This is a genomic window from Pseudoalteromonas citrea, from assembly GCF_000238375.3.
GTDB classification, from domain to species: domain Bacteria; phylum Pseudomonadota; class Gammaproteobacteria; order Enterobacterales; family Alteromonadaceae; genus Pseudoalteromonas; species Pseudoalteromonas citrea.
This window is the reverse complement of the sequence record NZ_AHBZ03000012.1, coordinates 1-461,373: the sequence shown is the minus strand read 5'-3', so window position 1 is coordinate 461,373 and position 461,373 is coordinate 1. Positions and strand designations below refer to the sequence as shown.

The 461,373-nt window shown below is 41.2% G+C and carries 372 protein-coding genes, 41 tRNA genes, 2 other RNA genes and 4 pseudogenes (1 of these 419 only partly in view); 231 read left to right on the top strand and 188 right to left on the bottom strand.

The features are described from left to right. The 7 genes in view from PCIT_RS02140 to PCIT_RS02110 are tightly spaced (at most 21 nt apart) and all read right to left on the bottom strand, a layout consistent with a single transcriptional unit that may run on beyond the window. Positions 1-1,957, bottom strand: the start of a protein-coding gene (locus PCIT_RS02140) for a capsular polysaccharide biosynthesis protein CapB (RefSeq protein ID WP_010361565.1). 2,120 nt of this gene lie to the left of the window's left edge; only the first 1,957 of its 4,077 coding nucleotides appear in the window; its start codon is at positions 1,955-1,957; the stop codon falls past the left edge of the window. Then, positions 1,947-6,239 carry a hypothetical protein gene (locus tag PCIT_RS02135; RefSeq protein ID WP_010361566.1) on the bottom strand — a complete coding sequence of 1,431 codons (4,293 nt, stop codon included), beginning with the start codon at positions 6,237-6,239 and terminating at the stop codon, positions 1,947-1,949. Before PCIT_RS02135 ends, PCIT_RS02140 begins: the two co-directional genes overlap by 11 nt. Then, entirely contained in the window at positions 6,218-6,970 is a 753-nt protein-coding gene (locus PCIT_RS02130; protein WP_010361567.1) for a hypothetical protein, read from the bottom strand. Before PCIT_RS02130 ends, PCIT_RS02135 begins: the two co-directional genes overlap by 22 nt. Beyond that, positions 6,957-9,233: a hypothetical protein gene (locus tag PCIT_RS02125; protein ID WP_010361568.1), complete on the bottom strand. Its 2,277-nt coding sequence runs from the start codon at positions 9,231-9,233 to the stop codon at positions 6,957-6,959. The genes PCIT_RS02130 and PCIT_RS02125 overlap by 14 nt, the downstream gene beginning before the upstream one ends. Continuing rightward, positions 9,220-12,324, bottom strand: a complete 3,105-nt coding sequence (locus PCIT_RS02120) for a poly-gamma-glutamate biosynthesis protein PgsC/CapC (protein WP_238347984.1) — start codon at positions 12,322-12,324, stop codon at positions 9,220-9,222. The genes PCIT_RS02125 and PCIT_RS02120 overlap by 14 nt, the downstream gene beginning before the upstream one ends. Before the next feature lie 8 nt (positions 12,325-12,332). Next, complete coding sequence (locus PCIT_RS02115; protein WP_010361571.1) at positions 12,333-14,312, bottom strand: hypothetical protein; 1,980 nt, start codon at positions 14,310-14,312, stop codon at positions 12,333-12,335. 21 nt (positions 14,313-14,333) lie between these two features. Next, on the bottom strand, positions 14,334-16,559 hold the full coding sequence (locus tag PCIT_RS02110; protein WP_010361572.1) for a CapA family protein: 2,226 nt from the start codon (positions 16,557-16,559) through the stop codon (positions 14,334-14,336). A gap of 283 nt (positions 16,560-16,842) precedes the next feature. Between PCIT_RS02110 and tyrR the strand changes: the two genes are divergently transcribed. Continuing rightward, positions 16,843-18,399, top strand: a complete 1,557-nt coding sequence (gene tyrR, locus PCIT_RS02105; RefSeq protein WP_010361573.1) for a transcriptional regulator TyrR — start codon at positions 16,843-16,845, stop codon at positions 18,397-18,399. A gap of 26 nt (positions 18,400-18,425) precedes the next feature. Here the strand turns inward: tyrR and PCIT_RS02100 are convergent, their stop codons facing one another. Continuing rightward, positions 18,426-18,914, bottom strand: a complete 489-nt coding sequence (locus tag PCIT_RS02100; protein ID WP_010361574.1) for a hypothetical protein — start codon at positions 18,912-18,914, stop codon at positions 18,426-18,428. Between the two features lie 133 nt (positions 18,915-19,047). On the opposite strand from PCIT_RS02100, the gene PCIT_RS02095 reads away from it, so the two are divergent. Next, positions 19,048-19,584: a thioesterase family protein gene (locus PCIT_RS02095; RefSeq protein WP_010361576.1), complete on the top strand. Its 537-nt coding sequence runs from the start codon at positions 19,048-19,050 to the stop codon at positions 19,582-19,584. 52 nt (positions 19,585-19,636) lie between these two features. Here the strand turns inward: PCIT_RS02095 and PCIT_RS02090 are convergent, their stop codons facing one another. Continuing rightward, entirely contained in the window at positions 19,637-20,287 is a 651-nt protein-coding gene (locus PCIT_RS02090) for an OmpW/AlkL family protein (protein WP_010361577.1), read from the bottom strand. Between the two features lie 307 nt (positions 20,288-20,594). On the opposite strand from PCIT_RS02090, the gene dapE reads away from it, so the two are divergent. The 6 genes from dapE (at position 20,595) to PCIT_RS02060 (ending at position 27,519) form a co-directional block, all read left to right on the top strand. Next, positions 20,595-21,779 (top strand): succinyl-diaminopimelate desuccinylase, encoded by a 1,185-nt coding sequence (gene dapE / locus PCIT_RS02085; protein WP_010361578.1) that lies wholly within the window; start codon positions 20,595-20,597, stop codon positions 21,777-21,779. 173 nt (positions 21,780-21,952) lie between these two features. Further along, the gene (locus PCIT_RS02080) at positions 21,953-22,399 is read left to right on the top strand and encodes an Hsp20 family protein (RefSeq protein ID WP_010361579.1); all 447 of its coding nucleotides are present in this window, start codon (positions 21,953-21,955) and stop codon (positions 22,397-22,399) included. 305 nt (positions 22,400-22,704) lie between these two features. Further along, entirely contained in the window at positions 22,705-25,254 is a 2,550-nt protein-coding gene (locus PCIT_RS02075; RefSeq protein WP_084622686.1) for an intermembrane phospholipid transport YdbH family protein, read from the top strand. A 5-nt stretch (positions 25,255-25,259) separates the two neighbouring features. Then, positions 25,260-25,439 carry a YnbE family lipoprotein gene (locus PCIT_RS02070; protein ID WP_010361581.1) on the top strand — a complete coding sequence of 60 codons (180 nt, stop codon included), beginning with the start codon at positions 25,260-25,262 and terminating at the stop codon, positions 25,437-25,439. An 11-nt stretch (positions 25,440-25,450) separates the two neighbouring features. Continuing rightward, entirely contained in the window at positions 25,451-25,771 is a 321-nt protein-coding gene (locus PCIT_RS02065) for a YdbL family probable chaperone protein (protein WP_010361583.1), read from the top strand. A 146-nt stretch (positions 25,772-25,917) separates the two neighbouring features. Continuing rightward, positions 25,918-27,519 carry a winged helix-turn-helix domain-containing protein gene (locus tag PCIT_RS02060; protein WP_010361584.1) on the top strand — a complete coding sequence of 534 codons (1,602 nt, stop codon included), beginning with the start codon at positions 25,918-25,920 and terminating at the stop codon, positions 27,517-27,519. A gap of 8 nt (positions 27,520-27,527) precedes the next feature. On the opposite strand, the gene PCIT_RS02055 is transcribed toward PCIT_RS02060, so the two are convergent. From PCIT_RS02055 to PCIT_RS02045, 3 genes are all read right to left on the bottom strand, one after another. Further along, on the bottom strand, positions 27,528-28,463 hold the full coding sequence (locus PCIT_RS02055; RefSeq protein WP_157592877.1) for a glycoside hydrolase family 16 protein: 936 nt from the start codon (positions 28,461-28,463) through the stop codon (positions 27,528-27,530). A gap of 204 nt (positions 28,464-28,667) precedes the next feature. Beyond that, positions 28,668-29,780 carry an efflux RND transporter periplasmic adaptor subunit gene (locus tag PCIT_RS02050; protein WP_010361586.1) on the bottom strand — a complete coding sequence of 371 codons (1,113 nt, stop codon included), beginning with the start codon at positions 29,778-29,780 and terminating at the stop codon, positions 28,668-28,670. 11 nt (positions 29,781-29,791) lie between these two features. Next, positions 29,792-32,914 (bottom strand): efflux RND transporter permease subunit, encoded by a 3,123-nt coding sequence (locus PCIT_RS02045; protein ID WP_021032336.1) that lies wholly within the window; start codon positions 32,912-32,914, stop codon positions 29,792-29,794. Between the two features lie 316 nt (positions 32,915-33,230). Here PCIT_RS02045 and PCIT_RS02040 point away from each other — a divergent pair, with 316 nt between their 5' ends. Further along, the gene (locus tag PCIT_RS02040) at positions 33,231-33,680 is read left to right on the top strand and encodes a hypothetical protein (protein ID WP_010361588.1); all 450 of its coding nucleotides are present in this window, start codon (positions 33,231-33,233) and stop codon (positions 33,678-33,680) included. A gap of 12 nt (positions 33,681-33,692) precedes the next feature. Here PCIT_RS02040 and PCIT_RS02035 read toward each other — a convergent pair whose 3' ends face one another. The 6 genes from PCIT_RS02035 to dinG form a co-directional block, all read right to left on the bottom strand. After that, positions 33,693-34,487 carry an NPP1 family protein gene (locus PCIT_RS02035; protein ID WP_010361589.1) on the bottom strand — a complete coding sequence of 265 codons (795 nt, stop codon included), beginning with the start codon at positions 34,485-34,487 and terminating at the stop codon, positions 33,693-33,695. A gap of 83 nt (positions 34,488-34,570) precedes the next feature. Beyond that, positions 34,571-34,738 carry a pleiotropic regulatory protein RsmS gene (rsmS, locus tag PCIT_RS02030; protein WP_010361590.1) on the bottom strand — a complete coding sequence of 56 codons (168 nt, stop codon included), beginning with the start codon at positions 34,736-34,738 and terminating at the stop codon, positions 34,571-34,573. Continuing rightward, positions 34,735-35,007 carry a late competence development ComFB family protein gene (locus PCIT_RS02025; RefSeq protein ID WP_010361592.1) on the bottom strand — a complete coding sequence of 91 codons (273 nt, stop codon included), beginning with the start codon at positions 35,005-35,007 and terminating at the stop codon, positions 34,735-34,737. The genes rsmS and PCIT_RS02025 overlap by 4 nt, the downstream gene beginning before the upstream one ends. 121 nt (positions 35,008-35,128) lie before the next feature. Then, a complete protein-coding gene (locus PCIT_RS02020) occupies positions 35,129-35,731 on the bottom strand; it encodes a primosomal replication protein (RefSeq protein ID WP_192992762.1) in 603 nt (200 codons plus the stop codon). Beyond that, positions 35,725-36,504, bottom strand: coding sequence for a TSUP family transporter (locus PCIT_RS02015; protein WP_010361594.1), 780 nt, complete (start codon positions 36,502-36,504; stop codon positions 35,725-35,727). Before PCIT_RS02015 ends, PCIT_RS02020 begins: the two co-directional genes overlap by 7 nt. 3 nt (positions 36,505-36,507) lie before the next feature. Further along, positions 36,508-38,577 carry an ATP-dependent DNA helicase DinG gene (gene dinG / locus PCIT_RS02010; protein WP_010361595.1) on the bottom strand — a complete coding sequence of 690 codons (2,070 nt, stop codon included), beginning with the start codon at positions 38,575-38,577 and terminating at the stop codon, positions 36,508-36,510. Positions 38,578-38,647: 70 nt separating this feature from the next. Between dinG and PCIT_RS02005 the strand changes: the two genes are divergently transcribed. From PCIT_RS02005 to PCIT_RS01995, 3 genes are all read left to right on the top strand, one after another. Continuing rightward, positions 38,648-40,975, top strand: coding sequence for a DNA polymerase II (locus PCIT_RS02005; RefSeq protein ID WP_010361597.1), 2,328 nt, complete (start codon positions 38,648-38,650; stop codon positions 40,973-40,975). A gap of 199 nt (positions 40,976-41,174) precedes the next feature. Next, the gene (locus PCIT_RS02000) at positions 41,175-44,039 is read left to right on the top strand and encodes a TonB-dependent receptor (protein WP_010361599.1); all 2,865 of its coding nucleotides are present in this window, start codon (positions 41,175-41,177) and stop codon (positions 44,037-44,039) included. Between the two features lie 491 nt (positions 44,040-44,530). Further along, on the top strand, positions 44,531-47,392 hold the full coding sequence (locus PCIT_RS01995) for a TonB-dependent receptor (protein WP_010361600.1): 2,862 nt from the start codon (positions 44,531-44,533) through the stop codon (positions 47,390-47,392). 130 nt (positions 47,393-47,522) lie between these two features. Here PCIT_RS01995 and PCIT_RS01990 read toward each other — a convergent pair whose 3' ends face one another. Then, positions 47,523-49,853, bottom strand: a complete 2,331-nt coding sequence (locus PCIT_RS01990; protein WP_010361601.1) for a DEAD/DEAH box helicase — start codon at positions 49,851-49,853, stop codon at positions 47,523-47,525. Between the two features lie 114 nt (positions 49,854-49,967). Between PCIT_RS01990 and PCIT_RS01985 the strand changes: the two genes are divergently transcribed. Further along, entirely contained in the window at positions 49,968-50,801 is an 834-nt protein-coding gene (locus PCIT_RS01985) for a M90 family metallopeptidase (RefSeq protein ID WP_040697993.1), read from the top strand. Positions 50,802-50,903: 102 nt separating this feature from the next. Next, on the top strand, positions 50,904-54,080 hold the full coding sequence (locus PCIT_RS01980) for an amidohydrolase family protein (protein WP_010361603.1): 3,177 nt from the start codon (positions 50,904-50,906) through the stop codon (positions 54,078-54,080). A 70-nt stretch (positions 54,081-54,150) separates the two neighbouring features. Here the strand turns inward: PCIT_RS01980 and PCIT_RS01975 are convergent, their stop codons facing one another. Genes PCIT_RS01975 through pspF form a run of 6 tightly spaced genes read right to left on the bottom strand, consistent with a single transcriptional unit; the run spans position 54,151 to position 60,520 of the window. Next, positions 54,151-54,912, bottom strand: coding sequence for an ATP-binding cassette domain-containing protein (locus tag PCIT_RS01975; protein ID WP_010361604.1), 762 nt, complete (start codon positions 54,910-54,912; stop codon positions 54,151-54,153). Continuing rightward, positions 54,897-55,904: a peptide ABC transporter ATP-binding protein gene (locus PCIT_RS01970; RefSeq protein WP_010361605.1), complete on the bottom strand. Its 1,008-nt coding sequence runs from the start codon at positions 55,902-55,904 to the stop codon at positions 54,897-54,899. The genes PCIT_RS01975 and PCIT_RS01970 overlap by 16 nt, the downstream gene beginning before the upstream one ends. Further along, the gene (locus PCIT_RS01965) at positions 55,904-56,797 is read right to left on the bottom strand and encodes an ABC transporter permease subunit (protein ID WP_010361607.1); all 894 of its coding nucleotides are present in this window, start codon (positions 56,795-56,797) and stop codon (positions 55,904-55,906) included. Before PCIT_RS01965 ends, PCIT_RS01970 begins: the two co-directional genes overlap by 1 nt. Then, positions 56,784-57,818: an ABC transporter permease gene (locus tag PCIT_RS01960; RefSeq protein ID WP_010361608.1), complete on the bottom strand. Its 1,035-nt coding sequence runs from the start codon at positions 57,816-57,818 to the stop codon at positions 56,784-56,786. The genes PCIT_RS01965 and PCIT_RS01960 overlap by 14 nt, the downstream gene beginning before the upstream one ends. Then, positions 57,818-59,425: an ABC transporter substrate-binding protein gene (locus tag PCIT_RS01955; protein WP_010361609.1), complete on the bottom strand. Its 1,608-nt coding sequence runs from the start codon at positions 59,423-59,425 to the stop codon at positions 57,818-57,820. Before PCIT_RS01955 ends, PCIT_RS01960 begins: the two co-directional genes overlap by 1 nt. Positions 59,426-59,428: 3 nt before the next feature. Further along, on the bottom strand, positions 59,429-60,520 hold the full coding sequence (gene pspF / locus PCIT_RS01950; protein WP_010361610.1) for a phage shock protein operon transcriptional activator: 1,092 nt from the start codon (positions 60,518-60,520) through the stop codon (positions 59,429-59,431). Positions 60,521-60,706: 186 nt separating this feature from the next. Here pspF and pspA point away from each other — a divergent pair, with 186 nt between their 5' ends. The 8 genes from pspA to PCIT_RS01910 all read left to right on the top strand — a co-directional run bounded on the left by pspA (position 60,707) and on the right by PCIT_RS01910 (position 67,283). After that, complete coding sequence (pspA, locus tag PCIT_RS01945) at positions 60,707-61,366, top strand: phage shock protein PspA (RefSeq protein WP_010361611.1); 660 nt, start codon at positions 60,707-60,709, stop codon at positions 61,364-61,366. Positions 61,367-61,441: 75 nt separating this feature from the next. Next, the gene (pspB, locus tag PCIT_RS01940; RefSeq protein ID WP_010361613.1) at positions 61,442-61,672 is read left to right on the top strand and encodes an envelope stress response membrane protein PspB; all 231 of its coding nucleotides are present in this window, start codon (positions 61,442-61,444) and stop codon (positions 61,670-61,672) included. Further along, positions 61,669-62,070 carry an envelope stress response membrane protein PspC gene (pspC, locus tag PCIT_RS01935; protein ID WP_010361614.1) on the top strand — a complete coding sequence of 134 codons (402 nt, stop codon included), beginning with the start codon at positions 61,669-61,671 and terminating at the stop codon, positions 62,068-62,070. The genes pspB and pspC overlap by 4 nt, the downstream gene beginning before the upstream one ends. An 83-nt stretch (positions 62,071-62,153) precedes the next feature. Then, the gene (locus PCIT_RS01930) at positions 62,154-63,560 is read left to right on the top strand and encodes a YcjX family GTP-binding protein (protein ID WP_010361615.1); all 1,407 of its coding nucleotides are present in this window, start codon (positions 62,154-62,156) and stop codon (positions 63,558-63,560) included. Next, on the top strand, positions 63,557-64,585 hold the full coding sequence (locus tag PCIT_RS01925; protein WP_010361616.1) for a TIGR01620 family protein: 1,029 nt from the start codon (positions 63,557-63,559) through the stop codon (positions 64,583-64,585). Before PCIT_RS01930 ends, PCIT_RS01925 begins: the two co-directional genes overlap by 4 nt. Positions 64,586-64,731: 146 nt before the next feature. Continuing rightward, the gene (locus PCIT_RS01920) at positions 64,732-65,910 is read left to right on the top strand and encodes a trans-sulfuration enzyme family protein (RefSeq protein WP_010361617.1); all 1,179 of its coding nucleotides are present in this window, start codon (positions 64,732-64,734) and stop codon (positions 65,908-65,910) included. Between the two features lie 221 nt (positions 65,911-66,131). Beyond that, entirely contained in the window at positions 66,132-66,929 is a 798-nt protein-coding gene (gene phhA / locus PCIT_RS01915) for a phenylalanine 4-monooxygenase (RefSeq protein ID WP_010361618.1), read from the top strand. 9 nt (positions 66,930-66,938) lie between these two features. Continuing rightward, positions 66,939-67,283, top strand: a complete 345-nt coding sequence (locus PCIT_RS01910; RefSeq protein ID WP_010361619.1) for a 4a-hydroxytetrahydrobiopterin dehydratase — start codon at positions 66,939-66,941, stop codon at positions 67,281-67,283. 113 nt (positions 67,284-67,396) lie between these two features. On the opposite strand, the gene dapD is transcribed toward PCIT_RS01910, so the two are convergent. The 3 genes from dapD to map all read right to left on the bottom strand — a co-directional run bounded on the left by dapD (position 67,397) and on the right by map (position 71,877). Then, positions 67,397-68,224: a 2,3,4,5-tetrahydropyridine-2,6-dicarboxylate N-succinyltransferase gene (gene dapD / locus PCIT_RS01905; RefSeq protein ID WP_010361620.1), complete on the bottom strand. Its 828-nt coding sequence runs from the start codon at positions 68,222-68,224 to the stop codon at positions 67,397-67,399. A 10-nt stretch (positions 68,225-68,234) separates the two neighbouring features. Continuing rightward, positions 68,235-70,853 (bottom strand): [protein-PII] uridylyltransferase, encoded by a 2,619-nt coding sequence (gene glnD, locus PCIT_RS01900; protein WP_010361621.1) that lies wholly within the window; start codon positions 70,851-70,853, stop codon positions 68,235-68,237. Positions 70,854-71,085: 232 nt separating this feature from the next. Next, complete coding sequence (gene map / locus PCIT_RS01895) at positions 71,086-71,877, bottom strand: type I methionyl aminopeptidase (RefSeq protein WP_010361622.1); 792 nt, start codon at positions 71,875-71,877, stop codon at positions 71,086-71,088. 268 nt (positions 71,878-72,145) lie between these two features. Here map and rpsB point away from each other — a divergent pair, with 268 nt between their 5' ends. From rpsB to PCIT_RS01800, 19 genes are all read left to right on the top strand, one after another. After that, positions 72,146-72,874: a 30S ribosomal protein S2 gene (gene rpsB, locus PCIT_RS01890; protein ID WP_010361623.1), complete on the top strand. Its 729-nt coding sequence runs from the start codon at positions 72,146-72,148 to the stop codon at positions 72,872-72,874. 102 nt (positions 72,875-72,976) lie between these two features. Continuing rightward, the gene (gene tsf / locus PCIT_RS01885) at positions 72,977-73,828 is read left to right on the top strand and encodes a translation elongation factor Ts (protein ID WP_010361624.1); all 852 of its coding nucleotides are present in this window, start codon (positions 72,977-72,979) and stop codon (positions 73,826-73,828) included. A gap of 150 nt (positions 73,829-73,978) precedes the next feature. Next, complete coding sequence (pyrH, locus tag PCIT_RS01880; protein WP_010361625.1) at positions 73,979-74,716, top strand: UMP kinase; 738 nt, start codon at positions 73,979-73,981, stop codon at positions 74,714-74,716. A 23-nt stretch (positions 74,717-74,739) separates the two neighbouring features. Then, positions 74,740-75,297: a ribosome recycling factor gene (gene frr / locus PCIT_RS01875; RefSeq protein ID WP_010361626.1), complete on the top strand. Its 558-nt coding sequence runs from the start codon at positions 74,740-74,742 to the stop codon at positions 75,295-75,297. A 77-nt stretch (positions 75,298-75,374) separates the two neighbouring features. Further along, positions 75,375-76,148 carry an isoprenyl transferase gene (locus tag PCIT_RS01870; protein ID WP_010361627.1) on the top strand — a complete coding sequence of 258 codons (774 nt, stop codon included), beginning with the start codon at positions 75,375-75,377 and terminating at the stop codon, positions 76,146-76,148. 11 nt (positions 76,149-76,159) lie between these two features. After that, entirely contained in the window at positions 76,160-77,026 is an 867-nt protein-coding gene (locus tag PCIT_RS01865; protein WP_010361628.1) for a phosphatidate cytidylyltransferase, read from the top strand. Then, complete coding sequence (ispC, locus tag PCIT_RS01860; protein ID WP_010361629.1) at positions 77,023-78,216, top strand: 1-deoxy-D-xylulose-5-phosphate reductoisomerase; 1,194 nt, start codon at positions 77,023-77,025, stop codon at positions 78,214-78,216. The genes PCIT_RS01865 and ispC overlap by 4 nt, the downstream gene beginning before the upstream one ends. 2 nt (positions 78,217-78,218) lie before the next feature. Further along, positions 78,219-79,571 carry a sigma E protease regulator RseP gene (rseP, locus tag PCIT_RS01855; protein WP_010361630.1) on the top strand — a complete coding sequence of 451 codons (1,353 nt, stop codon included), beginning with the start codon at positions 78,219-78,221 and terminating at the stop codon, positions 79,569-79,571. Between the two features lie 71 nt (positions 79,572-79,642). Beyond that, on the top strand, positions 79,643-82,114 hold the full coding sequence (gene bamA / locus PCIT_RS01850) for an outer membrane protein assembly factor BamA (protein WP_040696755.1): 2,472 nt from the start codon (positions 79,643-79,645) through the stop codon (positions 82,112-82,114). 11 nt (positions 82,115-82,125) lie between these two features. Next, positions 82,126-82,644 carry an OmpH/Skp family outer membrane protein gene (locus PCIT_RS01845; protein WP_010361631.1) on the top strand — a complete coding sequence of 173 codons (519 nt, stop codon included), beginning with the start codon at positions 82,126-82,128 and terminating at the stop codon, positions 82,642-82,644. Continuing rightward, on the top strand, positions 82,644-83,684 hold the full coding sequence (lpxD, locus tag PCIT_RS01840; protein ID WP_010361633.1) for a UDP-3-O-(3-hydroxymyristoyl)glucosamine N-acyltransferase: 1,041 nt from the start codon (positions 82,644-82,646) through the stop codon (positions 83,682-83,684). The genes PCIT_RS01845 and lpxD overlap by 1 nt, the downstream gene beginning before the upstream one ends. Positions 83,685-83,696: 12 nt before the next feature. Further along, positions 83,697-84,149, top strand: a complete 453-nt coding sequence (gene fabZ, locus PCIT_RS01835) for a 3-hydroxyacyl-ACP dehydratase FabZ (protein ID WP_010361634.1) — start codon at positions 83,697-83,699, stop codon at positions 84,147-84,149. A 2-nt stretch (positions 84,150-84,151) separates the two neighbouring features. After that, complete coding sequence (gene lpxA, locus PCIT_RS01830; protein WP_010361635.1) at positions 84,152-84,922, top strand: acyl-ACP--UDP-N-acetylglucosamine O-acyltransferase; 771 nt, start codon at positions 84,152-84,154, stop codon at positions 84,920-84,922. Between the two features lie 86 nt (positions 84,923-85,008). Beyond that, complete coding sequence (gene lpxB / locus PCIT_RS01825; protein WP_192992761.1) at positions 85,009-86,163, top strand: lipid-A-disaccharide synthase; 1,155 nt, start codon at positions 85,009-85,011, stop codon at positions 86,161-86,163. Then, complete coding sequence (gene rnhB / locus PCIT_RS01820; RefSeq protein ID WP_010361637.1) at positions 86,153-86,746, top strand: ribonuclease HII; 594 nt, start codon at positions 86,153-86,155, stop codon at positions 86,744-86,746. The genes lpxB and rnhB overlap by 11 nt, the downstream gene beginning before the upstream one ends. A gap of 2 nt (positions 86,747-86,748) precedes the next feature. Further along, on the top strand, positions 86,749-90,237 hold the full coding sequence (gene dnaE, locus PCIT_RS01815; protein ID WP_010361639.1) for a DNA polymerase III subunit alpha: 3,489 nt from the start codon (positions 86,749-86,751) through the stop codon (positions 90,235-90,237). 19 nt (positions 90,238-90,256) lie between these two features. After that, complete coding sequence (accA, locus tag PCIT_RS01810) at positions 90,257-91,213, top strand: acetyl-CoA carboxylase carboxyl transferase subunit alpha (RefSeq protein WP_010361640.1); 957 nt, start codon at positions 90,257-90,259, stop codon at positions 91,211-91,213. 56 nt (positions 91,214-91,269) lie between these two features. Beyond that, complete coding sequence (gene tilS, locus PCIT_RS01805) at positions 91,270-92,595, top strand: tRNA lysidine(34) synthetase TilS (RefSeq protein ID WP_010361641.1); 1,326 nt, start codon at positions 91,270-91,272, stop codon at positions 92,593-92,595. Continuing rightward, complete coding sequence (locus tag PCIT_RS01800) at positions 92,585-92,932, top strand: hypothetical protein (protein ID WP_010361642.1); 348 nt, start codon at positions 92,585-92,587, stop codon at positions 92,930-92,932. The genes tilS and PCIT_RS01800 overlap by 11 nt, the downstream gene beginning before the upstream one ends. Before the next feature lie 51 nt (positions 92,933-92,983). Here PCIT_RS01800 and PCIT_RS01795 read toward each other — a convergent pair whose 3' ends face one another. Continuing rightward, the gene (locus PCIT_RS01795; protein WP_010361643.1) at positions 92,984-93,880 is read right to left on the bottom strand and encodes a GGDEF domain-containing protein; all 897 of its coding nucleotides are present in this window, start codon (positions 93,878-93,880) and stop codon (positions 92,984-92,986) included. A gap of 143 nt (positions 93,881-94,023) precedes the next feature. On the opposite strand from PCIT_RS01795, the gene PCIT_RS01790 reads away from it, so the two are divergent. Beyond that, entirely contained in the window at positions 94,024-95,997 is a 1,974-nt protein-coding gene (locus PCIT_RS01790; protein WP_010361644.1) for a monovalent cation:proton antiporter family protein, read from the top strand. Positions 95,998-96,033: 36 nt separating this feature from the next. Here PCIT_RS01790 and PCIT_RS01785 read toward each other — a convergent pair whose 3' ends face one another. Further along, positions 96,034-97,179, bottom strand: coding sequence for a patatin-like phospholipase family protein (locus PCIT_RS01785; protein WP_010361645.1), 1,146 nt, complete (start codon positions 97,177-97,179; stop codon positions 96,034-96,036). Positions 97,180-97,331: 152 nt separating this feature from the next. On the opposite strand from PCIT_RS01785, the gene PCIT_RS01780 reads away from it, so the two are divergent. From PCIT_RS01780 to gmtX, 5 genes are all read left to right on the top strand, one after another. Then, positions 97,332-98,279 (top strand): DUF3014 domain-containing protein, encoded by a 948-nt coding sequence (locus tag PCIT_RS01780; RefSeq protein ID WP_010361646.1) that lies wholly within the window; start codon positions 97,332-97,334, stop codon positions 98,277-98,279. 122 nt (positions 98,280-98,401) lie between these two features. Then, an RNA gene (ffs, locus tag PCIT_RS01775) (signal recognition particle sRNA small type) lies at positions 98,402-98,498 on the top strand. Between the two features lie 184 nt (positions 98,499-98,682). Next, positions 98,683-100,152: a gamma-mobile-trio recombinase GmtY gene (gene gmtY / locus PCIT_RS01770; RefSeq protein WP_010361648.1), complete on the top strand. Its 1,470-nt coding sequence runs from the start codon at positions 98,683-98,685 to the stop codon at positions 100,150-100,152. Beyond that, positions 100,149-102,737, top strand: coding sequence for a gamma-mobile-trio integrase GmtZ (gene gmtZ, locus PCIT_RS01765; RefSeq protein WP_010361649.1), 2,589 nt, complete (start codon positions 100,149-100,151; stop codon positions 102,735-102,737). Before gmtY ends, gmtZ begins: the two co-directional genes overlap by 4 nt. Continuing rightward, positions 102,730-103,371, top strand: a complete 642-nt coding sequence (gene gmtX / locus PCIT_RS01760) for a gamma-mobile-trio protein GmtX (RefSeq protein ID WP_010361650.1) — start codon at positions 102,730-102,732, stop codon at positions 103,369-103,371. Before gmtZ ends, gmtX begins: the two co-directional genes overlap by 8 nt. Before the next feature lie 508 nt (positions 103,372-103,879). Here gmtX and PCIT_RS01755 read toward each other — a convergent pair. The 3 genes from PCIT_RS01755 to PCIT_RS01745 are packed head-to-tail and all read right to left on the bottom strand — an operon-like array spanning position 103,880 to position 106,335. Then, positions 103,880-104,710 (bottom strand): abortive infection family protein, encoded by an 831-nt coding sequence (locus PCIT_RS01755; protein ID WP_010361652.1) that lies wholly within the window; start codon positions 104,708-104,710, stop codon positions 103,880-103,882. Positions 104,711-104,756: 46 nt separating this feature from the next. Next, complete coding sequence (locus PCIT_RS01750) at positions 104,757-105,722, bottom strand: hypothetical protein (RefSeq protein WP_010361653.1); 966 nt, start codon at positions 105,720-105,722, stop codon at positions 104,757-104,759. A 55-nt stretch (positions 105,723-105,777) separates the two neighbouring features. Then, the gene (locus tag PCIT_RS01745; protein WP_010361654.1) at positions 105,778-106,335 is read right to left on the bottom strand and encodes a recombinase family protein; all 558 of its coding nucleotides are present in this window, start codon (positions 106,333-106,335) and stop codon (positions 105,778-105,780) included. A 159-nt stretch (positions 106,336-106,494) separates the two neighbouring features. On the opposite strand from PCIT_RS01745, the gene PCIT_RS01740 reads away from it, so the two are divergent. Further along, positions 106,495-107,208 carry a hypothetical protein gene (locus PCIT_RS01740; protein WP_010361655.1) on the top strand — a complete coding sequence of 238 codons (714 nt, stop codon included), beginning with the start codon at positions 106,495-106,497 and terminating at the stop codon, positions 107,206-107,208. A gap of 250 nt (positions 107,209-107,458) precedes the next feature. Here the strand turns inward: PCIT_RS01740 and PCIT_RS01735 are convergent, their stop codons facing one another. Further along, positions 107,459-108,439 (bottom strand): hypothetical protein, encoded by a 981-nt coding sequence (locus tag PCIT_RS01735; protein WP_010361657.1) that lies wholly within the window; start codon positions 108,437-108,439, stop codon positions 107,459-107,461. A gap of 1,826 nt (positions 108,440-110,265) precedes the next feature. Between PCIT_RS01735 and PCIT_RS01730 the strand changes: the two genes are divergently transcribed. After that, a complete protein-coding gene (locus PCIT_RS01730) occupies positions 110,266-111,402 on the top strand; it encodes an alpha/beta hydrolase (protein ID WP_010361659.1) in 1,137 nt (378 codons plus the stop codon). Between the two features lie 683 nt (positions 111,403-112,085). On the opposite strand, the gene PCIT_RS01725 is transcribed toward PCIT_RS01730, so the two are convergent. Next, positions 112,086-113,972 (bottom strand): PKD domain-containing protein, encoded by a 1,887-nt coding sequence (locus PCIT_RS01725; RefSeq protein WP_010361660.1) that lies wholly within the window; start codon positions 113,970-113,972, stop codon positions 112,086-112,088. A gap of 265 nt (positions 113,973-114,237) precedes the next feature. Continuing rightward, entirely contained in the window at positions 114,238-115,608 is a 1,371-nt protein-coding gene (locus PCIT_RS01720) for a hypothetical protein (protein ID WP_010361661.1), read from the bottom strand. Positions 115,609-115,972: 364 nt separating this feature from the next. Here PCIT_RS01720 and PCIT_RS01715 point away from each other — a divergent pair, with 364 nt between their 5' ends. After that, entirely contained in the window at positions 115,973-118,111 is a 2,139-nt protein-coding gene (locus PCIT_RS01715) for a TonB-dependent siderophore receptor (protein ID WP_010361662.1), read from the top strand. 154 nt (positions 118,112-118,265) lie between these two features. Here PCIT_RS01715 and PCIT_RS01710 read toward each other — a convergent pair whose 3' ends face one another. Together PCIT_RS01710 and PCIT_RS01705 are read right to left on the bottom strand one after the other, a co-directional pair. Next, on the bottom strand, positions 118,266-121,370 hold the full coding sequence (locus tag PCIT_RS01710) for an efflux RND transporter permease subunit (RefSeq protein WP_010361663.1): 3,105 nt from the start codon (positions 121,368-121,370) through the stop codon (positions 118,266-118,268). Continuing rightward, complete coding sequence (locus PCIT_RS01705) at positions 121,367-122,536, bottom strand: efflux RND transporter periplasmic adaptor subunit (protein WP_010361664.1); 1,170 nt, start codon at positions 122,534-122,536, stop codon at positions 121,367-121,369. The genes PCIT_RS01710 and PCIT_RS01705 overlap by 4 nt, the downstream gene beginning before the upstream one ends. Before the next feature lie 165 nt (positions 122,537-122,701). Here PCIT_RS01705 and PCIT_RS01700 point away from each other — a divergent pair, with 165 nt between their 5' ends. The 6 genes from PCIT_RS01700 (at position 122,702) to PCIT_RS01675 (ending at position 129,004) form a co-directional block, all read left to right on the top strand. Continuing rightward, complete coding sequence (locus tag PCIT_RS01700; RefSeq protein WP_010361665.1) at positions 122,702-123,523, top strand: nicotianamine synthase family protein; 822 nt, start codon at positions 122,702-122,704, stop codon at positions 123,521-123,523. A gap of 5 nt (positions 123,524-123,528) precedes the next feature. After that, positions 123,529-124,791, top strand: a complete 1,263-nt coding sequence (locus PCIT_RS01695; protein WP_010361666.1) for an MDR family MFS transporter — start codon at positions 123,529-123,531, stop codon at positions 124,789-124,791. Positions 124,792-124,806: 15 nt separating this feature from the next. After that, positions 124,807-125,259, top strand: coding sequence for a hypothetical protein (locus PCIT_RS01690; protein WP_010361667.1), 453 nt, complete (start codon positions 124,807-124,809; stop codon positions 125,257-125,259). 163 nt (positions 125,260-125,422) lie between these two features. Beyond that, positions 125,423-126,145 (top strand): ABC transporter ATP-binding protein, encoded by a 723-nt coding sequence (locus PCIT_RS01685; protein ID WP_010361669.1) that lies wholly within the window; start codon positions 125,423-125,425, stop codon positions 126,143-126,145. A 59-nt stretch (positions 126,146-126,204) separates the two neighbouring features. Further along, positions 126,205-127,647: an ABC transporter permease gene (locus PCIT_RS01680; protein ID WP_010361670.1), complete on the top strand. Its 1,443-nt coding sequence runs from the start codon at positions 126,205-126,207 to the stop codon at positions 127,645-127,647. Beyond that, entirely contained in the window at positions 127,634-129,004 is a 1,371-nt protein-coding gene (locus PCIT_RS01675; RefSeq protein WP_010361671.1) for a DUF3526 domain-containing protein, read from the top strand. Before PCIT_RS01680 ends, PCIT_RS01675 begins: the two co-directional genes overlap by 14 nt. Before the next feature lie 109 nt (positions 129,005-129,113). Here the strand turns inward: PCIT_RS01675 and PCIT_RS01670 are convergent, their stop codons facing one another. Genes PCIT_RS01670 through PCIT_RS01650 form a run of 5 tightly spaced genes read right to left on the bottom strand, consistent with a single transcriptional unit; the run spans position 129,114 to position 135,163 of the window. After that, positions 129,114-130,124 carry a twin-arginine translocation signal domain-containing protein gene (locus PCIT_RS01670; protein WP_010361672.1) on the bottom strand — a complete coding sequence of 337 codons (1,011 nt, stop codon included), beginning with the start codon at positions 130,122-130,124 and terminating at the stop codon, positions 129,114-129,116. Between the two features lie 6 nt (positions 130,125-130,130). Then, the gene (locus PCIT_RS01665) at positions 130,131-131,060 is read right to left on the bottom strand and encodes a twin-arginine translocation signal domain-containing protein (RefSeq protein ID WP_010361673.1); all 930 of its coding nucleotides are present in this window, start codon (positions 131,058-131,060) and stop codon (positions 130,131-130,133) included. 45 nt (positions 131,061-131,105) lie between these two features. Further along, a complete protein-coding gene (locus tag PCIT_RS01660; protein WP_010361674.1) occupies positions 131,106-132,800 on the bottom strand; it encodes a thiamine pyrophosphate-binding protein in 1,695 nt (564 codons plus the stop codon). A gap of 12 nt (positions 132,801-132,812) precedes the next feature. Then, on the bottom strand, positions 132,813-134,306 hold the full coding sequence (locus PCIT_RS01655; protein ID WP_010361675.1) for a flavin monoamine oxidase family protein: 1,494 nt from the start codon (positions 134,304-134,306) through the stop codon (positions 132,813-132,815). Positions 134,307-134,329: 23 nt separating this feature from the next. Beyond that, positions 134,330-135,163, bottom strand: coding sequence for an alpha/beta hydrolase (locus PCIT_RS01650; RefSeq protein ID WP_010361676.1), 834 nt, complete (start codon positions 135,161-135,163; stop codon positions 134,330-134,332). A 771-nt stretch (positions 135,164-135,934) separates the two neighbouring features. Here PCIT_RS01650 and PCIT_RS01645 point away from each other — a divergent pair. Beyond that, positions 135,935-136,972 carry a helix-turn-helix domain-containing protein gene (locus tag PCIT_RS01645; RefSeq protein WP_010361677.1) on the top strand — a complete coding sequence of 346 codons (1,038 nt, stop codon included), beginning with the start codon at positions 135,935-135,937 and terminating at the stop codon, positions 136,970-136,972. Between the two features lie 61 nt (positions 136,973-137,033). On the opposite strand, the gene PCIT_RS01640 is transcribed toward PCIT_RS01645, so the two are convergent. The 12 genes from PCIT_RS01640 to miaB form a co-directional block, all read right to left on the bottom strand. Then, positions 137,034-137,882 carry a hypothetical protein gene (locus PCIT_RS01640; RefSeq protein ID WP_010361678.1) on the bottom strand — a complete coding sequence of 283 codons (849 nt, stop codon included), beginning with the start codon at positions 137,880-137,882 and terminating at the stop codon, positions 137,034-137,036. Positions 137,883-137,915: 33 nt separating this feature from the next. Beyond that, positions 137,916-138,710, bottom strand: a complete 795-nt coding sequence (locus tag PCIT_RS01635; protein WP_010361679.1) for a surface protein A2H UspA2H — start codon at positions 138,708-138,710, stop codon at positions 137,916-137,918. A gap of 34 nt (positions 138,711-138,744) precedes the next feature. Then, positions 138,745-139,569, bottom strand: coding sequence for a hypothetical protein (locus tag PCIT_RS01630; RefSeq protein ID WP_010361680.1), 825 nt, complete (start codon positions 139,567-139,569; stop codon positions 138,745-138,747). 464 nt (positions 139,570-140,033) lie between these two features. Next, a complete protein-coding gene (locus tag PCIT_RS01625) occupies positions 140,034-142,169 on the bottom strand; it encodes a calcium-binding protein (protein WP_010361682.1) in 2,136 nt (711 codons plus the stop codon). A 656-nt stretch (positions 142,170-142,825) separates the two neighbouring features. Then, entirely contained in the window at positions 142,826-144,385 is a 1,560-nt protein-coding gene (locus PCIT_RS01620; protein WP_010361683.1) for a M56 family metallopeptidase, read from the bottom strand. Positions 144,386-144,427: 42 nt separating this feature from the next. Continuing rightward, positions 144,428-144,808: a BlaI/MecI/CopY family transcriptional regulator gene (locus PCIT_RS01615; protein ID WP_010361685.1), complete on the bottom strand. Its 381-nt coding sequence runs from the start codon at positions 144,806-144,808 to the stop codon at positions 144,428-144,430. 269 nt (positions 144,809-145,077) lie between these two features. Continuing rightward, positions 145,078-146,346 (bottom strand): DEAD/DEAH box helicase, encoded by a 1,269-nt coding sequence (locus PCIT_RS01610; protein ID WP_010361687.1) that lies wholly within the window; start codon positions 146,344-146,346, stop codon positions 145,078-145,080. 222 nt (positions 146,347-146,568) lie between these two features. Next, positions 146,569-148,146 carry an apolipoprotein N-acyltransferase gene (gene lnt, locus PCIT_RS01605; protein WP_010361688.1) on the bottom strand — a complete coding sequence of 526 codons (1,578 nt, stop codon included), beginning with the start codon at positions 148,144-148,146 and terminating at the stop codon, positions 146,569-146,571. Further along, positions 148,124-149,002 (bottom strand): CNNM family magnesium/cobalt transport protein CorC, encoded by an 879-nt coding sequence (gene corC / locus PCIT_RS01600; protein ID WP_010361690.1) that lies wholly within the window; start codon positions 149,000-149,002, stop codon positions 148,124-148,126. The genes lnt and corC overlap by 23 nt, the downstream gene beginning before the upstream one ends. A gap of 21 nt (positions 149,003-149,023) precedes the next feature. Next, complete coding sequence (ybeY, locus tag PCIT_RS01595; protein ID WP_010361692.1) at positions 149,024-149,482, bottom strand: rRNA maturation RNase YbeY; 459 nt, start codon at positions 149,480-149,482, stop codon at positions 149,024-149,026. An 8-nt stretch (positions 149,483-149,490) separates the two neighbouring features. Next, positions 149,491-150,528, bottom strand: coding sequence for a PhoH family protein (locus tag PCIT_RS01590; RefSeq protein ID WP_010361693.1), 1,038 nt, complete (start codon positions 150,526-150,528; stop codon positions 149,491-149,493). A gap of 54 nt (positions 150,529-150,582) precedes the next feature. Then, on the bottom strand, positions 150,583-152,016 hold the full coding sequence (gene miaB / locus PCIT_RS01585; RefSeq protein ID WP_010361694.1) for a tRNA (N6-isopentenyl adenosine(37)-C2)-methylthiotransferase MiaB: 1,434 nt from the start codon (positions 152,014-152,016) through the stop codon (positions 150,583-150,585). Positions 152,017-152,269: 253 nt separating this feature from the next. On the opposite strand from miaB, the gene PCIT_RS01580 reads away from it, so the two are divergent. After that, positions 152,270-153,433, top strand: a complete 1,164-nt coding sequence (locus PCIT_RS01580; protein WP_010361695.1) for an FAD-dependent oxidoreductase — start codon at positions 152,270-152,272, stop codon at positions 153,431-153,433. Between the two features lie 207 nt (positions 153,434-153,640). Here the strand turns inward: PCIT_RS01580 and PCIT_RS01575 are convergent. The 17 genes from PCIT_RS01575 to lolB all read right to left on the bottom strand — a co-directional run bounded on the left by PCIT_RS01575 (position 153,641) and on the right by lolB (position 160,560). Continuing rightward, positions 153,641-153,725: transfer RNA gene (locus PCIT_RS01575), tRNA-Leu, on the bottom strand. A 61-nt stretch (positions 153,726-153,786) separates the two neighbouring features. After that, a tRNA-Gln gene (locus PCIT_RS01570) sits at positions 153,787-153,861 on the bottom strand. A gap of 139 nt (positions 153,862-154,000) precedes the next feature. Continuing rightward, a tRNA-Leu gene (locus tag PCIT_RS01565) sits at positions 154,001-154,085 on the bottom strand. Between the two features lie 59 nt (positions 154,086-154,144). Further along, positions 154,145-154,219 (bottom strand) — tRNA-Gln (locus PCIT_RS01560). A 34-nt stretch (positions 154,220-154,253) separates the two neighbouring features. Next, positions 154,254-154,338, bottom strand: a tRNA-Leu gene (locus PCIT_RS01555). A gap of 60 nt (positions 154,339-154,398) precedes the next feature. Continuing rightward, positions 154,399-154,473: transfer RNA gene (locus PCIT_RS01550), tRNA-Gln, on the bottom strand. 35 nt (positions 154,474-154,508) lie between these two features. Continuing rightward, positions 154,509-154,593 (bottom strand) — tRNA-Leu (locus PCIT_RS01545). A 16-nt stretch (positions 154,594-154,609) separates the two neighbouring features. Continuing rightward, a tRNA-Met gene (locus PCIT_RS01540) sits at positions 154,610-154,686 on the bottom strand. Positions 154,687-154,688: 2 nt separating this feature from the next. Next, a tRNA-Gln gene (locus PCIT_RS01535) sits at positions 154,689-154,763 on the bottom strand. A 40-nt stretch (positions 154,764-154,803) separates the two neighbouring features. Beyond that, positions 154,804-154,888, bottom strand: a tRNA-Leu gene (locus PCIT_RS01530). A 45-nt stretch (positions 154,889-154,933) separates the two neighbouring features. Next, positions 154,934-155,010: transfer RNA gene (locus PCIT_RS01525), tRNA-Met, on the bottom strand. A 559-nt stretch (positions 155,011-155,569) separates the two neighbouring features. Continuing rightward, on the bottom strand, positions 155,570-156,661 hold the full coding sequence (gene ychF / locus PCIT_RS01520; protein WP_010361696.1) for a redox-regulated ATPase YchF: 1,092 nt from the start codon (positions 156,659-156,661) through the stop codon (positions 155,570-155,572). A 49-nt stretch (positions 156,662-156,710) separates the two neighbouring features. Beyond that, positions 156,711-157,295, bottom strand: coding sequence for an aminoacyl-tRNA hydrolase (gene pth / locus PCIT_RS01515; protein WP_010361698.1), 585 nt, complete (start codon positions 157,293-157,295; stop codon positions 156,711-156,713). A gap of 18 nt (positions 157,296-157,313) precedes the next feature. After that, positions 157,314-157,925, bottom strand: a complete 612-nt coding sequence (locus tag PCIT_RS01510) for a 50S ribosomal protein L25/general stress protein Ctc (protein ID WP_010361699.1) — start codon at positions 157,923-157,925, stop codon at positions 157,314-157,316. A gap of 174 nt (positions 157,926-158,099) precedes the next feature. After that, positions 158,100-159,047 carry a ribose-phosphate pyrophosphokinase gene (locus PCIT_RS01505; RefSeq protein WP_010361700.1) on the bottom strand — a complete coding sequence of 316 codons (948 nt, stop codon included), beginning with the start codon at positions 159,045-159,047 and terminating at the stop codon, positions 158,100-158,102. A gap of 81 nt (positions 159,048-159,128) precedes the next feature. After that, a complete protein-coding gene (ispE, locus tag PCIT_RS01500; protein ID WP_010361701.1) occupies positions 159,129-159,974 on the bottom strand; it encodes a 4-(cytidine 5'-diphospho)-2-C-methyl-D-erythritol kinase in 846 nt (281 codons plus the stop codon). Between the two features lies 1 nt (position 159,975). Beyond that, complete coding sequence (lolB, locus tag PCIT_RS01495; protein ID WP_084622697.1) at positions 159,976-160,560, bottom strand: lipoprotein insertase outer membrane protein LolB; 585 nt, start codon at positions 160,558-160,560, stop codon at positions 159,976-159,978. An 83-nt stretch (positions 160,561-160,643) separates the two neighbouring features. Here lolB and hemA point away from each other — a divergent pair, with 83 nt between their 5' ends. The 12 genes from hemA to rlmM all read left to right on the top strand — a co-directional run bounded on the left by hemA (position 160,644) and on the right by rlmM (position 171,982). After that, positions 160,644-161,900, top strand: coding sequence for a glutamyl-tRNA reductase (gene hemA, locus PCIT_RS01490; protein ID WP_010361703.1), 1,257 nt, complete (start codon positions 160,644-160,646; stop codon positions 161,898-161,900). Between the two features lie 7 nt (positions 161,901-161,907). Then, the gene (gene prfA / locus PCIT_RS01485; protein WP_010361704.1) at positions 161,908-162,993 is read left to right on the top strand and encodes a peptide chain release factor 1; all 1,086 of its coding nucleotides are present in this window, start codon (positions 161,908-161,910) and stop codon (positions 162,991-162,993) included. Between the two features lie 2 nt (positions 162,994-162,995). Beyond that, positions 162,996-163,841, top strand: a complete 846-nt coding sequence (gene prmC, locus PCIT_RS01480) for a peptide chain release factor N(5)-glutamine methyltransferase (RefSeq protein ID WP_010361705.1) — start codon at positions 162,996-162,998, stop codon at positions 163,839-163,841. 44 nt (positions 163,842-163,885) lie between these two features. Further along, a complete protein-coding gene (locus PCIT_RS01475) occupies positions 163,886-165,427 on the top strand; it encodes a DUF3369 domain-containing protein (RefSeq protein ID WP_010361706.1) in 1,542 nt (513 codons plus the stop codon). Positions 165,428-165,451: 24 nt separating this feature from the next. Next, a complete protein-coding gene (locus PCIT_RS01470) occupies positions 165,452-165,826 on the top strand; it encodes a SirB2 family protein (protein ID WP_010361707.1) in 375 nt (124 codons plus the stop codon). A gap of 188 nt (positions 165,827-166,014) precedes the next feature. After that, entirely contained in the window at positions 166,015-166,818 is an 804-nt protein-coding gene (locus tag PCIT_RS01465) for a tetratricopeptide repeat protein (protein ID WP_010361708.1), read from the top strand. Between the two features lie 27 nt (positions 166,819-166,845). Continuing rightward, on the top strand, positions 166,846-168,096 hold the full coding sequence (locus PCIT_RS01460; RefSeq protein ID WP_010361709.1) for a DUF819 family protein: 1,251 nt from the start codon (positions 166,846-166,848) through the stop codon (positions 168,094-168,096). Between the two features lie 12 nt (positions 168,097-168,108). Continuing rightward, complete coding sequence (gene kdsA / locus PCIT_RS01455) at positions 168,109-168,963, top strand: 3-deoxy-8-phosphooctulonate synthase (protein ID WP_010361710.1); 855 nt, start codon at positions 168,109-168,111, stop codon at positions 168,961-168,963. A 50-nt stretch (positions 168,964-169,013) separates the two neighbouring features. Then, on the top strand, positions 169,014-169,910 hold the full coding sequence (locus tag PCIT_RS01450; RefSeq protein WP_010361711.1) for a transcriptional regulator GcvA: 897 nt from the start codon (positions 169,014-169,016) through the stop codon (positions 169,908-169,910). Further along, entirely contained in the window at positions 169,907-170,533 is a 627-nt protein-coding gene (locus tag PCIT_RS01445) for an alpha/beta family hydrolase (RefSeq protein WP_010361712.1), read from the top strand. The genes PCIT_RS01450 and PCIT_RS01445 overlap by 4 nt, the downstream gene beginning before the upstream one ends. Then, complete coding sequence (locus PCIT_RS01440; protein WP_010361713.1) at positions 170,526-170,894, top strand: DUF423 domain-containing protein; 369 nt, start codon at positions 170,526-170,528, stop codon at positions 170,892-170,894. Before PCIT_RS01445 ends, PCIT_RS01440 begins: the two co-directional genes overlap by 8 nt. A gap of 11 nt (positions 170,895-170,905) precedes the next feature. After that, a complete protein-coding gene (gene rlmM / locus PCIT_RS01435) occupies positions 170,906-171,982 on the top strand; it encodes a 23S rRNA (cytidine(2498)-2'-O)-methyltransferase RlmM (RefSeq protein WP_010361714.1) in 1,077 nt (358 codons plus the stop codon). Between the two features lie 48 nt (positions 171,983-172,030). Here the strand turns inward: rlmM and PCIT_RS01430 are convergent, their stop codons facing one another. Beyond that, positions 172,031-173,335 (bottom strand): glycerophosphodiester phosphodiesterase family protein, encoded by a 1,305-nt coding sequence (locus PCIT_RS01430; RefSeq protein ID WP_010361715.1) that lies wholly within the window; start codon positions 173,333-173,335, stop codon positions 172,031-172,033. Positions 173,336-173,449: 114 nt separating this feature from the next. Continuing rightward, positions 173,450-174,178: a sulfate transporter CysZ gene (cysZ, locus tag PCIT_RS01425; protein ID WP_010361716.1), complete on the bottom strand. Its 729-nt coding sequence runs from the start codon at positions 174,176-174,178 to the stop codon at positions 173,450-173,452. Between the two features lie 341 nt (positions 174,179-174,519). On the opposite strand from cysZ, the gene PCIT_RS01420 reads away from it, so the two are divergent. Together PCIT_RS01420 and PCIT_RS01415 are read left to right on the top strand one after the other, a co-directional pair. Next, positions 174,520-174,759, top strand: a complete 240-nt coding sequence (locus PCIT_RS01420) for a hypothetical protein (RefSeq protein ID WP_040698188.1) — start codon at positions 174,520-174,522, stop codon at positions 174,757-174,759. 54 nt (positions 174,760-174,813) lie between these two features. Then, positions 174,814-175,404, top strand: coding sequence for a CBS domain-containing protein (locus tag PCIT_RS01415; RefSeq protein ID WP_010361718.1), 591 nt, complete (start codon positions 174,814-174,816; stop codon positions 175,402-175,404). 95 nt (positions 175,405-175,499) lie between these two features. On the opposite strand, the gene PCIT_RS01410 is transcribed toward PCIT_RS01415, so the two are convergent. Next, positions 175,500-175,808 (bottom strand): hypothetical protein, encoded by a 309-nt coding sequence (locus tag PCIT_RS01410; protein WP_010361719.1) that lies wholly within the window; start codon positions 175,806-175,808, stop codon positions 175,500-175,502. Between the two features lie 401 nt (positions 175,809-176,209). Between PCIT_RS01410 and PCIT_RS01405 the strand changes: the two genes are divergently transcribed. After that, complete coding sequence (locus PCIT_RS01405; protein ID WP_010361720.1) at positions 176,210-176,917, top strand: helix-turn-helix transcriptional regulator; 708 nt, start codon at positions 176,210-176,212, stop codon at positions 176,915-176,917. Here PCIT_RS01405 and PCIT_RS01400 read toward each other — a convergent pair. The 5 genes from PCIT_RS01400 to PCIT_RS01380 all read right to left on the bottom strand — a co-directional run bounded on the left by PCIT_RS01400 (position 176,914) and on the right by PCIT_RS01380 (position 180,741). Next, the gene (locus tag PCIT_RS01400; protein WP_010361721.1) at positions 176,914-177,708 is read right to left on the bottom strand and encodes a CsgG/HfaB family protein; all 795 of its coding nucleotides are present in this window, start codon (positions 177,706-177,708) and stop codon (positions 176,914-176,916) included. The two genes, PCIT_RS01405 and PCIT_RS01400, sit on opposite strands and share 4 nt — an antisense overlap. Then, positions 177,705-178,121 carry a curli assembly protein CsgF gene (locus PCIT_RS01395; RefSeq protein WP_010361722.1) on the bottom strand — a complete coding sequence of 139 codons (417 nt, stop codon included), beginning with the start codon at positions 178,119-178,121 and terminating at the stop codon, positions 177,705-177,707. Before PCIT_RS01395 ends, PCIT_RS01400 begins: the two co-directional genes overlap by 4 nt. Before the next feature lies 1 nt (position 178,122). Further along, a complete protein-coding gene (locus PCIT_RS01390) occupies positions 178,123-178,506 on the bottom strand; it encodes a CsgE family curli-type amyloid fiber assembly protein (RefSeq protein WP_010361723.1) in 384 nt (127 codons plus the stop codon). Between the two features lie 63 nt (positions 178,507-178,569). Further along, positions 178,570-180,231: a major subunit of curlin, may bind calcium gene (locus tag PCIT_RS01385; RefSeq protein WP_010361724.1), complete on the bottom strand. Its 1,662-nt coding sequence runs from the start codon at positions 180,229-180,231 to the stop codon at positions 178,570-178,572. A gap of 24 nt (positions 180,232-180,255) precedes the next feature. After that, positions 180,256-180,741, bottom strand: coding sequence for a curlin subunit CsgB (locus tag PCIT_RS01380; protein WP_157592898.1), 486 nt, complete (start codon positions 180,739-180,741; stop codon positions 180,256-180,258). Between the two features lie 523 nt (positions 180,742-181,264). Between PCIT_RS01380 and PCIT_RS01375 the strand changes: the two genes are divergently transcribed. Further along, positions 181,265-183,766, top strand: a complete 2,502-nt coding sequence (locus PCIT_RS01375) for a S8 family serine peptidase (protein ID WP_010361726.1) — start codon at positions 181,265-181,267, stop codon at positions 183,764-183,766. An 85-nt stretch (positions 183,767-183,851) separates the two neighbouring features. Here the strand turns inward: PCIT_RS01375 and PCIT_RS01370 are convergent, their stop codons facing one another. Next, positions 183,852-184,232 (bottom strand): hypothetical protein, encoded by a 381-nt coding sequence (locus PCIT_RS01370; protein ID WP_010361727.1) that lies wholly within the window; start codon positions 184,230-184,232, stop codon positions 183,852-183,854. Positions 184,233-184,574: 342 nt separating this feature from the next. Here PCIT_RS01370 and PCIT_RS01365 point away from each other — a divergent pair, with 342 nt between their 5' ends. The 6 genes from PCIT_RS01365 (at position 184,575) to msrB (ending at position 192,772) form a co-directional block, all read left to right on the top strand. Continuing rightward, entirely contained in the window at positions 184,575-185,306 is a 732-nt protein-coding gene (locus tag PCIT_RS01365) for a TrmH family RNA methyltransferase (protein ID WP_010361728.1), read from the top strand. A 51-nt stretch (positions 185,307-185,357) separates the two neighbouring features. Continuing rightward, on the top strand, positions 185,358-188,750 hold the full coding sequence (locus PCIT_RS01360) for a chromosome segregation SMC family protein (protein WP_021032352.1): 3,393 nt from the start codon (positions 185,358-185,360) through the stop codon (positions 188,748-188,750). A 19-nt stretch (positions 188,751-188,769) separates the two neighbouring features. After that, the gene (gene zipA, locus PCIT_RS01355; RefSeq protein WP_010361732.1) at positions 188,770-189,501 is read left to right on the top strand and encodes a cell division protein ZipA; all 732 of its coding nucleotides are present in this window, start codon (positions 188,770-188,772) and stop codon (positions 189,499-189,501) included. A gap of 82 nt (positions 189,502-189,583) precedes the next feature. After that, the gene (ligA, locus tag PCIT_RS01350) at positions 189,584-191,602 is read left to right on the top strand and encodes an NAD-dependent DNA ligase LigA (protein WP_010361733.1); all 2,019 of its coding nucleotides are present in this window, start codon (positions 189,584-189,586) and stop codon (positions 191,600-191,602) included. 57 nt (positions 191,603-191,659) lie between these two features. Then, complete coding sequence (locus PCIT_RS01345; RefSeq protein ID WP_010361734.1) at positions 191,660-192,151, top strand: DUF2919 domain-containing protein; 492 nt, start codon at positions 191,660-191,662, stop codon at positions 192,149-192,151. Positions 192,152-192,325: 174 nt separating this feature from the next. Next, entirely contained in the window at positions 192,326-192,772 is a 447-nt protein-coding gene (msrB, locus tag PCIT_RS01340) for a peptide-methionine (R)-S-oxide reductase MsrB (protein ID WP_010361735.1), read from the top strand. On the opposite strand, the gene PCIT_RS01335 is transcribed toward msrB, so the two are convergent. From PCIT_RS01335 to PCIT_RS01300, 8 genes are all read right to left on the bottom strand, one after another. Next, the gene (locus tag PCIT_RS01335; protein WP_010361736.1) at positions 192,769-194,403 is read right to left on the bottom strand and encodes a tetratricopeptide repeat-containing response regulator; all 1,635 of its coding nucleotides are present in this window, start codon (positions 194,401-194,403) and stop codon (positions 192,769-192,771) included. The two genes, msrB and PCIT_RS01335, sit on opposite strands and share 4 nt — an antisense overlap. Before the next feature lie 142 nt (positions 194,404-194,545). Continuing rightward, positions 194,546-194,621 (bottom strand) — tRNA-Val (locus PCIT_RS01330). A 21-nt stretch (positions 194,622-194,642) separates the two neighbouring features. Next, positions 194,643-194,718 (bottom strand) — tRNA-Val (locus PCIT_RS01325). A gap of 34 nt (positions 194,719-194,752) precedes the next feature. Next, positions 194,753-194,828, bottom strand: a tRNA-Val gene (locus tag PCIT_RS01320). Between the two features lie 16 nt (positions 194,829-194,844). Continuing rightward, positions 194,845-194,920 (bottom strand) — tRNA-Val (locus tag PCIT_RS01315). A gap of 40 nt (positions 194,921-194,960) precedes the next feature. Then, positions 194,961-195,036: transfer RNA gene (locus PCIT_RS01310), tRNA-Val, on the bottom strand. A gap of 17 nt (positions 195,037-195,053) precedes the next feature. After that, positions 195,054-195,129 (bottom strand) — tRNA-Val (locus PCIT_RS01305). Between the two features lie 19 nt (positions 195,130-195,148). After that, positions 195,149-195,224: transfer RNA gene (locus PCIT_RS01300), tRNA-Val, on the bottom strand. Between the two features lie 557 nt (positions 195,225-195,781). On the opposite strand from PCIT_RS01300, the gene PCIT_RS23205 reads away from it, so the two are divergent. The 5 genes from PCIT_RS23205 to PCIT_RS01280 all read left to right on the top strand — a co-directional run bounded on the left by PCIT_RS23205 (position 195,782) and on the right by PCIT_RS01280 (position 198,415). Then, positions 195,782-195,916, top strand: coding sequence for a hypothetical protein (locus PCIT_RS23205; RefSeq protein ID WP_273541985.1), 135 nt, complete (start codon positions 195,782-195,784; stop codon positions 195,914-195,916). Between the two features lie 223 nt (positions 195,917-196,139). Then, positions 196,140-196,215, top strand: a tRNA-Ala gene (locus PCIT_RS01295). A 39-nt stretch (positions 196,216-196,254) separates the two neighbouring features. Continuing rightward, a tRNA-Glu gene (locus PCIT_RS01290) sits at positions 196,255-196,330 on the top strand. Positions 196,331-196,529: 199 nt separating this feature from the next. Continuing rightward, positions 196,530-196,605: transfer RNA gene (locus PCIT_RS01285), tRNA-Glu, on the top strand. A 229-nt stretch (positions 196,606-196,834) separates the two neighbouring features. Continuing rightward, positions 196,835-198,415: a methyl-accepting chemotaxis protein gene (locus PCIT_RS01280; RefSeq protein ID WP_010367960.1), complete on the top strand. Its 1,581-nt coding sequence runs from the start codon at positions 196,835-196,837 to the stop codon at positions 198,413-198,415. Between the two features lie 194 nt (positions 198,416-198,609). On the opposite strand, the gene PCIT_RS01275 is transcribed toward PCIT_RS01280, so the two are convergent. Genes PCIT_RS01275 through PCIT_RS01265 form a run of 3 tightly spaced genes read right to left on the bottom strand, consistent with a single transcriptional unit; the run spans position 198,610 to position 200,789 of the window. Further along, positions 198,610-199,581 carry a glutathione S-transferase family protein gene (locus PCIT_RS01275; protein WP_010367959.1) on the bottom strand — a complete coding sequence of 324 codons (972 nt, stop codon included), beginning with the start codon at positions 199,579-199,581 and terminating at the stop codon, positions 198,610-198,612. Between the two features lie 33 nt (positions 199,582-199,614). Further along, on the bottom strand, positions 199,615-200,310 hold the full coding sequence (locus PCIT_RS01270; RefSeq protein WP_010367957.1) for a pirin family protein: 696 nt from the start codon (positions 200,308-200,310) through the stop codon (positions 199,615-199,617). 35 nt (positions 200,311-200,345) lie between these two features. Beyond that, entirely contained in the window at positions 200,346-200,789 is a 444-nt protein-coding gene (locus PCIT_RS01265; RefSeq protein WP_010367955.1) for a DoxX family protein, read from the bottom strand. Positions 200,790-200,944: 155 nt separating this feature from the next. On the opposite strand from PCIT_RS01265, the gene PCIT_RS01260 reads away from it, so the two are divergent. Next, the gene (locus PCIT_RS01260; protein ID WP_010367953.1) at positions 200,945-201,859 is read left to right on the top strand and encodes a LysR family transcriptional regulator; all 915 of its coding nucleotides are present in this window, start codon (positions 200,945-200,947) and stop codon (positions 201,857-201,859) included. A gap of 86 nt (positions 201,860-201,945) precedes the next feature. Here PCIT_RS01260 and PCIT_RS01255 read toward each other — a convergent pair whose 3' ends face one another. The 3 genes from PCIT_RS01255 to PCIT_RS01245 all read right to left on the bottom strand — a co-directional run bounded on the left by PCIT_RS01255 (position 201,946) and on the right by PCIT_RS01245 (position 206,168). Beyond that, positions 201,946-203,112 (bottom strand): ATP-binding protein, encoded by a 1,167-nt coding sequence (locus PCIT_RS01255; protein WP_010367951.1) that lies wholly within the window; start codon positions 203,110-203,112, stop codon positions 201,946-201,948. Between the two features lie 24 nt (positions 203,113-203,136). Next, positions 203,137-204,759: a tetratricopeptide repeat protein gene (locus PCIT_RS01250; RefSeq protein WP_010367949.1), complete on the bottom strand. Its 1,623-nt coding sequence runs from the start codon at positions 204,757-204,759 to the stop codon at positions 203,137-203,139. A gap of 473 nt (positions 204,760-205,232) precedes the next feature. Beyond that, on the bottom strand, positions 205,233-206,168 hold the full coding sequence (locus PCIT_RS01245; protein WP_010367947.1) for a LysR family transcriptional regulator: 936 nt from the start codon (positions 206,166-206,168) through the stop codon (positions 205,233-205,235). A gap of 95 nt (positions 206,169-206,263) precedes the next feature. Here PCIT_RS01245 and PCIT_RS01240 point away from each other — a divergent pair, with 95 nt between their 5' ends. Then, positions 206,264-206,545: a DUF1330 domain-containing protein gene (locus PCIT_RS01240; RefSeq protein WP_010367944.1), complete on the top strand. Its 282-nt coding sequence runs from the start codon at positions 206,264-206,266 to the stop codon at positions 206,543-206,545. A gap of 300 nt (positions 206,546-206,845) precedes the next feature. After that, positions 206,846-207,469, top strand: a complete 624-nt coding sequence (locus tag PCIT_RS23200; RefSeq protein ID WP_010367943.1) for a M23 family metallopeptidase — start codon at positions 206,846-206,848, stop codon at positions 207,467-207,469. 127 nt (positions 207,470-207,596) lie between these two features. On the opposite strand, the gene nth is transcribed toward PCIT_RS23200, so the two are convergent. The 12 genes and pseudogenes from nth to PCIT_RS01175 all read right to left on the bottom strand — a co-directional run bounded on the left by nth (position 207,597) and on the right by PCIT_RS01175 (position 217,697). After that, positions 207,597-208,229, bottom strand: a complete 633-nt coding sequence (gene nth, locus PCIT_RS01230) for an endonuclease III (RefSeq protein WP_010367941.1) — start codon at positions 208,227-208,229, stop codon at positions 207,597-207,599. 18 nt (positions 208,230-208,247) lie between these two features. After that, positions 208,248-208,946: an electron transport complex subunit E gene (locus PCIT_RS01225; RefSeq protein WP_010367939.1), complete on the bottom strand. Its 699-nt coding sequence runs from the start codon at positions 208,944-208,946 to the stop codon at positions 208,248-208,250. After that, entirely contained in the window at positions 208,943-209,578 is a 636-nt protein-coding gene (gene rsxG, locus PCIT_RS01220) for an electron transport complex subunit RsxG (RefSeq protein ID WP_010367937.1), read from the bottom strand. The genes PCIT_RS01225 and rsxG overlap by 4 nt, the downstream gene beginning before the upstream one ends. Further along, complete coding sequence (gene rsxD, locus PCIT_RS01215) at positions 209,575-210,633, bottom strand: electron transport complex subunit RsxD (RefSeq protein WP_010367936.1); 1,059 nt, start codon at positions 210,631-210,633, stop codon at positions 209,575-209,577. The genes rsxG and rsxD overlap by 4 nt, the downstream gene beginning before the upstream one ends. 1,094 nt (positions 210,634-211,727) lie before the next feature. After that, positions 211,728-213,920 (bottom strand): annotated as a pseudogene (rsxC, locus tag PCIT_RS01210) (electron transport complex subunit RsxC); the annotation flags it as partial. Between the two features lie 9 nt (positions 213,921-213,929). After that, positions 213,930-214,484 carry an electron transport complex subunit RsxB gene (gene rsxB / locus PCIT_RS01205; RefSeq protein WP_021032375.1) on the bottom strand — a complete coding sequence of 185 codons (555 nt, stop codon included), beginning with the start codon at positions 214,482-214,484 and terminating at the stop codon, positions 213,930-213,932. A 2-nt stretch (positions 214,485-214,486) separates the two neighbouring features. Further along, positions 214,487-215,068 carry an electron transport complex subunit RsxA gene (gene rsxA / locus PCIT_RS01200; protein ID WP_010364804.1) on the bottom strand — a complete coding sequence of 194 codons (582 nt, stop codon included), beginning with the start codon at positions 215,066-215,068 and terminating at the stop codon, positions 214,487-214,489. A 190-nt stretch (positions 215,069-215,258) separates the two neighbouring features. After that, entirely contained in the window at positions 215,259-217,202 is a 1,944-nt protein-coding gene (locus PCIT_RS01195) for an EAL domain-containing protein (RefSeq protein ID WP_010364802.1), read from the bottom strand. A 120-nt stretch (positions 217,203-217,322) separates the two neighbouring features. Beyond that, positions 217,323-217,399, bottom strand: a tRNA-Asn gene (locus PCIT_RS01190). A 25-nt stretch (positions 217,400-217,424) separates the two neighbouring features. After that, positions 217,425-217,501 (bottom strand) — tRNA-Asn (locus PCIT_RS01185). A 20-nt stretch (positions 217,502-217,521) separates the two neighbouring features. Next, positions 217,522-217,598 (bottom strand) — tRNA-Asn (locus PCIT_RS01180). 22 nt (positions 217,599-217,620) lie between these two features. Then, positions 217,621-217,697, bottom strand: a tRNA-Asn gene (locus PCIT_RS01175). A gap of 1,008 nt (positions 217,698-218,705) precedes the next feature. Between PCIT_RS01175 and PCIT_RS01170 the strand changes: the two genes are divergently transcribed. From PCIT_RS01170 to PCIT_RS01160, 3 genes are all read left to right on the top strand, one after another. Further along, positions 218,706-220,085 (top strand): MATE family efflux transporter, encoded by a 1,380-nt coding sequence (locus PCIT_RS01170; RefSeq protein ID WP_010364800.1) that lies wholly within the window; start codon positions 218,706-218,708, stop codon positions 220,083-220,085. Next, positions 220,082-222,091: an excinuclease ABC subunit UvrB gene (gene uvrB, locus PCIT_RS01165; RefSeq protein ID WP_010364798.1), complete on the top strand. Its 2,010-nt coding sequence runs from the start codon at positions 220,082-220,084 to the stop codon at positions 222,089-222,091. Before PCIT_RS01170 ends, uvrB begins: the two co-directional genes overlap by 4 nt. Before the next feature lie 130 nt (positions 222,092-222,221). Continuing rightward, complete coding sequence (locus PCIT_RS01160; protein ID WP_157592779.1) at positions 222,222-224,405, top strand: ATP-binding protein; 2,184 nt, start codon at positions 222,222-222,224, stop codon at positions 224,403-224,405. 97 nt (positions 224,406-224,502) lie between these two features. Here PCIT_RS01160 and PCIT_RS01155 read toward each other — a convergent pair whose 3' ends face one another. The 4 genes from PCIT_RS01155 to PCIT_RS01140 form a co-directional block, all read right to left on the bottom strand. Next, a complete protein-coding gene (locus PCIT_RS01155) occupies positions 224,503-225,099 on the bottom strand; it encodes an outer membrane beta-barrel protein (RefSeq protein WP_010364795.1) in 597 nt (198 codons plus the stop codon). A 186-nt stretch (positions 225,100-225,285) separates the two neighbouring features. Continuing rightward, a complete protein-coding gene (locus tag PCIT_RS01150) occupies positions 225,286-227,472 on the bottom strand; it encodes a fasciclin domain-containing protein (protein WP_010364793.1) in 2,187 nt (728 codons plus the stop codon). A 94-nt stretch (positions 227,473-227,566) separates the two neighbouring features. Then, complete coding sequence (locus PCIT_RS01145) at positions 227,567-229,192, bottom strand: methyl-accepting chemotaxis protein (protein ID WP_010364792.1); 1,626 nt, start codon at positions 229,190-229,192, stop codon at positions 227,567-227,569. 72 nt (positions 229,193-229,264) lie between these two features. Next, positions 229,265-229,633 carry a hypothetical protein gene (locus PCIT_RS01140; protein WP_010364791.1) on the bottom strand — a complete coding sequence of 123 codons (369 nt, stop codon included), beginning with the start codon at positions 229,631-229,633 and terminating at the stop codon, positions 229,265-229,267. 332 nt (positions 229,634-229,965) lie between these two features. Here PCIT_RS01140 and PCIT_RS01135 point away from each other — a divergent pair, with 332 nt between their 5' ends. The 3 genes from PCIT_RS01135 to PCIT_RS01125 all read left to right on the top strand — a co-directional run bounded on the left by PCIT_RS01135 (position 229,966) and on the right by PCIT_RS01125 (position 232,188). Next, positions 229,966-230,862, top strand: coding sequence for a DMT family transporter (locus PCIT_RS01135; RefSeq protein ID WP_010364789.1), 897 nt, complete (start codon positions 229,966-229,968; stop codon positions 230,860-230,862). Positions 230,863-231,019: 157 nt separating this feature from the next. Beyond that, positions 231,020-231,478 carry a hypothetical protein gene (locus PCIT_RS01130; protein WP_010364788.1) on the top strand — a complete coding sequence of 153 codons (459 nt, stop codon included), beginning with the start codon at positions 231,020-231,022 and terminating at the stop codon, positions 231,476-231,478. Then, the gene (locus tag PCIT_RS01125) at positions 231,475-232,188 is read left to right on the top strand and encodes an SIR2 family NAD-dependent protein deacylase (protein WP_010364787.1); all 714 of its coding nucleotides are present in this window, start codon (positions 231,475-231,477) and stop codon (positions 232,186-232,188) included. Before PCIT_RS01130 ends, PCIT_RS01125 begins: the two co-directional genes overlap by 4 nt. Before the next feature lie 9 nt (positions 232,189-232,197). Here PCIT_RS01125 and PCIT_RS01120 read toward each other — a convergent pair whose 3' ends face one another. Both PCIT_RS01120 and PCIT_RS01115 read right to left on the bottom strand, forming a co-directional pair. Further along, a complete protein-coding gene (locus PCIT_RS01120; RefSeq protein ID WP_010364786.1) occupies positions 232,198-234,210 on the bottom strand; it encodes a GAF domain-containing hybrid sensor histidine kinase/response regulator in 2,013 nt (670 codons plus the stop codon). Between the two features lie 85 nt (positions 234,211-234,295). After that, on the bottom strand, positions 234,296-234,985 hold the full coding sequence (locus PCIT_RS01115) for a hypothetical protein (protein WP_010364785.1): 690 nt from the start codon (positions 234,983-234,985) through the stop codon (positions 234,296-234,298). Between the two features lie 145 nt (positions 234,986-235,130). Between PCIT_RS01115 and PCIT_RS01110 the strand changes: the two genes are divergently transcribed. Then, the gene (locus PCIT_RS01110; protein WP_010364784.1) at positions 235,131-235,358 is read left to right on the top strand and encodes a hypothetical protein; all 228 of its coding nucleotides are present in this window, start codon (positions 235,131-235,133) and stop codon (positions 235,356-235,358) included. A 30-nt stretch (positions 235,359-235,388) separates the two neighbouring features. Here the strand turns inward: PCIT_RS01110 and PCIT_RS01105 are convergent, their stop codons facing one another. Further along, the gene (locus tag PCIT_RS01105) at positions 235,389-235,838 is read right to left on the bottom strand and encodes a hypothetical protein (protein WP_010364783.1); all 450 of its coding nucleotides are present in this window, start codon (positions 235,836-235,838) and stop codon (positions 235,389-235,391) included. 197 nt (positions 235,839-236,035) lie between these two features. On the opposite strand from PCIT_RS01105, the gene PCIT_RS01100 reads away from it, so the two are divergent. The 4 genes from PCIT_RS01100 (at position 236,036) to PCIT_RS01085 (ending at position 240,804) form a co-directional block, all read left to right on the top strand. Next, positions 236,036-237,556: a cytochrome-c peroxidase gene (locus PCIT_RS01100; RefSeq protein ID WP_010364782.1), complete on the top strand. Its 1,521-nt coding sequence runs from the start codon at positions 236,036-236,038 to the stop codon at positions 237,554-237,556. Positions 237,557-237,567: 11 nt separating this feature from the next. Further along, positions 237,568-239,109 carry an ATP-binding protein gene (locus tag PCIT_RS01095; protein WP_010364781.1) on the top strand — a complete coding sequence of 514 codons (1,542 nt, stop codon included), beginning with the start codon at positions 237,568-237,570 and terminating at the stop codon, positions 239,107-239,109. A gap of 15 nt (positions 239,110-239,124) precedes the next feature. Beyond that, entirely contained in the window at positions 239,125-239,817 is a 693-nt protein-coding gene (locus PCIT_RS01090) for a response regulator (RefSeq protein WP_010364780.1), read from the top strand. Between the two features lie 294 nt (positions 239,818-240,111). Then, positions 240,112-240,804: an outer membrane beta-barrel protein gene (locus PCIT_RS01085; RefSeq protein ID WP_010364779.1), complete on the top strand. Its 693-nt coding sequence runs from the start codon at positions 240,112-240,114 to the stop codon at positions 240,802-240,804. A gap of 144 nt (positions 240,805-240,948) precedes the next feature. Here the strand turns inward: PCIT_RS01085 and PCIT_RS01080 are convergent, their stop codons facing one another. The 7 genes from PCIT_RS01080 to PCIT_RS01050 form a co-directional block, all read right to left on the bottom strand. Further along, positions 240,949-242,439: a sensor histidine kinase gene (locus PCIT_RS01080; RefSeq protein WP_010364778.1), complete on the bottom strand. Its 1,491-nt coding sequence runs from the start codon at positions 242,437-242,439 to the stop codon at positions 240,949-240,951. Positions 242,440-242,442: 3 nt separating this feature from the next. Continuing rightward, on the bottom strand, positions 242,443-243,165 hold the full coding sequence (locus PCIT_RS01075; RefSeq protein ID WP_010364777.1) for a response regulator transcription factor: 723 nt from the start codon (positions 243,163-243,165) through the stop codon (positions 242,443-242,445). Between the two features lie 39 nt (positions 243,166-243,204). Then, positions 243,205-243,918 carry a spondin domain-containing protein gene (locus tag PCIT_RS01070; protein WP_010364776.1) on the bottom strand — a complete coding sequence of 238 codons (714 nt, stop codon included), beginning with the start codon at positions 243,916-243,918 and terminating at the stop codon, positions 243,205-243,207. Between the two features lie 10 nt (positions 243,919-243,928). Next, the gene (locus tag PCIT_RS01065; protein ID WP_010364775.1) at positions 243,929-244,633 is read right to left on the bottom strand and encodes a spondin domain-containing protein; all 705 of its coding nucleotides are present in this window, start codon (positions 244,631-244,633) and stop codon (positions 243,929-243,931) included. 179 nt (positions 244,634-244,812) lie between these two features. Further along, positions 244,813-245,856 (bottom strand): type III polyketide synthase, encoded by a 1,044-nt coding sequence (locus PCIT_RS01060; protein WP_010364774.1) that lies wholly within the window; start codon positions 245,854-245,856, stop codon positions 244,813-244,815. Positions 245,857-246,050: 194 nt separating this feature from the next. After that, positions 246,051-246,638 carry a hypothetical protein gene (locus PCIT_RS01055; RefSeq protein ID WP_010364773.1) on the bottom strand — a complete coding sequence of 196 codons (588 nt, stop codon included), beginning with the start codon at positions 246,636-246,638 and terminating at the stop codon, positions 246,051-246,053. 135 nt (positions 246,639-246,773) lie between these two features. Beyond that, entirely contained in the window at positions 246,774-247,625 is an 852-nt protein-coding gene (locus PCIT_RS01050; RefSeq protein WP_010364772.1) for a LysR family transcriptional regulator, read from the bottom strand. A gap of 112 nt (positions 247,626-247,737) precedes the next feature. Between PCIT_RS01050 and PCIT_RS01045 the strand changes: the two genes are divergently transcribed. The 4 genes from PCIT_RS01045 to PCIT_RS01030 all read left to right on the top strand — a co-directional run bounded on the left by PCIT_RS01045 (position 247,738) and on the right by PCIT_RS01030 (position 253,320). Next, positions 247,738-248,397, top strand: a complete 660-nt coding sequence (locus PCIT_RS01045; protein ID WP_010364771.1) for a glutathione S-transferase family protein — start codon at positions 247,738-247,740, stop codon at positions 248,395-248,397. A 1-nt stretch (position 248,398) separates the two neighbouring features. After that, positions 248,399-249,088: an aspartate/glutamate racemase family protein gene (locus PCIT_RS01040; protein ID WP_010364770.1), complete on the top strand. Its 690-nt coding sequence runs from the start codon at positions 248,399-248,401 to the stop codon at positions 249,086-249,088. Between the two features lie 368 nt (positions 249,089-249,456). Further along, positions 249,457-250,473: a fatty acid desaturase gene (locus PCIT_RS01035; RefSeq protein WP_010364769.1), complete on the top strand. Its 1,017-nt coding sequence runs from the start codon at positions 249,457-249,459 to the stop codon at positions 250,471-250,473. 153 nt (positions 250,474-250,626) lie between these two features. Next, on the top strand, positions 250,627-253,320 hold the full coding sequence (locus tag PCIT_RS01030) for an ATP-binding protein (RefSeq protein WP_162144405.1): 2,694 nt from the start codon (positions 250,627-250,629) through the stop codon (positions 253,318-253,320). 35 nt (positions 253,321-253,355) lie between these two features. On the opposite strand, the gene PCIT_RS01025 is transcribed toward PCIT_RS01030, so the two are convergent. From PCIT_RS01025 to PCIT_RS01015, 4 genes are all read right to left on the bottom strand, one after another. Beyond that, positions 253,356-254,261 (bottom strand): S66 family peptidase, encoded by a 906-nt coding sequence (locus PCIT_RS01025; RefSeq protein WP_238347983.1) that lies wholly within the window; start codon positions 254,259-254,261, stop codon positions 253,356-253,358. Next, on the bottom strand, positions 254,248-254,412 hold the full coding sequence (locus PCIT_RS23015; protein ID WP_238347982.1) for a hypothetical protein: 165 nt from the start codon (positions 254,410-254,412) through the stop codon (positions 254,248-254,250). The genes PCIT_RS01025 and PCIT_RS23015 overlap by 14 nt, the downstream gene beginning before the upstream one ends. A gap of 143 nt (positions 254,413-254,555) precedes the next feature. After that, positions 254,556-254,858, bottom strand: coding sequence for a DUF3301 domain-containing protein (locus tag PCIT_RS01020; RefSeq protein WP_010364767.1), 303 nt, complete (start codon positions 254,856-254,858; stop codon positions 254,556-254,558). Next, positions 254,859-255,887 carry a DUF3549 family protein gene (locus PCIT_RS01015; protein WP_010364766.1) on the bottom strand — a complete coding sequence of 343 codons (1,029 nt, stop codon included), beginning with the start codon at positions 255,885-255,887 and terminating at the stop codon, positions 254,859-254,861. A 138-nt stretch (positions 255,888-256,025) separates the two neighbouring features. Between PCIT_RS01015 and PCIT_RS01010 the strand changes: the two genes are divergently transcribed. Genes PCIT_RS01010 through PCIT_RS01000 form a run of 3 tightly spaced genes read left to right on the top strand, consistent with a single transcriptional unit; the run spans position 256,026 to position 257,527 of the window. Further along, positions 256,026-256,346: a YqcC family protein gene (locus PCIT_RS01010; RefSeq protein WP_010364765.1), complete on the top strand. Its 321-nt coding sequence runs from the start codon at positions 256,026-256,028 to the stop codon at positions 256,344-256,346. A gap of 3 nt (positions 256,347-256,349) precedes the next feature. After that, a complete protein-coding gene (gene truC / locus PCIT_RS01005; RefSeq protein WP_010364764.1) occupies positions 256,350-257,084 on the top strand; it encodes a tRNA pseudouridine(65) synthase TruC in 735 nt (244 codons plus the stop codon). After that, the gene (locus tag PCIT_RS01000) at positions 257,084-257,527 is read left to right on the top strand and encodes a flavodoxin domain-containing protein (protein ID WP_010364762.1); all 444 of its coding nucleotides are present in this window, start codon (positions 257,084-257,086) and stop codon (positions 257,525-257,527) included. Before truC ends, PCIT_RS01000 begins: the two co-directional genes overlap by 1 nt. Positions 257,528-257,597: 70 nt before the next feature. Here PCIT_RS01000 and PCIT_RS00995 read toward each other — a convergent pair whose 3' ends face one another. Together PCIT_RS00995 and gloB are read right to left on the bottom strand one after the other, a co-directional pair. Continuing rightward, the gene (locus tag PCIT_RS00995; RefSeq protein WP_010364760.1) at positions 257,598-259,169 is read right to left on the bottom strand and encodes a LysM peptidoglycan-binding domain-containing protein; all 1,572 of its coding nucleotides are present in this window, start codon (positions 259,167-259,169) and stop codon (positions 257,598-257,600) included. A gap of 84 nt (positions 259,170-259,253) precedes the next feature. Next, positions 259,254-260,021, bottom strand: a complete 768-nt coding sequence (gene gloB / locus PCIT_RS00990; protein WP_040696696.1) for a hydroxyacylglutathione hydrolase — start codon at positions 260,019-260,021, stop codon at positions 259,254-259,256. Positions 260,022-260,077: 56 nt separating this feature from the next. On the opposite strand from gloB, the gene PCIT_RS00985 reads away from it, so the two are divergent. Next, on the top strand, positions 260,078-260,839 hold the full coding sequence (locus PCIT_RS00985; protein ID WP_021032214.1) for a class I SAM-dependent methyltransferase: 762 nt from the start codon (positions 260,078-260,080) through the stop codon (positions 260,837-260,839). Here PCIT_RS00985 and rnhA read toward each other — a convergent pair. Next, positions 260,836-261,306: a ribonuclease HI gene (gene rnhA, locus PCIT_RS00980; protein ID WP_010364755.1), complete on the bottom strand. Its 471-nt coding sequence runs from the start codon at positions 261,304-261,306 to the stop codon at positions 260,836-260,838. The genes PCIT_RS00985 and rnhA overlap by 4 nt on opposite strands. Before the next feature lie 70 nt (positions 261,307-261,376). Here rnhA and dnaQ point away from each other — a divergent pair, with 70 nt between their 5' ends. From dnaQ to PCIT_RS00935, 9 genes are all read left to right on the top strand, one after another. Beyond that, positions 261,377-262,084 carry a DNA polymerase III subunit epsilon gene (gene dnaQ / locus PCIT_RS00975; protein ID WP_010364753.1) on the top strand — a complete coding sequence of 236 codons (708 nt, stop codon included), beginning with the start codon at positions 261,377-261,379 and terminating at the stop codon, positions 262,082-262,084. A gap of 14 nt (positions 262,085-262,098) precedes the next feature. After that, positions 262,099-263,460 (top strand): TIGR03503 family protein, encoded by a 1,362-nt coding sequence (locus PCIT_RS00970; RefSeq protein WP_010364752.1) that lies wholly within the window; start codon positions 262,099-262,101, stop codon positions 263,458-263,460. Between the two features lie 98 nt (positions 263,461-263,558). Then, a tRNA-Asp gene (locus PCIT_RS00965) sits at positions 263,559-263,635 on the top strand. Positions 263,636-263,662: 27 nt separating this feature from the next. Beyond that, positions 263,663-263,739, top strand: a tRNA-Asp gene (locus PCIT_RS00960). Between the two features lie 37 nt (positions 263,740-263,776). Next, a tRNA-Asp gene (locus tag PCIT_RS00955) sits at positions 263,777-263,853 on the top strand. A 27-nt stretch (positions 263,854-263,880) separates the two neighbouring features. Beyond that, positions 263,881-263,957 (top strand) — tRNA-Asp (locus PCIT_RS00950). Positions 263,958-263,987: 30 nt separating this feature from the next. After that, positions 263,988-264,064: transfer RNA gene (locus PCIT_RS00945), tRNA-Asp, on the top strand. Between the two features lie 28 nt (positions 264,065-264,092). Next, positions 264,093-264,169 (top strand) — tRNA-Asp (locus PCIT_RS00940). 43 nt (positions 264,170-264,212) lie between these two features. Then, positions 264,213-264,289, top strand: a tRNA-Asp gene (locus PCIT_RS00935). Between the two features lie 214 nt (positions 264,290-264,503). Here PCIT_RS00935 and PCIT_RS00930 read toward each other — a convergent pair. Further along, positions 264,504-266,489 (bottom strand): winged helix-turn-helix domain-containing protein, encoded by a 1,986-nt coding sequence (locus PCIT_RS00930; RefSeq protein WP_010364750.1) that lies wholly within the window; start codon positions 266,487-266,489, stop codon positions 264,504-264,506. Positions 266,490-266,648: 159 nt separating this feature from the next. Here PCIT_RS00930 and PCIT_RS00925 point away from each other — a divergent pair, with 159 nt between their 5' ends. The 6 genes from PCIT_RS00925 (at position 266,649) to PCIT_RS00900 (ending at position 273,224) form a co-directional block, all read left to right on the top strand. Beyond that, positions 266,649-268,895 (top strand): DUF5916 domain-containing protein, encoded by a 2,247-nt coding sequence (locus PCIT_RS00925; protein ID WP_010364748.1) that lies wholly within the window; start codon positions 266,649-266,651, stop codon positions 268,893-268,895. A 133-nt stretch (positions 268,896-269,028) separates the two neighbouring features. Further along, entirely contained in the window at positions 269,029-269,742 is a 714-nt protein-coding gene (locus PCIT_RS00920) for a helix-turn-helix domain-containing protein (RefSeq protein WP_010364747.1), read from the top strand. 115 nt (positions 269,743-269,857) lie between these two features. Then, positions 269,858-270,802 (top strand): SMP-30/gluconolactonase/LRE family protein, encoded by a 945-nt coding sequence (locus PCIT_RS00915; protein WP_010364745.1) that lies wholly within the window; start codon positions 269,858-269,860, stop codon positions 270,800-270,802. Positions 270,803-270,899: 97 nt separating this feature from the next. Beyond that, the gene (locus PCIT_RS00910) at positions 270,900-271,373 is read left to right on the top strand and encodes a peroxiredoxin (protein WP_010364744.1); all 474 of its coding nucleotides are present in this window, start codon (positions 270,900-270,902) and stop codon (positions 271,371-271,373) included. A gap of 168 nt (positions 271,374-271,541) precedes the next feature. Then, a complete protein-coding gene (locus PCIT_RS00905; protein ID WP_010364743.1) occupies positions 271,542-272,126 on the top strand; it encodes an ABC transporter ATP-binding protein in 585 nt (194 codons plus the stop codon). A 21-nt stretch (positions 272,127-272,147) separates the two neighbouring features. Further along, positions 272,148-273,224: a DUF6136 family protein gene (locus tag PCIT_RS00900; protein ID WP_010364742.1), complete on the top strand. Its 1,077-nt coding sequence runs from the start codon at positions 272,148-272,150 to the stop codon at positions 273,222-273,224. 103 nt (positions 273,225-273,327) lie between these two features. Here the strand turns inward: PCIT_RS00900 and fadE are convergent, their stop codons facing one another. Beyond that, positions 273,328-275,781: an acyl-CoA dehydrogenase FadE gene (fadE, locus tag PCIT_RS00895; protein WP_010364741.1), complete on the bottom strand. Its 2,454-nt coding sequence runs from the start codon at positions 275,779-275,781 to the stop codon at positions 273,328-273,330. 292 nt (positions 275,782-276,073) lie between these two features. Between fadE and PCIT_RS00890 the strand changes: the two genes are divergently transcribed. The 10 genes from PCIT_RS00890 to purF all read left to right on the top strand — a co-directional run bounded on the left by PCIT_RS00890 (position 276,074) and on the right by purF (position 291,536). Further along, entirely contained in the window at positions 276,074-276,370 is a 297-nt protein-coding gene (locus tag PCIT_RS00890; protein ID WP_010364740.1) for a DUF6419 family natural product biosynthesis protein, read from the top strand. A gap of 84 nt (positions 276,371-276,454) precedes the next feature. Next, positions 276,455-277,588 carry a 4-phosphoerythronate dehydrogenase gene (locus tag PCIT_RS00885; RefSeq protein ID WP_010364739.1) on the top strand — a complete coding sequence of 378 codons (1,134 nt, stop codon included), beginning with the start codon at positions 276,455-276,457 and terminating at the stop codon, positions 277,586-277,588. Between the two features lies 1 nt (position 277,589). Continuing rightward, positions 277,590-278,606, top strand: coding sequence for an aspartate-semialdehyde dehydrogenase (locus PCIT_RS00880; protein ID WP_010364735.1), 1,017 nt, complete (start codon positions 277,590-277,592; stop codon positions 278,604-278,606). 267 nt (positions 278,607-278,873) lie between these two features. Next, on the top strand, positions 278,874-285,236 hold the full coding sequence (locus PCIT_RS00875; protein WP_192992755.1) for a FimV/HubP family polar landmark protein: 6,363 nt from the start codon (positions 278,874-278,876) through the stop codon (positions 285,234-285,236). A gap of 212 nt (positions 285,237-285,448) precedes the next feature. Beyond that, positions 285,449-286,246, top strand: a complete 798-nt coding sequence (gene truA / locus PCIT_RS00870) for a tRNA pseudouridine(38-40) synthase TruA (RefSeq protein ID WP_010364729.1) — start codon at positions 285,449-285,451, stop codon at positions 286,244-286,246. 292 nt (positions 286,247-286,538) lie between these two features. Beyond that, entirely contained in the window at positions 286,539-287,414 is an 876-nt protein-coding gene (accD, locus tag PCIT_RS00865) for an acetyl-CoA carboxylase, carboxyltransferase subunit beta (RefSeq protein ID WP_010364726.1), read from the top strand. A gap of 24 nt (positions 287,415-287,438) precedes the next feature. Further along, a complete protein-coding gene (folC, locus tag PCIT_RS00860; RefSeq protein WP_021032349.1) occupies positions 287,439-288,692 on the top strand; it encodes a bifunctional tetrahydrofolate synthase/dihydrofolate synthase in 1,254 nt (417 codons plus the stop codon). Between the two features lie 15 nt (positions 288,693-288,707). Beyond that, the gene (locus tag PCIT_RS00855) at positions 288,708-289,436 is read left to right on the top strand and encodes an SPOR domain-containing protein (protein WP_040698129.1); all 729 of its coding nucleotides are present in this window, start codon (positions 288,708-288,710) and stop codon (positions 289,434-289,436) included. A 61-nt stretch (positions 289,437-289,497) separates the two neighbouring features. Further along, positions 289,498-289,992 carry a CvpA family protein gene (locus tag PCIT_RS00850; protein WP_010364721.1) on the top strand — a complete coding sequence of 165 codons (495 nt, stop codon included), beginning with the start codon at positions 289,498-289,500 and terminating at the stop codon, positions 289,990-289,992. A 17-nt stretch (positions 289,993-290,009) separates the two neighbouring features. Further along, complete coding sequence (purF, locus tag PCIT_RS00845; RefSeq protein ID WP_010364719.1) at positions 290,010-291,536, top strand: amidophosphoribosyltransferase; 1,527 nt, start codon at positions 290,010-290,012, stop codon at positions 291,534-291,536. Positions 291,537-291,635: 99 nt separating this feature from the next. Here purF and PCIT_RS00840 read toward each other — a convergent pair whose 3' ends face one another. After that, positions 291,636-292,235 carry a Yip1 family protein gene (locus tag PCIT_RS00840; RefSeq protein ID WP_010364717.1) on the bottom strand — a complete coding sequence of 200 codons (600 nt, stop codon included), beginning with the start codon at positions 292,233-292,235 and terminating at the stop codon, positions 291,636-291,638. Positions 292,236-292,501: 266 nt separating this feature from the next. On the opposite strand from PCIT_RS00840, the gene miaE reads away from it, so the two are divergent. From miaE to PCIT_RS00825, 3 genes are all read left to right on the top strand, one after another. Next, positions 292,502-293,260, top strand: coding sequence for a tRNA isopentenyl-2-thiomethyl-A-37 hydroxylase MiaE (gene miaE / locus PCIT_RS00835; protein WP_010364716.1), 759 nt, complete (start codon positions 292,502-292,504; stop codon positions 293,258-293,260). 541 nt (positions 293,261-293,801) lie between these two features. Next, a complete protein-coding gene (locus PCIT_RS00830; RefSeq protein ID WP_010364714.1) occupies positions 293,802-294,284 on the top strand; it encodes a DUF3015 family protein in 483 nt (160 codons plus the stop codon). A gap of 150 nt (positions 294,285-294,434) precedes the next feature. Next, positions 294,435-296,210 carry an Lnb N-terminal periplasmic domain-containing protein gene (locus PCIT_RS00825; RefSeq protein WP_010364712.1) on the top strand — a complete coding sequence of 592 codons (1,776 nt, stop codon included), beginning with the start codon at positions 294,435-294,437 and terminating at the stop codon, positions 296,208-296,210. Positions 296,211-296,252: 42 nt separating this feature from the next. Here PCIT_RS00825 and PCIT_RS00820 read toward each other — a convergent pair whose 3' ends face one another. Next, the gene (locus tag PCIT_RS00820; RefSeq protein ID WP_010364710.1) at positions 296,253-296,987 is read right to left on the bottom strand and encodes a UDP-2,3-diacylglucosamine diphosphatase; all 735 of its coding nucleotides are present in this window, start codon (positions 296,985-296,987) and stop codon (positions 296,253-296,255) included. Positions 296,988-297,046: 59 nt separating this feature from the next. Then, positions 297,047-297,538, bottom strand: a complete 492-nt coding sequence (locus PCIT_RS00815; RefSeq protein WP_010364708.1) for a peptidylprolyl isomerase — start codon at positions 297,536-297,538, stop codon at positions 297,047-297,049. A 205-nt stretch (positions 297,539-297,743) separates the two neighbouring features. Between PCIT_RS00815 and cysS the strand changes: the two genes are divergently transcribed. Both cysS and PCIT_RS00805 read left to right on the top strand, forming a co-directional pair. Then, positions 297,744-299,123 (top strand): cysteine--tRNA ligase, encoded by a 1,380-nt coding sequence (gene cysS, locus PCIT_RS00810; protein WP_010364706.1) that lies wholly within the window; start codon positions 297,744-297,746, stop codon positions 299,121-299,123. A 299-nt stretch (positions 299,124-299,422) separates the two neighbouring features. Further along, a complete protein-coding gene (locus tag PCIT_RS00805; RefSeq protein WP_010364704.1) occupies positions 299,423-299,878 on the top strand; it encodes a hypothetical protein in 456 nt (151 codons plus the stop codon). 59 nt (positions 299,879-299,937) lie between these two features. Here PCIT_RS00805 and PCIT_RS00800 read toward each other — a convergent pair whose 3' ends face one another. The 4 genes from PCIT_RS00800 to PCIT_RS00785 form a co-directional block, all read right to left on the bottom strand. Then, a complete protein-coding gene (locus PCIT_RS00800; protein WP_010364701.1) occupies positions 299,938-300,771 on the bottom strand; it encodes a mechanosensitive ion channel family protein in 834 nt (277 codons plus the stop codon). A gap of 26 nt (positions 300,772-300,797) precedes the next feature. Then, a complete protein-coding gene (locus tag PCIT_RS00795) occupies positions 300,798-301,499 on the bottom strand; it encodes an LrgB family protein (RefSeq protein WP_010364699.1) in 702 nt (233 codons plus the stop codon). Then, entirely contained in the window at positions 301,492-301,851 is a 360-nt protein-coding gene (locus tag PCIT_RS00790; RefSeq protein ID WP_157592895.1) for a CidA/LrgA family protein, read from the bottom strand. The genes PCIT_RS00795 and PCIT_RS00790 overlap by 8 nt, the downstream gene beginning before the upstream one ends. 69 nt (positions 301,852-301,920) lie before the next feature. After that, complete coding sequence (locus PCIT_RS00785; RefSeq protein ID WP_010364695.1) at positions 301,921-302,712, bottom strand: crotonase/enoyl-CoA hydratase family protein; 792 nt, start codon at positions 302,710-302,712, stop codon at positions 301,921-301,923. 162 nt (positions 302,713-302,874) lie between these two features. Between PCIT_RS00785 and PCIT_RS00780 the strand changes: the two genes are divergently transcribed. Genes PCIT_RS00780 through PCIT_RS00770 form a run of 3 tightly spaced genes read left to right on the top strand, consistent with a single transcriptional unit; the run spans position 302,875 to position 304,589 of the window. Next, on the top strand, positions 302,875-303,198 hold the full coding sequence (locus PCIT_RS00780) for an HI1450 family dsDNA-mimic protein (RefSeq protein WP_010364693.1): 324 nt from the start codon (positions 302,875-302,877) through the stop codon (positions 303,196-303,198). Positions 303,199-303,237: 39 nt separating this feature from the next. Next, positions 303,238-304,062, top strand: a complete 825-nt coding sequence (locus PCIT_RS00775) for a DUF481 domain-containing protein (RefSeq protein ID WP_010364691.1) — start codon at positions 303,238-303,240, stop codon at positions 304,060-304,062. An 11-nt stretch (positions 304,063-304,073) separates the two neighbouring features. Continuing rightward, positions 304,074-304,589: a hypothetical protein gene (locus PCIT_RS00770; protein ID WP_010364689.1), complete on the top strand. Its 516-nt coding sequence runs from the start codon at positions 304,074-304,076 to the stop codon at positions 304,587-304,589. A 72-nt stretch (positions 304,590-304,661) separates the two neighbouring features. Here the strand turns inward: PCIT_RS00770 and PCIT_RS00765 are convergent, their stop codons facing one another. Next, positions 304,662-305,147, bottom strand: a complete 486-nt coding sequence (locus PCIT_RS00765; RefSeq protein ID WP_010364687.1) for an FKBP-type peptidyl-prolyl cis-trans isomerase — start codon at positions 305,145-305,147, stop codon at positions 304,662-304,664. A 12-nt stretch (positions 305,148-305,159) separates the two neighbouring features. Then, entirely contained in the window at positions 305,160-306,074 is a 915-nt protein-coding gene (gene ygfZ / locus PCIT_RS00760; RefSeq protein WP_010364683.1) for a CAF17-like 4Fe-4S cluster assembly/insertion protein YgfZ, read from the bottom strand. A gap of 193 nt (positions 306,075-306,267) precedes the next feature. Between ygfZ and PCIT_RS00755 the strand changes: the two genes are divergently transcribed. Together PCIT_RS00755 and PCIT_RS23320 are read left to right on the top strand one after the other, a co-directional pair. Next, entirely contained in the window at positions 306,268-306,519 is a 252-nt protein-coding gene (locus PCIT_RS00755; protein WP_010364680.1) for an FAD assembly factor SdhE, read from the top strand. A 19-nt stretch (positions 306,520-306,538) separates the two neighbouring features. Next, positions 306,539-306,916 carry a protein YgfX gene (locus PCIT_RS23320; RefSeq protein ID WP_420492142.1) on the top strand — a complete coding sequence of 126 codons (378 nt, stop codon included), beginning with the start codon at positions 306,539-306,541 and terminating at the stop codon, positions 306,914-306,916. On the opposite strand, the gene nadB is transcribed toward PCIT_RS23320, so the two are convergent. Beyond that, positions 306,909-308,504, bottom strand: a complete 1,596-nt coding sequence (nadB, locus tag PCIT_RS00745; protein WP_010364676.1) for an L-aspartate oxidase — start codon at positions 308,502-308,504, stop codon at positions 306,909-306,911. The two genes, PCIT_RS23320 and nadB, sit on opposite strands and share 8 nt — an antisense overlap. 263 nt (positions 308,505-308,767) lie before the next feature. Here nadB and rpoE point away from each other — a divergent pair, with 263 nt between their 5' ends. From rpoE to PCIT_RS00690, 11 genes are all read left to right on the top strand, one after another. Further along, a complete protein-coding gene (gene rpoE / locus PCIT_RS00740) occupies positions 308,768-309,349 on the top strand; it encodes an RNA polymerase sigma factor RpoE (protein ID WP_010364674.1) in 582 nt (193 codons plus the stop codon). Between the two features lies 1 nt (position 309,350). Further along, on the top strand, positions 309,351-309,959 hold the full coding sequence (locus PCIT_RS00735) for a sigma-E factor negative regulatory protein (RefSeq protein WP_010364672.1): 609 nt from the start codon (positions 309,351-309,353) through the stop codon (positions 309,957-309,959). 4 nt (positions 309,960-309,963) lie between these two features. After that, on the top strand, positions 309,964-310,914 hold the full coding sequence (locus PCIT_RS00730; RefSeq protein WP_010364670.1) for a MucB/RseB C-terminal domain-containing protein: 951 nt from the start codon (positions 309,964-309,966) through the stop codon (positions 310,912-310,914). After that, positions 310,911-311,369, top strand: coding sequence for a SoxR reducing system RseC family protein (locus tag PCIT_RS00725; RefSeq protein WP_010364669.1), 459 nt, complete (start codon positions 310,911-310,913; stop codon positions 311,367-311,369). Before PCIT_RS00730 ends, PCIT_RS00725 begins: the two co-directional genes overlap by 4 nt. A 58-nt stretch (positions 311,370-311,427) precedes the next feature. Beyond that, on the top strand, positions 311,428-313,215 hold the full coding sequence (gene lepA, locus PCIT_RS00720) for a translation elongation factor 4 (protein WP_010364667.1): 1,788 nt from the start codon (positions 311,428-311,430) through the stop codon (positions 313,213-313,215). A 14-nt stretch (positions 313,216-313,229) separates the two neighbouring features. Continuing rightward, a complete protein-coding gene (lepB, locus tag PCIT_RS00715) occupies positions 313,230-314,165 on the top strand; it encodes a signal peptidase I (RefSeq protein WP_010364666.1) in 936 nt (311 codons plus the stop codon). Between the two features lie 2 nt (positions 314,166-314,167). Further along, on the top strand, positions 314,168-314,845 hold the full coding sequence (rnc, locus tag PCIT_RS00710; RefSeq protein ID WP_010364664.1) for a ribonuclease III: 678 nt from the start codon (positions 314,168-314,170) through the stop codon (positions 314,843-314,845). Beyond that, a complete protein-coding gene (gene era / locus PCIT_RS00705) occupies positions 314,835-315,734 on the top strand; it encodes a GTPase Era (RefSeq protein WP_010364662.1) in 900 nt (299 codons plus the stop codon). The genes rnc and era overlap by 11 nt, the downstream gene beginning before the upstream one ends. Next, entirely contained in the window at positions 315,735-316,424 is a 690-nt protein-coding gene (recO, locus tag PCIT_RS00700) for a DNA repair protein RecO (RefSeq protein ID WP_040698122.1), read from the top strand. Between the two features lie 4 nt (positions 316,425-316,428). Then, positions 316,429-317,163, top strand: coding sequence for a pyridoxine 5'-phosphate synthase (gene pdxJ, locus PCIT_RS00695; RefSeq protein ID WP_010364656.1), 735 nt, complete (start codon positions 316,429-316,431; stop codon positions 317,161-317,163). A 266-nt stretch (positions 317,164-317,429) separates the two neighbouring features. Continuing rightward, positions 317,430-318,607, top strand: a protein-coding gene (locus PCIT_RS00690) for an IS3 family transposase (protein WP_157592894.1) whose coding sequence is annotated in 2 segments (ribosomal slippage) — positions 317,430-317,697 and positions 317,697-318,607 — 1,179 coding nt in all. Because the reading frame shifts where the segments join, the coding sequence is not laid out codon by codon here. Positions 318,608-318,784: 177 nt separating this feature from the next. On the opposite strand, the gene PCIT_RS00685 is transcribed toward PCIT_RS00690, so the two are convergent. Continuing rightward, the gene (locus PCIT_RS00685) at positions 318,785-319,099 is read right to left on the bottom strand and encodes a hypothetical protein (protein ID WP_040698134.1); all 315 of its coding nucleotides are present in this window, start codon (positions 319,097-319,099) and stop codon (positions 318,785-318,787) included. A gap of 579 nt (positions 319,100-319,678) precedes the next feature. Here PCIT_RS00685 and PCIT_RS00680 point away from each other — a divergent pair. Both PCIT_RS00680 and PCIT_RS00675 read left to right on the top strand, forming a co-directional pair. Further along, positions 319,679-320,422, top strand: coding sequence for a substrate-binding periplasmic protein (locus PCIT_RS00680; RefSeq protein WP_010364648.1), 744 nt, complete (start codon positions 319,679-319,681; stop codon positions 320,420-320,422). 362 nt (positions 320,423-320,784) lie between these two features. Next, positions 320,785-321,759, top strand: a complete 975-nt coding sequence (locus tag PCIT_RS00675) for a transposase (protein ID WP_010364645.1) — start codon at positions 320,785-320,787, stop codon at positions 321,757-321,759. 387 nt (positions 321,760-322,146) lie between these two features. Here PCIT_RS00675 and PCIT_RS00670 read toward each other — a convergent pair whose 3' ends face one another. Further along, positions 322,147-322,314, bottom strand: coding sequence for a hypothetical protein (locus tag PCIT_RS00670; RefSeq protein ID WP_010364643.1), 168 nt, complete (start codon positions 322,312-322,314; stop codon positions 322,147-322,149). Positions 322,315-322,746: 432 nt separating this feature from the next. Between PCIT_RS00670 and PCIT_RS00665 the strand changes: the two genes are divergently transcribed. The 7 genes from PCIT_RS00665 (at position 322,747) to PCIT_RS00635 (ending at position 328,527) form a co-directional block, all read left to right on the top strand. After that, a complete protein-coding gene (locus PCIT_RS00665; RefSeq protein ID WP_010364641.1) occupies positions 322,747-323,031 on the top strand; it encodes a helix-turn-helix domain-containing protein in 285 nt (94 codons plus the stop codon). Positions 323,032-323,036: 5 nt separating this feature from the next. Further along, positions 323,037-323,567, top strand: a complete 531-nt coding sequence (locus PCIT_RS00660) for a hypothetical protein (protein WP_010364639.1) — start codon at positions 323,037-323,039, stop codon at positions 323,565-323,567. Beyond that, a complete protein-coding gene (locus tag PCIT_RS00655; RefSeq protein ID WP_157592893.1) occupies positions 323,551-323,676 on the top strand; it encodes a bacteriocin in 126 nt (41 codons plus the stop codon). The genes PCIT_RS00660 and PCIT_RS00655 overlap by 17 nt, the downstream gene beginning before the upstream one ends. A gap of 499 nt (positions 323,677-324,175) precedes the next feature. Beyond that, entirely contained in the window at positions 324,176-325,258 is a 1,083-nt protein-coding gene (locus PCIT_RS00650) for a nucleoid-associated protein (RefSeq protein ID WP_010364637.1), read from the top strand. Continuing rightward, positions 325,239-326,615, top strand: a complete 1,377-nt coding sequence (locus PCIT_RS00645; protein WP_010364636.1) for a hypothetical protein — start codon at positions 325,239-325,241, stop codon at positions 326,613-326,615. Before PCIT_RS00650 ends, PCIT_RS00645 begins: the two co-directional genes overlap by 20 nt. A gap of 366 nt (positions 326,616-326,981) precedes the next feature. Then, positions 326,982-327,578: a hypothetical protein gene (locus PCIT_RS00640; RefSeq protein ID WP_010364634.1), complete on the top strand. Its 597-nt coding sequence runs from the start codon at positions 326,982-326,984 to the stop codon at positions 327,576-327,578. 376 nt (positions 327,579-327,954) lie between these two features. Beyond that, positions 327,955-328,527 (top strand): hypothetical protein, encoded by a 573-nt coding sequence (locus PCIT_RS00635; protein ID WP_010364632.1) that lies wholly within the window; start codon positions 327,955-327,957, stop codon positions 328,525-328,527. Between the two features lie 54 nt (positions 328,528-328,581). Here the strand turns inward: PCIT_RS00635 and PCIT_RS00630 are convergent, their stop codons facing one another. Continuing rightward, positions 328,582-329,040 (bottom strand): hypothetical protein, encoded by a 459-nt coding sequence (locus tag PCIT_RS00630; RefSeq protein WP_010364630.1) that lies wholly within the window; start codon positions 329,038-329,040, stop codon positions 328,582-328,584. 349 nt (positions 329,041-329,389) lie between these two features. On the opposite strand from PCIT_RS00630, the gene PCIT_RS00625 reads away from it, so the two are divergent. Next, entirely contained in the window at positions 329,390-330,094 is a 705-nt protein-coding gene (locus PCIT_RS00625; protein WP_010364969.1) for a nucleotidyltransferase family protein, read from the top strand. Positions 330,095-330,486: 392 nt separating this feature from the next. On the opposite strand, the pseudogene PCIT_RS00620 reads toward PCIT_RS00625, so the two are convergent. Further along, positions 330,487-331,349, bottom strand: a pseudogene (locus tag PCIT_RS00620) (IS3 family transposase); the annotation flags it as partial. A 70-nt stretch (positions 331,350-331,419) separates the two neighbouring features. Between PCIT_RS00620 and PCIT_RS00615 the strand changes: the two are divergent. Both PCIT_RS00615 and PCIT_RS00610 read left to right on the top strand, forming a co-directional pair. Next, a protein-coding gene (locus PCIT_RS00615) for an IS3 family transposase (protein WP_238347981.1) occupies positions 331,420-332,498 on the top strand; the annotation gives its coding sequence in 2 pieces (ribosomal slippage) (positions 331,420-331,681 and positions 331,681-332,498; 1,080 coding nt in all). 33 nt (positions 332,499-332,531) lie between these two features. Next, positions 332,532-332,819: pseudogene (locus PCIT_RS00610) on the top strand (transposase); the annotation flags it as partial. 105 nt (positions 332,820-332,924) lie between these two features. Here the strand turns inward: PCIT_RS00610 and PCIT_RS00605 are convergent. Then, on the bottom strand, positions 332,925-334,385 hold the full coding sequence (locus tag PCIT_RS00605) for a catalase (RefSeq protein ID WP_010366837.1): 1,461 nt from the start codon (positions 334,383-334,385) through the stop codon (positions 332,925-332,927). Between the two features lie 288 nt (positions 334,386-334,673). Here PCIT_RS00605 and PCIT_RS00600 point away from each other — a divergent pair, with 288 nt between their 5' ends. After that, positions 334,674-335,516, top strand: a complete 843-nt coding sequence (locus tag PCIT_RS00600) for a hypothetical protein (RefSeq protein WP_010366839.1) — start codon at positions 334,674-334,676, stop codon at positions 335,514-335,516. 86 nt (positions 335,517-335,602) lie between these two features. Here PCIT_RS00600 and PCIT_RS00595 read toward each other — a convergent pair whose 3' ends face one another. The 11 genes from PCIT_RS00595 to PCIT_RS00545 all read right to left on the bottom strand — a co-directional run bounded on the left by PCIT_RS00595 (position 335,603) and on the right by PCIT_RS00545 (position 345,953). Beyond that, on the bottom strand, positions 335,603-336,049 hold the full coding sequence (locus PCIT_RS00595) for a hypothetical protein (RefSeq protein ID WP_010366841.1): 447 nt from the start codon (positions 336,047-336,049) through the stop codon (positions 335,603-335,605). A 79-nt stretch (positions 336,050-336,128) separates the two neighbouring features. Then, complete coding sequence (locus PCIT_RS00590) at positions 336,129-336,659, bottom strand: GrpB family protein (RefSeq protein WP_010366843.1); 531 nt, start codon at positions 336,657-336,659, stop codon at positions 336,129-336,131. A gap of 170 nt (positions 336,660-336,829) precedes the next feature. Then, positions 336,830-337,684: a Tim44 domain-containing protein gene (locus PCIT_RS00585; protein ID WP_010366845.1), complete on the bottom strand. Its 855-nt coding sequence runs from the start codon at positions 337,682-337,684 to the stop codon at positions 336,830-336,832. Between the two features lie 116 nt (positions 337,685-337,800). Next, positions 337,801-338,523: a DUF3379 family protein gene (locus PCIT_RS00580; RefSeq protein WP_010366848.1), complete on the bottom strand. Its 723-nt coding sequence runs from the start codon at positions 338,521-338,523 to the stop codon at positions 337,801-337,803. Further along, the gene (locus tag PCIT_RS00575) at positions 338,523-339,086 is read right to left on the bottom strand and encodes a sigma-70 family RNA polymerase sigma factor (RefSeq protein WP_273541988.1); all 564 of its coding nucleotides are present in this window, start codon (positions 339,084-339,086) and stop codon (positions 338,523-338,525) included. The genes PCIT_RS00580 and PCIT_RS00575 overlap by 1 nt, the downstream gene beginning before the upstream one ends. Before the next feature lie 16 nt (positions 339,087-339,102). Next, complete coding sequence (locus PCIT_RS00570; RefSeq protein ID WP_010366852.1) at positions 339,103-340,740, bottom strand: BatD family protein; 1,638 nt, start codon at positions 340,738-340,740, stop codon at positions 339,103-339,105. Continuing rightward, entirely contained in the window at positions 340,734-342,626 is a 1,893-nt protein-coding gene (locus tag PCIT_RS00565) for a vWA domain-containing protein (protein ID WP_010366854.1), read from the bottom strand. Before PCIT_RS00565 ends, PCIT_RS00570 begins: the two co-directional genes overlap by 7 nt. Position 342,627: 1 nt before the next feature. Continuing rightward, on the bottom strand, positions 342,628-343,614 hold the full coding sequence (locus PCIT_RS00560) for a vWA domain-containing protein (RefSeq protein WP_010366857.1): 987 nt from the start codon (positions 343,612-343,614) through the stop codon (positions 342,628-342,630). Further along, entirely contained in the window at positions 343,607-344,041 is a 435-nt protein-coding gene (locus PCIT_RS00555; protein ID WP_010366859.1) for a DUF4381 family protein, read from the bottom strand. The genes PCIT_RS00560 and PCIT_RS00555 overlap by 8 nt, the downstream gene beginning before the upstream one ends. Before the next feature lie 5 nt (positions 344,042-344,046). Then, the gene (locus PCIT_RS00550) at positions 344,047-344,994 is read right to left on the bottom strand and encodes a DUF58 domain-containing protein (RefSeq protein ID WP_010366860.1); all 948 of its coding nucleotides are present in this window, start codon (positions 344,992-344,994) and stop codon (positions 344,047-344,049) included. A gap of 2 nt (positions 344,995-344,996) precedes the next feature. After that, positions 344,997-345,953: an AAA family ATPase gene (locus PCIT_RS00545; protein ID WP_010366863.1), complete on the bottom strand. Its 957-nt coding sequence runs from the start codon at positions 345,951-345,953 to the stop codon at positions 344,997-344,999. Positions 345,954-346,246: 293 nt separating this feature from the next. On the opposite strand from PCIT_RS00545, the gene fadI reads away from it, so the two are divergent. From fadI to PCIT_RS00515, 6 genes are all read left to right on the top strand, one after another. After that, entirely contained in the window at positions 346,247-347,557 is a 1,311-nt protein-coding gene (gene fadI, locus PCIT_RS00540; protein ID WP_010366865.1) for an acetyl-CoA C-acyltransferase FadI, read from the top strand. After that, positions 347,557-349,767 carry a fatty acid oxidation complex subunit alpha FadJ gene (gene fadJ / locus PCIT_RS00535; protein WP_010366866.1) on the top strand — a complete coding sequence of 737 codons (2,211 nt, stop codon included), beginning with the start codon at positions 347,557-347,559 and terminating at the stop codon, positions 349,765-349,767. The genes fadI and fadJ overlap by 1 nt, the downstream gene beginning before the upstream one ends. A 578-nt stretch (positions 349,768-350,345) precedes the next feature. Next, positions 350,346-350,903 carry an elongation factor P hydroxylase gene (locus PCIT_RS00530; protein ID WP_010366868.1) on the top strand — a complete coding sequence of 186 codons (558 nt, stop codon included), beginning with the start codon at positions 350,346-350,348 and terminating at the stop codon, positions 350,901-350,903. Beyond that, positions 350,893-352,020 (top strand): ATP-NAD kinase family protein, encoded by a 1,128-nt coding sequence (locus PCIT_RS00525; RefSeq protein ID WP_010366870.1) that lies wholly within the window; start codon positions 350,893-350,895, stop codon positions 352,018-352,020. The genes PCIT_RS00530 and PCIT_RS00525 overlap by 11 nt, the downstream gene beginning before the upstream one ends. 8 nt (positions 352,021-352,028) lie before the next feature. Then, a complete protein-coding gene (locus PCIT_RS00520; RefSeq protein WP_010366872.1) occupies positions 352,029-352,304 on the top strand; it encodes a YfcL family protein in 276 nt (91 codons plus the stop codon). A gap of 104 nt (positions 352,305-352,408) precedes the next feature. Next, a complete protein-coding gene (locus PCIT_RS00515; RefSeq protein WP_010366874.1) occupies positions 352,409-353,494 on the top strand; it encodes an energy transducer TonB in 1,086 nt (361 codons plus the stop codon). A 58-nt stretch (positions 353,495-353,552) separates the two neighbouring features. On the opposite strand, the gene PCIT_RS00510 is transcribed toward PCIT_RS00515, so the two are convergent. From PCIT_RS00510 to PCIT_RS00500, 3 genes are all read right to left on the bottom strand, one after another. Next, the gene (locus PCIT_RS00510) at positions 353,553-354,758 is read right to left on the bottom strand and encodes an NRAMP family divalent metal transporter (RefSeq protein ID WP_040696873.1); all 1,206 of its coding nucleotides are present in this window, start codon (positions 354,756-354,758) and stop codon (positions 353,553-353,555) included. Positions 354,759-354,982: 224 nt separating this feature from the next. Then, on the bottom strand, positions 354,983-356,494 hold the full coding sequence (locus PCIT_RS00505) for a response regulator (RefSeq protein WP_010366879.1): 1,512 nt from the start codon (positions 356,492-356,494) through the stop codon (positions 354,983-354,985). Positions 356,495-356,806: 312 nt separating this feature from the next. Further along, on the bottom strand, positions 356,807-357,652 hold the full coding sequence (locus PCIT_RS00500) for an HDOD domain-containing protein (RefSeq protein ID WP_010366881.1): 846 nt from the start codon (positions 357,650-357,652) through the stop codon (positions 356,807-356,809). A 187-nt stretch (positions 357,653-357,839) separates the two neighbouring features. Here PCIT_RS00500 and PCIT_RS00495 point away from each other — a divergent pair, with 187 nt between their 5' ends. Further along, the gene (locus PCIT_RS00495) at positions 357,840-359,390 is read left to right on the top strand and encodes an AbgT family transporter (protein WP_010366883.1); all 1,551 of its coding nucleotides are present in this window, start codon (positions 357,840-357,842) and stop codon (positions 359,388-359,390) included. Between the two features lie 328 nt (positions 359,391-359,718). Here the strand turns inward: PCIT_RS00495 and PCIT_RS00490 are convergent, their stop codons facing one another. After that, complete coding sequence (locus PCIT_RS00490) at positions 359,719-361,113, bottom strand: sensor histidine kinase (RefSeq protein ID WP_010366885.1); 1,395 nt, start codon at positions 361,111-361,113, stop codon at positions 359,719-359,721. 1 nt (position 361,114) lies between these two features. Then, positions 361,115-362,281, bottom strand: coding sequence for an FIST signal transduction protein (locus PCIT_RS00485; RefSeq protein WP_010366886.1), 1,167 nt, complete (start codon positions 362,279-362,281; stop codon positions 361,115-361,117). A 305-nt stretch (positions 362,282-362,586) separates the two neighbouring features. Here PCIT_RS00485 and PCIT_RS00480 point away from each other — a divergent pair, with 305 nt between their 5' ends. After that, positions 362,587-364,923, top strand: coding sequence for a methyl-accepting chemotaxis protein (locus PCIT_RS00480; RefSeq protein ID WP_157592794.1), 2,337 nt, complete (start codon positions 362,587-362,589; stop codon positions 364,921-364,923). 82 nt (positions 364,924-365,005) lie between these two features. Here PCIT_RS00480 and PCIT_RS00475 read toward each other — a convergent pair whose 3' ends face one another. Continuing rightward, complete coding sequence (locus PCIT_RS00475) at positions 365,006-367,207, bottom strand: EAL domain-containing protein (RefSeq protein WP_010366890.1); 2,202 nt, start codon at positions 367,205-367,207, stop codon at positions 365,006-365,008. A 440-nt stretch (positions 367,208-367,647) separates the two neighbouring features. Here PCIT_RS00475 and PCIT_RS00470 point away from each other — a divergent pair, with 440 nt between their 5' ends. After that, positions 367,648-368,415, top strand: a complete 768-nt coding sequence (locus PCIT_RS00470) for a peptidylprolyl isomerase (protein ID WP_010366892.1) — start codon at positions 367,648-367,650, stop codon at positions 368,413-368,415. 43 nt (positions 368,416-368,458) lie between these two features. Here PCIT_RS00470 and PCIT_RS00465 read toward each other — a convergent pair whose 3' ends face one another. Continuing rightward, complete coding sequence (locus PCIT_RS00465; protein ID WP_021032233.1) at positions 368,459-369,718, bottom strand: aromatic amino acid transport family protein; 1,260 nt, start codon at positions 369,716-369,718, stop codon at positions 368,459-368,461. Between the two features lie 317 nt (positions 369,719-370,035). Here PCIT_RS00465 and PCIT_RS00460 point away from each other — a divergent pair, with 317 nt between their 5' ends. After that, positions 370,036-371,745, top strand: coding sequence for an alkaline phosphatase D family protein (locus PCIT_RS00460; RefSeq protein ID WP_010366895.1), 1,710 nt, complete (start codon positions 370,036-370,038; stop codon positions 371,743-371,745). 107 nt (positions 371,746-371,852) lie between these two features. Here PCIT_RS00460 and PCIT_RS00455 read toward each other — a convergent pair whose 3' ends face one another. Further along, a complete protein-coding gene (locus PCIT_RS00455; protein WP_010366897.1) occupies positions 371,853-372,368 on the bottom strand; it encodes a hypothetical protein in 516 nt (171 codons plus the stop codon). A gap of 244 nt (positions 372,369-372,612) precedes the next feature. On the opposite strand from PCIT_RS00455, the gene cyoA reads away from it, so the two are divergent. Genes cyoA through PCIT_RS00415 form a run of 8 tightly spaced genes read left to right on the top strand, consistent with a single transcriptional unit; the run spans position 372,613 to position 378,878 of the window. Next, a complete protein-coding gene (gene cyoA / locus PCIT_RS00450) occupies positions 372,613-373,461 on the top strand; it encodes a ubiquinol oxidase subunit II (RefSeq protein WP_010366899.1) in 849 nt (282 codons plus the stop codon). Continuing rightward, positions 373,451-375,484 carry a cytochrome o ubiquinol oxidase subunit I gene (gene cyoB / locus PCIT_RS00445; protein WP_010366901.1) on the top strand — a complete coding sequence of 678 codons (2,034 nt, stop codon included), beginning with the start codon at positions 373,451-373,453 and terminating at the stop codon, positions 375,482-375,484. The genes cyoA and cyoB overlap by 11 nt, the downstream gene beginning before the upstream one ends. A gap of 19 nt (positions 375,485-375,503) precedes the next feature. Further along, positions 375,504-376,121, top strand: coding sequence for a cytochrome o ubiquinol oxidase subunit III (gene cyoC / locus PCIT_RS00440; protein ID WP_040696861.1), 618 nt, complete (start codon positions 375,504-375,506; stop codon positions 376,119-376,121). After that, positions 376,121-376,465 carry a cytochrome o ubiquinol oxidase subunit IV gene (gene cyoD, locus PCIT_RS00435; protein ID WP_010366908.1) on the top strand — a complete coding sequence of 115 codons (345 nt, stop codon included), beginning with the start codon at positions 376,121-376,123 and terminating at the stop codon, positions 376,463-376,465. The genes cyoC and cyoD overlap by 1 nt, the downstream gene beginning before the upstream one ends. Before the next feature lies 1 nt (position 376,466). Beyond that, positions 376,467-377,351 (top strand): heme o synthase, encoded by an 885-nt coding sequence (gene cyoE / locus PCIT_RS00430; protein ID WP_010366910.1) that lies wholly within the window; start codon positions 376,467-376,469, stop codon positions 377,349-377,351. A gap of 5 nt (positions 377,352-377,356) precedes the next feature. After that, positions 377,357-377,959, top strand: a complete 603-nt coding sequence (locus PCIT_RS00425; RefSeq protein ID WP_010366912.1) for an SCO family protein — start codon at positions 377,357-377,359, stop codon at positions 377,957-377,959. Next, positions 377,956-378,453, top strand: coding sequence for a hypothetical protein (locus tag PCIT_RS00420; protein WP_010366914.1), 498 nt, complete (start codon positions 377,956-377,958; stop codon positions 378,451-378,453). The genes PCIT_RS00425 and PCIT_RS00420 overlap by 4 nt, the downstream gene beginning before the upstream one ends. Before the next feature lie 50 nt (positions 378,454-378,503). Further along, positions 378,504-378,878, top strand: a complete 375-nt coding sequence (locus tag PCIT_RS00415; protein ID WP_010366916.1) for a hypothetical protein — start codon at positions 378,504-378,506, stop codon at positions 378,876-378,878. A gap of 21 nt (positions 378,879-378,899) precedes the next feature. Here PCIT_RS00415 and PCIT_RS00410 read toward each other — a convergent pair whose 3' ends face one another. Together PCIT_RS00410 and PCIT_RS00405 are read right to left on the bottom strand one after the other, a co-directional pair. After that, positions 378,900-380,684, bottom strand: a complete 1,785-nt coding sequence (locus PCIT_RS00410) for a diflavin oxidoreductase (RefSeq protein ID WP_010366918.1) — start codon at positions 380,682-380,684, stop codon at positions 378,900-378,902. Between the two features lie 15 nt (positions 380,685-380,699). After that, positions 380,700-386,153 carry a glutamate synthase-related protein gene (locus PCIT_RS00405; RefSeq protein ID WP_010366920.1) on the bottom strand — a complete coding sequence of 1,818 codons (5,454 nt, stop codon included), beginning with the start codon at positions 386,151-386,153 and terminating at the stop codon, positions 380,700-380,702. Positions 386,154-386,945: 792 nt separating this feature from the next. Between PCIT_RS00405 and PCIT_RS00400 the strand changes: the two genes are divergently transcribed. From PCIT_RS00400 to PCIT_RS00390, 3 genes are all read left to right on the top strand, one after another. Further along, a complete protein-coding gene (locus PCIT_RS00400) occupies positions 386,946-388,301 on the top strand; it encodes a hypothetical protein (RefSeq protein ID WP_010366922.1) in 1,356 nt (451 codons plus the stop codon). Between the two features lie 127 nt (positions 388,302-388,428). After that, the gene (locus PCIT_RS00395; protein WP_010366924.1) at positions 388,429-388,818 is read left to right on the top strand and encodes a MerC domain-containing protein; all 390 of its coding nucleotides are present in this window, start codon (positions 388,429-388,431) and stop codon (positions 388,816-388,818) included. 123 nt (positions 388,819-388,941) lie between these two features. Continuing rightward, on the top strand, positions 388,942-389,712 hold the full coding sequence (locus PCIT_RS00390; RefSeq protein WP_010366926.1) for a class I SAM-dependent methyltransferase: 771 nt from the start codon (positions 388,942-388,944) through the stop codon (positions 389,710-389,712). A gap of 66 nt (positions 389,713-389,778) precedes the next feature. Here PCIT_RS00390 and PCIT_RS00385 read toward each other — a convergent pair whose 3' ends face one another. Further along, complete coding sequence (locus PCIT_RS00385; protein ID WP_010366928.1) at positions 389,779-390,705, bottom strand: endonuclease/exonuclease/phosphatase family protein; 927 nt, start codon at positions 390,703-390,705, stop codon at positions 389,779-389,781. A gap of 363 nt (positions 390,706-391,068) precedes the next feature. Between PCIT_RS00385 and PCIT_RS00380 the strand changes: the two genes are divergently transcribed. Continuing rightward, positions 391,069-392,358, top strand: a complete 1,290-nt coding sequence (locus PCIT_RS00380) for a PD-(D/E)XK nuclease family protein (protein ID WP_010366929.1) — start codon at positions 391,069-391,071, stop codon at positions 392,356-392,358. 372 nt (positions 392,359-392,730) lie between these two features. Here PCIT_RS00380 and PCIT_RS00375 read toward each other — a convergent pair whose 3' ends face one another. After that, positions 392,731-393,768, bottom strand: coding sequence for an IS110 family RNA-guided transposase (locus PCIT_RS00375; RefSeq protein WP_192992753.1), 1,038 nt, complete (start codon positions 393,766-393,768; stop codon positions 392,731-392,733). 113 nt (positions 393,769-393,881) lie between these two features. On the opposite strand from PCIT_RS00375, the gene PCIT_RS00370 reads away from it, so the two are divergent. Further along, positions 393,882-394,364: a DUF4879 domain-containing protein gene (locus PCIT_RS00370; protein WP_192992752.1), complete on the top strand. Its 483-nt coding sequence runs from the start codon at positions 393,882-393,884 to the stop codon at positions 394,362-394,364. A gap of 37 nt (positions 394,365-394,401) precedes the next feature. On the opposite strand, the gene PCIT_RS00365 is transcribed toward PCIT_RS00370, so the two are convergent. Continuing rightward, positions 394,402-394,854: a hypothetical protein gene (locus PCIT_RS00365; protein ID WP_010368074.1), complete on the bottom strand. Its 453-nt coding sequence runs from the start codon at positions 394,852-394,854 to the stop codon at positions 394,402-394,404. A gap of 635 nt (positions 394,855-395,489) precedes the next feature. After that, positions 395,490-397,046 carry a serine hydrolase gene (locus tag PCIT_RS00360; protein ID WP_010368075.1) on the bottom strand — a complete coding sequence of 519 codons (1,557 nt, stop codon included), beginning with the start codon at positions 397,044-397,046 and terminating at the stop codon, positions 395,490-395,492. A gap of 177 nt (positions 397,047-397,223) precedes the next feature. Here PCIT_RS00360 and PCIT_RS00355 point away from each other — a divergent pair, with 177 nt between their 5' ends. Then, positions 397,224-398,714, top strand: a complete 1,491-nt coding sequence (locus tag PCIT_RS00355) for a LytTR family DNA-binding domain-containing protein (RefSeq protein WP_162144401.1) — start codon at positions 397,224-397,226, stop codon at positions 398,712-398,714. Positions 398,715-398,947: 233 nt separating this feature from the next. Here PCIT_RS00355 and ssrA read toward each other — a convergent pair. After that, positions 398,948-399,304, bottom strand: a transfer-messenger RNA (tmRNA) gene (gene ssrA, locus PCIT_RS00350). Positions 399,305-399,586: 282 nt separating this feature from the next. Between ssrA and PCIT_RS00345 the strand changes: the two genes are divergently transcribed. The 7 genes from PCIT_RS00345 to PCIT_RS00315 all read left to right on the top strand — a co-directional run bounded on the left by PCIT_RS00345 (position 399,587) and on the right by PCIT_RS00315 (position 409,758). After that, positions 399,587-400,666 carry a ComEC/Rec2 family competence protein gene (locus PCIT_RS00345; protein WP_010368077.1) on the top strand — a complete coding sequence of 360 codons (1,080 nt, stop codon included), beginning with the start codon at positions 399,587-399,589 and terminating at the stop codon, positions 400,664-400,666. Further along, positions 400,656-402,221 carry a Hachiman antiphage defense system protein HamA gene (locus PCIT_RS00340; RefSeq protein WP_010368078.1) on the top strand — a complete coding sequence of 522 codons (1,566 nt, stop codon included), beginning with the start codon at positions 400,656-400,658 and terminating at the stop codon, positions 402,219-402,221. The genes PCIT_RS00345 and PCIT_RS00340 overlap by 11 nt, the downstream gene beginning before the upstream one ends. Then, a complete protein-coding gene (locus PCIT_RS00335; RefSeq protein ID WP_010368079.1) occupies positions 402,214-402,624 on the top strand; it encodes a hypothetical protein in 411 nt (136 codons plus the stop codon). Before PCIT_RS00340 ends, PCIT_RS00335 begins: the two co-directional genes overlap by 8 nt. Positions 402,625-402,630: 6 nt before the next feature. After that, positions 402,631-404,162, top strand: a protein-coding gene (locus PCIT_RS00330) for an IS3 family transposase (RefSeq protein WP_420492141.1) whose coding sequence is annotated in 2 segments (ribosomal slippage) — positions 402,631-403,087 and positions 403,087-404,162 — 1,533 coding nt in all. Because the reading frame shifts where the segments join, the coding sequence is not laid out codon by codon here. A 51-nt stretch (positions 404,163-404,213) separates the two neighbouring features. Further along, on the top strand, positions 404,214-406,409 hold the full coding sequence (locus tag PCIT_RS00325; RefSeq protein ID WP_010368166.1) for a DEAD/DEAH box helicase: 2,196 nt from the start codon (positions 404,214-404,216) through the stop codon (positions 406,407-406,409). A gap of 635 nt (positions 406,410-407,044) precedes the next feature. After that, positions 407,045-408,123, top strand: a protein-coding gene (locus PCIT_RS00320; RefSeq protein ID WP_192992751.1) for an IS3 family transposase whose coding sequence is annotated in 2 segments (ribosomal slippage) — positions 407,045-407,297 and positions 407,297-408,123 — 1,080 coding nt in all. Because the reading frame shifts where the segments join, the coding sequence is not laid out codon by codon here. A gap of 675 nt (positions 408,124-408,798) precedes the next feature. Then, positions 408,799-409,758 carry a hypothetical protein gene (locus tag PCIT_RS00315; RefSeq protein WP_010368150.1) on the top strand — a complete coding sequence of 320 codons (960 nt, stop codon included), beginning with the start codon at positions 408,799-408,801 and terminating at the stop codon, positions 409,756-409,758. 290 nt (positions 409,759-410,048) lie between these two features. On the opposite strand, the gene PCIT_RS00310 is transcribed toward PCIT_RS00315, so the two are convergent. After that, complete coding sequence (locus PCIT_RS00310; protein ID WP_010368152.1) at positions 410,049-411,803, bottom strand: site-specific integrase; 1,755 nt, start codon at positions 411,801-411,803, stop codon at positions 410,049-410,051. A 106-nt stretch (positions 411,804-411,909) separates the two neighbouring features. Beyond that, positions 411,910-412,818, bottom strand: a complete 909-nt coding sequence (locus PCIT_RS00305; RefSeq protein ID WP_192992750.1) for an IS5 family transposase — start codon at positions 412,816-412,818, stop codon at positions 411,910-411,912. Between the two features lie 148 nt (positions 412,819-412,966). Between PCIT_RS00305 and PCIT_RS00300 the strand changes: the two genes are divergently transcribed. From PCIT_RS00300 to gap, 7 genes are all read left to right on the top strand, one after another. Then, positions 412,967-413,212 (top strand): hypothetical protein, encoded by a 246-nt coding sequence (locus PCIT_RS00300; RefSeq protein ID WP_238347979.1) that lies wholly within the window; start codon positions 412,967-412,969, stop codon positions 413,210-413,212. 357 nt (positions 413,213-413,569) lie between these two features. After that, a complete protein-coding gene (locus tag PCIT_RS00295) occupies positions 413,570-415,201 on the top strand; it encodes a DUF342 domain-containing protein (RefSeq protein WP_010367204.1) in 1,632 nt (543 codons plus the stop codon). Between the two features lie 152 nt (positions 415,202-415,353). Continuing rightward, positions 415,354-415,512 carry a hypothetical protein gene (locus PCIT_RS00290; RefSeq protein ID WP_192992749.1) on the top strand — a complete coding sequence of 53 codons (159 nt, stop codon included), beginning with the start codon at positions 415,354-415,356 and terminating at the stop codon, positions 415,510-415,512. 144 nt (positions 415,513-415,656) lie between these two features. Next, positions 415,657-415,842: a hypothetical protein gene (locus PCIT_RS00285; protein ID WP_192992748.1), complete on the top strand. Its 186-nt coding sequence runs from the start codon at positions 415,657-415,659 to the stop codon at positions 415,840-415,842. A gap of 629 nt (positions 415,843-416,471) precedes the next feature. Beyond that, a complete protein-coding gene (gene edd, locus PCIT_RS00280) occupies positions 416,472-418,325 on the top strand; it encodes a phosphogluconate dehydratase (protein WP_010367202.1) in 1,854 nt (617 codons plus the stop codon). A 26-nt stretch (positions 418,326-418,351) separates the two neighbouring features. Further along, the gene (gene eda / locus PCIT_RS00275) at positions 418,352-418,972 is read left to right on the top strand and encodes a bifunctional 4-hydroxy-2-oxoglutarate aldolase/2-dehydro-3-deoxy-phosphogluconate aldolase (RefSeq protein WP_010367200.1); all 621 of its coding nucleotides are present in this window, start codon (positions 418,352-418,354) and stop codon (positions 418,970-418,972) included. Positions 418,973-418,990: 18 nt separating this feature from the next. Beyond that, positions 418,991-419,995 (top strand): type I glyceraldehyde-3-phosphate dehydrogenase, encoded by a 1,005-nt coding sequence (gap, locus tag PCIT_RS00270; RefSeq protein ID WP_010367197.1) that lies wholly within the window; start codon positions 418,991-418,993, stop codon positions 419,993-419,995. Between the two features lie 141 nt (positions 419,996-420,136). Here the strand turns inward: gap and rnt are convergent, their stop codons facing one another. Continuing rightward, positions 420,137-420,814: a ribonuclease T gene (rnt, locus tag PCIT_RS00265; RefSeq protein ID WP_010367196.1), complete on the bottom strand. Its 678-nt coding sequence runs from the start codon at positions 420,812-420,814 to the stop codon at positions 420,137-420,139. Between the two features lie 193 nt (positions 420,815-421,007). On the opposite strand from rnt, the gene PCIT_RS00260 reads away from it, so the two are divergent. Further along, positions 421,008-421,883, top strand: a complete 876-nt coding sequence (locus PCIT_RS00260) for a flagellar protein MotY (protein ID WP_010367193.1) — start codon at positions 421,008-421,010, stop codon at positions 421,881-421,883. Between the two features lie 73 nt (positions 421,884-421,956). Here the strand turns inward: PCIT_RS00260 and mnmC are convergent, their stop codons facing one another. Continuing rightward, the gene (mnmC, locus tag PCIT_RS00255) at positions 421,957-423,948 is read right to left on the bottom strand and encodes a bifunctional tRNA (5-methylaminomethyl-2-thiouridine)(34)-methyltransferase MnmC2/FAD-dependent 5-carboxymethylaminomethyl-2-thiouridine(34) oxidoreductase MnmC1 (RefSeq protein WP_010367191.1); all 1,992 of its coding nucleotides are present in this window, start codon (positions 423,946-423,948) and stop codon (positions 421,957-421,959) included. 178 nt (positions 423,949-424,126) lie between these two features. Between mnmC and fabB the strand changes: the two genes are divergently transcribed. Next, on the top strand, positions 424,127-425,341 hold the full coding sequence (gene fabB / locus PCIT_RS00250) for a beta-ketoacyl-ACP synthase I (RefSeq protein WP_010367189.1): 1,215 nt from the start codon (positions 424,127-424,129) through the stop codon (positions 425,339-425,341). A gap of 56 nt (positions 425,342-425,397) precedes the next feature. Here the strand turns inward: fabB and smpB are convergent, their stop codons facing one another. Beyond that, complete coding sequence (smpB, locus tag PCIT_RS00245) at positions 425,398-425,880, bottom strand: SsrA-binding protein SmpB (RefSeq protein WP_010367188.1); 483 nt, start codon at positions 425,878-425,880, stop codon at positions 425,398-425,400. Between the two features lie 140 nt (positions 425,881-426,020). Here smpB and PCIT_RS00240 point away from each other — a divergent pair, with 140 nt between their 5' ends. Both PCIT_RS00240 and PCIT_RS00235 read left to right on the top strand, forming a co-directional pair. Continuing rightward, complete coding sequence (locus PCIT_RS00240; protein WP_010367185.1) at positions 426,021-426,458, top strand: type II toxin-antitoxin system RatA family toxin; 438 nt, start codon at positions 426,021-426,023, stop codon at positions 426,456-426,458. Then, on the top strand, positions 426,455-426,769 hold the full coding sequence (locus PCIT_RS00235) for an RnfH family protein (protein WP_010367183.1): 315 nt from the start codon (positions 426,455-426,457) through the stop codon (positions 426,767-426,769). Before PCIT_RS00240 ends, PCIT_RS00235 begins: the two co-directional genes overlap by 4 nt. 76 nt (positions 426,770-426,845) lie before the next feature. Here the strand turns inward: PCIT_RS00235 and PCIT_RS00230 are convergent, their stop codons facing one another. After that, positions 426,846-427,205: an outer membrane protein assembly factor BamE gene (locus PCIT_RS00230; protein ID WP_010367181.1), complete on the bottom strand. Its 360-nt coding sequence runs from the start codon at positions 427,203-427,205 to the stop codon at positions 426,846-426,848. 129 nt (positions 427,206-427,334) lie between these two features. Between PCIT_RS00230 and PCIT_RS00225 the strand changes: the two genes are divergently transcribed. After that, a complete protein-coding gene (locus PCIT_RS00225; RefSeq protein WP_010367178.1) occupies positions 427,335-427,652 on the top strand; it encodes a GIY-YIG nuclease family protein in 318 nt (105 codons plus the stop codon). On the opposite strand, the gene PCIT_RS00220 is transcribed toward PCIT_RS00225, so the two are convergent. The 4 genes from PCIT_RS00220 to ilvC all read right to left on the bottom strand — a co-directional run bounded on the left by PCIT_RS00220 (position 427,580) and on the right by ilvC (position 433,415). Then, positions 427,580-428,428 carry a M28 family peptidase gene (locus PCIT_RS00220; RefSeq protein ID WP_010367176.1) on the bottom strand — a complete coding sequence of 283 codons (849 nt, stop codon included), beginning with the start codon at positions 428,426-428,428 and terminating at the stop codon, positions 427,580-427,582. The genes PCIT_RS00225 and PCIT_RS00220 overlap by 73 nt on opposite strands. Positions 428,429-428,462: 34 nt before the next feature. Continuing rightward, on the bottom strand, positions 428,463-429,656 hold the full coding sequence (locus PCIT_RS00215; RefSeq protein ID WP_238347978.1) for a tetratricopeptide repeat protein: 1,194 nt from the start codon (positions 429,654-429,656) through the stop codon (positions 428,463-428,465). A 177-nt stretch (positions 429,657-429,833) separates the two neighbouring features. Further along, on the bottom strand, positions 429,834-431,747 hold the full coding sequence (locus PCIT_RS00210) for a methyl-accepting chemotaxis protein (protein ID WP_010367172.1): 1,914 nt from the start codon (positions 431,745-431,747) through the stop codon (positions 429,834-429,836). Positions 431,748-431,942: 195 nt separating this feature from the next. Continuing rightward, the gene (gene ilvC, locus PCIT_RS00205; protein WP_010367170.1) at positions 431,943-433,415 is read right to left on the bottom strand and encodes a ketol-acid reductoisomerase; all 1,473 of its coding nucleotides are present in this window, start codon (positions 433,413-433,415) and stop codon (positions 431,943-431,945) included. A 121-nt stretch (positions 433,416-433,536) separates the two neighbouring features. Between ilvC and ilvY the strand changes: the two genes are divergently transcribed. The 6 genes from ilvY to PCIT_RS00175 all read left to right on the top strand — a co-directional run bounded on the left by ilvY (position 433,537) and on the right by PCIT_RS00175 (position 442,046). Beyond that, positions 433,537-434,436 carry an HTH-type transcriptional activator IlvY gene (gene ilvY / locus PCIT_RS00200; protein ID WP_010367168.1) on the top strand — a complete coding sequence of 300 codons (900 nt, stop codon included), beginning with the start codon at positions 433,537-433,539 and terminating at the stop codon, positions 434,434-434,436. A gap of 68 nt (positions 434,437-434,504) precedes the next feature. Beyond that, the gene (locus PCIT_RS00195; protein WP_010367167.1) at positions 434,505-435,188 is read left to right on the top strand and encodes a response regulator transcription factor; all 684 of its coding nucleotides are present in this window, start codon (positions 434,505-434,507) and stop codon (positions 435,186-435,188) included. Positions 435,189-435,477: 289 nt separating this feature from the next. After that, a complete protein-coding gene (locus tag PCIT_RS00190; protein ID WP_010367165.1) occupies positions 435,478-437,355 on the top strand; it encodes a DUF4856 domain-containing protein in 1,878 nt (625 codons plus the stop codon). Between the two features lie 83 nt (positions 437,356-437,438). Further along, positions 437,439-438,749 carry an imelysin family protein gene (locus tag PCIT_RS00185; RefSeq protein WP_010367162.1) on the top strand — a complete coding sequence of 437 codons (1,311 nt, stop codon included), beginning with the start codon at positions 437,439-437,441 and terminating at the stop codon, positions 438,747-438,749. Positions 438,750-438,759: 10 nt separating this feature from the next. Next, positions 438,760-440,952, top strand: a complete 2,193-nt coding sequence (locus PCIT_RS00180) for a TonB-dependent receptor family protein (RefSeq protein ID WP_010367161.1) — start codon at positions 438,760-438,762, stop codon at positions 440,950-440,952. A 74-nt stretch (positions 440,953-441,026) separates the two neighbouring features. Continuing rightward, on the top strand, positions 441,027-442,046 hold the full coding sequence (locus PCIT_RS00175; protein WP_010367159.1) for a sterol desaturase family protein: 1,020 nt from the start codon (positions 441,027-441,029) through the stop codon (positions 442,044-442,046). On the opposite strand, the pseudogene PCIT_RS23315 reads toward PCIT_RS00175, so the two are convergent. The 4 genes and pseudogenes from PCIT_RS23315 to PCIT_RS00160 form a co-directional block, all read right to left on the bottom strand. After that, a pseudogene (locus PCIT_RS23315) lies at positions 442,013-442,141 on the bottom strand (hypothetical protein); the annotation flags it as partial. The gene PCIT_RS00175 and the pseudogene PCIT_RS23315 overlap by 34 nt on opposite strands. Continuing rightward, complete coding sequence (locus tag PCIT_RS00170) at positions 442,092-442,316, bottom strand: DUF3820 family protein (protein WP_010367157.1); 225 nt, start codon at positions 442,314-442,316, stop codon at positions 442,092-442,094. The pseudogene PCIT_RS23315 and the gene PCIT_RS00170, both read right to left, overlap by 50 nt. Positions 442,317-442,412: 96 nt before the next feature. Continuing rightward, positions 442,413-444,434 (bottom strand): TonB-dependent copper receptor, encoded by a 2,022-nt coding sequence (locus tag PCIT_RS00165; protein ID WP_021032309.1) that lies wholly within the window; start codon positions 444,432-444,434, stop codon positions 442,413-442,415. A gap of 157 nt (positions 444,435-444,591) precedes the next feature. Continuing rightward, positions 444,592-445,815 (bottom strand): EAL and HDOD domain-containing protein, encoded by a 1,224-nt coding sequence (locus PCIT_RS00160; RefSeq protein ID WP_010367153.1) that lies wholly within the window; start codon positions 445,813-445,815, stop codon positions 444,592-444,594. A gap of 282 nt (positions 445,816-446,097) precedes the next feature. Here PCIT_RS00160 and putP point away from each other — a divergent pair, with 282 nt between their 5' ends. Then, the gene (putP, locus tag PCIT_RS00155) at positions 446,098-447,576 is read left to right on the top strand and encodes a sodium/proline symporter PutP (protein WP_010367151.1); all 1,479 of its coding nucleotides are present in this window, start codon (positions 446,098-446,100) and stop codon (positions 447,574-447,576) included. A gap of 263 nt (positions 447,577-447,839) precedes the next feature. Next, positions 447,840-448,694 (top strand): PA4780 family RIO1-like protein kinase, encoded by an 855-nt coding sequence (locus PCIT_RS00150; RefSeq protein ID WP_010367149.1) that lies wholly within the window; start codon positions 447,840-447,842, stop codon positions 448,692-448,694. Positions 448,695-448,721: 27 nt separating this feature from the next. On the opposite strand, the gene PCIT_RS00145 is transcribed toward PCIT_RS00150, so the two are convergent. The 3 genes from PCIT_RS00145 to PCIT_RS00135 form a co-directional block, all read right to left on the bottom strand. Further along, positions 448,722-449,615, bottom strand: a complete 894-nt coding sequence (locus PCIT_RS00145; RefSeq protein ID WP_010367147.1) for a substrate-binding periplasmic protein — start codon at positions 449,613-449,615, stop codon at positions 448,722-448,724. A gap of 136 nt (positions 449,616-449,751) precedes the next feature. Continuing rightward, the gene (gene cysK, locus PCIT_RS00140) at positions 449,752-450,720 is read right to left on the bottom strand and encodes a cysteine synthase A (protein WP_010367145.1); all 969 of its coding nucleotides are present in this window, start codon (positions 450,718-450,720) and stop codon (positions 449,752-449,754) included. A gap of 135 nt (positions 450,721-450,855) precedes the next feature. Continuing rightward, a complete protein-coding gene (locus tag PCIT_RS00135; RefSeq protein WP_040697751.1) occupies positions 450,856-453,198 on the bottom strand; it encodes a carbohydrate binding family 9 domain-containing protein in 2,343 nt (780 codons plus the stop codon). 179 nt (positions 453,199-453,377) lie between these two features. Between PCIT_RS00135 and PCIT_RS00130 the strand changes: the two genes are divergently transcribed. From PCIT_RS00130 to PCIT_RS00065, 14 genes are all read left to right on the top strand, one after another. Continuing rightward, on the top strand, positions 453,378-454,523 hold the full coding sequence (locus tag PCIT_RS00130; RefSeq protein ID WP_010367141.1) for a dicarboxylate/amino acid:cation symporter: 1,146 nt from the start codon (positions 453,378-453,380) through the stop codon (positions 454,521-454,523). Positions 454,524-454,700: 177 nt separating this feature from the next. Then, entirely contained in the window at positions 454,701-455,351 is a 651-nt protein-coding gene (gene uvrY, locus PCIT_RS00125; protein WP_010367139.1) for a UvrY/SirA/GacA family response regulator transcription factor, read from the top strand. 12 nt (positions 455,352-455,363) lie between these two features. Then, positions 455,364-457,187 (top strand): excinuclease ABC subunit UvrC, encoded by a 1,824-nt coding sequence (uvrC, locus tag PCIT_RS00120; protein WP_010367137.1) that lies wholly within the window; start codon positions 455,364-455,366, stop codon positions 457,185-457,187. 42 nt (positions 457,188-457,229) lie between these two features. Then, entirely contained in the window at positions 457,230-457,775 is a 546-nt protein-coding gene (pgsA, locus tag PCIT_RS00115; RefSeq protein WP_010367135.1) for a CDP-diacylglycerol--glycerol-3-phosphate 3-phosphatidyltransferase, read from the top strand. A gap of 139 nt (positions 457,776-457,914) precedes the next feature. Next, positions 457,915-457,990, top strand: a tRNA-Gly gene (locus PCIT_RS00110). Positions 457,991-458,005: 15 nt separating this feature from the next. After that, a tRNA-Cys gene (locus PCIT_RS00105) sits at positions 458,006-458,079 on the top strand. Between the two features lie 34 nt (positions 458,080-458,113). Further along, positions 458,114-458,200, top strand: a tRNA-Leu gene (locus PCIT_RS00100). Between the two features lie 53 nt (positions 458,201-458,253). Continuing rightward, positions 458,254-458,329 (top strand) — tRNA-Gly (locus PCIT_RS00095). A 24-nt stretch (positions 458,330-458,353) separates the two neighbouring features. After that, positions 458,354-458,440: transfer RNA gene (locus PCIT_RS00090), tRNA-Leu, on the top strand. A gap of 7 nt (positions 458,441-458,447) precedes the next feature. Beyond that, positions 458,448-458,523, top strand: a tRNA-Gly gene (locus PCIT_RS00085). A gap of 73 nt (positions 458,524-458,596) precedes the next feature. Continuing rightward, a tRNA-Gly gene (locus PCIT_RS00080) sits at positions 458,597-458,672 on the top strand. 15 nt (positions 458,673-458,687) lie between these two features. After that, positions 458,688-458,761: transfer RNA gene (locus PCIT_RS00075), tRNA-Cys, on the top strand. A gap of 37 nt (positions 458,762-458,798) precedes the next feature. Further along, positions 458,799-458,885 (top strand) — tRNA-Leu (locus tag PCIT_RS00070). A 432-nt stretch (positions 458,886-459,317) separates the two neighbouring features. After that, positions 459,318-460,703 carry a fibrinogen-like YCDxxxxGGGW domain-containing protein gene (locus tag PCIT_RS00065; RefSeq protein WP_010367133.1) on the top strand — a complete coding sequence of 462 codons (1,386 nt, stop codon included), beginning with the start codon at positions 459,318-459,320 and terminating at the stop codon, positions 460,701-460,703. Positions 460,704-461,373: the final 670 nt, after the last annotated feature.

Sequence of the window (461,373 nt, the reverse complement as noted above, 5' to 3'; positions counted from 1 at the left end):
TGCCATATGCTTTGAATAGTAAGGTAAAGCCTAGGGCATTAAGCTGTGCAATAAACCGCTGTTGCTCTAATTCGTTACCTTTTCGGAGCTTATCTAGGGTCTTAAAGTGATGGGATATGTACCAGTATGCTTTGGCTCGTTTCCATAAAGATGTAGGCTTTGTGATCTCTAAAAAGCCATCTGGTGTGTAACTTTTTGCTGGGGCGGTTAAGTTGTCCTGACTTAAAATAGACAGTAAGTAGTCAAGTAAGGGGATGTGTGGTCGTGCACTGAGTTCTGATAAGTGATATAGAGGCTCTCCTGGCACATTGGTCTCACTGATTTCTGCTACGGTACAGCTAGGCACATGCAATTCGGCATTCGGCTTTTTTGTAAGTACATGACTAAAACTTTGCCGCTTGTCTGTGCTTGGATGAAAAAACTCATGCCAAATACGCCAAACTCGTCGGCCCATTCTGTATCCAATTCGAATAGTCCAAGCATTACCACTTAGCTTGCCGTTAAAGGCGTGCTGCTGTTGTGCTCTGTAGCTCAGTGCTCTACCTAATGCTTCATGCTGTGTATCCGCAGGTAACTTGATATTGATCCCTTTGGAAATTTGCGTATCTAGTTCAGCGATGAGTGTTTGTTGGTAGAAGCTCGATAATTGCTCTCTTGTGCGTGTAATACAGCGTTTAATGGCAATGCTCTGAGTAACCGAGAGTGCCACATTGAGGTGTTCAATAAATAGCTTAAAAACTGCATTCGGATCATTACTTTCTAATTGCATATTGAGCATGATGCGAGCGCTTTGTTCTAATGCAATACGTTTAATAGCGATACTGTCTGAGCCATCGATTACTTTGCGCCATAGTTCAAATGACAGCGAGTCATCACAAAAGCGCGCTGCTGAAAGTTGTTTAATTATCGTGAATCTTACAGCGTCACAACTCTCTTCTACGAAGCGTGTTTGCAAAATGTTTTTTGCCAATTGGTCAGAAAAGTGTTTAATTTGTTCTAGCAGCGCTTGACGCACGCGTGGGTAGGGGTGTTGAGCACACTGTATGATCAGACGCTCATCTTGCACACTCAATATGCTTTGTCGACATAATACTTTAGGGATCGCACTAAGAATAAAAAGCTGGTCATTATCCTTTGCTTGATGTGGGTAACTATGAACCGACTCATCGAGTAATGCCCACATATGACTGCGAATAAAAGTCGGCCTTTGGTGAATTAAGATCTCTAAAATATCAATGGTGGCTAGATAGGGAGTATTGGTATTCTCGAGCTGCTCAATGAGCTTTGCAATGAGCTCTGAGTCTAGCTCTGGGTCCACGTTGCATTCATGAATTAAAGCAACCTGATTGACTAATGCCCGGATCATACCATGGCGAACATGCGCATTTGGGCTGGCTTCTAAAAGCCGTAAAAAGAAGGGTTGTAAATCAAGTTTTTCCCATGTTTGGGTTAATAGCGATTCATTACTTTTTAAATACCGCTTTGTAATGGCACCCAGCTTCGATATAAGAAACTTCAAGCTTTGCTCAATATCTGCCACTTGGCTTTGATAGCGACTAATAACCGCTCCCTCATCAAACCATCGCGAAAATGCGACTTTATCTGCTTTCAGTTGCTCTGGCGTGGCACCAAGTTCTTCTGCATAGTTGAGGACATGCAGCTCTTTTTCGGCATCAAAATCTGCTTTTGCTAATCGTTCGATGAAGTTTTTATATCCTGCTTCAAGGCTCTGTAAATTGGCATGAAGCTGTTCAATTTTATGACGCAAAAAGGCAATCGTTTGCAGTTGTAACCAGTCTATTTGGTGTTCAGCCTCTGGTTTGTGCTTAATTAACTCCCAGTTTGCTAATTCATCTACCAAAGTTTGATACTTGTGATGGTACAAATTTAACCAAAACTTCTCAGTATCAGCAAACAGTAAGGTTTCAAGGTGTTGTTGTAATTTTTCAGTGGCCATAAATATCTTGTTCAGCAAAGTGTGAAAGCTGGAGTGATTTAAATAGAATCTCGTCGTGTGCAAATGGTGTAAAACCGGTATTTTGTAAATTGCCTAAGTTAACTTCAAAGCCAATGGCATGTTGATTATTAAACCAGTCTTGAGTCCAACTGAGCTTTACCCAGCCCGCCGTCGTGTCACTAAAGTCATACAGTGTTTGCCAGCTCAATTGGGTTAAATACTGCCAGGTGTCATTAGGCCGATTCTCATCTGCGAACTTGTAAATACTCTGTAGTTGAGCGCTGAAGATTTGGCCTTGATAATATTGCTCAACGGTAGCGTTAAAATAGACATTATCAAAAGATTGCCAATCTTGGTTAGCAATCCCCCCCATGCCTAAGCTCACTTGGTTATCGACCCAAGGTTGATATCTATATTCATACTCAGCTTGCCAGCCATGCATATGATCTTGGCGGTAGAATCCAAAAATACTAGGGTTAATTTTTAAATCATCAAGGTACTCTTGGGTACTGACACTGGTGTAATAATAAAATGGTTGCCACCACCATTGATGCCGATGACTTTTATCATTACGCCAACTCTCACCGATACGAAAACGCGCTAAGCCCGCATAGTGGCTCTGCGATAGGGCACTGTTATCTTGCCAGCGGTTAAATAGAGCAGCTTCAGTAAACCAATGGTTCTTGTTGTCTTGCCAGTTGTGAATGGCATTAACAGCGTAAGTATCATAATTTTGGTTATTTAATGAGTAGGCGGCCTCAACTCGATACCAATGCTGCTTATTGTTATTACGCAATCGAATACCAAAATCTAAACTATGATTTGCTGGTAAGGGTTCACTGGTTTCGAATATTCCAGAGCGGCCGTAGCGCATAAACCCCTCTATGTGCGTTAAATTGCCATCCATAGTTAAGGTGTTATCTATAAACGTTTGTGCCACGGGTTTTTGTATTAGCTTTGGTTGTTGCGCCACAAGGGGGGTTACGGGGGGTGATACAGATAGTTTGTATGTTTTCGGTTTAAGTTGCCAGTTAAATACACGCGCAAGCTTTGAATGTGTACTAGGTAAAATTAATTTGCCAGCAGGGTGAAAAACGATTTGCTCAGAGCGCTGCATGTCGTTGATGGTTTCAATCTTTAATACCTGGTCTGTCTCTAACCGTAATATGGTGGGGTGCTGTTTTGTCGAGAAATAAAACAATTGTTTAGTATCAAGAGCAATTTTTTGCCATTGGCCTTGCTGAAAGACTTCAATGCTGACATTGAGTAACTGAGACACATAAGGGTTTATCCAATTTAAACTAATGTGAGAGTGTGCGCTTTGCTCCTCAGTTAGTGCATACTCCACAGCTCCATTGGGGGTTACGGGCCATACTACTTGTTGATTGGCCACTTCAATCAGTACATTTGCATATTGATTTGGCTGTAGCTCCGTTGGTGCAAACGTAAATTTGAGCTTGATTGGCAAAGCGTGAAGGTCACTAATGTCGAGATGTAAAGTATGGTTGGCGCGTAATAAAACACCATTTAGTTGTATGTTTTTGCTTGAATGACGGCTAATTTGCTCGGCTAAACTGCGTTTTAGAATAGCATCAGAATCTATTAATTGGGTCCCCGCATAGTCACTATAGCCCTTACTTGCTTGCCAATGACCAAAGTGCTCAACACGGCTCATGAGTGTGGCGAGGTTTGCTGGTACCTTTTCATTTGCCATTCTCGCAAAGAGTGAAATGAATTCATGTTCCAGTAATTGTGCTTTTTCTAAGCGCCACAATGCATTGGTGAGTAATGTTTGTAATGAAATAGAGGGGGTATTAATGAGTTCATCAAATGGTGTAGAAAACAAAAAGTCTACACTGTCGGTGTGCGATTGAGGCGTATCCATATGACTTTTATGCAATGTTCTAATACTTACAAAGCTTTTAGGTTCACTATGTAGATAGATGGTCTGTCCTTTCTTTAGACTGATGATACTTTCACTGGCAATGGAGAGCCGAGCGCCGAGTGCAGGTATTTGAGCCGTTGAGGCAATATCTGAAAACAGGGGAATTATTGATTGCGTCGCTTGTGTATCAATATGTAACCACTGCGTACCACTTGTAGCTGAATCCTGCCAAAGTGCTCTGGCTCGCAGTTGTAACTGGATATCGCTGGTGGCTTCTAATGAGATGCTTTTCCCTTGTGAAAGTGAAAATGCTTTATACTGACTGGTTTCACCTAAAATGGTGTTGGTCCCGAAATGTGTGATCCGATAATGATCTGTTTGTTGTGGAGGAGGTGTCGTTAAACTTCGGTAATTGGTGACCTGAAGCGGAGTCGGATCTAATGACAGAACATCTTGTTGGTCGTGCACTGACCATAATGCATCTAAATACTTTTGTTGTGATAAAAATAGCTTTTCAGTAATGCTATTACATTGTTTTAACTCATTTATGAAGGCTGCACAGAGGCCTTGTAGCTGATAACTATTATTGTTTTTTTGATAAAGAGTTATCAATTGTGTGGCTGCAAATTTCTTTAATCGCAGGTCAAAAGACCGCAATAAGCCTTCTAAATAGCTCTGTGCTAGGCGCTGTTGATTTAAGCGTTCTAATGCTTTAATTCGTAACTGCCAAGCATTTTTCTTTACTGCAAAATTAGGGCTCGCTACCAGCTGTTTGAGAATTGGGAGGGCTTCTTTAGGGTTGCTGTGTAAAAATTGTAATGCATTGCCAAGCTGGCGGTGTTCGTTTACATGGTTAAGTTGAGTGTCTTGAACGGCTAATGATAGGCTTTGCATTGGTGCCATATAAGGCGTTATGCCATTTAGGTAGGCATTGGCAGTACGCTGACTTAAGGTATTTAAGTGTGTGTACAAAGCTGGTAGTTTTTCTTTTAACTTCCCTTTTTGTATGTATAGTAACTCGTTATTGGGTAACGGCAATAAGTCATCAACTTGCACAGCAAGCTCAACGGTTTTATTATTTTCAGTTAAAAACCGAATGGTGTTTACATCAAACGCAAGTGGCAGCGTAATTTTAGAAAAGTGCTGATCAGCCTTTAATTGAAAATTAAAATGCTGATCAGGCGTTTCGGCTGTTAATAGCACATCCTCAGGAGTACGAGCGAAGAGGGTGATATAGTTTCTCACTCGATTTAGGTTTGCCCAATCAAAAGAGAGTGTTTTATTGAGGGTGTGAATTAATATATCTTGTTTTACTGTACTCGGGTATAAATGGTTAAGTACTTTTCGTGGCGCGTGTTTTACGTTAACTTCCCTGACAACTGAGCGTGTTTTTACTGGTGTTTTGAGTACGTCAGGCCATATAAATCTTTTCGTACTGATGGTCCCGAGTAAGTCTTGGTGACGCTTTTTTTCAATAGGGTTTGCTCTGGCAAAATTAAAATTCAAAAAGCCATCAAATTGAGCACTGATATATATGTGAGATAATGTCTCGTCGAGGTTCTTGACCCAATATGGGTTAAACACGCTTTCATCGTACTTTTGTGCCACACTGGCATCGTTAATTCCTCGATGCATTTGTTCTAATTTGATCAGTGCAGGACCATGACTTTTTACCGTTAAATAGCTGCCTTTTGGCACTGCAATGTAGTCGGTAGTGGCAGTGCTGACTTTGTTATTTATATATTCATTGGCATGTTGGTTAGCAATATTAATAATACTGACAGGTTGTTGGTTCACATAAAGACTTACACTGCCGTTATCTACTAATGACTTTAGGTTTTTTCTTACCGTGACTTTTAATTTCTTTGCCTGTGAAAAGTACGTGGTAACTTGTTTGTTATTAGGTAGCTGATAATAGGTTTCATGATCTTGTGCCAGAGCGAGTCTTGTTGTTTTTAATGGTAATTTAAGACTGCGACGAAAAGGTGATATATGAGAATGATAATACCCCAACCATATTTGGTAGGTGTGTTGTGCCTCAGTCGTATTACGAAACTTGATAAGTTGATCTGTATGCATAACTGGCAATTGGCATCGCGCTTTATGACAAGTTAATTCTTGTAGGGTCATTTTTCGCATAGCTAAGAGTGTCGAACCTTGCCATATTTCTATGCTTCTTAATAGACTAGCGGGAATGTCTAACCATTGACCTTGACCTACAAATGCAACTTGTTGAGCATAGGGATTAAGACGAAGGTATTGCGAAGGCGTTGACAGGTGCTGCACCGCGCTTGGTAGCTGTAACCAAATGGGTGCAGTTTTTAGCGGTGTCTCAGAGCCTTTTGCTTGTAGGGCCCAAAACAAAACAAGGAAGCTTAAATAGTACGGCTTAAACATGTCGTAAACTTTTTCAATAGTGATGGATTTTGACGTAAACGGGAGCGTGTTACCTTGTTTAACTCAATATGTATAAATGAATGTGGCTGAAGACCAAGCTTATGGACAATATTTTTTGTGCCACCGAGCTCGTTAATCGATGTGCCATATAAAAAGGCATTAAACCCCAGCTGACTAAAGCAAGTGGTAAGCTGCTTCCCGGTTAAATTAGAGGTTTTACCCTGACTAACAATAACCTCGGCACTTTTACCTTGCTTAGTGCGTCTTTTTTTATTGCTGAAACCATGTATTTGAAATACTTTTGCATTGATATTATGGGCTTGATAGGCAACCAATGCTGCATTGTGGATATTATAGGGTCGCTTTGAGAAGTCCATCGGATAAGTGTCTGGGCTTTTTACGTAGCGTTGGTGCGAGTTACTCACCATTACCTGGCAAAGGGTATCGTAAATAAATTGGCCAATGGGTAAAGTACCCATGTCAAAAAACTGATGAGGCACCGACACAACACAGCGTTGATTTAATCGATTAAAAAACACATGGCCACCGCCATCTTGCATGGTCGTTGCGCGCAACATCCATTGTTGACCTGACTGCTGAAGTTGCCAGGGGGTGATAGCCGCTGGAGTTTTAAACCACGAGAACATATCTTTGTACAGTGGTTGTGTATAATTACTTAATGCGCAGCTTGAGAAAAATACGCATATAAGGTAAAGACTAATTGGTTTCATATAACCACCATTTTGCTTGTTTTTGTTGTTCTGTTGTTTCTTCTAATACGCTTATCCAAATATCTTGCTCTGCTTGTATCGTCAATTTTTCTAATAGTTTTAAATCGTTATTAATCGGTACTGTAATTGAAGGATAGCTGAAAAGTGCGGTTTGAGCAGGGTGAAGTAAAAAACCGGACTCTTTATTTGCATCGATTAACGCATAACGTTTTTGTAAAATTGTATACTCATCGGTGACGAGATTTGAAAATGTGCCCTTGAGTACAGTATTGAGTGATACTGGCTCTGGCTGTGCTTTATTTAAGTAGGTTTTGATCACCACAGATTCTGGCCGTTTATTAAAGCGCAGTGTTAGAGGAGTTCCTTTTTTTAGCCGAAATAGGCGTTGTTTAGTCCACTTTCTATGACTACCAAGGTTTGTGTAGAGTTGCGTATTCAGAGCTTGTCTTGTTATTTCTGGGTCGTGAGCGAGTTGTTCAAGGGGATACTCACTATAAAAAGGGGGTGTGTCTGAAAGCATGATAATACGAGATTTTGCTAGCTGGGCAGCTGCTGGCATTGTGACGTCTTTTAGAGTTGATATTGCTGAAAATTGAAAGTCTGTTGGCGGCTCTGCTGGTTGAAAGTATTTCGATGTACTTTTGATCAATGCGGTGTTTGAGCGCGGTAGTATGGCCGTGAGGTCAGTACCATAGTAATACGTTTGTTCAATATTTATTTCTGGAGGGGACTCGAATAAGCGCACATTTAACAACTTTTGTTGCTCTGTGAAGCTAAAATCGTTTTCCGCTTGTTGGGAGAACCAAGCGCCGACCTCGGTAAAAATAGCGGGGTCTATTTGGCAAAGGGTGTCACATAATGCGACTTGATAATGAAACTGTTGTTCACGAGACTGTAATTTCACCCCAATAGCATGTTGGCTGTGAATTGACAAAAAAGTACCGCCTTTTGGTATACGTAAATAAAATCGTTCTGTATCGGTGGTTATATTTCGAAGTGTGTCTGGGGTGATAACCCGATCAAACAAGGCTTTCTCACCTTTGAGTTGTATTGAGTGTGTGGTGAGTAGTTGCTTTGCTTTGTCATAGACTGACACTGATACATGGCTATTTGGTGGGCCTCTAAATTGCAGATTAACATCACTATTTGGGGTCACTAGGTAATGTGCTGATAGGCTATTATCTACTTGATAATAATAGCTATGTAATGGTGATACGGGCGTTGAGTCGGCTAAAAACCAACTTGATTGTACGGAGGTTGAGGATGTGATCACGATAAGACCTGGTGGTACATCTGCAAATAGGTATGTATCAGCGAGTGCTAGTTTGCTAAACGGTAACGGCTTTGGTGGCTGTTGTTGTTTCAAGTCGTACCATGTGATGCTGACATCCTCAATATTTCCTAATATACGTGCTGAAATATCACCCGATTCATAGACTCTGAATGACGCTGACAGCTTGTCATTGGTGTAAAAACTATCAAGGTCGAGTTGTTGCGCAGCAAAGTCATATGTGAGTACGTGATAGGGTAATGTTTCATACAATGTATCTGCTTTAAAGTCTATATCGGGCACTCCCTGAGGGGCGAGTTTCAGCCAGTCGAATGTTACTGCATTGCGTATTTCTTGGGTGGTGATCGCATTGATGCCTATGGTGTGGTAAGCAATGGTGCGTTCACGCCACTCAACAGGAAGCTTGAGCCAAGCTCGATTCATATCTTCGGTATCTATAGGGGTTTTGGCGTGGATCCTGACAACAACTCCCTTTAAAGCGGGATCTTCAGGGATCACTCGCAATGCAATACGACTGGCATTAGTGAGTTGTTCGCTACTAATATAGAAAGACTGCCCAGACGAGACCGATAATGCGGCTTTATTTTCAATGATTTGCTTAACTTGCTGTTGCTCAGCATCTAGCGCTAGCTTAGAGGCATGATGGTATACTTTACTGGCAAGCTCGACATTGTTTTTATCAAATAAGGTATACTCTATGGCGTAGTTGATTGGTTTATCAAACGCGACTTGTTGAGCAAAAATCGCATTTGATAACACACGTAAATTATAGGTTCTCGAAGGCGAGAAATTATAAATAAGTGGCTTATCTTGCTGTAACCAGTGTACGTTAGAGCGAGTTTCTTTATCTGAGCGCTGTGCCATAGGCTCAGCTGATTGCAACCATAAATAAAAACGCACACCAAACCACACTATGGTAGCAAGTACTATTAACCACGCACTGATCCGCAGTAACCACTTAATGTAATACATGTTTACCTCCACTTATGGCGGCTTGATACATGGCTTGGTCAATGAGTTTATTTCTGGTAGGTAAATACAGTGCTATTAACGCATTACTTTTTTTGAATGCAATGGCCAGTTCATTCTCTGGTTGTAATCGTGTTGCCTGTATCGTGCAGCGACTATACACTTGACAGTAATGTGTCAGCAGCGGTAAATGCTGTGATATGGCGTACTCGCTGGTTATTTTTCGTAGCTGATGAAGGTCTTCTTTGGGTATCTTTGTCCAGTCATATGGGCCCAGTGTTGTCAGTGTTAAATTGGTTAATTGGGCGACCTCTGAAATTGCTAGCAGTCTTTGCAATAGTGCTTGTTCAGAAATGGAGAAGTGTTGTTTAAAGTCTGATGCGAGCCACAATGTAGCTAATTCGCTATTGGGTGCAAATAGTTGATAGCCCGTTTGCGGCGAGGTACCAAGTTCAAGACCTCGGGTTGCAGTTTGTCCTTCAACAACTTGGTGCGCTACACCAAGTTTGGTCAGTGCTTTACGCAAATCTCTAAGAATGTGGTTCTGTCGAGAATGAGGGTGTGTAAATTGAAATGCAATAGCACTGGGTCGAATGTGAGAAGGTGCACTATGACTGCGTATTTGTAAGTTCATTATGCCTTTATCAAAGTCATGCCTTAACGCACTCTGATGCACAATGTTGAATAAAGACTTAACGTTAGCTGGAGTCATTACGTTAGCACTGGGGTTTGCATATGGATGAGCCCCCGCGACCGAGAGTATTTTACCTTGCATATGAGAAAACAATTTAGCCGAAAATTTTAGAGTATTACTTTCAAACAAAGGGCGGGGTACTTGAATATTTAATGATTTAGCTGGGTTTAAATTTATGAAGTAAATCCCTTGCCCGCGCTCAAAAAACTGTTGCTCAGGTATTGGGGCAACCATCAGGTAACGACCCTGTGGGGAGTTCATTAAGGTCAGTTCGTAGCCTACCATTTTGGCGATATTATTGATTTGGTTTAGTCTGTTTTTTATGTTGTCGTTAAGTACCCGTGTGTTTAAGCCGTCAGCTAAAATGTAGAGTGGGCGAAGGATTTCAAACTCCCACAGTGCGGCCTCATTATTGGAAAGTAACTGAAAGTGACCACTGCCCTTAGCACTAATATGAGGAATATAGCGCTCAATAGCACTTTCTAAAGATTCGTTAGACGTAATGATTGGCGTTTGGTTTATTTGACCATTGGCTAACGCCACTTTTGACATTAATGATGTGTAATTGGCTGTGGTCAAAAATACTTCTAAGAACTGTCCTAAAAATTGCCCGCTAGGTAAACCAAATGCACTCGCTAAGCCAAATGCGCTGTTATTACAGCTAAGTAATTCTCGTAATTCTTTCTGGCTAATTGCATTAGGCAGTTGATTGTATGCCCATAACTGGCATTGATGTACAAATGGGCTGCTATTTAAAACACTTTGACTACGATTATTAATTTCTCTGACCTGCAGGATTTGCTCTGTATCAAGTGCATTAATAAATGCTTGGTAATACTTACTTTGTTGACTAGAAGAGCTGGCACTTAAAGACTGAGTTTGTTGAGTACCAAAAAGCAATGAACCACTTTCAAGATGGGAGAATAGCAGGCCAGCAGCATCACTCGCGAGGCGCTCTGATGAAGGGTGAGGTACCGTTATAAGAAGCTTTGATATTGGCTGTTTTGCCATAATAAATAAGCCTCTGAGCGAAAGCTTTCTAGCATCTTGAATGTAAATATATTTATCATCTTGGCGTAGCTGGAAGTCGAGCTTCATCAGCATTGCTCGGGCATCATTGAATATTTGCGGGTTTTGCCGGTCTCTGTTTAAAATCCGTACTGCAGATTGAAATTGTTGTAACTGCTGACTTTGTTGATATTGGCTGATTTCAATTTGGTTTTTTTGATCGGTATATAAGTAACTTTTATACTCACTGATCATATGAGTAAGGCCACTGGCATCGTTTTGAGTTTGTAGCTCCTTGATATGAGACGAACCAAACAGGGAAGGCACAAACATAATGACGAAGCCAATAGCGATGGCGATAAACCCGCCGACAACGGATGTTTGAAATGTGGCGCGAATGACTAACCCTAAGGCACTTTTTTGATATATTTTTAATGCCAATAAAGTTGAAAGCATATAGCCAAATGCAAACGTGTCTGTGACCTTTAAGCTAGGATAATATTGGATCACAACATAGTTGAGAATGAGTTTATAGATAAAGCCAATATTAAAGAAAAACAGTAATAAACGGGCACCTTCAAAATTCGCATGACGTAAACGAGTAAAGTGCAATAGCGCACTACCCATAATTAAAATAACGGCGGTTTCAGCAAATGACGTAATGAGTTTGCTCGGCTGCATTAATTGCAAAGCCAACAAAGCAGGCAGCATGATGCCATTAAACTCCCAACCATATTTTATATTGGCTCGCGATGCGATAAAGGCTGTAATGACTAAAATAATGTAGGCTTTGGGCGCTGCGATGATAGATGCTGCAACGGCTTCATACATGATAGCCAAATTGGCGATACTAAAGTTACTGTATGGCATAAGCACAAAGCGTACTATCAAGTAGGTAAGTAACAACTGGATAAGCGTTACTTTTGCACCATAGCGAAAGCCCCCGTTCCACATTACATTAGCGGTAAGGGCGATGATAACAAGGCCTAAACTATAAAGTTGTGATGCATAGTCAAAGGTAATATCCCATTGAAAGAATGCAGTTGCAATGGTGGGCCAAAATAAGGTATCCATGGTAACGCGTACTAAGATACTGATCAAAATGATGGCAAAGAAGCGGTCACGGCCAAACATTTCAGCAAAACCAAAACGTTCCATCATTGTTTTAGCGGATAGTTTCATCACCAAGTAGACAATAATGGCCTCTATCAGAATAACAATGGCTGATGTAGGACTCACGATAAAAAGCGGCACTAAATATCCGGGGACGACTAAGCCCGTAAGCGGAAAACCAAAGCGTAGATTTAAAAAGCAGACTACCCCGATACCAACCCATACGGTAGTAATTACCGATTGCCCCAGGCCACCTCCGCTTGGGAATATATTGAACATCCACTCCATTAATCAGATACCCATTCGGACTGTTTTTGTATTTCTTGTTGTTGGGTCAAGGTAGATAATTGTGACAGTAATAGGCTTGGGTCATCTAAATGCGCCACCAAGTCTGAGATATTAATAAACTCAAATAAAATACCGCCTACTTCAAACGGGTCGCCAGCACTGTTTTTTATTTCTGATGCGCCTATAGTGCGTACTGCTAGAATGTAGACTTGTTCGCCAAATAAAACAGGCTGATAAAGTTCGCCTTTATGTAATGTTAAGTAGCGCAGCTTTCCTTTAGCTACATCATGATCTAATTGACCAATTTTTGATAGCAGGTCTAGCGCTGTCATATCAAAAATGACTAAGCCTTGCTGGCGAGCAAGGGCCTCAAGTGCTTGATTTGTTTGAATCACTTGGCCAAATAAATTGAATAAAATGGTAGCGGAGCCGACTTGATTAAAAACATGTTCGAGAGTTGTAAGCTTTTGCTCCATTTCGTTGATAGAAAGCTTTATTTTTTGGCTCAACGGCTTTTCTAAGTTTAAGGTCAGAGTACGCGTTAACACGTTATTGCTGGCACTATCTTGATCGCTAAATATTCGGTAGTGGAATAACAATTCACCAATTTGATTGGCAAATCGGTTCACATTTTTTAAAAATGCGGCTTCATTAAAGTGTTCATTGGTACTGACTGTCATGGCCCAAAACCCTCGAATATCACCTGCATACATCAGGGGTACCATATACTGTGTTTCTGTTTCAGTTATATTGTCGAAGAAAGGGCGGGTAATACATACGGCACCAAATTGTTTAATAGCATCTGAGTAGGGCGCACGTTCATAATCGCGGCGCATTTCATGAATATTGGATAATTGGCAATTTATCGCACGGATTTCATACAAACGATGATCACCTTCTTGTCGGGCTAAAAAAATACTTCTATCTAAGTCGAGCTGTTGTTTTACTAATTCGATGATGGCATCCCAAGGGTTGCTTTGTTCAACAAACGATTTTGGCAAATAGCGACCTAACATACGTTGATGTATGTTGTTAATTATTCTTTGTAAGTCATCTTCTTCGACCCACTTTTTAGCAAAAAACATCCACGCCAGCGTCATTATTGTATAGGTGATCAATTGTCCTACAGGTATTAATATATACGCATAACGTAATGACAAGTACGCAATTGTTAACCAAATTATATTCAAGGTACTCGCAATGGCTAGGTCGGTGTTGATGCCAAACTTTTGATAAAGTACCAAAAGTACTAGCATAACCCCCAATTGAATAGCGAGTGACGGCCAGCCATCAAAGATAGTGACTAAGGTATTTTGCTCAAGGCTATGTGCAACATAGGCATGTAAATATACAGGGTTTTGAAAACGGCTGAGTTTCGGCGCTTTTAATGGCACCCCATAGCCATGAGAATACTGGGTAAGAAATACAATTTTGTTTTCAATTTGCGAGTGTAATATGTCGCCCGTGAGTAATCGAGAACTATTAAATTTTGGTAACGCATGGGGTTGTAATGAGAAGTTAACGAGGGCTTTGTCTGGTAACGTCTTTGAGGAGAATATGGTATGCCAAATATTATTACAGTCTTTTGCACTAAGATTATCAAAGATAATGTTATAGCCAACCCAACTGCCAACTGGCGGTAAGCATTGCTTGGTCTGTTTGTGTGGATATAAGGCGCCATCACTCTCATTACTGGCACTGTTTAAAATGGTATTTGAGAAAACAATAATCGCTTTTGGTGAGTGGTTGCGAATGCTCTCTATTAACGCGTTGTGCTCGCTGTGTAAATTAGCACTTTCAATGACGACAATATTGGTTTTTTGTTCGGATTGTACAACGTTTAAAAAGTGATAAATGGGCGCATTTAACTTTTCTAAAGTCCCACTCAACTCTAGGGTAAGCATGCAGGCAACCAAGCTAAGCATAAGCCAGAATGTTTTTTGACGCCGGATGATAAAGTATTGTTGTTTTATCGACATACTACTTCTCGCTCTTAATGCTTAAAATCTGCGAAAAGACAGTGTTAAGGTAATAGGCTCTTCCGTGTTTATACGCAGAAAGTCTAAGCCATGCATTTTGCTATTTGACCACTGCAACTGTGTTAATGTGAGGGGTTTTTGCCATGAAATAAGGGCTACTTCATCTAAATTTAGCGTCGCTTCTCCTGTGTTAGGGGGGGCATGTGTCAATGCCAAATTAACGCCTCTAGCAGGTAAGTTTTCAGGACCTAATACTTGGTTATCATCAGGTAATTCAAAATGATGTGTAAAAGGTGTCCAGTCGTAACTTGCCGCTTCAAACAAAGGGATGCGACTTGATGAAAATTCAAAGCCATCTTCTGCGGTCGTGATGGCAATTTCGGCATTAACAGTGCCCGCATTATCTCCTTTGGCATAGCCAAAGAGTGTTAACTCGTGATAAGCGTCAGCGACACTTTCTGCAGGCGTGACGGGCATGGTTCGGATTGTTTGCCTAAATGGTAACTTCAATGGCGTATTGTCAAATTGCGTTCTAGTAAGGCACATACCTTGCTGGTGGCGGTACGCACCGGTAATGCAGGGCATGGCATCATCATCGTCATGGTTCCAACGAAGTGTTTCTCCGAAGTCATCATCGTTATCCCAATCTTCAAAGTCACCAAAAACCATGATATCTCTGCCAAGTGTAAATTGTGCTGTGGTTGCTGTGCTACTTGTTATCTGTGCTAAAAATGCGTCGCTGGGAGCGTAGTTTCGTAAATCGACGACATTTAGGCCTGCTGGAAGTGAGATCGTTTTTGTTATGCTAATAGGTGCAACCTCTGAGCCTTGAAACGTGACCTGTGCATAGCCATATTTTGGTTTTACTGTGACATTATCATCGGAAAATTCAGCCAGTCTCCTTGATAAGTAATGACTTAAAAAACCGCTCACTAAACGAGGTTGATAATCTTCAATATAAATAGGGTAAGCTTTCGCGTATTGGATTTTATCTGCCGCACTCGTGTCAATATTGACAGAGACTGCGACGCCTAACAAAGTTTCTAATCGGTTTTGATCAAAGATTAAATTACCTAACCCTAAAATAGCGGGTGTTGAACCATATACTCCAAACCCTTGTGCAACATGCGGGTGATGTGCAATCGCGAGATCCGCGGCACGACGAGAGGCAAATTCGAAACGATTTGTGATATATCGAGTGGGCGAAAATGAGTATTCATCACCGCCATGCATTTGCACAATTGCAAAATCATGGTTTGCAGCAGCTTCGGTCAGGGCGTCGTTTAATTGTGCATCATTAGTTAAATCCGCAGCCCCGCCTTTATCTAATTCTGCAATGTAGTTAATCGGATTGGCATTACCTGTAATAGAGGTTGCAGAGACTAAACCTAAACTGATGCCATTTACTTGCGTACTCAACGGTTGGTATGCTTGTGCAGCATTGTTACCCGCACCACTATGCAGAAACCCGGCTTCGTTCACGTATTTTAATGTATCGGTCAATCCAGGTGCTAAATAGTCATAAACATGGTTATTACCCAGCGCGACATAGTCTACCCCAATATCCTTCAAGCTTTCTAATGTCGCTGGAAGTGAAAAAAATGAGAACTCTTTAGTCGGGTGAACGCTAGTTGGGTTAGACAATACTGGCGACTCTAAATTGACAGAACTAAAATCAGCGATGCGAAACAGCGGTTTTATATATTGTGCAATGGCGGTCGAACTGCTTGCTGCTGATGTTTCATTAATAAGCGCATCACTGGCATTGGGCACATTGTTAGTCATGGTGGTTAAATTGGGGTCCATAAACCGGCGGCCAAACATGGTGTCGCCACCAAACATTAAGGTTGCTTGTTGTGATGATTGGTTGGTGAGTTCGATTGTACGCTGTTCTGAATCTTCTATAATTCGATAAATGGCAGTCGATGGTGTGTAACCAACGGCTTCAGCAACCACCGTATAATTGCCCTGTTTGAGATCTGCGAACACGGCATTTCCATTGCTATTAGTAGTGACCCTTTTACCAGATACTTCAATATTGGTGTTTACAATGGGGTTATTAGTTGAGTCGACTACACGTATTGTGAGATTAGCTGTTGTTTGGGCTTGTTGATCTTGCTGCTGTTGTTCTTGCTGCTGCTGCTCTGTTGGCGGTGTTTCATAGGCATCTTCGACTGAGCAGGCTATAAGGCCAGTCAAGCAAAGCACCAAAACGACATTAAATAACCATACTTTTATTCTATGCATGTAACCTCGGACCTAAAAATAAAACATTATTAATACATAAATCCATCCTTTTGTATTGTAATTTAATTATTACTTTAACAACAGATGTAATAAACAATTATTATTAATGCGACGGTAAGTGAATAGGATTACGCACAAAAGTCGGGGCAAAAATTACTAATTACGTCAATAACATTTATCAGTATAGACCGAGTTGTGCAAAATAGTTTACATTTTTCTAGTCCAGTGACTATTCTTAGAGTATGATCGCGCTAAATTGATAACACCCCCCTTTGAGGAACGAATGCGTCTTGAAATTCATTGTGCAGACCGGATAGGTATCGCTCAGGAAATACTCAATATATTAGTCAATTACCATGTTGATTTGAAAGGTATTGAAGTGGATTCTGTTAATTGCAGAATGTACGTTAGTTTTCCACCGATTGAATTTGAACAGTTTCAAAAAATCATGCCTGAAATTCGCTTGATCGATGGAGTAGAAGATGTCCGAACAACGGCTTTTTTACCCTCTGAGCGTGAACACAATGAGTTGAATACATTATTGAGCGCACTGCCCGATGGCGTAATTTCAATAGATGCAAAAGGGTGGGTGAGGCATTGCAATGATGCTGCCAGTAAAGACCTTAATTTACCTGATGCGGAGATTATTGGTGAGAATATCAATAATTTGCTCAAAGGGTTTAATTTTACGCGCTGGCTGGAAGGTAAAGAAGTGCTCGGTCAAACCACGCGAGTGGAAGTCGGTGGTGAAGACTTTATTGCTGACATATTACCTATTGCTGTGCCTCAAGGGCCTGAAGGTGATGTACTTGCAGGTGCGGTGATAAATATCAAATCACAAAGCCGTTTAGGGCAGCAAGTAAGTGCGTTTAGGCGGTATGGGCAAGAGAGCTTTGCAACAATTCATAATCACAGCACAGCTATGCGCCGTGTGGTACGTGAAGCGAGAAAAATGGCGCAGCTTGAAGCGCCTATATTAATTACTGGGGAGACGGGCACCGGTAAAGAACTCCTTGCCAGAGCATGTCACTATGCTTCAAATCGTTCACTTAAACCGTTTATAGCGCTATCTTGTGCTTCATTACCTGATGATGTAGCTGAATCTGAGCTGTTTGGTTACGCAGGTTATGAGGACAACGCAGCACCAAAACGCGGCGTGTTGGAACAAGCTGACGGTGGCACTGTATTCCTTGATGAGGTTGGCGAAATGTCGCGCCAATTACAAACGAAGTTACTACGCTTTTTACAAGACGGCACCTTTAGAAAGGTGGGCGATGAAAACGAAGTTAAAGTGAATGTACGCATTGTAGCAGCCACGCAAAAAGACTTACCAGCGATGGTACAAGAGGGCAGCTTTCGGGAAGACTTATACTATCGGATCAATGTACTGACTTTAGAAATTGCGCCATTACGCGATAGAAAAGCTGATGTTGGGCCATTAGCTGAGCACTTTATCCAAAAATACGCGCAACAAAATGGCCAAGTTGCTCCATCTCTAGACGGTGATTGTTTGGAGTTTTTAGAGCAGTATCCGTGGCCTGGTAATATCCGGCAGTTAGAAAACTCAATTTATCGCGCTGTGTCACTGCTAGACGACAAGCAATTGCGTGTTGAGCATATGCAATTACCCACATTTACCCATGACTTGGGGTATTTAGAGTCTGATTTCGAAGGCTCATTAGAGCAGGCTGTGAAACGCTTTGAAGCAACATTATTACGTAAGTTATATCCAGCGTACCCAAGTTCACGTCAATTGGCTAAGCGTTTAGGATTAAGCCATACTGCGGTCGCAAATAAGCTGCGAGAATATGGCATTAACAGAAAGACAGTGAAAGTGTAATTAACTTAAATTATTCAATGAAGGTGTTATTTTGTACCCATGTTTTTTATAACACCTTCAAGTTTTATATATTTAATATCTGCGTTATCAAACACAACATCAATACTGATATTGTTGCGTTCAAAAAAATACTCAATGCCATTGAGATTCAGAACGTAGCTGCCTTTAACGCTTTTCCCAAAGTCACCTTTTTTAAGGGAGAGCTTGTTGTTACCTAGTTGCCAATCAAACTCTTGAATAAAGCCTTGATAAAACTCTTGGATCCAAACACTGCTTTCATCTTTATTTAAAGTAATAGCGATTGAATATGACTCGGGCACCTCTGACATAGCGTATTTTTTTGGGCCAATACGAAATTTTTTTTCTGCCTTTTCCCACCCAAACCCAAAGTAAAATCCATCAGACATACCTGTTGGGAAACGTAATTCGCCGGGACCTTTAAAGTCAAAATCGGCATAACTTAAAGGCGAAACGGTTAGTAACACAGCTGCCAATAAGCGCGTCAATTTTTGCATGTTTTTCCCTATGATCAGATTGTTAGATTATCTAATTAAGGTTAGTAGAGTGTCTTATAGGGATCAAGTAATACTTGTTAGTGCAACAGTCTATGCTAGAATTGCCCCTACTTTTTATTGGTAAGACCACTTTATGAACCTCTACTTTCGTTTGTTGTTACTCCTTTGGCGTATTAGAAAAAACAACCACACTCAGTCTGTGCTCAAGCCGGTAGATATAGATTTTAAGGTGATGCCGAGTGATTGTGATATTAATTTACACCTCACCAACTCGAGATACCTCGCGTTTATGGACTTAGCGCGCACATGGATGACTGAGAAAATGGGCTTGTTTAGTGAAGTCATGAAGCGTCGTTGGTTTCCGATTGTGAATGCAACTGCGATCACCTACATACGTGACATTAAGCCTTTCCAAAAATTTACTGTAACGACTCAGTTAGTTGGTTGGGATCATAAATATTTTTATATCGAACAGAAGTTTCATTCAGATAGGGGTTTGCATGCCATTGCGTTTGTTCGCGGTGTATTTCGTCATAAGAAAGGCATTATATCGATTGAAGAAATGTTAGAAGTGGCAGGCTATGAAGGTGACACCCCGACTATGCCGGCAGAGATTGTGCATTGGAAAGCGATGTTAGAAGAAAAGAAAAATAAGAATTTAGCAAAATAAAAGGCCACATAAGTGACCTTGCGATTGAGAAAAGTACTGTAAAAAATCTAGATTAGAAAACGTATTTCACACCGAACATAGCTACCACCGGGTCGATTTCAACATCGGATGTTAGAGCCTTTTGACCGTTGGCATAAACGGTGGCATCGGTGTCGATATCCATTTTAGATAGCATGGCGTGAAGGCCCCACTTATCGTTTAATTGGTAGTTAAACCCCGCTTGCACTGCTAAGCCAAAAGAGTTGTCGAGATCAACTTTTACATCGTCTGTTCCTAAGGTTGCTTTAAGTGCTGCGGTAGGCTCTTCATCGAAAAACACGGTATAATTCAAACCTATACCAACGAAAGGTCTAAATTTAGCACCAGCATCGAGGAAGTGATACTGTGCTAATAGTGTCGGTGGTAAATGCTTAACTTTCGCTATTTCAGCGCCTTGAAGCCCACCAGCACCATCTACGGTATGTGAAAATGGGGTTGCTGCGATTAATTCAAATACGATGTTGTCAGAGTATTGATAGTCAAACGTGATACCGAGTTGAGTATCTGAGTCGGCAACCAAACCAAGGCTTGTCTTTTGGTCTATGGCAGAGGCCGTGCTGGTTGGGTTTACATTTATAGCACCTACGTTCACGCTGAGCTTTGCTTGGGCAAATGGGGCTGCAACTAACAGCGTTGATAGTAATACTGCGCTAAGTTTTTTCATCTTCATCTCCTGAACGTCTGCAAGGTAATTTGCTTTATTGGGCTTATCATAGGGCTGAATTATTTTATAAAACTGTTCTAGATCAATTTTTAGAACGCAAACTTTCAGAAAATTTTGAAAGTTTGATTTAGATTAAGTTTTTGAAGGTATTACCGAGTGATGTGCACTAGGTGGATGCCACTCAAAGCAGGCTCTGGTGTTTATTCTTCATATGTATTTGTCATAGTTGTGCCGTAAAAAGGCCATGAAATTGCAATAAATCAAGGTTGTAATAGGGCCTGTATTTAGTCTTCGGCGATTAACAACTATGGCTCAGCAAAATGCGCTACAAAGTTCAAAAGAACGGTGTGTTGTAGAAACATTACAATCATTGATTCAAGCTCCTTCAATCACCCCGTCAGATGCCGGTCTATTAGACGCGATAGCCAATGAATTAGCACAGCTAGGTTTTGATATTCACTTTTTACCCGAACAATGTGGGGTGAAAAATGTTATTGCAAAGTACCGTTTTGGCCCTGGGCCAACGATGGCTTTTGCAGGTCATGTCGATGTGGTTCCTGCGGATCCGAAAGGATGGATTGTTGACCCGTTCAGTGCGGATATCATTGATGGCTGTGTTTATGGCCGTGGTGCTGCTGATATGAAAGGGGGCATTGCTGCGATGCTCAGTGCGACAAAAAGCTTGTGCCAACAAGAAAAAAAAGCCACAGGCACCTTTTATTGGCTGATCACATCTGATGAAGAAGGCGAAGCGGAGCATGGTTCTAAACGTATCGCGGCGTACTTAAGCGAGCAGAATATTCGATTAGATGGCTGCTTGGTTGGCGAGCCAACTTCAGATGTATCAGTCGGGGATACCATAAAGAATGGGCGACGTGGGGCACTATCTGCTCGCATTTCAGTGCGTGGCAAAGCAGGGCATGTTGCTTACCCTGAAAACACCACAAATGCAGCACATTTAGCGGGTGAAATAGTCGCTGCATTGGCCAATATGACTTGGTGGAAAGACGAAGCTGGGTCAAAAACACATTTGCAAGTAACGGGGATCTCTGTGCCCAACATTGTTGATAATTTGGTGCCAAGTGACTGCGAAATTACTTTTAATGTGCGTTATAGCCATGCATATAACTCATGCCAAGTACAAGATTTAGTGCAGTCGTTTTTGAGTAAGTGGGGAAAGTATATTGATATCGCTTGGGAGCGGCCTTGTGAGCCTTATTATACTGGTGAAAAAGCAACACAGTGCTTTTTATCATTAGTAAAAGGGGCGGTTGCCAATGCAACATCTCAATACCCCGCATTAAGCACGTCAGGAGGGACCTCCGATGGCCGATTCTTTTCGTGTGGTAACACTCAAGTCGTTGAGTGTGGTGTGCGAAACTATTCTATTCATCAGGTTAATGAGCACGTATCAGTAGCTGATCTAGAGAAAATCGAAGAAATATATAGTAATGTTTTACAAGACTTTTTTGTGGCTAATACAGAACTTTAAAAATGTTTTTACACTTTTTGCTTGAAAAAATGGTAAGCGACCATAGATAGAATTATGAGGGCGGCTCAAGTAGGGCTCTTATTTAACTTAATGATTTTTATGTTTTTATTTTGTTGTTTTTGGTTCTTTATGAAGAAAAACACCATTTATCGCTTAATTTAGAGGATAGCATTATGCGTACAGTAGATTTATCACCACTTTATCGTTCATTCATCGGTTTTGATCATTTAGCATCTTTGATGGATGCCGCGGCGCGTACCGATAAGCAGCCGAGTTTTCCGCCTTATAATATAGAGGCATTGGATCAAGATAAATACCAAATTACCATGGCTGTTGCTGGTTTTGCAGAGCAAGAGCTAAGCATTGAGTCAGAAAACAATACACTGAAAGTGTCGGGCGTTAAAGTTGATAAGGCCGGGCAATCAGAAAGAAGATTTATTCATCAAGGCATTGCTGAGCGTAACTTTGAGCGCAAGTTTCAGTTAGGTGATCATGTTAAAGTGATCTCAGCACAATTAGATAATGGTTTATTGGTTATTGATTTAGAAAGAGAGATCCCAGAGGCGTTAAAGCCGCAAAAAATTGCCATTGGCAAAGGGAAACTACTCGAAGACAAGTAAACTTTTCAATAACGTTTTATTAGTACATATTTCTCCCAAGCTTGTACCTTAAGTAATGTTAGCCAGTGTGATCTTTACACTGGCATTTTTTTAATATATGACACCAACTCATCGCGGGAATAGTGAATTAGCTGTGCTCATAAAGCCCATTAATAGCACTTAATTGTGTATGAGGTCTGTTAGGCCTTTTATGCAGTTTTATGCCTCTACTACAACTTATTACACAATCGCGAAATACTTCGCTATTAAATTATCGTAAGATATAGATTCAATTGAGCTAAGTATTGGGTCCAGATAATTTGGATATGAGAATAAAGCACAGGCATGTTTGGGTAGGGTTGATTTTACTCATGCTTGCATATGTGTATGGATACAAAAATGTTTTAGTGCGCACAGCCGTCAATCACTTTGTATTGCCACCAGCTTTTTCTATGAGTTGCTTATCTTGGTCGTTTAAAGCACTTAATAAAATTGAAATTACACAGCTGTGTATTGAAAGCGATGAACTTTCAGTTACCGTGAATGACGCAATAGCGTCGTTTAGCCATGTCAGCGTAGCGCAGTTAGATATTAAGCATCGATACTCCGATAACCCACAGAGTGAATTTCAAGCTCACCCGTTGAAAATTCCCTTAATGGACAATAGACCAATCGTCCATATTGAGAGAATCACTGTAACAAGCGATAGGTTACCCAAACCAGTGTTGCTGAGTTTACATGAAAAAGACTTGAATGAATTTATGGTGGCAGGTGATATTCAAGCGCAAGTCACATTAACAAATCAGACTGTTTCCAGCTCAATTGAGTTTAAAAGCCCACTGCTTCAGCGATATTCCGCTCCATACTTTAAAGGGTTGGAAGGTAAGTTACTGCTTACTTATAATGGTTTAACAACACAAGTTAACGCAGATGTAACAGCGAACAGTACGTTTGTTAAGCCTCAATGTAGAATAAATAGTAAAGTCGCTGGTAAATTTTCTGCGGATATTGATTTGCAAGTGCCTCAAGCTTTAATTGACTTGAGTAAAGTGCGCTCGGAGATAATACTTGATGGGTGCAAAAGTATCGTTCCAGACTCGTATATGGACTATGTACAAAGTACTTTTGGTAAGCCATACACGATAAAGTTGCCAAATAAACTATTGGTCACACCGTCCACAATTAATGTGCCAAAAATGATAGCAACTAACGCTGACTCAGATGAGGTAACTATTCGTGATCTTGATGTGCAATTGGCAAACATGCAAGTGCGTTTTGGTGGTCGCTGGCATCATACATCCGATTTATTTGGCCAGTTAACCAATGATGTAACGGTAAAAGTGCAAGGAGGACAGTTTACATCTGAACATCAGATTAGATTCCAAGCTGCGCAAATCGCACTAAGTAGTACGAAGTTTGCTGGCAATACACTGAATGCTCAATTGCTGGTCGCAGGTGATCTGGCTTTTGACAGCGTCAATATTTCAGGCAATGGTGAAGCACTTAGTAACATGATTAATCACACTGACGTTCAACTTGATACTGTAAATGTGGCGTTTGATGTGGCAGGTTCATACTCCGGTATATATCAGCTTAAGGCTAACCTTGCCTTAAATAGTGATGTGATCAGTGCTGACGATAAACAGCTCGAAGATTTGGCTATTGAAACAGAGCTAACGATTGATTCATTGCAGCAACTTGATGTAATTGTGCGGTCATCAATTGCGAAATTAGATGTACCGGCTGGCCAAGTAAGGGTGATCAAACAGCAGTTAGTCATGCATTCAGAATTTGATATTAATGAGGCCAAAAGCGGTGATCTTTCTATTGAAGTAAATGCTGAAACCAACATGGGGTCTTTTTGGCTTGCAGGTGTTAAAGCGGACGATATCAATATACATACCCATGGTCACTTTAACCGTACTTTGTCGTTAGAGCATATAGTTGAATATGCTGATTTATCGGTATTATTAGAGCACCAATTATTATCACAGGGTCATCCATTTACGATAACCATTGCAGATCAACCGATCATGGGCTTACAACCTATAGTCGAGAACATTTTGCCTAAGCTACAGCTCTCTGCGGGCATAATGAATGCGAAAGCCAGTGGTGATCTGCAGGCGCAAGACGCGAGCTTTAGCGCTAAGCTGAAAGGTGCTTCTGTGTTGTATGATAGTCATTATGGTGAAAACATTAACACAACACTTTCAGGTGAGATCAATTCAGGTGTGATTAACATAGCAAAATCTAAACTAACGATAGAGCAAGTTCGTTCAGGAGCTGTTTTGTCTAACCTCAGCGCTGATTATATGCTTAATGCGCAGCAAGCAATACTGAGTAATATCAAAGCGAATGTATTTAATGGTCAGGTGTATTTACCACAATTTGCATTGTTTTCAGAGCAGCAAGATTTGGATGTGTCTTTGTCTAATTTAGATTTAGGTATGTTGGCAGAAGCCGGCCGGGATGCGGGTATTGATTTGTCAGGTAAGATATCGGGAAAGCTTCCAATATCGTTAAATAATGGTGCTGTCAGTATTCAAAATGGCCAATTATACAATGTTGATATTGGTCAATTGTTAGTTCAGAATAATGCGTCTGTCGACGCATTAAAAGCACAGCAACCTAGCTTGGAAACCGTGATTGGGCTACTTGATAATTTAACGGTTAATAAGTTAATGAGTGATGTCAATTTGACCCCAGATGGGTGGCTTACTTTGGGGGTTAAAATAACCGGTGAAAATGAAGCGCAAGCGCAGCCTGTTAATTTTAATTATACCCATTCTGAAAATATATTTACCTTGTTTCGGGCATTGCGATTAAGTGATGAGATAACACAACGAGTAGAACAAGCACTAACTAAATCGGAGTAAATTAGATGAAATGGATGATAGCGTTGATGAGTGTGCTGATGTTATCGGCCTGCACGCATAAAGTACAGGTTGAAACGAAAGAGCCAATTACAATCAACTTGAATGTGAAAGTGGATCATGAAATACGTGTGAAAGTTGATAAAGAGTTAGATGACTTATTTAGCGATGACAGCGAATTATTTTAAAGGAGATCATAATGAAAACTAATAGTTTTGTATTTGCATTGATTGCGTTAGGAATGACCTTTTCCGCGTTTGCGCTGACTTTAAATAGTGCAAAATCTCAGGGCCTTATTGGTGAAACATCGAGCGGGTACTTGGCTTTGGTTAGCCAGAATGCACAGGCACACGCTTTGATTAAGTCTGTGAATGCGAAAAGGAAAAGTAAGTATCAGCAATTAGCAAAAAAAAATAACCTAAGCTTATCGCAAGTTGAAACGCTTGCTGGGAAAAAGGCGGTAGAAAAAACAGCGTCAGGACATTTCATCAAGGTAAAAGGGAAGTGGGTTAAGAAATAAGCCGATTTTATTTTATATACCAAATAGAGTGTACCGCACACTCTATTTGGCTGATGCTGTTAGTTTATAGTGAACGTGTAAAATTAGTTCCTGTTTCCTCCCTTTTTTGTAATACTCATCTTATTATAATTCTTGAATATTTTTGCATGCGACACCGTATTAATGGCTTATCCGTTGATTTAAAAACAGGAGTGGTTTTAACCAGTTCTGAGCGTATTGTCATTCGTAGTAAAACGTTGCAAGTATTAGTTAAGCTGATTTGCTTACGGGATCGTATCGTGACCAAGCAAGAGCTGCTTGAAGATATTTGGCATGATGTGATTGTACAGGAGCAGGTATTAGCACAGTCAGTTAAAGAGCTCCGGGATATATTTGGCAGTGATGTCATAAAGACGTTTCCACGCAATGGCTATCAATGGGTGGCAGAGCTCACCTTGTATAGCGATTCAACTTCTAGAGCTGTTTATAAAAAGCCACTTTTCCAGCTTGGTGTTATTACCATTATTGCCTTCTTAGGCCTCATCGTTACCCATATATTCAATCCCCAAAAATTGACTATCGCATTTTTGCCAGTAGACAATGCGATGCAAGATAAAGAACATAACTGGGTATCGGTGCAGGGGCTCGAATATTTAAACCAAAGGCTCGCACAGACCAGTGAACTGGATGTGATTGGCAGTGGACATGTGCTCTATGCTTTGGAAAGGTTAGATATTGATAAGCGGTATGCTTTTTCACAGAGTAATATCTACCCATTAATAGCGAAATTAGAAGCTGATTTATTGGTTAAAACTCGTTTAACGGGGTTCCCACTCGACTATCAACTCCATTACTTTATTCATGCGGGACATAGTGTTGAACGGGGAGTTATTAATGCTGAAACAGTTAACTTTGCTTTTGATGAACTGGTCGAAATAGTGGCAAATCGATTTGGTTCTTATCAACCAACTAACTTCCAGTTTCATGAGAATGTGTTCAGTAATGAAGCCTTTGCACGCGGTGTTGAGCTGTATTTGAAAAATAAATTTGAACAAGCAACCCCACTTTTTGCAAGTGCCTTACAAAGTAATCATGAGTTATTAGCGGCACGGCGTTACCTTGCTGCCAGTTATGCCAATATGGATCGTCAGGATGAGGCAATTGTATTACTTGAAAAAAATATAGAGCTTGCGGGTAAGCAGCAAAACCGCGAGTTGATCAGAGCGCATCTCATGATTGGCTATTTAAAAATTAACTGGCCACACACCAATGATAGAGAGCGTGAATTACATCAGGCTTCTGAGCATATAGCCCTTGCTAAACAGCTGGCTGAACAGCAACAGGATAAGTTATTTATTGCGTATTCTTACGAGGAACTGGGGAAAATAAAAAGGTTGCAAGGTCAGTATGTACAAGCCATACGGTTATTGACCTTGGCTTTGAGCTATCATCAAGAGTTTAATAGCACCTACGGGCAAACAGCCGCGTTGATTGAGTTGGCAAAAGTGGCAGCGGAGCAGTTAGAGCTTACAGAAAGTACACGTTACCTAAACCAAGCACTGACTATTGCAGAGCGCAGTAATGCGCAAGCTAACTTAGTGTGGGTGTATTTAGCCAAAGCCGATATTGCTCGTAGCCAATTGAATGAAGGCAAAGCAAAGCAGTATGCTTTGCAAGCTAAAAAGGTTGCGCAGCATAATGACAATCAACTTCTGATAAGTAGGGTTGAAGCGTGGTTCAACCACACTTCGGTGTATAGTGTAAATTAACTTAATCGTTATAAACTGCAGTAGTCGTCTTGTTTAGGTGACCAGTCGGGCACTGTATCGTGATGCGTGACGTTATTTGTACGTAAGTGCGTGACTTGCTCCATAACTTGCTGGCCTGTGAGTTGCGCATTTTGAGAAAAGTATACCCAATCAACATCTTGATAATATTGGCGCATCGCTGGGTTGCTTACTAATTGCTCTTGAATAAACCATAAATTGAAATTGATAGACATAGGCACCTCGGGAAACACTTCAGGTCCATGTTGAGCGAATAGCTCGCCATTAATATAGTAGCTGAGCGTGTCGCCTTTAGCGTGCAGTACTAATAAATTCCAGCCTTGTAAGCTATTGCGTGTAGCGTCGTATTGGTTAACTTTAGTCCATGGTTTGAGTTGGAATGTTTCCCAAGATGTCGCGAACAAAGCGTGATTGCCTTCTCCCCAGCCGCCATTCGCGAGGTATTCAAAGTCCATCTCACTATAGTTTTTATCCATTGGGGCTTTTAGAGGGCTAATGGCATAGAATGTTTCTACTATCCCGTCACCATCAGGGCCGTATTGAGGCTTGTCATTAAAATACACGCGTGCTGCATAAGTTCCTTCACGGTATTTTCGTTTATGGCACACTTGTGTTTGCCGGGTGTTTACCGCAGTACCATCTGTTTTTGATGTTAGTCGCATTACAAAGTTAGTATGATCTAACTCATCCGGATGAAACGTCACGCCTTCTTTCCACCAGCTAGCTCCTTTGATACCAGGGTGCCCGGTCTCTGTACGTGCCATCCAGCCATTTTCTTGCGCTTGATTAAAGCTCTGGTAGTTAAAGTCATCAAACATAAATTGACGTGAAGGTTGCTCTGCAGGCGATGGCTGCGCCGCTGTTGCACATAGGTGCAGTGCTCCAAGCAAGCACATACTGGTGATAGAAAATGTTTTATACATCATTAAAAGCCTTTATTTTATTTTTTCGGGCTTTTATTTTTAATGTGCTGGTTAAAAAAGAGCTAATTAAAAACGATTAAATAACAATATGGGGACGGTTAATTGTTTTTAATTATATGATTATAATAGTTTTAATTTATAATAAAAATGAGTAAGGCTGGTGGGAAGCACTTACTCATTGGGCTAGTAACTTTACTTAATAAGTACTTAGCTGCTGTTTTTCGCTCGTTGTTGCACTTCTACTTTTTGACCTGTTTGCAGTCGCTCAGCACCTAAAACAACAACAGTATCGTTAACTGATAATGAACCTGCGCTGAGTGGGGTAATTGCCACTAACTTACCCTTACCTTTACCTACTTGAACAGGGACCTTCTGAGCTGTGTTTTGGTTGTCTATCTTTACAATATGTACGCCGTCTTTACGTAAAATCAATGCATCTCGATTGACTAGCCAAGACGTATTATTTGTTTTTAAAGGTACGGAGATATTAACTAATTGCCCTACAGCCCAGAGTGAGTTGGTGTCTTTTTCAAGGGTTGCGCGTATCTCAAATGACTGAGAACGTGGATCTGTGGCAGGAATAATTGCAGTGATTTTTGCATAATTGGTAGGCTGACTTGGTGTGCTGTCAGTGGTTGTAATGGGAAGAGATTGCCCTTGCTGTATGTAGTTCAAATATTTTATGGGAATGTAGATCCGAGCCTCTAAATTTTTGATGTCGATTAACTTAATGAGCTTATCCGCACGATTGACATCTGCACCAGACTGTATAAAACGCTCACTGACAACACCTGAAAACGGTGCTGTTAAGGTGGCTCTGTTAATTTGGTCGGCTATTCTCTGCAGGGCGATTTCTGCAAGTGCGATATCTGATTGTGCTAAGTCGTGTTTATTCTGGATTTGGTCAACTTGACTTGCCGCGGCACTACTAGACTGAGCGAGTTTTTTTAAGCGACTTAATTCTTGCTTTTGAAAACGTAAGTTAATTTTTGCTCTCGTGAGCATTTCTCGTTGGGTAGCGAGTTGAAACTCTAAAGGCAGGGTGTCTATTTTCGCCAATACATCCCCTTTATGCACTAAGCTGCCCGGTTCGGCGACATACGTTAGTAGGCCGCTTACTCCAGCTGTTAATCTGACATCTTGCTTGCCATAGAGAGTCCCGTGTACCGTAAATTGGCTCGCTAAATTGGCTTCAGTGATACGTTCTACAGCGACAGGTGCCGCTGCATTTACGGCTGCGCAAAGCAAGCTGCTCGTTAATAAAGCTGCTTTAGCGAGGCGAGTTATTTGAAATAAATGAAAATATTTAGTGTGATGCATTATGCGCCTCTTTATTTATTCGCAACCAAGTCAATAACTTGGGCTTTTTGTGCAACTTGGCGTGGTACACTTGGGTGTTTTGAACGACCTAGCAGTAATAAACTAGGCATTAATATGAGAGTAAACAAAGCACTAATCGCCATACCGCCGACGATCACAGTTGCCAATCCACGATATATTTCTGAGCCAACACCCGGCACAAGCATAAGTGGTAACATACCGAATAAGCTGGTTAGCGTACTTAGATAGACTGGCCTAGCTCTTAATCGAATCGCTTGTTCTACCGCATCTTGACGCAATAATCCGTTGCGCTCACCACTGCGAGTTTGGTCAACTAAAAGAATGGCGTTATTTACGACTAATCCGAGTAAAATGATAAAGCCAATCATGGTCAGTAAATCGAGTGATTGGAAAGTAAATAGGTTAAGTAAATACAAGGCGATCACACCACCCGCGACCGCTAACGGCATTACCAAAAGTACCAACATGCTATCTTTAGCTGACCTAAAGAGCGCAGTCATTAGTAAAAATAAAATGAATAATGCGAGTATAAAATTCAGTGTCATTTCTTCAATTGCAGAGTTCATCTTAGTTGCATTTCCAGCTAATAATACGCTAACGTTTTCTGGCATGGAGGCTTTTACATGGGGCATTACTTCAGCCATGAGTATCGTTTGTGCTTCTTGCAAGCTCATCGTTTCGGGTGGGGTAATTACTACTGATACAGTGCGCTTGCCATTAACCCTGCGCAGTTGACTGGGGCCAACCGTGCGCTCAACGGTTACTAATTCACCTAACGTTTGAATTCCCGACATTGGCGTAACAAGCGGAAATGCCTGTAATTGCTCAGGAGATGACCAAGGCTCAGAACGCAAAATCACATTCATGCGCTCATTACCATTGAAGTATTCATTGATAAATAGCCCTCCCGTAAATGCTTGCACTGCACGTGCAACTTCATCACGAGTTAAGCCAGCTTGTGTTATGCGCCTGTCATTAGGATGAAGGCGCAGTTCAGGTTCAGCCATTTCTAAACTTGGTTGAGGTTGCGCGGTTGCATTAGGCAGCTCGCTCTTTACTTTTGCTAATACGACTTTCGCACCACTAATGAGTTCATCCATGTCGGGACCTGTTAAGTCGATATTGAGTGCTCGACCGTCTCCACCATTGGAGACTCGGATCATTGACCCTCTAAATAGGAATACGTGAGTATCAGGTAGGTCTTGAAAAATTTCATTTCGAGCAACCTCCATAAGCTCTTCAACGCGTTTAGGGTCATCTGAGTAAATAAATCCACCGCCGTTAGAGCCTGCAATGTAAAAATTGTAATCTTTTACTTTTGGGAGCTTTGTTCCTTCGTAATAAGGCTTCAGGCGTTCTTTAATTCTCTGTCCTATTTCTTGCTCCAGAAAACCGAGATTTGCACCTGGGGGAATATTTAATGAATAGAAAAAGCCATCAGTGGGTGCGCGAGGCATAAAATCAGTCTTGGGTAGTAAGGTAAAAGTTGCTATTAGTGATCCACCGAGTAAGCCGACTACCCAACTACATTGTTTTATTCTGGTATTTGTAATCTTTTTTATAAATGCAGTCAGCGTTGACCAATAAGCGTTGTACGGGTCAACGGCTGGCTTTTTTTCTGGCCAAAATTTATTGGCAATTGGGATAATGGTTAACGCGCATACTAATGAGCTGATCACGGCGATGGATAAGGTGAGCGCGAGGTCTGAAAATAATTGCCCTTCAATACCTGCCATGAACATAATAGGTAAGAAAATGGCAACACTGGTTGCCGTTGAAGCAAACAATGCCCCTGCTACTTGTGTTGCCCCTTTTAGTGCTGCTTTACTATGGTTTTCACCTAACGTTCGTAATCGAGAAATATTTTCTTGAACAATAATGGCTGCATCCAGCACTAGACCAACTGCAAACGCTAAACCAGCTAGTGAAATGACATTTAAACTACGGTCAAAAATATTGAGAGAAAAGAAAGCGACCATCAATGATACTGGAATGGTTGCTGCAATAATTAAGGTGGTTTTCAAGCCTCTGAAAAACAGCCACATAATGCCACATGCAAATAAAACACCGAGCCCTAAATTACCTTTGACTAATTGCAAGGCGTTACGAATATGTACCGAGGAGTCGAAGCTTAACTCAAGTGCTAGCCCTGCCTCGAGTAACGCGCCATTATTTAATTCATCTATAGTGTTATTTATTTCATCTAGGACGGCGACTGTATTTGCATCATTATTTCGAGATACAGTAATATAATAAGAGGGTTTACCATTACGCAACGACATTGCACGCCTATCGGTGACAGTATCTTCGACGGTGGCGATATCTTTTAAATAAATTGGTCGATCATTTGAATATCCTACGCGCATTTCGCTGAGCGACTCCACATCATATTTACCAGTAAAACGAACGGTATATTGGCGTCGACCTACGTCTGAAACACCGCCAGAGACGTCACTTGAACTAGAAATAGTACGCTGAATATTTGTCAGGCTAATGCCTAAGGACGCGGCTTTGAAAGGATCAAAAGTAACTCTAAGCTCTCGAGGACGTTCGCCAGACATATTTACATGAGAAACTCCAGGAATACGAGCGAGACTGGGTTCAATAATATCTTCAATTTGTTTTTGGTATTGCGCCATGTCGAGAGATTCTGAGTCATAGCGCAAAGGCACGACCATTAAACTTGCTGCAGTTGGCCCACCAGAGCCTGCGCCTCCATTACCTCCAGCTGTGACAACTGGGTCAATCGCATCGAGAGGAAGTGGAGGGGCTTGGTTAAGGCTCGTAAGCACGTCTAGCATTGCCTGCTGCATATTCGCATTAACGGCAAACGTAAGTGTAATAAAGCCTATACCTCTGCTGATGTTTGTGTTGACTTCTAGTGCTCCAGGAGTACTTTTTACTGCATTCTCGATAGGTTCGATGATCATAGACTCGACTTCTTCGGGAGCAGCCTGTCGCCAGCCTGAAAATATTGTAATTTGAGGTTGTTCTATTTCAGGGGTTAGCTGTAAAGGGAGTTTAAAAATACTGATGGTGCCAAAAAGCATGATCAGTACCAGTATTACTATTACACTCGCTGGATTTTTTAGCGAACTGCGTGTTAAGTTCATTGTGATATCCATTAATCAGTAGCCTATTAATTATCGAATAATTTTTAGTGATTGACTAGCAGGATTATTTTTTAAATTAATTAACATGTCATTTGTCGTGCTTTATTGTTAGTTAAACATTCAGTCGTTACTTTTTGTAACAAAGTTATAAAGGTAAGTGGTTTTGTTAGTAAAAAACTAACGAGTTTTGAGTTAAAACAAGTAACGATAAAATATTATTAATAATATGCGTGTATGGTTATGTTTATTATAATTATCTTGTAACATTTCGGCGTGAGAGTTATCAGCAGTGCAGTATTGTCGTTAAGGAGTGATTATGTTCATTGCATTAAAGTGGGATCATCAAATTGGTGCACATTTTGTTTCATGGCTTGTTGTTGAATGTTCATCCGTTAGCGAAAAGTTTGGATTGCCTCAAGCTTTACCACCGCGTAGAGATATAGCATATTTTGTTCATGAGAAAACAGCAGAGCAAGATGCTAAGGCATTTTCGAACTATAAAAATAATACGCCACAAGAAACAATTAAGCATTACTCACCTTATTTATCAGAACATCATGGCTATTGTCATTATGAGTGGGACCATTCTTATTTTTCAGGATTTATACGCCATGCGGTCCTGTATTGGGAAGATGGGTATCACTTACAACCGACTCCAATAAGAGATGATGTTGGCTATTTTATATGCCCTCAACACTCTGAAACTGATAGTCGGTTCTTTGCTCACTATAAATTGATGAATAAACACAATGGCGAGGGAGGGTAACCTCCCTCACAATCATTTAGTTACATCAGCCGTAGAGAATATAGGATAGGTTTGAGGTTTGAACTTGTTTAAGTTAATTAAGAAGCGGCTATCTTTTATTGGTAAAGTGGCAGAGCCATAGTCATATTGATTGAGCTTCTCTCTAAGCATTTCATTATTAACACCGTCACCTTTTATTTCATACCAACTAACAATAACAGGTGTAACAAAGCGGTTATAAAAGTTTTCGGCATATTCATGTTCTTTTGCAAAGCGAAATGCGTGCGTAAGTAAACCATCTTTGTGATAAACCACTTTTAAATGACCATTGTAAAATGGCAGTTCGTTTGCGGCTTTGGTGACTAGATCACCATGAGCACTGGCACTGCCATGAGTGATAATACCATCATGTGTCCAAATGGCTGCATACTCCCAATCATGGCGATGACCACCACCAAAATATGGAAAAACTTGGTCTTTTTTGAAATATAATGCGTAAAAGTGACCGCAAAATTGGCCATTACCGTTAGTGTGGCAAGCGTAACGATGAAAGGTATTAGAGCTTTCTAAGAACCTATCATCTCGACATTGTGAACCTAAATTACCGGATGTAGATTGTCCAGAATTTTGTAGCCCTTGACGACTAATCCCTGCACTGGGGAGGCAGCCGTCGCCATCGAAATCGAAAACAGGTTCAGTGTTGTTGATAATAAAGTTTGCGGGTAATGCTAGATCCAAGGCTACAAAATTATTAGCTAATGAAGTTTGGCTAAACGTTACGAGTGAAGTGGTGCATAAGAAGGTGGAGAGTTTATAGCGTGTTGTCATCTGTATCTCACAAAACCACTATCGTACTGATCAGGCATGAACTTTTTATGTGGTTAATGTGACGAACACACAGCGGCTAAATACTACTTTTTCGCTGTGTCACAATTTTCTAATTTCTGCTGATAATCAGACTTTACAATATCTAATGCTGCGAGTACTTGTTCTGGAGGAAGTTCATGCTGCTCAAGTAACATGATTAAGTCAACGGCTAATTTAATGTGTGATGGCGCCGCTTCTAGCGTATTGCTCATTCAAGTGTTTTCCTTTTTTTAGCGACCTGACTCATGGCAACATCAATCGCAATGTTAACGCGTTGCTCCATTTGTATACGCTCGTGCTGTGGTAAGTAAAATGCCATATCTACATCGTAACGAATATATCGAGCTGGGAGTTGATTTAAAATGGTACAGCAAAAATCAGCCATAATTTCATCGCTATATTGTGAACTTAACCCACGTTCAATGAGCAGATCTAGCATAATTTTTTCATAATAATTATGTACATCATCATGTAGTTTCATTGCGCCGCCTGACTGGGTTGGTTAGGTTAAGTTTATACCATAATAACGTGCTTATCGACTAACACAATAAAAACCGAATGGGCCTAGCCTAGGTCAGACAGGTTAAGCGGTTCTGGTTATATCAACGTGTTTGTTGCTTTTCAGCCAGTTGGATTTTTTCTTCGGCTGCTGAGATTGCTTTTCGACATCGGCCGAGCCTAGCATGGAGAGTTAGAATTTCTTGATTGAGCGATGTCGCTTGTGCTGGAGTCGCGCTATTTAACTGGACTTTCCTAAGTTCAACCATCTCCAAAAGCCTGCGTTCAAATTCATGATTTTGAGACAACTCTTGATAGAGCTCTTGAGAGCTCTGTATCATTTTTTTCACCGTATTGCGATAAGGTGTGGTTTTTTTGGGGTAGCGGACTTTATTTTCCTTTGCCCAAACAGAGGTCGATTTTAATACTTTGATAACTGCTTCGATTTGTGTGGCTATTTTCTCAAGGGCAAAGGCATATGCATGTCTTTTTTGTGGTTCAGGTAAAGCAGTGAGCGTGACTTTTATTTCATCAACATAATCTGTTAGTTGCAGGCTTTTTGTGGCAAATACCGTTCGGTCAAATAAGCTCGGTTGAGCTTGAATATAGCGGTTTTTTGCGAACCACTTAGCATTATCAAATTGTTCGGCTTGCTGCGCTAAATACTCCACTTGGTTATGTAGTTTTAACAAAGCATTATTCATGATAAATAGGCCTCGACTATTAACTTTCCAGCCAAAATAATAACAATGGTATTGAACAGAGGTTTGATAAGTTTACTGCCAAATTTGATAGCAGAATGTGCGCCTAACCAAGCACCAAACATTAAAAATACGCCCATGGTTATACCAAGTATAAAGTTAACATGGCCTAATGCAACAAAGGTAATTAAAGAGATAAAATTTGAGACAAAGTTCATTGAACGAGCTAAACCACAGTTTAGCAATAAGCTCATTTTATACAGCAAACTATTTGATGCAGTCCAAAATGTGCCTGTACCGGGGCCAGCTAAACCATCGAAAAAGCCAAGGCATAGTCCTTGCAACCATTGCTTAACCTTCAGTGCGTTATTTTTGGCGGGCAGTGTATGCGATTCAGTCGGGCTCAAGCTACCAAACAGGCTATAGCAAGCAACAACGATAATAATAATAGGCAGTAGCTTGTTCAAAAAATCGATGCTTAACCTATCAACTAAGATTGTGCCGAGTATAGAGCCTATGGCTGTCGCCAAAACTGAAGCAGCCCAAAATCGAGGATTAAATAACTGCTTTTTGTAATAGGTAATACTTGCAGTGATTGACCCAAAACTTGCAGCGAGTTTATTTGTACCAAGTGTTAAGTGAGGAGGTAAGCCTGCTGTAAGTAATGCGGGCACGGTGAGCATCCCCCCTCCGCCAGCAACGGCGTCTATAAAGCCAGCAGCAAGTGCAACAAGGCATAGTAATCCCCAAGTCATTGGGTCAAGTGCGAGTTCAAACATAGATCAATCAATTTGTCTCTTAAAGGGTGGCAGTGTATCCAGCATGGCTTTGCCATATCGTTTTGTAACTAAGCGTCTGTCAAGCACCGTTATGCGGCCAGAGTCCGATTCTTTGCGCAGCAGTCTACCACAGCTTTGGACTAATTTCTTTGCTGCATCAGGCACCGTGATTGATAAAAATGGATTCCCGCCTTTACTTTGTACAAACTCGGCCTGAGCCTCTTCAATTGGGGAGGTGGGTACTGCAAAAGGGATCTTAGTTATAATTAAATTTTCTAAATAATGCCCTGGTAAGTCTAGGCCTTCAGATAAACTTTGGGTGCCAAATAAAACGCTTCCTTTACCTGAGTCTATGTGATTTTTATGTGTTTTTAATAGGCTATCGCGAGATTGTTCACCTTGCACAAGAATCTTCCAGTTTTTTGCCCTTAGTATTTTTACAACGTGGTCCATTTGCCAATAAGAGGCAAATAGTACTAAGTTGGCTACATCTTTATTTAAATAAGTGGGCAGTATGTTTGCCAAATAATCGCTAAATGTTTTGTCAGTTGGTTCTTTGTCAGTAACAGGCAAATGTAAGGTTGCTTGATTAGGGTAATCAAATGGTGATGTCGCTTTAATGTATTTAACGCCAGGTTCGTTACGTAGCCCGCTTTCTTTTGAAAAGTGGTCAAAAGTCCCCATTGCACTTAAAGTTGCAGAGCAAAGTACAGCACCTGCACACTCTTGCCAAAGTTTATCCTTTAAATAATAGCCAACTTCAATAGGGCAATCGCAGAGTAAATGGTCGTGGTGGTGTTTGTATTCTAAGCGTTTTATCCAACGTGCATGAGGCGTACTCTCGCCTTTACTCGCATAGCTAAACCAAAGTTTGTTCAGCTGCTCTAGCCGGTTTATATACAAACCACTTTCAGTTAAAAGAGGATCTGCAAGGTAGGGTTTTACATCACCATCGCTGACGTCGAGCGTGAGCGCATCATGCATTTTTGACAGAGCACGAAGTGCATCAAGGGTTGCGTCGCTAATATCTTTCGCTTTGTCGGTTAACGACTCAGGTACCACACCATGCTCAAAGCGAAACGTATCGTCATCGTTATAATTAAAGTCTGCTTTATCTAAAATATCTCTGACGACTCTTAAATCTTTATTGGCATCATTGGCTGCATCATTGAGTTTAAAGTTTTGACCGATGGCTTTTTGTGAAACAATAACATTCGACATTTTCCCACTAAATTTTAGCAGCTTATCTAGCCAATCTATTGTGCCTTTTATGGTTGCTGCGGCAGATGAAAAATCACGTGTAATATGTGGGAGGTGGTGCGCTTCATCAATCACATAGAACGAGTCGTCAAGTTCGGGTAATATTTTTCCGCCTCCTAGCTCTAAATCGGCAAGCAAAAGCGCGTGGTTAATGACGAGTACATCCATTTGTGCCATTTTTTGTCGCGCTAGGTGAAATGGGCATAAATGGTGAGACTTCATTTGACGTTGACAGGCGTGTTTGTCACACGCAATAAGATTCCAAACCTTATCGGGAATGGTATCTGCCCAGCTATCTCTATCTCCTTGCCATTTTTTATTTTGATAAGCGTTTTGTAGATCGCTTAAACACTTTTGCTCCATATCAGATAAAGGCGATGACAAGGTTGGCAGCATAGACGTTTGAACCATATCTTCGCTTAATGCAGCATTGAGCTTTTGCACGCAGACATAGCGTTGTCGGCCTTTAACAAGGTCAAACTTAAAGTCCAAGCCTGAGTGCTCTTTAAAAAAAGGCAGCTCTTTTTCTATTAATTGCTCTTGCAGCGCAACAGTGGCAGTTGAAATGATTAACTTTTTCTTTTTAGCTAATGCAAGAGGCAAAGCACTTAGGCAATAGGCTAGAGACTTACCAGTGCCTGTGCCTGCTTCAACAACGCATATTTTTTGTGACTTGTGATATTCGCCTGCCAACGTTTTAGCGATTTCAGCGACAAGATAATTTTGACTAGCACGAGGGTGGTAGCCCTCTAAATTATCGGATATATGTTGATGAGTTTGCCGAATTGTTTTCTTCAATGCATCTGAGAGCATGTTAATCGCCTAAATTTATATATATGTATATACTTACAGTATCGAGCGTTATTTTAGATGGGGAATTGGTTTGACACAAGCTGTCTACCCTGGGTTTATATTATCACGCCAACAGAATAATCATAAAGGTCAACTTCAACTATGCTACTGGCTTAAAACAGACCAAGGCGTCTGTAAGGTGATCATAAAAGATGAGTCTACTTTATTTTTTATTCGGGCAGGAGATATTACCCAAGCGAACAATATACTACAGGAACATAAACTGCCTACCGATATTCGCCAAGTCACTTTACGGCATTTTGACACCGAGCGTATGTATGCATGTTACTTTAAAAGCTCACATCAACAATTTCTTGCTAAGCAACTTTTAAAACCAACGATACCTTTGTATGAAGAGGATATTCGACATTGCGATCGATTTCTTATGGAACGCTTTATTAGAGGTGGCGCCTGGGTTAAAGGTATTTCGACTCATAAGGACGGGTATGCTGAGGTAACAAACGCTCAGCTAAAATCGAATGAGCATTATATTCCAAAACTGTCAGTTTTATCTCTTGATATCGAGTGTAGTGGTGACGGCGTGCTGTTTTCTGTTGGCTTAGTGACTGCGAAAACGCAATGGGTGGTGATCATTGGCGAGCCTCAAAAAAGCGCTGAGTACATTGAATGGGTAGAAGATGAAGTTGCGCTTTTGGTCACTTTAATGGCGAAAGTAAAATCGCTAGACCCAGATATTATCATTGGCTGGAATATCATAGAGTTTGATTGTGTGGTGCTTGCTGAGCGAGCCAATGCACTTGGCATTGATTTAGTCTTAGGGCGCGATCAAGAGCCTATTCACATCTATAAAGGCAATTATGTTCGCGTGCTCATTTCCGGTAGAGCTGTTATCGATGGAATTGATACGTTAAAGAATGCGACCTATCACTTTGCTAGTTTTCGTTTATCAGAAGTGTCCCAACAGGTCTTAGGACGAGGAAAATTAATTGAGCAAAATGACAGGCTCGAAGAAATTGTTCGTCAATTTAATGAAGATAAGCAAAGTTTGGCTGAATATAATATACAGGACTGCCGACTTGTACTGGAAATATTTAACAAGTTAAAGTTATTGGATTTTGCAGTCGCGCGCACACGGTTGACAGGGTTAGAACTGGAGCGAATGGGTGGTTCTGTTGCGGCATTCACGAATTTATACTTACCGCTGTTACATCGCAGCGGTTATGTCGCCCCAAACTTAGGAGAACATGGATTAAGTTTTGATAGCCCAGGGGGCTATGTTATGGAGTCGACTCCGGGGTTATTCAAAAACGTAATTGTTCTCGATTTTAAGAGTTTATACCCCTCAATTATTCGCACATTCTTGATTGATCCTCTGGGTTTAATTAAAGGCTTAGCTAACCCTTATGACGCAGTAAGTGGGTTTAATGGTGGCGCCTTTTCTAGATCTGAGCACCACCTGCCTGATTTGGTTGATCGCCTTCTGCTCGCGCGTCAGCAGGCAAAGGCAGACAGTGATCCTATGCTATCTCAAGCTATAAAAATCATAATGAACAGCTTTTATGGTGTTTTGGGCTCTACAGGGTGTCGTTTTTATGACCCTAGGCTTGCCAGTTCAATAACATTACGTGGCCATGAAATTATGCAGCAAACCAAGGTTTGGATTGAAGAGCAAGGATACGATGTTATTTACGGAGATACAGACTCAACGTTTGTTTGCCTTCCCCCTGCTTGGAATGCTAGCCGCTGTAATGAGGTTGGCAAGCACCTTACTGACTTTATTAATAATGCTTGGCAAGCGTATTGCGCGGAGCATTTTAATTTACAAAGCTACTTAGAAATTGAGTTTGAAACTCATTATAGCCCATTCTTTTTACCCACACTTAGAGGGGAGCAAAAAGGGTCTAAGAAGCGCTACGTTGGTCAAGTAGAAAGAGAGGGAAAGCAAGAGTTGATTTACAAAGGTATGGAGACAGTTAGGAGTGACTGGACCAAGGTTGCACAAAATTATCAAAGAGACTTATTTACAGCTTTTTTTCAAAATCGAGATGTGTTGCAAATAACGGAACGCTATGTCAACCGTATCAAATCAGGTGAAGTTGATGATCTGTTGCTTTATTCGAAACGATTAGGTAGAGAGGTCGAAATGTATACAAAAAATATACCTCCACACGTCAAAGCTGCTCGAATTCACATGATGAGAAACCCTTCAGTAAAGTACAGAAAAGGTCAAAAAGTAACCTATGTAATGACTGTGGGCGGTCCTTCTGTGGATTTTTTGATCTCGCCGATAGACTATGAACATTACGTAAACAAGCAGATTTACCCAATTTTACGCATGCTACCCGGCTGCGATGATGTTTTTTTTAGGTTAACAGCTCAGGGGGGGTTTTCTTTTTAATATCATTGGTTTGTTGGTATTTTGTTGTGGTTTTGTTTGTTTTTATTATCGGTAATTGTGAATTATTAAATAATTAGTGTTGACGCTTACGTCACGCCTTGTTTAATATTCATGGTGAATGTTGCTTTTGTGCAATTAAATATAGAGGCTTAAGCCCGAAAAATTACAAGCTACTAACAAGTGGTCCTGGGAGATACAAATGTTAAATCAAAAAGTTGCAAAAGCGGTGCGTTTAGCTATCGCATTTGGTGCTGCTTCAACAGCTGCTTTTTCTGCAAACACAGTTGCAGCAGAAGGCGATGAAAAAGTTGAACGTATTGAAGTTACAGGTTCAGCAATCAAGCGTACAGATTTAGAAGGCGCGCTACCAATTGATGTTATCAGCGCTGCTGATATCGCAAAAACAGGTGTAACAAGTGTACCTGACCTGATCGCAACATTGCCTTCAATGCAGGGCTTCACTACTGCTGGTGAGTCAGTTGGTGGTGGTGGTGGTGGTGTTCAATCTGCTTCATTAAGAAACTTAGGCGCTGAGTACACACTTGTACTACTTAACGGTCGTCGTATGCCTTCTTCCGATTCAGGTGGCACAATTAACCTGAATAACATTCCTTTGGCTGCAATTAAGCGTGTTGAAATCCTAAAAGATGGCGCATCTGCGCTATATGGTTCTGATGCTATCGCCGGTGTTGTAAACTTTATTTTAAAAGATGACGTGCAAAATACGACTGTAAGCGCTCGTTTTGACAAGCCAAAAGATACGTCAAGTTCAAGCATTTCATTAACGACTGGTTATGGTGACTTAAGTTCAGACGGTTTTAATATTCTAGCTTCAATTAGTTATGAAGAGCAGGATAACCTTCAATCTGTAGACCGTGACTTTGCAAAGACAGGTTTCCTTAATTTTGAGCATGGTGGGCAGGAGTATTTAGCTGCAGCAGGTTCTGTAAATGCGATCCCTGGTAATGCTTATGTAACTTACAATACGCGTGATGCAGATGGTAACTTTGTTTATCTAAAAGATGACAAAACAGGTGAGTTCATTCTTGATGCTGACGGCAATAAGAGAAATGTGACGGCAACGCATTCTTTTAACCCATATGCAAAAAATAATAATGACACATGTCATGAAACAAGCGCACCGTCTGGTACTGCCTGTCAGTTTGACTACACAAGCACATTACAAATTCAGCCGGAAACAGAGCGTACAAGCTTCTTCTTAAGCGGTGTAGCTGAACTTAACGATACGACAGAAGTATATTCTTCTTTCTCGTATACTGATTTTGCATTAACTTCACGTATTGCGCCTTACCCAACAGGTACATTTACATTACCGACAGACTCTGGTGTTGTACAAACAAATGTTATTCCACACCTTCCTGCTGACGTATTAGCGGATATGACACGTGTTGCTGCACGCTGGCGTACACTGCCAGGTGGCAACCGTACTGATGAGCGTAGTACGCAAACTAGTCACTTTGTAGCTGGCCTACGTGGTGAGATTGAAGAATGGTCTTATGATATTGCTCTAACAGCGGGTGATTCAAAGCAAGAAAATACACGTATAACAGGTTATCCGTTAACTACACCATTCATGGAACTTGTGACGTCAGGTAAAGTTGATATTTTTGATGCACCGGAAAACCTGTCTGATGAGCAACGTCAAATGGTTGCTGACACAATGTTCAGTGGTTTATGGGATACAACAGATACTTCAATGATAGCACTTGAAGGTAAATTGTCAGGCGCAATTGCAGATCTGGACGCTGGTACAGTTTATTTAGGTGTTGGTTTTGATTATCGCCAATCAGAGTACTCACTAACTAATGGCAAAGGTCAAAACGATGAAATCGTACTATTTGAATCAGCAGGTACTGAGTTTGACTTAGATCGTGATGGTTACGGTGCATTTGCAGAAGTTATCGTACCAGTACTTGAAAACTTAGAAGTTACAGGTTCAATTCGTTACGATAGCATCGGTGGTGTTACTGATTCAATGCGCACTGGTAACACAAGTGTAAGTGATGACGTAAATGACACAACGTATAAGATCAGTGCATCTTACCGTCCAACGGATGAACTATTAATTCGTGCATCATACGGTACAGGCTTTAAAGCACCAACAATGCGTCAAATCGGTGCGCCGCGTTTAGAGTTTGGTGTAACATCAACGGCTTATGATTGTAACGCGCTATTAGGTGCGACTAATCACCCTCTAAAGCAGTACTGTAACCCAGAAAAAATCCAGTATGACGTATACCGTGAAGGTAATGCAAATCTATCTCCAGAAGAATCAGAACAGTTCTCTGCTGGTTTTGTATGGGCTGGTGATTCAGGAACAAGTTTCGGTATTGACTACTGGAGCATTGAAATGACGAACCAAGTAAACCGCTTAGAAGCAAACCAGATCTGGTTTGATTCAGCAACGTATGCAGATAAGTTTGTTACAAAGATTGATAATGGTACAGGTGATACGGTACTTGCAATCGTACGTTCAGCTCAAAACGTAGGTAAATCTAATACGTCAGGTATTGACTGGCACTTTGATTTAACGAACGAATTTTCATTTGGTACATTAAAAACGTCAGTTCAAGGTACATACTTAATTGAAGATGAGAGCTTGAAAGTAGGCACTACTGATGAGTGGGATACAAGCCTTGGCCAAGTGGGACCTGATGAAGAAGTTGCATTCCGTAACATTATTAGTGTGAACAATACTTTAACGCATGGCGACTTTACGCATAGCTTGAACATTCGTTCACGTAGTGGTTATAGAGATGCGGCGGTAGGTGTAGCATTCCGAGTTTCTGAAGCCGACGATGTAACTAAAACAGTTGATGGTAACTTAATTCAAAAGCAAGTTCCTGTATATACATTATTTGATTACCGCTTAGGGTATGCATATGGCGACAATGCAAACTTCACATTCGGTATTAAGAACTTATTTGATAAAGAGCCACCTTTAACATTTAATGGTTCAGCTGGACACCAAGTGGGTTACGATCCTCGTTATGCTGATGCATACGGACGTACTTTCTATGTTCAAGCTGATTACACTTTCTAAGCAATCGTTAATTATTTAACTGCTAGATTGGTTAATTGTATAAAAACCTCACTTTAGTGAGGTTTTTTTTTTATTTATTTACTGAAATTCTATTTTTCACTCTTTTAGTTACAAAACCCTCCATTATTCCGTATCTATAAACGAAACTATTGCATTTTTTTTACTTCAGCAAAACGCAATGATTGTTCCTTTCTTTTTTTGTGTTTTTTTATTTTCTATCTATATTTTTCAAATTTTTTGGTTTTTTTTTGGTTTTTTACTTTTTTGTGTTGTTATTTTCTTTACTTTTGCAAAGGTATTATTTTGTTTTTTGGTGCTTTTGGTGACCTCTATGTATCTCCTTGAGGGAAATAGGTATTGACCAAGCCTTTTTTGAAGGATTAGTATGTCGGTCAGTTGAAATATAGGTACTATTAATTTTATGTTTCAACAAAAAAATAAAAATCATATAAATCAATGGTTTAAATTTCATTGATCCAGGGAGAAATAAAATGTTAAATAGTAAAGTTTCAAAAGCGGTTCGCTTAGCGTTCGCATTTGGTGCAGCTTCTACTGCCGTATTTTCTGCAAATACAATTGCTGCAACAAACGATGAAGTTGAGCGTATTGAAGTTACTGGTTCATCTATCAAGCGTACGGACCTAGAAGGCGCACTGCCAATTGATGTTATTAGTGCAGCTGATATTGCAAAAACAGGTGTTACAACCGTAGCTGATCTTGTAGCGACTTTACCTTCAATGCAGGGTTTTACTACTGCTGGTGAGTCAGTTGGTGGTGGTGGTGGCGGTACGCAGTCTGCTTCATTAAGAAACTTAGGCTCACAATACACACTTGTACTACTTAACGGTCGCCGCATGCCTGCATCCGATTCAGGTGGCTCAGTTAACGTGAATAACATTCCTTTGGCTGCAGTTAAGCGTGTTGAAATTCTGAAAGATGGTGCATCAGCACTATATGGTTCAGATGCAATCGCTGGTGTTATAAACTTTATTCTTAAAGATGATGTACAAGAGACAACAATCAGTGCGCGCTATGACAAGCCTCAAGATACGTCAAGCTCAACCTTTTCAATAACAACTGGTTTTGGTGACCTAAGTTCAGACGGTTTCAATATTTTGGCATCACTAAGTTACGACGAGCAAGATAGCCTTCGTTCTGTTGACCGAGATTATGCAAAAACGGGTTTCCTTAATTTCGAGCATGGCGGTGAGCAATATTTAGCCGCTGCAGGTTCTGTAAATGCGATTCCAGCTAATGCTTATGCTGTTTATAATACACGTGATAAAGATAATAACTTTGTTTATCAAACAGATGAAGATACAGGCGAGTTCATTCTTGACGATAATGGCAATAAGAGACATGTTACGGCTACGCAGTCTTTCAATCCATATGCAAAAAATAATGGTGGCACATGTCACGAAACAAGCGCGCCGTCAGGTACAGCTTGTCAGTTTGACTTCACGAGTACACTGCAAATTCAACCAGAGACAGAGCGTACTGCATTATTCCTAAGTGGTATTGCTGAAGTCAATGATACGACTGAAGCTTATTCTTCATTCTCATACACTGATTTTGCATTGGTCGCTCGTATTGCACCTTACCCAACCGATGTGTTTACGCTACCAACAGAGTCAGATATAGTACAAACAAATGTTATTCCACACCTTGAAGATAAGGTATTAAATGACTTGGTTCGCGTTGATGCTCGCTGGCGTACGCTGCCAGGCGGTAACCGTACAACTGAGTTCAATACCGTATCACATCATTTTGTTGCTGGGTTACGTGGCGAAATCAATGAGTGGGCATACGATGTAGCAGTAACAAGTGGCGAAACGGAAAGAAAAGAAACACGTATTACCGGTTTCCCACTAGAAAAAGAATTCCTAGCGCTAGCTAGATCTGGTGAGATTGATATCTTTGATGCGCCAGAAAATATTTCTGACGAACAGAGTAAAATGGTTGCTGACACTATGTTCAGTGGTCTTTGGCAAACAACAGATACATCAATGCTATCATTTGAAGGTAAGTTATCAGGTGCACTTGCAGATATTGACGCAGGTACTGTTTACCTTGGTGTAGGTTTTGATTACCGTCAATCTGGATACTCTCTTACAAACGGTGAAGGCCAAAACGCAGAAATCGTGTTGTTTGAAGCTGCAGGCACTGAGTTCGATTTAGAGCGTGAAGGCTATGGTGCATTTGCGGAGTTGATTGTTCCAGTGCTTGAGAACCTAGAAGTTTCGGGTTCAATTCGTTACGATAACATCGGCGGTATTACTGACTCACTAAGAACTGGTAACCAAGATGTGAGTGATGATGTAAATGATACAACGTATAAAATCAGCGCATCTTACCGTCCAACAGATGAGCTATTGGTTCGTGCATCATATGGCACCGGCTTTAAAGCACCGACAATGCGTCAAATTGCTGCGCCTCGTCTAGAGTTTGGTGTGTCATCAGGTGCATATGATTGTAATGAACTTCTAGGTGCAACTAATCACCCACTTAAGCAATACTGTAACCCTGAAAAAATTCAGTACGATATGTACCGTGAAGGTAACGTAGGGCTTTCTCCAGAAGAGTCAGAGCAGTACTCAGTTGGTTTTGTATGGGCTGGCGATTCAGGTACTAGCTTCGGTATTGATTACTGGAACATTGAGATGACAAACGAAGTACGTCGCTTAGAACCAAATCAAATCTGGTTTGATTCAGCAACGTATGCAGATAGATTTGTGACTAAGATCGACAGAGGTACTGGTGATAGAGAAATTGCAATCGTTCGTTCAGCTCAAAACGTTGGTAAGTCAAATACATCAGGTATTGATTGGCAATTCGATTTAACAAACGAATTCTCTTTCGGTACATTAAAAACGTCTTTACAAGGTACTTACTTACTTGAGAACCGTAGTTTGAAAGTTGGTACAACTGATGAGTGGAATACGAGCCTTGGCCAAGTTGGTGAAGATGAGCAAGTTGCTTTTCGTAACATTATCACAGTGAATAACACTCTTACACATGGTGACTTTACGCATAGCTTGAACATACGTACACGCAGTGGTTATAGAGATGCTGCTGTAGGTACTGCTTTCAGAGTGTCTCTAGCTGATGATGTATCAGAGGTTGTTGATGGAGATTTAATCCAAAAATACGTACCTGTTTATACACTATTTGATTACCGTTTAGGTTACGCGTATGGCGACAATGCAAATCTAACATTCGGTGTTAAGAACTTGTTTGATAGAAACCCTCCTATGTCATTCAACGGTGATGCTGGTCACCAAGTTGGCTATGACTCACGTTATGCTGATGCATATGGACGTACATTGTATATCCAGGCTGACTACACATTCTAAATATTTAGTTATTAATTTATAACTATTTAATTAAATAAAACCTCACGAAAGTGAGGTTTTTATTTTTAATATAAATTAAATATTATGTTTTATTTACTAAGCCTTTGCCTTGTAATTTCATAATTGTATTTCAATTTATGTTGACGATTTTGCTTGCTTTTTTGTATTTTATACTTAATCCTAGCCATGATGGTAACTCCCAACGTCTTGGTAAGTCTTTTCTTTTTCCATGTCTGTGATGCAGCGTGACTCGCTTAGCATTAAAATGATACTCAACGTCCAATACTAAGTCATTCAATTGAACAGTGAGAGGGTGCTTTTCAATAAATGCTGAAACTACCCAATCCTCTAAACCTTGATATATTAAATCGGTCGCTTCAATCAGCTCTAAATCTTGTTGCTTTTCGACTCCTAGACTTTTTAGTGTACAATATAAATGAGTTTCAGGAGTGGGAAGCTCTTCAACTATATTATTAGCTTGGTTATATAGTGAGTGATATATAATACTCTCCTTTACTTGTTTTCCTACTGATATAAATAGATTGTCACTTAATATAAGCTCGCAACACGCACGAAGCAGCACCTCACCTTGAGGTATTAGCTTTTTCTCGCTAATTTGTACTCCACAGTAAGAGAGTATTGAATTAATAATGATTACACCATCTATTAACTCAGCTTTACTTAAGGTGTGCTCTCCTAGATTTAATTTGCAGATTAATGAAATTGGCAGTGGTGCATTTAGCATGGCAAGTGTCACAGCTTGTTTGGTACCTTTACCTGCAAGTGCGTAGGTATCGAGTACCAGCATTGCGTTACATTGTGTATTAATTCGGGAGTCCTTTGCTGGGACAACTTCAATAGAGCCATTGCCAAATGCACCACGTCGGTTTTGGCGTTTTATGTAAACCGAAGTCGGTTTAGCATAAGCGATAGCTTCAACTAAGTCACTGTGCCGGAAACTAGCTGCATATTTTAGCTCAGGCAAGTCAAATGAACTACGAAGCAACTCGCTAAATTGTATGGCTTCACTGAGTGCTTGAGGCTCGATAAAAACGTCAATCACTTTGCCTCTTATCACCCCAATAGCCAATTCTAAGTCACATGCGTTTGGGAGTTGTTGGTTGAGTGATTCAATTAATTCTTGCTGCTTTGGTAGTTGGTAAACCCTTGCTGGAACGCTTAGTAGTGCAGCTATATCAACCATGGCTTGTTTAAGTGAACTGTTTGGCATTGAATTAATGAGGTATGCCAGCTCGATATCGATAGGCAGAGGGTATAACCTCCGACCTAAGTCAGTTGACTTACCTTGTTGGTCAATGGCGCCTACCGAGGTTAATATTGCAACCGATGCTTGTTTTGATTTAAGCGGCAGTGCTTCAATAAACTTTAATGAGTCAATGCCTTGACTAGAACAAGATGCCGCTAGTACCAGCTCAGTAAGATTTTCTCTCAGGACCTCTGGTGGTGTCGACGTGATCAAAGGAGCATGTTGGCCGTAAAGACGAATACATAACCCATCTTGAGTACGCCCTGCACGGCCTAGCCGCTGCTTTGCTGAATCAATGCTAATAGCATCAAGACCTAGAACGGTTTTTTCACCACGCAAGTGGGTCCGCCGCTCTAACCCTGAATCAATTACGCAACTAATATTTGGTATCGTTAGCGACGTTTCGGCGACGTTAGTAGCAAAAATGAGTCTTTGCTGTGATTGCACTGATAGCGCCAATTCTTGCTGTTGTGCCGAGCAACCACCATATAAACTCACGACAAGTGTATTTAACTTCTTTGCTGCAGATGCACAAGCTTGTATTTCCGCCTTTCCGGGTAGAAAGATGAGTATGTCGCCTGATGTTTTTAGTATTGCTTGCTGACAGGCATTAATAACGCGTTCGGCTAGCTGATCTTTGCTAGGCATCGCTCGGCTGTTACTTGCAATGAACTGCTCATCGACTGGATACATACTGTCTTCACTTTGGAGTATTTTCGCATTCAAGTAAGCGGCTAATTGCGCGGTATTTAATGTGGCAGACGTGACAATAAGGCGGTGCTGGTCATGCTGTTTTAGCATTGCTAACAACAAATCCATATCCCAGCGTCGCTCATGAAATTCATCAAGCATAACAATGTTAAATTCACTGAGCTTATCTTCAAAAAACCAACGAAGTGCTACGCCAGGAGTAACGAAGACAACTTCTGTTTCTTCGTTGCAATGGCTTTCAAAGCGGATGGCATAGCCAATTTTATCACCGATCGGCTGCGCACTTTGCTGGGCTAAATACTCAGCTAAAGACGTGCAGGCAATTCGTCTGGGTTCAATGACGAGAACCCTACCAGATTGACTAGCCCACAAGGGCAAGCAGGTTGACTTACCTGAACCGGTTGCCGCGCTCACAATCACATCTGAGTGGGCAATGGTATTCAAAAATTCCAACTTTATCGCTTCAATGGGTAGGTGAGTCATGATAAGTCTTTTGTTATTTAGCGTGTGAGTGTGCCTTGATTTTATCAAATACATATTGAAAACACTGCAGTTCGTACCAACTTAATTTAAAAAGGCGAATAAGTATTCAATATGATAATTAACAGTGTTTTATTGCTTGCATTGGGTGTGTTTGTGCTGGTTTATTGGCGTTGGAGTATGATCCAACATTCTTTATGGAAGAGAAAATACCGCGCGCATGGCTTATCGCGTAACGATAAAGCGGTATTACTTAAGTACATGTCGATTTATCGGCATATGACGGATAAAGACAGGGCTTCATTAGAGCGCCATATTGTATGGTTTTTAGGTGAAAAGCGTATTCTTGGTCGTGATGGACTTAAAGTAAATCGGGCAATGGAATTGGTGGTTGCGGCGGACGCGTGTTTACTTGTATTGAATAAACCATGGCCACTATATCCAAATGTCAAAGAGGTACTACTTTACCCCAGCAGTTATTACGTTCCTCAAACCAGCAAAGATGGTGCAGGATTAGTGAACTATCACACCTCTATACGGCAAGGGGAATCTTGGCCTGGCGGAACTTTAGTATTGAGCTGGCATGATGTTTTAGAGGGAAACCGTTTACCTGGAGATGGCCATAATTTGGTATTTCATGAGTTTGCTCATCAGTTAGATCAACAAACGGGTCAAACTAACGGCACCCCTGCGCTCATAAGTCGTGAACAATACACACATTGGGCTAAGGTGTTTCAACGTGCATATAGCAACTTAAAAAGTCACGTAGCGTATCAAATGCCACATGTGATCCACAGTTATGGTGCAACCAATGAAGCGGAGTTTTTTGCGGTAGTGACAGAAACATTTATAGAAAAACCACATGAGCTAAAAAGCTATGATCCAGAGCTTTTTAGCTTGCTACAACAGTATTATTTGTTTAACCCCATTGACTGGGCAAAGTCGCTGTAATAGTGGGGTGATAGATAATCTATAGTGATTGATGGCATTTTTCTGGCAATAATCACGTTATTTTGTTGATATAGGTGCAACAAAATAACAGGGTTAAGAATCATGAAGCAGTATTTATTAAGCGCACTTGCGCTTGGGGTCTCGCTTGCCGTTACGGTACAGGCGAAAACAGAAACGCCACAAGAACAATGGCAAGTTGATACACCACCTGGTGAGTTTATTGACGCCAAGATATCGGTAGAACAGGGTACCTGGATGAACGTTGATGTCAGCCCTGATGGTACATCACTGGTTTTTGATTTACTGGGTGATATTTACATTATGCCTATCTCGGGTGGTCAAGCAACGCAGTTAACCAGTGACATTGGCTGGCAGATGCAGCCTCGCTTTAGTCCTGATGGACGCTCTATTGCTTTTACCTCCGACCAAGGTGGTGGCGATAATATTTGGGTTATGAATATTGATGGCTCAGAGCAAACGGCAGTTACAAGTGAAACTTTCCGTTTATTAAATAGCCCTGCTTGGAGCCCTGATGGAGATTTTATTGCCGCACGTAAGCATTTTACCGGCACGCGCTCGTTAGGCGCGGGTGAAGTTTGGCTTTACCATAAAGCGGGCGGCAGTGGCGTGCCTTTAACATCTCGTGATAACGATCAAAAAGATTTAGGTGAGCCTGCATTTTCCCCAGATGGTCGATATGTTTACTTCTCACAAGATGCAACACCTGGCAAAACCTTTCATTACTCAAAAGACTCTGTTGCTGGCATATACAAAATCAAACAACTAGACAGAGAAACGGGTGAGATCAAAGTTATTTTATCTGGTATGGGGGGAGCTATTCGCCCAACTCCGTCTCCTGATGGCAAGCATTTAGCCTATGTAAAGCGTGATGATTTTCAATCAAGTTTGTATATATACGACTTAGCGTCAGGCAAAGAAACTAAAGTCTATGGCAACTTAGAGCGCGATATGCAGGAAACATGGGCCATTCATGGTGTTTATCCGACGATTGCGTGGACGCCAGACAATGAAGAACTTGTTTTTTGGGCCGGGGGTAAGCTGCGTAAAGTAGATGTAGAGAGTAAAAAACATAACAAAATTGCTTTTCAAGTAACCACGACAAAGAAAATTCAAAAAGCACTGCGTTTCGCGCAAAATATTGATCAAGAAACCTTTGATATTAAAATGCTGCGTAATGTTCAGGTATCGCCCAATGGCGAGACAGCTATTTTTGAAGCGCTAGGTCATATTTATAAACGTGACTTATCGTCAGGTAAAGTGAAACGATTGACACGCCAAGATGATCATTTTGAATTGTTCCCACAGTTTTCTCGAGACGGTAAAAAAATCGTGTACGTGACGTGGGATGACAAAAAGCAAGGTAGTGTACGAGTCGTATCAACGAGAAGCGGTAAAGGTAAAGCGATCACTTCGCAAGTGGGTAAGTATGTTGAGCCGACATTTAGCCCTGATGGTAAAACAGTGGTTTACCGAAAGGTGTCAGGCAGTAGCTTGTTAGCTCGTGAGTGGTCTTTAAAAGCGGGTGTTTACAAAATATCGACCAAAGGCGGTGAGGCTGAATTGATCACAGAGCAGGGCTTCCAACCGCAGTTTGGAGATGATAACAACCGTATCTTCTTGATGAATGAAGCGCCAAAGCCACAGCTTTTGGCTGTTGACCTTGAGAGTAAAAAAAGCAAAGTGCTTTATAACTCAAATCATGCCACAGAGTTCAGAGTCTCGCCTAATGGTAAATATTTGGCATTTGCTGAACGATTTAAAGTATTTGTTACGCCCTTTGTTGAAAGTGGTAAACCGATCACTATTTCACCTTCTGACAAACAATTTCCGATTGAGCAGTTATCACAGCGTGCTGGTGAAAGCATAAGCTGGAGCGCAGCAAGTGATACACTGTACTGGAGTTTAGGACCTGAGCTTTATCATGCGAGCTTAGATGGCATGTTTGATATCAATAAAGTTGAGGGCGCAGACTTTAAAGCCAAAAGTGGTGAGTCGATTGGATTTAAACATGATATGGCAGAGCCTAAAGGGTTAATAGCGTTAGTGGGGGCGACGATTATTACCATGCAAGGTGATAAGGTGATCAGCGGTGGGGTGGTTGTAACTGATGGCAAGCATATTAAAGCAGTGGGTAGCAGCAATGAAATAAGTATTCCAAAAAATGCTGAAATCATCGATGTTACAGGGCAAACTATTATGCCAGGCCTTGTTGATGCTCATGCGCATACATCACAAGGCAGTAACGAAATTATTCCGCAGCAAAACTGGAAGAATCTAGCAGGTTTAGCGCTCGGGGTGACTACAATTCATGACCCGTCAAATGACACCACCGAGGTGTTTGCGGCCAGTGAGTTACAAAAAGCCGGTAAAATCATTGCACCAAGGATTTTCTCTACGGGGACGATTTTATATGGGGCAAATGTTGCAGGCTATACATCACATATAGACTCTTACGAAGATGCAAAGTTTCATTTAGAGCGCTTGCAAAAAGTAGGTGCATTTTCGGTTAAGTCATATAATCAACCTCGCCGTGAACAGCGCCAGCAAGTGGTCGAAGCGGGCAGAGAGCTCGGTATGATGGTGGTGCCTGAAGGTGGCTCCTTGCTACAGCATAACCTAACCATGGTTGTTGACGGTCATACGGGGGTTGAGCACTCAATTCCAGTGGCCAATATTTATGATGATATTGAACAACTTTGGTCGCAAAGTGATGTGGGTTATACCCCGACGCTGGGTGTGGCTTATGGGGGGATTTGGGGAGAAAACTATTGGTATGACAAGACTGATGTATGGAACCACCCACGTCTAAGTAAGTTTGTGCCGAAGAACCAACTATTGCCGCGTTCTATGCGTCGTATAAAATCACCAGATCATCACTATAATCACTTCAATAATGCCCGCGTAGCCAAAGAGCTACAAGACTTGGGCGTGTTAGTGAACTTAGGTGCACATGGTCAACGCGAAGGGCTTGCGGCACATTGGGAAATTTGGATGTTCGCACAAGGAGGGATGTCTCCGCTTCAAGCCATTCGTGCCGCAACACTAGATCCGGCTAAGTATGTTGGTTTAGACCAGCATATTGGTTCAATTGAAGTGGGTAAACTTGCCGATTTAGTGGTAGTTGATGGCGATCCATTAAATAACATTCGTGATACTGATAAAGTCTCTTATACCATGATCAATGGTCGTCTGTTTGATGCCAAAACTATGCAAGAAGTGGGTAAAAAGCCTCGTGCTAAACTATATTTTGAAGAGTAATTAGTAAGTTAACATCCGAGTCCCACTATTTAGTGGGGCTTTTTATTACGTAAGCTGCATGAGCTGCACATCAAACATTTAGCAGTCGCTGTGTCACCTTTGATTTTGGCTTTTCGAATATCGCAGCTGTATTACCATACTCTACAACTTTTCCGCGACTGAGCACCATGAGTTGGTCGCTCATATGCTTCACTAAACTCAAGTGATGGGTGATCAAAATAAAGCTTAGACCCGAGTCTTTTTGTAATTTGAGTAACAAGTTTACAGTTTGTGCTCTGACCGAAGGATCTAGAGAGGATAATGCTTCATCTAGCACCACAACTTTAGGGTCTAAAATGAGTGCTCTGGCTAATGCGACGCGTTGTAGTTGGCCTCCACTAAACATATGCGGATAGTATTGATAGTGCTCACCCAGTAAACCAACTCGGCTTAAGGTGAGTTTGATCTTTTTATCACGCTGAGAAGACGTTAGGTCGGTATTATACTTTAAGCAATCATCAAGCATGTCACCAATGGTGAGGCCTGGGTTTAATGAGCGGGTTGGATCTTGAAAAATCATACGAATATGGCGACATTGGTTTTGTCTTACGCCATTGTCCTCAATGGTCTTGCCATCCAGTAGAATTTGTCCACAGTCAGCCGTGTCAGCACCGGCAAGTAGTTTTGCTAGGGTGCTTTTTCCAGAGCCTGTTTCGCCAATAACGGCGAGTGTTTCCCCAGGGGCAACAGCAAATGAAACATCTCGGAGCACTTTTATATGATTACGTTTAAAAATACCGGCTCGACTTTGAAAAGATTTACTTAATGCTTGGACTTTTAAGACGGGTTGCATTTGGTCTTTTCCTTCAAAAGGGGAAAGTGACAGGCATAGGCATGGCCATGGCTTTTACTTTGAGTTGGCGTGACGACACATTGTTTTTGCGCTTGTGGACAACGAGGCCCTAATCGACAGCCGATTGGCAGGTGTTGTAGCGGGGGGATTGTTCCTTTGAGTGCATAAAATGGTTCTTTGTGTGCAAGACCTTGCGCATAATCAGGTAAACTTTTTACTAAAGCCTGTGTGTACGGGTGTAAAGGTTCATAAAAAACCTTTTGCGTAGGACCGGCCTCAACCATTTGCCCACAGTATAAAACGTGCATGGCATGAGACCAATGAGTGATCTCTTCAAGTTCATGGGAGATCATTAATACTGACATATTTTTAAGCTGGTTTAAGCTCTTCAGTAAGCGAAAAATCTGTGCTCGCGTGGTGCTTTCTAATGCTGTCGTCGGCTCATCGGCGATTAAAAGTTTAGGGTTTCGGGCAATGGCCATCGCAATCATGACCTTTTGGCATACCCCTTCAGACAGTTCATGCGGGTAGCTGCTTGCGACTCTAATATGTTCACGGATCCCCACTTTATGCAGTAGCGCTTTAACTTTTTCTTTTCGCTCAGTATTACGACGGAAAAACCCTTTTTTAAAGGTCTCCTCAGGTAATGACTCTGCCACTTGTTCAAATATTTTTGCGGTAGGGTCTAGGCTACGACTGGGTTCCTGGTAGATCATAGCCATATCTCTGCTGACTATTTTTCTACGCTTTTCAGGACTTAAACGCATTAGGTCAACACCTTGCCAATGCATACGATCTGCCGTTACGGTCCAGCGAGAGTTTAAAACGCCGACGATAGCTTTGGCTATTAGGCTTTTTCCTGAGCCAGACTCGCCAACCAATGCATGCACCTCACCTTCTTTCAGGCTTAGATTAACTTTATCAACGGCTCTTATCACACCGTCTTCAGTGTGCAGCTCTATGGTTAAGTTACGTATGTCGAGTAATTGCATTAATCCGCCTTACGCTCTTTGAGTACTTGCCTTAAGCCATCACCCACTAGGTTGGTAGAAAGTACCGCGATAAATAGCAATACTCCAGGTAAGCCAACCGTCCAAGGTGCTAAATAAATTAAGCCTAGGTTTTCAGCCAAAATAGCCCCCCACTCGGTTGTAGGCGGTTGGGCACCGAGTTTCAAAAAGCCCAGAGCGGCAATGTCTAGGATCGCCGTTGACAGTGCCATGGTAAAAATAACCACGATATGCTCGTATATATTGGGTAGAACACCTCGGGTAAGCAATTGCCACTGAGACGCGCCATCAAGACGAAAGGCACTGATATAGTCTTTATTTAGTTCATCAACAACCAAATTGCGAATTGAGTGCACGTATTGGGGCAATAACGCAAAGATAATTGCCCATACGGTATTGAGTAAGCCAGGCCCGAGTATAGCGATAATAATAATGGCTAATAATAACGATGGGATCGAGAGCGTAATATCCAATAAATGGTTTAATGCACTTGAACGGAAGCCATGACTGATCCCCGCCAAGGTCCCCAAAAACACCCCCACGAGGGTGGTGATCAAGGCGGCGATGATTGAGAGCCCAAAGGTAAATGTAGCCCCGTTCATGAGTCGAGATAAGACATCGCGGCCCAAATCATCCGTGCCTAGAATAAATCTTACATCACCTAAATCATGCCATGAAGGGGGCAGCAGCAATGCATCGCTATGCTGTTGATTAATACCATATGGTGCAATAAACGGCGCTGTCATCGCCAGGAGTGTCAACGCAATAAATATCCATAAAGCCACTAACGCCGGGTGGTTACTTTTAAACTTTCGCCATAACCGTGAAAGAGGTGAGCGGTTAGACTCTTCGCTGAATAAACTAAACTTTGCCATAGGCTTGATTCCGTGACAAAGGGTCAAAAAGAGAGTGGCTAAATTCAGCCAGCATGTTTGCTAGTATAACAAACATGGACACTGCCAGAAGCCCACCCTGTATTGCCGGGTAATCGCGCTGGTAGATACTGTCTATAAGCCATCGGCCTATGCCTGGCCACGAAAATATCACTTCTGTCACCATCGCCAGCGTGATCAGAGTACTAAATTGTAAACCGATCTGTTTTATTACTGGGAGCAAGGCGTTACGTAGTGCGTGATGTAAAATCAGCTGACGCCTATTCAGCCCTTTAGCGCGAGCAGTTTTGATATAATTTTGTTCTAGCACGTGTAGCATTGAATCTCGAGTAAAGCGCACGAGTACAGTCGTGGGGTACATTGCCAATACCACTGTGGGTAACGCTAAATGGCGCAATGCATCATAAAAAGCAAGGCCATGATATGGAAAACCTTGGATAGCAATATCGATTAAAATAAAATTACTAATAGGTTCAATTTCGTATAACAGGCCTATACGTCCTGACATGGGGAATAACCCAAAAGATAAACAAAACACCATAATTAACAGTAGCGCCAGCCAAAAAATAGGTATAGAAAAGCCCATTAAAGTCAGAGAATTGATAACTCTGTCAGGCCAACGACGATGATAAGCTGATGCAACTATTCCTGCGGGGATCCCAAGTGAGACGGCAACCCCTAGCGCATAAACACACAGCTCTAAAGTGGCAGGAAAGAGCCGTGTAACATGCTCAAACACATTTTGCCCTGAGGAGAGTGACACCCCCCAATCTCCACTGGCAATACGCGCTAAAAAAGCACCATATTGCATAAGTAAGTTTTCGTTGATCTGGTATTTCTCAGCCAATAATTGGGTTTGACTGTAATTGGAGTTAACTTGACCACTAAAGTTAGTCAGTAAATCTCCTGGAAAGAGATAATTGAGCGAGAAGGTAAATACCGTTAAAGTGACCACCATAAAAATCAGCAAACTGATACGGCGTAGTAAATACTCAAATAACATCAGTTACGCCTCACTTGACCAAGAGATATGCCACCAAATGGGCGTAAGGTAACGCCCGTCACATCATTACTGGTTGCTTGGAATCGTACGCCGTGAGCTATGGGGATCAGCGGCAGCTGATCGATGAGCATTTGCTGCGCTTGATAATAGTAAGTTTTGCGCAATGTAATATCGGTTGTGTCTAATGCTTGAGTGAGTAATAAATCAAACTCAGGATGGCACCAATTAGCCGGGTTTTTTCCACTAAAGGTCGCGGTGCAGCTTAACAGCGGGCTAAAGAAGTTATCAGGATCTGGTGTATCTGCAGCCCAACCAAGTAAAACACTGTCATGCTCATGTTTACCAATACGTTCAACAAAAGTGTTCCACTCATACTCAATAATTTGTGCCGAAATACCGATGGCTTTCAAATCACTTTGAATCAATTCAGCCATCTTTCGCGCATTAGGGTTATATATTCGTGATACCGGCATGGCCCATAGCGTCATACTAAACCCATTTTCATAACCTGCTTCCTTTAAAAACTGTTTTGCTAGTTCAGGGTTATAGCGGGGTATATTATCCTGAGCTTGAAAGGCCCATGATGATGGTGGCAGATGCGAGCGCGCCAATATGCCGTTACCGTAATAGACTGCTTGCATAATTTTATCGAAGTCAACGGAGTGCGCAAGGGCTTTGCGAACAAGAAGGCTATCAAATGGGGGTCGTTCAGTATTAAAGGCCCAATAACCAATATTGAGGTTTGCCGCTTTGTCGACGCGAATATCTTCACGGTCTTTGAGAACGCTCAGTTGTGTTGCACTAGGGTGTGCTGTGATATCACATTCTTTAGTCAGCATTTTCGCAATGCGACTGGTGCCGTTGGTGGTGATATCGAACACCAGTTGCTGCATCGGCACTGGGTATTTCCAATATTTTTCATTGCGGTGATAGCGAATAAGATTATCGCGTAAAAAGTTTTTATATTTATATGGGCCGGTGCCAATAGGCAAGTGATCAAATGCGGCTTTATTTTTTTGTGCTATCAGCTGTTGGGCATACTCTTGTGAGAGAATAACCGCAAAATCGGTCGCAATATTCGATAGAAAGCTACTTTCGGCGTTGAAGAGTTCAAACCTTACGGTAAAGTCGTCGACTTTAACGACTTTACGAATGAGCTGGTCAATACCCACGCTTTGAAAGTAGGGGTACTCAGCATCGCCGACAAAATGATATGGATTATATACATCGAATAAGCGGCTAAATGAAAACACCACGTCATCGGCATTGAGTGTGCGGCTTGGGCGAAAGTAATCTGTACTGTGAAAAGCGACATCTTGGCGCAAGGTGAACGTAATAGATTTACCCTTGTCGCTCACTGCCCAGCTAGTTGCCAGTTCCGGTTTAAACTCTGCAGTTTCAGGGTCAATACTAATTAACGTATCGTATAACTGGCTGGCAATAAGGTCTATGGTAGAGCCAGTCGTCGTGACTTGAGGGTTAAAAGATACCGGGTTCGCTTCAGCGCAGTACACTAAGCCCTGAGATTTTTCGTTTGCTTGCTGTTGGCTTGCATCAACACAGCCAAGTAAATAGGTACACAAAGCACCTAGTACTAGATTCCGCACGCCTTACGCCTCTTGTTTTTGACCTGACTCTAACAGGTTGTATTTTTTCAAATAACCACGAAGTTGATGATACGTCAATCCAAGCATTTGTGCAGTTTTCTTTTGATTAAATTGACTGTATTCGAGCGCTTTTTTGAGTAACTCAATCTCAAAGTCATTAGAGAGTTCTTTTAAGTCACAAGGAAACGCAATGTTGGGCTGTGCTGGTGACAGCGATGCATGGTTGCTAGAAGCTTCCGTCACAGGGGTATGGCTGGGTGTTTGGGCTATTTCAGGTTGTATTGTACGTGCCTTTACCCGTTGTGTTGGTCTAAACGGGCTCTCAAATGGATTGAGAATGATTTCGTGAACGGGTAGGTGCTCGTTGCCGTGACGATATAAGCTTCTTTCAACGGTATTTTTGAGTTCACGTATATTACCTGGCCAATCGTAACTCAATAGTACCTCAGTGGCTTTACGCGTAAAACCACTGAACAGTGACCAGCCTAAATCTCGTGCCATGTTTATTGCAAATTGTTCTGCTAATAACATGATGTCTTCTTGGCGAGCACGTAATGGCGGCAAGGTGATCACATCAAATGCCAGTCGGTCTAATAAATCGTGTCTAAACTCACCGTTGTCAGCCAAAGATGGCAGATCTTCATTGGTTGCGCAGACTAAACGGGTATCGACTTTTACCGTACTTTTACCACCGACACGTTCAAATTCACCATATTCAATCACGCGTAATAGCTTTTCTTGCACCATAGCAGAGGTATTAGCTAGCTCATCAAGAAATAATGTGCCGCCATTCGCTCGCTCAAATCGACCTTCATGACGTTTACTGGCGCCAGTAAATGCACCACTCTCATGACCAAATAGCTCACTCTCTAACAAATTTTCATTTAGGGCGGCACAATTGAGCTTTACGTAGTTTTGTTCCCATCGCTCAGAAAGAAAGTGTAATCGTGCAGCGATAAGTTCTTTACCCGTACCGCGCTCTCCAATAATCAATACTGGTTTTTCTAAAGGCGCAAGCTGCGACACCTTATCAAGCACGGTTAAAAAGCTGTCAGATTGACCGAGTAAATTGTCCTGTTGGCGGAATTGGCTCATATTGGCTAACTCTTAGTTATTTTTGCTAACACTTAGTGTATTTGATAATTAATGCAAACGAAAGTAATTTCTGATATGGTTTAATTTATTGATATTTATAAACTTTTATCTTTTGTGAAAGTTGGCAAGTTTATTGATACTACTAATACAAGCAACTTAAACTTAGAAACCAAAGAGGTAAAGATTATGGGAATTTTCTCACGTTTTGCAGATATCGTTAACTCTAATATCAATGCTATTTTAGATAAAGCTGAAGACCCAGAAAAAATGGTTCGTCTTATCATCCAAGAAATGGAAGATACGCTTGTTGAAGTACGTTCAACTTCAGCAAAAACGTTAGCAGAGAAAAAAGAATTAACACGTCGTGTTGAGCAATTAAATGAAGAAGTTGCACAGTGGCAAAGTAAAGCCGAGCTAGCTTTAACCAAAGAGCGCGAAGATTTAGCACGTTCAGCGTTACTGGAAAAGCAAAAGTCAGCGGATGCGGCTGCCAGTGTGCAAAGCGAATTGGCGCATGTAGAGTCTCATATCGAGAAACTGCAACAAGAAGTTGCGACACTACAAGAGAAGCTGGCTGATGCCAAAGCGCGTCAAAAAGCCATCGTGCTGCGTCAGCGTTCTGCGGAGTCTCGTTTAGAGGTGAAAAAGGCGTTAGACAGTTCAAAAGTAGAAGATGCTTTAAATCGTTTTGAGCGTTATGAATCTAAGATTGATGGACTAGAGTCGCAAGTTGAGTCATATGACTTAGGGAAAAAGACCTTAGCGGATGAAATTGCCGATTTACAAAAGAACGAAAAAGTAGATGATGAGCTTGCAGAGCTTAAGAAAAAGCTTTCTGGCAAATAAAGACAATAATCGCACCCGCTGACCAAGCAGTGGGTGTTAGGTAACAGAATAATCAAGTCGCAGGAGTATAGGGTTATGGATCTTGAAGTATTAGTAGCACCGATCATTATTTTTATGTTGGTAGTGGCGCCATTATGGCTTGTACTTCACTATCGCAGTAAAAAGCAGGTAAGCCAGGGTCTAAGTGAGCATGAACATCGTCAACTTATGGAATTGGCAAGTAAGGCTGAAAGTATGGCTGACCGTGTTGACACACTAGAAGCAATACTTGATCAAGAGGCACCAGAGTGGAGACGTAAAGTATGAGTAATATAAAAAGAGAACTTTACAGGGATCCAAAAAGAGGGAAGCTTGCAGGTGTGTGTGCTGGGTTGAGTGATTACTTCAATATGGAATTGTGGTTGGTCAGAATCCTGTTCATTACGGCAGTGTTGCTATCTGGTGGGCCCTTATTCGTTGTTGTTTATATTGCATGTTGGTTTATTTTAGACAAGAAAAGCGATTATGAAACCAAGCAGTCAGTCAATCACGATGCAGACCCTATTTCAGTAAAGTTTAAAGTTTGGCAAAAAGGTGAGCCGCCCAGACAAGCTTTGTTTGATTTAAAAGAGCGTTTAAATCGTTTAGATGGCAGAGTACAAAGTATGGAAACGTACGTAACATCAAGCGAATTTACAATCAGTAGAGAAATTAATAAATTATAATTTTTTGAACGTTATGTGGCGTATTCTGCGCCACCGCTTTAAATATCCATGTAAATATGTTGCTCGGGAGGTGTGCCCCTTATATGAATACTAAACGTTTTAGCAAAGACACGTTCGATAAATTTAAAAACACAGCACAAAAGACATTACATAGAAGTCTTGACCAACATATAAAGCTTGCCGTCACTGGGTTTAGTGGTAGCGGAAAGACGGCTTTTATCACTGCACTTATCAAGCATTTAACATCTCAAGCAGATAAAAAAAACCTGCCATTTTTTGACGTAGTAAGAGAGCAGCGGTTAATTGCTGTAAAGCAAATTCCACAACGTGCTTTGGACATTCCGACTTTTGATTATACCAGTGCAGTGGATTGCTTGTTAAATGAAACACCAACATGGCCGTCATCAACACAGCGTATAAATACGTTAACCCTTGCACTTAAATTTGAATCACGGCATGTGCTAAAACAGCATTTATCACCGATTAGCACCGTTTATTTAGAGCTGATTGATTACCCTGGTGAATGGTTAGTTGATCTACCCATGTTAAATCAAGATTACCAGTCATGGAGTAATGAAGTTCTTAGCTTACTAAAACAACCTCAATATAAAGACTATGCAAAAGACTTTTTGAGCACTTTGACTGATTTTGATAGTGACGCCCCCGTTGATGAAGCAGCCTTAAAGCAATTATCACAACTATATCAGCAGCTACTCATAACGTTAAAAGAGCAAACAAGAATAGCGCAACTACAACCTGGTAGAATGCTTATCCCTGGAGATTTAGCAGGGGCTCCGGTGTTATTGTTTTTCCCCTGTCATAGTGCAGGTGAACACTCAAGCGAGAGCCAATATAGTCATTTACAGAGTCGCTTTAACGCTTATAAACAGCAAGTGGTAACGCCATTTTACAAGCAATACTTTTGTCAGTTCGATAGGCAAATTGTGCTGGTAGATGTGTTGAATGCGTTAGCCGACGGACCTGATACATTACAAGAGCAAGAACATGCATTACGTAATATCGTACAAGTGTTTGATTATGGTCGTTCTGGGTTACTAAAGCGCCTGTTTTATCCAAAAATAGATAAGGTTTTATTTGCTGCAAATAAGTGCGACCACGTAAGCTATGAGCAGCAACCATTATTGGCAAAGCTGCTTCATAGCATGTTACATGAGCAAAGTAATGAGTTACGCTTTGCGGGGGTTGAGATAGACACCATGGCGATTTCAGCGGTACAAAGTACGCAGCAAAAGCAAGTTGTTGAAGCTGGGAAACCACTCAATTGTATCCAAGGTAAACCCAATAACGAACAGCACACGATAACATTTTTACCCCCAGAGCCTCCATCACATCGATTAAGTCGCGCTCAGTGGCCAGCACAGGGCTTCGACTTTTTATCTTTTGCGCCGTTACCGGCGCAAGCCGGTTGTTTGAGCCATGTTCGATTAGATCATGTCCTACAATTTTTATTAGGAGATAAGCTACGATGAGCGACCCACAGAATTTGCGCGCAGGTAGGCGCATTAGCACTGATGAACTTCACCAAGCAGTGCCCCAGTCTATGGAGGCTGGAAAGCGCATCGAGCAGGCACTGGAAAATTCAAGTTCTGATGCTGAGCAGGGTGCATTTAATGAACGTGATGCACTAGAACAAGAACTTGAGCATACTTTTAAGCCAAAGCGTACATTTCTAACTATTAAGAAGTTATTGCTGATTAGCTTGGTTGTTTTAGTTGCCGCCGAAGCTATTTACGGTGTGATAGAAGCCTTTACGCAATCTTGGCTGTTAGGTGGCTTATATATTTTGGTACTGTCACTGGGTTTGGTCGCACTGATACGGTTTTTGTTCAGTGAATACCGTGCACTTAAGTCGCTATCAACACGTGAACATATGCAAAGTGACGCACAGCGTTTATTGAGTAGTACCCAAATAGGCGAAGCTCAGCAGTGGTTAGCGCCTTTACTTGAGCAGCATAACCCAGATGGTGTGCAAGAGTTTAAAGCGACCATTAAAGCACATCATACCGATAGGGAAGTATTAGAGCTTTATCAAAATACCCTATTGAATACACAAGACCAGCAAGCTAAAGCGATCATTAATACGCATGCAACGACCAGTGCCATGCTGGTGGCGCTTAGCCCCATGGCCTTGCTGGATATGTTGGCTGTACTATGGCGCGGCGTGCACCTTGTTGAGAAGCTAAGTCAGCACTATGGTATTCGCTTAGGGTATCGCAGTCGTATTACGTTATATAAATTACTATTAAAGCAAATGGTGTTTGCTGGAGCTGCTGAGCTGGTGTCAGATCTAGCGGCAACGAGTATGGGAGCAGAGTTACTCAGTAAGCTTTCTGCTAGAGCTGCACAAGGGCTGAGTGCGGGTGTATTTACCGCTCGCTTAGGCTACAAAGCAATGGAATTATGTCGTCCATTACCTAAATTAGCTGATAAGCCTAATTTATTACAGGGGTCGATTGAGCAAATATTTAAAGCGTTATTGAATCGCAGCAAATAAAGCGAGTGACAACAATTGTATACAAGCTGTTAAAGTTAATCATGCCTAACTAGCCATCTTACCATCTGGCGTGCTTGTGAATTTTTATTCCCTGATTTATTTATTAGGTAAATAAATTTAAGAATAACAATTTAGCAGGCTATTTTATGAAGAAGTATGATGACAACACGCAATGTATCCACGGCCCAGCCCATTTTGATGACCCACATGGTGCACTAACAGCACCTCTGTATCAAACCTCCACATTTAAGTTTAAAGACGCAGCCCAAGGGGCTGCGCGTTTTGCCGGTGAAGAGCCTGGGTATATTTATACTCGATTAGGCAACCCGACAACACGTGAACTGGAGCAAAAAGTAGCAGCTCTCGAGGGAATGGACGATGCAGCTGCAACCGCGACGGGGATGGGGGCTGTTTCAGCCTCTGTGTTAAGCTTCTTACAACAGGGCGACCATCTCATTGCATCCAGTGCATTGTATGGTTGTAGTTTTGCATTATTTTCTCATATGCTGCCCAAATTTGGCATAGATGTCACGTTTGTTGATATGACCGATGAAGCCGAGCTTCAGGCTGCTGTTACGCCAAAGACCAAAATGGTCTTTGCTGAAACCCCAATTAACCCGAACATGACGGTACTTGATTTATCAATGATTGGGCGTTTTGCTGAACAACATAAATTAATCAGTGTGATCGACAATACATTTTTGACCCCTCTATTACAAAAGCCTAAACAATTTGGTATCGATATTGTTGTACATAGTGCGACTAAGTATTTAAATGGGCATGGCGATGTCGTTGCGGGTCTCGTATGTGGCTGTGCAGAACATATTGAATTAATAAAACTGACAGTATTAAAAGATATTGGTGCAACCATTAGCCCGCATGATGCATGGCTTATTAATCGAGGGCTAAAAACACTGGCTGTGCGTATGGCGAGGCATTGTGAAAGTGCACAAAAAGTGGCTGAATTTTTAGAAAAACATCCGAAGGTCTCGCAGGTGTTTTATCCAGGGTTACCATCTCACCCTGGATATAATTATCTAGGTGAGCAAATGAAAGGGGCTGGTGGTGTTATAGCCTTTGAAATCGTAGGAACGTTAGCGCAAGGTGAAGCGTTTATTAATGCAACCGAGCTATGCACATTGGCCGTGAGTTTAGGGGATCCTGAAACACTAATTCAACACCCAGCATCGATGACACACTCACCTTATACGCCAGAAGAGCGTCAAGCAGCTGGGATCTCTGATAGCTTGATCCGTATTTCGGTAGGATTGGAGGCGGCGGAGGATATTATTGCTGATTTAGAATCTGCATTTAAATCTTTTTAATGTAAACTTAAGTGTACGTCGTGCACTGTATTTTATCAGTTAAATATGGTGTGTATAATTAACTTTACTCACATGTATTTTAATCTTTACGATTTTGGTTTTTGTGGCAAAGCCGTAATTGGGCTTTGCTATTAAACTTTCGCTTACTTTTACATAGTATCGTTGTCACAAGTTGAAACACGATCCGAGGTCGATCGTGGTATGTAACAATGAAGGTTTCTATGGCTAAGTCGAGCAAGTACACCTCTAAGCAACCCGATGAAAACGGGGTTATTGCTTGGAGCGATGAAGAAAATAAAATTTGGTCAGAGCTTGTGGCGCGTCAGCTACAATGCATTGAAGGCAAAGCATGTGACGAGTACATGGAAGGGCTAAAAAAAATAAACCTACCGCATGACCGTATCCCACAGCTTGCTGAGCTAAACGAAGTACTCGCCCGTGAAACAGGCTGGCAAGTAGCCCCTGTACCCGCGTTGATTGATTTTGATGAGTTCTTTCGACTGCTAGCAAACAAGCAGTTCCCTGTGGCAACGTTTATTCGTTCGCGTGAAGAGTTTGATTATCTACAAGAGCCTGATGTTTTTCATGAGATATTTGGTCATTGCGCAATGTTAACAAACCCTGCTTTTGCAGAGTTCACCCATAAATATGGGCAGTTAGGCTATGCAGCCGAAAAGAAAGATCGTGGTTACCTAGCGCGTCTATATTGGTTTACGGTTGAGTTTGGTTTGATGCAAACTGAAGACGGCCTGCGTATTTATGGTGGTGGGGTGTTATCAAGCCCGGGTGAAACACAATACGTGTATTCAGATAAACCTGAGATACAGCCGTTAAATGTGATTGATGTATTACGCACACCTTACCGAATTGATATTATGCAGCCAATCTACTACACCATAAACTCTATCAATGATTTATTTGATATCTCACAAATGGATATTATGGCATTGGTTGCCCAAGCAAAAGAATTAGGCTTATTTGAGCCAAAATTTCCACCGAAACAAAAACTAGCAAGTTAAGGATTTTAAATGTCTGATTTAAGTGCACAAAAATGTGAAGCGTGTCGTGCTGATGCGCCTAAAGTGTCAGATGAAGAGTTAGCAGTATTGATAAAGCAAATTCCGGACTGGGTACCTGAGGTACGCGATGGGATCATGCAATTAGAGCGCGTTTTTAAATTTAAAAACTTCAAGCTAGCATTAGAGTTTACCAATAAAGTGGGCGCAATGGCGGAAGATGAAGGCCATCACCCAGGTTTATTGACTGAATGGGGCAAAGTAACGGTTACTTGGTGGAGTCACTCTATCAAAGGCCTGCACAAAAATGATTTTGTATGTGCCGCTAAAACAGATGACGTGTTTGCTGCATTATAATTATTGAGCAGCTTACCAATGAGGTAAGTTTAAAAAGCGCCTTATGAAGTACTTCAGGTAACTGAATAATTCATAAGGCGCTTTTTTATAAGCCCATTAAAAGCTCATAATGATCAATCGTCGATTGAACGCAGCAAGGCGTTGATCCCGACTTTCTCACGTGTTTGTTGATCTACTTTCTTAACAATAATGGCAGCGTAAAGGCTATGAGAGCCATCTTTACTTGGCAAAGAGCCTGGTACAACAACAGCACCGGCTGGTACTCGCCCGTAATGGACTTCGCCTGTTTCACGGTCGTAAATACGGGTGCTTTGAGAAATATACACACCCATTGAAATTACTGCGCCTTCTTCAACAATTACGCCTTCAACAATTTCTGAGCGTGCACCAATGAAGCAATTGTCTTCAATGATTGTTGGGTTCGCTTGAAGGGGCTCTAAAACGCCACCTATGCCAACGCCGCCTGATAGGTGAACATTCTTACCTATTTGCGCACACGAACCAACCGTGGCCCATGTATCGACCATCGTGCCTTCATCAACATAGGCACCGATATTGACATATGACGGCATCAGGACCACATTTTTACCAACAAAACTACCTTGGCGTGCTACGGCATTTGGTACAACACGCATACCACCTTGTTGAAACTGCTCAGGCGTATAATCGCTGAACTTTAACGGCACTTTATCGTAAAACTGATTTACGCCATCACTCATCGGCTGGTTGTCACGAATTCTAAATGATAATAAAACGGCTTTCTTTAGCCACTGGTGCACAACCCACTCACCGCTTATCTTTTCTGCTACACGTGCAGCACCCGAGTCCAACAGGGCAAGAGATTGGGTGATAGCGTTATAAACTTCCTCTGTTACTTGGTTAGGTGAGATCCCGTCTCGCTGTTCCCAAGCTTGTTCAATAATGCTTTTTAAATCAGACATAGTTTCCTCTTTACTCTGTTTCTGCATTTAATTTTTTCATCAGATCGCGTTGTAGTGCAGCTTTATGTTCTTCTGCAAGCGCTTGATAATCCGTATTTGATATTACAAAAAAGTCTTCTGCGCGTTCGCCGACTGTTGTAATTCTTGCTGCGTGAATGTGCAATGAATTGGCTTGAAAAACCTCCGCTATTTTTGTTAGTAGCCCAGGTATATCAATGGCTTGAATTTCAATTAAGTTTCTATCGGCACGGGCATGAGGCCTGACAATGACCTTAGGTTTTATATTAAAATCTTTAAAGCGCTGTGAGCGGTTTTTCTTGGTACGAATTTTCTTTTTTGGATCTTTTAAAATGACTTCCAAGCCACGACGTATCGATTTTGCTCGGCTACTACTCATGGGGTTACCACTGACCTCTAAGATAACAAAGTTATAAACTACGGAGTTATCCTTGGTTGTCATGACTTGAGCGTGTTGTATTTGGGCTTTTTTAGAACCGATAACGGTGAGGAGCTTTGAGAATAAATTGGCATTATATGGACTATACACAAATACTTGTGTGCCGCCATGCATGGCTTGTTCACCCACAACAACGCAAGGTGCGTTTAAATCATTGATCTTAAGTAAGTGCTCACTGTGCCATGAGATCTGTTGCTCACTGAATGCGGTAAAGTAGTTGGCCTTTAAACGTGACCAAATCGCATCAATGTTTTCCTCTTCAAATTCTAAATTAATAAGCCGTTGTTTTGCTTGCTTCTTTTTGTCACGAATTTGGTCGCGCATATCCATTGGGTTTTCTAGGCCCAAACGCAGTGCATGTTGTGAGTGTAAGTATAGCTCTCGTAGCAGGGTATTTTTCCAATCATTCCATAGGTTGTCATTCGTCGCGCGAATATCAGCCACAGTGAGGCAGTAAAGGTAGTCGAGTTGGCGTTCATTTTTTACAATCGAAGCAAATTCGGCGATAACATCTGGGTCGTTAATGTCTTTGCGCTGCGCTGTGACAGACATCAACAAATGATTCTCAACCAGCCAAGAAACTAAGCGAGCATCAGAATTGGTGAAACCATGTATTTTACAAAAAGCGAGCGCATCAACTGCGCCAAGCTCTGAGTGATCTCCTCCACGGCCTTTGGCAATATCATGGAAGATAGCGGCTAAATAAAGTAACTCAGGCTTATCCATACGGGTGATTATTTCACTGCATAAAGGGAATTCTTTTTTTCGCTCTTTATCGGTATATAGATAAATATTGTTGATCAGCTTATGAGTGTGTTCATCTACGGTGTAGGCGTGGAATAAATCAAATTGCATTTGACCAAAAATATTACGCCATTGCGGTAAATACGCCGCAATCAAGCCATGTTTATGCATCAAAGTAAATGCTCTACCCATGCCATTAGGATGCTTTAGCAACCGTAAAAACGCATCTCGACAACCGGCATAATCTTGCAAGTCTCCGAGCAGGCGACGACGAACTTGGCGCATTGTTCGTATAGTACTAGGCTCAATGTTGGTGATCTCAGGGTGATCAGCAATATGCTCGAATAACACCAGTAGCTGCTCTCTTCTAAAGAATACTGAAGGGTTTTTTACACTGATTTTATTGCCGATACGCTCAAAGTTATCATCTAAAGAAACCGCTATTTGTTCGCTTTGGTCGGGTAAAATACTCTGCTCGAAATATGATAACAGCATCTGGTTCATTTCACGGACACGGCTCATGATCCTGAATAAGCGCTTCATCATACGTTCCACAGAGGCCTTACCTTCAGAACCAAATCCCAAGATCTCGGCAGCATGGGGCTGATAGTCAAATAACAGACGGTTTTCACTGCGCCCTGCGGCTAAATGAAGGGCAAAGCGTATATTCCAAAGGTTTTCCAAACACTCTAGTAGCTCTTGGTATTCTTCGTGTGTGAGATAACCATGATTGATTAATTCTTCAAGAGTTTCAGCATGAAAGTGCTTTTTAGCAACCCAAAAAATGGTTTGTACATCTCTGAGCCCCCCCGGGTTCTCTTTGATATTAGGCTCTAAGTTATAAGCGGTACCGTGGCACTTTTTATGACGAACTTGTTGTTCATTGGTTTTGGCAATAAAAAAGTCGTCAGACTTCCAAATAGGGGTTTCTACAATATGACTTCTTAGTCGCTCAAACTCGACATGGTTACCACAAATAAGTCGACTTTCAAGTAAAGAGGTCGTGAAATGGACGTCTTGTTTTTTTTGTTCTAATACTTGGTTGTGTGTACGGACACTGTGGCCTATTTCTAAATTCAGATCCCATAAAAGCGTCACAAATTCCTCTAATGCTAAGGTCATAGCGGCATTAGGAGTATCATTAACAAGTACTAAAAAGTCGATATCTGAATAGGGGTGTAATTCACCTCGACCATATCCCCCCACTGCAATGAGGGCCAACTCTGGGTAATGGGCGAGGCCAGTGTCATTGAATAGCTTTATTAATAATCGGTCAATAAATTCAGCGCGAGAATTAATGAGGTTACGAACTGGTTGTTTGGAAAACTCGTTACTTAACCATTTATAAAAATAGCTTGCACAATCTTTTAAATCGTCAAGGTGCTCTGCATTATCGAGCAGCGTTTTTACTTTATTAGGTAATGCCACTTAAGGCTCCCTGATCCGTCTGATTAGGTTTATGCAATCGGTTATGTTGAGCACATGACTGTGTGCAGGCTCAATATACATGCAAAGGATTAACCTAGCTTACTGACTTGAGCACAAAGGGCAACGCTTGAACTACATTTTTTATTGCGTATTAGGTCAAGTGAGTAAAGTACCGACCAGTCTTTACTCACTCGTAGTCAAATTACAGCTATATCACAGGTTATAGCTGCAATTATGCAGTGTGTTCAATTACTCTGTCGATGGTATCGTCATTACGGTGCGTTAAGATTTCTACCCCGTTATCTGTTACCAGTAAAGTGTGTTCCCACTGAGCCGACAAACTTCTGTCTTTAGTCACCACGGTCCAGTTATCTTTTAGCACTTTACATTGGCGTTTACCGGCGTTAACCATTGGCTCAATGGTTAAACACATACCCGCTTTCAATGTTTCTCCAGTGCCTGGTTTACCGTAATGCATAACTTGTGGCTCTTCGTGGAACTCAGCACCAATGCCATGGCCGCAATATTCGCGTACGATGGAGTAATTAAAGCCTTCAGCGTACTTTTGAATTGCAGCTCCAATATCACCTAAGCGCGCACCTGGTTTTACCATTTTAATGGCAAGGTAAAGGCTTTCTTGGGTGATCTCAGCAAGACGTTTACCTTGGATATTTGGCGTGCCTACATGAAACATTTTTGAGGTGTCGCCATGATAGCCATCTTTAATTACGGTAATATCAATATTGACACTGTCACCATCTTTTAGAGCTTTGTCATTAGGAATACCATGACAAATTACGTGATTAACGGACGTACAAATCGACTTTGGAAAACCATGGTAATTAAGCGGGGCGGGTATGCCCTGTTGCTTATTTACAATGTAGCCATGACAAATTGTATTTAGCTCGTCTGTTGTGACCCCTGGCTTCACATGCGGCTCAATCATTTCCAATACTTCCGCGGCTAAACGCCCGGCAATACGCATTTTTTCGATTTCTTCAGGGGTTTTAATCACTGCACTCATTCAGACTCCAAGTCGGTTATTTTAAGTTAGTTACAACGCACAATTTTTATACTGATTGTTGAGTTCTGTTATTTTATATGGTATAAAGCGCGCCGTCTTTTTACAAATTTATCTTAGAGATGTTTGTATTTAAGGCAACCACAATTTTATTTTAACACACACACATATCGACACATACACTTGGGTGCATGTCTTAGTAAAATACTGAACATGTTGGTGCTATGGGATATGTGGAGGCTTAACCCTAACTAAATTAGAGGAAATTAAAATGGCAAACGTTTCAATGCGCGATATGCTTCAAGCTGGTGTTCACTTCGGTCACCAAGCACGTTACTGGAACCCAAAGATGAAGCCTTTCATCTTCGGCGCTCGTAACCGTGTACATATCATCAACCTTGAAAAAACTGTACCAATGTTCAATGACGCACTTAAGTTCTTACAGAACGCGGCTTCTAACAAAGGTAAAATTCTTTTCGTAGGTACTAAGCGCGCTGCAAGCGAAGCAGTTAAAGAGTCAGCTCTTCAAAGTGAGCAGTTCTACGTAAATCACCGTTGGTTAGGTGGTATGTTGACTAACTGGAAAACAGTTCGTCAATCAATCAAGCGTCTTAAAGACCTTGAAACTCAAAGCCAAGACGGTACTTTCGAGAAGCTAACTAAAAAAGAAGCGTTAATGCTTACTCGTGAAATGGAAAAGCTTGAAAAAAGCCTTGGCGGTATCAAAGATATGGGCGGTCTTCCAGACGCTATCTTCGTTATCGATGCAGATCACGAGCACATTGCAATTCGCGAAGCTAACAACCTAGGTATTCCAGTAGTATCAGTAGTTGATACAAACTCGAACCCAGATGGTGTTGATTTCATCATCCCAGGTAACGACGATGCAATCCGTGCTATCCAGCTTTACACTGGCGCTGTTGCAACTGCTATCACTGAAGGCCGTGAAAGCAATATCGTTGCTCAAGCAGAGAACGACGATTTCGTTGAAGCTGAGTAATTAGCTGTCATCAAGTCTTCATCAATTCGTGATGAAGACTTGATATTCTTGAAGAGCGGTCATCCCGCTTCCCTAAACATATTCAGAACTGAGGATATACTAATGGCTGTAACTGCTGCCCTAGTTAAAGAATTACGCGAGCGTACTGGCGCTGGCATGATGGATTGTAAAAAAGCGCTAACTGAAACTGCTGGTGATATCGAACTAGCAATTGAAAACATGCGTAAGAGCGGTGCTGCAAAAGCTGCTAAAAAAGCAGGTAACATTGCTGCTGAAGGCACAATCCTTATCAAAGAAGGCGCTGGTTTTGCTGCACTTCTAGAAGTTAACTGTCAAACAGACTTCGTTGCTAAAGATGAGAGCTTCCTTGCGTTCGCTAACTCTGTACTAGACGTTGCTGCAACTTCTAAAGTTGCTGTTGCTGAGCTTCAAGCACAGTTTGAAGAAGCACGCGTTGCATTAGTTGCTAAAATCGGTGAAAACATCAACGTTCGTCGCGTTGAGTACATCGATGGTGCAAGCCTTTCTACATACCGTCACGGTGAGCGTATCGGTGTTGTTGTTGCTGGTGAAGCTGACGCAGAAACGCTTAAGCACGTAGCTATGCACGTTGCTGCATCTAAGCCTGAGTACGTAAACCCAGAAGACGTACCTGCAGACGTAGTTGAAAAAGAAAAAGCGGTTCAAATCGATATCGCGATGAACGAAGGCAAGCCTGCTGAAATCGCAGAGAAAATGGTTGTTGGTCGTATGAAGAAGTTCACTGGTGAGATCTCTCTTACTGGTCAGGCTTTCATCATGGAACCTAAAAAATCTGTTGGCGATATCCTTAAAGAAAAAGGCGCAACAGTATCTAACTTCGTACGTTTAGAAGTTGGCGAAGGTATCGAGAAGAAAGAAGAAGATTTCGCTGCTGAAGTTGCTGCTCAAATCGCAGCTGCAAAAGGCGAGTAATCTCTCTTTTCTCAGCAAAAAAAGCAATGAGGCCATAATGGTGGATTTGCTTTTGCTTCAATGCTGAAAATTCTTTAAAATAACCGCGCATTTATGACTTTCATAAGCGCGGTTATTTTTTATCTCACTTTTACAAATGGCCCGGAAACTATGACTATCAATCGAAAACCTGTTTTTAGACGCGTTCTTCTCAAACTAAGCGGTGAAGCTTTAATGGGAGATGAAGGCTTTGGCATTGATCCAAAAGTATTGGATCGTATGGCACAAGAAATAAAAGAATTAGTAGAGCTCGACGTAGAAGTGGGTTTAGTTATCGGGGGCGGTAACTTCTTACGCGGTGGTTCATTGGCTGAAGCGGGTATGAACCGTGTAGTTGGCGACCACATGGGCATGCTTGCAACCGTGATGAACGGTTTAGCAATGCGTGACGCACTGCACCGTGCGTTTGTAAATTGCCGTTTAATGTCGGCAATCCCACTTAATGGTGTGTGTGATGCATACAACTGGGCGGAAGCGATTAGCTTGTTAAAATCCGGCCGAGTTGTTATTTTCTCAGCAGGCACGGGTAATCCATTTTTCACAACTGATTCAGCGGCCTGTCTACGTGGTATTGAAATTGAAGCCGATACTGTGATCAAAGCGACGAAAGTTGATGGCGTATTTAGTGATGACCCAGTTAAGAACCCTGAGGCAACCTTGTATCGTCATTTGACGTACAATGAGATCATTGATCAAGAATTAAAGGTGATGGACTTAGCGGCATTTACGCTAGCTCGTGACCATAATATGCCACTAAGCGTATTTAACATGAATAAACCTGGCGCGTTGAAGCGCGTCATTATGGGCGAAGAAGAGGGTACTCTTATCTCTTCAGCACCTTCTGAATAATCAAACAAGACTAGGATTGAATTGTGATTAACGATATTAAAAAAGACGCGCAAGAGCGCATGCAAAAAAGTGTGGCAGCCCTAGCTAGTCAACTTTCTAAAATCCGTACTGGCCGTGCACACCCTGCATTGTTAGACGGTATCATGGTGTCTTACTACGGTGCTGATACACCGTTGAACCAAGTTGCAAACGTATCTACAGAAGATTCTCGTACGCTAACAATTAGCGTATTTGATAAGTCTTTGGCTCAGGCTGTTGAAAAGGCAATTATGTCTTCTGATTTAGGCTTGAACCCAATGTCGGCAGGTACTATTATTCGTGTACCATTACCACCATTGACTGAAGAGCGCCGTAAAGATTTAATCAAAATTGTTCGTGGTGAAGTTGAAGGCGGCCGTGTTGCTATTCGTAATATTCGTCGTGATGCCAATGGCGATATTAAGTCGTTATTGAAAGATAAAGACATTTCTGAAGATGAAGCGCGTCAAGCTGAAGATGAAGTTCAAAAGCTTACAGACAAGTTTGTTAAAGAAATGGATACGCAATTGAGCGCTAAAGAAGCTGAATTGATGGAAATCTAAGCAATTCAAATTTATTAGTTTTGCAACGCTGTCTGGGGTATACTAGGCGGCGTTTTTTTTTATAGAAATCGGGATTTATGGGTTTAAACGCTGACACAATTTCGCAGCAGTCATTGCCAAAACACATCGCAATTATTATGGATGGCAATGGACGGTGGGCGCAGTCTCGCAATCGACCTCGGACGTATGGTCATAAGAAAGGCGTCGATGCGGTTCGTACTGCAGTACAGTTTTGTTCAAAGCTAAAAATAGAGTCATTGACTTTATTTGCATTTAGTAGCGAAAACTGGCGTCGCCCTGAAGATGAAGTAAGTACATTAATGGAGTTATTTCTCTTTGTATTGACCAAAGAAGTGAAAAAGCTTCATAAAAATAATGTTAAATTGAACGTTATTGGGGAAATATCGCGCTTTCCGGCCTCTTTGCAAGAGCGGGTACAAGCAGCTCATGCATTAACAGAGCAAAATACAGGCTTACAGCTAAATATTGCAGCAAACTATGGTGGACGTTGGGATATAACTCAAGCGGCACAAAAGCTTGCTATACAGGCTAGTGAAGGAAAAATTCAGCCAAGTGATATCACGGAAGAAGCAATAACAAAACAGCTTTCTATGGCACATCAAAGCGAACTAGATTTATTAATACGAACGGGCGGTGATTGTCGTATTAGTAATTTTTTGCTTTGGCAAGCGGCATATGCTGAACTCTATTTCACAGATACACTCTGGCCTGACTTTAATGAAGAGGCGTTTGCAGAGGCAATTGCATGCTATGTGTCTAGAGAACGACGTTTTGGCTGCACCGGCGATCAAATAAAAGAACTACTCGCTGTGTCTAAAGTAACAAGTTAAAGGTAATTAATTTGCTTAAACAACGAATTTTGACTTCAGTGGTACTCGCACCGCTGGCGCTACTTTTGGTGTTTTATACGCCACTGGCTTTATTTAGTTTTATCGCGGCCGCTATCGTATTGCTCGGTGCATGGGAGTGGTCTGCTTTTATGGGGTTGGCTAAAACTCGTCAACGCTTGTGTGTAGTGGCGTTAATGGGCGTTATTATCTCGATATTACACTTACATTGGCCCATAGAATCATTGTGGCAACAAGGTAAGCTCGTCGCTGATGCGAACTATATTTTTACTTTGTCTTTTGCTTGGTGGTTAGTCGCCACTTTTCTTGTATTTAAATACCCCGCAATGAGTCGTGCTTGGAGCGACGGCATCATAATGCGAGCCATCGCCGGTATTCTCACACTTATTCCGTTGTGGCTTGCATTGAATGTCATGCGCAGCGCTGAATATATGCAAGCTCAACAATATGGTTCAACCTTGATAATGGTGGTTTTAGGTATTGTCTGGAGTGCCGATATTGGAGCATATTTTGCGGGCAAAAATTTTGGTAAACGTAAACTTATGCCTAAAGTGAGCCCCAATAAAACCATTGAAGGTTTACTAGGCGGGGTGCTTACGTCAGTTATTTTTGTACTCATATTTTGTTACTTTGCCGAGGTTGAACTTCATCAATGGTTGTTATTCGGTGGATTAACGGTAGTGATAGCGTTGTTTTCAGCGATTGGCGATTTACTTGAAAGCATGTTTAAGCGTGAAGCAGGTTTAAAGGACTCAGGCTCTATATTACCGGGCCACGGTGGTATATTGGATAGAATTGATAGCTTAACGGCTGCAGCACCTATTTTTGCCTTGTGTTACGCATGGACCGTGACTTTATGACTATAAAAAGTAATGTGGTCATACTCGGGGCGACAGGGTCTATAGGCTTATCAACGCTTGATGTGATTCAAAGAAACTTAGATCGTTACTCAGTATTTGCATTGGCTGCGGGTAGCAATGTAGAGCGCATGCTGACGCTTTGTACAACGCATCAGCCTAAGTATGCCATTATGCATAGCGATAAGGCGGCACAAGAGCTTAAAGAAGCGCTTAAGCATACTCACATTGAAGTTATGAGTGGGACGCAGGCTATGTGTGATCTTGCTGCTCACAGCGACGTTGATACTGTAATGTCAGCCATTGTTGGCGCTGCGGGATTATTACCTACGCTTGCCGCCGTAGAGGCTGGTAAAAAGGTTTTGCTAGCCAATAAAGAGTCGCTGGTGATGTCTGGGCAACTATTTATGGATAAAGTAGCAAAGCATGGCGCAACGCTATTGCCAATTGACAGTGAACATAACGCAATATATCAATGCCTGCCCCATACGCTGCAACAAAATATTGAATTAGGGCTACACAGCCAAGGGATCAATAAGATTTTATTAACTGGTTCTGGTGGCCCGTTTTTAACTCGTGATTTAAAGACGTTTTCTGATGTAACCGTCAAAGAAGCGGTCGCGCATCCAAACTGGTCAATGGGTCAAAAAATCTCAGTAGACTCTGCGACGATGATGAATAAAGGGCTTGAATTTATTGAAGCCAAATGGCTGTTTAATTGCACCGTCGATGATATTGAAGTGGTTATTCACCCGCAAAGTATGATCCACTCAATGGTGCAATACAAAGATGGTTCCGTGATTGCGCAGATGGGGCAGCCTGACATGCGTACGCCAATTGCCTACGGACTCGCTTACCCTGAGCGCATAGATGCAGGGGTTGCGCCTTTAGACTTTTCAACCATTGCTAATTTTACCTTCACTAAACCAGACTTTAATCGTTACCCAAACTTAGCGCTTGCGATGGAAGCGTGTCGTTCTGGTCAAGCAGCAACCACCACAGTCAACGCAGCCAATGAAATATCGGTCGCCGCATTTTTAGCTAATAAAATCGGCTTTTGTGATATTTACAGAATTAACGCTGAGGTACTTGCTAAGTCGACATTAAACTCATTAAACTCGGTACAAGCAATAATGGAGCAAGATGCACAAGCACGTGTGATAGCAAAACAATGTATTGGTGAGTTGAACTAACTATGTTTGAATTTTTATGGAATCTCGGTTCGTTTATTATCGCTTTGGGTATATTAGTAACCGTCCATGAATATGGCCACTTTTGGGTGGCTAGAAAGTGTTCTGTAGAAGTGCTGCGTTTCTCAATTGGTTTTGGGAAACCGCTGTTAAAATGGCACGATAAGCTCGGAACCGAATATGTTATTGCCCTTATCCCACTTGGCGGTTACGTCAAAATGTTGGATGGAAGGGTTGATGAGGTACCAGAGCATAAACGCCACCTCGCTTTCGATAGTAAACCGGTAGTATCAAAAATAGCGGTGGTGGCTGCAGGACCAATTGCAAACTTCTTGTTCGCCATTGTTGTTTTGGCTTCTATGTATATGATTGGCGTTCAAAATGTTAAGCCTGTAGTGGGGGGCGTTGTTGAGCAAAGTCGAGCCGCAACGGCAAGCTTACAAGCTGGCGATCAGATATTACAACTGGGTGATAAGCCCGTTTCATCGTGGCAAGAAGTTACTTTTGGCTTAATGAGTCATTTAGGTGAAGAGCAAGTTGTCGTTAAGGTTCAAGATGCGCAGCAGCAGATCAGATTAAGAACTTTGCCATTAACGGATTGGAAACTTGATAAACAGGATGAAGCCCCGCTTCAGTCGGTAGGCATAAAGCCCTTTCGTCCAGAAATCACTTTAACACTTGCCCACATTCAAGCTGACTCCGCTGCTGAAAAAGCGGGTTTACAGATCGGAGATATAGTACGCTCAATCGATTCCGAATATGTATCAAGTTGGCAGTCTTTGGTGGACAAAGTTAAGGTGTCAGCAAAACAACCGCTTCGGATCTTAATCTATCGGGCTCAAACGGAGTTAACTTTAACGGTTATTCCTGATGCTAAAGCATTGAAAAGTGGAGAAGTGGTTGGTTATTTGGGGGTTGTACCTCAATTAGCTGAATGGCCAACAGGGTACATAGAAACTAGACAATATGGTCCCTTGGATAGTATGGTGCTGGGCATAAAAAAGACGTATGAGCTAATTAGCCTTAGTTTTGATATGATTGGCAACTTAGTTACCGGCCAAGTATCCGTTAAAAACTTAAGTGGACCGGTCGGCATCGCTGTAGGTGCAGGCAATAGCGTAAGCTATGGCATTGTTGCATTTTTGGGCTTTTTAGCTCTAATTAGTGTTAATTTAGGTGTTTTTAATTTATTGCCGCTACCGGTCTTAGACGGTGGGCATTTAATGTATTACTTAATTGAACTAATCCGGAAAAAACCAGTCTCTGAAAAGACACAAGAGTTAGGGTTTAAGGTTGGTGCATTGCTATTAATCGCTCTAACATGTTTTGCTTTATTAAATGATGTATCGAGACTGTAGCTCGAATTGGTGTATACAACACCCGTCAAAGCGTTATGACGCTAATTGTTGTAAAGGATAAAGATAATAAAATGCCTATAAAAAAACATCTCGCAGTAACCAGTTTACTGGGCGCAAGCTTTGCCGCTTTGGGGCAAAACTCCTTTATCGTAGAAGATTTAAAAGTTGAAGGGCTGCAGCGTGTAGCGTTGGGGGCTGCTTTAACTCACATTCCCATTAATGTGGGCGATTCGGTAGATGAATACACGATATCTAGAACCATAAAAGCGCTTTATAAGTCGGGGCACTTCGATGACATAGCCGCATTACGCGACGGCAATCAAGTTATCTTTAAAGTGCGTGAAAGACCTACGATCGCATCTATTGAGTTCGATGGTAATAAAGATATAAAAGATGAACAGTTAAATGAAAGTTTAGAAGGCCAAGACATTCGTGCTGGTGAGCCGTTAGATAAAACTGTACTAGATAATATCGAAAAAGGGTTAATCGAGTTCTTTCACAGCATTGGTAAATACAATGCGAAAATAGATGTAAGCATTATTGATTTGCCACGTAACCGAGTGCGATTGAAATTAGAATTCGATGAAGGAGATGCAGCTTCGATTCGACAAATCAACCTTGTTGGTAATGAGTTATTTTCGGATGAAGAGTTGCTTAAGCTTGCTGAGTCTCAGCAAGACTTACCCTGGTGGCAGTTTATGTCTAATGACCGGTACCAAAAGCAGACTGTTGAAGGTGATTTAGAGAAGATCCGCAGCTTTTATTTAGACCGGGGCTATTTTCGTTTTAATATCGACTCAACTCAAGTATCGGTAAGCCCTGAGCGTGAATCAGTCTATGTTACAGCTAACTTAACTGAGGGAGAAAAGTACTCCGTCAAGAGTTTTGATTTCATCGGCGACTTACTCGGCAGAGAAGAGCTGATTAAAAGCGTGATACCACTGCGTGCGGGGGAGCTTTATAATGGCTCTATCGTTACTTCCTCAGAAGAGTTTATTAAAAGCTATTTAGCTCGGTTTGGTTATGCCAACGCTGAAGTACGCACTATTCCAGAAGTTGATGATGAGAACAAAGAAGTTAAGTTAACCTTATCGGTTAATCCAGGTAAGCGCGTCTATGTACGCCGTATCATGGTTAATGGTAATCAGGTCACGGCGGATGAAGTTGTACGCCGAGAGATGACACAACTTGAAGGCGCTTGGTTATCGAACCAAAGTTTAGAGCGTTCTAAACTGCAAATCCAGCGCTTACCATACATGGAAAGTGTTGAATTTGATGTTAAACCTATTTCAGGTATTGATGATCAGGTTGATGTTGATTTTGACGTTAAAGAGCAACCAGCTGGTAGTTTTCAGGCAGGTGTTGCATATGGTTCATATGCAGGCATGCAATTTAATGTTGGTGTAAGTGAATCTAACTTCTTGGGTACAGGTAACCAAGTAGCGTTTAATATTAATACGTCAAAAGGCTCAGATCGCTACAGCGTTTCTTATACAAACCCTTACTTTACACCAGATGGTGTTTCGCAAGGCAGTAGCATTTTCTTTAGCAACTATGATGCGAGTAAGTTTAGCTTAGTCGAATATAAGTCGCGTAGCTATGGTTTAGGGACGAGCTTTGGCTTTCCTATTGACGCGGTTAATAGAATTAACCTGAGTGGTCGTTGGATAGAAGAGTCATTATCAGATATTGCTGAATATGAACAGACCCGAATTTTACGATTGAGTTTCCTTGACGAAGAAAACCCAGATGCAGACTTTGATTTTACCAAGTATGAATTAAGCCTTGGCTGGTCTAGAGTTACGGTTAACCGTGGCATGTTCCCAACCGATGGCTCTCGTCAATCATTGAGCTTAACTGCGACAACACCTAACTCAGACTTAAACTACTTTAAAGTCAATTACGATTCGCGCTTTTACTGGCCTATCAGTAATGATCACCGATGGGTATTCTCTGCTCGTGCGGCATTAGGCTATGGTAATGGCTATGGGGAGACAAACGGCTTCGAACAAATATTACCATTCCAAGAGTTTTTTAAAATCACTGAAATGGAACTACGTGGCTTTGATAGAAATACTATCTTACCTCGAGCACTACAACGCTCTCCACTTCCTTTAAAAGGCTCAACGTTACCTGATGGTTCCCCAACCGGTAATATTGGTGGTAACCCCGAATTTGATCAACTTGGTCGAGGTGGGCGCATTGGTGGTAATGCGAAGGTGGTTGCGGGTATTGAGATGATTGTACCAACGCCATTCTTGGATGAAGATAATACCAGTTCTGTACGAACTAGCTTTTTTGTTGATGCTGCGAACGTATGGGACACTGAGTTTGATATAGATCGCTACGTCCATTTACCTGAACATCAGTTTAATCAATTAGACGATTATGCAGATCCAAATAGATTGAGGGTTTCAGCGGGTTTATCTATTCAGTGGATATCACCAATGGGACCGATGTTGATTAGTTTTGCTCATCCGTTAAGACAAGAAGAAGACGATGAAACAAAATCTATCAGCTTTAATATCAGTAATACATTCTAAGGAGTTAATTTGTGAATAAACTATTTAAAACGACAGCTGTAACGGTAATGGCTGCACTAATGATGGGCACATCTGCGAGTGCACTTGCGCATAAAGTGGGCATTGTAGATATGCAACAAGTCTATAAACAAATTCCACAAATGGCGAAAATTGAGCAGCAATTACAAACTGAGTTTGCTGAACGTCGTCAAGAGCTTGAGAAGATTCAAGGTGACATTCGTTTTGAAGCTGAAAAGTTCAAGCGCGAAAGTGCGACCATGAGTGATGAGCAAAAAGTCGCGTTGCGTGAGAAAATTCAAGGAATGCAGAAAACCTTAACAGAAAAGGGCCGCCCATTAGAGCAAGAGATCAAAGTTAGACAAAATCAAGAGCTTGCCAAGGTTCAAGAAGTGATCATTAGCACAATTCAAAATGTTGCTAAAAAAGGAAAGTTTGACGAAGTACGAGTTAAAGATACCACTATTTACTTCAATCCTGATAAAGTAACAGACCTTTCTAGCAAAATTGTTGACGCGGTAAGCAAAAAATAATGACCAAGCAGTATACCTTGGGGCAACTAGCGGCGCATATTGATGCGCCCGTAGTTGGCGATAGTGATTATGTAATTGATAAAATTGCCACACTGTCGAAGGCTGGCCCAACAGAGATCGCCTTTTTAGCGAACAAAAAGTATCGTAGTCAGCTTGAGCAAACAAATGCCGGTGCGGTGATTGTTTCACAAGAAGACGCTGCGCATTTTTCAGGTAATAAAATTGTCGTGAAGAATGCTTATATTGCCTATGCTCACTTAGCACAAATGATGGATACAACCCCAGTATCAGCGTCGAATATACATTCGTCTGCTGTTATTCATGGTAGTGTTCAACAAGGTGATAACGTAAGTATTGGTGCAAATGCAGTGATAGAAGCGGGAGCTATTTTGGGCGACAACGTTCAAATTGGTCCTGGTTGCTTTGTTGGGTGCAATACCAAAGTTGGTAACAATACCAAGCTATGGGCCAATGTAACGGTTTATCATGATGTTGTAATTGGTGATAATTGCTTATTTCAGTCAGGCGCGGTAATTGGTAGCGATGGTTTTGGTTACGCGAACGCAGCTGGAAAGTGGATCAAGATCCCTCAAGTTGGCAGTGTCAATATTGGTAGTGGTGTTGAAGTTGGTGCAAATACGGTCATTGATCGAGGTGCACTAGATGACACAATTATCCACGACAATGTGATTTTAGATAACTTGATCCAAATTGCGCATAATGTTGAGATTGGAGCAGGTACTGCAATAGCAGCTGCGACAGTTATCGCTGGAAGTTCGACGATAGGAAAGCAGTGTCAAATCGCGGGCTTAGTAGGCATTAATGGACATATTGATATTTGTGATGGCGTTATTATCACAGGTATGACCATGATCACAAAAGCGATTACTGAACCTGGTGTGTATTCATCAGGAATACCACACTCAGCAAATAAAGAATGGCGCCGTAATATCGCCCATTTTCGTAATTTATCAGAGTTCAAGCAGCGTTTGAAGTCGTTAGAAACACTGACTGAGCACTTACAAAACATTGATGATTAAAAGGATGCTACTTTGGCAAACGAATTAAACAGCTTTGATACACAAGAAATATTAAAGCTATTACCTCATCGTTACCCAATGTTGTTAGTCGACAAAGTGATCGACTATAAAGCTGGTGAGTATTTACATGCAATTAAGAATGTCACCGTGAATGAACCCATATTTACAGGGCATTTTCCGGGGCAACCTATTTTTCCTGGTGTGATGATTCTAGAAGCTATGGCACAGGCTACAGGCTTACTTGGTTTTAAAACCGTAGAGCATCGCAGTGAAGGTGAACTATACTTATTCGCAGCAATCGATAATGCACGATTTAAGCAACCAGTATTACCTGGTGATACCATGCATTTGCATATTGATTTTGTGAAAGAGCGCCGTAACATTTGGAAGTTTCACGGTGAAGCAAAAGTAGACGGCAAAGTAGTGTGCAGCGCCGAGCTAATGTGTGCGAGAAGAGAGTTATAACAGTGATCCATCCTACTGCGATTATTGAATCGGGTGCTAAGCTGGGTAACAACGTAACAGTTGGCCCATATAGTTATATTGGCCATGATGTGACACTTGGTGATGATTGTATCATCGAGTCGCATGTTGTGATCAAAGGACCATCAACCATTGGGTCAGGCAATCATATTTTTCAGTTTGCCTCGGTAGGGGAAGCTTGCCAAGACAAGAAGTACAAAGATGAACCGACACAACTTATTATCGGTGATAATAATGTGATTCGTGAATGCGCGACGATTCATCGGGGTACAATTCAAGATCAAGGTATTACCCGTGTTGGCAGTAATAACTTATTTATGGCATATACGCACATTGCGCACGATGCTGTAATTGGTAGTAATGTTATTTTTGCTAATGGTGCCAGTGTTGCAGGGCATGTACATGTAGGTGACTGGGTTATTCTCGCTGGAAATACCGGAGTTCATCAATTTTGTAAAATTGGTGCGCATGCCTTTGTTGGTATGTATTCAGGTGTCAATAAAGATGTCCCACCATTTGTTACAACTACTGGTACACCCGCAAAGCCTGCTGCAATTAATACCGAAGGTATGAAACGTAGAGGCTTTGACAGCGATGAGATTATGGCAGTAAGACGTGCTTACAAAGCATTTTATCGAAAAGGTTATAGCCTTGAAGAGGCTGTGCTCTCGTTAGAAGATGATGCAAATAAGTTCGCCGCTGTAAAACAAATGATCGACTTTTTAGATACGTCAGATCGCGGTATTATTCGTTAATAAAGCCGTGATGATATAGACAGTAATGAACGCCATACAGGTTATTTTGTATGGCGTTTTTATTTATACAAACTCAGATAATAAACATGATGAATGAAAAGAAATTAACTATAGGTGTTGTGGCTGGTGAGTTGTCAGGAGATATTTTAGGCGCAGGCCTTATCCACGCATTAAAGCAACATTATCCTCATGCAGAGTTTGTTGGTATTGCTGGACCCAAAATGCAGCAAGCAGGGTGCCATACATTATTCGATATGGAAGAGCTGGCAGTGATGGGGCTGGTCGAAGTACTTGGGCGTTTACCTCGTTTACTTAAAATACGAAAGCAGTTAGTACAGCACTTTATTGATAATCCTCCTGATGTTTACATTGGTATTGATGCACCTGATTTTAATTTGAGAGTGGAAAAGCCTCTGAAAAAGGCGGGTATTAAGACCGTGCAATACGTTAGTCCATCCGTCTGGGCATGGCGTCAAAAGCGGATTTTCACCATTGCAGAAGCAACCAACCTGGTATTGTCATTACTGCCATTTGAAAAAGCATTTTATGATAAACATGATGTACCGTGCACATTTGTTGGCCATACGTTAGCGGATGAAATTCCACTTGAAATGGACTCAAATGAGGCAAGGGCGAAGTTAGGTTTAGACTCAGATGATTTAGTCTTAGCGTTGCTTCCAGGCAGTCGCGGGTCGGAGGTAGGTTTACTTAGTAGTACGTATATACAAACTGCACAATTATTAAAAGAAAAGCTACCGAAATTAAAAATTGTTGTCCCGTTAGTTAATGAGAAAAGAAAGGCGCAATTCGAAGCGGTACTTGCGGAAGTTGCCCCGAATTTAAGGCCTATTTTGCTTGAAGGTCAATCAAGTGAAGCGATGCTGGCGGCTAATGCTGTGCTATTAGCCTCAGGTACCGCCACGTTAGAAGCCATGCTATATAAAAAACCCATGGTCGTTGGCTATAAGTTTAAGCCATCCAGTTATTGGATATTTAAAAACTTTTTTACCTTTAATATTAAATACTTTTCTTTACCAAATTTATTGGCTGATGCGCCATTGGTTCCTGAGTTTTTACAGCAAGAGTGTAATGCTGATGCTTTAGTCGACGCACTTTTACCTATGTTACGTGGGGAAAGTGATGCATTGATAAAGCGTTTTCATGACATACACGAGAATATTAGATTAGATGCAAGTAAGCAGGCTGCCAAAGCCGTAGCGGAGTTAATAGATGCAAGTTGAACGTCCTGATGTACAGTATATAGCCGGTGTAGATGAAGTCGGTCGTGGCCCTTTAGTTGGTGATGTTGTGACCGCAGCAGTGATTTTAGACCCTAATAACCCGATCACAGGATTAGCCGATTCAAAAAAGCTAACAGAGAAAAAACGCCTTGCGCTTGCGGCTGAAATAAAAGAGAAAGCCTTATGTTATTTTGTGGCGCGTGCATCAGTGGCTGAAATCGACGAACTTAATATTTTGCATGCGACGATGTTGGCGATGAGCCGAGCTGTCGAAGGGTTGTCTATAACGCCAGACTTCGTATTTGTAGATGGTAATCGCTTACCAAAGCTGGCAATGAATGCGCAAAGTGTCGTTAAAGGGGATAGCTTAGTCGCAGAGATAAGTGCAGCTTCAATTTTAGCAAAAGTGACACGAGATGCAGAGATGTTAGAGCTAGATAAAGAGTTTCCACAATATGGTTTTGCAGGCCATAAAGGCTATCCAACAAAGGTGCACTTTGCAGCATTGGAAGAACATGGCGTTACACCGCATCACAGAACGACGTTTAAGCCGGTACAACGTATTATTGCGGGCAAGGTGTAACCATGGCTGAACCAAGTTTTGTGCACTTAAGGGTACACAGCGACTTCTCTATGGTTGATGGTTTAGCTAAAACTAAGCCTATCGTTGCTAGAGCACAAGAGTTAGCGTTACCCGCACTTGCCATTACAGATCAAATGAATTTCTGCGGGTTAGTTAGATTTTATGGGACGGCTCACGGTGCAGGCATGAAGCCGATTGTAGGGGCGGACATTTGGCTTAAAAGCGACCAGTTCCCAGACGAACCTTGTCGTTTAGTGGTGCTAGCGAAAGACAATACAGGCTATAAAAACCTGACTTTATTGATCTCTGAAGCCTACCAACGAGGGCATGTATTTCATCGCCCTGTGGTTGATAAAGATTGGTTAGCCCAGCATAAAGAAGGGCTAATTTTACTGTCAGCTGGTAAAGATGGCGATGTGGGAAAAGCGTTATTAAAAGGTAACCCACAACTTGTATTAGACACGCTGCAATTTTATGAAGAGCATTTTGCTGATAACTTCTATCTTGAGCTAATACGCACAGGCAGAGCTGACGAAGAAACGTATTTACACGCAGCTGTAGAGCTTGCTCAACAACGAAATTTACCAGTTGTTGCAACTAATGAAGTAGTATTTTTACACGAAGAAGATTTTGATGCTCATGAAATTCGTGTGGCTATTTTTGATGGCTATACATTAGAAGATAAACGCAGACCAAAGCGTTTTTCTAAAGAACAATATTTGAAAACGCCAGAGCAAATGCAAACTTTGTTCAGCGATATACCAGAAGCACTGCAAAATACCGTTGAAATTGCTAAGCGCTGTAATGTGACCGTGCAATTAGGCACCTACTTTCTGCCAGACTACCCAACGGGCGACCTTAACATTGAAGATTTCCTTGTAAAAGTATCTCGTGATGGCTTAGAAGAACGTTTGTTGTTTTTATTTCCAGAAGAGGAAGATCGTAAAGTTAAACGGGTTGAGTATGATGACCGTTTACAACTGGAACTCGATGTTATCAACCAAATGGGTTTTCCTGGTTACTTCCTGATAGTAATGGAGTTTATTCAGTGGAGTAAAGATAACAATATTCCAGTAGGGCCAGGGCGAGGATCTGGTGCTGGATCTTTGGTGGCTTACGCATTAAAAATTACTGATTTAGACCCTCTTGAATTTGATTTGCTTTTTGAGCGATTTTTGAATCCAGAGCGGGTATCAATGCCAGATTTTGATGTCGATTTTTGTATGGACAGACGTGATGAGGTGATCGATCATGTTGCCATGCTCTATGGCCGTGATGCGGTATCTCAGATCATCACTTTTGGTACTATGGCGGCAAAAGCGGTAATTCGTGATGTTGGCCGAGTGCTAGGACACCCCTATGGTTTTGTTGACCGGATCTCTAAATTAGTACCAGGTGATCCAGGTATGACGCTTGCCAAAGCATTTGATGTTGAGCCTCGCTTACCTGAGGTATACGACAGTGATGAGGAAGTGAAAGATCTCATCGATATGTGTCGAATTTTGGAAGGGTGTACTCGAAACGCAGGTAAGCACGCAGGTGGTGTTGTTATTTCACCGACCACCATTACTGATTTTGCTGCTTTGTATTGTGATGATGAGGGTAAATTCCCTGTTACCCAATTCGATAAGAACGATGTTGAAACGGCAGGGTTGGTTAAGTTTGACTTCTTGGGCTTGAGAACGCTGACTATCTTGCAGTGGGCGCTCGATATGGCTAATGAGCGGCTTACGCGTGAAGGCAAAGAGCATGTCGATATTGCGGCCATTCCACTGGACGACCGCAAGAGCTTTGAGTTGTTATTGCGCGCTGAAACAACCGCGGTATTCCAGCTAGAATCTCGTGGTATGAAAGACTTGGTTCGACGTTTGAAGCCTGACTGTTTCGAAGACATGATCGCCTTAGTTGCATTATTTCGCCCAGGTCCACTCCAATCAGGCATGGTAGATAACTTTATCGACCGTAAGCATGGCCGAGAAGAGCTGTCATATCCTGATGTGCAGTGGCAACACGATAGCCTTATCCCTATTTTAGAGCCGACCTACGGTATTATCTTATATCAAGAGCAGGTAATGCAGATTGCTCAGGTGCTCGCCGGTTACACGCTTGGTGGCGCAGATATGTTACGTCGAGCTATGGGTAAGAAAAAGCCAGAAGAAATGGCCAAGCAGCGCTCGACGTTTGAAGAGGGCTCTGTAAATAACGGCGTTGATGGCGAGTTGGCGATGAAAATCTTCGACTTGGTAGAGAAATTCGCGGGATATGGCTTTAACAAATCTCACTCAGCAGCTTATGCCTTGGTGTCGTATCAAACCTTGTGGATGAAAACGCACTTTCCGGCTGAATTTATGGCGGCAGTAATGTCCGCAGATATGGATAACACCGAAAAGATCGTTATTCTAGTCGATGAATGTGAAAACATGAAGTTGACGCTGTTACCGCCAGATGTGAATGCCGGTGAATATAAATTTACTGTAAATTTGCAAGGTGAGATCGTCTATGGAATAGGGGCAATCAAGGGCGTAGGTGAAGCCCCTGTTGACACTATTTTAGAGTGTAGGGAAAAGGGCGGTGAGTTTAAAGATTTATTCGACTTTTGTGCGCGTGTTGATTTAAAGCGCTTAAATAAACGGGTACTGGAAAAGCTCATTTATGCTGGTGCATTAGATAAACTCGGCCCTGAGGGCACGCAAGCCGGACGAGCGACCTTGCTCGCTAGTGTAAAAGATGCAATGAAATCAGCTGAGCAACACCATAAAGCCGAGGCAATTGGTCAATCTGATTTGTTTGGCTTACTCGCGGTTGAACCCGAACAGGTTGAGCAAGCTTTTATTCCAGCAAGACCACTTACCGACAATGAATGGCTTGATGGAGAGAAAGAAACACTGGGACTGTACCTCACCGGTCATCCAATAAATCAATATCGACGAGAACTCAGGCATTATACTTCGGGTAAATTAGTTGATTTACAGCCAACGAATCGTGATGTGCAATCAACAGCTGCTGGCTTGGTGATTAATGCGCGTACGTTAATAAACAAAAAGGGTAATCGTTGGGGGTTGATAACTTTAGATGACAAAAGCGCCCGAATTGATGTACGCTTATTCCCTGAACAGTTTGAAATATACCAAGAATTGCTGCAAATTAACCAAATCTTGGTAATATCAGGACAGGTCAGCTTTGATAACTTCTCTGGTGGCATTACAATGACTGCCAGAGATGTCTGTACCATAGCTCAAGCGCGTGAAAAGCGAGTTCGAGCAATTAAAATGACACTAAATATGGTGCAAATGGACGAAAACTTCTTCGATAATTTACGAAAAGTGTTAGAACCGTATAAATTTGGTACATGTCCGATAAAGATCATGTACCAGCGTCCAGATGCGTTAGCTGAGCTAACACTAGGGACCGAATGGTGTGTGACGCCAACTGACGACCTATTAACTCGGTTGTCGCAAATGGCGGCGCAAGAAATAGAACTCGAATTTTAATTAATAGGTAGTTTAGAGCATGAGTCTCAATTATCTTGACTTTGAACTTCCAATTGCAGAATTGGAAGCAAAGATTAAAGAATTACAAAATGTTAGCCGTTCAGGTAGTTTAGATCTGAGCTTAGAAGATGAGATTACGCGTCTAAAAGAAAAAAATGTTGAGCAAACGGAAAAGATTTTTTCTGGTTTAGGTGCTTGGCAGGTTTCTCAGTTAGCGCGCCATCCTCTGCGCCCATATACTCGTGATTACATTGAACGTATATTTACTGAGTTTGATGAGTTTGCAGGCGATCGCACGTTTGCAAATGACCCTGCTATTCTTGGTGGTGTTGCACGTTTTGAAGGCCAGCCAGTGATGGTGATTGGTCAGCAAAAAGGCCGTGATACTGCGGAGAAGATCAAGCGCAACTTTGGTATGCCCAAACCTGAAGGTTACCGTAAAGCATTACGCTTAATGGAAATGGCTGAGCGTTTTAAAATGCCAGTTATCACCTTCATTGATACTCCTGGAGCATACCCTGGTGTTGGTGCAGAAGAGCGTGGTCAAAGTGAAGCGATTGCACGAAACCTAAAAGTGATGGCAGCATTAAAAGTACCAACCATTTGTACTGTTATCGGCGAAGGTGGATCTGGCGGTGCGTTGGCAATTGGCGTAGGCGACCGAGTAAACATGCTGCAATACAGCACTTACTCAGTGATCTCACCAGAAGGCTGTGCGTCAATTCTTTGGAAAAGTGCAGATAAAGCACCATTAGCTGCTGAAGCGATGGGTGTCTCTGCAACGCGCGTTAAAGAACTTGATTTAATTAATAGCATTGTTGATGAGCCTCTAGGTGGCGCACATCGTAACTATGATGTGATGGCTAAAAATCTAAAAGCACAACTAAAGCGTGATTTGTCAGACCTTCAAGCGTTAAGCAAAGAAGAGATGCTAGAGCAGCGTTACCAAAGGCTTATGTCTTTCGGTTATTGCTAAGCGTGATAAATTAGCGTAAAAAGCCGCATTAGCGGCTTTTTTGCGTTTTATATATTATGAAATCGAGTTTTTTATACAAGCAGTTTAAAACAGCTATTGAGCAACTTAACCCTACACAACACCCTTTGTGTGTGGCGCTCTCTGGTGGCGTAGACTCTGTTGTACTATTGCATTTATGCGCCACATTGCGAAGTAGCAACCCCAATATAGGCCTGTCAGCTGTTTATATTAATCATGGTTTGTCAGAGCATGCTGATGATTGGCAACAGTTTTGCCAAGATTTATGTGCGCAGCTTGAGGTTTCTTTTCAGTCACAGCCTGTCATTATAGAGCATAAGCCGCGACATAGTATTGAAGCACAAGCCCGTGAGCTTAGGTATCAAGCGTTAGATAAAGTGGCTGATACGGATGCTTTGTTAGTTTTGGGCCAGCATGCGGATGATCAGCTTGAAACATTTTTACTGCGTTTAAAGCGCGGTTCAGGTTTATTGGGTTTAGGCGGAATGAAAGCAACAACCCAATTGGCTAATGGCCGAAGGTGTATTAGACCGCTATTGGCCTGTAGTCGTGAAGAGATTGAATTATTTGCTCAGCATTACGAACTGCCGCATATCGAAGATGAATCGAATCAGCAAGATAATTACGATAGAAACTATTTACGCAATCAAGTTATACCGTTATTGAAGTCTCGCTTTAAAGGATTTCTTCCAAGCTCTACAAGAAGTATTCAACTATTACAGCAACAGCAGCAGCTGATTGACGAAATCACCGATGAAGACCTGCAACACTGTTTATATCGTAATAATGATGATGACTGCATTGATTTGAGTAAACTTACAGAACGCTCTGTTATTAGGCAAAAAAATGTGGTCAGAGCATGGTTGGCCCAACAGCAAGTTACGATGCCTTCTTTGGCACAGTTAGAACAAATATTAACGCAAAGCTTTAATAGCAAAGTGGATGCACAGCTGAAAATTGACTTACAGTCAGGGTCTGTTAGACGTCATCGGGGCCTATTGTACTGGGTTGAAATGCAAACAGCCCCGATAGAGCAAAATGATATTGGCGTGCGTGATGTGGTATTGAATACAACGAAGGTACTTGGTGTAAACCACGGGGCGGGTATACGCATGCCCTTAAGTGATGAAGTGGTGTCAGTGAAATATGGACGAGCTAAAGAAAAAATAAGGCCGTACGCAAAACCTGGTAGAAATACGCTTAAGCATTGGCTAAAGGATGCGGGTGTGCCTGTATGGCAACGAGAACACATACCGCTGATTTATTATAATGATGTGTTAGTCCAAGTAGTTGGCTATTACTTTAATCATGACTTTAAAGTCAGTTGTGGTGGGATTTTTTGGGAAGAATGTAATGATAAATAACGTAAAAATTGGCGCGTCTTTGGCTAAGCAGTCTCCGTGGGGCATATTACTGACTGGCGTTATTTTTTTTGGCTTAGCGCTCACCGATACATTGAATGTCAGCAATATTGTGTATGCTGTGGTGTTTGGTCATTTAACCAGTGCGACCTTATTGGCATATTGGCATGGCAAAGGCGGTGCTTTTTTTATCGCAGCGGTGTTGATGCCATTAATGCTGATTGTTATGACTGACTTGCCCACTTTTATATCTTTGGCTTGGGTTATAAATGGCTTCTTTTTTGGTTTAGCCTTTTTATTGTTTATTTATCACATTTATCTAAGTAAGTTTGTTAAGTAATGTGGGTAAAAACTGAAAAAAGGCTCAGCTAGGGGAGCTGAGCCGATGTCGTTAAACTGCGCGAGCGCAGTTTCTTCCTGCCGCTTTTGCTTTGTATAAGCCTTTATCTGCCCGAGAGAAAATGACATTCTCACAATCGTGACTTGCAGCCAATGTAAAACCAATACTGGCTGTTACACCAAACTTAGCAAGTAAGCTACAGTTTGTTACCGCGGTCATAATTCGCTCAGCAATAACTTTATTGGTTGGAAACTCAGGATCATCAATTAATATTGCAAACTCATCTCCACCAAACCGATAGACACTATCAGTTGCCCTAATTGAATGCTGTAAAATATGGGCAAATTCAACAAGTACTTCATCGCCAGCTTTGTGGCCATGGATGTCATTTACCGCCTTAAATTGATCTAAATCTAATATCATCAGACTAAAACTCCGATGATGGCGACGGCTACGTTCTAACTTTTGTGCTAAGTTGTCATTAAATTGGCTACGATTATTTAGTCCTGTGAGTGCATCTTTAGTCGCAAGCTGCAATACTCGGTTGTACATCAATGCGTTGCGAAGCGGGTAAAGTAATACGTTATGCAGGCTGCATAGTTTTGCTAGAATACTGCTACTCAATTGGTATTGGCAGAAGTACACTAGTTGCCCCAAGTGTTCACCGTTGACCTCAAGCTCAAACGAGTAAGGAGTATGTTGATTGTCACTCTCCTTCATTTGTGCCACGCCTAATGATGAATGAAATTGTAAGCCAGATAATTTAATAATGCGTTTGGCAAATTCGGCAAACAAAGTGAGCTGCTCATCAAGCTGCAATGTAGTTTGTAACTGCTCAACTAAGCGATGCGCAGGATCAGGTATGTTACTCACAAACTGTTCGTTACTGAACGGCAAGTAGTCGCCACGCGTTGGTATTCGCTGCGTTAATATATGGACATTCTCCATAAATCGTTCCCCTAAATACAATGATAGGTAAAGTAAAGCCAGATCCATGCCACAAATTTAAACTGGCTGAAAAACAGCTGCTTGCTATAGTTAAGTTAGCTTAGTAAATCTTATTACCAACTTTTTGACGCTCAGGAGGCTATTTGCAGAACATATTTGCCGAAGTGTTTGCACTACTACTTGCCGCAGTGATATTAGTTTGGCTGTTTAAACGCGTTGGCTTACCTGCGATCTTAGCGTATTTGGTGACTGGTATTTTGGCTGGAGGTCATGGTATTGGTTGGATGACAATTAGCTATGAAATGCACTTTATCGCCGAGCTGGGTATTGTATTTTTGCTCTTTAGTTTGGGTCTTGAGTTTTCTGTTCCAAGATTGATGGCTATGCGCCATTTAGTATTTGGTTTAGGCAGTTTACAAGTTGTTTTCACCACATTATTAGGGACTGTACTATTGTGGTTTTTGCAATTTAATTGGTTGGAAGCATTTGTTATTGCCAGTTTAGTTGCTTTGTCGTCAACGGCTGTGGTGGTCAAATTATTAAAAGAATCCGGCTCTCTCAATTTGCGTAGTGGCCAACTCGCGATTGGTGTGCTGTTATTTCAAGATATTGCGGTAGTGCCTTTATTGATTGCATTTCCTTTGATTGCGCAATCAGATAATCAAGTGTTGTTCGGGGCGCTTAGTTTTGCCTTAGCCAAAGGTGCCTTAGTGTGTATTTTCTTGTGGGCTGTAGGCAAGTGGCTCCTACCAAAAATATTTAATGAAGTTGCATTGGTCAGAACCGATGAGTTGTTTGTATTGACGACAATCGTGGTTGCGCTATGTGCAGGTGGCCTGACTTACCTGTTTGGTTTGTCGATGGCATTAGGTGCGTTTTTAGCTGGTATGATGCTCGGAGAAAGCCAATACCGGCATCAACTAGAAGCCGAAATTAGGCCTTTTCGAGATATTTTAATGGGACTGTTTTTTGTGACTGTGGGTATGCAGCTTGATATACCTTATGTGGCAGCATCATTTCCTTATATTGTCTTAGCACTGATTGCTTTACTGGTATTTAAGTTAATAATTATTATGCTTTCTGCCCAGCTTATGGGTGAGCGTAAAAAAGACGCATTGGCTACAGGGATTTTACTGTGGCAAATGGGGGAGTTTGGGTTTGTATTGGTAGCACTCGCCAGTAAACATCACCTGTTGGATGCAAATATAGCGTCGTTTTTAATTGCTCTTGGGGTTTTCTCTATGGCATTAACGCCCTATTTAATTGAGCAAACAGAGCGCATTTTAAGTTGGTTGAAAATTGATAAAGAGCGCTTTGCCGATGATTTACACAATAGCCTCGGTATGAAGTCACTGAATGATCATGTGGTCATTTTAGGGTATGGCCGCGTAGGGCAAACCATAGCCCGATTTTTAAAACCTGAAGCGATCCCTTATGTTGCTATCGAGCGTAACCCAATTTTAGTGCAAGAAGCACAAACAGCAGGAGAGCCTGTGCTATTTGGCCACGCTGGACAAAAGAATATTCTCGAGTCTGCGGGTGTTGAGCAAGCTCGATTGTTGATCATCACTTGCAGTGACTTTGAGCAATGTCAAAAGCTAATAGACTCTGTTAAGCAAGCGGCGCCTAACGTTAAAATTTTAGTGCGCATGCGTGATGACATTCATCTTGAGGCGCTCAAGCAATTAGGTGTTACAGAAGTCGTGCCTGAGGCATTAGAAGCAAGTTTAATGCTGGTATCGCACGTTTTGTACATGTCGGGTGTACCGATGCGTAGAATCTTAAAGCGGGTAAGTAAGGAACGGCAAAATCGTTATGAATACCTACACGGCTTTTTTACCGGTGACAGTGCAGACTTATCAGAGCAATCAACCGATCGCCTAGAGTATTTGCACGCAATCGCGCTACTTGAGTCTGCTTACGCAGCGAATAAAACAATTAAAGAGCTCGGGCTGGATAAACAAAAGGTGGTGATCACGGCCCTGCGCAGAAACGGTGAAGAAATAGATTCTCCCTCAATAGACACCATGCTGCTAGTCGGCGATGTTTTATTATTAAAAGGAAAGCCCCGACGGGTAGAGCGTGCAGAACAGTATTTACTGGAAGGCTTTGTATAATTGGTAACGTTAAAACTAACGTTGTACAGAGCGCTGTTATTCAAGGTTTAAAAAGTGCCTTATTTCGTCAAGTTGTTTCATTCCGTCGTTAAATCCGATTTCCATTAAGCGTTGCGTGTAGGCTTTTTCAAACAGTAAATAACTGGCCAAGCTTGACTGTGAATGTCGTTTAATACCAATCCCTCGTAGTAATAACTTAATGGCCATTGGCATATCGTCGTAATATTCTGCAGCCAATGACGTGAAGTTCTCTGAAGGGTTAACCAGCAGTGTAGAGACTTGTTTGAGTTCTTTATGCTTATCTCGGGCTGGGAGCAGCCCCACAGTGCGGTTTACTCGCTCAAGGCGCTCTAAATCAGACTGTAAGGTGTCGCTAAAGACGCTATCGAGCAAATGCCCTGCCACGGTCGAGATCCCCGGAAAATGCGGCTCATAACCTAAAGGCTGATGCTGTTTTGGTTGTTCTACGCCAATAATAAATATTTTCTCAGCGCCTAAGTGAATAGAGGGGCTCAGTGGTGACAATTGATGTATTGAGCCGTCACCGTAGTAATGGTGTTTAACGCGCACACTTGGAAACACCATCGGAATCGCGCTTGACGCCATCAGTAAGTCTAAGGTGATGTTGTCGGCAACTCCTTCACGTTTTGAACGCTGCCAGGGTGTAATGTTGTTCCCTTGGTAAAATGCCACAGATTTACCTGTAGAGTAGCTCGACACCGTGATTGAAACCGCTTCCAAATAGTGACGGTGTAAATTACGGTCAATACGAGATAAATCGAGTACGTCAGATAGGAGTTGTCGCAACGGGGTATTATCGAGCAAGCTGGCTGGTGGTAAATTTAAAAAGTCAGCTTTAAAGCTACGCATCACATTTGAAAATATACGGCCATACACGCCCGAAAAGTTACTTTTATATACCATGTGTGTATGAAAGTTTTTCCAAACCCATTCTATTTTTCGCACAGCCAAATGCATACATGATGCATAACATGCTAACGCGGCTGAATTTATGGCTCCAGCAGATGTACCATTGATGATCTGAAAGGGAAGAGGCGCTGTGCGAGGCATACTTTGCGCAAGGGCTTTAAGCACTCCCACTTGGTAAGCTGCGCGGGCACCCCCACCGGTGAGGAGCAGTGCGACTTTCGCTTTATCTGAATTACGTTGCTTTATACTCATAGATCCCCTTTAATAGAATGAACTTTTTGGTACAAACATCGTCAGTAATGTATGTGTGGCGTCTTGTAATTAAAGTTTGTTACCTTTACTTTATGTTTATATTTTAGAATATTCAAAAGAATATTGTTTTTAAACCAATTTATGGAGCTGCTATGTCAGAACGTTCCTCCCCATCAAAGCCTTCGCAAAGCCAAATGTTGTTAGCGGCGATTGTTGCAATGGCCCTTATTGTGGTGGTTGTTTTTGTATTGTCGATGAAAAAAGACAATCCCAAAGCAAATGAAAAATTTGAGCAAGATGTTGTTGCCCCAGTCACTCAGCAGTTACCACAGGTGAACACTGCTGGGTTAAAGCCTGAGGCAAACGAAGACAATGCCTCTGAACAAAACTCGAGCTCAGAACTTGGTGGTTCAAGTGAAGTGGGCATTGCAGCGCAACAAGCAGCAAATAGCGGGCAATTAATGACATCTCGACCAGTGGAACAACCTGAGCCTGTTGCGATGGCAACAGTAGATGCGCAAGCTAAGCTAACGTTAGATGACAGCGATAGCGCGGTACGTAATCGTATTGCAGAGTACATGGCAGAAAAGTCGGTTAAGTTGTTTGTTTCAGATGACATGATTAGACGTATGGTGGTATTTGTGGATAATACCGCTAAAGGGACCATAGCGAAAAAGCATATGCCAGTAAATCGCCCCGCAGAGGCATTTATGGCGTTAGAAGACGATATTATTGTAACAGACCCAAATAGTTATGAGCGTTACACCCCATATGCCACTATGTTTGCTAATCTAAGTACCGCACAAATCGTACGCTTATATCAGCAATTTCAACCACTTATTTTAGAAGCCTACGAAGAGATTGGGTATGAAGGGGATGAATTCAATGGCGTGTTATTACAAGCTATTGATGAACTGTTAGATACACCAGTCCCCGAAACAACCTTACCTTTGATCAAAAACTCAGTGACTTATCGTTATGCGTACCCTGAGTGGGAGCAGTTAAGCGACGTGCAAAAGCAATTTTTACGTATGGGACCTAACAATATGAAAAAGGTGAAACAACGTTTAGTCACCCTACAAAAACAGTTAGCTGAGTAATTCAGAACGACCAATTGTTTGATGTTTAAGCAGTTGGTCGTATTAAATGAGTTTTTTCTTGTAACTGGTCACAAATCTAGAGATAATCCTCCTGCGCCTAAAAAGGCCCACTATGGTGGTCTTATTGGTCCTCTCGCAACAATAGCATGTGAACCTGGTCAGGCCCGGAAGGGAGCAGCCACAGCGTGTGACTTGTGTGCCGAGATGTGGCTGGTAAGACTACCACCCAATCTCCTCCCTTTGTTGTTTGAAGTATAAGTCTTATTTATAGTACTCAAAACTATACTAATCTGTACTAATTCCTATCTTTCTAAAGTAAAAAACTAGATCTCAGTTCATTAGATCAATAGCACTTCTTATACTAATCTACTAAAACTCACCCGCACTAATTGGTTTAGTTACCGTGTTAGTCAAAGTTCTTGCGCAAGTTAAAACAGATAATTCAGGTTTATTGATTGAAGTACCTGTGTTGCTTAGCGAATATGGTGTATTCGATCCCTTACTTGATTACGTTATAAGTCAGTCGCACATTAAAAGTTTGCCATGGATGAATCGCATTACGTTTGCTTGCCAACTGTTGCTCGAGTACATGGAAGCCAACACAGGATTATTTTCAGACGCCAGTAAGTTATTTCAATCATTTGTAATGCGTTTATCGTTGGGTACCATTAGCCCAGAGGGGAATGATCCATCGGGTTTATATTGGCTACCTCGCTCTACTGCAAACGTAAATCAACTTTTATCTGCGCTAAATGGCTTAACGGATTGGCTCGCCAATAACAGAAATACAACTAGCTTTAACCCGTTTGAACAAGCCAGCTCTCATCAAGAACGCCTTAACTACGCTGCGTGGTACAAACGCAATCAGTACAACTTTTTAGGCCATATCAAAAGTAATCCTTTACCCAGTGTACTTAAAACCGTGCGCAAGGTACGTGGTAAAAAGGATGTGTTAAAGGTTGATGGTGATGCCATTTCATTTCCAGAAAAGCTCTTTAAACCCTTTTTTATTCATGGTTTAGGCAAAGCCAGAGATAAGCGTGTGGCACTGCGTGATCAGCTTATTGTACTGCTGATGCATGGCACCGGTGTACGCGAAAGTGATGCTTTGCACCTTTGGGTGGATGATGTGTTTTACGACCCAGAAAACCCAAGCGGTGTGATAGTACGCTTGTATCACCCCGAAGATGGCAGAGCACCAAATAATTGGACTGGCCGCAAACGACAAAAAACACGCGCAGCGTACTTGGCTGAGAACTTTAACTTAATGCCTCGTAACCGTATGACGGGTACCGCCCGAATCGGCTGGAAAACCAAAGTGGTTGATGATGACGAAAACTACATTCAACTGCACTGGTTTCCTGCCTTTTACGGTGAGCTATTTGCCAAGTTGTGGCAGCAATACTTACTGTATTTATTGCCGCTACCAAGAATACACCCTTACGCATTTGTGTCGTTTTCACAAACACACGAAGGTCAATCACTTACCCTAAACGCCTTTAACCAAAGTTATAAAGCGGCCATGGCTCGTATCAACCTTGTTGTGTCAAAACCTGAAGGACGAACCCCGCATGCCCATCGTCATGCTTATGGCAGACGTATGTCGAGCGCGGGCATTGATCCAAGGCTGATCAAAAAGGCACTCCACCATGCTTCGTTATTATCGCAAGCGGTTTATACCCAACCCAGTATTAGAGACGTAACGTTGGCATGTGAAAGAGCGTCAAAAAACCTTGATGGCCAACACTATGCCAAGTTTAAAGAAGACGTCAGCGTGAGCTGGCAAAACGTGATGGAATCGGGTTTTGAAGATATTGACCCTGATGGGCTATTTAGCGGTAAGTACCCTAAATTAAGGAGATATAAACCATGAAAACACAGGACTATGAGTTTAATTGGTTTATCAAGAAAAACGGCTCAGGCTGGGAAACATGGCGGGAGTTGGCCTCATCTTGGCTTGAACAAAAGCAATACGGCATTGACCATTCACGCGCCGCCATTGCACGCTTTTTAGATGAATACTTGGTACCGCGATTTATTACCGACCCCATTGAGCTTTTTACACTGGCAGATCAAGACTACAACAAATTTCTTATGCCGTTTGAGCTGAACGAAGGCTACCGTGTTAGGCAAAATAACGATGTATGCCGCTTTATTGATTGGATAATTGATACCTACTACTCAGAACCAGATGATAATGGCGACCCTGTGCCGCTATTTCAAAACCCATTCGATAAAGAGCAAAACCCCGTAAGAAGACATGAGACTGTCTACAACGCTTTACCCTACGCCTATATTAAGCAACTGCGCAGCATATTATGCCCCGCGCCTCGGGGTCACTTTAAGCAATGGAAGTGGGCCATCGACTACAGTGAGATTTTCTTCACCAACGCTCGCTTTTTAAAAGACTGGATTTTGGTTGATGAATCGGTGATAGACAAAGCAGACCCCGATTGTGTTTGGCAAAAATACACGCTAGATAAACAGCGTCAGATAAGAATAGATGGTGCACTAAGAACCCTAGAAAAGGGTGACAGCATTTACTTAATCTGGTCGCCTGTTCGTGCCATGGCTTTGTATCTTAAATTGCAATTACCTTTGCGAACCTTTCAAGTACGAATGCTGGACTCAGGCGAGGTTGATACATGGCGTTACAGCAATGGCGAGTGGCAAATGAATGAGCAACACCCTTTTGCTGAAGGTAGCGATAAGCGTCCATGGCAAAAAGGGGTATTCCACCGCATTATTACGCCAGATATTGGTGATGTGATGACGGGGATGTACATAAACACCAATAAAACCGCCGATAGAAACAAAGATGAAATAACTCGGGGATACGTGATCCCGTGGCAACACGAAGAGGTGTTGTATTGGTTAGAAAAGCTAAGAAACTGGCAGGAAAAGTACAACCCAATTAACAAGCCCACGTCAATTTACGACTTAGACTACAAGCACTTTGGTAGCACTAAAACCAAAATTCAGCGCAGTGAAATTGGTGATATTTGCTTTTTGTTTCGCAATGCCGCTGCGTATCGTAAGCGCGAACGGCGCATGCCAATTACAGATGGTTATGTTAACGCGCTTTGGGTGGCTTTGCTTGCCCAACTCGAGCACGATGTGGCGAAAAAAGAGCATACTTTAAGAGATGGTGCCAAAGTGCATTTTGTAGACCCTAAAAATGCCAGAAGGCCGCTATTTCCTTTGCATGCATTACGCGTTTCTTTGATCACTTGCTACGCCATTGAGGGGGAAATACCCACACCGATATTGTCAAAGCTTTTGGTTGGCCACAGTCGTTTGATCATGACTTTGCACTATACCAAGCTCACGCCTGTGATGATGGCCAAGAAAATGCGTGAGGCCGAAGGCAAAATAATCGACAAAGAAGACGATAGTTTACAGTCATTCCTAGCCAATAAATCCATTGAAGAAATCGGCCTGCAAGCGGCGTTCAAAGATATTGAATCGCTACAAACTGCATTGAGAGTGCGTAACCCTGCTGGGTGGCAAGAAAAGTCGATAGGCATTTGTTTAGCGGGAGGCAACACCTCGCCCTTGGTTGAGCATGCTTCTATTGCTGGGTGTTGGAATGGCGGTGATAAACTAAAAAAAGCGAATCGAAACCAAGCCGATCTACACGCGCCAGTGCCCCACGGCATTGAAAACTGTATTCGCTGCCGCTGGTTTATTACCAGCATCCGCTATATTCAATCGCTTACGGCTCACTTTAATAACCTAAGTTATCACGCCACAGAAGCGGCCAAAATTGCTGCGGAACTCGAGGGCGAGCAAGCGAGTTTGTTGGATGAAGAATACTTTTGTGAAGTAAATGGAGCCCCATTTAGCAAGCGCGACCAGCTAAACAGCATAGACAGGCGTATTGAGCGACAAAAATCCGAAGCCGATGAATACTGCAAAGACTTAGTAGCGTGTTTTCAGGTGATCCGTAAGGTACTAAGTATTGAGCAAAGTCGGGAAGAGCACGATCGCAAAGACAAAGTGATTGCGCTTGGCTCGGCACAAGACATATCACCATTCTTTAGCTTTTTAGACACGAAATCTGAGTTTAGGCAGCTGATCCAAATATGCGATGACGCAGAAGTATTTGCAGACTTAAAAGATGACTTAAAGAAAACCATGGCCATTAATCACAGATCAAACATGCTAAACACCATGCTGATGCGCATGGGCTACCAACCAATCCTGATGCAGCTTGACGACGAAGCGCAGCTTAAGCTTGGCAATGTGATGGTCAATGCCATGCTAAATGCCACAAAAGAGCCAGACAAAAGCAAAGCCATGACAATGCTTTCAACTTACCTAGATACTGAAGCTTACTTAAAAGACGCAGGCCTGCTCGAGCAAGGTGTACAAGCGATTGAAAGTAACACAGGAATTAGCATCAGAACATTGGCAAACATGGCAACTGCCACTTTAGGAGTGAAGAAAAATGGTTAATCCAGTTGACCCAACCATAGTACTTCAAGAACTATGCGCAAGCGCGACTACTAGAACTGCCAATGCCTTAACCATATTGAGTGCAGTGCTTGAGCAACAAAGTAAAATAACGCCTCTCGACTTTTCTATGGCAACGATCGGGCGGCTGTCTAAAGAGCAAGGTGGGCCATCAACACAAACCATCCGTAATCGCACAGGTAAGCACTTTCAGCAATTAATCGAGGCATGGGCAGCCTATGCAGGCACTACATGCAAAAAGCCGCTCTCAGTTCGCCAAAAGCAGTTATTAAACAGCAACGACCAATATATTCTGGATGCCATCGACGACCCAGTGATTAGAGCCGTAGTCGGCTCACTGATTGCCGAACGCAACAAATACCGTGACCAGCTCAATACACTAAAAGCCAACTCAGACTTGTTTATAGACAGAACCAAAGGCTATAAAACCAACACCACACTTGAAAACAAACAATTGGTACCGCTGGAAGTTGAAGCTATTAAAGCGGCAATTTCTGATGCGTTTTTCAATAAACAAGGCTGGGAAGTCATGCCCACAGGGCAAGTCAAAGGCTCTGATGGGAATGAAATTTATAAGCGCGGATATGTGAACGGGTTGAGAAAGGTGCTCTCCTAAGGCAGCAACGATTTACCTGCGCGTCATTTGAAAATTAGCCACTCAGTGGAACTGATTAGGTATCTTTATCTACCTAAGGAGATCCCCATAGCCCCATATGATAGTACCTAGAATCATCAAAATGAGTGCGATCATAGATAAAATATTGTGTAATAGGCCATATTTTTCTTTCAACTGGGAAAAGTCGTTAAAGTGTATTCTTGATATATATAGTGAATTGTTTACTGGAAATAGTTTGAACTCACACAGCAAGGCAAACACAACTGTTATTGAGCCACTCCTTTGAAACCAAACATCTAACCCTTCTGTATTTGGTTTAAAAACTCCAAACCACCCTAGAATTATGGAAATAATAGAAATTGTAGTTAACGCAGTACACATTATTATTGATTTAAAAATAGTCTTATCAAGTTTGCTAATACTCAACTTTTCCTCACTCATACGTTAAAACTTAAATTAATTTGGAGACAATAAGATTGTCTAGTTAGACCCAACATTGGCAAAATCATCAAGAGTTTTGCTTTTTCTCATCCCAGCTTTCTATAATAAACACGGCTGCAGTATGTGCTGCATGTACAGCTAGTCGAGCATGACGGGGTTTTATATTGTAGCGAGTTCTACCCTCAGCATGCGCGGCACTTGCATGAGTTCGTAAGGCTCCGATACCACTAACTGTCGAAAATAACCCACTCAGGATTCGAATTAGATCCTCGTCCTGAATCTGCCTAATATCAAAGCCAAGTTCGTCTTTTATGACTTTCCAGACTCCCTGTAGGTCTTTTTTAGCAGGCATAGCTAAGCCCGCATCTTCGATAAAAGTCTTACAGACTGCTTCAAGTATATTGCAAGCTGCCAATATTGCTTCTCTTGGGTCACGAACTAAATTTTCTAGAGCCCTGTCGAATTCTGCATTGATAGCTGGTAAGTCTCGGTTTTTTATGATGGTAGATAAAGACTTTATCGGAGCACTAGCCCCATCTAAGATAAGACCACCTTGATGATATTCAAGTCCATATCTAGACAAACATTTCCTAATATTTTGAACATACTTGTAAGCTTTATTTTCAACTCTTTGAAACATTATTTCGGTGTATTCTGATTGATAATCAGGGTTTTCCATATAATTTTCTATGAGCTTACCGAGAATATTTAAAGGTTCATTGGACTGGTTATTGACTCTTCTTAACCACTCAAGGGCTTTGACCGACTTACTACCTTCAGGCGGTTCTCCAGGAGCGTTGGAGTACATGAATAGAGAATCCATAGATGCGTGAGTTTCTAAGCTTGACAGAGCATCCGCTGATACAGCGATAAGCGGAGCAGGTATCTGTTTGTTCATTTGGTATAAAGCCTTGACTTTGTAAGGTAATTAAGACTGCCAGAAGTTAACCTATTTTGACAGATGAAGCGCAATGAGAGCATTCAGTTAAGTCTATTGAATATGGCACATCTTCACTTGAATGGCTCCAAACATGAAAACAAGATGGACACCTAAACCACCTTGTTTCGTATTGTTTTGGTGCGGGGTTTAGGTCAATAATATCCCTAAAAGCCCGTGTCGGTTTACTTTTATAGCGGGGGTTTTGCTGAAATCCATAAACTGGGTCATATAACGGCTCGGTCTCCTCTGCCAATTGCTGTTGTTCCTCCCACTTACGCTGTGCTTGTTCCTTTTTAGCGAGTTGTATTTTTTGATTTTTACTACGATAAAACTCTGTAAACCTTTGTGTTTGCTGTGGGTGGAAATGCCAATGCTTGATGCTTAGCTTTTCAAGTAATTCAGATTCAACTTGATTTCTGTAGCCATTTACTTTGCCTTCAACATACTTTCTAAAATCCTCTACGTCGACAACTACAATGGCGGACTTTTGGTTGTATGTTGAGCTAAATTGGTAAGCGCTACTCTCTAGTGTTAAAACAAGGGTGATGTCGAAGTCGTTGGCGTGTAGGATAGCAATTTCGTTTTGCGCGCTTTCAACGGCTGGGTTCAATGTTACTTTAGATTGATATTCGTATACATTTTCATCAGTGATCAGCACGCCTTCATCGGATTTATCGCTGTTTGGATAACCGATATATCTAGGGAGATGAATACTAGTATTTGTAGCAAGTATATTACGGCACAACCAAAAAATAGCGCGTTTATAACTTATCTCACATGGCTTATCTTTGGAGTTTACCTTTGGTGCATGTTTGAAGTGATCGCGTCTTATGTTCGTTTTATACTTGTGCGCGGAAAGAGGCATATCGCAGCTGATGCAAAAACAAGCGCACTCTAAACCGCTTTCTACTTCATCGACAAACGCGAGCGAGCCATTTTTATCTTTAGCAAACGGTATTAATACTTCCACTGTTATTCCTTTTTACAAGCAGATGTCAAAGTTCAATATGTTATACCTAGTTAATTCATTTGTTAATATTTTGATTGATAACTTTATAAACTGTGTTTCTTGAAACGTTTACAGTGCTTGCTATTTGGCTGACTGGTGTAGCTTTTGCGCGTAGCGATAAAATGCTTTGTTTGGTGTTTTCGGATATTGGCTTGCGGCCTTTGTATTTACCCGCTTTTTTAGCGGCTGCAATGCCCTCGAGCTGGCGCTCTTTTCTGATATTAAGCTCAAACTCTGCAAATACGGCGAGCATATCTAAAAATGCTTTGCCCGAGGCTGAGTCGGTTGAGATGGGTTGCTCTAGCGCTTGTAGCTGAATATCGTTGGGTTTTAGGTGGTTCACTAAGGTTTGTAAGTCGAGTACGGAACGAGCGATACGGTCTACTCGAGTCACAATTAAGGTGTCACCAGCACGAAGGTAGCCAAGTAGGGCTTGAAACCCATCGCGTTTGGTGTTCGACGCTGATGCCATATCGGTAAACACCTTGTCACAACCAGTTTCCTCAAGTTTGGCTACTTGTAAATCTAAAGACTGATCCGTGGTGGAAACTCGCGCATATCCAATCTTACTCATGGCAATTGTTCATTTAGCATCTAGACTAAATAAACATAGTGCGTACTAACGCCTTAAACCACCCTAAATGAACACTTTTAATCGGCATTAGTGATGTTCAATTAGGGTATACGCTATTTGAACTTGTGATTTGCCGCAGTTTTAGGAAACGCCACCACAATGGACTTGCAAAACCCCGACCTGATTTTAGTTAAACGCCTATCGGAGCATTCATGCTCTTACTTTGCGGTTGAAAGCATTGCGGGTAGTGATGTGGTGTTGACGGATATTGAAAGCGGTGGGTGGTTTAATTTTGCAAAGCCAAAACTTGAACAACTGATTTCAAACGGCCAGCTCAGAACTATCGCGCGGCGTGAGCTACCAACCAAGCTAACCTTTAAACCACTCAGTAACGTTAAAAAGCCTAAAGCTGAAACTGCGGAAGATGTTACATCCAAAAAAGAAATGGAGCGACGTTATAAGTATGTGCAAGGTGCAATTGAGCAAAGCGTACCAGCCTATACCGAAAAATGGTTAACCCCGTATATTGCTCAAAGGGCGACGGAAATAAACGACAGCAGCCCACCGTCATGGCGCACGCTAGCCCATTGGAACAAAACCTTTGTGGAAAGCGGGTGGGATAAACACGCACTGACGCCAAGACATAAAGCCAAAGGTAATCGCACCAAGCAATTGCCCCAAGAAGTTCATGACCTAATTGATGACGTGATCAACGAATACCTGCGCACCCATACAATAGTGAGGTATCAAAAGGTTTATGACCTGTTTATAGAGCAGCTTAATGCGCTGAACACTGAGAGGCATGAGGCTGGTTTAAGTGAACTCAAACCATGCAGTTATAGATGGATAGTGAATAGGCTTCAGAATAGATAGTAATCACGTGAAAGAGCGAGTAGTGGACAGTTACAACCTACATCATGCACGTTGCAAGATGTGGTCCCCATAAACTCTCCGATTGAGAAAATGGACAAAGGGAGTGAAGCGGATGGCCAGACAAACTCGTTTTTGGACATAAACGAGTTAGAGACTAAGGGCTGCTTTGTGCCCAGACTGTCATTTGAAACTCCTTGCTCACCGGAAAATTAGGAGCGTAGCGCGTAATTATTGCGAGTTCAGAAACTTGTTATAAGCCATAGCACTCAGTGCTGGAATTAAATACATTATTGTTACACTGATACACAACATGTTTGTTGTATTGCTCTAGTGCGTTCAAGTCATTAACTATATTGTGTACATCAATCGATTTAGGCTCTGCTTTGAACTTTTCAACTAGCTCCTTCGGTGCGGTTGCAGGTGCAAGTAGATCCAGATTTCCAAAGACATACCGTATAAACCCATGAGAATACAGATTGAAATCCCATGCCATATGTTCGTTTTCGGGGAGGGGGATACTATAACCTCTATCAGAAAGAAGGCAGGTTTTATCATCGTAGGTATATATGAGTACCATAATAAATGAGTCTGGATTTTCATATAGATCTTTTACAACTTGCTCTAGAAAATTTGGTTGGTCTTTCTCAAGTGGCGTTAATAGAAGAAATATGACAGCCAACCAGTCCGTATACTCTTGTTCTGTTATTCCCAACTGCTTACAGAGATATGCTTGATGTGGCTTTCTTCCATTCAGTATGCGCTCAAAGTTATTATAATGAACTGGATCAGTTGGATGAACGTTTTTAAGCTGCGGGAAGGTATTTAGGATTTTTTTAATTGAGAATGGATTCCTAAAAAAATTAAGAAATTTGGAAAGGAAAATGTTAAATATTTCAGACTTTATATCTTCACCAGGTTTAGGAAGCTTTGAGAGCAGACTTTCTGTATTTTTTTCTATACTAGCTTCATATTGATAAAATAGTTTTTCAAAATTATATCGTGAAGCCTTTTTTCCTAGAACATCAAAGCTAAATATATCATTCAGCTTTAGAGTGTTTGATATTTTGTTGCCTTTCTCTTTGTCTAGATTTATTGCATAAGACTCTCGATCATCCAGACTGAACGAGTAAATCTTTTGATTATCTTTTTTTGCTGATGGATTGATTGCATTAAGCTTTTGTTCTACTACAGGAACAAAATGTTGTATTTCAGTTTGATTTCTCAAGTCCACGACTTAATCTCCATTAGCTTATAGCAATTTATTAAGTGGTAAGTTGCCTCTATTTCTTCAGCAACATCACCTGTTGACATTCTAAGGCAATTAATAACACTAATAATTAATTTATACTAGTCAGTGAGTTATTTGAAGCTTAACATTTTCTGAACTTTAGAAAACAGGCAAATTGCCCGTTAATAATATAAAGGCGGAAAGTTTCAATTTATATATCGGACAGATGAAATTATTCAACGACAGATCCTCGCTTAAAGCCGACCTTAGAGTTTTTAAGTTAACTCACTTTGGGGCAGAAACGAGTTACGGCTGAAGATCCGCTAATGGCACAAAGCATGTCAAAATGCTTGATACAGTTGAACTGTTATGTAAGTGACTTCCTTTTTGGCTACTAATTTTTTACCACCATATATTATTGTTTTAATTATTATTTGTATCTTTAGTATGATTTCCGCTATAAATTTATAAGTCTGCAAATTTGTAGTATAACCCCGCAAGATTAATAAAAAGTCTGAAAATTTTTCTATTTTTATAACTCTTCACACCTATTTTTATTAGGCAATTAAATCAATTCTGTGAAGACAACATGTATATCATTGGCTAACTCTAAAAATACTAGGAAGGGATGATCTTTGATAAGATTTTAAGACCTCTGCTACCAAACTAGTTCCTGCTGATGCTCCTAAAGTTTCCATTATCCGCGATCAACGCCAAGGTAAGTTGTTTATGGATGAAAGCGTCGCTGAATGCGTAAGCAAAACGCAGATCCGAAGCTAGGGGTTAGGAATAAAGCCCACCGTTCGTGCCGAACGATACAGAGATTAGCACCTTTCATAAAATTCCCATTGCCAACAAAAGCAATCAAAACGACTTTTTACTGTATCTAAAGTCAGAGCCAACAGGCTCAATACAAAACACTTTTAATAGCCATGGCTTTGCAATAAATAAAGAGCACAAAGGCAGTGTTCCACTGCTAGCCTTTTAAATCTCGATATTTTTTCGTTAACCAACTGAAAAGTAACAAGTTGATTGAATGTGCAATGGGAAGTTGTGCAAAAAGGTGAAGTAATTCTTAATGCAGTTGAGCTCATTCGAAACCACCGACTGGGGTGGACAAAAAGCATCTGGAAAATTGTTATTCGGGTCTAAGGATGATTTATCGGTGGAGTATAACAAGTTGAGGTAATAGTCTTGCATCAGATACTTATCAGGGGGTGAACAGCGGAAGGAATTAGTTGACTACAACACACAGAATTAAAGCGCGTCATCGGCTATGATGAGCGACGTGATACTTAGAGAGCAGTTCGCTTTTTTATCATGCCATCTACTGAGTATTTAAAAACAATAGTTCGTATATGAATACATCTGATTTTACATTATTCAGTAAGTTGCTTGACCCTTTTTTAGGTGCTAAGTATTATCAGCAAAATGGCTTTTTCTTTTTTATACATATTTTTATACACATAGGCACTGTATCTGATCAAATGCAGACGCGATAAAGAGTGTGCCAGTAAGTTTGTGGTGTTAAATTAGTTAACTGCACATGTAGAAGCGCAATATGTATAAAAGCAGAACCCTATGCATGCACCGCTTAAAATTACGTTGTATTAAATATACAAATAGCGCTGAGCAAGGCAAGGATAGCTTTGAAGTGATAGGTTCGACAAGTTAGCTTAACGTAACTTATACCACTGAAAGTAAGCTTTCAAAGCATGGCTGGTACAACCCCATGTAGTTGCCTAGGCCGTAGCTCAGCTAAAAAAGCATTTATGCCGCACAAATATCATGTTGTATAAATATTTAATAGTTAGCCACTAGGGTCAAAAATGAGATTAATTTACCTAATACTTATAATTATTTCGTCATATTCTTATGGAACTGCGCAGCGTTTTATACTTCCCTCAGAGATCATCAATGAAAGTGTGACAGTGCAAGTATCCTTGCCAGACACATACGAACACTCCGATTATTTTAAATACCCAGTTTTGGTCGCGTTAGATGGTTCGACTCAGTTTGACCATATTGCGGCCAGTGTTAAGTTTTTAAGTACGTATGCAATTATTCCTGAGATGATTGTGGTGGGAGTAAGCACGCCTACTGAGCGTATAAAGTATTATACTCATACAGAGCTTGAGGCGTTTAAAAACCGCTCTGGAAAGGCAGGGCTATATACCAAATTTTTGCAAGAAGAGCTGCTGAGGAAAATAAGCGAGAGTTATCGGATAGCATCATTTCAAGTTATTTCCGGTCACTCATTGTCGGGCCTGTACACGAGTTACTTAGCGTTAAGTGGTAACTCGAAGTTTAATGCGGCCATTTCGATAAGCCCAAGTTTGTGGTGGGATAGCGCCATTCTTACAGATGAGTATGGTACGTATCAAAAGCTTAAGGAACTAAAGCCGACTAAGTGGTTCTTGAGTTTAGCAAATGAACCAGGCGAAATGAAAAGCGGGTTTGATGCAATGCTAGCAGCCTTGAATAAAGCGCCTCCCTTGAATATAGATTGGCACTCTGCACAGTTCCCTAATGAAACTCACGACAGCACGCCTTTGATAGGTAATGCTCAAGCACTTAAAGCAATTTTTAGTGGGTGGAATGCTGTCCCAGGAATTGAGGTAATGTCATTAAAAAGCTTGCAAAAGTTTTATTCAGATAAAGCAGTAGAGTATGGTTATTCATTTCCTATGTCGGTACATCAATTTAATGTCTACGGATTGAAAGCAGCCTATGAAGGTAAAACAAATTGGGGGGTGGAGATATTAGAAAGGGGGGTTGAGCGTTTCAAGTCATCAGAGATTCTCTGGGATAGTTTAGCTACGGCATACTCGCTTGAAAATGAGCTAGTTAAAGCACTTGAGGCATCTGCAAAGGCATTAAACCTTGCAAAAAATAATAATTCTTTGTTTCTTAGTGAAATTATTGCTCAAAATACCGCGTTGAAAGCTAAGTTAGGCACTAAATAAAATTAGGTGGACCTATGGTTTTTCGGTTTTTAAGCTTTTAATTATTTAATACTGTAAAGTCACTCATCCCCTTTTGTTCGTTGTCGTGATTGTTACCGTATTTACTGCACTATATTGCATGCTGCCCAGTCTTGCCATTAGCTAGCTGCAGCATACAATAGTGCTGCTTTGCTTTTAAATTATAATAAAAATAAATAGAAGAAATTAAGTATGTCATCTGAGTACATATCTTTGTGTGCGTTGTTACTCATCATTTCGGGGCCACCTGCTTTTGCTATGGAAGTCGAAAAGCTTAAGTCATACTTTCAAACTCGGTTGTTGTAAAATCTCAACGAGGTGCTCGTAGGGAACTTGGCGCGTTATTTTACTCAATACGGTTGGGGTTGGATGCATGGCAAAGTGCTCTCAAAAGACGCGTTATTTTATTCTCTGATAACAATAAATGTGTGAGGATTACCATGTGTTTTATGGAGTTTCTTGTTGAGTAAACTACATATTGTCGTTGTCTCGCTTACGAAAGTCAGGGCCTATGCATAAAGTGTTACTTACTTCATACCACTTTGTGGCAAGTACTTAACGATGGTGCTGATATAGATGCTTAGTTAAGTTACCCAAGAATACACAGTATGAACCAAGTTAAGGTTAGTACCTTAACGTGGTTCAAATGTACTGGTTTAGATCGCTTAATTACAGTTTCTTAACCACTTCCAAACTGCCCATGTAGATGAGTAATCAGCTGGAGACTGAGCTTGTGTCCACCATTTCGCTTCATAAACACTGCCATTTTGAGACGCTTGATCACCGGTGAGGTAAACAGCTGAACTATCCCATGCGCCAACATTACAGTTGCTATCAGTAACGACAACTGAACTTGATTTAGTGGATTGTTCACCTTGTGCATCGGTCACAGTGAGTGTCACAGGATAAGTACCTGCTGCAACATAGGCATGAGATGGGTTTTGCACTTGGCTGCTATTGCCATCACCAAACGCCCATAAATACCCGATAACGCCTGAGTCATCTGTTGAAGCATCGGTAAAGTTTACTGCCAGACCATTAGCTGAATATGTGAAGTCCGCTACAGGCGCTTGGTTACCTGTTGCCGTGACTGTCACCTCAACTACGGCACTGTCTTGCGCGTTGTCGTTATCTGTAACGACCAGCGAGACGTTATATTTCCCAGCTTGCTGATAAGTATGTGTGACTAAACCAGCAGTCGTACTTGTTGTACCATCACCAAAATCCCACGCAGTCGCGACAATATTACCGTCAGAGTCAGACGAACCACTTGAATCAAAGCGACAGGTTAATTCTGTACACTGTGTCGTAATCTGGGCAACTGGCGGGTTATTGCCTGTGTTACCATTATCTCCTACTGGTAACACACCACCAAAATGGGTGGCTACTTTTGGCCAAATTAACTCAATGCGTGTGCCGCGATTTAATTTAGTTGTACACTGCGTACTATTACCATAATGGTGTAAGGCAATCACGTTGTTATTTTTTGCTGAGAGTACAGGTGAACCTGAAGAGCCACCCGTGGTGTCACATTTATAACCCATGTCGGTATTACTGCCACGACCTGCTGTGACGGTTTGGTCAATCTGACACAGCCCATTTGAGTTTAAGTCACTTTCAATTGCCAACTCTTTCGGGTTACCCGCACCATGCTGAGGGATGTAGATACGCTCGCCTTGAATTTGTGCGTTAGCATCTAGCCCAAAGTGGCCAAACTGTTTAATTTTTTCAAACTCTTGCACAGTAAATAAGGTGTAATCTAGCGCATAATCTGTGGCCAAAAGCTGGTCGCCATTTACTTTCACTGTGGTATTGGTTGTGCCAGTACCACAGCCTGTACGCTGGTAATTAAACCACACTTCGACATTTTTGGTATCTGCGGCACTACTAAAGCAGTGATTGTTGGTAAACATGTGGTTGTCGGCACCAACACGCCATGCTGTACACAGGCTGCGCCCCCCAATTAGCAGGCGTGCAACTGGGCGACTACGTTCATGTTCAACTGGGTGAGATGTTTCCCAACAGGCAACGTCTTGGCGCTCATTCACACCGCAAGTAGAGTTAGGCTGAATATCACCACTTTCAAACATAGCGGCGCGTTCAGCCAATTCAAAATCAGAGAAGCCGGCATAGAAGTCTTGTATTTCAACACCATGATTTTCACCCCACTGTACTGAGCTAGGCGAAACCAATGTTACTTTTACTGTATCGGATGATACCGACATAGAGGCTTTGACATCGCTGTCATTGTGGTCATAACGATAGCTTTCTGTGCCTTCTAAATTGCTGACTTCAATGTATGCGCCTTCAGGTAACGACAACTGAGCAAAGTTTATTTTAATAAACTGTGCATCAGGGTGATTAATAATATGCTCTTTAACATCTTGAGTGGTGATCCCAGCGTGCCCCGCATTAAGCGATAGCTGATGAGAGACAATTTTAGCGATGTCTGTTTTTTGCGCTGAAGCGTCTAATACACCAGCAAAAGTCGCTGATGACAAAAGTAATGCACATGCAGGAAGCACGGCCTTACGAACTTTACACGGTATCATAAGTTATTATCCTTTAATTTTAGTTGTTGTGTTTTTGAACAAAACACAACAAATGTATGTTAATTAAAGGTTGCGATCAAGTTTTTAAGTGTGACTTAACAGGGTGGGTACAAGAATTTTACTCTATAGAAGTGATAGCTTTACCCGTTCACCAGCTTTAAATGGTGGCTCTTTTTTCCGTCGACTTTCAGTGAGTCGGTCAAGGTTTTTGGCACTAAGTTATGATTGATGCTTGTCAGTGTCACGTGACTGCCTCTTTTATGAATTAATCTGCAGCAGCCTCATCCATCAGCTCTATCGCAACAATTTCAGAACGATTCATGGTCAGTTTGTAGCGTTCTATTTGTGTACTGTGGTCGGTTGAAAAACGCAGTACAAGGTTTATTTGGTAGCGCCGTTCTACCGACTTTTTTGATATTTTTTGGCCTTCCAAAGCATAGAGCTTTCCAGCGCCTTTTTTAAGGTAGCGAACAAATGACGCCATGTTAAAAGTAATGCGCTGCTGTACTTCCTCATAGCCGGGTAAAAACTCACTGACATGAACCTGATTTTTACTGCAAAAGTGCATTAAATGCGCCGCTTGCTTATTTTGCTGTCTGCGTTGTTTGAGTAATTTATTCACATCAGAAGGGACGTCTTTTTTGCGAATATGCTCAAGCCAAATGGTTTGTGTACAGACGATATCGTCGTTTACCGAGTTTTTAAATTTATTACGCCATTTAGGGCGTTTTCGCTGGATCCTGCGCCATGCCCATTGGGTTAAGTCTTCTTTGAATGTTTCTCTTAACCCGTAAATAACCCCCAGTAGGGCGATAAGGGCAACGGTGACTTCTTGAAAATTAGAGCGGGCATTAAGCACAATAAACATTACAAATGCCATGATCACACCGGTTACGAGCCCTTTAACTAATCGTTTTAAGTTTAAGGTTAAATCAGTGGTTTGCTTATTAAATACCACCCCATACTCAATCAGCCGTTCAAGTAGCTTCATTTTATTGGTGATGCGATTTGGGTCGTCTAATGTCACTTGCGAGTTATATGTTTGCTCAGTGCGATATTGACTTTCTTGCTGACAAAAATCAATCAGCGCTGCGCGTTCATCACTAAATTCACTCGATTTAGGACCTCTCGACAGTAACTTTAAGAATGTTTGCTCGGTATGCCAGCTTAAGTAGTTGTCGGCATTTTGAAAGTAGGATTTGAGCTTGTTATCAGGCGGCGTGTAGCGCCTTAAATTTTTCAGCAAGCGCTCCGTTTGTTCTACCAATAAAGCAGCCGCTGGGAAGAACTCGTCGGGTTCTTTAAGTTGCAGTGTGGCTTTTACGTCGGCATCAAGCGCGATCCTGAGCTGATAGCAAAATAGGTTTAGGTTAAGTCGGTAACCGGTTTTTTCTCGTTTGGTTTGGCTAATAAAGCGACTTTGAACCAAGGGTAAATGCAGCTGCTCAGAGTAATAAGCACTGTGCGACTTTATATTGGCGTTAAAGAAATCAACTTCATTAAGTGTATTTGCATTGATCCCCATGTCTGTCGGGATTGAAAAATACAGGTCGAGTTGATTGGTTTCTTTAGGAAGAAGTTGATAGTTGACCTTGAAGGATAGATTTTCATCTTGGCTTAGCTTTGCTCTACTCACTCTTGGTAACTGCCTCCTGAGTTGAATGTCTCTTATAGTTTAGCACAAATGCTTGAGTTACATCGATTTATGTTGCGTAACACGGCTTTATTTTGGTTGAAGCGGGCTGATCATTATTGCATATCTTTTTATATCCTGAAGGGGGAAGTGCAGTATCGAGAGGTTTTTGTAGCGATTGTAACAGGTGACAACGTAACCGAAATGTCTTCAACTTAGCAGGTATAGCACCTGACATTGTCAAATATTCATTCTATTTCAAATGGTTTGTGATTTATTCAGTAAAGCGGATTAATTCTTAACAGCTTCTCATACTCATGGTAAAGTACCCAAAACGTTATAACATATCAAATATAAAGGATTGATAATGACACCCTTAGTTTATGCTTGTCGTTTAAGCGTATTATCACTTTCATTGGCTGCGGCTTTTTCTTCTCACGCAGCTCAAAACTCTCAAGACTCAGACGTAGAGAAAATAGAAGTAACTGGTGAGCGTCAAGCTTACCGTGGCGATTTTACTCATTTACAATCGCCAGAAGCGATTCTCGAACTTGATGCTGACCTAATTGAAAATACCGGTTTGACTGGATTAACACAGGTTCTAGATTTATCGGCGTCAGTAAGTCGTCAAAATAGTTTGGGGGGGCTATGGGATAGCTTCGCCATTCGCGGCTTTTTTGGTGATGAGAATGTACCCAGCGGCTATCTAGTGAATGGTTTCAACGCAGGTCGTGGTTTTTCTGGACCAAGAGATGCATCTGGCATCGAACGTGTTGAAATACTTAAAGGGCCAAAAGCGGCGTTATTTGGCCGTGGTGAGCCGGGTGGGTCAATTAATTTGGTAACTAAAAAGCCAACTTTTGAGTCATCAAGTGAATTAGAATTAACTTTAGGTAGTCGCAAGCATCAGCGCGTAGAAGCCGATGTAAATACGGTTCTAGCTGATAACTTAGCGGGTCGTTTTATTGGTTTTTATCAGCAAGAAGATAGCTTTAGAGATACCATTGAAACGCAAAAACAAGGCGTTACAGCCTCATTTTTGTTCGACCAGAGTGACCGCTCTACTTGGACATATGAATTAGAATATGCTGAGCAAGAGATCCCATTTGACCGAGGCATTATTGCACCCGGCGGTAACTTTGACTTTATGCCTATTGAGCGCTTTTTAGGTGAACCAGGTGATGGCCCTACCACGACGATGGTTCACGGACATCAATTACAGTGGCTATATGACCTAAATTCGGTCTGGCAGTTGAGTTCTGCTGTGGCATTTAGGCAAACTGAATTAGACAGTCTATCAAGTGATGCAGATATGTCGCCTTCACGTCAAAAGCTGTTCTATGACGGTCAAACATTGACTCGTCAGCACAGAGAAAGAGCTTATGATACGGATCAATATGTAGCACGCTTTGAAATCGCGGGTGATATTGAAGCGGGTGGCTTTAAGCATAATATTATTGCGGGTGTGGACTATGACCGGTTTGAGTTTGACAGAGATTACCGCGTAGCACGTGCACCTAAACTTAGCACTAATCCAACTGATGCGCAGTTGTATGCACTGAATGTTCATAACCCTGTATATGGGCTACATACTCCACCAACACCAATGCCAGTGATTGTACGTCAGCAAAACCAATCAGCAACAGGTCTGTATATTCAAGACCAAATTGCCCTGACTGATTCGTTACAAATACGTATTGGTGGCCGTTTTGATTGGTTAAAGCAAACAACGAATGACAAAGTGCGTAATATTACGCTAGATCAGTCTGAGCAACACTTTAGCCCGCAGTTAGGTTTGGTCTATCAGTTCACAGATAACTTTTCTTTATACTCAACGTATGGTGAAGGATACCGCTTAAACTTTGGTGCTGATTATCAAGGTAATGGCTTTGAGCCGAACCAAACTGAGTCTGTTGAGCTTGGTACTAAGTGGTCATTATTAGATAACGCATTAGATATTACCCTTGCCTATTTTGACAGCGACCAAACTAATATTATTGTGGCTGACATACAAAATTTAGGATTTGAAACCGCGATTGGTGAAGCAAGTAGCCGTGGTATTGAGCTAGATATTGCCGGTCAATTACCAGCAGATGCTGAAATTCGCTTTTCATATACTTACTTAGATGCTCAAGTTGAAAAGGACGCGTTAGATACAGGCCTTTATGTGGGTATTAAAGCGGGTGATGAGTTATTAAACATTCCTGAGCATTCAGCGAGCTTACAACTGAGTCAACACTATAACGTGTATGGCAATGACTTATCAGCAGGTTTAGGTTTTCAGTATGTTGATGAGCGTTTAGGTCAACGCGGTAGTGATTTTTACTTGCCGTCGTATGTGGTATTTAACTTGTTTGCTAAGTATGAAGTAAATAAAGCGTGGACCGTAAAAGCGCAAGTACATAATGCGTTTGACCGCACACACTATACTAACTCGTATACGCAAATGTGGGTTCAGCCGGGTGAGCCACGTAAGGTACTGCTTTCAGCCTCTTATAAGTTCTAATATAAACATGCCTTGGTAACTCGTTTACCAAGGCATGTCTTTTTATGGGTTCTTAATTTCTATTTTTATAAATTATTAGTTTTCTTCATTTTATGGTTGCTGATAATTACTTTTTTAACACTCGCCTAATTGTATTTTATACACTTACTCATTCCTAAGCGTTTTGCACTTTAAGCCTGCGTATCAAGGGTAAATGCAGGCGTTTTACATCTTCTAGTACTGCATATAAACATGGCACCATGATAAGAGTTACCACCGTTGCGAAGAGCACTGAAAAGCTCAAAGAGATGGCGGTTGGGATCACAAATTGTGCCTGTAAGCTTGATTCAAACATGATGGGCACAAGCCCAAAAAAGGTGGTCAATGATGTCAGTAGGATTGCCCTAAAGCGTGAAATGCTTGCCTGCACGACGGCGTCGTTTAATGCGATACCCTTGGCGCGATTTCGGTTTATGACATCAGTCATAACCAATGAATCATTTATTACCACACCTGCGGCTGCCACAATACCAAAAACTGACATGATACTTAATGTATAACCGAACAAGAAATGCCCCCATAACGCACCAATCACTGAAAATGGAATAACCGACATCACAATCAATGGTTGCACATAGCTTTTAAGGGGTAAGGCTAGCAATAAGTAAATTACCAGCAAACCAACTAACGCAAAAGTCAGCATTTGGCTGCGTTCGTTGCGTTGATCTAACAAAGTGCTGCCGAGCTGAGTTGTCACACCGGTATAGCGACTCGTCACCGCTGGCAGAATATCCGCTTCTATCTTGCTCGATACTGTATTTAGCTGTGCTTGTTGTGCATCAACGTTAGCGCTGATAGTCACTACCTGAAAGCCTTGCTCTCGTTCTATTTTAGCAACACTAGGCGCTTCGATGGTCTCTGCAATATCACCAAAAAACACCTGCTCGCCATTAGGTAAAGTGATAAGGGTTTGCGCCAACGCGCTGATGTTCTCTCTGTCGGTGCGTGCACCTCGTACCATAAATATGACTTCTTGGCCTTCACGCATAACGCGTTGTAGCTCAAGGCCGTAAAATTTTACTGCGACTTGTTCTGTGACGGTTTTCGCATCCAGTTGTAGCTGATAAGCAATGGGCTTGAGTTTTACTTTGTATTCTGTCTGTGCACTGTCCATCGAGGAATAAACACTGTGTACGCCTTTTATTTGAGTCAGCTGGGCAATAAAGTCTTGGCTGGCACGCTGTAATGTTTGTATATCGTCTGCAAACAGCCGGTATTCCAAATCTCCTTTTTCAGCAATATCAATAACGTCTGACTCAATGGTGAACTTTTTCACACCAGGTATGTTTGGCAATTCAGCTTGCCAGCGTCTGGCGAGTTCAAATGTGTCGAACGGACGTTCTGCTTCTGCAACCAATGGCACCACAATTTCAGCTTCAGTTAAGTGATCAATACGGGTGTACATCGTTCTCATCATAGGCTGGTTAGTTTGTGCAATGGTGTCACGCTCAACACGTTGGATCATCGCTTCAATCTCTTTTACGGCAGCCAAAGTCTGTGCTTCAGAAACATTTTGGTTCATTTGAATATTAATAGAAGGGAAGTCGTGCGGCACTTTGGGTACTGCCACAAATCGTACTAACCCTGTAACGATTAAACAGACAGTTACAACGAGCAGTGATACAAACGCCAAAATAACGGCATATCGGTGATGTATACATGACTTTAATACTGGTTTAAAGCGGCTGCTTAATAGGTGCTGAAGGTGATTATTAAAACGTACTCGCCAGTGTGAGTTAGGAAGGCTAGGCATACGTGTGTGGGCAAGGTGCGCGGGTAAAATCAATTTAGATTCTACTAAGCTGAACAGTAAACATAAAATACAGACCCCCGCGATAGCAATAAATTGCCCTGAGTTGGGTCCCGAACTTAACATAAATGGCATAAATATGGCGATGGTGGTCAATACCCCAAATGTGGCGGGCATAGCTACTTTATGCGTGCCGAGTATCACTTGCTCGTTGTCATGGCCATGGCTTTCAACTTGGTCACAGACGCTTTCACCTATGACTATCGCATCATCAACCACGATGCCCAGTACCATAATAAAGGCAAATAAAGACACCAAGTTAATCGTGATGCCAAGCCATGGCATTAACCAAAAAGCGCCAAGCATTGATACGGGTAAGCCAATCATGACCCAAATCGCAAGTCGTGTTCGTAAAAAGACAGCCAGCAGAATGAATACTAAAATGGCACCTTGAGCAAGGTTCTCTAGCATCATGTTTAAACGGCCTTCTAAGTAAAATGTTACATCAACAAACTCATAGAGTTCAATTTCACTGGGCAGCGAGCGGCGCTTTTCATTTAGGTAGGCTTGCGCGGTCGTCACAACGTGTGTGAGTGATTGCTCTTTTGACGCATCGACCATAATATAAACGGCACGCTCGCCATTGAGCCGGCCTTCATCTAGGGTTTCGGTAAACCCATCTTTAATGGTTGCAATGTCTCTTAAACGAATGGTCTCGCCTAGTAAGCCAGACACTACAGGAACATTTAACAGGTCATCACCATGGTAACGACGCTCTTCTAACCTTAAGTAAATATTACCGTTTGAGGTTTTAATGTGCCCTGCGGACAGGTTGTCTGAGTGCGACTGTATGGCTTGCACTACTTGTGACAAACTAAGACTGAACTCTTGCAACTTTATTGGGGAAATCTCAATAGACACTTCATAGTTTGGCATTGCGGATAAGTTAACATGGGAAATGTCTTTGAGCTGGAGTAGCTCTGTTTTGATCTCATTCCCCAGCTTTTTAAGTAAGAGGGGATCTGACAGGCCTGACACCACAATACTGAGGGCGCGCTGTTGTTGCGCATTTTCAAAAATAAGTAGTGGCTCCATTGCAACAGGAAAGCTGGCAATACTGTCTAATTTGAGCTTAATTTCGTCCAGTCTCGCGGCAATGTTTTCACCACTATTTAACTCTATTTCCACCTTCGCTTGTGACGGGATTGCGGTGCTTAGTACCCGTTTGATGCCGATTTGTGGTTTTAAAGCTTGTTCGATTTTAACCAGTATATTCTCTTCTATTTCTTTGACGGATGCACCTAACTGAGTTGCTTTAATGGTGACTCTGTGGTTGTCAGACACTGGAAAGGTTTGTCGCTGTATACTTTGATAGCTCAATACGCCCATACATACTATCAATAACATTAATAAGTTTGCCGCGACAGGGTGGCGTACAAAGTAGGCGATCAGGCCCTGTGGGTGGGTCATTGTTTTTCTCCTCGCTCAGCCAATTGTGTATGATTAGGCCAGAGTCTCACTTGCATGCCTGATTGAGGGTACTCAGGGAGTTGAGTAACGAGTTGATAATTTGCCTGAGTTGGGGCGTTTACTAACGCAAAGCCTTGTTCTTCCCTTATCACGTCAACAGAGTTTTTTACCAGTGCACCTTCAGGGGAGAGTAACCAAAGTGTTTGGTTTTTTATCCACTCTTGAGGCACTTTGATCACATTTTTAAGGATTTTCCCTGCGATGTTTACTTCGAGAAACTGGCCAAAGTATAGCGGGGGATCTTGACTATTTAACGCATAGGGGTCGTCAACTTTAACGATGTAGTTAGCCATTCTTGTTGCGTCATTGAACTGTCCAATGTGACGTGTGAGCACGCCTTGTCGTTGCACACCGTCACTGTGAACTTGCACATCGTTCGCTGGGAGCGATGGTATAAAAGGTTGTTCAAAACCCGCAACTGGAATATGTATTTCCCCATAGCTTAAATTTACTATTTGCCCCAGCGTTTCTCCTTTTGAAATAACTTGCCCAAGGCCTACGCTACGTGCTGCTATGAGGGCATCATAAGGCGCGAAATATTGAGTTCGAGAGAGGTTTTTTTCAGCCAGAGACAGACTGGCTTTTGCTGCTTTTAGCTGTGCTTGTGCGCTTGCCACTTGTGGCTCTCTTAGGGCTAAAGCGGGGATATGTGCACTGTTAGCCCATTCTTTTTTAGCGACTTCAGCCTTGGCGAGTTCTTCAGATAAGTGGGCTTGTGCTAAGGCAAAGCTTGCCTGTTTTTCTAAGACTTGCGTTTTATAATCAAACGGATCCAGCGTCGCCAGTAAATCGCCTTGTTTAACAATACCTCCAACTATAAAACTACGATGGAGTGACGCAATCTTGCCGGGTAATTCGAAGGCAATATCGGTTTGTTCTGCGGGCTTAAACACCCCAGAAAGGCGAAGCGTAGTTTGGTAATCAATGGGTTTCATTGTGCGCACAGAGACTTTTGGCCGGGTATCGACTTCGGGATTGAGTTGTACGGTGTCGCCTGCCATTGTAAATAGCCCCGCACAAGCGATAACTGCGCAAAGTAACACCAACAGCAGAATACAAACGCGTTTGTAGCGCATAAAAAATGACGTGTTTTTTGTAATTGTCATGCCTAAGTCTCTATTACTAATTATGTTAAAGGTAAATAGGTTGTTACCATTTTAATTTAAGGCGCTAAGATTAATGAAAATAATCATAAAAACCAATTTACACATAGGTAACTCATGAGTTATGTTATAACATAAAAACAGGGGCAATGCAGTAACAACTAACTTATGAACATACCTCACTCTGTAACTACTCATGCGGCCTTGATAGCCGATGGGTACAAAAATATTAAAGCGATGTCTGCACTTTCAATCACGCCAGACAGCATGGTTAAATTTCATGGATTTTTAGATTTACTGTCGAATGAACACGGCAGCGAATTTGCAGACCATGTGTTGGCGCAACCACAAATTCAAGACATTAAACCTGGGATCCAGCAGCTGTTTAGCCAGGCGTCGAGTTTGTATGAAAGGCATTGGGCTGAACGACTGGTAGAAAGCGAAGATGCACACGCACTATTAACACAAGAATACCCGTATTATCAGCATTATGAGCGAGCTACAACCCTTGAGATAAGTGCGATTAACTCACTATCTAGTGATGCAGTGAACAGGGTACTTATGGTTGGATCGGGCGCTTTACCTTTAACATCTTTGGCTTTGTTTAACGCGGGCTTAGCCGTAGATAACCTTGATATTAATGAACCTGATTTGCTATTAGGGAAGTCGGTATGTGATGCGTTACAACCAGATAATCAAATGACCTTTATTCATAACGATGTCTGTGTGCAAGAGAAGCTAGACCAGTATGATGTAATATGGCTTGCGGCATTGGTGGGTGATGAAAAAATCAAAGGCAAAATCATTCAGCACTTATTTGAGAACATGCGTCCTGGTGCGCATTTAGTTATTCGCACTGCATATAATTTGCGTACATTACTTTACCCAAGTACCGATGAGCAAGGGTTGTTGCCATTTCAGTTAAAGCTGAAAGTGCAAACTTACGCAGATAATTTTCACTCTATTTTGATTGCGCAAAAGCCAGAGTAATCTCAATGTCGATTTTTTCTTCTTATTTAAAACTCAGTAGTCAATACCGCTGGATGTTATCAGCGGCGTTTATCTTTAATCTGGGTTTTTACATGCTGATCCCATTTCTGGCTGGTTATTTAAAGCAAGACTTACTGCTCAGTGCCACTTTGGTTGGTATTGTTTTGGGCGTTCGCTCATTTTGTCAGCAAGGTCTGTTTTTGGTCGGAGGGTTACTCGCAGATTTATATGGTGCTAAGCCACTGATTGTCGTTGGTTGCTTATTGCGCGCGATTGGCTTTTGCTTATTTTTATTTGCAGATGTTACCCCAGTGCTATTTCTTGCTGCATTTTTAACGGGCTTTGCTGGTGCATTATTTACCCCCGCAGCTCAGGCGTATTTTGCTAAACAAGAGACGTTAAGCAGAGCACAAATGTTTTCGCTGGTGGGAGTTGCGCGAAATGGTGGTGAGCTCTTGGGCCCTGTCTGTGGCTTATTACTTCTGAATGTTGGGTTTGACATTTTATGCGTTGCGGCTGCGCTGCCATTTTTACTTTTTACCTTTGTTTTTAGTGTTTTATTACCTAGCGCATCGAAAGCAAAGAGCGCTAAGCCTGCCTCTAATACGGGTGAAAAGAGTAATATCAAAACCATGGTATCGGGTGTACTTGGCAACCGAGGGTTTTTAAAGTTTTCAGCCATTATGATGGGATATTTTATGCTCATCAATCAAATCTCGTTTGCGATCCCTATTCATATTGTTAATCAAGCAGGAGCGCAACAGGATGTTGCTTGGGTACTTACCTTGTGTGCGATTATCTCTATATTTTTACAATTCCCAGTGACTCGAATTTGTGAACGTTGGTTAACGCCACAGCATTGGATCAGTATTGGTATTGCATTAATGGGTCTATCTTTTGCGACTTTAATACCCAATTGGCCATTTCAAACTGGCTTACTTTATTACGTACCATTGAGTGTACTCGCAGTCGTTTTTACTGTCGGTACTATGGTGAGTTTTCCTTTTATTATGAGCCAGATATCTGATCTGGCAAACAACAAGTCTGTGGCCACTCATTATGGGTTTTTCTACCTATTTGCTGGCATAGGGCTTATTGCGGGCAGCAGTATCGTTGGTTTTGCATTTGATCTAGCTGAGATTAGCGAACAGTTAGCATGGTATTGCTTAATGGCGACTGGTCTCGTGACCGCAGTATTACATACGTTGCTAATGCCCAAACGTGTCGAGCAAAAAGACAGTCAGTTAACTAACCCATCTACCCATTAAGTTAAGGAACACATTATGATTCAACTTACTTCAGATCAGCAACGCGCTTACATGTCAGACTATTTAGAAAATGGTTGGCGTGAAGAAAGAATGTCATTCAGCTCTGTTTCGTTAGAGCCAGGTTATATCGATGGGCGTATCGATGTTGAACATTTCCAAATGCCTGGAGATGGTCAATTTCACTTTAGTGCACAAAGTGCCATGATCTGGATTTCTCAGCTAGGTATTATTTATGGTTGTTGGGACAACAAAATGACCAAAAAAGCAGGGGAAGTATATCTACGTGATTTAGACATCAAATTTAAACGTTCAATTAATACCACTGAAGCGGTTCGGTTTGAGGGGTTTTTCCCAAAACATTGTAAAAAGCAGCTTTCAGAAGGATTGGTTTATTATAAAAATGCGCAAATTCATGTTGAAGGGGGTGCTTTCACTGGCACCGCAAGCTTCCTAGTACCTACTATGTAAAGTAAATTGTTTCTATTTAAACAACTGTTGTTATGTTATAACTAAACATTGCTGGTCGTTTTTCTATTCCATGATCCCGCTTCAGCGCGAAACACATGTACGCACTTTAAATACTGTACATGGTTTTAGCTGCAAGCGGATTTTTCGTTAAAGGAGTGTTTTTGTGTTAGAAGCCATAAATTTAAGTAAATCGTTTTCAAATAAGCAGGTGCTCGATAGCCTAAGCTTTACAGTGGCACAAGGTGAAATTATGTGCCTTTTAGGTGCCAATGGTGCTGGTAAAAGTACCACGCTTAATTTATTCCTAAACTTTTTACAACCTGACAGCGGTCAAGCATTAATCGATGGCGCAGATGTTCACAGTAACGATAGTAGTAAAGATAAGCTGGTTTATTTGCCTGAGCAAGTGAATCTTTATCAAGAGTTTAATGCCATAGAAAACTTGAAATACCTTGCAAGCTTATCGGGCTTAAAAGTCTCAGATGAACAAATAAATGCTGCACTAGATGAAACTGGGTTAGAGCAAGGTGCGCGTGCACAATCATTAAAGAGTTATTCTAAAGGGATGCGGCAAAAAGTCGGCATTGCTTTTGCCATTATTCGCCAAGCAAAAGTGCTGTTACTAGATGAACCGACTTCAGGGCTTGATCCAAGTGCGACGCGTGAGTTTATAAAAATCATCGATCAGCTAGCTAAAAAGGGAGCCGCGATTTTGATGGTTACTCACGACTTCTATTGTGCGCATACCTTGGCTAACAAAATTGGCATTATGGATAAAGGTCGGCTGTTGACGCTGTTAGACAACGAGCAACTTTCTATTGCTACATTAGAGAATAAATATCACGAGTTGATCTCAGGAAAAAGCGAGATTAAAGAGGCCAGTTAAGGGGGCTTAATTACTCCGTGACATGAGTGTGAAAGTATTTATACAGGAAGTACATCGACATGATTAATAAAAAAGTAATGAAGATATTTCGGCATGAGCTGGCCAGTAAGCGAAAAAGCCCCAGCTTATGGTTACTCTTCATCATGATTCAATTGCTACTGGCAGTCGCTTTGTATACTGGTTGGCAGCAATTTCAACAAAGTGTACAAACACAGAGCACGGCTCAAGCGCTTGTTGAGCAGCAATGGCAGGCACAGCCTGACCGACATCCACATCGTGTGGCGCATTTTGGTCATTTTGCATTTCGTCCACCGAGTGCGTTGAGCTTTTTTGATCTTGGTGTAAATGCATGGGTAGGGGATAGCATTTTCCTTGAAGCCCATAAGCAAAACAGTGCCAATTTCGCCAACGATCAAGACGGTGGCACACTCCTACGTTTTTCAGAGCTAAGCAGTGCCAATATATTGTTAACGATTTGGCCACTACTGATCATTGGTTTAGGGTTTGCCAGTATTAGTGGTGAACAAAAAAGTGGCACATTAAGACAGTTGATGTCGATGGGTGTGTCGTTTAGAGAGCTTGTTACTGGAAAAAGCTTAAGCTACTTACTCTTATCGGTTGTATTCATTTTACCCGTATTTATATTATCACTTGTTTTGGCAAGTAGCGCGGGTGCGACTTTCTCCTCAGAAGGCGTGGTGAGGTTACTGCTTTTATTCAGTGTCTATCTTTTGTATTGCTTGTTCTGGATTGGGCTGACATTGCTTATATCGAGTTATGTCAAGGAGCCAAAACAGTCTTTGGTTTTATTGACGTCAATATGGTTTATTTTGACGATATTAATGCCACGTATGTTGGCTGAGTTTGCGCATACCCAAAACCCTCACCAAAAGCGAAACGACTTTGAGCTTGCAGTGAAGTTAGACAATAGAAAAGTCGGTAATAGCCATAACCCAGACGACCCTTATTTTAGCAAGTTTAGAGCCGAAACCCTTAAAAAGTATGGTGTTGATACGGTTGAAGAATTGCCAATTAATTATAAAGGGTTGGTAATGCAAGAAGGTGAAAAGCTAAACGCGCAGATCCACAATAAGCATTATGAGAAGCAGCTAGAAAAGTTTTCTGCTCAGCAGCAGTTTATTCGTCAATTTTATTGGTTAAACCCTTACTTATTTGTACGTGATTTCTCAATGGCATTGACTCGCACAGATACAAAACACTTTTTAGATTTTGAACAACAGGCTGAAGCACATCGTTATGCGCGTATTCAAAAACTGAACCAACTTCATACTAATGAGATCGATCATCACAATGACCGAGATCAAAAGGTACATAAGTCATATTGGCAAGAATTTAAGCCATTTAGTTATCAGGCACCCGATTTAACTTGGTCGCTGAGTGTTTTTTCTTGGCTATGGTTACTGCCTTTGTTGGTGGTTATTGCGATGTTCATTACTTTAAACACCAAAGGTATGCAGCGGAGGATTTATGCTACTGTTTAAACTCGAATGCAAACGGTTATTCTCTGGTAAAATTAATAAGCTAGTGCTTGTTTTGTTTCTGATCTCTGGGGTTTTTGCGATTTATCAAGGTGCGCAAGGCTATAAGAATATTCGTATTGATCAGTATAAATCTAAAGTGGTTTTTCAAAAAGAACGTGAGCATGTTACCAGCCGTGAATCTTTACCGGAAGCTGGTTCACTGGCTTATTATGCCAGTGCACCGACGAAGTGGCAGCTCAGCCCTTGGGCCGCATTGTTTGTTGGCGAAAGCCAGTCATCAATGGTTGCGACTAAAATAAGAGCGACCGCACTACAAAGCCAAATATTCAACCGAGAAATTGTTAACCCATCACAGCAACGTACAGGCGGACTTGATCTGGGGTTTGTACTGGTATTCTTGTTACCTTTGGTTATTGGGATCATGACGGTAACTCTCATTTCTGATGAGCAGCATGCCGGTCGTTGGCGGCTGTTAAATGCATTGCCCAAAAGCGCATTTAGTCAGCTGTGTAAGCAAATTGCCTTACGGTTTATGGTTATTTGGCTGCTGGTGGTGAGCTTATTGTTAAGTGCTGCTCTATTGCTGTCTTTGCCTTTTGATGGTGTGTTTTGGCTTGTACTCACTGCGACAAGCTTATATATGCTTTTTTGGTTCTCTGTTGCCGGGTTGATCATGAGTTTTGACAAAAGCAGTGTGGTCAATAGTTTGGCTTATCTAAGCAGTTGGGTTTTATTTGCGATGTTGATCCCAGGTGCCGTACATTTATATTTATCAAACCAATTTCAAACGGAGGCGCCACTAGAGATCAGCTTACAACAACGGTTGGTATTGAATGATGGTTGGGATAAAGATAAGCAAGCGACGCTAGACGAATTCTTAACGCATGAACCTCGTTGGCGTGACACAGCCCCATTGGGTGAGGCCTTTGATTGGAAGTGGTATTATGCACAACAACATATGAGTGACTTGGCGGTACAGCAGCAGTGGCAAGAGTATATTGCGAATAACCAGCGTAGACATGCGCAATTGCAAACTTTGAGTGCCTTGTCTCCGGCGTTATATTTTCAACTGAAATTGAATCAGTTGGCAAATACCAGTAGTCGCGATCAAGCTGATTACCAACAAGATATTGTGAATTACCATAATGAAATGCGGCATTTCTTTTATGACTATTTGTTTTTTAACAAAGCAATAAGTAAAGAAGATGTCGATAACTTTATTTTGTTTGAACCAAAAACATCGACAATGAAAAGCAGTGCCTCACAGAATATGTGGGTGCTATTTATTAGTATGTTGTGTGTGTTTGCTATCGCTTTGGCGGCAATGGTGCGGCTAAAACAACTTCGACCTGCTTAATAAGGTCTAATAAACAAAATGAGCGCATTTATGCGCTCATTTTGTTTTTACCATTAATTTACACCAACATAATCTAAATACATTTATACGACTCTTGTACAGGTGAAGGTTATATTTGCGCAGTTTTGAGCTCGACTCCTGATTTTGCAAGTGCAGACTCTATCTGTTGCATCGTTAATGGATCCCGAGTTGCACCCTGTTGTAACCAGGTCAGTTTAGATGCATTAGATGCTCTTTTAGTTGGCTTTTTCATGAGGGCATTTAAGTAGCTTTGTGAAAAAATACGCTGACTAGTCATATTGTTAGACATGTTAAGTATACCAGGGTGTACCTGTATCACCTCTCGTTCTCCAACGGCGTTTTCAGCAATAAAGCGCGTGGTATTATTCGCTATCAGATTCACTTTGGAGAAAACCACATCAACTATGGCTTTGAGTTCTACTAAGTCATCTAATTGCGCAGCGTATTGAGCAACAGATTTATCCTCAAGCAATACACTCGCAATTGCATGTTGTGGGGTGATCAATCTGCCCATTTCGTCAGTGAGTTGGCCTAAATAGAAAATATTGTCAGCAGCAGCGGCCTGAGGGGCTACGTTTATTTTAGGCAACGAGTTATTTAAATCTAGCGAGTGCCACACTTTTAGATTGTTCGTATTGATGTAATTGGGCCGTTGATTGTTTGCACCAAAAGCTTGTTGAGCTGCATGAATGAAGACTGATGAAGTCGGCAAGTCATTCGAAGCTGAATAAGCAATGGTGATATCGTTGGCTTGTACACCTTGCATCGCTAAATGCTTTAAGCTGGCAAATAGCAATTTATTGTCCACACTGTGTGGATAAGGCTGGTTAGTTACAGTGCCTAAAACGATTAATATTTTACGGTGACTCATACTCGGTAATTTTAGAGCATCTACTAGAGTCGTATATTGCTCATACACTTGAGCTTGCTCTAATAGCCCTGCATTTTTGAGTGTGCCTGTGGCAACAGCGCCTTCTTGCTGATTGATGGTGTTATGTAAAGCCATGCTCGGCGCACTGGTCGCTAAGATACCTACACCTAGTCCGGTTGTTTTTAGGAATGAACGCCTAGACAGGGCATTTCCTGTGAAATTTTGCATTTATTATTAAACCTTTTCGTAGATTGCCAAGTATTCAGGGAGAACACTATCTGGAGCCAATGCATGCACATTTTTAACGCGAAAGCCAAACTGGGCGACTTCATTATGCCAAGCTTGAATAGATTGCATTCGTGCTCTTTGCGCTTTAGCTTCTTGCCAAGACTTTCCACTTAATAAGTTGCTCCAATCATTGAAGACTGAGACAAAATGGTTGTCTATTGGTTGCTTAACATCAAATAAGCGCATGGCTAAATATCCATTATTTGGCAGTGTGTTCATTAAATTTTTCATTAACGCACTGAATACTTTTTGTGAGTAGTTATGTGGGCCATCGTAAACGGCAGCAAATTGAGTTTGATGCGTATTGATCATACTTAGGTCATCATGATTAAGCTCAATGGGTGATGAGGTACCAATGAAGTCTGCACGTTCTAATGGAGTAAATAGCGTTGGGGTTTTCTGAGTCACGGTAAATTTAGCGCCATTTACTTTTGCAACGTGGCAAATTGGATCGAAGTTACCGCTGGGTAGACCAAAACTAATATATCCATCAATGGGTGTTGTGCTTGTTAGGTCATCTAAAAAAGCAGTCAACCGAACTTGTTGGTCTTGGTAACGATGCATATTTGTTAAGTTGAGGTTTATCGCATTTTTTGTCAGCAAATTAGCGAGCTGCTGATAAATCACCCCCTCATCATCAAACATCTCGACATAGTTAATTACCCTGTCATGAATGTTTGAGTCGGGATAAATATGTAATTGCTTTGCCAATAACTCAATTAATTGGGTCTGGCGATATTTATTGAGGTAGATAGCACGGTAGCTATTATTCTCATTTAATACGGCTCTAAGCAATGGCGATGCAGCAGCACTCAAAGTACTGACTCCTGCAAGTGCTAAGCTGCTTTTTAAAAATGTGCGCCGCGACAATATCATTTTTTCATCCTTGTAATTAAAGTAACATTTTGCCTCGAGGGACATTTAAATACCTAAGAACTCGCGGTTTTCTGCGGGAAGGTCTGTCATAGGAATTTGCGCTGCAATCACACAGGGCTGATCAGGGCGAGCATGAGCATATTGCAGTGCTTCGAGTAGGTCTTGATAAGTGGTGACTCGCAGACCAATACCGCCATTGTAAACATGTGGCATATTTTCATATTTCCATCCGTTTAACATGACATAATCTAAAGGTGGGGTACCGGGTTCTGTAAAGAATGAGCCATCAATAAGAAACTGCTCAATCGCATAAGAGCCATTGTCAATAATGACCACAATAGCGGGTATATTGTTTTGTACAAAAGAAGAAAAGGCTTGCGAAACCATCTGGAAACCACCATCACCGGTCACAATTAATGGCCGTTTTTCTGTTGCATAGTAAGCGCCAATTGCTGCGGGAGTGCCTTGACCGATAGATAACCAAATAGGGTTTGCTAAAAAGCATTGCGTGTCGATAACTGGAATATCAGCACCAGGGAAGCTGGCTAAGCATGTATCTAAACAAATATAGTAGGGTGATTTGACATCATCTAAAAAGTCTCCAATTGCCGCGAATATGCCATCATGGCCTAATGTCCCCGTGTAGGCATCGGGTGCTAACTTGGATCCCCATTTTGCGCGCCTTTCTTGGTATGACAGCCCCGCAACTGATGAGATCTCTCTATTTTCAACGACGATTTTTGACAGCTTATTTAGTGCCTCTAAACTCGTGCCCAAAGATAGCTTCGGGAGTACGGTACTGCCGTGCATCGCTTTATTAAAAGCGACTCTGATCAGGTTATCACCGAGCGATGTCACCATAAATCGGTGGTCTATACCAAATAAACATCCTAAAGCAATTACGCAATCAGATGACTCTACACCACGGGTGACAGTCGATGGAGCAAGGTCACTGTCATACACACCGCAGAATAACGGGTGAGATTCACTTACCAAAGACTTGGATAAGAGGGTGGTATAAAATGGAAGATTTTGAGATTCAACAAATTGCAATGCCTCATCAATGAGCCCAAAGCGCACCAATTCAGCACCAAGTATTACTATTGGACTTGTTGCTTGTTCTAATTTATTAACAACAGCAGTAATAAATGGTTTAACACCTAAGTCAAAGCGTTTGGCGCTATAGGAAAGGTTTGGGGAAAAGTGACCGATCGGCTTTTTCCACATATCTTGAGGTATTTCAATATAAATAGGCCCAGATTGCTCTATGGCTGTAATTAACAGTTGGTCAATACGCTCGGCTGCACCTTCGATAACCCGGATCTCTTCTGCTGCGAGGGTTAATTCTTTAAATACATTGAGGTCTGTTTTTCCAAACCCTGTAGAGTGTGCAAATAAAACGTCATACTGTGCTTCTAAACGCAGGTCTTTGTCAGTTGGACCACCATTGATCACTGCCAGAGGGACCCTTTCCGTCAGAGCACTGGCAACGCCATTGGCCATACTCAGGGTACCTACACCATAGGCCACTGATACGGCACCTAATGAGCCTTGTCTTCCATAACCATCTGCGGCATACCCTGCTTCCAATTCATTGACACTGTTAATGAATTTCATATCTGGGTCGACAACAAGGCTGTCGATAAAATCAGAGCACGAAGTGCCTGGTACCCCAAATACGTGATAACAACCGAGTTGTTTTAGTCTAAGTGTTATAAACTCAGCTACGGTATAAGACATGTTATTTCCTTATTATACTTTTTGATTTAAATATAGAACTGTTTCAAGCGCCGATACTAAAGCGCCTTGTATCCAAGAGTGGTAAACAGAGCAGTGCTCACCGGCAAAACACAAACGGTTTTCAGGCGTGGTCATGAGCGCAAAGTAATCTTGGTGGTCGCGTGGGTTAAAGAAGGCGTAAGCACCCGCAGAGTGTGTATGGTTACTCCAACTCCATCGGTAGACGCTTAAAATATCATCAGACTCTAAGTATGGATGAACCTTTTTAAGTTCAGTGAAAATGAGCTCTTTTAATTCATAATTGTTCAGTGTGTCTACCCTGCGCGCATGCTGACCCCAAGTGTATGATGCCAATAAGTAACTCGGTGATTGAGAGACTGCTAACTCTTTTGTTTTTGCGTTGTCGGCGGGATACCATGTATGTCCTAGGCCTACATCGTAAATGGTACTTCCCCCATAAATGCCTTCTTTAAGTTCCCAGAAGCGATCTTTTGTTCTGATCAGTACTTTGGTTGCTGAGTCATAATGAACTTGGGCAAAAGCTCTGGACTTTTTATGATCAATAGAATTACCGAAATCAACTTTACCAAGTACACCAAAAGGTAAAGTACAGATGGCAAAGTCGGAGCTAATGGTATGTTTCGATCTATCTTTAAGTTGGTAAGTAACATCTACCTTGTTGTGGTGATTCTTGACAGCCACCACTTTTGCACCAGACTTATAGTCAATGGTATTTTTTATCTGTTCGTAGAGTTTGTTGGGTAATAAATCTGTGCCACCAACAATTTCATCAAATCCTTCATACCATACGCGTTCTAACTGCTCTCTCAAATGCTCTGTAAAAGAAGTATGCAGTAATGTTGAAACCCCATAGATTGCAGATACGTACTCTAATGCTTCTAAGCTTAATCCTGCTTTTTTAAAGGCGTCTTTTAAGGACATTTCATCCAGTGATTTGAGTTTGGTCGTGGTGAAACGCTTATGATACAAAGACTGCTGTTCTTCATCATTTAATGATGCCAGCGTATTCGTCACTGCAAGATCCCACATATCATCAGCAGACATTTTTTGCTCTTTTTCACTTAGAGCAAAGTGAGCTTTGAGACTTTCATACCCAGCTTGGCTGCGGGGTACTTTTTGCCCTCTAATCATTGTAAAGGTATTGGTGTTTTCTTGAACGAATGGTCGCAGTGTTAGGCCCATTTCTTCAATATAGTGGCGAGTTAAATGGTGTAAAGTGGGGATCCGCATCGCACCTAATTCGGAGTACAGTTTATCCGATTCTCTTAGGGTTCTAACGCGTCCACCTATATGACCTTGATCTGCTTCAAGCAGCGTGATGTCTGCACCAAGCCTTTTAAGCTCGTAAGCACAGGTTAAGCCCGCGATTCCAGCTCCAATAATAGTGATTGATGGGCCGTTTCGTAAACTGTTGCTGGCAAGGTTTCTTACACGCTTGAGTAGCTCAAGCGGTGAGGCTGTCGTATTAAAAGCATGACTTTCCATTTACTAAATCCTTTAGCGAATATTTATAATTTCAGCGCGGCGACAATGGCTTTTGCCAGTTCATCTGGTTGAGTGAGCATGGGAAGGTGCCCTGAATTTATCGTGTACGTATTTTGTATATCTATCGATTGGGCAATACGTTGCTGAGATTCAAAGGAAATAATTTTGTCATTTTTAGCGAAAATATAACTTTTTTTGATGTCTTTAAGTGCTTCTTTGTTCAGTTGAACTTTACCTTCCCCTGTGATTGCAGGCTCATCGACTGAGTTATTTATGACCATTGCATGCAGTGTTGGAGATTGGGAGTCGGTAAATGAAGATACAAAAGCGGTTTTGTTAGAAATTTTCATCCAACCACCTTCATATTTTATACCTGAAAAGTAGTTTTTTTCATCTTCCTTGCTTAATAAAGAAAATGGTTTTGCGCCATTGATAGGTGCAACGGCACTGATATAAACAATGTCATTAACTTTAATGTCATTACACAAAGTCAATGTTTTATGTGCAATGGCACCGCCTTGACTATGCACGACTAGAGAAAGGGGTTGTGGTAATTGTTGTAACTCATTACACATTGTTTGTGCAGCATATGTGATTGTTATGCTTTCAGGGCTGAGAGGTTGGGACCTGCCAGGTAAGTCAATGATATGAGTTGGAATATTAATTTTGGCAAAGTTTTTTTGCACCAGTGACCAAGAAGAGCCTTTTAGGTGTGCGCCATGGATAAAAACCACAGAGTTGTGCTTTTCTGAACTATGATCAATTAGACTTTTGTATTGTATAGGCTTATGCTCGGTTGTATTACACCCTGCGACAATGACAGTAGAGAATAGAGCACAGCAAACTTTTAGTTTCATAATGATTCCTTTTAAAAACAAGCTTTTCAGTTGTTTCTATTGTATCAAAAATGAAACTCAAAAACAACACCAGCAAAACAAGGTGGGTCGCTTGTTATCTTTATATTAACAATAAGGGTTGGTTTTGTAATCTTTCAGGAAATAATAGGGGTGTTGTTTATTATTCTCTTTTTTATAATAAAGGCAATTTTTTAGTTTTTTGGCGTGCTGTCTTTAATTTGAACTAGATATAAAGTGAACTGGTAAGTTTTCGACTAGTTTTGTTTATAAAATATCATATTCCCCCAATTTTATAATTCTTAGTTCCTTGTGCCGTTAAATAAAAAATGGCTTGTTAGTCTCACTTTTTGCATCGTTCCTAGTGAAATGGTGTAATGATTATTGTTTAAAGTACCATGAATTTATTTCATATTTTTTATGGAATTTAGAGTATTTTATTGGTGCTCCCTTTATAACTGTAAGTAAACTGTACTTTTCGCGATGTCAGCATGACCCGTTTGATTTAGTTACTCCTAAGAAAAGGGCTGTGGATACACTCTATTTAATGTGGTTAAGTTGATGGGGGACGGTGGCTGTAGTATCGATATAAACGCTTATACGATAATGATCTTACTTATACCCTATAACTGTCAATATAGTGAACGCTGCAGTGCGATAGGCAAGTGAGTTGGCATGTTAAGTAGCTGGGTTGTAATTATTTTGTAATTACTTGTAATTTATTCTTTGTGGCTCGGTCTATTTCTGTAACAGAGTCAAATAAGGAATATTGAAGTGTTACAGTTTTTTATTGAGGTTACGCGTAATTTTTATGTATTAACACTATTGCTGGGCTGCTTACTGTGCTTTTTGCTGCTTGCCAATAAATCTAAAACCTCTGCATGTCACTTGCTAAGTGTATGGGTCATGTTTTTTACCTTAGAACTTGTTCAAGTCGCATTGATTGCTTTTAACATCATACACTATGAGTCTTACCTTACCTTTGACCCATTTTATGGCCCAATCTTTTATTTGTATGCTAGAACACTAGTCCAAAGAGCGCGGCTTTCTCACAACGATATTTTCCACCTATTACCCATTTCGGCATGTTACTTATTTATGCTTAGCTGGCCATTTTGTTTTGGCGTAGTGTGCGCTTTGGGTTACTCACTATATACTTTAAGGTATATTCTGCTGCAACCGTTAACACCAGACTCGCGTAAAAACTTAATATGGTTACGGCGGTTGAGTCAGTACCAATTGAGTACTTGGGTCATTGTTTTTTCAGTGCTCTGTATCGATAACACCTTACCAGTTCCACTGAGTAAATGGGTGTCGCTAGCCAGTTATATTCCCATGTGCGTTGGTTTATTTATTCTTACTTATCTTAATTTAGTTAAACCTTATACGGTACAAGGCCTATCGCCATTAGAAGACGAAAATGGCAATCCGAAAACAAAGTTCAAGTGCTCTGAGCATACTGATTTAGTTAAAAAGCTTACTTACGCGATGCAATCAGAAAAGCTGTTTTTAAACCCGCAGTTGAGCCTGTCTGAGTTGGCTGAACATATTGATATTAATAACACCGATGTTTCAGCTACGCTCAATATTTGCTTACAAATGAGTTTTTACGATTTTGTAAATCAATATCGTATTGATGAAGCAAAACGGCTGTTATGTCGAAGTCGCTGTAAGATTTTAGCGGTGGCATATGATGCCGGCTTTAACAGTAAATCTAACTTTAATCGATTGTTTAAAGCACATACTGGTGTTACTCCGAGTGAATATCGTAAGCACAGTTGTGCCATTGAAAGTCCATCACTGTCTCATTAAAAGCTAACAGCAAAGCCATACTAAAGAGTATGGCTTTGCTGTTATTAGGACTTAATGCACTTTACTGATTAGAGAAGAAGTTCGCCCCAGCTCGGTAGTCATGTTTGCCTGTTGTACTGCGTTTTAGGCCGCCAGCGACAGTGGAGATTTCTCCATTGGCTTCGTTATATCGGCCACCAAGTACCACTGCGGCGCGGGCTGTGGCTTTGTTCAGCGAGCCACCAACAACAACGGAGTATTCACCAGAGGTTTCGTTAAATTGGCCTCCGCTAATCGCCGACGCTCGTGCTTTTGCAGTATTGTGACGCCCCCCAACAATGCTGGCTAAATGCGCTTCGACATTATGAGACTCGCCAGCCGAAATACTGCCCCAGTTCACGCCTGCGGCAATGGTATTCGCTGCGCCACCAAAAATAATGCTGTAGTCGCCATGTACTTCATGATAAGAGCCTGATAGTACCGTCGAAGCGATACCGTTGACTTGGTTAAAGACACCTGCGACCACGGCAGAGCGGCTCGTTACTCGGTTATTCGCCCCTGCGATAATGGCACCCGTTGATTGGTAGTTATGGCCATCACCAATAACTAAGTTATGAGAGCCTGAATGAGCCTGTTCAGGGGTGCCTGTGGAGGTATTAATAACGTTATAACCAAGAATAAGGTTACCTAGTCCATTGGCTGAACTTGTGCCATCAGAGTGTTGGTGTGTTTTATTACTGCCATTGGCCAAATGCAAGTTACATCCATTGATCACAAGTGTGTTATCAACTTTGGTCATACATTGTAAAATTGCGCGTAACGCTTGTTCGCTGTGTATTGGATCGTGTCCATGGTCATGTGAATTAGCCATTACGCTGCCAGTTGTGATGCCAAGACCAATAAGTACTGCGATTTTATGTAGGTTGAACATAGTATTTCCTTAAATTTTATTTGTTTCGTTACATTATTTTTCAGAAAAGAAATAACCGGCTTGATAGTTATCTCGGCCATGAACAGCACGTTTTAGTCCGCCACCAATGGTTGATGTGAAGCCATTTGCTTGGTTCGCTTCCCCGCCTAAGATAGCACTGAGTTCGCCTGTCGCTTTATTGTTTACCCCACCGGTAATGCTAGAGCTAGGTCCTGTTGTGCTGTTTAGTGTGCCCCCCAAAATGACAGAGCTTTGTCCGGTTGCGATGTTTTGCTCTCCCCCGAGTACCATTGAGAAGAAATTACTGGCTGTATTACGCTTACCGCCTGCAATGACGGCAAAGTTATGCAAGTCTGGCGTGTGGTTTTCTTGACCGCCTAAAATGACAGAGAATAGGCCTTCTGCGGTATTTGATTCTCCTCCCCAAACCGCACTGTGAAAGCCTTTTGCTGAGTTGAATCGACCAGCGACAGTAACGGATTCCGCGAGAGCGTTATTGCTATCGCCTGCGACAACTGAACCGACAGAAGTGTATTGGTGAAAATCACCAACGACGAGGTTATGAGAGCCGGTTTTTTGTGCGTAAGGGCTATCCGCTCGGTTATAACCTAAAATGACATTGCCTTTACTATTTGTTTCATTGTTGCCATGTAAGCCGTTGACAACTTGCACATCACAGCCTGTAACGACCAAGGTGTTATGCACTCGGTCTAAGCATGAAAGAATGTCTATCAGGGCTGTTTGCTCGGCTTCTGTAAGCGCAGCATTGGCGGCCATTGAGCTGGTTGATAGTGTAATAACGGCCGCTAATTTTGATAATTTAATCATGGATATTTTCCTTTAATGTGGTCAGTGACGGTGTTTAGTTTTTTGCGTTAAAGTGGCCAGCTCTGAATTCTTGCCATTCGGTGGTCTGTCTGTCAGCACCACCTGCGATGGTAGATTGGAATCCATCGGCTGAGTTGTTTTGCCCGCCTAGCACAGCAGCAGCTTCTGCCGACGCTGAGTTAAATCGACCACCGGCAATTACCACTTGTTGCTTGGTAATAACGTTGTCTTCACCGCCTAAAATATTAGCTTGCAATGCATTGACCACCTTATTGCGAACTCCCCCAGAGATAGTGCTGTATTGACCTCTCACCTCGTTGTGATTCCCCCCTAGAATGACCATGTGAGCAGAACTAAAATCAGAAATTGTATTATTATTACCCCCTGCAATACCGCTTAGAGCGCCTTTAACTATGTTACCTAAACCGCCAGCAATGGTACTTCGTTGGTAATGAGCGTGATCGATTGTGCCCGACGCACCAGTGGCAAAACTTGAATCGCTTGAAACGAAGTTGTTTCTGCCTGCGATAAATGAGCTATTCCCTGTATAAGTATGGCCATGTCCTAAAATGAGGTTATGTGAACCGCTCGCTTGCGCTGACTGCGCTGATGGTGCAGTCGCGCCATTGTTATACCCGATGATGAGGTTACCTTTACCATTTGCCGTATTGGTATCACCTGAGCCATTGACAATTTGTAAGTTGCAGCCATGTATATGGATAGTGGCATTGGATTGCGACATACATCCTAAAATGGCATCTAATTTACCTTGCTGTTCAGGTGTTAAATGATCGGCGCTTGCATTAAGTGATGCAAACGCCAGTCCCGCAAAAACGCTATATTTAGTAAACTTAGTCATATTTTTATTCCTATCGTTCCTTTAGAGAGGGGTCATCAACCATGCTTATTTACGCAGTTAATGACGCCATGTTGTATCGATGTGAAAACGTATTCTCGTTAACACCGGAATAAAATTAGCGAAGTTTTAAGGGGTTGACGCCCAAACGAGCTTGTTAAGACTCTTTAATTGAGTGGACTTGCAAGAGTTTGATTTTGTTGTTTATATTTTTATCTTATGAAGGGGCTATCGTAGATGAGACTTTATTTAATACGTATCGCAGCTTTATTTAGTAAAGAGAGTAGGGGTTTAACTATTTAGATCCGGAAAATAGCATGAAGTAATTTAAAAAGTGAAAAATTAGGCGCGGGGCCATTTGTATCACGCGCGCTCAATCCTGACCGCGCGTGATACTAAAGGTTATTATAACTCAGGGCTGTGCTATGCCTTGGATGCACAGTGCAAAAGCGCCTAAGTACGGTGGTTTATTGTAAATCGTAAATACTTTTACTTCGGTTGCTTTGCCAAGCGTTAAATGTTTTTGCATTGACTAAATCGGCCATGCGTTGCTTGAATGTTGAATAGCCATTATGGACCCGAAAGCTTGACATTTTCAGTGCTTGTTCGTGACGAGACGACATGCCACTTCCTGCTTTTCGTACGGCTGTATCAAAATAACCCCCTTTCTTTTTGGAACTTGTTAGATAGCTACAGACATCACTATCGTTCCATTCGTTGTAACATAAGTCATTACCACTGCCACCAGTACCTAATGGCAGCGAGTCACCACGAACAAACAAAATATCGCCACCATCGCCACCATATAGTCCAACATTTGAGTATGTTGCAATCGTGGCTAAGAAGTCTTTGCTACCACCACCATTGAGTTCACATTGGCCAGATTCACATACGATAATATCTTGACCACTGCCACCCCATGCTTTGGCCCTATTTCCCCAAGAGTTCCCCCCTGAGTCAACGATTAAGTCAGCGCCCGAGTTGCCATAAAGGCGGTCAGTATTACCACTGTTACCAAAAATAACGTCGTCTCCGTTACCTCCTTGAATTTTGTCACCACCTTCATTACCAAAAATGACGTCATCTCCGTTACCGGCATTGATGTTATCATTGCCGTCGCCGTTTTTGCCGCCAACTGCAGCGGTATGCACAACACCACTATGATCTGTTTGAATCCTTGAGCCACCAGATATCCAATCATTACCATTGCCGGATGATATTGAATCACTGGAATTACCACCAAAGATTAAGTCATGACCACTGCCTGTTTGCACCGTGTCTTTACCATCTTTAGCGTATACCGTCATATTGGCTGTGATGGTTGAAGCATGGAGCGAGTCATTACCATCAGAAAGTGTCACTGTGATATGGGTGACACCATCGCTAAGTTCACAATGTTGGTAATTACTGCTATACGCAAATTTATAATCATCATATTGGGCTATATGTAAGGTGATGCCAGAGTCCATCGCTTCAACTTTCCAGTTGCCATTAGTGAGTTGTGCAAAAAAACCATAGTCTTGAGTTTTACACTTGGCATACTGACTAGCCAGCGAAGAAGGTAAGTCTCTTACGTCAATTGTCTTTGTTGTATTTGCGCAGCTCTCGTATTCTACATTTGAAATAGGGCTAGGCATATTTGCACGACCAGCTCCCTCTTCAACACAGTCTACGCCTGCACCGCCGTCTATCTTGTCATACTCTGCATTTGAATAAATTTCGTCGTTACCTGCACCACTATATATGTAGTCGATTTTATCGCCAGTATGAATGATATCGTTACCATCACCACCAATGACGAGTTGATGAAAGTTGAGATTGCTACCATCATAGTCCTCACCGGTGTTGGCCAAATTAACCATAACGCCAGAGTAGGAGCCAGCTTCAATAACTTCACACTGGTTATCGTAATATAGGATCACTTGTTGCTCATCACCTTCAGCGGTGAGAGTGAGGTTGTTACCTTGCGGTGTAACGGATAAATAGGTCATGCCTGGTGTGTAACTGGTATTGGTCGCCACCACTATGTTATTACCTAGTCCGCTACAACTGGCTGGCTTGTAGCCTGTACAGCTGGCAGACTCTGCGGCGGTGATGGCACTTTGTATTTGTCCTTGATTACCTTGCTCTACGCAATCGGCACCAATGCCTGCATCTACTTTTTCATAGTTATCATTGGTATATATTTGATCATTACCACCTTTGCCATAGACATAATCTATGGCGTTTCCGGTGATAATAATATCATTGCCTTCTCCGCCGTATACAAGCTGGTGGAAAGGTAAGCTTGAACCATCGTAGCTCTCGCCAGTGTCGAGTAAATTAACTTGTACACCATTGAAGTCAGCACCGTTAAAAATTTCACAACTGCCATTATACATGGCAATAATTGAGGATTGTGTACCTTGTACTTTTAGTTGTTCACCGGGTAACTGAGGGCTAAAAGACAGATATTTCATGTGTTGATGAGGCTGTTCCTCTTTAACTTTCATTATATTTCGATCAATGCCGCCCGGGCATATGTTCCATGACATGGCATGAGAGTAGGTGGTGTTTAACGCCAGTGCATAGAGCGACACCATTAGTGGTTTTTTAAATATCATATAGTTATTTTAAGTCATAGAGTGAATGAGCTGAGAAGATAGGGGGTAACTATGTAAGTAATATGGAGTATTCTGAATATTAAGGAAAAATGCTAATTAGGTTTAGCAAGAGTATGCAATCGTAGTCGTTGTTACTTCCTTGAACAAAGCGTATTACCCCTATCAAGGAGATAGCGGCAATACGGTGAAGTTTATTAAGCTTACAAACTATCGCTGTATGTTTTTACTAAGAAATCGGTATAGGCAATATCACCACGGTAACGGGATAGATGTGTGGTGTCACTGAACACCTCAGGGGTGACCTCTTTAATGTCTTGATGATTTTTTCCAAGCGCCGTAAAAAAGTAAACTACTAATTAGAAGGCAGTAAAGTTTGGGCGTTTGCTTTAAAAACACAAAGCCATAAAATAAAATGAAAATGCAAAAAAACCAGAAAAAGAGTGGAGTGTTAAAAATCATATCGGCCTCCATATTGTTGCGTTTGGTCTTGGTTATTTAAGGGAAAATACATACGAGTCTCTTTTTTAAAGACGAGTTTACTGAGCCCAAATACGCGTTAGGAAAAGAATTGTCGCCTTTAAATTTAGTGAGGTGCTACGTCAGTTTGGTGAGTGACGTATCGGGTTTATGTAATAAAGAATTTACATAAACCCAAGTTATTGAATCGCACCTTGGTCAATCAGGTAATCGGTGATTTGTTGATCGCGAGACATACTCAATGGGCTACGAATTTTGTTACCGTCTGATACACCAGTTTTAACCGATAAGTTCACATCTGCACCTTGACTTACTAGTAAGCGTGTCATGTCAAAAAATCCTCTTCGCGTGGCATTAATTAACGGCGTTTCATCGCGTCGTACGATGGCATTGATATCGGCACCGTTATCAATTAATAACTGCGCAAGGTGAAGGTTATTAGTCATCGCTGCATTAATTAAAGGATTGCCATCGCCATTGGATGATTGATTAACATTGGCACCTAGATCAATCAATGCTTGCACCATCGCTTTATTATTTTGCTTTACGGCAATAATAAGTGCGGTACCATCACCAATCGCAGGAGTGTTAATATCAATGCCTTGGTTTTGCAGGTATTGAATTTGGGTAATGTCATTACGCATAACGGCGGCGATTAATTGTTCACCTTCACTGGGAGGCAGTAATGAATAATGCAATGCGTTTTGTCGCGTGTCATTAATGCTCACTTGCGGGACAAATGCTTGTGATACCTTGATAGTGGATGCTGACACGACAAAGCAAACAGCTAAAATACTAAGGGTGTTAGGCATTCTCATAGATTTACTTTGCAGTACCGCACTAACACGGTGGTTGAGTTCTTTTTTCTGACTAAATAATCCCATAGCTAAGATGCTCCTGTTTTGGGTTATCATTAATTTTGCGCAATCAATCAGGGATTGTGCATATTGTTTATTGTTATTCAGTTGTTTTACAGCGCGGAAATCACATGCTAGTTCTCGGTCAATGTGAATACGCTTGTTCAGTATGCGAATGACGGGGCTCCACCAAAAAACGATGGCGATAAATTCTTGAAGGTGGTTAAACCATATGTCGTTACGTTGAATATGTGCAAGCTCATGTAAGATGATGGGGCTGAGCTGTTCAGTTGATAATTGAGTCACAATGTTTTTAGGAATAATGATTGTTGGCTTTATTAAGCCGACCACCATAGGTGAAGCTGCTTGCTCTGAGCTGTAGAGTTTAACCCTTGTGTTGGAGAGTAGGCCACTCAAGTGAGTATGCTCTATCCTTTCACATGTTTTGATCAATCGGCGAGTACGTACAAAAGCGTTTAATACCGAAATACTGCGCCATATACATCCTGCCAGCCACATGTAAATTAACAGCGTTAGTATTGCACTGAATTGAAAAACAATTTCACTGGGCATATGCCATAGTGATTGAATGGTGCTTGTTGATGTAGCTGCGTCGTTATTGAGTAAATTAGTGACTGGGCTGGTATTTGTATTTATGGAGGTTGGTTCATTGATAACTTTGTTGCTAGCTGATGAGCTGTTAGATAGTAACGTAATAGGCACAATTGTAGCGGTGATAAATGCGCTCATTAAGACCCAGCTGCGCATTTCTGCGCTAGAGCGCAGCACTTTGTTCAGCAAGAACAGCATACTGATTAATAGGCTACCAATAACAATATGATGCAATGCTAATGTAGTTAATAGGGTGTACTGCGCTATCATCTGAAAGTCCTTTAATAAGCTTTATATTTAACGAAAAACTGATTAATCATCGGCACGATCTATTCGTTTTTGCAATTCAGCCAAATCATCTAATTCAATGTCAGTTTCTTGAATTAAGTGCTGCGCGAGTACTTCAGGCGAGCCGCCAAAGAACTTGTTCAACAAGGATGTTAGAGCGCCTTTTCGGGCTTCTTTTTGAGATATTTTAGGCGTATAAATAAAGGCTTTTCCCTCTTTATGAAAGTCTACATAACCTTTGTCCGCTAAAATTTTACACATTGTTTGCACTGTCGTGTAAGCCGTTGTTTTTTCTTCACTGAGTATCTCTGCAATTTCACGTACTGAGGCATGCTCCTTTTGCCAGAGTACTTCCATGATGCTTTGTTCACTGTCGGTGAGTTGAGTCGATTTTTTACGGGCCATATTATTTCCTACTAATTAATTAGTTTTAAATACTATAGCGATAGTCCAAAAGTTTATCAACTAATTAATTAGTTTTTACTTCGATAGGAAAAATATGAGAGGGGTGAAGGCGTTTTTAATAATTTGTGTAACAAATACTCAGCAAAAGAGAGTTTAAAGGTGATTGAGGTATAATGAACTCATCCTGTTTTAAGTCAGTATGAGTTCATGAAAGTGATGTTTATGCTATTGCTCATAAGGCTGCAAAGAAAGCCAAACTTACATCGGTCTTATTTTCTGCGCTTACGGCTCGATGTGGTATTTGAGCGGCTTTTACGGCCTGACGACTTCCCATTACGGCTTGGCTGTGGATCTGCTTCAAAGTTACCATATTCGTCATCGTCATATTTGACGACAGTGGCTTTTTTAGTGGGTGCAAATCCAGGAATAACTTCTTGGCTAAATGTTCGGTTAATCATACGTTCAATGGCGAGTAGTTGTTTTTTCTCATTGGTACTGATCAGTGAAATAGCGAGCCCTTTGGTACCTGCACGGCCGGTACGACCGATACGGTGTACATAATCTTCCGCAATATCGGGAAGGTCATAGTTTATGACGCAAGGAAGTTGGTTAATATCTATGCCTCGCGAGGCAATATCGGTTGCGACCAACACTTTAATTCTGCCACTTTTAAACCCCTCTAATGCATGGGTTCGAGCATGCTGCGTTCGATTGGCGTGAATAGATGCGGCGGGAATAGATGCACGCTCTAATTGTGATACCAGCTCATCAGCCCCTTTTTTGGTACGACTAAATACTAAGATTTGACGCCAGTTGTTCGTTTTGATCAGATGGATCAGTATTTCACTTTTACGTGCTTTATCGACCGGGTGTACCTTTTGTCTGATTGTATCGACCGTGCTGTTGACGGCAGTGACTTCAATGAGTTGAGGGTGATTTAACATGCCACTTGCTAGTGTTTTAATTTCTTCAGAAAAGGTGGCGGAAAACATCAAGGTTTGGCGTTTTTTAGGTAATAAAGACGCAATATGCGTAATGTCTTCAATAAAGCCTAAGTCCAACATACGATCGGCTTCATCTAACACCAGTACTTCGAGTTGTGCAAAATTAATGGCGTTTTGGTTGTATAAATCAAGCAGTCGGCCCGGTGTGGCAACAAGAATATCTAACCCCGTTTGCAGTGCTGCAATTTGCGGCTCAATTCTGACGCCACCAAATACCGCTGCAGAGCTTAAATTCATATGGCTGCTGTAATTCTCAACACTTTTGGCAACTTGGGCTGCAAGTTCTCGGGTTGGGGCAATGATCAATGCGCGGACGTGATTTGCTTGTGCTTGGGAGCCACCCGATAAGCGTTGTATGACGGGCAATGTGAATCCTGCAGTTTTACCAGTGCCTGTTTGTGCTACTGCCATAACGTCATTTAAATCAAGTATTGCTGGGATTGCCTTTTGCTGTATTGGTGATGGTGTTGTGTAGCCTTGTTCAGAAATAGCTGAGAGCAATTCGGAACATAGGCCTAAAGAATTAAATGACATTGCGATAAATTCCTTGAACTGAGTAAGGGATCAGTTGGTTAGTAGAGTAACAGTGTATACAAGAAGCAAAGTGGGTGTGGAGCTTCGTTGAAATAAATATAAGAGGCGTACGATTAGGTTACCTCTTTGATATTTTCGTTATGCTAAATAGTTTTAAAATTAAATTACTAGTGCTTTGCACTGCGCTTGTGACGAAGTATCGACGGATCACAAGGTGTTCTGTCATAGAAAATTTCTTTCTAAACTTTGTGACATCTTTTCTTTTGTTCGCGATATAAGCACGCATAATATGAGTCCAGCTATCGTCCACCACATTGGTTTTTGTCCATATTGGCTAAATAGTGTCGTGCCTTCGAGTAATTTCACATCAACTTTTAGAGTATCAGCAGTAAATTGTGACAGGACAGTTTGTTGTTTTGATATGGGGTCAAAGACACCCGTAATACCATTATTGGTGACACGTATTAAGGGGCGTTGCAGTTCTAAAGCGCGCATTCGTGCAATTTGCATATGTTGGTGGGGTCCATGTGAATCTCCAAACCAGGCATCATTACTTACCGTAAATAGCAAATCAGAGTCACTGGTAAAGTTATCTCTTACTAACTCACTAAACGCGATTTCATAACAAATCGCAGGCAAAATATGCAACCCGTTAGCGACTAAGTTAGTTTGTACACGTTCACCGCGGTTAAATGATGACATTGCTAAATTGAAAAGTGGTGCGATGGGCCTGAGTATATCTTCAAACGGCACAAATTCACCTATAGGTAATAACTGGTGCTTTTGATACCGGTTGCGGTGTAAATACTGATAATGGCCTTCGGTGTCGTGAGCTTGCTGTTTACCGAGCACAATAAGCGAGTTGTAGACGGTTTTAGAATCAAACTGATAATCGGGGATCCCCGTGATCACCGCGGTATTATTAAAAGCGGCGGCTTTATCTAGCCCTTCTAAAAAGGAATATGCGATGTCTTCAATCTCAGGGATTGCAGCTTCTGGCCACACGACTAAGTCAACATCTTGCCAATGACGGCGAGTCATATCACGGTACTTTGACATAGTTGGCCAAAATTGCTCAGGCTCCCAGCGTAAACTTTGCTGAATGTTTCCCTGTACCAGCAAAGTTGAGATAACTTTGTTGCTGTAAGTGGGTGATTGGATGTAGTGACTAAACACAAACAGCAATGCGACAGTAACTGTTGCGGTAGCTGCTAATATAAATTGTCTAACAGCAACCAGCAGGTATAAACATACGCCTAGCATGACACAAAGCAGGGTTAAACCCATTTCACCAATAAGAGGTGCCAAAGCACTAAAAGGGCTGTCAGTTAATGTATAGCCGAAGCTGAGCCAGGGAAAGCCTGTGAGTAATTTGCCCCGTAAAAACTCAAAAATAGCAAATCCACTGATGAGCAGAAAGACACGTTGCCAAGGTGCTTTGCTAAACTTTTTTGCGAACACAAATGCCAGTGTGGGATATAACGCCAAATAACCACATAACAATGCCATGAGCAACAATGAAACAGGTAAAGGCAGCCCTCCAAACTGGGCAATAGAGACATGCACCCAACTAATACCGGCTGCAAACCAACCAAAGCTAAAAATAAAGCCGTATTTAGCGACTTGCTTGGTATCTTTTACATCGGTGCAATAGCAGGCGATGGCAATAGCAAGAAAAACCAGCGGCCAAAGATTAAAGGGGGCATAAGCGAAAGTAAGCGACAGGCCTGCAAATAATGCAAGCCATGCGCGTAAATCTTTACAAAGGGTAATAAGGTTATTCAGTTTCTTGTTCAACATGCTCGGTCTTGGGTACGCTGACCTGAAGTTGAATTATGCGACGGTTATCTGAGTTACTGACTTTAAATTGCAATCCGTCGATGTCAATGGTCTCACCGCGGCTTGGCATATGACCAAAGGCATGCAAAATAATGCCGCCAATGGTGTCTGCTTCGTGGGTATCGTAACTGCTTTTAAAGAATTCATTGAATTCATCAAGCGGTGTGAGTGCTTGTACAGTATAAACATGTTTTGAGAGCTGACGAATATCTTGCTGCTCTTCATCATCATCATGTTCATCTTCGATTTCACCAACAATGATTTCAAGAATGTCTTCAATGGTGACTAAGCCAGACACGCCGCCATATTCATCAATGACAATGGCCATGTGGTAGCGCTTTTGACGAAATTCATTGAGTAGAGTATCAACACGCTTACTTTCAGGTACCACAATTGCCGGGCGTAAATACTCGCGTATAACCGGTAATGCGTCGTCTTTATTTAAAATAAGAGGTAACAAACCTTTGGCAAGCAAAATACCTTCGACATGGTCTTTGTCTTCACAGATCACCGGAAAGCGAGAGTGTGAAGATTCAACCATGCTGGGTAGTTGCTGCTCTAATGACTCATCAACATCGAGAGTGATCATTTGTGAGCGCGGGATCATGATGTCGCGAACTTTGAGTTCAGAAACACCTAATACACCTTCCATCATATCTTTGGTCTCAGGATCGATTAAATCACGCTCCTGAGCATCAGCTATGACTTCTACCAACTCTTCTTTGTTTTGGGGTTCCCCTTGCAGCATCTGAGTGATGCGTCCCAACCAGGTTTTGCTAGAAGAACCCTGGCTACTATGCGAGTTATCGTCGCTCATTACTATGTCTTACTCCGTAGTTTAAATATCATCGCGATAGGGGTCTGAAATCCCTATCTCGGCTAGAAATTCTTTTTCAAGGCTTTCCATTTCTATCGCGTCTTGTTCATTTATATGGTCAAATCCTAATAAATGCAAGCATCCGTGGATCACCATATGCGCAAAATGTTCGTGAAATGGTTTTTCTTGTTCAATTGACTCGCGTTTAACCACTTGTGGACAAATGATTAAATCACCCACTAGTGGTAAGTCTATACCAGGAGGTGCCTCAAAAGGAAACGATAATACATTAGTCGATTTATCTTTCCCGCGGTATTGGCTATTAAGCTCTTGGCTTTGTGTTTCGTCGGCGATTAAAATGGTTAACTCTGGGCTTTCGTGATAAGGCAGTAAGGCCTTACTTGCCCATAGCTCAAATTGTTCGTGAGAGGGTAAGTCATCGAACTCACAGGCAATTTGTAAATCTAATTCAATGCTCATATTAACTCTTAGTCCGACTTTGCTGTGTTATGGCGCGCTAATTCTTTTGCGGCTTTTTCTTTACGCTCAGCTTCTTCTTTTTTCTCATAAGCTTCAACAATACGAGCCACCACAGGGTGCCTTACAACATCGTGGGACTTGAAGAAGTTAAACGATATTTCGTCAACATCACCTAGTACGTCGATAGCGTGACGTAAGCCAGAACGCGCACCACGAGGTAAGTCAATTTGAGTAATATCACCGGTGATCACCGCTTTTGAGTTAAAGCCAATACGCGTTAAGAACATTTTCATTTGTTCTGCAGTGGTATTTTGACTCTCATCTAAAATAATAAAGGCATCGTTTAGGGTTCGACCACGCATGTAAGCTAAAGGGGCTACTTCAATGACATTTTTTTCAATAAGGCGCTCAACTTTTTCAAAACCCAGCATCTCAAATAGGGCATCATAAAGCGGGCGTAGGTACGGGTCTATTTTTTGTGTTAAGTCGCCAGGCAAAAAGCCGAGTTTTTCGCCGGCTTCAACTGCAGGGCGAGTTAACAAAATGCGACGAATTTCTTGGCGTTCTAAAGCGTCAACCGCGGCTGCTACTGCGAGGTAGGTTTTACCAGTACCTGCAGGGCCAACACCAAAACAGATGTCATGCATTAAAATATTAGCAACATACTGACTTTGATTTTGATTACGTGGCTTAATGACTCCGCGGCGGGTTTTTATGTAAACTTCTTTGTCCCATACGCTTGGCGAGTCTTGTTCTAAACACTTTGACTCAGTAATTGCTAAATGCACATTATCGGGTTCAATTTCTTTGATTTCGCCTCGTACCGGTGCGGTATCAACATAAAGGGTTTTTAAAATATCCATAGCTGCTTTGACTTGTACAGCTTGGCCTGTGACTTTGAACCAATTGTCACGGTGAGTCACTTCGACACCGATACGGCGTTCAATTTGTTTTATATTTTCGTCGAAAGGTCCGCACAAAGAAGAAAGGCGTGCGTTGTCAGATGGCTCTAGATAAAACTCAATATTTTTTGTTGGACTACTCAAAATTGATTCCTGTAATAATTACGCCAGCATATGCTGGCGTAATTTAAATTAGCGTTATGGTGTAAAAGTCGCTACACCTAGCTCATCGGCTTCTGGTTCAGCGGGTGCGCGATTTAAAATTGATGATGGCGCTATCTCTTTACGCAAATTCATTTCTGCTTCGGTACGAATTAAATCACCACGTAATGAGTTTGGCAATGCTTCTGTAATACGTACATCGACAAACTGACCGATCACAGAATGAGGGCCTTCAAAGTTAACTACGCGATTATTTTCAGTACGACCACGTAATTCCATCGGGTTTTTCTTTGATGGGCCTTCAACTAATATACGCTGTTCAGTATCAAACATTTTACGGCTAATGTCTTGTGACATTTGGTTGATACGGTTTTGCAAAATGTAAAGACGTTCTTTTTTCTCTTGCTCAGTGACATCATCAGGCAAGTCAGCTGCAGGCGTTCCCGGACGTGCTGAGTAAATAAAGCTGAAACTCATGTCAAAGCCAATGCTGTTGATTAAGTTCATTGTTGCTTCAAAGTCTGCAGTAGATTCGCCAGGGAAGCCGATAATGAAGTCAGACGACATACTCAAGTTAGGGCGCACTTTACGTAATTTACGAATTGTTGATTTGTACTCAAGTGCAGTATGACCACGTTTCATTAAGTTCAATACACGGTCTGAACCACTTTGTACGGGTAAGTGTAAGTGATCAACTAGCTCTGGTACGTCTTCGTATGCGTCGATAATGTCAGGTGTAAACTCAACAGGGTGAGATGTGGTATAGCGAATACGGTCAATACCATCAATGGCTGCCACATAACGCAGTAGATCTGAGAAATAACAGATTTCACCATCGTGTGTTTCACCACGGTAAGCATTTACGTTTTGCCCAAGTAGGTTTACTTCACGTACGTTTTGCTCTGCTAATTGGGCAACTTCAAGTAAGACGTCATCTAACGGACGGCTGACTTCTTCACCACGTGTGTATGGTACAACACAGAAGGTACAATATTTAGAACAGCCTTCCATAATCGAAACAAATGCAGAAGGGCCTTCCGCTTTAGGCTCTGGTAAGCGGTCAAACTTCTCGATTTCAGGGAATGAAATATCAACCACAGAACCTTGCTTGTTTTGGACTTGTTTGATCATTTCAGGTAAACGATGCAATGTTTGCGGACCGAATACGATATCAACAAAGGGTGCACGCTTACGAATTGTATCGCCTTCTTGTGAAGCAACACAGCCACCGACACCAATAACCAAATCAGGGTTATCGTCTTTTAGCAGTTTCCAGCGACCCAGCTGATGGAATACTTTCTCTTGTGCCTTTTCACGAATTGAACAGGTATTGAGTAAGATGACATCCGCTTGCTCTGCTTCTTCGGTATATTGATAGCCATTAGTGGCATCTAGCAGATCTGCCATTTTCTGGGAGTCATATTCATTCATCTGACAACCCCAGGTTTTAATATGCAATTTTTTACTCATTGAAATATTGCCTCGTATTCAATTCGGACTTCAGCACATAGCGCGCAATTTGACGTTTGCAAAGCGATCAGTGTTTCGTAACCACAAAGCTTAAAGGACGCGTATTTTATATGACCTAGCGTAACTAGCCAAGTATAGTTTTTAACTTTAGAAACTGGGATCAAACATAAGCGTATTTCCTGCATTACAAACGGACAAAACTGCATAAGTTACGATACAATTTAAAGGCATTCATTTGATTAAGGCAAAAGGCATGAAAAACAAGGTGGTGATCGTTGGTGGCGGCATGGTTGGCGCAGCTGCAGCGGTAAAACTAGCAATGCAAGGTGCAGATGTGACAGTTTTAGAACATCAGCTCATAACTCCTGAAAATGTGCTTAGTAGCGATAAGGTCGATATTCGCATCTCTGCTATTAATCGTTTTTCAGAAGCGTTACTCGATGAACTCGGGGCCATGCCGGTATTGCGTCAGGGTAGGATTGCGCCTTATCAACAGCTTGAAGCATATGAACAATCCTCAAATCGACTCCTATTTGATTGTGCTGATATGGCAGAGAGCCACTTAGGTCACTTAATTGAAAATAGTTTAGTACAAGCCAGTTTATGGCATCAATTCGAAAAGTGGGGTATTCACGTAGAGCAAGTAACCAGTCAGCCAACAGAGATTGAGTATGGTGTAGAGGATGTGGTTTTGCATTATGCTGATAAGAGTTACGCCGCTGACCTATTAATTGCGGCCGATGGCGGGCGCTCTCAAGTACGTCAATTAGCTAATATAGGCACTACGGGTTGGCAGTATCAACAAAGTTGCATGGGAATATTAATAAAATTAGATGCTGAGCAGCAAATAAAAACATGGCAACAATTTAAGCCATCAGGCCCGATTGCATTTTTACCCATGCAAGCACCTTATGCAAATTTGATATGGTATCAAGACAGTGACACATTGGCGACGCTATCTAAGATGAACAACACACAACTTAAAGCGCAAATTCAGGCGTATTTCTTTGAGTTACCGGGTGATTTTAGTGTCTGTGAAAAGGCGGTATTCCCACTTACTCGTCAACATGCCAATAGTTATAGTAAAGGACGAGTGGTATTGATTGGTGATGCAGCGCATACAATTAATCCATTGGCAGGGCAGGGAGTTAACTTAGGGTTTAAAGATGTCGCCGCGTTAGCTGATTGTTTGGCGGAACAGCCTGATTTAGGTGCTTTTCCTTTATTAAAAGCGTATGAAAAAGCACGACGAAAAGATAATTTAGCAATGATGAGCATGATGGATGCCTGTTACTTTGGCTTTTCTAATGAGATAGCACCTTTGAAATTACTACGAAACAGCGCTTTAAAGCTGGCAAATAATGCGGGGCCTTTGAAGGCGCAAGTATTAAAACATGCGATGGGCGGTGTTTTTTAACGTTGCTTTTTCGTAATAATATGTCGAATGAATCAACAGCGGGCTTCGGTCCGTTTTTTATAGGTAAGAAAATTTATGGGTAAGAAAACAGTACTGTTTGTTGAGTAATGATCATAAAGGAAAATAAATAATGCAAGGAAAGATAGTTTTATAAAAGGAATATATTAATGTTTATCGAGAGGAAAGTTAACTTATAGGAATAATAAGTGGTGCGGAGGGAGAGACTTGAACTCTCACACCCTAAGATACTGGAACCTAAATCCAGCGCGTCTACCAATTCCGCCACCCCCGCAGGTGAGTAGTTAAGCTACTAGCTATGGGACTGTAATACACTTTCATCAATGGTGAGAAAGTGGCTGGAATACCAGGATTTGAACCTGGGAATGGCAGGATCAAAACCTGCTGCCTTACCGCTTGGCGATATTCCAACAATAATTACTTTCAATTCAATCGTTGAACCAGTGATTTGAGTCTGGGGAAGAGGAGAAGTATCAAAACCTCTTTTTCTGTCCTTACCGCTTAGCGATATTCCAACAATAATTACTTTCTGGTTTTACATCTAAAAGATGGTGCGGAGGGAGAGACTTGAACTCTCACACCCTAAGATACTGGAACCTAAATCCAGCGCGTCTACCAATTCCGCCACCCCCGCAGGGTTTGTAGTTAAGCTACAAGCTTTAATTATATAAACACTTTCATTGGTAGGGAAAGTGGCTGGAATACCAGGATTTGAACCTGGGAATGGCAGGATCAAAACCTGCTGCCTTACCGCTTGGCGATATTCCAACAATAATTACTTTCTAATTTTACATCTAAAAGATGGTGCGGAGGGAGAGACTTGAACTCTCACACCCTAAGATACTGGAACCTAAATCCAGCGCGTCTACCAATTCCGCCACCCCCGCCGGGTTTGTAGTTAAGCCACAAGCTGCTAATTATATAAACACTTTCATTGGTAGAGAAAGTGGCTGGAATACCAGGATTTGAACCTGGGAATGGCAGGATCAAAACCTGCTGCCTTACCGCTTGGCGATATTCCAACAATTAGCTTTCTAGTTTTACATCTAAATAAAGATGGTGCGGAGGGAGAGACTTGAACTCTCACACCCTAAGATACTGGAACCTAAATCCAGCGCGTCTACCAATTCCGCCACCCCCGCACAGAGGGTAAGTAAATGGTGGCTATGCCCTGATTTGAACAGGGGACCCCATCATTATGAGTGATGTGCTCTAACCAGCTGAGCTACATAGCCATTGGCTGGAATACCAGGATTTGAACCTGGGAATGGCAGGATCAAAACCTGCTGCCTTACCGCTTGGCGATATTCCAACAATTACTTAGTTGATAAGTTTACTTCTTATCGAGAAGTTGGTGCGGAGGGAGAGACTTGAACTCTCACACCCTAAGATACTGGAACCTAAATCCAGCGCGTCTACCAATTCCGCCACCCCCGCATATAGCGTCAGCAATTTATAATGAGATTTTGGTAGTAAAAAGAGTGGTGGCTATGCCCTGATTTGAACAGGGGACCCCATCATTATGAGTGATGTGCTCTAACCAGCTGAGCTACATAGCCATGTCTTTTTTGTATCTCACCGTTGCTGGTGCGGGGCGTATTATGCTGATATGGCCTAAACTCGTCAACACCTTTTTTGCAAAAAATCACTGTCAGTGGTTTGTTTGCAGATTAAATAAACGAATTAGCCCAATAAACACAAGTGACAGAAGAGATTTTATACAAAAAGTGTGTGTGTATCTATATTTGGCAGAAAAGTTCTGTGGTGGCTGTTTACAAGGAAAGTCATCAATATTGGTGTATTGGTAAAATAATGTACTGAAAGTCCCTGACTAGCGTAAAGTGGTGATTAGGTTTATGTGAGCGTTGGCTGTCTTTTATAAGCCTTTATTACAAATCTCGGTATGCGCTTTGCCATGTATCGTGTTTTTGGTCACTGTAACGCTCTAAAGAAGTAATTAGCTGTGTTAAAAACAATCCATATTGAAAGCGTGATGCGATGAAGAAGCCGTTGTCGTGTTACTGCAGATGATAGTTTAGCAGTGTGGTGTTACGAAATCGCGACTTAAAAAGCAAAAAGGGCCATAGTTGGCCCTTTATAGTAAGGTTCAATGTTTAATTAGACATTGAATAAGAAGTTTAAGACATCACCATCTTTAACGACGTAATCTTTACCTTCTTGACGCATTTTACCTGCATCTTTAGAACCACTTTCACCGCGAAACTCAATGTAGTCATCAAATGCGATGGTTTGAGCACGAATAAAGCCTCGCTCAAAGTCAGTATGAATTTTACCAGCAGCTTGTGGTGCGGTAGCCCCAACAGGTATTGTCCAAGCGCGGACTTCTTTTACCCCAGCGGTAAAGTAAGTTTGTAGCTTAAGAAGTTCATAACCCCCACGGATCACAAGGTTCAGCCCTGGTTCTTCTAGGCCAAGATCTTCCATAAATTCACGCTTGTCATCTTCTTCAAGCTCAGAAAGCTCAGATTCAATGGCTGCACAGACAGGAATAACGACCGCGTCTTCTGCTGCTGCAATTTCACGTACCTTGTCTAAGAATGGGTTATTTTCAAAACCATCTTCGGTGACATTAGCGATATACATGGTTGGCTTTATTGTTAGGAAGTTGATGCTTTTTATTGCATCTTTTTCTTCTTTGCTTAGCTCTAGTGAGCGCAACGTTAAACCTTCATCAAGGTGTGCTTTTACTTTGACCAAAACATCATTTTGATATTTTGCGTCTTTATCGCCACCTTTGGCTTTTTTTGCATTACGCTGTGCTGCGCGATCAGCCGCATCCATATCAGCAAGTACTAACTCGGTATTGATCACATCAATATCGTCAGCTGGATCAATGGTACCTGATACGTGAACGATATTTTCATCTTCAAAACAACGGACAACGTGGCCAATTGCATCTGTTTCACGAATATTAGCTAAGAATTGGTTACCTAAGCCTTCACCTTTTGATGCGCCTTTAACCAGTCCTGCAATATCTACAAACTCCATTGAAGTTGGGATAATACGCTGTGGATTAACAATTTCAGCAAGTTGGTCTAAACGAGCGTCAGGCACTGGTACTACACCAGTGTTTGGCTCGATTGTACAAAATGGAAAGTTAGCGGCTTCAATGCCGGCTTTGGTTAATGCATTAAATAAGGTTGATTTACCTACATTAGGTAAACCGACAATGCCACATTTAAAACCCATAGTTTTGAACCTTTATGTTACTCAAAAAACCGCAATAACGCGTCGTTATTTACGGCTTAAATGAATGTAGTCTGTTTTGTGCTTTTAGCACACCATCTTTCGCTAATATTTCCATACAACGCACTGCTTCATCAACGGCTGCATCAATGACTTCTTGGTCTGCTTGAGGTGCTTTTCCTAGCACCCAACCAGTCACTTTATCTCTGTGACCTGGGTGACCAATACCAACACGAAGTCGCATAAAGTCTTTATTATTCGCCATTTTAGCAATAATGTCTTTTAATCCATTGTGCCCACCATGTCCGCCGCCTTTTTTTAATTTAGCAACGCCAGGCTCTAAATCCATCTCATCATGTGCGACGAGAATATTCTCGACAGGAATTTTATAAAAATTCGCTAAGCTACTGACTGATTTGCCACTTAAGTTCATAAAAGTGGTGGGGATTAAAAGCTTAAATTCTTGATTATTGATGAGTACTTTACCTGTTAAGCCGTGGTGTTTGGCATCAGGTTTTAGTTGGCAATTATAGCGTCTGGCAAGTTCTTCGATGAACCATGCGCCAGCATTGTGACGTGTGTTTTGATATTCGGGGCCTGGATTAGCCAGGCCCACTAGCATTTGAATATTATTCAAGGTGCTGACACCTTTGAATTATTCAGCAGCTTCTTCAGCTTCTTCAGAAGCAGCGCCTTTAGGAGCGTTTAGAGTTACAACCGCTTGGTCGTGACCTTCGCCCTTAGCAAGCTCAACTGAAGTAACACCAGCTGGAAGAGTTACGTCTGAAAGGTGAAGAGTAACACCTACTTCTAGTGCAGCTACATCGATTTCGATGAACTCAGGTAGTGCAGCTGGAAGACATGTGATTTCAATTTCAGTTACTTGGTGTGCTACTGTGTTTCCACCTTTAGTCGCTGCATCTTCGTTTAGGAAGTGTACAGGTACTTTAGTGTGGATTTTGTGAGAAGCATCAACACGTTGGAAATCCATGTGCATTACTTTAGGCTTAAATGGGTGACGTTGAATGTCTTTAAGAATTGCTTCTACAGACTCACCAGCGATGTTAAGCGTAAGGATGTGGCTGTAAAAACCTTCATCTTCTTGTGCTTTGATCACTTTGTTGTGCTCAAGAGTAAGCGCTAGCGCTTCTTTATCTGCACCGTAAAGGATAGCTGGAACTTTGTCTGCATGACGTAGACGGCGGCTCGCACCCGTACCTAGGTCAGCACGTACTTCGGCATTCAATGTGTATAATTCGTTAGACATGATGTCTCCAAAAATAATTTGATTAATGTTTTAAGATACTCGCGACCAAGTACCTCAACTACCTAAAAAAGGCGCGCTACTATACCATTGGCATAACGTAATTAAAACTATAGATACAAAAAAAGCACCTTTAAGGTGCTTTTTGTTCTCTAATAGACGATGTCACATTATTTATTAATGCTGGAACATGGCAGAGATAGACTCTTCATTGCTGATACGGCGAATTGTTTCGGCCAGCATATCTGCAAGAGTAAGTACTTTAATATTATCTAGGCTACGCAATTCATCTGAAAGAGGAATAGAGTCAGTTACAATCACTTCGTCAATGACGGAGTTACGTAAATTCTCGGCTGCAGAACCTGAAAGAACTGGGTGAGTTGCATAAGCGAATACGCGTTTTGCACCATGTTCTTTTAGTGCTTCAGCGGCTTTACACAATGTACCACCTGTATCAATCATGTCATCAACGATAATACAGTCACGGCCAGCTACATCACCAATAATATGCATTACTTGTGATACGTTTGCTTGCGGACGGCGCTTATCAATGATTGCAAGATCTGTGTCGTCTAATAGCTTAGCGATTGCACGAGCACGAACAACACCACCGATATCAGGAGATACCACAACAACATCATCGAACTCACGCTCTTTCATGTCATCAAGTAAAACTGGGCTACCGAATACATTGTCGACAGGTACGTCGAAGAATCCTTGGATTTGTTCTGCGTGAAGGTCAACCGTTAATACACGGTCTACACCAACGCTAGATAGGAAGTCAGCAACAACCTTAGCAGTAATTGGCACACGAGCAGAGCGTACACGACGGTCTTGACGGGCATAACCAAAGTAAGGGATAACGGCTGTAATACGACCTGCAGAGGCACGACGCAAAGCATCGACCATAACGATAAGTTCCATTAGGTTATCGTTAGTAGGGGCACAAGTTGACTGGATAATGAAAACATCCGATCCGCGTACGTTTTCATTGATTTGAACACTGATCTCGCCGTCACTAAAACGACCAACTACAGCATCACCTAATTCAATGAATAAACGTTTTGCAACTTTTTGAGCTAACTCAGGTGTTGCGTTACCAGCGAAGAGCTTCATGTCAGGCACGGTAGGGTTCCTCAGGCACTGAATTTTTGGACTAACATGCAATGACAGAGTCAAAACAGGCTAACTTAAACAATTTTACTTCTACTTTACCCATTCATCTAACTGCGTATGTGCAGGAGAATTCGTGGTGTTAGGGGCTACAAACCCTTGCCAGTATGACGGTAATGAATTGAGCACACGCTGTGCGGCTATTTGTGAATCAAGTTCAACAAAGCAACACGCCCCTGTTCCCGTCATTCTGGACGGGCCGTATTTTAGCAACCAGAGCAGGGTCTTTTCAACCTCGCTGTTGAGCTTTTTGACTAAAGCTTCACAATCGTTCCTTGTTTCTGCTAATTTCCAGCCCTCAGATAGTTTCGGTGTATTGCGTGGCAAATCAGGGTGGGTAAATATTTCAGCGGTACTAATGTGAACATTCGGAAATACAACGCAGTACCATTTTTTAGGCAATTCGGCTGGTGCTAATTTTTCGCCAATCCCTTGTGCTACCGCGGTTTTACCATGAACGAATACCGGAACGTCGGCACCTAATTGGATGCCTATTTTTGCTAATTCAGCAATGCTTAATTGGCATTGCCATAACTTATTTAAGGTGAGCAAAGTGGTTGCTGCATCGGATGAACCACCTCCTACACCGCCACCCATTGGCAGCTTTTTAATTAATTTAATATTAACGCCTAAAGAGACTTTTTTATAAGGTTGTAACGCCAAAGCCGCTTTATAAATTAAGTTATCTTCATTCGGAATATCGTTTGTATCACCACAAAGGGTGATATTATTTTCATTTTTTAATGTAAAAGTTAACTCATCACCAAAGTCTAAAAAGGTAAACAAAGTTTCGAGTTCGTGATATCCATCAGCGCGTTTATTATTAATGTGCAGGAAAAGATTAAGTTTTGCTGGTGCTATAACTGAAACGGGGGTCATATTAAAATTGCCATTCATTGAGCTGAAGTTTTACAGTGAGGTTTTGGTGCGACAGAGTCATTCGTGACGGCAGCCACATTTTTTCGTAGAGTTTGTAGGTTTGATATTTGGCATGCCAAACTTGCCCCTGAGGGTCAACCCAAGTTGTTGCTATTAAACGTTGTTGATCATCATATTCATTGGTGTCATTGACTACCGTTCCGGTAAGCCAGTAGGGGGCTTGACTCATGGGTAATGTAAAACCGCTTAGACGTTTGATTAAAGCACTACTATTATCATCTTTATAGATTTTTCCGTCATAGGAAAGTTCGCTGTAGTCTTTGTGCTCTGTGAGTTCGAGTAGGCGAGTGCCAATAAAGCTTGTCAAAATGAGGTGTTGTTTGTCGTTGCTTAACTGCCAATTAAAGTTGGCTGATTGGCGTTCTTGAGGGCTAATAAATGCTAACTTACCTCGAGCGTGCCAGTTCGTTTGTTCCTTTAATTGGTTCTTCCACTGGGGATTTTCAGAGTCAATTGGTGATATTTTTTGCGCACATCCACTAATAAATAAAAAAAACATGAGCAAAATCAAATGAAATTGTGTCAAATGAAGTTCCTTACTTTCCATATTCGATTGATTTTTGGTAAAATCGCCCACTTTAAAGCTGGGCTCGGGCAATACTGGCATCTATGACCATCATCGCACTTGGTATAAATCACAAAACTGCATCGGTTGAACTACGCGAGAAAGTTGCGTTTTCTCCTGAGCAACTTTCAGATGCGTTAACGCAACTTGCGCAAAGTGAGCAATTTAAAGAGTCTGTTATTGTCTCAACCTGTAACCGTACCGAAGTCTATTGTAGCCTTGAGTGTGGTAATTCCCAAGCGCTTCTGAACTGGCTCGCATCATTTCATAAGGTAGATGAAGCTCAGCTGAGTGATAATATCTATATTCACCATAATAATGAGGCCATAAATCATTTAATGAGAGTGGCATGTGGACTCGATTCATTGGTATTGGGTGAACCCCAGATACTGGGGCAGATAAAACAGGCGTATAACAGCGCAAAACACCATAATGGGATTAGACCCACATTTGAGCGATTGTTCCAAAAAACCTTTTCTGTTGCCAAGCAGGTGAGAACAGAAACAGAAATTGGCGCGAGCGCTGTTTCGGTTGCGTATGCTGCGGTGAATTTGGCGAAGCATATTTATGGTCAACTAGATAAAACGCGTGTGTTGCTTATCGGTGCAGGCGAAACCATAGAGCTGGTTGCCAAGCATTTATATCAGCATCACCCAAAATCAATCACTGTTGCAAATAGAACTATCGAACGTGCTCAGGGATTGGCCGAAGATATTGAGGGACAGGTGATTTCACTTGCTCAATTGCCGGATGAGCTTCATAAGTCGGATATTGTAATAAGTTCTACAGCCAGTACTTTGCCAATTATTGGCAAAGGCGTGGTAGAGCAAGCATTAAAGCAGCGCCGACATAAACCCATGCTACTCATTGATATTGCTGTGCCTCGAGACATAGAAAGCCAAGTGGGAGAGTTAGATGCGGCTTATCTGTATTCTGTGGACGACTTGCAAACGATAGTCAGTGAAAATATGGCGAGTCGAGAGCAAGCAGCACGCGAAGCGCAAAAAATAATAGAAGATAAAACTCGTGAATTTATTCAATGGCAGCGCTCTTTAGAGTCAGTGGATGTCATTCGTGAATATAGGAAAAATGCACAAGATGTGAAAAACGAGCTGGTTGAAAAAGCACTCAATCAGTTACAATCAGGTAAGTCATCAGAAAAAGTCTTGCTTGAGTTGGCCAATAAGCTTACCAATCGCTTAACGCATGCACCAACCCGTGCAATTCAAGAAGCGGCTAAGCAAGGTGATATAGAGCAGTTGGCCCAACTGAAACAAACACTAGGAATTGAGCAGGAATAGTAAATTAATGAAAGAGTCTGTATATCGTAAGTTAGAGACCTTGGCAGAGCGTTATGAAGAAGTTCAGGCAATGTTGAGTGATCCAAGTATTATTAGCGATCAAAATCGTTTCCGTACATTGTCGAAAGAATATTCTGAATTAGAAGACGTTGTTAAAACGTTTGCATCATATCAACAAGCGCAAGATGATGTTGCTACAGCAGAGGAAATGTTAAAAGATTCAGATCCTGATATGCGCGAAATGGCACAGGAAGAGTATAAAGAAGCAAAAGCCTCAATTGTGCAATTAGAGGATGATCTGCAAGTACTTATGCTACCTAAAGATCCAAAAGACAACAACAATGTGTTTTTAGAAGTCCGTGCCGGTACGGGTGGTGATGAAGCAGCTATTTTTGCTGGTGATTTATTCCGTATGTATAGCCGTTATGCTGAAACACAAAAGTGGAAAATAGAAATCGTCAGCGTGAACGAAGGTGAACATGGCGGATATCGAGAAGTCATTGCTAATATCAGTGGTGACGGTGTTTACGGGAAATTGAAATTTGAGTCTGGTGCACACCGCGTACAACGAGTACCAGAAACAGAATCTCAAGGCCGCGTACATACTTCTGCATGTACCGTTGCTGTAATGGCGGAAGTGCCAGAGGCTGAAGCTATTCAAATAAATAGCGCCGATCTAAAAGTTGATACTTTCCGTGCCTCTGGTGCCGGTGGTCAGCACGTCAACAAAACAGATTCTGCGATTCGAATCACTCACTTGCCAACAGGCGTGGTTGTTGAGTGCCAGGATGAACGCTCTCAGCATAAAAACCGTGCTAAAGCGATGTCCGTACTCGGCGCGCGCTTACAACAAGCGGAAGATGAAAAGCGTCAAGCGGCAGAAGCATCAGAGCGCCGTAACTTAGTCGGTAGTGGAGACCGTTCAGAACGAATTCGAACGTATAATTATCCGCAGGGCCGTATTACCGATCACCGCATTAACCTTACATTGTATCGCTTGAATGAAATTGTAGCCGGTGAACTAGGTGCAATTGTTGATCCTTTATTATTAGAACACCAAGCAGATTTACTTGCTGCGATGGGTGATGATTAACAGTGAGCTCTTTGACTGTTGCCCAAGCAATTGCTTGGGCCTCTTCTGAATTTTCTGCAACTTCTGATTCGGCTAAGCTTGATGCAGAGGTCTTACTCCTTCATATTTTAAGTAAACCACGCAGTTATTTATTTGCTTGGCCTGATGCACAATTGCGTGATGAACAATATACACAGTTTAAAACGTTTGTATCTCGTCGAATAAATGGCGAACCTGTTGCTCATATAATTAAAGAGCGAGAGTTTTGGAGTTTACCGCTTGAGGTAAACAACAGTACTTTGATCCCAAGGCCCGACACTGAGACTTTGGTGGAACATGCATTATCCCTTGAGCTTAATAATAACGCGACAGTGCTTGATTTAGGCACTGGTACTGGGGCAATTGCACTCGCATTGGCGTCTGAAATGCCTAATTGGCAAGTGACGGCATTAGATTTTTCAGTTGATGCGGTGGCGCTTGCGCAAAGAAATCAAGAAAAACTGGCTATTCACAATGTGACTATCAAGCAAAGTAATTGGTACCAGTCGGTTGCGAGTCAGCGTTTTGATCTGATCGTAAGTAATCCACCTTACATTGAAGAGCATGACGAGCATTTATCGCAAGGTGATGTGCGTTTTGAGCCTTTAAGCGCCTTGGTAGCAGCAGATGAAGGTATGTCTGATATTAAACATATTATCGATAAAGGGCGTGCGCACTTAAATCCAGGTGGATATTTATTGATAGAGCATGGATATCAGCAAGCTATTAAGTTGCAGCAGTATTTTGCACAAATGGCGTATACCAATATACTTACTATAAAAGATATGTCAGGCTGTGATCGTGTTACTTTAGCAATGTGGCCTGAGTAATACTTCTCACCGAATAACAGTTGTACGTTTAAAGGATCCGAACAATGGATGATTTTTTGTTTTCAGATGAGCCAACCGAAGTGGTCGAACAAGAAGCCAGTGGCACTTGGAAAGTCATTATTGTTGATGATGAACCAGAGGTTCATGCAGTAACAAAACTGGCCCTTAGTGATTTTGAGTTTCAAAAAAAGCGACTGGAGTTTTTAAGTGCTTATTCTGGGGAGGAAGCGAGGAAGGTTATCATAGATCATCCGGATGCCGCGATCGTATTACTCGATGTGGTCATGGAAACCGATGACGCCGGTTTACAGGTGGCGAAGTACATTCGTGAAACAGCAAAAAACAATCATATTCGAATTATTTTACGTACTGGGCAGCCCGGACAAGCGCCAGAAAGGCAAGTGATTGTTAACTACGATATTAATGATTACAAATCAAAAACAGAGCTGACAGCGCAAAAGCTATTTACGGTTGTTATGTCGAGTCTTCGCTCGTATCGCGATATTTTGGCGATAGAGCAATCACGTCAAGGCCTTGAAAAAATCATTTGTGCGTCACGTGATATATTTGCCACCCATTCAATCGAGCATTTCATTAAAGGCGTGATGCAACAATTAACGTCTTTGTTGGGCACGGTGGATGAAGCTATATATGCAACATCTTTGGTTGCCAGCAATGAGCCTCATCAGCAAAATGATCAGCTAATTGTGTTTACAGGACGTGGTGAGTTTGAAGAGTCTGAAGGTAAGCCTATTTCAGAAGTGCTTAAACCTGAGCAGCTTGAAGCGTGTAATCAGGCTTTAAAAGAAAAAGGGATCATCTACAAAGATAATTATCTTTTTGCATATTGTTCCAGTGAATATAATCATAGTTCGATGTTATTTATATCGGGAATTCCTGAGTTCTTAACAGATACACAAAAACATCTTATTAAAATATTCACGCAAAATGTACAATTGGCGTATGAAAATGTGCAGCTGCAAGCTGAAATCGAAGATACGCAACAAGAGTTAGTATATCGTTTAAGTGAAGCATTGGAGCAACGCTCAACTGAAACAGGCAATCATGTGAAAAGGGTTGCTTATATTTGTTATGCACTTGCCGAAGGCTATGGATTGAGCAATCGAGATGCTGAGTTAGTCAGAATGGCCTCTCCTTTGCACGATGTAGGTAAAGTGGGCATTCCTGATGCTATTTTGAATAAGCCAGCCAAATTGGCCGATGATGAATGGAAGGTTATGCAGTCTCACACTGATAAAGGGTTTCAGATATTGAAAGACTCCAGGCGTGAGATAGTTAATGCTGGAGCAATTATCGCAAGAGATCACCATGAAAAATGGGATGGAACCGGTTACCCAGTAGGTAAAAAGGGCGAAGATATTCATGTTTTCGGCCGTATTGTAGCACTTGCCGATGTATATGATGCGTTACGACACAAGCGTTGTTATAAAGAGCCTTGGGAAGTTGAGCGTGTCGTTACTGAAATAAGCAATCAAAAAGGGTTGCACTTTGACCCGAAATTAGTCGATGTATTTAACAATATCATTGATGATCTAGAAGCGATATTGGTTCGTTTTCCGGATTAAAACACCGTCAAAATATGAGGAATTATGGAATATATTGCATTAAAACATACGCACGTTATGTTTGTGGTACTGAGCATTTTATTATTTTTAGTTCGTTCAGGGTCTCGCTTAAGAACTGGAAAGTTAGCAGGTAATAAAGGGGTGTTTATTGCCAGCCATAGTATTGATACGTTATTAATAGTATCAGCCATTGCACTGGCAGTAATGGCCAGTTTAAACCCGATGCAACAACCTTGGCTGTTAGAGAAAATAATACTTGTTGCTGTATACATCGGTGCGGGTGTCATGAGCGCAAAAGCTCAAACAAAAATAGCACAAATAGGGGCTTTGATTATTGCGATTTTTACCTTATTGGCAATAGGGTATCTAGCAGCCTCTAAATCAAGTTTTTTACTTTAATTTCAACGTGCACAACTGGTATTTGACCATTTGTGCACTTCACCAACCACTTTAATAATCACCATACCACTTTTGAAATAATATAAGATACGCAAGGTTTGATGTTATTTACATGCTTGGGTCTTTTGTAAAAACTGGTAAACTAACCCTTCGATTTTAAAAAAACAGAATGAGAACATTCGGCAGTTATGACTGATACTTGGTTTGAACAACAAGAAATTACACAAGACTATGCACCGCAACAGACCTTGTTACGTTGTATTAGTGCTGAGCAGCACTGGGATGCTCAAGCACAATTGGAAATAAGTTATTGCCAATTGGCTGAACTAGAGTTATTGGTTGATCAGATCAGTCATAAAGAGACTGATTTACATGTGCGGGTAAGCGAGATACTAGATGCGTTTTATACACAGTGGTTATTCAGTGGCAGTGAGCAAAATGAACCTGAGCATTTATTAAATAGCGTATGTTATGTGCTCAATATGCGCAGTGGCTCACCAACCTCATTGTCGATTTTATTGTGCCACTTACTTGAGCGTGCAGGGTTTGTAGCAAACTTGGCGATGGAGCAAGGTGATGTAATGGTGCATATAAGCTTCAGTGAAGATGAAGGTTACATTGTTGAACCCTGTGGCGGTCAACAAACGTGGTATGTGATACCTGAGAATGAGCCTGAAAAACAAGAAGAACCCATGGAGATAGTTACGGGTGATGAAGCGTTTAAGCTGTATTTAGCGCAGCAGAAATGGGCGTTTATAGCTGCTGATAAGTTTGGCCATGCACTGAGCTGTGTCGAGTTATTAATGGATATGTTAGGGGATGACCCATACGAGCGTCGTGATAGAGGTTATTTATTGAATCAAATTAACTGTCCAACTATGGCTAAAGTGGATTTACAGTATTTTGTTGATGAATGTCCTGACGATCCAACCATTGATATTATAGAACATCAAATATCTGAGCTTGCAGATCATAGTCATGTTTTACATTAAATAATAATTATAATCAGTGAGGGTGTAATGCAAGAAGGAAGTGCGTTAGTTACAAACAATGCGGTCATATTAGGCCTGATCTCGGTAATACTAGGCTTCGTATTCTACACCTCACACTTAAAACATGGGTTTTGGGCGAAGTTTTACAAATACGTGCCAGCCTTATTAATGTGTTATTTTTTACCGTCATTATTAAATACCTTTGGTATTGTCGATGGCAATAATAATGACGTTTACAGTGTTGCTAAATACTTCCTGTTGCCGGCATGTTTGGTATTACTGACTCTGAGCATCGATCTTAAAGCAGTTTCAGAGCTCGGAGGGAAAGCGATTATTATGTTCCTGACGGGGACTGTGGGCGTAGTTATTGGTGGGCCTATCGCGCTTTTGCTTACCTCAGCAACCATGCCGGAGCTATTAGGCGGTGCAGGTCCAGACGCAGTTTGGCGTGGAATGGCCGCTCTTGCTGGAAGCTGGATCGGTGGCGGTGCCAATATGGTGGCCATGAAAGAGATTTATGGTGCCGGAGGTGAAATATTTACTATCATGGTGACGGTCGATATTGTAGTCGCAAATCTGTGGATGGCAGGGCTACTTTATATTGCCGGCCGACATAAAGAAATTGATGCACGTTCAGGTGCAGATACTTCCTCAATTGACCGACTCATTGATAAAGTTCAAAAATTTGAACAAGAGCATGCGCGTAAGCCCGAACAAAAAGATTTGATGCTCCTGATTGCTTTTGCATTTGGCGCCACAGGCCTTGCCCATTTTGCCGCTGATTTACTGGTGCCATTTTTTGTTGAACACTACCCAGGCCTCAAAAAGTTCTCATTGCATAGCAAGTTATTTTGGATAATTGTACTCGTGACGACCATTGGCTTAGCGTTATCATTTACGAAAGTACGTCAATATGAAGCGGTTGGCGCCTCTAAAATCGGCTCAAGTTTTTTATATATTTTGGTTGCAACCATAGGCTTGCATATGGATATTACCAAAATAGTTGAAGCCCCAAAATATGTTGTGATTGGCGTTATTTGGATGGCTGTACATATTGGGCTGCTATTTTTGGTGGCCAAAATTATTAAAGCACCTATTTTTTATGTCGCGGTGGGCAGTAAAGCAAACATCGGAGGTGCTGCGTCAGCACCGGTTGTTGCTTCGGCTTTTCATCCTGCACTCGCGCCAGTTGGTGTTTTACTGGCGGTATTAGGCTATGCGCTTGGTACCTATATGGCTTGGTTATGTGGGCAATTGCTGCGCATAATTGGCAATTAAGTTGGAATAACTATGAATACGCAATTAATTAATGTCGCCAAGGTAGAAGTGGCAAACGACAAACCATTTGTATTATTTGGTGGCATGAACGTACTTGAATCACGCGATTTAGCCATGAGAATCGCAGAGCACTATGCTGAAGTGACGACTAAATTAAGCATCCCGTATGTATTTAAAGCGTCTTTTGATAAGGCAAATCGCTCTTCAATTAACTCATATCGGGGGCCAGGCATGGAAGAAGGGCTGAAAATATTTGAGGAAATTAAACGTACCTTTAATGTTCCTTTGATCACAGATGTACACGAACCTCATCAAGCAGCCCCAGTTGCTGAAGTGGTTGATGTGATCCAGTTGCCAGCATTTTTAGCACGTCAAACTGACTTAGTTGTGGCGATGGCTAAAACGAATGCTGTCATTAATGTGAAAAAACCTCAGTTTTTAGCACCGCATGAAATGCGCCATATCATCAAGAAGCTGAATGAAGCAGGGAATGATAAAATTATTTTATGCGAGCGTGGCAGTAGCTTTGGTTATAACAACCTAGTGGTTGATATGCTAGGTATGGATGACATGAAGCAGATGGCACCTGTTATTTTTGATGCGACGCATGCACTACAACGTCCAGGTGGGCGTGAAGACTCTGCGGATGGTCGCCGAGCGCAAGCCGCTGAATTAGCACGAAGTGGCATGGCTTTAGGACTTGCTGGGTTGTTTATTGAAGCACACCCAAATCCAAATGAAGCGAAATGTGATGGCCCATGTGCACTTCCTTTGGCCAAGTTAGAAGGCTATTTACAGCAAATGAAAGCAGTGGATGAATTAGTAAAAAGCTTCCCTGCTTTAGATACTAGTGCAGCTGATTTATAATAATACTATGGCAGCCGTACAGGCTGTCATTTAATAAAGGCATCTAAGTCATGTCGAGACGACTCCCCCCACTAAATGCACTAAAAGCTTTTGAAGCTGCAGCTCGACATTTGAGCTTTACTAAGGCGGCAGAAGAATTATTCGTAACACAAGCTGCGGTTAGCCATCAAATAAAGATCTTGGAAGAGCATTTAGGCCTGAAGCTATTTTTACGCAAAAACCGGTCATTGTTACTTACTGAAGAAGGGCAAGGTTACTTCCTAGACATCAAAGAAATTTTCTCACAACTAATTGACTCAACTGAGAAGCTATTAGCACGTGGTGCAAAAGGGTCAATTACCGTGAGCTTAACGCCGAGCTTTGCGATCCAATGGCTGGTGCCACGACTCAGTAAATTTAATGAGTTGCATCCAGAGATTGATGTACGTATAAAAGCCCAAGATCACGATGAGAACTCCTTAACCGATGATGTTGATGTCGCTATTTATTATGGTCGCGGTCACTGGAGTGGGGTACAAACTCATAAGTTACATACTGAATATTTAGTACCTTTGTGTAGCCCTCTGCTGTTGAGTGGACCACGACCGTTAGATCAGCCGAGTGATTTAGAACACCATACTTTATTACATGATATGACTCGTAGGGCATGGAAAGCGTGGACTAAAACTGCGGGAGTTCGTAATGTTCAAGTAAATCAAGGCCCGATATTTAGTCACTCGTCCATGGTGTTACAAGCCGCCGTACATGGTCAGGGGGTCGCGCTGGGCAACAGTGTGCTAGCGAAGCCTGATTTGGATGCAGGACGGTTAATTATTCCGTTTAGCCATAGTTTAGAAAGTAAAAATGCGTATTATTTGGTGTTACGAGAATCGCAATCTGAACTTGGGAAAATCGTGTCATTTAAGGATTGGATGTTAAGTATGGTTGAACAGGAGCAACTTGCATGATCACATGGTTTAAACCAAAACAGCCAATTGCACAGCTTATTTTTGCTCATGGTGCGGGGGCAGGCTCGGATTCTGATTTTATGCAGGCGATGGCTAAGCTACTCAGTGAGCTGAATATTCAAGTTGGCCTATTTGATTTTGAATATATGCAGTTAGCTAAGCAACTAGACAAGCGCAGGCCGCCAGATAGAGCGCCTAAACTACTCGCCTATTACCAGCAAATGCTCATGAATGTTGAGCCTGAATTGCCGATATTTATTGGTGGAAAGTCGATGGGAGGCAGGATGGCCTCGATGTTGGTGACGCAAACCGAGTTGCCTATCATGGGGGTTATTGCGATGGGCTACCCTTTTCATCCACCGGGTAAACCCGATAAATTAAGAACGGAGCATTTTGATAAAATAAACTGTCCGTTTTTGATTTTACAAGGAGAGCGAGACACATTTGGTAATGAGCAAGAAGTGATGTCCTTGTCGTTAGAAACACCGATTCGACTGTGTTGGCTAGCTGATGGCGATCATTCACTAAAACCCCGTAAGAAAAGTGGTTTTACTGAAGCTGGACATAGACAGCAAGCTGCGCAGCAAGCCGCTAATTTTATATTAGAGGTGGTAAATGGTTAAACTCTATTTGTTATTGGGCAGTGCTTTTTGCATGTTCTCAGTCATACTCGGGGCATTTGCAGCTCATGGACTAAAGCGGCATGTGAGTGAGTATGCCATTAGTATATTTAAAACTGCGGCAGAATATCAAATGAGCCATGGTTTAGCGCTGATTGTGGTCGCAGTGCTGATACGTTGGGGCATAAATGTGTCAGCCGCTGGTTGGTTATTTACTGTAGGCATAGTATTATTCAGCGGAAGTTTGTACTTACTAGCGCTAACCGGTTTGAAATGGCTAGGCCCAATCACTCCGATTGGCGGAGTCTGTCTGATAGCAGGTTGGTCTGTTTTATTATATAAAATTGCTAAGCATTCATTTTAAAGAGAGCGCAGATGTCGAGTGTCGTTATTTATTGTCGTAGTGGGTTTGAAAGTGATGCCGCTGCAGAAATTAACCATCATGCTGCTTTGCAAGCTGTTGCCGGCTATGTAAAAGCGAAACCCAATACCGGTTTTGTGATCTTTGAGTGTTTTGATCCACAACAGGCAGAGTTGTTGGTAAAAAAAGTAGATTTCAAAAGCTTAGTGTTTGCTAGACAGTGGTTTACTGGGGTGTTATTAAGCAACATGCCCGTTGAAGATCGGGTGAGTGAAATCAAAGCTGTGGTTGGTGACTTTCCGCTTTGTGGAGATTTAAGAGTTGAAACCCCCGATACCAATGAGGGAAAAGAGCTTTCTAAGTTTTGTAAAAAATTCTCAACGCCTTTGTCTAAAAGTTTAGAAAAACAGAATAAGTTAACGCGAGAGCATAAACCCACAAAGCCAGTGTTACACGTGTTGTTTTTAGCGAATGATACCGCGTATGTGGGGTATTCTTTCAGTACCAATAATTCGCCATTTTTTATGGGGATCCCGCGTTTACGTATGCCCAGTGATGCACCGAGTCGTTCAACGTTGAAATTAGACGAGGCGTTTAATGTATTTGTTGGAAAAACGGACGTAGCAGGGCGTGTTGAACCGGGCATGAAAGCGGTTGATTTAGGCGCGTGCCCTGGAGGTTGGACATATCAATTAGTGCGTCGTGGTATGTTTGTGACTGCGATTGATAATGGGCCTATGAATGAAGCTTTAATGGAGTCAGGTCAAGTTAAGCACCATACAGTTGACGGTTTTAAATACTTACCGGAAAAGAAAAATGTCACTTGGTTAGTCTGCGATATGATCGAAAAGCCGTTAAAAGTTGCAAACCTGATGTTGGATTGGATTGTTAATGGTTATGCGAAAGAGCTAATATTTAACCTTAAACTCCCTATGAAGAAGCGTTTTGATACAGTGTATGAGTGTTTAACGTTAATTCATGAAGAGCTGGAAGAGTATGATGTTGATTATCGTTTACAAGCAAAGCATTTATACCATGATAGAGAAGAAGTGACTGTCCATATCCAAGTTAAAAAGTTGGGTAAAAAATAACGATTAAAAAAGGACCTGAGGTCCTTTTTTAATGCGCGAGCTGTGTGATTAGTTAACCTTTTCCATCTCCAAACAGCTTGCGTAATAGGTTGTGGTTGCCGGCCAATCACTGAATACCCCGATCACGCCTACTTGTTGCGCAAGTACATCGAGTAACACCAGTGCATCATCATCGCTATTAACCGCATCGGTAATAGATTGATAATACCAACCGCCACCACTTTCCAATGGTGCTGAACGTTCTAAAGTCCACGTGATAATTTTTAATCCTGCTTGTTTTGCTGCGATGGCGTATGGTGATGGCACAATCTGGTTTTGAGCATCTAAAGCAACGAGCACCCAAAGTGGTGGAGCAATGATCTGAACCCCTTCGTCAACCAATTGTGCCATGCTAGGTTGCCAAGTTTGTTCACTGTGCGGATTAAAACCGGGAGTACTGTAGCGACCATCGAGGTAGACTGCTTGTGTTGCAAATTGTGGTGCACTACTTAGCCAATACCTGATGTCGGCTAAGTTAAATGATTGGGGAAAAACTTTAGCTGGTGCAATGTCCATTTCTTCATATTCATCCAGCATTTTTTGTGCATACATTGCTTGAGACATACCATCAAATGGCATTTGTACACTGGCTGACTTAAGCTCAGGGGTCATTTTTACGTTTAATGATTCAAACAAAGCAATGCTTTCTTTATGTGTTAATAGTGTTCCCTTCGTAGCATAAAGATCCGTTCGCCAATTGGCGGTGCCATTTTGATAATCAGTGACGTTTGTAGCCTGAGGGTTGGCGCTGTCCATCTTTGCGCTAAGCTGTTTAAATTCAGTCAATGTAATATCTGAGGTGCAACACTTTGCTGATGCCGGTACTTGTTGTGCTGGGTCTGCGGGTGTAAAGGGTTCGCTACACTTATTGGCAAGCTCAGGAATACTTAAAATATTCGTGGTGGTATGTAAATCGCATTGCGAGTGGCGACAAACAAGGGCCTTATCTTTGGTAAAGGTAACATCACATTCAAGGATACCAGCGCCCATTTTGGCCGCTGCAACATAAGACTCTTTGGTGTGCTCAGGGTATTGCATAGGTGCGCCGCGATGGCCAATTGAAAAATCAGTTTTATAAAAAGGTCCATTCTGACATGCTACGAGTCTGTCTTTTAATGCCCCGTCTTCGAGTTGGTTCACTAAAAACTGAGGTCGAGTGCCAACTTGTATCGCGTTTAACAATGCGGCTGGTTCTGTGGTTAGATTGCTATCTTTATTGTTTGTGGTTGTCACTTTATCACTCGTGATTTCTGAGTCGCTAGAACAGCCACTAATGAGTAGGACTCCGAGGATCAAAAAGCATTTAGTGTTCATTATTGTTATTCACTTTTAAAGTTAAGCCTATAGTTTATCTTCATAAATTATAGGCTTAACGTGACAAACACGTGACAAACACGTGACATATTGATTTGATTGGGGCTAATCTACTTACGCACGATAGTTTACTCTGTAATTTTCGACCCACAGCTTGGTCGCACCACATACAGCCACTGGCATAACAATCAAGTTAATAAAAGGGAGCGATGTTAATATAAATACAGCAAAGCCAAAGCCGTAAGACAGGCCTTGCTTAGCCTTTAAGTCAGCTTTCATCTGTTTAAAGTGGATTTTATGGTTATCAAAAGGATAATCATTATATTGGACGTTATACATCCAGCAGGTGAATAATATCCATAGAATTTGACCAAAAATGGGCAGTACCCATAGCAAGATAAAAAACCCAAGCGCTCTAGGTATATAGTAACAAAGCTTAGTCCATTCACGTGCAAACATGCGGGGTACATCTTTTAATGTATCGCCGAGGCTATCATCGTTTATTGGTTGATCCGTCAAGTAAAGCTCAACTTTTTCACTTAATAAACCATTGAAAGGTGCGGCAATAAAGTTTGTTATCACAGTAAAAATCATGGAGTAACTAAACAGTATGACTAAAACTGCAACGGGCCACATTAACCACTCTAGCCAACTCAGCCAGCTTGGTAGAAGTGTATTCAGGTAATCAAAGCCTTGTACAAGCCAATCGTATAAGAAAAATAATGAGCTACCGAAAAGTAAAATATTTATAACAAGTGGTATAAAGACGAAGCGCTTTAACCCTTTTTGCGTAATTAATGAAAAGCCAGAAAAAAAGTATTCCATACCTTGGGCTAACTGCACGCGGCACCTCAATGAATGTTGTTTGGTCTATTTAATGCCTTAGTATATCTTACTAATTTGGCTAAGTAAGCCTTATTACGTAACAAACTATTGCAAAATGCCATGTTTATAAAGCGCTATGGTTAATGTAATTCAATGATATTAATGATTTTATTTTTAAGGTTCGCTCGAGGTTAAGAATGTTAGGATGCTTGGTATAGATTTTTTTGATAAATACGGTCTTGTTTAATCAGTATGATGCCCATACACTAAGATAGGAACTTAAGTGGGTCTATGTTTGAATTTGGAGTGTTGCGAACGTGCTGTTTTCTAGGTGGCTAATTACATCTTGGCTTTGTGTTTTGTTATTATTAATAACAAGTGCACAGCCTAGTTATGCCTCTTCAGAAGCGAATTATCAGCAGCATACTCTCTCGTTTGACGATACAAACCCCTTAGAATTTGATCCTCAAGATTTTCTTGCCACAGCGCAGCTAAAAGGCAGGCAGCAAGCTTATTTTGATATTAAAGATGATAATCGTGTTTTCTTTATCCTCCATATCCACTATCACAAAGCGATCCGTGCTCCTCCTGTTATTTAAGTTTTAAACACACTTTATTTTTGTCGTTAGCTTAATTTATTGACAGGAGACATTATGTCTACTTATACCCCAGTACTTACTGAAAAACTATCTGAATATCCTATACCAGAGTTATGGCGCAGAGGAACATCTGGTTTAACGCTAGAAAGTGCAGCATATGATGCGATGCATGGTTTTGATTTGACTCCTCCAGACATTATTGACGGAAATACTACGTTAAACGATGCACTCCTTATACTTAATAAAATGCATATGAGAACTTGCTTTGTGGTTAATGAAAACAATGTATTTCAAGGAATAATCTCAAAAGCACGACTCTCCAGTAGTTATGTACTAAAAGTTGCAGCAAAGTTAGGACTAAAACGTGAGGATTTAATGGTTTCAGATGTCATGATCACGCTTGCACAATTACATACGGTACCGCGCAATATGGTTGAACACTCATATGTTGGTGATATTTTACAAACTATGCAAAGTGCCGGTCATGAATTTCTATTAGTGATGGATAAACCAAATAATGTGCTGTGTGGATTTTTTGATTTGATCAGTTTAGCAAAGCAAGTAGCGTGTCCGATACGCCAAGCAAAATTGGCAGGAACATTTAGTGAAATTTTTGACTCTCTGTGGCATCACAGTGAGATATAACCTATTTCAGACCGTGGGGCCTTGATGTACCACATAGTTTGATTTCCAAAAGTAATGTAAATTAAAGAAAAGCAAGGCGCCAAAAGGCGCCTTTTTCATGGTTTTAAGTGAATCGATAGCATAATATTCCATCTTCTTACATACCAAAAGAATAGGGGGGTTTTGAGAGCTAAAAAGGTTAATAGAGTAAACCAGAACCAGCCAACATCCACCATAAGTAAGTTAAAGCTAAGTTGTTTATTAGCAAAATGGAAGCCAACCACCATAAGGGAAATACTCAAAGCAATAAGGTCATGTGTTAAAATTTTGATGAGATCTCGGCGTGAAAACGCAGGATTTAGCACTCCATAAGCGAATACTAATACAATAAGATTAAGCGTGACGACGATTAATTCAATACCCATGTAACGAAAACCCTTCACAAATTATGTCAGAATCAATAAAGAATATCGGCTTAGGTTGCCATAACTTTAGAGAAAGGTTTACATAGTTCTACAGAATGCATTGGCGTCGATATATTTACCTATAGAATAATAATATCTAGAGTGTGATTTTTAACCTTGATTTGTTTTTTTATATTTATTGTAATAATGTGCTGGTTATTGATTTTGTTTTTCTAAGTTTATTTCTTATAAATTCATAATTTGATTGTTTTTATTTTGCTGTAAAGGTTAATTATTGCTTTATATAAATTATTTTGTAATAAAACATAATATTTACATATATGTTTTTTTTGTGTAGTTTTACTCTTATCGGACCAGAAACAAGTTCATTGTGGGCTTGTGGAAAAAGAAAAGGCAATCACATGGGAAAAGCTGCGCGAATGGCAACAATTATCACTGCACAGCAAACAATCAAAGAGCAGAGTAACCTTTATTATTTACGTAGTATTTTACTGATGTTAGATGTTGAAAATGTGTATTTGAAAAACTTTGAATTTATAGTCGAACAAGCTGGGTATGATGCGACTGAGCTGGTTACTTTTATTGATATGGCAACGGTGAAGTGGACGGAATATATTCCGACGAACATTAGTACGCTTGCAAAAAAAAGGCCCATTGTTTTGATGAATGTCAGAGAAGGGGCTGTATCAGAAAGAAGTGCATTGTTAGCTGGAATTAAAGGCATTATATATGAAACTGATAAGCCAGACGTTCAGTTAAAGAGTATCAGGTCGATACTTGACGGTGAGCTATGGTTTCGTCGTAGTATCATCAGTAGTACCTTTTCAGAATTATTGAGTGAGCATATACAAACTAAAAATATTACGCCGCAAGCTGAAATGGATGAATCAACCTATAATCTAACGAAGCGTGAAAAAACCATTATTAAGTTAATCGCCGAAGGAGCTCAGAATAAAGAAATCGCCAGCCGGTTACACATCAGTGACCATACAGTGAAGACCCACCTATATAGTGCATTTAAAAAAACCAAATCACGTAATCGCATCGAGTTATTAAACTGGGCTAGACAGTTTTTCCCCGATGCATTAACGCGATACCATACTAATTAAGTGGTTACTTGAGGAGACCAAATCCCCTTTTTAATACCACTTTTTATTAAATTGACTAATGCTTTCTCGATGGCTTGCTTTACACAAATATGCATCGGCTCATTATTTGTGTAGCCTGCCTCAGCTTCAGCGAGTCGTTTGTAGCTGACAAAGCGAAAGAAACCAGCTCTTACTTCGTGGCTCAAAATGGTTTTTGTGGTAGCAACGGAAGTTAATACAACCCCCGTTCTTACATCTACTGCACGCATATAGATTGAGATAACATCTTCTCGATAAAGTTCTGAAGTACTTATCCCAAAATACTCCGCACCAAGCCCGCCCGTTTTGGTATTGGAGTCATAGCTGATGATACCGCCTTCTATCAATATCTTAGCAGTTTTGAGTGGGGGTAGTTTGTTCGTTTTCCCGTTATTAGTATCTTGTGCTGCCCGAATGATTTTTCGTTCTGTAAGAATGTTTTGCAGCCCTTCTCTCTCAACAGGGATAAACCAGTCTGTTTCGTTTAATGCTTGAACAAGAATCGCGGATGCCCCTTGAGTGACTGCGGTTGAAAATGAACTTACATTGGCAATAGGTTTATATTGGCCTGTTTGGTCTCTAAACGAATAGACTGAGACTGGAATACTCCCCATAGGAGGAGGTAAAGTTTGTAATTCTGAAAAGGTATCAGTTTGTTCTAATGTTTGAGCAATTTTAATATCAGGAGGCAGAACCTGAGTTAAGTTCGAGCAGCCTGCGGTTGCCCCTAATAATAAAGCTATTAATATTGTTTTTATTGTCTGCTTTTTCATGGCGTAAACCTCGGTACTTCTATGGTCGTGATCTCACCATTTATGAGGTTGGTGATTTGTACTGTGATGCTGTCTGAATTACTGGTGATCATTTTAATCTCATAGTCGCCACTAACAAATGTTGAGTCTTGGCCAAATACATTGTCAGTTGGATCTTCACCAAAAGCTAAATCTGTGAGTTCACGTACGATTTTATTTATATATGAACGCTCTAGAGATTCTTGAAGTCGTTCTGCATAGGTTTTTTCTACCGTATGCGCTTTGTGTTTGTTTTGTGATTGTGCTTTGTTGAGTAGCATGCTTGCGTTAAGCGGGCTACCGCCAAAACTTGGATTAATGGGTGTATAAACAAGCTCACTCGCGAGCAATAATGAAGGACTAAAAAAGGCAGTTAATATTATTGTTTTTTTCATGTTAAAGACCACTGAGAGCCATATCCTGGCTGAATTCGCTAAAGTTATTTGAGGCGATAAGATTGACGAGTGTTATGGCTGCTTGCTCGACTTGTTCATCAATAGGTTTAAGGCGTCTACCCATGAATGTTTTATAAACGACGGAATTATTGATCTCTACAGTTAGCACAGTGCCAGCACGCGGTATTAAAGTTTCTTTAATTACTACACTAGCACCGGATGTATTAGGAATGTCTTGCCATAACATACTTAACTGGGAGTAAAACTCATAACCGGATCGGCTGATGCTTTGGTCAAGCAAAAAGCCACCAATCTCCTCCTTGGCATGCAATGGGCTGGTGATAATACATATTATGAAAAAGAAATGTTTCAGTACAGCATTCATAATGACCACTTTTATTATTAGAAAAGCAGTGTGAAGTTTTCACACTGCTTAGTCATAGTAAAGTTACTTTTGCGTAATGGTTGTGGTATTGAAATCACCCACTTGAGTAACTGAAACATCACCATTAAGTTGCGACATACCGCCTTCAACTAAGTTACCAGTACCTGTTTGGCTGATTGTTAGACTCAAATCATTACCGGCTAATAAGAAAGCGCCATTATCGATACCAGCCACAACGTTCATGTCACCGACTTGCGCAATGTCTACGCTATTACCGGTGCCTTCAAGCATGAGATCTAACGCATTCAGGTTACCAACTTGGCTTGTCACAATTGAATTATCATTGCTAGGAACGACACTGCTTAAGGTAATACTCGTGTCATTGTCACTGCCAATTTGTGAAAGTTGAATGCTATTTGACGATGTTTCTAAAGAGGTGTCAGGGTAAGAGGTTTGAATTGTTGCATGATTACCAGTGCCAGCAATTTGAATGGTTTGGAAGTTATTGTCAGAACCATTAAAGTTAGCGATATGCGTATTGTTGTCTTGCTCTTCTTGAATTGCAGAGAATGTATTGTTATCTCCAGCAACCCCTAAATACGCTGCATTATCGTTACCACTTTGCGTGACATTCAATTCATTATCATTGCCTTGAACATCGAATTGCAGTTGATTACTTAGGCCTGTTTGGTCGGCGGATACTTTGTTATCATTTCCGGCGAACAAACCACTTGTTATGCTATTCGTATCACCATTTTGCTCTAAATATAGGTTATTGTCGTTGCCTCTAACACCAGCGGCGAGTTCTATGGTGTTTTCGTTACCAACTTGGCTTGCTCTGATATCATTCTCATCGCCAGTAATATCAATGCTGGTGAGTTTATTGTCATTACCGCGCTGTTCTATAGAAATACTCTGATCTAGGCCGAAAATACCCGATACTTCAACGCCATTGTTATTACCAATTTGCTCTACTTTGATGTCGTTATCATCACCTGATAATGCATCAATGGTCAGGCGGTTTCTGTCACCGACTTGTTCGAAGTCAATTTCATTTTCTTCGCCCTGTAGCGATTCAATCGTCGCTATATTCCAAAAGCCATCTTGCTCAACATCAATTTCGTTGTCATCGCCTACGATGCTATTTAGGTGAACTTCACCCCACTCTCCATTTTGGACAACGTTTATTTCATTTTCATTGCCTTGCAAGTCTCTTATGAATGTCCATTGGCCGCCGTCGCCTTGCTCTATGCTAATAAGGTTGTCATCACCATTAATAGTGGTTATCACTTGACTGCCAATATTACCTAAACCCGCAGCACCTCCTTGCGTAATAGCAAGCATGTTAGCGCCACCCGCGATTTCAATTTGAGTCTTAGCGTCACTGCCATTTTGATTATTAGCAATATGGTTACTGCTACCTTTTACGCTGATTGTTTGTAAGTTATTGTCACCAGCCTGTACAGAGCTTAATTGGTTGTCATCACCTTCAACGGCTAACTGAGCACCATTAATGTTACCTGTTTGTTCTACCGTTGCGTTGTTACCACTGGCTGGGTTAATTGATTTTTGTGAGATCTCGACTTTGTTTTGCTGTGCATTTGCCATAAAGTCAGAAGTAATTGAATAACTAGTGTCTTTTGAGTCAGCGTTATTTGCTATCGCTACGTTGCCATAACCTAGCGCCAATGCAACGGCACATGTAATGAGAGATTTTTTTAGCATGGTAATATCCTGTTCTATATTGAATTATTTTGTAACGCTGACATCTACGACCATATCATTACCCTGCTGATGAATAATGAATGACTGTTGCCCTAATTGCGTTAAGTTGACGATGTTGGCATTACCTTCTTGAATGATCACAGCTGAGTTATAACTGCCTTGTTGCAAGAGGTTGATGCGGTTGTTTGAGCCCAATTGTGTAATGTCGGCAAGGTTACCTGTGCCGAGCTGTTGTACGTTAATTGAGTTCAATTCGTCGTTAGATTGAAATATTGTTGCTTTATTAAATGTACCGATTTGGTTAACTAAAGCATGGGTGTTGATATGTTGTGCTTTAGATACAAAAGACGGATGTATACTGATAGATAGTGGAGATTCTTTTAAGTCATAGTCTTTGGCACTCATTTTTAACGATACACAAGATAATGCAATACACAATAAAGGAACAAAGCGTGACTTAGATAATGCTCGATTATTTTTTGTTGTGCTTTTGTATCTTGATGTAACCATTTTGTTTTCGTGCGTCTGTTTTTTATGACTTGAGTTCACTGTAATAAAGCCGTAATGGATAATATATAGGTAATTTTTTTGATTTATTTGTTGTTTTAAATCAGCATCTTGTGTTTTTTCTTTTTGTTTTTTTATTTTTTCAGTAAAAAAGGTTGGGTTTTAGCGAGCGTAATAGCAGCATAAGCTCATACTATTTTGTTAAAAAAGTGTATTTAAAAATATGGCTAATCTGTTTTTACTGTTTTTCAGTATTACACTTGCAGCTTGATTATTTTTATTGTTATCTAATAGCGTTGCTTAATTAAATTACTTATGTGTTTACTAGGAATGCTGACCTAGTAACGTGTGCTTTGCACTGTAGCTTGATATACAAGGCTACATGGGCAAGCCGCACTTATCATAAGCCTACTGTTGATATTGAGAGATCCAAAAACGAGTGTGATGTAACACTTTAAATTAATTAATAGCGTGTGAGACGAGACTCAGTCGTACTTGGCGTTATGAGAAAATACTGGATCTAACAATGAAATTAAAACTATCTGCTTTAACGCTTGCGTTATTACCGTGCCTTTCACAGGCTGCGATCAATATGAATTCTAATACTGAGCGTATGAGCGCAGCTGACGATTCGGTCATCGTTGTATTCAAAGAAAGTGCAAGTAAAGCGCAAAGGTTAGCCGCACGTCAGTTAGTGAATGCAAAAATTACTGATGTTAATAATGACGAGGTGGATGACAGCTATAAAAATGTACTAAAAGGTCGTTTAGCTCAGTTCAAACTTGATAAAACCAACCCTAAAGCAGCTATAAAGGCGCTTGCCTCCCATACTGCGGTTCAATATGTCGAACCTAATTATCAGCTATCTATTCAAGCGATGCCTGATGACCCTAAATTCTCAGAGCTTTGGGGCCTTCATAACACAGGCCAAACAGGTGGCACGGCTGACGCAGATATTGATGCGGTAGAAGCGTGGGATATTTCTATTGGTAGCCGAGATGTTATTGTTGGCGTTATTGATACTGGTGTTGACCATACTCACCCTGATCTTGCGGCAAATATGTGGGTTAACCCAAATGAGATTGCAGGAGATGGCATTGACAATGACAATAATGGTTTTATTGATGACGTGCATGGTATAAATGCCATTACCGACGCAGGGGATCCGATGGATGACCAAGGCCATGGGTCTCACGTCGCAGGCACTATTGGTGCAGTTGGTAATGATGGTGTGGGCGTCGTTGGTGTAAACCAGCAAGTATCTATTGTGGGCTGTAAGTTCTTAGATTCAGGTGGTAGTGGCTCATCAGCGAATGCAATCAAATGTATCGATTATTTAGTTGGATTAAAAAATGCGGGTGTTGACGTAAGGGTCTCTAATAATAGTTGGGGTGGTGGCGGTTTTAGCCAAGCATTATCTGATGCACTTACTGCCTCTGAAGAAGCGGGGATCTTGTTTGTTGCAGCGGCAGGTAATAGCGCAGTTGATAATGACTCTAATCCACACTATCCATCGAGCTATGAGCATGAGTCAGTATTGTCAGTAGCAAGCACTACGCATACAGATGCAATGTCTAGCTTTTCACAGTGGGGTTTAACCAGTGTTGATTTAGGTGCGCCTGGTTCAGCGATTGTATCGACTATTCCTGGGGGGGGCTATGACAGTTTCTCAGGTACATCAATGGCTACACCGCATGTTGCGGGTGCCGCAGCACTGGCTTTATCTGTAAACCCAGACCTAACAACAGCCGAACTTAAAGCATTGCTTATGAATTCTGGTGATGATAACGCGGCGCTTGCGGGTAAAACAGTATCAGGTAAGCGCCTAAATGTCGCAACTGCATTAGAGCAAGCAGATCCGACGCCAGGCTTCAGGTTATCTGCAACACCGGCATCTCAAGAGATTGTTGCAGGTGATACCGCAACATACACTTTTGAAGTATCGGCTATTGCGGGTTGGACTGGAGATATTAGTTTAGCGGTAACCAGTGATTTAGAGGGGGCGGTGTTATCCTCGAGCACTGTTCAGCCAGGTGGTTCATTTACACTAAGCGTGCCAACGCTAGCAGATACGCCATGGGGCAGTTATTCATTTACAATTGATGCGACCAGCGGCGATTTAGCGAAGCAAAGTCAAGTATCACTTTATGTTAATCCACAAGGGTTAACTGAATTTGAATATAGCAACACTGAAAAAGTAGATATCCCAGATAATGATCCAGCAGGTGCATCATCTGTGATCAATATACCGGACGAGATCACTGTTTTTGGTTCAGAGACGTTGATTGACATTACGCATACTTATATTGGTGACCTTGTTGTTACATTAACCTCACCATCAGGTACGACGGCGACACTACATAACAAAGCCGGTGGTGGAGCTGATGATATTAATCAATCATTTGCATCAAATGCCTTTAACGGTGAAGTTGCACAAGGCGATTGGACGTTAAAAGTTGTTGATACATATGCTGAAGATATAGGGACAATCAATCAGTGGGCTGTCACATTAACAGGCATTGGTGAAGTTGCGCCAGCTGCGCCAGAAGCAAACTTTTCTTATACGTCTGATTTGTTGCAGGTAAACTTTACAGATGGCAGTCGTGATGCCAATAATGATATTGCATCTTGGGCATGGGACTTTGGCGATGGCAATACATCCTCAGAGCAAAGCCCAATGCATGCATATGCCACTGCTGGTACTTATCAAGTTATGTTAACGGTTACTGATGCTGAAGGTTTGACGGACTCAAAAGTCATGGAAGTTTCGGTTGCTGAGACTGCTGTGGAGTTGAAGTTAAAACGCGCTAACAAAACACGGCTTGGCTTCGCTCGAATAGAGCTGGCGTATCAAGGTGCAACAAGTGATACCGTTGATGTTTATCGCGATGGTGAAAAAGTATCAACTTCAGCCAACACTGGTTTATATAGAGACTTTATTCGCCGTGCAACACAAGACCAATATGTTTATAAGGTTTGTGTATCTGCTGATATTTGCTCTCAAGAAGTAACAGTTAACTTTCGTTAATTAAAACTTTGAAATAAAAACAGCGCCTTTGTGGCGCTGTTTTTATTACAACTAAGCAGTGTTGATAAATATTCTTACATGCTTATTAGAAGCCGATATTGTGCTTTAGTGTGACTTCACAAGACGTGGTATTACTTGCAAATGCAGATTGGATAAATAAATGATCGCCTGCTTTTAAGTTTAGTAACATTTCTTTTGTGTTGTTATAGCGTCTTTTAGCTACCTGATAATCCCAGTCACTTGAGCTATCTCTATTTACATCATAATTAATATGACAACCACCTGTCGCACCATCATTTGTTGTCCAGTTGAATGTTACGCTGTAGTTAGAAACAGTATAACTAAACTTTGCAGTTTGGTGTTGGGCGTAATTGTCACCGATAACCACATCAGTCCAACGTGCTTGGGGTACACCTGGTCTAGGCTTTTCTGTAATATTAACACCTAAACTTGAAGCATTAGACATTGAAGAAAAGGCGAGTGTTGATAGGATGAGCGCGATACTTGTTTTTTCATATTTAATTTTCCTTATTTAATAAAATAAAACGCAGCGCTAATCTATCTTGTCGAGATAATTAGGTTAATGCATTGTTTTTATATTTAATGAAGGGTTGGTTTTTTGGTTTTTTGGTGTGTAGGTTGTGTCTTTGATCAAGCGCCTTAAATAAGAATGCAAAATGACATTGGCCTATGTCATCTTAATCGCGTTCGATAGACTAATATGCAGCTTAATAAACTCCAAGCGCGGTGTTTCTCGCATTATTTCTCTGCTCAGGTATAATCCTCCTCTCAGGACATTGAGGTAGTTATGCTCTCTAAAAATCAATCGAAACTCTTACGTGCGCTAGCACAAAAAAAATATAGAAAACAACATCAGCAGTATTTAGTTCAGGGTGAGAAAAACATCTTGGAGCTTCTTGATGCTGGGTTGAAAGTAGTACACCTTTTTGCGACTGCGGAGTTTTTATCTGCACATTCAGTAAAGTTAGCAGGCGTGGCATGTACTGAAACTGATAGTGACAGTTTATCAAAAGTCAGCACTTTGGTGAGTAATAACGCAGCGATTGCAATTGTCCCTTTTCCTGAAAGTGCAGAAGTCGATACATCAGGGATCGTATTAGCTCTCGATGGCGTGTCTGATCCTGGTAACCTTGGCACGATTATTCGGTTGGCTGATTGGTATGGACTAAATCAGATCATTGTCAGCGAAGATTGTGCTGATCACCTAAACCCCAAAGTTATCAGTGCTACGATGGGCTCTTTTGTCCGTGTTGATGTTGTACGTTGCGACCTTCCAGAGTTTTTAGCGTCTTACTCAGGTGGTATTTATGGCGCATATTTAAATGGCGAAAATGTACATGACACGGCTTTTTCTGCGCGTGGTGTACTCGTTATGGGAAGTGAATCGCACGGAATACGTGAGCCTGTAGGTAAGTACATTGATAGCCCTATTACCATTCCTTCATTCGGTGTTGCAGAGTCTCTCAATGTGGCTATGGCGACAGGTATTATTTTAGATAATATAAAGCGTCAAGGTTAATTATATTCCGTGTTTTCAAGAGCCTTCATTTCTACGAGTATAAGTTAGCATATGCGGTTAAGCAGTATTAAACTCGCTGGCTTTAAGTCCTTTGTTGAGCCAACTAAAATCCCTTTTATTGATCAAATGACATGTGTTGTTGGCCCTAATGGGTGTGGCAAATCGAATGTCATTGATGCGGTACGGTGGGTGCTCGGTGAAAGCTCTGCGAAAAACTTACGCGGTGACGCGATGACCGATGTTATTTTTAATGGGTCAACAAACCGTAAACCGATATCACAAGCATCTGTAGAGTTGATGTTTGATAATGCCCAAGGGCGTTTGCCTGGAACATTAGCCGATCGTAACACCGTATCAATTAAAAGATTAGTGACGCGTGATGGTCAATCCTTGTACTTCCTTAATGGCAGTAAATGCCGTAAGCGAGATATTACTGATATTTTTCTAGGTACAGGCTTGGGTCCGCGCAGTTATGCAATCATTGAGCAAGGCATGATCTCTCGGCTGATAGAGAGTAAGCCGCAAGAGCTGCGTGTGTTTCTTGAAGAAGCTGCGGGCGTATCAAAATATAAAGAGCGTCGACGTGAAACGCAGACGAGGATAAAAAGCACGCGAGAAAACTTAGAACGGCTGCTTGATGTACGTAAAGAATTGCAGCTGCAGCTTGACCGCTTAGCTGTGCAGGCAAAAGACGCACAAGCCTATCGTACTTTAAAGCAGCAGGAGCGCACTTATAAAGGTCAATTAGCAGTTTTAAAGTGGCAGGGGTTTTATCAAAAGCAGCAGCAAAAGTTGCAGCATATAACAAAAGTACAATCTGAGATTGAATTTTTAAATACTGCACATAGCGGCCATCATGATGTACTTGCTGCATTAGAGGGGCAAGTCACAAATTTAAATGATGCAATAGCAGAGCAGCAGCTGAGTATTCATCAAATTCATACTGACTTGACGAAAGCAGAGCAGCAGAAAATACATTTAGTTGACAAGCATAGAGACCTGCAGCAGCAAGCGGTTGAATATAAAAAAGAAACCGATGAAGCGCAAATAAACCTGTCATCATTGACGGTTGCAGCTAAAAAGTCGAATGAATTAGTAAAAGACTGTTCTGAGAGTAAACTGGTTACTCAATTACAATTAGAAGAATACCAATACATTTATGAAGAGCTAAGCTCAGGCAATCAAGCTGATGAAGCCGCGTTGCAAACAGCCACAGAGTTGCTTGAGCAGTACCAATCGGAATATGTAAAAATAGAGCAACACTACATAAATGCACAACAAGCACATGAGCATAACCGAGAGAAACAACAAGAGTTAGCCAAACAAATCAAGGTTTTGGCTGCTGATGATCCTAGGGAAAAGAGTAAACAAGAACAACAAGCGCTTGTTGATAATACACATAAAATTGCTCAATTACAGGCTACTGGGCAAGATATCGCTTCGCATTTACATAGCCTCACCCAGCAACATAAAACGGCAAAAAAAGCACTTGTAGAACAACAACACGTTCATACTAACTTAAGCGCTAACCTTGATGCTCTGGCACAAGTTTTAGCGCTAACAAGTGATGAGGAAAATGACCGTTTATTGAGCTCTCTGCGAGTAAAAGCCGGATTTGAAATGCTGGTGGAGCGTGCTCTTTTGGGTTTGGACACTTTAAAAGTGTCGCAATGTGCAGCAGATAATGCAGTTTGGCCGATTGAGCACAAAGCAAAAATAGGCTCAGTGGCGGAGTTAATTGACAGTGAGATTTATCCTTCGTTACTTAATAAAGTGCAATTGATAAAAAGCAACGAGCAGTTTAACGTGCATGAACAGTGGGTTTTTGGCATTGATTTATCTGGATGTTTATATGGTGAGAATTGGCGTGCAACAGTAAAAAATAACGGTAAAGATAGTGTTCTAAGTCAACACGCAAGGTTTCGAACGCTTCAACAGAGTTTACCCAGTGTCGAGGAGAAACTAGGCGTGTTAGAGCAGGGGGTTATCACGCTCTCAACCCAATTAGCCGATTGTGAGGCATCTGAAGCGCACAATAAAGAGCAAGTACACCATTTTTCTAAACAGGTTGCGGTATTACACTCACGTCATGAGATATTAAAGCAGCAGAGTAGTCAATGGCTTGAAAGTTATGAGTCAATGCAGAGTAAGCTGCAAACGTTAAATGAGCATTTGACCAATAGTCAACGAGCATTAAATAACGCTGAGCAAGCGCATATAGCTTCTCAGACTATTTTGTCGCAGCATCAATCTCATTGTATACAGCTTAAAGGCCAGTTTGAACAAAAAAAGAGTGAACAAAAACAAGCGATTGCCAATAAAGAAGCGGGATTACAAAAGCTACATGCAGCGACACTCGCCGAGCAGCAAGCTAAAAGTGCTTGGCAATTAGCGCAGTCGAAAGTAGATCATAGCCAAAAAAGTTATACCCTGGCTTTTGAGCAATCAAAAAAGGTGCATGAGGCTCTGCTGCTATTAACCGCTCCGATGAGTGACATTGAGAAAAGTATCACCCAGTTGTTGTTACATCAGACGGAGCAGCAAAAGGTGTTTGAGGGTTTGCAACAGCAATTACAGCAAGCTAAAGTGCAACTGCAAGAAAAGCAACTTTCTTTAAAAGGAGCTAACAGTGAAGTTGCGCGGTTGCGTGAGTTACTACAAAAACATCAATTAGATGAGCAAGGTTTAGCAATTAAAGCTCAGGCTGCATTAGAACCGCTAGAAAGTTTAGAACAAAAGGTTGCTGAGGTTTTGGCTGCGTTACCTGAAAATAGCAATGTCAATACGCTTCAGTTACAGTTAAATACGGTACTTGAGTCATTACAAGCGTTGGGTGCAGTGAACTTGGCGGCAATTACAGAGTTTGAAGAAGCAAGCGAAAGGAAAGGTTACCTAGATGGTCAACTTGAAGATTTAACTTCTGCATTAAAAACATTAGAGAATGCGATCAGAAAAATTGATAAAGAGACTAAAATTCGCTTTAAGGCAACCTTCGATCAAATTAATGATGATTTAAAAGAGTTATTTCCTAAGGTTTTTGGAGGGGGTAGTGCATACTTAGAGTTGACGAGCGATGACTTGCTAGAAAGTGGTGTGAGTATCATGGCAAGACCGCCAGGAAAGAAAAACTCAACAATTCATCTGTTAAGTGGTGGAGAAAAAGCGCTGACCGCATTATCATTGGTGTTTTCTATCTTTAGACTGAATCCAGCACCATTTTGTATGCTTGATGAGGTTGATGCACCGTTAGATGACGCAAACGTTGGACGTTTTTGTCGTTTAGTTGAGGAAATGTCTCAAACGGTACAATTTATTTATATTAGCCATAACAAAATTGCAATGGAAATGGCTGGTAAACTGACGGGGGTAACTATGGCGGAACCTGGTGTTTCGAGAATGGTTGCCGTTGACATAGAGCAAGCAGTGCAAATGGCACAAGCATGAGAATAAAAAAAGGTGAGCAATGGCCACAGAATTGAGATGGGCGTTAATCGTGATCAGCGCATTAGTAATTGGTGGATTACTGGTCCATGGTTTATGGTCGGTTCGTAAAAAGGACCAACCGGATGAGAAACAGCGAGAGCAAGAGGCGGAGCCTCAAACTGAGCAGCCTTCATCAATACAAAGTAACGATGAACCAGAAATTGGGGAGATGAACTTTGCTGCGGTAGATGATGAGCCTATTACGAACAACGGCAGCGACATTACTTCAGTAGATGTGCAGCAAGGTGCTGAATCTGAAGTGGAGCCAGACACAAGTGCACCAGCGCAGCCTGTACAAGAACCATCTGATTTCATTATATTACATATTGCTATGCCAGAAGGGTTAACAATGGCAGGTTCAAGGCTGTTACCTGCTGTATTAAGCTTAGGCTTTAAATACTCAGATGAAGGTTTTTTTAACCGCCATGTTGAGCCGTCTGGAAACGGGCCGGTGTTATTTCGTTTAGTCAATATGTTCAATCCAGGGACATTTGACATTGATAATATGGAACAGTTTGGTACCGCAGGGGTGAGTCTTTTTATGACTCTTCCCTGTGAAGGCGATAGCCTCGCGGCATTTAACATGTTACATGGCGCAGCTAAAAAGTTGGCTGATGAGTTCGGAGCGACCGTGTTAGACAGCAGCCGAGAGCCTTTGTCAGTTAATGCTGTACGAGCATATGTAGAGAAAGTACGTGAGTATGCAGTTTAAGTAAAAGGTTGGGCGTCAGAGCCATTTTTTTAAGCCACGAGTTGTAGCATACACTCGTGGTTTTTGTTTTTTAGAGGTTGAGATGTCAGAGTCTATCAATAATCAAATTCAGTCGTTAAAGCAACAATTAGAAGAGCACAATTACCAATACTACGTGATGGATAATCCGTCGATCCCAGATGCGGAGTACGACCGTCTTATGCGAGAGCTTATGGCGTTGGAGCTTGCTAATCCAGAGTATTTAACGGTTGATTCACCTTCGCAAAAGGTCGGGGGTGAAGCGCTCGGTAAATTTGAACAAGTTAAACATCAAGTACCTATGTTGTCACTGGACAATGCATTTGATGAGGTTGAATTCACCGCATTTAATCGCCGTATTAAAGAACGTTTATTGGAAAACAAAGAGCTAGATTTTTGCTGTGAACCTAAATTAGATGGGTTAGCGGTTTCTATTTTGTACCGTGATGGAGTACTTGTTCAAGCTGCTACGCGTGGCGATGGGCAAGTGGGTGAAAATATTACTGAGAATGTGAAGACAATCCGTAATGTTCCACTTCGCCTGAGAGGTAAAAATATACCACAAGAAGTGGAAGTGCGCGGCGAAGTGTTTATAGATAATGCGGGGTTTGCGCGTTTAAATGAAACTGCAGCAGCAAAAGATGAAAAAACCTTTGCCAACCCACGTAATGCAGCCGCGGGAAGCCTTAGGCAGTTGGATTCTAAGATCACTGCTAAGCGTCCGCTCATGATGTATGCATACTCTATGGGTGTTGTAACTGGCGCGGATCTGCCAGACACACACTTTGGACAACTGGAACAATTGAAAGAGTGGGGCTTACCAATGTGCCCTGAAACGAAGCTGGTAACGGGTGCTCAGGCTGCGCTTGCGTATTATCAAGATATTATGCAGCGACGTTCTGAGTTAGCCTATGAAATTGATGGCGTGGTGATCAAGGTAAATAATAAAGCCTATCAGCAGCAGTTGGGTTTTGTTGCGCGAGCGCCAAGATGGGCGATTGCTTTTAAATTTCCGGCTCAAGAAGAGATCACGCAGCTTCTAGATGTTGAGTTTCAGGTTGGGCGTACAGGTGCAATAACCCCGGTCGCACGCCTTAACCCCGTGTTTGTTGGAGGGGTGACGGTTTCTAATGCGACCTTACATAATCGAGATGAAATAGAGCGGTTGGGGGTTAAAGTTGGAGACACGGTGATTGTACGTCGTGCCGGGGATGTGATCCCACAAGTGACGCAAGTGGTGTTAGAGCGTCGCCCTGATACGGTGCGCGATATTACATTTCCTGATACTTGCCCTGTATGTGACTCGCACGTAGAGCGGGTTGAAGGGGAGGCGACAACCCGCTGCACAGGCGGTTTGGTGTGCCAGGCGCAGCGTAAGCAAGCAATCAAGCATTTTTCATCACGTAAAGCGCTTGATATTGATGGGTTGGGAGACAAAATAGTTGAACAATTGGTTGATAGGGAGCTTATACATACACCCGCAGATCTGTTTATTTTGAAACAAGGTCATTTTGAATCGCTTGAGCGTATGGGGCCCAAATCAGCGAAAAACTTGGTTGCCGCATTAGAAGATGCAAAAACAACGTCGTTAGCGAAGTTTTTATATGCATTAGGCATCCGAGAAGTGGGGGAAGCAACGGCACAAAATTTGGCGAATCACTATTTGACGCTTGAAAAAGTGTCAACCGCCTCCATTGATAGTCTACAAGAGGTTAGCGATGTGGGAGTGATTGTAGCTCAGCATTTACATGCTTTTTTCCAAGAACCACATAATCAAACAGTGGTGAGTGCACTCCTTGAAGTCGGCGTGAATTGGCCTGAACTCGCGGACAAATCAACACAAAGCCAGCCGCTGGATGGACTAACTTACGTATTAACAGGTACACTCACACAGCTAAATCGAAATGACGCGAAAGCGCGTTTACAGGCGCTGGGAGCCAAAGTATCGGGCAGTGTATCTAAAAATACTCATGCTCTGGTCGCGGGAGAGAAAGCTGGTTCTAAATTGACCAAAGCGCAGGACTTAGGCATTGATATATTAGATGAAAATGCACTGATTAAATTGTTAGCAGAGCATGAATAATCATTAAACATACTGTCGGCAAAGTAAGTCTGCTTTGCCGGTAAGTGGAGTAGAGTAATGAAGCAGTATGGCCCTGAGTATTGGGATAAGTATGGTGTATATCGCACCCCAATTGGCTTTAACCTCACGTTGCTCGTACTGCTTCGTGCGTATTTACTGTGGATTTTTTCTGCGATTGCAAGGCGACCTGATTTAGACTTTATGTCGTTATTTTTTCAATCTAAGCAGCATTTTTTTGTTGCTTTGGGTATTGGTGCGGTTGCACTTGTGCCCACCGTTGTTTTTTCATTACGTAGACCTTCTAGTTCACAGCATTTAGCAAAGTACTGGCGTTACATGCGATGGCCATTGCTCTTGGCTGCGCTGGCAGATCTTAGTTGGCTTATTTTACAAGCATCACAAAGTTACTATCAGTTTTCGTTATATCTGGCTGTGCAAATGGTGATGTTGTTATGGGTGATTTTATACTTAGTGCGAAGTCGCTATCTTAAACATTTCTTTAATGATTGGCCTGAACCAGAAAAGAGCACTAAGAAAACAAAAGGCTGATGTAAAAAATTTGCGATGTGAGAGGTGTTATTTATTGATACAGCAAGAGCTAAGAAAAATAGTGATCATAGTAATTGCGTATTAAATGGTCTTTTAGCCGAATTGAGCCAAATGTATCGTGATGAACGTAGTATGGTTATTAGGTTTTCAATATAACAAGTAAAGGTAAATAAAATGCTTACATGGCGCGATATACTGAAATTTACAACCGAAGGAAATCTGACACCCAATAAGCGAGTAGAAAAAACACTTGCGCAGTGGCAAGCACAGCTCGATGAGGATGTGTATTATATTACCCGTAACAAAGGGACCGAACGACCTTTCAGTAGTGGTAGCTGCACATTGTTTGAACCTGGGAAATATGCCTGTGCATGTTGTGATAACTTATTATTTGATGCGCATGAAAAGTTTGATAGTGGCTCGGGTTGGCCCTCATTTACCCAGCCGGCAGAAGATAATGCAATTGCTTACATAGGCGATAATTCGCATGCGATGCAACGTGTCGAAATCGTATGCAATGTATGTGACGCCCATTTAGGACATGTATTCCCTGATGGGCCAAAACCAAGTGGTTTACGTTATTGTGTTAACGCACTATCTATGGTGAAAGTACAAAGCTAGTCGATAGATAATCCCATTTCGGTGAGTTGTGCTAGCAGCTTATCAAGGCGGGTTTTTTGTTCAGGTTCGAGAGTGGTACTTTCATTGAGGGCAGAAACACATTTTTTAGCCAGCGTTGAGTTAAACGTTTGACCATTTTTGCCGGTGTTATCGAGCAAGCATTGTAACAAGTTGAGTGCGATGCTTGCATTTTTAGGCATGATCCTAAATGCCTGAGAGAACGCTTCTAGTGCCATATCTAAATGACCCCGATTGAACTGATTTACCGCGTGATTATTTAATTCTTTTGGACCCATGGTGATATCACGTCGCTCACTTTGCTGCTGCTGAATATAATGCATCGTAATTGGGTCACTCACATTGTCATGGCGCTCGCAATGGGCAACTATCTGCGTAAACAACTCTTGTGCTTTGTGGTGAAAACCAAGTTCATGGTAGGCCTTTGCTTTGTCCAATGATGCATCCACAGAGCGTATTGAAGGCTCATCCTCTAATTGTTCAATGAGCTTTCGTGCGTTTCTGCTTTCATCTTTTAAATAATGTATGCGCGCATTAAGCACATCGATTTGAGCTTGATTATCGGCATTTGGAAACTGCTTTTTTAATTCCCCTAAATATTGCTGTGTTTGGCGAGTAATACGGTTTACTTGCTCAGTTTGATCGGTACTTAATGCAAAGTCGATACCCGCTCTTACCGCATTTAGATAAACTTCAGGGCTATCATGAATGGAATGTTTAGCATATTGGGCAATGTCTTTTTGTGCGTGGTAGCTGCGTTCGTAGTCATGGTTAATGAGTGCAATGCGGCTAAGAGACTTTTGTCGGTCAATATTTCGGGGTGCGATCTTAGATGCTTCACTTAAGAAGTCTTGAGCAGTTTCAAATTGGCTTAGTTTTATTTCGAGTCTGCCTAATAGATCTAGCGCAATTAGGCGCGTCTCAGAGCGCTCTAACATGGTTTTAAGCATGCGCTGTGCAAGGGCGTCTTCATTGTTAGCAATTAATGCTTCAATAAGGCCTATTTTTGCCCAAGTGAACTTTTGCAAATTGAGCGCCGACTTATAGAACTTTTTAGCATCTTTGACACGGTTGAGGCGTAATAAGGCTTCGCCTTTTAGCTTAAGTAACATTGGGCTGTAAGCGTGACCTCGTTTATCTAATTCAACATCAATTAACTTAACGGCTTTAGAGTCGTTACCATCATCAATAAAAGTATATATTTTTTTTAATGAACGCTTACGCTTTAATACGCGCTCAATTCGGCCTCTTAACTCTTTAATAGTAAAAGGTTTAACTAAAAAATCGTCGGGCTGTAGCTCAATAACGCTATGGACGAGCTCTCCGCTGGTTTCAGCAGAAACAAAAATAAAAGAGGTGGCGTTTCGGACAAGGCGTTTACTTTTTAGTTCTTCATAAAGCTGATAACCATCTTGTCGCTTAGTAAGATCAAAAGAGCAGATCACTAAATCAAATTTCTCAATACGACAATGCTCAATCGCAGCTTGTGCATGTTCAGCAAATTTTAAATTCCTAAAGTCTAATTGCTCTAAAGAACGCTTCATATGGCTTAGCGCCAAAGGTTGTTCTTCGACAATTAAAATTTTGGTGTTGATAAAGGGCTGAACACTCATGCAAATGAATAACTTATAATAAAATGTGCTGTGAGTAGTTTAGTCGCTTAACAAGCATTTTGAAATAGATTGAGTTTAAGATGAGATGTTTATTGCAAAATTAAGAATACAAATGAAGTAGAGGAGTGTTTTAAACCATATGTGGTGGGTGATACTGGACTTGAACCAGTGACCCTCGCCTTGTAAGGGCGATGCTCTCCCAACTGAGCTAATCACCCACATATAGTTTTTTGATTATTTGGTGGGTGATACTGGACTTGAACCAGTGACCCTCGCCTTGTAAGGGCGATGCTCTCCCAACTGAGCTAATCACCCAAATAATCAATTCTGCTTATCACCATTATGAAAATGGTGGGTCGTACTGGACTTGAACCAGTGACCCTCGCCTTGTAAGGGCGATGCTCTCCCAACTGAGCTAACGACCCGCAAAAATATCTAAAATGGTGGGTCGTACTGGACTTGAACCAGTGACCCTCGCCTTGTAAGGGCGATGCTCTCCCAACTGAGCTAACGACCCATTTTAGATTGACAATATAATCTGGTGTCCACGATTAAAGTGGTGGGTGATACTGGACTTGAACCAGTGACCCTCGCCTTGTAAGGGCGATGCTCTCCCAACTGAGCTAATCACCCAGATTATGTGTTTTATTTGGTGGGTCGTACTGGACTTGAACCAGTGACCCTCGCCTTGTAAGGGCGATGCTCTCCCAACTGAGCTAACGACCCAAATAAAACATTTAGATAATGGTGGGTCGTACTGGACTTGAACCAGTGACCCTCGCCTTGTAAGGGCGATGCTCTCCCAACTGAGCTAACGACCCATATCTAAATCAACAACGTTTGCCGCGTCGTTGTGGGGCGCTATTATAGGGAGACTTCAAATAGTGTCAATACTTGAAGTTACAATTTTAGTTTATATGCGGTTTTTATCGCCAATTCATCAAAGCTCTTCATTTATTACCTATAGTGAAATTATTTTGTTATTTAATGAGTATGGGAAGTAACTTAGTAACAGGGGAAGCTGAAAGGGTGAATGGTGAGGCACGATTTAAGCAAAGTAACTTGTTGGTATAGGGTGACTCCTGATCTTTCCTTCTCATTATAATTCGCTGTTATTCAGGGTATTCGGTTTGGTGCTATATCAAGCGACCAGTGTAATATTGTAGGAACTTAATATAGCTATCTAGCTTCAATAACGAGGGGAGGGCTCTATAACAAAAGATATCATCACCTCAAGTATATTATTTAACTATGCATTTAATGTGTAAACACCAGGGCGAGGTAATAGTCACTGTTCTTTAGAGTATATGTAAAGTGAAAGCAGGTCAGGAGAGTGTCAGAATTATTGAGTCTATAACATCGTCAGTGAGGTTGTTTAATGAAAAAGAGTCTGCGGCTTGGCTGGTATTGTGGGTTTGCCGTACTTGGGCCTATAGATGAGCACTGTGAGTTCAGTGTAAGAAGGTTACAGCAAAGAAATAGAGTATCGTCTGCAATGAAAGGCGCGTATTAATAATTATAGACAAATCAAGCTGATACTTTTTTGAGCAAAAACAAGGGTTTTAATTGAAGTTCGACTATGATGTGGTTATATTAGCAACAACCTGATGGTTTTTAGAACGCTTGATAAAAAGTTAACTGAAAACTGTTGACTTTGTTTGTGTGCCTGCATAGAATGCGGCCCGCACTCAGCGATACAGGCTAGCAAGTTATTTGGCTAAGTTTGTTACTGGTTTGGGGCTATAGCTCAGCTGGGAGAGCGCTTCGCTGGCAGCGAAGAGGTCTGCGGTTCGATCCCGCATAGCTCCACCAAATCATTCAGTGCATTGTCCTAGAGTACACATTATATGTGTCCCCATCGTCTAGAGGCCTAGGACACCGCCCTTTCACGGCGGTAACAGGGGTTCGAATCCCCTTGGGGACGCCATTTCATTTCGATGAAATGATGTTATCTAAAAATCCTCGAGTGATTTCTAGATTATACTAGCTCATATGGTGCGAGTTAAAATAGCCAGTCCTAGTGACACAGATTTTATTCTGCTACTAAGAATAAGGCCATTCGCCTCACAGGCTCGGTCTCATCTAACGCAGAAATAGCAAATAGTAATTTGCAAATCAATTTCTGCGTCCCCATCGTCTAGAGGCCTAGGACACCGCCCTTTCACGGCGGTAACAGGGGTTCGAATCCCCTTGGGGACGCCATTTCTTTTATCCAATCTTTCATTCAATATTTCATACCTTTAAATCAAAAAATACTTTTCGGTAATTTCTTCTATTTCTGCTAGCTTTAATCATGCGTCTGCTTTTTGTTTGTTTAAATTATAAGCGAAGTGTTATGGTTTTTGATCGATAGCAAGCTTATGCCGTATTTTGTCATATGCAAACAAAAGTAATGATTTACTATTGTTTTTTAATCGTTTGAGTGAAGACTATGGCTACAGGAAGATCCGACTATACCAACCGAGAGTATGATTACCCCAATACTTACAATCTTTTATCGACTACCAATACAAATGGCCAGATAAAGTACGCGAATAAGCAATTCTGCGAAGTTGCAGGGTTTGATCTAGAAGACTTACAAGGTAAGCCCCACAATATTGTACGTCACCCAACTATGCCAAAAGCAGCCTTTAAAAATTTATGGGATTTTATTGGTTCAGGTAAGCCATGGATGGGGTTAGTAAAAAATCGCTGTAAAAATGGCGATCATTATTGGGTTAATGCGTATGTTACACCTATAGCCGATAAAACAGGAAAAACGGTAGAGTACCAATCCGTTAGAACGAAACCAGATCGTGATGTCGTTGCCAGAACCGAAAAAATATACGAACAATTGAATAATGGCACATCACCAGAGTCGATTGCTAAAAAGTCGTGGTCATTGTCGAGTCAAATGATAGCCATCATTATCGGTTTTTACATTCTGACGATGTTTTTAACTTCATTGGCATCGCCGTGGTCTTATATTTTAGAAACCGTATTGGTCATTGGTGTCGTTGCGCTAACATACTCTCGATTAGCGCCGGTAAGAGTGCTCAGTGAAAAAGCCAAAAAAGTTTACGACAATCCAATGATGCAAAAAATTTTCCTTGGTCGAGTCAATGATATAAGCGCGATTGAATTAGCGCTTTTGGCACGTGAATCGGAACTCAGAGCTGTACTTGGCCGCGTAAAAGACTCAAGTAGTACAGTAACAGAGCATGCAGATGAAACAGTGGCTGAGTGCAACCGCAGTGCAGACTTATTAAATAGTCAGCAAGCGCAAACGGGTTCGTTAGCAACGGCCATAAATGAAATGACGGCAACCATCGCAGAAATTGCTAACAATACCACTAATGCAGCGTCTCAATCTGAGTCTGCACTAGAGTCGGTAAAGGCAGGTAGTGTTGCAGTCAATGAGAATATGGAAAACAACTACGAGCTGTCAGAAGAATTGTCTAAAACACAAAAAGATATTGAAGATCTCAATGCTCAAACGGTGAATATCGGTGGGGTTGTTGATGTGATCCGTGGTATATCAGAGCAAACGAATTTACTTGCGCTAAATGCGGCAATCGAAGCGGCTAGGGCTGGGGAGCAAGGCCGAGGGTTTGCGGTAGTGGCTGATGAGGTAAGAGCACTTGCGCAACGTACACAAGAGTCAACAAAAGAAATTGACAGTATTATAGCCGATCTGCGTCAGCGTGCAGAGCGCGCGGTGGGTGCTATTCAAAATGGTGTAGACAAGTCTGGTGAATGTGTCAGTAAAGCAGAAGGTACTAAAGAGAGCTTAGATAGCATTAATACTCTGGTGAATGAGATATCTAGCCTTAACTATCAAATTGCGTCATCCACCGAAGAAATGTCAGGTGTATCAAACGAGCTTAATAATAACGCGGTGACGATTTCTCAGTTGGCGAATGATTCGCTAGAAAGCTCAGATAGAACTTTGAAAACGATGTCTAACACACAGACTTCATTGGTCGATCAAGAAAGCCTTGTGGACCAGTTTATGGTGAAGTTTGTTAAATAAAAAATAGGCTAGGGAAGCAAAGCATTATTGTGCTCAGGTGACCTATTTTATGACATTCGAAGGTTATGAAAAAACTCCAGTGATTTAGTAGATTAAAGAGTTACCATTTTGATGACGCTTCAATCTACAATTCTACAAAGAGTAGAGCTTATCTGTAGTAGCTTACCCCCTTACTGCTGAAGTGTTTGGGGGTATCAACCTCGATTATGCTCAGTGGTGTAGTCAATCTCGGGGCCAGAAGGTACCACTTGCGTTGGGTTGATCATAGTGTGACTAAAGTAATAGTGGCGTTTTATATGGTGAAAATCGACGGTCTGAGCAATCCCTGGTTGCTGATATAATTCTCGAATATAATTAGCAATATGATGGTATTGTTCTAGCTGACGTTGGTTACACTTAAAGTGACCAAAATAAACGACATCAAATCTGATCAACGTAGTAAATAAGCGCCAATCAGCCTCAGTAATACGATTACCTGTTAAATAGCGCTGTGTTGATAGTCGCGCTTCGATTTTATCAAGGGCTGAAAATAATGCGTTATAAGCGTTTTCATAGGCGCTTTGAGTCGTTGCAAAGCCTGTTTTGTATACCCCATTATTAATGTTGTGATAAACAAAGTCGTTCATTTCATCAATTTCTTGCTGTTTTGCTTTAGGGTAGAGATCCAGTGTATTACCTGTAATATGATTAAACTCAGTATTAAACATCCGGATAATTTCAGACGACTCATTGCTGACGATGCAGTTCTGTTGCTTATCCCATAAAACGGGTACTGTAACTCGGCCACTGTATGTTACTGAATGTTTTGTATAAACCTGATGCATATACGCAACATTAAACAAATCATCTCCACTACTTTGGCTCGAGGTATCAAAAGTCCACCCGTTCTCTAACATATCTGGGCTAACAACGGATATGCTAATATGCTCTGTTAACCCTTTTAATGCTCTGAAAATAAGAGTTCTATGTGCCCACGGACACGCCAGTGAAACGTATAAGTGATAGCGGCCTGATTCTGCTTTAAATCCACTTTTACCAGAAGGACCTGCTTCGCCCTGCGCTGTGATCCAGTTACGAAGCTGAGCGTCTTCTCGTTTAAACTTTCCTTTGTTGGCCTCAGTGTCATACCATTGGTTATGCCATGTACCATCGATTAATAAACCCATAATTTTATCCTCTTCTATTTTTGAAACAATTTATTAAGGCAACTCAAAGATCAATGCGGTCATATCAGCATGACTTTCATTTTTGAATACCAGCTTTTCTTCATCAATAACTTGGGCACCATCTCCGGCAGATAAAACCGTATTGTTGAGTTGTGCAGTTCCAGTTACCAGATGTATATATACTTTATTGCTTGTACTGTGCTCAAACTCAAAGGTCTCACCTGATCTCACTATGAGTTGATGTAGCTTTGCATCTTGGGTAATTTGTAGCGTGGCATTACCTCCGTTTGGGGTTGCAATGGTAGTTAAACCAGCGGCCTTACCAAAATTCTTTTGCTGATAATTTGGCTTATTACCAATTTTATTGGGCTTTATCCAAATTTGAAGAAAACGCAAAGGGTGCTGTTTGGATGCGTTATATTCACTATGATATATCCCTGTCCCCGCCGACATTAGCTGAAACTCTCCCGCCGGCAAGGTTTGAATATTGCCCGTGCTGTCTTTGTGTTCAATACTGCCTTCAAGTACGTAGCTGATAATTTCCATATCTCGGTGGCCATGAGTATCAAAGCCTGCGCCCGGAGCCACTATATCGTCATTGATCACTCGAAGTGATGAGAAACCTAAGTGTTTTGGATCGTAGTAGTGACCAAATGAAAAGCTGTGTTTGCTGTTGAGCCAGCCAAAGTTAGCTTGGCCTCTATCTTGTGACTTTCTTAATATGAGCATTTTCTTCTCCTAAGCACGGGTAAAATAAAGTGTGGTTAAGCTAACTTTTTTGCCAAATAGTTATCTACAGCAAGCTTACCGCTCCCCGCGACAACAAGAGACACACTCGCGGCAAAGAGTGCCAATGCAAACTCATATCCGTTATTTGACATAAATAAGCCATTGCTGAAGTGGACAGAGAAAATAGCCACTACCATTGTGAGTGCGAGGACCGCAGCAGCAGGCCTCGTTAATAGCCCTAATAAAATGAATAACCCTCCGAAGAACTCACCACTGCCTGCCAATAGCGCCATTAAAAACCCAGGAGTGAGGCCAATTGACTCCATCCATCCAGCAGTGCCTTCTAAACCATACCCGCCAAACCATGCAAAAAGTTTTTGCGCACCATGGGCCATAAAAATAATACCAATGGGTAGACGTAATGATAATGCTGCGTAGCTAGCATGAGAGGTGGTCACTGTTTTAAGTAATGTTTTCATCTTTAATTCTCACTATATTTCAATTTGTATTATCGCTATTGAAGCGCCTGACTTACTTGTTGAAATCTAGTATAGGTGTGATAGTTTCTATAAAAAATCGAAACATTTTGAATGCTTAGTTCAAATTATTTGAATATAGGTTTCTGGAGGAAGTTATGCATCAAGCTATCACCATTGAAGCGCTAAAGGCGCTTGATGCGATTGATAAAAAAGGCAGTTTTGCCGCTGCCGCTCAGTCTCTTTACAAAGTGCCATCGGCCTTAACTTACACAATTAAAAAATTAGAAGACGATATTGGTACTGCATTATTTGACCGTTCTAAACAACGAGCATTGTTAACGCCTGCAGGGAAATTGGTTTTGGCACACGGTCGCGAAATATTGTATGCGACGAATAAAATGGTTGATGCGGTTGCTTTACTTGAGTCTGGGTGGGAGAGAGAGTTGCGTATTGCCCGTGACACGATTGTACCTCAGGACATCTTATTTGAATTATTGGCTGAGTTTTCTCGGTTACCACAAAGTGTTGATATCACTTTAAGTGAAGAAGCGCTAGGAGGAGGATGGGATGCACTGCATAGCAAACGGGCTGACATTGTCATCGGTGCATCAGGTGAGCTGCCAAAAGGGATGTTTAATACTCACAAAATTTATGACGTGAGCTTTATATTCGCTGTGGCTCCCGATCACCCATTGGCTAGTATCGACGAAGTGATAGATGTAGAGCATTTAAGGTTATACCCGTCAATAGTGGTTGCCGATACATCGCAAATATTACCCACTAGGGAGACAGGCTTTTTCAACAGTAAGCAGGTTATTCGGGTAAATAATATGAACGCCAAGTTAGTGGCGCAACGACAAGGTATAGGTGTGGGATTTTTACCGCAACATCTGGCTGCACCGTATTTACATGATGGCTCTTTGGTACAAAAAGAATGCGCTATTCCTAGACCCAATCAAGATCTATTTATTGCATGGAACAAGGGGCAGCAGGGTAAAGCATTAAGTTGGTTTGTTGATAAACTGTGCCATGTTACCTGGCAGCTTGAGCCATCTAAAGTGGGTCAATGATTAGTGATGCTGTGGGACTTTTTTATGTGTGCTTTTATCTTTGAATTAAAATTTAGTAATGGGTAATGTCCCCCGTAATTAATTATTTAATTTGGGCTGTCGTTAAATACAGGAAAGTAAATTTCAAAGCTGATCCCTTCTAGTTCGACTGTTTGAAATGAAATTTGGCCTCTGAGAATATGAGTAACATTTGAATAAACGAGGTAAAGGCCTAACCCTGCATTACCATTGTGTCGCGTAGTTGTAAAAAATGGTTCAAATAAATGAGGCATATTTTTTTCGTGAACCCCTTTGCCACTATCACTGAATGTTAGTTTGATTTGGTCACCTATTTTTTCCAATTGGATAGATATCTTTCCAGTGGAGGGGGAATTAAAGCCATGCTGTATAGAGTTTTGATAGAGTTCATTTAAAACATTTACCAGAGCGTGAGCATCGCACTGAGCATGCAGATCTTTTGAGCAGTTAATTGATATTGTTACACCTTCAAGTTCACAGTGCATTGAAAGAAAAGTATTTATAAGCTCATTTAAATTAATAGTTCTTGATGATTGTATATGCTCACTGACCGATACTTGCTTGAACCTCTTGACCAGTTGCGCTGCGCGAGAAATATTGCTGTCCAGCAATTGTACACTTGATAAAGATGTTTCTACAAAATCCTTTGTGTCAGAGCGGGTTAGCTGATTTTCTAAAAACTTATTTTGAAATGACTGTAATTTTTCAATTAATAATGAAACGGCAGTGACAGAGATACCCAACGGGGTATTGAGTTCGTGAGAGATACCGACAACGAGCTTTCCTATCGACGCCATTTTTTGTGATTCGATAAGGGTTGATTGCATTGTTTGTAGTTCATCGATCGTGGTCGCGAGCGCATCTCTTGATTCCTTCAGACTCGTGGTACGTTCTTCGACTTTTTGTTCTAAGTTGTTATTTAATTCAGACAGTGCTAGCTCAGACGCTTTGAGTACGGATATGTCTTTTACTGTCCCTGAGATCCGTTGGGCTAAACCATTTTCAGATCGTAATGTCACTTTTCCTCTATCAAGCACCCATAACCAATGCCCAGCTTGGGTTAATACTCTATAACTGACCTCATAGAACTCACAGTTTCCTTTAAGGTGGTTATCAAACGCCTCTTCAAGTTGCTTAAAGTCATCTGGGTGTATTGATAGTTTGATCTTCTCAAGTGTTGAGCCAATTTGACCACAGGGTAACTCAGCCGTAGTGGTTTTATTTTCTCGAACCATATTGCCATCGACTAGGTTCCAATCTCAAAGCTCGTCTCTGCTACCCCATAAAGCTAAACTGAGGCGCTCTTTTACATCATTAACTTGTTTTAAAGCGGTTTGTTCTATTTTTATTTTCTTACTTTTATTATGCAAAAAAAACAGAAAAAACAAGAGTGTTGAAGCAAGTAATAGACTTCCAACAGTTACTTTCTGTTGGAAAGCGCGGTTTTCTAACTCTAACGTGTTTATTCTATTTTTTTGTGTCAGGGTTATAATTGTACGTTGCTTCTCAGCCACATCAAACTCAATGAGTAATGCATCGACTTTTGTTTGGTTGTTTCTTAGCGTTATTAAGTCTTTTGAAGACATTTGCAAATTAGTATACTTTAGCGCCTGTTCATAGTTATTTATTAGCTTCAGTTCTTTAGCTAGACCGGCATATAAACGCACCAATACAGCCTCACGTTTATATCGTAACGCAATGTCGATCCCGTGATGAAAATCATTTATCGCTTTATTTGGGGTTTTATTTTTTGCATGAAGGCGGGCAAGTGCCAAATAGACTTCTGCTAATCTAAACTCGACATGGCTACCTCGATATAACTGAATAGATTGATTGAGATAAGATTCGGCAAGGTTAAAATTGCCCATTTTACGATGCACGCGACCGAGGTCGAGAAAGGTAGAGCCGAGCTTATTTGGGATTGCTAATTTGGACGCCAATGTCACAGCCAAATTTAAATAGTGCAAGGATTGCTCGTATTCTTCTATCAGGTGATAAAGGTGGCCTAATCTATTGTAGGTTTGAAGAATGCCAAACGAATACTTAAGCTCTTCTTTGAGAGCCAGAGACTTTTTATGCATTTGTATAGCGTCTTGATACTTCTTAACGTCTTTTAAATAGGTGCCTAAATTGCCATAAATTATCGATAATGCGCGTTTATCACTACGCTCTAGAGCTTGAGATAATGCTTTTTGTTGGTGAGATAAGGTTTTGTCGTACATCCCCATCCACCGGTAAAGTGAGGCTAAATTTTGGTGTGCTACCGATATACCGGCTAGATCACTGAGCTTTGTATAATAGTCCAAACTGTTTAAATAGTGTTTTAACGAGATATGGTATTGCAAAGCATCTTTATGTACCTTTCCTGATAGTGTACTGACACTCGCTAAATGTTCAAGATGATTGATAGTGAGTGCGTCGGCCAACGCGGTATCCAAGATGTCTTTTGCCTGAGTGAGATTGACTTGACGTATTGCGATATCGGCTTGAACAATATTTGCTAATATCCTATTTGCAATATTATTGTTGCGCATTGCAATTACTTGCGCTTCATTGGCTAGGCGCTCTGCATTTATGAAATCACCTGCGTATATATAAGCCCGACTTAACTGACTGCGCAGTCTAGATGCTTGATCGGTATTTGGGTTTAAGCGAAGTTGCTCTAGGGCCAGAGCACCAAGTTTTAGCGAAGTTTTTGTTTTAAATCGATAGTTGGACTGCACATAACGAATAATATGTTCAACTTTTATCGTGCCATCGGCTGCCTCAATTTTGTGTAACACAGCTTCATCAGACTGGCCTTGACGTGAGTTAGTCACCACGCTAAAAAGCAATATGGCGATAGCAATAACCCTGTATATTTGAACGTGCTTAAAAGGCATTTTGAACGACCTACGCCAATTTACTAAGGTGCTATCTTATTTGTTATTCTCTTAAATGCAACGTTAGATAGCTGGAAATCTCCTAATCACTTTAAACCTTAGTTCAATATCAAAAGCTCAACCACTTTCAATACGGTGAATTGCCACTAAACTTTGTGTTTTCAGTGGTGAGTATGCTCAGAACTTAGAGCTTGGTTGTGAGTAACATATCGTATGAGTGGTATAAAAAGCATAGGTGTATTTTATTGTTTCAAATAAATCAATAGAATAACTGACTATAGTAGTTTGATGTTTCTTTATTTAGTGTATCTATATTTAGTCTCTACCTTCTCAGTTTTTACTTGTTTCATGGGGGCTGGTCTGCGCTAAATTGAGTACGATTTGATACAGTGTTCCTGGTGTGGGTTTACAGCGATGGTAAACTAAAAGCTTTATCAAGGTAGACTTCACGGATGCTGTCATTTTTGAAATAGCTAACTAACATCTTCACTGGCTGCATTGAAGTAAAAGCGGATCAACTCATAAAAGCGTGAAACATGGGGAGGTTTGTTAGCATGGTAGCGGTGAATAAAATAAAAGTGCCAGTCACGACCGTGAATCGTGGGGAGCACTTGCACAAAATTGTGCTTAAAAGTATGCGTGAGCTGCCCGGATAAGATTTTTTTCTTAATTATAGACTGTGGTAATAGCGCGATACCCATGCCTTGTTCCACCATATCGACTAAGGTGACTAAGCTGTTTGTAAACATAGTGTGCGGTAACGCATGTTCAATTGCTTTGCCATTTTCGAAGAGCTTGATGCGACCATTTTGCCACGGGGTAGCGATCAGCTTGTGGTCTCCTTTAATTAAGTCTTGTAAAGAGCTTATATCTGCATGTTGTTTCAAATAACCTGGAGACACCGTAAATACATCATGAATTCGACCAATAGATTGCGCTTTATATTCGCTGTCTCTCATTTTTCCGCCGAATATTGCCACATCTAATTGATGGTCAATCAAATCAACCCAGCTGCCAGTCACAACGAGCTCAGGTTCTAATAGGGGGTATTCAAGGAGCAATTGTTTTAGGGCAGGTACCACCATGTTTTGCTCAAAAAAAGGCGGGACAGATACTTTAAATCGTCCACTAGGTTGCGCTTTAACCTGCTGTATATCTTGCATTACATGGTGGATTTGGCCACTTAAAGACTCACTTCTTTTAAATAAAGCCTCTCCAGAGCCTGTAAGTACAACACCGCGAGTATTACGTGCAAGCAACTGCAATTTAACCTCATACTCCAAGCGCTTTATTTGCTGACTGACCGCTGATTTACTTAAACCAAGGTTCTTTGCAGCTTTAGTAAAAGACTTCTGTTTAGCAACTTCAACAAAAATGAGCAGTAACGGAGCAAGTTTTACAGTGTTCACAATATTAAACAGTTAGTTTGTTTTTTGGTTATTGTTTAATAATTACATCAAAAATAGAATGAGTCCAACTAATAAATGTCATTAAGGAGAGTAAAATGGCCTTCGTAATCGTAGAAAGTAATGTGAAAAATCAAGAGTTATTGCAGCAATATGGTCAACAAGCGGGGAAAACAGTGGCAAAATTTGGTGGTAAATTCATTGCCAAAGGGCCTGCAGAGTCACTACATGGTAAATCGCGATTTGCTAATAGGGCTGTCATTGAGTTTAGCTCGGTAGCGCAAGCTCAATCTTGGTATAACAGTGATGAGTATCAAGTGCTCATTGAACTGAGAGAGCGGGCAATAGAAAGCCGCTTTGTTGTAATAAACTCCATTTAAGGTGACTTAGTTCGTATAAATAAAGCCAAGAACAGGTACAGTACTTGGCTTTATTGGCGCTTTGCGTTACTGAAATATAGTTAAACTGTGGGCGTATAGTTTGATAATTTTAATCAACTATTATGGGCTAGCCAAAACAGAATTAAGGTAGGTCAAACGTTTATATTGTGTTTTTTCATCTTATTTCCCAGCGAATATTTTGTTTGCACCTACTTTTTTGATCATTGTTCTCATTTTCAACCCCTTTAAACCTTTGTTTCCTTTTTTAGCGACTAATACGGTTTAAAGAGGAAAATATGAATGCAGAAATTGTTTGTGAGCTTGTTTTTTATCCCTTTATCTTTAACGGCTTGTTCAAAACCGGTAGTTGATTGTACGGTGTTTCCAGCTCTAGAAAGTTCAGCCTATTTGTTACCATACGAGGTGGGTACTACCAGAAGTGTTTATGCTGCGACTGAGCATTATCGTGCTTCAAATAATGGAGTTGGTACTTTTGCAATAGATTTTGTAATGCCTATTGGCACAAAGGTACTGGCATCTAGAGCAGGCGAAGTAGTAAGTGTTCGAGAAGTTTTTGAAGATGGAAATAATATAGATTTGGAAGAAAACTACATTTTTATTCAACATGATGATGGCTCAGTAGCAAGATATTTCCACCTTACAAAAAATGGATCGTTTGTATCAGAAGGGGATAAAGTCAAAGCGGGAGATATTATCGGGTTAAGTGGTAATACAGGGCAAAGTGGCGGCCCTCACTTACACTTTGATGTGCAAAAGTGTGGACCAAATCTACCACCCAATTATAATGCGCTGCCTTGTGGGCAAACAATTCCAATTACATTTAAGAATGCGCAGAGCCATACCTGTGGATTAAAGAGTGGGTCTGAGTACAAAGCACTTATACATGATAAGAAAAACGCATAGTGCTATCTAAATTAGAGCATGTTATTAGTAAACTGGCTCTTCCAAGACTCAATAGTCTTAATGCGCCTGCACTAGAGTGTTAATGAGATCAGAGTATTACCTGTATAAGTCTGATCTTAAAACAGGCCTATTCGGTCTTATCTTTAAACTCACACAAATCCTCAATGAGGCAAGAACCACACTTAGGCTTACGAGCGGTACACACATAACGGCCATGTAGAATAAGCCAGTGATGCACGTCGACCTTAAACTCAGCAGGTACAACTTTCTCAAGCTTTTTTTCGACCTCAACCACATTTTTACCCATGGCAAATTTAGTGCGGTTGGATACACGGTCGATGTGCGTGTCTACCGCTATCGTAGGCCAACCAAATGCGGTATTCAGCACCACATTAGCTGTTTTTCTACCAACGCCAGGGAGTGCCTCTAGTGCTTCACGGTTTTCAGGCACAATAGAGTTATGCTGTTCGACCAAGATATGGCACATTTTATAGACATTATTGGCTTTTGAATTAAATAAGCCAATGGTTTTTATATAGTCTCTTAACCCTTCTAAACCAAGATCAATGATCTGTTGTGGTGTATTGGCAACTGGAAATAGTTTTCGAGTTGCTTTATTTACGCCTACATCGGTCGCTTGGGCTGAAAGTGTGACGGCCACCAACAACTCAAAGGGAGAAGAATATTCTAGCTCGGTTTCTGGGTGCGGATTGTCATCCCTTAACCGAGTCAGAATTTCATAACGTTTTACTTTATTCATGACGGTAGTACTTACTTGTTACGTTAAACTGGTTACTCGAGCTCTTGGCGCTTTCTCAGGTGCATCAGTAGGTGTAGCCTTAGCTTTGAGTTGCTCATCAATCACATTTTTTCCTGCTATAAGAAGTCCCAAACCTAAAAAAGCACCTGGTGGCAGAATGGCGACTAAAAATTGGCTATCTAATTTAAACAACTCAATGCGCAAAATGGTTGCCCAATCACCCAGTAATAAATTAGCGCCATCGAATAAGGTACCTTGGCCTAATATTTCTCGCATTGCCCCCAATACAAGTAATACCATCGCAAAGCCCAATCCCATCATAATGCCATCCCATGCAGAGAGTAGGGCATTATTTTTTGAAGCAAATGCCTCTGCACGCCCGATGATTGCACAGTTGGTTACGATCAGCGGGATAAAGATCCCCAGTGACTGATAGAGACCAAATGTATAGGCGTTCATTAATAGTTGAATAATGGTAACAAATGCAGCAATGATCATGACAAACACCGGGATCCGAATGTCTTTTGGTACCCAGTTTCTCACTAAAGATACCGTGACATTCGACCCCACGAGTACCAGTAAAGTGGCGATGCCAAGCCCAAGAGCATTGGTTACGGTGCTACTAACAGCAAGCAGCGGACACAGTCCAAGTAGTTGCACCAGTGCTGGGTTATTGCCCCACATGCCTTCTTTCATTAATGATTTTAATTGACTCATTGCGCGTCTCCACAGGCATTATCAGCTGCAAATAATGTATCAAAGTTTTGTATTGCGAACCAAGTTGCGTCTTTTACTGAGCCGACGACAGCGCGAGGTGTAATAGTTGCGCCCGTAAACTGATCAAATTGACCACCATCTTTTTTGACGGCAAAACGTGCGTCATTTGGCCCTGTTACAGTTAAGCCATTAAAGGTCTTGACCCAATCAGATCTTGCTAATTCAACTTTATCACCTAAGCCTGGAGTTTCTTCATGACGCGTTATTCTCATACCGGAAATGGTACCGTCTCTGTTGACTGCAGTGAGTATATCGATATTACCACTGTAACCACGTGGGCTGATATGCCTAATGAGTAGAGCCGTTGGGTGGTTATTCTTCATGGCACGATAAATCATGTGCGGCCCTTTAGGGCCTAACTCTGGTGCATTACTTAGTACACAGTCTTTATACAGCACATTATCGTAGTTACTCGGTGGGAGAACTTGATTTAATTGCTTTACGAGGTTTTGTTGTTCTTGTTCGGCAATGCGTTCAGCTGTCATGGTCTGTATAAGTGCAACACTCCCAGTTGTAACGAGTGCAAAGGCGGTGAGAATTAACCCGTTTTTATACATAGATTGGATGATCATTTCTTCGCTCCATGTCCGTATGTGCGTGGCTGGGTATAATGTTCAATTAGCGGCACCGCCATGTTCATCAATAACACCGCAAATGCCACTGCATCAGGGTAACCCCCAAAGTGCCTGATCAAATATATTAACAGGCCGATAGCAGCGCCAAAGATGAGCCTACCTTTATCTGTGGTACACGCTGAGACGGGGTCTGTTGCGATAAAAAACGCACCAAGCATAGTCGCACCACTGAATAAGTGAAATGCTGAGCCTGCTTGGGTACCTGGGCTGACGATGTAACCGATTGCACTGCATATCGCAAGAGTGGCTATCAGTGAAACGGGAATATGCCAGTTAATAACCTTGGTTTTAATTAAGTAAATACCACCCAGTAAATAAGCGACGTTAACCCATTGCCAACCAATGCCAGCATAATCAGAAAACTGCATACCTAGCATCGCTTCGGACACTGTATAATTCTGGCTAACAGCCGTTTTTATTGCATCTAATGGAGTGGCCATCGTAACGCCATCTGCATTGACACGGACGTCATCGAGCGTTAACCCCGTACCATTCATTTGTGTGAATATAAGAGCTAATTGATCAGATAGTGGGATGGCCGTTGTCAATAATTGCTCTGCGGGCATCCAACTTGTCATTTGCACAGGAAAAGCGATAAGCAGTAAAACATAGGCCCCCATGGCAGGGTTAAATATATTAAAACCCAACCCGCCATATAATTGTTTGACCATTGCGATGGCGAATATGATGCCTATTACGGTTATCCACCACGGAGCCAGTGGGGGAATGCTGATAGCAAGCAGCACGGCTGTAAGCCAAGCACTACCATCGTTTAAGGCGGGGAGAATTGGCTTATTACGTAATTTTAGAATCGCAGCTTCTACAGCACTTGCGGTTACTAAAGCAATAACGAGTTGGATCAACACTCCAAACCCGAAAAAGTACGCCTGAGTCAGTATGCCCGGAATACAAGCACATATCACAGTGATCATTAATGAACGCACTGATTTTTGACTGTGATTGTGTGGTGATGAGGCCATACTTAATTTCATGACGGGTCATTTCCTTTTTGTTCTTTAAGTTTCTTTTTAGCTTTGGCACGTGCAATCGCTGCGGCAACTGCGGCTTTACGTGGGTCAGGATCAGGCTCTGCTGGTGTGTCTGTCACAGAGTCTGAAGTTTGAGCTAGCTCTTCAGCGTCATTGCTTTGCTCAAGCTTGGCGGCCTTTTTGGCCTTGGCACGTGCAATCGCTGCGGCAACCGCGGCTTTACGTGGGTCAGGATCAGGCTCTGCTGGTGTGTCTGTCACAGAGTCTGAAGTTTGAGCTAGCTCTTCAGCGTCATTGCTTTGCTCAAGCTTGGCGGCCTTTTTGGCCTTGGCACGTGCAATCGCTGCGGCAACCGCGGCTTTACGTGGGTCAGGATCAGGCTCTGCTGGTGTGTCTATCACAGAGTCTGAAGTTTGTGCTAGCTCTTCAGCGTCATTGCTTTGCTCAAGCTTGGCGGCTTTTTTGGCCTTGGCACGTGCAATCGCTGCAGCAACTGCGGCTTTACGTGGGTCAGGATCAGGCTCTGCTGGTGTGTCTATCACAGAGTCTGAAGTTTGTGCTAGCTCTTCAGCGTCATTGCTTTGCTCAAGCTTGGCGGCTTTTTTGGCCTTGGCACGTGCAATCGCTGCAGCAACTGCGGCTTTACGTGGGTCAGGATCAGGCTCTGCTGGTGTGTCTATCACAGAGTCTGAAGTTTGTGCTAGCTCTTCAGCGTCATTGCTTTGCTCAAGCTTGGCGGCTTTTTTGGCCTTGGCACGTGCAATCGCTGCAGCAACTGCGGCTTTACGTGGGTCAGGATCAGGCTCTGCTGGTGTGTCTATCACAGAGTCTGAAGTTTGTGCTAGCTCTTCAGCGTCATTGCTTTGCTCAAGCTTGGCGGCCTTTTTTGCTTTGGCACGTGCAATCGCTGCGGCAACTGCGGCTTTACGTGGGTCAGGATCAGGCTCTGCTGGTGTGTCTATCACAGAGTCTGAAGTTTGTGCTAGCTCTTCAGCGTCATTGCTTTGCTCAAGCTTGGCGGCCTTTTTTGCTTTGGCACGTGCAATCGCTGCGGCAACTGCGGCTTTACGTGGGTCAGGATCAGGCTCTGCTGGTGTGTCTGTCACAGAGTCTGAAGTTTGAGCTAGCTCTTCAGCGTCATTGCTTTGCTCAAGCTTGGCGGCCTTTTTTGCTTTGGCACGTGCAATCGCTGCGGCAACTACGGCTTTACGTGGGTCAGGATCAGGCTCTGCTGGTGTGTCTATCACAGAGGTTTGTGCTAGCTCTTCAGCGTCATCGTTTTGCTCAAGCTTAGCGGCTTTTTTGGCTTTGGCACGTGCAATCGCTGCGGCAACTGCGGCTTTACGTGGGTCAGGCTCTGCTGGTGTGTCTGTCAAAGAGTCTGAAGTTTGAGCTTGCTCTTCAGCGTCATCGTTTTGCTCAAGCTTAGCGGCTTTTTTGGCCTTGGCACGTGCAATCGCTGCGGCAACTGACGCTTTACGCGGATCAGCTTCATTTGTTTTGGTGTCGGTCGATTTAGTTTCTGTTAGAGCGTCACTTTCAGCGAGTTGAGCGGCCTTTTTCGCTTTTGCACGTGCAATCGCCGCTGCCACCGCTGTTTTACTATCGCTAGGCGTATCGTCATTTTGCTTTTGTGCTTTGTATTGACGAGCTTGTTCTTTACGCTTTTCGCGTTCTTGCATCATTTCGCTGTTATCAGGTGCTAAGCTGCCATCGGCCATTTTTTTGGCTTTAGCGCGCTCAATTGCGGCTTGCACGGCTGATTGTTCACCTTGTTTCTGTGCAACACGAGATAATGCATCCGCCACTTTTGCTTTTTCTGCAGCGGGCTTGGCTGAACGAGAAGATGAGCGTGAATGGCGGTTTTTTCGTTCTTCTTGCTCTTGTTCCAAACGCGCTTTACGCGCCTCAAACCGCACTTTGGCACGTTCGGCGTTGATCTGTTCTATTTTTTGTTCTCTGATCTCCGCTTTTGCCACACGATAATACTGTACTAGTGGTATCTCACTCGGGCAAACATAGGAACAAGCACCACATTCAATACAATCGAATAGGTTATAACTCTCTAATTTGTCGTACTCTTTGCCTTTGGCAAACCACTGTAATTGCTGTGGTAATAAGGTTTGCGGGCAAACGTCAGCACATGCACTACAACGAATACAGGCTTTTTCTTCGCCTGCGTGTGCTAATTCTGAGTTATCTGGTGCCAAAATGCAGTTGGTGGTTTTGACGACAGGGATCCTAACCGTAGGAAGTGTAAAGCCCATCATTGGTCCGCCCATGACAACGCGTTGTGCGTCGACCGGTTCAAACCCTTGGCTATCTAGTAAGTGTTTTATCTCTGTGCCAATTAATGCCCAAACATTGCGTGCATCTGTAATGGTACTGCCTGTTACGGTGACGACACGTTCAATTAAAGGTTTACCCTTGAATACGGCTTCACTGATAGCAAATAAGGTCCCGACATTTTGCACCAAAACACCAATGTCAGCAGGAATTCCGCCACTGGGTACTTCCTGAGAGGTGAGCACTTTGATCAACTGTTTCTCACCACCTGATGGATATACAGTGGGTATTGCTCTGACAATAATGTTTGAGTTGTGCTGGCTGGCGAGCTGCAAAGCCTCTACAGCTTCAGGTTTATTGTCTTCAATCCCAATAATCGTGATTGTGGGCGTGAGCAAGTGCTGCATTATTTCAATGCCTTGTACAATTTGCTCTGCGTGTTCGCGCATTAGCATGTCATCGGCAGTAATATACGGTTCACATTCCACGCCATTGACAATAAAAAACTCAACGGGGCGTTGGCTGTCGGCTTTAATATACGTGGGAAAGCCAGCGCCGCCCATACCTGCAATACCGGCATTATGAATTAACTCAATTAAAGCATGATGTGACAGCTGTTCTATATTGCTGGTGGGGGTCAACTCGGCCCACGTATCTTCACCATCTGGGGTTAAAATAATACTTAATTCAGGTAATGCTGATGGGTGAGCTGAGGGCATTGGAGCTATATCAGTGATTTCGCCCGATGTTGGCGCATGAATCGGCAATGACCAATTACCACTGGGCTGGGTGAGCGCTTGTCCTTTTAAAACATGTTGCCCTTTATTAACAATTAATTGCCCGTTGGCACCAATATGTTGTTTTAGCGGTAAAACTAGCTTAGACGGCAGGGCTAAACGTGCTATTGGTTTGTGGTTTGAAAGCGTTTTTTGTTGTGGAGGATGAATGCCTCCAGGAAACTGCCAAAGCGTCCCTCGTTCTATTTGTTCAAGTAATGTATCCACTTAAACCTCTTAATCTATTTGCGTCACGGAGATAGCATTGAGTTGCCATTTCCATGTTTGCTTTGTTTGTTCTACAGGAAGCATATCAATACAATCGACGGGGCAGGGTTCTACGCATAAATCGCACCCTGTACACTCATCATCGATGACGGTATGCATTTGACGGGTCGCACCGACAATTGCGTCTACAGGGCATGCTTGAATACACTTTGTACACCCAATACATTCATCTTCTCGAATGTAGGCAACCGTTTTGATAGGCTCTGCTTCTTCACCGCCGGCGAGGGGTTTTGCATCAACGCCCATTAAATCTGCGAGTTTTTTAACCGTAGCTTCACCACCTGGCGGACATTTATTTATTTCATCACCATTGGCAATGGCTTCTGCATAAGGACGGCAGCCAGGGTAGCCGCATTGGCCGCATTGGGTTTGAGGTAAAATAGCATCAACTTGTTCTACAATGGGGCTACTTTCAACTCGGTATTTTACGGCGGCGTAACCTAAAATTACACCAAAGATGAGGGCTAACGAGCCAAGCGCAATTAAAGCGTACATCAACGTCATCGTTATAACTTCACTAATCCAGAAAAGCCCATAAAGGCAAGAGACATAAGGCCTGCGGTGATCATTGCAATAGACGCACCTTTAAAGGGAGCAGGCACATCGGCAAGCGCTAAACGCTCACGTAATGCGGCAAACAAAACAAGTACCAAGGAAAAACCAACCGCTGCACCAAAGCCATATACAGCAGACTCGATCAGAGTATGGTTATTGTTTATGTTTAAGAGTGCAACACCCAATACTGCGCAGTTCGTTGTGATTAATGGCAAGAAGATCCCAAGTAGTCGGTAAAGAGTTGGACTGGTTTTACGCACCACCATTTCTGTAAATTGGACCACAACGGCGATCACGAGAATAAAGCTCATCGTTCTTAAAAAATCGAGCTCGAGAGGTAACAAGATATATTGATTAACTAAATAACTGGTCACTGAGGCCAATGTCAGCACAAATGTTGTGGCTAAGGACATGCCTATGGCGGTGTCTAACTTTCCAGATACCCCCATAAATGGGCATAAGCCAAGAAATTGCACCAATACAAAGTTGTTTACCAGCACCGTGCCAATAAGCAACATAATATATTCAGTCATTAAAGCCCCTTTGCTAAAAACTGATGGATGGTCATTTGGTTGGGATTTTAGCAATTTTAAACGAGAAGATCATAATAAATACAAAGGTGTTTATTTAATATCTACCAAATTTGCGCGTTTTTGTTGACAGCCTAGTGAGTAAGTCACAATACCATTACGGTATTATGACTCATATAGATTGGCTTAATGCTTATATTTCTTTGGGTTTTTCGATGTAATAGCCTTGCACGCCATCTAAGCAGAGGGTCTCTACAATGTGCTTTTCTTCTTGGCTTTCAACGCCTTCTGCAAATACGCTGACACCAATCCGGTGTGCTAGATCGACCATTAATCGCATAAAGTACTGATTATTTTTATCTTCTTCTAGACCACGGGTGTAGCTTGCATCCATTTTGATGAAATCTGGCTTTAAATCTCGGAAGAATTTGAATGAGGTAAGGCCAACACCAAAGCGCTCAACGGTAATACGTGCACCGACACGATGCACCATATCGATAAAGCGTTTACTTGCTTTGATATTTTGTTGTAGTCCAAATTCACTGACTTCAAATACTAACTTAGAAGCGATGTTAGCGTCTTTGAGTAAACGTCTTTCAAGCCAAATAACAAATTGATCGCTATGGGCACTGGAAGCCGTTACATTGATACCAAAGAATTTTTCGGTAAAGTTACGAGTTTTAATTAATTCTAGAGAGCTGTCTATGATCAGCTTATCGATTTCGATCGCCATATCGAGCTTTTCGGCCATAGCTAGAAACGAAGCCGTAGGTAGCATTTGGCCTTCTTCTGTTTTAAAGCGCGCTTGAATCTCAGCATATGCTTTTACATTTTTACCAATAGGCATGATGTTTTGCATCATTAAGCTAACACGTTTAGAGTCGATTACATCGTGAATGACTTTGCGCCAGTTTTGGTTACCAAATCCAGCTCCTACATTATTTACCAGATCCGACTCGCGCTGGATATGCCATGCATTAGCTTGTTTGCTTTGTGCCATACTCATCGCGTTATCAACCACAGACAGTAACTCACCGAGCGGTTTACCTGTTTCGTAAGGAACAATACCAGTATTTGCTACTGAACTGAGTTCTTGATTTTGCTGAAATTGTGTAAACCTTGCTTGTAAAGTTTCGCCAAAATGTTCGGCTTCTTTAGAAGGAACATTCGGTAATATAACCGAGAAGTCAGAGCTGTTTAAACGAAATGTTTGGCTACCAGTATAAGTGCCGCTGACGTGTTTAATAATATCCGACACCGACTTAATATATTCGTCACCTTTTTGGTAGCCACGAGTTTGGTTAATCACTTGCAGCTCGCTACAACGTATCATAGCCAATGTACCAAAGCTTTTTTTACTGCTGGATTCAATTTGGTGTTCATAATATTCGACAAACATGTTCCGGTTACCAAGACCGGTGATGACATCTTTATAGGCTTCTTGCTTAATACTTTGCGCAGCTGTTTGGATATCTTCTTGCTTACTTTTCAAAAAATGGGCTAAGCGGTTGAAAGAGGGGGCGAGCTCTGCACCTAAAGCCTGCATTTTCGTAGTGTTAAATTCGTTTTCAATGCTTTCTGTAACTTGATTTTGCGTTATGTACACGTCAACTGCATTTGCAACGGTAATACTCACATTCCGGTTTAAACGCTTATATATTGCTTTCATATAAATGATAGGGATAAAGGCAACGAGTGCTGTGAGGACAAAAAGCAAGAGTAGGGCTTGTTGCAGTAGTTGAGCTTGGCTTTGCGCATTAATTAAAAATTCAATTTTTATATCTTTTGCGATATTGACAGAAAACTGGGGCCGAACGGCATTAATACTCGCTTCAATCATTTCAGCTAAAACAGGGAGTGGGGCAGCGGTATCGACATTTAATACGGTATCACCGTTAAAATCGCGAACAATAAATGTAGAAAACACATTGCCACTCGATAACGCTTGGCGAATATGCTCGGGCGTTACATTGCTCATTGTTTTGTTTTGGATATATTGCGTGACCATGACTTGCGCACTTTGCTGAGCTTTACTCACAGCAGAGTCAAAACTAGAGGCAAAAAAGAATGTGCCAATCAATGAAAATGTTAGCCATAGAGAGAATTGTAAAAATATAAGTTTTTTAAAACCAGCCATTGTTTTATCTATCTGTTAAGGAAGAGAAAATTTTGTATTTTTAAGTAACCAGTGATGGTTTTCGAAAAACTTTTGTAGAGTAGTGCAAATAAGAGGAAAAGTCTATTAGATTCGTCATATTGGCTCCCCCTCCCCGACTCGAACGGGGGACCTGCGGATTAACAGTCCGTCGCTCTAACCAACTGAGCTAAGGGGGAACTATATGAGAAATTACGGTGATATTGGCTCCCCCTCCCCGACTCGAACGGGGGACCTGCGGATTAACAGTCCGTCGCTCTAACCAACTGAGCTAAGGGGGAACAATTATCACATAACGATTTGGCTCCCCCTCCCCGACTCGAACGGGGGACCTGCGGATTAACAGTCCGTCGCTCTAACCAACTGAGCTAAGGGGGAATCGTTATTACGTTAAGAAATTTGGCTCCCCCTCCCCGACTCGAACGGGGGACCTGCGGATTAACAGTCCGTCGCTCTAACCAACTGAGCTAAGGGGGAAGCGTGTGTCTCTCAACGGGGCGAAATATTAATGACACAGGCCCAAGGTGTCAACTAATAAAATGCGAGAAAATAAAAAAACCGTGTTGTTCGGTGGTTTTATATTCGATTTGAGTGTTTTTATGGCGAAATCCTAACGGTCATTATGCATTTTAGAGTTTTAGTAAGGCCCGTTGCAAATAGGCCTCTTAAACAAAAGTGGTAAATTTTAAGCATTAAGGTGTAATTTTAACCAAAAAGCCTGTTTTTTACAAAATTGATTTTGATCATTCTCACTGCTTAGAGATCTATCTACTCTGATCTCTGTTTTTGTGAGACAAAACTTTGCAGACTATGGAAGTCGGGGAGGTAAATTGTTCTATCACTATCGCTATTGAGAGTACTTTTATTCATCAAAAAAATAATTTAATTTTAAAACATGAGGTTACCTCTATTTTTATGGCGGTTCTTCCTGGGCTAAAAAATACGCGTAGCACAGAAACATCATTGTGAAGAGAAAGATCATCATCAAAGTGTATAAAGATCGTGCAATACTAAAAACTCTGTAATGAGAGATCATGCCGTAGGGCCTTATTTTATTGGTGTTTATAGAGTTACCCACAGAATCTGTGGATAACATTGTTTATTAATATTTAAGAAGTGTGTCAAAGCCATGAATACAGGGCGCTACAGACATTTCAATATCTTTTGTGAAAATATTTTTCTTTTATAAATTCAGATGGTTACTATGTTTTGTCGAAAATGATGGATAATTTGCACTTAATGAACTTTTTGTGACCAATTCCATGTTGGTCTGTGCAAAAAAAATACGCTTTGTTGGTTTGATTGTAAGTAAATTGTCATCTAAGCGCTTTAAGCCCCATTTTGCGGCATATCCTATTCAAAACGACTCAGTGAAGGTGAATGAGGGGCTTTCTGTGCTAATTAAAGTAATTATTCGTTAATGGTCTGGGTTTAGTGAGTGGGATGATCTAGAATACTTGGCTTACCAACAGAGGCCCTAAACGTATGACATCCGTGCAGCAGTCAGACAAAACTAATGACATTCTTGAAGGGTCAATACCCGCGACCTTAAAGAGAATGACCATCCCCATGATATTTGGCATGATCACTTTGATGATGTTTAATTTAGTAGACACATTCTTTATAAGTATGTTGGGTACTGAACAACTGGCGGCGGTGAGTTTTACATTTCCAGTTACGTTTACTGTGATCAGTTTGGCCATAGGATTGGGTATTGGTACATCCGCTGTTATTGCTAAAGCGCTAGGAAGCGGCAATATAGAAGAGGCGCGCTTTGACGCAACCGTTGCGTTACTGATCTCCGCTGTTTTTGTATTCTGTTTATCTATCATTGGGTTTATATTTATTGAGCCAATTTTTTATCTACTCGGTGCTAATGATGATGTGATGCCATACATCTATGATTACATATCGGTGTGGTTTCTCGGTAGTGTCTTCTTAATTACGCCTATGATTGGAAACTCAGTGCTTCGTGCCAGTGGTGATACGAAAACACCAAGCTTTATTATGGGCTTTGCGGGGCTTGTTAATGCTATCCTCGATCCTTTACTCATATTTGGGATAGGCCCTTTTCCTGAGCTCGGCATTAAGGGAGCTGCTATCGCTAGTGTTGTCGCTTGGTCGGTTGCTGTTGTTATTATTATTTATCTGTTAGCGGTAAAAAAACGTCTATTGAGCTTTAATCCCGGTCAACAAGGCGTGGTCACAGCAAGTAAGAAAATTTTAAAAATTGGTTTCCCTGCCGCTGGCGCGAATATGTTAACGCCAATAGCCATGGCGGTGATGACTGCGGTTGTCGCAAGTTATGGGCCTGAAGCTGTTGCAGCGTTCGGTGTAGGAAGTCGAATTGAATCTATAGCGAGTCTTGTTGTATTGGCACTATCTATGACGTTGCCCCCTTTTATTAGTCAAAATTATGGGGCAAAAGATTACGACAGAGTAAAAGAAGCGTATCGTACGAGTTTAAAGTTTGTCATGGTTTTTCAATTTGCAGTTTATCTATTATTGTTGATGAGCTCAGGCTTAATAAGTAGAACATTTGGCCACGAACCTGAGGTTATACGCGTTATTGAATTGTTTATTTATATCATGCCTCTGAGCTATGGCTTTCAAGGTGTGATTATCTTAACCAATTCGTCGTTAAATGCATTACATAAGCCGATGAGTGCATTGGTCTTAAGCGTTATTCGTCTATTTGTGTTTTATGTACCATTGGCCTATTTAGGCTCTCATCTAGGCGGGTTACAAGGGTTGTTTATCGGTGCTGCGTTAGGTAATTTGTTAACTGCGTTGGTATCATATCAATGGTTTTGCCACAATATTGAACGTATGCATAGCGCGTCGTTAACAAGGTCAACGTTATGAGTGATGATTTATTTGAGTTGGTGTCTTCGTTTACGCCAAATGGGGATCAACCCAAGGCGATTGAGCAATTATGTGACGGGCTTGAAGCAGGGCTTGCGCACCAAACCTTGCTAGGTGCAACCGGTACAGGTAAAACTTTCACGATGGCCAATATTATCAATACACTGAATCGGCCGACCATCATCATGGCGCATAATAAAACATTAGCGGCCCAGTTGTATGGTGAGATGAAAGAGTTTTTCCCAAACAACTCCGTTGAGTACTTTGTTTCTTATTATGATTATTACCAGCCTGAAGCGTACGTTGTAGCCAGTGATACCTTTATTGAAAAAGATGCGTCTATTAATGAGCATATCGAGCAAATGCGCTTATCAGCGACTAAAGCGTTGTTAGAGCGCCGTGACACGATTATTGTCGCATCAGTGTCTGCAATTTATGGTTTGGGTGATCCTGATTCATACATGAAAATGATGTTGTTACTCAAAGTGGGCGAAACCATCAATCAACGCGATATGCTAAGACGGCTTGCTGAATTACAATATACCCGCAATGATACCGACTTTAGCCGAGGTACTTATCGAGTACGTGGTGAAGTCATCGATATATTTCCAGCTGAGTCAGATACCTATGCGATTCGAGTTGAGTTATTTGATGATGAAGTGGAACGCTTGAGCGTTTTTGATCCGTTAACGGGCGCAGTTGAAAAGTTATTAATACGGGCGACAATCTACCCTAAAACACACTATGTTACGCCAAGAGAAAAGATTCTATCAGCCATTGATAATATTAAAGGTGAGTTAAAGCTGCGTCGTGAGCAACTGCTTTCGAATAATAAACTGGTTGAAGAGCAACGTGTTGCACAGCGTACACAATACGATATAGAAATGATGACCGAGCTTGGTTATTGTTCAGGTATTGAAAACTATAGCCGTTATTTATCTGGGCGAAACCCAGGAGAAGCACCACCGACGTTACTTGATTACTTGCCAGATAATGCCCTCATGATCATTGATGAGTCTCATGTTACAGTCTCTCAAATTGGTGCTATGTATAAAGGAGATCGAAGCCGCAAAGAAAATCTAGTCGAGTATGGCTTTCGACTTCCTTCTGCGATGGATAACAGACCATTAAAATTTGATGAATTTGAAGCGATCGCACCGCAGACTATCTATGTATCTGCGACCCCTGGTGATTTTGAACTAGAGCGCTCCAACGGTGATGTTGCAGAGCAAGTTATTCGTCCAACAGGGCTATTAGACCCTATTCTAGAAGTTCGGCCTGTATCCACTCAGGTTGATGATCTATTGTCTGAAATTTACTTACGTGTCGAGAAAAAAGAGCGTGTTTTGGTCACGACTTTAACTAAGCGTATGTCTGAAGATTTAACGGATTATTTGAGTGATCATGATGTGAAAGTTCGATACTTACATTCTGATATAGACACGGTTGAGCGAATGGAAATAATTCGTGACTTGCGTAAAGGTGTATTTGACGTATTAGTTGGCATTAACTTACTCCGAGAGGGACTAGATATGCCAGAAGTGTCGCTTGTTGCCATACTTGATGCTGACAAAGAAGGCTTTTTACGTTCTGCTCGTGCATTAATTCAAACGATAGGTCGTGCTGCTCGGCACCTCAATGGTAAAGCCATTTTATATGGAGATAAGATCACTAAGTCGATGCAAAAGGCCATTGAAGAAACCGAACGTCGACGCACTATCCAACATGCTTACAATGAAAAACATGGTATTGAGCCCCAAGGGTTGGTGAAAAAAATCATTGATGTAATGGATGTTGGTGAAGAAGTCAGTGACGGTTCAGTAACAGAAGCTATAGTTAATACAGAAAATCGTGCCGGTGGTACGCTTGATGCTAAACAGCTAGCACATAAGATTAGTGAATTAGAAACACAAATGATGTTGCATGCTCGAGAACTTGAATTTGAAAAAGCCGCTAGAGTGCGGGATGACATTCATGAATTGCAACAACAGCTAATAAAAACTTAATTGTGGTAATATTTTAGATGTGGTGTATTTATACTCACATTCATACTTACTCCATGATTATTACTTAGTATCAAATTGGGTTTTGTTATTTGTAGCTATTGAATATTTATATGCAGTCTATTATTACCAAATGAGACATTATTTATTATGTCAAATCGCGTTCGGGATTGGGTTACTTAGTGTAAGTAGCTTTACTTGGGCTATTCAGAGTTTGCCCGAAGTTAAAGCTCTGTTAGCTCTTCAGCCCAAATTGGCGCTGGAGCAAGTCACGTCCAAACTTGATGAGTTAGATAATGATACTTTGTCAGTCAATCATGAAGTGTGGTTTGCATATAAAGAAGTTGAAATTACAGCGCAAATAAAACTTGGCTTGATAGAAGAGGCCATTACCAGCGCACTCGTTCTATACGCAACATATGATCCCGATAATTTTCCTATATACCGAGCAAAAACGGGGTTATTATTAGCCGTTGCTAATCAATCAACCAGTAAATCGCAACAGAGCCTGACATATTTAAAAGAAGCAATGACATTGGTCGCGGACAAAGATGAGCCAGAGTTGTTGGCCGATTTATACGCAAATTTAGGCCGTACTTATCGTTATCGAGCGGATTATCAGCAAGCGTTGATTTATACCATCCGTGCCTTAGAAATCGCCTCAGAAATAAAAAACACGTCAAAACAAGCCAATTTTCATAATCAAATTGGCGTGATCTATGACTATATAGGTAACTTTGAATCCGCTTTGCAGCACCATGAGCGCTCACTTCGCTTGCAGCAACAACTCGGTGACCAGCAAGGAATGTCTAATTCTCTTTATAATATTGGTGAGATTTATCGAGATTTGAACCAGCTGACTTTGGCTCTCTCTCACTTTCGGCAAGCCTTGGTCGTTGACAAGTTGTTAGGTAACCCTATTCATATTGCAAATAGTCATGGCAAGCTTGCGCAAGTCAACATGAGCTTAAATAAATTGGCGGTGGCTAAATCGCACGTTGAACAAGGTTTAGCTTTAGTACGAGCGATTAATGCGCCCAGTGATATTAGTTGGCAATTGAGTATTTTAGCCAGTATTTACTTGGCTATGGATGAATTGGGGCAAGCAAAGTCATCAGCGAATGAAGCATTAGAGTTGGCTATTTCTGCAAGTGCGAAGAGAACAGAAAGATCGGTACGGTTAACTTTGATAGAAATTGCGTTTGCTCAACAAGCGAACAGTGACGCGTTGCAGCAAATTGAAGTTATGCTCTCTTTACCGGGAATAGGGCGTACTTATCAAAGTCGATTATATCAATTACAAGCTGCCTTACATGAACGAAATAAAACGTTTGAGGCTGCAATAGAGAGCCACAAAGCTTATCAAGCCGTACAGCAGCAACTTTTTGAACACTTAAATAAACAGCAAACAGAGCGCTTGAAAAAAAGTGTAGAAGTAGTGCGTCAAGATCAAGAGTTATCATTGTTGCAAAAAGAGAAGGCATTACAAAAAGCCAGTTTAGCTAATTTAGAGCTGCAACGGGGTATCGTCATTCTATTGCTGCTACTGCTGTTTGGCGTGCTTTGTTTGATATTTACTCGGCAAAAACAAAAACAACGCTTATTTGATGTAAAAGCTAAATTATTGGCTGATAATTTAGAACAAAAAAACCGTTTACTTGCGGATGTGTCTCATGAATTACGTACGCCATTAACTGCGTTGAAATTGTCAGTTGAAGCATTACAGTTTAATTTAGAGCCTAACATTGAGAGGGCTTATACCAAAGTGCACAGTAAAATCTCTCAATTAGATAACTTAATTGCAGATATTTATCGTTCTGCGCAATACGATAATAATGTATTGAGATTAGACAAAGAAGCATTTTCAGTGAATGCGCTTATAGAAGATGTTGAGCAAGACTTTATACCTCGCTATGCCCAAAACAAGCATAGATTAACGGTAAACAGTCAAGACAACGTAACCATAGAGTTAGACTCAGAACGAATAAAACAGGTCTTGATTAATTTGTTAAATAATAGCTTGGCGTATACCAATGAGGGGGGAGAAACTCGCCTTAGTATGTATGAAACCCAAGGTGAAATTGAAATAACAGTAGAAGATTCAGCCCCAGGTTTAACTGATGAAGATTTAACTCGGGTTTTTGAGCGGTTATATCGTTGCGAAGAGTCTCGTAGCCGTGACTTAGGTGGCTCAGGGCTTGGTTTGTCTATTTGCCAGCAAATAATACTGGCTCACGAAGGGCGTATTTATGCTGACCATAGTTTACTTGGGGGAGTTAAATTTGTGGTCTCATTACCGACAAAGTCAAGCCACTAACTAGAGGAAGTAACTTACTTATAAATGACTTCATTTTTAGTCATTTATGCAAGAGGGTGACTCGCACCCCCCTAAACACATTCTTGATGAGTAGGCTTTAGAATCGGTAACTGATCCCAACGCCTAGGGTGTTTATATCTAGATCGCCCATGTCTATATATTGATACGCAACATTCACAGCAATGCCATTATCCCAATCGTATTGCCAGCCAGCCTCGGCAAATAAGCCCATGCCGTCTTCATCGATCAGTGTTTTAGTGGCGTTTGCAATTTCGTATTCGTAAAATTGCGCCCCTAACTTTGCATATACGTAGTTATTTTCAGTGAGTTGATATTGTCCTTTTGCTGCGGTTACAAAGTTTGAATAGTCAAGCTTGTTGGCGTTAAGGTTAAAGAGTAAGTTATCGTTGCGATCGCAAGTGAACTTTCTGTCGTTAATTTCTTTGCACTTCCAATCATCGGCTTCTGAGCCTACGTTGATACCGGCTTCAAACGCCCATGTCGAGTCAAATTGGTAGTTATAATAAGTATATAATTGGCCTACACCATCGCCATCTTGATTGGAGCTTTTATAAGATGCACTGCCACCTGATAATTGAATACCAACCCGGTGTTGTTCATCATTTTGAGCTGCTTGGCTGCTGAATGTAAGGATGCTAAGTAATGATAAAGAGATCACAGAGAGTGTTTTCATTGTTTCTATTCCTGAGTATTTAAGACAGGATAATAATATGCAGTTTTGTTGTTAGAGTCTGTTGGGACAGTGTGAGTGGGTGTAGAGAGACTGTGAGATTCTGTAAGACACATTAAATTTGTGTGCAAACATCAAAAAAGCGCTCCTTTGCAAGAGCGCTAAAAGTTTAAGCGATGACCACGGAAGCTATTTAGCTTCAGTTATCACTGTATCAATTAGATGAACAATTCCATTGGTGGTGTAAATGTCTTTACCTATCACATTGCTCCCTGAAACTTGCAGTGATGTTGTAGGTAAGTTGACAGTCCACCATACATTGTTTAAACCATTGCCCGTTTTGTCACCGGTTTTTGCGTCATTGATGTACCGATAGAGGGGGCGGCCTAGATAAGCAACTTGCTGAGTTTCATCACTGCGTGTGATGAGAGAAAGACCTTGAATATTCTTAATACTTTGCGCGGTTCCAATCACAGGTGGCCATGTTTCTTGGCATCCATCATTACAAGTGCTACTGCTTTGCTCTAAGTCATTATCAAACACATATACAGTCATATTCTTGTTCTGTGAACCATTTCCTGTTACTAACCCTTGTTGTGCTGAGCTATATGCGACACTGTCTGATTCTGTGTTGGATGTTGAACCCAAGTTATAAATGCTAATACTGAGTGCCTTATTAGCGAGCGTCGTTACTTGTTTCCCATTACTAGCATAAGCAGCTTGGCTGTTAACAGCAGCGTCAACAGCATGCTGAGTCAGTATGCCAGTAAGTGCTGTGCTATCAGCAAGTAGTGCTGTTAATGTGTCTTTTGGTAACTTCTTGAAGGCGGTATTGGTTGGAGCAAATACGGTGTAAGATTTGCTTGTATCATTAAATGTATCTACAAGGTTCGCTGCTTGTAACGCACTAACCAAGGTCGACAGCTCAGGTGTATCTATTGCTGTTTGAGCAATGGTTTTGGTCGGCGTAGTCATCATCGCTGGTGGAGTTAAAACAGAATTAATAACGTGTATTACGCCGTTGTCTGCAGTCACATTTGCTGCTGTAACTGCGGATGCGTTTATAAATAATACCATGTCGACATATGATAGAGTCGCCTTGCTTTCATTGGCCATGTTGACCATTTGATCATTGCTACTTGCAACCGCTACGGCCGCATCTTGGAGTACCGTGTTATCTGCGATTAGGTGATATAGCAAAATGTTTTTTAGTTGCTCTGTATCGTTCAAGAGCGCAGTTAAAGTCTCTTGACCTAACGCGGCAAACGCTGCGTCTGTTGGCGCAAATACAGTGAACGTTTTTGTGGGATCAGCGACCAACGTGTCAAGTCCAGTGGCAGCCAGAACGCTCAGTAATGTATTGAATGAGCCGGCTTCGCTTGCGACATCAGCCAAGGTACCGAAGCTTTCAGGCAAGGTAACATCAGCTGTTACTACAGCATCAATAATATGTATAACGCCGTTAGTGGTCATGACATCGGTGGTAGAGACGGGTACGCCACCAAATGAAAGCATGTCTGTTGTCGCATTAATTTTAATCGCTAACTGGTTACCAAGTACTGTGGTTGCACTTTTACCATTGAGTGACATTGCCGTCACAGAGTCTACTTGGCCTGATAAGACATGTTGTTGTAGGATTTTCTTCAACGTATCTGGGTTGGCCAGCAACGTGTTTATTGTTTTCTGACCTAGAGCTGCGAATGCGGCATCGGTTGGCGCGAAGACAGTATATTTGTTTTCACTATCGCTTAAAACTGTGTCTAATCCCGTGGTTTTTAGCGCTGTTAATAACGTATTGAACACCCCGGCGTTTTCTGCGGTTTGCACAATGTTGTTGGTGATGTTTTCAGCACTACTGATCGGTTGCAGCACCGCATCGATAACATGAATAATGCCATTACTCGCCTGTATGTCGGTGGTAATGACAGATGACTTATTGACTAAAAGGGTGTCTGCGTCCAAAGATAAGGCGATATTATCGCCATTGACCGTTGGTGCAAGACTCCCTGCTAAAGTGAGTGCGGTTTCAGCATTAACTTCTCCGCTTAGTACGTGATAAGTCAATATGCTGCTGAGTTTGTCTGTATCCGCGAGCAAGGCATCAATCGTGTCTTGGCCCAGCGCTTCGAAAGCAGCATCTGTTGGCGCAAAAACAGTGTATTTTTGGCTGTTATCAGCGAGAGTCTTGTCGAGGCCTGTTGCTTCGAGTGTCGCAACGAGAGTCGTAAAGCTGCCTGCACCTTTCGCCACATCGACAATGGTGGTCGGCGTCAAGGGTGTGGGTTGGCTTGTTGTATTGTGATTATCATCGCTGTTACAGCCTACTAATAACAGGGCGCTAAACGCGAGTGATAGGGTGTGTGTAAGTGCTTTCAATGTTCCATTCCTTCAAGTTAAGAACTAAATGAAAGTACGCTGATTAATTTATGAACGATCAGTTGTTGCTCTAAAAAGTAATATTTTCCATTACCTAAAATAGCTCAGCTTCTTGATGTGCTAGGTTTCCTCGTAACTTTTCGACCATAATATTTAGGTCATGGTTGGCATTCGCGACGGTTTTACTTACTTTGTCGCTTTGCGCTAGTTCTTTATAATTATTTGATATTGTTTGAAGTTGAAGCAAGGTTTGTTGTAACGATTCGGTGATCTGAGATTGCTGGTCTGCCGCTGAAGCGACCTGATTATTTAGGTGTGTCATTTGTTCCATTTCTTTCATAATTTCTTTTAACGATTGTTGTGCTTGTGTTGTTTGTTCTGCGTTTCTTGTCGTAATTGAAATTTCTTCTTGCATCGCATTGACGGCATTTTGTGCTGCGCTTTGTAAATTATTAATGACCGATGTGATGCTTAAAGTAGACTGTTGTGTTTTTGATGCTAGACTGCGGACTTCATCGGCTACTACAGCAAAGCCACGTCCTGCTTCACCCGCTCTGGCTGCCTCAATTGCAGCGTTTAGTGCAAGTAAATTGGTTTGCTCTGCAATACTGCTGATCACATCTAGCACTGAACTGACACTGCCGGCTTGTTGTTCCAAATCTTGTATGACTGCAGACGTTTTTTCAACTTCGCTCACTAACACTTTCATACTGCTAGCAGAGTTATCAACAATTTCTGTACAGTGTGTTGCTTGGTCGGTAACGGTATTGGTAGAGTTAAGCGCCATTTGGCTATGCTGCTGCAGTTGTTCAGCAATATTAGCAAGACCAGCGATTGTTTTTTCCATATCAGCACTACAGCGCTCCTGCTCATTAGAGCCGTGAGAGATCTGTTCACTGACGTTATCTATTTCACCAAACGCTTCCTCTACTTCTCCTTTTACCACCGTGATATTCGAAACCGCTTCTACAATATGCGTCTTGATATCAACAATGGCGTTAGATAAATCTCCTAATTCATCTTGGTAGGGGTAGCTCATCGGCAGGTCATATTTTCCTTGTGATATCAGTACTGTATTTGCAATAAGTGCGCGAAGTGGCAGGATAATAGTTCTTTTCAGTAGTTGTAACATAACAACCACAACAACCAATGAAATAATCAGCGCGATAATGGGATAAACAGTCATTACCAGTGTTTGCTGAGCGTTAATAGCCGCTAAATGTTGATTTGAGGCGCTTTGAACCTTAACTCGTGTTTCTTGTAAAAAAGAAGCCATTTCTCTGTCTATACCGCGAACCTGCTTATCCGTTTGGGTAATACTTTGTGTTGTTTTAAAAGACTCATAGGCGTTTGCGTACTTAGGGAATAGTGAGCTATGTCGGTTTTTTATTTGCTTAAGAAGCGCAATATGTTCTCTGTCAGCACCGGTTAGCAAATTTAGGCTTTCTTTGGCACTTTTTTGTATTGAATTATGATGTTTTTCAAATTGTTGCCAATATTTCTCTTCGTTACGGATCAACACATTTTTCCATGCTTGAACTTGGCTTTTGAACTCAGTTTCTAAGCTGGCTATATGGTTTAAGCGGTGAATATCTTGTTGGAATAACTCTTGGTATTGATGGATAAGCAGTTCTAAACGAACAATACTAAAAATACTACAGGTAAGGATCAGAGTCATCGCACATACAACAGGGAGAGTCACTTTATATCTGATATTCATAACGGCACACTTCAAAGGTAAGTCACACTCAATTGTTGATGACAGTGGGCTATTTGTCTAATTTTATACCGTTTAATGCACTTTTTGTGCACTCATGAGTGATTTGCGATTAACATATAATTTAATAGTAAAAAACATCAGCAATACCGAGGTTAGTCCACTCAGTATATGATGAATAATCAAATGTCCGGCTATAAAGGCAGGAATATCAGTAACATCATTAAAAAACAATAGTTTAATACATAAAATAGCATAAAGGCTTAGGTGTCCATAAAGGGCTATGTTGTATATTTTTGTAAATGCTAGGGTTAAGTCGTGTGAAAGTGACAGTTTCTTTATAATGAAAAGTGAGAGGGTCGCAATTAAAATGCTGATCAGGCCTAACCCAAGGAGTGAAGTTTTGATCAGGGTGATGACAAGCATAACAGCAATAATAATCATCGATGTACCAATTTTATATAGATAATCAATCCGCTATGTTATCGATTTTTACCATACTGTCTATCTGACTAAAACGAACTTAATCGCAAATAATATCTGATTATGCGTTGACATAGTCCTCAATTTTGATACAAATGTAACCCTTGTACAATTTTTGACAAACACAATGATCTTACTAACTACAGCATTTTCTAATCGACCATGGCAAAGTACACTTGTCGTGTTGTCGTGGATGCGCTGCGGTTAAGTTTTTGGCTAACCGTGATGTTAGAAGCGGTTAGTGAGTCTATATTCTCCCCCACTTTTATCATCCTTTTTAAAGGAGCTATCTAATGCCAATACAGGCATCGTATATTTTTGTTATTTTTATTTGGTCAACGACCCCGCTCGGTATTGTATGGAGTAGTGAGACTATGCCGGCGACCTTAAGCGTATTCTTGAGAATGTCTATTGCGTTAGTGCTAGCAGGACTCGTTATTGCAATGAGTAAAATTCGTGTGCCATGGCATCGTCAGGCATGTACTTTATACAGTTACTCCGCTTTAGGTATTTTTGGTGGCATGTTATTGAGCTACCTTGCGGCAAAAACAGTGCCGTCTGGAGTCATTTCATTGATTTTTGGTATTGCGCCGATTTTATCTGGCTTGCTAGCTCAAAGGTTACTCAATGAGCCCCGCTTTACTTTAGTTAAATTGATTGCTTTGGGTTTGTCTCTTCTTGGCTTGTATTTGATCTGTGCAGTGCAAATACAAACCTTTCAAGTACCGCCATTAGGATTGTTATATGTATTCTTGGCAGTATCTTGCTTTAGCCTGAGTGGCGTAATGACCAAACGTGTCCAACTTGCTGTTCACCCCATGGCAACGACATTTGGTGCTTTAGTCTTTGTCACACCATTGTTTGGTATCGTGTGGTGGGTGATGAATGGAGAGTTTAACCCTGCAATTTGGAGTGAGCGCTCTATTTTGGCAACCGTGTATTTAGGGGTTTTTGGCTCATTACTTGGTTTTTTAGCTTACTTTCATATTTTACAAAAATTGCCGGCGAGCACGGTTGCGTTAACAACCTTGATAACTCCAGCTTTTGCAGTGGCTTTGGGAAGTTGGTTAAATGGTGAAGCATTGACGGTGACATTATTGGTAGGTGCAGCAATTATTTTACTTAGTCTAGCTCTGTTTACTTTTGGAGAACAATGGGTGGGCAGTAAAAAGAATGTACCGGCGACATAGATATGTAGAAGCCAATCTAATTAACCGTTGATGTTTTAAAAAGCGGATTACATTAAGAAAGGGCCATTGTGCCCTTTAAATGCTCAGCTCGATTGATATGATAGCGTCAGTAATAATGTTAGATTGAATAAGTAATTACGTAGGACGGAGCCACTTTTTGACAACCATTGCATTTCATTATCCCAGCCAGATAATTTGTACCGATAGCTATACTACAACCCACGATTGTATCGTAACGGCGCATGCTAAAAAGTACTTTGATGTAGAGCAAGGCAGGGTGTTTGCCACGGGAAATTGCGCCGAGATATACCATTTAAAACAGCACTGGCATGAGGGAAAATTTAAGCCAATTACCTGCGAGTTTTTGATGGTTGATAAGCATATGAAGGTATTTTTTGGCGAGGTGAGGCGAGGATTTAAATACTTAGAACCACTTGAACAAAATTGGGCAATTGGCTCTGGTGCTAAGTGGGCGATTGCGGCTATGGACTTTGGCAAAGGGGCTGTCGATGCGTTGAGCTATGCGTGTACAAGGGATAAGTCTACAGGAGGGGAGCTACAAGCATTTAATATCACGGATTGTGTATTATCAAAACAAGAGAGTGAACCAGTTTGACGACTTTATATATTACCGGTGCAGGCGTTAGTGCGCAAAGTGGGATCCCAACTTTTAGAGGCTCTGAAGGTTTTTGGACCATAGGCAGCAAAAACTATACGCCTCAAGAAATGGCGACTCGTCAAATGTATCAAGAAAAGCCCCGAGAGTTTTTAACTTGGTATTACCATCGCTTTGCACGATATCGTGACCATGGTGCAAATGAAGTACATGCTTGGTTAGCAAATAAGCAGCTTATTACCCAGAATATTGATGGGCTGGATGGTAAAGCGGGTAATGATAATTACATCTCTATACATGGCCGACTAGACCAAGTCACGGTGTTTCATACTCAAGGTGATGAGGTTGCTCGGCAAAGGGCGCCTTGGGATGACGTCGATGAAACCTGTTTGGCAGAGTCATTATTATCGGTATTTAAAATTGGCTCTAAAGGTCCGCAATTAAATAAATCATTGAAGCCTTACGTTTTACTATTTGATGAATATTACACCGAGTTGTATCAAATCAGCTTGGCAGAACAGCAAATGCAGCATGCTAGTAAAATGGTATTTATAGGTACCTCTTTTAGCGTTAATATTACTCAAATTGCCCTAGATATTGCAAGGCGCAGGGGGATCCCTATCGAAGTTGTCGATCCTGAGCCTATGCATGTTTTATACGATCAGGTTGAATATTTTCAGATGACGGCACTTGAGTATATCAACAGATAACATTCAGCTTTACAAAGCGTTACAAATTGCTTTATGTAACGCTTTTATATCAATAGGTTTGGCAAGGTAATCATCCATACCAGCAGCAAAGCATTTTTTGGCTTCTCCACTCATTGCATTCGCTGTGAGTGCGATGATATGGGTGTTGCTATCTTGGCTTTCTCGTTGGCGTATTGCCTGAGTTGCTTGGTAGCCATCCATAATGGGCATTTGACAGTCCATTAAGATCACATCATAAGGGTCGTCGAGAGCTTGATCTAAGCGTGCTAAGGCTTGCTCTCCATCAAAGGCAAATTCATAACGTATCTGCCACTTTTTCAGTATTTGCGCGAGTACAATACGGTTTACCGCATTATCTTCAACCACCAGTGCTTTGAAGTTATCTGGGATCTGTTGCAGGTTATTTACATCATTTAAGACATGATTAGGTGCTTCACCTATGCCCAATACCAGTGTAAAACTAAAGGTACTGCCAATACCAAATTCACTGCTGACACTGATTGTGCCTGACATCAGCTCACATAACCGCTTAACAATAGAGAGACCGAGACCTGTTCCCCCGTATTGGCGAGTTGTGCTTTGGTCGGCTTGGGAGAAGGGAGAGAACAACGTATTTTGTACGGTTTCACTCATACCAATACCTGAATCGGATACTTGGCCGTTGATGATACACCTACCGTCATGTTCAACACTGCAAAGCGTAATATTAATGTGTCCTTGCGCAGTAAATTTAATGGCATTACTTATAAGGTTTTGCAGCACTTGCTTTACTCGTACAGGATCACCAATTAGATGCTGATGCTTCAAATTCGTTAAATTAAACTCTAATCCAATGCCTTTTTCGTTACATTGAGTTTGATAAGCGACTTTAAGACCATTAATCAAATGCGGCAATTCAAATTCCGTTTGTTCTAACGACAGCATACCTGCGTCTATTTTTGAAAAATCTAAAAAGTCATTCAGTAAACGGGTAAGGGATTGTGTGCTGCGAGATGCCACATCGAGCATATTTTTTTGTGTATCATCTAAAGACGACTGCTCTAATAGTTGTAACATACCCACAATGCCATTCATTGGCGTACGAAGCTCATGGCTGACATTGGCTAAAAATAGGCTTCGGGTTTGTAACATGCGTTCAGCGAGTTCTTTTTGCTCGGTTAATGCAATGCGTGTTTTAACCCGTTCATCAACATTTTGTATTGCCCCATATAAGCGCACACATTGGCCATTTTCAAATACCGCTTTGCCTTGGGTTTCAATCCAAACCTGGTTCCCCATTGCTGTATTTAACAAAAACTCAGCTTTCCAAGGTGTGCCTACCTCAATTGCCGTGGTGACTAATTGTGCGACGGTCTCTCGATCTTGTTTTTGATAAAACTCTATTGCGGTCTCTACTGTCGGCTGAAAGTCATCAGTTACCTCGTGAATTGCACGAGTAGTATCGGTCCAAATAACTGTATTATTGGCAAGGTTTACTTGCCATCCACCAATAATAGCGAGTTCTCCCATCGCTTGTTGTATTTCTTGGTTTTGTGTAGAGAGGAGTAAGGAGTGGTTTCGGGTGATTTCATTCCCTATCCATTGTGACAATAGCCACACAAAGTCGTGGTCGTCCTGAGTAAACTTACCTGCATGTATATCCGCTGAGGAGAAATTAACCGTACCATAACGTTGTCCTTGCACTTGCAACGGGGCACCGATGTAACTTTCTAAACCAAAGTTTAAATAACAAGGGTGGGTGGCAATACGGCTCTCGCTAGCGTGATCAAAAGCGAGCGATGAGTTTGCTTCTAATGTATGGCAGCAATAGGTTTCACCTAAAGGGAATTGTGCCCCAACAGGCAGACTATTATCGGGCGTATGGACATGTTCAACATAGTACTGTTGTGCTTCTATGCGACTCACAATAGCAACTTGGCAATTAAAGATACGACATCCAAGCTGCAGTAGTTCTTGTATTTTTTGCTCAAATGGCAATGTATGATCAGCTGTGATTGAATGTAAGAGTTTTAATTTATTCATGGGCATATGCCTTCCTAAGCAGCAACTTTTGGCAGTATAACGAAGCCTAACTAAAAAGCGAGGAACGGTTAATGGTTTGAATATATTATTTTAATAAGCCACATACTGTCGAGGTAGAAACTTGATAGGTACTTGCCAACAGCAAAATACGATGATTCCTCTCATCAAGCTGGTGGACATGCTTGGATGACTTTAGTTTGTGACAAATTGCGGTTAATACGTGTGGCTGTTGGGGTAATAACTGTGTTTGCGCTTCAATTAAGGCCAGTACCGCAGAGAATTCGTGCGCAGGTAAATCATTAAAGTGTGGGTTATAAGCAAAATAGCATTCAATGGTAGTGAGTTGTTGATTATTTCGAAGCTTGAGCGCATGTGTAAGGCCTTCATTGCTTTCAAACAATAACAGTGAACGAATATAGTTAAATGGTGGAACAACATTCTGCGGGTTGGAAAACAATATATGCAGTGCAGTATTGCCTTGCTCATTGATTAGTGAAAACCCATTGTTGAACTTAAGGGCTGGGGTAAAAAAAGTAAGACGGGATTGATCATTAATGCCCGCAATTACCCCTTGAGGTAACGGTTTCGTTTTACACAGTTGAGTACATAAATCTTGGTAAAAACTATACACCTGAGCGTTTTGCTGTGCACTGTGATAAAGAAACTTTAATTGGGCTATATTCTCTAACGAACTTGATTGAGCATAAAGCTCACTCACGGCAGATAAATCTTGTTGTTTAATGAGAGCAATAAGTGCAGAGACGCTTGGATCCACGATATACCTCGCTTTTATAGTAAGTGGGTATGCTATGCGAAAACTCCCAAAATCTAAAGGCGTGTATTTAAATTAGCTTGTATTTAAGTCAATAAACACCATTGACTAGTTTACCTAATCGCTGATTGTGAGGGAAAAATCATAGATGGATATTTTCGTTTTAAAAGTTATTGTTGGTGCTCTAGTGATACCATTTGCAGCATTTATGTTATGGAGCCTGGTTAAATGGGCAAAAGGGATGCCAAAAGGGGCATATATCTTTATTGCGTTTATGCCCCTTATTTCGTTATTTCCTATACCACCAACCGTCTTTAAAAACGTTGCTAAAGCGAAGCAGGAGCAACGAAAAAAACAAACACAAAGTGATGAGTAGACGGTGTTTTCGGCGATATTATCATGGGGGTTATAGTGGCTCATCACACTGTATAAGTCTATAACCTACCAAGTAGCTTACGCCACATAAAAACCACAAAACCCCCGCTATGATGGCGAATGTATTTGCCATCTCTGGATGACTGAGTACTAGAGGCAAAGTAGCTAAACCTCGTAGTACACAAATAGCGCCAATGATATAAATTGCGATACGGGTTAATGGTAGCTGCGGGAGTAAGCGTGCGCCGGCTAGTGCATACAATGCACAGAGCGTAAATATACTCGATATCACGACCGTCGCCAGAGGGGCGAAAAGCGTCCCGTCAATCGCTGATTCAATGATAGCGCTGGGCGCTAATTGAGCACGGTAACATTGTTCACCAAAGACAATACATGATAAGTGTGCAATGGCTGTGAAAAGTGCGATTAAAGCGCAAAATATTAACAAATAACGTCCCGTTTGTTGTGAGGACAATGCCATTTTAACCTCCTTGGTTTGGCGCTAAGATACATTTACCTTGTTAAGAATGACATTCTGAACGCTGTGTATAACGCGCAAATACAAGTCATTTTTAGGCAGATTTATTATTGCCTATTTCTACATTACTTTCACATTATTTGCACTTTTTGTTGTCACTGTTCAGGTTCCGAAGTCTTAAATATGCTGGGTGTACTATGATGAGCAAGCAACGTTACTTCCTGAGCGCTTTCGCTGCGTTAACTGTATTTGTGGGCAGTGCCGCTGCCTCACAACCGTCGCCACAAAATAAAAGAGCACCAACACCAACTAAGCCGCCACAAATAGCAAATGAGCTTGATAATGAATTAAGTGCCTTGATCACCCAGTTTGGGATAACGGGGCATGTCGCTGGACAAAGTAGTGCACCAAATATAAATGATCCAATTCCTCAACTTGGTATGCAGCTATTTTTTAGTAAAGCGTTGGGCGGCGAGAAAAGTGTTGCGTGCGCGAGTTGCCATCACCCGAAACTAGGTGGGGGTGACTCACTCAGTCTTCCTATTGGCGTGAATGCCATTGATGCTGACACGGTCGGTTTGAGTCGTCAGGCTATGAATGATGAAATAGATATTCCGAGAAACTCACCAACAATATTTAACGTTGGATTAGCCACCAAAGCGTTGTTCTGGGATGGTAGAGTCGAACAAGTAAGCCAAGAAGATGAAGCGGGTAATGTCAGCACATTTATTAGTACGCCTGATTCTGGGTTTGGGCTTGCGGATAGTAATGCTGGGGACTCATTAGTTGAAGCTCTTTCACGTTTTCCGGTGACGTCAGTACAAGAAATGCGTGGTAGCGCATTTAATGATGCGCAGACAAATGACGATGTACGCAGTCACTTAGCACAACGGATTGGAGATTATGGTGTGGAGTCTGGGGGGTTGGCGACCAATGCGTGGTTAGCAGAATTTAGAAAAGCCTTTAACAGTGAAGCCGATGCACCTTCGCTTATTACATTTGACAGTATTGATTTGGCGTTAGGGCAATACCAATCTTCACTGACGTTAGTTGATAATAATTGGAATCGTTATGTTAAAGGGAATAAAAATGCGTTAAAACCAGCGCAAAAACGAGGGGCTAAACTCTTTTTTACCCAAGCTGCAGAGGGAGGAGCTGGATGTGTTAACTGCCATGGTGGCGAGCGTTTTACCAATGATGGCTTTTTCAACCTTGCTTTTCCACAGTATGGTATTGGTAAAAATGATGACAATGCAGATTTAGGCCGAGGGTTGATAGACCCGCAAATACAAAATCAATTTGCATTTAGAGTACCGAGTTTATTGAATATTGAATTAACTGCTCCGTATGGGCATGCAGGTGCTTATGAAACATTAGAGCAGGTGGTAGCACATTATGTTGATCCTGAAACAGCCATTGATGCTTTTTTTGAACGCGGCGGTGCGTGTGGGTTAAAGCAATTTGCGCAAAGTAGTCAATGTGAGTTACTTAATGCGAATGCCCGAGTGAACAGTCAAGCAGCCTTAACCTTGTTGCAAAGCTCTCCTTTTGTTGCGGCACCGCTTGATAGTGCTCAGCAAAAAGACTTAGTAGCATTTTTACGCGCATTAACCGACAATTGCGCTAAGGATAAACGGTGTTTACAAAAATGGATCCCAGGCCCTAAAACTGTCGACCCAGATAACTTGCGTTTAAATGTACTATCTCGTCATAAAGGATAAAGTGTAACTCCATGAAAGTGACTATACGTGTCAAATTACTGTTGATGATATTAATTGCTAACTCGGCACTGGTGTTAGCGATTTACATTGCCAATCAAATTGCATTTGAAAAAAGCTTTGCACAGTATGTGCAAAGTAATGCACGAGAAAAAATGCACACGGTAATTGTTAAAGTAGTAGAGACGTATAAGGCACGCAATGGCTTCTCTTGGGTGAAGCATCGCTCGCCTGAGTTAAGCGAGATTATTCAACTTTACCACCAAGTCAACGGGGTAGAGAGTAACAAGCCGGCCCGACGCAAAGGCAGACCACCTGAATACAAAAAAGGCAAAGACTATCGACCCAAGAGAGGACCAAAGCAAGAGTTTGATGGGTCAGAGCAGCGCCGCCCAGCGAAAGGAGGGCCTCGCGGGGACCGTAAGCTACCTCCTAAACGGGGGGCAAAATCATTGCCAAATAGATTGATATTTAAGTCACCAGATGGTCAGCTGCTAATTGGCAAGGCGACGATGGCACAGGCCGCGTTATGGTTGCCAATGTACACTGGTGATGACTCTGTGAAAACGCGTGGGCAAGGTGATTTAATTGGCTTTATTGGTATTGAAAATGGCACCTTGGTCACATCGCGCTTTGATGCGATGTTTGCTAAACAGCAAGAACAGCAGTTTTTACATATTGCGCTTATCGCCCTATTGGTAACAGTTATATTGGCCATTCCATTTAGTAAGTACCTAGTACAGCCAATTATCAGATTACGTCGCACAGCCAAGCGACTGGCTGGAGGTGATTATGAGCATAAGGTTAAACTAGATCGGCGCGATGAGTTAGGGCTTTTAGCTAGAGATATGAATAAGTTAGCGGATACGTTAGCGCAAAACCAAACGGCGAGACAACAGTGGATCGCAGATATTTCTCATGAGTTACGTACGCCTATCGCAGTGATCCGAGCGGAATTAGAAGGTATGATCGACGGCGTTATTGACACTGATGAAGCGCAATTAAGTTCGTTGTATGAAGAAATTGAGCGGCTGACTAATTTGGTGGATGATTTACATCAGCTGTCATTATCAGACCGAGGCGCGTTGACATATAATATGATGCCATGTGAATTGAGTGGCGTATTAAACCGTTGTATTGATAAGCGCCGAAGTGAATTGTCGTTATTTGAGGTAACAGTCAATTGTGCAGATAAGCTAACGCTACACTGCGATCCGCAACGGATCAGCCAGTTATTTGATAACTTACTACAAAACACCATGCGTTATACCGATGTGTCAGAGGAGAAAAATGGTCAATTAAGTATTAGTGTGACGCAAACGTCGGAGAAAACGCAGGTTATATGGCAAGATAGCTCGCCAAGCGTTACATCTGAACAACTGCCGATGCTATTTGATCGCCTTTACCGGGTCGACAATGCTAGAACACGTCAAACGGGTGGCTCAGGACTTGGTCTGGCAATTTGTACCAGTATTGTTGAGGGCCATCAAGGAACTATTCGTGCAGACTTGAGTGATCTAGGTGGACTCGCTATTATAATGGAGTTTACTCACTAAAACGGACTGCAACCTTTGGATAAAACACGCATATTAATTGTTGAAGATGAGCCTAAGCTGGCAGATATTCTGAGTAAGTACTTAGTAAAAGCAGAATATGAGACGCACATTGTGGCGGATGGTGCTGATGCTGAAAGTGCTTTCTCGACATTTGATCCGCATTTAATTTTACTGGATATCATGTTACCGAATGTAGATGGTATTGAAATTTGTAAAATGGTGAGAGCCAAGTCGACAGTACCAATCATAATGACGACCGCAAAAGTAGAAGAGATTGATCGGCTACTTGGTTTAGAAATTGGTGCAGATGATTATGTATGCAAACCCTATAGCCCGAGAGAAGTGGTGGCTCGTGTGAAAGCGGTATTGCGTCGAGTGGCATTAAACAACAACGGTCACAAGCATGATATTGAAGATAAGCTTAAGCTTAATGAAGACACGTTGTTTGCGTCATTTTTGACCAGTAGCGTAAGCCTCACCCATGTTGAATTTTTACTTTTAAAGTCAATGCAAGCTCATCCAGGGCGGATATACAGCCGTGATAAGTTGATGGATCATATTTATGATGATGATCGCATTGTCAGTGACCGCACCATTGATAGCCATATAAAGAAAATCCGCAAAAAGTTACACGGTATTGCGCCTGAGCATGAGTTTATTCATTCAATTTATGGTGCTGGCTATAAGTTTGAGGCACAAAGCGAGTAATTGGTGGCGTAAATCACGTAGTAGATTATTTAATCACTGCTGTATTTGATCTATATATGCAGTGGTAAGCAAGATGAATTACCTCATGGGTTAACTTCACCTCCCGCCTTTTATAAAAATCCCCTTAGTCGATAATTGATCGCAGTTTAGCTGCGCCTCCAATTCGAGCTTTACATCAAGGTGGAGGAGTGTGAAAATGCGATGTACCTATTTTGCTTCACTTAATAGGTTCATGGGAAATGTGTAAACTTCTGTCAAAAGTCCAATCTAGACATAACTAAATGATGAGGAAAAATGAAATATTCTATTTTAGGTGTAGCCGCTTTATTACTGCCTTTATCTAGCTATGCGCAAATGCAGTTCAGTTCTGAGCTATTACTGGGTAAATCTCAGAACGATATTCATTCTAGTATTGAGCTTAACAATAAGAAAAAGCACTATTCATCAGATCTTGTGACGAACTCTTTGGGTGTGAGAGTTGGTGTAAAGTTCTCTGACTATATTTCTTTTGAGCTTTCAAAGCATTTTCATGGAGACGGCAAAAACGAAGTGACAATGAATGTTTATGCGCCTTTAGATTACCCATCTTTTCAAGTGAGCGGTGAAAAAATAGAACCTATTTCAAGTTATAAATTACCCGTTCCAATTGAGCTTGAGTCTACCCGGCTGGGTATTAAAGCTCAAACACGTTTATTTGATACGCTGTCAGTCAATATGAGGCTGGGTATAGCCCAGTGGGGTTATCAAGCATCGACACCTGCAAGACTGACCTTCTCCAGAGCTGGGTATGACATGCAAAAAAGTGGTAATGATGTATTTTATTCAGTTGGTTTGGAACACCAAATAACTGAAAACTGGTATGTTGGCTTTGAGTATTCACTAATGAGAATTAACGAAAGCGACGTATACGTAGAGATAGACAGTATTTCTCGTAGCTACCAACATGATGTAAAAGAGGCCTCGTTTATCCTCGGTTGGCAGTTTTAAAGTAGTTTAAGGGAGTATGCAAAGCTCATTGATTCATGCACTATGAGTCAACCTTAAGTCAATGCGTCACTCCCTCTAAAAAATAATAAATAGGCCGTAGAGAAGGGGATAGCTTGCCCTGTTTATTACAAACCCGACCTAGTGTTACTCGGCTTTTTCATTGTAGGGTTCAGCTTCTCTTAACTGAAAGCTAAATTCAGTGCCCACACCGACTTTACTCTGTACTTTAATTTCAGTTTGAAGGAGTTTAATTAACCGCTCAGTGATAGCAAGACCAAGGCCCGCATGAGACTTTTTACAGCCTTTAGAGTTACTGGCTCGATAGCGGGCTTCAAAAATGTAAGGGAGCTCTTTTGCTGAAATTCCCACTCCGGTATCACTGACCGAGACAGCAAGGTGATCACCATGTTGACTCACTTCTATAGAGATTGCGCCATGTTCATCGGTATGACGCAGTGCATTTTCGATTAAATTGGTCAGGATCCGCTCTAGTTTACCAATATCCGAATAGGCTTTTATGTCACAGACAGTAGGCGATATCGTTAATGAGATGCCCAATTTCTCAGCGCGAATTGCAAATTTAGCCATTACATCGTACAACAGTTCCCCCAAGTTGAAGACTTCAAACTGCACGTTTGCATGGCCAGACTCTAAGTGGGCTAATTCAAAGATTTGGTCAATGAGAGATTTGAGTTGGTCGCAGTTTTTTAGTGCAACCCCCAAATGCAGGGCTTGTTGCTCTGGATCATGTTTTTTCAGCGAAATAATTTCGAGGTAGCCTTGCAATGATGCCAAAGGGGTACGTAAGTCATGAGATAAGTGCGCCAATAATTGGCGGCGTTGATCATCTAATTCAGCAAGTTGCTTTACTTGAAAGTCAATGGTTTTGACCATGTTATTGACACTATCGCCAAGTTGGTGCACTTCGTTGCTATGGGCTTTATTCCAATCAAGTAAGGTGATTTTACTGATATCAAATTGTGCGTGTTCTAATTGTTGTATGTGTTCAGTTAACGCAGCAACGGGGCGGGTTAAATATTTAAAAAGTAGCAACAATGCGGTGAGTAAAAATCCCAAGGCCAGACCTAGCCAGCTTAGTCCCATAATTAATTGGTCATTACCTTTTACATTACTGATAATTGAGTCATAGAGCTTTGAGCCGATAATAACGTATAAATAGCCTTGCAGAGTATCACCATTATACACAGGGGCGACCGAAAATATTTTTTCTCCACATTCGCTACGCGGATCGTCACCATATACGGGAAGTTGTTCGGGTTGCTCAATTAATTTAATGAGTGGCACAAGATTAATATTCTGACGTTTGACTTCGCCGGGTTTGGCTGAGTAGGTAAGTAATTGTCCACTTGGATCGACAAAGTAAAATTCAAATGACGGACCAAGTACCATTAAAGTGTGAAATAAGTTTTCAAGTGCTTTGTAATCATAAACACCCTGTTTGAGTAATGGGTTGTCGCCGACTAGGTGTTCCGCTAGCCCCATATGAAGCTGTTGTTCCGCTTGGGCACGCGATACTTGTGATAGGGCTTGTGTCCACCAAATAAATAAAGACGCAATTAAAATGAAAATACCAGCCAGCGACATAGCAAGTTTATGATATAAAGACAGTTTCATGGCTTAAGCCTGTGTTAGTTGTTTAGCGTTGAGCTTATAGCCGACGCCCCAGACGGTTTCAATTACGCCTTGCCCGCCATACTTTTCAAGTTTACTGCGCAACCTATTTATGTGTGAGTTTACGGTGTGTTCGTAACCCGAATGTTGATAACCCCAGACTGATTCAAGTAGTTGCGTTCTCGAAAAAACTTGACTCGGGTGCGCTGCAAAAAAATGTAGTAGCTCAAATTCTGTTGCAGTTAAATCCAAAACTTGAGCCCCCAAATTGGCCTCATGACAGACAGTATCAATACTCAATCGACCGAGCTGTAAGGGGGCTTGTTCGGTTTGCGCATGTTGATTTTCTGTGGCTTGAAGTAACCGTATATGCCGCAGTTGTGCTTTCATTCTGGCTTGGAATTCTCGATAACTGAACGGTTTACAAATGTAGTCATCAGCGCCCATCTCGAGTCCAATAATGCGGTCCATTTCACTGCTTTTAGACGTTAATAACACAACGCTAATATGAGGAGTAGAGGTCTTAATTTCTCTACAGAGCGTTAAGCCATCAACACCTGGCAGCATAATATCGAGTAGCACAATGGCATAATTTCCTTGTTGTAACTTATCCATTGCGCTTTCTCCATCAAACACATGATCAACGTCCAATGATAATTCAGTTAAATGAACTTGTAGAAGACGCGCAATATCTTGGTCGTCTTCTACAATCAGTACCTGTTGTTGCATAATGTGGCCTTTTTATCGCCCACACAGTGCGTATAGGCGTTATTTAACTCTTGTTATGGTTACGGCCATGAGCGGGTTGTCGAATTTATGCTCAGAGGTTAGTACTGACGTACTTAATCCATCATCATTACTTACGACACCAAGGTGCATAGCCACTTTATCAATGTCATCACGCACTGCATTAAAGCCTTCTCCACCGTCTGCTGGGCCAGGCATTGAGCCACTGCTTTCTGAGTTAGCTTCTGTCCCTGAATCATAGGCTCGGGTGTGCATTTTGGCGTAGTCGCCTACCGCCATGTGAGACACATCGATGCTATTAAGACCGGTAAAGCCATCATTTGTATTCACCATCATGCTAATTAACGAGATTTTTTGATCAGTTAAACTTGTTGTCGTCAGCATTAGCTCGGTCATTTTACCTGGCCCAAGCGGTGCATCACCTGATGTAGAGGCGTTAACAACAGACAAGCCAAGCAGCCCTGAATTATCGCCACCCTCGGCCAATTTCTCTAGTTCTTCACTGGCCATTTCACCTATTGTCCAAAATTGACCACTGGTGTGTAATGCCGCGCCAAGCGGTGATAGTGGTTGAGCATTGGTTAAATTAAGCGCTGTAACTTTAAACTCATACTGTGTTGGTTCAGGCTCTGGAGTAGGTGGTACCGGAGTGATTGTCGTATTGTTATCATTATCGCTGCCACATGCAGCTAATAACAAACAAGCAAGTGGAATGATGGGGGTAAACTTATTCATAATATGCCCCTTATTTAACCGTTACTGTCACTTTAGCAACAGGGTTTAACCAGCGGTGAACCGTGTTGTGTAAGTCGCTTTTTCCACCAATGGCTTCATCATCACCAACGTTACCGCGATGAATGTGCACCATAGTGTTGGTTTCCATGGTTGTTAGGCCGCTGCCTTGGGTGCCCGGTGCTGCGCCTGGAGAGGCTGGGATCCCAGGAGTACCCGGTGCACCAGAGCCATCAACGACTAATTCGTTATTCGCTTCGGTGCCTGCATCATATGCATTTAGATATATGTGGTAAGTGCCAGCCTCCGTTGGGATTGTCCAACCGTCTAGGCCAACAAAACCGTCATTAGTTGGCAACATCATAGCGACAATAGACAAGGTTGTATTACTGTCTGTGGTTGTTAAGCTGCCCATTGTTGTACTCGCTGGTGCTAATAAGCCTTCGGCTGGGTTGGCTAATTTATTGGCATTGATACTATCAAGTGTTGCTGACAGTGCATCAATGCTACCCCCTTCTGCCATGGCTTGAAGCGCATCAGAGGCAGCTTGGCCTGTTTGGAATAAATGTGCATCACTACTATGCGCACCGATTAATATTGGTGTGAAGTAAATCCCTTGGGTGAGGTTAGTGATTTTTACATCTATATCAGCGGCATGTGCTGCTGACATTGCCAATAAACTGCTCGTGCATACAAGTGATAGTAATTTTGCCTTCATGATATTCTCTTTCTTGGTTGTTATGACAGGACTAAGAATGCAAGTGAAATGTCTCGCGGGCTTCACCGAAATATCACGTTTTTATCACAATCTTGGCGCAAGTTAGTCACAGTACTTTTAGTTGTTGATTTTGGTATAAAAAGTCGCATATGAGTGCGACTTAATTTTAATAAATAATTTTATTGCCAATAGCCCAGCGCCATTTCTGTGGTAAATCCTGGGCCAAATGCAGCTAAAATACCTTGTTCCATGCTGCTTCTTTGAGAGAATTGCCGTGCAAGTACATCGATGACTGCAACACTTGAGGTATTGCCTGTATCTCTTAGGCATGCGCGAGAATGCGTTAGTGCATCATCTGATAGTGCTAAGCAGCTAGTTACTTCGTCTTGGATACGTCTTCCACCGGTGTGAAAGATATAAAAATCTAATTCGTTAGGCTTCTTTTTTGCATTATTGGTAATAAATTCGTCAATGTGTGGCGCCGCTTTGGAGATAGAGTGCATCACGTCTTTATCTAGCGAAAACTTAAATCCAGAATCGGTTAATGTGTATTGTATATAGGCTTCGGTATCACGCATAAAGCAACTTTGATTGTGCGTGACATGAAACCCGCTGCAATCGTTATCTGCGCGCATGACGACGGCGGCAACACCATCTCCAAATAATGAGTCGGTAATAAAATCTTGCAGTCGATCTGCGCTGCGATGAAAACACAATGACGAGGTTTCTAAGGCAACGATCAGCACATTATTACGCCTTGATGCTTTACAGTGCTCTGTAGCGCGGTTGATGGCGGATGCACCAGCAACGCAACCAAGCTGTGCAATTGGTAGCTGAATGGTTGTTGCTGGTAAATCTAAGTCATTAATCAAGCAGGCGGTTAACGACGGCATCATAAATCCAGTACAAGATGTAACTACCACCATTGTTATGTCTTTGGGCTTTAATAAAGCTTGATCTAACGCTTTTTTAGCAGCTTGACATGCCATGTCTCGGGCTTGCAGCTCATAAATGGCACCTCGTTCGCCAAAATCTTGTAACGTTAAAATTTGCTCAAGTGGCAATATCATATGTCGTTTTTCAATGGCTGAATTTTTGATCATTTTGAAAGCTTGCTGCTTGTGTGGCGCGTCATGATGCAAGTTATCTAAAAACGACAACATATCTTGGTTAGTGACAATATTTTCAGGGTGTAATATGGCAGGTCTGGCGAGTGTGGGCATGTTATTTTCCTTAATCAAGTTGTATAGAGGTTTGTGCACTAGCCACTTACCTCGTTGGTTGCATTAAGGTTGGAGTATTTTGTTATTTAATTCATAACGAAATTATAACAATTAAATAACAATATTGTTTTTTACGTATAACAAGAGCATATTGAGTTGTTTAAAGTACAAGCTACTTCATAGGCACCGAGCCCTCATAAAAGTATCAGTACTGTCAGTAGAGTTAAGTTAATAGTGACTAATGCTGCAATACCCACACGTAATCGAAAATTTCTTTTTTGTAATTGATGATTACTTTGGTTGCTATTTTGAAGTTCAGCTTTACAACATGTATGGCCAGACACCAACTGTGTATAGCTGTGTGCTGCTGTAATGAGTTCATGATTTTTTGTGGTTAAAGTGTGCTGAATGTTTTGTATCGTAATACGTTGTTGATTAAGTTGTTGCTGTGATTGAGAGCGGTGTCTGATCAGCTGAATGGATAATCGTTGTAATCGGCTAACATGTCGTTCTAAGCGTTTATTTACTGAAGAAAGAGTAAGGAGCTGTAACTGTGATCGCGCTTTTATTCGCTGTAACTTTTCAAAAAATTTATTCGTTAAAGCTTTATACCGGCACAGTTGTAACTTGAGGTGCTGGTTTTCTTCTTTGAGCGATTGTAGTTCGCTGTTCTTTTTGAAAAGGTGGTGTTGAAAAAAAGACGTGATATTTTGTGTTGTATGTTGGCTTTTGGGTCTGACGGACATAGAGTGCCGCGCTTTAATCGTAGTATGTGGCTTCATTGTTTGATCCTTTAAACTTAGTTTGACGCTGCAAAATGAATTGCTCAATCACAGTAATAATTCATTACATGTCATCCATTGTAAGTTTGCTTGCTGACAGAACACTTAATAGATGTGTACTTGGGTAAAAAGGTGTTAATTTTTTCTGGTTTGCATGATGTAGCGCTCACATAGTTCTGCACACGCAACATCGGTGACTGGGTTTTGACTGCTGCTGGCGCGGATCAAGACAATATCAACGATAGGTAAAGCTGGTAGCGTGTCACACGTTAAAGGTGTTAGGTCTCCAATACTGAGCTGCGCCATAGCACCAATTGCAAGACCACTTCTGACAATGCCGCGTTGTGCACTTGCACTGCCGCTGCATGCAACGATTTCAAAAGCACGGTTTTGTTTATGTAGCCCGTCAGTTGCTGATTGATGAAAGCGACAATCGCGTTGAAATATGGCAATGGGTAATGGGGTTTGACAATGGGCGTTAAACAGTGGGTTGTGTGTCCATACACCGGGGCTGGATTCTAATTTATAACCTTCTTCTATTTCTGAACCCCGGGTAATGATCCCTAAATCGAGATGACCGCTGTCGATCATAATTTTGACTCTATTACTGGGTGTGCAAGTAATTTGCAAATCGAGATTGGGCCAATAGGCGTGAAGTAAGGAAACGAGTATTGGTAATACTGATTCAGCATAATCGTCAGGGCAGCCTAAGCGCAGTAATGTACTTGGCTGAGCTGTATTCATTTGTTGTAAGGTTTCGTCATGTAATTGCACTAACTGTTTGGCGTAGCGCGCAAATATTTGACCATCGTGTGACAAGTTGAGCAGCCTACCTTGTTTTTGAAAGAGTGTTTTATTTAAATCGTGCTCCAACTTTTTCATCTGCATACTGATGGCCGATTGTGTTCTGTGAACTTGCTTTGCCGCACGGGTAAAGCTGCCTGTTTCGACAAACGCGAGAAAACTTCTTAATGCATCAATATCCATAACATCTCTTAACCTATCAGATATGTTGATAGGTTATATCAAAATAATCCGTTAGTCAGTATCAAAAATAGTGGTTAAGTTAATAGTCACTTAAATAAGGTAAGGTCAGGCTATGCAGCTATTTATAGGGAACAAAAATTATTCATCATGGTCATTGCGAGCATGGTTAATGCTTGCTAAATCAGGGGTTAACTTTAGCGAGGTAAAGCTTATTTTAGATACGCCTGAGTTTTATAAGCGCCTTGAGAGTGTGACTCCAGCTTTAAAAGTACCCACGTTAATTGATAATGATATCGCGGTATGGGATTCGCTGGCAATTTGTGAATATATCAACGAAGCTTACATGTCGGGTACTGGCTGGCCATCTGAACAGTTGATGCGAGCAAAAGCGCGTGCATTGGCGTGCGAAATGCACTCAGGCTTTAATGGCGTTCGCAATGAGATGCCGATGAATATTCGTGCAACACGGTATGTTGAGTTAAGCGAACAAGCTAAAAAAGACATTGCTCGGATAGAGCAAATATGGAGTGAGCAAGTTCAAACATATACTCAGCAAGGAGAATGGTTATTTGGGCAGTGGTCAATCGTTGATGCCATGTTTGCGCCAGTGGCTTTACGCTTTAAAACCTATGGCATTACTTTAAATCAAGATGCATCACGCTATATGAAAACAGTGTTAAATTGTTCTGATTTACAATGTTGGATAGCTGATGCACTAAAAGAAACGGACATTGTTGCGATTGATGAAGCGGGCCAAGAACGGGAGTCATAATATGAAAACAATAGGCTTAATTGGCGGCATGAGTTGGGAGTCTACGGCCAGCTATTATCGAATAATTAATCAGGGGATTAAAGCGCGTTTAGGCGGCTTACACAGTGCGAAAATTGTGTTGAACAGTGTTGATTTTGCAGAGGTAGAAGCGATGCAACAAGCTGGTGATTGGCAGTTAAGTGCTGACTTATTAAAAGGCTCAGCACGCAGTTTAGAAGCCGCTGGAGCACAGTGTATTATGATATGCACTAATACCATGCATAAAGTAGCAGATGATATTGCTGCGGCGGTGTCTTTGCCTTTAATACATATCGCAGATGCGACAGCGCAGGTACTTATTGCTAAAGGCGTGACCAAAGTGGCTTTGCTTGGCACAAGGTTCACGATGAGCGAGACTTTTTATACATCAAGGCTAGAGCAGCGAGGTGTTGATGTCTTGGTACCTACCAATGCAGAGCAGAAAGTAATTCACGATATTATTTATCAACAGTTATGCTTGGGTGATATTAGGGATGATTCTAAACGACAGTATCTTGATATCATTAACTCGTTACAACATCAGGGGGTACAAGGCGTGGTGTTAGGCTGCACTGAAATAGGGTTATTAATCTCTCAGCAAGATACAGATATTCCCTTGTTCGATACGGCTGAAATTCATGCTAATGCCGCGGTAGAGTTTGCTTTAAGTTGATGGTGTGTTTGGGTCATGTCAACAGTATTAACAATGGAAGTTAATACTGTTGTTTTCTAACCTCAGGTTTGGATAAGGGTTTTGGAATAGAAAATGTTTTGAAAACAAACTTACGTACAATCCAATGATGATATTTTGCTCAATATCAAGGCGCTTTTGTGCAGTTATAGCGGGCTATTACAAATGAAAGCAACGCCGAGAGTGAGAAAAATAGCTTTATTGGGCAAATTCGCTTATCCAGAGCTGAGGTTATCAAGATAGGTTCATACTTTAAGTGCATAATTAATATGAATAACAGGCCATTAGCCGATTGATTTAGTAAGTTGTTAGGTTATTATCAAGTTCATCAGCCCTATTAAATTTGAGCTATGGATACGTCACCTAATCAGCACATTCAAGCTATTGTGCAAACAATTAAAACCGAAGAGCAGCGAGTACGGTCACAATTTTCGATTTTGGCTTATCAAAATATACTTGGAGCGTTGTTTTTACTAGTGTCTCTGTCAGGTATGCTAGGTGTAGCGTGGTTGTATTATATATCGTATTTACCTGCTTGGTTGAGCATATTTACCATCGCGCTTTTGACATCTATCGCCCATGAGGTCGAACATGACTTGATCCACAAACTGTATTTTAAACGCCATCCCCTGATCCATAACGCGATGATGTTGATAGTGTGGTTAATGCGACCAAATACGGTGAACCCTTGGTATCGACGAACGATTCATTTACATCATCATAAAGTCTCGGGAACTGAACAAGATTTAGAGGAGCGCTTGGTTGGAAATGGAGCAAAAAACCCCGTATTTAGGTTTATCGCAATTGTTGACGGTTTATTAGGGTTAATCATCTCTCGAAAGCAACTTCAACGAGAAGTAGATGGCTTTGGGTTTTTTACCGTTTTCAATGCTGGTTTTCCAATTACTACTGCGTATTTTGGTATCTTATATGGATTTATTCTTTTCCATGGCTTTGATTGGCTGCAACAAGGCACAGTTACTTACCCTACATGGCTAATTCAGGGGATGGTGTGGGTCGATTTTTTAATGGTGATCTTAATAGCGCCAAATATTATTCGCTCTTCAAGCTTGAACTTTGTCACCTCCTCTATGCATTATTACGGAGGCGTGCGTAATTTATTACAGCAAACCCAAGTGCTTACCCATTGGGTATTTGCACCGTTTCAGTTATTTTGCTTTAATTTTGGGTACACACACACCATACATCACTTTTTACCCAATCAACCTTTTTATATCCGCCAATTAATTAGTCGGCGGATATTGCCGGTTATGAAACGTCATGGTGTACGTTTTAATGATATCCACAGCCTTCAACGGGCTAACTTTTACCATGCGACAGAGACAGCGTCAGTCAAACACGAGTAACCTGAACCTTTGCAATGTTTCAACAGGAGGCTAGACAGAATTTACACTATACTTTGATGAGCGATAGCTGGGTCTAAATTGGGGTCAACTACATTATTTATACATATATTCATGGTGTAATTTTGTCAGCGTCTATGGAATAGGGTGGGTAACTTGAATAAGCTAGCTGTTGTTTTTTTTGCGTGTGTTACACACTTTTTGCTTGTCAAATTTGGTAGTCAGTTTTTAGTCCCGTTTGGATATGCGAGTGTGATCTGGCCTGCGGCGGGGATCGCTCTTGGGTTGTATTTGTTAAAAGGCTGGCCAATTTTGGTTGGGGTTTTCATCTCTTTGCTTTTTTCACTTTCGCAAGACCCGTTAATCACAAGTTTACCAGTAGAAGCCGCTTATGCTCTCGCCTTGTTGAGTACTGTGCAACTTGTTGTCAGTCGCAGGTTAGTTTTACTGTTTTCTCAAGTGCCTATTCGCATCTCAGTGCCTTATGAAATCATTAAATTCTTACTACTTACAGGGCCTGTTGCCACATTCGTAACAAGTACACTGATGTATTGTATTTTGAGCTATTTCTTGGTCCTTCCACAACAAACATTACTGTATATTGGGGTGACAAAATGGGTGGGGGACTCATTAAGTATTGTATTATTAACGCCGGTTTTTTTATTTTTATATCCGAATATATTCGTTAAAAAAGCTCGTAAAGCAGCTGCTGCAATTATTACTAGCTTGTTGAGCTTTTCACTTATTTGTTTTGTGTACTATGTCTCTAATCATGATTATGAGCGAGATCAAAAACAGCAATTTGTAAATGGGACGGCCTCATTTGTTGAGCAAATCAACAGTACGCAATCAACGATTAAGTTGTATTTAAAAGCACTTGAAGCGTACTTTCAGGCTAGTGAGCAAGTGAACCAACAAGAATTTAGTGCATTTACCTCTATTATTCAAAATACCTCCGTTAAGGTACGTGCTATTGGTTGGATACCTTTAGTGACCGAGCAGGGTAGGCCACAGTTTGAATCTAGTATGAAAACGCTCTACTCAGATAACAAGGGGATTAAACAGTTAACGTCAACAGGGTTTCAAGCTGCACCGAACCAGCCCTACTATTTACCCATTTATTTTACTTCGCCATTACAAGACAACCAGTCAGTAATTGGGCTTGATGTGTCTACTCACCCCATCGCAGGAAAGAGCATTAAGCAGGCGATCGCGAGTCAAGATTTTGCAGTGACAGATATTTTTGCGCTAGTACAACAGCAAGACAAAAAAGATGGCGTTGTGGTTTATTATCCGATTTTTAAAAAGGGGCAGGCGGCGAATCTAGATTCTTTACTTGGGCTTGTGGAAGTCGTGCTTGAGTTAAAGTTATTACTTGATCCTATGTATACATCAAATGAAGAAGCTGTATTTACGTATCAAATTAGCTTTGGTGAGGGAAATGTATTTACCCATCCGTATTATATTGATGAACACTTTATTACCCATCACGTTAAATTCGCTTTGTTTGATAAACAGGGGGTCATTAAATTTTCGAGCACTGATAGCTTTGCGGTTAGCTTAATTAATTGGGTCGACTTTATCATTGTGCTTGTCGGGTGCCTATTAGGCGTTATCTGCGTGATGTTTGTCTTTTTTATTGTCTCCTTTAATGCCAGCTTAGAAAAAAAAGTTAAGGCCAGTACTCAAGAGTTAACTGAAAAAAACAGTGAACTGATATTAGCAAACGATGCAAAAAACCTGTTTTTGGCCAATGTCAGTCATGAGTATCGCACGCCGTTAAATGCCATTGTCGGGTTTACTGAGTTGGCTACTAAAGAAACGGAAGACCAAGTTGCGCTAGATTATTTAGCACGGATCAGCGACGCATCAGCAATATTGTTAAGTACCGTCAATGACGTGCTTGATTTTTCTAAAATGCAGGCAGGGCAATTAGACCTTGACTCAAAAGTCTTCAAGCCCGAAGAAGTGACGAGTTCCGTGATTGGAATGCTTTCACATTTAGCTGCTGAGAAATCGATTAAAATAGAATTTACGCATGACGAACAGTATACGGCGCGTGTTGAAGGTGATGAGCTTCGTTTTAAGCAAATATTAATTAACTTACTCAATAACGCACTTAAATTTACACCCAAAGGCAGCATTCAGATCGATTGTAAGTGTATTGAACAAGACGATGGGTATAAGGTGCTAACGATTAAGGTCATTGATACTGGTATTGGTATTAAAGCTGAGGACCAACAGCGGTTGTTTAATGCATTTGCACAAGCACAAAGCTCAACCACACGAAAGTATGGCGGTACGGGTCTGGGACTCTCTATTGTAAAGCAGCTTTGTCGATTAATGCAGGGTGAAATAACGGTTGAGAGCCAAGAAGGTGTTGGGAGTGAGTTTACCGTTGTATTAAAACTCAAGGGGGTGACAGAGTTACAAGCAGCATTAGCGCATCATGAGGCTGAGGTCGTACAGCAAGTTTACGACTATGAAAATATGAAAGTACTGGTTGTTGAAGACAATAAGATCAACCAAATTGTGGTGCAAAAGCATTTACGAAATTTAGGGCTTGGGTGTGATTTTGCTAATGATGGGCAACAGGCGCTAAATTATTTAAAACTACAAAAGCCAGATTTAATTTTAATGGACCTACAAATGCCGGTCATGGATGGCTTCACTGCCTCTAAACATATAAAGAATGATGAGAATCTCAAGCATATTTCAATCGTGATCCTGAGTGCGAGTGTAGGCAAAGAAGAAAAACAACAAGCTGCGCTATTAGGTATTGAAGATTTTATTCATAAGCCCTATCAACAAAGTGACTTGGAGCGGGTACTTGCAAAGTATGCGAATTAAATCGACTTTGTATTGGATTGCGCACAGCCCCCACTTTAGTTAGGGGCTTGAAAGGGTGATTCTAATAGTGACAAACGCTGATGCTCGCAGTCAATTTTAATAGTAACACCCAGCGGTAATAACAGTTGCGGGTCGGTATGGCCAAAATCGAGGTTACATACAATGGGTAAATGAGCACAATTGAATTCATCTTTAATAACGCTCTGTACTGTGTTGATTAAACTCACTTGCTCGGCCGTACTATAATCTCGAGGTCTGCCAATCATCAACCCGGATAATTGTTGCAGTGCGCCCATCACACCGTAGTTTCTAAGCCAGTACTTTACATAATCAACGCTTGGCTTGTCTTGTGATGTTTCTAAAAAAAGCACTTTATTATGCCAAAATTCAGGCGCTGGCCAATAGCGTGTGCCTTTGAGCATTTCGAGTACTTCGATACATCCACCAAATAGTTGACCTGTGGCACATCCTTCACCTTGCACAAAAACAGGGCCAGAATTATTTACCGGTTCTGATAGTTCCCCACATTGTGAGGTATTTTGCCAATCAGGGTAGCCGTGATAATAATGTGAAAATGTTGGTAAAACTTGCTCTACTGGCGGTGACAGCAATTGCATTGATACATAGCGTTGATATTCAGCACTATGGCTGTGCAACTGGGCAAACCCCGCCATAACGGAGGGACCATTGAACGTGACTAAACCATATTGATTTAAGTACGTTGTAAGGGCACTCGTATCAGAATACCCCATGAAAATTTTTGGGTTTGCTGTGATGATGTCCATATCTAAATAGCGCAATATACGTGCAGAATCCGAGCCGCCAATGGTCGAAATAATGCCATCTATTAGGGGGTTGGCAAATGCCTCGTTGATATCGTTTGCGCGCATTTCAGGGTTTGTAAACAACTCACTATCGGGCGTTGTGTCACTGGGGTACATCCATGATGTTAAACCCCATTGTTTTAAGGTTTTTAAGACCTTGCTGATAAATATGCGGAAATACAGAAGGCCCACCCCAAGAAGGCGATACGATGGCAATGGTTGCGCCTTGGCTGAATGCTTTGGGCTTAATGGTTTTAATTTTCTTCATTGGCTACTCCTTAGCATTTGATAACTAAAGACAGTAACACATCTAAGACAGGTTAAAAGTGATATATGAGGTGGGATTGTGTTGCTAGAGCAAAGGCACGCCCTTCGCTCTATTTCTTTGTGTTTAAAACGATATAAACAGAATTAGCCGATACGATGAGGCGGTATATCTGACTTAAGTAAGTGACTATTTTCTAAATAGAGCACTCCCTGATATACACTTTCGCCATCAGAGCTAAATTCGAACATAAATTGACTTTTTATACCTGGTTTACCGTTTCGCAAAATACCCAAGCGTCGCTTTTGGCAAGCAACACTTAATAATTGTACTTGTAGCCTCTCAGCTTGACGTTCAGCATGTTGTTTAGCTGATTCGGCAAATTGACGGCTAAACCAAAAAAACGCAATCACTGCGCCTGTGAGTATTAAAATCCAAAGTGTTGCCATTTACGAAAATAACCTACCAATTGCTCGCGAGAGTGTTTCGCTGCGATTTTCTGCTCTTAGAATACTTAAAACATGAGGGCGCAAGCTTGGAATTGCAACTAGGTCGGCAAAAATACTTGTAAATAAACCATCAACTTGGGTGTTATGTGCGGCTTTATCTAGCAGGGAATACAACCTACTTTGCTCAGTGAATACTGACCAACAGCGCCCTGTTAATGTAAGCAACACATCAGCTTCGTTGGCAATCTCATCAGCTAAAATTTGGTCAACGACTTGTAGCAATAAGCCTTGAGCTTTACTGGCAGACAGCGCTCTTAAATTACAAATAAGTACGTCTAATTGTTTATTCTCAAGCGCGCTTATGCAGTCTTTATACAGTAATTCACTAAACTGTGTGCTGCCTGTCACATGCTCAAGCATGGCGCTAAGCGGTTGTTTAACCTGCATGGGTAATGATGACCATGAGGCATTTAGGTGCTCGGCATTTTTACCATGATCTAAACGAAAAGCAAAATCAGCCAACCCTTGTACAGCTAAGTTTTGCCAAGCATCCTCCGGTAGGTTGCCAGCGAAGTAGAGTTCGGCATATTCATAGTATTGTGATGCTGGACGGTTTATTTCACGTTTTAATAGGGCATTAAAAGCGGCCAGTTTGTTTGCGTTTGGCGTAAACACATAAGGGTTATTATCTAACTTACCTTGTGCTTGTTCCCCGGTAATTTCTGTACCAAGTGCTTCTACTACCATGTTGGCGAAATGATCTCGGCTGGCTGCGACGAGCTTGCTTTGCTCATCAAGGGGGAATTTTAAAAACCAGACATAAGGATCAAGCGTTGCATTGTTATCCCAAAACTGTATCGCTATTAATGCATGCCCAGCTAACGGGTATGGGTACGGCGTTAAGGTGTTTTCAATTTGCGCAAACTGTTTTTTGTCGATTTTTGTGATCCTGCGGCCAATATCATAAGCCCGCCACTGGGTACCTGCGGCTGAAAGTAATTCACCAAGAGTTGAGATTTGCGCTGTCATAATTCATGCTAATTAGGAAATATAGCCAGATTATACCTGCAATTTACAGCGCTGATAAGCTTGTGTTGGGGAATGCTCGGTAGCTTGGGTATAATCACTGCATTATTTATAAAAATGAATCTCTGATAAGAGCAAATAATGTCAAAGAATACCCAAGTTACTGAATTACTCAGGCGATTAACCCATGTGCTAAGCGAAGCCCAGCTTTGGCAGTTAACGCCAATTGAGCCGCAAAAGTTGCAGTCGTCAGAGCCTTTTTGTTGTGACACTTTGCAATTTGAACAGTGGTTACAGTTTGTATTTATTCCTAAACTACAGCAGTTAGTGGATGCGAGTTTACCTTTACCAACGAAGGTGTCTATTGCGCCAATGGCTGAAGTGCATTTCTCGAAACATACTTGTTTTTTACCTTTGCATAAGGTGCTTATGGAACTCGATACCACATTGAGTGGGAGGTAGCGTGTGTTAGAAATAATCTATCAAGATGAAAACTATGTCGCAATAAACAAACCTTCAGGGCTACTGGTGCATCGCTCCTTACTTGATAAAAGAGAAACGCAATTTGCAGTACAAATGCTACGAGACCAACTCGGCCAGCATGTGTTTCCGGTGCACCGTTTAGATAGGCCAACCTCTGGTGTATTACTCTTTGCGCTAAGTTCTGAAGCAGCCCGTGATATGAACCAAGTATTCATTGATGGTAATATTGAAAAACGGTATTTGGCATTAGTCCGTGGCTTTGCGCCGGATTCGACATTTGTAGATAGGCCGTTAAAAGAAGAGCTTGATAAAATTGCGGATAAATTGGCCGATAAGGATAAAGCGCCACAAGAAGCTCAGACACAGATCAACTGTATACATCAAGCAAGTCTACCTATTCCTTTTGGAAAGTACCCTACGATCCGTTACTCCTTAGTGGAGTGTTTTCCGAAGACTGGCAGAAAACACCAAATACGCCGACATTTAAATTATTTAGCACACCCGATCATCGGCGATGTGAATCATGGGGATAATAAACAGAATCATTTTTTCATTGAGCATTTTGATTATCGACGCTTAATGTTGTTTGCAAGTTCGTTAAAATTTATCCATCCTTATACTCAAGAAACCGTAACTATAAAAGCCAAGTTGGGTGAGCAGATGCTCGATATTTGTGCGCAACTGGGCTGGCCTAACCAAGAGAAGGATTATGAATAATGGCAGTCGTGTCAATTTTTGTGGGAAGTATGTATGGCAATGCGGATAATTTAGCCGCAGAAGTTAAAAAGTCTTTAGTGGAGCAGGGTCATGAAGCCGAGGTGTTTGATAGCGGCGCACTTAAAAATGTGAAGCAAGCTGACAATATGTTATTTGTTTCTTCGACTACTGGCGCGGGGGATATCCCAGATAATTTAGAGCCGCTTATTTCCCAAATGCAAAGTAAGTCACCGATGTTGACGGGTAAAAAAGTGGGGGTCATCGCATTGGGTGATCGAAGTTATGGCGAGACATTTTGTGGGGCAGGTAAACAAATAGAGCATATAGTTAAAGAGTTAAACGCCACGGTGTTAAAGCCCCGTTTAGATGTTGATGCGGGTGAATACTTTGAACCTTGGGAACCCGTTGAACCTTGGTTAAAAAGCTGGCAGCAAGGGCTATAAATCTTCATTAAGACAATATGTTATAAAAAAGGCACAATTACCTGTGCCTTTTTTGATTTTTTCGTACAGGTTAAGTACGTTTTACATCCACTTTTAACTTTAACTTTTGGCCTGGGTGTAAATACTTTTGACCTGCAAGGTTATTCCATTTAACGATTTCTTTAACTGTTAGGTTAAACTTACTGGCAATGCGCGCCAATGAGTCACCGCGCCTCACTTTATAAGTGATAGTACGTGTTGTGCTGACTAAGGCACTTTTAGGTTTGTTATTGGTACTTTGATAAACCGTCAGTTTTTGGCCTAAGCGCAGCACTGATTGTGCTTTGAGTTTATTCCAGCTGGCCAGTTGTTTGATTGTGACATCGTATTCTCGACTAATATCCCACAAGGTGTCGCCACTCTTAACCGTGTGTGTTTTTTTACTCTGTTTATCTTTGTTTACTGCCATTCTGACTTGTGATGGTAAATGTTCACTTTTTAACTCACCTTCACTTAATGGCACTAAAAGCTTTTGACCAATACGAATGATATGGCTATCTAGCTTGTTAAGAGATTGGATTGCACTCGAGCTGGTCGAAAATTTTTGTGCGATAACTGATAACGTATCGCCTTTTTTTACCGCGTAGTGTTGCCACCTTAGGCGGTCTTGTGCGGTTGTTGTGGCGAGTCTTTCTTTGAACGATTCAATTTTATCAGCCGGTAATAATAATATTTGTGGCCCTTCAGGGTCAGTTGCCCAACGATTAAAGCCTGGGTTGAGTCGATACAGTTCAGTCAATGTAATATCTGCCATATCAGCTGCGAGGGCTAAATCAATCTGAGAGCCTACATCAATGGTATCAACTACTTGTGCATTGATAATGGGGTTCCATGTTACCTTAAATTCATCTTGACGCTTCAATAAGTCAGACAGAGCCAATAGTTTAGGGACATAGGCAGTTGTTTCACGTGGTAAATCGAGTGACCAAAAGTCCGTCGGAAGATGCTTTTTACGGTTTTTACGAATTGCCCTTAAAAGACGGCCTTCACCTGAGTTATAAGCAGCAATGGCATTAAGCCAGTCACCCTCCAAGGTTTTGTGTAAATAAGTTAAATAGTCGAGTGCGGCGCGAGTAGACTGCACAATGTCTCGACGACCGTCATACCACCAGTTTTGTTTTAAGTTAAAGCGTTCGCCGGTTTGTGGCATAAACTGCCAAATACCTGATGCACTGCGATGCGAGTAGCCAAATGGGTCAAATGCACTTTCTACGATGGGCAGCAATGCAATTTCAATGGGCATCTCACGCTTTTCTACTTCTTCGACTATGAAGTATAAGTAAGGCTCAGCACGCTTCGATATTCTGTCTAAATAGCGCTGGTGGCGTTGGTAGTAATTACGCTCAGCAACCACAGGCCTATTTTGTGGAACATCAATAGACAACTGATAACGGATACGCTCCCAGACATCATCAAATACAGGAGGTGGCTCATCTACTTCAATTGGCTCTTGGATAGCACTGAGTAAGGTATCGCTTATTTCACTTGGGCTGGCTGCATTAGCTAACGTCTGCGAGGCCTGTGGCGGCTCAGATGTTGACGTTAAAGTTTGGCAGCCACTAAGTAGTGCAAGTAGTGCAATTAAAATAGGTGATTTAGTCATATTTCTTTATATATTTGGGCAAAAACCCGCCAATACTACCTGTAAAGCGCTTAAGTTTAAAGAGCCGACTTAACATTAACTCGGCTAAAATTCGTCTTTCCAAGCGCGTATCGCTGCGAAGTTATTCCAAGGGTGCTGAGTGCTATAGGTTAAATGTGGTGGGAGGTGGTGACACATATGTGCCAAGTTAGCGCGTAAAAAAGGATTGATCTGCCGCTCTAAGCCAAAATTAGTGGGCAAACTTGGCAGACCTTTAGTACGTTGTGCTGTTACCCAATCGATGTGAGCCCTAATGTTATCATTATCTGGTTCAACGGCAGCCGCAAATGCCAAGTTTGCCGATGTATATTCATGGGTACAATAAATAAGAGTGCGATCACTAAATTGTGAAAACTGTTGAAATGAGTGCCACATTTGTTCTGCACTACCTTCGAACAACCGGCCACAGCCTGCACTAAAGAGGGTGTCACCTGTAAAGCACAGCGCATTATTAGTGTAACAGATATGGTCTAAAGTGTGTCCCGGTGTACGCAGTATCGTTAAGGTAAAGTCCAATATATCAATAGTATCACCCGCATCAAGAGGGTGGGTAATACCATTAAATTTTGAATGTTCAGGGCCATAAACCGTTATACCAGGAAAAGCATCAACGAGTTCAGCTACTCCATTGGTATGATCCCAGTGGTGATGTGTGATTAAAATACCCGCAAGTGTGGCATCATGTTGCTGCAGGTAAGAAAGTACCGGCTCGGCTTGGCCTGGGTCAACAACCCACACTTGTTTTTTTGGTGTATCTCGAATCGCCCAAATGTAATTGTCATCAAACGCATTGATTGGCTCTACTTGCGCCATGGTAAATTGCTCTATAAAGTGAACGTTAGCAACAGTATAGCGAGCAAGCTCTAGCGATGAAACCAGCATTAAGTTTTCAACAAGGCCCAAAACCACTCGATTGGAAAGATTTTCCTCATGGCGACTACGTGCGAGGAGGAATTGAACGACGAATGGGTAAGTGGCTCACTCGGATGTTTGGCTATCATATGTTAAAGCTTGGCGGGTTAAGTGGTCAGCTTGATACTTCTAAAAGTGCCATTAAACACCAAGTGTGTGTAGCGCCTTTATCTCAGAAGCATGTGGGGGTGGTGGCTGAAATTGATGAACTACCTTTTTCAGAGCATAGTGTTGATGCTTGCATATTGAGCCATTGTTTGGAGTATCACTCTGATCCACATCATATTTTACGTGAAGCGCATCGTACTTTAATCCCTGGCGGATATATCGTTATTTCTGGTTTTAACCCGTTTAGTTTGTGCGGTTTAGCCTACTGCTTACCATTTAGTGGTCAAAAGCTGCCTTGGTCGGGTCGCTTTTTTACACCTGCACGTGTTAAAGATTGGCTTGATTTACTCGGCTTTGAAATTTTGGCTGATGAGCGCTTTATTCATGCTTCGTTAGCTCGTGGCAGCCGATTATCTCGTTTTGCCCCGTGGCGGCACTTTTGTCGTCACTATTTAAAACCGATGGGCAGTTGCTATTTATTGGTTGCAAGAAAACGTGTAGCACCATTAACGCCGATCAAACCCAAGTGGCATGCTCGGCCAAAGTGGGCGCCAGCGGTAAAAAGTGCTCGGGTAAGGCAAACGCATCAGTCGATGTCAGATGAACATTAACTCTCTGGCTGGTAACCATCATCAGGTAGTAAACTGTCTGAGGATGCCGCATCACGGGCTAGATCATCAACCAATTCATTGTACTTATTACCACTATGGCCTTTTACCCACTTCCACTCAATAGTGTGACGTTCGCACGCAGCGTCTAACCGTTTCCATAGGTCTACGTTTTTTACAGGCTTTTTGGCAGAGGTTTGCCAGTTGCGCTTTTTCCAGTTTGCAACCCAAGACTCGATACCTTGTTTAACATATTGGCTATCTGTATAAAGTATTACTGCACAAGGGCGCTTTAATGTTTCAAGTGCAACAATTGCCGCTAGCATTTCCATCCGGTTGTTGGTGGTAAGTTGGTATCCTTGATTAATCTCTTTTTCATGACCTTGATAAGACATGTATACCCCGTAACCACCGGGCCCTGGGTTACCTAAACATGACCCATCAGTATAAATCTCTACGGTTTTTTGCACGAGTTGACCTGTTTTTATGTAGAATAAAGATATTGAACGCTAACAATAGCAAAGTTAGGTTGCTGACGATATGTTAAAAAGACAGATAGTCCTAGATACAGAAACAACTGGTATAGACCCAAAGTCGGGTCACCGTATTATTGAGATTGGGTGTGTTGAGCTCGTAAATCGACGCTTAACGGGTAATAATTTTCATGTTTATATCAACCCCCAGCGGAGTATTGAAGAAGAAGCAATCGATGTACACGGTATTACCAATGAGTTTTTGAAAGGTAAACCCTTGTTCCAAGATGTTGCTCAAGAGTTTTTTGAGTTTATTAAAGGGGCTGAACTAGTGATCCATAATGCGCCGTTTGATGTCGGGTTTATGGATCATGAATTTGCCTTATTAAATCAAGGGTACCCACTGACTCACGAATACTGTGAAGTATTAGATACCTTGGTAATGGCCAGAGATTTGCACCCAGGCCAAAAAAACAACCTCGATGCGTTATGTCGTCGTTATGATATTGATAACGCGAAACGAACGTTGCACGGCGCTTTACTGGATTCCGAGATCCTAGCTGATGTTTATTTGGGTATGACTGGAGGGCAAAAAAAGCTTAATTTAGCGTCTGGCAATGAAAGCGGAAGTAAAAATCAGCAGGGCGACATAATTAGATTAAGCTCAGATAGACAACCTCTTAAAGTTATTATGGCAAATGCCGATGAAGTGATTGCACACGAAGAACGCTTAAAGGTGGTTAATAAAGATGGCGAGACTATTTGGCAGCAATAATAATGAGGTAAACTATGAAGCGATTAATTGTAGCGGTGTTGCTGGCAATCATTGGGTTTAGTGCAGTCGCGCTGCCGTCTATTACGCTGTTGCAGCGCAATGGAAAAATTAACGAAATCCCGCTGTTAGACAATCGCTTTCGTATTGATCACAAAGTCGACAAGATCACCTTACTGTTTTTTCGAACTCGAGGTGCGCCAGCTGTTGTGCTAGTAAAGCCTGATGGCAGTAAGCTTTATGCACCGCAAGCTCTAAAAAATGACAAGCTAGATTGGTTTGATGAACCAAGCTACGACCTCATTACTATTTCAGACCCAACGCCAGGCCCTTGGCAAGTAGTCGGCAGTATTCAACCAAACAGCCGTATTATGGTGTTAGGGGAAATAGAACTCCATGTTGATCCATTACCACCTCTACTGTTTCGCGGCGAAACTTTAAAAGTCAGCGGCAAAGTTACCAACGACGGAAAACCGATTCAAGTGGGTTACTTTCGCGATGTGGTGAGCTTGTTTGTCGAATTTATTAGTACCAATAATGATAGTTACGCGAATTTTGGTGCGGGCACGCAAAGTGTCACGGCATTTAGAGATGATGGTCGTGAATTTGATGAGCGACCAATGGATGGCATTTTTACGGGAGAGTTTAAACTTAGCTTTCCCGCGGGGGAGTGGCAGCCTGAGTTTTTTATCGAAACGCCTATCTTAAAGCGCAGAGTGGTTAAAGAGCCGCTTATCATCGCTGAGCCTCCTTTCACTTATCAGTTAGAGCTAGGTGCTAATAAAGATTTAAAGCATGAACTCACACTGCATATTGACCCCAATATCGTAAAGCCTGAGTCAGTCATTTTTCAAGGTAAGGTTTTTTATCCCAATGGTGAAGAACAAATGTTTACCTTAAATGAAGAAGAGAGGTTATATCGAAAAGTCATGGTCGAGAACTATGATTGGGGGAGATACAGCATTGAGTTGTCGGCATTTGGGGAAAATATAAACGGCAGAGAGTTTATGGCGACTTTGCCTATGTATAAATTTGAAATTGAGCGGCCAATTGAAAAGGTGCCAGAGCTACCAATGGCGGCGAAAAAAACAGCAATGGGTCAAGCTGCGCCTGAAGTTGTAGATAATTCGATGAGCACGACTACGATGATCACCATAATCGTACTGGGAAATGTGGTGGTTTTATTGATTGGTTGGTTGGCTATTCGTATTTTTGTACAAAATAAACCCATCAAATTTGCCTTTAAGTTACCTTCATTTAAGAAAAAGTCAGATATTGAAAGTGATGATTTAGAAATCGCGAATGAAAAGGGTGACGCGAATGGCTCAAAAAATGACAAATCAGGTGATATTTTGAACCTTTCGATGTCAGATGACTAAAAAAGCGAGAAAATTGCAAAAAAACTGTTGACTCTAAAGGGGTCCATTCGTATTATTCACGCCGCTGTCAGGGAGCAACCTAACAGCAAGAATAATGCGGAGTGGTAGTTCAGTTGGTTAGAATACCGGCCTGTCACGCCGGGGGTCGCGGGTTCGAGTCCCGTCCACTCCGCCAATTATTCAAAAATTTGTAAGAGATGCTGGAGTGGTAGTTCAGTTGGTTAGAATACCGGCCTGTCACGCCGGGGGTCGCGGGTTCGAGTCCCGTCCACTCCGCCAATCCTTACAAACGCCGAAAGGCACGCTTTTCCTTTGTGGAGTGGTAGTTCAGTTGGTTAGAATACCGGCCTGTCACGCCGGGGGTCGCGGGTTCGAGTCCCGTCCACTCCGCCAATAGGAAAGCACAGATTAAAACGTCGAGGAGTGGTAGTTCAGTTGGTTAGAATACCGGCCTGTCACGCCGGGGGTCGCGGGTTCGAGTCCCGTCCACTCCGCCAACGTCTTAATCGAAATTTTATTTGCTCAGCGGAGTGGTAGTTCAGTTGGTTAGAATACCGGCCTGTCACGCCGGGGGTCGCGGGTTCGAGTCCCGTCCACTCCGCCAATGCAAATAACAAAAATGATATCTCTGCGGAGTGGTAGTTCAGTTGGTTAGAATACCGGCCTGTCACGCCGGGGGTCGCGGGTTCGAGTCCCGTCCACTCCGCCATTTGATATCTAGGGGACGCCCGAAATACGTCATATACCACTGCGGAGTGGTAGTTCAGTTGGTTAGAATACCGGCCTGTCACGCCGGGGGTCGCGGGTTCGAGTCCCGTCCACTCCGCCATATATGCTTATTTCATGTAAAGCATATAGTCTTCGTTATATACCCTTCAATTATATTTTAATCTCTAAACTCAGTCACTTTATATAATCTTCATTCATTTAATAATCATTAACAAAATATACCTGTGATCCTTCATTATGAACTTTGCGTGCGTATAGCCGCGTGCAATTTATTTATGTACACGGCTACAGTATATCGGTGAGTCTTCGGGGGGTTATTGGGGGTCTATTAGCGAGAGCTTTTTAATATCACCTTCAATCGCCTCCATTTTAGCGATGTTTAATGAGCCATCTTTGGCAATATCATAATGCCAAATAAGTTCATCTGATTTTATGAGTGATACAGATGCTTCCTCTAGAGACAATTGCCAGATGTAGTCCTTTGCTGACCAACTGGATAGCCAATATAGGGTATTATCACGTAGTTTGAAGTTACGGTGTTGATTATATTGCTGTTTGGAAAAGGTGTTGATTGGCACCCAATTGTCACGATTGGTTAAGTGGCTTAAGTCATTGACTGTATAAAGCGTGTAGTCATCAAAAACTAACCACTGAGCGCTTTGATTATTGTAAAGCAGCGCATCTACATGCAGGGTAAAGTTATTGAGCCGTTGACCTGTTAAGTTATATGTAGAGAGCGTTTGGGTGTCATAAACCCATACCTGCTCATTGGTATGCCATCCTAATTGTGTGATTGTGGATATTTGATCAGGTAAAAACTGCATGATTTTTCCTTGCCTATCATATAGCAGTATATTTTTGTCACGATTGGTGAGTAAGAGGTTTAATTGAGGTTGCCACTCTATGTGATTTACATATTCGTAGCCCTGATTGTAGGAAAGTTGTTTAACTTGATCCTCAGAATATAAGTAGACTTCACAGACACCACTTCTTTTTGACATAAACGCTGTTTCGCCTAACAGGTTACTGACAGGCAGATACTCGATGCTTGTCGTTGAAAAAATCGGAAGTTCATCTTTATCACGAATATTGACTTGCCAGGTTTCGACCGCCGTATAAATATCACCAGTTAAATCAACAGATAAGTCGGTGAATATACCTTGCACAGCATTCGCAATAATTTGCTGCTGACCATCCCGAGATGTTGCTATTAACGTATGATGTTTATCGGAGTTATTAGAAATAATAGTTTGTCGTTTAGGGTCATAGGTAAGCATGGTGATTGGATGTTCCCACTGCATATGCACGGTGCCATCTAGTGTTATCAGTCTACTTTTATGATCTGCTGATGTAATGAGGTAATAACTTTTACCCTGCCAAGCTATGATACTGTGCTGGAAGGTGTCTCCATCATGAAGTATAACGGGGAGTTCAAGGCTGTTTCCGGTATGAAGGTCGTAATTAAAAGGCTTAAAATGTGCGCCATTTGCTAGGTTAATAGTTAATTGGGAGCTTGATTGCCATGACGATGCCCTCGTGTGGGTACACTTTTGGCCTTTAGAGCGGTGAATGGCTTGACCAGATGATTTATACACATGAAGAATGCATTTATCTTGGTAGTATTGCCAGAAAGAGATCAAATCAAGTTCACTGTGCCAGCTGGGGTGATGTATGCGACTGGGAAATTTGATGGTATTTAATATCACACCCTGTTTGTTACTAAAGACGAGGTCATTAAAGTTTTTAATGTATGCGATTAAGTCCTTTGTTTTATGTGCATCGACATTGTACTCAAGGCCAAGATCATAGCTCAGATCTGACATTTTATATTTAGGCTGGGGAGTCTTTGTTGTATTTTGAGAATAAAATGCAATAGCGCTACCACATGCAATGACGACAGGAAGCACCGCTAATTTCCACCATGAAAGTTGAGTAACTATCTTTTTTTTATTTGATGTTTCGTTCGTTTTTTGTGGGGTATAAGGCTGTGTATCGGCTATAAACTGATAGCCTTTTTTAGGAATAGTCTTGATGATCCTGGGTTGTTTTGGGTTGTCGCTCAGTAATCGCCTTAATTTCGTTAATAACTGGTACAAGCTATTATGCTCAACGACAATGTTAGGCCAAATATGGTTAACTATGGCGTCTCTAGTGAGTAACTCTCCATTACTGTAAATAAACAGTTTAAGTAACTGGGCTACTTGTGGTTCTAATTTTGTGACCTTTTCTGTACTTAGATTTAGCAATTCATCTGTATTGTCAAAAAATACCCAAGTTAAAAATTGTGTATTTGTATTCATAGCGTGTCATCTATGTTCTTTATATAAGTACAAAGTTAACTTTTATCATTATAAAGTCAAGGCTACTAAGGACTTAGCGAGCTTTCTTCAGAGAATATTCAGTATTTTTCATCAAGATGTTTGCTTTTATAGAGGGAGGTTCTCTTATTGGGTTGAAGCATGAGTAGTATGGTACGAAATATAGTGTTATTGATTTTATGGTTTATGGGCCTATCGGTATACGCGACAGAGCAGATTGTATTAGATGGTCAATTAGATGATATAGCTTGGCAGAGTGTGCCTCCAACAAAGACTTTTTTTGAAGTTGTGCCAGCAACACATACAGCGTATCAAGATAAAGTTGAAAGTAGGGTAATGACCACTGCAAAAGGGGTGTATGTGGGCATTATTAATTGGCAAAAAGTAGGAGAGAGAAAGAAGCAATTTAATTTACAGGATAGATTCATTCAAGCTGACTTTAATCGTATTTATTTAGACTTTTCGGGTGATGGCAGTGGTGCGTATCTATTTGTAGTGGGATTAGGGGGAGGTGTTCAAGACGCAGTACTTACTCCACAATTAACGACAGACGATGATTGGGATGGAGATTGGCAAACATCCTATTACGAGGCCGAAGACTACTGGTCTAGTGAAACGTTTATTCCATGGCATACTGTGTCTTTTTATAATAAAAAAAATCTTCGAGATGCATCAGAAATTGGGGTGTCAGTTCAGTTGTATCAGTTAAGTAATAATCACCTATATGCTTCGCATAAACAGACTACCGAAAACGCAGACTTCTTTCTAACTATGCCCAAAGTAAAAGCGATTATCCCAAAAGAGCATCAGATCACCTTTGTGCCGTATATCACTCGTCAACAAGACCTAATTAATAATAATGGGTTAAATGATGTGGGTTTTGACTTAACCTATAAGCCAGATCACCATCAAAAACTGAGTGTTGCAGTTAACCCTGATTTTGGTCAGGTAGACAGTGACGAAGTCGATTTAAATTATAGTGCTGTAGAAACACTGCGGTCAGACAAGCGACCATTTTTCACTCAAGATATTAATATTTTTAATGTCCAAAGCTTGCAAGATACCACACTTATTCACACTAGACGTATTGGTGCTGGCAGCGATGACGCAATGCGCCTAACAACCCCCATTGATGCAGCGGTGAGATTTGTACAGCAAACTGAGCAGCTGCAGCTTGGGGCTTTTGCGGTAAAAGAAGATCATTTAGGCAACGATGCGGGGAAGTCATTTTATGCTATGCGGGGTAAGTATCGTCAGAAAACTTGGCAGACCGGATTGTTGATGACACACACTGAGCGCCCATTTATAAATAGAAAAGCCCAAAGTGCAGCGTGGGATACTCAATACCAAAGTGGAACATGGTCAATGCAAAGTACGTTTATGCACAGTGATATTGAGCAAAACAGTGCGCAAAACCAAGGTCGTGGTGCATCATTCAAACTCGGGTATCAGTTTTCTGCTAACAGCCAGTTTGAGTCGTCTTATTTACGGCTAGATGAGCAGTTTGATGTGAGTGATTTGGGATATATTAAGCGCAATAACTGGCGTTATTGGCAAGGTGCGTTCAGTCACGCTATTAATTTAAATTCTCCGTTGGTCTCGCGTGTAAAACACAAATTATCAGTGTCTTATGAATCTAATGATGAAGGTGTTAAATTACCTGCTCAACGCCAGTATAGTGCCAATATGATGTTAAATAGTGGAGCTGAGGTGTCGGTAGCACTAACGCATAATTCATCGGGGTGGCAAGATAATATTGGCTACAATAGTGAACGTTTTCAGCAGCCAGATACATGGGGGTCTCGGATATTCTATCGCAGCTCTTATGTTGGGGCGTTTAGCTGGGCTGCCAGTTATCAGTATGACCAAGAAGGGCTAGATGGTATAGCACAACAGTTTGCGTTAGATCTCACATTTATGCCCCATGAGTACTGGACTATCAATATTAATAATTTTTATCGCAAAGGTGACGGGTGGCTAATAGCAAACGCGCATGATCAACTAACGCAGTACGATAGAGCCTACTTTGTTAATGAAAATAAGATCTCAGGACTATTAACTAACAACCTGGAATTAAGCATTTATTTACAGTGGGCCATACTTGAAGCAAAAAGCGATCAGGTGTTTAGTATCCATGAGCGGAATTTAACAGAGCTGGAGAGTATTGATACTAGTTTTGAAGACAAGCGATTGGTATCACAAGTTAAGCTGCGTTATCGCTTAGGTGCGTTTTCTGATATTTTTTTGGTCTATGGGCGAGGTGCAATGCACATTGATACTATGCAAAAACAGAACGTGGCATCCACATCTTGGTTACGAAGCGTTGAGCAGCTTTGGCAAACGCCGAATGAGGAGCGTATCACCTTGAAATTTAGATACGGCTTTTGAATTTAATGTAATTGAGAATAAGTTAACTTTAACTTACTAATATTCCTTGTTATTCTTGAATATTCACCTTGGTATTAATGTATGACTAACCAAGAATAGGGTGTGATTTCAAGCCATAACAAGGATTAAAAAGATGACACTCGGTCACTACATAAAACAATTACGTACCACAGCAAATATGAGCCAACCTCAACTGGCAGAAAAAATGGGGGTAGAACAAAGTTATTTATCAAAATTAGAAAATGATAAATCTGTGCCCTCTAATGAGGTTTTTCGCCAGTTACTTGACGCGTTAGAGCTAACAGTCGATAACTTTATGCGTGGTGCTCAAGGGCAAGCGAACAAACATCACTTTAGCCAAATCCCAGATATCGAGTCATGGTATACCCGCCAGTGTCGTGATAACTCAATCAAACAACGGACTCTGTTGTACATTGCGATATTGCTCGTATCACTCGGTGGTAGCTGCTTTTATATCGGCTTTCAACACTTAGTATTTCCACAAACACTGTATGAATATGAGTCAAGAGGGGTTGTTTTACCCAATGAGGCTCAAGATATTTTTTTTAGCTGGTCTCGTTTTGTACCAAAAGATGCAGATATGCGAGCAGCACGGCGAGCCATGCTCAAACGAAGAGACATATCGATTGTTTTATCGTTTGAATATTTAGGTGATGAATTTATTAAAGAGGTTAAACAGGGTCGCCGACTTTATACAGTAAGTAAAGACGTTAAACAGCAAACACGACTTGGCAATACGTTATTGCAGTTTTTAGGCTTGGCTTGCGTTTTATTGGGTGTTGCCCTGATGATCATTGAACCAAGGCTGACGCGCAGCAAGGTTTAGCTGTTTTGCCATACCTTGCTAATTAATAGCACTGGGACCTGTGTATTATTTATTCTCAATTAACAATAAAGATGCCACAGGTCATACTAGATAAATTTAAGGATAAGATATCAAAATGCATAAGTATTTATGGGGGATGTTGGTGCTGTTAGCTGGGTGTCAAAATAGTGCAAATATAGCGAGTAACAGCTCAGTGGCTAACAATAATAGGTTTGAGCGCTTTAGTGATGTTAAACAAGAGACTTATCGCGCAATTGACTGGGTATCTGATGGCACATTCACCGAGGGGATTGAAGGTCCAGCGGTTGACAGTAACGGGGTTTTATATGTGGTCAATTATGCGCAGCAAGGCACGATAGGGGCCGTACAACACAAAGGTAAAGCAAAGCTATGGCTGACTTTACCCGAAGGCAGTGTTGGCAATGGCATTCGCTTTAATCAGCATGGTGATATGTTTGTTGCTGATTATGCCCGTCATAATATATTAAAAATAACGCCACAAGGGGAAGTGTTCGTTCATGCTCATGAGCCATTGATGAACCAGCCAAATGATATTGCAATACGTGATGATGGGGTAATTTTTGCGAGTGATCCAAATTGGGCTAATGGTCGAGGTCAACTTTGGCGAGTAGAAACCGATGGCCAAGTTACCTTGCTAAAAGCTGATATGGGAACGACCAATGGTATAGAGGTAAGTCCTGATAATAAAACCTTGTATGTGAATGAAAGTAAGCAACGACGCATATGGGCATTTACACTTAATGAACAAGGTGAAGTGAGCGATAAGAGGCTGTTCTATCAGTTTGTCGATCATGGTTTAGATGGTATGCGTACTGACAGCCAGGGCAACTTATATGTTGCACGATATGGCGCCGGTGAAGTGGTAGTATTGTCACCTAAAGCGATGCTGTTAAAGACAGTACGATTAAAAGGCAAGCACCCAACCAATATCGCATTTGGTGGCCAAGATGGTAACCAAGTGTTTGTAACAATGCAAAAACGGGGCGCAATTGAATCTTTTTACAGTGAATTTGCAGGGCGTGCTCATACATTGTATTAATCTTGTATACTTGTTGCAGGACATAGGCTTTATTCACTGTATTATATGAATAATTCCAGTTATCAAATAAATAATATTCTTTTTTTAAGGGAACACCATGATTGAACAAGGGCAAAATTTACCTGCAGCGACACTTAGCCAGCTAACAGACGAAGGTATGGTAGAGCACCAAGTCACAGAGTTATTTGCAGACAAAACAGTGGCTTTATTTGCCGTGCCGGGGGCTTTCACACCGACATGTTCAGCGGCACATTTACCGGGCTATGTCGTATTGGCTGATGAGCTGAAAGCCAAAGGTGTTGATATTATTGCTTGTGTATCAGTGAATGATGCGTTTGTAATGAAAGCATGGGGTGAAGCACATAATGCATCTGAATTAATGATGCTGGGTGATGGTGATGCAAGCTTTACTAAGTCTGTGGGCTTGGAAATGGATACAGCCTCATTTGGCGGCGTTCGTTCACAGCGTTATGCCATGATCATAAAAAATGGTGTTGTGACTCAGCTTAACGTAGAAGCACCAAAGTCATTTGAAGTTAGCAAAGCGGAAGCTATTTTAGCGGCTCTTTAATACAGACTAATCTAGCTATTTGGAAAAACGGGCACTCAGTGCTCGTTTTTTATATTGATAACAGTGTAACAAATTAGCGTCACATCCTGTAACACTCTTAATAATATCTGAAATATGACTTGTGATACATTCACCTAATAAAGGAACTTATCTAGGTTTAGCGCAATAATGATTGAAGTTACTAATTTAACGAAGTATTTTGGTAAAAAATGTATTTTTGAAAATTATAATAGTACTTACTCTTCAAAAAGGCTTTGTATAGAAGGGAAAAATGGCCTTGGAAAAACCACGCTTTTTACGATATTGGCCGGGCTAGATAGCTTTTACTCTGGACACATTACACTCAATGGCCAGCAACATGCTGAATTACAAAACTACGTTGCTTTAGCGTCAGATAAAATTATTTTTCCAGAGTTTTTATCGGCTCAGCAGATACTTACAATGACCACATCAAGCTGGCAGTGTGAATTACCTCAAACACTGATAACTGATCTTTGCTTTGATACATTCTTGCATACCCGAGTGGAAGATTTATCGTCCGGCAATCTAAAAAAATTACAGCTTATAAATGCGATGATGCGTAATATTCCTTACTTAATTTTAGACGAACCTAGTGCTGCATTGGATAAACGAGGGCTTGATGTGGTTTTGGAGTGGCTCAGCGTCTACTCTGGCCAAGTGCTTATTAGTAGTCATGAACCTCAACCCTTTTTTGATATTGGCTTTGTTAGTCAGTCGCTCAAGAAAGTTTAAGTATAAGGGGCTTAGTAGATCATGGTGGCACACTTCTATCAATATCGATATCAGGCCTTTAAAGCCGAGCTTAAAGAGTTAGTAAACCAACTTAATCAATTTATTTTGATGATCACAACGCTATTTTATATCTTCTTGCCAGGGTTAATTGCGTCACTGTTTTTTGGTTTAGGTAAGATTGTTCAAAGTGACAGTGTGCTGGTGAGTATTCAAGTTGCATTTGCATATTTACTGCTGCAAACCTTATTAGTCACCGTTCTAAAGCCTGCCATTTTAGATAGTCGGCATCGATGTTTTCAAATTAGTATATCACCTCGTACCAGGCACCAATATTTAGCTGATATCGTTTTATTATTAGCAAGCCATGCCTTACTTATCATAACAATGATATTGGCGGTAGCCATGGGGCCGCAGAAGCTCAGTCAGGCACCACAGCTTTTGCTATTTATACTGACTCAAATTAGTTTTGCGGTGGGGTTACTATACCGGCCTCAGTCAGTAATTTTGGCGCTATTTATCGCGTTTATTTCCCTGTGGTGGTCATCCTCTATCATACAATTTTTAGTGTGTATTAATGTGTTATTGATTGGTTGTTGGTTTGCACCAAAAATACATCTCCCCAACCTGACTTATTCAATCAATATATGGTCGTTTTGGTTTTATTATGTTGTTTCGCATTCTTGGGCATTTATTTGGCGTGCCACAGCGACTTTTCTGGTGCTGTGGGCAGCTATTATTATTCAAACTATGAGGCCCGATTTACTGCATTGGTATCTGTTAGCTGCGGTACTTATCAACCAGCTTTGGTGGTCAACATTAATGATTGAAACCAACCAGCAGTTACAAGAAACACGCTTATTTTGGGAGTCGCTAGGTAAATATAAAGAGGTGTTTCGCGTACAAGCTATATTACTATCAATAGTATGCATTGCTTTATGGTGTGGCTCTGGCCTTTTATTGGACTTTGATATCTATATGAGTAGTGCTTTATTGTGCATGCCGATACTGATGTACTGTGCAGTCAAAAAGCCTAAATTGATAGCCGTTGCATGGGCTTCTAGTTCAATTACCTTATTTGTACTAAAAGTGATTACCTAGCGGGTTATAAACCTTACTGGGCAGCATGACCTAAAAAAGCCAGCATACGCTGGCTTGTTTAGGGTTGGGTTGTTCTTTTGCTGTATATTATTGACTGTAAAGTCTATGCGGCATCTACACCTTGAGCAGCAGGTTTTGCTGCTTGGCCTGCCATGAGCTCACTTGGGTCAAAATCATCGACATTGATCACGGCAAGACGCTTAGCTTCGACTTCAGCAAGTTGCGCCGCTTCATCTTCATTAAGAATATTTGCCTCAAGCCCCATTTGAGCGACTTTATCTAATTGTGTGAATGGCAGTTTTTGCCCTTTAGCACGACAAACCTTATCAAAGAGAGGTTCTACGGCAAGAATATCTTTTAAGGTTTGTTCTTGCTTACCAATTAAGTTCAAAGGTTCATTCGTTAAATAAATATGAGCAGCCAGTCTATCTCTTGATTCATTTGGCGTTTGTAATAAATGAGCAAGTTTGTGTTCTAACGTGTCAGTTGGTTTACGAATTGGTCTACCAAACGGGAATAAGACCAGTTTTAACACGGCACGTAATGGGGCTGATGGCATATTGTTGATCAGATCTGCCAATGCCCGTTGACACAAATACAAATGTTCCTGACAGCTCCATTGCACAAATGGTAAGTCTTCTTTTTTACGGCCTTCATCGTTGTAGCGTTTAAGCGTTGCAGAAACAAGATAAAGATAACTTAATAAATCGCCTAGTCGCGCAGAGATACGTTCTTTTCGTTTCAATGAGCCACCAAATACTGCCATACAAATGTCTGACATAAGTGCTAAAGATGCGCTATATCGACTGGCGTTACGATAGAAAACAGCAGTTTCATCATTAAACGGGACTTTGGTAAAGCGGGCTCCAGTTAGGGCGAGCCATTTAGTACGTACAAGGTTTGATAATGTGAAGCCTATATGACCCATCAAAGATGAATCGAAGCTGTCTAAAGCGGCTTGTTTGTCAGTCATACCAACTGCATTGAGTTCCGCAAGTACGAAAGGATGACAACGAATGGCACCTTGACCGTATATGATCATATTACGGGTTAATATGTTTGCGCCTTCTACAGTAATTGCAATGGGCGCGCCTTGATAGCCTCGACCTAAGTAGTTATTTGGCCCAAGACAGATCCCTTTACCGCCGTGAATGTCCATAGCATGCATCGTTGAAGTACGCATTTGCTCTGTTAGATGGTATTTTAATATTGCTGAAACGACTGAAGGCTTTTCACCCAAGTCAACCGCGCCGGTAGACATGGTGACAGCTGCATCAGTACTGTAGGCATAGCCTGCTAATTTTGCTAATGACTCTTCTACACCTTCCATTTTTCCAATTGGAAGTCTAAATTGACGACGAATGCGGCTATATGCGCCACTAGCTAATGCCAGTGATTTTATACCACCGGTTGAGTTTGAAGGCAGTGTAATTGCACGTCCTACAGACAAGCACTCAACCAACATACGCCAACCTTGGCCCGCCATTTCAGGCCCGCCGATGATGTAATCAATTGGGACAAAAATGTCATCGCCTTGCGTCGGTCCGTTTTGAAACGGTACGTTCAATGGAAAGTGACGGCGACCAATTTTAACACCTGGGGTTGTGGTTGGGATCAAAGCGCAGGTAATGCCCGGTTCTTTATTCTCGCCTAATAGCCCATCAGGGTCTCTGAGCTTAAATGCTAAGCCAAGTACTGTCGCAACAGGAGCCAGTGTAATATAACGCTTATTCCACGTTAATCGAATGCCGAGTGTTTCTTTTCCTTCCCATTCACCTTTACATACAATGCCAAAATCAGGGATGGCCGATGCATCTGAGCCTGCTTCAGGGGAGGTAAGTGCAAAACACGGGATCTCTTGCCCTTTCGCAAGTCGGGGAAGGTAGTGGTCTTTTTGTTCTTTGGTACCATAGTGTTGCAATAGTTCACCTGGCCCGAGTGAGTTAGGTACTCCGACGATAGATGATAGTAAAGTTGATTTACTTGTTAGCTTTTGTAGTACACATGATTGTGCGTAGGCAGAAAACTCCAGCCCACCATATTGCTTTTTAATGATCATGGCGAAGAACTTATTGTCTTTTAAATATTGCCATACATCTTTTGGTAAATCAGTTAGTTCGTGGGTTGCTTTCCAATCGTCTAGCATCGCACAAACTTCTTCAACAGGGCCGTCTAAGAAAGCTTGTTCTTCAACGGTAAGTCTTGGTTTTGGATACTGATGAAGTTTTTCCCAATTTGGGTTGCCACAAAACAAATCAGCTTCCCACCAAGTCGTTCCAGCATCAATAGCTGATTTTTCAGTATCAGACATTGTTGGTGTAACTTTCTTAAACGCCTTAAATAAAGGTGAAATAATATACTGTTGACGAATGTTTGTGAGAGACAGCGGTACAGCAATGGCTAAGAAAATTAGCCATGAAAGAGCACCAAATGCCCCCGAAAGCGTACCGATGATTAATGTTACAGCAGCCACACCAACGCAGGTGTTCCAGCTAGCTCTATGGTAGCTTGCTGCGCCAAGTAGGGCGAGCAATGCCAATGTAAATACGAGTGTCATGTTGTTCTTCCTTATTAGAGGTCTGACCACCTATTAAGACTAGCGGCTAAGGCAAATATTTACAAGAGAAAATATAGGGACATTAAATTTGACTATTGAGCTTCACAAAGAGATTGTTGCGTCCAGCGTTGTTAGGCGTTTGGTCATCTAAATGGATATCCAACGTACGTTATATTAGGAGTCACTGGAAATAGTAAGCTGGTTGGTTTGTGAGTTATTTGTATTTTTAAAGTTGTAAATATGTTGTTTTGATCTATTTTTAGGTAAGTCATATATCAGGAAGGAACCTAAAATGATGAACGCTACACTTTCAATAGCTGTATCTTTAATAGCAACATGGATGTCTTTTAATATTTATACCCCCGCTGTGTTCGTTAGCTTGTTTTTTTGCCTTGTGAGCGCATACTTTGGTTATCATCGCTGTGTTTATACTGCATTGTTTATTGCGTTTAGTAGTATTACCGCCATTCTTATGAGCCCCCTTATTTTGTTGCCAGAGCAAAAACAAGCCACTTTGATGGTGCTAATTCTTATCATCGTTATGTTTGCTGGGATTGGCGCAGGTGTTCACAAGTTAAAAGGACATTAAGTTTCAGTCTACCTGTGGTTGGCGCTCGCATTTGTTAAAGGCTTAGGTATACAATACCGCAAACGTGTGTACTGGGAACAACAAATGAAGATCCTTGCAGATCAAAATATGCCATTGGTGGAGGAATACTTCTCAGATTTAGGAGAAGTAAAGCGGTTTGATGGCCGAAATTTAGCGGCAGAAGCGTTACAAGGCGTGGATGTATTATTAACGCGTTCAGTAACCCAAGTTAACAAAAAACTGCTCGATGGGGCAAACCAGCTAAAATTTGTTGGTACCGCTACCATAGGCATTGATCACATTGATACTGCGCTGTTAGCTCAGAATGATATTGCATTCAGTAGCGCGCCTGGGTGCAATGCGATTGCCGTAGCAGAGTATGTGATTAGTGCGCTTTATGCTTACAGTCAGGAAACGAATACGCAATTGTCTGGCAAAACACTCGCCATAATTGGCGTGGGTAGCATTGGACAGTGCTTACACGATAAATTATCAGGGTTGGGGGTCGAGTTGATATTATGTGACCCGATCCGCTATGAAAATGGTACGCTTGACGAGCATGTAGAGTTAGATATTGCTTTAGAACAAGCCGACTTCGTGACGTTTCATGTGCCGCTCATTAACAGTGGTGAACATAAAACGCATCACTTGCTAAACGCAGAGCGCATTAACAAACTAAAATCTGGGATGGTTGTTATTAATGCCAGTAGAGGTGATGTCATTGATAACGAGGCGTTGTTAAATGCACTAGAAGCAGGGAAGAAATTAGAGCTCGTATTAGATGTATGGGAGAATGAGCCTAATATACCCACTGAGTTGCTCCCTTATGTGAGATTTGCGAGTGTGCATATTGCTGGTCACACTCAAGAAGGCAAAGCGCGTGGTACGCAAATGTTATATCAAGGTGTCTGTCGTTTATTTGATGTGCCAGCAACCAAAACATTGGCTGATTTCTTGCCAGTTCCGGCGTTGACACAGTGTCAAATAGAGCAAACACTGACCGAACATGACTTAGGTCGAATAGTGCATTTAGTATATGACATTCGCCGTGATGATGGCCTATTACGAGCGAATTTACAAAATCAAGGTTTTGACAGCTTGCGTAAGAATTATCCACCACGCAGAGAGTTCAGTACGCTAAGTATAGAAAACCGCAGTGAGCATGGTGCTATGTTAGCGCAGCTCGGCTTTAACGTAATTGAAAAGAATGAGGAATAACATGTCGCAAAAATTTAATGTGGCAGTACTAGGCGCAACGGGACTCGTTGGACGTCAAATTATCGAAACTTTACAAGATAGAAAGTTTCCTGTTGATCAGCTTTTTGCACTTGCAAGTAGTCGAAGTGCTGGCGAAGACATTGATTTTCGCGGCGAAAAAATTGAAGTCATTGACGTTGAGAACTTTGATTTCTCGCAGGCGCATATAGGCTTATTTTCAGCTGGCGGTAGTGTGTCAGAAAAGTATGCGCCAGTTGCAGCGGAAGCCGGTTGCGTGGTTATCGACAATACTTCACACTTTCGGTATGACTTTGATGTGCCGTTGATAGTGCCTGAAGTTAATAAAGACAGCTTAGCTGATTTCCGTAATCGTAATATCATTGCGAACCCAAACTGTTCCACAATTCAGATGATGGTTGCTTTAAAACCGATATATGATGCTTATGGCATAGATAGAATTAATGTATCTACGTATCAGGCTGTGTCAGGTGCAGGTAAAGAAGCTGTTGATGAATTAGCTAAGCAAACGGCTAATTTAATGAATGCCCGTCCGATGGAAAATAATATATTTACCAAGCAAATTGCGTTTAACGTTATCCCTCAAATTGATACTTTCCAAGAGAATGGCTACACCAAAGAAGAAATGAAAATGGTGTGGGAAACGCAAAAAATATTAGGCGATAGCAGTGTATTGGTTAATCCTACCGCTGTAAGGGTTCCGGTATTTTTTGGTCATGCTGAATCTATCCATTTAGAAACACGCATGCCACATGATATTGAACATATCAAACAACTGCTTAACGAAGCGCCTGGTGTTGAGTTTATCGAAGATGAGCAAGATTACCCAACGCCTGTGAGCGATGCCAGTGGTAACGACACCGTATATGTTGGCCGTTTACGACAGGATATTTCGCATCCTCATGGTTTAAATTTGTGGGTTGTATCGGATAATACACGTAAAGGCGCTGCGACTAATAGCGTACAGATTGCTGAAGAACTGATAGAAAATTATTTGTAATTCATTAACTTATTAGCATAAAGCTGCCGAGCGGCAGCTTTTTTCCTCCGTAGTATAATTTCACGCCAAAGATTTGACCTTTTGAAAACTAAGTAGTTTTCTCTCTCATCATAAACTATTATAAGCATGTTAAATTTCAATACGTTGCAATGGATATTCACTGGCAACTGGTTTATAGTTTGCAATTGGAATAGAGCTTGCAAAAGCTACCCTTAGCATTATTAAAATGTTTGGCGAGATGCTGAACAATGTACAGAAAGGATCAACATGCGCGGTTTTGTCTTTTTTTGTATCTTTGCGTCTGCATTGATCACCATGCCAGTTCTTACGCAAGAGGCTGCCCAAATTAAAGGGCCTAAAGGCGCAGATTATGGCATGCAAGGCCGAACTATAGGGCCAATAAAACCTTCCGACACTTTGTGGCGTATAGCTAAAAAGGTGCGCAACGACGAGTCTGTGACTATTTATCAAGTCATGAGTGCGTTCTATACAAAAAACCCCAATGCTTTCTTAGATAAAAACCTCAATCACATGCGCGATGGCGCCTATTTGCGCATTCCGACCTTAGGTGAAATGCGTAAAGAAAACCCGGTGTTTGCGAAGCAAAAATCTGATCAAGATGATGCTTTATGGGAAATGAAAAAAAATGGCATGCTGGATAATGATACGATTGAGCAAGCCCAGAAAAAAGTGACTCAAGCGCGCAAAGTAGACGTGGAAGAAGCAAAAGTTGAGTTAGCAAATAGGCTTAAATCGTTGCAGATGGATCAGGACTCCAAGCTATTAGAGTTACAAAACCAGTTCAAAAGTTCTGTTCGCAATGTTGAAGATATTCTCAAGGAAAATAATAAACTTAAGCAAAAACTCGGCGATATCTCAGATGAATTGAAAAATGTGCAGCAGCAATTGGGTCAAGATAGCCAAATACAGCAACAGCTCAAATCACTGATCGATTTACAAAACGAATTATTAGCAGAACAAGCAGCACAAAAACAGCAAGATTCGGGTATGAGTAGTGAGGCGCTACTTTCCAATCCGCTTATGGTGCTGTTAATGGCGATAGTACCTTCATTACTGGTCATTGGTGGCGTAATACTTTTCTTGAAAAAACGCCAAAAAGATGAACCTGCTGATAGTGGAGCCGAGGACGACTTTCTCCCACAAGCGCCCGTTGCTGCTGACCCACTTGATCTCGATATTGCACCTGCCGCTGTCCCCGATCCGATTGACGAAAGTGTCCAGCTTGATGACGATATGCTACCTGAAGACGATGACATCATGTTTGACTCGCTGGAAGATGATGCTTTTGAAGAGGGGAATGATACATTAGATCAAGATGAGCTCGATGGTTTACTCAGTGATGACATTGTATTTGATGATGAAACAGATGAGCTTGATAGTGGCGATGATCTTGATGATTTCTTACAACAAAACTTCGATGAACCAGATGGGTTAGGTGATGAAGTTGCTCTCGATATAGAGCAAGACTCCGGTGATATTTTAAATGACGGAGACATTGATGATCTATTCAACGAAGTATCAAGTGCTGACGATGGTAATGATGATGAACTTGATATTAGTGATGATGCGTTAGCTGCGTTAAGTGAAGAATTGGCTGAGGACTCACAAGAAGATGTAGATATAGACTCAATTTTAGATGAAACGTCGAGTAAACCTGATGTCGATATCATGGGGGATGATGTTGACTCTCTGCTTGAGTCGAACTCGCAAGAGACAATTGAATCGTCTGATAATTTAGACCTAGATGATATTGATAGCCTGCTTGATGAAGAGAGCAACAATGATTCGAAAAATGAAGATGATGAATTTGACATAGACGACATTGACGGACTATTGGATGAAGTTGGCTCTGAGGAGGGAGATACTCCATCTGAAGAGGCATTTGACATTGATGATATCGATGGACTATTGGATGAGGCTGCATCTAAGTCAGATGAGCCATTGTCAGAAGAAGAGTTCGATATTGACGATATCGATGGTCTGATAGAGGAAGCTGCGCCTGAAGAAGTTGCAGAGACACAGCTAGAAGAAGAGTTCGATATTGACGATATCGATGGTCTGATAGATGAAGCTGCGCCTGAAGAAGTTGCAGAGACACAGCTAGAAGAAGAGTTCGATATTGACGATATCGATGGTCTGATAGAGGAAGCCGCGCCTGAAGAGGTTGCAGAGACACAACTAGAAGAAGAGTTCGATATTGACGATATCGATGGTCTGATAGAGGAAGCAACGCCTGAAGAATTGGCAGAGACACAGCTAGAAGAAGAGTTCGATATTGACGATATCGATGGTCTGATAGAGGAAGCAGCGCCTGAAGAAGTTACAGAGACACAGCTAGAAGAAGAGTTCGATATTGACGATATTGATGGTCTGATAGATGAAGCAACGCCTGAAGAAGTGACAGAGACATCACTAGAAGAAGAATTCGATATTGACGATATTGATGGCATCGATGGTTTGATAGATGAAACTGGCGAGTTAGATGATGGTCAAGGCGACAATGAATTAGATGCGTTGGTCGAAGAAGCTGATAGCAGTCCTGAGTTAGATACAGGTTTCGAGACTGATATCGATACCGTTACCGAAAATAATGACCTTGCCGAAACGGATGGTGAAGTTACTGCTGAAGCTGAATTAATAGAAGAAGCAGATGAGTTAGATGATGTTCAAGGCGACAATGAATTAGATGCGTTGGTTGAAGAAGCTGATAGCAGTACTGATTTAGATACAGATATCGAGGCTGATATCGAAAATACTGATCTTGCCGCTACGGAAAGTGAAGTTACTGCTGAAGCTGAATTAATAGAAGAAGCAGATGAGTTAGATGACGGCCAAGGCGACAATGAATTAGATGCGTTGGTCGAAGAAGCTGATAGCAGTACTGATTTAGATACAGATATCGAGGCTGATATCGAGGCTGATATCGAGGCTGATATCGAGGCTGATATCGATACCGTTACCGAAAATATTGACCTTGCCGAAACGGATGGTGAAGTTACTGCTGAAGCTGAATTAATAGAAGAAGCAGATGAGTTAGATGATGTTCAAGGCGACAATGAATTAGACGCGTTGGTCGAAGAAGCTGATAGCAGTACTGATTTAGATACAGATATCGAAGCTGATATCGAAAATACTGATCTTGGCGAAACGGATGGTGAAGTTACTGCTGAAGCTGAATTAATAGAAGAAGCAGATGAATTAGATGACGGTCAAGGCGACAATGAATTAGACGCGTTGCTTGAAGAAGCTGATAGCAGTACTGATTTAGATACAGGTTTCGAGACTGATATCGATACCGAAAATATTGGCCTTGCCGAAGCGGATGGTGAAGTTGCAATAGAGCCAGAGTTAGCAGAAGAAGCTGGTGAGCTGGATATTGAGAATATAGATGGCTTGTTAAATGAACCTGATGATGAATTAGACATAGAAGATATAGATGAATTGCTCAATGGTGATAAAGACACTGTCGTCACAAGCAGTTTAACTGATGATATTGCGGGTGATCTTCTCAGTGAGGTTGACGACGAGTTGCTTTCTGAGACAAGTCACAGTGGACAAAGCGATAATTTGCCAATAATAGAAAGCGATTTTGATCTTGATGACTTGGACTCTCCAGAGAGTGAAGCCCAATCAAACTCTACGCCAGTACCGTCTGATGATGAAAGTATACCTCCTATATCTGAGTTTGATGAAGAAGAGAAAAAGAACGGCCAGAGTATTGATGAGCTTTTAAAAACGCTGGATGACTCAGGTGAGTCTGATTGGGATGATGAACTGGCTGAGGAAGATGAAATCGACTTAGGTGATGATCCATTACTAGAAGGGGCTGATTTATCTGAAACAGAGGTGTTTGATGAGCCTGATTTAGTTACGCCGAGTGCCGAGTTAGACAGCTACCCAGAGCTAGAGTTAGACAATGAATTAGACGATACGCCCTTATCGACCAGTGAGACAGAGCAAGCGCTTTCCGACGCATTACAAAGTAAAATGGTATCTGAACATGCGTTAGAAGGCGATCTAGATGATTTACATGAAGAAGATGATTTAGACCTATCATTTGAAGATGATGAAACAACACGTCATGATGAGCAAATAGATGACGTTACGCCTGTTGAAAATGAACAAGATGAGCAAAATATAGAGGATCTTCCTGAGTTTAATGAGCAAGACGCTCTGGACTCGATGGGCGATGAGTTGGATGAACTGAGTGCATCAGAATTTGACTCTTTACTGCAAGATGAGGATGCGCTTTCAACGTCATCGGTAACTGATTTAAACGTAGAGCAAGATTTAGGAGCGTTCACGGAGACTTTAGAAGCTCAACCCCAAAGTTCTGATGAAGAGATAAGCGTTGAAGCTGAGCAGCCAATTGAAACGGTTCCTGAGTTTGATGAACAAGCCGCTTTAGATGCGCTAGCCGATGAGCCTGAAACTTCGCGTGAAGTCGAAGATGAGCTTGATGTTGACCCAACGCTTGAAAGCACACCAGATAATAACTTTGCAGAAGAGGTGCTTGCAGACCCTTCTGAATTAGAGGCTCATGTTGATGAAGAGGTAAACGTTGCAGCTGAAGAGCCAATTGAAACGCTCCCTGAATTTGATGAACAAGCTGCTTTAGATGCGCTAGCCGATGAGCCTGAAACTTCGCGTGAAGTCGAAGATGAGCTTGATGTTGACCCAACGCTTGAAAGCACACCAGATGATAACTTTGCAGAAGACGTGCTTGCAGACCCTTCTGAATTAGAGCCTTCTGAATTAGAGGCTCACAGTGATGAAGAGATAAGCGTTGAAGCTGAAGAGCCAATTGAAACGGTTCCTGAGTTTGATGAACAAGCAGCTTTAGATGCGCTAGCCGATGAGCCTGAAACTTCACTTGAAGTTGAAGATGAACTTGATGTTGACCCTACGCTTGAAAGCACACCCGATGATAATTTTGCAGAAGACGTACTTGCAGAACCTACAAAATTAGAACCTTCTGAATTAGAGGCTCACGTTGAAGAGGAGGTAAACGTTGTAGCTGAAGAGCCAATTGAAACGCTTCCTGAGTTTGATGAACAAGCAGCTTTAGATGCGCTAGCCGATGAGCCTGAAGCTTCGCGTGAAGTCGAAGATGAGCTTGATGTTGACCCAACGCTTGAAAGCATATCTGATGATAATTTTGCAGAAAACGTGCTTGAAGACCTTTCTGAATTAGAGCCTTCTGAATTAGAGGCTCATGTTGAAGAAGAAGCTCACGTTGAAGAAGAGGTAAACGTTGCAGCTGAAGAGCCAATTGAAACGCTTCCTGAGTTTGATGAACAAGCAGCTTTAGATGCGCTAGCCGATGAGCCTGAAGCTTCGCGTGAAGTCGAAGATGAGCTTGATGTTGACCCAACGCTTGAAAGCACATCTGATGATAATTTTGCAGAAAACGTGCTTGCAGACCCTTCTGAATTAGAGCCTCATGTTGATGAAGAGATAAACGTTGCAGCTGAAGAGCCAATTGAAACGCTTCCTGAGTTTGATGAACAAGCAGCTTTAGATGTGCTAGCTGAAGAGCCTGAAACTTCACTTGAAGTTGATGATCAACTGGACGTTGACCCAACGCTTGAAAGCACATCTGATGATGATTTTACAGAAGACATGCTTGCTGAGCCTTCTGGATTAGAGTCTCACGTTGATGAAGAGGTTAACGTTGATGAAGAGATAAACGTTGCAGCTGAAGAGCCAATTGAAACGCTCCCTGAGTTTGATGAACAATCAGCTTTAGATGCGCTAGCTGATGAGCCTGAAACTTCACTTGAAGTTGATGATCAACTGGACGTTGACCCAACGCTTGAAAGCACATCTGATGATGATTTTGCAGAAGACATGCTTGCAGAGCCTTCTGAATTAGATGCTCACGTTGATGAAGAGATAAACGTTGGAGCTGAGTCGTTATTAGAGACTCAAGTAGATCCAGAGCCAACGAGTTTAGCAGATGCACCTGAATTTGAGCTTGAGTCTGAAGCGCAAGAAGATGATAATTTACCTGACTCGCCAGATGAATTTTTATCACAACTTGATGAATTGAGTGAAGCGCAAGAAGCTGCTGAGCAAGTAGTCATTGATGAAGCTGCCATTGAAAATGAATTCATGGCCAATTTATCTGATACAGATTTTGATTCATTGCTTAACGATATGGTTGAGCCTGAGCCAATCAATATTTCTGATTTAGACGATGTGGAAGTTGATTTTGATTCTTTATTGAATGATGAACCAGATTTAGATACAAGCGAGCTTGCAGAGCTTGCAGAGCTTGCAGAGCTTAGTGAAGATGAAGAAGATCAATTTGTTGATATAGATGATTTGCTGTCACAAAGTGATGATTTAGAGCCTCAAGATGAGCCATATAATGATGCGGACATGGATGTAGGCTTAGGCGACTTTGATGAGTTTTTAGCTGGGGATAATGCCACCGATGTAGATTTAGAAGCCGACGGTTTTGCTGCTAAGTTAGATTTGGCCCGTGCCTATATTGAAATTGAAGATTACGATGGGGCTATGGGGGTGATAAAAGAGGTATTAGATAAAGGCCCTGAATCAGTCCAAAGTGAAGCACAGGCTTTACAGAGTAAGCTTATCACTTAGCACAACAGCCAAGTGCACTTAAGTAGTTAATTAAAAATGACGTAATACAATACGTCATTTTTAATTTTGGCATGCTCGCTTTCTACTAACAGCGTATTTACACTAAATGGTTATTATCGCGAGAAATATCTTGTGTATGATGACGCATGCTTTTATTCGTGCTTGCAATCGCATAAAATGCACGGCTATTAAACATCGAGGTAAGAGTCAGTATGCGCGTAGCAATGGGAATAGAGTATAACGGGGCAAATTACAGTGGGTGGCAGCGTCAGCCCCATGTAAATAGTGTGCAGCAAGAAATTGAAACAGCATTATCTCGTATCTGTAACCATAAAATTGATATTGTATGCGCAGGGCGCACCGACGCAGGTGTGCATGCCACTGGGCAGGTTGTGCATTTCGATACGCATGCTGAACGCGATATGAGCGCCTTTACATTAGGCCTTAATTCTATGTTACCCGATGACATTGCAGTACGTTATGCACAACAAGTCGATGATGAGTTTCATGCCCGTTTTAGTGCGACAGCAAGAAGATATCGATACGTGATTTATAATCATGCCTATCGTCCAGGTATATTACGAAGTGGGGTAACACATTTTCATCATCCACTTGATGAGTCATTAATGCAGGCTGCATGTCCTGCCATGTTAGGTGAACAAGACTTTACTTCGTTTCGCGCTGTGCACTGTCAGTCCAATACGCCATTTCGTAATATTCACCATTTGAGTGTTGAACGAGTAAACGATTATTTAGTTATTGATATTAAAGCGAATGCGTTTTTGCATCATATGGTTCGAAATATTACCGGATGCTTGACGGATATTGGTATGGGTAAGCAGTCGCCGGAGTGGATGGCAGAGCTGTTAACACTTAAAGACCGTACCCAAGCTGGTGCGACTGCAAAGCCAAATGGTTTATATTTGGTCGACGTAGACTATCCACAAAAATGGAACATACCTTCGACCTCATTAGGGCCGTTATTTTTACCAAATAAAGATATTGAATAATTAGCTAACCAGCACGTCTTAATAAGAGACCCTTTATTGAAGGACTTGCAAAACGTAATTATAAAAAATGAGTTTAGAGTCGCTGCAGTGCTAATTTGGAAATAAGTTCAAACATTGTTAATGATAATAAACATAAGTAAATTATTATTGATTTGTTTGTTTTAGCTCGTATTATGGTGCGACTACTAAGACCAGTTTTTTATACCGTTGTAGACAAAATCATGTTTTAATTGAAACAGTTTGTCTGTACTTGCAGACGTCGCGACACAGAATTAGCACAAGAGAGTTGCAAATGAGTTGGTTAGAAAAGATCTTACCTAAAACAACAAAAGCGTCAGGGAAAAAAGAAATTCCTGAAGGTGTATGGGCAAAATGTTCATCCTGTGATGCTATTTTATACAAAGCAGAACTTGAAAAGTCATTAAATGTTTGTCCTAAATGCGATCATCACATGCGCTTGAGCGCGCGTAAACGTTTAGAATACTTTTTAGATGATGCAGACCTTAAAGAAATTGGTGCTCAGCATGAGCCGCAAGATGTCTTGAAATTTAAAGACTCGAAAAAATATTCAGATCGTATTTCATCAGCACAAAAAGTAAGTGGTGAGAAAGATGCATTAGTTGCGATGACAGGGCGTTTGAAAGGCATGCCTGTTGCTGCAGTATCATTCGAGTTTGCCTTTATGGGCGGTTCAATGGCATCAGTTGTTGGCGCACGTTTTGTGGATGCGGTGAATCAAAGCTTAGAACATAACATGCCATTGGTGTGCTTCTCTTCTTCGGGTGGCGCTCGAATGCAAGAGGCACTTATGTCTTTGATGCAAATGGCAAAAACAAGCGCGGCATTGGCAAAAATGAGTGAGAAAGGGTTACCGTTTATCTCGGTTTTAACCGATCCTACTATGGGTGGTGTATCAGCATCACTTGCGATGTTAGGTGATATTAATGTTGCTGAGCCTAAAGCCTTGATTGGTTTTGCGGGCCCACGAGTTATTGAGCAAACGGTACGTGAAACTTTACCTGACGGATTCCAGCGCAGTGAGTTTTTACTTGAGCACGGTGCGATTGATATGATCGTTGACCGCCGAGAAATGCGTGACACATTAGCACGTATACTTGCTAAGTTTATGGACTTGCCTTCAACTGAACAAGAGCATAGAGTAGCGTAAATTTTTCAAGTTTAAGTTACGAATATGACAATGCAAACACCAAGCCAATCGTCGACTCTTGATGATTGGCTTTGTTATTTAGAAAGTGTACACCCAGCTAACATCGAAATGGGGTTAGAGCGGGTTCAAAAAGTCGCGCAGACTATCGACTTACTCAATACTTCCAGTAAAATCATTCTGATCGCAGGTACCAATGGCAAAGGAACCACAGCGCGTTGTATGGAGTCTATTTTACTTGCACAAGGTTATAATGTTGGTACCTATGCTTCCCCGCATTTAGTTCGATATAACGAACGTGTAAGAGTCAATGGTAAAGAGTTATCTGATCAAGTGCATGTAGATGCCTTTCATCAACTTGAACAGGGTCGTGGAGACACGGCGCTCACCTATTTTGAGTATGGTACTTTAGGCAGCTTAGCTATTTTTAAGCGCTTTGCCGTTGACTATATCTTACTTGAAGTGGGCTTAGGTGGTCGTTATGACGCAACGAACATAGTCACACCTTATGCGAGTGTGATCACCACCATTGATTTGGACCATAAAGAGTATTTAGGCGATACACGAGAGTTAGTGGGTTATGACAAAGCAGGTATCTTCCGCAAAGATACGCCAGCCATTGTGGGCGACCTTAATATACCGCATACAGTCACTGATTATGGTGTGGAAATAGAAGCCGATTTAATTTTGTCAAAACGTGACTTCCTATATATTCCAACAGAGTCGGGGTTTAGGTGGATTTATCATGACTTTGACTACGAATTTGCTAAGCCAGCGATCCCTGCTCAGAATGTAACAACGGCCTTGACTACACTCGCAACACTTGATTTGTTGCCCTCAGAAGCTGTTATCAAACAATGCTTGGCAGATCTAAAGGTTGAAGGGCGTTTTCAACAATTAAGTGAGCGGCCGCAAGTGTTCACTGATGTTGCACATAACCCTGAATCAGCTCGCTATTTAGCCCAAAAATTGACCGACCTTAAAGCACAAGGCTTTAAAGTTCATGCATTAATCGCTATGCTAGCGGATAAAGATAAAGCGAGTGTTATCAATGAAGTGATTGACTTAGTTGACGTGTGGACTTGTGCATCATTAGAGGGGCCTCGCGCAGAGCTCGGTACAAATCTACAATCACTGGTGCCAAACACTCAACCTGTGTTAGTTTTTGATAGCGTAAAAGACGCGTTAGTACATACGTTACCATCGCTGGACGATGAAACAGTATTGATCGTTTTTGGCTCATTTTTCACGGTGGCTCACGCCATTGCATATTTTGAATAAGTAGAGAGTAATAACGTGAACTCAGGATTTATTAACCGTCTAGTAGGAACAAGTATCGTCGTGGTTGCGGCAATAATTTTTATTCCCAATATCCTTGATGGTGAAAAGGTTCACTATAAAGATGGTTTCAAGGCGATACCAGAGCGTCCTGAGTTTACGACAGTCGATTTAAAAACGAGAATTGACCTAGAGGCTGAGAATGGCCCAATAGTTCAGGGAGACGTTTTGGAGACGTTGACGCCAGATGACGCGCTATTAACAGACACTGATGATAATATCACAACTGAGCGTTCAACGGCGCTCACTGGCAATGCAAGTGATACCACGTCTGATAGTGGTAGCGACTCAAACTCGCAGCTTGTCTCACAAACAGCAGTACCGGGTAGCAAAGCCAATACCAAGCCAGAAGTAAAACCTGAGGCAGATGACAAAGTGGTCGTATCTACCGTTGTTTCTAAAGCAAAAGAGCCTAAACGTACCGCGACATCTAACTTAACGAAAATGGCCTATGTTATTCAATTAGGTAGCTTTTCACACAAACCTAACGTTGATGCATTGGTAAAAAAGCTCAAAAAGAGCGGCTTCAAAGCATTTACGCGTCCAGTTAAAACACCGAATGGCACTTTAACTAAAGTGTTTGTAGGTCCTGACTTAGATAAGACTAAACTTGAATCTAAGCTTGCAAAACTTAAAGAATTGACCAAATTGAATGGCCGACTTACTCAGTTCAATATTGCAAAATGATCTGGTAATTGCCTGTCGGCTCTTATAGAATGCGGCCCAAATTAACGACTTATTGGTTATTATGATCTGGGTTGATTACGCTATTCTCTGTATTGTCGGTTTATCGACATTATTTGGCTTACTTCGTGGTTTTGTTAAAGAAGCTATGTCGTTAGTCGTCTGGGTTGGCGCATTTTTTATTTCCAGTTTTTTTTACCAATATCTAGCAACCTTCCTTACTCCCATTTCAGAACCCCTTTTAAGAAATGCTGCCGCAATTGCCATATTATTTATTGCGACCTTGATGTTGGGTGGGTTTGTTAACTATATCTTAGGTGAGCTTGTGCAGCGCACAGGTTTATCTGGCACCGATCGGCTCTTCGGGATCGTATTCGGTGGTTTACGAGGTGTTTTGGTCGTTAGCGCCTTATTGTTTTTTCTGGATGCATTCACTAGTGCGCCTGGCACGCAGTGGTGGTCAGCATCTATTTTGATCCCTGAATTTGGCTTTGTGATAGAATGGTTTTTTACCTACCTAGAACATAACTCCAGCTTTTTAAATTCAGTAAACCGTTAATCGGCGAGGAAAATTTCATGTGTGGTATCGTTGGGATAGTCGGAACATCTCCTGTAAATCAGGCGATTTATGATGGCTTAACTGTTTTGCAACACCGTGGCCAAGATGCTGCTGGCATTATTACCATTGACAACAATACGTTTAGTTTACGTAAAGCAAACGGCTTAGTAAAAGACGTGTTCCATACGCGTCATATGAAGCGTTTACAAGGTAATATCGGGATTGGGCATGTGCGTTACCCAACTGCGGGCTCATCAAGCTCTGCGGAAGCGCAACCATTTTATGTGAACTCTCCGTTCGGTATTGGCCTTGCTCATAACGGCAACTTGACCAATGCTGAAGAACTTAAAGAACGTTTATTTACCACGGCACGCCGTCACGTAAATACGACGTCAGACTCTGAAATTTTATTGAATATCTTAGCTCATGAGTTAGGTAAGCCTAACAAAATGAAACTTGATGCTGAGGACATGTTCAATGCTATCTCTGAAGTAAACGAGCAAGCAACAGGTGGTTATGCAAGTATCGCAATGATCATCGGTCACGGCATATTAGCGTTTAGGGACCCCAATGGTATTCGTCCATTGGTGTTTGGTAAGCGTGAAACCAGCAATGGCGTTGAATATATGTTTGCGTCAGAGAGTGTCGCACTGAAAATTGACGGTTTTGAGTTTGTGCGCGATGTAGCGCCAGGCGAAGCTATCTATGTTACAGAAAGCGGTGAGCTTCACTCAAAAATCTGTGCAGCTAAAACGCAACATGCACCCTGTATTTTCGAGTTTGTTTATTTTGCACGACCTGATTCAGTAATGGACAATATGTCTGTTTACGCAACTCGTATGAATATGGGCACTAAATTAGGTGAAAAGATTGCAAAAGAATGGGCTGATAAAGACATTGACGTAGTTATCCCTATTCCTGAAACATCTTGTGATGTCGCATTAGAGATTGCGTCTGAGCTTAAATTACCTTACCGCCAAGGTTTTGTAAAAAACCGTTATATTGGTCGTACCTTTATTATGCCAGGGCAAGAGCTGCGGAAAAAATCTGTACGCCGCAAGTTAAATGCCATTGATAGTGAGTTCAAAGGTAAAAATGTATTACTGGTTGATGACTCTATCGTTCGCGGTACCACATCAGCACAAATAGTTGAAATGGCGCGTGAAGCCGGTGCAAAAAATGTATACTTTGCATCAGCGGCACCAGAAGTACGTTTCCCTAATGTCTATGGTATTGATATGCCATCTGCCGCTGAGCTTATTGCCCATGGCCGTGAGCTAGAAGACATAAACGAAAGTATTGGTGCTGATGGACTTATCTATCAGTCATTGAAGGATTTAATTGCTGCTGTTGGCCAAGAGAACCCAGAAATTAAAGTTTTTGAAACATCAGTATTTGATGGCCAGTATATTACTGGAGATGTTGATCAAAACTACTTAAATCGTATTGATGCTTTACGAAATGACTCTGCGAAGTCAACGCGTGAGCAAGCGATGTCATCTAGTTTAGAGCTACACAATCAAGAGACCAATGAAGACGAGTAACCACCTCGTAATTGACATAGTGTAGTCACAAAAAAGGAGCGATAATTCGCTCCTTTTTTAATTTAGGATAAAAGCAAGGGGCATCGAATACGTTACCCCCTAATTAAATGTAGGACTAATTATGCCATTGGTCCACAATATTGCAGTCGCTGCTAATATGATCACCAAGAGTATTAAGCCACACGTAACCACAGAGCTTGCATAAATGAACCCGCGCTCTTCAGGGATATGCATAAGTATAGGGACCCCTGTATATAATAAGTAGACGGAGTAGGCTAACGCAAGCATACCAGCTGTGACGACAAACCATAATTCGGGGTAAAATGCTGAGAACGCGGACATAAACATAGGCGTCGCAGTATATGCAGACAGTTCTAATGTTTGTGTAAAAGTTGGTTTTGCGCCAAAGGTGACCGCCATCCAATGTGATAAATAAGAGAGCGCAAAAATACCCAGGATCAATGCAGTGTACATCGCAATCCCGATAAGTAATGCACTGTCATGTGTTAAGTAGACTGCATCACCAACGCCAATTTCCCACCCTAAGTGCACTGAGGAGTAATAGCCCATAATGCTTGGAATCAGTGCTATAATCGCAATGTGAGACAGGCTGTATTTCACGCTTTCATGACAGTTATCTATTGTTTGCCATTCTTCTAACGGGTGAGCGTATAAGCCCCATAAATGGTTAAAAATCATTTTATGCCCCTTTTTGTTGTCTGTATTATTTTTATACTGCTCAATTAATTTATGAGGGATTGCTCAATTTTTGTCAAGAAAAGGTTAAACTTTCGTCTAATTGAAAAGTATTAAATACTTTGAAACGTGGCGTGTTCTCATAGTCTGAATTAAGCAATCTTGGCGTGGGTACATGGACTACAGAAGGCCGACGAGCTTGTGTTATAATTTAGGCCACGCGGTTTAAGCGTTGTTATTTTCCTGACCTTTGAAAAGAGATGTAAACTTTGGACGAGCTACTACACCCAATTAAGCAATTTTTGCAGTGTGAAACACCTCAAACTTGGATTGACGCTGCCGTTGACCCAGAAAATTTATCAATAGTATTAATTGACCATTTGATCTGTGAGCTAAAAGCAGCCCAGTCGGCAATGTTTTTAATTCGTAAGTACGCTGTTGATAAAGACAGTGCAGATGCATTGCTTGAGTGGTTAAAGCCTTTTGAGACGTTAATTTATAAAAGGGAAGGCGACTGGCGAACGTTACCAGCTAAGAATAAGCTGACTAAGTCAGTGATCCCAAAATCTAATTCACCCTATGGGCAAGAGTTGATAGATAAAATGGTGATTCTGATCAAAGAAGAGTTACATCATTTCTATCAAGTGCTAGAGATCATGGATGAATATGGTGTTGAGTATCGCAGCATTACCCCATGCCGCTACGCCAAGGGCATGCTCCGTCATGTCAAAACGTATGAGCCTGATGCGATGATAGATAAATTGATTTGTGGGGCGTATATTGAAGCGCGTTCGTGCGAGCGGTTTGCAAAGTTAGCCCCTCATGTTGATAAACGTTTAGGTGATTTTTATATATCTTTGTTGCGCTCAGAAGCACGCCACTATCAAGATTATTTAACGCTTGCAGAAGAAATTGCTGGGTGTGATATTTCCGAGCGTGTTACGTTTTTTGGTGAAGTAGAAGCTGAACTGATTTTATCAGATGACACAGACTTTAAGTTTCATTCCGGTGTACCTAATAACTCATGAATATTTGAGCTTAACCTTAGGCGTCGCCTTATGAATCAAATTAGGGCATCAAAGTTAGCTTTTTACGGTTAGTTTTTACTAACTCTTATTGAGGCTTTACTTATTGACGTTTTTCGATCTTTAAATAAATTCACCTTTTATTTCTACAAAGGCCGAAAAATTCGAACGTCGAGTGTGGCTACAGTTCGATTATATAGTATGTTCAACTTTAATTAGTATTCCTTATATCGGAATACTAATAGCGAACATGTTTGTAACAATAGCAGGCTTTATATTTTTCATAGCAATAAGATTTTTACATTATAGTTGGTTTGTGATTAACATCGGTTTGAAAAGGGAGGGTGAAATTTAAAATTATTATTTCACAATGTGAAATAATAATTTTTAAGGCTTTGCTATTAATTTTAAATCAGTTTATGTTGACCCTGATTTAGGGGGTGAATCATTCGCATTCCTTGTAATTTATTATTCCAAATGTTTTTTATTCTGTTAGAATGCGCCCGAACTTTATTTATATAGTTAATATAAGGATTTATTAGACATGAAAAAATTATTTGTAGCAGCTACTATAACTCTACTTCCTTTCGCAAGTGCAATGGCAGACCAAGATATTGGTTGTGGTTTAGGCTCACAATTATTTGCTGGTAAAGAAGGCAAAGTAGTTAAAGTGTTGGGGGCAACAACGAATGGCACCTCAGGTAATCAAACATTTGGTATTACTTTTGGCACACTTGGTTGCGATGGTACTGGTACAGTAACAGCTTCTACTAAAGTTGCGCAGTTCATCGATGGTAATATGGAACAGCTAGCGCGTGACGTGTCTAGAGGTGAAGGAGAGTTTTTAGAGACTTTAACTGAAGCTTGGGGCATTAATGAGCAAGATAAAGTAGCATTTAATATGCTGGTTCAAGCAAAGTTTTCAGAAGTTTTTACATCTGAAAATGTAACTTCTCAGGTGGTTTTGGAAAACTTAAATAGTATTATTGCCAGTGACTCCACTTTGACTTCGTATACTCTTTCTTAATATATTAAAAGTTAAATGGGATTTATATGATAAGGCTCAATTAATTTTGGGCTTTCTTATATTTTATATATGAAATATATATTGCTTATTTTTATACTGTTCAGTAAGTTGGTGTTTTCTTCTTCTAGTCAGGAACACACGCTGGGGGCCTTGGAAAAAATATTATCTGAAAAACCATACTGGTTAAAACTTGGACATTATAAGAAGGGTTTATATGGATTTGTAGAAAGTGAAGTAGATGATCCGCGTTTTTTCCTTTCCAAGAATGGTAAATTTAGCCCTATTGATGAGCTCAAGGCGAGTATTCACGCTTTTTCTAGTGAGCAGCTTTCTCAAACGGAAAAAGCTCAAAGTAGATGTAAATTTCCCGCTAGATATACATGGCTAAAAAAGCACTATTATAAGCATTGGCCGGACCTTGACTGTCCCGAATTGATTAAGTGGAAAAGCACGATAAACCCGATGGGCTTAACACTTGTATTTCCCACCGCATTTATGAACAGCCCCTCTTCAATGTTTGGTCATACATTACTGCGTATTGATGCTAAAGACCAGACACGTAGCAAAGAGCTAGTTGCTTTTGCTGTTAACTTCGCCGCAGAGCCTGACAGTACTGACAATGCGGCTTTATATGCATTAAAGGGACTAGTTGGTAGTTATCCGGGGAAGTTTACGTTAATGCCATATTATCGAAAGGTGAGAGAGTATAGTGATATAGAATCACGAGATATTTGGGAATACCCACTGAACTTTGATGAATCCCAAGTGCAGCGTATTTTACTTCATCTATGGGAAATGCAACAGGCAACCTTCGATTATTATTTTATTTCAGAAAATTGCTCTTATCAATTATTGTCTTTATTACAGCTTGCCAAAGAGGATTTAGACTTAACCTCTGAGTTTAACTTTAAAGCAATTCCTTCAGACACTGTGGCAGTATTGAGAGATTCAGAGCTATTGGAGCAGCCAAAATACCGTCCTGCATTTGGTACTAAATTACATCATTATGCAGGGCAATTATCTTTTCAAGGGCTGAATGCCGCAAAGGGGCTAATACGTGGTGAAAAACTGCCAGTAGGAGTATTTAGCGAAAAACAAACCGCAGCGATATACGAATTAGCTTACGAATGGCTTAACTTTAATTATCATGAAAATGCGTTAAATAGGGGAGAGATTGCGCCACGATTAAGGTCATTATTATATGAAAGGAGCAAACTTAAAGTATCTTCACCCTTACTCCCTCCCCCGAGACCTTTAGCATCTCCAGAGTTGGGGCATGGCTCATCTCGCATCGGTGTTGGAGAGAATTATTACAAATATGGCCAGCAAAGCCTGAATATGTCGTACCGCTTAGCTTACCATGATCTACTTGATGCGCCCGCGGGGTTTATTGGGGGGGCTAAGATTGGCTTTTTTGATATATCTGCAATAAGCAATGCTTCTGGGCTTTATTTAGATCAATTATACTTGATAGATGCCATGTCTTTAGCGCCTGATAATACTGTATTTGATAGTTGGTCTTGGAAAATGAAACTGGGGTTTGAGCGTCAACCAGATATTGATAGCAAACGTGTTGGTCGAGTTTTTGCTGAAGCTGGGTATGGGAAGTCAATAGGGGATCCACAGTTACTACATGGTTATATATTAGGTACGGTGGCCGTTAATGGTGGAGACATTTCTCAAGGTATAAATATAGGAGCAGGGTTTGAAGCTGGAGTTACTTGGCAAATATCTGAAGGAGATCGAATATCGTTGTCTGGACGTTGGCTAGCTTTATCAGACTCAAATTCCCACAAGCAGCATGAGCTTGCGATACGATGGAATACTTCACTGTCACAAAACTGGTCTGTTCGCGCTGAAGTAATACAACAAAACTGGCATAGCCAAGAACGTGCAGCAAAGCTCCTACTATTATATTATTTTTGATCTGTTAGTCTATAAAAGTTGAATATACAGCTTGGGATGATTTTACTTGGCCAATGTATGTGATGTGAGGGTTTGTCCTAGCTCATTAACAACTAAATATGAACTTTGACTGTACCAATCACCGAGTACCGTCCGCGTGAACTCTTTGTCATCTTTTTGGCTAGTATGCACATAAGGTCGATGTGTATGCCCGTGGATCATATTGTAGACGTGATATTTTTCAAACATGGCTTGTACCGCCTCGCTTGTTACATCTAAGATATCCAAAGATTTACCTTTTTGATTCTCTTTACTTTTCTGACGAGCTTTTTTAGCAACACGGCGTCGATACCACAAAGGGGTTGCTAGAATGAGTTTCGGCCACCACCATCCCCGACTTTTTTTGCGAAAGTTCTGATAGGCAATATCTTGAGTACACATTTCATCACCATGGAGAATGACCGTTTTATTTCCGTACAAATCAATAACTGCTTGCTCTGGGAGTAAGTGAAAATTTGCTTGTTTAGCGTAGCGTTTACCTATTAAAAAATCTCGATTGCCATGTAAAAAGTACACGTCAATATTGAGTTCTTTTAAGCCGTTTAACTTTTCAGCTACCATATTTGCAAGTGGCGCACGCTCATCGTCCCCTATCCAGACTTCAAAAAAATCACCGAGGATGTAGAGTGCATCTACGTCAGGGCTCATATGTTCATCAACAAAGGTAAAGAATGCTTCGGTAATATCTGAACGGTCGTCGCTAAGATGTAGATCTGAAATAAAATAGGTTTTACGCATTGGTGCTCTTAGCTAAAAAGCGGGTGTGATCCCGCTTAAAATTTGTATATAAAAATGTGTTAAGCAACAGTCACTTTTTCAATGACAACATCTTCAAGAGGAACATCTTGGTGGAAGCCAGAAGATCCAGTCGCAACATTTTTAATTTTCTCTACGATATCCATGCCTTCAACAACTTCAGCAAATACGCAGTAACCCCAACCTTGTGACGTTTCGCTGCTAAAGTTTAGGAAATCATTGTTATTCACGTTAATGAAAAACTGTGCTGTCGCAGAATGAGGATCTGGCGTACGCGCCATTGCCAAAGTGCCTGTTTTGTTGCTTAGGCCATTTGTCGCTTCATTTTGTATGGGGGCTTGTACAGACTTTTGTTCCATACCCGGTGTAAATCCACCACCTTGAACCATAAATCCATCAATTACTCTATGGAAAATGGTGCCATCATAAAAGCCAGATTTAGCGTAGTTTAAAAAGTTTTCAACAGTTGCTGGTGCTTCATCTGCAAATAGGTTAATGCTGATCTCACCGAAGTTAGTATGTAGAACAACCATGGAGGCTTCCTAATAGTTAATTTTCAAAGAAGGATATTCTATAGCAGAAGTATCTAAGCTGACAATTTTCAAAGCGTATTTATTGATACTTGATGAAAAAATACACGTAAACTTCGCAATTTGTATTAATTTGGGTATAGAGCAGTGACAGAGCAAGTGTTATCATGGTTTCTCATGTCCATCTTTGTTTAGGAAATCGAACTACATGTTGCAGATATATAATACACTCACACGTCAAAAGACCCCATTTAAACCTTTAGTCGAAGGCAAAGTCGACATGTATGTGTGCGGTATTACAATTTATGATTTCTGCCATGTGGGGCATGCACGCACTTACGTTTCATTCGATGTTATGAACCGCTATTTTCGTCACCTAGGATACGATGTAACTTACGTGCGAAATATTACAGATGTCGATGATAAAATTATCAAGCGTGCGGCTGAAAATAATGAAGATATTAATGCATTAACGGTTCGAATGACCAAAGCAATGCATGAAGACTTTGACGCGTTAAATATTTTACCTGCTGACATTGAGCCAACAGTGACAGGTCATATGGACGAAATAATAGAAATGATTGAACGCCTGATCACTAAAGGCCACGCGTATGTAGCTAGTAGTGGCGATGTACTGTTTGATGTTTCAACATTTGAACAGTATGGCCAATTGTCCCAGCAAAATTTAGAAATGTTACAAGCGGGTGCGCGAGTCGAAGTGGCACAAGACAAAGATGACCCTTTAGACTTTGTACTTTGGAAAAAAGCCAAGGCGGGTGAGCCTTCGTGGACGTCACCGTGGGGTGAAGGTCGACCGGGCTGGCACATTGAATGTAGTGCGATGAGTTCTAAGCACCTAGGAGACTTCTTTGATATTCATGGTGGCGGTTCTGACTTACAGTTTCCCCACCATGAGAATGAGATTGCGCAATCATGCTGCGCGAACAATGGCCGTTACGTAAATACTTGGATCCATACCGGTATGGTGCAGGTAAATAAAGAGAAAATGTCTAAATCTTTAGGTAATTTCTTTACGGTAAGAGAAGTTCTTAAAAAATATGACCGTGAAACTGTGCGTTATTTCTTGATTAATGGCCAATATCGTAGCCAGTTAAATTATTCTCAAGAAAACCTTGAGCAAGCGCGGGCGTCGTTAGAGCGTATTTATACCGCGCTGCGAGGTGTAGAGCCTGTGGAAGTTACGCTTGCAGGTAATAGTTACGTAGAACGTTTTGAAACGGCAATGAATGATGACTTTAATACGCCAGAAGCGCTACCGGTGATTTTTGAGTTGGCAAAAGAAGTTAATTTGTTAAAAGACAAAGACAGTGAAGCCGCAGCAAAGCATGCCTACATACTTGTAATGCTTGGTGAAGTACTGGGTATTGCACAGCAAGCACCAGAGTCTTTTTTACAAGGTGAGCAAGACAATGATGAAGTGGCTAAGATTGAAGCGCTAATTGTTGCTCGTAATGAGGCGCGCGCCAGTAAGGATTGGGCTGCTGCGGATGTAGCACGAGATGCTTTAACTGCGTTGGGGGTTGTGCTTGAAGACAGTGCAGGCAAAACAACCTGGCGTAAAGCGTAAATACCAAAAATAGACTTTCAGGGCCTGAGTTCTTAGGTTCTTATCAAATCGCGTCCTTTGGCGCGATTTTTGTTTTGAATAACACATTATTCTGTAATTTAGTTAACTTAGGGTGAGGTTTTCTAAATCTGCATATTGCCTTTCTTAATACAGTTGTCTGTCCTCTAAAATAAGTTATTCATCGATTTTTTGAGTAAACTTCATCATTTAGTGTTAAAAAAATACATATGATAGAAATCTTGCACTAATTAGAAGTAGATTTATAGTTAAGATAGTGTAATTATTTTTAGTGATACATCATGGTAGATAATTCTGCAAGTACTGAACTTGACCATATTGGCATATTCATAGATAAAATGAATGTAGGGCTAAGGCATTTAAACAGTGCTATTTTTACTTTTCGTTCAGTACCAGGTTTACCGATAGGCGTACAGTGCTTTGGACGTAAAAAAAATGCATTTTCGCAAAGTGAAACTTGGCTTGTATGCAAGGAAATTTCAGAAGAAGCGTTAGCTGGCAGTGATAATGTATCCGTGCAATTATCTGTTCCAAGTAGTGAGTTTGTGCAAACGTTGCAAAGTAAAGGGCATAGTGCGTTAATTATGTATATTGTGACGCGCCGTGGGCAGTTAATGTCCTTTTTTTTGGATGACGGTGAGATAAGTCGTGGCTATCTTAGTGCAAAGGAAGCAAAGAGTAGGATGATGTCTGATTTATGTGCCGCGAGAGCGCTTATATCGACCGTAATTTACTAGAATAGTTTAAGTGTTACCCAACCATAAAGGGCACCGCAAGGTGCCTTTTTTCTGTTCGTTCAATTGTCGCTGTTTTGATTCAACGTGACGACTCGTTGTGGGAAAGGAATGTCAATATGGGCGTGTTTAATTGCTTTATATACTTGCTGGTTAATAGCTAGCTTTGACTCGATGATTTGTGTGGTAGGTACCCAATATCGATAGCTAATAATGACTGCGCTGTCGGCAAATTTCTCTATTCCCACTTGGGCCTTGGGGTTGGTTGCTACGTTTGAATATGTTGCTAAAACCTCTGTCACGACCTCAATGGCGGTGTCTGAACATGCATGATAGGCGATCCCGATTTCACCTTTGACAAGGGAGTAGCGAAAAGAATTGTGTAATATTTCACCGATAATGTGTTTATTAGGAATGGTGATCTCTACTTGTTCTTCATTGATAAGTACCGTGTGGCCTAGTTCAATGACTTTAACTTGTCCACTGACGCCTTTTACAGCAATAGTGTCACCGACAATAAACGGGCGAGTGGCGATAATGGCTAAGCCTGAACCGTAGTTTGATAACATTCCCTGTAAGGCCAAGCCCGCGCCTAATGATGCGGCACCAATTGCGGCAACAAAGGGAGTAACACTGATCCCAAGTTTACCCAAGGATATGATCACAAACATAATGATCAACAGCACCTTTACAACATTACTGATAAAGTTAGTCAATGTTACGTCAATGTCGTGACGTAACATCAATTGCTCTACCATTTTAGAGAGTCGATTAGACAGCCAAAGGCCAACCACTAGGATGACGATTGCCCCGACGACCTGCATACTGTAATTAACCAAGTAGTCTCTTATCAATGTAAAGTAGTGTTCAAATTGTTGTATTTCTTGCTCAATCATGAACAGAGGTCCTCATTGTATGGAATTTATATAGCAACAGATGTGAGTTGAATCAACCAACGATATAACATTGGCACCCAAAGTGCAGTTAAAAGTGCGCTGATAGTCATGGCGGCAGAGGCAAATACACCCGCCTTAGGGTGATGCTCTAATGCCGCGGCAGTGCCAATGGCATGACATGAGACACCCAACGCAATTCCTTTCGCTTGATGGCTTCGTATTGAGCACAACGAAAGTATAGAAAGACCGAATACGCCACCAAATACGCCAATTAAGATCACCATAATAGCAGCGACTGAACCAAGGCCGCCTAGGCTGTCAGTAACGATGAGGCTAATAGGTGTCGTTACTGATAATGCAGCTAATGAAGCACTTAATTCAGTTGAGGCATTAAAATACCAGCATAGCAGGAATGCGCATAGAGTAGAGAGGCTAATGCCGACAAAGCTACAAGATAGCAGTAACATAAAGTACCCCTTGATATCTTTGAACTGTATGTAAAGAGGGTAGGCCAGCGCTACCACTGCGACTTCTAAAAAGAAGCTAATGGGCATAGTCGCAGATTTATAAGTTCGATAATCTAAATCAAAAATAATCAGTATTAAACAGGCTGAGATGATGCTTATTAGGACGGGGTTCATGAGTGGGAATTGCCACGTTTTGTATAAAGCACGGCACAGTAAAAAAATAGCAATGGTCAACCCAGAGCCAATGGCGTATTCAATCACTGTACTTTCCTCGGTTTGCTATCAAGCCAACGCACATTAGCCCGACTGTAGGGACGAGTATCAGTATGCTTACTAGTAAATCTAAGTTGTTCAATAATAAAGTGGTGTATTGAAGAATACCGACGCCCGCGGGAACAAAAAACAATGCCATATATTTTAAAATTGGGAGTGCCGCAGGTGCAATGAGAGGCGGCAGCACTATTTTAAAGTACAATAAGCTTATCAAAAATAACATACCAAGTAGCGGAGCGGGGATTGTTAGGTTAAATGCGGCAACGATAAACTTTGCACTATATAAGCAGCTTAGCATAAGTAAGAAGGCGAGACTGATTTGACATGTTTTCTTTACCACAATACTGCCGATGTTTATTTGGAAAAAACAAGCATAACGAACTCTGTGATGGTTCGCTATGGGACTAATTTACCACTTGCTGCGCTCTTTATACGCTTTGCTTTGTTGGGCTTGAGCATTATACATCGCAGTTCGAGTATTTTTATTGAGCAGTAAGCGTATTTGGCACCAGGTTTCTTGCCTGAGCACTTTGCGTCGGTTAGCTGAGTAGGCACTATTATTGACTTTTTTTATGGCTGCGAGTGCATCAGGTGAGCGAGTTAGTAATGTGTCTAACAAATCTTGTACGGCCTTTGCCGTATCTGTATGAATGTCGCTGATCAGCCCATATTCTTTTGCAGTCTCTACATTAATTGGGGTACCTTGAGAAGTGAACAACCATAATTTGTCTTGTTGAATAAGTGCGGGTAATAGGACGCCTGTGCCCATGTCAGGACAAAGGCCCCATTTTGATTCCATGATCGCTAACTTAGCGGTTGGGGTAGCAATACGATAATCGGCTCCAAGAGCAATATGTAAACCAGCACCAAAACAATGCCCATTTATGACGGCTATGACGGGAACCGGGAGTGTTTTCCACGCTAAGGAAACGCGCTGCACAAGGTTCGGGTTGCCTGGCATCCATTTAAATAGCAGTCGAAAAATTGAGAGTGGTTTTTTTACAATAGATTTGACATCAAGGCCGGAACAAAAATGATCGCCCATACCTGATAGAATAACTGCTCTGAGCTTGGTGTTTTTACGAAGTACTTTAATGATTTTATCAAGCTCAAGAAACATCGCTAGGTGAAGCGCATTTTGTTTTTCTGCGCGGTCCAATGTTACCCAGGCAATATTATTTTTGATTTCTAACGTAACCATTTCCGTGTCCATTAAATTGTGAATTTTTCGATGACATTAGTGGTTATACTCTACAGTTAGGACATTCATCAAGGAATTTTGATAATTTAGCCGATCTTGATAGCCAAGAAATTTATGATTTTGTTATGATAGGGATCTAGCTTAAATAATGAGAATACAACTATGTCTGCTCGTCTCTCTAGCGTCGAAGAGATCACCCACCAAGCTTATGATATTTTTTTGCAGTTAGCCCCTGAAAACTTATCTGATCAGGATATTCAACAATTTAATGAACATCATGGCGAATTTGGCTTTATTGAAGACAGTGAGCCGGAAGATGACTGGCAGCAATTTGTGTCTTTAGAGATTGAACCAGAGCATTTTGTGCAGGTGGTCGTGGGTATTGAATACGAAGATGGCGATGAGATATTTGCCCGCATCTTGATTAGTCGAGATTTAGACGCGCCTTTTTGCCATGTTTTGTGGAAGGGTTCAGAGTCGCAGTAAAGAATAACGATAAAAGAATAGAGTAGAAAAATTAATATTGTGTCTTACTTAAAATTAGCAGTCGGTAGCTGCCTAAGCATTTTTAGTAGTCTATTGTGGGCAGTAGACCCATTTGAGGATTTTCATCAATACGGTGAATTATCAGATGAGGAAATACACCAACTTCATGCAGGTGAAGTTTTGTATGGCGATATTGAGTTTGGGCTTATTGCTAATAACGGAAATACGAAAAGTACCGCGTTTAAATTAAAAAGCAATTTGTATCAAGATTTTGAGCATTGGCGAAATCAATTTAAGGTTGATAGTTTATACAAAGAAGAGACAGACGCGAACTCCAATAGCTCTGACGTATCAGCATCTCGTTACTATATTTCAGCACAGGGCAATTATAAAGTTGGACGTGATAATGAATCTTTGTTTATCTATGCTGATTATAATGATGACAAATTTAGTGGTAAAGAATATACCGCCACCGTTGCATTGGGTTATGGTAACCGCTTATTTGAAGGAGAAAAAAATACCGTTGATTTTGATATTGGACCGGGTTTCTCTATATCAAAAACGGATAATGAAATAGACATCGCATCCAATGCAGTCAGAATACAACGAGGTCAGCTACTGAGGCTAGCTTTACAATGGGAACGCACAGTTTCAAAGCAAACAAGATTTAATCAAGATATTAGTATAGAAAAGTCTTTATCGGGGTTGAGTAGCCGTGTGTTTAGTGAAACAGCTTTGGTAAGTCAGGTGATGGGTGGGGTTTCATTAAAAGTATCGTACACGTATCGATATAACTCTGATCCAGAAGAAAATAAAAATAAAGTAGATACTGAATTAGGTGCTACTTTGGTTTATAGCTTTTAATAGGAATAATAATGTATCAACATACGCAATTTGCATGGGCTATTTGGGCTATTTTAGCGTGGATTGCAACGTTTCTAGTTATGGCGATTGTACTCAGTGGTAGCAACGCTGCAATATTATTGTTTGCCGGTATTTTACTGCTAGTTGCGGTGTTTTTTTACGGCTTAACCATCAAGGTTGATTCACAGTCAAAGCAATTAACTTGGTGGTTAGGACCTGGATTGATCAAAAAGACACTATCGTTTGAAGAGATTGAAGCGGTCAGGGCAGTGAAAAACTCGTTACGCCATGGAATAGGAATGAAGATCACCAATGATGGCTGGGTTTATGCAGTATCAGGCTTTAGCGCGATAGAGATCACCTTGCATGACGGCATGAAGTATAGAGTAGGAACTAATGATCCCAATGGTGTGCTCAAGGCGCTCGTAGGCAACGTTATGATCAAAGAAGATGAAATTTCAGGCGTTGTTAAGTCTGACGAAGAGCCGGCTAAAAAGCGCAAGAAAGGGGCATTTGATTTAGATTGATCCACCTAGTTAACAAAAAAACGCTCATTATAATGAGCGTTTTTTTATGGGTTAACCGATATAAAGCGGTTATTAGTGCTCGCTATCACAGCCACCTTCGGCGTGGACATGACCATGGCTAAGCTCATCTTCAGTCGCATCACGTACTTCTAAAATCTCTACATCAAAATGTAGTGTGATCCCTGACAGAGGGTGATTGCCGTCAACAATAACTTCCTCATCTTGAATATCGATGATCATGACCATTTGGTCGCCGTCATCAGTTGACGCTCTAAACTGCATACCTACATCAATTTCCATACCGTCAAACATAGACTTAGGTACAGCTTGCATTAATTCGTCGTGACGAACACCGTAGCCTTGCTCTGGTTCAACGGTCACACTTAATGTGTCTCCGGCGCTTTTATCGATGATGGCATCTTCTAAACCTGGGATTAAATACCCTGTACCAATGATGAATAATAGTGGCTCACCATCAAATGAATTATCAATAGTGTTTTTGTCATTATCAAGTACTGAATAATGCATTTTCACTACTTTGTTTGGTGCGATTTTCATAATATTTCCCGTTTATTTATCATCATCTAGCGAATATGGCAGAGGTAGAATTGACATGGATACCTCTGGTGAATGCTTAGCCCGTAATAGTGACGTGTTGTCTGTGTCATTGGGTAATACGGCTAAAGCACTGTATGTGTGTGTTTTGGAATTATAGACTTGATGGGCCACTTTTCCTGCTCGACGCCAATTATCGCCTAGCTGTATTTCTACATCAGACTCTGTTATTGGTGTGCTGCTTTGCCCTTGCAATATATACATCGCGCGTTTATTTTTGCCAAGGTAACGCATACGGGCGACGGTCTCTTGTCCGGTATAGCAGCCTTTTTTAAAGCTGATCCCACCAAGCGCTTGTAAATTGATCATTTGTGGCACAAATTCTTCAACAGTTTCAGCACTCAGCTGTGGCTCTCCAGCTAAAATAGACGCTTCAGAGAAAAGAGTGTGATCATGCTCTAATGCAATATCTGCAGGTAGTGTAAAATGCTCGTCTACGTATAATATAATTCGTTGTTCATCTAAGCGCAGTGCTTTATAGCCTAAAAAGTTACAGGCATTGGTATCGGCAAAGTTTAAGCCAAGTAATTGACAAGTTTGACTATGGTCGTCACTTAATAACCCGATAATGCGCGGGGAGTCTATATGCGTTATATCAACTTTAGCGAACACGCCATATTTTTTTAGTTCTCTTGCTGAAGCAGTGACTTCATTGCTGGAACCCATCATAAAAAACTGTTCGTTGTGCTTGAAGACTTGAAATGCACCCCAAAGTTTCCCTTTTGGGCTACAGTGGCCTGCCCATAAAAATTGTGTATCAGTGATTAGGTTCATATCTTGTGTCAATTGACCGTGAAGATAGCTAAGCTGTTCTTCTCCAGTGATAGAAATCAGCTGATAAGGTAACTGAAAAGCGCGTACGAGCGACATAATATTGATCCCTATAGAGTTAGTATCGTAATAATAACGTATATCTTCAGCGTCATAAACGGATGGTTATGATTTAACGACAGATATAGGGCTTTATTCGGTGATTTAAAGTAAAGCGGTGTATTTATCGCGGTATTGTAAGATATAATCTTACCAAGATAGGTGATAAAAAATAACTTTTTAGGGGTAGTTGATGGCTGAGCTTTTTTCAAAATCTCGCACAAAATGGGCATGCCGTCGTGGTATGTTGGAACTTGATGTGCTACTTGGGCCATTTGTTGACGAGGCATATGACGCGCTATCTGAGCATCATAAATTCGTATTTCAGCGTTTAGTTGAAATGGAAGATCCTGACTTATTTGCATGGTTTATGGGCCATGAACAGTGTCCTGATGCAGAATTAAACTCTATGGTGCAATTGATCCTTGACAGAGTCCGCGTATAAGCTGGAAGTCAAAAATAATGTGATAGACCATAAGGTGATTGTGGTCTTCTTTGCGTGCATCGGATTTTTATTTATTTTGATATTCCCGAGTGTAGCAGTCCTGCTGGTTAATATAGGGTGTTGCTTAGTTGGGTATGTATTCAGTATACGTGCTATAAGGCGTATGTCATTGCCAAATGGGGTGCTCAACCTCAGTACCTCTAAGAATTATCTATGCTGGCAAACTGACGCTGTGGTCATTGAAGGTCAAATAAGAAAAGCAAGTTTGTATTTTAATTGGCTGGTGCTTGATGTTAAGCAATTTGATAAAACACACACGATTATATTTGTTCAATCAGCGATGACGACACAGTCGTGGCATAGACTGTGTCGGGTTAGCTTAAACCCACCTAGTTAGGGAGTAATATTGTAGGTTTGGGGTTATCGCTGTGTTCAGGGAAATCTAACGTGTAATGTAACCCTCGACTTTCTTTGCGCTCTAGAGCACTGCGAATAATAAGCTCTGCAACTTGCACTAAGTTTCTTAGTTCGAGTAAATTATTACTTACTCTAAAATTAGCATAATACTCGTGGATCTCTTGTTTCAAAAGCTCAACTCTACGCAAGGCGCGCTCTAAGCGTTTGGTTGAACGAACAATCCCAACATAATCCCACATAAATAATCTTAACTCATGCCAGTTATGGGTGATCACCACTTCTTCATCTGAATTGCTGACTCGACTTTCATCCCACTCGGGCAGTGTCGGGGGGAGTGGTCTGTCTGCTATTTTTGTTAAAATATCTTTTGCAGCAGCGTGGGCAAACACAATACATTCGAGCAATGAGTTACTGGCCATACGGTTGGCTCCATGTAACCCTGTGTAAGCAACTTCACCAACAGCATATAAGTTATGTAAATCTGTAGCCCCATTGAAGTCAGTGATCACTCCGCCGCAAGTATAATGTGCTGCAGGCACAACTGGGATGGCTTCTTTGGTGATGTCTAGACCAACGCTTAAACATTTTGCATAAATAGTGGGAAAGTGTTCAATAATAAAGTCTTTGTCTTTGTGAGAAATATCTAGGTACACACAATTTGCACCTAAGCGTTTCATCTCATAGTCGATCGCTCTTGCTACGACATCCCTGGGCGCAAGTTCTTCTCGCTCGTCAAAGTCAGGCATAAAGCGCGTGCCATCTGGACGTTTGAGTAACGCGCCTTCACCGCGCATGGCTTCAGTGATTAGAAAGTTTTGCAGTTCTGGGTGATATAAGCTGGTAGGGTGAAATTGATTAAATTCCATATTAGCGACTCGACAACCTGCTCGCCACGCCATAGCAATACCATCACCACTAGATACATCAGGGTTAGAAGTATAAAGGTACACTTTACTTGCACCGCCGGTAGCCAATGCCACAAATTTAGCTGAAATAGTTTCAACTTGCTCAGCTCGACGATTGTAAATGTAAATACCATCTACCTGTTTGTTGTTTGCTTTGCTGGTGATCAAGTCAATAGCATTATATTGCTCAAAAACACGAATATTTGCATGGCTAAGCACTTGACTGACAAGGGTTGTTTGTACTGCTTTTCCAGTAGCGTCTGCCGTATGTAGAATACGGCGATGGCTATGACCCCCTTCACGCGTTAGATGAAATCGCTCTTTGCCTTTACTGTCAAATTCCATATCAAAAGGCACACCTTGTTCGATAAGCCATTTTAAACAGTTTTTTGCGTTACTAGCCGTATAGTGTACGGCTTCTCTGTCACACAGGCCGGCACCAGCGGCCAGAGTGTCCTCAACGTGAGATTCAATACTGTCATTTTTTTTATCGAAGACTGCGGCAATCCCGCCTTGAGCATACAAGGTTGAACCTTCTTTTAATGCGCCTTTGCTCACGACTGTCACACGACAGTGATTTGCGAGTGATAAAGCTAAGCTTAAGCCCGCAGCGCCGCTGCCAATGACAACAACGTCAGTGCTATGATGTTTCAATTGTTTCATGTTTAATGATCTTCGCTTTTTCTATGCGTTTCATTCAGCTATATGTACCATATCTGCTATGATACAACTAACTCGACGCTATTACTGAATAATTTTTATCAATAGTTAGCGCGGATATATACGTCTAGACGTGTTATTTCGACTTATTTTAAAAAAAATATAAAAAAAACAGAACTTTTTATTTATTACTTAGTCAGAGTAGCTGTAAATGATGGCAATAAAGATTAAGTGATAAATTATAACAATGAGGAGTACCGGCTCGAATGAGCGAGCAGGAATTGGATTTAGAACTGGTTAAGCGGGTACAGCAAGGAGATAAAAACGCCTTCAACCTTTTAGTTGCCAAATATCAGAACAAAGTAGCAGCCTTGATTTCACGATATGTGTCGAATCATGGAGACATAGCCGATGTTGCTCAAGAAGCGTTTATTAAAGCCTACCGTGCCTTACCTAATTTTAGGGGGGACAGTGCTTTTTATACATGGTTATACCGAATCGCTGTTAATTGTTCAAAGAATTACTTGGTGTCTCAAGGGCGTAAGCCGCCAGCCAACGATATTGATGCTGAAGAAGCCGAGTTTTATGACGGCGCAGAGCAACTTCGCTCTAATGCATCACCAGAAAATTTGTTGTTAAGTGATGAAGTTAAATCGGTGATATATAACACTATTGACGGTTTACCTGATGACTTGAAAACCGCAATAACCTTGAGAGAGATCGAAGGGATGAGCTATGAAGAAATAGCCGTGATCATGGACTGCCCAGTTGGGACTGTTCGCTCACGGATCTTTAGAGCTCGAGAAGCGATAGACAATAATTTAAACCCATTAATAGGTGAATCCTAACATGACAAAAGTTAACCACATTGCATCGCGTCAAGAAGTAACGTCTCGAGTGCTAGATGGGGACCTACCGTCGGACGAGTTATCCTTGGATAACCTTGATGAAAAAACGTTTACACGTTATGCCCAAATTGGCGATGTAATGCGCGAACAGCATCAAGGCGGAATCAATATTGATATAACAGCGAGTGTAGCAGCGGCATTAGAGAGTGAGCCTAGGCACAATGTACCGATGGCTGATGAAGTAAATGTGCAAGAAAATGGCACTAAAGTGGTGAGTATGAGCGCGTGGAGAAAGCCTCTGTCGCAAATGGCCATTGCCGCAAGTGTTGCTCTGGTTGCGATAGTTGGCGTGAATACTATGCCGCAACAAGCAGGATCGCATACAGATAATGTACCCGTTCTACAGTCAATTCCTTTGGCTGGTGGTGTTTCTCCGGTGAGCTTCTCATCTGAGCAACCTGCGCTAGAAAATGCTGAAAAAGGGTTACGTGAACTACAGCAACAACGCATAGGTGCATTAGTTTTAGAGCACCAAAGGCAATCAAGAGTTGCTTACTCGCTACAAAAACAGGCACAATTAGCGCCTGAAAAGCCTGAGGAAAAGAAATAATTAAATGAGACTTATTGCCTGCATTTTAGGTTTGTTTTTTGCAATTGCGGCACAAGCTAGCGATGTAATGACAGCAAAGCAGCTTTTGCAAAATATGGCAAAGGCTGTGCATACAAGAAATTTTGATGCTTCGTTCGTAGTGTTAAAGGGTAAGGGAATGGAACCCTACAGGTGGGTTCATGCCAAGCAAGGTGATACAGAGTTAGAATTACTAAGCTTGCTCAATGGAGCAGGTTTGGAAATGGTTAGAGTAAATGACCGTGTTACTTACTTTGAGCCTCAGTCATCCGCTTATTCAATTAGTACAGACTCTATTGCAGGGCCGATCCCTGAAGTTTTGTTCAAAGATGTGACGTCTTTATTGAGTAATTATGACTTTGTGTTGGGTGGTAAAGGTCGTATTGCAGGTAGACCGTCACAATTAGTGCGCATAGAGTCGAAGGACGACAGTAAATACAATTACTGGCTGTGGATTGATACACAATCATCGTTGTTGTTAAAGGCGGCGTATGTGAATCAGCAAGGCGAGCTACTAGAGCAACTGCAGCTAACACATATTAGTGTGACACCAGAGCCTGCAGCCCAGTTATTAGAATTGCAGCACAGAGAGTTCCCAGCACCGCTGCCAATGAATACTTCACTTGAACGTGACAATATTACCAATAATTGGCAAATAGCATGGTTACCTCAAGGCTTCGAATTATTAAAATCTGACAGGCATAAATTAGATTTAAATAATGAACTTGCCGATTACTATTTATATTCCGATGGCTTAATAGATATTTCTGTTTTTGTGCAACGCCCCTTACCAGGTGCTAGACCAAGTGGCGCTCTGTCATCAGGAGCCACAACAGTATATGTGCATAACTCAGGGGCATTTGATGTTTCTGTGGTAGGCAATATCCCGGCATTAACGGCAAAAAAGATTGCAGAATCTGTTAAGCGACCATTATGATTGAACAAACATTGCAGGTAGTGTCGGTCGAAGGCACTACTGTGCAGTTGAAAGGTGAACAAAAACCCGCATGTGAGGGCTGTAATGGTAAGTGCGGGTCACAAATTTTTAGTAAATTGTTTGGTACCCACAAAAAAACCCTTTCTATTAATCTTGAGCAAACCGTTCAAGTTGGACAAAAAGTGCGTTTGTCATTAGATGATAGCCACATTGTACGCAATGCCTTTTTTGTTTATATGTTGCCATTACTAGGTGCTTTTTTAGGTATGCTAGGGAGTGCACTTATCTTTAACCTCTCAGAACCATGGCAGATATTAACGGCAATTTTTGGTGGTGTAGTCGGTTTTTTTATTGCTAAACAAAAAGTAAAAAGCCTAAAACATGAAGTTAATTTGGTGAAAGTTTACCCAATTAGCTTTCCACTGACGCAAATAGATGGTGATTGCGACAAATAAAAGGTAAAATCTCGCCTTTAATATAAACCATGACTTACAGAAGTTTAGAATCCAGCATATGAAGCATATCCGTAACTTTTCTATCATCGCCCACATCGACCACGGCAAATCAACGCTTTCAGACCGTCTGATCCATGTCTGCGGTGGCCTTACTGACCGTGAAATGCAACAGCAAGTGCTGGATTCGATGGACATCGAACGTGAGCGCGGCATTACCATCAAAGCACAAAGTGTAACGTTAAATTATACTGCCAAAGATGGCGAAACTTACATGTTGAACTTCATTGACACACCAGGGCATGTTGATTTCACGTATGAAGTATCTCGTTCTCTGGCAGCGTGTGAAGGTGCATTGCTTGTGGTTGATGCAGGGCAAGGCGTTGAAGCTCAAACGCTTGCAAACTGTTATACCGCCATTGAAATGGACTTAGAAGTCATTCCGATTTTGAACAAGATCGATTTGCCTCAGGCTGACCCATTACGTGTGGCAGAAGAAATAGAAGATATTGTTGGTATTGATGCATTAGACGCTGTGCAGTGTAGCGCTAAAACAGGTATTGGTATTGATGAGGTGTTAGAGAATATTGTACGTGATGTACCGCCACCGGAGGGCGATGCAGACGCACCACTTCAAGCTCTTATTATTGATTCATGGTTTGACCCATATCAAGGCGTTGTATCACTTGTACGTATTAAGCATGGTGAATTGCGTAAGGGTGATAAGATAAAAATCATGTCGACGGATCAAACACACATAGTTGATCATGTTGGTATCTTTACGCCAAAACAAACTAATACAGGCATTTTGAAAACCGGTGAAGTTGGGTTTGTGATTGCGGGTATTAAAGACATTCATGGTGCGCCAGTGGGTGACACAATTACATTAACGCAAAACTCAGCGGGTGAGCGTTTACCAGGTTTCCAACGGGTAAAACCTCAAGTTTATGCGGGTATGTTCCCAATTTCATCAGATGACTACGAAGCATTTCGCGATGCTCTAAATAAGCTCAGTTTGAACGATGCGTCGTTGTTTTTTGAGCCAGAAAGTTCAACCGCGTTAGGCTTTGGTTTTCGAGTTGGCTTCTTAGGTATGCTCCATATGGAAATTATCCAAGAGCGACTTGAGCGTGAATATGATATGGATTTGATCACCTCTGCGCCGACAGTAATTTATGAAATAGTCACAAAGGATGGTACTATTCAAATAGATAATCCTTCTGACTTACCTGCTGTGAACGACATTATTGAAATGCGTGAACCTATGGTTGAAGCAAATATCTTAGTACCACAAGAGTATTTGGGTAATGTTATTACCTTGTGTGTAGACAAGCGTGGTATGCAAACTAAGATGGCTTATCATGGTAAACAGGTTGCGGTAACCTACGAATTACCTATGGCTGAAGTGGTGATGGATTTCTTTGATAAATTGAAATCGACCAGTCGTGGTTTTGCTTCGCTAGATTATAACTTCAAGCGTTTCCAAGTATCTGACATGGTGCGGGTAGATATACTGATCAACGGTGACAGAGTGGATGCCTTGGCTATTATTGTACACCGAGATGGTGCGCAGTCTCGAGGGCGTCAGCTCGCAGAGGCACTTAAAGAGCTTATACCTCGTCAAATGTTTGATATTGCAATACAAGCGGCCATTGGTGCCCATGTTATCGCAAGAACTACGGTGAAACAGTTACGTAAAAATGTAATTGCTAAGTGTTACGGTGGCGATGTGAGTCGTAAGAAAAAGTTACTTCAAAAACAAAAAGATGGTAAAAAGCGTATGAAGCAGTTAGGTAATGTAGAAGTGCCTCAAGATGCGTTTTTAGCCATATTAAAAGTAGGCAAATAACAGGAATTTTTTAGATGGCTGGCTATTTTTCAGTATTATTGGTGTTAATTACACTGGGTTCAGGGCTTATTTGGCTACTAGACCACTTTTTGTATGCACCAAAAAGAAAAGAGCGCATAGCGCTTGCACAAGGAAGCAGTGAAACGCCATTGGCAGAGGATGTAATCTCTGAGATAGCGCCAGAACCGGCTATTGTTGAAGGTGCTAAATCAATTTTCCCAATGATTGCAGCCATCACGGTATTCCGTTCTTTTATTTTTGAACCATTTCAGATCCCATCAGGCTCAATGATGCCAACATTGCTTGATGGCGATTTCATTTTGGTACAAAAATTTACTTATGGGATTAAAGATCCCGTTTGGCGTTCACAATTGGTTGAAGTGGGTGAGCCTGAGCGCGGTGATGTAACCGTGTTTAAGTTCCCGCTTGATGAACGAATTGACTTTATTAAGCGCATAGTGGGTTTACCCGGAGACCGCATTGTTTATCGTAATCGCCAGTTATATATTCAACCAAATTGTACAGAGGGGCAAACTCAACAAGGCAATTTGGTGTGTGGCGAGTATAATAAGATTAAGCTAGACATTGTAAATCGTGACGAATATAAGCAAGGGTCAATGCAGTTGGTACGTTTGACAGAGGATTTGCCGGGTGTTGGACACGATATATTAATTAATCCACAAGCATTGGAACTAACAGAGCGTTATTACCAACAACAGGGCACTCGCAGAGATGAGTGGGTGGTACCTGAAGATAGTTACTTTGCAATGGGTGACAATCGAAATAACAGTCAAGACAGCCGTATGTGGGGCTTTGTACCTAAGGCAAACTTAGTCGGTAAAGCCGTATTTATTTGGATGAGTTTTGAATTTGATAATGGCCCAGATAGCCTTTTACCAGGCTGGGTTCCAACTGGTGTTCGTTTTGAGCGCCTAGGTAATATTCAGTAGCAATGAAAAGAAACGTAGCAGAATTATATAGTAAGATAGGATATCAGTTTACTGACGAGGCATTACTTGAGCAGGCCATGACACATCGTAGTCATAAAGGTCAGCACAATGAGCGCTTAGAGTTTCTCGGTGACTCAATTTTAAGCTTTGTTATCGCTAATGCCCTATACGAGCAGTTCCCAAAAGCACGCGAAGGTGACTTGAGCCGTATGCGCTCAACCTTGGTTCGTGGTCAAACTCTGGCAGAGTTTGGTGTGGAGTTTAACTTAGGTGATTATCTAAGATTAGGTCCTGGTGAATTAAAAAGTGGTGGTTTCCGTCGAGAATCAACACTTGCAGATGCAGTAGAAGCAATTATAGGCGCGGTCTTTTTAGACTCGGATATTAATGAGTGTAGTGATCTTATTTTACGTTGGTATCAGTCTAGGTTAGATGCAATTTCACCTGGGCATAACCAAAAAGATCCTAAAACTTTATTACAAGAGTACTTACAAGCACGCAAGCTTCCTTTACCTGGATACACGGTCATAGACACAAAAGGCCAAGCACACAATCAAACATTCACGGTTGAATGTATTGTTGAAGGGATGGATAGCATTATTTCAATCGGTAGCTCACGTCGTAAGGCGGAACAAAAAGCTGCTGAGAAAGCATTGAAGATCATAAAAAATGACGCCTAATACGCACTGTGGCATGATTGCCATTGTTGGTCGCCCGAATGTGGGTAAATCAACACTATTAAACCAAATTGTTGAGCAAAAAGTGAGTATTACTTCACGAAAGCCTCAAACGACTCGCCACCGTATCATGGGGATTCATACTGAAGATAACTATCAAGCTGTTTATGTTGATACCCCAGGGCTTCATATTGAAGAAAAACGTGCCATAAACCGTTTAATGAATAGAGCGGCATCAAGTTCTATCGGTGATGTTGAGCTGATCATTTTTGTTTTAGAGGGAACACTCTGGAACGCAGATGATGAAATGGTTTTGACAAAAGTTATGGGCAGTGGTCGTCCAGTTTTAGTTGTGATGAATAAAGTTGACCAAGTAAAAGATCATGAACTTGTTTTACCGCATATGCAATGGCTTAGTGAGCAAGGCGATTTTGCCGGTATTATTCCTGTTTCTGCGAAACAAGGAAAGAATATTGATATGGTAAAAGAAGAAGTACGTAAGCGTTTACCTGAATCTGAGTTTTACTTCCCAGAAGATTACGTAACAGATAGGTCAATGCGCTTTTTAGCCGCAGAAGTGGTCCGTGAAAAGTTAATGCGCTTTATGGGTGACGAGTTACCTTATTCCGTTACCGTAGAAATTGAACAGTTCAAATGGCAAGATAATGGTGTATGGCAAATTAATGCACTGATCTTAGTTGAGCGTGAAACGCAAAAGCGTATGGTAATTGGCAATAAAGGCGAAAAACTTAAAGTTATCGGTCGTGAAGCACGCAAAGATCTAGAAGAAATGCTTGATAATAAAGTATTTTTAGAACTTTGGGTTAAAGTTAAATCTGGATGGGCTGACGATGAGCGTGCACTGCGTAGCTTAGGTTACGGAGAAGAATGATTGCATAGCGACTTTCGGCAAGCGTATCTCTTACATCGACGTCCCTACAGCGACTCCCAACTGATGTTAAATATGCTTGTTGATGGTGTTGGTCACCTTACTATGCTTGCTCGAATTAAGGGCAAGCAGTCATTAAAGCACAATGCCCACCTACAACCGTTTGGCCTTTTATTATCACAATATGCAGGTCGATACGATTTAAAATATCTTAATAAATTTGAATTATCATCTGCGCCCTTACAGTTAACTGGTAAGCGATTGTATTGTGGATTTTATTTGAATGAACTTTCCTTCCGTGCTGTACCATGTAATGAGCCTTTAGAAGGGGTTTTTGAGCTATATCAAAGCCATTTAAGCGTGCTCGCAAACTGTGATGATGTAGAGCCGGTGCTACGTAGCTATGAGTTTCAATTATTAAGCATGTTGGGATTCGGCTTAGAGTTTGATTATGATGCACATGGTGAACCGATTAATCCAAACTATACGTACCAATATATTACAGAGCTTGGGTTTGTTCGTACTGATCAACCTGAGTTAGGCTTCGCGGGAGAGGTGTTGTTAGCGATGGCGGAGCATGACTTTGCCAAATCAACAGTTCGACGGCCTGCTAAGTATTTAAGCCGTTATTTATTAAAACCGCTATTAGGACATAAGGCTCTAAAGAGCCGAGAACTTTTTTTATCAAGGTAAGAGAATGAAAGATATTTTATTAGGTGTTAATGTTGATCATATTGCAACGCTGCGTCAGGCTCGTGGTACTAGCTACCCAGATCCAGCCCATGCCGCTGCCGTTGCTGAGCATGCCGGTGCTGACGGAATAACCATTCATTTGCGTGAAGATCGCCGCCACATTCAAGATCGTGATGTGTATGTAATGGCCAAAACCATTCAAACACGTATGAACTTAGAAATTGCAGTAACGGATGAGATGATTGATATAGCCTTGGAAGTGAAGCCAGCCTATGTATGCTTGGTGCCAGAAAAGCGGGAAGAACTCACCACTGAAGGTGGATTAGATGTATTGGGTAACCAGCAAAAAATAACAGAAGCGACAACAAAACTGACACAAGCTGGGATCAAGGTATCTTTATTCATTGATGCGGATAAAGCACAAATTGATGCTGCCAAAAAAACCGGTGCACCTTACATTGAAATTCATACTGGCGCATATGCAGATGCCGAAACAGATCTTGAACAAAATGCCGAATTAGAACGCATTCGTGAAGGGGTACAGTACGCAGCTGCGCAGGGCATTATTGTCAATGCCGGGCACGGTTTACATTATCATAATGTAAAACCAATAGCTCAAATGCCTGAAATTTATGAGCTCAATATTGGCCATGCCATTATTGCCAGAGCGGCGATTGATGGGCTTGAGAAAGCGATTCGAGATATGAAACGCTTGATGATAGAAGCACGTCAAGCCTAATTACTTTGATTCTTTTAACAATAAAGCCGACATAACGTCGGCTTTATTGTTTTATTGTAAAGGTATACTTAAGTATAGTAGCTCATATTCTATCTTACAGTTTTTATGAGTAGGTTCACATATCACCTGATAGGCTGCTGTGAGCGAGGAATGGACGGACAATCTAACACTCTTATGGACAGTTAGAGATGAAGGTGTAATGGTACATTGAATTTGGCCACCTGATTAGAGGTGATATAATCACCATAACTTAATTAGGTGTAATAATGGCAAAACAAACACGACCAAAATACTCTCCCGAGTTTCGTTTAGAAGTCGCACAGCAAGTAGTGGATGAGCAGCGCTCAGTTCGAGATGTTGCTGAAGCACTGGGGCTTGGAAAATCTACCGTTGATAAATGGGCGAGACAGCTTCGCCAAGAGCGTCAAGGCAACTTATCTAATGTAACTCCATTAACGCCTGACCAGCTTAAAATTCGTGAGCTAGAACGTAAATTAAAGCGACTGGAAGAGGATAATGAAATCTTAAAAAACGCTTCAGCTCTCTTGATGCAGGACTCCATCAAAGGTTTGCGCTGATACGGTCATTTCAAGAGTGTTGGTCGGTAAAGCGCCTCTGTCATCTATTTAAAGTTCAACGTAGTAGCTTCCGTTACTGGCGTAAAAGGCCACAACATATAAATCCTGAACGTCTACGCTTGATTGCACAATTAAAACGTTGGTTTGGGATAAGCCATGGCTCGGCAGGCCAACGCACCTTAGTTCAGTTGCTAAAGGACTCAGGATTTAACGTTAGTCGTTGGCTCGTGCGTAAGTTAATGAAACAGAATGACTTAGTGAGTCGTCAGCTACCTTCACACAAGTATGCAAAAGCTGAAAAGCTTCACTTAAGCATTCCTAACTTGCTTGAGCGTGAGTTTAACGTATCAACACCAAATCAAGTGTGGTGTGGTGATGTAACTTATGTTTGGTGCGGCTCTCGGTGGGTTTATCTAGCAGTCGTTATTGATCTTTATGCTCGTAGAGTTGTTGGTTGGGCAACATCGATAAGACCTGATAGTGAACTGACTAAAAAGGCATTAAGAATGGCTTATGAGAGCCGGGGAAATCCAAAAAGAGTTATGTTTCATAGCGATCAAGGTTGTCATTATACGAGTAAAACGTTTAGGCAACTCATCTGGCACTATGGCATGAAACAAAGCTTATCTCGTCGAGGCAATTGCTGGGATAATGCGCCAATGGAACGCTTTTTTAGAAGCTTTAAAACTGAGTGGATGCCAAGAGTAGGATATAAAAATCTAACAGAAGCAACAGGCGAAATATCACAATATATCGTGGGCTACTACAACCGTTACCGACCTCATAGGCATAACGACGGCAGCTCACCTATAGCGAAAGAAAAACAGTATTGGAAAACTTATAACGAGGTGGCCAAAAATGATTGACCACTACAATGATGTATCAAGTAGTGTAAAGGTCAAAATATTCTTAAAGGCTTTTGTGTGCTTAACATTCTTGCCTAAAAGGTGAGTAATAGCCGTTTGTAATTTACAAATGGGGAAGCTCAGTTGTTCACTTCTTAAAAGAATATATTAATCTGAGTCTAGCATTAGCTTTGTCGCTTAATGGACCGTGATCGGAAGATCATTTACGACCAAAGATTGGCCATTTTCTTTGGCGCGAATAAAACTGGATATTAAAGTATCATTTGACAGGGTGTTTATATCGTCGACCTGTTCTACCATGCAAAATGTAATGGCTTCCCAGCCTAGGTTTTTGATAAAGCTCTTCAGTTGTTTGATATTGTTTTGATAATTCTCATCGGTTGTCAGTAAGCCGATGGAATGCTTATTACCGAGTTTGTACTTTCCGTTGTGTGTTGCCGCACAGTGTGCATAACCGCTAATCACATATACTTTATTGTCATTTTTATTCATTTTGGTAAATGTTTGAGTGAATTTCAGGTTTTTATGCATTTTTTGAACCAAGATCGTAAATGTGGTCCTGAACTCAGATCATTACGTGCTTACACTATGAAATTAGCATATAAAAAATAATTGGTTACTTACATCGGACATAAATGCCTAACAAGGTGTCAAATTTTTGTATGGAACCACGAGGTAGCCCATACTCCGAATCCGCAAAAGACCGTAAACAAGTCTTTTTTAGAGTCGCAGGTTGTCAACGCATTAAGGATAGCAAAATTGAAAAGCTCAGAATTGTATTAACTCTTTTCAATAATGAGTGATGTGATGACGAGGTGATCACATAAAATCGATTGCTTATCTTTTAATTGGGGGGAGATCTGGTGACTACCGACAATTGACTTTTATCCTGTTTTTGGCATTAAAGTGGTTGCTTTTTATGGTAATTAAGCCATGAAACAAGGGAGGAAGTACTCATTTTTAGTCAATTTAGACTCATTTAAGTAGCCATGGATACATAATTAATATGTTCTTTTAAATCTGGTGTATTTGTATTATTGTTAAATTGTGTGCAATTTGACGTGAGTGATTATGAAAGTATTGTTCGTTTTTTTGATACTCAGCGCTCAAGTTATTTACGCAAAAGAACATAAGGTTTACTCTGTTGTTTTATATCATGAAGCTAACCCTCCATACAGCTTTGTAGAAAATCATCAAAAAGATGGGATTTTTATTGATCTTTTTCATGAAATCAGTTTGTTGACTAATTTAAAGTTTAAATTTGTACCTCTATCTGTTGCCCGTGGCAAACTATATTTCGCTAGAGGTAAAATTGATATAGAGCCAGGGATCAGCCCTCGATGGAGAGATAAAGAAGAGGTGAAAGGGGTTTATTCACAGAGCTATGCAAACTCGAAAGAAATTATCATGGCTAATTCAAACAAGCTCAATCCTGTAAATCATATTTCTCAGCTGTACGGTAAAGTAATTGGTAAGGTGAGGGGGTATAGTTATGGTGAGTTTGACATGCACATGGGTAATAATGGGCTGGTTGTTGTCAATAATAAATCAGAAAAAATGCTAGTAGCGCAACTTTATAAAAAAAGATTTGACTATATTTTGATAGGCGAAGCAAGCGCATCGTATTTTATTAATACAGAGCCAAAATACAGAGACTTTTTGAAAGTTTACGAAGTATCAAACGAACCAGTTTCTCTGCGTATTCATCCTAATCATCAAGACATTCTTCCAGCCATTAACCAAGCACTCGATTTAATGATTAAATCAGGTACTATCGCTGAAATTTATGCAAAATATGGATATTCATTTGATTAAACCGATAGTGACAAAGACTTTAATATATATTTTTGTCAGCCTGTGAAGTTATGATGATTGAGTCTAAAAATTCTGTGTTAATCAACTTTTGCTCTCAAGTGTGCGAGGCTGAAATTCAAGTGCAACCAAACCATAATTTTAACTGACACCCATTTAAAGTTGATTGTTTTTCATTCATTGCCTATATTTTAGATTAAGCTCAAAAGATAGGCAGTTCTCTCATGGCTACAGCACGTAAAAGACAAGTGAGTTTAACTGAGACCAAATACTAACTAATTTTAACTGACACCCATCCAAAGTTGATTGTTTTTCATTCATTGCCTATCTTTTAGATTCAGCTTGAAAGATAGGCGTTTTACCTCATGGCAACAGCACGCAAAAGACAAGTGAGTTTAACTGATACCAAATACTACCATTGTATTTCACGGTGTGTTCGCCGCGCTTATTTGTGTGGTGAAGATAAGGTAACAGGGCAATCGTATGAACACAGAAGAGGTTGGATAGAAGCAAAGCTACTTGAACTTACTAAAGTGTTTTGTATTGATGTGTGTGCGTATGCGGTGATGAGTAACCATACTCACACTGTACTTTATGTAGATGATATAAAAGCTAAAAGACTGAGTGATAAAGCGATTATCATCAGATGGCATAAGCTATTTAAAGGCACCATATTGTCTCATAAGTACCTACAAGGTGAGCGGCTAGACTCAGCGCAACAATATTTTTTAAATAAAGACATTGAACAATTTAGAGAACGTTTATCGAGTATCAGTTGGTTTATGCGGGTACTGAATGAAAGCATCGCCCGAAAAGCGAATAAGGAAGATAACTGTACTGGTCGATTTTGGGAAGGGCGCTTTAAATCACAAGCTTTACTTGATGAAGCGGCACTGGCAGCCTGTATGGCGTATGTTGATTTAAATCCAATCAGAGCAAAGATGGCTGATACACCGGAAACCTCAGACTACACCAGTGTAAAAACTCGTTGTGAACATGCCAAAGAAGGCAAGCAACCAAAACCATTAGCGCGTTTTGCAGGTAGCCCCAGAAAACATATGCCCAAAGGTTTACCGTTTGAATTAAAGTCCTATTTAGAACTGGTTGAGTTAACAGGCCGATGTATGCGAGTAGACAAACGAGGCGCTATAAGCCCAATCAACTCCCCAATTTTAGACAGACTTAACATAGCCCCAGAAAACTGGTTAAAACTCACCACGCAATTTACCAAAGTATTCCACGGCGCAGTAGGGCGACCTCAAAAGCTTGATAATTATTGTGCGAGCCTAGAAATAAAACGGCGGGCTAACTATAAACAGTGTGAAAGGCTACTGGCTTAATTTTTAACCACCAAGGTAATCTCTAGATAACCAACACACTATGGCTTGGCGGGTAGCTGTGCCTTATTGACACGTATGAGTTCAGTTTTTCTCTATTTTGGATCTTATAGCGCATTTACTTGATTTTATTTTACTAACTAAACGATATTTCAGATTGAACGCGGCTCATTTATTGGTATTAATTTTTGAGTGGGTGTCGCCTTAATCCATCTCTAGATAAACAATACATCATAGCGTGGCGGCTTAGCCGTGCCTTATTACTGGGCAAGAGTTCAGTTTTTCTCTATTTTGGAGCTTATAGCGCATTTACTTGATTTGATTTTACTAACCAAACGATATTTCAGATTGAACGAGGCTTATTTATTGGTATTAATTTTTGAGTGGATGTCATCCTAATCTTTTTGGAACGAGATGACCAACAAATGAAGTTGGTTTTAACTGCATTTTGTCCGCTAAATATTCAACTTTTTGATAGTCAGCAAAACAAAGGCTAATGCTAATGCGTTTTCTTTGTTCGTTATAGTTTTTGAAATATTCTCGCCGTTTTTCATCCATGAGCTTACATTCCAATTTAAAGGTATAGGGGTTCTTAGGGGGTTTCCCCTAAGCAAGAGAGCAAGTGTTGGTTACCAACTTGCAATCTTGCTACTGCACTTAAGCATAGTCGTACCTGTAAACTTTTGCACTAATCATTTGAACATAAAATTAACAACCAGAAACAGTGAGTCAATTTTCCTAATGTCGAATTTTGATGCTCAACGAGTTCATACGGATATATTAAAAACTCCCAGCCCAATGAGCGTTATATATGTGAAGTCCCTGCTTTATGTTGCTTCTCGTTGCTGACATATAAATAGGAACAAACACTCTATCGTATAAAAATCTTCATAAAATACTCAATTCACACTTCATTTGTTAACAAATAGTTGTCATGCGGTTACTTAGCTGATAGTTTTCGCTTATGGGATAAGGAGTAGGTACAAGCGTGTGATTAAAAGTACAAGAAGGAAAAAAACGAATAATTTTAAGCTGTACGTTCAACGCTCAATCAGACAAATGAGGCTCGAAAAAAAATTGACTCAAAAACAATTAGCGGAAAAGTTAGGTGTTGATCAGGCAAGTGTCAGTAACTATGAATCAGGCAAAACTGAAATGACCTGTACCCAACTTTTTGAGCTGTTTTTAATTTTTGGTAAAGACTTGAGCAATGTATTTGATTTAAAAGATTCGAGCATTGAAGATGTACCTATTGAAGAACAAGAAAAGGAATAAATCCAATGTATGATATTTATACGATAGCAGACTATGCACAACTATTTTTTATTGTCTTGGGGTTATTAATGAGTTGGAAGGTTGCTACTGCGAGGTGGTTTTTTCTCTCGTATCTGGCAGTAATTATTATCAATATGGTGATGTTTTCCATCACTATCGCATGGAATACTCATTACTATATTTTTCAAGCATTCCTAAATATTGTTTTTATACTTCCTATCGTTTATCGTAGGGACTTAGCACTATTTTTCTACAGTAAAACTGGCTTGAATTTTTACCAAAGAGTATATGAAAAACAGAAACTTTCGACACAAGAGTGTATGATTTTACTGATATTTTCACTAGCACTGGTAGTCAATATTTCAACATGGCTTGAAGTACTAGCATACAAATATTATTGGATTGATAACGCTTACTTTAAGCTCTATTTTAGAGATAATATTATTTTGCTTATTCAGCTTGCTCTCTGTGGATGCCTATTAATGTACGCAACAAAAGCCGAATCGAGGGAATTGAAATATGAAAGTATTAGATAAACACCAGTTAAAACAAGTTTATGGGGGCGACTCTCGCTCTCCTGATCTCCCTGCCCGTCAACAGGCATTACCATCTCCCCCTTTACCAATTTATAGTATTGGGGGTTAAGCATCTCAAAGCGCCTTTTAGGCGCTTTTAGGTATGAATATATTTATATTTAAAGATTTATAACTACTTGCCACAATATGTAGTTGCTGTGTAGATGCTTACTATTTAGTTAACTTGGGTTGCTAGCAATCTTGATTATAAAACAAGTTATTAGGCCAAAAATACAGTCGTAATCATGACCAATTAACTTTCATTTACGTATAATTCTGAACCCATGCACCAAAAGTGAGCGATTATGTTTTCATGAAGCAATACCTGTTGTTCCATGATTTTTAATTTTCGCTCAATCTCATATCAACACCATTGAACCAAGGTGTTACATATGTGAAAATATATATTAACAATAGTTAATAATAAGCATTAATAAATATGAACTTTGTTTATGGAAGAATTTCTTTAATGCTAGCTCCAAATGTAAACCACCAGTAACTGTATAAATAAACAGTATTATTGTATAATTGATAAGAGTTTTCGTCGAGAACTTATAGAAGGATAATTTATGTCAACGATTCAGCGTTTTGTGATCCACGAGCTTTTTAAAGGCAAAGTTCCAGACAAAGCAAGTGAGTTACTAGACCTAGAACACGATATAATACTAGATTTAGCTCAACAGCTTCTTAAAGTAAAAGATAATCGTACAGCTGTACTATGGGGACAGTTTAAAAGCAATGCTGATTTCCCTATGAATCTCAAAGAGCTAAATGCAGAACTTCCAGAATCAGAACAAGATAAGGTATTCTTTGATTTAACTATATCGACGATGGATGCTTTATATGACGAAATTGTTCATACAAACAGTAAAGGAGGCTATATTTGTTTCATTGAGTATAAATCATTTAAAGACACGAGACTTATGGCTGCAATGATCACTAACACTGCTGGTATTAAGTTAACAAACTTAAAGCCGACTAAAGAAATACACGTTGATCTCAGTAAGTTGCACCAAGCCGTCGATATCAATGTTGCTCGTTATTTTCTATCCTTAAAACAGGGCTATACAAAAAATTACCTAAGCTTTATTGGTAAGGGTAAAGATACAGATTACTTCGCGAACTCATTTGGCTGTATTAACAAGACAACTCCTGCAAAAGCAGTGGCTAAGGCACCTAGAGTATTGAAAGATTTCTTAGAACAATTTGAAGCTGATCACGAAACTCAAAAAAGTGCCCGCAGTCAGCTAGTTAAGTATCTATCAGATAATGTTAACAAAGAAGTGCATTTGACTAAAATAAATGAAATTGCTATTGCTCACGTTCCTGAATCATGTACCGAGGAGCAAAAGCAAAGCTTTATAGAATTTAGCAAGCAAGACGATTATGAAATGCCAGCGACATTCTATGCAGCTAAAAACAGCGTAGACAAGCTAGCAAAAGTATATTATTCAGGTGAGGCTTTTAACTTAAATTTTGACCTTGATAGCATTGGGCTTGTTGGAATTGAGGCTGACTCTAATAAACCAATCCTCTTTGACCAAGAAAGCGATGATGTGATTATCAGGGGCCAAATGATAACTGACGATGTTAAAGAAGCCATACTAGCAGCTATTAATTTAAGTGATAAAGATGATAGCTCAACAACCTGATCTATTTAACTCCTGTATCTCACTTTACAAGCTATTTGGAGCAAATATACATTTCGAGAATGGTAAGTTGGATTTAACTACGGAAGTTAATTTGACCGATGAGCACATTGTCCATCTTACTAACTTGTTCAATAATAGGAGGCAATTCAGAAGCTTCGCTTTAGAGATCGATTGGTGTGAGGCTTCCATAAATGACATTGTAGCGGGTAGAGAATGTAACGCGTTAAAAGTGGAGTTTGAGCTATACGCTGGAAACAGCTTTTCATTTTATAAAAACGAACATGATTTGTTTTCTAAGCTATCAAGCTTTTTGATTCAAGGGAAAAAACTGCCTGAGCGTTACTATTTTACTGACGATGATTATAGGAGCGATGGTGATACCGTACTGCCTGCAATCATAAAGCTAAAAGAGCTAATGGAATGGATTAAGTTCTTAACTGCAATTTCTGATATAGATAAGCATACAAATACAGGTGTTACCCTATACTTTTTTATTAAAGGAGAGGATGACAAGTATGCTAAGCCTCTCGAAATTTCCATATGTAACATCTCAGAATTGTTAAAAATCGAAGATATCTCAACTGTTGAAGATATCTCCAAGTTAATTTCGAAAGATGAGCATGGGAATTTACATCATCAAGACAGACAGTCATTCTTTAAGCTTGCGCTTGTTGACACGCTTAAAAAGTTGGTTGCGAACGACACAACAGAAAAAAGTAACACCGAAATACTATTCACTCATTTAGATAAAGTTAAGAGCGCTTATTACGAGCACTACGAAGTATTCATTCATAACTTTGCAATAGGTGAATTTCAACAACAGGTCGAAGAAAAAGGGTTTGATTACGCAGAAAAAGTTAGCTCTGTTTTGAATGATATCCAGATTCGACTATATGCAATTCCAATCGTTTTAGTGAGTTTGGGAGCCCTTTCAAAAGTTGATAATGCTTACAGTTACTTCTTTGTTATTTCTGGCGTAGTTATTACTGCACTATTTAATTATTGGATGATAAACGATCAGATTTTAAGGCTCAAACAAATAGAAAAAAGCTGTTCATTTACTTTTGATAAATTAAAAAACCAATGTGCAGAAAAGCTTGAATCAAAAGCAATGATGAGCAACCTTGATGACATAGTCAATAATATAAAAATTAGGATAACCGATAGAAATACTAAGATTAAGTATTACAAAGCGTTATGTTGGGCTCCTACTTTAATAGCTTTGATACTTCTTGTCGTCAAGGAAAGTGCATCTATCGAAAAATTATTTAGTTTTAACCTTAATATAATAAGCCAGCCTGTAATGGACACACTTAAAATACTTTACCTTATTGTGAGGCTGCTCCTTATAAACTAGTTTTCAAATTTTGATCAATACAATTATTTTGGTACAGCGCTCACTACTAAAAAATCACCTTTGTAGCTCATGTCTAATTTTTAGTCTTGACTGTTAGGTTTAGAGTTTCACCTGAAAGAACCACACAACGGCCGTTGAAATTGTTAAGTTCCCTTATTATTTTTCTCTGAAATAGTAACTTATTCTCATACACAAGAGAGGTCTTTTCGCTCGTTTTGTCTAATATAGAAATATGCTTTAAATCAACTTTCTTTGACTAGCAATTAGTTAGTGATTTTGGTAGAAATAGGTTATTCATAAAAACGAGCTATATTTAAGTGGAAACGCATGATGTACTCACACTATATGATTATATACGAGGGAAAAATGCACCAACAAAGTAGATTTGAACACCTTTACTTGTTAGCTATATCAATCATTACGATTATTTTTACGGCTATTTTTACAGCTTATTTAGTTAATAGTCAGTGGTCCAGAAATTTAGAACAGTACAAAAACAAGTTATCTTTTGAAAAAGAAGCTTCTATGTATGGATTTGAGCTTTCAAAGGAACTATTTAGTAAAGCTGCTACTGTATACCAACATGCGGCACATTATAGAGGGGCAGAACTTTTACCAAACAGTGTCACTCCTGAAATGAAATCATTAATAAATAAATTACAGAGTATCGATACTCAATATCCAAAAACGGATAGTCACCAGATATTTTTATTACATAATGACTTCCAAATAAAATTAATGGCTTCTAAACCATATATTCCAGATACCTTGTTTTTGGAACTAGCTAAGTTTTCACTAGCAGGTGCAAAAGTGATTTTTAAAATGGAACCAAATAAAAATCAGTATGATTTGTACATCGAGTATGGAAAGTATTTTGATAACTCTATCAGAGTGTTTCGTAATTCATACAATTTAGAAGAACTGGAAGCATCAGTGTTAATGTTAAATAACAAACAAAATTAGTCAGGTTCGTAACATTTTCTCTGCACAATGCAACTCACTGCTGTTTGAGCCATTACCACTGTCCGAGCCTAATAAATTACAGCCCCTTCAAGTATCAACATAGCAAAGGTACTGCAAAGTATATGTGTATATAAATATTACGCTATACTCCCTAGATAAAAATTTATAGGGTGTGAGAAATTGGCTTTAACTTCATTTTTCTACTCAAGTTACAATGTTTTGATGGCGAAATGCTAAAAGTTGTAATTTAAGCTTAGTCACCTCATATGATTCAAAGAACTCAGTTAGCTTCAGGGTGAGTAAGTTAATTTGTGCTAAACTTTTTATGTTTTAAGCCGACATAAAATAGGTATCAACTGTTAAATAGGGAATATTTATGAAATTACAAAACGATTTAAGGAATCACCCTGTTCTCTTACAGAGCACAGAGCAAAATAACCAGCACACTTCCGTTAACCTTCATTCAAAAAGCGAAGAATTAGCTCCAAACAAATCAGCTACAACCGCTGGGGATATACAGCCAAAGCGTGATGACTTTAATGCTTTACTTGCAGTAGAAGAATTCGATATTAGTAATATTACACCTCAAGAATTTACTAGCTTGATCGCGGATATTACCCATCTATCGAGTGAAACAGGTAAAATTGATGATAGTACGATTGAAGGGTTAAGTCATTTTCGAGTGTCCCTTGAAGTACGTATGGCCACTGGACAATTAAACCCCAATGCCAAACTCGATATGCAGCAGTATGTAAATGACTACACTAAGCAGTCAGAAAATTTATCCAAGCAGGACGACAAAACCTATGCCTATTCACCAATTTATGCAAATCAATCTAAACAAGCTATAGACACTATTTTTACGCAATCTAATCTCGAAAATTTACAGTTAGAAGCCATTGACTTTTTGAAAAAAAGCGGCAGTATTTTAATAGATAAAGAAGTATGAAATACAAAAAATAACGCCAACAGTATGGCGTTATTTTTTTCATTGCTCTAAATTTTATCTAAAGTGGCGAGTTTCTGACTTGAATCTCCCCCTTCCATCTCCACCGCCTTTGTTTTCTACTACCCAGAAGTAGTCCCCAGTTCTTGGGTAAGACGATACACCATAACGTCCACTTCTGACTATTGTGCCACTTGAGTCGACAAGATAAACATAAAATGTAGCACCAGAATCGTTTCTTACCACATGGAATGACTGTAGCTTATAGCCACATTCCTGAGATACCGTGAATCTATCAACAATTTCGACTTCATTTGGATTAACTGACTCATAAGCAGTAGATTTTAGCTCCCTACAACGATAAGGGTAATCAAAGCTCTCCACTGATTGCTGTGGAGTATACTCAGAGATAGCATTGTGAATTCTAGATTCGACTTCAGAGTTTGCATATGCTGAGAATGCTGAGAATGTGATACATCCAAGTAGAAAAGTATTTATCCGTAAAGATCTTTTCATATTATAACTCCTTTTTATTATGAAAATTTAATATAACAATGATTATTTAGAGCTTAACCTTTAAGCTCTAAAAATACTATCGCATAGAAAAAACAGAAATCACAGCATTATTTACCCACCCATCATCCACAAAATTATAATTTAAATTTATTAATATAATCATATTTTTATTATTTAAACTGACTAAGGACACTCATTGATTGATTAAAAATTCAACGGGTGTTTATTCACTTGTTTATGTAAATGGTTAACTGTCGCGCTTAAGTACCTTTCTGTGGTTCTTATGTCACTGTGTCACATCATTTTTGCCAATGCGAATAAATCACAACCTCCTTCAAGCATCAAAACAATGAGAGCCGTTTTACTTGCTGCGGGGCTGGGCACAAGATTAAAGCCCCTAACTAACACTATACCAAAATGTTTAGTTCCGATTGGTGGACGACCTCTACTTGATTACTGGATAGAAAAGCTTATTAAATTAGGAATATCTAAAATTTTAATCAACACCCACTATAAATCAGAACTCGTTGAAGCATTTGTGCATTCACATAAATACCGAGAACAAATTTACCTTTCGCATGAAACTGAACTACTTGATACAGGTGGCACTTTAATTAAAAATAGAGAGTTTTGGGATAGTTCGGATGTTTTAATCGCTCATGCCGATAACTTTACCACCAGTGATCTCAGTGGGCTAATCTCAGCGCACAGCTTCCGAGCAAGCCATATTGATGTAACAATGTTATTGTTTTACTCTGACACACCACAATCTTGTGGCATTGTCGAACTAGATGAACTGAACATAATAACAGGGTATTTCGAAAAAGTAGCTCAACCACCAACTAATTTAGCAAATGGAGCTGTCTTTTTATTTTCCCCAAAAGTATTCCAACGTTTTTTTCAGCCAATGCTACGTGAGAAGCGGCTCAGTCTATGCGCAGATATAGTGCCCACTATGATTGGCTCTATGCAAGGTTGGCTTGTTGATGGCCCTTATATGGATATTGGTACACCTGCATCGTATAAGCATGCAAACGATATTATTAAGCTATAAAATTAAAAATAACATTTACAGCATTAGAACCTCTTGAGATAAAACCTGATTAATTAATAGTGTTCGCTACCTTTAAGTAAGCATCTTTAAGCTTACTCACTTCAATTAAACATGAGGACACTTCCCCGAAGCTAAAAGCTTCATAGTTTTTGTACATTGTTAATTTAAAGCTGACATACTTAGCACCGCTAAAATAGAATAAATACTATGCTATTCACTCTCAATTGACCTCTTGCTTGTTAGAGGTTTTGCTGATTTACAATACCAGAAGATACCCCATGCAAGGTCCGTTGGAATAATCGAATGTGCTTTTTATCGTCCATTATAATTTCATAAATAAATAGCGAACACCGGTAATCCTCCCATTTTTAATAGCCATCAAAAATAGAGAGTTAAGCTACAGCCAACGGCGGTTTACCTCCATTAGCTTTATGCGGCCTTTTATGATTATAAAACCACAGCCAACTTGTAGCATGCTCTTGAACCTCTTCCAACGTATCAAATAAGTTTTTGCTCAACCAGCTATATCGAATTGTTTTGTTATGTCGTTCGATGTAAGCGTTTTGTTGTGGGTTGCCCGGTTGAATATATTCAATTCGAATTCCATGCTGTTTCGCCCAATGAGTAAATTCATGACTGATAAATTCAGGACCATTATCACAACGAATGACGCTTGGTTTACCTCGCCACTCAATGAGTTGATTTAGGCTTCTTATCACTCTAATCGCTGGAAACGAATACCCAACATCAATCACCAACCCTTCACGTTTATAATCATCAATGATGTTAAATAAACGTATTTTTCGGCCATTACTTAACTGGTCATGCATAAAGTCGACCGACCATACTTGATTGCGCTTTATTGGCTCTTTAAGAGGCTCTGGTTTATGCCGTTTCAATCGCCTTCTAGGGCGTATTCTCAAATTAAGGGCTAACTCACAATAAATACGATAAACACGCTTATGGTTCCATTTAAAGCCTTCTACATTTCGCAAATAGTCGTAGCACAGACCAAAACCCCAATCGGTTTCGTTCTCGGTTAATTTTACGAGCCAGTCGGCTATTTCAGCGTTTTCTGAACTTAGCTTTGCTTGGTAGCGATAGCAACTTTCACTGATACCAAACGCTATGCAAGCCAGTTTAATACTGATGTTATGATTAGAAAGCATATGCTGTGCCATCACTTTGCGTTGCGACGGCTTCACCACTTTTTTTGCATCGCTTCCTGAACTATTTCCGCTTTTAAACGCTCTTCTGTAACTCCCCCAAAAAATGAAACAGTTCATAAGTAGAATTTTCCATTAACTAAAATAGGAAAATTTACGATGAGAAAAAGTAAGTTCACCGAAACTCAAATTGTCAGCATGATCAAAGAAGCTGAATCAGGTATTCCAGTGCCTGAAATTTGCCGTAAACATGGCATAGGCCAAAGCACATTTTACAAATGGCGCTCAAAATATGGTGGTATGGAAGCATCTGATGTTAAACGCCTTAAAGAACTTGAAGAAGAAAATCGTAAGCTAAAAGATATGTTTGCAACGCTGAGCTTAAAGCACTCGATGCTTGAGGATATCATTGCAAAAAAGCTGTAAAGACAAGTAGACGCAGAGCTTGGGTTGAGCATTTGAGAACTCAATTTAACGTCAGCGTCGCATTTGCTTGTGAAGTGGCTGGATTAAGCCGCTCAGTTTTTTATTACAAACATAAACGGCCATCAGATGATGAAGTTATCGACGCATTGCTAGCATTGATCGAACGTCACCAAAGGTGGGGGCTGCCCAAACTATTTAAAAGGCTTCGCAACAAGGGTAAACCTTGGAATAAGAAGCGTGTTGAACGTGTTTACAACATGCTTAAACTCAACTTAAGACGTAAAGGAAAACGCCGTGTACCAACGAGAACGCCAGAACCATTAAGTGCCCCACTGCAACATAATGAATCTTGGTCAATGGACTTTATGAGTGATGCATTAAGCTATGGACATCGGTTCAGAACATTGAATGTACTCGATGACTTCAATCGACAAGCATTAGCGATTGAAGTTGATACCAGTTTAACGGCTGAGAGAGTAATTAGGACACTAAAACAGATCATTGCTTGGCGCGGCAAACCAAAACAAATTAGGGTAGATAATGGCCCAGAGTTTACTTCCACTATGCTTGAAACGTGGGCGATGGAAAACAGTATTAAGCTAGAGTTTATAAAACCTGGTAGCCCTTATCAAAATGGCTTTGTGGAAAGGTTTAACCGAAGTTACCGTGAAGAAGTGCTAGATTTATACTTGTTTGAGTCACTACAAGAAGTACGTGAAATCACAGATGAATGGTTAGATATTTATAATTATGAACGACCCCATGATTCACTTGGTGATATGACACCAATTAGTTATCTTGAGGCTGCATAAAATTCTACAAAAGAGCTGTACTAAATTGGGTGGAGTTACACCTGGACGGCTCATTGGGGTAATCTCAATACTCTATTTAGCTACCCTCAAGATATTCGTAAAGCTATCTACACGACAAATGCTATTGAATCTCTGAACAGTGTGATCAGAAAAGCGACCAAGAAACGTAAACTGTTCCCGACAGATGAATCGGCTAGAAAGGTGGTTTACTTAGCGATAATGGATGCTTCCAAGAGGTGGACAATGCCTATTCATCACTGGAAGCAAGCTCTAAATCGTTTTATGATTATGTTTGAAGACCGACTAACTGAATACTTGTAACCAAGAGCAGTTACACAGAATTATTTACAGGGTCGGTAATTAAACCGACATAATCCCTTGGTAATCACACTTATACAACTTAAGTGATCCCTCAATAGTTTTAGTTCATTCTAAGGCTGCTAAAGCAGCCTTAACCGCTTTCATATATTGCGGGTCTGCCTTGTCAAATTGCTCAAGCATGCGTTGTTGAATATGCTCATTTGCCGCACTCAGTCCGCCAGCTATATTTGTTGCCACTTGCAACTGCTGCTCAGCGCTCATTAGTCTGAATAAGTCACCTGCTTGCGTGTAGTAGTCTTCGTGGTCTTGGTTATGCGGTTTTAGCCATGCATTCTGTGCTAACGGCATCGGTGGCTCTGCCACCGTAATATCAGGGCTGGGGGCGCCTTCATTACTTCTATCATTGGGATAAAAATTAACGCTATTCTTATCGCTTTTAATATTGCCAGAAAATGGGCATACGCCAGCAAAGGCACCATCACGTTGATAGTTATTAACTGGGCATTTTGGTGCGTTGACTGGAATTTGGTTAACATTCGCTCCAACACGATATCTATGCGCATCTTGATAGGCAATTAACCGTGCCTGTAGCATTTTATCCGGTGATGCGCCAATACCTGGAACCAAGTTGCTTGGTGCAAATGCCGCTTGTTCGGTTTCTGCAAAGTAATTGTCTACATTTCTATTTAGCTCTAAGGTACCAATATCAATGAGAGGGACTTCTTTGTGAGGCCAAATTTTAGTGAGATCAAACGGATTAATCGACAGCGTTTTTGCTTGAGCTTCACTGATGATCTGCAGTTTGACGTTCCAGCGGGGGAAGTCGCCTTGCTCAATGGCAGCAACTAAGTCTTGTTGTGCACCAAACGCTGGGTATTTGTGGGCATCATCGCTGTGCACTGTCTCAATACCTTGCTGTGTTTTTAAGTGCCACTTTACCCAAAACCGTTCACCAGCTTGATTCCAAAAGCTCAAGGTATGCGAACCAAAGCCGTGCATATGCCGGTAGCTCAATGGGATCCCTCTATCTGACATTAAAATAGTCATTTGGTGCAACGATTGTGGGTGATTAGCCCAAAACTCAAACATAGCAGCAGGATCGGGTAGGTTTGTTTGTGGGTTTTTCTTCTGTGAGTGCACAAAGTCTGGAAACTTTATCGGATCATTAAGAAAAAATACCGGTGTATTGTTACCAACCAGGTCAAAATTGCCCTGTTCGGTGTAAAACTTTACAGCAAAACCACGAGGATCTCGCGCATAGTCACTTGAATCTTGACCACCGCCTACTGTCGAAAAGCGCACAAACACTTCTGTTTGTTGGCCGGCTTTTTGTAAAAAATGCGCAATAGTGTGATCTGTCAGTGATTCGCTCAGTGTAAATGTGCCATAAGCACCTGTACCACGTGCGTGAACGACTCGTTCTGGGAGTCGCTCTCGGTTAAAGTGCGCTAGTTTTTCAAAAAGCCGAAAGTTATCAAAGGTGAGTGAACCTTGCTCACCAGCAGAAATACTGTTGTTATCATCTGCAATAGGCGCGCCTGCCGACGTTGTAAGCGTAGTTTTCATAATGCCTCCGCAATATATAATTTCAAGAAACGGGTATAAACAGGCCAATAGACCAGCAAGTCGTGGCTGTAACATAGCTATTTTCATAGTTCAGGTAGTGGGCCACGTAGAGAAGTATAGTTAATGTCTTTCAATCTTAAAAATGATATAAATAACTTGCTGCAATCGATTTGTTTGATGGGTTGATATGCACATTACTTTTCTGGTCCCTCAGAGTTATGGGGCAGGGACGGCAGTAAAGTTTCTTGATAAACTGGTTCTATTCTGGGGCAATAATCACATAAGCCTATGACATCGTGGCAATCCTCTTTTATAAAAACACATACATTAACTGACAGTTATATTTCGGATGTAGAGCCAATAGTTCAGTGGGTAAAAGCAGAATATACAAAAATGATGGGATTACCTTTTTGCCTGGGGTTAAATGGTGCACAGGGCAGCGGTAAGTCAACATTAGCGGCATACTTAGCAGCTGCGCTTGGGAATGACGGGATTAGCGTGGCTGTTGTCTCAATAGATGATTTCTATTTATCACCAGAAGAACGACAGATGTTGGCTACAAACCAACACCCACTGCTAAAAACCCGAGGTGTGCCAGGGACACACTCTATTTTACAAGCAATCGATGTCGTTGATTCATTTAAAGCACAGCGTCAATTTATACTGCCACGGTTTGATAAATCTCAAGATAAACCGCTTCAATCGCAATTTTGGCAAAAAGTTGAGACGCCACCAGATATTCTCATTTTTGAAGGGTGGTGTATTGGTTTAAAGCCAGAGCCCGCTGCACGCTTAAAAAGTCCAGTAAATAGCTTAGAAGCCAAGTACGATAGTTCAGGTACTTATCGGCACTATGTCAACAACTGCCTAGCACAAGATTATCAGCAGTTGTTTTCATTGCTCGACAAATTAATATATTTAGATGTGCAGACATTTGAGAGGGTCTACCAATGGCGGCTACAGCAAGAGAGACAACTTAAGATGAGGCTTGGTGAGGGAATGAATGACCTTGAGGTCGCTGAATTTATTAAATACTTTGAACGTTTGACTGTGTGGGGGCTGGCATCGTTACCAAAGCAGAGTGATTTAACCATTCGCGTAAATGAAGCACATCGTTTTTCTATTGAGTAATACAGCATGCAGTGCGGATGCCTTTCACATCGTTTAATAAATTATGGGTAGCTCATGGTGATTGGCTTAAAAATACCTTTTATAAGTTAAACAATATTAAAGCATATATTGTTGACTTGCTCTTTACCAAGCAAGGAGATGATCCGGTGCTTGATTTGATCTTTATCAGCAATTGGGTAAAAGTCATACCCATTACCATTGCCATCAACAATAATTGATAAGTAGTTGTCTTTTATCGTGACAATAGATATACGGGCACATTTTATTCCGACTTGCTGCCCTTTTATAAGTAGACTGTTTTCTATGATAAGGTGTTCTCCTTCTTTTTTGATAAAAAAGTCAATGGAGTTTGCCGTTTTAAATTTATTTGAAAGCGTATATCTATGACCAGTAAAAAATATATACAAAGTAAAAGGGACAAAAAGTAAATGTATTTGCTCCAGTTCATATACTTGACTAGCAAAAAAACACGTTACTGAAAAGATGAGAATGAGTGGGGGATATAGCTTTTTCTTGTTGTTAAATGTTGTCAAAATTATTTCTTGCATTGAGTTAGGGGAAATAGTATTTACGCGAATTCATGCTTTTCTTTTACACTTCCAGTAAACTTATTTAAAACACTTGTTTATCCAGTATGGCTTTTACAAAAGGTGATTTAGCCTTACCATAATCGTCTTGCTGAGATAGCCCTTGCTCTAATACGCGGCGTTTTTGTGCTTCATACTCAGTGCGTGCATGCGGGTTTGCCAACATATAAGCTTTAAAATGAGATTGCTTATGATGTTCGATACTGTTTTTTTCAATAACATGCAGGTGTACTTGGAAGGTTTCGTCAAGATAAATTACCGCAATATCTTTACGCGGGCGTGTGTCAGGAAAGGGTTTACTACTGTGTTGTTTTAAAAAGCCGAAGTCGTTCAGATGTTTTATCGCCAGTTCTAGTGCGCCAGGTTGATATAATAGTGAAATATCAATGATCCCTTTCCCTGCGACTTTGAATGAGCTTGAGCCGAAATGTAGAAACTCAAAGTCGGGGTGTTTAAGCTCTGCGATAATGGCGTCTGCCACGTCGATAAAAATTGGGCGCCATGGGTTAAAGCTTGCCGAAAGCAATTGGTACTGTGTAAACGTGATTTTTTCCACAACTTATCACTATTTATAAATATTTATGCTTTATATTAATGAGTTACGTATTGGTTTTCAAGTAGAGCTGAGAGGTATCACTGTATTGATTGCTTTATGGCTGGGCGCTACATGGGTAATTTATGGTAGTGAATAAGGCGCCTACTTAGGCGCCTTGTCAAACTGCTAGATTAACTGTCGATGTGGTCTTCAACACCAACGATTAACCATGGTGAATCACCAGCGGTTTTTCTTTCTAAGTGCCATACTTCATGAATAGGCTCTTCTTGCATATCACCTAAATCACGGTATTTACCCTTAAACATAATGCTCACTTCCCATACATGTGGTTGGGTATCAGCACGAACCATTTCAGCGTCAATAAACATAACTTCAGTCGCAACATCACCTTGTTGTTCACGTTCTTGCTTAAATTGCTCAACGAGCTCTGGGCTTAAGTATTCAGCCATCGTATTGTAGTCTTTGCTATTCCATGCACCTTGTAGTGTATGGTAGTGCTGACGAGCACCTTGTAAAAAACCATTTATGTCAAAATCACGAGGTAGGTTAAATGGCACGTCTTGTTGTTGACCAAACCCGCCTGATGTTTGCTGCTGTGCTTGGAACTGTTGTGGCTGATTAAATGTTTGTTGCTGGTTAAATTGCGGTGCACCAGCCATTTGAGGCTGTTGACGCTTTGCCATGAATGCTTTGATCAGTTTAAAAATAACGAATGCGGCGATTGCAAGCATAAGCATTTCCATAAACTGGAAGCCTTCAAAGTCATCTCCTAGCATTGACGCAATTAATCCGCCGGCTAGTAAGCCACCTAGTACGCCCGCCATGATGCCTTTTTTGCTAGATTTTGGCTTAGCTGTTTTGTTGGCTGCCAAAGACTTTGTATCCACTTGCTTTTTCTGTGCAGTGGTGCTGGTTTGGTGGGTTTTACCTGATTTCTTACTACCAAATTTTTTGCGCGCTTCTACATCAAAGCTAGTGGCAAATAATAGTGAGATTAGCGAAAACAATACTATAAAGTTTCTCATAACAATCCTATAAATCTTAAGTCGTTAGGATTTTAAAGAAACTCGTTCGGAAGATAAATATAAATCGATGAAATGACGTCGAAAAGAAAAGGCGCAAAGCGCCTTTTTGTAAACCTTTATAACCAACGCAGTGCGCCGTTTATTTCAGTTTGATAATCTTCCATGGGAGTGCCTATATTTGCAACAAGGATGGTGTCTGCTTTTTGTCCATTGGCAATAACGCCGGCAAAACGTTCATCGCTAAAATGACCGTCTTCTTGTTGGTAATCATTATTTTGCGCAGGCACAATAAAAACAGTCATAGGGCCATGTTCAGATTGAAATATTAAATGCAGACTTTTCTGACCTTTAAAATTACAAAATGTCGCATAGGTTACTTTGCCCGGAAGACTATCAAATTGTGCACCGAACATTGCTAGCTTTTCATTAACAACTTGCAATGCGACTTCTTGACTTCGTTCAAGTGCATTGACTTCATAGTAGACATGTTCAAGCGCATGTTCACCCGCTTGCAATGGTGAGCTGGTTGCACTCATAAAATAAATACCGACTGCCAGCACCATACTTGCCGCAGTTGCAAACGGTGCGTTGTATCTGCGGTACCAAGCAATATCTACTACATTGCTTGCTGTACTTGTTTCATCTTTGTATTGCTGTTGTAAAATGCGATCAGCGAGTCCTGTCGGTACTTCTACGTGTAACGCGGACTTTAATTGTGCGTCAAAGTCTTGCAGTTCATTTACTAAGCCTTGCTGCTCAGGATTTTCAATTGCATGATCAATTACTTCCGTGTCATTGGGATCTGCAAAAAGTCGACGACGAAACTCTAATTCATCCATCAGTTTGATGCCCCTTTAATTGGTTCATGATTATCAGTGAGTGCCTCTTTTAGCTGATTACGGGCACGGTATAAGCGTGTCATCACCGTATTTTTGTTCAACTCTAAAATGTCTGCTATTTCTTCACCAGAGCAGCCCATAACAACTTGTAATAAGAGTGGCTCTCGATATTCAGACGATAATTTATTTATTTGCCTTTGTATGACGGTCTGCTCCATTTCATCGTCAAGCGTGACACTTTTATTATCCTCTAGGGTGTCATTTTCTACATCGGCATAATCAAATTGCTTTCTCTCAAAACGTCGAGCATTCTCGCGTCTTAAAATTGTCAATAACCAAGGCTTTGCCGCTTTGTCATCTTGTAATGATTCCAGCGAACGCCAAGCCCGTAAAAATGTCTCTTGCACTAAGTCTTCTGCGATGGTTGGATCATGACATAACCAATAAGCGAATCGATATAATTCGCTGTGATATACCTGAACCAAGGCTTCGTAACGCTTTTTTTTCATGGTCATGCTAAGTAAGACCTTGTAGTTGGCAATTTTATTGCAACACTCTGTAATTATTTTTCCACTTAACTCAGTATAGTTGAGTTAAGTGTTTGTCATCTTTCATTGTTTTCTTTTTTATCGTTTGTTCGAACAATTGATATAATGCGTTTAAATCGACCGATTGCTCGTGACTACTATAAAGAGATGCTTGTAGTTTTGCAATTTCAGAAGAGAGTTCAGCGACGCCTAACTGGCTGAGCCATGTGTCTAAGTTCAAGGTCGGCGCTTGATGTTTTACATAGAGTCGAAGCTCGGCATAAAACTGAGTGTTGTCGCCCAGCTGAGCGGCTTTTTTTAAGTTTTTAAGTGTGACCTCTGGAACCTCTTTTTTTGGTTCAGCGGCGACATTTTCTGGCTTTTGTCTTCGAACAAACCAAATAACCACCGTGATTATCCACAGCAGATAGCCTGATACTAATATTAACCAGTCATACCATGCTTTTTGTTCAACCACGACTGTTGCCGGGGTTGATGCACTATTATTTGGCGTTTGTGCAATGACCGATGATGGTACTTCTGCTGGCACAGTGGGTGTGGCAATTTGGTTAACATCGGCGATCACGGTGATGGTCCGGGCTGGGAGTGTGGCATATTCGAGGCGTTTAATTACCGTGTTAAACCACGGGACGCTTATTTCTGGCAAAGTATAAGTGCCGGGAGTTTGTGGCACGAGCGCAAATGACGATATCAATTGTGATATTACACGACCATCTCTGGCAAGCTGTTTTCTATCGCTTTCATCAGGGTAGCTCCGAATACCGGAAATTGCTTCCATGGTGATATCGGGTAATTGCTCCTTAGTGACGCCAACAGCTGTGAGTGTCATTGTACGGGTAATAGGTGTGCCTACTGTTACTTCATTGTCGCTTGGCTGCCATTCTTCGCTCAAATCGACTAATTCACTTGGCAGCCAATCACCTGTATAGTCATTTGGGACTGCTTTTACGTCAACTGTCAGCGGCTCAGCAATTGCTGATACTGCCATTCTTCGATAGTTTTCACGTACTTGTCCGTTAAAGGCTGGGGCTTCGATGGTAAAGTTACCACTTTTTTGTGGTTGAATTAAATACTCTCTGGTGATCACCATATAGCGACGACCATCTACGACTTCATATTCTTCAGTTTGTTTACCAAGTTGCGTTATTTGTCCCTCGTTCATCGCTGGAGAGGTGAGCTGTCCATCGAGTAAGTCTTTGCCGATGTAGAGTTTTACCTTATATAAACCGGCTTGCTGAACATACAAACTTTCAGGTGTTAAAGCAGTTTCAATAAAAATGTCTTTTTGGTCAGTGTCGTCTTTGCCTCGAGCAACCACAGTCAAGGTAATGGGTTGAGAAGTATTCCCGTTTACGGTAAAGCTTGGAATGGTAAATGTGCCTTCACTACGCGCTAGCAATTGCATTTGCCATGTAGTTTGGCTGGTCATACTGCCATTTATAATACTGGTGCGAGAGCCAACACTCATAGGGCCAACCACAAATTGCTGTGCTAACGCACTGGTGTCAGGTTGAGTACCTGATACTTTGCCATTGGCTTCTATCGTTAACGTTAGATATTCTCCAACCAGCACAGGGTTTTTATCAACGCTTGCACTAAGGGTGTCAAATGCCCATATACTATAACTGTTAATTAACAGGAATAAGGGGATCAGTAAGCGTATTACCATGATTTTTCAACTCCTTGACGGCGGCGTTGTTGTGCTCGCTGTTGTGCTTCTAATTGCATTTTGTTTCTTAATAAAATAGCTGGGTCATCTGGTACTTTTCGAAGTAGTTGACTGAGCTGTTGTGCTTTCTCTTTTTCTTCAGGTGTTAAAGGCTGAGCTGTCACTTCCCCCATGTTTTCTGGGTTTTGTTCTTGCTTTTGCGCATTTTGTTGTGCTTGCTGTTGAGCCTGCATTTCCTGTTCTGTTAGGTTGTCTTCTTCACCTTTTTGCTCATCATTTTGCTGTGCCTGAGCAGAGTCTTGTTTTTGTTGTTCATCTTGAGGTTCTTTTGCATCACTTTGCATGTCGGGTGAATTATTTTGCCCCTCTGTATTTTGGTCGCTACTATTTGATTTATCTTGCTCCGACTGTTGCTGTTCGTCACTCGATTGTTTATCAGATTGTTTGCCGTCAGACTGTTGCTCGTCAGAATCAGCATTGTCCTGTTGCTCGTTATTTTGCTGATCTTGATTTTGTTGCTGATCTTGCGATTGCTCTTGTTGTTGCTTATGCAAATCCTCTACAAGCTTTTTATTATCAAGTGCCTGCTGAAATTCAGGGTCTTGTTTAAGGGCTGAGTCATACGCTTCTAGCGCTGCTTCTAATTGACCTGACTTTGCCAATGCATTAGCGTAGTTATATTGACCAATTGCGCTGGTTGTATTCTTTAAGACATTCGCAGCTTCTTCAAATTGCCCTTGCTTATAAAGCGCGGCGCCTTTTAATGCCAAGTTATCAGCTGATGCTGCCGCAGAAAACTGCTCTTGCTCAAACGCCGAGAGCGCGTTTTGGTCAGTATTTTTAAACCACGTTTGCCAATCTGCAGCATACACTTGTTCATTGGGTAATAGCATTAACGCCATAACAGATAAAGTTAAGCCTGCTTTTCTTATAAGCAAGAGTGCCAGTGGAAGCAAAATGAGTAGCCCGTAATGGCCTGCATCTATTCGCCATAGCATTTCACTTTGACGGGTTTCATTCAGTTGCTTATTGTCAACCTGCGGCTTAAATACAGTTAAGTCATGAGCTGCGGTAGAGTAAGCTGCAAATTGTCCATTTTGACTACGTGCTAAGTTTGAAAGTCGAGGCACATTTAGCTTCGGTACTACAATTTGTCCGGAGTTGTCTTTTAAAAAACCGCCTTCAGGTAATGCAATAGGAGCACCTTGCTCGGTACCCACCGCATAAATATGGAGTGTGTAGGCATGGCTCTTTAATTCAGAGCGAATATCATCAACGTCGTCTTGGTCAAGGCCATCAGTAATAAGCACGATTTCACCATTTTGATATCCAGCCTGTTTGAGCAATGAGATTGACTGGTCAAGACCGGCAAGTACATTCGACCCCTTACTCGGCATTATTTCTGGGCTTAAACTAGGTATTAAGTTACTCAATGTTTGCGCGTCACTGGTGAGAGGGGACACGGTAAACGCATCTCCTGCGTAAGCCACTAATGCAGTATCCCCCTCTTTAAATAGCTCAATCATATCAAGAGTTTTAAAACGAGCTTGGGTTAAACGATTGGGTGCAATATCAGTAGAATACATTGAATAAGACATATCCATTAGAACAACACGCGCTTGCTTAGTTTGAAATACGGGCACCTGTTGTTTCTCAAAACTGGGTCCAGCAGCGCATATAATGGTGATGAGCATAAACACCGCAATGAGCAAAGGGCTATGCGTCTTGCGTTGTTGTTGTGCATCACTGAGCATAATATTCGCTAAGTGTGGCGCAATCAGCGGGCTATGTTTTTGTTTAGCGCGTTTAGCAAACTGTACGGTCGTTAAAATAAACCAAGGCAGTAATAGCCAGAGCAATTCAGGTCTAATAAATATAAATTCCATATTAGGCCTCCTGTTTTAAGCCGCGTAGGGCTTTGATTAAAATCGTGAGCATAATAAGCGCGAGTGCAGCAAGCAATGGCCAAAAAAACAAAGCCAGTTGTGGCCTAAAGGTTTGTTCTTCATCACTGATAGGCTCTAATTCATCAAGTTCTTGATAGATTTTTTGTAAGCCACTAACATCTTTGGCTCTAAAGTAACTGCCGCCGGTCTCTGATGCGATGTGTTTCAAAGTGGCTTCATCAATGCTGCTGCCTGCTGAACCGCCCATGCCAAATAAACTGAAACCACCTCGACCATCTGAACCTACTCCGACCGTATAAACTTTGATGCCTTCTTCTCTGGCTAAAATGAGTGCTTCTTCAGGCTTAAGATTACCCGCTGTATTTTGCCCATCGGTTAGCAGTATTAAAATACGGTTGCTGTCTTGCTTTTGACTAAATCGTTTTACTGAAAGTCCTAATGCATCACCAATTGCGGTTGCACGGCCAACAAGACCAATTTGTGCTTCACTGAGCATTTGGCTAACGGTGTTTAAATCGCGAGTTAAAGGCGTTTGTAAAAATGCTGTATCACCAAATAATATTAGACCTAAGCGGTCGCCTTGGCGTTGCTCAATGAATTCGCCCAACACGGCTTTAACAACCGATAATCTATCTACGTAGCGGCCTTGATACTCCATGTCTTGCTCATTCATTGAGCCAGATAGATCGACTGCCAGCATAATATCACGGCCTTCATTTGGTAAAGCAACTGGCTCATCCAGCCATTGTGGGTTTGCTGCAGCAATAACGAGGAGGACCCAAATTAAGCCTTCTAGCCAAGAAACACCTCGTGAGTGTTCACTTATTTTAGGCGCTAATGAAGATAAACTTGCAAAACTCGGCATGCGTAAGCGCTGTGAAGTACTGTGTTGTGTGGGCTTAAACTTGGCGATTAACCAAGGCAGCGGCAGTAATAAGAACAGCCATGGCCAGCTAAACTCAAACATTTATTGTCTCCTTGAGCTTAAATTTATTGATGGCAAGGGTCAGTTTATCAGCTAGTTGACTATCAGGCGTTGGAGCATAAAGACTGTTGAGTTCTTGCTCGTTAAATGACAACCCAGATAACCTGCTTAAGGTATGCGCCCATTGATTTTGCGATTGTGTGGTAGCGGCTACACCATAGTAATGTTTAGTAAGTCGTTTTAAGATGATGTGCAGTGCTTGTGCATTATTAGGATGTTGTTGGCTTTGCAAGATGGCCTGTTTTTTGGCTTTTTTATGGCAATGCGCTTTGTATGCATATCTGCAAATTATTAATACTAATATTAGTGTGCTCAGAGCGACAGCCCACACCATTGGCGATAGAGGCCACCAAGAGACTTCACTCGGTGGCAGTACATCATGTAAGGCGTCAAGTGGTGATGCTTGCATTTAAATTAATACCTCGAAATTTGCGATTCAAGCGCGGTTGCTGCGCTAAAGCCTTGCATAGTCATACCCGCGCGCTTTAATCGCTCTAAACGCGCAGAAAAAGCATGTTGAGCTTGTTCAGCAAATTGTTCACGGAAGCGCTTATCCATTAGGGGTAATGTCCAGCTGTGTTCACCAGCCGATACGGTGAGAGCTTCTTGATGAGCGGGAAGTTGCAGTTCAAACGGATCAGTAATATGGCAGCCAATGAGTTCACAGTGGCGTGCAAGGCGTTCAAGTTGTTTAAAGCTGGCATCATCTAGATTGTTAAAGTCAGAGATCAAATACACGAGACTGCCAGGCTTAGCTAAATGGCCAAGTCGTTTTAAATTATCTTCAAAAGTACTGGCTGCGTTTGAATCACGATTGACTACTGATTGCTTATGGATATCAACTAATTGGTGGCACAAGGCTAATACACCTTTATCCCGAGCGGTTGGCTTAAGTTCATGATGGCCGTACTCACTGAATACAATGCCACCGAGTCGATCTCCTCGTTGACAAGCAGACCAAGCAACCAGTGCACTTAAATGTGCCGCTTGAACTGATTTTAGCAACAGCTGTGAGCCAAATAGCATGCTATTGGAAAAATCGGTAAATACAAAAACAGGGCGTTCTTTTTCTTCTTGATAGAGTTTAGTGTGAACCTCACCAGTACGCGCGGTGACACGCCAGTCAATGGCTCGAATATCGTCACCATATTGATATTGGCGTACTTCAGCAAACTCCATGCCCCGACCTTTGTGGGGGGCTAAGTATTGACCAGCTTGTGCACTCTTTACTTTGTGCTTTGGGCGCAGAGACAGTAAGTTGGCTTTGGGTTTGTAGTACAGCAACTCTTTCAAGCCTAACTCAGCACCATTACTGTGACACTGAGTTAAAAACGCCTGTGGAGATAATTCAGATTGGTTCATAATCACGGTACTGGAACAAGTTCTAAAATACGGCTGATAACTTGGTCTTTGGTGATCCCATCAGCTTGAGCTTCGTAACTTAAAATAATACGATGGCGTAATACATTGAACACAACGCCTTGAATGTCTTCTGGAGTAACAAACTCACGGTTATGAAGCCATGCATTGGCACGCGCACATTTATCTAGTGCAATCGTGGCTCTGGGGCTGGCGCCAAACTCAATCCATGCACCCAATTGTGCATCTAGCTTACTGGCTTCGCGGGTAGCAATGATCAATTGCACCAAATATTGTTCAAGCGGTTCAGCCAAGTGCATAGATAACACGCCTTTTCTCGCAGCAAATAAGGTTGCTTGGCTGATAGGCGTAAAGGTTGGTGCTTGTTCCAAAAGCGCTTCGCCACGTGTAAGGCGTAAAATTGCTAGCTCGTTTTCTGCACCAGGGTAATCAATATTTAAGTGTAGTAAAAAGCGGTCTAACTGTGCTTCTGGTAGTGGGTATGTACCTTCTTGCTCTAATGGGTTCTGAGTAGCCATAACCATAAATAGATCAGAGAGCGGATAGGTATTTTTTCCGACTGTGATTTGTCGTTCAGCCATGGCCTCTAATAAAGCCGATTGCACTTTGGCTGGTGCACGGTTGATTTCGTCGGCCAATATCAAGTTATGAAACAGTGGGCCTTTTTCAAAAACAAACTCATTGGTCTGCTGGCGATAGATATCGGTACCAGTAACGTCAGCCGGTAATAAGTCAGGGGTAAATTGTACACGTTGAAAGCTGCCTTCAATCCCCTTTGCCAATGCGTTTACTGCACGGGTCTTCGCTAAACCAGGCGGACCTTCAACGAGCAGGTGACCGTCTGCTAATACAGCAATTAATAATGCTTGAGTCAGCTCTGGCTGACCAATAATTTGCGTATCGAGGTAATTTTTTAATTCAGAAAATTCATTTACTGCCATTGCTTTGTCCTTGTACTGACAAATTTTTTCCTAAGTTATAAGGATTTCACCGTAAGAACTCAAGTCTTTCAAATTAATTTATGGATAATTTTGCGTTAAGTTAGACTCTATTTTTTCAATTAGTTCCCTTGTTTTTTCAATAACTTTTGCGACTGTGCAAAAAACAAACTAGGGTAGGGGGTGTTTGCTTCTTTTCTCATCAATAGTGAATTTTCTATTGGCATTATGAAAGGGGTTGTTTAGAATCAGGATAAATAAAACAGGTCAGACCTGTCAGCGGGAGAGCGAAATCAATGTCTGAACAAAATATTCTAAAAACAACAAAGGGCGATAGAATCGCGATTGTAAGTGGATTACGTACGCCATTTGCCAAGCAAGCGACTGCTTTTCATCATGTACCCGCTTTAGATTTGGGTAAGTTGGTCGTTAATGAAATGCTTGAGCGACTTAATTTCGATAAAAGTGAAATAGATCAATTGGTTTTTGGTCAAGTGGTACAAATGCCAGAAGCGCCAAATATAGCACGCGAAATCGTATTGGGTACAGGCATGCCAACATCAGTTGATGCATATTCAGTATCTCGGGCATGTGCAACCAGCTTTCAAGCTATTGCAAATGTTGCCGAATCTATCATAGCAGGCTCTGCGACAGTAGGGATTGCGGGTGGTGCCGATTCTTCTTCAGTTTTACCTATTGGGGTCAGTAAGAAGTTGGCTGGTAGTTTAGTCGATTTGACTAAAGCGCGCACATTAGGCCAGCGATTGAAGATTTTCTCTAAGTTACGCTTAAAAGATTTAATGCCAGTGCCGCCTGCCGTTGCTGAGTATTCGACTGGTCTGTCTATGGGTCAAACCGCAGAGCAGATGGCGAAAACACATGGTATTAGTCGTGCAGATCAAGATGCCATGGCACATCGTTCGCATTCATTAGCTGCAAAGGCATGGGCAGATGGTTTACTCGCTGAAGAAGTGATGGCCGCGCACGTACCGCCTTATAAATCATTCATCGAACAAGATAATAATATTCGTGGCAATTCAACACTTGAAGGCTATGCCAAGTTGAAACCGGTATTTGATAGGGTGCATGGTTCGGTAACTGCAGCCAATGCGACCCCACTTACTGATGGTGCGGCGGCTGTTCTTATGATGAGTGAAAGTAAAGCGAAGGCACTTGGGTATGACATACTTGGTTATGTACGCAGTTTCGCGTTTTCTGCCATTGGTGTGGAGCAAGATATGTTAATGGGGCCGGCGCACTCAACGCCTATAGCCTTAGATAGAGCAGGGATCACTTTACAAGACTTAGACCTTATTGAAATGCATGAGGCGTTTGCGGCACAAGCATTGGCAAATATGAAAATGTTTGGCAGTGATAAGTTTGCCAAAGAACAGTTAGGCCGCTCAAAAGCGTTAGGTGAAATTGATATGGATAAATTTAATGTAAATGGTGGCTCATTGGCATATGGCCATCCATTTGCAGCAACGGGGGCGCGTTTAATTACGCAAAGCCTACATGAATTAAAACGCCGTGGCGGCGGACTAGCATTAACCACTGCATGTGCGGCGGGTGGATTAGGTGCGGCCTTTGTATTGGAGAGTGCATAATGTCAGTATTTAGTTATGAATTAAACGACAGACGCGTTGCTATTGTCACGATTGACGTACCTGACGAGAAAATGAATACGTTACGCGATAGCTTCGCTGATGACTTACTCGCTATTTTAAAGCAAGGCAGTGACGACAATATCACCGGGATGGTGTTTATCAGTGGAAAATCGGATAATTTCATCGCTGGTGCTGACATTAAAATGCTTGATAATGCACAAAATCGTGAAGATGCACTAGCATTGTCTGAAATGTGCCAGCAGGCCTTTTTCACTATGAAAAAGCAACCTTATCCAACTGTTGCTGCTATTCATGGTGCAGCCCTTGGTGGCGGGTTAGAGTTTGCTTTAGCCTGTGATTATCGGGTTTGTACTGACAGTGATATTACTAAACTTGGTTTACCTGAAGTTCAGCTTGGTTTATTACCTGGAGGCGGTGGTACTCAGCGTTTACCTAAGCTTGTTGGTATTCAAAAGGCGTTGGAGTGGATGTTAACGGGCAAACAAGTTCGTGCTAAGCAAGCAAAGAAAGCGGGCTTAGTGAATGACAGTGTGCCACACAGTATTTTACTTGATGTGGCAGCCAAGTTTGCCACGAAAGGCAAGGCAAAAGCAGCGCAACCAAAGCTTGATAAAGTCAGTAAGTTATTGGAGTCGAATCCGTTTGGCCGAAATATTATCTTTAAGAAAGCCCAAGATAACGTTATGAAGAAGACGGGGGGGCATTACCCTGCACCGTTGAATATAATCAAAGCGGTACGTGCATCGGTTGAGTTAGGTGAGTTAAAAGCTTATAAAACTGAAGCCGAAGGGTTTGCTGATTTGGTAATGACAGAGGTATCTCGTTCATTACGTGGTATTTTCTTTGCCACGACAGAGATGAAAAAAGAATATAAAAGTGATGATGCGCAGCCAATAAAACGCACCGCTGTATTAGGTGGTGGCTTAATGGGCGCTGGTATTGCGCATGTGAGTGCAGTTAAAGCGGGTGCATTAGTACGAATTAAAGACGTGGCGCACCAAGGTGTGAGCAACGCAATGAATTATAGTTATAAGATTCTTTCAAAGCGTCAAAAACGCCGTATTATGTCTAAGGCTGAACTTCAGCTGACGATGAATCGGATCACTGGCAGTACTGACTACACGGCGTTTAAACATGTTGATATGGTCATTGAAGCGGTATTTGAAGATTTACAACTGAAGCAAAGCATGGTGGCTGATATTGAGCGTGAAAGCCGTGAAGATACAATCTTTGCGAGTAATACGTCATCTTTACCTATCTCTCAGATTGCTGAACAAGCGCAACGACCCGAAAATGTGATTGGTCTGCATTATTTTTCACCGGTAGAAAAAATGCCTTTAGTCGAGATCATTCCTCATGAAGGTACGTCAGAGACCACGATTGCTAGAACCGTTAACTTTGCACGAAAGCAAGGGAAAACGCCTATCGTTGTGAAAGACAAAGCAGGGTTTTATGTCAATCGTATTTTGGCGCCGTATGTCAATGAAGCCGCTAATTTACTTCTTGCGGGTGAACCAATAGACAAAATTGATCAGGCATTGGTTGAATTTGGCTTTCCTGTTGGACCATTGGCTTTGTTGGATGAAGTTGGCATTGACATTGGATCTAAAATCGCACCAATTTTAGAGAAAGAGCTAGGCGATCGCTTTAAAGCGCCAAATGCATTTGAACGCTTAATTGACTCTAAACGCCTTGGCAGAAAGACCGGTCGTGGATTTTATACCTATGAGAAAAAAGGTAAAAAAGTTGACGAGTCAGTCTATGAGTTATTGGGTATTACCCAGAGCCCACGACTAAATAAGCAAGAAATTGCCAGCCGCTGTGTGGCGCAAATGTTAAATGAGGCAGCCCGTTGTTTAGATGAAGGCATTATTAGTAGCGCCAGAGATGGTGATATTGGTGCCATTTTCGGTATTGGTTTTCCACCATTCCTAGGTGGGCCATTTAGCTATATGGATAAGCGCGGGATTAATAAGGTATGTTCTGAGCTATCAACTTATGCCTCAGAAAATGCGGTCTTTACTCCAGCTGAAAGCTTAATGGCTCTGGCTGAGTCTGGTGATAGTTTCTACACCAAAAACAAGTCAGTGGCTACATTGGTTGAAGTGTCGACTGAAGAGGTAAAAGAGCCTGCGACCGAGATCAATGACACTGTATCAGAGCAAAATGGGGAAGAAAAACCCGCATAAAGTACTTTTGTATTCTATTTTGAGAAAAGCTATGCATTGCATAGCTTTTTTTTTGCAAGTTTGGCGCTTTTTTAATCTGCATAATTGTGCACTTTAAGTAAAATCGGTACTTGTAGGCCTTCCTTTAATTAGTAAGTTATCAGCTGTTTAATATTCTCGATCTTCTTGGTTTTATGGCGTAGCTTTACTTTCGAAAAATCAGATATACGTCTTGTCACCCTTTATTGTTGATGTGCTTGTTTGGCAATAAAATTCATATTGAAATATCAGGCGTTGTGGATAGCTAAAGAATGAAGTTTTGCGCTATGAGAGTAATGATATTAAAAAGGGTATTATTCATCTTTGTTTAAACTTTAAATATCAATAATCAAAGCTGTCGCATTGAGGTTGATTTTCCAAGTTTACATACTGAAAATTTATGAATAAAGACAGCTTAGTTATGCAAATAACAGGGTGAGTTATCGTGTTTTTACCGATTATCAGTCCGTTATGATACGGTCTGGTTTTTTACATTAGCGGTAAAAAACCGTACAATACACCGATTGTCTCACCCCTTCTAACTTGGAACTATTACGACTTTGACACATCAGATCCACGATCTAATTCGTATATTCGACGAGAGCTTTTATCAAACGTATAACTGTAAGCTCATAAAAGGTCAGCACGAACCTATTTATATTCCTGCAAGTATTGAAACCCCGTTTCATCAAATTGTGTTTGCACATGGCTTTTATGCTAGTGCATTACATGAAGTTGCGCATTGGTTAGTTGCGGGTGAACACCGCCGCTTGTTAGAAGATTATGGCTATTGGTATTGCCCTGATGGTCGTGATAGAGAGCAGCAACTTGAATTTGAGAATGCTGAGGTTAAGCCTCAGGCGATTGAGTGGGCGTTGAGTATAGCAGCGGGTTTTGCGTTTAATGTCTCGATTGATAATTTAAATGGCGCGCAAACATGTCGTTTTAGTTTCCAAACGCGTGTTCATAAGCGGTTACTGAGTTTAGTTGAAAATGGATTTAGTGAACGCACTGAGACGTTATTAAAAGCCTTGTGTGAATTTTATGGCACACCTTGGCCACTCACTGCAGCGCAGTTAGAGTGGCAATGCCCAGAGGAGTTTTTAGATGCAGTTTAAGCTTGGCTTAATTATAAACCCAGTTGCGGGCTTAGGTGGTAGCGTTGCACTCAAAGGCAGTGATGGTGAAGATACCGCAGAGCAAGCGTTAGCATTGGGCGCTGAGCCAAAAGCCAATATGCGTACTAAGCAAGCATTAGAGTTGCTAGTACCATACGCAGATGAATTGAAAATTTACACGGTCAATGGCCAAATGGGTGAGTCGTGTGCAAAAGAGCTGGGCTTTGAAACAGAAGTTGTTTTATCTACAGAGACCAAAACATGCCCTCAAGACACAGAATCTGCAGCAGCAGAAATGGTGGCACAAGGGGTTGATATGATTTTATTTGCGGGTGGTGATGGAACCGCGAGGAATATTTGTGCTGCTGTGGCAGATCAAGTCCCAGTGCTAGGCGTTCCAGCTGGCTGTAAGATACATTCGGGTGTTTATGCTATTACACCAAAAGCGGCAGGAAGAGTCGTTGAGATGCTGGTTAAGGGTGAGTTGGTTACGTTAGCAGATGCTAATGTGATGGACATTGATGAAAGTGCATTTCGACAAGGCACTGTAAAAGCGAAACGCTACGGTGAAATGCAAGTGCCATCTGAACTTCGTTATGTGCAAAGTGTTAAAAATGGTGGCAAAGAAACAGACGAACTGGTGCTGGCTGACTTAGCAGCTTATGTGATCAGTGAGATGGATGAAGATGAGCAATATATTATGGGCTCAGGGTCCACTGTTGCTGCGGTTATGGAAGAGCTAGGCTTAGATAATACATTGTTAGGTGTTGATTTAATAAAAGATCACGAGCTGATAGGTCAAGATATGACAGCAGCTCAGCTTTACGATTGTACTGGCACTCATCCAACGAAGTTAGTGATCACGCTTATTGGTGGTCAAGGGCATATTTTTGGACGTGGCAATCAACAATTAAGCCCGGATGTAATACGTAAAGTAGGGCGAGAGAACATTCTAATTGTGGCAACAAAAACTAAATTACAAGCGCTAAATGGCCGTCCACTCATTGCCGATACCGGAGATCAATCGTTAGATAATGAATTAAGTGGTTATATTCGTGTGATCACAGGGTACAATGATTACGTGATGTATGCCGTAGGCCACCCAGATTTAAATTAGGAGAAATAATGTCATTTCAAGACTATGTAACAGCTGCCCAGCAATTTTTTGATGATCTAGTTGATAAAGCGAGTGATGATGAGCTATTTGCAGGCGGTTATTTACGTGGCCACTTTGACCTTGCTGTAGGGTATGCCCAAGTTGAAGGCGAAGATTTAAGCCCAACAGAGCTTAACGATAACGTAGAAAAAAGTTTAGTGAAAGCTTACCGCAATGGTGAACTAACCGACGAAGATAAGACCCATGTTGTGTCTATTTGGGAGCAGGTTAAAGCACTTAGCTAACTCAAACAAGAATAAAAAACATTGAAGCCGTGTTATACACGGCTTTTTTGTATACAATATTAAAGCATGAAAGATGTTAATTGTTATTCTTATAAGGATATAGTATGCGTAAATTAACCTATGGCACTGTCGCAGCACTGATATTATGCTTTGGCAACGTGTTTGCAAGCCAAAATACTCAACAAGAATTTAATCAAGCCTACCAAGCTTATCAACACGCAGTGGAAAATAAAAACGACACCGATAAGTATGAACTTGCTAAGAAAGCTTATTTTCTTGGGCAAAAAGTATATGGTAAGGGGCAGCAAAATACTCTGAATTTGGCAGCTAACTACGCAGAGTCAATGCCAGATGATATGAAAAAAGAGCAAGTTGCGTTATATCAAGAGATAGTAACTGCGACTGAGAAACTATACAACACTCAAAGCTCACAGTTGATCGACCCGTTGTTATCACTGGCAAAGTCTTTAGTGGAAAGTGGAAAACGCAGTGCTTGGCATGCACATATTGAGCACGCACTAAAGATCGCAAAGTACAGTGAAGACATAGTATTAGAATCAAAAGTTAACTTTGAAGCGGCAAAAATATTATTTACAAGTCGTGAACATTATCGCAAAGCGAAACAATATCTTAAACGTACAGACGAAATAAATATAACTCATCTGCCGGCAGATTCGATGCACCGTCTTGAGGTGGACATGTGGGTTGCTGCATATGAAACCGGTCGAAAAAGACATAATGCAGCAATTGAGCGTTTGAATAATGTGGTTGATGTTTTCGATAAAAACCTTGATTTTGAGCACCCTTACGAGCTCTTTGCACATTCAAGGCTTGTTGCTGCCTATGAGCGAAAAGGGGACCGAGAAGCAGCAACAAAACATTGCATCGCCATTGCACAAATGCGGCCTTGGAATGACAATATTGAGCAAACTCCTCTTTATAGAAAAGAACCCAAATATCCCACGGGAGCTGCCAAGATGGGTCGTGAGGGGTCCGTGCAACTAGAGTTCACGGTCACGCCCAGTGGCTTCGTGAAAGACATTATAATTTTAAACCCTGAGGAAGGTAGCGGGTTTAAAAATACGTCAATTAAAGCGCTTAAAAAATGGCGTTATGCCCCTAAATTTGTTGATGGGGTTGCAGTAGCTGCAAAGTCTAGAGTACAACTCGATTTTCGCCTTAATCGCTGAGCCTGTAAGGGGAGAGTAAAAACGTAATAGCCAACGTTTATTACGTTTTTCAATCTACTTAAAAACGCCAGTAGATAAATAGCAGAGCAAAGCCAAATAAATAGATTAGGCCAACCCATGTCAATACTCTGAGTACGCCACGGGGTGGCTTTTCAATATTTACCATCAATCGATAATTAAACCAAGCAAACAGCGGGGTGGTTACGAATGCTAAGGTCATAGCAAAAGTAAGCATATCCTTTAAGTTCGCTTTAAAAAAGAGCACCACAGCCATTCCCAAACAAGCTTGTAATAGTATGAACAGAGTTAAGCTATGTTTAGGCGTATTGTTACGAGACAAGCAAAGTGCTTCATTAAGGGTTCGTGCATACCCATCAAGTACAGTCAGTGTGGTACCAAACATACATAAAAAGGCGATGGCCGATACTAGGCTACGGGCCCATTCTCCAATAGTGAGTGTGTACATGTCGATTAACTGTTTGCTGAATGCAACCCCCGCGAGCTCTATTTTGCTGGTACTTCCAAACTGGACTAGAACACCTAGTGCGGAAAATACGAGAGCCAAAAGGGCTGTAAGTCCATAACCTAGATTGAAATCAAACATACCTTGGCGAAAATTAAATGTTGTGCTTTTACATTTAGCTTTTATCCACAGAGAGTTAATGGCAGATATTTCAATAGGTGCTGGCATCCACCCCATAAGAACCACTAAAAAGCCAAGCATAGCCAACTGGTAAGGGTCAGGCATGATCTCTGGTGTTGGGTGTGCACTTCCTTGAAAAAGTGCAATCAACAATGCAGAGATGGTTGCGAGTGTTAAGCAGCTCATAATCCATTTACTGGCCTTATCAAGTACTTTGTAATGGCCAAAAAGTAAAATCACTAAGCAGACTGATAAAATAGCAAAACATAATGTGGTGACGCTCACTTGCATCGGTAGTGCGTAATGCAGAAGACTTGCAGTTAAGAGTAAGACACCTGCGGTGTTAACGATTGCAGCCACAACATTGAGTACAGTGAATATCGCAAATATTATCTTACCTTGGCGTTTGTACCCTTCTATAACACTATTTTTTGTATGTAGAGTATATTCAACACCAAAACGGAAAAAGGGGTATTTGAGTAAATTTACAGCGACGATCAGCCATAATAATTGCCAACCAAATAATGCACCTGCTTGTGTGGCGGCAACTAAATGAGAGCCTCCAATTGCAGCGGTCGCCATTAATATTCCAGGCCCAATTGAACTCAATTTTTGTTGCATGTTTGCTAGCACTAAACCATCCTTTTTACGAAAGCTATATAAAAGCCGTACTCGCCATCATTGGTTTTACAGTTTGTAGGAGGCGGTCGAGCAGCTGGTGTTATTTTGTCACGTTATAGCCGATATTAATAAAAAGAGTGTACCTTGTGTACTTTTTGATATAAACAATTTTTTTACATTGTTCTGATAGGCGCCGGGGAATAAAGGGATTAGTTGCGGTGGCATTATACTGAGACACTGTGCATCTGTGTTTGGTAGTAATGATCAGTCATACCACTGAGGTGTATGCATTCATCTAGCCTAGACTGAATCTCATTACTTTGGATCCCGGCGTTCAGTGCGTGACCATATATTTTGACTGCATTTTGATATTCTGCGGATGTGTATAAACGTCTACCTATTTTCTCATAGGCATGGGCCCTTGCTTTATCAGTTTGATATATTTTTTCGAAAACAATTTTGTGCATTAAGCCAGCTAAAACATGTTGGCAATTCTTTAGCTGTCGGTTTATCAGCTGGTGTGCTGTATAAATGCTCTCGAAGGCGTCTTGATGTTCACCTAAATGGTGGTATAAAAATGCTAAAAAGATCACTTGTATAGGATCATCACTGCTCTTTTGCGCAAGTTGAGTAAGCTTTGCTTTCGCTGGGAGATGGTTACCCTCAAGAATCATCAGTGCAATCATTAGCGTGCTAAATTCATCGGGGTTATTTAATTGCATGATTTTTTGCACATCAATTAAACTCTGTTTTGCATTGTCAGTATGCTGTTTTGACGGGTTAAAAAGTGCAGATAAAATCTGCATTCGAGCTTTTAAACTGTTGATGTAGTTTTGATACTCAATGTTTTCGTTACGGATACTGTGAACTCTATTGAGTAAGTTATCTAATGCCTCGACTTCTTGATTTGCATGCAGTGTCATGAACCCCAGCCTAAGCATCATCGGAGACATTTTTTCTAGTTCAAAAGCCAATACTTGCTCTGTTGCTATGTGTCGCTTGTTGGTTTGCCAAGATAAATAGATTTGCCAATAAAAAACACGCACTGGGTACACTTTCTGAATAAGTGGTAAGGCTAAAAACTGCTTACATTTATCGAGCTCTTTTAGCTCATAGTTAATGTGGAATAGGCTCCAACTAGCCCAATGAATGCGCTTTTCAGCAAGAGGGGTAAGTAGCTTTTTGGCAATACTATATTGACCTAGTTGCTGTAGCAAGTTCACTAACAGCTGGTTTCGCGCTTTTTTTAAAAAGTTTGGATAGTCACGTTTTCTAAGATCTTTTAGATGTAAAAGGGCTCGTTTGTAATGTTTTTGACTAATAAATTGATACGCGGTCTTAAATTCAGAAATTTGTAGAACGTGCTGCTTCAACTGCTCTGATATTTGCGCAGTGTTGAAAGGTCGAGTGATCATTTGTGTACTATGAAATGGATACTCACAGGTGTAATCAAAAGAGGTATTTTCAAATGCAAGGTATATTAGACGTGTGGTAGGTAGTAGCTTATCTGCAAAAATCAGATCGCTGATCATGTCATAGTGATTATGTAGTTGCTCAATATTATGATCTAGAAATAAGACATCGAATTGCTGAGTTTCAATTTCATTCATAAATTGCTCTGGTTGAGCAAAAGTAAATATATTAAAGACGCCTAAACTCTTCAGTATGTTGCTGAGTAGCTCTATATTTGCTTTGCTTTCATCAATAATGGCAATATTTAAATTGTTCAGCTGCAATTTAATACTCTCTTTGTAAATGAAAGAATGAATGAAAAGGGGTGTAGTTTTTTCAATTTTTTATTTTAAGTCATGAATTTGAATTATAAATTCTCACCTTCCATTGTTTTCTGGACAAGTATTCTAATATGCATGCTATCTGTAAACCGGCAAATGAAATCGCCCTGATTTATATGCTATTAACAATTAGAATTCAAGGTGCTATTTGCATCTGTTTACATTATTTTAAAAACATAGACGACTACTCTATGGATAAATTTAGAAAAAGCACAAAAACCAATCTTTAAGTATTGTTTTTTGGAAGCTTGCTTTTTATTCGATGAAATACTCCTGCGCATCATCTTTGATATCTTGGTAGTCATCTTCTTCTAAGTCTAAGACTTTTAATACCGCGGTTTTAACATTGAGCCAGTCAGGGTCTACAACAAAGCGTTTGTTGGTATAGACTAAATTTTCTGCCATTTTTAATGTTGCCATACAGAGTTTTTCGTCACTGGGGTGATGTTCGTTAAAGTAATCAATGTCATGATGGCGCAATACTAATTGGCAAATCACCTTTGGTAAGTTCCAACTACTTGCTAGGTAGTAACCGATCACAGCGTGGTTGGTTGGATAATACGTTGCTTCATGGGCGGCTAAGTTAACTGTTGATTGTTGATTTGCCGTAGTTAGTACATCTAAATAGTTGTCATACTTCATAGCCATTGCAGGTATGCCAGCATCATGAAATAACCCCAGCATATGCAGGTTTTCAATGGGAACTTTGGATTTAATTTTTTTTCCGATAAGTGTCGCAACATCTGCAATTTCTGTTGCGGTATCCCAAAAACGTTCTAGTTTGATACAACATGTGCGTTGGTCAAACGCTTGCTTAATTAAAAACCCAGTCACTAAGGTTGTGATACTTTCTAATCCCAAAAACATAACGGCTTGACGAATATCGGTAATAGTACGTGCCATGCCATAGCTACTAGAGTTGATCACTTTAAGTACTGCTGCTGAAGTTGCTATGTCTGTTGAAATAAGTTCTGCAATTTGGTGAAGATTAGGCTCAGGCTCTGTCAGGGTATCTTGTAGTTGACAGAGTAGCTCCGGCTTTGGTGGTAAATTAAACCCATTTTTTATGTCTTTGAGCACAGAGTCATCAATATCAATCATGGCTATATCCTTACTAATAATGAATTAACATAATAGTTCAAAGCCGAACCCATGCGATAAATTAGACTAAAAAACCCTCTTTTTGGGGGTATATTGAGCGATCCGTACCAGTTTAAGGCGCGTTTGATTGCGAGTTAACACCAAATTGCGTTAAGGTTAAACAATTTTGTAATTTTAGAGATGAAACATGAGTCAAGATACAAATACGGCGGCCTCTCCAGGGATGGTAACGCGGTTTTTAAACTCGATAGAACGGGTAGGAAATAAGCTCCCTGATCCGGCCATTATATTTTTAATTGCGATGGTCTTAATATGGTTTTTATCGTGGTTATTCTCGGGTACAAGCTTTGATGCAATTGACCCTCGAACAGGCCAAGCGATTGTCGTTAATAATTTATTGAGTGGCGATGCATTAGCTGGGTTTTTAGCCTCTATGGTTAAAACATTTACCGGATTTGCGCCGTTGGGTGTGGTACTGGTTGCGATGTTAGGTGTGGGTGTTGCTGAACATTCAGGTTATATCAATGCCGGTTTGAAATTGATGTTAAAAAGAACGCCACAGGCGTTATTGACACCATCAATTATTTTGATTGCGATTGTAAGCCATACAGCAACAGATGCAGGTTACGTTTTAGTTATTCCGATTGCTGGCGTAATATATTATGCAATGGGACGTCATCCGTTAGCGGGTATCGCGGCGGCATTTGCTGGTGTAAGTGGTGGATTCAGCGCAAACTTTATTCCGTCAGGAATAGACCCATTACTACAAAGTTTTACTCAAAGTGCGGCGCATATTATTGACCCTGCAATGTCAGTTAACCCGTTGAATAACTGGTTCTTCACATCGGCTTCAAGTGTTTTTATTGTTTTATTAGGTTGGTATATTACCGATAAAATCATCGAACCTCGCTTGAAAGACACTAAAGTGGATGGGGATACAGATAACCTACCGGCATTTGATGAGGTTACCTCAAAAGAACGCACTGCGTTTTATGTTGCATCATCAGTGATGATTGCAGGTCTTGGTTTACTTGCTTACGCCTCTAGTGGTGAAGACTCTGCATTACGCAGCCCAAATGGTTCTTTAACTGACTTTAGCGCACCTTTAATGCAATCAATTGTGCCATTAATTTTCTTACTATTTTGGATCCCAGGTGCCATTTTTGGTTTTATGGTTGGCACATTTAAAAGTTCAAAAGATATGATTGACGCAATGAGTAAAGCCATGGGCAGCATGGCGTACTATATTGTTATGGCATTTTTCTGTGCCTTATTTATTGCGGCATTTAGCCAGTCAAACTTGGGAGCACTATTAGCTATCGAGGGTGCTGAAGTACTTAAAGCGATGTCTCTTCCAAGCTCAGTTACGGTCGTGGGCATTATTTTCCTGACGGCGTTCGTTAATCTTTTTGTGGGTTCAAGTTCTGCAAAATGGGCGCTACTAGGACCCATATTTGTACCTATGCTAATGCAATTGGGCATTTCACCTGACTTAACACAAGCGGCATATCGCGTCGGTGATTCAAGTTCAAACATTATCACGCCACTTATGCCTTATTTTCCATTGGTCGTGGTGTATTGCCAGAAATACGTTAAAGGGACGGGGATCGGTACATTGATTGCGATGATGTTACCTTACTCAATTGCCTTCTTAATTGGCTGGAGCTTGTTCTTACTTGCTTATTGGGGTCTTGGCTTCCCGCTTGGATTACAATCAAGTTACACGTACCCTTCATAGATGGTTAGGGGCTGTTGATCTTTTAGGTTCATTTTTACAGCAGTTTGATTGGGTTTTATACAAGGCATAGGCTGCGTAGCATGGTTATTCTATGTGAGTTAGCCGATAACACAGTAGAAAAGCCAATCAAGCGCTGCCTACCGGTTCTTTTGAGCGCCCTTTTCTCTGTGCTGCTTAATATTCGTTTAGGTTACTAGGCCACACATTAAGCGCCGTGATAAAGTACGCTCAAAGAGAACAAAAATAGAACAGTAAAGTTCAATAGCCCCTAGATTAAACCAATAAAAAACGCCCTTTTGGGCGTTTTTTTATATCGAAATAGAACATGCTAAGGCGGGGGAGAGGTTAATACCGGCAGTATTATTTTGAATAAAGTGCCTTGATTTACGGTACTCGAAACAGTGATTTCCCCCAAATGCTTTTTAACAATGGCTTGTGATATGGATAACCCGAGGCCTGTGCCTTTTCCTATATCTTTGGTGGTATAGAATGGGTCAAAAATACGATCAAGCTGATTTTGCTCAATGCCAATACCATTATCTTGAATTTCAATGATTATTTTCTGTTCTTGACAATAACTGCGGATGAATATTTCCCCGTGATCTGTAATGCTCTGTACAGCATTTACCAATAGATTTAGATAAACTTGATTAAGTTCATTGTTGATACAATAGCTTTGCGGTATCTGTGTATGCTCTTCAACTATATGACAGGTATTTTTTACTTGGTTCTCTAAGATTTTAAGGGTCAAACTAATGCCTTCACAGACATCACTCAAATGCCAGTTACTGTCATTGTTTTGGCAGTAGGCTTTGAGAGACTTTACAATATGACTAACGCGTTCTACACCTAGGTTACAATCGGCGAAAAGCTCACTAAACTCACTTTTTAAAAAGTCACACTGGTATTGCTCAGTGAGGTTGTTTAAGACGGATAAAGCTTTAGGATCAAGGTACTCTTTCAGGCTTTCTTGTACTTTAAACATATCAGCAACTTGTTGTTGCATCAGCTGTAAATTACTGCCAATAAAACTAATTGGGTTGTTAATTTCATGGGCTATACCAGCAGCAAGCTGGCCTAAAGATGCCATTTTATCTTGCTGTACTAGATTATTTTGTACGCGTTCTGATTCAATGCGCAGTTGCTGTGCTTCCAACTCAATGAATCGGTTTTCAACTTGTGCCAAGGTTTGTTCAACAAGCCCAGTAATACGACTAATTGAACGCACATCTTGGCGTAAATATGCGCCTTTACGTTCACTCAATATAATAAGTAGGCACACCGAGCTTTTATAGCTAAAAGAAGCGAGTAAAGCACTGTGATAGCCTTTTACACCCAAAGTGCTTAACCATGGAGGTTGGAGTAATTGAAAATCAACGATCGCTTTTGCGGAGCCTGTAAGTACAGACTTTAATAATGGGTCAACGCTAAGCCTTTGATCGATTGATTGATGTGTACTGGTGGCAGCAACTTTGAGTGTGCCCGGTATATCTGGTGTTAATAAAAATGCGGCATCAAAAGAGGCTTGAATATTGAGTGTGGCAAAAATGGATTGGTAAATTTCTTCTATGGTCGATGCCTGTAATGATGCACTCATGCCTTCTAGCAATACTTGCGACTCAGACTGTTGGGTACGTAGGCTGTCTACTTCGCGTTCTAAGCGAGCGACTTTCTCAATTAAACGCTCGTTATGTTCAATGAGTTGTTGATGATTATTTGCCATTTTATACCCCAAATACGACAGCAGAAATCATTAAATTCCCGTGACGTGATTGACCATCTAAAAAACAGCCTTGTTCGCCAAACGTATAGGCCCCGGTGACCGGGGTAGTTGCAAAGCGCTTTTTTATATTATCAGTGACTTGTTCAAACTGTGGTTTTACGCTGAGCATGCAGCCTGCGCAATATATGAGTAAGCAGCCTGAGAGATCCGGTTTAGCTAAGCCATTTTGTGCACTTTGAATTACTTTATGCGCGCGTTGCAGCAAACTGCTTGTTGAACCTTGCATAATATGCAAATGATCGCCTTGCTCTAACTGTGAGAATAGGCTCATAGTACCGTCATCATTGACGCGTTCAGGGTGACTTAGTAAGTATTCATCTTTATTAACTTCACGGCCTATAGGGTGAAAAGAGGTTAGCCCAAGAATATTACCACCATGCAGCTGCTCAGTGATGGCTCCATTTGTTAAGTGGTTATATTGCCTCGCGGCTTTGATGCCATCGAGCGAAGTTACTTGCCTGCCTGATGACTCGGTTACCTCAGTTGTGCGTCCTGATGGTGCATACCCTGATGAAAACGAGAACGAAATGGGCACTGACGGCATTAAGCTTGCTATGGCCATTTGACAAGGCTCTGAACTGGCATGTGTGAATATTTGCCACTGTCCTGTTACATCATTATCAGACGCGGATCCTCCGACGATGGGTACGCGTGTGCCGATGATATTTTGCACTCCATTTATAGCAGCCTCTTCATCTCCTGGTGTGAGAGTTACCCATAACAATTCTGGTGGTTCGCTGCCGGTATTGTTTAATAAATGTCGTGCTGTGTTTTGGGCTGTTTCATAAATAGGTTTATCTGGTGCATTGCCAGCACAAATATGGTAATGCCCAGAGTCGTCTTCAATGGTTGTGATAGTCAGTGTGGCAAATGCGTTATCGTTATACTGGTTATGACAAAGGCTACCTTGACATGAGCTACTTAAAATAAAGGGCACCCCTGCGAAATGCGCAGTTAGCCAGTGCCATATAGTGTGTGCATTAAGCTGTACATCAAAGTAGACAAGTATAAAAGCGGGCTTAAGAGATGGGTGAGATTGGGCATGTATATCATTTAGCGCTTGGTGGGTATCGGGTGTGTTTGATGAATAGCAATTAAATTTAAACAAAACAGCTCTCTACGGTTGAATGATTAACGAAAGTGAGTGGATATATACTAAAAAATATTCTTATCGCGGCATTTTACGCTGTTTAGTAAAGATAACAGCTGCCTTTTAAAGGTCAAATCATATGATACGTTGGTCATGATGGCGTAATACATTTTGATCTTTTTATGAATTAATTTATCGGTGACAGACACATGAAAAATAAATACTTTTTTATGGGTTTTAGGCTTGGCGTAATATACGCAAATAAACTAATTTTAAAGAACTGCTAAGTGCAGAGTAGTTTTTTTAGAGGATGAGGTATTAGCGTGCGTATAAAAACAAAGATTATAATGAATGTGGCTGTCATTATTGCTGTTGGTGTACTCACCACATCGGTTGTTTTGACCAAGTTAGCGGAGTCGATGACATCAACGGCGTTAGAAGAGCAGTTACAGAATCGATTGATAGGGCTGCGAGATGCAAAAGCTGAACAAATTACCAGTTACCTAGATAATATAGAGCACCATATTGCGACATTAGCGTCATCTGTTATGACCATTGAGGGAACGGTACAATTTAGTGATGCTTTTAAGCAGTATAGCCTCTCATCCACATCGGCTTCATCAGCACAAGTCGATAACAAGTTGTCTCAATTCTATCAGCAACAGTTTTTATCGACATATAAATCGCTTAATGACAATAAAAATATCAATGTACAGTCGTTGTTAACGACGCTATCTGAGCATGGTAAAGCATTACAATACACATACATTGCCAATAATTCGCACCCACTGGGTAGCAAAAGTGAATTGATTAACCCCAATGATGGGAGTGCATATCAGCAGGCACATGTTAAGTACCACCTTTCATTTAAAAAAACGTTAGAGGCCTTTGGCTATTACGACATATTTATTGCAGATGCGAAAACGGGGGATGTTGTTTATTCTGTATTTAAGGAGCTTGATTTTGCAACTTCATTAAAAAATGGCGCATACGCAAACTCAGGGCTTGGTAAGGCATATCGTGCTGGCATGAACTTATCAGAAGGTGAGGTTAAAATTATCGATTTTCACCCTTACACGCCTTCATACGAAGCGCCCGCTGCTTTTTTTGCATCGCCAATATTTAAACAAGGCACTCGTGTTGGGGTATTGATATTTCAAGCACCCGTTGATCGAATTAATGACATCATGACCTATCATGAACAATGGCAGTCTCGTGGGTTGGGTATGTCTGGCGAAACCTACTTGGTTGGCGACGATGGACTTATGCGCTCTCAAAGTCGGTTTTTACTTGAAGATAAGGCCGCATATTTGGCAGCTCTGGCCAGTTCAGGCATCGATGGTAAAACAATTAAGCAAATCGACATTAGAGACTCTTCTTTAGGGATTGCACCAGTAGACACGCAAGCGGTGCGAGCTGCGCTTAAGGGGCAGCAAGGATTTGACCTAATTGCTGATTATAGAGGAGTCGAGGTTGCGTCAGCCTATGGATTTATTGAAGTGGGTGATAATCGATGGGCAATTTTAAGTGAAATTGATGAGTCTGAAGGATTTGCGGCAATGGATGGCATACTCAGTACGTTAGTTACCACAGCAATTATCAGTACGCTAATTATTATTGCTTTAGGATTAACCGCAGCATGGGTACTGGGTGGATATCTCTCTAAGCCGATATTGCAGTTAAATGATTTTGTTATGCGAGTTGCCAATACACTCGATTTATCGCTAAGAGCAGATTTACGAGCGGGTAAATCAGACAAAGATGAAATTGGTCAGGTTGAACGTTCATTTAATTTAATGATGCAAAGCATTAATGGCGCTATGCAGGAAGTATCTGATTCATCGACTAATTTAAGCCGTTCGGTTAATTTGCTCAGAGATAACTTTAATGTGGTGACATCTCAGTCACAAGAGCAATCAGGTATGACATTACAGTTATCGGCTGCAATTGAAGAAATGGCACAAACATCTGACTCACTTGCTGAATCAGCGAAAAGCTCTAACCATGCAACACATGCGGCGGTTGATCAGGTAAATGACGGTAAGCGCAATGTTGAAGCGAATATGCATTATAACGAAACGCTTAAAGAAACGATTTCTACGACTTCAAATAGTGTTGATACAGTAGCAAAAGACAGTAACGACATTGGCTCTGTATTAGAGGTGATCAGGGGTATTGCTGAACAAACAAATCTTTTAGCGCTGAATGCCGCCATTGAAGCAGCTAGGGCGGGTGAGCAAGGCCGTGGCTTTGCCGTTGTTGCTGATGAAGTTCGTTCGCTTGCACAAAAAACCCAAGATTCTACCAAAGAGATCCAAACAATTATTGAAACACTACAACATGGCACAAAGCAAACAGTAACGACGATGAAAGTTGCGCTAAAAAGTGTGGAAGACACCCTAGTTACGACCCATAAAGTGACAGACTCATTTGAAGAAATAAACAAAGAAGTTGTTGAGATTGAGGGTTATAACTCTCAGGTGGCGACTGCAACAGCAGAGCAAAGCGCAGTTGCTCGTGATATGGCGCAGCAAGTGTCTTCTATTAGTGAGTTGGCCGAAAATAACAACCAAGCAATAGAGGATGCGTCTGGGTGCTGTAATGAACTTGAAGGTGAATATAAGCGATTAAAGGACTTGGTATCTCGATTTAAATTGTAGAAAATACAAGGCCTCACATCTTGAGCGTCATGTATATTTTATTGAAACTACAAGCACATTAAAGAGTCACTAGATATCTTCCCTAATGTGCTTGTAGTTGCAATACATAAGGCGCGAGCACCTGGTCAATCGGTTGCGGCTTTGAGTAAAGAAAACCTTGAAATTCTTGCATACCAAGCTCAGCAAGTGCATCTCGTTGGGCTGTCGTTTCAACTCCTTCCGCAAGGGCTGCAATACCAAGTTTCGCGCATATTTTCACCATGCCGCTGAGTAATGCATGTTGGTTTCTGTCAGTGTCGATCTTGTCTAATAAACTACGGTCAAATTTAAGTCGATTAATTGGGTACTCAATTAACCGAGCGATATTTGAGTAACCAGTACCAAAATCGTCTATTGCTAACTTTATACCAAATTGACTCAGTGATTTGAGTTGCATCAAGGTGTGGGCTCTATCATTTGCAATACTATATTCTGTGAGCTCAAGTTCGATAGCACTTGCCGCTAGGTTGTACTTCTTTAAGTGGGCTTTAATTTGCTTTGCAAAGTCTTCTTGCTCTAAATCTTGAGCGCTTACATTAACAGCGACTGGTACTGGTAAAACGGGGTAGTTTGATAGGGTTTGACACAATTTACCCATTATATACTGCGTTAATGCTTCGATTAAACCAAACTCCTCGGCTATTGCAATAAATTCCCCTGCAGGCACAGGGCCTAGTAAGTGGCTATGCCAGCGAGCCAGCGCTTCAAAACCAATCAATCGACCACACGCGAAATGCTTGCCTTGTAAGTAAATCTCTAACTCATTGTGCTCAAGTGCTTTTTCTAGTAAAAGTGCCATTTCATGGCGACCGAGACGTTGTTTCTTAAAGCTAAAGTCAAAAACAGAGTAAAGTGCATTGGAATGACGTAACTCACATGCTTGTACTGCATTTTTTAACAAACGTTCGGCGCTATACCCATGCTGCGGATAGGCTGCAATTGAAACCGCGTATTTAGCATGGTATTGCAGGTTCCCCAAGCGTAGCCAAAAATCAAGGTTTTGCTGCCATTGCTTGGCTGTTTCTTGAAGCAAGCCATTATGGTTTGCAATAAAGCCTAGTCGGCCGGAACCTAAATAAGCGACAGCACTGTTTGCCTGATTATGGTGTTCAAATATTTTATTGATGTGCTTGTATAGTAATTTACGTTGTTCAGCATCTACGCCGTGCTCTAGTACTTGTAAGTTTTGGTTATCCGCAATAGCGACAATGAATGGGCTAGCGCCTTTCACTGCGATATCGATTTGCTCACTTAGCCATGTTTTGTTTGGTAAATTAACTTGGGTATTAAAGTACTTAGTTTGATGATGTTGTGCACCGAGTGCCTTAAATTGTTGCTCAAGGTAAAACTGCTCTGAGGCATCGCTGATATACCAAGCAGATAAGGATTTTTCATGGCGCTCTTTTGCGTCAATTTGTAAAATTGAGTTGGCGCGTTTATAGAGCTTGCAGCTCTCATCGATTACATCGTTGAATATGAGTTTACTATGGCATGGTAAGGGATGATGATAGAGGTTAAGCAACTGTTTTGCTTTTTGGTTTGCTTCAACGATTTGTTGCTCTTCATTGACCAGAATAATAGCTGAGTAGGCGTTTTGGAAAAATTTGCGATATAGGTTTTTTTGTTGCTCTAACAATTGGCTATGTTCTTGTAGCTGCTGTTGCAAGTGTATTGCAGCCAAACTGGTACGCCATACTGCTAATGGAATACAAATATTAAAAAAGAAAAAAACAAAACTGTGAATATAAAAATGCGCGTTGTGTAGCAGTTCTGCTTGGGCGTTTCTGGCAGGCGTACCTAAGTCTTGAAAAATAATATACAGGGGGAGTAAGTTTAAAAGCATATAATATGCTGCTGTTTTTCGGCCTATCAACAAGAGTGCTATCACGGGTGTTACATAGGTAATAGTTGCCCCAATCTGTATTACATTTATAGCTGGCGTAAAAAGGTGGATACAAACAGCAAAAGCGGTGATGGTTAGGAGCAAAGCATGTGCGCTAAATAAATAATGTTTACGGCTAAAAAACAAGAGACCGAATACAATGGTGCTTGCACCGCTGGTTATGAGTAAATAGCTGGGAGTTTGAGATGTTAAGTAGATATATAAGCTGTGTGATGAAATCGCCATAGAGACGATTAACACGGCCATTAACATCAGCCGCAATGCACTGACTTGCCAATTAACGACATGTAAAGGGTGGTGGAGCTTTTCATCTAGGTGGAAAAATTGTCGCAGCTTATACAAGTTAATTCATTATAAATCATTGGTTTTAAGGTAATAATATCGAGTGTATTGCAAAGCTGCAATTGTTATAAGCCTTTAAATTTAAAGTTTTTAATGACAGCGCTATCATTTTAACTTTGTTTATAATCCTGCTAATAGGGATTCTTTGTTGCAGTATACCTCATTAGTCCCACTCATGCTTGAGCTGGTGGTTCTGTGAGTTGTATTTAGTGATTGCTCTGAACGTTTGCAATGACGGGGTTAGTCTAGTGAAAACAGGTAACCTTAATAGTAAGTTGACCGTTATTCGTTGTTTTGACGGTGTTTTGTAAAGGCACTAACGAAAGTTGTTATCTTTTGTAAATCTATAGAAATTAAATGGTTATTCAATTTCTTTGTCTGTAATCTGGTCCTTAATGAGGTGTCTTTACGAATAAAGTAATGGAGTAATTGATTAAGATATGAATAGATTTAGAGCACTCTTTATTTCGGCTTTACTTGGTACAAGTAGCACTGCTTTTGCGACAATTGTTGAATTTCAAACCTCTAAAGGCTCATTTCAAGTTAACTTGTTTGACCAAACAACACCTATCACGGTCAAGAATTTCTTACGCTATGTTGAGCAGGGAAGGTATTCTGACTCGATTATACACCGCAGTTTACCTAACTCAGTTTTACAAGGGGGTGGATTTAAATATGAAGGCAATATCCCACTAGACAAGATAGCGACCTATGCGCCAATTACCAATGAACCGAAACTATCAAATTTGCGTGGCACGATTGCAATGGCAAAGTTACCCCGTGAACCTAATAGTGCAACTAGCCAATGGTATTTTAATGTAACCGATAATAGCAGCAGTTTAGACCCAGGCAATGGCGGGTACACAGTTTTTGGCCAAGTAACCACTGAAGAGGGTATGGCCGTGATCGATAAAATATCGAACTTAGAGCGATGTGAAAAGGTACCAGTAATAAACTATACCGCAGAGCAATGCAACGATGTAGACATCGATCCAGATGGCAGTAATTTGATTGCAGTTAATAGCGTTGTGATCATCGATTCTGATCCAACGACAGCAGACAATTTATCACCTAAGACCAATACGTTAATTGATACGCAACCAAAACCAGTACCAACGCCCGAGCCAGATGAATCATCAAGCGGATCAATGTTTGGGGGGCTACTATTTATGTTCTTCTTTTTGTTACGGCGGTATCAGCAAGTTTAAAGTTTAAAAAGCCCCTGCATTTACAGGGGCTTGTTTGTATACGTTAGCCAAACATATTAAATAACAAGGCAGATACTGAAAGTAAACCGACAACGAGTACGAAATAAGTCCCTATCTTGCCCTTATATTTTTGTAATGCAGGAACCTTATAAACTGCAATAGTTGGCATGATAAACAAGATCATAGCAATAATTGGCCCCGAAATTGCTCCCATCATATCTAAAATACTTGGGTTTAGTACTGAGCAAATCCAAATAGCGACAAACATCATTACAATACCAAGCTTATCGATTACTTTGATCTCAAGTGAGGTTTGTTTGTTCAATAAACCATTAAAGCTTTCACGCGCACCTAAAAAGTGGCCTAAAAATGAAGAAGTAATCGCAATAAATGCAACCAATGGGCCAAGCATAGCAATGTAAGGGTTCTCATAAATATTAGCTAAATAAGATAATACAGACACATTAGCTTGTTTTGCTTCTGCCATTTGCGCCGGTGACAACGACAACACACAAGAAAATACAAAAAGTAGCACAAACGCGATAAGCATTATCGAGGTGTACTGCAAGATGTTTTCTGATTTGCTAACAGCACGCTCTTTATAGTGGCGACGTTGCACGTTGACAAAGCTGGAAATTGCGGCTGCATGACTAAATGAAAACACCACGATAGGGACTGATAACCACAGTGTTTGTGTAAGGCTTGCCGCATCAGGGGTGGTGATCACCGGCATTTGCCAATTTGGTATAAGGTAAAGCGATAAAAACAGAAGTACAGCGACAAGGGGATAGACTAACGCAGAGAATGTGCGCATTAGTAGCTTTTCACCACCCATCATTATGGCGATCATACCCGCGACTAAAATACCTGACAGTACAATGCGTGGCGGTGAGCTCAATTCTAATTGGTTAACAATAAAGCTATCAACAGTGTTGGTTAAGCCGACACCATAAATAAGCAAAATGGGAAAGATAGAGAAAAAGTAAAGTAATGAGATCAAGCGACCTGCGCCTGCACCGAAATGCTCCTCGACGACATCAGTAAAGTCAGCGTCAGTACGCTTTGAAGATAGCACAAAACGGGCAAGACCTCGGTGTGCTAAATAAGTCATCGGAAACGCTAATACAGTCATGATCAGTAAAGGCCAAAATCCACCGATACCGATATTTATCGGTAAAAATAAAATACCTGCGCCAACGGCTGTACCAAATAAGCTTAGAACCCACTGTGTATCATGTTTGCTCCAGCGCCCTGCATCGCTTGAAGGCATATCATGGGATATTGCTCCTGAGGCGTTACTCATACTTGTTGTCTCATTATTAGATTTGTATTTGGGCGGCATCATATAGAAAATGATTGATTGATGCATTTATTTGGGGTGTTTATGCATTGTTATTCAGTAAACATCTATTGACGCGCAAATTTTAACCTATGTAACTCATTATCCTTCATAATAAAAAAAAGCGTTCGATTGAAAATGCAGCAAGGTGGAAGTGATGGCGAAATCATGTCTATTTAGGAATTAAACATCGAACATGTGGTGTGACCAGTCGTAAAAATGTCATGTCACCTCCTTATGATGCCTGTTCTTTTAGCGAAGTAGTAAAGTAAGGAACAAGTATGAGTAGTTTATCTCGCCGTGATTTTATGAAAAGTGCATTACTTGGCGTCGGCGCGACCACTGTGGCAATGTCTTTAGCGGGTTGCAGTAGTCGCGGTGAATCGTTGGCAAGTAACGAAGTCGCAATTGATTTTAAACATGGTGTTGCCAGTGGAGATCCGTTGACTGAAAGTATCATTCTGTGGACTAGAGTGACGCCTGAACAGAGTATCAGTACTATCAATCTGACGCTGCAAGTTGCTGAAGATCCTGAATTTACAATAGCTAAAATAAATGAAAGCGTTGTCGCTTTGCAAAAAAATGACTATACCGTTAAAGTCGATTTAGCAGGGCTTAAAGCAAATACACACTATTATTATCGTTTCGTGACCGACACGACTATTTCACCTACTGGCCAATGCAAAACCTTACCGAGCAATGATATTTCTAAAGTGAAATTTGCTGTTATGTCATGTGCAAATTACCCTGCAGGATATTTTCATGCGTATGCAGAAGCTGCCAAGATCAATGATCTCGATGCCGTTTTGCATCTAGGCGATTACATTTATGAATATGGTATGGGCGAATACGCCACAGAACGTGCGAGCGCATTGGGTCGCGACCTTGAGGCTGACAATGCCCAAGAAATTATTTCATTGGATGATTATCGTAAACGATATAGCAAATACCGTACAGACCAAGGGTTGCAAGCGTTACATCAAAGGGCTCCTTTTATCGCCGTGTGGGATGACCATGAAATATGTAATGATACGTATCGTGATGGGGCAGAAAATCATAATGAAGGTGAGGGGGTGTTTAGTGAACGAAAGTTGGCCGCACTCCAAGCTTATTATGAATGGATGCCTGTTCGACCTTATGTGAAAGATCAAACTGAAGCGTTATATCGAAAATTTGAGTTTGGTGATCTCGTGTCGCTTTATATGTTAGATACGCGTAATGAAGCACGAGTTAAAGCATTAGAGTATCAAAACTATATAGATCCAAACTCCGCTGAAATGGATTTTTCGCGTTTTCAAGCCGATTTAGCAACGCCAGAACAGCAATTGTTAGGGAACAAGCAGCTGACTTGGCTCACTGACGGCATGAAAACCTCGAATGCTAAATGGCAAGTGTTAGGGCAGCAAGTGCTCATGACGAAAATGATGATGCCAGCAGAGCTTTTGACGACTTTGGCAAATCCATCAAACACGATGGCGCAGCAATTAACGGAGCTAGCACAGATTAAAGGGCGTGCGATAGCAGGTGATCAAGGGTTGACTGAGCAAGAAAAAGCCCGTGTAGGTTTTGTCGCACCCTATAACTTGGACGCATGGGATGGTTACCCTGTTGAGCGGGAAGTATTGTTGCAAACGGCGCGCTCTGCAAATAAGAACTTAGTGGTATTAGCTGGCGACACGCATAATGCGTGGTCGGGTCGGTTGTGTAATGCACAAGGGCAACCCTGTGGTTATGAATTTGCGACACCTGGGATAAGCTCTCCCGGTTTGGAATACTATTTACAATTACCAGCAGAGCAAACCGAGCACTTTGCGCACGCGCTGCAATTACTGATTGATGATTTGGATTTCGCGAATATCCACCAGCGCGGTTTTATGACGGTGACTTTTACTGCAGACTCAGTGGAGAGTGAGTTTCACTTTATTTCTACAGTACATGAGCAAGCCTTTACCGTTACGAATAAAGTGCTGCAACACAGCCTGATAAGTTGAAGATGATTAACAACTTAGCAAGTGACTAAGCTGACTTTGTGTTTTTATTTATCGTTTATTTACTTCAGTGCCGTGGGTATGGTCTCTCTCGGCACTGAAGTAGGCGCTTAATCAGGTATTGGAGACGCTAAGTTTGAACTGTCGGCTAAAAATTGTGCATGGTCATGGGTGTCGAGTTGCTTTTCTACCTTTTTCGACTGTGATTTTTCTACGTCAATAATAATAATCACTTCGCCAGAATCAAGTCGTTCGTTAATGAGTGACTTAAAATAGCCATCAAATGATCCACCGGTAATAAGCAAAATAAAGCTGATCACCACATAAGCACATATTGCGGCAAATATGGCCCAAAGTAGTTGGCTGTTGAGTGCATTTGTTGAAAGTGCAACGGCGGCTATAATAATTGCCAGTGCGCCTGATGCCATCATTTTTGCGCGCTTTTTAGCGGCAATGATGTCGGTTTTATCAATGTTCGAAGACCCATGCAAGTGGTGCGATTTAATCCCGCCTTCATCGCGGCTAAGCACATAAAAGTGGTGGTCATCTATGCCTAATTTATGCACCTCATCAGAAATAGACTCGGCGTCATCTAGGGTGTTGGTCGCATAAAACAGTCTTTTCATTGTGCCCCCAATAAATACTTGATCAATATGACCTTAAATTAGTGTAGCTGCCATACGTCAAAAGATAAAAAAATCTTTGATCTACATCAAGCAGGGGTTGAGTTTCTAGTTAACAACATTTAAAATCGCAACGAAAATACAAATGGTAATTATTATCATATCAATTAAATATTCTTAAACTGTAATTACGCTTTGAATAAAAAGGGTGAATATCGGTGCAGAATTGAAATCAGATAGGTTTCGTATGTTTAAAAAGTTGTTGCTGAGCACAATTATTATTGTACTCACACTGTCTCTGAGTGGTTGTGAACTGGCACTATTTGACCCTAAAGGGCCGATTGGTGAACAGGCTAAAGACCTCATTCTAATCTCTACTGGCTTGCTCCTCATTGTCATTATTCCTGTCTTGTTTATGTCGATTTACTTTCCTTATAAATTTAGAAAGGGCAATACCAAAGCCGAGTACAAACCGCATTGGGAGCACTCGACCAAGATTGAAATTATCGTTTGGTTAGTTCCTTGTTTAATTGTTGCCGCACTGGCGTATGTAACATATGTGACATCACACTCACTCGACCCAAGAAAACCACTGGGTAAAGATGAAGACACACTCACCATTCAGGTGGTTGCGTTAGATTGGAAGTGGCTATTTATTTATCCAGAGCAACAAATTGCTACGGTGAATGAAATTGCCATACCAGTTAACAAGCCTATCGAGTTTTTGATCACCTCAGATACGGTGATGAATTCATTCTTTATACCGCGATTGGGTAGCCAAATTTATGCCATGGCAGGTATGGAGAATCGATTGAATTTGATGGCATCAGAAGAAGGGGTGTTTAGAGGTTTATCGGCAAACTACAGCGGCTTTGGTTTTTCAGGTATGAAGTTTAAAACGCACTCTGTATCTGATGAAGCATTTGAGCAGTGGGTTGATAAAGTAAAAGCCTCGCCAAAGGTATTAGACGAGCCGACTTATCAGGCACTGACCGTAAAGTCTAAAGACAATGAGGTTGAGCATTTCGCCGATGTTGATCCATTGCATTTCAAGAAAACCATAGAAAAATATACTGGGGTACAAAATGGGCAGTAAAGCCACCATTATTACAGATCCAGATCCGCTTACGGGTAAGTTGACATGGGATTCTATTCCAGTCCATGACCCTGTTATTTTGCCGGTAATGATTGCCGTTGCGCTAGGTGGTATCTTCTTATTCGCATTAATAACCAAAATGGGTAAATGGCGTTACCTATGGGACGAATGGATCACGTCCGTTGACCATAAAAAAATAGGCATAATGTATATTATTGCTGCGATCATCATGTTAGTGCGTGGTTTTGCTGATGCCTTGATGATGCGAGCGCAGCAAGCTCTTGCCACCGCCGACAGTGTTGGCGCGGGCTATTTACCTCCTGAACATTACGACCAAATATTTACTGCCCATGGCGTGATCATGATCTTCTTCGTCGCCATGCCATTGGTCGTGGGGTTAATGAACATTGTGGTGCCACTGCAAATTGGCGCAAGAGATGTGGCATTTCCTTTCTTAAACTCATTGAGTTTTTGGCTATTTGTGGTCGGCGCAGTATTAGTTAACGTGTCGCTGTTTGTAGGTGAATTCGCTGCAACCGGTTGGTTGGCATATCCTCCCTTATCTGGGTTGGAGTACAGTCCCTGGGTCGGGGTTGATTATTGGCTCTGGGCATTACAGATCTCAGGGATCGGCACCTTGCTTACGGGTGTTAATTTCTTCGTAACGATTCTTAGAATGCGTGCGCCTGGCATGAAGTTAATGCAAATGCCTGTATTCACGTGGACTTCGTTGTGTGCGAACGTATTGATCATTATCTCGTTCCCTATTTTAACGGTGACCATTACCTTACTGACCCTAGATAGATATATTGGTACTAACTTCTTTACCAATGATCTTGGTGGTAACCAGATGATGTATGTGAACCTCATTTGGGCATGGGGTCATCCAGAAGTTTATATCTTAATTTTACCTGCTTTTGGTATTTTCTCTGAGATAACGGCAACTTTCTCTCGTAAACGTTTGTTTGGGTATACATCATTGGTGTGGGCGACGGCGGTGATCATGGTGCTGTCTATGGTCGTTTGGTTACACCACTTCTTTACTATGGGGGCTGGGGCGAGTGTGAATGCCTTCTTCGGCATTGCCACCATGATCATATCCGTCCCCACCGGGGTGAAGATATTTAATTGGCTATTTACCATGTATAAAGGTCGCGTCGAGTTTTCAGCGTCAATGTGGTGGACATGTAGCTTCTTATTTACCTTTACAATCGGTGGGATGACAGGTGTCATGTTGGCGGTCCCAGCAGCCGACTTTGTATTACACAACAGTTTGTTTCTTATCGCTCACTTCCATAATGTGATCATTGGTGGCGCCGTATTTGGCTATTTTGCGGGTATGACTTATTGGTTCCCGAAAGCGACAGGTTTTATGCTAGATGAAAAGCTTGGGAAACTAGCCTGTGCTTTATGGACTATCGGTTTCTTCGCAGCCTTTATGCCTCTTTACATTTTGGGTTTCAACGGCATGACGCGTCGTCTGAACTATTACGATAACCCAGAATGGACGCCATTATTGTGGATTGCAGCTGGTGGTGCATTGATTGTATTGGCAGGGATCATGACGCAATTCTATCAAATCTTTGTCAGTATTCGTGATCGCCATAAAAACAAAGACGTGACGGGCGATCCTTGGAATGCACGTACGCTTGAATGGGCAACGTCGTCACCTCCACCGTTTTATAACTTTGCTGAACTGCCGAAAATTCACGACAGAGATGAGCATTATTATAAGAAAGAGCACGGTCTTGCGTATCAAGCGCCGGATAAATATAAAAAGATCCACATGCCGAAAAATACTTGGGCTGGCGTGGTGATCAGTGCCTTCTCATTGGTGATGGGTTTTGCATTTGTTTGGCATATTTGGTGGATGGCGGCATTTGGTTTCTTGGGCATGATTGGATCTTGGATCATGTACTCATTTGAACGTAATAAAGACTATTACGTGCCTGTTGAGCAAGTAGAAGAAATTGAAGCAAAACATCTAGATGCTGTTAGGCAGCACGCTAAAACTAACAGCTAAAAGAGGATTAGAATTAACTATGTCTCAAAGTCACGCAACCGGTCATGATGAAATAGATCATCATGACCACGATCATCACGACTCAGGTGGTGATACGGTATTTGGTTTTTGGATCTACATAATGAGTGACTGCATTTTGTTTGCGACTTTGTTTGCAACATATGCGGTACTCAGTGGTGGATATGCGGGTGGATTAACCCCCAAGGACCTGTTTGATTTAAATTTCGTTGCAGTAGAAACAGCGCTGTTACTGTTTAGTAGTTTTACCTTTGGTATGGCGATGCTCTATGCCAATAAACGGCATATGAAAGGCATGATCTCTTGGCTGGTGGTGACACTGGCTCTGGGCTTGGGCTTTTTAGGTATGGAGCTTTACGAGTTCTATCATTTTAGTAGCGAAGGCGCGACGCCACAAAGCAGTGCTTATTGGTCTGCGTTTTATGCCTTAGTTGCCACGCACGGTTTACACGTACTGGGTGGCTGTATTTGGATGTTGGTGTTATTTGCACACTTTAAAAGAGACGGCTTTACCGAAGATAACTTAGTACGGTTGTCTTGTTTAAGTTTGTTCTGGCATTTCCTCGATATTATTTGGATTTGTGTGTTTAGCGTAGTGTATTTATTAGGAGTGATGTAATGAGCACAGCAACTGCAACTGATCATAGTCACGGCGGCGCAGCGCATGGTAGCGTTAAAGAATATGTAATTGGTTTAATGCTTTCAATTGTATTAACGGCCATACCTTTTAGTGTACTGATGTATGACTTACTGACACCGGTGTTGACATTAACGGTGATTTTAGTCTGTGCGATCGCACAAATATTTGTGCAATTGATTTTCTTTTTGCATATGAATTCATCATCAGAACAAATTTGGAATACCACATCGGCGGTGTTTGTGGTGCTTATTGTTGCGATTGTGGTCATTGGGTCTATTTGGATCATGGAGCATTTGAATCACAATATGCTGATGGGCCACTAGCATGTTCAAAGAGTTTTTAGTGCTAACTAAACCTGGGATCATCATGGGCAATTTAATTGCCACTGTTGCAGGTTATTTTCTTGCCGCACAAGGTGATTTTCAATTAGTGACCTTTTTGGCTGTGTGTATTGGTACCTCAGCCGTAATTGCGTCGGGTTGTGTATTTAACAATGTGATCGACCAAGATATTGATAAGCTCATGCAGCGCACGCAGAACCGAGCTTTGGTAAAAAAGGTCATTACGTCCAATATCGCTTTGCTATATGCCACGTTACTGGGTGTGATTGGGTTTGGTACTTTAGGGTACTTTACTACGGGGATGGCTGTGCTATTTGCCGTGATCGGTTTTGCCGTTTATGTTGGGCTATATAGCCTGCATTATAAACGCAAATCGGTCTACGGCACTTTAATTGGCAGTATTTCAGGCGCATGCCCACCGGTGATTGGTTACTGCGCGGTGACAGCACAGTTTGATGTGGGTGCGTTGGTTATTTTACTGACATTTTGTTTATGGCAAATTCCACATTCGTATGCCATTGCTATTTACCGTTTTGAAGATTACAAAGCGGCTAATATTCCGGTGTTACCTCTGGTTAACGGTATTGAGTCAGCGCGCAAGCACATGGTGGCTTATATTGTTGCGTTTACGTTGATGGCATTGGCATTGTTTGTGTTTAATTATGTGGGTACTTTATACGCTGTTTCAACGTTACTTATTGGTGTGGTGTGGTTAGCCATTACCATTGTTGACTTTGGTCGCTATGAACAACACATATGGGCAAAGCGTGTATTTGTGGTGTCAATATTGGCGATCACGTCATTGAGTGTGTTTATGTCGCTGGACTTTGTCAGTCTTGCACCACAAACATTACTCACGGTGAGGTAGCACAAATGCAAGGGAATAATTTACGGAGATTGTTTTTACTCAGTTGTGTGCTGGGGGTTATTGGCTTAGTGATTTTCTATTTAGCAACAACCCGTAAAGACTTTAATCAACCGAAAAAGACCTTTGCAGAGCTCGGCGGGGACTTTACCCTACAAAGTAGTGAAGGTCCCGTATCATTGTATGATTTTAAAGGGCAAGTGGTGGTGATGTACTTTGGCTATTTATCGTGTGCTGAAGTGTGTCCTAATTCACTTGCTGTTTTAACCGGTGCAATGATGCGGCTTGATAAGAGTCACCCAAAAGCCGTTCAAGGGTTATTTGTGACGGTTGACCCAACGCGAGATACACCTGCTGAATTAAAAGAATACACAGCCTACTTTCATGACAATATTTTGGGGCTTACTGGCACGGTAGAGCAAGTCAAATCAGTCAGTGGTCAGTATGGTGTGTTTTACGATAATAATAATCTAAGTGACTCATTTATGGAGTATTCCGTGTCTCATGCGTCACGGTTTTATATCTTAGATAAATCTAGTAAGTTGATCACGGCCATGAGTCATACCACAACCCCTAATGAATTAGCGGCGCAAATTAGAGAGTTATTATGAATCGTTTGATTTTATGGTTAAGCGCATGCCTATTGTCGGTGTTGAGCATCTCATGTTTTGCAAAAACCTCTATGGAAAAAGTGTTAGCGGCGAAGGCTAACCCGGTGTGCGCTGCGCAGCTCATAGAGCTTGCGTCAAACACCATTGGGTTAAATAAACACCGCTTACTTGAATTAAACAGTCAGAGCAACCAACAGCATAGTAGCTTTGTCTCTGGCGTGATCGAATACAAAGACAGGCAGAGCCATGTGGTTTATGCGGCCACTAAAGATACGCAAGGCCAGTGCGCGGTGACATTTCAAGAAACGTTTACCGTAAAGTCTCCGTGCATTTTGGTGCGCGAGGAAGTATTTAAAAAATGGCAATATCAAGGCAAGTTAAACAGTAATACGATGGTGTTTAAAAACCAAAGAGATACCAGTATGAGTGGTATGTTGAGTGATGCTTCAGACGGGTCATATTGTTTAGTAAGTCGCCATAAAAACGGGGCCTAGCGTGGCCCTTACGGATGACGAGTTTCGTTAATAACTGAGATGAGGGATTTATGAGTACGCGATTGGTGTTAGAGATCGATGCATACAAAAAAGAGTTTGATCATGCTAATTCAGAACTCAGTGTTAAATCCATGATTTTAAAACACACACCAACAGAGTATGCCAACTTATCCGCATTTCTTGATGCTTGCCACAAAGTAAAGCAAGTATGTATTCGTTATGGCGATGTTCAATGTGTTGCTGACTTACAACTGTGGGTGAGAAATAGTATTGTATTGCAATATAGCCGCTGTGAAAATTGTCAAAAGCAGCAAGGAAAATGCATTGCCGAACTCACCAAGTTAGACAAGCAAATTAGTCATGTGTTTCCAAAACTCGGTGGTAATGTCGTGCCGCTTAAACAACCTTTACGCTTAAAATCTTAACGTAAAGGTTGCTTCCTTTCCTTAATAAACGTCCCGCACATAGCGTTTTTGTTTTTTCAAATTGGCCATGTATTCTTGCGTTTGACTTTCATCATATTGACCATACCGCTGAATAATGCTCTGCAGCGTTGTATCAACATCTTTCGCCATTTTATAGGCATCTCCACAGACATACAGATAAGCCCCGTTTTCAAGCCAGTTAAATAGAGTTTCACCTTGTGCTAACATTTTATCTTGTACATAGATTTTTTCTGCTTGATCACGAGAAAAGGCCAAGTCTAATCGCGTTAATAGGCCATCTTGATGCATCTGGGTTAACTCTTGCTCATACAAGTAATCGGTTTTTGCATTTCGGTCACCGAAAAACAACCAATTATCTCCTGTGGCGTGTGTGGCTTCCCGCTCTTCTAAGAACGCTCTAAATGGTGCAATGCCGGTACCTGGGCCAATCATAATAATGGGTGCAGCTAAATCATTGGGTACAGAGAAGTGTTTGTTGGCCGAAAAGTAACAAGTTACTGGCTCTCCTATTTTTACAAGGTCGGCTAAGTAAGTTGAACAAACCCCATTGTGTTGACGTTCATCTTGCATGTATCTCACACTGGCAATGGTTAAATGTACTTGATCAGGGTGCTTTTTGAGACTTGATGAAATGGAATAGGCTCTGGGTGCCATTGGTTTTGCAAGCTGAATAAACTGTGCCGGTGAAAGAGCACTATCTGGGTAACGCTTAAGTAGCTGAACCGTGTCGACGCCCCATAAATAATCACTCATGGCTTGATTATCGCCCAGTCGGGAAAGCAGCTCTGGGCAGCTACTCTGACGTGCTATTTCATGAATGAGATCTTTACTGGGCTGGCGAATTTCGAGTAATTCAGTGAATATGTATTCTAGTTGATCGGTTTTACCATTGTATGTTTCATGTTGCTCTGCTCTGGCATTCAGTGCGCTGAGTAAGTCATTAACGAGTGCTGTACTGTTGTGCGCAATAATATTAAGGGCATCGCCAGCATCATAGTGTTCTCCTGAGCCCATTAAAGAGAGTTCATAATGAATGGTTTCTTTACTTGAGCACTCATCGGTTAACCGCGTTTTGCTTAATAGCTGAGCCTTCAGCGGTGACTCTTTATTAAATTTGGCTTTGTGTTTTTTAGGCTTTTGCTCAGAAGTGTGCGCTGGTTGCTGCTCTGAGTTACTGCCTTTTTGCGCGATTGTGGGCAGTGCTTCAGCCATCCATTGTTCTGCTGGGGCTTCATAGGCCACATCACAATCTATACGTTGTGCGACTCGGGTAGCACCTAGCTGTTCTAAGCGTTCATCCCATTGAATGCCGGCAATACAAAAATCATCATAATTGGTGTCACCCAAGGCTAAAACGGAAAAGTAGGTTGATGCAAATGACGGTGCCGACTCGGCACTTATTTCATCCCACAATAATTGTGCGTTATCGGGCATTTCACCATCACCGTAGGTACTTGTGATCACTAATAGTCGCTCTGCTTCACTTAATTGCGACACAGAAATATCATCCATATCGAATACCGAAGCCAACAATCCATGATTTTTAGCCATTTGTGCTGCTTCTTCAGCTAGGTTTTCAGCATTACCGGTTTGCGATCCATAAATTATGGTGAGTGGTTTAATTTGCATGGCTGGCTGAACTGATTGCGCAACAGTTTCTTCTTTTATTAATAAGCGACTATGTAAACCCGCTAAAAAGCCACCTAGCCATTGCTTTTGGTCATCATTGAACGGCATGTTTTCTGGTAAATAGGGGACTAATTGAGTGTTATTTGAGTGTGTCATAATACTTTTCCTTACTTATGCTGTTGCGCGGATTGCTTCAACTAGCACATGGCAAAAATGGGTCGCGAGCAGTTGTTCAAATGGTCGATGTTGGCGCAATGCCTCTTGGACACAGTTATCGCGATGTAATATCCAAACGCTGGTACCAAACGCATTACTATCCCAGACCTCGCGGCGCTCTAACGCGTCTTTGTAGTCTTGCACGCGCTTTTGTGCGATTAAGCAGCTGAGCGCATCGCTTTCGTAGCTGGCCAATGCCTCTTTGGTATCTTTTACCAGTGTTTCTTGTAACTTTCGATCAAGGGTCGTGACCAAATATTTGGCGCTGTCTTCGCTGTTACGCGCGGTGGACTGTGAGGCTAATTTTTTGGCAGCTTCATGGGCGCGATGAAATACACCTGCTGAGATCACATATTGATAAATGAGACTGGTGTCTCGGTCTCCGTAATCAGGTAATTGCCCATCAAATAGGTATTTACCGTCGTCTTGGTTTTGTTGGTATGCAATTTGAGCTTCTTTTAATAGGCGGTTTGCCCAAGCTTGTGAGAGCTCTTCAAGCATGGTTCTGCGCTCATTAGAGTCCACAATATTATTTGGGCAATGATAGCTATAGAGTGTTTTTGGGATCAGGACATAAAAATGCGCCTTGTGCTCAGCCCAGTTATTAATCAATGATTGGGCGTGCGTAGAGCCGGTAGCATCAATATGGCATTCTAAATGATACAAAAGCGCGGCTTCATGGCCCAAACACAAGGGAGTTTGTTCATCTAAGCGCAAAGCGACGACACTGTCTTGGCTGCACTGTGTGACAATATTGCCGCTTGGATCGTATTGGTATGCGGTACCACCACTCATCCCATTGCCTAAATTCTTTCCGTAATGAGATAAGTTAACCACTGACCCATTGGTCATATATTCGCAGCAAAAATCACCAACCCCTTCCACCACGGCAACGGCACCTGAGTTGCGTACACCAAAGCGGTCACCTGCTTGGCCTGCTATAAACAACTCTCCACCTGTCGCCCCAAACAATGCAAAGTTGCCGATCAGTACATTGTTAGTCAATGGTTGTTTTGCGTGTGAAACAGGACTTGTGATCTGTATGCGACCGCCGCTTATGCCTTTGCCTACTCCATCATTACAAGTGCCGGTATGTTGAAGCTGCATGCCAGTATTTAAAAATGCCCCATAACTTTGGCCTGCTGAGCCATACGTATGCAACGAGAGCGTATTACTTTTTAATACGACTCTGCCATTACTCAATCTATACATTGCTGGATGCGCCGCAATGGTCGCATCGCTTACTTGATAATTTAGGGTCCGCTCGATATCAATCGCCAGCTGCCCAGCGACTGTTTTGTTGCAGTTATTCAGTGCGATGGGAGGCAGAGATAAGTATTCAGTTTGGTTATCAAATAAGTTTTGTTTTAGCTGCGTGAGCCACTGCGTGTCGTGATCAAAGTTTGCTTCAAGGTATACTGGATCGGTAATCTTTATGGGTTCTACTGGCGCGAGCATGGCCGTCATATCTAATTGGCCGACCATCATAGGATGCGCAACGAGGTGTAATAAATTACTTTTTCCACGTACCTCACGTAAAGATGTATAGCCAAGGTGTGCCAAAATTTCACGGGTTTCGTGTGCAACATTCATAAAATATTGCGCCAATGCTCTTGGGTCGCCCTGATAAACCTCAGGGTTGGTTGTTAGCCCCGCAGGACATTTTTGATGGCAGTTTTTAGCCATCACGCATTTGAGCATCATCAGTGCTGTGGTACCAAACTCAAATGAGTCACCGCCTAACATGGCCGATTTGACCACATCGAGCCCCGTTTGGTGGGCATTAGAACAGCGTAGGGTTATTTTATCCCGCAAGCCATTTTCAGCGAGTGCTTGATGAACTTCAGCAATACCAATATCGGCGGCTCGACCCGTGTGTTTTAGGCTGGTCACTTGGGCTGCCCCAGTACCGCCGGTATTGCCTGCGACATTGATAACATCAGCGCCTGCTTTGGCAACGCCAACCGCAATGGTACCAATCCCTTCAGATGAAACCAGTTTAACGACGACTCTGACACGGGCGGCTTTGGCATCGTGGATGAGCTGCCCTAAATCTTCAATCGAGTAAGTATCATGATGTGGCGGTGGAGAGACTAGTTCAACCCCAGGCGTACCACCTCGTGCTGCAGCGATTTGTACGTTGACTTTATGTGCGGGAAGTTGGCCTCCTTCACCGGGCTTTGCGCCTTGGCCTATTTTGATTTCGATTTCTTGTAAGGCAGGGTCGGCAAGGTAGCCAGTCCAGACTCCAAATCTGCCAGAGGCAAATTGCTTAATTTTACTGGCTTTTACGGTGTTGTAACGTGAGGCACTTTCGCCACCTTCACCAGAGTTACTCATTGCGCCCGCAATATTGGTGCCTTGCGCTACCGCTTGGTGCGCTTTTTCGACTAAAGCACCATGACTCATAGCGCCCGAGGCAAAAGCGGCGGTGATTTGGTGTGCAGGCTGAACCTTAGCTACGGATATTGCCGTACGAGCAGAAATGACTTTCGCTAATAGCCTGTCGAGAGCACTATCTTGCACCACTGCGATATTAAGATGTGAGTTTTCTATACTGTGGGTGAAAATATCTTTGGAAAATATGTCTATGAGCGCAGCAAGTAAACTCTGGAGGTTACCAGCATGATCGAATGCAATATGCCAATGTTGTGCGATGTCATTAGATCGCTCACGGTGCACTGTGAGCCCTGATATGGCAAGGGCAAATGATCCTGACACTGATATGTGTTTAAAGCACTCTTTAAAGGCTTGCTCTGATGCATTTGCTTTGATTTGAATCGGTAAGCTTAGTATGTCTCGCAGTGCCGCTGGGCGGTGTTGGCGTTCAAGGTAAAGGTTTTGACTAAATTCACGATATGCATCGGTGATCGTAAAGTCATCTATTTGCTGGGGGCTGCGTGCGTCGTAGCCTAAATCTCGATATCCTTCATCTTGTGGCAATATGACTTGTTGGTCTTGTGACTCAAGTTGTGATTCGTCGACATATTGAATCGACTCTTCAGTCATATTGATGTATTCACGAACCGCAGTTATACCAAAGCTATGACCTGCTCCTTGAGCGCGCTCTTTGAATAATCCGAGTACAGGGATCTGGTTTTCAGATTGAACATGGAGGACTTTTTTATGCCAGTACTCAACGCTTTGTACCAAATCTTTAAATTGGGCTCCTCCCACGGGGGAGTGAATATTGGGGAAAATAGCTCTTAAAGCTGGATCATGAGTATCAATAAAGTTGGCTTCGAAAAATTCACCGCCAATATAGCTTTCTACAGTGCATAAACCAAATTTGCCCATGGTTTTCATTAAGGCTTTTTCAGCTGCTTTTTTAAATTTCAGTATCGCTGATTGCACATCGGTTGGCCTATCGAATAACTCTGTGGCACGATTTAATACCGTGAGTGGGCATACCGCAGAGGCTCCAAAGCCAAGCAGACATGCTATGTCGTGTGTACTCACTGCTTGCCCTGTATGGCAAACAACGCTGGTGGTAAAGCGTAGCCCTCGACTTATCAGCCGCTGATTAATTTTAGCAACAGCTAGCAATGCCGGAATAGCGGCTTGGCTATGTGATATGTGCTCGTCACTTAAAATGATAATATCGACTTGTTCGCGGGCTTGTTGCTCTGCGAGATCTGTTAGTGTCTCTAGGGCATCAAGCAGTCTATGCTCATTGTTGTTGTCTAAGTCGATGTTGAACAATAGAGGTAAGGTTTTAGTACGCAACGCACTTTGTTTTTCAAGGGCGAGCAGGTGCTGTGGCATTAAAATAGGGGAGTCTAATACAATTTGTTTATGGCTATTTGGGCTAATATTAGGTTTTGGACCCAGTGCCACACGCAGTGTCATGCCATCGGTTTCACGAATGCTGTCGAGAGGCGGGTTGGTTACTTGCGCAAACCGTTGGCTAAAGTATCGAGATAGGCCGCCTTCATCTTTGTTGAGGGCATTCGGAGCCAAGCCATAGCCCATGGCAGAGATTTTTTCTGCGCCATTTAATAACATGGGATCGAGCATAAATTTAAAGCTTTCTTGATTTAAACTAAATGCCACATGTTGTGCGCTGGTACTCAGTGAAGAAGGTTGTTTTACCTCTTGTAACTGCGGTATCGGTAAGTCGGATACGTTAACCCTTGCTTGGCTCAGTAGCGCGGCGTAATCTTGCTGTTTAGCTAACTGTTCTAAAATTTGCTGGGTTTCTTTAATTTCCCCGGTGCTATGGTCAAATACAATCATGCCTCCAGCTTCAATACGGCCGCGGCGTATGATGTCGCTGGGATCAAACTCTATTTGACCTGCCTCACTCATCACGACCAAATAGTCAGATGTTTCGACACTTCGTAACGGCCGCAACCCGAGTCTATCAAGTCGTGCGCCGACCTTAACCCCATCGCCAAAAATGAGTGCTGCTGGGCCGTCATTTTTCTCTTCATACAACGAAAAGTATTCAAGCATATTTCTCACTGAGGGTGATAAGTCGCTGTCATTCTCCCAAGCGGGCGGCATCATGGCTAACGCGGCGACATCAATCTCTAAGTTGTCTTCGATTATTCGCCTTTCCAATGTTTGGTCTAAACGTGCTGAGTCTGATTGCCCATGAGGAGTAATGATTTTTTTATTTTGCGACTTGGCAATTGCGTCTTCACTTAAGCGATTCTTTCGGTCGGTATTAAGCTCACCATTGTGGGCCATGCGTCTAAAAGGTTGCGCAAACATTGGGTTTGGTGCGGTATTAGTTGAAAACCGAGTGTGAAAGAATAACGTATGAACTTGATGATCTACGTCACTTAGATCGGTAAAATAAGGAACCACTTCCCAGCTATTTAAACGGCCTTTTAGTACTTGGGTACGGCTGCTCATCGACAAGGGGTAGAGTCCACTGAGTTCAGGATCAGTAAAAGCCACATGTTCGATGTCGTGAAGCGCGTGGTGGATCTGTTTTTCAAACTGAGTTTGGCTATCACACTGGCTTGGTTTTAAAAAAACCACTTGTTTGATTTGTCGTTGTGCTTGTTGGCTCGCATGATTAAGTACGGTTTCATCGGTTGTGATGGTGCGAAATGTGACAATAGATAAGTTATACGTCGACAGGGTGTTTTCAATTAATTGAGTGGCTTTGTTGTGGTACGTAAGTTCTTTGGGGTAAAAAAAGTTGGCTACCCCAAATTCACCGAGTTGTAATGTGGCGTTGCCGGTCACTTTTTTGAAAAAGTTAAGCGACAAGTCAATATTAACCCCAGCACCATCACCAATGCCTTGTGCATTCATACCGCCTCTATGAGGTATACGGCAAAGTGCTTGGTGAGCATGCTCTAGCAGTTGGTGTGTTTGTTCGCTTTTTTTATGGGTAATAAACCCAACGCCACAGCTCGAATGCTCTAAATTTCTATCAAATAAATATCTTTTCATTGAGTACCCAATTTACTAAACGGGTGAGTTCATTGCATAACAAGCACTTAATTTGAACTACACATTTTTTAAGCAGGTCATCCAAACTAATATTCAATGTATATTTATGCAAATGATAAATATTTGTATTCTCTTTTGCTTTGGGGCTGTTTATTGAAATTCAGCGGGCGCTAAATGTTAACTATTTGTTTGAAGGCGTTTATTTTTGTGCTGTTAGTGGCATTTTACATAGGCTGAATTTTTTTCATGTATAAGATCGCGAGGCATAAGGTTGGATGGTGATTATACGATACAGGTTTAGATAACCGATTGAATATGCGAAGTCAGCTAATTTGTTTTGTTGAGTAAAAAGAAAATCAAGGCAAAGAAATGCGCCACGATAAACGTGGCGCTGGGTATTTCTGATAAAAATCATATAAGTGCTGAATAAGTAAACGGAGACTTTACCTGTAATTAAACACAAATAAAGGTGTTCAAGGAAACACACTCAGTCATCTTAATTAAGAGCGTTCCTTTGATTTGGAGTTTTACGTTTTTTAGTTTCATGATGCCAATTCCTTCTGCGCATAATTCAGCACTCAGTTCAGTGTACCTATTTGCCTTGTAAATGGAATGTTTTTTTTGTGTTTTTTTTGTTTTTATATCTTTTCTTTTGATTCTACTGAGCTCGTTACCAAAAGAACTACTTGCAATTATGTTTTGTTATAATATAACATAAACTCCAAGGTTGAGAGTCAAAGCACGCTCTCATGAATTAATACTCTCAAATAGACTCTTTAGACAGTGACGACAATGAATATAAAATTAAAGTTATTAGCAACGCTTGTTGCTGCAGCATTAACTTCAGCGTGTGGCGATACAAAGCATACGTTAACACCAATAGAAACACCGGCTACACAAGAGCAACCTGATGGATCAGGTTCAACTGATGATGATCACGGCCATACCGAGGTGGGTACCGAAGGTCGTTTGGTTGTATCTACGTTTGATAGTAATGTGCTTGCCGTTTTATCTGCAAAAGATGGTGAACACATAGATAGTATTGGCATAACAGGTTACCCGCAATATTTATATGCTACTGAACACCATCGCTACGTGATGGCGGTACAGCGTGACGCGGGTATGGTTGAATTTGTTGATGGTGGCGTATGGCAAGAAGATCATGGTGATCACTTGCACCCTTATGAACAAGCCCCAAGCCTTGTTGATTTTGCATTACAAGGGGTAAAACCAACCCACGTAAATGCGGGTAAGCACAACAGTGTTGTGTTCTTTGATGGTGATAAAGACACCGCAGAAAATGCGCAAGTAATGGTATTTAATGAGTCGAACATCACCAACAACGACCGTGATTTTGCAACGCTTGATTACAGCACATACCAACATGGTGCAATGCAAACGGTTGGCGAATACTTAATAAGCACCATTCGTGATGAGCAAAGCAGCTCGACTTTACCAAGCCAAATTGGTTTATTTCATGGTCATGGAGACCATTTTGACCAAGATAAAGTATTTGATGTAGCTTGCCCAAGTTTGCATGGCAGTGCACAAAGTAGTGAGCTGGTGGCGTTTGCGTGTGCAGATGGTGTGGTGATGATTGATACCCACGATAACGCTTTTACTCATGAAAAAATCATGAACCCAGCTGAATTTGCTGAAGGTGAGCGAATTGGCATGTTGCGTGGACACCCTGAGAAAGATTTGTTTATTGGTAGTAGCCGTACAGCAGTGTACGCCATTGACCCTAGCAATAGCTCAGTAGAAAAAATTGAATGGCAAGCCAGTGACGATGCGCGATTAAGTGGTGCGTACTTCAGTGCTGAAGGTGAGCATGTGGTATTAATGGACAGTGCCGGTGTTATTTCCGTGTTTGAAGGCCATGCACATGATAACGAATACCACTGGGAACTGGCGCACAATATTACGGTAACGACCGCCGATTTGGCACAAATGCCAGCTGAACATGGCTTTACCATGACGCTTTCACAATCACAGCAAGTGGCTTATGTAACTGATCCCATTAACCAACACATTATCGCCATTGACTTAGAAAGTGGTGAACTTGCGCATACCTTTGAGTTAGATGTTGTGCCAAAAAATGTGGTTTGGTTAGGCATTGCTGGCGAAGCACACGATCATGAGCACTAAGCAGTAAAAACTGATTTAACAAGAGACGATTCTTAACCCTGACGTTTAGCCCGCACTGCGGGCTTTTTTACGTTATATAAGGCGTTAAGGCGAGTAAAAAAACCTAAGACGAAAGAGGCTAGTTGCAATGAAATTCCCACAAAAACGGATGGACCAAGCAGCAATCGGTGTATCAATGTTATGTATACTCCATTGCATTTTTCTCCCCTTAATGTTGCTGTTAGTGCCAGTGGTTGGGCTGCAGGCTTTGGCCGATGAATCGGTGCATCAACTGTTAGTGTGTATTGCTTTAGTGATAAGCCTTGTTGCATTGAGTATTGGATGTAAGCGGCATAAAGCATGGCATATTTTAATTGTGGGAATTGCTGGGTTAGCATGCTTAGTATTCGCGGTGGTATTTGGTCATGACCTTTTAGGTGAGCTTATGGAGCGTATTATGACGGTTGTAGGGTCAGGGCTTATTATTGCATGCCATATTCGCAACTATCGTTTATGTGCAAAAACAGCGTGTTCCTAAATTTTTGCTTTATCGCAAATAGTTGGTGCTTTTTTGGTTTTTGACTATTTTAAGCTGAGACACAAGTATGAGTGAACTATTTATATAGCCGCTCTCAGTCATAACAGCGCCAACGAGTCGAGTATGAACTATTTAGATATAAATAAAGAAACTTGGAATAAGCGGACTACGCTGCACATAAAATCAAAGTTTTATGATGTTGCCAGCTTTTTACAAGGCCAGTCATCGCTAAATGATATTGAAATTAATCAGCTAGGCGATGTGAGTGGAAAAAGTATACTTCATTTACAGTGCCATTTTGGGCAAGATTCACTGTCGCTCGCACGACTCGGTGCGACGGTGACAGGCGTCGACTTGTCCTCCTCTGCAATCGATGAAGCAAAAATATTAAACGAACAGCTTGGCTTAGACGCGACATTTGTGTGTGATGATGTTTGTCATTTTGGCGATAGTAATACGCAACAGTTTGATATTGTGTATACATCATATGGAGTTTTGTGTTGGCTACCTGATTTAACACATTGGGCGCGAGGGGTTGCTAAGGCCTTAAAAAGTGGTGGGGAGTTTCATTTAGTTGAATTTCACACCTTCAATGACTTGTTGTCGGGGTATTCATACTTCCCTAAAACTGAGCCAGACATTGAGGAAGAAACCACGTATACAGAAAATTGCGACGGGCAAGTGTCTCAAGTGATCACGTGGCCACACTCATTGAGTAATGTGATCAGTGCACTGATCAATGCCGGCTTGATAATAGAACTGTTTGAAGAGCATGCATACAGCCCTTATGATTGCTTTGACGGACTGGAGCAGGTGGCTGAAAAACGTTATCAAATGCAGCACAAAGGGCAGCAAGTTCCTTTAATTTACTCTATAAAAGCACGTAAATCATAGTATAAGCCGTGTTTTTTAACGCCAGCCAATATCGGTCCAAACGTAGACGTTTGGACCAACTATCCCCTAGAAATTAAAGCGTAATGTTAAAGCACAATGGTCGCTAAGCATGTTGTTAGGTGCCATATCTTCAAAATAGTGAAATTGTGACTCTGGTTTATCAAGGTGCTGCACCAATGATGACGAGACGATAATATGGTCAATCGGGGCCGGGTATTTAGGGTGGCACCCTTGAACAGTGTCAGTGGTATTTACCCATGCGCTTTGTTTCACTGTGTTTGTAAGCCCTAAATCAGCGCGTAAGCGATTGTTAGGATTGGCTAAGCGGTGGTTAAAATCCCCTAACAAAACCAAATTAGGTTGGCTTTTTTGTTGCTGCTTCAGTGTACTTTTCAAAATCTCAGCCTGCTGAGCTAGTACGCCGCAGCTTTTGCGGTCGCTGTCTAGGTAGTCGTCAACAAAGCAGCCGCTTTTTAAATGAAAGTTAATCAAAGAGAGTGATTTTCCTCCATGCTCGATATCCAGTTGCAATGCGTTACGTAGGCCAAACTGCGGCGCACTGAGTGCGTCTAGATGCGTGATGTTATTAACCGTAATGGTTTTTTTCACCGCATAGGCGACTTTTTGTTGCGTTGACGACTGCTCACTGCCACGGCACGTATAACTTGGCGAGTCAGCTCTATCAGAAATGAACACTTGCCATTGTGATGGGTTAAAAACGCGTTGCACCGCAGCGATGGAACCGACTTCTTGCAGGGCATATATATCAGCATCTACTTTGTTTTTATAAGCGGTGAGTGCAGCATAGTCACTGTTTTCACGGCCTTTACAGCCTTGATTATTGTGTGCTGCTAAGTGTTCAATATTCCATGTGGCAACCACTAAGTCATTGGTTTTTTGTGTGTTAGGTGTGCTCGTTACCGTTTGGCAGCCCAGTATGGCTGTGCTGCAAACAAGCCCTGTAAATATGTGCTTGAATCCCTGTGTGTTCATGTGTGTCATTCAATAGTTTAAGGTAGTTTGATCTTGTTACAACATAACATTAAAAAGCAATTTATTGCGGTAGATTGTAGAGAAAAGGTATATGAGTCTAGTTGTATTAATTTTCGTCAGCTTTTCAGTATATAGTGCATGTAATGAATGAGAGTTTATGGGCTAAGCGGAATTCCAGCTTGAATGTGGCGAATGGCAAATCATCAGTTTGCGTTGGGTGTCGCTTGAAATTCTCTTTTGCAAAATTTAGAATGGGCTGCTCTTAAATATAAGTATTGAATAACATGCGGTTATTACAAGAATTACTTATCGGATTGAGAAAATCATACCCATGAGAGAAGTCTCAATACACAGGTTACATAAATGAGCAAAATAATAACAAACCTACTTAGTCTTATCACCGACAAGGACTTTCAGGCTCTGGAGAGTCGATGTTTATCAACATCAATACATGAAACGATTAACTATGATGAAAACCGAAAGTCAGACATTTTGGCTTGGTTACTCAATCCAAAAGAAGGGCACTTAGAAAACGATTATTTTTTAAGAACGCTAATTAATGCGGTTTATTCTTGTATGGAAGATTCTCAAGCTGAAAATATGCCTAGCGCATTTGATATGGCACAAACGGCTTTATTAAACATTCAAATTGTTAGAGAACTCTGCATCGATAACAACGGCAAAAAGAAGTTTATAGACTTATTTTTAATAGACCCAACTCAAAAATTAGTTATTACAATTGAACGTAAAGATGGCTCTTATGCTCACAGTAACCAGCTTCGTGTATATGCTGACTGGGTGGAGGCTAATTACAAGGGATGGTCTCATCTGTTTATTTTATCAGACAGCGAATCAAAAGATCATAAAGATGAATTTGACCCGAGATATATTCAGCTAGATGATTCTTGGCTGTGTGACGCTTTGCTCGACCTTACAAATAGGGGTAGGGTAAGTAATTATCTTGAGACGCAATTTAGAGATATTCATGATTACATTTTTGGTGAATGGGAAGAAAAAAGAGATAAATACTATTATAAGTTTGACGAAATTACCAAAAGAGTCGCTCAAGTTCATTGTGAGACACTGAGGCTGCTTGAAGAGTATCAAATAACAATTAATGCATCTAATTTTAGCCTTCTTGATATAACACCTAGTTTCTACTGTACCAAGATATTGCCCCAAATATCTTTAATTAATAACGAAGAACAACAACTACTTGCTATCACTCAGCAGCATTATTCTGTTTTTGAGCATTTACATGGTTTAAATGAATTTGATGAATTAGAAGATAAGCTTTCGACGTTGTTTGGCAACGATATTTTAACTGAGTTACATGCGAACAACATATATTTCACTCTAGGAAAGCATTATTCAGAAGGTAAGTATTGGCCCGTCAGTTTTGAAATTAGACGAAATAGAAATGAGCTTGATGAAGTGGTATATGTTTTTAATCTGTATATTAGCAAGTATTCGGATGAAGTTCATCATGTATTGGCCGATCATATTGCTAAAGCTTTCAATAAGCCATTTAGAAAAAATCAAAAGGAAGTAAAGCTTACAGATTTAGGTGAGTTTTCAGGGTTAGACTTGTCTCTTAATTCAGAGCTTTATTTTTGTATTAAAAAGAATTTAGAAAAGGTGAGTGAATTTTAACTGATATATGGACACTCCCAGTGTGTCAAACAAAATAACTCTGGCGGGGTAGAATAAACTACCTCGTTTTTTCATTTCGTCGCTGCCACTGTTTGACGTTTGACCCATTTGCAATAAAGCGTTGCTCTGACATATATCCGGGCTTAACTGTTATTTCAGTGCCCCTAATGAGCTTCGAGCCTATACACCCTAATTTGAATACACCCAAGCGGTTTATATACCGTGCCTTTGCCGGGATTTGTATAGGCAGGCTAGGCCTTTTTTCATCTAACTGTAGCGAACAATGATAGGCGATTGGCAAGTGCTCTCAACACCCACGCGGGTTAAGTTACCCTTGTCATTTACGAGCTGCCTGCCAATCTAACTTGGTGTTTAAGCATTATCTTGAACCTGGTTGCATGAACGTATGGGGCGGTAATATTCATTTTTTTGAAGTAATATCCACATTAATCTTGCCAGACGATGCGCCATTGCAACCGCAGCTTTATTCACACCACGCCTTTGCTTGATGGCAGTGACCCATAGGTTCAGGTCATCGTCTTTTTTATGCGCGTGGTTCACAACCGTTCGAGCACCATGAATAAGTTGTTTTCTGAGGTATCCATCTCCACATTTAGTAATTGTGCCCAAACGATTTGTGTCACCAGACGCATATTGCCTAGGCGTAAGGCCAAGCCAGACGCTAAAGTCTTTCGCACTTTTAAATGCTTGGCCTTTATCGATGCTGGCGCTGAACGCGGAGGCAATGATAGGGCCAATCCCGGGAATTGATTGCATAATTTCTGCACTGGTGTTGTGGGTATTAGTTTGTTGGAACAAGGTATCCATGAGTTTAATTTTTTTATCATAGTTTTCTAACTCTTGTTGTACTTCTAACAACATGAGGCGAATAACAGGTTGAACATCTTGTGATAAAAGTTCATGGATATGCTTTTTGAATACAGAGTATGCTTTGGGAATGTGAAACCCAAATTCGAGGAGTAAACTTCGAGTTTGATTTATACAGGCAGTACGAGTACTGAGTAGCCTTTCTCGTATTCTATGTAGACAAAGCACAGCTTGTTGCTGTTCACTTTTAATGGGAACAAAGCGAATGTTAGGCCTTCTACTTGCTTCATATATTGCCAAACAATCATTTTTATCATTTTTGTTACCACGTACAAATGGGGTAACATGTTGTGCAGGAATTAAATTAACTTGATGACCAGAATTTAAGCATGCTCTGCCCCAGTAGTGAGAGGATGAACAAGCTTCCATAACGACTTTACAAGGCGGTAAATTAAGGATTATTTCATGGAGTTTTACTCTAGAAACCCGCTTTGAGAAACAAGGGTTTCCGTGTTTATTAATTCCAAGAAGTTGAAATACATTTTTTGCTAAATCGATGCTTAATATACTAACGTTATTCATGATGGATGCTCCTACTAACTATCGTTATAAACACACCTTTAGTTTGGCGCATTGACGCCGATTTGGGAGTGTCCATCTCATCACCCATCCAAAATTTACAAACCATAGAAAATTTGCAACATGATTATGAACTTCAAGAATATGTTGATTTACTAAAACATGAGATAAGGGAAAATCATGCTAATTATCAGCTGTATGTAGAGTCATTGGATCAAGATAGTGAAATTGTGCCACTTGCGCCGGCACCAAAAATTACTTATTTGGAGATCCGCGGTGTTTATTCTGCACTGTACCGAAAATGGGATTACGTTGACCAAAACGCTTTTTCTACAAACCAGGATCATGGCGGTCAGTTTTATGCATTAACCCTTGAATATGGCTATGCTCAACCTTCGTCGCGACGCTTTCAAATCAATGGCACAACACTAAAATTAGAAACCTCGGAGCCAGTTAAAGATTCAGGCAATACGGTCATTGGGTGGATAAATTATTGGAAAAACCCTATGGCAGACTTTACGAGCGGTAATGCGACTTATAACGAGACTTCGATTAACTTTCCTTACAATCAGGAAAGTGATCGTTTATTTATTCGTTAACATGGCTTTTTAAAAGCGGAAAATTGAATGTGAGCAGTTAAGCGCTCGCATTCAATCCAAATTGATATACTTCTAGCTTTCGTATCAGGGAATGATAGTTTTTTACCACTTCAGAATCGCCACCAGCCTGACTTTTAACGGCGGCAAGGTTGTCTTTCATGGTGTCAATCACATTGATTTTTTCACTCTTTGCTTGCGCAAGCGTTGTTCCACCCAATTGGCCATCATGCTCGATTAAACCATATTTCCCAGTCATGAAAGCATGCTCGCCCATTGAAATAACCCCTTGTTCATAAAGGTCTTTAGCCGCTTTAGATTGCTCTTCAAGTGTCATGTGTGTGAAGTCATGTGTTCTATCAGGGAAACTCAATGAATTAGCAGACTCAGCGTGGTTATCGCTCATCTCAGATGCAGTATGCTTTTGCACATATTGACTTGATTGTGTCGCAGAGACTGACTGGTAATTTGTAATGCCGATAGGGTTAATCATTTCATATCCTTAAATTGACTTATCTCTATTTTAATAAGCAATAGCCGTTCCAGTTGTACACCTTTTGTTATTTTAATGTAAAATTACGTGTACCCCTTTAAATTGTAGTCGCATAAAAAACTAACTATCTGATTTAATTAAATATGATAACAACACGGATAAATGGTTTACTTGAATGACTTTATGGCGGCAATAAAGGTGAGGAGGTGTTTGCCAAAAGCTTGCCCGTAGTTGAAATTTTCGGCGGTTTATTGCCGCCCGCCTCCTCTTTTAGGTTTATGTTTCAATGCATTCAAAATTGACATTGAGAGATACCTGAATTGCTGAACTCGATTATATGTATCATCCTAACTTTAGAGGGGAGGTGTGGGTTGATTAAGCTTAGAATATTGTGATTTGTAATAGAAATAGCGGATACAAAAAAGCCTGTTAAAGATTTCTCTCTAACAGGCTGTTTTATAGCACTTTAAAGTTTTTTAGCTGGGAGCTTTGAAAGTCAGTTAAGTCACATGTTTAGCTGTTTGATTTTGAATGATTTATTTTTTCCTATGTTTTTGGGGTAAATAAGGATGTGACGTAGCCTGCATTTGGTTGAAAGTAAATTAGATGCAACATAGAGTACGTTAATCTTTTATTTACTCCTGAACGTTCACCTTTTTTAGGTTTAAATCATGAAAGTTATAAGAAAAGTCAGTGCTACGACTTACTGCTTTCATTTTGAATCCGATAATCTTACCTTCGAAGTCGACGTCAAAATTAACAAATGCATCTGCATTGAGGGTTCGGTCATACCATTTTGCAACAAATCGGTTGCCCTCGATGTGAGCAAGCTTACCAGTTAAAGCATTACCGCGAGAAAACTTAATATTAAGCTCAGAGCCTATTACTGTGACATCAACTGTGCCATACCAGTTATCTTGGTAAGTACCGGCATATTGATTAAGCGCCATAGGCGGTTTTGTTGTACTCAGGTGCAGAGGTTTTTCCGTTTTCTTTTGCTGTTTTTTGTAGGCTTCATATCGTTTGTTACCCTCTATGTATACGTCAATGTAATTTGTGGGTTCTGATTCAATATAGTGCTCTAGGATGGTAGCGGTTAGACCTTGTGCTGCTCGTGACCATTGATTTGTAAGCGCAATAACAGCAACATCTTTTTCAGGTAAAAATGCGATATGGGAGGTCATGCCTTGTACCGCGCCGCCATGAGAGACATGCAAGTGGCCATGAAAGTCCATCAAATTCCAGCCTAATCCATATGCTTGAAAATGCGTCTGTGCGTATTTTTGGTCAATATAAGAGACTTTTTTTAAAGTAACTGGCTTCCACATTTCTGCGTGTTGCTTTTCGGATAACAAGTCTTGTCCATCTGGTAGTTTACCTTTGCTAAGAAATAGCTGCGCCCACTTTGCCATACCCGCTATGTCACAATTAATTAGCTCATCATCTTTGAAAAAAGTGGTTTTGAGCTTGCCGTCGACTTCCATATGCGGTTTTGCACGCTTACTTGGTATTTTAATTCGAGTCGGGTTTGCTACACAGTGAGTCATTTTCAGTGGTGCAATTAATGCTTTTTCGACATATTGGTCCCAAGGCATCTTGGTTATCACACGTATAACCTCTTCGGCGACAGTGTACATTAAATTGTTGTAGGCATATTCGGAGCGAAATGAACTGGTTGGTTTTAAATATTTTAATGCTGAGATGATTTCATCAGGCGTTGCGTGTGCATCTGCATCAGGCCATTGTAATAAGTCCCCAGCACCCAGCGGCAAACCAGAGCGGTGAGTTAACAAGTCGCGAATAGTAAACTCTCTTGTCACCCAAGGATCATACATTTGAAACTGCGGAAGGTAATCGATGACCTTGTCATCCCAGCTGAGTTTATTTTCATCTACGAGCTTTGCCAATGCCGCAGTTACAAATGATTTTGAAATTGACGCAACCTGAAATAGGGTATCGGTGGTTACTGGTGTATTGTTTTCAATAGATTGAACGCCATAGCCTTTTGCATGGACCACTTCACCACTTTTTACAACTGCCAATGCTACCCCCGGCACATTAAGTTCGTCTTTTGCTTTTTCAACAAGTGCACCTATTTGTTTTGGCGTTAACGGTGCACTTAGACTGAGTGGGGCAAACACTAACTGCGATAAAACGATACCTGTGTAAACAGATTTTTTGATATAGTTCATAAAAATGAGCCCTTTAAAACAATTTATTAATTGATAAGGACATTACCAATTACTTCTTATTTTTCTAGCGCTTATATGCAAGCGGTGGCGTTTCTTCTGCAAATGGCGGCAAAATCTATCAGGGTATATTCTTGCACCGTCTTACATGACATTGTGGTAAAGGCTAAGCTATTGTATGTGTTTTTATTAGTCAGCTTTAGCATGGTGTTCTCTACAAACCTTGCTGCGGGTGAATTTAATAAGTATTTTATTCAGGAGGTTAGGGTTTGCTATGATGAAAATGCAGCGCTGTCTTCCGATACGTTTTTTCTCCAGAGTTGCAATAAAATGCCGTTGGGTGACGTTAAGCTAGGTAACAAGTTAACTTGGATTGGCTCTACGTTCGATTTACACGTCTCTGAGCTGCTCGATAAACCAATTGGGTTATTTTTTTCTGCTCAAGCGGCAGCTGAGTTTTACTTTAATGGCGAATTAATAGGCCGAAATGGTTATCCCTCGGCTCAACCTGAAGGTGAAAAGGTTGGAGTGATGGACTTTGTTATTTATATACCAAAAGGACTACTGAAGAAGCGCCAGAATGAGTTAGTTATTAAACTGTCATCTCATCATAAAGTTTACGATATCAGCACCTCAATTCCATTTGCGATAATCACGTATTATGGCTCTCCTCAAAATATTGTGCTTCGTAATTACTTACCTACTTTGTTATCGCTAGGTATTTTGGTCATAGGCTTAGTTTTTTCAAGTCAGTTAGTTTTACAAGGCTCGAATCCAAGGCGTAGTACTTTTTGGCTTCCTGTATTTTCATTGTTAGTGGTTCTTCAATTATTGGTTGAAGTGTCTAGAGGATTAATAGCATACGAATACCCTTATCATGACGTTCGTTTGGTTGTTATTTTATTGCTAGGTATGTTGAGTGGGATGTGCTTACTGTTATATATCATAGATAGCTTTGTGAAAAGTCATCGCTGGGCTTACTTTTCTCTTTCAATGTTATTAACGTTTGCATTTATTTATTTAGGTAACACGATAGAGGAAAAAACAGTTTTCGCCCTTCAAATCCCTGCAGGGATAAGCTTTTGTATTTCTGCTTATCAAGCACTTAAGGTGCATGATAATGCGATGAAGCATGCTTGCGCGTTTTTGGCATTCTTTTTCGTAATTGCCGTTAATCCTAATCAATTTCTTGATCTTTATTTTTATTGTTTTGTAGCTGTGCTTTTAGTGTTCTTCTTTATTCAACATTCAATTGAATATAAAAACCAGCAGTCTCAAAAACAGCTTGCACAGAAAAGAGCTGAGCAGCTGCAACGAGTATTAGATGAACGTAATGAACAGCAGACACCGTCAAAGATAAAGCTAAACCTGATGGGCAAAGAAGAGTGGGTGTCATGTGACAGTATTTGTTTTGTGAAGGGGGCGAGAGATTATGTGGAGATAAGCCTATTAGATGAACGTAGTGTGTTACATAACGAGACGTTGACTATTATGGAAGAAAAGTTGCCCGTAACGTTTTTGCGTATACATCGCTCATACATTGTAAATAAGCAATTTATTCAGTCGCTTCAAAAGCTACCATCAGGTGGGGGAAATTTGATACTGAGTACAGGTGCTACCGTACCAGTGAGCAGGCGAATTATGCCAAAGATTAAGAAGCAGCTTATGTAATGCCCTAGAGGCGAGGGAGTCAGGTCTTTTTATCTATACATATTACATACAACAAAAGGTGTCAAAGTCATTGACCCCATTAAAAAGATTTAGCTCTGGCTAATCTTCAAAAAGTTAAAAAGTATAAAGGGGCCAGATTAGTTGCTTCACAACTTACTTATAAATTTAAAGCTAGACACAAAAAAGCCTGTTAAAGATTCCTCTCTAACAGGCTGTTTTATAACACTTTAAAGTGGTGGAGCTGGGGGGATTTGAACCCCCGTCCGGAAAGCGTCGACCTTCGGTCCTACATGTTTAGTATCGTCTTTTGGTTAACCTTTAAATCTCGGACGTACACGATAAGTAAAGGCGAGGCCGCTTAGTTTTAGCCCTTCAACCCCGGCCAGGGTTTCCGTAGCGATCTTGTGTGGGGTGACACTCCAGAACCAGAACCACAAGAATTTCATGGAGGAGTGCTAGCGGGCTATTAGGCCGCTAGAGAGTAGTTATCGTCGTTTGCGATTACATTAATTGCGGCTTTTTTACGAGGCCAGCCGCACCTCGACATGCACCTTAGGCTTCTGGAATCCCGTCGAATCCTAATCAGCCCCGATTCAGTCATAAGACATAAATCTTAGAATACTTTTCTATCGCCAGCAAAGCTAGTGATGGTGCGGATTGTAGCGGTATTGTATTGGTTTGACAACCTTTTTTCTTTTTTATCTTGTGTACCAGTTTGTGTATCACTTTTAGTGTGCACAAGAGTAATTTAAGAACAAAGCAATAAGTTGACGAATAATTCTTTGTTTTATTTGCATGCGGAAGGTGTTGTTCATTTTGATGTAACATTATGATATAATTGAATATTGCGTTAATTTGAATAGTTGTTTTATATGCCGGATGAAGCTAAATTAAAGTGTGATTTATATTTTTTACCTGCGGGTGAAGGTGACTGTATCTTAATCCAGTTTCAAGATTCTTCATCCAATTATCACAACATACTTATAGATGGTGGGAATCTTAATAAGCTTGAATTTGACAAGCAAAAAAGGACACTCTTAAGGTTAATAGATAATGGAAAAAAAGGTCGTTTTGATTTAGTGGTAATTACTCATAGTGATGATGACCATATTAAAGGTATTTTAAAATTAGTTGGTGACGATGAGCTGGCGTCACTAGTTGATAAATATTGGTTTAACTCTGAGAAATCAATAGCTAAAAAGCTCTCAGAGAAATTTTTAGATGTGCAAAACTATGAAGTGGCAAAAAAAACTGTTTCATCAAGGTCTTCTCGAAACCAAGATCATGATCTGTATCATGAATTAAGTAAAGAGAATAAGTGGAATCAAGAATTAATCTTGGCAGGTGATAGTTATGATATTGATAACCTAACAATTAGCGTGTTATCCCCAACAATAAAGGAATTAAAAGAGTTACACGACTATTGGCCGAAAAAAAAATTGAATCGGCGAAACTCCAACCGCTCTTCAACATGTCAATCGGATCATGCTATACCTTTGAGCGAGTTATATAAAAAGATCGATTTTTTTGAGGAAGACAGATCAGAAGTAAATGCTTCAAGCATAGCATTGAAGGTAAAATGGGAGGATTATTGCTTTCTTTTCTTAGCTGACTCCCATCCGTCTGTCATTGTAAAAAACCTCCCTGATGAAATACTCCATTGTGAATTGATAAAAATTTCTCATCATGGGAGTAGAAAAAATACTAATGATGAACTTTTGGCTAAAACAAAAACAGAAAAATATATCATTTCTACAAATGGGATGTCGCATTGTCACCCTCACAAAGAATGTTTGGCTAGGCTAATAAAAAGAAATGAGAACTCAAATACAAAGTTGTATTTCAATTATGGTAATAGCGTTTTAAGAAGTATTTTTGATGAAGATACATTCGACGGCGCTGTTTTCCCTAAAGTTGAAGAAGAAGGGATTAAGCTTTCTTATGAGTCTTGATACAAGTAATAAGCTAACAGTTAGAATCTTAAACGATACTTCAAAATACGGAACTGGAGTGATCTGTAAGCTAGATGATTGTGCCTATGTTTTTACAGCTAAACATACAATTTGCCCAAAAGACAAAGATGATTGCTTTCGAAAAGGACGTGAATGCAATAATTGTGAATTAAAGAACTCTTATAGCGCAAAGAAAACTAAAATTACTATAGATAAACCTGAAGCCCATGGTATTCAATTTAAACCTAAGACAATATTACATCTAAAAAATAAAGATTTAGCTATTCTTGTTTTAAAAGAAAATGATTTTAAGCATATACAAAACCTACCAAAAATAACTTTAGCTGAATACGCTGAGTTGCCTGAAAAGGATACATATCTAGCTCATGGCTACTGTAAAATTGAAGGTTCACAGAAGTCAATCCCCTTAATATTTGATTATTGCACCGTTAAAGATAGTGAGCTTTTCCTTAGGTTAGCTTCGAATACGACTTCTAATCTTGAGATTTCAACTCGTAACATTGAAGGAGCTTCAGGAGCAGGGGTTTTTTTAGGAAATCCAACTAAGTTAGCTGGTATTTATGTAAAGACGGAGGAGTTTCAGAATACATATTCAGAATTTTTTGATGAAACAGTTAACATGCTTTTACAAGAGCATGGATTACCTAAAGTTATAATTGAGCATCAGTTCAATAGAATAAAAAGCTTAACCTCTCGTGAATACCTTAATTGTTTTGAAGAAATCGTTCATAGCTTTGATTTAGGTAGCTCTAGAAAGTTGGATTTATTAACAATAAAACTGAATGGTAAAAAAATAGACTATCCAGCCCTTAAGGAAAGACTACTCGAATGTTTACATATACTTTGTATACCAAGAAAAACGATAAAATCATTAAATGATAGGGATTTAACTAGGAAGTTGTACAGGGACGGGGAAAAAGAGTACTCCACTCTTAGTGATGAAGATAAATTGTCAGACTTATTATTGCAAGGCTTACTTGAGTCACGAGAGAAAATGCCGAAATTATATTCTTCCTTCAATGTTGATGATGTTAGTACTAATGTACATTTAAATTATATTGATGCTAGTAAATCAGAATTTGTTTATTGCTATTCAAATTTAACTAGGGAACTAAATATAGGTTTTGAAAATGTAATCGAAAAGCTCTGTCGGGGAGCTACGAACGTTAGCGGACCAGCAGATTTAATCAGCTCTGGAATCCTAGAAAGCCATTTTAGTGAAGATGAGCAAAAGAACCTTATTAAAATTTTGCTGCCTAGTGAAACTTCAAATGGTCCTAGTATAAGTGATTCTTATGCTTTGTTAGTTGGTTTCGAATTTGATTCTTCAACTTTGGATAAACTCCAAAGTGTAGAAAAATTTCGACAATCACTTCATGATGAAATTAAAACTGTTGTTGCTAATAATCTCGGTAAGTTAAAAGAATACCTTTTAAAAATTAAATCTATGGACTCTGAAGTTAAGGTGTTTTTCATACCGTTTGAGAATATCTCCGAGTTCAAGAAGAGCGTCGATGAGGAACTGTATGTCTAGGTTTGGAGATGTGTTAGCAGAAAAAGTTCTCACAGATGAATATTTTAAAAAGATATTTATATCTGTAGTTAAAAAGTACACCAAACATATTGTTTTTAACAAAGTGGGACGAGGTCTTAAAGAAAAAGAAAAGTCGGATATTTATAGGTTTATTAACATTCTAATAAATTCCAACCGAAATACAGATAGAAGTATAGCCCATCATATTATAAGTATGATGGAACCGTTTCATAAAAATGAGGATTACTTCAAAGCGGTTTCATCTACAGTTTTCTATAAGATGGGGCTTTTTTCTCTAAATATAGAGCACTCATTTCTTAATAATGAAAGTTTAATTGCCCCCTGTGTCAGGATAGTTGTCGCCTCAGTTTTTCATAAAATAAAACAGGGAGCGGTAAGTTAGTTATGAGTGAAGCATTATCCAGAAGACCATAAGCAAGCAGTCATTAGAAAGCTGGTTGAAAGTGGCTTATCATTAGGTCAATTCGCAAAGCAAGAAAGTATCAACTTATCTACTTTGTATTCATGGCGAGATAAGTATTTAAAAGTAGGGTCTAGTTTGACAGAGAGTAATAGTTTAGATGGTTGGTCACCAGAGCAGAAGTTCTCAATTGTTTTAGAAACAGCAGCATTGAGCGAAATTGAGTTAAGTGAGTATTGCCGTGAAAAAGGGCTTTACCCTGAGCAAGTTAAAGAATGGAGGCAAAGCTGTATTGAAGGTAATCAGACGCAAGCCCAGCAGCGTAAGCAATTAACCCAAGAGCGAAAAGCTGATCGTAAGCGGATCAAAGAGCTAGAAAAAGAGCTTAAACGTAAAGATGCAGCCCTTGCTGAAACCGCGGCATTATTGGTGCTAAGAAAAAAGTTAAATACCTACTGGGGGGAAGACGAGGACAGTTAACCTCACACTCAGATAGACAGTATTACGCATCTTTGATTGATGATGCCGTGACCTCTGGCGCAAGAAAAGAGAGAGCCTGTGAAGAAATAGGTTTGTCTATACGGACGTTACAGCGTTGGCAAGAACAGGGTGAAATCATCCCTGATAAAAGGCCAACAGCGCAAAGACCAGAGCCGAAAAATAAGCTTACAGAGGAAGAGCAACAAGTAATATTAGATATCAGCAACCAAGAGGAATACGCCAATTTAGGGCCGAGCCAGATAGTGCCAATGCTGGCAGATAGCGGGCAGTATATCGCATCTGAATCAAGCTTTTATCGTGTGCTGAAAGCCAATGACCAATTGACTCATCGAGGTAAAGCAAAGCCTAATAATAGCCGAGTTAAGCCTAGGGGGTATACGGCGACAGGGCCAAACCAAGTTTGGACTTGGGATATCAGCTACTGCCCTTCAACAGTAATTGGTCGCTTCTTCTACCTCTACATGATAATCGACATCTTCAGCCGTAAAATTGTGGGTTGGGAAGTTCATGATAGTGAGTCAGGAGAATATGCTGCGGAATTACTTGAACGTACACTCTGGGCTGAGAAATGCGTTAAACAAAATGTTGTATTGCACTCAGATAACGGTAGTCCGATGAAGTGCCTGACGATGCAGGCCAAGATGCTTGAAATGGGGATAATAGGCTCTCGTAGCCGTCCAGGTGTCAGCAATGATAATCCATATTCGGAATCTCTGTTTCGCACGATTAAATATAGCCACCGCTGGCCAAGTGAAGGTTTTAAGCACCTTGAAGATGCAAGAAGCTGGGTGAAAGGCTTCACGAATTGGTACAACAACACACACAGGCATAGTCGTATCAAGTTCGTGACACCCGGGCAACGTCATAGTGGGGAAGATAGAGCGATATTGGCAAAGCGCCGTGAGTTATATAAAAAAGCGCAAGAAAAGAATGCTAACCGCTGGTCAAAGCACACCAGAAATTGGGATGAAATCAGTGATGTGGAGTTGAATCCAGAGAACAAAAGAGAAGCAGCTTAACAGCTCAGGCGACAACTACCTTGAAAAACACCGATTGAAGCTAACCTTAAGATGAAAGTAAATGAAATTAAAAAAACAGACTTTATTCTTACTGATGCTCAATCTGAAATCTTTTCTAAAATGGTTGGTTCTAGTTGTTTTAGTTTCTCAGGACCAACTTCTTTAGGTAAATCTTTTCTAATAAACAGGATGGTTGAACGCTCCCTGTCTTCAAAGAAAAACATAGCTATAGTAGTGCCTAGTAGAGCTTTGATAAACCAGTTAACAAATGAACTAAGGAGTACTCTAAATCAACCTATTTTAGAAAATAATTACAAACTGCAAACAAATATAAATGGTGAGGAGACAGAGGAGTTTAATTATATTTTTATTCTCACTCCTGAAAGGTTAATGAACCTTCATACTAGAAAGACTAAAGTCATATTAGATGATTTATTTGTCGATGAAGCGCATAAGCTTGCCGCTGGTAGTAGTAGGGACTCTGAAAGAAGTTTGACTGAATATAATGCAATAGAATTGACTATTGAAAAGTTCAGAGAGTTAAATGTCTATTTTTCATCTCCAAATATTTCTAACCCAAGCATGTTTTTAAAGTTGTTTGGAAAGAATCCATTCTTTTCTAAACATGTTAAAGAAGCACCAGTCTCTCAAAACATTTTCCTAGCAGATACTCAGAAAAAAACTTTAAGAGTGTTAGTAAATAATGAATTTTTGAGCTTAAATAGTGAGCTATTAAGAGGTATTAACTCTAACGACGATTTTATCTTAAATGTTGGTAAAGGTAAGCACTCTAATATGGTTTATTGCTCTAGTGCATCTAATGCTGTTCACTATGCCGTTAACTTTGCAAATAAAATTAATTCGACAGAGCTTTCTGATGAAATAAAAAGTGCAATAAACTCAATTTCACAATTAGTACATGAACAGTATTACTTAGTTAAATGTTTAGAGAAAAGAATTGCATATCATCATGGCAAATTACCTCATTCAGTGAGGGGAATAATTGAGGAACTCTTTAGGAATGGCGAAATTGACTTCATGTTTTGTACCCCAACCCTTGCTGAAGGGGTCAATATGCCAATTAAGAATATATTTATTATATGTGAAGATAAGATTCGTTACACAGATGATAAAGAAAAAAACAAGGTTAAAAGTCTGAGTTTTTGGAATCTAGCGGGTAGGGCTGGAAGGTATCGCTCAGAGCTTTGCGGTAATGTATTTTGTCTAAATTCAGAGACTAAATCTTGGGATAATAATTTATCAATCTTTAGAGATAAGTCAGTAAACCTTGAAAGTACCATAGAAAAAAACATAAAGAAAAAAGCAACAGTTAAACAGTTAGAAGATTTCCTCAAAAATAAAGATGCAGATGATTTAAAAGTGGAAGAAGTCATTAAGCATTTGGCAAATATTATTTGTATAGAAACCCTCAAATTTCCCGAGGAATATAATAAAAGCAATACTCTTAATCTTTTTATTAAAGCCAATTTATTACAGATAATAAAATTAGCTAAAAAGAGAGCTAAAGAGATTAAGCACTTACCTATGGAATTACTTAATTCATATCGTACTTTGAGCTTGAATTTGCATGATGATGTTTTTCAAGTTGTTAAATTTCATCAGGATGATAGTGTTTTACCCCCTTTTGGTTACGACAAATGCCATGAAGTACTAGAAACATTCCATGAATTATATAACTGGGGAGAAAGAGAAAAAATCACTATAAGTCAGCTTGGTTATTATAATAACTTAATTTATAGGTGGGTTAGTGGTAACTCAATTAATTCAATAATTAGAAGTACCATAAATTATTATGAAAAAGAAAGGAAGTCGTTATATATATACAAGGGGAATGAGCTGCTTACTCCTATTTTTGACGGTAGTGTAGAGCATGTTAACCATATTATTGAGGTTGTTTTTGATGATATTGAGAATAAGTTAAGATTTAAGCTTGAAAGATATTTTAATCATTACCATAAAGCTCTTACTTCAGTCCTAGGTGAGGAGAAAGCAGGAGTTAATTGGGCTGTATTTTTGGAATATGGTACTCAATATCCTCTTGTCATTGAAATGCAAAACTTGGGACTTTCTAGGTTTACAGCGTTAAATATTTATAAGAATGAAGCGTTAAGAAAGACTTTAACTCTGGATGCTGCTAAGGGAGGGCTACAATATAATAAGAAAAAACTTTTATCGGGCTTCAAAGAAGGCTCTTTCGAATATAAAGAGTTATCAGTATTGCTCTAGGTGTAAATAATCCGATTTAGCAGCATGGATGCTGCGTCACTCTGGAGTTTAAAATCTCACCTAGAATCTTCCTTGATTAACTTTGTTTATACGCAAAACTAGCTTGAGTCGTTGGAACGACTCACACCCCAAAGCAACAAGCAAATCAAAACGAAAATTCAAGGATGAATGGTGTTCGCCGAATGGACTCGGCGCTACAACACCAATAAATATTCTATTAGTTGAAACAACCCTTTAAAGCTTTCCTTTTAAAGGGGAAAACTCCTAAAAATAGTTATTATGTGCACATACAGTTAGTTGTCGCATTAGCTTCGACGATTGTTGGATTCTCGTTTAATTTGATAACACGAGGCGGCAGCCAGACACCGCTAAAAGCGTTTGGAACAAGATAAACAGCAACCAAAAGCTGATAAAATTTGGCATTGAAGGCGACCTTTGGGTCGCCTTTTTTGTTTGTTAGTAGTGCGCTTTTAAATACTTCATACGTGTTGTGGTTAATTGGTTTTGATCAATCTGTATCTCTTCATCGATTACGATCGAGTTTTCCCAACAAGCTAAATGTAAGTGTAACTCCCCCAAAAAATGAAACAGTTCATAAGTAGAATTTTCCATTAACTAAAATAGGAAAATTTACGATGAGAAAAAGTAAGTTCACCGAAACTCAAATTGTCAGCATGATCAAAGAAGCTGAATCAGGTATTCCAGTGCCTGAAATTTGCCGTAAACATGGCATCGGCCAAAGCACATTTTACAAATGGCGCTCAAAATATGGTGGTATGGAAGCGTCTGATGTTAAACGCCTTAAAGAACTTGAAGAAGAAGATCGTAAGCTAAAAGATATGTTTGCAACGCTGAGCTTAAAGCACTCGATGCTTGAGGATATCATTGCAAAAAAGCTGTAAAGACAAGTAGACGCAGAGCTTGGGTTGAGCATTTGAGAACTCAATTTAACGTCAGCGTCGCATTTGCTTGTGAAGTGGCTGGATTAAGCCGCTCAGTTTTTTATTACAAACATAAACGGCCATCAGATGATGAAGTTATCGACGCATTGCTAGCATTGATCGAACGTCACCAAAGGTGGGGGCTGCCCAAACTATTTAAAAGGCTTCGCAACAAGGGTAAACCTTGGAATAAGAAGCGTGTTGAACGTGTTTACAACATGCTTAAACTCAACTTAAGACGTAAAGGAAAACGCCGTGTACCAACGAGAACGCCAGAACCATTAAGTGCCCCACTGCAACATAATGAATCTTGGTCAATGGACTTTATGAGTGATGCATTAAGCTATGGACATCGGTTCAGAACATTGAATGTACTCGATGACTTCAATCGACAAGCATTAGCGATTGAAGTTGATACCAGTTTAACGGCTGAGAGAGTAATTAGGACACTAAAACAGATCATTGCTTGGCGCGGCAAACCAAAACAAATTAGGGTAGATAATGGCCCAGAGTTTACTTCCACTATGCTTGAAACGTGGGCGATGGAAAACAGTATTAAGCTAGAGTTTATAAAACCTGGTAGCCCTTATCAAAATGGCTTTGTGGAAAGGTTTAACCGAAGTTACCGTGAAGAAGTGCTAGATTTATACTTGTTTGAGTCACTACAAGAAGTACGTGAAATCACAGATGAATGGTTAGATATTTATAATTATGAACGACCCCATGATTCACTTGGTGATATGACACCAATTGGTTATCTTGAGGCTGCATAAAATTCTACAAAAGAGCTGTACTAAATTGGGTGGAGTTACAGTAGCAGTCTGTAAATTGATATATCAAAAATTCGGTGTGAAACCATATAAGGTGCGTCTTAAGCACATCATTTGGTATCTTGACGAAGAACTGTTTTGGATCATCTCTGAGAATACGGCCTATCGCTATTATCTAGCAATCAAATCATTCTGTGAGTGCATTGATAAGTGGGGGCATTGGCGCACTCATATAGTGAAAAGGTCGCCTAGGTTAAGAAAAAAAACATAAATTCTGTTCTTTTTAAATTACATTTGACTCTACAGTTTAGATTGATTTGTGGGGGGGATTACCCGACCAATTGATCTCACAGGGAATAAGGGTCGCTCATAGTCGTTTATTTTTAAAAAATATTATAAGTAACCTTATTACTGAGAATTGTCAGTAAATCCATATCCTTTTATCAAATTGCTTGTTAATCGACTGAGTCAGAAAAATAAAATCGTATTTATGAGGGGTTAGTATTATGAATTCTCAGTAATATCCATGTATTGCTCATGAAACTTATTGGTAGCAGTCATAGCAGATTGAACTATTTGAAGTTTATGGTACTTTAAAAGGTGAAATCGCAGGCGGATATTACTAACAAACCTGCATGACATACTGTTATGTTGCCTAATGGAGTAAGGAGAATTTTATTGGCATCGTTAGAAGAAGCTTATAGCTATGAATATGATGATATTATTGATGCGGAACTTGCCTATGATCTTTATTGGGCTGGGGTGATTTCTGGCAAATCTTCGTTTGAATGTCCAAGTGAGTTTTGTGTAGCTAAAGTTACCTGCGTGAACATGGATGCTGAAAAGCAAGATATGCAGCAATCACCACATTTTCGGAGCTATAACCACTCGTCAGAGTGTGATGCGAGCATAGGTAAAAAACCGAAAGTTAGTGCTGGTTCAAAATATGAGCTAAGTGCATCTAAAGTTGCAAAAAGTGATCAAGAGTCAGACACATTTAATTTACATAGGCCTCTTAATCAATTTACCAAAAAGAAAAAAGGTGAACGTGATAAAGGCAAAAAGAGAGCAATCCATTCACGTCGGCCTAACGTTCAAGGAGAGCATGAGCTTCAATCTGGTTCAAATTACTATGCTGTTAGATCTTTGGTAACCAAGTTCATTCGATACAAAAAAGATGAAATGTTGTCGGAACACTATGTAAATATCAGTGGAAAGGATATTAGCTATAGAGAGTTGTTCAAAGGTGTTTTCAACCAACCACTAGAGGCCCTTCCTAAAGAAGAGCGGATTTATTGGGGAGTTGCATATATTAACCATATACCGGACAAAAATACTTATCGCATTGTCTTTAAGAATGAAATGCAGCAGGGTAGTAACTATATCAGGCCTTCATTTTTCATATCCGAGGAGCAAATTGAAGCTTACCCAGTTAATAACCTTGTGACTAAGAGACTGGCTAAAATTTCAGAGTCAAAAGATAAACGAGCATTCATATTTTTATACTCTAAGCCACATGGTCAAGGGCCCAACTTTATTAACTTTGATTTGGACAGCTTAGATTACCTTGAAATTAGGTATTTAGACTTATTTGATGAGCTCAAAAAGCCAACAAAACTAGCAATTCAACAGAGATAAAAAACTTGTAGCTTATTCGCTTCAGTCAATTTTATCCCACAATTGTTTAATCGTTAATCTGGTATTACTATTGACAGTCGTCAGCATATGCGACAGTCAGGTTAAATTTAGACCTTCGAGTCTGACAGGTCGAGCTAATAACCAAGTTGGAAAATTAGTATGCAACTCCAAAGTCGACAAGTCATTTGATTTATATTAGATTTTTTCTCCAAAAAACCGCTAGATTTAATTATTTGAATCAAATCTAGCGGCTCAAGTTTGCTCTAGTTCACCTAGTCCATAGGAATAAATTAGGCTGTTTTATTCGCTTTGTGTTTAAGCTGTAATAGATAGTTAATGTCAGGCATTTTATATTCTCTCAACTCTTTATAAATAACACCTCTTGCAAACTTTTTCGTGTAATGATTAGTCATTCTTTCTTTGTCTTGATCTAGATGCCCCACAATTTGTTGCAGGAGAGATTTGTTTAGTTTTTGTTCTGTAAAACTAGTGATAAAAGTTGCTCGGAAGCTGTATGTTACTTTTTTGCAGTTATCTTCATCAAACCTATTTTTGATAACATTGGCATCATTTAACACCTTTCTTGTGAACCATTTGCTATATGCAGGCGTGTAGTAGCCATTTTCAGGTGTTAATGATGGCCAAAGAGAGTCCCCTTTTTTTGAAGTGCGGCGTATTTTGTCTACATAATCTATAAAGCCCAATTTTATGAGTATGGGGGCAAGCGGTACATGGCGGCGGCTAGCTTCATTTTTTGTCGACTGCCCAGCAAGTGCATCATCAATTGTTAGGTAATGTATCGTTGTAGGGAGGGAGTCCCCCTCTAGAGTAATCGTATCTTGGCAGACATCGATATTACTTAACTGCGCTATTTCATTTGGTCGAGCCCCAGTTGCTCTTGATAGAATAGGTATCCAGAATTGCCATGAGTACTTAGGGTGGATAACATTTTCATGAGTGAAAATATGATATAAATCTTCCTCATCGAAAGCTGCCCAAGACTTTGAACGATGTCCTTTTTTTATTGCTTTAGTTTGAACTGGGTTCACTCGAATTAAATCAAATGTTTCATCCTCATCGTTAAAGCGTTTGATAATCCATGTGAAAAACTGTCTTACTCTTTGACGATGTTTATCGACAGTTGATGGACAAAGTTGCAAGTTTTTAAAGCTTTCTTTTCCTTTATTGTCTTTAATCTTGGATCGAGACCAATCAATAGATTCTATTTCTTCAAGTGTCAGGGAGCTGTAATGTCTAGCTCTTGCTTTTGGAGCACTCAGCATAGATTTGAACATTCTGTCAAAATCTCGACTTTTGCATAGAGTTGCGGGTCGATCTCCCAAGAAGAAAATAGCCTCTTTAATTGATTCGTTAAGTTTTTTGGCTCTATCATTTTCCTTAGCATTTCTGTACTTTTGGTCTATTTCCCATCGTGTCATGTCGATTCCGTACTCTTCCAGTAAATAGATCTTTCGTAGCTGTTCCAGAGTTGGGACGATTATTTCTTCTTGATGCTTAATATAGCTTTTATCAGCTATACCGAAATCCACAAACTTACCAGCATCAGTTATTAACTGGTTTTCCTTCTGGTAATCACTATTATGTCTCGCTTGAGCTAGACTCCCTATAAACTGCTTTCGCCTTACAATTTTTGACACAGCAGCTTGAAAAGGTTTTCCGTTTACATCAAATATGATTTCTGAACCTTGTAAAAACTCAGTAAACTGTTGTTCAGCATCTAATCTCAGAGTTGGTGGTGCGGCGGTCTCTAGCGTAACCATTTCTGTATTCTCTTCACACATAGATAGTGCTTCAACATCAAAATCTTCAACTGGCATATTCGCCAGAATTTGATTTACATTTGTGCCGTTTAACACTGTACGAACTACTTTTTTAGTTACTAAAACCACTTGTTGAATCTCCTTTAGATCCTTACTTTTAAATTGTTTATCAAAACGCAGAAGCAGCTCTGAGAACGCATTCGCAGCAATAATTGCTTGAGCATAATCTTTGGTTCTTAAACTGAATTTAATTTCGCTCGGCAATTTTTTTACGTTGGTGTCGTTTTGACGATTTTCACGACTGAATCGCTTGCGGAGATAATAAGGGCCTTGTTGATCAAATAGCTAACTACCAATCAATTTCTCAGTTTTAACTTTGTTGCTGATATTTGGGCATACCTAGCCCATTCATTTTATTTATTGCCTTCACTTTAATCATCGTTTCAGTATGCTGACTATTGAATTGACGACTTTTCAGCTTATCACCCATTAATTGTTTAAAACGATACATCGCCGTCTCGGCAAGTGAACGAAGATGGTACCCTGAATTCATTTTCCACTGCGTTAACCCTATTTGGTGCATCATAAATATGGCATTGTTTCTGGGGTGTCCTTCTTCCCAGTATTGGGCATTCTCTCTTGGCGGTACCCGCATAATCGCACCTTTTGCTGCGACCTCCTCATAGCAACTGCGTGTGTCATATGCACCATCACCTGTGACTCTGTCTATATTCCTACGCAGTGGCCTGATTAAATCGGCAAGGGCTTCACCATCTGACACATTTACCATCGACAGCTCAGCACCCACAATATCGTGACTTGTCGCATCAATGGCCAAGTGCCATTTTCGCCAAGTTCGGCGCTTAGTCGCACGATGTTTTCTTGTATGCCATTCACCATTTCCATACACTTTAAGGCCCGTGCTATCGACCACAATATCTATAAAGCCTTTGCCTGCGCTTTTTCTATATTGCACATCAAGTGTTTTACTGCGTTTGCATAAACAGCTATAACCCGGTGATTGCAGCGAGGTATCCATCGTAGTAAGTAAGGAATTTACAAACCCTTCTAAGGCCCTGAGTGGCAAATGGAATACGGCCCTTAAGGTTAAACACGTTTCAATTGCTAAATCAGAATAGTAATTTGAACGACCACGGCCACCGTGCTTTTCAGTATTCTGCCACTTTGAGATGGCACTATCACTTAGCCAAATGTTGATGTTACCGCGTTGAACTAAAGCACGATTGTACTGTGACCAATTCCTAATTTTCTTCTTCATTTCAAGGCATGGGTTAAGGCATTTTATGATCTGATCACACCAAACCAAAGAAGTTCAATTATTTAGGAAACAACGGCGATAATAAGTGCCATTTCGAGAAAAAAGATAATTGTTCCTTTTGACATCGATTATTCGTGATGATGGTTTTTTGAACGAATCTAATTTAAAAAATGGTTTTTTGCTAAAAAGAGAACAATCTGGAGTCAAATTTTCCTCACAAGGAGAACTCGGAGAAGGAGAACTCGGAGAAGGAGAGCTCGGAGAAGGAGAGCTCGGAGAAGGAGAGCTCGGAGAAGGTACACAAAATGAAAAAAGAGATTTTTGGACAATGTCAGAGTCTACAAAACAGCTAGGCTCAATTTGGTTTTTTGGGTTCATATGTGCCTCGATTTGAGGCTGGCATGTGGCTCACTCTGTGTACCACTAAGATAGAAATGCTCTGGAAGGCTTGATTTTTAAGGTTTAGGAAGAATCCTAATCAGCCCCTGAATATGTTCATTCAGTGAAGTGGGGCCAGTATAGCGGAAAGTAATGCTAATGCTCAAGCTACTTTTGCCGATAACTTATTTAATATGAACTGGTTGGCGATTTAACAAGCAAATTATACGCAAGTTGTATTTACAATCATTCATAATTTGTAGCAATTCGTAACAGTTACTGCTTAACATTATGGGTCCATTGTGCTCAAATGGTGCTGTTACCTTGCATGATAAGAATAAGAATTCTATGCACATACTTTGGGAAAAAGTTCATGTCGTTGTTTCGTTTTGATGAAGACTTAGGCTATGTCTATTTGTTGTCTCATCCTATAGAGTCGGGTTTTCCGGCTAGTGCCTCTCAGCTCGTTGAGTTATTAGAGCAATCTGAACATGCAGATTGTGAAATAATTCACGCCAATATTGGTAAGTTATTTTCTTCTACAGACGTGGGCGATCAAGACTCTTTGGCTGTGGCTAGAGCAATTGATGCGTCTATTGCTATCCGAGTTGATGACGCGAATATGATGGCAGAAGCGCGGATCACGGTTGCTAGTGGCGGTAAACTTGTGTCTGTAGAAAAAGCGGCTAAAGCATTGGCAGAGGCAGGTGTAAAAAGGGGCATTAACCAAGAGGTATTAGAACAGTTTCTTGGCAAACAATTTGAGCAACCTGCAGGCATGGTTTACGAAGAAATTGTTGCCCACGGTGTGAGAGCCAAAGATGGCACTGATGCGCGTTTTGTGCGCCTGTGTATGACAGCGCAGGACAGAGTACTCAGTCCACAAACAAAAGATGGCGGTAAGGTCGATATGCGAGACCTTGGCGCAATTATTACTGTAAGTCCTGGTAGCCCGTTAATGAAGCGTGTGCCAGCGACATTGGGAGAGAAGGGTTTTACCGTTTTTGGTGATGACCTCGATCCTAAGCCTGGCCGAAACTTTGAATTACAAGTGATGGAAGGCACCAAACTTCATCCGAAAGACCCTAATGTATTGATTGCTGACGCCAAAGGTGTACCGGTAGCTGTACCCCGTGGTATGCGTGTCGATGATGTCTTGTGTTATGACTGTGTTGATGTCACTACAGGTCATGTTGAATTTGATGGCAGTGTGATTGTCAGTGGTGATGTGAAAGATGGTATGCGTATTAAGGCATCAGGCGATATTACGGTGATTGGTTTTGTTGAGTCATCTATTTTGCAAAGTGCCAGTGCGATCACCATTATGCAAGGTGCAATAGGCCGAAAACGCAGCGATGGCGAAGACTTTTCATGCCATATAAAAGCGGCGCGTACGGTGTCGGTTGGCTATGCGCAGTATTGCCATATTGAAACGAACCAAGATTTATTAGTTGACCGTCAGGTTTTGCATTGTGATTTAATGTCTCGCCGCTTGATTCGTATTGGTAAAGGTGAAAAGCCAAGAGGCAAGCTGATTGGTGGTAATGTGTTGAATGCATTACGCATTGAAACAGGCGAATTAGGTGCACCTTCAGGTACTAAAACACGTATATCTATAGCGCAAAATTGGCATGAACTTAAAGAAAAGCAAGAAGAGTTTAAAACGTTCGAAAAACGTTTGTCTGATAAGGTTGTAGAGATAACGCGTGCCAAAATAAAAGCCAATAAGTCGCCAAAAACAGCCAAGCGTGACGCCTTTTTGAAAAAGCTGGAGCTAAATGAGCAACAGTTGAACCAACATTACAAGCGTAATCAGCGAAATATTTTACTTGTTAAACAAAAGCTGGCTCGGCTTGTGAATTCGAGCCGTATTAAAGTGAATGAGCTGATGCATCCGGGCATTGAGCTAACAATAGCGCTTGATAGTAAACAGTTTACCCGTATTTATCCGCCGAATATGGTGAAGTTAGATGAAGGGAAAATCACGCAGCATTTTAGTACTTAATCGAGACACACATAGTGATACTTTGAAAGCGCCTAATTGGCGCTTTTTTTGTTTTTGGGGCAAGAGGCGAGTTGTGGACTCTGACCTGCGTCAGAGAGACGGAGGGGTAGTGACGGTGGTGGGTGACTAACGTGTGAATGTTGGGAAGGGTTGTGAGGTTGTTGTTTGGTTGGGTGGTTAATTGTGGATGGGCTCTGACCTGCGTCAGAGTGACGGTATGGGATGGTGACGGCGGTGGGGTGACGAAAGTGGGAGTGTTGGGACGGATTGTGAGGTTGTTGTTTGGTTGGTTAATTGTGGATGGGTTTTGACCTACGTCAGAGTGACGGTATGGGGTGGTGACGGCGGTGGGGTGACGAAAGTGGGAGTGTTGAGAAGTTGTTGTTTGGTTGGTTAATTGTGGATGGGCTCTGACCTTCGTCAGAGAGACGGAGGGGGGGGGTGATGGCGGTGGGGTGACGAAAGTGGGAGTGTTGGGACGGATTGTGAGGTTGTTGTTTGGTTGGGTGGTTAATTGTGGATGGGCTCTGACCTTCGTCAGAGAGACGGTTGGTGGTGACGGCAGTGGGGTGACGAAAGTGGGAGTGTTGGGACGGATTGTGAGGTTGTTGTTTGGTTGGTTAATTGTGGATGGGCTTTGACCTTCGTCAGAGAGACGGAAGGGGTGGTGACGGTGCGGGGTGGTTAATTGTGGATGTGCTTTGACCTGCGTCAGAGTAACGAAGGGGGTTGATTTAGGGGATGGTTGATAAAGGCGGAGAGTGTGTAAAATGCATCGTTAAGCACTTTGTCTTCCTGAATTCATTTCAGGATCCACGTGGGGGTGAGCGGTTAAAACCCTAGATTATTGTGTAGCAGGGCCTCAGTCACGGCGCTGTTATTTTTTCTAGTAGCCAGTTTGGCAAAGTCTGTGACTGGACAAATACGAGCATTAGTAAAATTTCGTTTACGAGTCAGTTTTTTAAGTTATTCATAGTCCTATCATTTATTTCATCTTAAGTTATTTTTTGTTCATATTTGTACTGAATTTAAGTTTGGTCATTATTTGGTCATTTTCTTTTTTTAATCTAAATTTAAGGTCAAAGGTTGACACCGGTGTCATGAACGTGGCTTAATACAGTGACACCGGTGTCAGGTTGAGGTGAGAGACAACCTGGTAGCGTACCTTTGAACGGGTAAATCAAAAGATGCTCAGTACGGTGTTTAAAGTGGAGTCTTTAAATGTGCTGAGCCTTTTTCCTCTAACTATAGAGATGAGTCGAATTTAATTATGTTGCATCCTCGAATTAAAGAAGTCACCGAACGTGTTATCGAACGCAGTAAAGCAACGCGTCAAGCCTACCTAGCACGTATACAACAAGCAAAAAAACAAACTCGTGTACGCTCAGGTCTAGGATGCGGCAACATTGCTCATGTTATGGCAGCATGTTCTAGCTCAGACAAAGATCGTCTAAAAGTAGACGAGCAGCCTAACTTAGGCATTATCAATTCATATAACGATATGTTATCTGCCCATGTGCCTTATAAAGATTACCCTGATCTAATTAAAGACATTGCGCAAAAATACGACTCTACTGCACAAGTAGCAGGGTGCGTACCAGCAATGTGTGATGGCGTAACACAAGGCCGTGATGGTATGGAGTTGTCGTTATTTTCACGTGATGTGATTGCAATGTCGACTGCGGTTGCACTATCACATGATGTATTTGATGGCGTGTTTTGTTTAGGTGTATGTGACAAGATTGTCCCAGGGCTATTAATTGGTGCATTGTCGTTTGGTCACTTACCTGTTTACTTCTTACCTGCTGGCCCAATGCAGTCGGGTATCCCAAATAAAGAAAAAGCCCGTATTCGTCAAAAATTTGCACAAGGCTTGGTAAGCAGAGAAGAACTACTTGAAGCTGAGAGTGCGTCTTATCATAGTGCGGGTACTTGTACATTCTATGGTACAGCCAATTCAAACCAAATGCTGATGGAAATAATGGGCCTACATTTACCAGGTAGCTCGTTCATTAACCCTTACACTGAATTGCGCGATGGTTTAACTGGCAGTGCCGTTGAACAAATGCTTGAGCAGCTTATTGATGGCAAAAATGCCAACTGTTTGGCTGATGTGGTTAGTGAAAAAACCGTTATTAATGGCTTAATTGGTTTATTGGCAACGGGTGGCTCTACAAACCATGCAATTCATTTAGTTGCGATGGCTGGTGCCGCAGGCGTACAAATTACCTGGAAAGATATGGCTGATTTGTCTGAGGTTGTACCGTTACTAACTCGTATTTATCCAAATGGTTCTGCGGATGTAAACCACTTCCAAGCAGCAGGCGGTATGGGGTTCTTAATGAGAGAACTGCGTGACGGTGGCTACTTACATAATGATGTGAAAACCATTGTAGGCGAAGGGCTTGATGCGTATACCCAAGAGCCCATGCTTGCAGCTGACCCAAGCTTAATCATGACGAACAGCACAGGCCCAAGCAAGATTAAGTGGGTACCATGTCCTGAGAATTCACTTGATGAAGATGTACTTCGTCCAGTGAGTAACCCATTTAGCCCGCAAGGTGGCTTACAGCTATTAACCGGTAACATTGGTAAGGCGGTTATTAAAGTCTCTGCGGTAGATGAAAAACATCAGTCAGTGACAGCACCTGCAAAAGTATTTAGCTCACAGGCAGCGCTGCAACAAGCGTATACCGATGGTGAATTGAATCAAGATTTCATCGCTGTCATTAAAGAGCAAGGCCCGAAAGCAAAGGGTATGCCTGAACTTCATAAATTAACGCCTGTGATGGCAACACTTCAAGACCAAGGTTTTAAAGTTGCCATTGTAACGGATGGTCGTATGTCTGGTGCGTCAGGTAAAGTACCTGCGGCCATTCATTTAGCGCCTGAAGCGGTTGAAGGTGGCATTATTGCTAAAATTCATGAAGGTGATTTGGTTACATTAAATGCACCAAAAGGTGAGTTATTTGTACATGTGTCAGATGAAGAGCTATCAGCACGCGAATTGTTGTTGAGTGAACCAGAAGCGACATTTGGTACTGGTCGAGAGCTATTCACTGGCTTTAGAAACATTGTTAGCAGTGCAGACCTAGGCGCAAGTGCCTTTGGTCTAGAACAATAATAAACGCATTGGGTATGAGGACTAACATGAGTATTGAACAGATTTTATCATCGGCACCAGTCGTGCCAGTTGTTGTTATCGACAACTTAGAAGATGCCGCACCACTGGCACAAGCATTATACAACGGTGGCTTAAAAGCACTGGAAGTAACATTACGTACGCCAGTAGCAGCACAAGCGGTAAAAATTATGAAAGAAACAGTACCAGATGCCTATGTAGGTACTGGCACTGTGGTCGATAAAGCAACATTTGAAGCCTCTGTTGCTGCCGGTGCTGACTTTATGGTGAGCCCAGGCGTCAACGATGAATTGTTGGCACTAGCTAAAGGCACTGATATTCCATTTTTACCGGGAGCTGCAACACCCAGTGAAGTAATGAAATTAGCGTCACACGGTTTTAAATTTTTGAAGTTTTTCCCTGCAGAAGCTGCAGGCGGTGTGCCCATGCTTAAATCAATTGGTGGGCCATTACCACAAGTGACTTTTTGCCCTACGGGCGGAATTTCTCTAGACAGCGCACCAAAATATTTGGCGCTTAAAAACGTAATTTGTGTTGGTGGTACGTGGATGCTTGATAAGCAACTCATCGCTAACAAAGACTGGCAAGCCATTGAAGCGCTTGCAAAACAAGCAAGTGAAGTTAAATAATCAAGGGGAATCTCAGTTATGATCAACATCGCAATTAATGGCTATGGCCGAATCGGTCGCAATGTTTTACGCGCGCTTTATGAGTCTGGCCAAAACGAACAAATTAAAATTGTTGCAATTAATGACTTAGCACCAGCAAATGTTAATGCACACCTAACACAGTTTGATTCTGTACATGGGCGTTTTAACCAGCAAGTAACCCTTGCAGACAACACATTAATCATTGGTAATGACGAAATTACCCTGACTCAAGAACGCGATCCAGTGAACTTACCTTGGAAAGCACTTAATGTAGATATCGTTTTAGAATGTACGGGTATTTTTACATCACGTGAGACAGCGTCAAAGCATATTGAAGCGGGTGCTAAAAAAGTGATCGTATCAGCACCTGGCACTGATTTAGATGCAACGGTTGTACACGGTGTAAATAGCGACGTGTTATCAGCTTCAAGCACGATTATTTCAAACGCTTCATGTACGACTAACTGTTTAGCACCTGTTGCAAAGGCGTTAAACGATGCAATTGGTATCGAGCAAGGCAGCATGACAACAATTCATGCGTTTACAAACGACCAAAACTTATGTGACGTATATCACAAAGATTTATACCGTGCGCGTAGTGCTACTCAGTCAATGATCCCTACAGCGACTGGTGCTGCCAAAGCGGTTGGTTTAGTACTTCCTGAACTTGCTGGTAAACTTGACGGCATGGCTGTTCGTGTCCCTACTGTGAATGTATCACTGGTTGATTTAACGTTTATTGCCAAGCGCGATACGACGACTGCTGAAGTAAATGAAGTGATTAAAGCTGCCGCTGAAGGTGCGATGGCTGGTATTCTTGAATACAACGAACTACCGCTTGTATCTATTGATTTTAACCATAACCCAGCGTCATCAGTATTTGATTCATCACAGACTAAAGCTGATGGTAAATTGGTAAAAGTAATGGCTTGGTATGATAACGAATGGGGTTTCTCAAACCGCATGATTGACCAAGTAAAGGCATTAGGCCAGTTCCTGTAAAATCAAAACTGAAGTTACTTGTTATAAAGCCGCTAAGTTAGCGGCTTTTTTATGGGTGCTATTTTATGAAAGCTCAGAAGCGAAATGAACTTTTAGAGTCCTTGTCTTTTATAATAAAAGACTCATAGAGTAAGCAAACGCTTACTCTTCATTTGCCGTTGTTTCATCATCTTCTGTCTCAGGTTCAACTGGTGGCAGCGGCCAGCCACCAAGTGCTTTCCACTTATTGACAATATAACAAAATAGTTCAGCGGTACGTTCTGTATCATATAGTGCTGAGTGCGCTTGATTATTATCAAACTCGATACCAGCGGTACGACACGCTTTGGCCAGTACAGTTTGGCCTAAGGCCAGCCCAGCTAATGAGGTGGTATCAAAGCTAACAAACGGGTGAAAAGGGGTACGTTTAATATTATTTCTTTCGATCGCCGCATTTAAAAAGCCATGATCAAAAGCGGCATTGTGTGCCACAATAACAGAACGAGAGCATCCAGCGGCTTTTTGTGCCTTACGCACCATTTTGCAGATCTCTTTGATTGCATCGGCTTCTGGTACAGCGCCGCGCAAAGGTGAAAATGGGTCAATACCATTAAACTCGATGGCCGATTGCTCAATGTTTGCGCCTTCAAAAGGCTCAACATGAAAATGTAGCGTATGATCTAAACTAAGTTCGCCATGCTCATCCATTTTTAAGACTGATGCTGCAATTTCTAACAAAGCATCGGTATCTTTATTAAAGCCTGCGGTTTCTACGTCGATAACTACAGGAAAGAAGCCACGAAAGCGCTGTGAAAATAAGGTTTGCTCTGTTTCTGCCATAATACTTTTGATTGCTGAATATGAAGCTGGCCATTATACAAGGTGCAGCCTGATATGTTAACTATATGGGATGAATGCCGTTATTTTTTAGGCATACTAATTGCTTGGATACTTAAGTGAAGCTATTTTTTAAATTTGCCACCTTTGATATAGGCATAAGCCGACATTTTTTTGGCAAACTTGGAGTTGTGTTGTGAAATTACATGTATTAATACTCAGCGTTGGCTGTTTGCTTGCTATTGCAAGTGATGCTCAAGCCGCCATGCGGCAATATAGTGCCAACGCAGACACCTCTCATTGGACCTTAGATAAAACAACGCGGTTATCTTGTGAACTCAATCACGAGGTTCCGTATTATGGCGATGCTATTTTCAGCTCTACTGCGAGTAAAAATAAAGATCTTACATTTAATCTAGATATGGTTGTACGTCCTGAGAGTTATGACTTTGCTGGGCTACAGTCAGTGCCGCCGGCATGGCGAGCCGGTAATCCTGTTCGAGATATCAGTAAGATGCAACTTTTGAAAAAGTTTGACGGCGAACTAGATAACAGCATTGCATGGGAAATGCTGACGGAATTAGAAAAAGGGAATTACCCGACGTTTTATTATAAAGATTGGCAAAATAGTTCAGATCAGATCTCCGTTGCTTTGTCTTCGGTAAACTTTAGAGACATGTATTGGGCATTTTTACAGTGCAGAGATAATTTATTGCCTTACAGCTTTGAAGATATTGCCTTTACGGTGATGAACTATAAGAAAAACTCCAGCATGTTGACTAAGTCATCAAGAAAGCGTTTAGAGATGATCGGTGAATATTTGAAAAACGATGAAAACATAGAGTCTATTTATATTTCTGCGTATTCAGATAGCTATGGTGGTAGAAATACCAATATGGTGTTGTCACGAAAAAGGGCAGATACCATTAAGCGGTATATGGAAGAAATGGGGGTGCCCAGTGAAAAGGTACGCACAGATGGGTTTGGTGAAAAGCGCCATGTTGAGCCAAACGACAATGCGCTCGGGCGTCGAAAAAACCGCCGAGTTATCATTCAAATAGCCAAGTCTTAAGTAACAAAAAACCGCATTTAAAATGCGGTTTTTTGTTCTATATGTTTACAGCACTGAAGCCGTATTTATGGTGTTACACACCAATTTTGTTGCGAATAAGATCTCTGACGATAAACCTGTTTGGGTGTATCACTTGATGAGTGCGTTCACTCAGTGGCCTAGGTTCATTACATAGGCTCGCAACTAGGTGCTCGGTTGTGAGGGGCGCAGTACACAGCCCTCTTGCTCCAAAACCGGTTAGCACATGTAACCCTTGATGCGGAACACTTGGTTTACCAAACCCATATTGCTTCCCATTAGTCAGGTTGCGATAGGCTTCAATGAGGTCTTGTTGCTCTGGCACTTGCCCGAGCATGGGCACATGATCGCTAAAACAGCAACGAACGGCTGCTTTTTCACTGTTAATCTCACCAAGGCTTTGTGCAAAAGCACTGTCTTGGTAAAACTTCATCAGTTGTGCTCGGTTGGTATCGTTGTCTTGTGGCTTTATGGCACGGCTTTTGGTGTTTTTGTCAAATGTGGCACCCATACAATGTTCGCCATTGTGGCTGGGTGTAAAATAGCCTTTGTGACACAGTACGGTTTTGAGTTTACTTGACTCAGCCCCTTGTTCTATATGAGATACTTGGCCTCTAACACCATGAATATGAATATCGGCCATTTGCGTAAATCGGTCACTGTGTTCCCCTGCACAGACAAAAACATCTGTGAAAGGGCCATGTTTTGTCGTTTCAGTATGTAAGTACCAGCCAGCCTGTGTTTTTTCTAATTGAGTGATATCAGTATTAAAATGGCTTTGAGTCGGCGCGAGATCTTGTGCGGCATTAAAAATGGCGTTGGTTAACTCGGCGGGTTCAACCCAACCAGCCTGTTCGATATAAAGACCTGAATAGGGCAGGTTTACACCCGCGATATCGGATGCTTGTGAGTGTGTAACGGGCTTAATTAATGCGGTTGGCCACTGGGCTTTTTTCACCAAGTTGCCGTGTTGCTCTGCTTTACTGTCATTAAATGCTTGCAATAATACACCACACCAATCATGGCTAAAATGATGACCTTGCGCGGATATTTGATCATAAAAACGACGTGCATATAAAAAGGTATGTGCGTACAGTTCACTGGGGGGGGAGTTATCGGCTTGCAGGTTCGGGTAAACAGCACCTTGTCGGTTGTGGGATGCGCCTTGAGCCAATTTATCATCTTGGCAAAATAAAGTGGCGTGTTTTCCTCGTTTAGCCAATTGAAATAATAAACAACTACTGGCTATGCCTCCACCAATGATTGCGACTTGCTCCAGTGAGCGGGGAGCATGGTAATAATAAGGGGGGGTTGTTTCATGGCCGTTGGCTTTGTCGAGTGTACCAACCACCATTTCACGTTTACGGCCAAAGCCTTTGACTTTTTTACAGTTAAAGCCAGCCTCTTGTAAACCCCTACGAACAAAGCCTGCGGCAGTGAAGGTAGCAAATGTTGCGTTATCGCGTGATAAGTTGGCCATGGCATTAAATAAGCTCTGTTGCCACATATCTGGGTTTTTACTGGGGGCGAAGCCATCTAAGAACCACGCATCAACAATACCCTGTGATTGGTAGCTCAGCTGAGGCAGAGAGTCATGCACGTCACCAAACCATAGATCTAGTACTACTTGGCCTTGTTCAAACTCTATGCGATGGCAGCCAGCAAGCGCCACAGGGTAACTATCGCATAAAGCTTTTGCCTGCAGGTTAAGTGATGGCCATGCGGCCAAGGCTTTCGCTAACTCTTCATGTTTAATCGGAAACTTTTCAAATGAAATAAAGTGAAGCTTTTTTACTGTGCTATCTGCTGGGCGATTATTAAACTGTTGCCATGCATTTAAAAAGTTTAACCCTGTACCAAATCCTGTTTCTGCAATTATAAAGTGAGATTGGTCATGTTTTTGCAATCGCTCTGCTATATTATTTTGAGTAAAAAAGACATAATGAGACTCGGCGAGTCCATCATCGTTTGAAAAGTAGACGTCGTCAAAGTTATCGGCGACGGGCGTACCCATCTCGTTGAAATGGATTTGTGCATTTTTTATCATAGTAATAGCGTGAACAGCAAAATATAGGCACTATTTTACGCGTTTTAACCGTAATAGTCCGTTGTAATTTACGTAAAAAAGTTTCAGAGTACGTGTGTAAGCTGGAAAGCTGACCACTTGGTTAGGCATTTCAGCGTAGAATAGCCACAATTTAGTAAATGACTAAGGGAATTTACCCATGAGAAGAGCCGTAATTACGGGGATCGGTGTAGTTTCAAGCATCGGCAATAACAAGCAAGAAGTATTAGAGTCTTTACAAGCAGGTAAAAGCGGTATCGTTTTTAACCCTGAATTTGAAGAATATAAATTACGCAGTAATGTTTCTGGTAATATCGACATCAACGTAAAAGACTTTGTTGACCGTAAAGCACACCGTTTCATGGGAGATGCTGCGGCATTTTCTTATATATCAATGGCACAAGCAATTGAAGATTCAGGTTTAGCTGACGATCAAGTATCGAATGAGCGTACTGGCCTGATCGTTGGTTCTGGTGGTGGCTCTTCAAAGCACCAAGTAGAAGCCGCTGATATTTTACGTGAGAAAGGCGTAAAACGCGTAGGACCTTATATGGTGCCTCGTACTATGGCAAGCACGACGTCGGCGTGTTTAGCAACACCATTTAAGATCAAAGGTGTGAATTACTCTATTAGCTCTGCGTGTGCAACATCGGCACACTGTATTGGTAATGCAGTAGAGCAAATTCAACTTGGCAAGCAAGATGTTATTTTTGCCGGTGGTGGTGAAGAGCTACACTGGACACTTGCGATGGAATTTGACGCAATGGGTGCACTATCGACTAAATACAACGATAACCCTGCAGCAGCTTCACGTACATACGATGCAAATCGTGATGGCTTTGTTATTTCTGGCGGTGGCGGTATTGTGGTTGTTGAAGAGCTAGAGCACGCCCTTGCTCGTGGCGCACATATTTATGCTGAAATCGTAGGTTATGGCGCAACGTCTGATGGCTATGACATGGTAGCTCCTTCAGGTGAAGGTGCTGTGCGTTGTATGAAGCAGGCAATGCAAGACATTGACGCACCGATTGATTACCTAAATACACACGGTACATCTACACCAGTAGGTGATGTGAAAGAGTTAGGTGCAATTCAAGAATTATTTGGTGACAATTCACCTGCGATCAGTGCAACAAAAGCGATGACGGGCCATGCTCTGGGCGCGGCTGGTGTACATGAAGCAATCTTCTCACTCTTAATGCTTGAAAATAACTTCGTAGCGCCTTCAATTAATATTGATGAGCTCGACGAGCAAGCACAAGGCTTGGACATTGTGACAGAGCGTCGTGATGTTGAGCTTAATACTGTGATGTCGAACAGTTTTGGTTTTGGTGGTACTAACGCCACATTAGTAATGCAAAAATATAAAGGTTAAATTTAAAAAGCCTGAAAAAAAACCTCGCAATAGCGAGGTTTTTTTATGCGTTGTTATTACCGGGCTGAGTGCTTCATCAGACGTTCTTTTTCACGTGACCAGTCTTTATCTTTACTGTCAGAGCGTTTGTCATGCATTTTCTTACCCTTCGCAAGGTGAAACTCAAGTTTGACCCAGCATTTCTTCCAATACATCGCAGTCGCGATCAGCGAGAAGCCGTCTCGTTCAGTTGCGCCAACTAAGCGGTCAATCTCACGCTTATTTAGCAGCAATTTACGATAGCGCATTGGATCACAAATAACATGCGTAGAAGCACTGTTTAGCGGCTGTATTTGGCTGCTAAGTAAAAATGCTTCACCGTCTTTAAGGTGAATATAGGTGTCTGAAATGTTTACTTTACCTGCGCGGATGCTTTTTACTTCCCACCCTTGCAGTTCAATGCCCGCTTCAAACTTATCGGTTAAAAAATACTCATGGCGCGCTTTTTTGTTAAGTGCGATGGTATTGGTAGTTGATTTTGATGATTTTTTCTTTGCCATAATGGCCTAGTTTACCTAGAAAAGTGGACAGACAATAGTGCTTTTTTAAATTTGTGCGTTATTTTCGCGCAGTAGCTTACAGCATACAAGATAATTCTTTAAAAGCTTGCTAAAATCGCGACAAATAGATTGGAGTAACTATGCCACAAATAGAAAAAAGTGCATTGGTGATGTATAGCACTCAAGAAATGTTTACGCTGGTTAACGATGTAGATGCATACCCTGAGTTTTTACCAAATTGTTCAGATTCAAAAGTTATTGAATCAAACCCAAATGATATGGTCGCTAGTTTAGAAATTTCCAAAGCAGGATTAAAGAAGTGGTTTACCACGCGCAATAGCTTTGAAGGCAGTCAAGTAAAGATGCAATTAGTCGACGGGCCATTTAAGTCTTTATACGGTTATTGGGAGTTTACGGAGCTAGACGACCAAGCATGTAAAGTAACGCTAAAATTAGACTTTGAATTTGCCAATAAATTGGTTGAGCTGGCATTTGGCAAGATTTTTAATGAGGTTGCCAAAAATATGGTAACCGCATTTACACAGCGAGCTAAAACGGTGTATGGAGCAAGGTCATGATTAAAGTTGATGTTGTATATGCGGTGCCGCATAAAGCGGTCGTGATGTCTGTGGATGTTGCTGAAGGCACATCGGCTGAGCAGGTAGTGCTACAGTCAGGTATCTTAGATAAGTGCGCTGATATTGACCCAACTAATTTGACCTTGGGCATTTGGAATCGAACGGTAAAGGGCAAGCAAGCTGTAAAAGAAGGCGATCGAATCGAAATTTATAGGCCGTTAATTGCCGACCCTAAAGATGCACGCAGACGACGAGCTGAGAAAGCAAAAGATGAAGGCCGAGCCAATAAGATTACCGGCGGTAGAGCGTAACATTAGATAAGCCGAGTGTGTTTCATTCTACAGCTAAAATAAAAGGGCCTATAGGCCCTTTTATTTTAGCATCACATTACTGATCAAGCGGTATGTTGAACTCTTTAGGTTCGTCATAGTCGCCTGTAATGCGGCTTAATTTGTCATTTTCAAAAAATACAGTCAGCGATTTGCGTTGTTCAGACTCACGGTCAATATTAAACACATACGCATAGTGCCAAGTATTGTTATTAAAGGCATCTTTCGCGATTGGACTGCCTAAAACGAATAGCACTTGCTCGCGAGTCATATCAACGCGTAGTTTTTCTACATCTGACTGCTCTAAAAAGTTACCTTGTGGTACGTTGATTCGATAGACCCAGCTTGAACAACCAGACAGCATGACTGTAGTTATAATAGCAATGAACCACGTAGAAAGGGATTTATTAGACAGCATGTATTTGTGTATCCTTATTTTCAATTATTTTGCATGATACCGATAAAGCGCAGAAGGTAAAGCTTCTTGTCGAACTTCGACCTTAGTGTATTAAAAAAGTTTCTAAATAGAGAGTAAAAAGTAACTTCAATGAAAGAGAAGAGTGTGGAGCCGGTTTGGCATATCTATATTATTGAAACGCGATTTGGTCATTGGTACACCGGTGTGACCAATGATGTTATGGCGCGGTTTTCCGCCCATCAGCAGGGTAAAGGTGCAAAAAACTTAAAAGGCAAAGGGCCACTAACCCTTATTTTCAATTACCCTGTAGGCAGTAAAAGTGATGCATGTAAACTAGAGTGGCAAGTTAAAAAGTTAACTAAACCGCAAAAGCGTCAATTTGTGGCCTCAAGTGGTACATTAAGCAACTCCACCATAAAGTTATTAATGAACTTAACTACCAACTGAAACCGAGAAAAGTCGAGAGACTCTAACGTATCGCGTTTGGTATGGTGGTTTTTATCTTCGCCAATACCAAAATATAAATAAGGAATGTTTTCTTTAGCAAACGCATAGTGGTCGCTGGCTTTATGCCAATCTATACGGGGGTTATCCATTAACCGCTGCATTTTATAACGTGAGTTGACGATTTTTACTCGCAGAGGTTCAGAGGGTTGTTTTTTGAGTACCTCGACCGCCAATTCAGTTTTTTTAGAGTGCAGTACATATAAACGATTGCGCTTATTTGGCGCAAGCATATCGAGGTTAATGTTTAAAGTCGCAGGTGTATTTACCCCGAGTTTACTAACATAATGCTTTGCACCGTAAAGGCCTTTTTCTTCGGCATCGGTTGCAACAAAGGTGACGCTGTGGCGTCTTTTCACCTTCTGCAAGCTTTTAGCTAAGAACAAGAGGGTAGATGTGCCTGATGCATTATCATTGGCACCAGCATAAAAAGAAGTACCCTGGCCACCTAAGTGGTCGTAATGTGCCGTAACAACGATATTGAAATCGCATTGTGTTGAGCTACATGGCAGTTTCGCGATGACATTGTGGCCTGTTGCAGTGCTGAAAAAGCCGGTTTTAAATTCAAATGGTTGGTATTTCGGCTGATAACCTAGTTTTTCAAATCTGTCATAAATATACTGAGCACTGACATTAGGACCCTCACTGGCACCAGCTTTACGGCCAGCGTGCGCTTCACTTGTTAGCACCTGCAGGTCGGTATGAAGTTGTGATGCCATTGCAGCTTCGCATAAAATAAAAGAACTGACGACGCTAATTCTTAGCCACTGTTTGCAGCCATTGTAGCTTGCTTTGATACCGCTTTTTATCGTGTTTATATTCAGACAGCTTATATGCTTGTGATAGGTATTTTTCAGCTTGCTCAAGGTTACCTCGATAATAATGTACTTTTGCTAGTCCAAAGTAACTGCTATGCAGTTTTGTATCAAGTTTTCTTGCTCTATTGAAGTGACGTAGGGCTAATGCAAGGTTATTGTTCTCGAGCGCTTCATTCCCTAATACGATTTGATAATAGGGGTTGTTTTTGCGTTGTAGGTTTAGTTTTTCTTCTATCGGTTTGGCTAAAGCAATTCGATCTGTTAAACGATATAGCAAGGCCATGTTGCCTAACACTGTTTTATTATCGATGTTTAACGCGAGCGCCTGTTGGTAAGTTTTTTCAGCAATTTTATGCTGTTGTGTAACGCGATAAAGCACCCCTAAATTACCCCATGCACCAGAGTAGTGTTCATCTGCATTGATGGCTGCTTTGAAGTAACTGAAGGCATGGTCGTACTCTTGTTTGATCATGTGCATTGCGCCGCGATTACTATAAAACATCGCCAAGATCCGTTGCTTGGTGATAGCCGATGTAGGAAACTTTTGTTGGCGGCTATTTGGATCAAAGTCAACTGTGAGTGATCTTGGCCGAGTGTAAAGCGTTACACCTGTTGTGGTGTTTTTGTTTAATATGAAACTTGATTCGCTGATGACTAAATTTACATGGCCTGTGAGCAGGCTGTAGCCCTGAGTTTGATCCCAATATTCAGGAATATGAACGCGTTGAAATTGAGATTCAAAACCAAGATGTTCCGCTAAACTGAATGCGAGAATGGATAAGGACAAGCAGTTTGCATTGAGGTCATAGTAGGCTTGTGACGCTGTTAAGTTGGCACCAGATTGATAAGATAAAGATGCATCACCATTATCAACCAAAAAGCGCAGTAGCTTTTGTGTATGAGATAGTGTGGGGGTACTGCCTTTAAAGTAGCTGTCGAGTTGCATTTTTATCGTGGCATCGAGTTGAAATATATCCTCTTGGCTTGGCACTGGTTGTTTTGCAAAAGCAGTATTGTTAAGAAGTGACTTATCGACAGTAACTTCTTCAGATGTTGAACTGCACCCACTGAGTGTTAAGAGGCTGGCAAAGGTGAAAATGGTCATGACTTTATTTAGCGTAGACATCATAAAACTCCGAGCTAAAACTGCTTATTAATCAAGCATAGCCCAAAATTCATGCAAATTAGAACTAAATTGGTTACAAATTATTACCGATACAAAAAGAGACTTATACCAGCGGGTATAAGTCTCTTTTTTTAGTGTCTGCTCACACTATGTGGCTTATGCCAAAGTTTGTGCCTTTTATCAGTTTTGTTCAAAGCTTGCGACTAAGCTATCAAGTGTTTTGGCCGAATTGGCAAGTGCTTGAATAGACTGCTCAGTATTTAACTGCTCATTCATGACGTCATCGCTAATTGTACTTATGTGTTCAATGCTTCGGCCCACATCAGCGACTACATTGCTTTGCTCTTCGGTTGCGGCAGCAATGAGCGTAGTCATGTCGTTAATTTGGTTTGCAGTTTCTGTAATTGTTTCCATTAATTCCACAGAGTTTTGCATTGTTTCGACACTCTGTACCGCTTGGTGTTTGGATTGACTGATTTTTTTCACAATTGAATCCGACGCGACGGTCAGCTCGGTAATAGTTGCTTGGATTTCGTCGGTCGATTGTGATGTGCGGCTAGCCAGTGCACGCACCTCGTCAGCAACAACTGCAAACCCACGGCCATGTTCACCAGCGCGCGCAGATTCAATGGCGGCGTTAAGTGCCAGTAAGTTTGTTTGTTCTGAAATACCCCGGATCACATCGACGATGTTAGCGATAGATTGTGTTTTTTCTGCCAGTGTGGTGACTTCCAATGCCATGGCATCAATATCACTTGCTAAGCCTTGAAGTTGCGTTTGGCTATGCTGAACGCCACTGTGACTTTGATCTGACATTGCCTTACTCTGTTCAGTCAGTTTTGCAGTATTGTTTGCACTGCCTGCAATTTCTTGAACCGTCGCCCCCATTTCGTTAATTGCGGCGGCAACAGAGATGGTTTGGGACTTTTGTTCATCAAGTGACTTTGAATTACTTTGGCTTTGTGCAAACACACGTTCGCTGGTACTACGAATGTCTCGGCTTTCACTGGCTACTTTTTTGATAGCCATTTCGATTTTGCTAATAAATTGGTTAAAACCTTCGGCAAGTGCTTGTAATTCAGGCTGTTCAGACTCTGGCACTCGATAGTTGAGCTTTGCATCACCACTGCCTAAACGGGCAAACAGACTTGCCATGTTTGATAGCGGGGCACTGAGGTTTTTAGCTAAAAACAAACTAATTAAGCTAGCGAGCAGGGCGACCGCAATCGAGAACGCAATTATTTGCCACTGAAGTTGTGTGATCTGTTCGATGACTTCAGCTTCAGGTACTTGTGCTATGACATATAGGTCAGTTCCCTCAATAGGGCTAGCCGCCACTAAGGTTGGTTGCTCACTCACAGTGAGTTTTTCCACCACAAAAGTTCGGTTCGTTAGTAGGCTGCTAACAGCCTGAGCACCGTATAAATCTCGCAATGACGTTGTGGCGACTAAACCAGCATCTGGGTGTAATTGTATGGTGCCTGCTTTATTGACAACAAATACAAAGCCAGATTTCTCTATGACCATATTGCTCAGCATGCTTTGCATATCATCAATACTTTTTGCTAGACCAGCAAGGCCCAGACCACGTGTTTGCTGGTGATTAACAAACATTTTGACATCACCTGGAGACTCTTGAAATATGCTAATTGAATATTCTTCACCACTTTGTGTGAAGCCAAAAAACCAGCCGTCTTGCTGTGTGTTTAGCACGCGTAAGAAACCATCTTGATTCCAATATTGGTTGGTTTCGCGGTTGGCCCATGAAGCAGTAGCGAGATCATATTGATCAACTAAACGATTGAGCTCATTAACAAGCTGTGTTTCGTTGAGTGCGTCATCCCTTGCAGACTCCGTGATAAATACATTGCTAGATAGCTGTTTTGCCGCATTTTTCAGCTGGTAAATTTGTTTAGCTATCGTTTTATTAATGCTTTCGACTTTAGCTGGTAACTCAGACTGTAGCATACGCGTTTCGGTCATCGTTTTTGCACTATAAATTGCAGTCGCACCGATAATTCCGGCAACTGTTATCGCAATTAAGCTTCCTAATAATGTAATTTTTTGAGTGATTGTAAGGCTAGTTTTTCGCATTGATCCACACTTTTCTAAAACAAGGCGACTATTCTACCATAATCAATAATGCGATCGAACAAAGGATAGTAATTGTTCATTAAATTACCACTTTTGTATAATACTTTAATCGGTACAAATGTAATTTCAGTACTAAGTTCATAAAAAAGCCCATAGCAAATGCGTATGGGCTCGGTTTCTAACAAGCGAACTGGTTTAAACTATTTTTTTCATTGCTGACATGTAACCACGGAGCTTTTCACCTATGATTTCAACAGGGTGCGTGCGAATTGCATGGTTAGCATCGATGAGTGCTTGGTTATCAGCGTAGTTACTGGTTGCCTCAAGGCCCTTACCTATTACATCAATGTTGATATTTTCCATAAATGGCTTTAATAAAGGTAAACAGGCATGGTTGTAGAGGTAACAACCATACTCAGCAGTATCTGAAATAGTACTGTTCATTTCATAAAGCTTTTTACGTGCTATTGTATTGGCGATAAGCGGCGTTTCATGCAGTGACTCATAATAGGCAGACTCATCAATAATTCCTGCGGCAGTCATGGTTTCAAAAGCTAACTCAACACCCGCCTTAACCATTGCCACCATTAAAATACCTTGGTCGAAGAAAGTTTGTTCTGAAATTTCTTGCGTGGTGTTGGTTTGCTTTTCAAAAGCAGTTTCACCGGTTTCAGCACGCCAAGCTAATAATTTTGCATCATCTTCAGCCCAGTCAGACATCATACCTTGAGAAAACTCACCGCTGATGATGTCATCCATATGTTTGTTATACAGCGGGCGCATGATCTGTTTAAGCTCTTCACTTAAGCTAAATGCTTTTAACTTTGCTGGGTTTGATAGACGGTCCATCATATTTGTGATGCCACCATATTTCAATGCTTCAGTGATGACTTCCCAGCCATACTGAATGAGCTTTGATGCGTATGCAGCATCAACACCTTGTTCTACCATTTTATCGAAGCAAAGTAGTGACCCTGTTTGTAACATGCCGCATAAGATGGTTTGTTCACCCATGAGATCTGATTTTACTTCAGCAATAAAAGAGGAGTTTAATACGCCTGCACGATGGCCACCTGTCCCTGCCGCGTAAGCTTTGGCTTGCGCCAGACCCTTACCTTGTGGATCATTTTCTGGGTGCACTGCAATGAGTGTTGGCACGCCAAATCCACGTTTATATTCTTCACGCACTTCGGTGCCTGGGCATTTTGGCGCAACCATAATGACCGTAAGATCTTCACGTACTTGCATGCCTTCTTCAACAATATTGAAACCATGAGAGTAAGCAAGCGTAGCGCCTTTTTTCATCAGTGGCATAACCGCGCTAACAACTGACGTATGTTGCTTGTCAGGGGTTAAGTTAAGTACTAAATCTGCATCAGGAATTAACTCTTGATATGTGCCGACAATAAAGCCATTGTCAGAGGCATTCAAAAATGACTGACGCTTTTCTGAAATGGCCGACTCACGCAATGCATAGCTTACATCTAACCCTGAATCGCGTAAATTAAGACCTTGGTTTAGACCTTGTGCACCACAACCAACAATAACGAGCTTTTTGCCGATTAACTCGTTAACACCATCGTTAAACTCTTGTGGATCCATAAATTCGCATTGTGCTAGTTGTGCTAGCTGTTCTCTTAGAGGAAGAGAGTTAAAGTAGTTCGCCATGTTAGTACCTTAAAATAATAGAGTATTAAATAGAATATAAAGTCAGCATATGCCCTGTTTTAAGTTACGTAAAATGATATATTTGAATCATAGTATTTCATAATGTGAAACATAAGGGCGTATGGATCATAAACAGTTAAAGTACTTTTTAGCCTTGGCTGAAACGTTGCATTTTGGCCGAGCGAGCGAGCAGTGCCATATCAGTGCACCCACTTTAAGCAGACAAATAAAACAGCTTGAAGTAGAGCTGGGTATCGCTTTATTTATTAGGGATAATCGCAGCGTGAGCTTAACAGCTCAAGGTAAGGCTTTTGTTGAGTATGCACGCTCAACATTGGCACAGTGGCGGCAATTTAAAAGTGAGTGCCAAGATAATGGCCAGCCTTTAAGCGGTGAGTTAAGCTTTTATTGTTCAGTCACCGCAACCTATAGTTTTGTTTATGACCTATTTGCTAAATTTAGGCAGCAGTACCCGGCCATTGAGCTTAATTTAAATACCGGAGATCCTGCATTATCTATTACGCATGTATTAAACGACAAAGAAGATCTTGCAGTAGCAGTCAAACCTGCACAGCTACCACAAGGTGTATCTTATTTACCGATAGGGCAGTCACAGTTGGTTATAGTTGCCCCAATTATGGCATGCCCTTTAACAGAGCTATTAACATCACAACATAGCAGTAATATTCAGTGGAGCCAGCTCCCTTTTATTATGCCCGAGCAAGGCATACTAAAAGACCGATTAGATCAATTTTGTAAAACACAGGCTTTTACACCAAGAGTGTATGCCCATGTATCGGGCCATGAAGCAATGGTCGCACTGGCAAGTTTAGGCTTTGGTGTAGCGTGTGTGCCTGAAATAGTTTTAGCGCAAAGCCCTTTTAAAGATCAGGTCCGCTATCTCAGTTCATTGGATTTGATAGAGCCGATAGAAATTGGTTTGGTGTGCAAAACAAAGCGCTTAACGGACCCAGTTGTTACAGTTTTGTGGGAAACTGCTGAAAATTTGTTTCGCTTGTAAAGGTTCCATTCAGTTTCAGACATTAAACTAGCCGAAATAAAATAAAAACTAATCCTTTAGGTGTAGTAATGGCTAAAATCTTGATAGCTGAAAGCGAAGTTGAGTGTTTCACGCAACGCAAAATAATGTTTGAAGAAGCGGGGCATGAGGTTTTTCAGTTTTCAGATATGGATGAAATGTCGCAGTGGGCTACGAGCGAGGATGTATGTGGGGTGGTTTTAAGTGAGCATTTTACTATTGGCGACCCGACAGATTTAATTGAAAAGGTAAAAGCCACATTTTTAGCACCTATCATGGTCTGTACAGATTTAACGGATGAAGATGCGCATAGTGCTTTATTAGAGTCTGGCGCTGATGATGTGATCACAAAATCCGCAACGCCTCGGTTATGGCAGGCTCGGTTAAATGCATTGCTGCGTCAATACTCATCAGATAAATCAGCCGTACTCACATTTGGTAGCCTAGTGGTTGACTCCCGGGCACGTTTGGTAACACTCAATAATCGAGAAGTTTACCTGACAAGTCATGAATTTGAACTATTATGGCTATTGGCGAGTAATGCTGGGACTGTATTAAGTCGCGAACACGTATACCAAACGATGATTGATAAACCTTATCAAGATGACACCCGCACGGTGGATGTGCGTATTTCGAGGCTGCGCAAGAAATTAGAGGATGACCCTTCTCAGCCAAGCAAAATAAAAACGATCTGGAAACAAGGTTATATTTTTGTAAGAGAGGCTTGGCAATAGTTAACTTCTATTGCGATTATTGCATTTTTTGGTGTTTGTTCAGTGTGAATATTCTCTGGAAGTAGCAAATGTTAAAACGAAATGACTATTAGGTAGATTATTGATTGTATCTGGCTTTTAGCCATTTTTACTCCATAAATTGCTGATTTTTTAGAATTATAGGTTTACAAATCTTTATATTTACTTTGTTTTGGCAACGCAAATAATATTGATTGCTATTTATATGCGTGTATACTTTTATCCCAGATAAGAAAATGTAAATACTAATAATTTTCAGAGGAAATCATAAATGATTTTACGTAAGTCTCTTCTAGCTACTTCTATTCTGGCCGCAACACTTGGTCTAACTGCTTGCGGTGGTTCAAGTTCAAATGACTCAACTGCACCAACGACTCCTACACCGACAAACTCAGCACCAACAGCAATCAGTATTACTGATGCTCAAGTTGTTACAGAAAACCTAGCTACAGCTCAGGTTGTTGGTACATTGGCTGCTACAGATTCAGACGCTGCAGACACACATACGTTTACAACGGATGATGCGCGGTTTGTTATTGAAGGGACTACATTATCTGTTAAAGAAGGCGTGGTTCTTAACTTTGAAGCTGAACCAAAAATCATGGTAACAGTCAAAGTATCTGACGGCACAGCGGACTTCAGCCAAGAGCTTGAAGTTGCAGTGACTGATGAAATGGATTATGACTTTGTAAATAAAGACACTGGCGAGTCTAACGTGCACTATTCAGGTCAAATTGCGCGTCAAGTCCTAATTAAAGAACTTTCAAATTATGTAAAAAGCACTGATTTTACGACAGACCTTAGCAATGGCGCTGATAAAATTAACGATTACTACAAAATTGGTACTTATACCGATTCTGTAAACAGTGATGTGAATTTCACAGAAGCTAAAGTAAGCAGCGAGACCAAAGCTCAGTATGAAGAAATCTGGGGTACTAAAGCACTGACTATTTCTGCTTTTGAAGGTGCTGTACAAACTTTATTGACTGATGTTTCAGGATCACACAAAGATTTATACGGCAAGATCGCAGGTAATGATGCAAAAGGCCAATACAGAGATTGGAATGCTGCGGATAGCTTAGCAGGTTGGGCTGGCCTTGCTGCTGAAGAGAATACACCGCGCGGCTTTACTGCTGAACTATTTAACGTATTAAGAGCGAATGCTGCGAGTGTAGCAAGCGGTACGTTGATGACAACACATAATGTTGAAATCGATAAAGCATATATCACAGCCGAGGGTGTTGATTTACAACAGCTAGTTGAAAAGTTCTTATTCGGTGCCGTTGCATTTTCACAAGGCGCTGATGACTACTTAGATAACGACACTGATGGTAAGGGTTTACTATCGGGTCACACAGACACAACCGTTGATGACAAGGGTTACACTAAACTTGAGCACCAGTGGGATGAAGGCTTTGGTTACTTTGGTGCCGCGCGTAACTATTTATCATATAACGATGCTGAAATTGCGGGTAAAGTGGACTCGGACGAAAGTAATGGTCGTGCAACCCACAATGGTAAGCAAGACACAAACCACGATGGCAAAATTGATTTACAATCAGAATATAACTGGGGTAACTCAACGAATGCTGCAAAGCGTGATTTAAGCCCAGCAACAACTGACTTAACGAAAGAAGCATATACTGCATTCTTTAATGGTCGTAAATTACTTAACGAAACAGCTGGTACTGCATTAACAGATGCACAGTTAGTTGAATTAAATGGCTACGCGACTGCAGCACGTTTAGCGTGGGAAAAGGCAATTGTTGCTACTGTAATTCATTACATCAACGATGTTCTAGACAACAGCAAAGGTGACATTGACGATATCTCTTCTGGTACTTATACAAAAGAGCAATTTTATGCATTTGCTAAGCATTGGGCTGAGATGAAAGGTTTTGCATTTAACATGCAGTTTAACCCAGTATCACCATTTGTTGAAAACAAAGCAGTCACAGCTGACTTTGTAAAACTACATGAGCTAATGGGTAATGCACCAGTAATTTCTGATGGTGTAAAAACAGTTGAACAGTATAAAGCTGATCTAGAAACAGCACGTAATATCTTACGTGATACGTATCAGTGGACTGATAAAGATGGCGCTGTGTTAACGGGTGAAGCATTAGAAAGTTTAATGCTAGCTTGGTAAACGTTACCGCTTAATTATTTAAAAAGGTTAGTCCGTAAGGGCTAACCTTTTGTTGTATTAAAAACAGAGAAAAGAGGCAATTAATGGGACATACTTTTAAACCTTTGTTGCTCGCAAGTGCTTTAGCACTTGTGTTAAGTGGATGTGGTGAAAGCACATCTTATTCGGCTGGCGCCGAACATGATGTTAATAATGGAAATGATAATTCGGGTACCCCCACAACACCGCCAACGACCCCAACTGATCCAACAAGCCCTGACTTTTCAGAAAAGCAATTACTCGCAAGCTTAACTGATAACGTATTTACACCAACATTTACTGAATTTGATAATAAGTCAGATGCACTGCCGAGTGTGGTTAAAAGTTATTGTGATTTAGAGGCTGTATTTGACCCCTCTCAGGAAGATAGCGACGCACTCGCTCAATTAACTGCATCAAAACTGGCGGCTCAAAATGCGTGGAAAGAGACCATGGTAAGCTGGCAGCATGCTGAGCTTATGATTGTCGGACCTTTACTCGCCAATGATAAGTCATTACGTAATGATATATATTCATGGCCAAGTGTCAGTACCTGTAGTGTTGATCAAGATGTGGTGTTTTTCGAAAATGGCAACATTAATGGTAACGCCTATGACATTAGTAAGCGTAGTGACAAACGCCGCGGTTTAGATGCGTTAGAGTATTTGTTGTTTAATGATACGTTAACACATAGCTGCTCTTCTACAAGTGCTGGTGACGTGCTAGCTGATTGGAATAGTCGAGCAGATCAGGCACGTAAAGTATCACGTTGTCAGTATGCTGTTGAAGCAGCTAAAGACTTGGCCGTCTCGTCTGATTCGCTTGTCGCGCAGTGGTCAGGTGCAGCAGGGTACGCCAATGTGTTAAAAAGTGCGGGTGAACCAAATAATAAGTTTAACTCGACGAAAGAAGCGATCAACGAAATATCAGATGCGCTTTTTTATATGACTGAAGAGCTTAAAGATTATAAATTAGCGACACCTTTAGGTTTGTTTAACAATGCGTGTGGCACCAGCATTTGCCCCGAGTCAGTTGAATCGCGCTATGCAAAGCATTCAATAGAAAACATTCGTGCCAACATTAGCGCCTTTGAGCGACTGTTTAATGGCGGTGGCGACGGTAATTTAGGGTTTGATGACTTTTTAGATAATCAGTCAGCAACAGATACCAAAACAATTATGTTACAAGGTATAAGTGATTCTAAAGTTGCGTCTGCAGCAATCACGACTGATTTACAAACCGCGCTAAATAGCAATACGTCGGCAGTCACAACGACTCATGCAAAAGTAAAAGATGTGACCGATCAGCTTAAAAATGATTTTATTAATAAGCTTGCTTTAGAGCTTCCTGCAACTTCGGCTGGTGACAATGACTAAGGGTCCTTTTATGCAAAAATCATTACTCGCACTGGCGGTTGTGTTAGCAATACCGCACGCTGTGGCAGCAGATAATCCTGCTGATGATGGCGAATTAGAACATATTCAAATTTTGAGTCATTACGACAAACTGAGAACGGAAGCAGGTTCAGCTACTTTGTTAACTGAAGCGGAGTTAGAAAAGTTTGAGTATGATGATATCCACCGTATTTTAGGGTCTGTTCCGGGTGTTAATATTCGTGAAGAAGATGGTTATGGTTTGCGTCCTAACATTGGTTTTCGTGGGGTAACGCCTGAGCGGAGCAAAAAAATTACCATTATGGAAGATGGTGTATTAATAGGCCCATCTCCTTATTCAGCACCGGCAGCTTATTATTTTCCTGTTTCAACAAGAATGACGGCTGTAGAAGTATTTAAAGGCCCTGCGGCAATTAAACACGGGCCTCAAACTGTTGCGGGTGCTATTAACCTAGTCACGCGTCAAATCCCTGAGTTTTCAGAAGGGGGCATTGATATTGCGGCTGGCTCTGATGGCTATCAAAAAGCACATGGCCACTTTGGCTCTGTGGTTAATAATGTGGGCTTTTTAATTGAAGGTGTATCACTCAAAGCGGATGGGTTTAAAGACCTTGATGGTGGTGGTGATACTGGCTTTGAAAAGAATGATATTTTGGCCAAGTTTAATTACACCATGCGCCAAGGTGAATTTGACCACACATTTGCATTAAAGCTCTCTTATTCAGATGAAGAGTCAGATGAAACTTATTTAGGATTAACAGAGCAAGACTTTGCTGATACGCCATATCGCCGATATGCTGCGTCACAGCCGGCATTAATGGAAACAGAACATCAGCAAATCATGTTCTCGCATTATCTTGATGCAGATGACTTTAAGCTGACGACACGTTTATACAGAAATGACTATGAACGTGCATGGCGTAAACTCAATGGCTTGTTAAATCAGCAATTAAATAAAGTAGACGAAGATCTGTCAACCATTCTATCTGATGCTGAACGTTACGACTCACAGTATCGCGTTATTTCAGGGCAGCAAAATTCAGTTTCACCTGGAGACACGACTTATTACCTAAATATGGGAACTAATGATCGTGAGTATTATTCTCAAGGGTTACAAGTTGATGGCCGTTTTGACTTTGACTTGTTGGGGTTTGAACATACGCTTTCAGCAGGGTTACGTTATCATGAAGATGAAATTGAGCGTAAGCATTTTGAAGAAACATACAGCATGGTTGACGGTATTGCCACAGATACCGGGTTTGGTGTTCGTCCTCAAACTCAGAATGTTGAGTCGACAAAAGCATGGTCAGTGTATGTTGAAGATCAGATCACGGTTGATGCGTTAACTTTGGGCGTAGGTGTGCGTGGTGAGTTAATGGACATGCACCATCACGACAATCGAAATGCCAATAATTTTCAAGATAAAACCACGCGTATTTGGTTACCAAGTGTCAGTGGTTTCTATAAATTGTCGGAAGAGTCTGGATTATTGTTTGGTGTGCATAAAGGGTTTGTGCCATCAGCACCAGCGCGTAGCGCAACTGAAGAACTTGAGACAAGTATTAATTATGAGTTTGGTGGGCGCTTCAATGATGGTGTAACCCAACTAGAGTTAGTCACTTTTTTCAATGATTATAAAAACCTGACTGAAACGTGTGGGCAATCGAACGCAGGAATATGCGGAGAAGAAACATTCAGTGGGGGTGAAGTTGATGTATATGGGCTTGAAGCACAGTTGTCACAGTCTTACCCACTTAACCTTCACTTAGAAATTCCATATAGTTTTGTGTACACGTACACAGAAAGTGAATTTAAGTCAGATTTTAACTCTGTATTTCCTCAGTGGGGCTCGGTACAAAAAGGCGATTCATTGCCATACTTACCAACCCATCAAGCGTCTTTCACGATTGGGCTTTCAAGTGCTGACTGGCGTATAACTACTGCGGTTAAGTATGTGGGTGATATGGAAGAAGTGGCGGGTGATGGCGCTGTTCTATCAGGTTTCCAAACGCCTTCCAATGTTACCGTTGATTTATCGGCGAGCTATGACATAAACAACTATGGCCGCATTTATGTTAAAGTTGATAACTTATTGGATGATACTGAAATCGTGAGTCGCCGCCCATATGGCGCTCGCCCTAGTAAACCAAGACAGATATCGGCAGGGTTTAAATATCAATTTTAACGATTGATACTAGGTTATAAGCTAGGGTCAACTCAGTTGGCCCTTTTTTCTAGGTCGCGACATAGGAGAGGATAATGCTAGAACAGTTGTGGCAAAGTCTAGCTGCATTACCAACGTATTTGTTTGATGCAAATAAGCGTATTTATATTCCTTACTTACTAAGTGCGATTATTTTGGCACTGCCAGTGTACTTTGCTAGTACCACGGCTCGTTCTGGCCGAGGCTTTTTCAAATTTTTATTCCCCAAACAAGTGTGGCTTTGTCAAAGTGCGCGGTTAGATTACACCTTACTTATTACCAATACCTTAATTAAAGCACTGACGTTTGCCCCCATTGTGTTAACTATGGTGCCAGTTGCTATTTTTATTACTGATACGCTTGAATCTTTATTTGGTGCGCCACTGCATTTGCCATGGTCTGGTACTGCCGTGATTGCAGTCTTTACTTTAATGTTGTTTATTGTCGATGACTTAACGCGTTTTCTATTGCACTTAGCTTTGCACAAGGTGCCTTGCTTATGGGAAATACATAAAGTGCATCATTCGGCGAAAGTACTGACTCCCTTTACAATTTATCGCTCACACCCAATAGAAAGTTATTTTTATGCATGTCGAATGGCATTGACGCAAGGCATCGTTGTAGGGTTTGGTTATCATTTGTTTGGCACGGGGTTGAGTATGTATGACATACTTGGCGCAAATGCCTTCGTATTTATATTTAATATTTTTGGCGCCAACCTTAGGCATTCACACATTCGTTTTACATGGGGCGATAGATTAGAACGTTGGTTTATCAGTCCTGCCCAGCATCAAATTCATCATAGTGATAATCCATTGCATTTCGATACTAATTTAGGCTCGGCATTGGCCATTTGGGATCGGTTGTATGGTTCATTGATACGTGCGTCACAAGCACCTGATATTACCATTGGAGTAGGGAAGTATGATGCGGGGCATGATTCCTTACTAGCCATTTATGTTAAACCAATACGTTTAGGGTTTAAGGCTCTGTTACCTAGTAAATGGGTAAATAAAGGGGCTAAGACAACACCACAGAGCATACAATTAAAAGAAACGAGCGATAAAGTTAAGTGAGACCACTTTTTATATTTGGCGCTAATAATTGTTTTGATTGCAGCACTAACGGGTATCTGGCTTAAGCAATGGCATAAGTACCTGTTCAAGCCCATTCAGTTTGACTTCGTAGATCATAGCCAACTGCTCTCCTAAGGGACCGCTTGGAAACCCCTTTTGTTTAAACCATACCACATAGGGTTCTGGTAACAGTAGCAAAGGCGTTCCTGCGTATTTTCCAAAGGGCATTTTTGTATTTATGGCTTTAAGTAGTGCTTGCTGGTCGTACATTGATACCGTTTAATAATGTGCTGTGTCGTTGTATTAGTGTATCAGGGTAGGGGCTTTAATAAAGCAAAACCACACACCCTGAAACGTTATGAGTGATTAAAACCGCCAGTTAGCGTTGAGCCAAAGAGTGAGACCAGCTTCGTTGATCTTGCCTATTTGAGGGTAGCCACTGACTGCGCTGCCTGATTTACTTAGATGCTCACTGTAGGTTTTATCAAGTAAATTGTCGATACCGACACTCCAATCAAGCGAGTCTGATTGACTGTAACTGGCGTTGAGCGCTAATGTACCAAAGCCCGTTGATTTTGAAATGTCTTGTCCTGCGATATTACCTTGGCCGATAGCAATGCGGTGCTGAGCTGCGACCACACGCCAAAGCATCCCAATATGCCAGTTTGTGCGTTGATAATCGAGTGTAAAGCGTGCCTGCAAAGGTGGCTGCTGTGCCAGCGGGATATGATCAGATAAATTACTGGCACGCACATAGTTAATGCTCGCACCTGTGACCCAGTTTTTGGTTAGGTCATAACTGATATCCGCTTCAAAGCCATAAGTTTGTGCATCGACATTACGCGTGACTTTTTTTGTCATCGCTGCATTACCATATAAATTATCAGTTAGAATGTAGTCGTCAATATGGCTGTAAAAGAGAGAAATTGATCCTTGCCATTGTTTGGCTTTGTGTAACATCCCCACATCGATTTGGTTAGTTTTTTCAATTTCGGTACCAAAGGCACTGAGGCTGTTAGGGCTTTGACGTCCACCGCCTAGTAACTCCCAATAATCAGGAAATCGCTCAGTGTGGCCCAGGCCAACAAAGTAGCTGCTATTGTTATTTTGTTGCTGTAATCGTGCAAAGCCACTCCATAAGGTGTCTTCGCGGGTTAAAGATGCGGTAGGGTTAGGCGTTGTTTTCATCATCACCGAAATATTTTGGCGTTTATCTGTTGCCTGCCAGTGATCGAGCCTAAGACCTGAAACAATCTGTTGTTTAGTATTGAGGCTGTGCTCATATTCAGCAAAAATTCCGGTTTTTTTAAATTCCCCATCCGTGATACGAGCCAGTGTTTCATAAGGCGTTATGGGTTGGTTTCGACTAACCCGGTTTCGATGACGGTCTTGCTGATGATCAACACCAAATATTACCGAGTTTGTGTCATCAAAATACGCGTCTAGTACGATTTTACCCCCATGAGTACGGCGATCAGGATTAGATGCGGTGGGGTGTTTCATCATCATATTTGCGGAAAACGGACGCAGGCTATAGTTATCCATTACATGATCGACATTGTTGTAATACCACTGAGCTTCGACATTTTTAATAAAAGCATGGTCTATTGCCCAATCAGTTTTTATTGCTGAGTGCGTTCTATCAAATAGGCTACCATCCATCATGCGATCAGCATATGCGACTTCACCATCACTGCGCCCATAAGTGAAGCTGATGATTTTATCATCAGCGGGGGTATAGGCAAACTCAGTGTCGGCATTCCAGCGTTTGTATTTCGAATGAATAGGCGTATTATCGCCATCGGAAAAATCATCAGCACGGCTGTAGCTGCCTGCAAATCTCATATAATAATCTTGAGTACCTGCTTTTACGTCAGTATTGACACTTCTGCGCTGGGCACTGGCAGCGACCATATTTGCAAACCCTGAAAGACCGGTTTGCTCCAGTCGCTCGTTCGTTCGCTCAAAGACCACGGTTGCAGCGCTATTTCCTGAACCATACAATACGGTTTGTGGTCCTTTTATGACGGTTAGCGAGTCATAGGATTGCGGCGTAATATATGCCGTGGGCGGATCCATTCGATTGCCACACCCGCCAAGAGTAAGGCCACCGTCGGTTATGATGTTTAGTCGAGAACCCGCCATACCTCGAAACACCGGATCACTACTTGCGGCCCCTTTTTTTATTAAGGAAAAACCGCTAATACTAGATAGTAAGTCAGCGCCGTCTTGTGCAGGGAGTGGTTGGCGAGGTAATTTAGGATCTGTTTTTATATCAAGGGGCGAATGCATAGGAGCAACGACGACGATACGTTCGAGAGCAGAGTTGTCAGCGTGAGCACTTATTGCCGTGAGCAATGCAATGCTCAGAATTGTTTTTTCCATCATAATGTCTCAAGTCATTAAATTATGATGGATTTTATAGATTTGTGTGTTGCTTGCAGTGTGACAGATTGTCGCACTGTGAGAAGTTTTGACTTACCTTTGATGTAAGTCAAAGGTGTAACGAGATAATTAGTTTTATTTATGGGACGTAAGGTGTACTTTAGCGCTCGATCACCTGCATTTGTTCGTTACTCCAACTAACGGCATCATTATAAATTTCGGGCAGGCAAGCGGGGTCTAGATTAATTTTATTACAGTTTACTTGTGCTTTATCCCATTGAGCTTGTTCATATTCTGTCGCGATAGATAAATAGTCAGCTAAAGTCCCTTTGGCTTCGAGCAATGCATCTTTAATTTCAATGACCAAGGGCAACTTATTCATTACACTATCCATAGTTTCATCAAGTATGGCATCCATTAATGACATCATGCCAGTTAGGAAAGCGGTACCGATATGATGTTTATCATGTTTTTGTGTCGCAAGTAGCTCACAAAAACGTGCCCGAGTTAACGACAGCTTTATTAATTCCATAGGCTTTTCAGCAGACACTTGAGCGGCAAAAAGTAAAGATAGAAACTTCTTTAGCTCGGCATTACCAAGCACAATAAGTGCTTGTTTAATGGTGCTGATCTCGGCTCTGCGTTTAAAGGCTGCCGAATTGGAATACCTTAATAATTTGTATGACAAGTTAACATCACGTTCAAACACGCCAGTGATCCTCTGTAAATCTACATCAACGCTGGAGGTTTCATATAAAAGTTCTGCGAGCGCCATTTCTGACGGGGGCAGTGCTTTGCTTTGTACCATTTCGGGTTTGGCAAAAAAGAACCCTTGAAATAAGCTAAACCCCCATTCAATGGCCTGTTGATATTGTTCGTAGGTCTCTACTTTTTCCGCGACCAGCTTTATATTGCTAAAAGATTTAGTGGCATCAATAATTTCAACAATTTGCTCATGAGAGGTGGTTATAAAGTCGACTTTGATTTGGTCGATAAACGGATAAAAGTGGCGCCATACCTTTTGATGTTGGTAGTCATCAAGGGCAATTGTATAGCCTTTGTCTTTTAAATCTTGCACTGCTGCAAGAAGGCGCTTTCCGGGCTGAACTGTTTCTAAAATCTCAATCACAACTTGCTCGCGACTGAGCATCGTTGGGTAGCCTTTGAGTATGGTTTCAAGTGTAAAGTTAATATAGGCAGGTTTATTATCAGTCAAGTCATCTAGGCCAAAGTTAAATTGACTACCTTCGATTAAACGAGAAGTTGCTTCGTCACCGTCAATATTGGGGAAAACATTATCAACACCATCACGAAAAAGTAATTCATAGCCCACTAATTCTTTATTAATGTCTAAAATAGGTTGGCGCGCCGCATAAAAATACATCTACAACTGCTCTCATTTAATACAACTTTAAAGTCAATATAAGTGATGTTGAGTAGTAATTCATTATTTTTTTCGGATTGTTTCATCTTTTGGTATGGATTTATCAGCTGGAACGATGCTTTATCACGCATATTTACTGGATAAACTCGCTGCACTGGGGTAGAGGAAAGAGACGTGTTATAGTCACGCAAAACTAATAAAGCATTCTATTTAATGACAATCAGAAAGGCGGTTGTTGGATAATTTTCATTGACAAGAATGCTCAAAACGAAGGAGATAGCTTTGGAATTAGGTACGATTATTTCGCTAGTACTATATTTTGTGGTTATGTTGGGCATTGGGTTGTATGCCTACCGTAAATCTACCAGTGATGTATCAGGTTATATGCTCGGTGGACGCAGCTTGTCACCAAGCGTTGCTGCTTTATCAGCGGGTGCATCTGACATGAGTGGGTGGATCTTAATGGGTTTACCCGGGGCTATGTTTGTCACTGGGTTTAGCAGCACTTGGATAGCAATTGGTTTAGTGATTGGTGCATGGTTAAACTACTTATTAGTAGCACCAAGGTTACGTGTTTACACTGAACTAGCAAATGATGCTATCACCATACCTGATTACTTTGCTAATCGCTTTGAAGATAAAGGCAATGCATTACGCATTGTGTCAGCACTGGTTATCATTGTTTTCTTCACACTTTATACCTCTTCAGGCGTGGTAGCTGGTGGTAAGCTGTTTGAAAACTCATTTGGTATGAGTTACGAATCAGGGCTATACATTACGACTGGTGTGGTTGTTCTTTATACATTGTTTGGTGGATTTTTAGCGGTAAGCTTAACCGACTTTGTACAAGGCTGTATTATGTTCATTGCGCTAATATTAGTGCCAGCAGTCACTTATTCACTCTTAGACAATCCTTTGTCATCAACACTCAATGCGGTTAATCCACAAATGCTTACGTGGATTGGTGCGGGTGGCGCAATTGGGATTATTTCTGCGATGTCTTGGGGGCTGGGGTATTTTGGTCAACCACACATCATTGTACGCTTTATGTCGGTCAGAAGTGTTAAGGATATGCCGACAGCACGTCGTATCGGTATGAGCTGGATGATCATCGCAGCACTTGGTGCAGTCGCAACCGGTGTATTTGGTGCAGCGTATACATATGAAAATGGCATTGTTGTAAAAGACCCTGAAACAATCTTCTTGGTGTTGTCTGAGTTATTATTCCACCCGTTGATTGCAGGCTTTTTATTAGCAGCAATTTTGGCCGCCATCATGAGTACGATTTCCTCACAATTACTGGTGAGTTCAAGCTCCTTAACGGAAGATTTTTACAAAATTTTCATTAACCGAAATGCGACGGATAAAGAGCTGGTTTTAATAGGGCGCATTAGTGTTGCGGCAGTTGCTATTTTAGCGATTTATTTGGCGCATGACAGAAACAGCTCAATCTTAGATTTAGTGAGTAATGCATGGGCTGGATTTGGTGCTGCGTTTGGACCATTAGTACTGCTGAGTTTGTTCTGGCAGCGGATGAATTTTGCAGGTGCTTTGGCTGGTATGGTATCGGGTGCTGTAACGGTATTAGTATGGATATATGCACCGATTGAGATTGCAGGGCAAAGCTTAAGTAGCCATATTTATGAAATAGTGCCTGGCTTTATTGTATCGTCAATTGCGATTGTGGTTGTGAGCTTAGCGACCTCTGAGCCTCATGAACGTATCCAAGAGTTATTTAAAAAAGTGCAAAGTAGTCTGTAGGCTTTGACGCTGAATTGTAAAAAGGGCCAAGCGGCCCTTTTTTATTGATTTTATTGAGGCTATTAAATAATGCTATGTTTGTGCCTGATTAAGTTGACTATCTCTAACCATGCACAAAGGCTATCCTTTAGTGATCAAGTAGTGTTACGATAAAATAATGAAATGTGGGTACGCGAATCAAAGCTCGTTTTTTGAGCTTGCGACCTAATAAGTGTGCAACCATAATGCATCCAACGTGATGTTAATAACCTAACAGGGACCCCGTGAAAATACCTAAACGTTTACAGCCATTGGTTGATGATGGCTTAATTGATGCAGTACTTAGTCGGTTAATGAGTGGCAAAGAAGCAGATGTTTTTGTTGTAAGATGTGGCGAACACATTCGCTGTGCAAAAGTATATAAAGATGCGATGAAACGCAGCTTTAAAAAGGCTGCGCAATATCAAGAAGGACGAAAGGTACGCGGAGGCCGTCAAGCTCGAGCGATGAATAAGCGCTCTAATTACGGTCGTCAACTTGAGGAAGAAGTTTGGCAAAACGCAGAGGTTGATGCTTTATCTCGACTCGCCGCTGCGGGTGTCAGGGTACCGGCAAGTTATTGCTGTGTTGATGGCGTGTTACTTATGGAGTTAGTGTCAGATGACGAGGGTAATGTAGCCCCTCAACTTGGCGCGGTTAGCATGTCTGAAGAAGAAGCAATCAGACAATATACATTAATGATGCATTATATTCGGCTTATGTTATGTACTGGGCTAATACATGGTGACTTATCAGAGTTTAATGTACTCGTTGATGGTGCTGGCCCGGTTATTATTGATTTGCCTCAAGCGGTGAACGCATCTGCAAATAACAGTGCAAAGGCAATGTTTGAGCGAGATGTAAATAACATGCGTCGATACTATGGTGAATATGCACCTGCACTATTACACACAAACTACGCCAAAGAGATGTGGGCATTGTTTGAAGAAGGAAACTTGACCCCAAACTCGGTATTGACAGGAGTCTTTGAGGAAGAGCTACACAGCGCAGATGTCAGTGCTGTGCTAGATGAAATTAGCGCTGCTATGGCTGAAGAGCAGGAGCGACAAGCACGCATACGTGCAGGTGATGAAATATAGCCGTATAAGCTATTCTGAGTGTTTAACTTAGTAACACTCAGAGCTTCCCATTTCAATAATGCGATTGGTTTCTTCACTGTTTTCAAACATGTACAAAGCACGATTGATATCGGATAACACAGTACGCCATTTTGCCTTTTGTTTACTTAATGCAAAGTAAAGGTGATTATATTTTATGGGCAGCGATTCATTTTCTATATTTCTTAATAAGGTGACCTTTTCTGGCTTTGATAGATCAGAGTAATTAACTGTGAAACGCAGGACTTTAGGATCACCAATGATTAAGTTAACACGGCCTCCAACCAATAATTTAACTAACTGCAGATCATCGACGGCCTCAACAATTGCAAACTCGTTATTATCCATCATGGCATCAAATTTTGGGGTATTTTGATAGCCTCTAACAACCCCTATTTTTTCTCCTTTGAGAGAATTCAAGTTACCGTTAAATCGGTCTGCGTCACCTTTACGTTTTAAAAAGCCAATTTCGCCACCAGAGAATGCATTTGAGAGCGCAAGCACTTCCCGTCGAGTTTTATTTTTTACATAATCTGAGGGGGCAGAGTCTTCAATATAATACTCAGGCATTAATATATCGGCTTTACCGAGTTCGGCTGCCCTAACAGCTCTAGCCCATGGTAAAAATTCAATAAAAACACTATACCCTTGCTCTGCTAATAATGAGACAGCAAACTGAAACACCCAACCTTTATTACACAATGCGTTGCCGATATAGGGTGGCCAATCTAGCGTGACGACATGAAGTTGACCCTTGGAACCAGTTTCATTGTACAAATAACCTGTTTCATATTTTTTGCCTTGCACCAGTTGGTATGTCGCATTTTTAAAATAGCCAACATTGATAGCTGCTTGCACGTGAGTGGGCGTTAAAACGAGAAAAATTAACAAAAGCCAATGCATTAATAGCGACCTATAGAATCAGTTCAGTTACTTTATAATGCAAGTGTAGGGAAAATTGGTTTATTTTCCATTATTTAATTAAAAGTAGCAGGCATAAAAAAACCGGCTTAATGCCGGTTTTTACTAGTAAATGAAATTACTGTACTAATTCTTGTTCAGAGAACTCGTCAGCAAACATTGGACTAGATAAATAACGTTCTGTTGCACTTGGTAAAATCACCACAATATTTTTGTCTGCATTTTCTGGCTTTTCAGCTAAGCGTTTTGCAGCAACAACAGCAGCGCCTGATGAAATACCTACCAGAATACCTTCATGTTTCATTAGCTGGTGTGCCATAGCAATTGCATCTTCATTTGAAACAAGCTCTGTACCATCGATTAACTCTAAATCAAGGTTTCCAGGAATGAAGCCTGCACCGATCCCTTGAATTTTATGTGGACCAGGCTTAACTTCTTCACCAGCAAGGGTCTGTGTAATAACAGGAGAGTCAACAGGCTCAACGGCTATCGCTTTAACATCTAACCCTTTCTCTTTTTTCAAGTAACGAGTCGTACCAGTAATTGTACCGCCCGTACCTACGCCAGCTACGAAAAAGTCTACGTTACCATCCATTATTTCAAAAATTTCTGGGCCAGTAGTTTCAAAGTGGATCTGAGGGTTAGCTGGGTTTTCAAATTGTTGTAGTAAAATATACTTACTTGGGTCGCTAGCTAAAATTTCATTTGCTTTATCGATGGCCCCCTTCATACCCTTAGCACCTTCTGTCAGTACTAAATTAGCACCTAATGCTTTAAGTAGCTTACGACGCTCTAAGCTCATTGTGTTTGGCATGGTTAGGGTTAGTTTGTAACCACGTGCGGCTGCTACAAATGCCAGTGCAATCCCGGTGTTACCTGAAGTAGGCTCTATGATTTCCTTACCTTCAGTTAATAGCCCTGATTTTTCTGCATCCCCAATCATTGATGCACCAATACGACATTTGACGCTAAAGCTCGGGTTGCGTGCCTCTATTTTGGCGTATACGTTGCCACCTGTAACACGGTTAAGTTTGACGACGGGTGTTTGACCAATAGTTTGACTGTTGTCAGCGAAAATTTTAGACATTGTGTTCCCTTAAGTACTTAGGTTTGCTTATTGTCACACTTTACTTGGCTTTAGTGAAAAAAGAAGTAAAGAATGGCTATAAGATATATTAAAATTGCTTATAGCCAAAAGAAATAAAAAAACTGTTTGTTATTCCTATATTAACCAAGCGTAACTGAACTTTGCAAAAAAAGTTTTGTTATCTTTAATGATCTTATTTAGATCATCATCTTGATACCCATTATCTGAGTAGCCTGCAAAAAATACCGTTTGAGGGTTAATTTTATAACTGTACAGAAGTTGAGTGCTGAGCCCTTTGTAGGTTGCGTTGACATCCGCGTCGATATAATTGGCTAGGTTACGGTCTATGTCGGTACGGATCACTGCGAGCCTTAAATAGCTATGAATGTTAAACTGGTAGGTTAGTCGCATATCAGTTAAGTTTGCGGTATAGACGTCAGAGCTTTGTGCTTCAAGCTTTTCATAAGTGTGGCGTAAACGCACCTCAAAATGCTTTCCTAAATTGACATTAATAACTGGCCGTGCAAAATATTGTTTCCCTAACCGGTTATTCTTCAAATCAAGTTTATTACCCGTTCTTAAATTTAAACTTGCGAACACGCCGGAAAGAGGCTTGAATTCCATATAGGTCCATACTCTATTCTCGGTGAAGCGATCCGTATTATTATTTATATTCAGTTGTGCCTCATTATGGCGAAGGCCTGTTCGCTTTCTATGTTCTATACCAACATCAAGCTTACTTTGCAGCGGGCCATTGACAGCAAAATTGGTTTGTACTTCTTTTTCTAGTAATTCGCCATCTTCATTATGGGTTATATCCCAATCGGAGTACCAGTTTGCCCGGTTCCACCAATTATCTTTTTCTCCGTACCAGCGATATTCAAACCCAGTAACCAATTTGTTAAAGTCAACTTGTGACATAAAGCCTAAATCAGATCTTAACCCAGCCCCATGATTTCGATAGCTTCCAAACATGCGCCAATACTTTTGGTTATGTTCATAATTGATAAGGTATCCAGTACCTGTTGTGTCATCACTATTTAGGACTCGCAAGGTACTTTCATCATAGTCACAGTCTTTAAATTGTTCACATGGTGTTTTCGGCAGAGCGTCGCAATCCCCATTTTCACCATCGCATAATTCATCGATAAAGGGCTGAGAGTATTCGGTATCTGAAGCGAATAACTGTAATTTTAAGGTGTCATTTGAGGTTGGTTGATACTTACTATCAATACTCATTAGCTGATTACTATAATTATCGCTTTGTCTGAGTGTTGCCGTGGTACCAACGGATAGTGTATTACCGAAATCATATCGATACCGCAGGGCTGCGTTATCGCTTTTTTGCTCTAAAGTAACAACACGAGAGCCCAAATTACCGGGGATCATAACGTTTAAGTGCTCATCGTTAGCGATGAATGCAGCCAATGTATGACCTTGCTTATTACTGGTGAATTTGACGCCGTAATCAGGTGCAGCAACGTTACGGGTATGAATAAGGTTGGTGTAAGAGGAGAAATAATCGGTGTTATCCAAGAAGAAAGCGCGTTTTTCTGGGAAGAATAGACTAAAGCTATTGTTAACACTTAATTGCCCTGTATCAGCTTCTACTTGCGAGAAGTCCGGATTAAGTGTGGCATTTAAAGTCATGTCTGGTGTTATTGCCCATTTTACATCAAGGCCTGGCTCAGTATTATTATTGCTATCCCAGTCGTTGATATCAGAACCATCGATGTCTCTCGTTTCTGATTTACCAAGCACAAGGGAGGGGATTATGGCGATATTGTTGCCTTGTTTGGCTTTTTCAAAGCCTGAATACACGGGCATTTGACAAATCCAGCAACTATTTGCATGTGTCAGTTGCATATTCGAGAGCCTAAGGCGTTCATTTCGGGGGTAAAATCGTAGAAATTCCATGGCCATGGTCTTTACATCGGTGCTATCGTCAAAGTTTAAAACACGCAATGGTATTTCTACTTCCACGGTATACCCTGTAGTGTGAATTTTTCCAGCACTGTCCCATATTCCATCCCATGATGTACTTTCGCTATTAGTGAGCTCATTTTCGATTGAATCTTGTTGTACACCTAAGGGATTAATGAAAAATTGATAGGCAGAGCGATTGTTATTAAATGAGTCTATTTTAATACCGACAAGATCATCATCCCACGCCCTATCTCTGTCTCTAAAAAACGCGCGAATTTTTGATGGCTCTGGATCGAGAGCTTGAAAGCCAATAAACAAAGAGGTGCCATTCTCGTAAACATAGGCGCTCGTTTTTACAGGGCTAGGTATGTTTTCGTGGGGCCAAGTTATATTATCGATAGTAATTTTTTTGGCTTGTTTCCAAACGGGTTCATTGAGTTCGCCATCAATTGTTGCTGATTGGTCAATATAAGGAAGCTGGCTAGCACTCTCTGTGCAATGTGCTGCCAATGGGATGAGCACAAAAGACGCAAATAATATTTTTTTTATCATTGTTGATGCAAGTTTTACACATAAGTTGACTTGTATTAAAAGACATTTTAATTTGCTTAACAATTGGTACGCGGTAAAGCGCATTTTAATAAGCCCAGATAATTGTTGATCACCGAATTTTTAACATTTTTTGCTAAAAACATGGTAAAAAAGCCCACCTTTTTAGATTGAGAATTATTATGTCATTAATTTTAAAGCTTATTGCAGGTATTGTTGGCGGAATTTTAGCTGGCTTTTATCTCCCTATGATTTTAGTGGAGCTTTTGTATACTGCAAAAGTCATTATTGGCCAGTTGATTAGTTTTACCATCCCGTTGATCATTTTGTTTTTTATCGCGTCTGGTATTGCAGGGTTGCCAAAAGGGTCTGGTCACTTATTGGGTAAAACAGTGGGTTTCGCATATGGCTCAACAGTGATAGCCGGTATGCTTGCAGTATTAGTTGTTAATGCATTTATTCCATTCTTTGATGGCGCAATGACTTTTCAAGCCACTGAAGCCAGTCATATTGAAAGCTTGATAGCTATAGAAGTACCACCTTTAATGGGTGTAATGACGGCTTTGGCAACAGCATTTATTTTTGGTATTGGTATCAGCCAGTTGAACTTAACCACTCTAAAACAGGTTACTGATCAAGGCCGTGAGGTTATTGACGCATTACTGGCTAAAGTGATCATACCAGCGTTACCATTTTATATTGCTGGTGTATTTGCTGAAATGGCAAAGGCAGGAACTGTCGCTGATACGCTAAGTACTTTTGGTATTGTCCTCATTGCAGCGTTAGTAATGCATTGGATTTGGTTAGCTGTTTTATATACAGCAAGTGGCATACTTTTGAAACGCAGCCCGCTTGAATTACTGAGAAACATGTTACCTGCTTATTTTACTGCAATTGGAACGATGTCGAGTGCAGCAACCATCCCCGTTTCACTTAAAGCAAGCAAAGCAAATGGCGTAAAAGATGAAGTGGCAAACTTCTCCGTACCCTTATGTGCTACTATTCACTTATCAGGTTCGACGATTACGATAGTAACTTGCGCGATGGCGGTGATGTTATTATCACCGGAGATGAGTGTGCCACCGTTTATGTCAATGCTACCGTTTATTTTTATGCTGGGTATTGTAATGATTGCAGCGCCTGGCGCACCTGGTGGTGCAGTGATGTCAGCATTAGGCTTATTGACTTCTATGTTAGGCTTTAATGAAGCGGCTGTGGCACTTATGATTGCTTTATACCTAGCACAAGATAGTTTTGGCACAGCATGTAATGTGACGGGTGATGGTGTAATTGCGCTTTGGGTGAATCGATTTTCAGACAAATCTTAGCTCAATAATACCCATAAAGGGGACTGGGTGATAAAAGCTCAGTCTTTTTCATTTCTTTTTAGTATTTTTATCTTCAGATGTAATTTTGTTTAGTATGCTTTGTAAATTTATGTGGTACTCTCAAGGAGTTGCATTATAAATGTGTAATTACCAAGAATTAGTTAAGAGGATCAGCCATTGATTAACGTACTTTTAGTTGATGATCATGAACTTGTAAGAACAGGTATCAAACGTATATTAGATGACGTACGTGGCTTTAAAGTGGTCGGTGAAGCTAAAACTGGTGAAGAGGCTGTCACTTATTGTCGCCAGAACGAGCCAGACATCGTTTTAATGGATATGAATATGCCGGGCATTGGCGGGCTTGAGGCGACAAAAAAGATTTGTCGTTATTGCCCAGATGTTAAAGTGATCGTTTTAACCGTACATTGCGAAGATCCATTTCCAAGTAAAGTGATGCAAATTGGTGCCCATGGTTACCTAACAAAGGGGGCTGGGCCCGATGAAATGATAAATGCAATTCGTGCTGTGAATGCTGGGCAAAGATATATTGCCCCGGAAATTGCGCAGCAAATTGCGTTGGCTCAGTTCAGTGGTCGTAATGATGAAAACCCTTTTCAATCCTTGTCGGAGCGTGAATTACAAATCATGCTGATGATCACAAAAGGTGAAAAGGCGCAGGATATAGCGGAACGCTTAAATTTAAGCTCAAAGACAGTGAACAGTTATCGATATCGAATGTTTGAAAAGTTAAATGTGGGTGGTGACGTTGAGCTGACACATCTAGCCATTAGACATAAAATGATAGACATTGATACCACCCATTGATTTTTTGTTTAAATGACGTCATTTGATCATAAAGCATTTTTAAAAACTTTGTCGACAGAGCCTGGTGTATATCGCATGTATGATTGCGAACATCAGGTTATTTATGTTGGAAAAGCGAAAAACCTTAAAAAACGGGTTTCTAGTTACTTTCGGGCTAATATTCCAGATAGTAAAACGCGAGTGTTAGTCAGTAATATAGTCAGTATGGACGTTACACTGACCAATACAGAAACCGAAGCGCTCATGCTTGAAAATAACCTTATAAAAAAATACCAACCTCGCTACAATATATTGCTGCGCGACGATAAGTCTTATCCGTATATATTGTTAAGTGGTCATAAACATCCGCGTTTGGCGTTTCATCGAGGTAGTCGAAAATATAAAGGGGAGTATTTCGGCCCATTTCCAAGCAGTGCTGCGGTATCTGAAAGCTTACGACTTATGCAGAAGATATTCCCCGTTCGACAATGTGAAGATGCATACTATAGAGCGCGAAGCAGGCCCTGTTTACAACATCAACTTAAGCGGTGTGCTGCGCCTTGTGTTGGCAAAGTTTCTGACGATGATTATGCTGATCAAGTTGATATGGTGCGTCAATTTTTAAGTGGTAAATCACAACAAGTGATCGCAAAGTTAGTTGAACGCATGGAAAAGGCGAGTATGGCTCTCGATTTTGAGCTTGCGGCTAAAGTACGAGACCAAATTGCATTGCTTAGGCAAATGCAAGAGCAACAGTCAGTTGCCGGAAACTTTGCAGAAATGGATGTAATTGGGTTTGTACAGCAAAATGGCTTAAGTGCTGTCCATATGCTTATGATCCGAGATCATAAAATACTAGGAACCAAGACCTATTTCCCTAAAGTACCTAAAGATTCGCAAGCAGATGAAATTTTAACTGCGTTTATTGGGCAATATTATTTGGGCAGTGCTGGCACCAGCCGTATAGCCAAAGAGGTTATTTTACCCATGGCTTTGCAAGAACAAGAAGATTTAGCATCTGCTCTTGGGGAAGTGGCTGAGCGTAAGGTGCTATTGAAATCGCAGCTACGAGGTGAGCGAGCACAGTATTTGGCCCTAGCAAACAAAAATGCAGCAAACAGTATTGCTGTTAAACAAAGTGCCCAAGACTCCATTAATAAACGCTATGCATTATTAAAAGAAGCATTGCAGTTGAGCGATATAAAAAGAATGGAGTGTTTTGATATAAGTCACACCATGGGAGAAAACACCGTCGCATCGTGTGTTGTATTTGATGGACAAGGACCTAATAATAAAGAATATAGACGCTTTAACGTTGAAGGTATTACGCCAGGCGATGATTATGCCGCTATGAGCTTTGCATTAAATAAGCGTTATGGAAAATTAAAAGATGAAGAAAAAGTCCCTGATGTCATTTTTATAGATGGCGGTAAAGGTCAGTTAGGTAGGGCTGAGGCATTTTTTGAAAGCTGGACACTAGATAAAATGCCATTGTTAATTGGTGTTGCAAAGGGTGAAGGGCGTAAGCCAGGGCTCGAAACATTATTGATTGATGGCGGACGGCGTACCGTAAACATCGCATCAGACTCGCCAGCCCTGCATCTGATTCAGCATATTCGTGATGAATCACATCGTTTTGCCATTGCGGGGCACAGAAATAAGCGTCAAAAACAGCGCACACAATCGTTATTAGAAGAAATAGAAGGAGTAGGTCAGAAGCGTAGACAAGCTTTACTTAAATACCTAGGTGGTATGCAAGGGGTGAAAGCTGCTAACATCCATCAATTAAAGCAAGTTCCTGGGATCAGCCCGCAAACGGCTGAAAAGATATTTAACCATTTGCATGACAAAGCTTGATCATTCATGCGAACATACAAAAAAAGATCTCACTAAGTAGTTATGTGGAATATTCCAAACACACTGACAACATTTAGGTTGTTACTAATCCCTGTATTCGCAGTTTTATTCTATTTACCTTATTCATGGGCATTTTTTGCAGCCGCTTTTATATTTTGGTTAGCGGCAGTAACGGATATTCTAGATGGTTATTTAGCACGTAAACTTCAGCAGTCAACGCCGTTTGGTGCGTTCTTAGATCCTGTTGCCGATAAAGTCATGGTGAGTGTCGCCTTAGTTATGTTGGCTACATACTATCAAAATGTATTTGTTACCATTGCGACGGTTATCATTATTAGTAGGGAAATTGTTATTTCAGCATTAAGGGAATGGATGGCTGAACAGGGTAAAAGAAATAATGTGGCAGTATCAAACATGGGTAAGATAAAAACGGCAGCACAAATGTTAGCCATTATGGGCCTTATTTGGCAGTATGCGCCATGGATGATCACATTAAGTTATGCACTTTTAGCAGTTGCTACCTTATTAACAGTGACTTCAATGCTTTCTTATCTATATGCAGCAAAGTCAGAATTGACTAAATCTTAGGTAAAATGTTTATAATTAGAGCGCTTTAGATAAAAAATAAGCAAACGGTTAAAAACATTCATTTTTTTTATTGACGCATATCATAACTTCTGTAGAATGCGTCCGTGTTGAGAGGGCAGTATGTCCTTTAAATCAAAAAGCGAGTGTAGCTCAGTTGGTAGAGCGCGACCTTGCCAAGGTCGAGGTCACGAGTTCGAGCCTCGTTACTCGCTCCAATTTTGATTATGTTTGGCGGAATGGCAGAGTGGCTATGCAGCGGATTGCAAATCCGTCTACCTCGGTTCAACTCCGGGTTCCGCCTCCACATCTCAACACTCCACATGCGAAAGCAACCCGATGCCCGGGTGGTGGAATTGGTAGACACAAGGGATTTAAAATCCCTCGTTCGTAAGGACGTGCCGGTTCAAGTCCGGCCCCGGGCACCATTTTAGATTGAGAGTTCTCATTCTAATTAGTGTTAAGACACTAAATTTAGATTGCGAGTATAGCTCAGTTGGTAGAGCGCGACCTTGCCAAGGTCGAGGTCACGAGTTCGAGCCTCGTTACTCGCTCCAATCTAAATGCTTAAGCAGCCCGATGCCCGGGTGGTGGAATTGGTAGACACAAGGGATTTAAAATCCCTCGTTCGTAAGGACGTGCCGGTTCAAGTCCGGCCCCGGGCACCATTTGATTGCGAGTATAGCTCAGTTGGTAGAGCGCGACCTTGCCAAGGTCGAGGTCACGAGTTCGAGCCTCGTTACTCGCTCCAATCAAATTAGGGAATAAAGTTTAAAGTTTGCGAAGATATCATTTAACTTTAAAAGTTAAATACGCATAATTATGCGAGTGTAGCTCAGCTGGTAGAGCGCGACCTTGCCAAGGTCGAGGTCACGAGTTCGAGCCTCGTTACTCGCTCCAAACTTTAACAAATATGGCGGAATGGCAGAGTGGCTATGCAGCGGATTGCAAATCCGTCTACCTCGGTTCAACTCCGGGTTCCGCCTCCATTATTAGTAATACTCCACATGCGAAAGCAAACCCGATGCCCGGGTGGTGGAATTGGTAGACACAAGGGATTTAAAATCCCTCGTTCGTAAGGACGTGCCGGTTCAAGTCCGGCCCCGGGCACCATTCTATTTAAATATCTTTCTGTTAAAATACTCCTTTATTAATTATTTTATTTTTAAATCTAACTTAATATTACCCAAGTGGTTATTTCCATCCAATATAAGTTTTGTTTTCCTTCTTGTGTTGTCATTACTGGCGTTAAGCTATTAAAGTTTATACAGTGATCGTATCAATTCTCTCTATTCGAATACGTGTAAGCTGAGTACTCTAGCTTTGCCTATTTTTGAATTATGACTTTTCTTCATATTTTTATTTATGTTCCATTCTTTCTGATGTAAATGACAGAGTTTAGATGGTGGTTTAACGGGATGCTAGCGCTTATGTTATTGAATTAAGCCTATATTTTTTATAATTGTTGATTTAAACTGTACATTAGTTTGCTTTATATCTTAAGTGACTGAATTAAAATATTTATTTTTATAAGGATGATACAAAATGTTTAAAAAAACCTTACTAAACCTCGCAGTTCTTAGCTCATTATCAGTACAAGCATTTGAATTACAAGAACACACTATTAATGAGCAAGGCGTTATTAAAAACCAGTTAGACTCACAGCTGGTTATTGCGGGTGTTGCCAGCTTCAATGAGACTGAACCAGGGGTGGTATCAGTTAAAGACAACTTGAATGGCACTGTTACTATCCGTTTTAGTGAGTGGGAATATTTAGACGGGGCTCATGCGAATGAAACGGCGTCAAGCCTTACATTATCCAAAGGGCGCCATGAATTACTCGATGGTTCAATTTGGGAGGTAGGAAGTGTTGAATTAGGAACTACGTCTAAAACAATTGCATTCACACAAAAACTGCCACAAGCACCATATTTGTTTTTAAGCGCTCAATCAGAAAATGATGCGTTCCCATATGTTGGTAGAGTGAGTAATGTTACTCAGTTAGACTTTGATGCTCAAATTCAATATCAAGAACTTAAAGGTGAGGCTAATACTCATGTGTCTCAAACTGTAGCTTACTTGGCAGTATATGCGCCTAACAAAGAAGGTGAGCTTGATTCTGGCGTTAAATATAAAATTGACCAGATCTACGCAGATCATAATGCAGTAAAATTTAATACACATGAATTGCATCTGGAAGAAGAGCAATCAAAGGATGTAGAAACAACCCATATTACAGAGGTAGTGAATGTACTTGACGTTGAAGGTCATTTGTTTGCTCAGAGTATCACTAAACGGGGGAATGATACCGTTTCTATTAGAGCAAGCAAAAATGTCCATCCAGAGCCAGCCCCAGTAAGTTGTAAAGCAGTGCTAGATAGAGATGCAAGTGCAGCATCCGGTTTTTATAAGCTAGATGCGGATGGTCTAGGTAATATGCCTGAGTTTACAACTTATTGTGATATGGAAACGAAAGGGGGGGGCTGGACATTGATGGGGGTGAGGTACGTTACTACTGTCGACTATAGTGCTTACCCAAATATTATCAATTATTTTTCAGAGACTCAGAATATTACAAGCTTTGATGATAATTATCATTTAACTGATGAGCAATGGCTTAAGTATAAAAGTACGACGCAAGAATTAATGGCGATAACACCCGCTACGGGTAGCTATGCAATTGCTGATATTGCAGTATTAAACACAGCGAGCTGCATGCCTTTACAAGATACATTAGGAGAAGCTCCAAATCAGTCAGGAGAGCATCGCTTAAAATTATATTGGCATGAAGCGAGTGGTTGTTCTACATCTGGGACTGACTACACAATGCTAAATTACTCAAATATTTATGCATACACGGGTGGTATGTATAAAGATACAAACATCTCGAGTTTATCCGCAAGTCAAACAGCGCATATCTTTGTTCGTTAATTAACGGTTGTTTTATATGCATAAGAAACATCTACATTTGTAGATGTTTTTTTTATGAGTGCTAGTTTCAGTATTTATAGTGAGTAGGACAATGCCTTGTAGCCTTACTTTATGTAACTAGGGCTCTATACCTTTTATTTATGCACAGGTTTTTGTGGGTAACTTGTGAGTTTTTGGTGTGTATATCTGTATGTTTCTAAAGTTGAAAATTAATGAAGATTTTCATTAAAAAAGGCTTGATCAAAAAAAGGATCTCCCTATAATGCGACCCCACTGACACGGAGCAACACGCTGAAAAGCAAACTGAAACGAGTCAGCGTCAAGTAAAACTTAATTTAGCTTTTCACTTAAGAAAATGTTTAAAATTAAGTGTTGACAAAAAAATAGGAAAGCGTAAAGTTCGCAGCCCTAGCGAGATAAAGCAAAGCGCTTAATCATCGCAACGTTCTTTAAAAATATGAAGCAATCATCTGTGTGGGCACTCGTACAGATTGAGTTCTAACAGCGAACCTTCTTTCTTAGATTGAAGGAGAGCAAAAAATTTAGAGTCTCAATTGAACTGAGTGACCATAAGCTATTAATAGATTCAGCCTTGAGCTGGTTTTAATTTACTTTTTTAAAAGTAAAAATAATAGTGCACAGTCAATTCGTTCTTGGCAACAAGAACAAA

Bases quoted from the DNA above. Each gene is read 5' to 3' on its own strand.
- PCIT_RS00460 (WP_010366895.1), top strand. From the start codon at position 370,036: ATGAGTAGTTTATCTCGCCGTGATTTTATGAAAAGTGCATTACTTGGC.
- PCIT_RS00135 (WP_040697751.1), bottom strand. From the start codon at position 453,198: ATGATAAAAAAAATATTATTTGCGTCTTTTGTGCTCATCCCATTGGCA.
- fadJ (WP_010366866.1), top strand. From the start codon at position 347,557: ATGTCAGTATTTAGTTATGAATTAAACGACAGACGCGTTGCTATTGTC.
- PCIT_RS01375 (WP_010361726.1), top strand. From the start codon at position 181,265: ATGAAATTAAAACTATCTGCTTTAACGCTTGCGTTATTACCGTGCCTT.
- PCIT_RS00915 (WP_010364745.1), top strand. From the start codon at position 269,858: ATGCATAAGTATTTATGGGGGATGTTGGTGCTGTTAGCTGGGTGTCAA.
- tsf (WP_010361624.1), top strand. From the start codon at position 72,977: ATGGCTGTAACTGCTGCCCTAGTTAAAGAATTACGCGAGCGTACTGGC.
- ilvC (WP_010367170.1), bottom strand. From the start codon at position 433,415: ATGGCGAACTACTTTAACTCTCTTCCTCTAAGAGAACAGCTAGCACAA.
- PCIT_RS01655 (WP_010361675.1), bottom strand. From the start codon at position 134,306: ATGGAAAGTCATGCTTTTAATACGACAGCCTCACCGCTTGAGCTACTC.
- PCIT_RS01695 (WP_010361666.1), top strand. From the start codon at position 123,529: ATGTCGATTTTTTCTTCTTATTTAAAACTCAGTAGTCAATACCGCTGG.
- rnc (WP_010364664.1), top strand. From the start codon at position 314,168: ATGAAAAGAAACGTAGCAGAATTATATAGTAAGATAGGATATCAGTTT.
- bamA (WP_040696755.1), top strand. From the start codon at position 79,643: ATGCCTATAAAAAAACATCTCGCAGTAACCAGTTTACTGGGCGCAAGC.
- PCIT_RS01475 (WP_010361706.1), top strand. From the start codon at position 163,886: ATGGATGATTTTTTGTTTTCAGATGAGCCAACCGAAGTGGTCGAACAA.
- PCIT_RS01445 (WP_010361712.1), top strand. From the start codon at position 169,907: ATGATCACATGGTTTAAACCAAAACAGCCAATTGCACAGCTTATTTTT.
- rsxD (WP_010367936.1), bottom strand. From the start codon at position 210,633: ATGAAATTAAGTATGGCCTCATCACCACACAATCACAGTCAAAAATCA.
- PCIT_RS00385 (WP_010366928.1), bottom strand. From the start codon at position 390,705: ATGAACACACAGGGATTCAAGCACATATTTACAGGGCTTGTTTGCAGC.
- PCIT_RS01995 (WP_010361600.1), top strand. From the start codon at position 44,531: ATGTTAAATAGTAAAGTTTCAAAAGCGGTTCGCTTAGCGTTCGCATTT.
- PCIT_RS00840 (WP_010364717.1), bottom strand. From the start codon at position 292,235: ATGATTTTTAACCATTTATGGGGCTTATACGCTCACCCGTTAGAAGAA.
- pdxJ (WP_010364656.1), top strand. From the start codon at position 316,429: ATGAAAGATATTTTATTAGGTGTTAATGTTGATCATATTGCAACGCTG.
- miaB (WP_010361694.1), bottom strand. From the start codon at position 152,016: ATGAGTAAAAAATTGCATATTAAAACCTGGGGTTGTCAGATGAATGAA.
- PCIT_RS01225 (WP_010367939.1), bottom strand. From the start codon at position 208,946: ATGAGTCAATTAAAATCATTAATGAAAGAAGGCATGTGGGGCAATAAC.
- PCIT_RS00785 (WP_010364695.1), bottom strand. From the start codon at position 302,712: ATGGTTACGTTAGAAATCAAAAATAATATTGCCTGGGTAACATTGGAC.
- PCIT_RS00190 (WP_010367165.1), top strand. From the start codon at position 435,478: ATGATTTTACGTAAGTCTCTTCTAGCTACTTCTATTCTGGCCGCAACA.
- PCIT_RS00625 (WP_010364969.1), top strand. From the start codon at position 329,390: ATGAGAGCCGTTTTACTTGCTGCGGGGCTGGGCACAAGATTAAAGCCC.
- PCIT_RS00660 (WP_010364639.1), top strand. From the start codon at position 323,037: ATGTATGATATTTATACGATAGCAGACTATGCACAACTATTTTTTATT.
- PCIT_RS01170 (WP_010364800.1), top strand. From the start codon at position 218,706: ATGACATCCGTGCAGCAGTCAGACAAAACTAATGACATTCTTGAAGGG.
- PCIT_RS01100 (WP_010364782.1), top strand. From the start codon at position 236,036: ATGAGCAAGCAACGTTACTTCCTGAGCGCTTTCGCTGCGTTAACTGTA.
- cyoE (WP_010366910.1), top strand. From the start codon at position 376,467: ATGTTCAAAGAGTTTTTAGTGCTAACTAAACCTGGGATCATCATGGGC.
- uvrB (WP_010364798.1), top strand. From the start codon at position 220,082: ATGAGTGATGATTTATTTGAGTTGGTGTCTTCGTTTACGCCAAATGGG.
- pspF (WP_010361610.1), bottom strand. From the start codon at position 60,520: ATGAGCCAATTCCGCCAACAGGACAATTTACTCGGTCAATCTGACAGC.
- PCIT_RS00130 (WP_010367141.1), top strand. From the start codon at position 453,378: ATGTCATTAATTTTAAAGCTTATTGCAGGTATTGTTGGCGGAATTTTA.
- cyoA (WP_010366899.1), top strand. From the start codon at position 372,613: ATGTTTAAAAAGTTGTTGCTGAGCACAATTATTATTGTACTCACACTG.
- PCIT_RS01075 (WP_010364777.1), bottom strand. From the start codon at position 243,165: ATGCAACAACAGGTACTGATTGTAGAAGACGACCAAGATATTGCGCGT.
- PCIT_RS00910 (WP_010364744.1), top strand. From the start codon at position 270,900: ATGATTGAACAAGGGCAAAATTTACCTGCAGCGACACTTAGCCAGCTA.
- accD (WP_010364726.1), top strand. From the start codon at position 286,539: ATGAGTTGGTTAGAAAAGATCTTACCTAAAACAACAAAAGCGTCAGGG.
- PCIT_RS01250 (WP_010367949.1), bottom strand. From the start codon at position 204,759: ATGCCTTTTAAGCACGTTCAAATATACAGGGTTATTGCTATCGCCATA.
- PCIT_RS00465 (WP_021032233.1), bottom strand. From the start codon at position 369,718: ATGAGTAACGCCTCAGGAGCAATATCCCATGATATGCCTTCAAGCGAT.
- dnaE (WP_010361639.1), top strand. From the start codon at position 86,749: ATGGCTGAACCAAGTTTTGTGCACTTAAGGGTACACAGCGACTTCTCT.
- PCIT_RS01045 (WP_010364771.1), top strand. From the start codon at position 247,738: ATGCAGCTATTTATAGGGAACAAAAATTATTCATCATGGTCATTGCGA.
- tyrR (WP_010361573.1), top strand. From the start codon at position 16,843: ATGCGTCTTGAAATTCATTGTGCAGACCGGATAGGTATCGCTCAGGAA.
- PCIT_RS00340 (WP_010368078.1), top strand. From the start codon at position 400,656: ATGAGTCTTGATACAAGTAATAAGCTAACAGTTAGAATCTTAAACGAT.
- nth (WP_010367941.1), bottom strand. From the start codon at position 208,229: ATGAATAAAGTAAAACGTTATGAAATTCTGACTCGGTTAAGGGATGAC.
- PCIT_RS02090 (WP_010361577.1), bottom strand. From the start codon at position 20,287: ATGAAAAAACTTAGCGCAGTATTACTATCAACGCTGTTAGTTGCAGCC.
- PCIT_RS02125 (WP_010361568.1), bottom strand. From the start codon at position 9,233: ATGTATTACATTAAGTGGTTACTGCGGATCAGTGCGTGGTTAATAGTA.
- PCIT_RS00470 (WP_010366892.1), top strand. From the start codon at position 367,648: ATGAATAGATTTAGAGCACTCTTTATTTCGGCTTTACTTGGTACAAGT.
- PCIT_RS02075 (WP_084622686.1), top strand. From the start codon at position 22,705: ATGAGAATAAAGCACAGGCATGTTTGGGTAGGGTTGATTTTACTCATG.
- fabB (WP_010367189.1), top strand. From the start codon at position 424,127: ATGAGAAGAGCCGTAATTACGGGGATCGGTGTAGTTTCAAGCATCGGC.
- PCIT_RS00345 (WP_010368077.1), top strand. From the start codon at position 399,587: ATGCCGGATGAAGCTAAATTAAAGTGTGATTTATATTTTTTACCTGCG.
- pspB (WP_010361613.1), top strand. From the start codon at position 61,442: ATGGATCTTGAAGTATTAGTAGCACCGATCATTATTTTTATGTTGGTA.
- truA (WP_010364729.1), top strand. From the start codon at position 285,449: ATGCGCGTAGCAATGGGAATAGAGTATAACGGGGCAAATTACAGTGGG.
- lpxB (WP_192992761.1), top strand. From the start codon at position 85,009: ATGATGAATGAAAAGAAATTAACTATAGGTGTTGTGGCTGGTGAGTTG.
- PCIT_RS00510 (WP_040696873.1), bottom strand. From the start codon at position 354,758: ATGCAACAAAAATTGAGTTCAATTGGGCCTGGAATATTAATGGCGACC.
- rsxA (WP_010364804.1), bottom strand. From the start codon at position 215,068: ATGACTGAATATATTATGTTGCTTATTGGCACGGTGCTGGTAAACAAC.
- PCIT_RS00630 (WP_010364630.1), bottom strand. From the start codon at position 329,040: ATGAAAAGATCTTTACGGATAAATACTTTTCTACTTGGATGTATCACA.
- lepB (WP_010364666.1), top strand. From the start codon at position 313,230: ATGGCTGGCTATTTTTCAGTATTATTGGTGTTAATTACACTGGGTTCA.
- PCIT_RS01465 (WP_010361708.1), top strand. From the start codon at position 166,015: ATGACTGATACTTGGTTTGAACAACAAGAAATTACACAAGACTATGCA.
- PCIT_RS00225 (WP_010367178.1), top strand. From the start codon at position 427,335: ATGAAAGAGAAGAGTGTGGAGCCGGTTTGGCATATCTATATTATTGAA.
- PCIT_RS01155 (WP_010364795.1), bottom strand. From the start codon at position 225,099: ATGAAAACACTCTCTGTGATCTCTTTATCATTACTTAGCATCCTTACA.
- PCIT_RS02035 (WP_010361589.1), bottom strand. From the start codon at position 34,487: ATGACAACACGCTATAAACTCTCCACCTTCTTATGCACCACTTCACTC.
- PCIT_RS00295 (WP_010367204.1), top strand. From the start codon at position 413,570: ATGTCGTTGTTTCGTTTTGATGAAGACTTAGGCTATGTCTATTTGTTG.
- corC (WP_010361690.1), bottom strand. From the start codon at position 149,002: ATGAGCGACGATAACTCGCATAGTAGCCAGGGTTCTTCTAGCAAAACC.
- PCIT_RS01925 (WP_010361616.1), top strand. From the start codon at position 63,557: ATGAGCGACCCACAGAATTTGCGCGCAGGTAGGCGCATTAGCACTGAT.
- PCIT_RS00685 (WP_040698134.1), bottom strand. From the start codon at position 319,099: ATGAATAAAAATGACAATAAAGTATATGTGATTAGCGGTTATGCACAC.
- PCIT_RS23015 (WP_238347982.1), bottom strand. From the start codon at position 254,412: ATGAAGAAAATTAAAACCATTAAGCCCAAAGCATTCAGCCAAGGCGCA.
- PCIT_RS02040 (WP_010361588.1), top strand. From the start codon at position 33,231: ATGTTCATTGCATTAAAGTGGGATCATCAAATTGGTGCACATTTTGTT.
- PCIT_RS01385 (WP_010361724.1), bottom strand. From the start codon at position 180,231: ATGCTAAAAAAATCTCTCATTACATGTGCCGTTGCATTGGCGCTAGGT.
- PCIT_RS00230 (WP_010367181.1), bottom strand. From the start codon at position 427,205: ATGCTGTCTAATAAATCCCTTTCTACGTGGTTCATTGCTATTATAACT.
- PCIT_RS00920 (WP_010364747.1), top strand. From the start codon at position 269,029: ATGACACTCGGTCACTACATAAAACAATTACGTACCACAGCAAATATG.
- ybeY (WP_010361692.1), bottom strand. From the start codon at position 149,482: ATGAGCATTGAATTAGATTTACAAATTGCCTGTGAGTTCGATGACTTA.
- PCIT_RS01160 (WP_157592779.1), top strand. From the start codon at position 222,222: ATGAGACATTATTTATTATGTCAAATCGCGTTCGGGATTGGGTTACTT.
- dapD (WP_010361620.1), bottom strand. From the start codon at position 68,224: ATGTCTGATTTAAAAAGCATTATTGAACAAGCTTGGGAACAGCGAGAC.
- PCIT_RS01960 (WP_010361608.1), bottom strand. From the start codon at position 57,818: ATGTTATTTGAGTATTTACTACGCCGTATCAGTTTGCTGATTTTTATG.
- PCIT_RS00520 (WP_010366872.1), top strand. From the start codon at position 352,029: ATGTCATTTCAAGACTATGTAACAGCTGCCCAGCAATTTTTTGATGAT.
- PCIT_RS00985 (WP_021032214.1), top strand. From the start codon at position 260,078: ATGAAACCAGCATTAAGTTTTCAACAAGGCCCAAAACCACTCGATTGG.
- PCIT_RS00675 (WP_010364645.1), top strand. From the start codon at position 320,785: ATGGCAACAGCACGCAAAAGACAAGTGAGTTTAACTGATACCAAATAC.
- PCIT_RS02070 (WP_010361581.1), top strand. From the start codon at position 25,260: ATGAAATGGATGATAGCGTTGATGAGTGTGCTGATGTTATCGGCCTGC.
- PCIT_RS01780 (WP_010361646.1), top strand. From the start codon at position 97,332: ATGTCAGAACGTTCCTCCCCATCAAAGCCTTCGCAAAGCCAAATGTTG.
- PCIT_RS00635 (WP_010364632.1), top strand. From the start codon at position 327,955: ATGAAATTACAAAACGATTTAAGGAATCACCCTGTTCTCTTACAGAGC.
- PCIT_RS02065 (WP_010361583.1), top strand. From the start codon at position 25,451: ATGAAAACTAATAGTTTTGTATTTGCATTGATTGCGTTAGGAATGACC.
- PCIT_RS00725 (WP_010364669.1), top strand. From the start codon at position 310,911: ATGATTGAACAAACATTGCAGGTAGTGTCGGTCGAAGGCACTACTGTG.
- PCIT_RS00930 (WP_010364750.1), bottom strand. From the start codon at position 266,489: ATGAATACAAATACACAATTTTTAACTTGGGTATTTTTTGACAATACA.
- PCIT_RS00165 (WP_021032309.1), bottom strand. From the start codon at position 444,434: ATGATGGAAAAAACAATTCTGAGCATTGCATTGCTCACGGCAATAAGT.
- PCIT_RS01120 (WP_010364786.1), bottom strand. From the start codon at position 234,210: ATGAATAAATTAAAACTCTTACATTCAATCACAGCTGATCATACATTG.
- PCIT_RS00395 (WP_010366924.1), top strand. From the start codon at position 388,429: ATGAAATTCCCACAAAAACGGATGGACCAAGCAGCAATCGGTGTATCA.
- PCIT_RS01620 (WP_010361683.1), bottom strand. From the start codon at position 144,385: ATGATAGCGCAGTACACCCTATTAACTACATTAGCATTGCATCATATT.
- PCIT_RS00890 (WP_010364740.1), top strand. From the start codon at position 276,074: ATGATGAACGCTACACTTTCAATAGCTGTATCTTTAATAGCAACATGG.
- gloB (WP_040696696.1), bottom strand. From the start codon at position 260,021: ATGGCGCAAGTAGAGCCAATCAATGCGTTTGATGACAATTACATTTGG.
- gap (WP_010367197.1), top strand. From the start codon at position 418,991: ATGATCAACATCGCAATTAATGGCTATGGCCGAATCGGTCGCAATGTT.
- PCIT_RS01140 (WP_010364791.1), bottom strand. From the start codon at position 229,633: ATGATTATTATTGCTGTTATGCTTGTCATCACCCTGATCAAAACTTCA.
- PCIT_RS00360 (WP_010368075.1), bottom strand. From the start codon at position 397,046: ATGAACTATATCAAAAAATCTGTTTACACAGGTATCGTTTTATCGCAG.
- rnhB (WP_010361637.1), top strand. From the start codon at position 86,153: ATGCAAGTTGAACGTCCTGATGTACAGTATATAGCCGGTGTAGATGAA.
- PCIT_RS00305 (WP_192992750.1), bottom strand. From the start codon at position 412,818: ATGAAGAAGAAAATTAGGAATTGGTCACAGTACAATCGTGCTTTAGTT.
- PCIT_RS01015 (WP_010364766.1), bottom strand. From the start codon at position 255,887: ATGACAGCGCAAATCTCAACTCTTGGTGAATTACTTTCAGCCGCAGGT.
- PCIT_RS00180 (WP_010367161.1), top strand. From the start codon at position 438,760: ATGCAAAAATCATTACTCGCACTGGCGGTTGTGTTAGCAATACCGCAC.
- PCIT_RS01990 (WP_010361601.1), bottom strand. From the start codon at position 49,853: ATGACTCACCTACCCATTGAAGCGATAAAGTTGGAATTTTTGAATACC.
- PCIT_RS00815 (WP_010364708.1), bottom strand. From the start codon at position 297,538: ATGGTTGTTCTACATACTAACTTCGGTGAGATCAGCATTAACCTATTT.
- PCIT_RS01785 (WP_010361645.1), bottom strand. From the start codon at position 97,179: ATGAGTATAAAGCAACGTAATTCAGATAAAGCGAAAGTCGCACTGCTC.
- PCIT_RS00650 (WP_010364637.1), top strand. From the start codon at position 324,176: ATGTCAACGATTCAGCGTTTTGTGATCCACGAGCTTTTTAAAGGCAAA.
- PCIT_RS00325 (WP_010368166.1), top strand. From the start codon at position 404,214: ATGAAAGTAAATGAAATTAAAAAAACAGACTTTATTCTTACTGATGCT.
- PCIT_RS00565 (WP_010366854.1), bottom strand. From the start codon at position 342,626: ATGGAATTTATATTTATTAGACCTGAATTGCTCTGGCTATTACTGCCT.
- PCIT_RS00925 (WP_010364748.1), top strand. From the start codon at position 266,649: ATGAGTAGTATGGTACGAAATATAGTGTTATTGATTTTATGGTTTATG.
- PCIT_RS01415 (WP_010361718.1), top strand. From the start codon at position 174,814: ATGTCTACTTATACCCCAGTACTTACTGAAAAACTATCTGAATATCCT.
- uvrC (WP_010367137.1), top strand. From the start codon at position 455,364: ATGACGTCATTTGATCATAAAGCATTTTTAAAAACTTTGTCGACAGAG.
- PCIT_RS02135 (WP_010361566.1), bottom strand. From the start codon at position 6,239: ATGTTTAAGCCGTACTATTTAAGCTTCCTTGTTTTGTTTTGGGCCCTA.
- PCIT_RS01410 (WP_010361719.1), bottom strand. From the start codon at position 175,808: ATGGGTATTGAATTAATCGTCGTCACGCTTAATCTTATTGTATTAGTA.
- rsxB (WP_021032375.1), bottom strand. From the start codon at position 214,484: ATGACGTTGATGTACGCTTTAATTGCGCTTGGCTCGTTAGCCCTCATC.
- PCIT_RS00555 (WP_010366859.1), bottom strand. From the start codon at position 344,041: ATGCAAGCATCACCACTTGACGCCTTACATGATGTACTGCCACCGAGT.
- PCIT_RS01965 (WP_010361607.1), bottom strand. From the start codon at position 56,797: ATGGCAAAGTTTAGTTTATTCAGCGAAGAGTCTAACCGCTCACCTCTT.
- PCIT_RS00820 (WP_010364710.1), bottom strand. From the start codon at position 296,987: ATGCGTAAAACCTATTTTATTTCAGATCTACATCTTAGCGACGACCGT.
- PCIT_RS01370 (WP_010361727.1), bottom strand. From the start codon at position 184,232: ATGTCTAATGCTTCAAGTTTAGGTGTTAATATTACAGAAAAGCCTAGA.
- PCIT_RS00195 (WP_010367167.1), top strand. From the start codon at position 434,505: ATGGCTAAAATCTTGATAGCTGAAAGCGAAGTTGAGTGTTTCACGCAA.
- PCIT_RS01010 (WP_010364765.1), top strand. From the start codon at position 256,026: ATGTCAAAGAATACCCAAGTTACTGAATTACTCAGGCGATTAACCCAT.
- PCIT_RS00560 (WP_010366857.1), bottom strand. From the start codon at position 343,614: ATGTTTGAGTTTAGCTGGCCATGGCTGTTCTTATTACTGCCGCTGCCT.
- PCIT_RS00415 (WP_010366916.1), top strand. From the start codon at position 378,504: ATGAGTACGCGATTGGTGTTAGAGATCGATGCATACAAAAAAGAGTTT.
- PCIT_RS01460 (WP_010361709.1), top strand. From the start codon at position 166,846: ATGCAAGAAGGAAGTGCGTTAGTTACAAACAATGCGGTCATATTAGGC.
- PCIT_RS00500 (WP_010366881.1), bottom strand. From the start codon at position 357,652: ATGATTGATATTGATGACTCTGTGCTCAAAGACATAAAAAATGGGTTT.
- PCIT_RS02130 (WP_010361567.1), bottom strand. From the start codon at position 6,970: ATGAAACCAATTAGTCTTTACCTTATATGCGTATTTTTCTCAAGCTGC.
- PCIT_RS01275 (WP_010367959.1), bottom strand. From the start codon at position 199,581: ATGGGTTTATTAATCGATGGTACATGGCATAACCAATGGTATGACACT.
- PCIT_RS00970 (WP_010364752.1), top strand. From the start codon at position 262,099: ATGAAGCGATTAATTGTAGCGGTGTTGCTGGCAATCATTGGGTTTAGT.
- zipA (WP_010361732.1), top strand. From the start codon at position 188,770: ATGGCCACAGAATTGAGATGGGCGTTAATCGTGATCAGCGCATTAGTA.
- PCIT_RS02060 (WP_010361584.1), top strand. From the start codon at position 25,918: ATGCGACACCGTATTAATGGCTTATCCGTTGATTTAAAAACAGGAGTG.
- PCIT_RS01450 (WP_010361711.1), top strand. From the start codon at position 169,014: ATGTCGAGACGACTCCCCCCACTAAATGCACTAAAAGCTTTTGAAGCT.
- PCIT_RS01095 (WP_010364781.1), top strand. From the start codon at position 237,568: ATGAAAGTGACTATACGTGTCAAATTACTGTTGATGATATTAATTGCT.
- era (WP_010364662.1), top strand. From the start codon at position 314,835: ATGACGCCTAATACGCACTGTGGCATGATTGCCATTGTTGGTCGCCCG.
- PCIT_RS00185 (WP_010367162.1), top strand. From the start codon at position 437,439: ATGGGACATACTTTTAAACCTTTGTTGCTCGCAAGTGCTTTAGCACTT.
- PCIT_RS02015 (WP_010361594.1), bottom strand. From the start codon at position 36,504: ATGTTTGAACTCGCACTTGACCCAATGACTTGGGGATTACTATGCCTT.
- PCIT_RS01060 (WP_010364774.1), bottom strand. From the start codon at position 245,856: ATGCCCACACTCGCCAGACCTGCCATATTACACCCTGAAAATATTGTC.
- PCIT_RS02055 (WP_157592877.1), bottom strand. From the start codon at position 28,463: ATGATGTATAAAACATTTTCTATCACCAGTATGTGCTTGCTTGGAGCA.
- rnt (WP_010367196.1), bottom strand. From the start codon at position 420,814: ATGGCAGAAACAGAGCAAACCTTATTTTCACAGCGCTTTCGTGGCTTC.
- PCIT_RS01025 (WP_238347983.1), bottom strand. From the start codon at position 254,261: ATGTACCCCAGTGACACAACGCCCGATAGTGAGTTGTTTACAAACCCT.
- PCIT_RS00645 (WP_010364636.1), top strand. From the start codon at position 325,239: ATGATAGCTCAACAACCTGATCTATTTAACTCCTGTATCTCACTTTAC.
- PCIT_RS23205 (WP_273541985.1), top strand. From the start codon at position 195,782: ATGAAAAAGAGTCTGCGGCTTGGCTGGTATTGTGGGTTTGCCGTACTT.
- PCIT_RS00880 (WP_010364735.1), top strand. From the start codon at position 277,590: ATGTCGCAAAAATTTAATGTGGCAGTACTAGGCGCAACGGGACTCGTT.
- PCIT_RS01675 (WP_010361671.1), top strand. From the start codon at position 127,634: ATGCTACTGTTTAAACTCGAATGCAAACGGTTATTCTCTGGTAAAATT.
- PCIT_RS01975 (WP_010361604.1), bottom strand. From the start codon at position 54,912: ATGCAACCCGTCTTAAAAGTCCAAGCATTAAGTAAATCTTTTCAAAGT.
- PCIT_RS01630 (WP_010361680.1), bottom strand. From the start codon at position 139,569: ATGACTAAGTTTACTAAATATAGCGTTTTTGCGGGACTGGCGTTTGCA.
- PCIT_RS01510 (WP_010361699.1), bottom strand. From the start codon at position 157,925: ATGTCTAACGAATTATACACATTGAATGCCGAAGTACGTGCTGACCTA.
- PCIT_RS00210 (WP_010367172.1), bottom strand. From the start codon at position 431,747: ATGCGAAAAACTAGCCTTACAATCACTCAAAAAATTACATTATTAGGA.
- PCIT_RS00800 (WP_010364701.1), bottom strand. From the start codon at position 300,771: ATGATTGAGCAAGAAATACAACAATTTGAACACTACTTTACATTGATA.
- cyoB (WP_010366901.1), top strand. From the start codon at position 373,451: ATGGGCAGTAAAGCCACCATTATTACAGATCCAGATCCGCTTACGGGT.
- PCIT_RS01405 (WP_010361720.1), top strand. From the start codon at position 176,210: ATGGGAAAAGCTGCGCGAATGGCAACAATTATCACTGCACAGCAAACA.
- PCIT_RS00765 (WP_010364687.1), bottom strand. From the start codon at position 305,147: ATGAAAATCGCACCAAACAAAGTAGTGAAAATGCATTATTCAGTACTT.
- PCIT_RS01745 (WP_010361654.1), bottom strand. From the start codon at position 106,335: ATGAGTAAGATTGGATATGCGCGAGTTTCCACCACGGATCAGTCTTTA.
- PCIT_RS01280 (WP_010367960.1), top strand. From the start codon at position 196,835: ATGGCTACAGGAAGATCCGACTATACCAACCGAGAGTATGATTACCCC.
- PCIT_RS01705 (WP_010361664.1), bottom strand. From the start codon at position 122,536: ATGACAATTACAAAAAACACGTCATTTTTTATGCGCTACAAACGCGTT.
- ygfZ (WP_010364683.1), bottom strand. From the start codon at position 306,074: ATGTCGCTCGTACGCGCTTTTCAGTTACCTTATCAGCTGATTTCTATC.
- PCIT_RS00875 (WP_192992755.1), top strand. From the start codon at position 278,874: ATGCGCGGTTTTGTCTTTTTTTGTATCTTTGCGTCTGCATTGATCACC.
- PCIT_RS01800 (WP_010361642.1), top strand. From the start codon at position 92,585: ATGATAAATAACGTAAAAATTGGCGCGTCTTTGGCTAAGCAGTCTCCG.
- PCIT_RS01110 (WP_010364784.1), top strand. From the start codon at position 235,131: ATGGATATTTTCGTTTTAAAAGTTATTGTTGGTGCTCTAGTGATACCA.
- phhA (WP_010361618.1), top strand. From the start codon at position 66,132: ATGGCTAAGTCGAGCAAGTACACCTCTAAGCAACCCGATGAAAACGGG.
- PCIT_RS01690 (WP_010361667.1), top strand. From the start codon at position 124,807: ATGATTCAACTTACTTCAGATCAGCAACGCGCTTACATGTCAGACTAT.
- PCIT_RS01470 (WP_010361707.1), top strand. From the start codon at position 165,452: ATGGAATATATTGCATTAAAACATACGCACGTTATGTTTGTGGTACTG.
- pspC (WP_010361614.1), top strand. From the start codon at position 61,669: ATGAGTAATATAAAAAGAGAACTTTACAGGGATCCAAAAAGAGGGAAG.
- pspA (WP_010361611.1), top strand. From the start codon at position 60,707: ATGGGAATTTTCTCACGTTTTGCAGATATCGTTAACTCTAATATCAAT.
- PCIT_RS01670 (WP_010361672.1), bottom strand. From the start codon at position 130,124: ATGCAAAATTTCACAGGAAATGCCCTGTCTAGGCGTTCATTCCTAAAA.
- accA (WP_010361640.1), top strand. From the start codon at position 90,257: ATGAGTCTCAATTATCTTGACTTTGAACTTCCAATTGCAGAATTGGAA.
- PCIT_RS01400 (WP_010361721.1), bottom strand. From the start codon at position 177,708: ATGAAAAAGCAGACAATAAAAACAATATTAATAGCTTTATTATTAGGG.
- PCIT_RS01105 (WP_010364783.1), bottom strand. From the start codon at position 235,838: ATGGCATTGTCCTCACAACAAACGGGACGTTATTTGTTAATATTTTGC.
- PCIT_RS00365 (WP_010368074.1), bottom strand. From the start codon at position 394,854: ATGATTAACCCTATCGGCATTACAAATTACCAGTCAGTCTCTGCGACA.
- PCIT_RS00175 (WP_010367159.1), top strand. From the start codon at position 441,027: ATGCTAGAACAGTTGTGGCAAAGTCTAGCTGCATTACCAACGTATTTG.
- rsxG (WP_010367937.1), bottom strand. From the start codon at position 209,578: ATGATCATCCAATCTATGTATAAAAACGGGTTAATTCTCACCGCCTTT.
- PCIT_RS00995 (WP_010364760.1), bottom strand. From the start codon at position 259,169: ATGACTAAATCACCTATTTTAATTGCACTACTTGCACTACTTAGTGGC.
- PCIT_RS01970 (WP_010361605.1), bottom strand. From the start codon at position 55,904: ATGCAATTACTCGACATACGTAACTTAACCATAGAGCTGCACACTGAA.
- PCIT_RS00770 (WP_010364689.1), top strand. From the start codon at position 304,074: ATGTATCAACATACGCAATTTGCATGGGCTATTTGGGCTATTTTAGCG.
- PCIT_RS01035 (WP_010364769.1), top strand. From the start codon at position 249,457: ATGGATACGTCACCTAATCAGCACATTCAAGCTATTGTGCAAACAATT.
- PCIT_RS00220 (WP_010367176.1), bottom strand. From the start codon at position 428,428: ATGGCATCACAACTTCATACCGACCTGCAGGTGCTAACAAGTGAAGCG.
- PCIT_RS01240 (WP_010367944.1), top strand. From the start codon at position 206,264: ATGGCCTTCGTAATCGTAGAAAGTAATGTGAAAAATCAAGAGTTATTG.
- hemA (WP_010361703.1), top strand. From the start codon at position 160,644: ATGACCATCATCGCACTTGGTATAAATCACAAAACTGCATCGGTTGAA.
- PCIT_RS01335 (WP_010361736.1), bottom strand. From the start codon at position 194,403: ATGAGTGTTCAGCCCTTTATCAACACCAAAATTTTAATTGTCGAAGAA.
- PCIT_RS02045 (WP_021032336.1), bottom strand. From the start codon at position 32,914: ATGAACTTAACACGCAGTTCGCTAAAAAATCCAGCGAGTGTAATAGTA.
- PCIT_RS00655 (WP_157592893.1), top strand. From the start codon at position 323,551: ATGAAAGTATTAGATAAACACCAGTTAAAACAAGTTTATGGGGGCGAC.
- PCIT_RS01085 (WP_010364779.1), top strand. From the start codon at position 240,112: ATGAAATATTCTATTTTAGGTGTAGCCGCTTTATTACTGCCTTTATCT.
- PCIT_RS02080 (WP_010361579.1), top strand. From the start codon at position 21,953: ATGCGTACAGTAGATTTATCACCACTTTATCGTTCATTCATCGGTTTT.
- PCIT_RS01365 (WP_010361728.1), top strand. From the start codon at position 184,575: ATGCTCTCTAAAAATCAATCGAAACTCTTACGTGCGCTAGCACAAAAA.
- PCIT_RS01665 (WP_010361673.1), bottom strand. From the start codon at position 131,060: ATGATATTGTCGCGGCGCACATTTTTAAAAAGCAGCTTAGCACTTGCA.
- eda (WP_010367200.1), top strand. From the start codon at position 418,352: ATGAGTATTGAACAGATTTTATCATCGGCACCAGTCGTGCCAGTTGTT.
- map (WP_010361622.1), bottom strand. From the start codon at position 71,877: ATGAGTGCAGTGATTAAAACCCCTGAAGAAATCGAAAAAATGCGTATT.
- PCIT_RS02025 (WP_010361592.1), bottom strand. From the start codon at position 35,007: ATGAAACTACATGATGATGTACATAATTATTATGAAAAAATTATGCTA.
- lepA (WP_010364667.1), top strand. From the start codon at position 311,428: ATGAAGCATATCCGTAACTTTTCTATCATCGCCCACATCGACCACGGC.
- PCIT_RS00780 (WP_010364693.1), top strand. From the start codon at position 302,875: ATGTCTGCTCGTCTCTCTAGCGTCGAAGAGATCACCCACCAAGCTTAT.
- prfA (WP_010361704.1), top strand. From the start codon at position 161,908: ATGAAAGAGTCTGTATATCGTAAGTTAGAGACCTTGGCAGAGCGTTAT.
- PCIT_RS01930 (WP_010361615.1), top strand. From the start codon at position 62,154: ATGAATACTAAACGTTTTAGCAAAGACACGTTCGATAAATTTAAAAAC.
- nadB (WP_010364676.1), bottom strand. From the start codon at position 308,504: ATGAAACAATTGAAACATCATAGCACTGACGTTGTTGTCATTGGCAGC.
- PCIT_RS00545 (WP_010366863.1), bottom strand. From the start codon at position 345,953: ATGGCAGTAAATGAATTTTCTGAATTAAAAAATTACCTCGATACGCAA.
- PCIT_RS01000 (WP_010364762.1), top strand. From the start codon at position 257,084: ATGGCAGTCGTGTCAATTTTTGTGGGAAGTATGTATGGCAATGCGGAT.
- PCIT_RS01580 (WP_010361695.1), top strand. From the start codon at position 152,270: ATGAAAAACAAGGTGGTGATCGTTGGTGGCGGCATGGTTGGCGCAGCT.
- gmtZ (WP_010361649.1), top strand. From the start codon at position 100,149: ATGAAAACACAGGACTATGAGTTTAATTGGTTTATCAAGAAAAACGGC.
- cysS (WP_010364706.1), top strand. From the start codon at position 297,744: ATGTTGCAGATATATAATACACTCACACGTCAAAAGACCCCATTTAAA.
- PCIT_RS01660 (WP_010361674.1), bottom strand. From the start codon at position 132,800: ATGTCTTATACCGTAGCTGAGTTTATAACACTTAGACTAAAACAACTC.
- lpxD (WP_010361633.1), top strand. From the start codon at position 82,644: ATGACCAAGCAGTATACCTTGGGGCAACTAGCGGCGCATATTGATGCG.
- PCIT_RS01730 (WP_010361659.1), top strand. From the start codon at position 110,266: ATGAGATTAATTTACCTAATACTTATAATTATTTCGTCATATTCTTAT.
- PCIT_RS00170 (WP_010367157.1), bottom strand. From the start codon at position 442,316: ATGTACGACCAGCAAGCACTACTTAAAGCCATAAATACAAAAATGCCC.
- PCIT_RS00735 (WP_010364672.1), top strand. From the start codon at position 309,351: ATGACAAAAGTTAACCACATTGCATCGCGTCAAGAAGTAACGTCTCGA.
- PCIT_RS00375 (WP_192992753.1), bottom strand. From the start codon at position 393,768: ATGAATAACGTTAGTATATTAAGCATCGATTTAGCAAAAAATGTATTT.
- PCIT_RS01700 (WP_010361665.1), top strand. From the start codon at position 122,702: ATGAACATACCTCACTCTGTAACTACTCATGCGGCCTTGATAGCCGAT.
- rsmS (WP_010361590.1), bottom strand. From the start codon at position 34,738: ATGAGCAATACGCTAGAAGCGGCGCCATCACACATTAAATTAGCCGTT.
- PCIT_RS00495 (WP_010366883.1), top strand. From the start codon at position 357,840: ATGAGTCAAGATACAAATACGGCGGCCTCTCCAGGGATGGTAACGCGG.
- PCIT_RS02115 (WP_010361571.1), bottom strand. From the start codon at position 14,312: ATGTCGATAAAACAACAATACTTTATCATCCGGCGTCAAAAAACATTC.
- rseP (WP_010361630.1), top strand. From the start codon at position 78,219: ATGTTTGAATTTTTATGGAATCTCGGTTCGTTTATTATCGCTTTGGGT.
- PCIT_RS01980 (WP_010361603.1), top strand. From the start codon at position 50,904: ATGAAGCAGTATTTATTAAGCGCACTTGCGCTTGGGGTCTCGCTTGCC.
- PCIT_RS23200 (WP_010367943.1), top strand. From the start codon at position 206,846: ATGCAGAAATTGTTTGTGAGCTTGTTTTTTATCCCTTTATCTTTAACG.
- msrB (WP_010361735.1), top strand. From the start codon at position 192,326: ATGCTTACATGGCGCGATATACTGAAATTTACAACCGAAGGAAATCTG.
- PCIT_RS00850 (WP_010364721.1), top strand. From the start codon at position 289,498: ATGATCTGGGTTGATTACGCTATTCTCTGTATTGTCGGTTTATCGACA.
- ilvY (WP_010367168.1), top strand. From the start codon at position 433,537: ATGGATCATAAACAGTTAAAGTACTTTTTAGCCTTGGCTGAAACGTTG.
- PCIT_RS01395 (WP_010361722.1), bottom strand. From the start codon at position 178,121: ATGAAAAAAACAATAATATTAACTGCCTTTTTTAGTCCTTCATTATTG.
- ispC (WP_010361629.1), top strand. From the start codon at position 77,023: ATGACTATAAAAAGTAATGTGGTCATACTCGGGGCGACAGGGTCTATA.
- purF (WP_010364719.1), top strand. From the start codon at position 290,010: ATGTGTGGTATCGTTGGGATAGTCGGAACATCTCCTGTAAATCAGGCG.
- cysK (WP_010367145.1), bottom strand. From the start codon at position 450,720: ATGTCTAAAATTTTCGCTGACAACAGTCAAACTATTGGTCAAACACCC.
- PCIT_RS01870 (WP_010361627.1), top strand. From the start codon at position 75,375: ATGGGTTTAAACGCTGACACAATTTCGCAGCAGTCATTGCCAAAACAC.
- cyoD (WP_010366908.1), top strand. From the start codon at position 376,121: ATGAGCACAGCAACTGCAACTGATCATAGTCACGGCGGCGCAGCGCAT.
- PCIT_RS00805 (WP_010364704.1), top strand. From the start codon at position 299,423: ATGGTAGATAATTCTGCAAGTACTGAACTTGACCATATTGGCATATTC.
- PCIT_RS00525 (WP_010366870.1), top strand. From the start codon at position 350,893: ATGCAGTTTAAGCTTGGCTTAATTATAAACCCAGTTGCGGGCTTAGGT.
- PCIT_RS01065 (WP_010364775.1), bottom strand. From the start codon at position 244,633: ATGAAGGCAAAATTACTATCACTTGTATGCACGAGCAGTTTATTGGCA.
- rpsB (WP_010361623.1), top strand. From the start codon at position 72,146: ATGGCAAACGTTTCAATGCGCGATATGCTTCAAGCTGGTGTTCACTTC.
- PCIT_RS00515 (WP_010366874.1), top strand. From the start codon at position 352,409: ATGCGTAAATTAACCTATGGCACTGTCGCAGCACTGATATTATGCTTT.
- rpoE (WP_010364674.1), top strand. From the start codon at position 308,768: ATGAGCGAGCAGGAATTGGATTTAGAACTGGTTAAGCGGGTACAGCAA.
- PCIT_RS00065 (WP_010367133.1), top strand. From the start codon at position 459,318: ATGTTTAAAAAAACCTTACTAAACCTCGCAGTTCTTAGCTCATTATCA.
- dinG (WP_010361595.1), bottom strand. From the start codon at position 38,577: ATGCTCTCAGATGCATTGAAGAAAACAATTCGGCAAACTCATCAACAT.
- PCIT_RS01270 (WP_010367957.1), bottom strand. From the start codon at position 200,310: ATGCTCATATTAAGAAAGTCACAAGATAGAGGCCAAGCTAACTTTGGC.
- ligA (WP_010361733.1), top strand. From the start codon at position 189,584: ATGTCAGAGTCTATCAATAATCAAATTCAGTCGTTAAAGCAACAATTA.
- PCIT_RS00240 (WP_010367185.1), top strand. From the start codon at position 426,021: ATGCCACAAATAGAAAAAAGTGCATTGGTGATGTATAGCACTCAAGAA.
- PCIT_RS00640 (WP_010364634.1), top strand. From the start codon at position 326,982: ATGCACCAACAAAGTAGATTTGAACACCTTTACTTGTTAGCTATATCA.
- PCIT_RS00235 (WP_010367183.1), top strand. From the start codon at position 426,455: ATGATTAAAGTTGATGTTGTATATGCGGTGCCGCATAAAGCGGTCGTG.
- PCIT_RS00885 (WP_010364739.1), top strand. From the start codon at position 276,455: ATGAAGATCCTTGCAGATCAAAATATGCCATTGGTGGAGGAATACTTC.
- PCIT_RS01020 (WP_010364767.1), bottom strand. From the start codon at position 254,858: ATGGCAACACTTTGGATTTTAATACTCACAGGCGCAGTGATTGCGTTT.
- PCIT_RS01195 (WP_010364802.1), bottom strand. From the start codon at position 217,202: ATGGCTGGTTTTAAAAAACTTATATTTTTACAATTCTCTCTATGGCTA.
- ychF (WP_010361696.1), bottom strand. From the start codon at position 156,661: ATGGGTTTTAAATGTGGCATTGTCGGTTTACCTAATGTAGGTAAATCA.
- dnaQ (WP_010364753.1), top strand. From the start codon at position 261,377: ATGTTAAAAAGACAGATAGTCCTAGATACAGAAACAACTGGTATAGAC.
- PCIT_RS02110 (WP_010361572.1), bottom strand. From the start codon at position 16,559: ATGCATAGAATAAAAGTATGGTTATTTAATGTCGTTTTGGTGCTTTGC.
- PCIT_RS00455 (WP_010366897.1), bottom strand. From the start codon at position 372,368: ATGAAAAGACTGTTTTATGCGACCAACACCCTAGATGACGCCGAGTCT.
- PCIT_RS00160 (WP_010367153.1), bottom strand. From the start codon at position 445,815: ATGTATTTTTATGCGGCGCGCCAACCTATTTTAGACATTAATAAAGAA.
- PCIT_RS00605 (WP_010366837.1), bottom strand. From the start codon at position 334,385: ATGAAAACTACGCTTACAACGTCGGCAGGCGCGCCTATTGCAGATGAT.
- PCIT_RS01070 (WP_010364776.1), bottom strand. From the start codon at position 243,918: ATGAATAAGTTTACCCCCATCATTCCACTTGCTTGTTTGTTATTAGCT.
- PCIT_RS00905 (WP_010364743.1), top strand. From the start codon at position 271,542: ATGATTGAAGTTACTAATTTAACGAAGTATTTTGGTAAAAAATGTATT.
- PCIT_RS00680 (WP_010364648.1), top strand. From the start codon at position 319,679: ATGAAAGTATTGTTCGTTTTTTTGATACTCAGCGCTCAAGTTATTTAC.
- PCIT_RS00670 (WP_010364643.1), bottom strand. From the start codon at position 322,314: ATGGATGAAAAACGGCGAGAATATTTCAAAAACTATAACGAACAAAGA.
- PCIT_RS02000 (WP_010361599.1), top strand. From the start codon at position 41,175: ATGTTAAATCAAAAAGTTGCAAAAGCGGTGCGTTTAGCTATCGCATTT.
- PCIT_RS00490 (WP_010366885.1), bottom strand. From the start codon at position 361,113: ATGGCAAATAATCATCAACAACTCATTGAACATAACGAGCGTTTAATT.
- edd (WP_010367202.1), top strand. From the start codon at position 416,472: ATGTTGCATCCTCGAATTAAAGAAGTCACCGAACGTGTTATCGAACGC.
- PCIT_RS00830 (WP_010364714.1), top strand. From the start codon at position 293,802: ATGAAAAAATTATTTGTAGCAGCTACTATAACTCTACTTCCTTTCGCA.
- PCIT_RS00380 (WP_010366929.1), top strand. From the start codon at position 391,069: ATGAGCAAAATAATAACAAACCTACTTAGTCTTATCACCGACAAGGAC.
- PCIT_RS01050 (WP_010364772.1), bottom strand. From the start codon at position 247,625: ATGGATATTGATGCATTAAGAAGTTTTCTCGCGTTTGTCGAAACAGGC.
- PCIT_RS01345 (WP_010361734.1), top strand. From the start codon at position 191,660: ATGAAGCAGTATGGCCCTGAGTATTGGGATAAGTATGGTGTATATCGC.
- dapE (WP_010361578.1), top strand. From the start codon at position 20,595: ATGGCTCAGCAAAATGCGCTACAAAGTTCAAAAGAACGGTGTGTTGTA.
- PCIT_RS00405 (WP_010366920.1), bottom strand. From the start codon at position 386,153: ATGAAAAGATATTTATTTGATAGAAATTTAGAGCATTCGAGCTGTGGC.
- PCIT_RS00420 (WP_010366914.1), top strand. From the start codon at position 377,956: ATGAATCGTTTGATTTTATGGTTAAGCGCATGCCTATTGTCGGTGTTG.
- pgsA (WP_010367135.1), top strand. From the start codon at position 457,230: ATGTGGAATATTCCAAACACACTGACAACATTTAGGTTGTTACTAATC.
- fadE (WP_010364741.1), bottom strand. From the start codon at position 275,781: ATGACACTCGTATTTACATTGGCATTGCTCGCCCTACTTGGCGCAGCA.
- PCIT_RS01755 (WP_010361652.1), bottom strand. From the start codon at position 104,710: ATGAACAAACAGATACCTGCTCCGCTTATCGCTGTATCAGCGGATGCT.
- lnt (WP_010361688.1), bottom strand. From the start codon at position 148,146: ATGTTGAACAAGAAACTGAATAACCTTATTACCCTTTGTAAAGATTTA.
- PCIT_RS01715 (WP_010361662.1), top strand. From the start codon at position 115,973: ATGACACCCTTAGTTTATGCTTGTCGTTTAAGCGTATTATCACTTTCA.
- kdsA (WP_010361710.1), top strand. From the start codon at position 168,109: ATGAATACGCAATTAATTAATGTCGCCAAGGTAGAAGTGGCAAACGAC.
- PCIT_RS02100 (WP_010361574.1), bottom strand. From the start codon at position 18,914: ATGCAAAAATTGACGCGCTTATTGGCAGCTGTGTTACTAACCGTTTCG.
- PCIT_RS01260 (WP_010367953.1), top strand. From the start codon at position 200,945: ATGCATCAAGCTATCACCATTGAAGCGCTAAAGGCGCTTGATGCGATT.
- PCIT_RS01390 (WP_010361723.1), bottom strand. From the start codon at position 178,506: ATGAATGCTGTACTGAAACATTTCTTTTTCATAATATGTATTATCACC.
- PCIT_RS00425 (WP_010366912.1), top strand. From the start codon at position 377,357: ATGCAAGGGAATAATTTACGGAGATTGTTTTTACTCAGTTGTGTGCTG.
- folC (WP_021032349.1), top strand. From the start codon at position 287,439: ATGACAATGCAAACACCAAGCCAATCGTCGACTCTTGATGATTGGCTT.
- PCIT_RS01740 (WP_010361655.1), top strand. From the start codon at position 106,495: ATGGACTTGCAAAACCCCGACCTGATTTTAGTTAAACGCCTATCGGAG.
- PCIT_RS01080 (WP_010364778.1), bottom strand. From the start codon at position 242,439: ATGAAACTGTCTTTATATCATAAACTTGCTATGTCGCTGGCTGGTATT.
- PCIT_RS00900 (WP_010364742.1), top strand. From the start codon at position 272,148: ATGGTGGCACACTTCTATCAATATCGATATCAGGCCTTTAAAGCCGAG.
- cyoC (WP_040696861.1), top strand. From the start codon at position 375,504: ATGTCTCAAAGTCACGCAACCGGTCATGATGAAATAGATCATCATGAC.
- PCIT_RS01680 (WP_010361670.1), top strand. From the start codon at position 126,205: ATGATTAATAAAAAAGTAATGAAGATATTTCGGCATGAGCTGGCCAGT.
- PCIT_RS01255 (WP_010367951.1), bottom strand. From the start codon at position 203,112: ATGGTTCGAGAAAATAAAACCACTACGGCTGAGTTACCCTGTGGTCAA.
- PCIT_RS00580 (WP_010366848.1), bottom strand. From the start codon at position 338,523: ATGGATGAATTAGAGTTTCGTCGTCGACTTTTTGCAGATCCCAATGAC.
- PCIT_RS01265 (WP_010367955.1), bottom strand. From the start codon at position 200,789: ATGAAAACATTACTTAAAACAGTGACCACCTCTCATGCTAGCTACGCA.
- PCIT_RS02095 (WP_010361576.1), top strand. From the start codon at position 19,048: ATGAACCTCTACTTTCGTTTGTTGTTACTCCTTTGGCGTATTAGAAAA.
- ispE (WP_010361701.1), bottom strand. From the start codon at position 159,974: ATGACCCCCGTTTCAGTTATAGCACCAGCAAAACTTAATCTTTTCCTG.
- PCIT_RS01360 (WP_021032352.1), top strand. From the start codon at position 185,358: ATGCGGTTAAGCAGTATTAAACTCGCTGGCTTTAAGTCCTTTGTTGAG.
- rlmM (WP_010361714.1), top strand. From the start codon at position 170,906: ATGTCGAGTGTCGTTATTTATTGTCGTAGTGGGTTTGAAAGTGATGCC.
- PCIT_RS01640 (WP_010361678.1), bottom strand. From the start codon at position 137,882: ATGTTCAACCTACATAAAATCGCAGTACTTATTGGTCTTGGCATCACA.
- PCIT_RS02050 (WP_010361586.1), bottom strand. From the start codon at position 29,780: ATGCATCACACTAAATATTTTCATTTATTTCAAATAACTCGCCTCGCT.
- PCIT_RS01440 (WP_010361713.1), top strand. From the start codon at position 170,526: ATGGTTAAACTCTATTTGTTATTGGGCAGTGCTTTTTGCATGTTCTCA.
- PCIT_RS02120 (WP_238347984.1), bottom strand. From the start codon at position 12,324: ATGTTCAATATATTCCCAAGCGGAGGTGGCCTGGGGCAATCGGTAATT.
- PCIT_RS00400 (WP_010366922.1), top strand. From the start codon at position 386,946: ATGAATATAAAATTAAAGTTATTAGCAACGCTTGTTGCTGCAGCATTA.
- PCIT_RS01795 (WP_010361643.1), bottom strand. From the start codon at position 93,880: ATGGAGAATGTCCATATATTAACGCAGCGAATACCAACGCGTGGCGAC.
- PCIT_RS01920 (WP_010361617.1), top strand. From the start codon at position 64,732: ATGAAGAAGTATGATGACAACACGCAATGTATCCACGGCCCAGCCCAT.
- fadI (WP_010366865.1), top strand. From the start codon at position 346,247: ATGTCTGAACAAAATATTCTAAAAACAACAAAGGGCGATAGAATCGCG.
- PCIT_RS00730 (WP_010364670.1), top strand. From the start codon at position 309,964: ATGAGACTTATTGCCTGCATTTTAGGTTTGTTTTTTGCAATTGCGGCA.
- PCIT_RS01615 (WP_010361685.1), bottom strand. From the start codon at position 144,808: ATGGCCCGTAAAAAATCGACTCAACTCACCGACAGTGAACAAAGCATC.
- PCIT_RS00145 (WP_010367147.1), bottom strand. From the start codon at position 449,615: ATGCATTGGCTTTTGTTAATTTTTCTCGTTTTAACGCCCACTCACGTG.
- PCIT_RS00215 (WP_238347978.1), bottom strand. From the start codon at position 429,656: ATGATGTCTACGCTAAATAAAGTCATGACCATTTTCACCTTTGCCAGC.
- PCIT_RS01135 (WP_010364789.1), top strand. From the start codon at position 229,966: ATGCCAATACAGGCATCGTATATTTTTGTTATTTTTATTTGGTCAACG.
- PCIT_RS00390 (WP_010366926.1), top strand. From the start codon at position 388,942: ATGAACTATTTAGATATAAATAAAGAAACTTGGAATAAGCGGACTACG.
- PCIT_RS00600 (WP_010366839.1), top strand. From the start codon at position 334,674: ATGACATCGTGGCAATCCTCTTTTATAAAAACACATACATTAACTGAC.
- tilS (WP_010361641.1), top strand. From the start codon at position 91,270: ATGAAATCGAGTTTTTTATACAAGCAGTTTAAAACAGCTATTGAGCAA.
- PCIT_RS01430 (WP_010361715.1), bottom strand. From the start codon at position 173,335: ATGAACACTAAATGCTTTTTGATCCTCGGAGTCCTACTCATTAGTGGC.
- pyrH (WP_010361625.1), top strand. From the start codon at position 73,979: ATGACTATCAATCGAAAACCTGTTTTTAGACGCGTTCTTCTCAAACTA.
- PCIT_RS00755 (WP_010364680.1), top strand. From the start codon at position 306,268: ATGGCTGAGCTTTTTTCAAAATCTCGCACAAAATGGGCATGCCGTCGT.
- PCIT_RS01040 (WP_010364770.1), top strand. From the start codon at position 248,399: ATGAAAACAATAGGCTTAATTGGCGGCATGAGTTGGGAGTCTACGGCC.
- PCIT_RS01650 (WP_010361676.1), bottom strand. From the start codon at position 135,163: ATGAAACTAAAAGTTTGCTGTGCTCTATTCTCTACTGTCATTGTCGCA.
- PCIT_RS00410 (WP_010366918.1), bottom strand. From the start codon at position 380,684: ATGACACACTCAAATAACACTCAATTAGTCCCCTATTTACCAGAAAAC.
- gmtX (WP_010361650.1), top strand. From the start codon at position 102,730: ATGGTTAATCCAGTTGACCCAACCATAGTACTTCAAGAACTATGCGCA.
- mnmC (WP_010367191.1), bottom strand. From the start codon at position 423,948: ATGATAAAAAATGCACAAATCCATTTCAACGAGATGGGTACGCCCGTC.
- PCIT_RS01610 (WP_010361687.1), bottom strand. From the start codon at position 146,346: ATGTCATTTAATTCTTTAGGCCTATGTTCCGAATTGCTCTCAGCTATT.
- PCIT_RS00585 (WP_010366845.1), bottom strand. From the start codon at position 337,684: ATGAGAAACTTTATAGTATTGTTTTCGCTAATCTCACTATTATTTGCC.
- PCIT_RS01625 (WP_010361682.1), bottom strand. From the start codon at position 142,169: ATGATATTTAAAAAACCACTAATGGTGTCGCTCTATGCACTGGCGTTA.
- smpB (WP_010367188.1), bottom strand. From the start codon at position 425,880: ATGGCAAAGAAAAAATCATCAAAATCAACTACCAATACCATCGCACTT.
- PCIT_RS01725 (WP_010361660.1), bottom strand. From the start codon at position 113,972: ATGATACCGTGTAAAGTTCGTAAGGCCGTGCTTCCTGCATGTGCATTA.
- PCIT_RS00550 (WP_010366860.1), bottom strand. From the start codon at position 344,994: ATGAACCAATCTGAATTATCTCCACAGGCGTTTTTAACTCAGTGTCAC.
- PCIT_RS01710 (WP_010361663.1), bottom strand. From the start codon at position 121,370: ATGACCCACCCACAGGGCCTGATCGCCTACTTTGTACGCCACCCTGTC.
- PCIT_RS01055 (WP_010364773.1), bottom strand. From the start codon at position 246,638: ATGAAGCCACATACTACGATTAAAGCGCGGCACTCTATGTCCGTCAGA.
- PCIT_RS00335 (WP_010368079.1), top strand. From the start codon at position 402,214: ATGTCTAGGTTTGGAGATGTGTTAGCAGAAAAAGTTCTCACAGATGAA.
- PCIT_RS01380 (WP_157592898.1), bottom strand. From the start codon at position 180,741: ATGGTTACATCAAGATACAAAAGCACAACAAAAAATAATCGAGCATTA.
- PCIT_RS01635 (WP_010361679.1), bottom strand. From the start codon at position 138,710: ATGATTAAATTATCAAAATTAGCGGCCGTTATTACACTATCAACCAGC.
- PCIT_RS01910 (WP_010361619.1), top strand. From the start codon at position 66,939: ATGTCTGATTTAAGTGCACAAAAATGTGAAGCGTGTCGTGCTGATGCG.
- PCIT_RS01145 (WP_010364792.1), bottom strand. From the start codon at position 229,192: ATGAATATCAGATATAAAGTGACTCTCCCTGTTGTATGTGCGATGACT.
- PCIT_RS00570 (WP_010366852.1), bottom strand. From the start codon at position 340,740: ATGGTAATACGCTTACTGATCCCCTTATTCCTGTTAATTAACAGTTAT.